Annotated in this window: 296 protein-coding genes, 1 tRNA gene, 3 pseudogenes and 1 CRISPR repeat array (1 of these 301 running past the window's edge); of the genes and pseudogenes, 147 read left to right on the forward strand and 153 right to left on the reverse strand. The window is 53.7% G+C overall.

What is annotated here, in order from left to right; translation table 11 throughout:
• On the forward strand, positions 1-652 hold the 3' portion of the coding sequence (locus ACAW75_RS06080) for an MFS transporter (protein WP_370727794.1). Its footprint begins 599 nt before the window's first position; only the last 652 of its 1,251 coding nucleotides appear in the window; its start codon lies off the left edge, out of view; the stop codon is at positions 650-652.
• A gap of 138 nt (positions 653-790) precedes the next feature.
• Here the strand turns inward: ACAW75_RS06080 and ACAW75_RS06085 are convergent, their stop codons facing one another.
• The 4 genes from ACAW75_RS06085 to ACAW75_RS06100 all read right to left on the reverse strand — a co-directional run bounded on the left by ACAW75_RS06085 (position 791) and on the right by ACAW75_RS06100 (position 3,745).
• The gene (locus tag ACAW75_RS06085) at positions 791-1,516 is read right to left on the reverse strand and encodes a carboxypeptidase-like regulatory domain-containing protein (RefSeq protein ID WP_370727795.1); all 726 of its coding nucleotides are present in this window, start codon (positions 1,514-1,516) and stop codon (positions 791-793) included.
• 170 nt (positions 1,517-1,686) lie between these two features.
• Positions 1,687-2,520: a phosphatidate cytidylyltransferase gene (locus tag ACAW75_RS06090; RefSeq protein WP_370727796.1), complete on the reverse strand. Its 834-nt coding sequence runs from the start codon at positions 2,518-2,520 to the stop codon at positions 1,687-1,689.
• Positions 2,501-2,716, reverse strand: a complete 216-nt coding sequence (locus ACAW75_RS06095; RefSeq protein ID WP_370727797.1) for a putative signal transducing protein — start codon at positions 2,714-2,716, stop codon at positions 2,501-2,503. The genes ACAW75_RS06090 and ACAW75_RS06095 overlap by 20 nt, the downstream gene beginning before the upstream one ends.
• Positions 2,717-2,800: 84 nt before the next feature.
• On the reverse strand, positions 2,801-3,745 hold the full coding sequence (locus tag ACAW75_RS06100; protein ID WP_370727798.1) for a CPBP family intramembrane glutamic endopeptidase: 945 nt from the start codon (positions 3,743-3,745) through the stop codon (positions 2,801-2,803).
• Between the two features lie 75 nt (positions 3,746-3,820).
• Between ACAW75_RS06100 and ACAW75_RS06105 the strand changes: the two genes are divergently transcribed.
• The 20 genes from ACAW75_RS06105 to ACAW75_RS06200 all read left to right on the forward strand — a co-directional run bounded on the left by ACAW75_RS06105 (position 3,821) and on the right by ACAW75_RS06200 (position 29,590).
• The gene (locus tag ACAW75_RS06105; protein WP_370727799.1) at positions 3,821-4,585 is read left to right on the forward strand and encodes a tyrosine-protein phosphatase; all 765 of its coding nucleotides are present in this window, start codon (positions 3,821-3,823) and stop codon (positions 4,583-4,585) included.
• 116 nt (positions 4,586-4,701) lie between these two features.
• Entirely contained in the window at positions 4,702-5,982 is a 1,281-nt protein-coding gene (locus tag ACAW75_RS06110) for a nucleotide sugar dehydrogenase (RefSeq protein WP_370727800.1), read from the forward strand.
• A gap of 27 nt (positions 5,983-6,009) precedes the next feature.
• Entirely contained in the window at positions 6,010-6,888 is an 879-nt protein-coding gene (locus ACAW75_RS06115; RefSeq protein WP_370727801.1) for a polysaccharide biosynthesis/export family protein, read from the forward strand.
• Positions 6,889-6,979: 91 nt separating this feature from the next.
• On the forward strand, positions 6,980-9,358 hold the full coding sequence (locus ACAW75_RS06120; protein ID WP_370727802.1) for a GumC family protein: 2,379 nt from the start codon (positions 6,980-6,982) through the stop codon (positions 9,356-9,358).
• Between the two features lie 22 nt (positions 9,359-9,380).
• Positions 9,381-10,142, forward strand: a complete 762-nt coding sequence (locus ACAW75_RS06125) for a class I SAM-dependent methyltransferase (RefSeq protein ID WP_370727803.1) — start codon at positions 9,381-9,383, stop codon at positions 10,140-10,142.
• Positions 10,143-10,797: 655 nt separating this feature from the next.
• Positions 10,798-11,349, forward strand: a complete 552-nt coding sequence (locus ACAW75_RS06130) for a glycosyltransferase family 4 protein (RefSeq protein ID WP_370727804.1) — start codon at positions 10,798-10,800, stop codon at positions 11,347-11,349.
• A complete protein-coding gene (locus ACAW75_RS06135; protein WP_370727805.1) occupies positions 11,346-12,371 on the forward strand; it encodes a CgeB family protein in 1,026 nt (341 codons plus the stop codon). The genes ACAW75_RS06130 and ACAW75_RS06135 overlap by 4 nt, the downstream gene beginning before the upstream one ends.
• Positions 12,372-12,378: 7 nt before the next feature.
• Positions 12,379-13,563: a glycosyltransferase family 4 protein gene (locus tag ACAW75_RS06140; protein WP_370727806.1), complete on the forward strand. Its 1,185-nt coding sequence runs from the start codon at positions 12,379-12,381 to the stop codon at positions 13,561-13,563.
• Positions 13,560-14,849 carry an oligosaccharide flippase family protein gene (locus ACAW75_RS06145; RefSeq protein WP_370727807.1) on the forward strand — a complete coding sequence of 430 codons (1,290 nt, stop codon included), beginning with the start codon at positions 13,560-13,562 and terminating at the stop codon, positions 14,847-14,849. Before ACAW75_RS06140 ends, ACAW75_RS06145 begins: the two co-directional genes overlap by 4 nt.
• A gap of 304 nt (positions 14,850-15,153) precedes the next feature.
• Positions 15,154-16,296, forward strand: a complete 1,143-nt coding sequence (locus tag ACAW75_RS06150) for a DUF8712 domain-containing protein (protein ID WP_370727808.1) — start codon at positions 15,154-15,156, stop codon at positions 16,294-16,296.
• Positions 16,297-16,436: 140 nt separating this feature from the next.
• Complete coding sequence (locus ACAW75_RS06155) at positions 16,437-17,330, forward strand: glycosyltransferase family 4 protein (RefSeq protein WP_370727809.1); 894 nt, start codon at positions 16,437-16,439, stop codon at positions 17,328-17,330.
• A gap of 6 nt (positions 17,331-17,336) precedes the next feature.
• Positions 17,337-18,479, forward strand: coding sequence for a glycosyltransferase (locus ACAW75_RS06160; protein ID WP_370727810.1), 1,143 nt, complete (start codon positions 17,337-17,339; stop codon positions 18,477-18,479).
• The gene (gene asnB / locus ACAW75_RS06165; RefSeq protein WP_370727811.1) at positions 18,467-20,323 is read left to right on the forward strand and encodes an asparagine synthase (glutamine-hydrolyzing); all 1,857 of its coding nucleotides are present in this window, start codon (positions 18,467-18,469) and stop codon (positions 20,321-20,323) included. Before ACAW75_RS06160 ends, asnB begins: the two co-directional genes overlap by 13 nt.
• 30 nt (positions 20,324-20,353) lie before the next feature.
• Positions 20,354-21,127: an FkbM family methyltransferase gene (locus ACAW75_RS06170; RefSeq protein WP_370727812.1), complete on the forward strand. Its 774-nt coding sequence runs from the start codon at positions 20,354-20,356 to the stop codon at positions 21,125-21,127.
• A 1-nt stretch (position 21,128) separates the two neighbouring features.
• Positions 21,129-21,995 carry a glycosyltransferase family 2 protein gene (locus tag ACAW75_RS06175; RefSeq protein WP_370727813.1) on the forward strand — a complete coding sequence of 289 codons (867 nt, stop codon included), beginning with the start codon at positions 21,129-21,131 and terminating at the stop codon, positions 21,993-21,995.
• Between the two features lie 4 nt (positions 21,996-21,999).
• The gene (locus ACAW75_RS06180; protein WP_370727814.1) at positions 22,000-23,517 is read left to right on the forward strand and encodes a methyltransferase domain-containing protein; all 1,518 of its coding nucleotides are present in this window, start codon (positions 22,000-22,002) and stop codon (positions 23,515-23,517) included.
• Positions 23,514-24,608, forward strand: coding sequence for a non-hydrolyzing UDP-N-acetylglucosamine 2-epimerase (wecB, locus tag ACAW75_RS06185; protein WP_370727815.1), 1,095 nt, complete (start codon positions 23,514-23,516; stop codon positions 24,606-24,608). Before ACAW75_RS06180 ends, wecB begins: the two co-directional genes overlap by 4 nt.
• Positions 24,609-24,645: 37 nt before the next feature.
• A complete protein-coding gene (locus tag ACAW75_RS06190; RefSeq protein WP_370727816.1) occupies positions 24,646-26,799 on the forward strand; it encodes a bi-domain-containing oxidoreductase in 2,154 nt (717 codons plus the stop codon).
• Entirely contained in the window at positions 26,796-28,382 is a 1,587-nt protein-coding gene (locus tag ACAW75_RS06195) for a heparinase II/III domain-containing protein (RefSeq protein WP_370727817.1), read from the forward strand. The genes ACAW75_RS06190 and ACAW75_RS06195 overlap by 4 nt, the downstream gene beginning before the upstream one ends.
• Positions 28,379-29,590, forward strand: a complete 1,212-nt coding sequence (locus ACAW75_RS06200; RefSeq protein WP_370727818.1) for a glycosyltransferase family 4 protein — start codon at positions 28,379-28,381, stop codon at positions 29,588-29,590. Before ACAW75_RS06195 ends, ACAW75_RS06200 begins: the two co-directional genes overlap by 4 nt.
• Before the next feature lie 46 nt (positions 29,591-29,636).
• Here ACAW75_RS06200 and ACAW75_RS06205 read toward each other — a convergent pair whose 3' ends face one another.
• The 3 genes from ACAW75_RS06205 to ACAW75_RS06215 form a co-directional block, all read right to left on the reverse strand.
• Positions 29,637-30,854, reverse strand: coding sequence for a pyridoxal phosphate-dependent aminotransferase (locus ACAW75_RS06205; protein ID WP_370728090.1), 1,218 nt, complete (start codon positions 30,852-30,854; stop codon positions 29,637-29,639).
• A 612-nt stretch (positions 30,855-31,466) separates the two neighbouring features.
• Positions 31,467-32,522: an AAA family ATPase gene (locus tag ACAW75_RS06210; protein ID WP_370727819.1), complete on the reverse strand. Its 1,056-nt coding sequence runs from the start codon at positions 32,520-32,522 to the stop codon at positions 31,467-31,469.
• A gap of 6 nt (positions 32,523-32,528) precedes the next feature.
• A complete protein-coding gene (locus ACAW75_RS06215; RefSeq protein WP_370727820.1) occupies positions 32,529-33,449 on the reverse strand; it encodes a PorP/SprF family type IX secretion system membrane protein in 921 nt (306 codons plus the stop codon).
• A 201-nt stretch (positions 33,450-33,650) separates the two neighbouring features.
• On the opposite strand from ACAW75_RS06215, the gene ACAW75_RS06220 reads away from it, so the two are divergent.
• Positions 33,651-34,679: a sugar kinase gene (locus ACAW75_RS06220; protein WP_370727821.1), complete on the forward strand. Its 1,029-nt coding sequence runs from the start codon at positions 33,651-33,653 to the stop codon at positions 34,677-34,679.
• Between the two features lie 16 nt (positions 34,680-34,695).
• On the forward strand, positions 34,696-35,346 hold the full coding sequence (locus tag ACAW75_RS06225) for a beta/alpha barrel domain-containing protein (protein ID WP_370727822.1): 651 nt from the start codon (positions 34,696-34,698) through the stop codon (positions 35,344-35,346).
• Here the strand turns inward: ACAW75_RS06225 and ACAW75_RS06230 are convergent, their stop codons facing one another.
• The 28 genes and pseudogenes from ACAW75_RS06230 to ACAW75_RS06365 form a co-directional block, all read right to left on the reverse strand.
• Positions 35,347-36,396 carry an alpha/beta hydrolase family protein gene (locus ACAW75_RS06230; RefSeq protein WP_370727823.1) on the reverse strand — a complete coding sequence of 350 codons (1,050 nt, stop codon included), beginning with the start codon at positions 36,394-36,396 and terminating at the stop codon, positions 35,347-35,349.
• Between the two features lie 122 nt (positions 36,397-36,518).
• Entirely contained in the window at positions 36,519-38,099 is a 1,581-nt protein-coding gene (locus ACAW75_RS06235) for a serine hydrolase (protein WP_370727824.1), read from the reverse strand.
• Positions 38,100-38,216: 117 nt separating this feature from the next.
• Positions 38,217-39,092 (reverse strand): SDR family oxidoreductase, encoded by an 876-nt coding sequence (locus tag ACAW75_RS06240; RefSeq protein ID WP_370727825.1) that lies wholly within the window; start codon positions 39,090-39,092, stop codon positions 38,217-38,219.
• 125 nt (positions 39,093-39,217) lie between these two features.
• Positions 39,218-40,066 carry a hypothetical protein gene (locus ACAW75_RS06245; RefSeq protein WP_370727826.1) on the reverse strand — a complete coding sequence of 283 codons (849 nt, stop codon included), beginning with the start codon at positions 40,064-40,066 and terminating at the stop codon, positions 39,218-39,220.
• Positions 40,067-40,102: 36 nt separating this feature from the next.
• Positions 40,103-41,383: an acyltransferase family protein gene (locus ACAW75_RS06250; protein WP_370727827.1), complete on the reverse strand. Its 1,281-nt coding sequence runs from the start codon at positions 41,381-41,383 to the stop codon at positions 40,103-40,105.
• 17 nt (positions 41,384-41,400) lie between these two features.
• The gene (locus ACAW75_RS06255; RefSeq protein WP_370727828.1) at positions 41,401-43,884 is read right to left on the reverse strand and encodes an outer membrane beta-barrel protein; all 2,484 of its coding nucleotides are present in this window, start codon (positions 43,882-43,884) and stop codon (positions 41,401-41,403) included.
• A 224-nt stretch (positions 43,885-44,108) separates the two neighbouring features.
• A complete protein-coding gene (locus ACAW75_RS06260; RefSeq protein WP_370727829.1) occupies positions 44,109-48,080 on the reverse strand; it encodes an ATP-binding protein in 3,972 nt (1,323 codons plus the stop codon).
• A 183-nt stretch (positions 48,081-48,263) separates the two neighbouring features.
• Complete coding sequence (locus ACAW75_RS06265; protein ID WP_370727830.1) at positions 48,264-48,386, reverse strand: hypothetical protein; 123 nt, start codon at positions 48,384-48,386, stop codon at positions 48,264-48,266.
• 10 nt (positions 48,387-48,396) lie between these two features.
• The gene (locus tag ACAW75_RS06270) at positions 48,397-48,744 is read right to left on the reverse strand and encodes a protein kinase domain-containing protein (RefSeq protein WP_370727831.1); all 348 of its coding nucleotides are present in this window, start codon (positions 48,742-48,744) and stop codon (positions 48,397-48,399) included.
• Positions 48,695-49,027, reverse strand: a pseudogene (locus ACAW75_RS06275) (protein kinase domain-containing protein); the annotation flags it as partial. The gene ACAW75_RS06270 and the pseudogene ACAW75_RS06275, both read right to left, overlap by 50 nt.
• Positions 49,028-49,126: 99 nt before the next feature.
• The gene (locus ACAW75_RS06280) at positions 49,127-49,423 is read right to left on the reverse strand and encodes a hypothetical protein (protein WP_370727832.1); all 297 of its coding nucleotides are present in this window, start codon (positions 49,421-49,423) and stop codon (positions 49,127-49,129) included.
• A gap of 193 nt (positions 49,424-49,616) precedes the next feature.
• On the reverse strand, positions 49,617-50,066 hold the full coding sequence (locus ACAW75_RS06285) for a DinB family protein (RefSeq protein ID WP_370727833.1): 450 nt from the start codon (positions 50,064-50,066) through the stop codon (positions 49,617-49,619).
• Positions 50,067-50,153: 87 nt separating this feature from the next.
• Positions 50,154-50,510, reverse strand: a complete 357-nt coding sequence (locus tag ACAW75_RS06290; protein ID WP_370727834.1) for a hypothetical protein — start codon at positions 50,508-50,510, stop codon at positions 50,154-50,156.
• 134 nt (positions 50,511-50,644) lie between these two features.
• Positions 50,645-51,751, reverse strand: coding sequence for a transaldolase (gene tal, locus ACAW75_RS06295; RefSeq protein ID WP_370727835.1), 1,107 nt, complete (start codon positions 51,749-51,751; stop codon positions 50,645-50,647).
• A gap of 160 nt (positions 51,752-51,911) precedes the next feature.
• Positions 51,912-54,341, reverse strand: coding sequence for an OmpA family protein (locus ACAW75_RS06300; RefSeq protein WP_370727836.1), 2,430 nt, complete (start codon positions 54,339-54,341; stop codon positions 51,912-51,914).
• A gap of 95 nt (positions 54,342-54,436) precedes the next feature.
• Positions 54,437-55,417 (reverse strand): PorP/SprF family type IX secretion system membrane protein, encoded by a 981-nt coding sequence (locus tag ACAW75_RS06305; RefSeq protein ID WP_370727837.1) that lies wholly within the window; start codon positions 55,415-55,417, stop codon positions 54,437-54,439.
• Positions 55,418-55,478: 61 nt separating this feature from the next.
• Entirely contained in the window at positions 55,479-69,107 is a 13,629-nt protein-coding gene (locus ACAW75_RS06310) for an SdrD B-like domain-containing protein (RefSeq protein ID WP_370727838.1), read from the reverse strand.
• 885 nt (positions 69,108-69,992) lie between these two features.
• Positions 69,993-73,259 carry a hypothetical protein gene (locus tag ACAW75_RS06315; RefSeq protein ID WP_370727839.1) on the reverse strand — a complete coding sequence of 1,089 codons (3,267 nt, stop codon included), beginning with the start codon at positions 73,257-73,259 and terminating at the stop codon, positions 69,993-69,995.
• 94 nt (positions 73,260-73,353) lie between these two features.
• Complete coding sequence (locus tag ACAW75_RS06320) at positions 73,354-74,460, reverse strand: NAD(P)/FAD-dependent oxidoreductase (RefSeq protein WP_370727840.1); 1,107 nt, start codon at positions 74,458-74,460, stop codon at positions 73,354-73,356.
• Complete coding sequence (cmk, locus tag ACAW75_RS06325) at positions 74,457-75,173, reverse strand: (d)CMP kinase (protein WP_370727841.1); 717 nt, start codon at positions 75,171-75,173, stop codon at positions 74,457-74,459. Before cmk ends, ACAW75_RS06320 begins: the two co-directional genes overlap by 4 nt.
• Positions 75,174-75,218: 45 nt before the next feature.
• Positions 75,219-75,767, reverse strand: a complete 549-nt coding sequence (locus ACAW75_RS06330; RefSeq protein ID WP_370727842.1) for a GNAT family N-acetyltransferase — start codon at positions 75,765-75,767, stop codon at positions 75,219-75,221.
• Between the two features lie 197 nt (positions 75,768-75,964).
• Positions 75,965-76,165 carry a helix-turn-helix transcriptional regulator gene (locus tag ACAW75_RS06335; protein WP_370727843.1) on the reverse strand — a complete coding sequence of 67 codons (201 nt, stop codon included), beginning with the start codon at positions 76,163-76,165 and terminating at the stop codon, positions 75,965-75,967.
• The gene (locus tag ACAW75_RS06340; RefSeq protein ID WP_370727844.1) at positions 76,162-76,602 is read right to left on the reverse strand and encodes a hypothetical protein; all 441 of its coding nucleotides are present in this window, start codon (positions 76,600-76,602) and stop codon (positions 76,162-76,164) included. Before ACAW75_RS06340 ends, ACAW75_RS06335 begins: the two co-directional genes overlap by 4 nt.
• Before the next feature lie 120 nt (positions 76,603-76,722).
• Positions 76,723-77,052, reverse strand: coding sequence for an L-rhamnose mutarotase (locus ACAW75_RS06345; protein WP_370728092.1), 330 nt, complete (start codon positions 77,050-77,052; stop codon positions 76,723-76,725).
• 126 nt (positions 77,053-77,178) lie between these two features.
• On the reverse strand, positions 77,179-78,453 hold the full coding sequence (gene fucP, locus ACAW75_RS06350) for an L-fucose:H+ symporter permease (RefSeq protein WP_370727845.1): 1,275 nt from the start codon (positions 78,451-78,453) through the stop codon (positions 77,179-77,181).
• Positions 78,454-78,564: 111 nt separating this feature from the next.
• Positions 78,565-79,347 carry an L-fucose dehydrogenase gene (locus ACAW75_RS06355; protein ID WP_370727846.1) on the reverse strand — a complete coding sequence of 261 codons (783 nt, stop codon included), beginning with the start codon at positions 79,345-79,347 and terminating at the stop codon, positions 78,565-78,567.
• A gap of 123 nt (positions 79,348-79,470) precedes the next feature.
• Complete coding sequence (locus ACAW75_RS06360; protein WP_370727847.1) at positions 79,471-80,295, reverse strand: amidohydrolase family protein; 825 nt, start codon at positions 80,293-80,295, stop codon at positions 79,471-79,473.
• A 22-nt stretch (positions 80,296-80,317) separates the two neighbouring features.
• Entirely contained in the window at positions 80,318-81,172 is an 855-nt protein-coding gene (locus ACAW75_RS06365) for a fumarylacetoacetate hydrolase family protein (RefSeq protein ID WP_370727848.1), read from the reverse strand.
• A gap of 114 nt (positions 81,173-81,286) precedes the next feature.
• On the opposite strand from ACAW75_RS06365, the gene ACAW75_RS06370 reads away from it, so the two are divergent.
• Positions 81,287-81,943: a hypothetical protein gene (locus ACAW75_RS06370; RefSeq protein ID WP_370727849.1), complete on the forward strand. Its 657-nt coding sequence runs from the start codon at positions 81,287-81,289 to the stop codon at positions 81,941-81,943.
• A 9-nt stretch (positions 81,944-81,952) separates the two neighbouring features.
• Here the strand turns inward: ACAW75_RS06370 and ACAW75_RS06375 are convergent, their stop codons facing one another.
• Positions 81,953-82,867 (reverse strand): hydrogen peroxide-inducible genes activator, encoded by a 915-nt coding sequence (locus tag ACAW75_RS06375; RefSeq protein ID WP_370727850.1) that lies wholly within the window; start codon positions 82,865-82,867, stop codon positions 81,953-81,955.
• A gap of 200 nt (positions 82,868-83,067) precedes the next feature.
• Between ACAW75_RS06375 and ACAW75_RS06380 the strand changes: the two genes are divergently transcribed.
• From ACAW75_RS06380 to hemH, 3 genes are read left to right on the forward strand one after another with little or no spacing between them, the layout of a single operon-like run.
• On the forward strand, positions 83,068-83,832 hold the full coding sequence (locus ACAW75_RS06380) for a hypothetical protein (protein ID WP_370727851.1): 765 nt from the start codon (positions 83,068-83,070) through the stop codon (positions 83,830-83,832).
• Between the two features lie 45 nt (positions 83,833-83,877).
• Entirely contained in the window at positions 83,878-84,843 is a 966-nt protein-coding gene (locus tag ACAW75_RS06385; protein WP_370727852.1) for a hypothetical protein, read from the forward strand.
• A gap of 48 nt (positions 84,844-84,891) precedes the next feature.
• The gene (gene hemH, locus ACAW75_RS06390) at positions 84,892-85,968 is read left to right on the forward strand and encodes a ferrochelatase (protein ID WP_370727853.1); all 1,077 of its coding nucleotides are present in this window, start codon (positions 84,892-84,894) and stop codon (positions 85,966-85,968) included.
• Between the two features lie 123 nt (positions 85,969-86,091).
• Here hemH and ACAW75_RS06395 read toward each other — a convergent pair whose 3' ends face one another.
• Positions 86,092-86,490, reverse strand: a complete 399-nt coding sequence (locus ACAW75_RS06395; RefSeq protein ID WP_370727854.1) for a Dabb family protein — start codon at positions 86,488-86,490, stop codon at positions 86,092-86,094.
• 153 nt (positions 86,491-86,643) lie between these two features.
• Between ACAW75_RS06395 and ACAW75_RS06400 the strand changes: the two genes are divergently transcribed.
• On the forward strand, positions 86,644-87,627 hold the full coding sequence (locus ACAW75_RS06400) for a zinc dependent phospholipase C family protein (RefSeq protein WP_370727855.1): 984 nt from the start codon (positions 86,644-86,646) through the stop codon (positions 87,625-87,627).
• Between the two features lie 10 nt (positions 87,628-87,637).
• On the opposite strand, the gene ACAW75_RS06405 is transcribed toward ACAW75_RS06400, so the two are convergent.
• Complete coding sequence (locus tag ACAW75_RS06405; protein WP_370727856.1) at positions 87,638-88,510, reverse strand: sugar phosphate isomerase/epimerase family protein; 873 nt, start codon at positions 88,508-88,510, stop codon at positions 87,638-87,640.
• An 81-nt stretch (positions 88,511-88,591) separates the two neighbouring features.
• Between ACAW75_RS06405 and ACAW75_RS06410 the strand changes: the two genes are divergently transcribed.
• The 5 genes from ACAW75_RS06410 to ACAW75_RS06430 all read left to right on the forward strand — a co-directional run bounded on the left by ACAW75_RS06410 (position 88,592) and on the right by ACAW75_RS06430 (position 93,487).
• Positions 88,592-89,806, forward strand: coding sequence for a class I SAM-dependent rRNA methyltransferase (locus ACAW75_RS06410; protein ID WP_370727857.1), 1,215 nt, complete (start codon positions 88,592-88,594; stop codon positions 89,804-89,806).
• 64 nt (positions 89,807-89,870) lie between these two features.
• Complete coding sequence (locus ACAW75_RS06415; protein WP_370727858.1) at positions 89,871-90,959, forward strand: AI-2E family transporter; 1,089 nt, start codon at positions 89,871-89,873, stop codon at positions 90,957-90,959.
• A 108-nt stretch (positions 90,960-91,067) separates the two neighbouring features.
• Positions 91,068-91,916 (forward strand): sterol desaturase family protein, encoded by an 849-nt coding sequence (locus tag ACAW75_RS06420; protein WP_370727859.1) that lies wholly within the window; start codon positions 91,068-91,070, stop codon positions 91,914-91,916.
• A 103-nt stretch (positions 91,917-92,019) separates the two neighbouring features.
• The gene (locus tag ACAW75_RS06425) at positions 92,020-93,114 is read left to right on the forward strand and encodes a Gfo/Idh/MocA family protein (protein WP_370727860.1); all 1,095 of its coding nucleotides are present in this window, start codon (positions 92,020-92,022) and stop codon (positions 93,112-93,114) included.
• A 130-nt stretch (positions 93,115-93,244) separates the two neighbouring features.
• Positions 93,245-93,487, forward strand: coding sequence for a hypothetical protein (locus tag ACAW75_RS06430; RefSeq protein WP_370727861.1), 243 nt, complete (start codon positions 93,245-93,247; stop codon positions 93,485-93,487).
• 70 nt (positions 93,488-93,557) lie between these two features.
• Here the strand turns inward: ACAW75_RS06430 and ACAW75_RS06435 are convergent, their stop codons facing one another.
• The 5 genes from ACAW75_RS06435 to eno form a co-directional block, all read right to left on the reverse strand.
• Positions 93,558-94,127 (reverse strand): hypothetical protein, encoded by a 570-nt coding sequence (locus ACAW75_RS06435; protein WP_370727862.1) that lies wholly within the window; start codon positions 94,125-94,127, stop codon positions 93,558-93,560.
• A 136-nt stretch (positions 94,128-94,263) separates the two neighbouring features.
• A complete protein-coding gene (gene gpmI / locus ACAW75_RS06440) occupies positions 94,264-95,838 on the reverse strand; it encodes a 2,3-bisphosphoglycerate-independent phosphoglycerate mutase (protein ID WP_370727863.1) in 1,575 nt (524 codons plus the stop codon).
• A gap of 109 nt (positions 95,839-95,947) precedes the next feature.
• A complete protein-coding gene (locus ACAW75_RS06445) occupies positions 95,948-96,436 on the reverse strand; it encodes a low molecular weight protein-tyrosine-phosphatase (protein ID WP_370727864.1) in 489 nt (162 codons plus the stop codon).
• Positions 96,437-96,540: 104 nt separating this feature from the next.
• Positions 96,541-96,849 carry a septum formation initiator family protein gene (locus tag ACAW75_RS06450; protein ID WP_370727865.1) on the reverse strand — a complete coding sequence of 103 codons (309 nt, stop codon included), beginning with the start codon at positions 96,847-96,849 and terminating at the stop codon, positions 96,541-96,543.
• A 91-nt stretch (positions 96,850-96,940) separates the two neighbouring features.
• Positions 96,941-98,218 carry a phosphopyruvate hydratase gene (gene eno / locus ACAW75_RS06455; protein ID WP_370727866.1) on the reverse strand — a complete coding sequence of 426 codons (1,278 nt, stop codon included), beginning with the start codon at positions 98,216-98,218 and terminating at the stop codon, positions 96,941-96,943.
• A gap of 225 nt (positions 98,219-98,443) precedes the next feature.
• On the opposite strand from eno, the gene ACAW75_RS06460 reads away from it, so the two are divergent.
• Complete coding sequence (locus ACAW75_RS06460; RefSeq protein ID WP_370727867.1) at positions 98,444-99,034, forward strand: Uma2 family endonuclease; 591 nt, start codon at positions 98,444-98,446, stop codon at positions 99,032-99,034.
• Between the two features lie 9 nt (positions 99,035-99,043).
• Here the strand turns inward: ACAW75_RS06460 and ACAW75_RS06465 are convergent, their stop codons facing one another.
• Together ACAW75_RS06465 and recG are read right to left on the reverse strand one after the other, a co-directional pair.
• Positions 99,044-99,754, reverse strand: a complete 711-nt coding sequence (locus ACAW75_RS06465) for a transposase (protein WP_370727868.1) — start codon at positions 99,752-99,754, stop codon at positions 99,044-99,046.
• Entirely contained in the window at positions 99,754-101,862 is a 2,109-nt protein-coding gene (gene recG, locus ACAW75_RS06470; protein ID WP_370727869.1) for an ATP-dependent DNA helicase RecG, read from the reverse strand. The genes ACAW75_RS06465 and recG overlap by 1 nt, the downstream gene beginning before the upstream one ends.
• 102 nt (positions 101,863-101,964) lie before the next feature.
• Between recG and ACAW75_RS06475 the strand changes: the two genes are divergently transcribed.
• From ACAW75_RS06475 to ACAW75_RS06500, 6 genes are all read left to right on the forward strand, one after another.
• Positions 101,965-102,867, forward strand: coding sequence for a DUF1338 domain-containing protein (locus tag ACAW75_RS06475; RefSeq protein ID WP_370727870.1), 903 nt, complete (start codon positions 101,965-101,967; stop codon positions 102,865-102,867).
• Positions 102,868-102,898: 31 nt separating this feature from the next.
• The gene (locus ACAW75_RS06480) at positions 102,899-103,219 is read left to right on the forward strand and encodes a nucleotidyltransferase domain-containing protein (protein ID WP_370727871.1); all 321 of its coding nucleotides are present in this window, start codon (positions 102,899-102,901) and stop codon (positions 103,217-103,219) included.
• The gene (locus ACAW75_RS06485) at positions 103,216-103,620 is read left to right on the forward strand and encodes a HEPN domain-containing protein (RefSeq protein WP_370727872.1); all 405 of its coding nucleotides are present in this window, start codon (positions 103,216-103,218) and stop codon (positions 103,618-103,620) included. Before ACAW75_RS06480 ends, ACAW75_RS06485 begins: the two co-directional genes overlap by 4 nt.
• Positions 103,607-104,050: a c-type cytochrome gene (locus ACAW75_RS06490; RefSeq protein ID WP_370727873.1), complete on the forward strand. Its 444-nt coding sequence runs from the start codon at positions 103,607-103,609 to the stop codon at positions 104,048-104,050. The genes ACAW75_RS06485 and ACAW75_RS06490 overlap by 14 nt, the downstream gene beginning before the upstream one ends.
• 90 nt (positions 104,051-104,140) lie before the next feature.
• Positions 104,141-104,980 carry a sugar phosphate isomerase/epimerase family protein gene (locus ACAW75_RS06495; protein WP_370727874.1) on the forward strand — a complete coding sequence of 280 codons (840 nt, stop codon included), beginning with the start codon at positions 104,141-104,143 and terminating at the stop codon, positions 104,978-104,980.
• A gap of 71 nt (positions 104,981-105,051) precedes the next feature.
• Positions 105,052-107,196, forward strand: a complete 2,145-nt coding sequence (locus ACAW75_RS06500; RefSeq protein ID WP_370727875.1) for a S46 family peptidase — start codon at positions 105,052-105,054, stop codon at positions 107,194-107,196.
• 72 nt (positions 107,197-107,268) lie between these two features.
• On the opposite strand, the gene ACAW75_RS06505 is transcribed toward ACAW75_RS06500, so the two are convergent.
• The 4 genes from ACAW75_RS06505 to ACAW75_RS06520 all read right to left on the reverse strand — a co-directional run bounded on the left by ACAW75_RS06505 (position 107,269) and on the right by ACAW75_RS06520 (position 112,247).
• Positions 107,269-108,963 carry a S41 family peptidase gene (locus tag ACAW75_RS06505; protein ID WP_370728093.1) on the reverse strand — a complete coding sequence of 565 codons (1,695 nt, stop codon included), beginning with the start codon at positions 108,961-108,963 and terminating at the stop codon, positions 107,269-107,271.
• 111 nt (positions 108,964-109,074) lie between these two features.
• Positions 109,075-111,042 (reverse strand): acetoacetate--CoA ligase, encoded by a 1,968-nt coding sequence (locus ACAW75_RS06510; protein ID WP_370727876.1) that lies wholly within the window; start codon positions 111,040-111,042, stop codon positions 109,075-109,077.
• Between the two features lie 75 nt (positions 111,043-111,117).
• Positions 111,118-111,699, reverse strand: coding sequence for a YcxB family protein (locus ACAW75_RS06515; protein ID WP_370727877.1), 582 nt, complete (start codon positions 111,697-111,699; stop codon positions 111,118-111,120).
• 125 nt (positions 111,700-111,824) lie between these two features.
• Positions 111,825-112,247: a DUF4783 domain-containing protein gene (locus tag ACAW75_RS06520; RefSeq protein WP_370727878.1), complete on the reverse strand. Its 423-nt coding sequence runs from the start codon at positions 112,245-112,247 to the stop codon at positions 111,825-111,827.
• A 131-nt stretch (positions 112,248-112,378) separates the two neighbouring features.
• On the opposite strand from ACAW75_RS06520, the gene ACAW75_RS06525 reads away from it, so the two are divergent.
• Positions 112,379-112,882, forward strand: a complete 504-nt coding sequence (locus ACAW75_RS06525; RefSeq protein ID WP_370727879.1) for a phosphoribosyltransferase family protein — start codon at positions 112,379-112,381, stop codon at positions 112,880-112,882.
• A 307-nt stretch (positions 112,883-113,189) separates the two neighbouring features.
• Here the strand turns inward: ACAW75_RS06525 and ACAW75_RS06530 are convergent, their stop codons facing one another.
• A complete protein-coding gene (locus tag ACAW75_RS06530; protein WP_370727880.1) occupies positions 113,190-114,089 on the reverse strand; it encodes a glucose 1-dehydrogenase in 900 nt (299 codons plus the stop codon).
• Between the two features lie 281 nt (positions 114,090-114,370).
• On the opposite strand from ACAW75_RS06530, the gene ACAW75_RS06535 reads away from it, so the two are divergent.
• A complete protein-coding gene (locus tag ACAW75_RS06535) occupies positions 114,371-115,294 on the forward strand; it encodes an esterase-like activity of phytase family protein (RefSeq protein ID WP_370727881.1) in 924 nt (307 codons plus the stop codon).
• A 627-nt stretch (positions 115,295-115,921) separates the two neighbouring features.
• On the opposite strand, the gene ACAW75_RS06540 is transcribed toward ACAW75_RS06535, so the two are convergent.
• Positions 115,922-116,224 carry a DUF4286 family protein gene (locus tag ACAW75_RS06540; RefSeq protein WP_370727882.1) on the reverse strand — a complete coding sequence of 101 codons (303 nt, stop codon included), beginning with the start codon at positions 116,222-116,224 and terminating at the stop codon, positions 115,922-115,924.
• A 79-nt stretch (positions 116,225-116,303) separates the two neighbouring features.
• Between ACAW75_RS06540 and ACAW75_RS06545 the strand changes: the two genes are divergently transcribed.
• Both ACAW75_RS06545 and ACAW75_RS06550 read left to right on the forward strand, forming a co-directional pair.
• Positions 116,304-116,738 carry a cytochrome B gene (locus tag ACAW75_RS06545; protein ID WP_370727883.1) on the forward strand — a complete coding sequence of 145 codons (435 nt, stop codon included), beginning with the start codon at positions 116,304-116,306 and terminating at the stop codon, positions 116,736-116,738.
• A gap of 104 nt (positions 116,739-116,842) precedes the next feature.
• Positions 116,843-118,924 carry an IPT/TIG domain-containing protein gene (locus tag ACAW75_RS06550; RefSeq protein ID WP_370727884.1) on the forward strand — a complete coding sequence of 694 codons (2,082 nt, stop codon included), beginning with the start codon at positions 116,843-116,845 and terminating at the stop codon, positions 118,922-118,924.
• Between the two features lie 77 nt (positions 118,925-119,001).
• Here ACAW75_RS06550 and ACAW75_RS06555 read toward each other — a convergent pair whose 3' ends face one another.
• Complete coding sequence (locus ACAW75_RS06555) at positions 119,002-120,393, reverse strand: vanadium-dependent haloperoxidase (protein WP_370727885.1); 1,392 nt, start codon at positions 120,391-120,393, stop codon at positions 119,002-119,004.
• 226 nt (positions 120,394-120,619) lie between these two features.
• Here ACAW75_RS06555 and ACAW75_RS06560 point away from each other — a divergent pair, with 226 nt between their 5' ends.
• The 3 genes from ACAW75_RS06560 to ACAW75_RS06570 all read left to right on the forward strand — a co-directional run bounded on the left by ACAW75_RS06560 (position 120,620) and on the right by ACAW75_RS06570 (position 123,475).
• The gene (locus tag ACAW75_RS06560; RefSeq protein WP_370727886.1) at positions 120,620-121,582 is read left to right on the forward strand and encodes an alpha/beta hydrolase; all 963 of its coding nucleotides are present in this window, start codon (positions 120,620-120,622) and stop codon (positions 121,580-121,582) included.
• Between the two features lie 94 nt (positions 121,583-121,676).
• On the forward strand, positions 121,677-122,444 hold the full coding sequence (locus tag ACAW75_RS06565) for a type III pantothenate kinase (protein WP_370727887.1): 768 nt from the start codon (positions 121,677-121,679) through the stop codon (positions 122,442-122,444).
• Between the two features lie 374 nt (positions 122,445-122,818).
• Positions 122,819-123,475 (forward strand): hypothetical protein, encoded by a 657-nt coding sequence (locus ACAW75_RS06570; RefSeq protein ID WP_370727888.1) that lies wholly within the window; start codon positions 122,819-122,821, stop codon positions 123,473-123,475.
• A gap of 22 nt (positions 123,476-123,497) precedes the next feature.
• Here the strand turns inward: ACAW75_RS06570 and ACAW75_RS06575 are convergent, their stop codons facing one another.
• The 3 genes from ACAW75_RS06575 to mazG all read right to left on the reverse strand — a co-directional run bounded on the left by ACAW75_RS06575 (position 123,498) and on the right by mazG (position 125,599).
• The gene (locus ACAW75_RS06575; RefSeq protein WP_370727889.1) at positions 123,498-123,686 is read right to left on the reverse strand and encodes a type II toxin-antitoxin system antitoxin; all 189 of its coding nucleotides are present in this window, start codon (positions 123,684-123,686) and stop codon (positions 123,498-123,500) included.
• 75 nt (positions 123,687-123,761) lie between these two features.
• Positions 123,762-124,625 (reverse strand): SPFH domain-containing protein, encoded by an 864-nt coding sequence (locus ACAW75_RS06580; protein WP_370727890.1) that lies wholly within the window; start codon positions 124,623-124,625, stop codon positions 123,762-123,764.
• A 149-nt stretch (positions 124,626-124,774) separates the two neighbouring features.
• Positions 124,775-125,599 (reverse strand): nucleoside triphosphate pyrophosphohydrolase, encoded by an 825-nt coding sequence (gene mazG / locus ACAW75_RS06585; RefSeq protein ID WP_370727891.1) that lies wholly within the window; start codon positions 125,597-125,599, stop codon positions 124,775-124,777.
• Positions 125,600-125,891: 292 nt separating this feature from the next.
• Here mazG and ACAW75_RS06590 point away from each other — a divergent pair, with 292 nt between their 5' ends.
• The 12 genes from ACAW75_RS06590 (at position 125,892) to ACAW75_RS06645 (ending at position 142,250) form a co-directional block, all read left to right on the forward strand.
• A complete protein-coding gene (locus tag ACAW75_RS06590; protein WP_370727892.1) occupies positions 125,892-127,115 on the forward strand; it encodes an MFS transporter in 1,224 nt (407 codons plus the stop codon).
• A 339-nt stretch (positions 127,116-127,454) separates the two neighbouring features.
• Complete coding sequence (locus tag ACAW75_RS06595) at positions 127,455-127,718, forward strand: hypothetical protein (RefSeq protein WP_370727893.1); 264 nt, start codon at positions 127,455-127,457, stop codon at positions 127,716-127,718.
• A 4-nt stretch (positions 127,719-127,722) separates the two neighbouring features.
• Positions 127,723-128,652, forward strand: coding sequence for a DUF1684 domain-containing protein (locus ACAW75_RS06600; protein WP_370727894.1), 930 nt, complete (start codon positions 127,723-127,725; stop codon positions 128,650-128,652).
• A gap of 36 nt (positions 128,653-128,688) precedes the next feature.
• Positions 128,689-129,504 (forward strand): phytanoyl-CoA dioxygenase family protein, encoded by an 816-nt coding sequence (locus ACAW75_RS06605; RefSeq protein ID WP_370727895.1) that lies wholly within the window; start codon positions 128,689-128,691, stop codon positions 129,502-129,504.
• 394 nt (positions 129,505-129,898) lie between these two features.
• Positions 129,899-132,913: a SusC/RagA family TonB-linked outer membrane protein gene (locus ACAW75_RS06610; RefSeq protein WP_370727896.1), complete on the forward strand. Its 3,015-nt coding sequence runs from the start codon at positions 129,899-129,901 to the stop codon at positions 132,911-132,913.
• Positions 132,914-133,089: 176 nt separating this feature from the next.
• Complete coding sequence (locus ACAW75_RS06615; protein ID WP_370727897.1) at positions 133,090-134,442, forward strand: RagB/SusD family nutrient uptake outer membrane protein; 1,353 nt, start codon at positions 133,090-133,092, stop codon at positions 134,440-134,442.
• Between the two features lie 196 nt (positions 134,443-134,638).
• Positions 134,639-135,520, forward strand: coding sequence for a cyanophycinase (locus ACAW75_RS06620; protein ID WP_370727898.1), 882 nt, complete (start codon positions 134,639-134,641; stop codon positions 135,518-135,520).
• A 115-nt stretch (positions 135,521-135,635) separates the two neighbouring features.
• The gene (locus tag ACAW75_RS06625; protein WP_370727899.1) at positions 135,636-137,054 is read left to right on the forward strand and encodes a DoxX family protein; all 1,419 of its coding nucleotides are present in this window, start codon (positions 135,636-135,638) and stop codon (positions 137,052-137,054) included.
• A gap of 94 nt (positions 137,055-137,148) precedes the next feature.
• Positions 137,149-138,783, forward strand: coding sequence for a hypothetical protein (locus ACAW75_RS06630; RefSeq protein ID WP_370727900.1), 1,635 nt, complete (start codon positions 137,149-137,151; stop codon positions 138,781-138,783).
• Positions 138,776-139,390: a c-type cytochrome gene (locus tag ACAW75_RS06635; protein WP_370727901.1), complete on the forward strand. Its 615-nt coding sequence runs from the start codon at positions 138,776-138,778 to the stop codon at positions 139,388-139,390. Before ACAW75_RS06630 ends, ACAW75_RS06635 begins: the two co-directional genes overlap by 8 nt.
• 155 nt (positions 139,391-139,545) lie before the next feature.
• On the forward strand, positions 139,546-140,760 hold the full coding sequence (gene soxC, locus ACAW75_RS06640; protein WP_370727902.1) for a sulfite dehydrogenase: 1,215 nt from the start codon (positions 139,546-139,548) through the stop codon (positions 140,758-140,760).
• A gap of 17 nt (positions 140,761-140,777) precedes the next feature.
• Complete coding sequence (locus tag ACAW75_RS06645; RefSeq protein WP_370727903.1) at positions 140,778-142,250, forward strand: phytoene desaturase family protein; 1,473 nt, start codon at positions 140,778-140,780, stop codon at positions 142,248-142,250.
• Positions 142,251-142,530: 280 nt separating this feature from the next.
• On the opposite strand, the gene ACAW75_RS06650 is transcribed toward ACAW75_RS06645, so the two are convergent.
• Together ACAW75_RS06650 and ACAW75_RS06655 are read right to left on the reverse strand one after the other, a co-directional pair.
• Positions 142,531-145,200 carry a DEAD/DEAH box helicase gene (locus ACAW75_RS06650; RefSeq protein ID WP_370727904.1) on the reverse strand — a complete coding sequence of 890 codons (2,670 nt, stop codon included), beginning with the start codon at positions 145,198-145,200 and terminating at the stop codon, positions 142,531-142,533.
• A gap of 196 nt (positions 145,201-145,396) precedes the next feature.
• Positions 145,397-147,001, reverse strand: coding sequence for a site-specific DNA-methyltransferase (locus ACAW75_RS06655; RefSeq protein ID WP_370727905.1), 1,605 nt, complete (start codon positions 146,999-147,001; stop codon positions 145,397-145,399).
• 1,388 nt (positions 147,002-148,389) lie between these two features.
• Here ACAW75_RS06655 and ACAW75_RS06660 point away from each other — a divergent pair.
• From ACAW75_RS06660 to ACAW75_RS06725, 14 genes and pseudogenes are all read left to right on the forward strand, one after another.
• Complete coding sequence (locus ACAW75_RS06660; protein WP_370727906.1) at positions 148,390-150,957, forward strand: TonB-dependent receptor; 2,568 nt, start codon at positions 148,390-148,392, stop codon at positions 150,955-150,957.
• A gap of 357 nt (positions 150,958-151,314) precedes the next feature.
• A complete protein-coding gene (locus ACAW75_RS06665; RefSeq protein WP_370727907.1) occupies positions 151,315-154,533 on the forward strand; it encodes a SusC/RagA family TonB-linked outer membrane protein in 3,219 nt (1,072 codons plus the stop codon).
• 14 nt (positions 154,534-154,547) lie between these two features.
• Complete coding sequence (locus ACAW75_RS06670) at positions 154,548-155,984, forward strand: RagB/SusD family nutrient uptake outer membrane protein (protein ID WP_370727908.1); 1,437 nt, start codon at positions 154,548-154,550, stop codon at positions 155,982-155,984.
• A gap of 171 nt (positions 155,985-156,155) precedes the next feature.
• The gene (locus ACAW75_RS06675; RefSeq protein WP_370727909.1) at positions 156,156-157,157 is read left to right on the forward strand and encodes an ATP-grasp domain-containing protein; all 1,002 of its coding nucleotides are present in this window, start codon (positions 156,156-156,158) and stop codon (positions 157,155-157,157) included.
• A gap of 265 nt (positions 157,158-157,422) precedes the next feature.
• A complete protein-coding gene (locus ACAW75_RS06680) occupies positions 157,423-158,454 on the forward strand; it encodes an LLM class flavin-dependent oxidoreductase (protein ID WP_370727910.1) in 1,032 nt (343 codons plus the stop codon).
• 167 nt (positions 158,455-158,621) lie between these two features.
• Complete coding sequence (locus ACAW75_RS06685; RefSeq protein ID WP_370727911.1) at positions 158,622-159,785, forward strand: methionine aminotransferase; 1,164 nt, start codon at positions 158,622-158,624, stop codon at positions 159,783-159,785.
• Positions 159,786-159,993: 208 nt separating this feature from the next.
• Positions 159,994-160,548 carry a carboxymuconolactone decarboxylase family protein gene (locus tag ACAW75_RS06690; protein WP_370727912.1) on the forward strand — a complete coding sequence of 185 codons (555 nt, stop codon included), beginning with the start codon at positions 159,994-159,996 and terminating at the stop codon, positions 160,546-160,548.
• The gene (locus tag ACAW75_RS06695) at positions 160,541-161,359 is read left to right on the forward strand and encodes a mycofactocin-coupled SDR family oxidoreductase (RefSeq protein WP_370727913.1); all 819 of its coding nucleotides are present in this window, start codon (positions 160,541-160,543) and stop codon (positions 161,357-161,359) included. Before ACAW75_RS06690 ends, ACAW75_RS06695 begins: the two co-directional genes overlap by 8 nt.
• 91 nt (positions 161,360-161,450) lie before the next feature.
• A pseudogene (locus ACAW75_RS06700) lies at positions 161,451-162,945 on the forward strand (amino acid permease).
• Positions 162,911-163,789, forward strand: coding sequence for a chromate resistance protein ChrB domain-containing protein (locus ACAW75_RS06705; RefSeq protein ID WP_370727914.1), 879 nt, complete (start codon positions 162,911-162,913; stop codon positions 163,787-163,789). Before ACAW75_RS06700 ends, ACAW75_RS06705 begins: the two are co-directional and overlap by 35 nt.
• A gap of 85 nt (positions 163,790-163,874) precedes the next feature.
• Complete coding sequence (locus ACAW75_RS06710) at positions 163,875-164,441, forward strand: hypothetical protein (protein WP_370727915.1); 567 nt, start codon at positions 163,875-163,877, stop codon at positions 164,439-164,441.
• Positions 164,442-164,734: 293 nt separating this feature from the next.
• Positions 164,735-166,390: a M28 family metallopeptidase gene (locus ACAW75_RS06715; RefSeq protein WP_370727916.1), complete on the forward strand. Its 1,656-nt coding sequence runs from the start codon at positions 164,735-164,737 to the stop codon at positions 166,388-166,390.
• Positions 166,387-167,670, forward strand: coding sequence for an APC family permease (locus ACAW75_RS06720; RefSeq protein ID WP_370727917.1), 1,284 nt, complete (start codon positions 166,387-166,389; stop codon positions 167,668-167,670). The genes ACAW75_RS06715 and ACAW75_RS06720 overlap by 4 nt, the downstream gene beginning before the upstream one ends.
• A 101-nt stretch (positions 167,671-167,771) precedes the next feature.
• Complete coding sequence (locus ACAW75_RS06725) at positions 167,772-168,911, forward strand: LLM class flavin-dependent oxidoreductase (protein WP_370727918.1); 1,140 nt, start codon at positions 167,772-167,774, stop codon at positions 168,909-168,911.
• 2 nt (positions 168,912-168,913) lie between these two features.
• On the opposite strand, the gene ACAW75_RS06730 is transcribed toward ACAW75_RS06725, so the two are convergent.
• The 8 genes from ACAW75_RS06730 to ACAW75_RS06765 all read right to left on the reverse strand — a co-directional run bounded on the left by ACAW75_RS06730 (position 168,914) and on the right by ACAW75_RS06765 (position 181,101).
• Positions 168,914-170,161 (reverse strand): low temperature requirement protein A, encoded by a 1,248-nt coding sequence (locus ACAW75_RS06730; RefSeq protein WP_370727919.1) that lies wholly within the window; start codon positions 170,159-170,161, stop codon positions 168,914-168,916.
• A gap of 109 nt (positions 170,162-170,270) precedes the next feature.
• The gene (locus ACAW75_RS06735; RefSeq protein WP_370727920.1) at positions 170,271-172,385 is read right to left on the reverse strand and encodes an outer membrane protein assembly factor BamB family protein; all 2,115 of its coding nucleotides are present in this window, start codon (positions 172,383-172,385) and stop codon (positions 170,271-170,273) included.
• 30 nt (positions 172,386-172,415) lie between these two features.
• Positions 172,416-174,092, reverse strand: coding sequence for an FAD-dependent oxidoreductase (locus ACAW75_RS06740; protein WP_370727921.1), 1,677 nt, complete (start codon positions 174,090-174,092; stop codon positions 172,416-172,418).
• 20 nt (positions 174,093-174,112) lie between these two features.
• Positions 174,113-175,426, reverse strand: a complete 1,314-nt coding sequence (locus ACAW75_RS06745) for a Gfo/Idh/MocA family protein (protein WP_370727922.1) — start codon at positions 175,424-175,426, stop codon at positions 174,113-174,115.
• A gap of 89 nt (positions 175,427-175,515) precedes the next feature.
• Positions 175,516-176,883, reverse strand: coding sequence for a 3-keto-disaccharide hydrolase (locus tag ACAW75_RS06750; protein ID WP_370727923.1), 1,368 nt, complete (start codon positions 176,881-176,883; stop codon positions 175,516-175,518).
• Positions 176,880-177,725: a sugar phosphate isomerase/epimerase family protein gene (locus ACAW75_RS06755; RefSeq protein WP_370727924.1), complete on the reverse strand. Its 846-nt coding sequence runs from the start codon at positions 177,723-177,725 to the stop codon at positions 176,880-176,882. Before ACAW75_RS06755 ends, ACAW75_RS06750 begins: the two co-directional genes overlap by 4 nt.
• A gap of 162 nt (positions 177,726-177,887) precedes the next feature.
• The gene (locus ACAW75_RS06760; protein ID WP_370727925.1) at positions 177,888-179,474 is read right to left on the reverse strand and encodes a glycoside hydrolase; all 1,587 of its coding nucleotides are present in this window, start codon (positions 179,472-179,474) and stop codon (positions 177,888-177,890) included.
• Between the two features lie 175 nt (positions 179,475-179,649).
• Positions 179,650-181,101, reverse strand: coding sequence for a sigma 54-interacting transcriptional regulator (locus ACAW75_RS06765; RefSeq protein WP_370727926.1), 1,452 nt, complete (start codon positions 181,099-181,101; stop codon positions 179,650-179,652).
• A gap of 172 nt (positions 181,102-181,273) precedes the next feature.
• Here ACAW75_RS06765 and ACAW75_RS06770 point away from each other — a divergent pair, with 172 nt between their 5' ends.
• From ACAW75_RS06770 to ACAW75_RS06795, 6 genes and pseudogenes are all read left to right on the forward strand, one after another.
• Positions 181,274-181,834 (forward strand): hypothetical protein, encoded by a 561-nt coding sequence (locus ACAW75_RS06770; RefSeq protein WP_370727927.1) that lies wholly within the window; start codon positions 181,274-181,276, stop codon positions 181,832-181,834.
• A gap of 12 nt (positions 181,835-181,846) precedes the next feature.
• Positions 181,847-182,521 (forward strand): annotated as a pseudogene (locus ACAW75_RS06775) (DUF2130 domain-containing protein); the annotation flags it as partial.
• A gap of 65 nt (positions 182,522-182,586) precedes the next feature.
• A complete protein-coding gene (locus ACAW75_RS06780; RefSeq protein ID WP_370727928.1) occupies positions 182,587-183,225 on the forward strand; it encodes a VWA domain-containing protein in 639 nt (212 codons plus the stop codon).
• A gap of 183 nt (positions 183,226-183,408) precedes the next feature.
• Positions 183,409-185,070, forward strand: coding sequence for a type I restriction-modification system subunit M (locus tag ACAW75_RS06785; protein ID WP_370727929.1), 1,662 nt, complete (start codon positions 183,409-183,411; stop codon positions 185,068-185,070).
• Positions 185,071-185,303: 233 nt separating this feature from the next.
• Positions 185,304-186,332, forward strand: a complete 1,029-nt coding sequence (locus tag ACAW75_RS06790) for a Fic family protein (RefSeq protein WP_370727930.1) — start codon at positions 185,304-185,306, stop codon at positions 186,330-186,332.
• Positions 186,333-186,559: 227 nt separating this feature from the next.
• Entirely contained in the window at positions 186,560-187,705 is a 1,146-nt protein-coding gene (locus tag ACAW75_RS06795; protein ID WP_370727931.1) for a restriction endonuclease subunit S, read from the forward strand.
• 148 nt (positions 187,706-187,853) lie between these two features.
• On the opposite strand, the gene ACAW75_RS06800 is transcribed toward ACAW75_RS06795, so the two are convergent.
• Entirely contained in the window at positions 187,854-188,027 is a 174-nt protein-coding gene (locus ACAW75_RS06800; RefSeq protein WP_370727932.1) for a hypothetical protein, read from the reverse strand.
• Positions 188,028-188,067: 40 nt separating this feature from the next.
• On the opposite strand from ACAW75_RS06800, the gene ACAW75_RS06805 reads away from it, so the two are divergent.
• Both ACAW75_RS06805 and ACAW75_RS06810 read left to right on the forward strand, forming a co-directional pair.
• Positions 188,068-188,610 carry a transposase gene (locus ACAW75_RS06805; protein WP_370727933.1) on the forward strand — a complete coding sequence of 181 codons (543 nt, stop codon included), beginning with the start codon at positions 188,068-188,070 and terminating at the stop codon, positions 188,608-188,610.
• Between the two features lie 232 nt (positions 188,611-188,842).
• Complete coding sequence (locus tag ACAW75_RS06810; RefSeq protein WP_370727934.1) at positions 188,843-192,250, forward strand: DEAD/DEAH box helicase family protein; 3,408 nt, start codon at positions 188,843-188,845, stop codon at positions 192,248-192,250.
• A 78-nt stretch (positions 192,251-192,328) separates the two neighbouring features.
• On the opposite strand, the gene ACAW75_RS06815 is transcribed toward ACAW75_RS06810, so the two are convergent.
• A tRNA-Asp gene (locus ACAW75_RS06815) sits at positions 192,329-192,405 on the reverse strand.
• 271 nt (positions 192,406-192,676) lie between these two features.
• Between ACAW75_RS06815 and ACAW75_RS06820 the strand changes: the two genes are divergently transcribed.
• The gene (locus ACAW75_RS06820; protein WP_370727935.1) at positions 192,677-193,213 is read left to right on the forward strand and encodes a PAS domain-containing protein; all 537 of its coding nucleotides are present in this window, start codon (positions 192,677-192,679) and stop codon (positions 193,211-193,213) included.
• Between the two features lie 11 nt (positions 193,214-193,224).
• On the opposite strand, the gene ACAW75_RS06825 is transcribed toward ACAW75_RS06820, so the two are convergent.
• A complete protein-coding gene (locus ACAW75_RS06825; RefSeq protein ID WP_370727936.1) occupies positions 193,225-193,392 on the reverse strand; it encodes a hypothetical protein in 168 nt (55 codons plus the stop codon).
• Between the two features lie 192 nt (positions 193,393-193,584).
• Here ACAW75_RS06825 and ACAW75_RS06830 point away from each other — a divergent pair, with 192 nt between their 5' ends.
• Positions 193,585-194,493, forward strand: a complete 909-nt coding sequence (locus ACAW75_RS06830) for an alpha/beta fold hydrolase (RefSeq protein WP_370727937.1) — start codon at positions 193,585-193,587, stop codon at positions 194,491-194,493.
• A gap of 34 nt (positions 194,494-194,527) precedes the next feature.
• Here ACAW75_RS06830 and ACAW75_RS06835 read toward each other — a convergent pair whose 3' ends face one another.
• The 5 genes from ACAW75_RS06835 to ACAW75_RS06855 all read right to left on the reverse strand — a co-directional run bounded on the left by ACAW75_RS06835 (position 194,528) and on the right by ACAW75_RS06855 (position 199,081).
• The gene (locus ACAW75_RS06835; RefSeq protein ID WP_370727938.1) at positions 194,528-194,920 is read right to left on the reverse strand and encodes a VOC family protein; all 393 of its coding nucleotides are present in this window, start codon (positions 194,918-194,920) and stop codon (positions 194,528-194,530) included.
• 77 nt (positions 194,921-194,997) lie between these two features.
• Positions 194,998-195,396 carry a hypothetical protein gene (locus ACAW75_RS06840; RefSeq protein ID WP_370727939.1) on the reverse strand — a complete coding sequence of 133 codons (399 nt, stop codon included), beginning with the start codon at positions 195,394-195,396 and terminating at the stop codon, positions 194,998-195,000.
• An 80-nt stretch (positions 195,397-195,476) separates the two neighbouring features.
• Positions 195,477-196,754: an MFS transporter gene (locus ACAW75_RS06845; protein WP_370727940.1), complete on the reverse strand. Its 1,278-nt coding sequence runs from the start codon at positions 196,752-196,754 to the stop codon at positions 195,477-195,479.
• Between the two features lie 76 nt (positions 196,755-196,830).
• Positions 196,831-198,099 carry an MFS transporter gene (locus tag ACAW75_RS06850; RefSeq protein WP_370727941.1) on the reverse strand — a complete coding sequence of 423 codons (1,269 nt, stop codon included), beginning with the start codon at positions 198,097-198,099 and terminating at the stop codon, positions 196,831-196,833.
• A gap of 88 nt (positions 198,100-198,187) precedes the next feature.
• Positions 198,188-199,081, reverse strand: a complete 894-nt coding sequence (locus ACAW75_RS06855) for a hypothetical protein (protein ID WP_370727942.1) — start codon at positions 199,079-199,081, stop codon at positions 198,188-198,190.
• Positions 199,082-199,168: 87 nt separating this feature from the next.
• On the opposite strand from ACAW75_RS06855, the gene ACAW75_RS06860 reads away from it, so the two are divergent.
• From ACAW75_RS06860 to frr, 13 genes are all read left to right on the forward strand, one after another.
• A complete protein-coding gene (locus ACAW75_RS06860; protein ID WP_370727943.1) occupies positions 199,169-200,296 on the forward strand; it encodes a BamA/TamA family outer membrane protein in 1,128 nt (375 codons plus the stop codon).
• Positions 200,297-200,525: 229 nt separating this feature from the next.
• Positions 200,526-201,119, forward strand: a complete 594-nt coding sequence (locus ACAW75_RS06865) for a LemA family protein (RefSeq protein WP_370727944.1) — start codon at positions 200,526-200,528, stop codon at positions 201,117-201,119.
• Between the two features lie 107 nt (positions 201,120-201,226).
• Complete coding sequence (locus ACAW75_RS06870) at positions 201,227-201,652, forward strand: TPM domain-containing protein (RefSeq protein WP_370728094.1); 426 nt, start codon at positions 201,227-201,229, stop codon at positions 201,650-201,652.
• Between the two features lie 101 nt (positions 201,653-201,753).
• Entirely contained in the window at positions 201,754-202,506 is a 753-nt protein-coding gene (locus ACAW75_RS06875) for a TPM domain-containing protein (RefSeq protein ID WP_370728095.1), read from the forward strand.
• Positions 202,507-202,646: 140 nt separating this feature from the next.
• Positions 202,647-203,636 carry a tRNA dihydrouridine synthase DusB gene (gene dusB, locus ACAW75_RS06880; RefSeq protein WP_370727945.1) on the forward strand — a complete coding sequence of 330 codons (990 nt, stop codon included), beginning with the start codon at positions 202,647-202,649 and terminating at the stop codon, positions 203,634-203,636.
• A 586-nt stretch (positions 203,637-204,222) separates the two neighbouring features.
• Positions 204,223-205,029, forward strand: a complete 807-nt coding sequence (locus ACAW75_RS06885) for a hypothetical protein (RefSeq protein WP_370727946.1) — start codon at positions 204,223-204,225, stop codon at positions 205,027-205,029.
• Positions 205,022-206,260 (forward strand): DUF4280 domain-containing protein, encoded by a 1,239-nt coding sequence (locus ACAW75_RS06890; RefSeq protein ID WP_370727947.1) that lies wholly within the window; start codon positions 205,022-205,024, stop codon positions 206,258-206,260. The genes ACAW75_RS06885 and ACAW75_RS06890 overlap by 8 nt, the downstream gene beginning before the upstream one ends.
• Positions 206,261-206,290: 30 nt before the next feature.
• Positions 206,291-206,857 (forward strand): DUF416 family protein, encoded by a 567-nt coding sequence (locus ACAW75_RS06895; RefSeq protein ID WP_370727948.1) that lies wholly within the window; start codon positions 206,291-206,293, stop codon positions 206,855-206,857.
• 658 nt (positions 206,858-207,515) lie between these two features.
• Positions 207,516-208,436, forward strand: a complete 921-nt coding sequence (locus tag ACAW75_RS06900; protein ID WP_370727949.1) for a DMT family transporter — start codon at positions 207,516-207,518, stop codon at positions 208,434-208,436.
• Between the two features lie 97 nt (positions 208,437-208,533).
• Entirely contained in the window at positions 208,534-209,658 is a 1,125-nt protein-coding gene (locus tag ACAW75_RS06905) for a hypothetical protein (protein ID WP_370727950.1), read from the forward strand.
• Positions 209,659-209,681: 23 nt separating this feature from the next.
• Entirely contained in the window at positions 209,682-210,179 is a 498-nt protein-coding gene (locus tag ACAW75_RS06910) for a biotin/lipoyl-containing protein (protein ID WP_370727951.1), read from the forward strand.
• Positions 210,180-210,400: 221 nt separating this feature from the next.
• On the forward strand, positions 210,401-211,135 hold the full coding sequence (gene pyrH / locus ACAW75_RS06915) for a UMP kinase (protein ID WP_370727952.1): 735 nt from the start codon (positions 210,401-210,403) through the stop codon (positions 211,133-211,135).
• 101 nt (positions 211,136-211,236) lie between these two features.
• Positions 211,237-211,797 (forward strand): ribosome recycling factor, encoded by a 561-nt coding sequence (frr, locus tag ACAW75_RS06920; protein ID WP_370727953.1) that lies wholly within the window; start codon positions 211,237-211,239, stop codon positions 211,795-211,797.
• Between the two features lie 218 nt (positions 211,798-212,015).
• On the opposite strand, the gene ACAW75_RS06925 is transcribed toward frr, so the two are convergent.
• Positions 212,016-212,996, reverse strand: coding sequence for a UDP-glucuronic acid decarboxylase family protein (locus tag ACAW75_RS06925; RefSeq protein ID WP_370727954.1), 981 nt, complete (start codon positions 212,994-212,996; stop codon positions 212,016-212,018).
• Between the two features lie 6 nt (positions 212,997-213,002).
• Positions 213,003-214,334: a UDP-glucose dehydrogenase family protein gene (locus ACAW75_RS06930; RefSeq protein ID WP_370727955.1), complete on the reverse strand. Its 1,332-nt coding sequence runs from the start codon at positions 214,332-214,334 to the stop codon at positions 213,003-213,005.
• A gap of 375 nt (positions 214,335-214,709) precedes the next feature.
• Between ACAW75_RS06930 and ACAW75_RS06935 the strand changes: the two genes are divergently transcribed.
• Positions 214,710-215,861, forward strand: a complete 1,152-nt coding sequence (locus ACAW75_RS06935; RefSeq protein WP_370727956.1) for an acyl-CoA dehydrogenase family protein — start codon at positions 214,710-214,712, stop codon at positions 215,859-215,861.
• Here ACAW75_RS06935 and ACAW75_RS06940 read toward each other — a convergent pair whose 3' ends face one another.
• The gene (locus ACAW75_RS06940) at positions 215,862-217,448 is read right to left on the reverse strand and encodes a gliding motility-associated C-terminal domain-containing protein (protein ID WP_370727957.1); all 1,587 of its coding nucleotides are present in this window, start codon (positions 217,446-217,448) and stop codon (positions 215,862-215,864) included. It lies immediately after the preceding gene.
• A gap of 268 nt (positions 217,449-217,716) precedes the next feature.
• Here ACAW75_RS06940 and ACAW75_RS06945 point away from each other — a divergent pair, with 268 nt between their 5' ends.
• From ACAW75_RS06945 to ACAW75_RS06975, 7 genes are all read left to right on the forward strand, one after another.
• A complete protein-coding gene (locus ACAW75_RS06945) occupies positions 217,717-218,496 on the forward strand; it encodes a hypothetical protein (RefSeq protein WP_370727958.1) in 780 nt (259 codons plus the stop codon).
• A 140-nt stretch (positions 218,497-218,636) separates the two neighbouring features.
• A complete protein-coding gene (locus ACAW75_RS06950; protein ID WP_370727959.1) occupies positions 218,637-221,111 on the forward strand; it encodes a TonB-dependent receptor in 2,475 nt (824 codons plus the stop codon).
• Positions 221,112-221,497: 386 nt separating this feature from the next.
• Positions 221,498-222,511 carry a YncE family protein gene (locus ACAW75_RS06955; protein WP_370727960.1) on the forward strand — a complete coding sequence of 338 codons (1,014 nt, stop codon included), beginning with the start codon at positions 221,498-221,500 and terminating at the stop codon, positions 222,509-222,511.
• Positions 222,512-222,636: 125 nt separating this feature from the next.
• Positions 222,637-225,429 (forward strand): TonB-dependent receptor, encoded by a 2,793-nt coding sequence (locus ACAW75_RS06960; RefSeq protein ID WP_370727961.1) that lies wholly within the window; start codon positions 222,637-222,639, stop codon positions 225,427-225,429.
• A gap of 71 nt (positions 225,430-225,500) precedes the next feature.
• Positions 225,501-226,925 (forward strand): hypothetical protein, encoded by a 1,425-nt coding sequence (locus ACAW75_RS06965; RefSeq protein ID WP_370727962.1) that lies wholly within the window; start codon positions 225,501-225,503, stop codon positions 226,923-226,925.
• Positions 226,926-227,022: 97 nt separating this feature from the next.
• Positions 227,023-228,456, forward strand: a complete 1,434-nt coding sequence (locus ACAW75_RS06970; protein WP_370727963.1) for a purple acid phosphatase family protein — start codon at positions 227,023-227,025, stop codon at positions 228,454-228,456.
• Between the two features lie 92 nt (positions 228,457-228,548).
• Positions 228,549-229,499, forward strand: a complete 951-nt coding sequence (locus ACAW75_RS06975) for a hypothetical protein (protein ID WP_370727964.1) — start codon at positions 228,549-228,551, stop codon at positions 229,497-229,499.
• 37 nt (positions 229,500-229,536) lie between these two features.
• Here ACAW75_RS06975 and ACAW75_RS06980 read toward each other — a convergent pair whose 3' ends face one another.
• The 6 genes from ACAW75_RS06980 to ACAW75_RS07005 form a co-directional block, all read right to left on the reverse strand.
• Positions 229,537-229,968, reverse strand: a complete 432-nt coding sequence (locus ACAW75_RS06980) for a PepSY-like domain-containing protein (RefSeq protein WP_370727965.1) — start codon at positions 229,966-229,968, stop codon at positions 229,537-229,539.
• A gap of 70 nt (positions 229,969-230,038) precedes the next feature.
• The gene (locus tag ACAW75_RS06985; RefSeq protein ID WP_370727966.1) at positions 230,039-232,282 is read right to left on the reverse strand and encodes a TonB-dependent receptor; all 2,244 of its coding nucleotides are present in this window, start codon (positions 232,280-232,282) and stop codon (positions 230,039-230,041) included.
• Positions 232,283-232,345: 63 nt separating this feature from the next.
• On the reverse strand, positions 232,346-232,483 hold the full coding sequence (locus ACAW75_RS06990; RefSeq protein ID WP_370727967.1) for a hypothetical protein: 138 nt from the start codon (positions 232,481-232,483) through the stop codon (positions 232,346-232,348).
• A gap of 30 nt (positions 232,484-232,513) precedes the next feature.
• Entirely contained in the window at positions 232,514-232,699 is a 186-nt protein-coding gene (locus ACAW75_RS06995) for a DMT family transporter (protein ID WP_370727968.1), read from the reverse strand.
• A gap of 72 nt (positions 232,700-232,771) precedes the next feature.
• On the reverse strand, positions 232,772-234,043 hold the full coding sequence (locus tag ACAW75_RS07000) for a HAMP domain-containing sensor histidine kinase (protein ID WP_370727969.1): 1,272 nt from the start codon (positions 234,041-234,043) through the stop codon (positions 232,772-232,774).
• Positions 234,040-234,756, reverse strand: a complete 717-nt coding sequence (locus ACAW75_RS07005) for a response regulator transcription factor (protein ID WP_370727970.1) — start codon at positions 234,754-234,756, stop codon at positions 234,040-234,042. Before ACAW75_RS07005 ends, ACAW75_RS07000 begins: the two co-directional genes overlap by 4 nt.
• 165 nt (positions 234,757-234,921) lie before the next feature.
• On the opposite strand from ACAW75_RS07005, the gene ACAW75_RS07010 reads away from it, so the two are divergent.
• Positions 234,922-235,629 (forward strand): hypothetical protein, encoded by a 708-nt coding sequence (locus tag ACAW75_RS07010; protein WP_370727971.1) that lies wholly within the window; start codon positions 234,922-234,924, stop codon positions 235,627-235,629.
• Positions 235,630-235,687: 58 nt separating this feature from the next.
• Here the strand turns inward: ACAW75_RS07010 and ACAW75_RS07015 are convergent, their stop codons facing one another.
• From ACAW75_RS07015 to uppS, 5 genes are all read right to left on the reverse strand, one after another.
• Positions 235,688-237,061: an NAD(P)/FAD-dependent oxidoreductase gene (locus tag ACAW75_RS07015; protein WP_370727972.1), complete on the reverse strand. Its 1,374-nt coding sequence runs from the start codon at positions 237,059-237,061 to the stop codon at positions 235,688-235,690.
• A 157-nt stretch (positions 237,062-237,218) separates the two neighbouring features.
• Entirely contained in the window at positions 237,219-237,875 is a 657-nt protein-coding gene (locus ACAW75_RS07020) for an OmpH/Skp family outer membrane protein (protein WP_370727973.1), read from the reverse strand.
• A 19-nt stretch (positions 237,876-237,894) separates the two neighbouring features.
• Positions 237,895-238,476 carry an OmpH/Skp family outer membrane protein gene (locus tag ACAW75_RS07025; RefSeq protein ID WP_370727974.1) on the reverse strand — a complete coding sequence of 194 codons (582 nt, stop codon included), beginning with the start codon at positions 238,474-238,476 and terminating at the stop codon, positions 237,895-237,897.
• A gap of 157 nt (positions 238,477-238,633) precedes the next feature.
• Positions 238,634-241,210, reverse strand: coding sequence for an outer membrane protein assembly factor BamA (gene bamA, locus ACAW75_RS07030; protein ID WP_370727975.1), 2,577 nt, complete (start codon positions 241,208-241,210; stop codon positions 238,634-238,636).
• 101 nt (positions 241,211-241,311) lie between these two features.
• The gene (gene uppS, locus ACAW75_RS07035) at positions 241,312-242,049 is read right to left on the reverse strand and encodes an undecaprenyl pyrophosphate synthase (protein WP_370727976.1); all 738 of its coding nucleotides are present in this window, start codon (positions 242,047-242,049) and stop codon (positions 241,312-241,314) included.
• 271 nt (positions 242,050-242,320) lie between these two features.
• Here uppS and ACAW75_RS07040 point away from each other — a divergent pair, with 271 nt between their 5' ends.
• Positions 242,321-243,280: a fasciclin domain-containing protein gene (locus ACAW75_RS07040; protein WP_370727977.1), complete on the forward strand. Its 960-nt coding sequence runs from the start codon at positions 242,321-242,323 to the stop codon at positions 243,278-243,280.
• Positions 243,281-243,446: 166 nt separating this feature from the next.
• On the opposite strand, the gene ACAW75_RS07045 is transcribed toward ACAW75_RS07040, so the two are convergent.
• The 6 genes from ACAW75_RS07045 to ACAW75_RS07070 all read right to left on the reverse strand — a co-directional run bounded on the left by ACAW75_RS07045 (position 243,447) and on the right by ACAW75_RS07070 (position 250,256).
• Positions 243,447-244,574 carry a Gfo/Idh/MocA family protein gene (locus ACAW75_RS07045; RefSeq protein ID WP_370727978.1) on the reverse strand — a complete coding sequence of 376 codons (1,128 nt, stop codon included), beginning with the start codon at positions 244,572-244,574 and terminating at the stop codon, positions 243,447-243,449.
• A 207-nt stretch (positions 244,575-244,781) separates the two neighbouring features.
• Entirely contained in the window at positions 244,782-246,290 is a 1,509-nt protein-coding gene (gene malQ / locus ACAW75_RS07050) for a 4-alpha-glucanotransferase (RefSeq protein ID WP_370727979.1), read from the reverse strand.
• Between the two features lie 101 nt (positions 246,291-246,391).
• Positions 246,392-246,715 carry a DUF3467 domain-containing protein gene (locus ACAW75_RS07055; protein ID WP_370727980.1) on the reverse strand — a complete coding sequence of 108 codons (324 nt, stop codon included), beginning with the start codon at positions 246,713-246,715 and terminating at the stop codon, positions 246,392-246,394.
• A gap of 276 nt (positions 246,716-246,991) precedes the next feature.
• Positions 246,992-248,593 carry an Rne/Rng family ribonuclease gene (locus tag ACAW75_RS07060; RefSeq protein ID WP_370727981.1) on the reverse strand — a complete coding sequence of 534 codons (1,602 nt, stop codon included), beginning with the start codon at positions 248,591-248,593 and terminating at the stop codon, positions 246,992-246,994.
• A 412-nt stretch (positions 248,594-249,005) separates the two neighbouring features.
• Entirely contained in the window at positions 249,006-249,872 is an 867-nt protein-coding gene (locus ACAW75_RS07065) for a tetratricopeptide repeat protein (RefSeq protein WP_370727982.1), read from the reverse strand.
• 81 nt (positions 249,873-249,953) lie between these two features.
• Positions 249,954-250,256, reverse strand: coding sequence for an HU family DNA-binding protein (locus ACAW75_RS07070; RefSeq protein WP_370727983.1), 303 nt, complete (start codon positions 250,254-250,256; stop codon positions 249,954-249,956).
• An 86-nt stretch (positions 250,257-250,342) separates the two neighbouring features.
• Between ACAW75_RS07070 and mutY the strand changes: the two genes are divergently transcribed.
• The 3 genes from mutY to gldE all read left to right on the forward strand — a co-directional run bounded on the left by mutY (position 250,343) and on the right by gldE (position 253,526).
• On the forward strand, positions 250,343-251,512 hold the full coding sequence (gene mutY / locus ACAW75_RS07075) for an A/G-specific adenine glycosylase (protein WP_370727984.1): 1,170 nt from the start codon (positions 250,343-250,345) through the stop codon (positions 251,510-251,512).
• A gap of 69 nt (positions 251,513-251,581) precedes the next feature.
• A complete protein-coding gene (locus ACAW75_RS07080) occupies positions 251,582-252,097 on the forward strand; it encodes a single-stranded DNA-binding protein (RefSeq protein WP_370727985.1) in 516 nt (171 codons plus the stop codon).
• Between the two features lie 91 nt (positions 252,098-252,188).
• Positions 252,189-253,526, forward strand: a complete 1,338-nt coding sequence (gene gldE, locus ACAW75_RS07085; RefSeq protein ID WP_370727986.1) for a gliding motility-associated protein GldE — start codon at positions 252,189-252,191, stop codon at positions 253,524-253,526.
• A gap of 35 nt (positions 253,527-253,561) precedes the next feature.
• Here gldE and ACAW75_RS07090 read toward each other — a convergent pair whose 3' ends face one another.
• Both ACAW75_RS07090 and ACAW75_RS07095 read right to left on the reverse strand, forming a co-directional pair.
• Entirely contained in the window at positions 253,562-254,947 is a 1,386-nt protein-coding gene (locus ACAW75_RS07090; protein ID WP_370727987.1) for a DUF2851 family protein, read from the reverse strand.
• Positions 254,948-254,966: 19 nt separating this feature from the next.
• Positions 254,967-256,784: a glycosyltransferase gene (locus tag ACAW75_RS07095; protein WP_370727988.1), complete on the reverse strand. Its 1,818-nt coding sequence runs from the start codon at positions 256,782-256,784 to the stop codon at positions 254,967-254,969.
• A gap of 179 nt (positions 256,785-256,963) precedes the next feature.
• Between ACAW75_RS07095 and purU the strand changes: the two genes are divergently transcribed.
• Positions 256,964-257,809: a formyltetrahydrofolate deformylase gene (purU, locus tag ACAW75_RS07100; protein WP_370727989.1), complete on the forward strand. Its 846-nt coding sequence runs from the start codon at positions 256,964-256,966 to the stop codon at positions 257,807-257,809.
• Between the two features lie 102 nt (positions 257,810-257,911).
• Positions 257,912-258,268, forward strand: coding sequence for a YraN family protein (locus ACAW75_RS07105; RefSeq protein ID WP_370727990.1), 357 nt, complete (start codon positions 257,912-257,914; stop codon positions 258,266-258,268).
• A 91-nt stretch (positions 258,269-258,359) separates the two neighbouring features.
• Here ACAW75_RS07105 and rdgB read toward each other — a convergent pair whose 3' ends face one another.
• The 4 genes from rdgB to ACAW75_RS07125 all read right to left on the reverse strand — a co-directional run bounded on the left by rdgB (position 258,360) and on the right by ACAW75_RS07125 (position 262,133).
• Positions 258,360-258,962: an RdgB/HAM1 family non-canonical purine NTP pyrophosphatase gene (rdgB, locus tag ACAW75_RS07110; RefSeq protein ID WP_370727991.1), complete on the reverse strand. Its 603-nt coding sequence runs from the start codon at positions 258,960-258,962 to the stop codon at positions 258,360-258,362.
• A gap of 60 nt (positions 258,963-259,022) precedes the next feature.
• Positions 259,023-259,988, reverse strand: a complete 966-nt coding sequence (locus ACAW75_RS07115; RefSeq protein WP_370727992.1) for an FKBP-type peptidyl-prolyl cis-trans isomerase — start codon at positions 259,986-259,988, stop codon at positions 259,023-259,025.
• A 139-nt stretch (positions 259,989-260,127) separates the two neighbouring features.
• On the reverse strand, positions 260,128-261,069 hold the full coding sequence (locus ACAW75_RS07120; protein WP_370727993.1) for an FKBP-type peptidyl-prolyl cis-trans isomerase: 942 nt from the start codon (positions 261,067-261,069) through the stop codon (positions 260,128-260,130).
• Positions 261,070-261,119: 50 nt separating this feature from the next.
• Positions 261,120-262,133 carry a DHH family phosphoesterase gene (locus ACAW75_RS07125; RefSeq protein WP_370727994.1) on the reverse strand — a complete coding sequence of 338 codons (1,014 nt, stop codon included), beginning with the start codon at positions 262,131-262,133 and terminating at the stop codon, positions 261,120-261,122.
• 241 nt (positions 262,134-262,374) lie between these two features.
• Here ACAW75_RS07125 and ACAW75_RS07130 point away from each other — a divergent pair, with 241 nt between their 5' ends.
• A complete protein-coding gene (locus tag ACAW75_RS07130; RefSeq protein ID WP_370727995.1) occupies positions 262,375-263,478 on the forward strand; it encodes a vWA domain-containing protein in 1,104 nt (367 codons plus the stop codon).
• On the opposite strand, the gene ACAW75_RS07135 is transcribed toward ACAW75_RS07130, so the two are convergent.
• Positions 263,471-263,704, reverse strand: coding sequence for a hypothetical protein (locus ACAW75_RS07135; RefSeq protein WP_370727996.1), 234 nt, complete (start codon positions 263,702-263,704; stop codon positions 263,471-263,473). The two genes, ACAW75_RS07130 and ACAW75_RS07135, sit on opposite strands and share 8 nt — an antisense overlap.
• A gap of 32 nt (positions 263,705-263,736) precedes the next feature.
• Complete coding sequence (locus ACAW75_RS07140; protein WP_370727997.1) at positions 263,737-264,786, reverse strand: quinone-dependent dihydroorotate dehydrogenase; 1,050 nt, start codon at positions 264,784-264,786, stop codon at positions 263,737-263,739.
• Between the two features lie 109 nt (positions 264,787-264,895).
• On the opposite strand from ACAW75_RS07140, the gene gcvH reads away from it, so the two are divergent.
• The 7 genes from gcvH to ACAW75_RS07175 all read left to right on the forward strand — a co-directional run bounded on the left by gcvH (position 264,896) and on the right by ACAW75_RS07175 (position 269,707).
• Entirely contained in the window at positions 264,896-265,279 is a 384-nt protein-coding gene (gene gcvH, locus ACAW75_RS07145) for a glycine cleavage system protein GcvH (protein ID WP_370727998.1), read from the forward strand.
• 151 nt (positions 265,280-265,430) lie between these two features.
• Positions 265,431-266,735 carry a dihydroorotase gene (locus ACAW75_RS07150; protein ID WP_370727999.1) on the forward strand — a complete coding sequence of 435 codons (1,305 nt, stop codon included), beginning with the start codon at positions 265,431-265,433 and terminating at the stop codon, positions 266,733-266,735.
• A 28-nt stretch (positions 266,736-266,763) separates the two neighbouring features.
• Positions 266,764-267,312 carry a DUF4199 domain-containing protein gene (locus ACAW75_RS07155; protein WP_370728000.1) on the forward strand — a complete coding sequence of 183 codons (549 nt, stop codon included), beginning with the start codon at positions 266,764-266,766 and terminating at the stop codon, positions 267,310-267,312.
• Between the two features lie 16 nt (positions 267,313-267,328).
• The gene (locus tag ACAW75_RS07160) at positions 267,329-267,850 is read left to right on the forward strand and encodes a DUF4199 domain-containing protein (protein WP_370728001.1); all 522 of its coding nucleotides are present in this window, start codon (positions 267,329-267,331) and stop codon (positions 267,848-267,850) included.
• A 63-nt stretch (positions 267,851-267,913) separates the two neighbouring features.
• On the forward strand, positions 267,914-268,636 hold the full coding sequence (gldF, locus tag ACAW75_RS07165; RefSeq protein ID WP_370728002.1) for a gliding motility-associated ABC transporter permease subunit GldF: 723 nt from the start codon (positions 267,914-267,916) through the stop codon (positions 268,634-268,636).
• 19 nt (positions 268,637-268,655) lie between these two features.
• The gene (locus ACAW75_RS07170; protein ID WP_370728003.1) at positions 268,656-269,024 is read left to right on the forward strand and encodes a VanZ family protein; all 369 of its coding nucleotides are present in this window, start codon (positions 268,656-268,658) and stop codon (positions 269,022-269,024) included.
• A gap of 8 nt (positions 269,025-269,032) precedes the next feature.
• On the forward strand, positions 269,033-269,707 hold the full coding sequence (locus ACAW75_RS07175; protein WP_370728004.1) for a hypothetical protein: 675 nt from the start codon (positions 269,033-269,035) through the stop codon (positions 269,705-269,707).
• A 63-nt stretch (positions 269,708-269,770) separates the two neighbouring features.
• Here the strand turns inward: ACAW75_RS07175 and ACAW75_RS07180 are convergent, their stop codons facing one another.
• Complete coding sequence (locus tag ACAW75_RS07180) at positions 269,771-271,126, reverse strand: tetratricopeptide repeat protein (protein ID WP_370728005.1); 1,356 nt, start codon at positions 271,124-271,126, stop codon at positions 269,771-269,773.
• A gap of 270 nt (positions 271,127-271,396) precedes the next feature.
• Between ACAW75_RS07180 and miaB the strand changes: the two genes are divergently transcribed.
• From miaB to secG, 5 genes are all read left to right on the forward strand, one after another.
• Positions 271,397-272,869 (forward strand): tRNA (N6-isopentenyl adenosine(37)-C2)-methylthiotransferase MiaB, encoded by a 1,473-nt coding sequence (gene miaB / locus ACAW75_RS07185; RefSeq protein WP_370728006.1) that lies wholly within the window; start codon positions 271,397-271,399, stop codon positions 272,867-272,869.
• A gap of 62 nt (positions 272,870-272,931) precedes the next feature.
• A complete protein-coding gene (locus tag ACAW75_RS07190) occupies positions 272,932-274,302 on the forward strand; it encodes a sigma-54 interaction domain-containing protein (protein WP_370728007.1) in 1,371 nt (456 codons plus the stop codon).
• A 148-nt stretch (positions 274,303-274,450) separates the two neighbouring features.
• Positions 274,451-274,858, forward strand: a complete 408-nt coding sequence (locus tag ACAW75_RS07195; protein ID WP_370728008.1) for an LptE family protein — start codon at positions 274,451-274,453, stop codon at positions 274,856-274,858.
• Positions 274,859-274,943: 85 nt separating this feature from the next.
• A complete protein-coding gene (locus ACAW75_RS07200; protein ID WP_370728009.1) occupies positions 274,944-275,804 on the forward strand; it encodes a DUF8458 domain-containing protein in 861 nt (286 codons plus the stop codon).
• Positions 275,805-275,847: 43 nt separating this feature from the next.
• A complete protein-coding gene (secG, locus tag ACAW75_RS07205; protein ID WP_370728010.1) occupies positions 275,848-276,237 on the forward strand; it encodes a preprotein translocase subunit SecG in 390 nt (129 codons plus the stop codon).
• A gap of 76 nt (positions 276,238-276,313) precedes the next feature.
• On the opposite strand, the gene ACAW75_RS07210 is transcribed toward secG, so the two are convergent.
• From ACAW75_RS07210 to ACAW75_RS07255, 10 genes are all read right to left on the reverse strand, one after another.
• A complete protein-coding gene (locus tag ACAW75_RS07210) occupies positions 276,314-277,234 on the reverse strand; it encodes an AEC family transporter (protein WP_370728011.1) in 921 nt (306 codons plus the stop codon).
• A 149-nt stretch (positions 277,235-277,383) separates the two neighbouring features.
• A complete protein-coding gene (locus ACAW75_RS07215; protein ID WP_370728012.1) occupies positions 277,384-278,100 on the reverse strand; it encodes an ABC transporter ATP-binding protein in 717 nt (238 codons plus the stop codon).
• A 33-nt stretch (positions 278,101-278,133) separates the two neighbouring features.
• On the reverse strand, positions 278,134-278,658 hold the full coding sequence (locus tag ACAW75_RS07220) for a hypothetical protein (RefSeq protein WP_370728013.1): 525 nt from the start codon (positions 278,656-278,658) through the stop codon (positions 278,134-278,136).
• Positions 278,659-278,692: 34 nt separating this feature from the next.
• Positions 278,693-281,686 carry a tetratricopeptide repeat protein gene (locus tag ACAW75_RS07225; protein WP_370728014.1) on the reverse strand — a complete coding sequence of 998 codons (2,994 nt, stop codon included), beginning with the start codon at positions 281,684-281,686 and terminating at the stop codon, positions 278,693-278,695.
• Between the two features lie 164 nt (positions 281,687-281,850).
• Positions 281,851-282,717: an SDR family oxidoreductase gene (locus ACAW75_RS07230; RefSeq protein ID WP_370728015.1), complete on the reverse strand. Its 867-nt coding sequence runs from the start codon at positions 282,715-282,717 to the stop codon at positions 281,851-281,853.
• Entirely contained in the window at positions 282,714-284,930 is a 2,217-nt protein-coding gene (locus tag ACAW75_RS07235) for a sensor histidine kinase (protein ID WP_370728016.1), read from the reverse strand. Before ACAW75_RS07235 ends, ACAW75_RS07230 begins: the two co-directional genes overlap by 4 nt.
• A 104-nt stretch (positions 284,931-285,034) precedes the next feature.
• On the reverse strand, positions 285,035-286,210 hold the full coding sequence (locus ACAW75_RS07240; protein WP_370728017.1) for a serine hydrolase domain-containing protein: 1,176 nt from the start codon (positions 286,208-286,210) through the stop codon (positions 285,035-285,037).
• Positions 286,211-286,426: 216 nt separating this feature from the next.
• A complete protein-coding gene (locus ACAW75_RS07245; RefSeq protein WP_370728018.1) occupies positions 286,427-287,020 on the reverse strand; it encodes a TetR/AcrR family transcriptional regulator in 594 nt (197 codons plus the stop codon).
• Positions 287,021-287,182: 162 nt separating this feature from the next.
• Positions 287,183-287,956 (reverse strand): class I SAM-dependent methyltransferase, encoded by a 774-nt coding sequence (locus ACAW75_RS07250; RefSeq protein ID WP_370728019.1) that lies wholly within the window; start codon positions 287,954-287,956, stop codon positions 287,183-287,185.
• Positions 287,957-288,053: 97 nt separating this feature from the next.
• The gene (locus ACAW75_RS07255; RefSeq protein ID WP_370728020.1) at positions 288,054-288,515 is read right to left on the reverse strand and encodes a redoxin domain-containing protein; all 462 of its coding nucleotides are present in this window, start codon (positions 288,513-288,515) and stop codon (positions 288,054-288,056) included.
• Between the two features lie 143 nt (positions 288,516-288,658).
• On the opposite strand from ACAW75_RS07255, the gene ACAW75_RS07260 reads away from it, so the two are divergent.
• A complete protein-coding gene (locus tag ACAW75_RS07260) occupies positions 288,659-289,579 on the forward strand; it encodes an ROK family protein (RefSeq protein ID WP_370728021.1) in 921 nt (306 codons plus the stop codon).
• Between the two features lie 98 nt (positions 289,580-289,677).
• The gene (locus ACAW75_RS07265; protein WP_370728022.1) at positions 289,678-290,130 is read left to right on the forward strand and encodes a DUF8479 domain-containing protein; all 453 of its coding nucleotides are present in this window, start codon (positions 289,678-289,680) and stop codon (positions 290,128-290,130) included.
• A 13-nt stretch (positions 290,131-290,143) separates the two neighbouring features.
• Here ACAW75_RS07265 and ACAW75_RS07270 read toward each other — a convergent pair whose 3' ends face one another.
• The 3 genes from ACAW75_RS07270 to ACAW75_RS07280 form a co-directional block, all read right to left on the reverse strand.
• Positions 290,144-290,326: a hypothetical protein gene (locus tag ACAW75_RS07270; RefSeq protein ID WP_370728023.1), complete on the reverse strand. Its 183-nt coding sequence runs from the start codon at positions 290,324-290,326 to the stop codon at positions 290,144-290,146.
• 252 nt (positions 290,327-290,578) lie between these two features.
• A complete protein-coding gene (locus ACAW75_RS07275) occupies positions 290,579-293,647 on the reverse strand; it encodes a TonB-dependent receptor plug domain-containing protein (protein WP_370728024.1) in 3,069 nt (1,022 codons plus the stop codon).
• A 105-nt stretch (positions 293,648-293,752) separates the two neighbouring features.
• Positions 293,753-294,454, reverse strand: a complete 702-nt coding sequence (locus tag ACAW75_RS07280) for a DUF2064 domain-containing protein (RefSeq protein ID WP_370728025.1) — start codon at positions 294,452-294,454, stop codon at positions 293,753-293,755.
• Positions 294,455-294,863: 409 nt separating this feature from the next.
• On the opposite strand from ACAW75_RS07280, the gene ACAW75_RS07285 reads away from it, so the two are divergent.
• Complete coding sequence (locus ACAW75_RS07285) at positions 294,864-297,926, forward strand: DEAD/DEAH box helicase (protein WP_370728026.1); 3,063 nt, start codon at positions 294,864-294,866, stop codon at positions 297,924-297,926.
• Positions 297,927-298,104: 178 nt separating this feature from the next.
• Here the strand turns inward: ACAW75_RS07285 and ACAW75_RS07290 are convergent, their stop codons facing one another.
• Positions 298,105-298,314 carry a chemotaxis protein CheB gene (locus tag ACAW75_RS07290; RefSeq protein WP_370728027.1) on the reverse strand — a complete coding sequence of 70 codons (210 nt, stop codon included), beginning with the start codon at positions 298,312-298,314 and terminating at the stop codon, positions 298,105-298,107.
• Positions 298,286-298,453: a hypothetical protein gene (locus ACAW75_RS07295; protein ID WP_370728028.1), complete on the reverse strand. Its 168-nt coding sequence runs from the start codon at positions 298,451-298,453 to the stop codon at positions 298,286-298,288. Before ACAW75_RS07295 ends, ACAW75_RS07290 begins: the two co-directional genes overlap by 29 nt.
• A 182-nt stretch (positions 298,454-298,635) precedes the next feature.
• Here ACAW75_RS07295 and ACAW75_RS07300 point away from each other — a divergent pair, with 182 nt between their 5' ends.
• On the forward strand, positions 298,636-303,261 hold the full coding sequence (locus ACAW75_RS07300) for a CheR family methyltransferase (RefSeq protein ID WP_370728029.1): 4,626 nt from the start codon (positions 298,636-298,638) through the stop codon (positions 303,259-303,261).
• A 108-nt stretch (positions 303,262-303,369) separates the two neighbouring features.
• Here the strand turns inward: ACAW75_RS07300 and ACAW75_RS07305 are convergent, their stop codons facing one another.
• A complete protein-coding gene (locus ACAW75_RS07305; protein ID WP_370728030.1) occupies positions 303,370-305,745 on the reverse strand; it encodes an efflux RND transporter permease subunit in 2,376 nt (791 codons plus the stop codon).
• 155 nt (positions 305,746-305,900) lie between these two features.
• On the opposite strand from ACAW75_RS07305, the gene ACAW75_RS07310 reads away from it, so the two are divergent.
• Positions 305,901-306,338, forward strand: coding sequence for a Rieske 2Fe-2S domain-containing protein (locus tag ACAW75_RS07310; RefSeq protein ID WP_370728031.1), 438 nt, complete (start codon positions 305,901-305,903; stop codon positions 306,336-306,338).
• Positions 306,339-306,392: 54 nt separating this feature from the next.
• On the opposite strand, the gene ACAW75_RS07315 is transcribed toward ACAW75_RS07310, so the two are convergent.
• The 4 genes from ACAW75_RS07315 to ACAW75_RS07330 form a co-directional block, all read right to left on the reverse strand.
• Entirely contained in the window at positions 306,393-307,391 is a 999-nt protein-coding gene (locus ACAW75_RS07315) for a Hint domain-containing protein (protein WP_370728032.1), read from the reverse strand.
• A 136-nt stretch (positions 307,392-307,527) separates the two neighbouring features.
• Positions 307,528-309,099: a flavin monoamine oxidase family protein gene (locus ACAW75_RS07320; protein ID WP_370728033.1), complete on the reverse strand. Its 1,572-nt coding sequence runs from the start codon at positions 309,097-309,099 to the stop codon at positions 307,528-307,530.
• Positions 309,100-309,207: 108 nt separating this feature from the next.
• Positions 309,208-310,392, reverse strand: a complete 1,185-nt coding sequence (locus tag ACAW75_RS07325) for a pyridoxal phosphate-dependent aminotransferase (protein ID WP_370728034.1) — start codon at positions 310,390-310,392, stop codon at positions 309,208-309,210.
• 181 nt (positions 310,393-310,573) lie between these two features.
• The gene (locus ACAW75_RS07330) at positions 310,574-310,888 is read right to left on the reverse strand and encodes a hypothetical protein (protein ID WP_370728035.1); all 315 of its coding nucleotides are present in this window, start codon (positions 310,886-310,888) and stop codon (positions 310,574-310,576) included.
• Between ACAW75_RS07330 and ACAW75_RS07335 the strand changes: the two genes are divergently transcribed.
• Complete coding sequence (locus tag ACAW75_RS07335) at positions 310,883-311,926, forward strand: MBL fold metallo-hydrolase (RefSeq protein ID WP_370728036.1); 1,044 nt, start codon at positions 310,883-310,885, stop codon at positions 311,924-311,926. The genes ACAW75_RS07330 and ACAW75_RS07335 overlap by 6 nt on opposite strands.
• A gap of 1 nt (position 311,927) precedes the next feature.
• Here the strand turns inward: ACAW75_RS07335 and ACAW75_RS07340 are convergent, their stop codons facing one another.
• On the reverse strand, positions 311,928-312,818 hold the full coding sequence (locus ACAW75_RS07340) for a hypothetical protein (protein WP_370728037.1): 891 nt from the start codon (positions 312,816-312,818) through the stop codon (positions 311,928-311,930).
• Between the two features lie 194 nt (positions 312,819-313,012).
• On the opposite strand from ACAW75_RS07340, the gene cysM reads away from it, so the two are divergent.
• Both cysM and ACAW75_RS07350 read left to right on the forward strand, forming a co-directional pair.
• A complete protein-coding gene (gene cysM, locus ACAW75_RS07345; RefSeq protein ID WP_370728038.1) occupies positions 313,013-313,903 on the forward strand; it encodes a cysteine synthase CysM in 891 nt (296 codons plus the stop codon).
• A 102-nt stretch (positions 313,904-314,005) separates the two neighbouring features.
• On the forward strand, positions 314,006-315,499 hold the full coding sequence (locus ACAW75_RS07350) for a flavin-containing monooxygenase (RefSeq protein ID WP_370728039.1): 1,494 nt from the start codon (positions 314,006-314,008) through the stop codon (positions 315,497-315,499).
• Here ACAW75_RS07350 and ACAW75_RS07355 read toward each other — a convergent pair.
• The gene (locus ACAW75_RS07355) at positions 315,496-316,521 is read right to left on the reverse strand and encodes a helix-turn-helix transcriptional regulator (RefSeq protein ID WP_370728040.1); all 1,026 of its coding nucleotides are present in this window, start codon (positions 316,519-316,521) and stop codon (positions 315,496-315,498) included. The two genes, ACAW75_RS07350 and ACAW75_RS07355, sit on opposite strands and share 4 nt — an antisense overlap.
• Before the next feature lie 124 nt (positions 316,522-316,645).
• Between ACAW75_RS07355 and ACAW75_RS07360 the strand changes: the two genes are divergently transcribed.
• From ACAW75_RS07360 to ACAW75_RS07385, 6 genes are all read left to right on the forward strand, one after another.
• Positions 316,646-318,172, forward strand: coding sequence for a TROVE domain-containing protein (locus ACAW75_RS07360; protein ID WP_370728041.1), 1,527 nt, complete (start codon positions 316,646-316,648; stop codon positions 318,170-318,172).
• Positions 318,173-318,695: 523 nt separating this feature from the next.
• Positions 318,696-319,748 (forward strand): T4 RnlA family RNA ligase, encoded by a 1,053-nt coding sequence (locus ACAW75_RS07365; RefSeq protein ID WP_370728042.1) that lies wholly within the window; start codon positions 318,696-318,698, stop codon positions 319,746-319,748.
• A gap of 35 nt (positions 319,749-319,783) precedes the next feature.
• Positions 319,784-320,743: a phosphatase domain-containing protein gene (locus tag ACAW75_RS07370; protein WP_370728043.1), complete on the forward strand. Its 960-nt coding sequence runs from the start codon at positions 319,784-319,786 to the stop codon at positions 320,741-320,743.
• A gap of 122 nt (positions 320,744-320,865) precedes the next feature.
• On the forward strand, positions 320,866-323,184 hold the full coding sequence (locus ACAW75_RS07375; RefSeq protein ID WP_370728044.1) for a PAS domain-containing sensor histidine kinase: 2,319 nt from the start codon (positions 320,866-320,868) through the stop codon (positions 323,182-323,184).
• A gap of 135 nt (positions 323,185-323,319) precedes the next feature.
• The gene (locus ACAW75_RS07380) at positions 323,320-325,083 is read left to right on the forward strand and encodes an ABC transporter ATP-binding protein (protein ID WP_370728045.1); all 1,764 of its coding nucleotides are present in this window, start codon (positions 323,320-323,322) and stop codon (positions 325,081-325,083) included.
• A 172-nt stretch (positions 325,084-325,255) separates the two neighbouring features.
• On the forward strand, positions 325,256-325,735 hold the full coding sequence (locus ACAW75_RS07385) for a hypothetical protein (protein WP_370728046.1): 480 nt from the start codon (positions 325,256-325,258) through the stop codon (positions 325,733-325,735).
• Between the two features lie 139 nt (positions 325,736-325,874).
• Here the strand turns inward: ACAW75_RS07385 and sov are convergent, their stop codons facing one another.
• The 13 genes from sov to ACAW75_RS07450 form a co-directional block, all read right to left on the reverse strand.
• Positions 325,875-333,359: a T9SS outer membrane translocon Sov/SprA gene (gene sov / locus ACAW75_RS07390; protein ID WP_370728047.1), complete on the reverse strand. Its 7,485-nt coding sequence runs from the start codon at positions 333,357-333,359 to the stop codon at positions 325,875-325,877.
• A 184-nt stretch (positions 333,360-333,543) separates the two neighbouring features.
• Complete coding sequence (locus ACAW75_RS07395) at positions 333,544-334,014, reverse strand: DUF4123 domain-containing protein (protein ID WP_370728048.1); 471 nt, start codon at positions 334,012-334,014, stop codon at positions 333,544-333,546.
• Positions 334,015-334,226: 212 nt separating this feature from the next.
• Positions 334,227-334,598, reverse strand: coding sequence for a hypothetical protein (locus ACAW75_RS07400; protein ID WP_370728049.1), 372 nt, complete (start codon positions 334,596-334,598; stop codon positions 334,227-334,229).
• 27 nt (positions 334,599-334,625) lie between these two features.
• Positions 334,626-335,078 (reverse strand): TNT domain-containing protein, encoded by a 453-nt coding sequence (locus ACAW75_RS07405; protein WP_370728096.1) that lies wholly within the window; start codon positions 335,076-335,078, stop codon positions 334,626-334,628.
• Positions 335,075-335,749: an RHS repeat-associated core domain-containing protein gene (locus ACAW75_RS07410; protein WP_370728050.1), complete on the reverse strand. Its 675-nt coding sequence runs from the start codon at positions 335,747-335,749 to the stop codon at positions 335,075-335,077. Before ACAW75_RS07410 ends, ACAW75_RS07405 begins: the two co-directional genes overlap by 4 nt.
• A gap of 82 nt (positions 335,750-335,831) precedes the next feature.
• A complete protein-coding gene (locus ACAW75_RS07415) occupies positions 335,832-336,305 on the reverse strand; it encodes an ankyrin repeat domain-containing protein (RefSeq protein WP_370728051.1) in 474 nt (157 codons plus the stop codon).
• Complete coding sequence (locus ACAW75_RS07420; protein WP_370728052.1) at positions 336,292-338,994, reverse strand: GH-E family nuclease; 2,703 nt, start codon at positions 338,992-338,994, stop codon at positions 336,292-336,294. Before ACAW75_RS07420 ends, ACAW75_RS07415 begins: the two co-directional genes overlap by 14 nt.
• A gap of 17 nt (positions 338,995-339,011) precedes the next feature.
• Positions 339,012-339,329, reverse strand: a complete 318-nt coding sequence (locus ACAW75_RS07425) for a PAAR domain-containing protein (RefSeq protein ID WP_370728053.1) — start codon at positions 339,327-339,329, stop codon at positions 339,012-339,014.
• Between the two features lie 92 nt (positions 339,330-339,421).
• Positions 339,422-340,009, reverse strand: coding sequence for a Holliday junction branch migration protein RuvA (gene ruvA / locus ACAW75_RS07430; protein ID WP_370728054.1), 588 nt, complete (start codon positions 340,007-340,009; stop codon positions 339,422-339,424).
• Between the two features lie 11 nt (positions 340,010-340,020).
• Positions 340,021-341,625, reverse strand: a complete 1,605-nt coding sequence (locus tag ACAW75_RS07435) for a lytic transglycosylase domain-containing protein (protein WP_370728055.1) — start codon at positions 341,623-341,625, stop codon at positions 340,021-340,023.
• Between the two features lie 134 nt (positions 341,626-341,759).
• Positions 341,760-343,205 (reverse strand): Asp-tRNA(Asn)/Glu-tRNA(Gln) amidotransferase subunit GatA, encoded by a 1,446-nt coding sequence (gatA, locus tag ACAW75_RS07440; RefSeq protein WP_370728056.1) that lies wholly within the window; start codon positions 343,203-343,205, stop codon positions 341,760-341,762.
• A gap of 88 nt (positions 343,206-343,293) precedes the next feature.
• Positions 343,294-343,494 carry a twin-arginine translocase TatA/TatE family subunit gene (tatA, locus tag ACAW75_RS07445; protein ID WP_370728057.1) on the reverse strand — a complete coding sequence of 67 codons (201 nt, stop codon included), beginning with the start codon at positions 343,492-343,494 and terminating at the stop codon, positions 343,294-343,296.
• Between the two features lie 99 nt (positions 343,495-343,593).
• Positions 343,594-344,037 carry a YkvA family protein gene (locus ACAW75_RS07450; RefSeq protein WP_370728058.1) on the reverse strand — a complete coding sequence of 148 codons (444 nt, stop codon included), beginning with the start codon at positions 344,035-344,037 and terminating at the stop codon, positions 343,594-343,596.
• A 229-nt stretch (positions 344,038-344,266) separates the two neighbouring features.
• Here ACAW75_RS07450 and lepA point away from each other — a divergent pair, with 229 nt between their 5' ends.
• The 6 genes from lepA to ACAW75_RS07480 all read left to right on the forward strand — a co-directional run bounded on the left by lepA (position 344,267) and on the right by ACAW75_RS07480 (position 350,313).
• Complete coding sequence (gene lepA, locus ACAW75_RS07455) at positions 344,267-346,054, forward strand: translation elongation factor 4 (protein WP_370728059.1); 1,788 nt, start codon at positions 344,267-344,269, stop codon at positions 346,052-346,054.
• 4 nt (positions 346,055-346,058) lie between these two features.
• Positions 346,059-346,523, forward strand: a complete 465-nt coding sequence (locus ACAW75_RS07460) for a DUF6932 family protein (protein WP_370728060.1) — start codon at positions 346,059-346,061, stop codon at positions 346,521-346,523.
• Positions 346,524-346,525: 2 nt separating this feature from the next.
• Positions 346,526-346,741 (forward strand): hypothetical protein, encoded by a 216-nt coding sequence (locus ACAW75_RS07465; protein WP_370728061.1) that lies wholly within the window; start codon positions 346,526-346,528, stop codon positions 346,739-346,741.
• Positions 346,742-346,929: 188 nt separating this feature from the next.
• The gene (locus ACAW75_RS07470) at positions 346,930-347,925 is read left to right on the forward strand and encodes a glycosyltransferase family 2 protein (protein WP_370728062.1); all 996 of its coding nucleotides are present in this window, start codon (positions 346,930-346,932) and stop codon (positions 347,923-347,925) included.
• 55 nt (positions 347,926-347,980) lie between these two features.
• Positions 347,981-349,084 carry a glycosyltransferase family 4 protein gene (locus tag ACAW75_RS07475; RefSeq protein ID WP_370728063.1) on the forward strand — a complete coding sequence of 368 codons (1,104 nt, stop codon included), beginning with the start codon at positions 347,981-347,983 and terminating at the stop codon, positions 349,082-349,084.
• A gap of 143 nt (positions 349,085-349,227) precedes the next feature.
• Positions 349,228-350,313, forward strand: coding sequence for a M42 family metallopeptidase (locus ACAW75_RS07480; protein ID WP_370728064.1), 1,086 nt, complete (start codon positions 349,228-349,230; stop codon positions 350,311-350,313).
• A gap of 159 nt (positions 350,314-350,472) precedes the next feature.
• On the opposite strand, the gene ACAW75_RS07485 is transcribed toward ACAW75_RS07480, so the two are convergent.
• The 12 genes from ACAW75_RS07485 to ACAW75_RS07540 form a co-directional block, all read right to left on the reverse strand.
• Complete coding sequence (locus tag ACAW75_RS07485; RefSeq protein ID WP_370728065.1) at positions 350,473-352,158, reverse strand: hypothetical protein; 1,686 nt, start codon at positions 352,156-352,158, stop codon at positions 350,473-350,475.
• A 45-nt stretch (positions 352,159-352,203) separates the two neighbouring features.
• The gene (locus ACAW75_RS07490) at positions 352,204-354,444 is read right to left on the reverse strand and encodes a hypothetical protein (protein ID WP_370728066.1); all 2,241 of its coding nucleotides are present in this window, start codon (positions 354,442-354,444) and stop codon (positions 352,204-352,206) included.
• Positions 354,445-354,553: 109 nt separating this feature from the next.
• On the reverse strand, positions 354,554-355,750 hold the full coding sequence (locus ACAW75_RS07495; protein ID WP_370728067.1) for a BatA domain-containing protein: 1,197 nt from the start codon (positions 355,748-355,750) through the stop codon (positions 354,554-354,556).
• A gap of 43 nt (positions 355,751-355,793) precedes the next feature.
• Positions 355,794-356,648, reverse strand: a complete 855-nt coding sequence (locus tag ACAW75_RS07500; protein WP_370728068.1) for a DUF58 domain-containing protein — start codon at positions 356,646-356,648, stop codon at positions 355,794-355,796.
• Positions 356,649-357,002: 354 nt separating this feature from the next.
• Positions 357,003-360,171: a CRISPR direct-repeat array (repeat unit 37 nt; unit sequence GTTTCAATCCTTCTTTCTCTGGATTAGCCTCTGGAAG).
• A gap of 195 nt (positions 360,172-360,366) precedes the next feature.
• On the reverse strand, positions 360,367-360,954 hold the full coding sequence (cas4, locus tag ACAW75_RS07505) for a CRISPR-associated protein Cas4 (RefSeq protein WP_370728069.1): 588 nt from the start codon (positions 360,952-360,954) through the stop codon (positions 360,367-360,369).
• A 75-nt stretch (positions 360,955-361,029) separates the two neighbouring features.
• On the reverse strand, positions 361,030-361,320 hold the full coding sequence (cas2, locus tag ACAW75_RS07510) for a CRISPR-associated endonuclease Cas2 (RefSeq protein WP_370728070.1): 291 nt from the start codon (positions 361,318-361,320) through the stop codon (positions 361,030-361,032).
• Complete coding sequence (gene cas1 / locus ACAW75_RS07515; protein WP_370728071.1) at positions 361,317-362,390, reverse strand: CRISPR-associated endonuclease Cas1; 1,074 nt, start codon at positions 362,388-362,390, stop codon at positions 361,317-361,319. The genes cas2 and cas1 overlap by 4 nt, the downstream gene beginning before the upstream one ends.
• Positions 362,391-362,454: 64 nt before the next feature.
• The gene (locus tag ACAW75_RS07520; RefSeq protein WP_370728072.1) at positions 362,455-363,213 is read right to left on the reverse strand and encodes a CRISPR-associated endonuclease Cas6; all 759 of its coding nucleotides are present in this window, start codon (positions 363,211-363,213) and stop codon (positions 362,455-362,457) included.
• Between the two features lie 6 nt (positions 363,214-363,219).
• Complete coding sequence (gene cas3, locus ACAW75_RS07525) at positions 363,220-365,499, reverse strand: CRISPR-associated helicase Cas3' (protein ID WP_370728073.1); 2,280 nt, start codon at positions 365,497-365,499, stop codon at positions 363,220-363,222.
• Positions 365,500-365,504: 5 nt separating this feature from the next.
• Positions 365,505-366,218: a CRISPR-associated protein Cas5 gene (gene cas5 / locus ACAW75_RS07530; protein ID WP_370728074.1), complete on the reverse strand. Its 714-nt coding sequence runs from the start codon at positions 366,216-366,218 to the stop codon at positions 365,505-365,507.
• 12 nt (positions 366,219-366,230) lie between these two features.
• Positions 366,231-367,130: a type I-B CRISPR-associated protein Cas7/Cst2/DevR gene (cas7i, locus tag ACAW75_RS07535; protein ID WP_370728075.1), complete on the reverse strand. Its 900-nt coding sequence runs from the start codon at positions 367,128-367,130 to the stop codon at positions 366,231-366,233.
• The gene (locus tag ACAW75_RS07540) at positions 367,117-368,910 is read right to left on the reverse strand and encodes a hypothetical protein (RefSeq protein WP_370728076.1); all 1,794 of its coding nucleotides are present in this window, start codon (positions 368,908-368,910) and stop codon (positions 367,117-367,119) included. The genes cas7i and ACAW75_RS07540 overlap by 14 nt, the downstream gene beginning before the upstream one ends.
• Before the next feature lie 116 nt (positions 368,911-369,026).
• Here ACAW75_RS07540 and ACAW75_RS07545 point away from each other — a divergent pair, with 116 nt between their 5' ends.
• Both ACAW75_RS07545 and ACAW75_RS07550 read left to right on the forward strand, forming a co-directional pair.
• The gene (locus ACAW75_RS07545) at positions 369,027-369,266 is read left to right on the forward strand and encodes a hypothetical protein (protein WP_370728077.1); all 240 of its coding nucleotides are present in this window, start codon (positions 369,027-369,029) and stop codon (positions 369,264-369,266) included.
• Entirely contained in the window at positions 369,263-369,667 is a 405-nt protein-coding gene (locus tag ACAW75_RS07550) for a PIN domain-containing protein (protein WP_370728078.1), read from the forward strand. Before ACAW75_RS07545 ends, ACAW75_RS07550 begins: the two co-directional genes overlap by 4 nt.
• 8 nt (positions 369,668-369,675) lie before the next feature.
• On the opposite strand, the gene ACAW75_RS07555 is transcribed toward ACAW75_RS07550, so the two are convergent.
• The 4 genes from ACAW75_RS07555 to ACAW75_RS07570 all read right to left on the reverse strand — a co-directional run bounded on the left by ACAW75_RS07555 (position 369,676) and on the right by ACAW75_RS07570 (position 374,862).
• On the reverse strand, positions 369,676-370,569 hold the full coding sequence (locus ACAW75_RS07555) for a helix-turn-helix transcriptional regulator (RefSeq protein WP_370728079.1): 894 nt from the start codon (positions 370,567-370,569) through the stop codon (positions 369,676-369,678).
• A 154-nt stretch (positions 370,570-370,723) separates the two neighbouring features.
• Positions 370,724-371,707, reverse strand: coding sequence for an AAA family ATPase (locus ACAW75_RS07560; protein ID WP_370728080.1), 984 nt, complete (start codon positions 371,705-371,707; stop codon positions 370,724-370,726).
• A gap of 172 nt (positions 371,708-371,879) precedes the next feature.
• On the reverse strand, positions 371,880-372,500 hold the full coding sequence (locus tag ACAW75_RS07565; RefSeq protein ID WP_370728081.1) for a DUF4159 domain-containing protein: 621 nt from the start codon (positions 372,498-372,500) through the stop codon (positions 371,880-371,882).
• Positions 372,501-372,567: 67 nt separating this feature from the next.
• Positions 372,568-374,862, reverse strand: a complete 2,295-nt coding sequence (locus tag ACAW75_RS07570; protein WP_370728082.1) for a fused MFS/spermidine synthase — start codon at positions 374,860-374,862, stop codon at positions 372,568-372,570.
• Between the two features lie 338 nt (positions 374,863-375,200).
• On the opposite strand from ACAW75_RS07570, the gene ACAW75_RS07575 reads away from it, so the two are divergent.
• A complete protein-coding gene (locus tag ACAW75_RS07575) occupies positions 375,201-375,890 on the forward strand; it encodes a YetF domain-containing protein (RefSeq protein ID WP_370728083.1) in 690 nt (229 codons plus the stop codon).
• Positions 375,891-376,432 lie beyond the last annotated feature (542 nt).

Below are 376,432 nucleotides of genomic sequence, written 5' to 3' on the forward strand. Positions count from 1 at the left end.
TAAAGACGTTGCTCAGTCGGCCGTGAAGCGGGGCAACTTCGGTGTCTTTTTCACCAACCGCGACCGGTTCATGCGGTATCTGCGCTGCATGGGCATGTCGCTACCGACCTATTTTGTTATTGGCCTGCTGGCCACCTTCGGCAATGAATTTGGTAAAGCGCTGGGTATTGAAACGGCCATTATCCCCGGTAAATGTGTGCTCTACACGTATATCGGCATGGCAGCCGGCGATCTGTTCAGCGGACTGTTCAGCCAGTGGCTCCGGTCCCGAAAAGCAGCTATCGGCTGGATGATGGCCTTCACGGCGGTCTTCGTCGCCCTGTTTCTGTCGGGAGCGATCAACGCTGCCCCGGTGTTCTACCTGGTTTGCGGCTGCATGGGGTTCGGCATTGGCTATATTGCCATGTTTCTGACCGTTACGGCCGAGAGTTTCGGAACCAATCTACGTGCCACGGCAACCACGTCTGTCGCCAACAACGTACGAGCTACCACGCTCATCAGTATTCCTGCCTTTCAATACCTCAAAACGATTCCCGCACTAGGGGTCATCGGGTCGGCGGCCGTGGTGGGCCTGCTCTACTTTGCCCTCGGTGCCTGGTCACTGTGGGCGCTTGACGAAACCTACGGCAAAGAACTGGATTATGTGGAGTGAGTATCAGGTGTCAGGTGTCAGGTGTCAGGTATCAAGTATCAGGTGTCAAGTGTCAAGTGTCACGTGCTCCGCTGACTAACCATCTTGTTAGTCAGCGGAGCACTTGACACTTGACACTTGACACTTGACACCTGATACTCAATTATTCAAGATCTGATCGCGACGGATATTTTCGGGGGGGGCGCTGTTCTGGCTCTGGCGGTACTCTTTAGTCTTAAAGTCTCCCCGTTTCACTGATTTAATGAAATTGGCCCAGGCGAAGGGGTTCAGGAAAGGAAACGTAGTCACTGAGCCGCGGTTAGCAAACGATTCACGCCCCAGGAATTGCTGGTTCATGAAATACTGATGGTTAGAAAGGGCTCCCATGGGTGTGGCGGCCATAGCCCGCAATAATGCCTGCGGATCTGTGTTGCGGGCCAGCGCATCCCGATCACGCTGGTCGGGCAGTTTCATATTGATCAGTGCCTGCTTAAACAACTCTTCTGTCGGGTACGGATACACTTTTACTTCCGACAACAGCTTCACGTCTTCCTGCAGGGCCACAACCGCCGAGTACGTAGCTTCAGTTAACCGACGGGGAATGATATGGTACTGCGTCTTGTAGCCAACATAACTAAAAATAACGCTGTCTCCGGGAAACACTGGTAGGGCAAAATAGCCGTTGGTTGCCGACAGCACCCCCTTACCGGCGCGCGGGATGAAAATGCGGGCCAACGGGAGTGGTTCATTGCTCTTCCCACCGGTAATAATTCCTGTAAACGTAATCTGGGCACCCTGTCCCTGCGCCAGCCCGTCGGTTGTGAGGCAAAATAACAGCAGCAGCAAGCCAGCCCAAGCACTATATCGTTTGATCAATCGAGTCATATCGGAAGAAAAAGCAAACCTGCCCTACAACTAAACCAGTTTGGTAGCGGGCGGTTTAAAACGAGACCCCATTTCCATACGGGGGGTTGTTGCACCTGGTAACAAAGTAATAAAGCCTGAGGTTGCAACAGGCTTGCTGACAGTAGAATTTAACGAATATTAATGGTTGCTCAGGCAAATAATTTCAGGAATGTCAGAATGAAGGGAGCAGCCAGCAGAAGCCCATCGAAACGGTCGAGGAAACCACCGTGGCCGGGAATACTGGTGCCGGAGTCCTTGATGGCAATACTCCGCTTGAAGAGCGATTCGACCAGATCGCCGTATGTCCCCGTCACAACGATGATTGCTCCGATGCAATACCATTGCCAGGGCGTCAGTTCAGGCGCATACCAGGTTAACCCCAACGCCACCAGCCCCGCCGCCGCCGCGCCGCCAATACTTCCCTCCCACGATTTCTTGGGCGATACCCGCTCGAACAGCTTTCGTCGGCCGAATTTAGTCCCGGCAAAATAGGCGCCAATGTCAGATGCCCACAGCAGGAACAAACAGCCCAGCACCACTTTATACTGGTATACGCCCGTGCGCAGCGCCAGTACATTTAGCAGGGCAAACGGTACGCCCACGTAGATGACGCCCAGAAATGTGAAGCCAATATTGGTAAACGGCTTCATGTCTTTCTTCTTGTACAGTTTGATCAGAAAGATCATCGACGAAGCCGGGCTAATCAGGTAATAAGCCGACTCGGCAACGTACCCCATTTCGACCAGGAAAGTCAGCACACTGACCAGGCAACCCACTACCGTGCCGTAGTAGGTTAGTGGCTGGTTGCCATCGAGGCCCAGCAACCGGTAGAACTCAATTTGCGCCAACGCGCTGATAACCAGAAACAACAGAGCAAACGTATACACGCTATAGCTAATGCAGAAGAGGATAACGGCTACGCCAAAAATGGCCGCAATAACACGTTGCTGTAGATTCGACAGCTCAGCTAATCGTTGTCTCATTATCTAGAATTATACGGGCAATAATAGCATCTTTCGTCGGCACGTACACCTCATAATTACCAAACAGCTCGGGATACGAACTACTCTGTTTATTAATGATTACGGCATCAATGTCATTCTCAACAAGCTGCGCCTTGGCAAGCTCGGCTTGGTAGGGCTGTTTTGTCATCAGCACCTTTTCCCAGTCTGTGGTCATATATCGGTATCAATTGTCTACTATCAATGAACAAGTATTGGTTAGGCTTTGTCAGCCAGTCATTTCAGTGTGATCAGGTATGGCTCACTGGCCATTGAGTCTGTTCATACGCTTAAAAAGCACCAATGCCCCCACCGTTACCAACGTACCCATGAGGGCGGCAGATAACGGCACCGCTTCGGTACTATCCACATCAATGGTCGTTAGTTGCCGCTGGTGCAGAAAGATCATCAGTACGGTGAACCCATTGTTGATAAAATGGGCCAGCATGGGTACCCACAAATTGCCCGACCAGACGTAGAGATACCCGAACATAGCCCCCAGCAACATACGGGGCAGAAAGCCGTAGAACTGAAAGTGGATCGCACTGAACAACGCCGCTGCCAGCCAGATACCAGCATGGATACTCCCCGTCCAGGCAATGAATTTCCGTTGTAGTATGCCGCGAAACAGCACCTCTTCGCCCAGGGCCGGGATAATAGCGATCGTCAGCAACGCCATTACCAGTTGGGTAACCGAGCTAAAAGTGGTCAGGAACCTGGTCAATTCTGCCATCTGGTCCTCTTTGGCGCGCATCCAGCGTTCGAGCGGTGCGAGTGCTTCGGGTAACTGTAGGGCCTGATTTAACTCAATGATGAGCCCGTTTACCGGCATAAACGCAATAGTCAGCACCATAACCAGCCCCCAGCCAGCTACCCGGTAGGTGGGTTGGCTACTGAAATTAGTCAGTTTGCGTTGATCGACGAAGAACCAGTACAGCAGTGACGGTAGTAAAAACGTGCTTACATGACTTATAGCCTGTACAATCATAAGCCACCACCAGCCGTTAGGTGTTGATGCAGGCTTTTGCAGAAGTTCGGGGACGCTATGCATCGCACCGCCCGAAGCCATGGCTCCCGCCCCTACGATCAATGCAGCCACCAAAGCGCCCAGTGTCATGCCCAACATGATAAACCCAAACAGCAACAGCATGGAACGCAAAGGCTGCGGTTCGGGTGTTAGTTGGTAAGACGTTTGTTGTTCTCTCATAGTTTTCACAAAAATAGGGTAGCTTTCGCAGACAATTAACCCAAATTTGCGACCCATCAACACACATTTAGTCCCTTGGCTACCTTCTGGCAACAAGTAACGAACCGGTTTAAACTGGCTACCGCTCCCCCGCAACCTGCCAGGGCTGGGTACGTTGTTGATATGCACAGCCATCTGTTACCCGATGTAGACGATGGCATCCGCTCCCTCGACGAGGCGATGACTTGCCTGCGTCAGTTTGCCGAATGGGGTATCGAGCATGTGGTCACTACGCCCCATATCAGCCAGGATGTTTACCCCAATGCGTCGGCGCTGTTGCGTACCGTTGCCGACGAAGTGCGCGCTCAGCTTCAGGTCGAAGCTATTCCTATTACCTTCAACCTGGCCGCCGAATACATGCTGGATGAGCTGTTTGACAAACGGCTTCATCAGAACGACCTGCTCTGCTTCGGCACCGAACGCTATGTGCTGATCGAAACTGGCTGGGCCAGTCTGCCCCGTCAGTTGGCTACCTGGCTCTTTCAACTACAGGTACAGGGCTATAAACCAGTGCTGGCTCACCCTGAACGGTACCCTTATTTTCGGGGAAAGACAGAGGCGCTGGCTGAACTCCGGCATCAGGGGTGCCTGATGCAACTGAACCTGATGTCGCTGACAGGCCGATACGGGTCAGCCACCCGAAAGATGGCGCAGTCGCTTATCCAGCAGGGGTTGGTCGATTTTGTTTCGTCTGACCTGCACCATGCCCGCGATCTGCCGGTACTGGAAAAAGCCATGCAGACAGCCGACTACCAACTCCTCTGCCAGTTACCTCTTTGTCTCCCTACATTTACTAAGTAATTTTATTAGTAATTTGCACGGTGGTTTTCCAGTGTCGCCAGGTGCCTGTATGTTTGTATCCCCTTTGAGTTGCCTTTAGCCTTTTTGCATACCAATTTTGCCGTACATCGCCGTTAATGACTCCTGTTGCATCGTTTACCAATACCCCCCGCATTGGGGTCATTGGACTGGGCTACGTAGGCCTCCCGCTTGCCCTTGAATTCGGCAAGCACTGGCCAACAGTAGGTTATGATATAAATTCAACCCGGATCAGTGAGTTAATCCAGCACGTTGATCAAACGCGTGAAATAGATGCGGCCGCTTTCAAAGCCAGCCCACATACCAAATTCAGTAGTCAATCGGACGAGTTGGCCAATTGCACCGTCTACATTGTAACAGTACCTACACCCATCGACAAGTATAAATGCCCCGACCTAACAGCTTTGCTGGCGGCATCGCAGTTGGTAGGAACGTACCTGAAGCAGGGTGATGTGGTCATTTATGAATCAACAGTTTATCCGGGTTGTACCGAAGAAGACTGCGTTCCTGAGCTGGAAAAGGCCAGTGGCTTACACTACAACGTCGATTTCTTCTGCGGCTATTCGCCCGAGCGGATCAACCCCGGCGACAAAAAACGGACCCTGACGACCATCCTGAAAATTACTTCTGGCTCAACCCCGGCGATCGCCCAGTTTGTTGATCAGTTGTATCGGTCGATTATCAGTGCCGGCACGCACCTGGCCCCGTCTATCAAGGTCGCCGAAGCAGCCAAGGCTATCGAAAATGCCCAGCGCGACGTAAATATCTCTTTTGTCAATGAGCTGGCCCTCATCTTCGACCGGCTCAACATCGACACCATGGACGTACTCGAAGCGGCGGGTACCAAATGGAACTTCCTGAAGTTTACACCAGGTCTGGTAGGCGGGCATTGCATCAGCGTTGACCCTTATTATCTGGCGCATAAAGCTGAAAGCGTTGGCTACCATCCGCAGGTCATTTTATCGGGTCGGCGGGTCAATGACGACATGCCTATCTACGTGGCCAACAAGCTGGTAAAGGCACTGATCCGATCGGGTAGTCCGGTGGCGGGTGCCAGCGTGTTGCTGTTAGGTATTACCTTTAAAGAAAATTGTCCCGACGTGCGCAATACAAAGGTGGCCGATATCTACCATGAACTGACCGGATTCGGTATCAATGTAACCGTCTATGACCCCTGGGCTATCGCCGAAGAGGTAGCCCATGAACACCATATTTCGCTGGCCGGTAGTGCACAGGGGCATTATGATGGTATTGTACTGGCCGTCGCCCACGATGAGTTCAGGCAATTGGATATTAACGCCCTGCGCCGCCACGAAAAGGCCGTTGTCTATGACCTTAAATCGGTACTGGATCGAAGCCTCGTCTCTATGCGCATCTGACTTTAATTTACTCAACTCCAAACAATTATGCAGTTCAAAAGAACATCGATCACCTGGCTAATGGCCGCTTTGCTGTTACTGAGTTTCATGGAATCAGCCAACGCCCAATCGAGAAAACGTCGCGACGACATTACTTACTTCCAGGACCTGTCCCCTTCAGATACCTCCATGCGCATTGGTACCGGTGTTAACGGAACAGCCGTTGCCGGCTCGGCCGGTATAGCAGCAGCACCAGGCCCCTACATCTACCGCTTGCAGCCCGGCGACATTCTGGCCATTGCCGTTTCGAGCCTTAACGCTGAGGCCGACATCATCTATAACCCCTTTGCCCGCACTGGCTTTACGCTGGCGTCGGGGGCAAACAATACGCAGGAAAACAATAACTTGCCCATCGGTTACCGGGTCAGTGAGGCGGGTACCATTAACTTCCCGAAACTGGGCGCCATACGGGTAGCGGGCAAAACACTGTCAGACCTGGAAACGATGCTGCGCGATACACTGGTAAAAGGTCAGTACCTGCGCGAGCCGTTCGTCTCGGTTCGCCTGCTGAACTTCAAAATATCGGTGATGGGTGAGGTGAACCGGCCATCGGTCTATACCGTGCAAAATGAAAAAATAACGCTGACTGAAGCCATCAGTCTGGCGGGTGACCTCACGGTGTATGGCAAACGGGAAAATGTCATGGTGATTCGGGAAACCGCCGGGCAGCGCGAGTTTATCCGGGTCGACCTCACGCAGCGGAATACCTTCACGTCGGCCGCTTATTACCTGAAACCGAATGATGTGATCTACGTCGAACCTAAAAACAGTAAAAAAGTACAGGCGAGTCGCACACTCCCTATTCTTCCCGCTGTACTCAGCGGGTTGACCCTGCTGGCAACCATAGTCCTAAACCTGATTCGTTAATCGGGGGTATCGGCCACGTACCTGAGCGCTCAGGTACGTGGCCGACCTTAGTAGTTTACCCCAGTACCCTTACTATCCGTAACAAGCACACATGACATCAATTGGGCAATCAGAAAATCAGTTCGGTCAGGAATACATCAAGTTCCTGGCGACGAAATACCTGCGTAACTGGTACTGGTTTGCGCTGACCCTGATCATAAGCCTGGTGGGTATGTTTGGTTACCTGACAACGTTGAAGTACTCCTATAGCGCCCAGGCAAGTATCCTCATCAAGGAGGAAGACAATATGGGGGCTTCATCCAAACAGGCGCTCATGGAAGAACTCGACATGTTCGGCTCCAAGAAGCAGGTGGAGAATGAGATGGAAGTGCTCAAATCCCGCAAGCTGGCCGAAAAAGTAGTGGACGACCTGGGCCTGGATATGGTCTACTCCTACAAAGACCGCTGGCGGGTACGGGATATTTACCGCGATGCACCCATCGTCGTGAAAGTGCTGAAACCGACTGAAGCGGCCTACGATATTCCATTCGAAGTATCTATTGCCCCCGGCAAGGCCATCATCGACGGAGTGGCCTGTCCGTTTGGGCAGGCTACTCAGTCTCCGCTTGGGCTGGTACTGATTACGAAGCGCGACAGCGTGACGAAACAACACCGCGACATTCTGGTGACGATGCAGCACCGGGACGAGGTGATCAAGTCATTCCTGAAGAGTCTGCGTGTATCGCAACCCAACAAGTCGGCCTCGGTACTCTTCCTGACAATGGAAGACACCGCACCAGATCGGGCCGAAGCGTATGTGAATCGGCTGATCTACTTTTATGAACTTTCTTCGCTCCAGGATAAAAACCGGGTAGCGGCTAATACGCTTCGCTTTGTTGAAGACCGTCTGAGTATTATATCCCGCGAGCTAACCTCCGTAGAAGGTGATATTCAGCGGTACAAAACCAATTCAGGCATTGTCGATCTGAGTTCAGAGTCAGAACTCTTTCTGGGCAAAGTAAAGGAAAATGATGCGCAACTGAGTCAGGTCAGCATCCAGCTAGGTACGTTGGGTGAAATTGAAACCTATCTGGCCAGTAAAACGGGCAACCGGGTAGTGTCGCCGTCAACTGCCGGTCTGGAAAGCCCCACACTGACGGGCCTGATCGGAAACCTGCTTGACCTGGAAGCAAAACGCGAGACGCTGATACGGACTGTGCCCGAAAAGTCAGTCCCCATTGAGACGATCGATGATCAAATTCGGAGCACTAAACGCAACATCGCCGACAATGTACAGACACTACGGCGCATTCTGCTGACTACGCAAAGCAACCTACAGGCGACTAACAAACGAATTGAATCGACCATTCGGACGATTCCTCAGAAAGAACGGCAACTGCTCGATATTTCCCGGCAGGCCAGCATTAAAGGCAACCTGTATACGTACCTGCTGCAAAAACGAGAAGAAACGGCCATGTCTTTTGCGTCAACGGTGTCGGATCTCCGGCTGATTGATGATGCCAAAGCCGATCCTCAGCCGGTGAAGCCGGTCAGACGTAACTATTACCTGGTCGCTCTGCTAATAGGTCTGCTGTTACCCGTGCTGGTGCTTTGGTTGCTCGACTATTTCAACAACAAGATCAGCCGGAAAACACAGGTTGAAGAGGCGACCGATACCCCGATCATTGGAGAAATCATCCAGTCAGATTCGACGGAATCACCGCTCGAAATGACGCCTAAAAGCCGGTCACTTTTATCAGAACAGATTCGGGCGCTGCGTACCAATATTCAGTTTTTCAATCCTGATGGCGGTGTTAAACAGACCATTCTGATCACGTCGAGCATTAGTGGTGAGGGCAAATCGTTTATATCGCTCAATCTGGCTGCCAGCCTGGCCATTGCCGAGAAGAAGGTGGTCATGCTTGAGCTGGACATGCGGAAGCCCAAACTGCACCGCTACATCAAAGAGACCAGCCCGCAGGGGCTATCCAGCTATTTATCGGGCCAGGCTACGCTCGATGAGATCATTAAACCAGTGCCGGGCTACGACAAGCTATTTTTCATTCCCTGTGGCATTATTCCGCCCAACCCGTCAGAACTTATTAGCGGCGAGAAAATGCGTTATCTCTTCGAAAACCTGCACGAACACTTCGACGTAGTCATTGCCGATACGCCACCCGTGGGCCTTGTGACGGATGCCAATATTCTGGCTAGATACGCCAGTATGACCCTCTACATTGTGCGTCACCTATACACAGGCAAAGGTTTCCTAAAGAATATCAATACGCTATATCTGGAGAAGCGATTCCCGAACATGTGTCTGGTCATCAATGGCATTGATATGCAAAAAGACTACGAATACAACTACGGGTACGGCTACGACGCTGGCTACGGCTATATGTACCGCTCAACGTATGGTAATGAGGAATCAAAGCCCAAAAAAGTAGCTAAAAAAGGACATGGTTTTGACTTCTGGAACCGCGACAAATAGCTCTGCTCACACAGCCTATCTTATGAGTATATTAGTTCGTTTGATTGGATTCCCTGCTACGTTGTTGCATGGAGACTTATTGGTGTTAGATCGCTGGAGATGGTTGACTAAAAGCCTACAAAAAATTGATGCTACCAGACAAAGTCGGGTATTAGACGTAGGCTGCGGAACTGGTGCTTTTACTATTGGTGCCGCCCGGCGAGGGTATCAAACGTTAGGTTTAAGCTGGGATGATCGTAACCAGCGTGTCGCAGCAGAAAGAGCTATTATGTGCAACGCCCCAGGAGCCTCATTTGAGGTATGTGATGTTCGGAATTTAGAGGCGAGGGGCGATTTATCAAATTCGTTCGATTATATCATTTGCACAGAGAATATTGAACATATTATTGATGACCAGAAGCTGGTCAAGGAGATGAGCAGGTGCCTGAAAAAAGGAGGTAAATTACTTTTAACAACACCAAACTTTGACTTTATACCAATGTATGGCGAGTCTAAATTAATCACTGATCCACCCGTAGAAGACGGGGGTCATGTACGCATCGGTTATACAAAGGCTGATCTGCAAAGGCTCTGTGAAATAGCCGGTCTTTCGGTTCAGCAAATATCTTTCTGTAGTGGTTTTTTTAGCCAAAAGCTAACAAGTCTATTGCGTTTTTTCAATCAAGCAGACTATCGGCTGGGTTGGGTACTAATTTTACCGTTTAGATTATTACCTGTGCTTTTCGACAAGTTAATCCCATATACTGGCTATTCAATTTGTTTAGTGGCCGAAAAAAAAACCTAAAAGCCTGGTGTTTACATCGACAGAAACAAAAAGCATTATTGTTTTAAATAGCCATCCGATCCAATATTTTGCCCCATTGTATCGCCAGATTGCCATTGACCAGTCCATACAGTTAAAAGTGCTATACTGCTCCCGACATGGCCTTAATGGTGAAACAGACCGGCAGTTCAATACATCTGTTCGCTGGGATATACCGCTGTTGGAAGGATACAACCATGCGTTCATTAGTAATCAGGCACTCAATCCATCTATTTATCGGTTTTGGGGACTACTGAATTTATCTGTGATCAGATACCTGTGGCAGGCACCAAAGAGCATAGTCTGGGTACACGGTTGGGCCTATGCTACCTGCTGGGTGGCCCTTATTGCAGCAAAGCTCTTCGGACATACCGTATGCCTGCGCGGTGAAGCTCCCTATAAATTGGAACGCACGAAGCCGTGGCTGATGCAGCGGCTTCGTAGAGTTGTCCTAGGTCAGGGACTTTTCTCGTTCATAGACTATTTTCTCTATATCGGCGAGCAAAATCGCCGATTGTATACACACATGGGAGTTGCACCCCATAAGCTCATTCATATGCCCTACGCGGTGGATAACTGTCGGTTTCACCAACAGGCGCGCGTCTTGGCCGAAACAAGAGCCGCCCTACGTACTCAAATGAAAGTACCGCCTGGTGCCTTCGTGCTTCTGATGTCTGGAAAGTACGTAGCAAAGAAACGCCCGTTGGATCTACTGAAAGCGGTTGCAAAGCTGAAAAACCCAGCTATAGTCGTGATACTGATGGGCGATGGGCCGCTTCGGGGCGACATCGAACGCTACGTACAACAGCAAGCCATGTCCTCAGTATACCTGACAGGCTTCGTGAATCAGTCGGCGGTTAGCGACTATTATGCCGTTGCCGACGTATACGTAATGTGTTCGACCGAGGAAGAGACTTGGGGCTTATCGACTAATGAAGCCATGAACTTTGGCTTACCGCTGATCTTAAGCAATCAGGTTGGCGGAGCCGACGACCTGGTGCAAGATGGAGTCAATGGGTACGTTGTACCGGGCGGCGATGTTGCTGAACTGGCCAAGGCCATCCAGAAAATGATGTCGCAACCGGCAGAGGCGCGGCAACAAATGGGACAGCAGTCCCTACAGCTTGTTCGTCAACATAGCTACGACCGGATTATTCAGTCATTGCAACAACATTTGCTCACGCCATGACAGTCCTTACGGTAGGTACCCAGAATGAGTTTGGGCTTGAAGCCTCGTACCGGCGTGGGCTGGAGACCGTTGGCATACAGGTTCGTTCGTTCGATATCTACGCTGCCGAACGGCGGCACGTGCGTATTGGCAAACTGGGGGCTCTGATGCATCGGTTCATGCCAGTGGATAGCTGGCGACGAAAGGCAAACCGCGAACTGGCAATGACCGTCGTAGCTGAACGACCCGATTTGGTGCTTGTTTTCTGTAATTCGCCCATCCTGTTTAGCACCCTCGCCTTTGTGCGGTCGCTCACGAGTGTGCCGTTTGTACTAATTTGGCCTGACCCCCTGTTGCTGATGGAACCCCATGTGCAGCAGGCAGCCCCCTTCTACGACGGCGTAGCTACATACTCGAACGCCACAGTGCCGGTATTTAAGCAGATGGGCTTTCGGAACGTACAATGGTTACCTTTTGGAGCTGACCTGCCGATGCACCACCTACCTGAACCAGCCACGCAGTTTAGCAACGACATTGGGTTTATCGGTGCATGGCGACCCGAACGAGAGCAGGCACTTGCGGTTGTGGCGAGGGAATTTCGGAGTCGACGCATCGCCATTTGGGGCACAAGCTGGAACCGGTGCGAGCAACCTGCCGTGCGAAAACTGGCCTATAAACGTCCCCTACGTGGAAAAGCCTACGCCGAAGCCTTCAATCAAACCCGAATCAACCTGAATGTGATTGATGAGGGGTGTATGCCTGCGGCTAACATGCGATTCTTCGAAATTCCTATCGCGCATGGTTTGCAGGTAGCCAGTAGCTGCCCCGAATTCAGCGCAGACTATGTGCATCAGCAACAGTTGCTCTACTACGCCAATCAAGACGAACTGATTACTACTATTGAATGGGCATTGACGTATCCCGAACGCGCCGCCGAACTACGACGCGAAGCCTACGCCCATACACTGGCGCAACACACCTACGCCCACCGCGCCCAGCAACTCATCCGTTTGTTCCTGCCTGCACTAGCCTTGCCTCATTGACGTGCATATGATTATTGTATCCTGCTCTGGTAAATTCCACGCCTTCAACCTGGCCGAGCAATTGGCAGAGCACGGGCAACTTAGTGGCTTCTATACCCGCTATGCCTGGCAGCGCAATACGCTGATGCGGAGGTTCGTGTCCCGTGTCGACAAAGAGCAGATTCCGCTTGAGTGTATTCATACTCATATTCCACTGGCAGTAGCCGCCCGCCTGAACTTAAGCAGTGAATACACCAACAGCCATATGTTCGACAAATGGGTGGCAGGCCGGTTACAGCAGCAAGCACACTCGTATAAGGTGTTTATAGGTTGGAGCGGTATGTCGTTACACAGCCTTCGGCAGGCCAAACGGGATGGGAAACTAGCGATTGTTGAGCGGGGGTCTTCTCATATTTGTTTTCAGGACAGGCTATTACGAGACGAATACGCCCGCTTTGGCCTCTCCTTTTCCATCGACTCACGCGTAGTCAGTAAAGAGTGTCAAGAGTACGAAGAGGCTGATTTTATTTCAATTCCCTCGCAGTTTGTGAAACGTACTTTTCTACAATATGGTGTAGCCGAACACAAATTATTGGTTAACCCCTACGGCACGAGTCAGCACTTCAGCATGGCTGGTGAGACCGCGCAACGTAACGCCGCTGAGCAGTTTACCATAGTGTACGTCGGTTCTCTTACCATTCGGAAGGGCTTAATTTATCTATTCGAGGCACTGCACAAACTGCCAATTCCTGAATCTAACTATCAGGTCTGGTTTATTGGGTATGTGGCTGACGAACTTAAAGAGACGATTCAACGCTACCAGCGCCCTAACTGGACTTTTTGGGGGCATGTTAACCACTATGAATTGCCTGCCATACTGGCCCGGGCGGATGTAGGTGTACAGCCATCACTTGAAGAGGGGCTATCGATGGTGATACCGCAATTACTGGCAGCTGGTGTGCCGGTCGTAGCTACAGACCATACAGGCGGCGAAGACCTGATTGAGGACGGTATGACTGGATACATAGTACCGATCCGTGACGTGGATCAACTCGCCAGCCGACTGCATCAGTTATATGCCGATCCCGGCCATTTGAACGCTATGAAAGCCAATACAATAGCCCGACAAGAGAATCGAAGTTGGGCGGCATATGGTGAACAATACCTGCTTACGCTTAAAAATTGCTTGTCAAGAGTAATTGACAGCCAATGAAAATCGCCAACGAATCAATATGGACGGCACTGACTAGGTACGTTCAAACGTGGCGTACCCTGCTGCTGCTGTACGGTTCGCAGGCGGTCAATGCTGTAGCCGGGCTTGTCTATAGTAAGCTATTGGCTATGCATATTCTGCCCGATCAGTTGGGGCAATATAATGTGCAGCTGGCAGGTGGACTGTTGTTGTATGGCTGCCTGGTCACGCCACTGATTCAGTCGTTTAAGTTCACAATCCAGCAACAACCTCCTGCGGCTTCGGCCCAATTCTACCTCGGTGTATTGTTTCGGTTGTGCCTAGCCGGAGGCGCAATTGTGGCAGGTCTGGTATTGACGGGCTACGCGCCCTGGCTGCTGCTGCTGATATGGCTGGCAATCTCGGCGCAGTGCTGCTTCTCTATCGGTAATGACTACCTCAACATAACGTTTCAGCACAAACGGTATGCGCTGCTTCAGGGGCTGAGTCCTATCCTGAATGTAGTCCTGTTGTCGCTGTTGTTGGGGCCTTGGTGGTCGGGCAGACAGGTGGTAGGCTTATGGCTTTGCTACGCACTCCTCAACGGCATCCTCGCGGTTGTGGCCTGGCGCAATGCCCGACAGTTCAACCCGGCGTTTCGGTTTAGCCGAGACTGGGGTACGTTGACCGGCAGGCGGGCCTTTTGGGCAATATATCGCCCTTACGCCTCGCCCCTGATGCTGTATGGTGTATTTGGCTGGGTAATAGTTTATGCCGACAGGTACATCATCAATCAACTGCTTACTGCCGCCGACGTAGGCTATTACGCTATCGGCTACAGCCTTGGTGCCCGTATGGCGCTCATTGCCTCGCCCTTGACGACCCATCTCACTCCCATCGTATTGGCTGCTCATGCGTCAACGCCAGCAGATTTGCCTCCCCCTGCTAATAGTCAAAATCCTATCTGGAAACACTTAGGGCTCTTCTGGCTGATTTCTGCGCCTATATGCGTATTTTTACTGCTGTTTCGCGATACTATTGGGCGGTTGGTGCTGACTGAGTCTTACCAACCGGCTTTCTTGGTCATACCGCTGATCGCTATCGCGTACGTCGGCTCATTGAGCATCCAGTTCTTCGAAACGAAGTTTTACGCCACAAACCAGACGCACTATGTGCTGTGGCAGAGTATTGCGGGTGCTCTCCTCAACGTATTCCTAAACTTATGGCTTATTCCACAATTCGGTATCGCGGGTGCCGCTTTATCCATGATTGGTAGTGCGTTTTGCCAATTGCTGATTGCTTATTTTTTATTTTCACGATTACTATAATTTTAAATAAGGGTTTTTTATCAAGTTGAATCAAAAACAATTTCCTGAATTGCTACAGTCTGTTTATAATACAAGCCATACTCCTTCTGTTGCAAAAAATAGCAGCTTATATCTGCATTTCATTCTGCTTACAGCCAGTATAATCATTTTTTTTGTATTAGTGAATCTAACACTTTTATCAGTTTTAGAATCATTAGCTATTAGCTTGAGTTTTTACAATTTCTGTATTTACGTAGACACAACAGGAAGATACATTAATATTCCCGAAATAATCATTTGCATTTTCAGCTTTCAGCTCCTTCTCATGCCTGTAATTGCTTATGCATACAGACCAGAGGATATGTATGTAAATTCAGAGGATTACTTCTCTTACACGATTCCTGTATTGATATTGTTATCGCTTGGTTTAAAATCTATGAACAAACATAACAGAGATCATAATAAGTATATAGAAAACATAAAAAAGACATTAGAAGACCACAGTCACATCACCTACGTACTATTTGTAATAGGTATAGTTGCTGTCATAATACAATTTTTTGTTCCAGTGTCTCTCAAACAAATCACAAATTTGTTTGCCAATTGCTTATACACTTCTTTACTGTACAATCATTACTCTGGGAATAATAAACGTCATCTAATTTCTACAATTATTTTTTTAGTAATGTTAGTTCAAACAGTTCGTGAGGGTATGTTTGGACACTTCTTTTCATGGGGAGTCGTTTGGCTACCTTATCTCTTGATTGGTAAAAAATGGTGTCAGAATTTTAGTTTAAAGTTTATCATCGCTGTTAGTATTTTCACCTTATTACCAGTAATTCAGGGCGTTAAGTTTCAATATCGCAAAGCAACCTGGGTAGGTGTTAATATTGAACGTCAAGGTGATTCTGCACTTTTGTATGATTTATTTATAAATAGATTAGGCAATTACGAGGAGTTATTAGACTTAGATATATTATACTCAAGTTTTAACCGCCTAAATCAAGGCGGAATCCTCGCGAAAGCAATGAATTACGTTCCTTTTCAGGAACCCTATGCGAATGGTGAAATTCTACTATCTTTTATTTATCCTTTTATACCTAGGTTAGTTTGGGATGAAAAACCTGTTACAGGTGGTTTTCAGAATATGAAAAGATTCACAGGCATTGAAAATGAATCCAATAATAGTTCCAACATTTCACCTGTAGGCGAAGCTTATGTGAACTTTGGACCCATAGGTGGAATTGTATTCATGTGGATGTATGGCCTTTTCTTTGGATTTATTTTTAAGAAGCTATTCGAAATTACATTAAAAAAACCTTCTCTGTTTTTATGGATTCCAAGTTTATTCATAGCGGGCATTTTATCAGAAACAGACATATTAAGTGTCTGGGGTACTTGTGCTACTGGTATAGTTTTTTTGGGGGTTTTGTATTTTATATCTAAACGACTCAATATTACTATATAGCAACAGCCGTCAATTTAATGAAACTTGAACTTCTTTATATATATCGAAAGCAAAATTTAGGATTCAGTATCGAGCGGCTTTTTTCTCGGTTAGCCCAAGCTATTCGAAAACAGAAGCATTACGATATCACCGAAGTCGAAATGCCCCATCACAGGGCGCAGCTTCATGACCTGATTCGCAATGGGTTCTGCGCCGCCCGTCTACAAGCTGACCTTTTCCACATTACTGGCGATGTACATTATCTAATGTTGGTCCTGCCACCTCGCCGGACCATACTGACCATCCACGATTGTATTTCGTTACAGCGATTAGAACAGGCGGGCCCCCGCCTGAAATATTGGTTGCTCTGGCTGCTCTATTATTATCTGCCCATGAGGCGAGCCATATATATTACTACCGTCTCGGCAAAGTCGAAGCAGGAACTGCGACGTTTCGTCGGGGCCAAGCTAGCAACGAAGGTGCGTGTTATCGGCAATTACTATGATCCCACGTTACGGCACGTACCTAAACCCAACCTGTCTGACCCACCGGTACTGCTGCAGATTGGCACTGCCGACCATAAAAACCTGCTCCGGCTGGCTGAGGCATTAGACGGTATTCCGTGTAAACTGGTGGTGGTAGGTCAACTCCGTCCCTATCAACATACATTTCTGACTGCCTCCAGCATCGACTACGAGGAGCGCGTCGACCTTAGCGATGAGCAAATGCGTGCTGCTTACGAAGCCTGTGATATTGTTACCTTCATAACCACTTATGAAGGCTTTGGCATGCCAATTCTGGAAGCGCAAGCTGTAGGCCGTGCTGTGCTTACTGCTGATCTGTCGCCTATGAACGAAATTGCTGGGGCGGGGGCCTGTCTTGTCGATCCCTACGATGTGGCTGCGATTCGTAAGGCCTTAGCTCGGCTGATGCACGATGCCTCCTACCGCGACGCAGTTATAGCAGCGGGCTACGCCAACGCTTCCCATTATACTTTAGATCGCGTGGCCGTGCAGTACGATGCACTGTACGCCGAAGTCACCGCTCACGATTAACGCCTTATGCATATCGTCTACCCCATCGGCACCTTTTATCCGGCACAATCAGGTGGCCCAAGCAATTCGTTGTATTGGCTGGCCTGTGCGCTGGTAGCAACAGGGGTACGTGTCACGGTGGTCACAACAGCAACCGATCAACCTCCCGAGACCCCTCTCGATCAGTGGCTCGACACCGAGGCGGGCCGTGTTCGCTACGTACGGACATGGCAACATACGCTCTCTCTGGGCTTGTTTTGGCACGCAACGATGGTACTTCGACGGGCCGATGTTGTCCACCTGACTAGCTTTTTCTACCCACCGTCTATGCTGCTGGCGTTGGTAGCCCTGTGGCTGGGCAGAAGGGTAGTTTGGTCTCCGCGTGGCGAGGTCGACCCGGGCGCGTTGGTTTACAGCCCATGCCGAAAGCGATGGATATTAGCTCTGATTCGGCGATTTAGGCATCGGTTGGTATTTCATACAACCTGCGCGGCCGAAACCCAGTATGTACGTGAGCAGGTCGGGGCTGATAGTGTCGTTATCGAACTACCTAACTTCCTGATTCTGCAGCCACGTCAACCTCACTTACCTGCCAATTACCTGTTGTACATGGGCCGCATTCACCCAAAAAAAGGAATCGATCACCTCATCGAAGCCTTTAACCGGTCGTTGGTAGCTCGCCAACGGCTTACCCGCTTGCTCATTGCTGGTGAGGCAAATCACCTCTACGCAGACCAACTGAGAAAGAAAATTGCCGCGCTGGGTCTGGTCGACCGAATCGATTTTGTGGGCTTGGTTACGGGTGTAGACAAAGAACGTCTGCTGGCAAATGCCCACGCGCTGGTGATGCCTTCACATACCGAAAACTTTGGCAATGTGGTCGTGGAGGCCTTGGCGCAGGGTACGCCGGTGATTGCCTCAACGGGTACGCCCTGGGGCGTGCTGCCACAGGTACAGGCAGGTTTCTGGGTAGACAACGACCCCGATACTCTTGCCAGTTGCCTGGATACGTGCTTGTCTTTACCCGAAGAAACGTATGCTGCTTACCGTCGGCAAGCCGCCGAACTGGCCAGGAAACAATTCGACGTGTATGCCAATATCCACCACTGGACGGTCGCATACACAGCCTTATTCCCTACTCAACCCTCACTTGCTCTATGTGCGGAATAGCTGGCTTTATAACTCCCCTAGACAGTGTGGCCAACCGCACCACGGTGCAACGCATGATCAACCACATGAGTCATCGGGGCCCGGATGCCGATGGGCTTTGGGCCGAGGCTAACGTGGTGCTAGGGCATCGCCGTCTCTCGATCATCGATCTCAGCGAAACTGCCAATCAACCCTTCATTGATTATTCTGGGCGGTATGTGATAGTATTCAACGGAGAGATTTATAATTATCAGTCAATCCGGCAACGCCTCGCCGATTATCCTTTCCGCACCCACTCTGATACGGAAGTGGTTCTGGCTGCTTACGACCGGTGGGGTATTGAGTGCCTTCACGCCTTCAATGGAATGTTTGCATTTGCGATCTGGGACCGGCAAACGGCCCGGCTCTTTGCCGTCCGCGACCGGCTAGGCAAGAAGCCATTCTATTACGCACAGGTTGGAGAGTCGCTGCTGTTTGGGTCGGAGGTACGTGCCTTGCTAGCTTCCGACCAGATCCCCCGTCGTCTCAATCGGGCGGTTCTGCCAGCGTACCTACAGTATCAGACTGTGCCGGCTCCCGGTACACTCGTCGAAAGTATTTGGCAACTCCCCGCTGGCCATTATGCCTATTATGTTAATGGGCAGTGGCAGGAAGCCCCCTGGTGGCAATTAACGGCCCCACCTGCCGCCGACCCAACCATCTGGCAACGGCCGAGCACCCTGCACGCTCATATTGGGCAGTTACTACGGGCGGCGGTGGCACGTCGGATGGTTAGCGACGTGCCGCTGGGGGCATTTCTGTCGGGCGGCATCGACTCCGGAGCTGTGGTAGCCCTGATGGCCGAACAGAGCGAACAGCCCGTTAACACGTTCACGATTACATTTGAGGAAACGGCCTACGACGAGTCGGTGGAGGCACGGGCGATGGCCCGGCGATTTAATACACGACATACCGAATTGCCCTTGCGTCCTACACAACTGCTAACTGAAATGCCCGCTATTCTGACGAGTATGGATCAGCCCAGTGGTGATGGCCCGAATACCTATATGGTTTCGAAGCTAACCAAGGAGGCAGGTATCACAGTGGCTCTAAGTGGCCTGGGCGGTGACGAAGTCTTCGCAGGTTATTCAACGTTCCGCCGCTACGCCCGGCTACGGCAGTTACGGTTGCTATGGCAGTTGCCAAAGGCCGTTCGGATGGAGTTACTCAATCGGCTGTCGCCAAACCTGAACCGGCAAAAAATGCTCGATCTGGCCCAACTCCCCTCACTCGACCCGTTGAAGCTATTTCCGCTTTTTCGGCAGTCAGCATCGACAGCTATGATCAACAGGCTGTTGAATACGTCACTGAATAGTAATCCTTTCTCTTCTTTGCTGTCGACGCATTGGCCTACGCTACGTCAATTGCCGCCAATGAGCCAACTTACCGTGAGCGAACTCACAACCTACACGCAGCCCCTTTTGCTACGCGATGCTGACCAAATGAGCATGGCCCATGCACTAGAGCTGCGCGTGCCATTGCTCGACTACGAGCTGGTGGAGTTTATGCTACAACTCCCCGACAGTCATAAAATGAATGGACACCCTAAACACCTGCTTGTTAAGTCGTTGGACCGCCTCTTGCCTGATGAACTGCTTACCCGGCCTAAAAAGGGGTTTGGATTTCCGTGGGCGGTCTGGCTGCGGCATGATTTAGCTCATTTTTGCACACAGCAAATCGAGCAGTTGGCAAAGCGCGACCTATTTGATTCGGCTACTCTTCGGCAGTTTTACAACCGCTTTCAAGCTGGGGATTCAAGCGTTAGCTGGAACCAAATATGGTTACTGGTCGTGCTGGAACATTGGCTAACCGAGCACAATTTTTAACACCCCTAAACCCTTACTTGCCAACGACATATGATCCGATCGTTAATAGAAAAATTAAGCCGGAGAGTAGTATTTAAACGACGCTTGCCCTCTAGTTTTGGTGGCCGGAGTTTGTACGTGACGCCTGAAGGTGGTTTACGGTACTGGAAACCAACACTACAATACACAGATGACGGATTTTTTCGTCTTATCGAGACGTTCGTGCGACCGGGCGATACGGTTTGGGATATTGGTGCTAACCTCGGTCTATTTTTATTCGCTGCTGCACACAAAACAGGTCCATCAGGCCAGTGTTTAGCCATTGAGCCTGATGTTTGGCTAGCTTCATTGCTACAGCGTTCCATTCAACTCAATTCCGATCTGAACATCGATGTGTTGCCTTTTGCACTTTCCGATCAGGTAGGGCTGGCTCGATTTAATATTGCTCAACGAGCGCGCACTACCAACTATTTAGACGTAGTGAAAGGGTCTACTCAAACCGGTGGTATACGGCATTCGGTCTTGGTGCCTGTTTCAACAGTCGATACGCTTCTAACACAGTATGGCAAACCAGATTTAGTAAAAATTGATGTTGAAACTGCTGAACATCTAGTGCTAAAGGGTAGCGTGACACTGTTGAGCAAAGTTCGGCCGGCTATCTACTGCGAAGTGGCGGATGAAAATGCGAAAGAGGTACAGGCGCTGCTGCTGCAACACAATTATCGGCTTCTTGATGGTGATAAATCATCATTCCCATTTGCCGAACGGCCCGTTTGTAATACGCTGGCATTGCCTGCCGAACATTGGTTTCTGAAGCAACGCTGAGATGTCTGTACCTCTAACTATTCTGATTCTGACGCTGAACGAAGAGGTGAATCTGCCCGCCTGCTTACAAAGCGTGGTGGGCTGGGCCGCCGACGTGCTGGTGCTTGACTCAGGATCCACCGACCGTACCGTCGCCTTGGCCGAGGCAGGTGGGGCCAAGGTCTTTCACCGGCCCTTTGATACCTACGCGGCCCAACGTACCTACGCCGTACGGCAGTTGCCCATCCAGACCGAATGGGTTCTCTTCCTGGATGCCGACGAGTACATTGATGCTCAGCTGAAAGCCGAAATCGAATCGACTCTAGTCCGCCCTGATGCCTACAGCGGCTATTTCATCAACCTGAAATTCATGTTTATGGATCGCTGGATTCGGCACGGCGGCTACGATAAATGCAGCAAACTTGTGCTTTTTCAACGCAGCAAACTTGTAGGAATCGAGCGCGATATGGATGAATTAGTGATCGTGAGTGGCACTGTTGGGACATTACAGCACCCTATCATCCACCAGGATAAAAAGACGGTATATTTCTGGTACACTAAACACGCCCGATATACTCGCTTTCAGGTAGATGATCTACTGAAAGCAGCCGACCAGAAATCACTCCGCTGGGCCGACTGTCACAACCGACGCGATCGCAAACGGTGGGTAAAAGAACAGGTGTGGGGGCATATCCCAGCCCTGCTGCGGCCATTCCTTTATTTTGGCTATCGTTATTTTTTCCAGTTAGGCATACTCGATGGGAAAGAGGGGTTCGTCTACCACTTTAGCCACGCCTTCCTATACCAGTTTATGATTGCAGTGGTTTACCTCGACGAGCGCGACCGGCAACGTAAAAACCTGCTGACTATCGTCGCCACTCCTGCCTAGTACCATGACCGCCGCCGTAACTATTCTGATTCTGACGCTGAACGAAGAGGTGAATCTGCCCGCCTGCTTACAAAGCGTGGTGGGCTGGGCTGCCGACGTGCTGGTGCTTGACTCAGGATCCACCGACCGTACCGTCGCCTTGGCCGAGGCAGGTGGGGCCAAGGTCTTTCACCGGCCCTTTGATACCTACGCGGCCCAACGTACCTACGCCGTACGGCAGTTGCCCATCCAGACCGAATGGGTTCTCTTCCTGGATGCCGACGAAACCCTGCACGATGAAATTAAAGCTTGTATTGAGCAGGCCATCACTACGAATCCACCGTTGGCCGGTTACCTAATACGGCTTCGGTTCTATTTTATGAACCGCTGGATACGCTATGGTGGTTATGCCGAACCGCAGAAGTTAGTGTTGTTCAGACGTACCCAATTACTTAACATTGAGCGACTGATGAACGAACTTGTTTTTGTTGATGGACCAACGGCGACCTTGAACTCATACATCATCCACTATGATCGGCGACCAGTATCTTTTTGGTACGAAAAACATGTGCGCTATAGCCTGTTGCAGGCACAAGAGTTGCAGCAAACGCGCCGACGGGAATCGGCACATATACGTTGGAGTAGTATCAATAATAAACGCGACCGTCGGCGCTGGTTAAAAGAACGCATCTGGGACCGATTGCCCATCTGGGTACGTCCATTCCTTTATTTTTTTCAGCGGTACTTTCTATTAATGGGCTTCCTGGATGGCCGTGCCGGATTCATTTATCACTTCAGCCACGCATTCTTATACCCTTTCATGATTGCCTCCATATACACCGACGACACTCGAAAAAGGGAAAATGCCGGCGAGAAAGCCGTTGATTTCCATAGTGATATTGCAGAAGCCTTTGGAGAGCGGTATCAGCAGTCAGCCGACTTCAAGGAGCGATTTGACGTGTGGGTACGTTTGCTTGACCAGTACGCGCAACCCGGCCATACGGTACTTGATGCAGGTTGCGGTACAGGTATTTTCAGTCATTACTTAGGCCAACGAGGTTGTGAAGTGCTTGGTATCGATGGCTCGGAAGAGATGGTGCGGCTTGCCAAACAACAGGCGGGGCCAAACGAACAATTTGAGGTAGCGATGCTGCCGACCCCCCACACACTCGTCAAACAACCAGTGAATACTATCGTATGCTCGAGCGTCCTCGAATATGTCCCCGATTTGCAGGGAGCTTTAGAAACGCTTGACCGACAGTTACAATCAGGCGGCTATATGATTCTCTCGCTTCCCAATCGGCGATCAGTATACCGGTCGTTGGAACGTATCAGTTTCTGGCTGACTCGTCGTCCTGCCTATCTAAAATACGTACACCATTACGGCGATGTAGAAACGGTGGCTCATATGCTGGGGAATGCGTATCGGATTTGCACACAACAGACGTTTGGCGGTACAAATACTGTTGCGCGGCTGCTGCGAGGTATCCTGCCAGCCCGTTTTGCCGATACGTTGTTTATAGCCGTTTATCAGAAAAAATGAAAGTAATATCTATTGTCGGTGCCAGGCCTAACTTTATGAAAGTGGCACCGCTACACCGAGCCTTTCAGAAATTACCCAACATTATCTCGAAAATCGTTCACACGGGTCAGCACTACGATACCCGGATGAGCGACGTTTTTTTCAATCAGCTCGAACTACCAAAACCAGATTACTATCTGGGCGTATCTAGTGGTACCCATACACAACAGACCGCCGAAATCATGACTAAATTTGAGTTAGTCATGATTTCGGAGAAACCAGATTGGGTCGTAGTGGTCGGTGACGTAACAAGCACGCTGGCCTGTGCATTAGTGGCGGTACGCCAGGGTGTCAAGGTAGCCCATGTTGAAGCAGGCCTACGGTCAGGCGACCGACAGATGCCGGAAGAAATCAACCGCATTCTGACTGATAATCTGTCGGACCTATTATTTGTGACAGAGCAGGCGGGTCTCGATAACCTACAATGTGAAGGTATCGACAAGGCGAAAATTAAGTTTGTTGGTAATGTTATGATCGACTCGCTCGTCCATTATCGCACAAAGGCAAATTCCATCAACACTGTAGCTACGTTAGGGCTGGCATTCAGGCAATATATATTGCTTACAATGCATCGTCCCTCGAATGTAGATTTAGCGGAGGGCTTAGCGGGTATCATACAAATTGTACAGGAAGCAGCTTTGCATAGTCTGGTTGTATTTCCGTTGCATCCTCGTACTCGTACAAACCTGAGTCGATTTGGCTTGATGGATCGACTGGAAGCAATCGACAATGTACTCTTGTTAGAGCCCCAAGGGTATTTAGAGTTTTTGAACCTTATAGAAAATGCGATGGCTGTCGTGACCGATTCGGGTGGTATTCAGGAAGAAACCACGTACCTACAGGTCCCTTGCCTTACCTTCCGGACAAGCACTGAACGGCCTAGTACGATTACGCTAGGCACCAATACATTACTCGCTGATCTTGACCCTGCTACCACAGCTAATTGCCTGGCCGATATCAGAAATGGATTGGCTAAAACAGGTGTCGTTCCTCCGCTATGGGATGGACAAGCCGCAGGAAGAATTGCCGCAGCGCTACTAGATCATGTATAAGTTCTTCTAGTCATACCTTAATTGCCACCTACCGTAGATGTACCAACTTATACAGAATTTAAAATCCGGGGAGACGGTGCTGGAGACGGTACCGGCGCCTCAGGTACGTGCCGGGCAGGTGCTGATCCGTACGCGGCGCACGCTGGTGTCGCTGGGGACCGAACGGATGCTGGTCGACTTTGGCAAGGCGAATCTGCTCAGTAAAGCCCGTCAACAGCCCGATAAGGTGAAGCAGGTGATCGAGAAAATTCAGTCTGATGGCCTGTTACCGACCTTAGAAGCCGTTTTCCGGAAGCTTGATCAACCATTGCCACTTGGCTATTGCCATGTGGGTGAAGTAGTGGCCGTTGGGGCTGGCATTACCGACCTTGTTATTGGCGATCGGGTAGCCTCCAATGGGCAACATGCCGAAATGGTCTGTGTGCCCCGTAATCTGGTCGCTAAAATTCCGGACACGGTCAGTGATGACCAGGCAGCCTTCACCGTCATTGGTGCCATCGGCCTACAAGGCATCCGGCTTATTAACCCGACGCTTGGCGAAACGATTGTGGTTGTCGGGCTCGGGCTTATTGGCCTGCTCACAGCCCAGTTGCTTCGGCTGAACGGCTGCCGCGTAATTGGCCTCGACCTCGATGAACGTAAGCTGGCGCTGGCCCGCACCTTTGGCATCGAAACGCTGAACCCGGCCAATACGGATGTAGTGAAAGCCGTAACGGATCTGACTGGCGTCGGGGCCGATGGGGTGCTGATCACGGCTTCCACAAAGTCGGACGAGGTGATGACGCAGGCTGCCCGGATGAGTCGCAAGCGTGGCCGTATTGTGCTGGTCGGAGTGGTTGGTCTGTCCCTGAGTCGGGCCGATTTTTTCGAGAAAGAGCTGACGTTTCAGGTGTCATGCTCGTATGGGCCCGGTCGCTATGACGCTGATTACGAACAGGCTGGCCACGATTATCCATTGCCATTTGTCCGCTGGACGGAAAATCGCAACTTCCAGACAATCCTTCATTTACTCAGTACGGGCCAGTTACAGGTAGATCCATTGATCACGGAGGTGGTCCCACTGGCGGAGTACGGGCGGATCTATGGGCGAATGAACGGCTCGACCAGCATTGCTTCGCTGCTAAGCTATTCCAATGCAGTTGAAACGGCCGACCGGCTGGGTACGTTGGTTAACCTCCGCCCGACCGACACAACCCTGGCCCAGTCGGCGGGTGTAGTGGGAATTATCGGGGCAGGAAATTTCGCGGACTCGACGCTGATCCCTGCGCTCAGGAAAGCTGGCGCCACCTTACAAACTATTGCCAGTGCCAACGGATTAAGCGGTACACTGCTGGCCAAAAAACACGGAATCGCCCAAAGCACCACCAATTACCAGGATATGCTGGCCGATCCGGCCATTGATCTGTGTGTGATCACAACCCGCCATAACAACCACGCCAGCCTGGTGGTGGAAGCGCTGCAAGCCGGAAAACACGTATTCGTGGAGAAACCAATGGCCATCTACGACGAGGAACTAGCCAATGTGATCGCCGCACAACAGGCCGCTCACCCAGTTGGTGACCGAATGGTAATGGTGGGGTTTAACCGTCGATTCTCACCAACCGCCCAAAAAGCAAAGCAGTTGCTGGGTGGTGGAAACAGCGGAGCAGTACCCATCAATGTCGTGGCAACGATGAACGCGGGGGCTATTCCTGCCAACTCCTGGGTACATGACCGGGCCGTGGGCGGCGGACGACTTATCGGCGAAGCCTGCCATTATATTGACCTGATCACGTACCTGGCTGGTAGCCACGTGGTGGCCGTCTGTATGAATGCGATGGGGACGCATCCATCTGACACTACCGATTCAGCATCGATTTTGCTGCGTTACGCAAATGGCGCAACGGGGGTGGTTAATTATTTTGCCAACGGCAGTAAGGCGTACGCCAAAGAACGCGTAGAGGTGTATTCGCAGGAGCGGACATTGGTTCTCGATAACTTCAAATCGCTGAAAGGCTACGGGTTTCGCGGGTTTACAAGTCAATCGGGTGGGCAAGACAAGGGGCATGCCGAGCAGTTTCGGCGACTCATCACCACGTTGCGTAACGGCGGCGAACCACTTATTCCGTTTGCTGAACTAGTCAATACAACCGCCGCTACGCTCGCCGCCATCCGCAGCCTGCACGAAGGAGGCTGGGTTGCTGTACGATGAAATCGCCTGGCTTATACTGGCGAACCCTTCGCCATCTGACCCCTCGCCAGCTGATCTATCAGGTATGGAATCGGCTGCGTGGTCGGCCGCGGCTGAACTGGACCAGCGCTGACGCCAACGTACCCAGCCTGCCGCTTCCAATCACGTTTACCTTGCTGAATCAGTCCGTAACGTTTACCGAGCGAATCGACTGGAACTACGCGACCAATGGAAAACTCTGGACCTATACCCTGAATTACTTCGACTGGTTAACGCCCCCTGAACACGGGAGCACCCTAACGCCCTACCCGTTTTCAGGGCAGGGAGGCGACTCCATCAGGGATGGGGTCGCTCTCATTCATGCTTTTATTCAGCAGACCAACGATCTGCGCGATGGACTGGAGCCCTACCCTACTTCGCTGCGGTTGTTGAACTGGCGAAGCTTTCTGCTGCGAGAGGGCATTCAGGATAGCTTTATCGAGCGGCATATGTACGCGCAAACAGCCCTGCTCCGATCACGACTTGAGTATCACCTCGGTGGCAACCACCTGCTCGAAAATGCCTGTGCGCTCACCATGATGGCCGTTCATTTTCAGCATCGACTATGGTTTGCCGATGGCGCGAAGCTGCTGGCCAACCAACTCCATGAGCAGTTTCTGACCGATGGGGGCCATTACGAACGTAGTCCGGTTTATCATCAGCTACTGACCGGCCGGCTACTTGATCTCTACGCTGTACTGTTGACCAGCAGTTGGGTTACAGACGCCACGCTGATCAGGTACGTCCGGGAAAAAATTGCCGCCATGCTTAACTGGCTGGTCACGGTCACTTTCCGCGATGGTTCAGTGCCCATGGTCAATGATGCCGCCTATGGGGTTGCGCCTACTACCGCCGGCCTGCTGGCCAAAGCGGCTCCATTGGGTTTCCGGCCAACACAGATTCAGTTGACAGATAGTGGGTATCGAATGCTGACCACCCCACGCCTGGAAGTGTTTATCGATGTTGCACCGGTTGGGCCGGATCACCAGCCAGGCCACGCTCATGCCGACACGTTCTCGTTTGTCCTGCATATCGACGGCCAACCCGTTGTGGTTGATCCGGGTACATCGACCTACCAGATTGGGGAACGGCGCCGTTGGGAGCGAAGCACGGCTGCTCATAATACGGTCACTGTTTCCGATCAGAACTCATCGGAACTATGGAGTGGTTTCCGGGTGGGTCGCCGGGCACAGGTAACTATCCTGACCGACCTGCCCTGCTGCGTTGAAGCAGCTCATGACGGCTACGCCTACCTGGGCGACCGACATACCCGCCGCTGGACGTTGCTCGACGAGACGACACTGCGGGTAGACGACTGCTTTATTGACAATAATTTAGCAAGAAAATCCCATCTGTATTTCGACCATTACCTATATTTGACCACTGAGCAACAAGTCGTTACATTAGCGAATTGCGCTGTACAATTTGTTTCCGAAAAACCATTATCAGTCAATTTAACGACTTATGATCAGGCACTCGGTTTCAACCGCACAGCTACAGCTTCATGCGTTTCACTCGACGTGCCTACCACCGTAATGACTACCCTTTTTACTGTCCGCTTGTGAACGTCCTTTTTCTGACCTACTATTTCTCACCAGATCTTAGCGCCGGTTCTTTTCGAAATACCCCCCTTGCCTATGAATTGGCCAATCAGCTTGGCGACCAGGGAACGGTTCATGTAGTCACTACGCAACCTAACCGGTACCAGTCCTTTCGGGTAGAAGCTGCGGCCGAGGAACGGCAGGGCAACCTGCGCATCGACCGGATTTCAGTACCAACCCACACCAGCGGTTTTACCGACCAGATTCGCTCGTACGTCCATTTCTACCGGCAGGCTTACGCCCTTACACGGGGGGCAACTTACGATGTGGTGGTGGCGTCGTCATCGCGCCTGTTTTCGGCCTTCCTTGGCGCGCAACTGGCTCGCCAGCGGAAAGTCCCGCTGGTACTCGATATTCGCGATCTGTTCCGGGAAAACATTCTGGAATTGCTAAAGAATCCGGTAGCGAAACTGGCGCTGTCACCTACGCTCAAGGCCGTTGAGCGTTATACATTTGGCTACGCACAGCACATAAACATGGTCTCTGAAGGGTTCAATGATTACTTTTCAGCCTACCCACAAGCTACCTACAGCTATTATACCAACGGCATTGACGATCATTTTCTGAATTTTCCGGCTACCCCGCTGGCCCCTCAGGTTTCCACGCAACGTACCATTCTGTATGCGGGTAACATCGGCGAAGGGCAGGGGCTCGAAAAGATCATCCCGCAAACGGCCCGCCTGCTTGGCCCGACCTACCGGTTCGTCGTGATCGGGGATGGCGGCACCAAAAGCAGGCTCGAAAAAGTGGTGGCTGAAGCAGGGCTGAGTAATGTCATTATTCGACCACCAGTTGACCGGGCCACGCTCCTGGCCGACTATGAACAGGCTGACTACCTGTTTATGCACCTGAACAATCTGGCGGCCTTTGAACGCTGTCTGCCCTCAAAACTGTTTGAGTATGCAGCTACCGACAAGCCTGTACTGGCTGGCGTGGCCGGCTATGCCGCCCAGTTCGTTCGTCAGCACGTACCCAACAGTTTTGTGTTTCCTCCCGGCGATGCGGCTTCACTGGCAACGTACCTACTGACAACGCCTTATCAGACTATCATTCGGACGACATTTATCAACCAGTTTCGCCGCCAGACCATCATTCGGTCGCTGGCTGGTCAAATACTGAAGTCGGCAGGCTTTGTCCAGGCAGCTGTTGAAACTGACGGGGTAATTGGGTAATGCCTGACCGGCGACAACGCCGTTCATCCCTTGATTACTCAAGCACCTAACCCTCCTTTCGGCGACTTTCCAGAAAGGCTTCGATGCGATTCAGGGCCACCGTCATCTCGTCGATATTCGGTAGGCAAACGATCCGAAAATGGTCAGGCGTTTGAAAATTGAATCCTTGTCCGGCCACTACCAGCACCTTCTGTTCAACCAGCAGGTCATACACGAAGGCGTTGTCGTCGGCGATATCAAACTGGTTTAGGTCAATCTTGGGGAAGATGTACAGAGCGCCTTTCGGCTTTACACAGCTGATGCCCGGAATGGCTACCATGCGTTCATAGGCCAGCATAATTTGCCGGTACAGCCGCCCAGCCGGTATAACCAGGTCATGAATACTCTGATACCCCCCCAGCGCCGTTTGAATGGCATACTGCGTGGGTACGTTGGCGCAGAGCCTCAGGCTTGCCAGCAGGGTTAACCCCTCGATATAGGACTTGGCTTTGTGCTTCGCGCCCGTCATCACCAGCCAACCGCCCCGAAAACCAGCAGCCCGGTAATTCTTCGATAGGCCATTCATAGTGATACAGAGCGTATCATGAACAAAGCGGGCCATCGGGTGATGAGTAGCGTCGTCGTACAGAATCTTGTCGTAGATCTCGTCGGCAAACACAATGAGTTTGTGGTTTTCGGCAATACGGGCAATGCCTTCCAGCACGGTCTTATTGTATACAGCACCAGTGGGGTTATTGGGGTTGATGAGCACCACTGCCCGCGTACGAGCCGTAATCTTACTTTCCAGGTCGACCAGATCAGGGTTCCAGTCGGCCGTTTCGTCACAGATGTAATGGATCGGCTTACCCCCGCAAAGTGCCACCGACGTTGTCCAGAGCGGATAATCGGGCGAAGGTACCAATACCTCATCGCCCTCATTGATAAGCGCCTGCATCGATAGCAGGATCAGCTCACTAACACCATTGCCAATGTATATATCATTGATTGTCACGCCGGGCAACCCCAGGTTTTGGGTGTAGTGCATAACCGCTTTACGCGCCGCAAACAACCCCCGCGAATCTGCATACCCCTGCGCATTGCGGATGTTCAGGATCACATCGTGGACAATCTCATCGGGTGTGTCGAACCCAAAAGCCGCCGGGTTACCAATGTTAAGGCTAATGATTTTATAGCCCTGGCTTTCCAGCTCCAGCGACTTCTCGTAAACCGGCCCCCTGATGTCATATTTGAGGTGAGTAAGCCGGTCTGATTTGCGAATCTCCATCATAAAAAAAAGACATAACCCACGTAGGTTATGCCACCTGTGCAAAGGTAGCGGTTTTACAAGTGTAGCCCGTTACGATTTACGCTCACCGAGCGGGTCTCCACTGTAGTCATACCAGGCAACCAGGTAATGTCGTCGCGATTTTAACGTGACATTGTTTGCCGGATCCAGTCGTGGCCTCTTCGGGAAGGTACGCTGATGAGGCAGTAGTTTCAGTGCTCAGGCCACGTATCTGTATGCCCGTTCAGGTAGATTTGATACGCCATCTGGCAACGGAAAGAGCAGTTTGAGCACTTTTGCAAAAACCGTGCCAGTAAAATGCAATCAACAGTTAGTCAGCCAATAAAGGAATTAATATTTCCTGATGGGCTTACTTTTACCGGTGGCTCCGCTAAATCAATAGAAATAACCAATTTCTATTCGCTGGCCCAATAGTTGCAAGGGGTAGTGGTATGCAATGGAACTCCAATTCAACCACATTCGTCCCGTCGTGGGAGGTAGCCTCTACACTTCAGGTACAACAGGTATCGGCCAGTGCCGGGTGGGTATTAACGGTGACCGTGCCACCGCTGATTCCCTCAACAGCTCATTGATCGGGCTACGGGTACAAGGTTAAAAACCCACTTTTGAGTGACCTTCTGTTCGCTCACCGGAGATCGTCTGGCCTTCGACGTTGAAGATATCAGCCAGCGTCATCGGCTCATTGGTATGAAAATCGGTGCCCAGGCTTGCCAGTAACGCATTGGCTTTCGGTACCGCCAGTTTACCAAACGCATAGTCGACCATTAATCGGCCTTTCCGTAGCAGCGCCTTATCCAGCAAACTCTTGTTGGCATTAAACGTGGCAATAATCTGAATGTGCAGACAGTCGGCCAGCAGCCCGTCGGTCAGGTTCAGGATATTGGAAACGCTATTGGTATCTCCCCCGGCCTCGCGGGCCTGTAAAATCCGCTCCGCATCTTCAATGAGCAGCACTGAATCGCGCTGTTCCAGTAAAAATGGAATCAGGTCGGGCGACGTCAGAAAGTTGGTCATATAGGGCGGCAAAATCAGCATGTTCTTCCGCACCAGCGAACTGAGGTATTTGATATAGGTCGTTTTTCCGGTACCAGGTTCGCCATGCAGCAGGATCAACCCTTTGTATTTCGGGCGATTCAGCAACGATACAAGCCGCTCGTGCACTTCCGGAAAACCATCATTGTAATACAGGTCCAGGTCTATCTGCGGGGGGTCAATCTCCACTCGTTCGGTGTGCAGGCCGCCCAAGCCACTTTGAATAAGGTAAATGTTGGTTTGTTCAGGTTGCTGCTCACAGATCAGGCTTTCGATGCCTTCGAGGCAGGCCTTGATCACGCTGGCATCCCGATAGAACCCTGAAAATCGGCAATAAGCATCCCACATGAACTCACCATTGAGCATAACCCCATCCGGATGGGCGTAGATGCGCTCATTGGTCCGAAGCCCTTCTTTCGTCAGCCGCATCGACTGGTTAATCACCGTAAAGCCACGCGCCAGGAGCCAGTCGTGTAACTCAGGCTTGTAGTCTTCGTGGGTGAAGAGGTAATTCGGGTATTCACCGTAGGTCTGTACGAAATGAGCCGCCAGTGGAAACTCGCGGTCTAGATCGTGAGTAATGAACAGGTCCTGAATAACGCGTTGATTGGGCATACAGGGCTAAAAGTACGAAAACTTGAGCGTATTGGGGTTAGGTGTATACCGAAAAACCAGCTCGTGCATGGTGCGCTGAAAGGCCGTCAGCGGGGCTTCGGGGGCGATGGAATTGTATAGGTAACCCAGCCGTACATTACCCGACAACTGGTATTCCAGTGTTCCCTGCACGTAGCTGAAGGTGCCATTGGTGAACGTATTGTTCTGGCGTACCGATACCCCCAGGGCAGCCCGTTCGCGGTACCAGACCCGGGCGTTCAGATCTACGGCCAGCGGTTCGGCGCCAGACCGCGACACGACCACCGACGGAATCAGCTTAAACTCATCGGTCAGGTCTATTTTGCCACCCCCCTGTAGATAGATCGGCTGGCGGTAGAGAAACCCACCGAGACCAAAGGCCTTGCTGTTCAGTTCTGGCGCCGATATACCAGCAAAAAACGCGGAGGCATCATAATACAGCCCAACGCCATAGCTCAACAGGGCACTGCTACCGCCAAGGCTCGTGCCCGTGCCAACGATGGGCAGAATATTCACGCCGCCCTGCACACCCAGAAACAAACGGGCCAGGTTAGGGAGATCAATCCGGTACGAGAGGTTAGATGACAGACCCACGTTACCAAGCGTGCTGTTGCGATCGTTGAGCACCTGAAAGCCTAAACCGAAGCGGCCCGTACCAAGCTGTCCGTCAGCGGCAAACGTTTGGGTAATGGGTGTAGCGATCTGTTGCGCGTTCTGGCTTAAAAAGCTAAACAGCCGTCCCCGGAAAGCCAGCGTCATATTAAAATCTTCACGTACCCCCGCAAAAGCCGGGTTAATGGCCATTGGGTTAATCAGGTATTGCGAATAAAGTACCTCTTTCTGGGCCAGGCCTGGCAGCCAACCAGCTGATAAACAGGCAAACAGAAGTAAACGAACGAAGTGGCGCATCGGCGAAGTGTTACAACAGCCGCAAGTTGCCCTATCCAGCTCGTTTTTCCAATCCCGGTACGTGTGTCAGGGCCATTCGCTGACGTTCTGCACGCGCAGGTACGTTCAGTAGGCATCAGTAGGCTGGTGAGACCAATTCATGTGGTTAACTTAGCGGCCACTTAATCTTTGCTGACTACACGCATTGCCCACTCTTATACTATGTCTACAATTTGTTGTTTTGGTGAAGTGTTGTTACGGTTTTCGCCGGTGGCGAACGGAGGATGGATTCAGCAGTCGATGATGCCTGTGTATGTAGGTGGGGCCGAACTGAACGTTGCTATGGCACTGGCCAACTGGAACGTACCTGTCCGCTACTCCACCGGCGTGCCTGAAAACGCACTGGCCAGCGATATCACTGAGTATATCACCAAACGCGGTGTGGACCCGTCGGGCCTTATTCGGAACAAGCCTGGTCAGGCGCTGGGTAACCGGATTGGTTCGTATTACCTGCCCCAGGGAAGCGACTTAAAAAATGCCGGTGTTATTTATGACCGGGCCGGGTCTGCTTTTGCCGAACTGAAACCCGGTGAGATTGACTGGGCACCTGTACTTCAGGACGTGGGCCGATTGCACGTCAGCGCCATCAGCCCGGCCCTGAGTGCGCAGGCAGCAGCCGTTTGTCGGGACCTACTTGCCACGGCTTCAGCGAAAGGAATAGCTATTTCGATCGACTTGAACTACCGCGCCCGCCTGTGGCAATATGGCATGAAGCCCGTCGAAATTATGCCTGAGCTGGTGCACTATTGCGACGTAGTGATGGGCAATATCTGGGCGGCCAACACACTGCTTGGCATTCCAGTATCTGATGAAATTACGGAAGCGAGCACACAGGCCGATTATATAGCTCATGCTCAGGTGACCTCTGAGGCCATTCAGGCTCGTTTTCCGCGTTGTAAAGTGGTCGCGAATACCTTCCGGTTCAGCAAACAGCCAACGGGCATTCACTATTACACCACCCTATTCACCAATGGCCAGTCATACGTGTCGCCCACCTATGAGGCAGATACGGTCATTGACCAGATTGGTAGCGGCGACTGTTTCATGGCTGGTCTGCTCTACGGGCTTTATAACAACCATGACCCTCAACGTATCCTGAATTTTGCAACGGCGGCCGCCTTTGGCAAGCTGAGCGAAGTAGGTGATGACACCAAACAATCTGTTGCCGACGTACTTAAACTAACCGCCTGACCTTCTACCAATGTCTATGTCTCCCTTTCTCCAGAATGTAGCGAACCACCCATTAGTACCGGTTTTCTACCACGCCGATGCCGCCCACGCCATCTCGATTGTCAAAGCCTGCTACGACGGCGGTATGCGTGTGTTTGAGTTCACCAATCGGGGCGCTGCGGCCCTACCCGTCTTTACCGAATTGGCTGGGTACGTTGCCGAACACTGCCCCGGCCTGGCGCTGGGTATTGGCACCATCCTGACCGCCGCCGATACCGAGCGCTTCCTCGACGCGGGAGCCGCTTTCGTTGTTCAGCCTGTAATGACCGCCGAAGTAGGCGAAGCCTGCCGCGAACGTGGGCTGCCCTGGGTGCCTGCCGGTGCTACGCTCACCGAAATTTATAAGGCCACGCAACTGGGTGCCGAGGTGGTGAAAGTTTTTCCGGGAAATGTACTGGGGCCAGGCTTCATCAAAGCGGTGAAAGGCCCGATGCCCTGGCTGAACCTGATGGTAACGGGCGGCGTTGAACCCACCGCCGACAGCCTCACCACCTGGTTTGGTGCGGGTGTAACGGCAGTGGGGCTTGGTTCGCAACTCTTCACCGGCGACACGGCCTCGCCCGATGCCCTTCGTGACCGGGTAGCGATGCTGGTGCAGTTGGTTGCCAACCTGAAGGGCCGCCGGTAATCAGGGCTTCAGCCAGGTCACCAGCCAGTCTACGGCGGCCTGAAGGGCAGCCGGCGTAACGGCATGACCGGTGTCTTTCTGTATGTACAGCTTTACCTTATCATCGGCGCCAGCCCGGTGGTAAGCCTGTTTCGTCGGTGCCATACACTCGTCCAGACCAGGCAGCGGCGTTCGATCGTCGGAATCGCCATTGATGACCAGCAGTGGCCGTGGTACGATGAGCGGAACCATAGCTGGCCCATCAAATCGGGTGTAGATACCGGGGGCCACCCGGTCGTAGAAGGTACGGATGAAAGCGGCATCGATTTTGCTCGTTCCTGTTTCTTTGGCAGCTTCATCTACGGCCAGCTGGAACGTACCCACCCGCGACATCCACCGGTTATTATCTAACGCCCAGCGGAAGCTCTGCACGCCGATCATCGGCACGGCCACAGCAATGCGTGGGTCAACGGCGGCAGCGAGGTACGTTTCCATACCCCCTTTCGAGAAGCCGATTACGCCAATCCGGGATGCGTCTACATCGGGTCGGGTTTCCAAGTAATCGATTAGGCGCAGCACATCCCAGACGGTATCGTAAAGAAACGGGTGTTCCTGCCCGGTTCGGTAGGTTTGCAGCATAGCGGCTACGTATTGGGCCGAGCCGGTGCCGGTTTGCCGTTCGCCGTGGTATCGGCCATCGATGGCAATGGCAATGAACCCCTGGTTGGTCAGCGTTTTCAAGACGCTCCACTGCCCCTCTTTTGTGCCGCCGGTCCCATGCAGAACCACTACCACAGGTCGCCGCCTTTGATCGTCCGGTTTCAGCAGAATACCCGGCACACGCTGCGTTTTTTCAGCAGCATACGTAAAATGTTCCTGTCGCAGGCCATCGGTATTCGGCATTACTCTGACAATCGGAGCCAATGGTACCCGCGGGTGATCGATCAGCTGTAAGAAGGCTTTCCGGGTTGCCACTGTGGTGGCCATTTCCTGCGCCACACTATTGTTTTCGAGTACCATTAGCAGCACGACGAGTGCAAGGCAACGGCCTTTAGCGAGAAGGATTGGCATTCTGGTTAGTTCAGATTAAGACGGTCTGTTGGGTTGCGCTCCAGCCATTTGACTCCTTTTAGGCCAGTCTGCACGACCATAGCTTGACACAACAGACGGTAAAGCAATGCTGGCCGAATCCACTACTGCTTTACCCGTTGCAGGTCCAGGTCCTGGAAGTCGAAGCTAAAATCGGTTAGGGGCGAGATGGGTCTCATTTTGATGGAAGCGGGCTTCATGGTATCATCGACCTGGAAGGTAACAAACGCGTCGGCATCCAGGCTGCGGTTGTTCCATTTCACCACGAACGTATTTCCCTTGTAATAGAATAGTTCGCCCGTCAGCTTCGGCGCCCGCACTGATCGAAACCAGGTACGTCCCCCCTGCTCGCTCAGCACCACATCGCCGAACCAGCGGTCGCGGTACGTGCCGGCGTAGTTGGCGAAATCAACTTTTGTGGTGGTCGATTTTTGCTCTTTTTCAATGCCATCCCAGATGTTTTTAGTGATTTTATCGGCTTCCTGCTGACCACTCTTCACCCGCTCCCCGTAGCGGGTAACCCAATCTGTTGGCGGCAAGCCCAGGTAGCTGTCTTTGATCGTGTTGGTCACCGAGTTAAACGCCGCTCCCGACTGCTGGTTAGTGAAGACAATGATCCCCAGTTGCAGTTCGGGCAGTATCGTCACCTGCGTCACCATACCCGCCAGACCACCGGTGTGGGTCACCTGCTTCAGGCCTTTCACGTCCGATAGAAACCAGCCCAGCCCATAAGCCGAAAAGTGGGTGTTGTAGGGCGGTACCGGTGTAGGGTTAGTAGGCAAAATCGTTTGTGGGCTCCACATCTCAGCGTGTACTTTGTCGCTGAACAACCGTTTATCCCCATTGTCGCCATACTTGCCTCGGTTCAGCTGGGCAATCACCCATTTGCTCATGTCGGCCACACTGGAATTGATACCCCCCGCCGAATAGCCAAACCGCATGATATCGCGGTCGATCACCTGCACCTTGCCATTGACCGGGGCGTGCGCATCAATGACGTTCACCTTGTCGGCCAGCCGTTCGTAATAGCCCGCACTCCGGTTCATTTGCAACGGTCTCATGATGCGTTCTTCCACAAACTCAGACCAGGTTTTGCCACTGACCCGCTCAACGACCTCACCCGCCACCATATAGAGCAGGTTGTCGTAATCGTATTTGGTACGGAAGCCCGAAACAGGTTTCAGGTAGCGCAGGTTATGAATAATGTCTTTCATGGTGAAGTTGCTGGAATCGGGCCAGAACATCAGATCACCAGCCCCTAAACCAAGGCCGCTGCGGTGGGTCAGCAGATCGCGGATGGTGAAGGCCTCGGTCACGTAGGCATCGTACATCCTGAACTCAGGTACGTGGTCGATCACCTTATCGTCCCAGGTCAGTTTGCCTTCGTCCAGCAGCATCCCCAACGCGGCAGCGGTAAAAGCTTTGCTGTTCGACGCAATACCAAACAGCGTGTTCTCATCCACTGGTTGACGCGTCTTCAGCGAACGCACACCATAGCCTTTCGCGTGAACCACTTTGCCATCTTTCACCACGGCAACGGCAATACCAGGCACATCGAAGGTGGTCAGTGTACGCTGAACAAGCGCGTCGATTTGCTGGGATGTAATGACTTGGGCAAACGTAAGAAACGGGGCGGCGTACAGGAGTACGCCCATCACGAAGACTGATAGGGAGCGATTTTTCATTAGAGCGAAAATGAGCGGTTGATTGGGAGTAAGTTAAGGATAATGCCTTGATTCATCGAATTTTGCCCCAACGAATCAAGGCATCAACGCCATTGTGCCCCAATTACCATCACCCATTTATGTCGACGCTTCCAGATACGGGCGCACATCCAGGCCCAACTGCCCCATGCCCGCAATCCAGGTTTCGTCGTCGATGCCTCCCGAAGCCACCCAGTCTTCGTCGGAAAGCGAGGCGCGCCAGCCGAGGAGTGCGCCAGCATCGGGGCCAACGGGGTAGCGCAGTTGCGTATCATGACCCGAAATAATTGCCTGAATCACATCGCTCACCAGGCTGGCAGGTACGTGGTTGGCCTGCGAGGCTGCGAAAAATGCCTGAATCCGGTTGAGGGCCGGGTAGCTGGTTTGGGCTGGTGTCTCGTCGAGTTTGCCGATAATGGGTGTGTCGATCACACCGGGTTCAACAAGTACCACCCGAACCCCGAAGGGCACCAGTTCGCCCGCTAAACTTTCGCTGAGGGCTTCAACGGCGGCTTTGGAGGCCGAATACGCGCCCAAAAAAGGACTGTAGAGTTTGCCCGATACCGACGAAATATTGACGATACAGCCACTCCGACGCGCCCGCATAGGGGGCAATACAGCCTGAATGCAGCGTAAAACGCCGAAATAATTGGTTTCCATCACGCGGCGGAACGAATCAAGCAGCGATTCTTCGACAGGGCCCGATGGCGCAATACCCGCGTTATTTACCAGTACATCAATCTGGCCCGCCTGCGCCAGCACGTCAGCCACGGCTGTTCGCACCGACGCGTCGGAATCGACATCCATTGGCAAAATCGTGATGGGCAGGTTGTCGCGTTGGGCAAGCTGACCCAGTTCGGGTGCCCGTTGCGGGTTGCGCATGGTGGCGTAAACCTGGTGGCCGTTGCGGGCCAGCACTTCGGCGGTGGCAAAGCCAATGCCGGTGCTGCATCCGGTAATCAGAATGGTAGACATGCGTATAGAAGAGTTTAGAATAAACGAAACAAGCAAAGCTCTGCGCTAACCTGAGTTGGCGCAGGGCGCATTAAAGCGAACGTACCTACTTTGCTTTTGCCGACAAATAGCTGTTTGTCAATTGCTTACTTCGAGGCCACAACCGGCGTTTTCACGGCGAACTCCTGTAGGTAGTACACCTCTGACCGAAGTATGTTACGGGTTGCGTAGATCTGGCCAATCAGTTTCTGTATGTCCTGGCCGGGCATAGCTTTCTGGAAGGCTTCGCCGTAGTGGGTATCGCCCATCTCTTTCATGCTTGGGTAAAAGTTGACCGTAGCATAGCTGTAGCCTTTCTCGCTGCCAGACGGATACATCAGCGCCGCCAGGTTCCAGCCCGCAATGTTGTTCATGGCTATGCGCTCTTTGTGCAGGGCTTTCATGCTCTTTTCCATCGCTACATACTCCGCATACTTGTTGTCTTTCACCTGCATCAGATCCAGCACCCAGTAGGGCGATTTGTCGGGCGACACCCGTTTTTCGGCAAAAACGCCGTCGATGGTTTCCCATATTTCCACCTTACCACTGGTCTGCATTGCGGCGGTGCGCCTGAGCAGGTCGGCCCATTTCGTTTTGGCTTCCGCCCCAAACACCTTCGTATTAAACGTAGCCGGATACGAATTGTCCATCACGCCCATATCGGTGAAGGTCTTGATGGTGATGTAGTCGTATTCCTGGTTGTTGGGGTTCGAGGTCAGTGCCAGCGACAGCATATACCATCCGGTGATGTGGTCACCATCGGCCTGCGCCTGGTGCAGTTTCTTCCATTCATTCTCCAGCGCTCGGGCTTGCTGGAAGGTGAAACCCGGTTTCAGCTTGTGGTAATACACCTCCGAAAAAGTCCGCATCGACGGTGCCTGGCCATAACTAAAAGTGGCCATAAACAGACCCACAACGAGTGTGAGCATCAGACGGGGCAACAGATTGATTTTCATGGCAAAAAGGGGTTTATATAAACTGGAAAAGTGAACTCAGCTTTGGTTAATCGGGTACCGTCGGCCATTGAGCAACGTACCCAGCCACGTATTCCGAACGCCGTAGTGGTAGGTCAGGAATAGCAGGGCGAACGAGGGCACGAAAATGAGCGGCAGTTTCAGCAGCCAGTGGATCTGAAGCGGAGCCACCAGAATCTGGAACAGCACCACAACCGGTAGGTGAGCGATATAAAGCCAGTAGGCCGAATCGGACAGGTAGCGGATGCGTTTGCTGGGGTGACTGAAGTACCTTAGAATCAGTCCGATAAAAGCAAAAACGGCCGTCATCGTGGCTACTGCTGATAGGGCGTTGATAACGGGCAGAAAGGTATTGACCACCGCAGGATCAATGGCCGGGGCCGTAGGCGGGGCGTTGTGGGCATAGATGGTTGTGAGCAAAAAGGCTGTTAATCCGCCGGCTACGACAAGGCTAAACAGGAGGTTGAGTTTCCAGTGCCTTTTCAACGCCACAATCAGGGCGGGTTGCCGCTGAAACAGCCAGCCAACAGTGAAATAAAGGCCATAGACACTGAAAGGAGCCAGCAGGGGCGTGAATCCGTGATCAGGTGTATCAACACCTACCCAGGACGTTACGGTCAGCGTTGGTCCGATAAGTAATACACCCAGCACCAGACCACCCCACCACTTTTGCGTAGCTGCGGCCAACAGACGATCCAGTACCAGCCTGAGTTGCCCCGACTTATCTACGCTGTTTACGAGGGGGCGAACGACAAAGGCAGCTACACAAAACAGCATCAGGTAATACAGAAACCACAGGTGTGCAATTGGCAAATCGGCCCGAATCCATTTCAGAGATATAACATCCCTATACATCACCAACCAGGGCGACATCGAGGCAACGGGCGATTCTTTGGGGATCAAGCCTGCCCTTTGGTAGCCCCAGGTCCACAAGACACCGAGCAGGACATACATGATAGGCACAAACAGCAGAAGAGGGACTAAAATCCGGCGGGTTCTGTGGATCAGGAAACTGGTGGCCCCTCGTCTGTGATAGAGCAGATGAGCAAAGTACCCGGCTATTAAAAAGAAAGCCTGCATTCGAAACGAGTGCGCCATGTAAAAGAACCCGTCCAGAAATCGGCTCGGCTGAGAATCACGGATAGCCCAGTAATAGCCTATGTAGGAAACAAATGACATGGTGCCATGAAAGAAAACGCCAATAATCAGGGCGAAGGCCCGCACGGCATCCAGGGCATGAAACCTATCCGACTGTGCGGGTAAGGTTTGGGTAATTTGAGGAGAGGTAGTGGTGAGCATAAGCCGTTTGGGAATCGTTAATTAGCCCGCTGCATTTCTTCTTCGGCGGCGGTGCGGCGCTGGCGGGCGGCTTTCAGCTTCTGGTTGCCGAAGGTGTAGCTCAGGTTCAGCAGCACCAGCCGGGTATCCTGCGTCATGCGGATGTGCTGGATGTTGGTCGGGGTGTTCATGGTGGCAATCGTCCGGTTGGTGTGCACCAGATCCTGCCCGCTCAGTTTTACCTTCAGCTTGGCGTTGACGGCCTTTTGCAACCCCGCATCGACCGACCCCAACCAGGGCGACGACCAGATCGCGTATACGCTCGGCGCACTGATCCGGCCGCTGAGTTCGGCAGTCCAGCCTTTACCCAGCACAATGGCGCTCGAACTGTTCAGACGCCCGGAAAACTGGCTTAGCGACAGCAGCGATTCCTGGTAATTGTAGTCGAACTGATTGTAGAAACCGAGCAGCGTCGTCTGCATGGTCCAGCCTTTGGTGACCGTTACCGGGAAGCTGACCGTCAGGTTATACGCCTGCGACTTGCCGATGTTCTGAACAATGTAGTAGACCTTGTTGCCATCGAGCGGATAAGCCACAATGAACACCAGGTCAGACGTAAAACTGGCTCCTAGTGAGGTAAATACCTTACTGTTGAAGCCATGTTTTACCTCCAGCGAGTGCGTGTACTGTGGCCGTAGATACGGGTTTCCTTCCTGAAATGCGTAGGGGTCGACAAACGAGCGCGATGGGTTCAGGTTCTGGTAACTCGGCCGGTCGATCCGGTAGCTGTACGAGACGGCAAGCGTCTGGTTTTTAGCTATTGGCCTCGATATAAACAGGCTGGGAAACCAGTTCAGGTAGTTGCGTTCCACAATGCTTTTCAGCGTGATGGAGTTGCCTTCCGAGTGGGTATGCTCGGCCCGAAGGCCAACCTGCACGTCTGTTTGCCCGGCCCATTTTCCCGACAAACTCACGTACCCGGCATTGACCTGTTCGGTATACTGAAATTGATTCGAGCGGCTGGGGTCCATGCTCAGGTTGTCGCCCATTCCCGTAAATATGGTCAGGTTGTTGTCTGTTTTCACGGAGGTGCTCTTCACGCCCAGGTCCAGTTTCCACTTGCCGGGAAGCGTGCGGCTATAATCTGCTTTGACCGACCGGATATCGACCGTTGTGGGCATCCGGTTGTCAAGTGCCGTTAACGAGTTAGGGTTGGCATTGGCCCCAATGGTCGTGGCGGTGAGCAGGGTGGTGGTGAACTCGCGCTGGTAGTGGCCCATGTCGAGGTCGGCGGCGAGTTGCCCGTTGTTACTTTTCCCGTCTTTGGCGGTAAGTGTATGCTGGAAGTTAAGGTTGACCAACTGATTACTCGTATGGGTAATCTGGGTCTTGGCGGTTTCGGTTTGCAGGTACACAGGCTGATCACTTCCCCGCCGAAATTGCGCTATGGCCGGTCCACGCTGATCGTTATTGTTCCAGAAGGCCGTCCAGACCAGGCCGATTGTCGTGTTTTTGGTCGGCATATAATCCAGGCCAGCTTTGGCATTCTGCCCCAGATCGCGGTAGACCAGGTACGTGTTCTGTTCAACAAAGCTGCGTTTGGTCAGGTCAACGGCCGCACCGGTGCCATCACCCTGGGCAGGCTGGTCACGGTCGGTGGTGAAGTTCCAGTAGTTGCCGCCCCGGTTGAGGCCATAACTCCCAAACAGATTTACCTTCGATTCGCGGTGATTCAGTTGCAGGCTGGTCCGTTCGCGGTCGAACCGGCCCGAACCACCCGTCAGCGAAGCCGACCCATTGGTGCCGACGTTATTGTTTTTCTTGAGCCGGATATTGATGATGCCTGAGTTGCCAGCCGCATCGTAGCGGGCACCGGGATTCGTGATCAGGTCGATCTTCTCAATGTTATCGCTCGGCATATTTTTGAGCAGGTTCACCACATCCTGCATCGACAGGTACGTCTGCTTGCCGTCGATCTGTACAATCACGCCGTCTTTACCACGCAGTTGAAGCGCGTCGTTCTGCCGGTCGACAGTTACGCCGGGGGCTTTTTCCAGCACCTCCAGGGCCGTGCTGCCGCTACCGATAATACTGCCTGCCACGTTGATCACCGTTCGGTCGGCTTCCTGCTCTACAAACGGTTTTTTAGTTACCACCGCCACTTCGTTCAGCGTTTTAGCCGATTCACTCAGAGGCAAAACGAGTACGTCAACGGGTGTGGCTGCTACCTCAAATACGGCTGATTTGGCTGGTTTATAACCGATCGAACTGGCCATGACAACGTACCTGCCGGGACGAATACCAGTCAGTTCATACGTACCTGCCTCGCTGGTTACACCGCCTTTGGCTAAGGTGGAATCACGGGCATTGAGCAGGGCAATACTGGCAAAAGGAAGGGCCTTACCTGCGGCATCGCTGACGCTACCGCGGACGGTTGTATGCAGGCCGGCAACCGTGGATGATTGAGCCAGCGACAGCGAGGATAACCCTAGCAGGAAGAGGATGAGTAAACCAGCTTTCATGGTTGTATTGGTTTGTGTGGCCGACCAGTCCAGGGCGTTTTACCCTTTGATGATCGTAGCTCAAACTTCCTTCTTTACCACGCAACCGACGTTCACTTTTGGGACAACCTTGTTCACTTTTGGGACAAAATACGTAGTCGACCAATAGTATATATACGCTATTTTAAAATAAGTGAATCTACCAGACACGTGTATCAACGTTGTGTACCCATCAACCAATCCGTTTAGCGGCCTACAAAGTCAGTTGGGCTCTGCTGGTAGGTCTGCTTAAAGAGCGTTGAGAAATAAGTAGGGCTTTCGAAGCCAACACTGTAGGCCGTTTGCGCTACCGAATAACCGGCTCGTAATAGTTCGGCGGCGCGCCGGAGCCGATACTGCCGAATGAGGTCGTTGGCCGAAAGGTTGGTCAGCGAGGTCAGTTTGCGGTGCATGGTCCGTCGGCTCATGTTGTGCCGCTTCGCCAACTCATCGACGGTCAGGGAGGAATCGTCCAAACGGGACTCTATATACGCGTATACGTTCTTCAGAAATGAATCATCTATTTGAACAGGCTGAAACGCTGAATCGACCGATGTTAGTTGCTGGTGGTAGTACTGCTGGATAGTCTGACGGTGGGTCAACAGGTTCTGGATCCTCAGATACAACTCATCCATGTGGAAAGGCTTGGTCAGGTAATCGTCGGCACCTTGTTCCAGTCCCGTTATCCGGCTTTGATGAGCAGCTTTGGCGGTCAGCAAAATCACTGCAATGTGGTTTGTTAAAGCCGTTGATTTGATGCAATGGGTAAGCTGGTAGCCGTCCATGCGGGGCATCATCACATCTGAGATCACCAGGTCGGGCAGTTCGTCCTGGATGAGTTGCCAGCCTTCTTCACCGTCACTGGCAGTCAGCACGCGGTACGAATCGGCCAGTTCACCAGCGATGAACGTCTTCAGTTCCGCATTATCGTCCACCACCACGACCAACGGATCCCCCGGCAGGAAGTGGTCAGTTGCCGGGTCTGTTTGCCTGCGTATGCCCTGCCCGACAAGCGGTGGTGTTGGCGCACTGACCGGCAGGGCATCAGACAACACAGGCACCGCAGCTACGGGTAGGTGCAGGGTGACTGTTGTCCCCGACGGGGGTTCGGTCCGGCTGTCTACGGCAATAGTACCATTCAGCAGAGCAGTCAATTCCTTCACCAGTGCTAACCCAATACCGGTGCCTTCGTAGGCGCGGGTACGGGAATCGTCGGCCTGATAAAAACGGTTGAAGATATGCGGCAGATGAGCCGCACTGATACCAATCCCCGTATCCTGCACCTGTACAGCAATCCGGTCTGGCGATACTAATCGAATCGTAACGCCTACCTGCCCGCCCGACGGTGTAAACTTCAGCGCATTAGCCAATAAATTGCTGATAATTTTTTCCCATTTATCTGCATCGAACAGCCATTCACCCGACGGCGTATCGGTGGTCAGCCGCAGTTCTATTCGTTTGGCTTCAGCCATGGGCCGAAACAGATCGACGCAGTGCCGGATAAACGCGATGCCATTACCCCGCGAGAACGACACACCCATGTTGTTTCCCTCCAGTTTCGACAGGTCGAGGAGTTGATTGATCAGCCGCAACAATTGCTGGGCGTTGTTGTAGATCGAAACCAGGGTTCTTCGGGTATACGAATCATGTTTATCTTCCTGCAAAAGCTTCTCCGTCGGCAACAGAATCAATGACAGCAGTGTCCGAAACTCGTGCGTTATGTTGGAAAAAAAACGGGTCTTCACCTCGTCGAGTGCCCGGAGCTGCTCTGCCTCCTGATGGTTACGCGCCAGTGCCTGCTGCTGCTGCAACTGCCTTACTCTGAACCGGATAACCCCCCACGCAAGGCCAGCCACGGCCAGCGCATAAAGGCCATACGCCCACCAGGTAGCCCAGATTGGGGGTAAGATCACGACTGTCAGGTGCTTCGTCTGTCGGCTCCACTGCCCGTCGGCCCTGCTACAGTTGATGAGTAGTTGATACGTACCTGGGGCAAGCTGCGTATAATTGGCAGTCAGCTGATTCGCCGCATTGACCCAGTTCTCATCGACTCCGACCAACCGATACCGGTAGCGAATCTTGGCCATTTTGGCGTAATGCAGGCCGGCAAAACCAAACGTCAGGAAGTTTTGCGTGTAGTCGAGGCGCAGTTCCGAAAGCGCATTGATGGGTGCTGGTAAAGGAGAACCGGCCGTATTGGCGTCGACCAATACGTTGTTGACTTTCAGTGAGGTCAGCACCATCGGTGGATCATACAGGTCGTCATGGATCACCGCCGGATCAACCACGATTCGGCCTGCCAGCGTACCGAACACCAGTTTTCCATCAGGCAGCACGGCCGATGAGGTCCGGCTGAATTCATTGGTAGCCAGCCCGTCATCCGTCGTAAAATGACGCCAGGTCAGCTGTTCAGGATCGGCACTCGGCTTTATACGGACAAGTCCTTTGCTGGTAGCGCACCAGATAAACCCCTGGCGGTCGGCTTCCATTGTCTGAATCGTTCCGTTTGGGAATCCTTCCGACTCACCCAGCCGCCGGAAGGTCATCGTGCGGGTGTTTAATCGGCAAAGGCCGCTCCCCGCCGTGCCGATCCAGAGTACCGTACTATCGAGCGGATCGGTGGCGAGGCAGTTGATGGTGTTGCCGGGCAGCGAATTGGCCGTGGCGGGGTCATTAAGCAATGGTGCATCGTATCGGCCCCGATCTATATCGTACCGGAACAGCCCTAGCCCATATTGCGAACCAACCCACACCGAACGGCCCATCGGCTGAATGTCGCCCGCATCGTAGCCAGGGTTAGCCCTTTTGATCGGCAGGCGGCTGTTCGGGTGCAGATAGGCCCCCGCCCCGCCGAGGTCAGCGTCGACCAGCCCCTTGTCATTGGTATACAGCCAGATACGGCCCGAACGGGTCACTTTCAGGCAGAGTTTGCAGCAAATAGCTCCATTGGTAGCGCGGAGTGAGGTGATCTCCGTCAACGCCCGCTGACCAGGTACGTAGCGGTACAGGTAAAACGGATCAATCAGGTAGCCGTTTCCGTTGGCGGTTAGTGACAGACGCGGCCACCGCGCCACGGACCACACCTCAAGGCTATCGGGTCGCAAAACGCCCAGGTGCTGCTCCAGCAAGTCTTCCACAAATGACTTCTGAGTAGGCTGGAACGTAAACGGCAGCGCGTTGGCATCGTATCGGGTCAGGCCGCCCCGCGGGTTCACCGACCACAATGCACCGGATCGATCACGTAGCTGAATGCGGGGTAAGGCGGGCAGCAGCGTCAGTTTACCCGCCGCCTCTACCCGATACAACTGGTTCAGGTAACCCAGGTAGATATGGTTATCACTGAGGGTTTTCAGCGTGTATGAGATCGGTCCACTCCGGCTCAGATCGGGTAACGGAATCGTACGAAACCGGTTCTGCGCCGGGTCGTAGAGCGCAATAGCCCTGTAATTGAACAACACGATCTGCCCGTTGGGGCCTTCCACCACTTCATGCCCATCGGCCGACGAAAAGCCGTTGTTTGGGGGTGTATGGGGCAAAGGAATAAACCGCTTTTGGCCTGTTCTTGTATTGAGTTGAAAAAGCCCTTTTGAACACGTACTGTAGATGTAGCCGGTAGCCGTCAGCACAAAGTCATGCAGGGTGTTGGGTTCGCCCACCAGCGCTGTGGCGTCGTAGACACGGATGGTTTTCCGGCTGATGTCGTAATCGATCAACTGCACGCCGGGCATCAGCCCCCATGCATGCCGTCCATCGGCGCTCAGGTGGCACTGGCTGATGACGGCTTTGCGAGCAGCCAGAAAGGACGCATCGAGCAGGCTGGAGAACCGTTCAGTGGCCGGGTCGAATAGCTGGAACGTACCTGATTCCGTGCTGATAAGAAGTTGCCCCGTTGCCGTTTCTTCCAGCTGCCGGATGATGTTGTCGGCCAGCGAGTTGGCGTTGCCGGGCATATGCCGGAACGTCTTTACACTATAGCCATCATACCGGGCCAGCCCGTCGGCGGTGCTGATCCAGATGAATCCCGCCTTGTCCTGCACCATACCGGTGATATGACTGTTCGGCAGGCCGTCAGTTGTCGTTAGAAGGGTCTGGCGCGGAGGCTTAATCTGGGCTACCGCCATCGACACCCAACAACAGACGGGCAGTATAAAGCAGGCCCGGCAGTTTGCTGCATTCATGAAAAAAGCGGAAAAGATAGGTAGTGAAAACTACCACTTAACTAACTAAACACCAAGAATTATGAGTGTACGGTTCTAGTATTTATACTTATGTCAATTTAACATAGATTCTGGTTGGTATGATGGCCTGGCAGGGCGTCATACTAACCAGCGCTACTTCACACATGCGTAAAGTCAACCACCTTAGGGTTTGATCTTTTTCCACCAGTTCCGAAGCGGCTCTGCCCATAGCGGGCCTGCCAGCAGCGCCGGCTTTTCGATCAGTTCCAGCACCCGACGCGCCGTTAGCCTGTCCTGGGCAGACACGGTCAATAATTTACCGATCAGTTGTACGCTGGCAGTCGACACAGCCGGATTCAGCCGGGTTGGTGGCAGGTAATCTGCTTTCCGAATCAACTGCCCTATTTCCGACTCGCTGCTCCCCCCAAAAGGCGAGTAACCCGTCAGCATTTCGCAGAGCAGCCCCCCCCAGTGCCCAACAGTCAGATGCCGGAGCGCTTTCACCCGTGAACTGCTCGGGTGCCATCGACGAAACAGTGCCTGCCAGATAACCCTGGCGGGTGGGCCGGGGCGCATGAGCTAGTCTGGCCAGTCCAAAATCCAGCAGTTTAGCACTATCGGGACGGAGTAATTTGACATTGCCCGCCTTCAGGTCGCGATGCACGATACCCCGGTCGTGCAGGGTACGTTAGGGCAGACGCAATCTGGCCAATCAGTTTCCAGGCTACCGCTTCGGGAGATGGACCGTGCTTTTGCAGATGCTGTTCAATCGTTGGTCCCTCCCCGTATTCCCTCACCAGACAGAATAAGCCTTTGTCGGTGAAAAAATCATAGACTGCCCCCACAGGCGGGTGCCGTAACGATGACTGGATCGTGGCCTCGTTCACAAACCGATCGGCCTGCTCTACCTGCCGGAGCAGTTTGATGGCAACGGGGCGGTTCGTTCCCGGCTGGTGGGCCTTCTACACTTCGCCCATTCCCCCGGAGCCCAGCCATTGGGTGAGCGTGTAGCCACGAATTGTCTGGTTCATGGCTGCCGTTATTGTTCAGAAACCAGCCTGTGTACTACCGGGGCCGAAGTACCGGTTCTTGTCTGTCCAGACGCCGGTTTTGGAGTCAATCTGGAAATTACACAGGTAGTGGGCCGAGTCGTTGAAGACGTAGTACCATTTGAGGCCCATTGAAATGAGCAGGGCCACAAACGGACTCATGAACAGCACTGTGAACAAGACCGGATGCCGCCTGATTATTTCGTACAGTACACTGAAAAAGCCCTCATCATCGCGGCTTGCGGTGGCAACAGATGGAACCTCAGCAACAGGGGTAGACGACATAGCACGCATGATGGTGGTTGATTGGTAGAGCCTGACAAAGGTCTGCTCCAATCTGCTCTGGCACCATCCACGAAGACCTAGATTCTGCTATAGGAAAACCTGTATATTATCGACCATTCCGACCTTACCGGCTGACCATCAGCGCCGTATTGCGCTAGCTAACCCCGCCCCGGCGGGGCAGGCTGTACCTGGCCGCCTGTTTTCACCGGCCTCCCACCAGCCGCCGGTGATAATTTATCTGCCCGAGGTGATAGCCCAGATGCGTGGCCAGATGGACCAGCAAATAGCCCGTCGATGTCTTTTGCTCGAACACCAGCATCGGGTATTCTTCGTTCAAGCGCGTTTCTTCCAAGGCCAGTAGTGTCTGACTAACCATACCTATGGTATCGTCGAGTTGGGCCAACATCACGGCGCGGGGTACGTCGCGCAGGGAAAACTCAAGCTCACGGTACCGAACGTACCCAGACTGACCCAGTTCACCGCCAATATACGTGTTTAGATTCCCGATCAGATGCAGGCACAGATTCCCGGCTGAATTGGTAATTCCCGGCGGCACAGCCCAGATCGTGGATTCATCGTGGTAGTGGCTCAGTTCGGTTTTGACCCGGTTTAAATCGCGGGTAAACAAGGCGCTCAATGTTTCGAGTAGCATGGTGGTGATTTTTGTAAAAGTTAATCAGGCTGTTCAGCATAAAATAGCCTAACCAGTTTTACCCAGAGGTACTTATGGGTCAGGTGGTCAGGTACGTTGCCGGGTACATCGTCGGTGTCGGCTTGCAATCATGAGGCTATACTGCTCCGGTTCCTGATCGTAGCCAGTGCGGGGCAGCTCTGTCAACGCTGTTTTCCCGGTTTTAGGGTTGACTGTAAACAGCGGAATAGGCAACGACCCTTGCCGAAAGAGAAAAATAGGTTTCCGTTTCAGGAGATCGCCTTTCGGTGCCACCACGGCGAAGGTGATTGAATCGCCGGGAAAGGAATTGGCGAAAGGAATAGTAAATACGACACAGTCGCCCATCTGCCGCTGGGTACGTTGCGCGAAAGATGGCCGCCTTCCCAGCGTTAGTAACAAGCTAAACAAGGCGAGTTGGTTCATGTTGGCAGCGATGATCGGTTCGCTGGCAAAGATGACAAACAGGGCGCTTCGGCTCCAATATACGATTTGTTAAAAGCCGACGGGCGAACCCCTTTGCAGCAGTTCGCCCGTCGGCTTTTAACAAATCGGCCGGCTTAAGCAGGCGTCAGGGCCTTCTTTTGGTCGTCGATCGCCTTCAACAGCTTGTCGTAGGGTTTATTGAACTTGTCGATGCCCTCGTCTTCCAACTGCTGCATTAAGGCAGCCAGGTCAATTCCTGCCGCCTGTACCTGATCGAGTACCTGCTGCGCCTGTTCCGGGTTTTCTTCCAGCCGGGCGGCAGCCTGTCCGTGATCGCGGAAGGCATCGAGCGTTTCCATCGGCACCGTATCAACGGTTTTGGGGCCTATAAGCGCCTCTACGTACTTCACATCAGAGAACGACGGGTCTTTGCTGCCCGTGCTGGCCCACAGCAGCCGCTGAGGCGTTGCCCCTTTGTCGGCCAGCGCCTTGAACCGGTCTGACTCGAACAGGCGTTTGTAGATCTGATAGGCCTGCTTCGCCGACGCAATCGCCACTTCGCCTTTCAGCTTGCTGAGTCCTTTTTCAACCAGAAGTGGATCAATCAGCGTGTCGATCCGGCTCAGGAAGAAGCTGGCTACCGACGCGATCTGATCAATAGGCTGGCCGGCGTCGGCGCGTGCTTCCAGACCAGCAATGTAGGCTTCCGCAACAGCTTCGTAGCGATCAAGGCTAAAGAGTAAGGTCACGTTGATGTTGATCCCTTCGCTGATCGCCTGCTGAATAGCGGCCAGTCCCGGTTGTGTACCCGGAATCTTGATCATCACGTTAGGGCGGTCTACCGCCTTCCAGAGGGCACGTGCCTGCTCAATGGTGCCAGCCGTCTCGAGTGCCAGATGGGGCGATACTTCCAGGCTGACGAACCCGTCGGCACCGCTTACTTTATCGTCGTAAACGGGTTTGAACAGATCGGCCGCCTGCTGGATATCTGTCACGGCTACGCCATAGAAAATAGCCTCGTTGGATTTACCCTCCTGCGCCAGTTGCTTGATATCCTCGTCATAATCCTGGCTGCTGCTGATCGCTTTTTCGAAAATGGCGGGGTTCGAGGTGATGCCCCGAACACCGTCTTCATCGATAAGCTTTTGCAGACCGCCACTCTTCATAATCTGACGGTCAATAAAGTCGAGCCAGATGCTTTGGCCTAGTTCATGAATCTGTTTAACCCGGTTGGTGCCCATGGTGCATGTCGTTGGTTTATGATCGAGTTGGTTTACTATATCATAAAGCGCTCAGGAGCGGGTTTGTTTGGAATACCGGTTAGTATCAGCACACAAAAGCCGCATGCTAGTACTACCATGCGGCTTTTATTAGCAACGTACCTGAATCCAGGGCAATTCGTTACTCGATCTTCAGGATCTTGATCTCGGTACGCCGGTTAAGCTGGTGCTCTTCTTCAGAGCAGCCAATACCATCAGCACACTTGTTCAGCAGCTCTGACTCGCCGTAACCAGTAGCCTCCATTCTCGATTTGGCAATGCCTTTCGTGGCCATGTAGGCAACCGCCGCTTTGGCCCGGTTGGTCGAGAGTGTTTTGTTGTACGTAGTTGTTGCCCGGCTATCCGTATGCGACCGCATCTCGATGCGCATGCCCGGATACCGGTTCAGCATATACACCACCCGATCCAGTTCTTTGGCGGCATCGGGCCGGATTTTCGATTTGCCAAGGTCATACAGAATATTGTCGATGCGCAGAATATCGCCCTCGCTCAACATAGTCAGGTTCGGTGTGCCCGTTCCATCTGCGGCGATGATGACACCCAGGCAGGCCATGTTTTTATGCGTTGCCTCCAGCTTGTATTCGCAGCCCAGAACGGTTGTAAACGAGTATAGGCCATTGCCATCAGATACCATTTGCTGCGACCCGCCATTGCACTGATCCTCCAGCGAGATCTTTACGCCGGAAACGGGCGCGTTGTCTTTTTGCGTCAATACGCGTCCCTGCTGCTTAACCACAGTGCCAATTGGTGCTTCGGCAGTTGTGACCAGTTTCACGGGTTCAGCGGGCAGTAGCGTAGGGTGGCTCAGCGCCACTTCGAGTCGCGACGGCTGATCATCCTGCATATTGTGCGTGGCGAAGCCTACTTTCGTCTCAATGTATCCGTCGTGCGTGGCCGTTAGCGTTAGCTCACTTTCTGCATCGACACAAATCTTGATATCGCCGTTGGCGTCGGTCTGTAATTCTTTCCGGTCGTTACCAGGCTCACCACCCTGCAACACCACTTTCGTGTTGGCCAGCGGATTTTTGGTCACCTCATCGAAAATATTGACCGTTAATTGCCGGCAGGGATACAGCGAACCTTCCCGTGAGAACCGGTAAATGTCATCATCGGCTCCGCCATTCTTCCGGTTGCTGCTGAAGTAGCCTGATTTCCGATCGGCATCGGTCACAATACCAAAGTCGTCTTTAGCCGAGTTGAGTGGTTCGCCCAGATTCCGAACGTTTTTGGCGGTCTTCCCATCCAGCCCTAATTCGGCGAAAAACATATCGAGATCGCCCAGGCCAGGCAGCCCGTCTGACGAAAAGTACAGATTCCCTTTCTCATCGACGTAGGGGAACAGTTCATTCCCTTTCGAGTTGACGTCCGCGCCGAGGTTGATAGGGGCCGACCAGCGTGTGCCTTCCCACTTCGACACGTAAATATCGGTACCGCCCAGGCCACCGGGCATATCTGAGGCGAAGTAGAGCAGCTGGTTGTCGCGGCTCAACGAAGGGTGCCCGGTCGAATACTCATCGCTGTTAAAGGGCATCTCTTCAATATCGCCCCATACACCATTGACCTGCTTGGCCGTGTAAAGCTTTAGTTTGTTGACGCCATCTTTACTCGTTGCCGACTGGCCGTTGTTGTAGTTATTCCGGGTAAAAATCACCCGTGACCCATCGTTACTGAATGTAGCGGGCCCTTCATGGTATTTACTGTTCAACGACTGGCTGAACTGATCTGATTCAGATACAGGCACCATGCCATAGCCTTCCCCGGCGGCCACCTGGCTGCCTCCGTATACGCCAACGGTACGGCTATCATTGGAGGTGCTGGCCGTAAAATCGTCGCGCCCGAGTGGCCGGTACGATTGCATACGTACCTGGCGGCGGCTGGCCTGACCGCCCCCCAGACTGGCGGCCTTTGTCCCTTTCACCGAACTTAATTCAGGTACGTAGTGCAGATCCAGAAACGGCGTGTTATCCCAGTTAAACACGCGGCGAATACCATTGTCGGCCTTCGACGACGTAACAAAGACCAGCCCACCCCGATACAGCATCGGGCTGAATTCAGCATCACGTGTGTTCAGGTCCAGGAAATCGACTTTGTAGCTCCCCGCATTGCTGGTGAGGGCGCTCACATCGCGGTATAACTTAGAGAAGCGGGGACCACGGCTATCCGTCGATTGCATGCTCCCGTAGGCTTCGTAGGCTTCCTGGGCTTCTTTATATTTCCCGTTGCTGGCCAGAGCCTGCGCAAAATGAAGGTAAGCATCGTTAAAATCGGCGGGTAGTTGGCCTTCGCCAATAAGCGCCCGATACACTCGTTCTGCATTGTGTGTATCGCGCAGTTGACGGTAACAATAGCCCAGTTTGGCCCGAGCCTGGCGTACCTCGGCTTCGGTTGGGAGCTGCGCTTCTGCAATGGCTTTTTCATAAAGCTCTGCCGCCTGAGCATAAGCCAGTTGAGCAAATTGCTGGTCGGCGCGCTTGACCGTATTCTGAGCCGACGCCAGGTGGCCGATCAGGAGAAGAAGCCAGCAAATGGCGAGGGGCAAACGTGATTTCATACGTGAAGCTGTATGAGAATGGGTTAGAAATAAGAAAGGGTACACCCTCGATTATGAGCATGTACCCTCTGAATAGCAAATACTTTGCCGAATTCTTAAAAATAGCGCGGCGTCAGAATTTTGTTCCGGTTAAAGCCCAGTTCATAGCGAATCATGATCTCGTGCGAATTAGGCGAGAACTTACCCAGGCTGTTCAGGGTGCGGTCATACGCATACCCTAACCGGAACTGATCACTCAGTTGCAGTTCGAGCATCCCTACGAGGGCATCATTGGTCTGGTCAGTAAAGGTGTAGAACTGGTTGCGCCGGTAGGATGTACCGATAGCCACCCGATCATTGATCCACAGGTTCACGTTTCCGTCAAAGCCGAGTGGGGCGTCTTCCGAGTATTTGACCAGCATCGATGGCTTCAGCTTCAGTGCCGGGCTCAATCCGATCACAAACCCAGCCATGGCGTAGGCCTGCCGTGCCTGCCGGGAACGAATACCCGGCGCATTGAAATCGCTCAGGTTATTGCGCAACAGCCGGGGCACTGACACGCCCAGATACGACCGGTCGTTGCTGACGTAGATACCCGTACCAAAGTTGGGGAGCATCTTGTTGATATCGGTGGCAAAAGCAGGGTCGTTTGGTCCAAGTTGCCCTGGCGACGTTACCACTTCCGTCAGCCGGTTGCTGTAGGCAGATACGCCACCAGTCAGCCCCAGCGAGAGGGTTGATCGCTGACCTACCCGGAAGCGGAAGGCGTAAGAAGCATAGGCCCCCGTTTCCGTCTGCTTACCAATACGGTCGTTGTAGAGTTGAAGCCCTACGCCAACGCGCTCGCGGTTCAGGGGCATGTCGGCGGTGAAGGTGGCCGTTTGCGGGGCACCCTCCAGGCCGATCCACTGTGCCCGGTAGAGGGCTGTCATGCTCAGCACATCGCGGCTACCGGCATAAGCCGGGTTCAGCGCCATCATGTTGAACATGTACTGCGAGAACATCTTGTCCTGCTGCGCCTGGACCCGGCTGCTGCCAACCCCGATGGTGAGGAGCAGCACAGCCGCCCAAAGTTTGAAAGCGTGTTTGTTACACATATCAGGTAGACTGCTTTGGAATGTTCGGGTCGGGCGGTTGCTAACCGCCCGACCCTACTTATTACCGGTTAATCGTCATGTATCGTACGAATTCGCGACCATCACTCAGTTTCACGACGTAGAAGTAAGTACCGTCTGGCAGACCGTTGCTGGTGTTACCCACCTGCGTTCCTGTATTCGGCTTACCATCCCAGTCGTTCTTGTAGTCTTCGCTGTAGTAGACGCGGTGGCCCCAACGGTTGAAGATTTCGAGACTAACTGTTGTACCCTGCGCTCCCGTGATGACAAATGTATCATTGATACCGTCTCCGTTTGGCGAGAAACCTTCAGGAATGAACACTGTTTGCAGACTCAGCGGCAGGTTCAGCGGCGTGGCTTCGCTTTCGTTCAGATCGGTCGGGTTGTTATTACCGTTCAGATCCGGGTTCATGCCGTTGGTCGACACATCGCGAAGTGTTTCCAGACCCGCTTTCGCTACGGCGTACACCGTATTGAAGAACGTACCTGTTTGTCCGTTGGTCACTACATTGATCCGTACAAGCAGGGTATCTGTGGTTCCTACTGCCAGGCGGCTCGTTGAATCGCCTGTTACCAGCACTGGGTCAGTTCCTCCGTTAAAGCCCGGATTCACCTTCAGCTTACTACCTGATGATGCAATTGGTGTGCCAAGAATACTGAAGCTGGCGCCAACCTGCTGGTTAAACACTTTCGAGAGACTATCCGAGAGTGTCACGTTGCTAAGCGCTACCGTTCCGTAGTTCTTCACCGTAACCCGATACGTAACATTGTAGCTACCGTTAGCCTGGCGGGCCGTGTCCCGAACCATCATGGCTACCCCAATGTGCGAGGCACCTGGCAGGCTGTTGAGCACCACCCGTGTTCCGTCATTGTTGTTGCGTGGATCCAGATCGTTGTCAGGGTCTACGTTCGAACCGGCGTTCGATGTATCAGCTACAGCTACTGAACCACCTTTTGCCGAACCAAGGGCAATGTTGGTGAAGCTCAGCGAAGTAGCCTGCGACACGTCAACCCGGGCAATCAGCTGAATGTAGCGGATCGTCTTGGCTGGCAGTGTGCTGGCAGTCGTATCGAGCATGTTGGTCAACAACCCTACACCCGTATAGCCTGCATTCACTTTCAGACCGGCATCGGCTGTTAACGTGACACTGGTTACCTGCGCGCCCTTGCCGAAGGTCTTCGACAGGTCGTCAACTACCTGAACCTGCTTCAGATCAACTGAACCAAGGTTGCATACCTTAATCGTGTAAGGAACATGCCAAACCGTATTCGAGATGCGTACCGGCGTACCTACCGCTTTCGCTACACCCAACAACGCAGCGGGCAGATCGAAGCGAACGGCCGTTTTGCTGTCATCGTCTGGAACGATGGCTGAACCGGCATTCGATTTATCGGCTACTGTCAGCGTGGTATTCTCTGGCTTGGCCGAAGCATACACCTGGCTGAAGAATGGACCGGCGGCACCGTTTGGCTTCACGTTTACCGTGTAGCTGATGGTGTCCTCCTTACCAGCAGCCAGGCGGCTCAGGTAGCTGCTCAGGTAGTAGGGCGCATCGTTGCCGTTGAAGTCTGAGCTAACCACCAGTTCACTACCTGGGTTCACCGTCAGACCACCTACGATCGAGTAGACTGCCGGGCTGGTATAGGCCCTGGCAATCGTATCGAGCAGGCTTACATTCGTCAGCGCCGTGCTGCCGTAGTTTTTCACGTACACCTTATAGGTCACGTTATAGCTATCGTCAGCCTGTTTCACTACAGATGCAACCGCCATGGCTACACCGAGTTGTTTGGCCTGTGGCTTCGGCGTGGCCGGAATCGTGATGAGCGTAGCACCGCTGTCATTGGTTGGATCACCGTCCTTATCCAGGTCAGCGTCATTTCCTTCCACCGAGCTATCGCTGACCAGCGAGGTCGAATTCAGCGCTGTAGCCGTCGCCAGGTTGGCATACGTCCGGGCTACTGAATCGGCCTTGTTGATCCGTACCGTTGCACTCAGGATGAAGGTCGACGTCTGACCGGCAACCAGCGTGCTGCTGGTAGCCAGCATCTGTACGTTTGCTCCTTTGCCCGTGTAGGCAGGGTTTATCGTCAGCTTGCTGGTTCCATCGGTAGAGGCCAGTTGAGCACTCAGCACCTTGCCTGTTCCGAAGACTGCTTCCAGATCATCCGTCACACTCACCTGCGTGAGGTTTTCGTCACCGTAGTTCGTTACAGCAAACCGGTACTCAACAGCCAGCGTGCTATCGTTGGTGAAGGTTGGCGTACCGATCACCTCCTTAGCCAGACCGATCAGACCCGCTTTGAATGGTGAGTTGTCTGTCACTGTCACACTCGATGTGTTGTTGCTTGACGACGGATCCGCTACATCGCTGTAGGTGATGCTAGCCGTGTTCACTACACTACCCTTCTTCGTGAGGCGGGCGGTGAAAACAACCGAGTCAGTGGCGCCAACAGCCAGGCTGTCGAACCGCTTCATGATAGCGCCGTTGCTTACCGAGTACGACACTGGTGTGTTAGCAATAGCCAGGTTCAGGCCTACTGGCAGCACATCGCGGATGTCTACGTTGTAGGCTTTGCTTGGCCCATTGTTCGTCACTTTCAGTGTGTAGGTGATTACCTCCCCTACTTTCGCCGACGTGTTGCTGACCAGTTTAGCCATCGACAGATCAGCCGATTTACCGTTATCCGTTGCGCAGTTGATGACTTTTACAACTACCTGGGCTGGCAGGCTCAGACACTGGCTGGCCGTACGTTCGAAGATGTAGTACGTGCCATCACCAGCTGCACCGGGGTTCATTACCAGCGCAGACGCTGGCGACTCACCCATCCGGTACTCATAGGTGCTACCGGCCGTCGTGTTGCCGCCTAGTGCCGTACTCAGGCTCACCGTAGTGGCTGGGCAGGCATTACGCAGGTTCGCGACAAGCGGTGCCGCCACTGGAGCAGCCACGTTGATGGCCACGCTGGCTGATGGTACCGAGCTACAGCCATTCTGATCGAAGACCTGAACGCTGTAGTTGCCACCCTGCTTCACCGTGATAGTCTGCGATGTGGCTTTGTTCGACCACAGGTACGTGAATCCGGCTGGTGCCTGGAGCGTCACGGAGTCACCATAGCAAAGCTGAGTGGCGCCAATCACCGACACCGTCGGTTGCTCTTTCGGCCCATTGAGGGTCAGTACCAGGGCATCGCTCTTGGTGCCACAGGCAGCGTTACTGGTCTTCACGGAGAAAGTCAGTGTGACCTGGCCGGCCTGTACATCCGTCGCCGACGGAGTGTACAGAGCCTGGCCGCTAAAGGCGTTATCGAACGTACCTGTACCACTGGTTGCCCATTGGAGAGTCAGGTTATTTCCGGTAGCCTTACCGTCTAATTTATACGTCTTCGCCGCACATACGGCAGCATCTGCACCGGCATCAACCGTTACAGGGTTATCGCCACATGGGATCACATTGCCACAGCTGGTAATGTTCACCTGAATTGGTGCAGGCAGGCTGTAGCAACCACCGGTCGTTTTCTCAACTACGTAGTACGTACCTGATACGGTCACGTTGGTGTTGGTCAGTTTAGACGCTGGCTCCAGTGTGCTGCTTGAGTAGTACTCGAGCACACCACCCGTTGTCTGTACCGGACCGACTGCACTGGCCAGGTTCACGGCCAGGATTGGGCAGGTATTCGTCAGATCCGTTGTCTTCGGCTGTGGCACTTTTGGCAACACAGTGATGACGATGGCGTTCGACACCTTGCTCTTGCAGTTGTTCGATGTGCAGCACTGGGCCGTGTAGGTTGCCGTAATGGCAGGGTTCACGGTGATGCTGCTACCCACCTGGTTGTTGCTCCAGATCGCGAAGGCACCGGCAGGGCAGCCGCTGGCTGTCAGCGTAATCGGCGAGCCGAAGCAGGTCGTCACGTTGCTGGTTGAGCCATTGACTTTCACCACTGGCGTACCTGGCTGACCTACTGTCAGTTTGCAGGCTGGCGACCAGTCGCTCTGGCAAGAACCGATCACACACTTCACCGCGTACGTCGTGCTTTCGCCCGGCGTCACAATGATGCTTGCCGTTGTTTCGCCAGTGCTCCACAGGTAGCTGCCGTTCTCACAACCCTGCGCCGTCAGTGTGGCCGGATCACCCGCGCATACTGTTGGCTTGTCGCAACCGATCGTTGGCACTTTCGGCTGAACCAGGTAATGATCCACCATTTGTGATGGGGCGCTTGTGCAACCATCTACGGTGCATACTGCGCTGAACCAGTTGTCGTGCAGGACGGTGAAGGTAAAGACATTACCCTGCGCGCCGCCTGCCCACGTTACGGTCCCATTCTCGCAGCCTACCGCCGTCAGCGAGACAACCTCACCGTAGCAACGGTTTATGTTGCCTACACCCAGGATGGTTGGCGCAGGTACGTATTTAACTTTCGTACGGGCACCCGTCACATCGAGATCAGCGCAGATCTGGTTCGCCTGAATCCGGGTCATTACATCCGCTGCCGTTGTGGTCCCCAACACGACCGTCGACAGGTCGAGCGTAGTTGGGTTGTACACTAAGGTGTGGATCGTGTAGATACCGGCTTCAGTGGCAGGAACCGTGAACGATGGCGAATTGCTTGTCTGCTGAATCACGAGGCCAGTGCCTTTCGTCAGTACGTAGCGTACCGAGAAACCTGCTGGTACCACACGACCGCCGTTGTCGGTTGCCGATAGGGTTACCGTTGTCATCGTCGACGCGCATACATCGCTCACCACTGATACCAGCGTTCCGGCTTTAGCCAGGCAATTCGCTGGACCTTTCTTACGGACGGTAATCGTGATCGATGGGTCGCTGGTGCAGCTACGGAACCGGCAGGTAGCCGTGTAGTAGCTGATAGCCGCCGATGGGCGTACCACAATCGAATTACCGGTCTCGTTCGTGTTCCAGGTCACAACACCCGGGCAGTTCGTCACGCTCAGCGTCACGCTCTCCCCTTCACTGATCAACGTGCTGCTCGCCGTCACATCTGGCTCTGGCACTGGGATCACCGTGATCGTGTAGAGCGATGAGGGTGCGCTTAAGCAGTTCTGATCAGAGCATTTCACCGAGTAGCTGGTGGTCTTGGTTGGGAATACGGTAATTGCCGATTTACCATTGTCAGCCGCTCCCGTGCTCCAGATCGGTGTACCCGAGCAGTTCTGAACTGTCAGATCAACCGATTCGCCAGGGCAAATCACCGACGTGCTGCAAATCACCGTTGGCGCTGGTGGCGTCGTTACGTTGATCGTGATGACACGTGACTGTGGGCTTCCACAGGTGGTGGCCTGCTTGCAGCTTGCCGAGTAAGTATTGGCGTTGGCCGTTGGGGTCACGACGATTGACGACCCGGTCATCCCGTTCGACCAGATCACCTGTCCGTTGGTGCAGTTACCGGCTGTCAGCGTTACACTACCACCATTGCAGACCGAGTTAGCCGAAGCTGTAACGGTTGGGGCGGTACCGGCTGTTTTCACGATCACCTTCACCGTATTCGATGGCGCACTTTCGCAGTTATCGGTTACGCAGGTAGCTGTGTAGTCAGTATTGATCGTTGGTACAACCACTACTGAGTTACCAGTCAGATTACCTGGGGCCCATTTAACGGTTCCATTGGCACAACCTTCAGCAACAGTCAGCGTCACCGACTCACCAGAGCAGATGGCTGTATTCGGGATGGCCCGAATCGTTGGTGCCGATGGCTTGCCTACCTGAATCGTTACCGACTTAGAGGGGTTGCTCAGGCACTCGCGCACTTTACAATAAGCGTAGAAGCCCTCTGTAGAAGTCACCGTCACCGAGATGACGTTACCGACCATGTTATTGCTCCAGGTAACCTTACCATCGCAACCAGCCGCTGTCAGCGTAACCACTGAACCTGTGCAGACCGACGTAGCCGAAGCCGTTACCGTTGGCACCGCCGCTGGTGTGACCTTAATGGTGTAGTCGTCTGAACGTGGGCTTAGGCAGGTGCCGTCGATACACTGTACCGAGTAGCTGTTGTTCCCCTGCGTTGGCGTCACAATGATGCTCGCCGTTTGTTCACCCGTGCTCCAGATTGGCGTACCCACACAGTTTCTGGCGGTTAGCGTCACCGTTTCGCCTGGACAAACATCTGTTGTGCTGCAAACAACCGTTGGTTTTGGCAGGTCGTTACCAACCTTGATCACCTTGGCCGTTGATGGGCTATAGCAGTTGTTCACGCGGCACTGCGCCGTGATCGTCGTTTCGGCCGTTATCGTCAGCGACACTACCCGTCCAGTCATGTTGTCTGACCAGTAAACCTGGCCATTTTCACAACCAACAGCCGTGAGGCTCACCAAGCCACCTGCGCATACTTTGTCGGCGCTGGCCAGGATGGTCGGTGCCTTCACATCTGTCACCGTCACTGTGATCGGGTTCGACTGGGTGCTCAGGCACGTACCGACCACGCAACTCGCCGTATAGGTAGTTGTAGCCGTTGGCGCTACCTCAATGCGGTTACCCGTCATGCCGTTCGACCATCTAACGATACCAGCGCAATCGCGGGCGGTCAGGATGGTTGATTCGGCAGGGTCATGACCACAGAGAGCGGTGATGGCGCAGGCGATCGTTGGCGCTGGCGTGTTACACTCATCAACAGTGATACCCACTGTAGACGTGTTGTCTTCCGGCTTGCTTGGATCATCGTTACCACCTGTCACCACAGCTCTGTTCACAATAGAGCCCGTTCCTTTCACTTTCGCCTGAACAATCAGGCTACGGTTCGACCCGTTCAGCAGGCTACCAATCGTCCAGATGCCTGTGCCGGCATTGTATTCACCCACTGGCGTAGCGCTTACGTACTCCAGACCAGCTGGCAGCACTTCAGACACCGTTACTGCCGTAGCGTTGATTGGCCCGTTGTTGGTAACCGTGATACCGTATGCAACCACGTCGCCCACTTTGTATGACCCAGCCGTCATTACCGTTTTCACAACGGCGAGGTCGGCCAGGCAAGTGGCTTTCACGGTCACAATCACCTCTTCGGATGGCAGGCTTGTGCAACCGGCAGCACTTTGGGCAACGGCCGTGTAGGTCGTTGACTGTAGTGGCGTTACGACCAGTGCCTTAGCGCTAGCCGTTGACCCGATGAAGACCCCATTCGCATACCAGTTGATCTTGGCACCGGTCGTGAAACCAAACAGTTTGGTGCTCGTACCACGGCAGAGGATCTCGTCGTCGCAGGCCACACCAAGTGGTGCATCCGGCCGCTTGCTGATAGCCACCAGCACCGTGCTGCGGGCAGGCAGACAAACACCGTTACCGTCTGGGTCGTTGGTAATCACCGTGAAGGCAACCTGACCAGCGGCAATATCAGCGGCAGATGGCAGGTACGTTGCCGTGAGGCTATTAGCCCCCGTGAGCGTACCGGCAGTAGCCGTGTTCGATGTCGCCCAGGTTACGCCCGTTGCCGAGCCACCAATGGTGGCCACCAGCGAGATCCGGTCGCCTTCGCACACTGAACCCGACGTGAGGCTCGTCGATACCACCGCTACGCTCTGGCAGCTGCAATCGATCGCGTTCACTGTCAACACGGCCGGGTAGCTGTAGCAACCGTACCGTGAGCGCTCGAAGAGATAGTACTCACCGGCACCAACTGCGGTCAGGTTTGTCACCAGCGGACTGGTTTCGCTGATACCCGTACGCCATTCCAGCGTGCTGCCAGGCAGCGGTACGTTGTTCAGTTTCACCGAGGTCAGATCGAATAGCTTGTCTTTGCAGATCGTCACTTCTTTCAGACACGAAGGCGTGTTCGGACGAGCGTTGACGATGATGACAACTGGTTTGATCTCACTCTTACAGCCATCGGCCGTTTCGGCCTGTACATAGTAGGTCAGATTGGTCGTCGGTGCCACTTCTGCTAACTGACCGCTCACCGTCGTGAAGGCCAGCACCTGCGCTGTTGCGTCGAGGTACCAGTTCACTCTCGATGCGCCGGCAGCGATAGCGCTTACCGACGTAGAACCACCCACACAGAGACTCATGTTGGTTGTTCCAGCGACCAGCACCAGTTGCGTAGCACACTTGCCAGCCACACCCGCGTCGATCGTCATGTTATTCCGACCTACGTTTCCTAGGGCCAGCGCCGTGTTGATATTAATCACTTTGCTGAAGCCATCTGCGCCTGGGTCACTGTCGACGGTGCGGTCAGAACCAGCCTCCGTCAACGTGAATACTTCACCCGTTGGCAGCGTGAACTTCACTTTGTAGTTCCCTGAGATCAGGTTATCGAACAGGTAATACCCGGTGCCATCTGTTACCGTTTCGGCCAGTGGCGCTGTCAGGTTATTGCTGCTGAACAGTTCAACCGTTACACCGGCAATACCCGTATTGCCATCGTTCTGAATACCATCGTTGTTAGTGTCGCGCCATACGTAGTTACCAATAGAACCGTATGGAACAATACCCGCGTCGATCGTCAGGTTGACACGAGCCGTGCTGGAGAGTGGCTGAGTCACGTCGAGCGTGATCACATCAGTCAAACCATCCACTACCCCCGCATTACTGTCAACATCAGTCGCTACACCTGTCTTGTTTTTCGTCGTAAACACGCTACCAGCCGGGGCAACGAACTTCACGATATACTGACCCGAAGGCAGACCATCGAACAGGTATTTACCTAAGCCATCGGTTGTGGTAGTGGCCAGCGGCGTAGTGGTGTTCGAGGCAGCAAAGAGCTGTACCGTTACACCCGCCACACCTGGCTCCTGACCAATCGCACCTTGCTGACCGTCGTTATTATAATCGAACCAAACATAGTCGCCGATAGCACCCAGGTTGCGAATAAAGCCACCGTCTACTGTTGGGTTATTTTCACCCGAAGCCAGTGTGATGCTCTGGCTACGGCCAGTAATCGGATCGGCGTCGCTGTCGTTCGCTCTGTCGCCACCAACCAATGGGGTTGTTGGTACATAGCCAGCTGGCGTGGTGAAGCCAACACTGTAGCTATTCGACGTACCTGGGGTCAGCCCCGTGAACGAGTACAGACCGTTGGCATTTGTCGTCGTCGTAGCGACGGCTGAACCATTCTGGTAGAGCGTCACGATTACACCTGGAATTGGGGTATCACCCGCATCCTGAATGCCATCGCGGTTAACATCAGCAAAGACGAAGTTACCCAGTGAAGCAGGTTTGAAGAAGCCAGCATCTACCGTCGGGTTGAACTCGTTGGCCGTCAGCGAGTACGTGCCCGTCAGGCCACCGACACCCGCATCCGAATCCAGGGCGTCGTTCCCTACGTTAGCCAGTGTTGGCACGTACCCCGCTGGCTGGCCGAAGCCCACCACATAGGGCGTTCCGGGCGTCAGACCCGTGAAGCTATAACCACCATTGACATCCGTAGCGGTGGTTGCAATGGCTGAACCACTCGTGTAGAGCGTTACCAGCACACCCGGAATCGGCACATCGCCCGCATCCTGCACGCCGTTGGCGTTCCTGTCCTCAAACACGTAGTCGCCCAGACCCGCTGTTGGCTGGTAGAAACCAGCGTCCACCGAGGTGTTGCTCTCCCCGCTGCTCAGGGTCAGCCCCGTTGTCCGGCCCGTGATGGGGTCAGCATCTGAATCAAGACCGTCGAAGCCGACATTGGCAGAGGTCGACTCAAAACCAGCTGGTTTGCCGAAGCCTACCGAGTATACATTACCAGCGCCTGGAGTCAGCCCCGTGAACGAGTATAGGCCAGAACCATTGGTGGTGGTGGTGGCTACGGCTGAACCATTCTGGTAGAGCGTTACCACGACCCCCGGGATTGGGCTGTCGCCCGCATCCTGTACGCCGTTGCGGTTGGTGTCGTTGAACACATAGTCACCCAGTGAAGCAGGTTTGTAGAAACCAGCGTCCACGGTTGGGTTGAACTCGTCAGCGGTCAGTGAGTACACACCCGTCAGCCCCGTAGCCACACTGGCATCCGAGTCAAGGGCGTCGTTCACTCCCACGTTAGCCGTGGTTGGCACGTACCCCGCTGGCTGGCCGAAGCCCACCACATAGGGTGTAGCGGGGGTCAAGCCCGTGAAGCTGTACAGACCGTTCACATCCGTGGTGGTCGTGCCGATAGCTGAACCGTTGGTGTACAAGGTCACCAGCACGCCCGGAATCGGCACGTCGCCTGCATCCTGCACGCCATTGGCGTTCTTATCCTCAAACACGTAGTCGCCCAGACCCGCCGTTGGCTGAATAAAGCCACCATCAATAGTTGGGTTGTTCTCGCCCGAAGCTAATGTCAGGCTCTGGCTACGGCCAGTGATCGGATTAACATCCGAATCGTTGGCAGAATCTGTGCCTGATAGTGGTGTAGTCGGTATGAAACCGCCTGGTGTAGTGAAGCCTACACTATAGGTTGTGCTGCTACCAGGTGTCAAGCCCGTGAATGAGTACAAGCCATTCACGTCTGTCGTAGTCGTAGCGACTGGCGAACCATTCTGATACAGGACAACTACGACACCAGGAATTGGGGTATCACCTGCATTCTGAATACCGTCGCGGTTCCTGTCGTTGAACACGTAGTCACCCAACGAAGCAGGCTTGTAATAGCCAGCATCTACGGTTGGGGTGAACTCACCGGCCGTCAGCGTATACGTACCTGTACGACCAGTGGCCAGGATCACATCCGAATCAAGAGCATCGTTAGCGCCTATGTTACTTGCCGTTGTGGCGAAGCCAGCCGGTGTGGCAAAACCTACCTGATAGACATTCTGTGAACCAGGCGTCAGGCCCGTGAAGCTATAACCACCAGCAATATCTGTTGTGGTTGTTGCTACGGCGCTACCGTTTTGGTACAAGGTTACCAGCACGCCCGGAATCGGCACGTCGCCTGCATCCTGCACGCCATTGGCGTTCTTATCCTCAAACACGTAGTCGCCCAGACCCGCTGTTGGCTGGTAGAAACCAGCGTCCACCGAGGTGTTGCTCTCCCCGCTGCTCAGGGTCAGCCCCGTTGTCCGGCCCGTGATGGGGTCAGCATCTGAATCAAGACCGTCGAAGCCGACATTGGCAGAGGTCGACTCAAAACCAGCTGGTTTGCCGAAGCCTACCGAGTATACATTACCAGCGCCTGGAGTCAGCCCCGTGAACGAGTATAGGCCAGAACCATTGGTGGTGGTGGTGGCTACGGCTGAACCATTCTGGTAGAGCGTTACCACGACCCCCGGGATTGGGCTGTCGCCCGCATCCTGTACGCCGTTGCGGTTGGTGTCGTTGAACACGTAGTCACCCAGTGAAGCAGGTTTGTAGAAACCAGCATCTACGGTTGGGTTGAACTCGTCAGCGGTCAGTGAGTACACACCCGTCAGCCCCGTAGCCACACTGGCATCCGAGTCAAGGGCGTCGTTCACTCCCACGTTAGCCGTGGTTGGCACGTACCCCGCTGGCTGGCCGAAGCCCACCACATAGGGTGTAGCGGGGGTCAAGCCCGTGAAGCTGTACAGACCGTTCACATCCGTGGTGGTCGTGCCGATGGCTGAACCGTTGGTGTACAAGGTCACCAGCACGCCCGGAATCGGTACATCGCCCGCATCCTGCACGCCGTTGGCGTTCTTATCCTCAAACACGTAGTCGCCCAGACCCGCTGTTGGTTGGTAGAAACCAGCGTCGATAGTCGGGTTGTTCTCGCCCGAAGCCAGCGTCACTGCCGTTGACCGGCCCGTGATGGGATCCGCGTTCGAGTCTTTGCTGGCATCGGTACCTGACAAAGGCGAAGTGGTCGAGTAGCCAGCTGGGGCTGTGAAGCCTACCACATAGCTGTTCGACGTACCTGGGGTCAGCCCCGTGAACGAATATAAGCCTGAAGCATCTGTCGTCGTTGTCTGAACGATCGTTCCGTTCTGATAAAGCGTTACAACAACGCCGGGAATTGGGCTGTCGCCCGCATCCTGAATACCATCACGGTTCCTGTCGTTAAATACGTAGTCGCCCAGTGAAGCAGGTTTGAAGAAACCAGCATCTACGGTTGGGTTGAACTCATTGGCTGTCAGCGAGTACGTGCCCGTCAAGCCGGTAGCCACGCTGGCATCCGAATCGATAGCGTCGTTACTGCCCACATTAGCGGCCGTAGGCTGGAAGCCCGCTGGCTGGCCGAAGCCTACCACATAGGGCGTTCCGGGGGTCAGCCCCGTGAATGAGTATAGACCAGCGGCATCCGTGGTGGTGGTGCTGATAGCCGAGCCGTTGGTGTACAAGGTCACCAGCACACCCGGAATCGGTACATCGCCCGCATCCTGCACGCCGTTGGCATTCTTGTCCTCAAACACGTAGTCGCCCAGACCCGCTGTTGGCTGGTAGAAACCAGCGTCCACCGAGGTGTTGCTCTCCCCGCTGCTCAGGGTCAGCCCCGTTGTCCGACCCGTGATGGGGTCCGCATCTGAATCAAGACCGTCGAAGCCGACATTGGCAGAGGTCGACTCAAAACCAGCTGGTTTGCCGAAGCCTACGCTGTAGGTATTGGACGTACCCGGCGTCAGACCAGTAAATGAATACAGGCCGTTTACATCCGTGAGCGTTGTTCCAACTGCGCTACCATTTTGATAGAGCGTAACGAGTACGCCCTGGATTGGTGTATCACCTGCATCCTGGACGCCGTCACGGTTTTTGTCGTTAAACACATAATCACCCAATGAAGCAGGTTTGTAGAAACCAGCATCAAGGGTGGGGTTATTTTCGCCGGGGGCCAGCGTCACCGACAGGCTACGACCTGTGAGCGGATCAGCGTTGGCGTCTGAATCTTTTGTGTTATCTGTACCCGACAATGGCGCCGTGGTTGTGTAACCGGCTGGAGCCGTAAACCCTACGCTATAACTGATACTCGTTCCGGGCGTCAGGCCCGTAAATGAGTAAAGACCGGCAGCATTTGTCGTTGTCGTAGCTATAGCCGTACCATTATCGTACAGGGTTACCAGCACGCCTGGGATCGGCACATCGCCCGCATCCTGAACGCCATTGGCATTCTTGTCCTCAAAGACATAATCCCCCAAACTAGCCGGGATCCCTGGGTTGACCAGAATATTACAGCAGTTACTTACATCGCAACCATTCAGTTTTCCTGAAAACGAATAAATGCCGGGCGCCTTAATAGTAAGGTTACCGGAAGCGTCAACACTTGCTTCTGTTGTTGTTCCTGAGATCGGGTTACCATTGACATACCAGGTAACCGCACTAAAGCCCGCAGGCTTGTCAACAATGTACTGGTCACCAGCATACCAGGTAAGCGGGACCGAGAAACAGGCATTATCGTAGTCATCTTCAACCAGTGAGCCATTCCCAGGAATTGAGTTGGCATCCGTTCCATCCATCGAGGCCACCTCGGCCGAATTGAACGAGACACCTTCACCATCAACTCGGGCGGTGATCAAGAGGGTCACCGTCTGACCAGGGCTCACCGAGCCGATAGTCCAGCTGCCAGTGTAGCTGGCCGTGTTGAACGAAAAGGTGCCTACCGAGGCCGTTGAGGATAGATACGACGACAGCCCGGCTGTCATGGACTCACTCACTACTACACTAGTCGCCGTGGCTGAACCTGTATTCGTAACCGCAACAGTATAAGTAATTACATCACCAAGCGTCGGCGATGCGTTACTGATTGTCTTTTCGAGCTTGAGGTTAACAGACGATGTTTGCGCGTAAGCACCTGTTGCCAGGGCTACTAACACAAACATAGCTGTTGACAGCCGTCGCAGCGCAGACACTCCGCTTAAGGTAGCCGAACCAGTATGCTGATGCAGAAACGCAATAAAATAAGCCCAACAGGAGCTTATTCGGCGTAAAAACTGGTTTTGTAAAATTAGATCATTCATTGCAAGCGGGATAAATTGTAAGCTGGATAGATTGCCAAACAGTGGGTATCTGGATCGTTCGTCGGGCGGTTCGGCCCACCGGGGTGGCCTTTCAGGCCTATTCCCGGCCATTGGCTGTTCTGAGAACCAGATCGTTCTGTTAGCAATTTTTAGTTGCAGGAGACGTGACACGAAGGTCCATGCTGCAAGCATACATCCTATTTGCAGAACCAGGCGCTCAAAGAAAAAGAGCAGCTGACCTGTAAAGGCTGGCTGGGTACGTTTGTGCCGAAGTTTATCCGGAACTGAATGAGGTTGATTAAAACCGTTTTTCAGTGTAGAAGTCACGTTCATCTGCGATGGAATTAGATGCAAGTAATAGGGTACTAATAGCCAGCAAGTACATACCCAAATGTGAACTATATCCATGCGAAAGTTCATGAACACAGCGTATGGGGGCAAGTAGGCTATGGTATGCTCTATTTTCATCTAAAACTATGCCAAAGCCGGTTATACCAATGTCAAATACCTGTATACACAATGTTACGGGCACATGACAAACAATTCAAGGGAATAAGCTACCGTTTTCCAGTGATGGTATATCACTTGTCCACTCATTTTCGGCATAATAAGATTGGATGGATGGTTAGCTAAAACTATGCCAAAGAGATACTAACCTAAGCAATAGCACCTAGTCTCCGTTGAGTAATCACACAAAAAAACCCCGCTGTTGCGGGGCTTGAATTAAACCATATTTCGTGGTCCCTATTAGAAATCGTACCCTAGCGTCACGTAGGCAATTGGGTTATTGGTAACCTTGTTTTCTACACCCCAGGCATAGTCAAATTTGACATAATAGCCCAGCAGCATCGTTCTAGCCCCTACGCCATAACCAATGAGGAATGGATTTTTGAAGTTGGTCAGCGTAACCCGGAACGGAGTTGGCGCCCCACCAAAGCGTTCGGTATTCAGGCTGTTCTCCCGGCTGAAAGGGCCACTTGTTCCATTCCAGGCCGTGCCAACGTCGGTGAAGCCAACGAACTGCAGGTTACGGAGGAAGTTCGACGTGATATTGCCCCGATACAAATAGCGAATCAACGGGAAGCGCAGTTCGGCGTTGAACAACAGGTGGCTATTGCCAACTAACTTACCCTGACGGAAGCCGCGTAAAGGGGCAGCAAAATCCAGGAAGAATAGATCGCGAATGTTGTTACGTACCTCCGAGATCAACAGGGGATTCGACGCGGTTGCCTCTTTCTGGTTATTTATCCAGTTTTCCATGCCTCCTACAGCACTCTGCTTCGGCGCATCGCCCCCCGATTGCCCATACGACAGCCGCAAGGCCAATACCAGATCCCGGTGGATCGGCTGATAGTGCCGGATATCGGCGGTCAGTCGGTTAAACGATTCTCCAACGCCCCGCAGTCCTGTGTAATTTTCGTACCGAACCTTAAAACGGGTGCCGGTAATCATGTTCATCCCATTCACCTTCGTGTTATCAAATACCACTTCTGCCCGCGCCCCAGCGTAGTCCGATACCGCGTCGGGTTGCCCTTGCCCTTGAAATGATAGATCAATCTGACGAGTCAGGGCATAGAAAGGGGAAACAGAAAACTTTGTATTCACCGAGATGGGGTATGAGGCCGTCAGCGATACTTTGTTGTACCGGAACCGCTGGCTGAACTCACCGGCATCCAAAAAGAGCGTCTGCCGATCTACCCGTACTCCATAATCGATACGGTACTTCAGATTCTGGTATTCAGCCCACAAATCACTGTTTTTCAAATTCGTGGTGATGAATAAACCAGCTTTTACGATATGATTTTCCAGCAGGTCATTGAGGGCCACGTTCTGAACATACCCAAATCCACGAATAGGGTCAATACGCCAGGCCGAGCTGGCATCGTTCATCACAAACAGGCCCTTGTACGGGAAAGGCCCACGCACCGTCACATTTTCACGGCGACGGTTACGCGGAAGGGTTGCGTTAAGGCCCGGCACAGTTGCCTGTGTTGTTGTGGCAGCCACCCGACGTTGCCGGTATTCGGCCGCTTTCAGTACATCAGGGTCAAACTCATACTGGTCAGTATCTACCTCACCGGGCAACAGTGCCATGCGGCGAAGGGCCGGTGGCGCTACAGTGGCAGAGGTAGCTGGCGTGGCCTTCGCCACGGTATCGCGAACAGCCAGCGCACTGTCCCGGGTTGGCACAGCGGCCGGCCGGGGGGTGGGTCTCGCTACAGCCCGCAGGCCCAGGGTTGTGGCCCGCTGCGTGGTGGGCAGTGGCGTTTCAGACTCGGGCAGTTTTGATCGGAAACCGATATACAGTGTGCCATCCTGAATACTACTATAGGCAAAGCCACCATTAGCAGGCAAATAATCATACTGCATGATCCCCGTTGGCAACGCCGTAATGGCTGTTTCCGACTGCTCGTCGATCTGGCGTTTGTATACGTTTCGAATGCCCGTTTGTTCGCTTACATAATACAGAACGTTTTCACTGGCACTGATCGGCGCAACTGCCCGATAGGTCGAATCGGTCAGACGGCGCACCGACGTTACCCGTGGATTTCCTTCGATACTGTAAATACTGAACTGGTCGCGAATGGATCGATACGTACCCTTATCTACGTTCAGGGTGTCGCGCAACCGATTAGAGGCAAAGACAATCTGCCGACCCGACCGACCCACAAAGCGAGGTTGAATGTCATCGTAGAGGTCGTTGGTCAGTTGCTGGTAATTATTCCGGTTCAGACTGTAGAGAAACAAATCATTCTGTCCTTTCCGAACGGCACTAAACACCAGGCTCCCCCCATCGGCTGATGCATCCATGCTTGTCACCTGCGCCAGCCCACTAATGGCCTGACTGAGTACACGCTTGGGCCGCTTTTCCAGATTACCATATATATATAGGTATGGGCGCCCTTTTTCTTCGAGCAAAACGACCAACTGATTATCTCGCTGCCAGGCCACCAACGGCATGTTTGGCTTGTAGGCTAACCCATCGAGCCGGTACCCGCCCGACATCAGACTGTATTTCTTCCGCGTAGCCGTGTTCACCACTTCAACGTTGTATTTCCCATCACGAACGGTCGTATATGCCAGCAGCGACTTGTCGGGGCTTAATTTCAGGCTGTTTAACTGAACGGGTGTTTTAGAACTCGACAGGCTGATGCGGAAATCGTCGCCGTTTGTTTTGAACGCAGCCGCAAACGGTGAAGCCTGACCGGCATAATAGTCGCGCCATTCGCGCAGAAATCGATTATACGGAATGCCAAGCGTACTCTGAATACTGCTCTGCTCATTGCGAATGATGCGGGTCAGGTTCAGAATATTCGAGATATTGTCGCGGCCGTATTTCTGGCCGATGTAATTCCAGATCGATTGCCCAATACGCTCGGCGTCGGGACCTGTCAGTGTGGATGGTTTACGAACGGGATCGTTGATCGATACATCACGCATGTAATCGTCGAGGTCGGCGCTCCATCCTTCAGCGACATAAGCGGCCATACCCGGCATAAACCAGTCGGGTAACGTCAGCAGGAGTGAGCTTTGGAGGGCATCTTTCAGGCTTCCACCATACAGCATGTCATAGACAAACAGCATGGTAACATTGCGTAGCAACTCTTTGCGAAAGGTTACCTGATCGCCCGAGAAGGCCAACTCTACCCGCGACTTCGACAGGTCGAGTTCGCGGCGGGTCATTTCGCCCAGGGTTGTAACGCCAATATTGCTCTGGGCCAGTTCCTGCGGCGAGTTATACAAGAAGATCTTGATGCGATTGTAGGGCGTATAACCGAGCAATTCGGTGATCCGATCGAAATCAGATTCAGCATATTGAGCAGCCAGATTAGCCAGTTGCTCGCCATCTTCGTAAAAATAGATCTCGAAATTCGACGTCCGCACGGTCTTCCATTCGAACGTGCGGTATTGAATCCGGTTCTTACCAAATTGCTCAAGTGAGGGGTAATTCTGAGCCAACGCCGACGTACCTAGCCCCAGGCACAGCAAAGAAAGGATATACAACTGACGCATAAGCATCTGTTAAGAATGAGTTAGTCTGACCAGCCAGTTCGTTACCAGTAACAGTCAGTCCGTTAGGCGCTGAGTTCAGTAAACAAACTGCCCTTTATAACGAATGAAAACGGCTAATATTCACGGCCGGATTGATTTCTTTACCGAACGCCAAATGGTCGGCAATATCATGGGCCAGATACGGTGCCAGCGACACGCCTTTTGTTCCCATTCCGCCAAATATACCAACAGTTGGATACGTTTGATGCCAACCAACAAAGGGCCGGCGATCAACAGTCGATGGACGAATACCAGCCTGGTGATCAACGACAGTGAACGGGATCGTGAGCAACGCGCGAGCCTTCGTCTCTAAGAACGATCGACCCACATCGGTTGTTTGCCAATCCAGTTCGTGCCACGAGTACGTTGCCCCAATCCGGATGCGTGTACGCGAGATGGGCATAACAAAGAGGCCCTGGTTGATGATGTTGTTGATCGGGTAATCCACTACATCGGCAGTCAACACCTCCCCTTTCACCACATTGTATGGCAGGGCCGCGAAAAAACTGTTTTCCTGGCCAAATGGCCCTTCGCAGAAGACAACATATCTGTATATTTTCTCCAGGTACGTTACCGAATCGGGCTGGACACGCAGGTGCTCGGCATGCACCTGCCCAACGCTAAACCGTTTCCTATCCATGAAATACGATCGAATTGCTTCTGTAAAGGCGCGCAGATCGACCCAACCGGCCTGCGTTACCTGAATGCCGCCGAACGGGTTATTGATCACAGCCGAGTAAGCAGCATTATCGAACGTTGCCTGAAAATACGGTTGCAGTTCCGGGTCGGCCGCGATAGCCTCATAGGCCTGCCGTTCTTTCCCGTCACGGTACGGGCGGTACACGTCAAGCGGCGTAAAAAAAGGAGTGCTTAACTGCCGGGCAACGTCTGTATAAAACTGATGCAGATAGGGGAACAGCTGGTCGGCTTCCCAGGTTTTAACCAGCTTACGGCCGGTCAGCGGATTCACGATGCCTGCCGCTACACTAGAGGCAGAAGGTAACGTCGGCGACGATACGATATGGACCGACACCCCCCGCTGATGCAATGTCCAGGCCAGTACTGAGCCCGCTACGCCCTGCCCTACAATCAACACATCGGCCCCTAACTGAGTTACCGGTGCGATCGACCCGCCCGGCCCGGACTCGCTTCGTACGTTCATGAATGCGGTCGACCGAAATGCCCCTGCCGATGCAATTCGGCAATACGGCGGTCGGCCAATTCAATCACCCATTCAACCTGCTCGTCGATCATCATGAATGACGTATCGAGCAGCACGGCATCAGGTGCCTGCGTCAATGGACTTTCAGACCGGGTGCTATCGATGTGGTCGCGCTTTTCAAGGTTACGAACAATCTCATCCAGATTGACCATTTCACCCTTTTCGAGCAGTTCAACCTGCCGCCGCTTAGCCCTGATAAAGGTATCGGCCGTCATAAACACTTTCACTTCTGCGTCGGGGAAAACCTTTGTGCCAATGTCGCGGCCATCCATGACAACACCGCGCTTACGACCCATGCGCTGTTGCTGCGCTACCATCGCCCGGCGTACTTCCACGATGGTGCTGACTTCGCTGACCATATTGGAAATGTACATTTTCCTGATTTCTTCTTCAACGTTGAGGCCATTGAGGCAAGTCTCGTTTCTACCCGTTTTTTCGTTGAAATTGAACGATACATGGAGCTTCTCAAGCGACTCAGCTACTTCTCTCGGGTTTGTATACGTAACCCGATTCTGATGAAAGTACAAACTCACCGCCCGGTACATGGCTCCGGTATCAATGTAGGCGTACCCCATGCGGGCAGCAACAGCTTTAGCCGTGGTGCTCTTCCCGCAGCTCGAATATCCGTCTACGGCAATGATGATTTTCGACATGCAAAAGGGGCTAATGGTCCTGCAAAGAAACCACAAACGGGCCGTTTATGAAAGTTGGGTTTTGCGCGCACGGTATTCTTCCCGCAGGATGGCGAAGATATGCTCATCGAGAAAATGGTTGTTCTTAACCGCTGCTTTCCGGTGAATGGCCTCGTGTCTGAAGTGGGCCCGTTCCAATACCCGCATCGATCCTTCGTTCCCCTCCAGTACACAGGCATAGATGCGATTAACCTGCGAATTTTTGAAAATGTAATCGACCAGAACCGGTAAAATTTCCGAAATAATACCTCGCCCCCAATACTTTTCAGAAAGCCAGTAGCCTACTTCTGCATTGAAGCGATAGATATCATCACGAATGGTAAAACCAACGTTCCCGACAGCTTCACCATCTACCTCAATCGCAAGATTATTAGGCAGTTGGGCTGTTCGATTAGAACGTACCCAGGCAGACGCATCGCGAATGCTGTATGGGTATGGAAAAAAATCGCGGACCCAGTTCCAAATGTTTCGGTTACTGGCGTGTCGGGAGAGCGGTTCTTCGTCACCCTCGCGCCAGGGGCGAAGTAGGCAGGTGGTTAATTGAAAGTGCGTCAAAAGGCAGTGGATTTTCGCCTAAACTACAAGTTTATCCGGCGAAATAACAACGGTCAGGGCTCTTTGTTAGCATAACCTTATCGTACTCGCCCATTGTCCAATAGCGCATTCAGCGTCTTTAGCAACTCGCGTTAAGCCATAAAATCCTGCATTCTGGTTGTTTTCTAGTTCTAGCGTTTCAAGACTCGTCGAAACGGCTAATCGGTTTCGTCGAGGCTAAACAGGGCTTCGACTGGTCTGTCAAACACAGCGGCTACCTTCAGAGCAAGCACCGTCGAGGGAACGTACCTGCCGGTTTCAATCGAGTTGATCGTCTGTCGGCTTACCCCTATTCGTTCGGCCAAATCACCCTGCGACAGGTTCGCTTCGGCACGGGCTACTTTTAGCTTGTTCTTCATGCCGCCATCAACTGATTATTTTTAAAAATCAACCAGTGAAAGCGACCGATGAACACAAGCAGCATGGTAAACATATTGTAGACCATTACGTTGAAAAAGTCAGCATCGTAGACGATCAACATCGATATGGCCAGCACAAAATAGTTGACATACACACTCCATTGAAGCGCTTCCAGCCGTATCTGGCCGATCATCTCATCTTCCAGCTGTTCTTTCGAGAAGGCAGCGAGTAGCAAGCCAACAATGACCCCTATCCCGGCGAGCTCGTTCGTCATATTATTCTGCGCTATGCCGATGACGGTGTCGACCGTACCGAATGTCAGCCAGCTGATTTCATAATCAGCATACAGGGTGGCCAGCCCAAGGATTGCCGATGGCACAAAGATGATCCAGCCGATCAGGCGGAAGCGATGCGGAAATAACAGGCGCGTTGTCATGGTGATGTAACGGTTGCTTGACAGCACAATTGTAAAATAAACTTTTCATATTGACAAGTTTATTTTACAGTAGATACTAAAAAAAGGCCCGAAGGTTGACCGTCTTCAGGCATTTTTCGCTTAAGCCAGGCTGTAGATCTGGTCCATCAGCACCCATTTTTCGCCGGGCTTCGCGCCAGGAATCGGTTGCTGGTAGCCCCACATGAGTTGTTCCCAGACCTGCACATCTGGGTTATCGGCATCCATCTGGGCTTTGCGCTCAAAGGAAAACGTATCGTCGGTTTCCATGATCATAAACAGTCGATTACCAAACCGGTAAATGTTCATAGCGGTAACGCCCGCCGCCCGAATGCTGGCCTCTATCTCGGGCCGCGGGTTGGCATGGTGTCGTTCATACCCGGCAATCAGAGCCGGGTCATCTTTCAGGTCAAGCGCAAGGGCGTAGGTCATGGGTGAAAGAGTGAATGGCGAAAGAGTGAGCGATTGAATGGTGAGCGAGTGAACGGCGAAAGAGCGTTGCATGTACCAACCGGCTTATACAGCGAAGCTGCTTTCGCTCTTTCGCCATTCACTCGCTCACTCTTTCACCACATGTCCTTTCCAGCCATACCAGGCGATGACCGTCAGGCAGAACATAGGCACAATGTAGGCCAACTGAATATTGGTTTTGTCGGAGATCCAACCCATCAACAAGGGGCAGAAAGCCCCACCGGCAATAGCCATCACCAGCAGCGAAGAACCAAGCTCCCGGTCTTCGTGCAACCGGTTGATCGCCAATGCAAAGATGGTAGGGAACATGATCGACAGAAAGAACGGAACGGCGAACAGGGCCCATACGGCTACCTGCGAGTGCGACGACAGCGCCACGGCGAGTAACACCATACAGATAACGGCATAGATTGTTAGCAGGCGGCTTGGCGCAATATATCGCATCAGGAACGTACCTGTAAACCGGCCAATCAGAAAACCAAGCATAGCAAAGCCGAGCAGCTCGGCCGCCTGTTTTTCGGGGATATCGCTGGTGAACTTGGCAAACCGAATAAAGAAACTCGTTACACAAACCTGCGTGCCCACATAGAAGAATTCGGCCCCAATACCACCTACCAGTTGCCGATGTTTCAGCGCCGTACGTAAGGTCGAGACGCGCTCGCTCACATGCGTGTGCACCGTTGGAAGCCGGATAAGCACAAAGAGCAGCAGGACAACCAGCACCAGGCCGGCAATGATCAGATACGGCATTTTCACGGAGTTGGCTTCAAACTGCAGGTACGTATCCAACTGCGTGGGCGACATCGCGGCCAGTTCGCCCTGCGTATGCTCGATACCGCTCAGGATCAATTTTCCGCCAATCAACGGAGCCAGAAAGGAACCCAACCCATTGAACGACTGGCTCAGGTTGAGCCGCGTTGTAGCCGATTCGGGTGGGCCAAGCAACGTAACATATGGGTTTGCCGCTGTTTCCAGAAACGCACAGCCCGATGCAATGATAAACAACGCGCCCAGAAACAACCCGTAGACCCTGGTATTGGCCGCTGGAACAAAGAGCAGCGCACCTAACGCGTACAGAGCCAGGCCCATTAGAATGCCCCGCTTATAGCCATATTTTTTCATGACCAGGCCAGCCGGAATGGCCATCAGGAAGTAGCCCAGATACACCGCCGAATCGATCAATGCCGATTGTAAATCAGACAGTTGACAAGCTTTTTTCAGGTGGGGAATCAGGATGGGCTCCAGGTTATGAACAAAAGCCCACAGGAAAAACAGGCTCGTCACCAGCGCAAATGCCAGCGTGTACGATTCAGTCGGCGTGCCGGCCGGTTTAGTAGGTGGTGTAACAGGAATTGCAGCCATGTAAAGGGAGGTTTAGGCGTTTACCAGGTACTGTTTTCCGTTGCTTCGCTTCATGAGACTGCGTGCCAAAGCAGTACAACAGAAGACCGTACACAGAAAACTGCGAACTTCTTAAGAAATAGACCGATCGAGGTGCGTGTAGCCGCCGTCGACGTAAACCAGTTGACCAGTTGTGTGGCTCGACTTTGAGGAGAGTAAAAACGCCACTGCATTCCCAAGCTCGGTGGTGGTGGTCATGCGGTGTTCGAGCGGGATCTTACTCGTAATCTTTTGTAGCGTTTCCTCGGGGTTAGCTAATGTGTTGATCCAGCGTTCATACAGCGGCGTCCACGATTCGGCAACGATCACTGCGTTGACACGGATACCATACGGCAACAGTTCAACCGCCCATTCGCGCGTTAGCGCGTTACGCCCGCCATTGGCGGCGGCATAGGCCGAGGTGTTGCCCTGCCCCGTGGTGGCCACCTTAGAACCGATGTTCACAATGCTTCCTTTCGACGCTTTCAACGCTGGCAACGCATGATGCGCCATTAGGTAGTAGTGCACCAGATTCTTGTGTAACGATGCCATAAAGCCCTCATAGCTACCATTTTCCAAACCGACGCCATCATTTTCCCCCGCGTTGTTGACCAGCCCATCAATCCGGCCGAATTGAGCCATCACCTGCTCAACGGCCCGCTGGCAGGCCTCTGGTTCGGTTAGTTCGGTCACTACGCCAATGGCTTTCCCGCCTGCCTGTTCGATGCGGGCCACGGTGAGGTCGTTATGACCAGCGCTACGGCCAACAATAACAACAGTTGCCCCTTCAGCAGCCAGTACCTGACTAATGCCCTCGCCAATCCCTCTGGCACCACCCGTAACAATAATAACTTTACCTGTTAATTCTAAATCCATGTCTGTAGAAGGTTGGAGGTTTACTCGTGAGCCTGCGGAATGACCAATCAAACGCAGCGTGGCAAGCTATAGCAAAGCGTCAGGGGAATTGTCCTGTAGCTTCCTGCCTGCAACCGGCATCTGTTATAGATTGTAGAACCTGGTCGCATTCGCGCCGAATACCTTAGCACGGACTTCATCGCCCCAAGGTGCTACGTAGTCTGCAATGACCGTTTTTACCTGTGTATAATCGGCCGCTACGAGACAAACAGGCCAGTCGGAACCAAACATAAGCCGATCAGGGCCAAACCGCTCAAAAACGACGTCGAGGTACGGAAACAGGTCCGACTTGTTCCAGCTTTGCCAGTTGGCTTCCGTTACCATACCCGATACTTTACAGGACACGTTCGGCTGTTTAGCCAGCTCGGCCATAAAATTCGACCAGTGGTTTATTTCCTGTTTTCTGATCGCCGGCTTGGCCAGATGGTCAATGACAAAATTCACTTCCGGCACGGCACGTACCAGCTGCAAAGCCGCTTTCAACTGCGACGGATAGATCAGAATATCGTAGGTAAACTCAAAAGCGGCAAGTTGGCGAATGCCTCTGATCACCTCGGGCCGCCTTAAAAAATCGTCTGGTTCGGCTTGAGCTACATGCCGGAAACCGCGAATTTCTTCAAACTGCGAGTAGGCCTCCAGTCGCTCATACAGATCGTTAGCTCGTAAATCGACCCAGCCAACCACGCCCCTAACAATACCGTATGCCTGGGCAAGACTGACCAGAAACATGGTTTCTTCGTCAGATTGCGAGGCCTGCACAGCCACACACCCCTCCATCCCATTGGCCGCCAGCACCGGCTCCAGATCGGCGGGCAGAAAATCGCGGCGGATCACCGCCATATCTTCAGTAATCCAGCTATCGCGCTCAGGAGTATAGAGCCAGAAATGCTGATGCGCGTCTATTGTCATGGTTCAGTTAACCGTTAACTGATTATTGATAAGAGACCGCCAGTTGCTTTTGCTCGCCTAATCCGTCAATGCCAAGTTCCACCACATCACCAGGCTGTAAATAACGGGGTGGTTTCAGGCCGAGGCCAACACCAGAGGGTGTGCCGGTTGAAATGACATCGCCGGGAAGGAGGGTCATGAACTGGCTGATGTAGCTAACCAGCGTAGGTACGTCGAAAATCATGTCGTCGGTGTTGGAATCCTGTAGTTTCTCCCCGTTGACAGATAGCCACAGGTTTAGCGCGTTGGGATTGGGTACGTCGTGGCGCGTGACCAGGTATGGCCCCAGCGGAGCAAACGTGTCGCAGCCTTTGCCCTTGTCCCACTGACCGCCCCGTTCGAGCTGAAAGGCGCGTTCGCTGTAATCGTTGATCACGGCATAGCCTGCTACATAATCCATCGCCTGATCGAGTTCAACGTAGCTGGCCCGCTTACCGATCACCACGGCGAGTTCTACCTCCCAGTCGGTTTTCTCGGATCGCTTCGGAATCACCACGTCATCGTTGGGGCCACACAGCGAGGTAGTCGATTTAAAAAAGAGAATGGGCTCAGCGGGCGGTGTAGCACCGGTTTCGGCAGCATGTTTGGCGTAGTTAAGCCCCACGCAAACAATCTTGGAGGGTCGTTTCAGGCAAGGCCCAAAACGGGCATCGGCCGGAACAGGTGGGCATTGGGCAGCGTGAGCAGCGAGCCAGTGGGCCAATCGGTCGGGGCCATCTGTCGCAAAAAATGGTTCGTCGTAGTCACCACCGAAGTGCGTAACGTCCAGGTGGCGGCCATCCGGCATCAATACACCGGGGTGCTCGTGGCCATCAGGGCCGAAGCGGAATAGTTTCATGCAAAAAATCTTTGGGGTAAAAGTAGCCAACTGGTAGGCACTACTCCTATCCGATCAGCTACTTTTCGCCTGCACTCATATACGACCTGCCTGATCTGGCGCGTTGTTAGGGCAATGTCTTTATATCCAGCTTCGCCACGCATTGCCCCGGCTTCCGGTTTGGTCACCGTTTGCCTGCTCGTTGGGCTATCGGCCTGCCAGCATCCTGTTGCTTATTTTCAACGCAGCAACCGGGAGGTCTTTTATTCGCCGGCACCCAAGCCAGCCACCAGCCTGAACCGGGCAGACAACGTACCTGACAGCCTGGTGGGCAACGTACCCAACGAACAGGAACGTACCTGGACGTCGCAATCGCCGGTTGCCTACGCGCAAGTTGAGCCAGCCAACGCACCAGCCAATAGCCCTGTCCGCAGCACGTACCCAGTGGCCGAGCGTATCGGGCAACACCAGGGAAACGCCCGCCGGTTGCTGGCACCCACGCCTGGCAACAATGCCCCGGCACCGGTTAACGAGCATCAGCCCGGCCCAAAGCCCAGAAAGACCTTGCGCGAAATTCTGGGCCTGCCGCCCCGCAAAAAATTAAACTGGTGGCAACGCATCTCCTGGCAATTAAAAGCCTCGGTCATTGTCATTCTGGTCGCCGTAGTTTTTGCCATTCTGGGCATCACTGTGCTGGCCATTGTCTTCGGCATTATCGGTGCCCTGTTATTGATCCGGGGGCTGAAAAAGTCGTTCAAAGTACGCCGGGGCATTTTCGGGCTGGGCGGATAAACGAACACCCTACGCTTTTTGCAGGGCCCTCAGCTCGTCGGGCAGGTTCGTCAGTATTTCGCGTTTGAGGGCGTTTATCAGACTGCGCTTCAGAAAGCTACGGTGCATCACCAGACTGACCTCGCGTACTGGCGATGTGCCAGCGAATGGCCGCAGCTGCTTCTGGCGGGTTTCGTCGAAATCGAGCGTTGCCAGATACGGCAACAGCGTGAAACCGTCCTGACGGTCAATGAGTTTGATCAATGTTTCGAGCGAACCCGTTTCATAACGCAACGCATTATTTCCCTGATAGTTACCACCGCAAAGATTCACCACCTGATCCCGGAAACAATGCCCTTCCGATAGTAGCCAGAGCCCGTCACCGGTCAGGTCGCTGGGGATAAGCGTTGGTTTGCTGAGCAACGAATTGCCTTTTGCGGCATACACCATGAACGGCTCTTTAAACAGCGAAATATCCGTCATGCTTGTCTCGCGAAGTGGTGTCACCACAATTCCCACATCGAGCAATCCGGTACGAAGCCGCTCTACGATCTGCTCGGTCAGTAACTCCTGCAACTGAATGGTCACGGCCGGGTAGCGCGCCATAAACGCCCCAATGAAATAAGGCAACAGATAAGGAGCCAGCGTTGGAATGATACCTACCCGGAGTTCGCCCCCCACTTCGTCACGGGATTCCTTGGCAAGCTCTGGAATCCGTCGCGCCGACTGCAACACCTCACGGGCCTGCGCTACAATGATCTGGCCCGTTTCGGTTGGTACCACCGGATGTTTCGACCGGTCGAACAGCAGGACGCCCAATTCATCTTCCAGTTTCTGGATCTGCATGCTCAGCGTAGGCTGCGTAACGTGGCAATGCTCGGCAGCGGTGGCAAAATGGCGGTGGGTATCAATGGCAACGATGTAATCGAGTTGGGTGAGCGTCATGGGAAGGCTGTTTACCGTTTACGGTCTTCTGTTGCGTTGCTCAGGTACGTATTTCTGCATGAGCGAAGCAACAGAAGACCGCAAACGGTAAACAGTAAACTGGTTCATAGATGATTTCGATGCAAAACTAAATTGCATTGATGACGAAAATGCACTGAATCGGCTTTCTTTGTCTTTTCGTTCAAACCCAGCTATCATCGATGAACCCTTATCGCTTTTTGTTTCTGCTGTTTCTGGTCATGACTTCGCCCCTGCTGGCGCAGAAAAAGAATAACAACCCTGCCGCGGCGGGTTTCGACATGGCCGGGTCAGACCCCCGTGCTGTGCAGATCGCCGATGACGTGATGGCGGCGCAGGGTGGTCGAAAAGCGTGGGATAACACCCACCACATTGCCTGGACATTCTTTGGGGCTCGTCGCCTGCATTGGGATAAGTGGACGGGTGATGTTCGGGTCGACAATCTGAAGAATGACCAGACCGTATTGCTCAATATCAACACCGATAAAGGGCGCGTTTTCAGGAATGGCAAAGAAGAAACCAATCCCGACAGCGTGGCGAAGTTTGTTAAGTCGGCTAAAGGGGCCTGGATCAATGACTCGTATTGGCTCCTGATGCCGTACAAACTGAAAGATTCGGGCGTGACGCTCAAAGACCTGGGCACTGCCAACACCGAAGCAGGCCAGCCCGCCGACCTGATCCAGCTGACGTTCAAAGGCGTAGGCAATACCCCCGACAACAAATACCATGTCTGGGTCGATAAAACGACAAGGCTGGTATCCCAGTGGGCATACTACCCGAAATACACCGACGAAAAGCCCGGTTTTATCCTACCCTGGACTGATTATCAAACGTTGGGTAAAATCAAACTCTCCGGCAAGCGTGGCCCGCGCGAATTATCAGACATAAAGGTGTACGATTCGCTCTCGAACGCAGTATATACCTCTTTTGACCGGCCAAGCCTCTAGTTTCTTTATTATCCTTACACAAGTGGGATGATAAAAATCAACGCTATGACCGGTCAAGTCAGTGCTGTCTTTCTGGGTACGTTGCTAGGGGCTACCGTAGCTCATGGACAACCCGAATCAACCGGAACTAAAGCGGCGGCGCAAAGGGTGCCGGTTGATTCGGTACGCTTCTGGAATCATCGGTACAACGAATTTTTCCGGAGCAATCGGGATTTTTCGTACATCGCGCCCAATGGCGAACTGGGTGCGCCCAGCCAATATGTCATCAACGGCGAATTGATAGCCAGTTATTTTCTGCTTGACACGCCGAAATCACGTTTCTCGCTGGCGGTCACCCAGCGTTTCATGGCCCGTACCCGCACCGACCGTTCGTCGCCTATCCGCACACCCAGTTTCAGGCTCGGCACCCAGGTCTTCTACCGACTGAGCACCAACGTAACCCATTACAAATACCTCGAAGCCCAGTTTTTCCATCACTCCAACGGGCAGGATGGGCCTGTATTTCGGCCAAATGGCACGATCAACACCGAAACAGGCGACTTCTCGACCAACTATCTCCAGGCTACCTATAACTGGGGCACCCACACCCGGCACGGCACGTACTACAACCTGGGTTACCGTTGGCATGCGCCGCTCTTCACGCATTCCGAAGGGCTGGCGGGTCATTACGGCTTTGGCCGGTTGGTAGGACAAGCCACGGTCAAGCTATTGGCGCGGTCTGCTGATGACCCATCGACCTCGGTGCAAACAGAACGTTTCCGCCTGAGTTTACAAGCCTCATACGCCGTCAATAACTTGGCGGGATGGGGAGTCGCAGCGGCGCAGCGCCGATTAAATGTCGAACTTAGTGCCTGGTACATTCCTGCTTTCAGCCGGGATACTGGTATTTTTGCAACGGCGGGTTATTATGGCGAAGACCCGTACAATATCTATTTCAACGACCGGTACACCTTCATACGATTCGGCATTGCGGCAGGCTTTACCCGTTATTCCGACGAAATACGAAAGTGAACAGCCACCCATCGTAAACCGATTTCGGTCGAAAACCGTTACGCATTAATGGAAGCTACTGCTTTACAACCCGCTCCTATTCCAACCATCGAAACCAGATCAAAGCCCGTTGGCAAGACTGGTGTCTTGCTGGTTAACCTGGGTACACCTGATAGCCCTAGTGTGCCGGATGTCAGGAAATATCTCCGCGAGTTTTTGATGGACGGCCGCGTCATTGACATTCCGTACATTCCTCGTTTTCTGCTCGTTAACGGCATCATTGCACCATTTCGGGCACCGAAGTCAGCAAAAATTTACAAGGAGCTCTGGAATGAAAACGGGTCGCCGCTCAAGCACTATGGGTACGTTGTGACGAAGATGGTGCAGGAACAACTGGGCAACGACTATGTGGTTCGGCTGGCCATGCGCTACCAAAGCCCTAGTATCGACGCAGGCTTGGCCGAGTTTCAGACCCTCGGCCTGACTGATATTGTGGTGGTGCCTTTCTTCCCGCAATATGCCTCAGCTTCTACCGGCTCGGTTTACGAGAAAGTAATGGATATCCTGAAATCATGGCAGGTGATTCCGCAGGTACGTTTCATCAACCGGTTCCTGGAACATCCCAAGTTCATCGAAGGGTTTGTGCAGCTTGGCCGTAAATACATGAACGAGCGGGAGTACGACCATTACTTATTCAGCTATCATGGTTTGCCCGAGCGCCAGATCAGGAAAGGCGACGTAGCCAAAACGGTCTGTCAATTTGGCGCCTGTTGCGGATCATTACGCGCTGATAACCAGCATTGTTACCGGGCGCAGTGTTTTGAAACCACCCGCCGTCTGGTGCGCGAGTTAGGTATTCCGGAGGGTAAATACACGACCAGTTTCCAGTCGCGCCTGGGCAATGATCCCTGGATCAAGCCCTATACTGATGATGTCATCAAGGAAATGCCAGGCAAAGGGATTAAGAGTGTACTGGCCTTTTCGCCAGCCTTTGTGGCCGACTGTCTGGAAACGACCATCGAAGTAGGCGAAGAATACAGAGAGCTATTCGAAGAACATGGCGGTGAACACTGGCAACTGGTCGAAAGCCTGAACGACAGCCCACTCTGGGTTGAGGCGATCGTGGATATGGTAAAGACAATATAATGGCTAGTGGCTCCGCACAGTAGTCAGTTTATGGATAAGCCGGGCTGAAGCGCTGGCATTGCCCCAAAAGCAGCAGGCTCAACGTTTCCACGTTGAGCCTGCTGCTTTTGGGGCAATGCCGTATTAAGGCTGAATTTCTGCGTTGACGACCAGCGTCTTGTCCCAGCTTGCTTTGTTCTGGTTCACAAATGTTTTGTAGGCAGCGCTTTGCTCAAACGCTTTCATGTCCTCTTCGTTCTGGAATGTCAGATAATGCATAACATCGTACTCAGAATCGGACTTACCCACCAAAAATGTCTTGCCAGCAGTGTAACCAACGACCTGTGGAATTTCGTGCCGAAGGGCTGCAAAATCGCGCATATGCTTGTCTACAGCTTGCGAATTAGCCTCTTTTGTGAAAGAAAAGCAGAAAATCTGCTGTTTCTGGGCTTTGCGGGCGGGTGAATACGCTCCGTAGATTAATAAACCGAGGATGCAGAAGAGACCTACAATGAGGGCATATCCTTTAGTTTCGCGTTGCATTGATTTGGAATTTATGTCTTTTAACGAAATTTTATTCTGTTTTTATCGAGGTTTTATTCGATAGATCTTATTGAGTCTTCAAATAGTACCATGACTTGACAAATGTACAAGAATAGAATTTGGTTGATCATTTTTCCGGGAAAAATTTTTCTTGTGACCCTTCTTGCCAGTTTTCTGCTCTGTGCGAATGGGGTATTGTCTGCCAAACCACGTCCGCTGACGCGGGCGCCAAACTGGGGGTTTTATGCGCATCAGCAGATTAACCGGCTGGCTGTCTTTACACTCCCGCCCGACATGATGCCGCTCTTCAAAAGCCGTATTCAGTTTTTGACCGACAACGCCGTAAACCCCGATAAACGTCGGTATGCCGTAGTTGATGAAGCTCCCCGTCATTTCATTGATCTGGATGTGTATGCCGACACCACCCGCGAAACACTGCCCCGTAGCTGGAGCGCTGCCGCCGACCGGTACGGACCCGACACACTTGCCATGCACGGGATTGTGCCCTGGCATATCCAACTGGCGAAATACCAGCTGACCGAAGCGTTTAAAGAACGGAACGTACCCAGAATCCTGCGCCTTGCCGCCGATATTGGCCATTACATCGCCGACGCCAACGTGCCCCTGCACACTACGCGCAACTACAACGGCCAGCTAACGGGCCAAACGGGTATTCATGGTTTTTGGGAATCGCGCTTACCGGAGCTTTTCTCGGGTACTTACGATGGGCTGGTGGGTGCAGCTGAATACGTTGAGCATCCGCAGCAACGGGCCTGGCGTGCCGTTTTCAACGCTCACGCGGCGCTGGATTCGGTGCTGGCTATTGAGCGTTCCCTGACGGCTGACGTAGGTGACAGTCATAAATGGAATTTTGAAGACCGTAATGGGCAAACCGTGAAGGTGTATTCAGAGACCTTTGCCCGCCAGTATCACCAACGGCTACGTGGGCAGGTAGAACGGCAGCTGCGTGCCTCGATAAAAATGGTGGGTGATTTCTGGTATACCTGTTGGGTCGATGCCGGGCAGCCCGACCTGAAAAAGCTGGCTCGCCAACTACCCGACGAGACCGAAAAAGCAGAAACAGCCGCCGAGCAACAGAGTTGGCTCAAGCGGCTGTTTAAGGTACGGGACGAATAACTGGTTATGCCTAGATCTTAAACGTCTTCATGTAATCGGCGTCGGCTTTCAGGCTAACCATCGATGGACCGGGATATTCTTCCTGCTCGATCAGGAAATACTTCATTCCGCTTTTGCGGGCCTGTTTCAGAATAGCTTTGTAATTAACCTCTCCTTTACCCAAATCCTGCTGCACTACTTTACCGTTGCCTTCTTTCTTGTAGTCTTTGATGTGGCACAGTTCGTAACGGCTACCGTGCTGTTTCAGATGCTCAACGGCACTTTGTCCGGCGGCTTCAATCCAGCACATGTCCAGCTCAAACATCACGTTGATTGGGTCGCAGTGCGTCAACAGGTAGTCTTGGGGTAGTTTGCCGTCTAAGGGTCGGAACGAGTAATCGTGGTTATGATACCCGAATTTAAGACCGCCATTCCGAACGGCTTCGCCTACCCGGTTGAAACTATCGGCCACCCGCTTCCAGTCGTCCCACGTTTTCTGCGGGCCAATGTATGGGCAGAGCATGTAGCTTAAACCTGCCCCATTGGCCATATCGATGTATTTCTGAAGCGTATCCGCATTTTCCGATGCGCCTTTGAAGTCGAAGTGTGTGCTCACCATTTTCACGCCCAGGTCATTCAGGAACGACTTCATGGCGGCAGGCTCCATACCCCATAGAAAACCTTTATCGCCCTGGTAGCTTTCAAACTGTTTATACCCCATTTTAGCCAGTTGAGTCATAACTCCCTTAGGGTCAGCTGGCAACACATCGCGAACACTATATAACTGAAGACCAAATGTTTTAATAGACCCGGCCAGCGCCTCAGAAAGCGTTGAACTCAGGGCAACGGCACCCGCCGACAGTAAGCCTGCCTGCTTCAAAAAATCACGTCGATTCGTTTGCATTGGTTAGTTGATTTGCGGTAGTGAAAGTAGGCAAATCGGTGAATTTACCATTGCCCGTCACCGCTTCATTACCTTTGTGGCATGAATTACCCGAAGATTTTTTTGCAAAAAGACCGCGACGAAGCCGTTCGGCGTTTTCACCCCTGGGTCTTCTCAGGCGCCGTTGCCCGTCGTGAAAGTCTTTCGCCCGACAACACCATTGCCGACGGCGATATAGTGGAGGTATATACCAACAAAGCAACGTACCTGGGAACGGGTCATTTTCACGATGGCAGCATCCAGGTACGTCTTTTCTCGTTTGCCGCCCATACCAACGGTCAGCCGGTTGTGCCTGATGTGACTTTCTGGGAGCAGAAGCTTACGCAGATTCGGGCAGTACGGGCCAGCGTAATCCCTTCGCAGACAAACTGCTACCGTCTTATTCACGGCGAAGGCGATGGCTGTTCGGGCTTGATCATCGATATGTACGATGGGGTAGCGGTATTGCAGGCCCATTCGATCGGGATGCATCGCCAGCGGCAACCGATCGTGGAGGCTCTACAGCGCGTTTTTGGCACAGAACTCGTTGCCGTGTACGACAAGAGTGCCGAAACCCTGCCCGACCACTATGCGGCGGGCGTACAGAACGGCTACCGCTATGGCCGGGCCGAAACACCCCGCGCCGTTCAGGAAAACGGCCACACGTTTCTGGTCGACTGGATTACGGGGCAAAAAACCGGTTTCTTTCTGGACCAGCGCGACAACCGGCAACTGCTGGCTCGCTACGCACCTGGCAAAAGCGTATTGAATGCCTTCTGCTATTCGGGCGGTTTTTCGGTTTATGCCCTTGCGGCCGGCGCCTCTCTGGTGCATTCTGTCGACGTATCGAAAAAGGCAATTGAGCTGACAAACCAGAATGTAACGGCCAATCCTGATTTTTCGGGCCAGCACGAGGCCATCCTAGCCGATGTAATGGATTACCTGAAAGAGCCAGCCACACCCACCTACGATGTCGTTGTGCTTGATCCACCGGCGTATGCCAAAAGTCTTTCGGCCCGTCATCGGGCAGTTCAGGGCTACAAGCGGCTAAATGTTGAAGGGTTGAAACGAGTGGCACCGGGGGGAATCCTGTTTACCTTCTCCTGCTCGCAGGTGGTTGATCGTGCGTTGTTCTATAACACCATTGTGGCGGCGGCTATTGAGGCGGGCCGCCAGGTACGGGTGCTGCATCACCTAAGCCAACCCGCTGACCACCCCGTAAGCTTATTTCACCCTGAAGGAGGGTATTTGAAGGGCCTGGTGCTGTGGGTAGAATGAACAATTTTTGGTGAACAGGGTATAATGAACAGTGATCATTGTTAATTGATCACTGTTCATATCTATGGCATCATCTACAATCTATACGCCGAAGCAACAGCGTATCCTACTCATTGCCAGCCTACTGGTACTGGGGGGCTTCATCATCGCCGGTTTGCGTGGGTACGTGTCTGCTTTCTTCGGCGCAGGCATTCTATACGTTATTTTCCGTCCGCTTTTCTACGGATTAGTTCACCGCAAAAAGTGGAACCGGAACCTTGTTACGGCGGGTATTATTCTGTTTTCGCTGTTCGTGATCGTTTTGCCTTTCCTGGTGTTGAGCTTTCTGCTCATCGACCGCATTCAGTACTATTCGCAACATACCGATCAAATCCTGGGCCTGATCAAGCAGGCTGAAAACCTGACCGGTTTCAAGATTACCAGCCAGCAGAATATTCAGAAGATGCTGCAACAGGGCGGTACATTCGCCTCGCGTCAGTTGCCGTCGCTGGCGGGTGGCGCGCTCGACTTTCTGGTTATCATTGGCCTGATGTTCTTCACGCTGTTCTACATGTTCACGGAAGAGGAATCGTTTCTGGAAGGCCTACGCAAGCACCTTCCTTTTAAGCGCGATACGCTGAAAGAACTGGGCGAGCAACTTCGCAACAATGTGAATGCCAATGTATTAGGCCAGGGCATTGTTTCGCTGGTACAGGGCATATTAACGGGGCTCACGCTGCTGATTTTCGGCGTTCCTGACGCTGCTTTCTGGGGAACGGTCGCCTTTTTCCTGGCTTTTATTCCGGTTCTAGGTACACCACTTGTCTGGTTGCCAGCCGGTCTGATCCAGCTCTCGCAGGGAAATACAACGCAGGGCGTCGGTATTCTGCTGGTTGGGGTCATTGTGATCACCAACATCGATAACCTGCTTCGGATCATGCTGGCCAAGCGCATGGGCGATGTACACCCGCTGGTTACCCTGGCCGGTATAGTCATTGGCGTCCCTATTTTCGGCATATTAGGGCTGGTGATCGGGCCAACGATCCTGTCATTCTTTATTGTGCTCATGCACGTCTTCGCTAAAGAGAACAAAGAATCCCGCGCTGAAGCTGCTCAGGACGAAGCCACTGTCACCGAACAGGCGCAGGCAAAGGCAGAGAAGCAGGTAAGGTAGTTTGATCTGCCAAGCGCTCTGTTATCTGGCAGTAGCCTCTTAGAACCGATTCCCGAAACATCTTTTTATTCGTATTTTGTGAAATAATTCAACAAAATAAAGTCGTTCATGGAGCGTATCGTTGATTATTTCGCGCATATCCCTTCAGCTCACCGTAGCCTGATCCTGGTCGGCGGCATTGCTTTCTTTTGGTTACTGGAAAGTATCGTTCCGTTCGTGCGGTTTGATTACCATAAGCCCCGGCATGCCGGTATCAACCTCTTTTTTACGCTGACCACCGTCATCGTCAATTTTGCCCTTGCCTTCATCCTGGTCAAAACCAGTGATTGGGCGGTGGTGAGTCATGTCGGCCTGTTTCAGTGGGTGTCGATGCCCAGCTGGGCACAGGCCGTTGTAGGGCTCTTGCTGCTTGACCTCATGGGTGCGTGGCTTGCCCACTGGACAGAGCATCAGGTGACGTGGATGTGGCAATTTCATTCTGTTCACCATTCTGATCAGTACGTCGACACCACTACCGCCAACCGTCACCATCCTGGTGAGAGCGTTATTCGGTTTCTGTTCACCACACTGGCGGTGGTTGTGGTTGGTGCCCCCATGTGGCTGGTCTTCATGTATCAGGCCTTTTCCGTGCTGCTGTCGCAGTTCAATCATGCCAACATCGAGCTGCCGCGCTGGGCCGATCGGGCAGTGGGCTGGCTTATCGTGACGCCAAACATGCATCATGTTCATCATCATTATGTACTTCCCTACTCGAATACCAACTACGGTAATATTTTTTCAGTCTGGGATCGGCTCTTCAGTACGTATGCACGGCGGGCGGGTAAAGACATCATGTACGGGTTGGATACGCATCCCGATGCGCACGAGCACAGCCACATCGGCGGCATCCTGAAAGTACCTTTCAAGCCATACCGGCCACCAGTAGGTGAAAAAAATAGTAAACTGACAGAGGTTTAACGTTTTGGGATTGATGCTGCATTGATGCAGGTACGTTGCCACTCCGGGTACGTTCTCCGAAGCAGCCCTGCTGCCAATTGTAAACAGAAACTCATACACGCACATGACCTCTCGTCGTACTGTCCTGCAAACCCTGTCATTGGCTTCGGCCTCTACCTTAGTTTCTCCGCACACGCTGCTGGCGGCTACTTCACCCAAGAAAGACAAACTGGGTATAGCCCTGGTAGGTCTCGGTTATTACAGCACCGATCTGCTGGCCCCCGCGCTTCAGCAGACCAAAAACTGCTATCTGGCAGGTATCGTAACGGGCACACCGGCCAAGGCAGAAGCCTGGAAAAAGAAATACAACATTCCCGACAAGAATATCTATTCCTACCAGACGTTCGACCAGATTGCCAACAACCCCGACATTGATGTTATCTACGTGGTACTGCCCCCATCCATGCACGAAGAATACGTGATCCGGGCTGCCAAGGCGGGCAAACACGTCTGGGTTGAAAAACCGATGGCTGTCACGGCGAAAGAGTGCCAGAACATGATCGACGCCTGCAAGAAGAACAAGCAGTCATTATCGGTCGGTTACCGCCTGCATCACGACCCCAACACGCAGGCCTACGTCAACTACCTCCGCGAGGGCAACATCGGCAAAATCAGCATGGTAAATTGCTCGGCGGCTTATTACGACGCACGCACCGATCACTGGAAGCAGAAGAAAGAGATGGGTGGCGGTGTGATGTACGATATGGGGGTTTACGTTATTCAGGGTGCCCGCCTGGCCACTGGCGAAGAACCTATTGCCGTTACAGCCCAACAGTATACAACGCGCCCCGACGTATATAAGAATGGCCTCGACGAAACCAGTATGGTGCAATTGGAATTTCCAAGCGGGGCACGGGCAGCGTTGCAGACGAGTTATGGCATGAACATGAATTACCTGCATGTAACCGGTCAGAAGGGCGAACTGGAAATAGAACCTTACTCGGGCTATAACGGCGTGAAAGGAACCGGCAGTAAGGGGTTCAAAACAGATGTGGCGTATCAGGTGCCTTTCCAGCAGGCCACTCAGATGGATAACGACGCGAAGTCGATCATGTCAAAATCGGCGGTACTGGTACCAGGCGAAGAAGGACTGGCCGACATCCGTATCGTTGAAGCGATCTATAAGGCCGCCAAAGACAGTAGGCGGGTAACGCTTTAATAGTTTCAGGTTTCAGGTGTCAAGTGCGCTGCTGATCAGGCGTTTGGCCGGTTAGCAGCACACTTGACACCTGAAACCTGAAACCTGAAACTATTTTTTAGCCTATCTTCGCCATGAAATCGCTCTTTTCATGACACCAGCCTACTTTTCCAGCCTCGATACCGACGACCAGTTGAACGCCCTGTATTTTGAAGCAAACATTCTGGCCAACCGGTATGAAGACGATTTTATTTATCTGCTCTACAGCCTTGACTCGTTCTACGTTGAGGTTCGCCACGACGCTTACACGAACAGAGTGAAGCAGATTTCGGCGTTTAAGTCGACCGACAAGCTGGAGCCCTATCTTCCTTACCTAACGGAGGTCACGAATTGACCAGCAGGCTATGCTGTCACTAGTCGTGAAAAGGCACTGAATGACCACTTAATGGCCCCTCGCAGGTACATTACTGCGTAATTGTTCCTTCCACATCGAAGGTGTGCTTGTCCAGCAAATTAAGGTGTTGGAAGCCCTGCAGTTGATAATGCGTTACCCCCCAAACACCGCCTGGTAGCCATCCGCTTTCCAGATAAATCTTTCTTTCTGCCGTGTAAAGCGGATTTTCAGTTGCCAGAATCGCATCGATCCGGCTTGGCTTACGGCTCGTTGGATCCACTCTGACGACCAGGGAGCGAACGGTCAGATTCTTCTCCGACGGTTTGAGCGTATACCGGTACGTGAATGGATCAGGCCGGGCAATGGTATAGCTGCTCCGAAGGGCTGGTTTATTGATGTCAGCCTGGGAAAACAGCTCGAGTTCGCGGCTCCAGTTGATGGTCCGCGTGCTTCGCTGCTCGGTCTTCTCTCCCATCTTCAATCGCTTGGTGACTGTTGGCTTCTGTTTGGCGAGAATGTCAATCTGACTTTTAATGTACCCGGCCACATCAAAATAAACAGGCTTTTCGGGTCGCTTCGCCGTATCGGTCGAGCAGGCAGTAACAAACAGAGTGGCTAACAGCAGGAACGCAACTTTCATAGACAAAAAACCGCCCGCAACCTGGTGTCAGGCTGCGGGCGCGTTTTAAAACGTGGTACAGGGTAAACAGTAGTCAGGTACGTTGCGTTCAGCAGACGGCAAAGCCCGCACAGACACAGTTGCCTGACGATCGCTCTTACGCCAACAGGCTATGACCAGTCATTTCGGCGGGTTTGTCAATGCCCATCAACGCAAGAATTGTCGGGGCAATGTCGCCAAGTTTACCATCTTTCAGCGCGGGTTGATACTCGTTATCGACTAGAATACAGGGTACCAGGCTTGTAGTATGCGCCGTGTTGGGCGTACCATCATCGTTGACCATGTAATCGGCGTTACCGTGGTCGGCAATGATGATCGAGGTGTAGCCATGCGCCAGTCCGGTCATTACCACATCGCGGGTGGTGGCGTCAACGGTTTCGGCGGCTTTTACCACGGCCTCGAATACCCCCGTGTGACCAACCATGTCGGTATTGGCGAAGTTGAGGCAGACAAAATCGACGTCGCCTTTTTCCAGTTCAGGCAGGATGGCGTCGCGAATACCAAAGGCCGACATTTCGGGTTTCTGGTCATACGTCTTCACCGGAATCGTCATCGTTTCGCCCTGTTCATTGGTAATCGTCATCTCTTTCGGTGAAGGCACCAGCAGGCGCGATTCACCAACGAATGGCTCTTCCCTACCCCCCGAAAAGAAGAACGTTACGTGCGGATATTTCTCGGTTTCGGCAATACGGATCTGTTTTCGGTTGGCCTCGGCCACTACCTCACCCAGTGTTTTGGCCAGGTTATCTTTCTCGAAAATAGCCTTCACCCCGGCAAACTCACTATCGTAGTTTGTCATGGTAATGTAGTTAAGGTCGAGCTTATGCATGTTCTGTTCCGGAAAGTCGCGTTGCGTCAGCGCAAGCGTGATTTCCCGTCCACGGTCGGTGCGGAAGTTGAAGCAGATGACCACGTCTCCGTTCTCAATCTGAGCCACAGGTGTATGGTCGGCATTTTCCATCACGATCGGGTTGATGAACTCATCGGACGTACCGGCTTCGTATGAATCGCGAATCGCCTGGAATACGCCGTCGCCCTGCGCCCGGTCACCAACGGCGTTCACCATAGCGTCGTAGGCTACTTTCACGCGTTCCCAGCGATTATCGCGGTCCATGGCATAGAAGCGCCCCACTACGCTGGCCAACTGGCCAGTGGTTTTGGCCATGTGCTCACAAACATCCGTCAGAAAGCCCAGCCCACTCTTCGGATCAGTATCGCGCCCGTCGGTGAAGGCATGCACAAATACATCTGTCAGCCCCTGTTCATGCGCAATGGTCAGCAGGCCTTTCAGATGCGTGATGTGCGCATGAACACCCCCATCGGATACCAACCCTATCAGGTGAATTTTCTTTCCGTTTGCCTTGGCATATGTCAGCGCGTCGGCGAGTACCGGCTCTTTCCTGAGCGTATCGTGTTCAACGGCCAGATTGATCTTCACCAGATCCTGGTAGACGATCCGACCTGCACCGAGGTTCATATGCCCTACTTCAGAGTTTCCCATCTGCCCGTCGGGTAAGCCGACAGGCAGGCCAGAGGCTTCGAGTGTGCTATGGGTATAGCGGTTCCAGGCGTCATTAACGAATGGGGTATTTGCCGCCGCCAGTGCCGACCGGTCGTTCTGGGTGGTCATGCCCCAGCCGTCCATGATGATGAGAATGACTTTTTTGTTCATAAAGAGTGGAAGAGTGGAAGAGTGAAAGACGAAGGAGCGAAAGTTGCTTATGCTGTGGATCATTCACGTGTAAGCAGCTCTCTCATTCACCCTTTCGCTCTTTCACTCACTAAAGGTTATGCCGTTTTTGCAGGTACGTTAACAGTTCTTCACAACAGCGGTAAACAATCTGATACACGTCTTCGAAGACTTCGGGCCCTTCGTAATAAGGGTCTGGTACGCTGGGTTGGTCGTTCACCGCCGGGTCAAACTCACGCAGCAGAAACACAGTGTCGTCGTGAGTCAATCCTACCGAACGCTGGCTGAGCTTTATGACAGAATCGAAGTTGGCTTCGTCCATCGTGATAATGTATGTGAACCGGGCCAGATCCTCACCGGTCATTCGGCGGGCGCGGTGCGTGAGCGTCAGGTTGTGTGTCAGGGAATTTTGCCGGGTACGCTGATCAGGCAATTGTCCGATATGGTACGACGACGTACCTGCGGAATCGCATTCGATCTGCCCGGAAAGACCCGCCTTGTCGACCAGTTGCCGAAAGACCCCTTCTGCCACCGGCGATCGGCAAATGTTTCCTAAACAGACAAAGAGAAGGGAAATCATACAATCAGTTTACTGTTTTCTGTTTACCGTTTTCTGTTGCGCTGCCAGCAAATCGATTTGTTCATCAGCAGAGCAATGGCAAACGGTATACAGTAAACGGCAAACTACTTTTCAATCGGTTCGCCATTTTCGTCAACGAGTACATAGACGTCTTCGTTGCGCTTTTTCATCAGGTACTTCTCGCGGGCGTACTTGACACGCAGCTGCTGGCTCCCCAACACCTGTCTGCGTTCGGCCCGAACCAGCTCAATCTGGTCCTGGAAATATGCTTTCTCGCCTTCTAACTCCTTTACTTTCCACCAGTTACGAAACTGTGAACGCAGGTCGTTAGCGTCGAAAAAAAGCATCCAGAACAAAAATCCCACACCCGTCAGAATGTAGAAACGATAGCGGCTGTTGAGGATGCGGTTCATACACAAAGGGGTCTTCTGTCTTCAGTCTTCTGTTGCTTCGCCCATACAGAACGTGCTTGAGCGAAGCAACAGAAGACTGAAGACAGAGGACTTAAAATTTAAGCCCAGGGAAGTAGGCCATTTCGCCCAGTTCTTCCTCAATACGGAGCAGTTGGTTATACTTCGCCATCCGGTCTGACCGTGACGCTGATCCCGTTTTGATCTGGCCGGTATTCAAGGCTACAGCCAGGTCAGCGATGGTTGAATCTTCGGTTTCGCCCGACCGGTGCGACATGATGTTCTTGTAGCTGTTCCGTTTCGCCAGATTTACCGTATCGATCGTTTCTGTCAGCGAACCGATCTGGTTAACTTTCACCAGAATGGCGTTGGCAATGCCTTTGTCGATACCTTCCTGCAGCCGGGTTACGTTCGTCACGAACAGATCGTCACCCACGAGTTGCGTCTTCTTGCCAACCAGTTCGGTCTGCAGTTTCCAGCCGTCCCAATCATCTTCCGACATACCGTCTTCGATTGACATGATCGGGTATTTCGATACCCAATCGGCCCAGTACTGCGCCATTTGGGGCGACGTCAGCTTATCGCCGGTCGATTTTTTGAAGTGGTATTCTCCAGTTTCGGCGTTGTAGAACTCAGACGCGGCCGCATCCATCGCAATCCATACGTCTTCACCCGGCCGGTAGCCCGCCTTTTCAATGGCCTCGATCACGATCTGAATGGCCTCTTCGTTGGATCCGATATTGGGCGCAAATCCCCCTTCGTCACCCACGTTGGTGCTCATGCCTTTGCCTTTCAGGACTTTCTTCAGCGTGTGGAAGATCTCGGTACCCATCCGCAGCGCTTCAGCGAAGGTTGGCGCGTTGGCCGGCATCACCATGAACTCCTGGAAGTCGATTGAGTTGTCGGCGTGTGAACCTCCGTTCAGGATGTTCATCATGGGCACAGGCAGCGTGTTGGCGTTCACCCCGCCGATGTAGCGATATAGGGGCATACCGCAGTCGATGGCGGCGGCTTTGGCGGCGGCCATTGATACACCTAAGATAGCGTTGGCACCCAGACGGCCTTTGTTTGGCGTACCATCCAAATCAAGCATAATCTTGTCGATCATACCCTGCTCGAACACCGAAATGCCTACCAGCTCCGGGTAGATCAGTTCATTAACGTTTGAAACGGCTTTCAGTACACCTTTACCAACGTATACGCTGTTATCATCGTCGCGCAGTTCAACGGCTTCGTGCGTGCCCGTCGAGGCACCCGATGGCACAGCAGCGCGGCCCAGGGCACCGGTTTCGGTACGTACGTCGACCTCAACGGTCGGGTTGCCGCGCGAGTCAAGAATCTGGCGGGCATGGATGCTTTGAATGGTACTCATTGTGCTTTACAAACAAAAATTTGGATTAATTACCTAACAACAACTGAAAGAAAGCCGAACGCCCTTTTTCACACCACAAATAAACGGAAAAGCCGGGGAATGAAGAGGATTGTCATCCGGCGTTTCGAGTTGCCAGGTCAGGTACGTTAAGTGGAGGCATCAGTTTCCGAGAGATACTTGTTAAATTCAGCTGTAATTTTGATAACTAATTACACGGTTTGCTATATGATTACCAACTTGTCTGAACTCGATCCAAACCAGACATATACGTATGCTGATTACCTCAAATGGCAGTTTGAGCAAAGCGTTGAATTAATTAAAGGGAAGTTATACAATATGTCTCCTGCGCCGCGGCCAGGCCATCAGCGTGTGTCCATGCGGATTACCGGCGAATTGTATAACTATTTCCGGGAACGTACCTGTGAAGTTTTCCCTGCACCTTTTGATGTGCGGCTTCCCAATCCTGATTATGAACCGGGCTTCAACAACAAAGTTCATACAGTTGTCCAACCCGACATTTGCGTTATTTGTGACCCCGCCAAAATCGATGAATTTGGTTGCGTTGGTTCACCCGACTGGATCATCGAAATCACGTCGCCGTCGACACACAAGAAAGATTTTAATGAAAAATTTGATCTCTACGAGTCAGCAGGCGTACATGAATATTGGATTGCTGTTCCGAAAAGCGCTGAAATTTACGCCTACACGTTGGTGGCTAACCACTATGAGGAAACAGCCGTCTACGAAAAAGGCAGCCACCCTACCTCGTCCATCTTTCCTGACGTATCACTTGACCTGGACTGGCTGTTTGGGTAGGCCTTTTGTTCAGCGCAACCGATCTTCAGCCCATCGCAACGGATTAGTCCGTATGTACGCATCGATCTGATTATACGCGGCTTCTGTTCGGATAATATGCTCGTAATAGTTCCGTTGCCAGAGCCGCCGGTCAAATGCTGGATAACGACCTTCCTTCACATCTTTGATGTAATAGTTCGTGGTGCTCGCTTTAAACCAGCCAACTACATCCGCCACGCTGGGTACGCTGTCAATCGCCGGATCGTTCACATGTAGGGGCGTGCCCTCGCCGAATCGGTCGTGCCCGCCCGCTTTCGGGCCGTTAGGCCCGCTAGTATCAAGTACATCATCTGCACCGGTAGCAGCAACGGTATTCATATTCTCAACACCAGTTTTTTCGTCGGCTGATTCGCGGCCCTGTCGGTCCGAAAGCGGGCGACCACGATGGGTCGCCCCTACATATCCACCATTTGGTTGAAATCCTACCAATGTGAGGATGAAATGGATGTGGTTGGGCATGACTACGTAGGAATCAACTAACGTACCTGGAAATTTGGCGGGGATGGCCTCGATACGTTCAGAGATCATCTGACCAGCATCGTTCAGGTGCATTACCCCGTCGGTAATATGGCCGAAACGATGTTCTTTATGCTCAACGCAGACAGTGATGAAGTATGCCCCTTCCAACGCATAGTCGAAACCATCTAGGCGAATAGAACGCCGGTTGACAACCTCTCCCATTAGCTAATCCGGCTCCAGTCGGATTGGGTGCGGCCAATAGCGTCGATGTGGTTGCGGATGGCGGCGTGTTCGGGGAGAATCAGGTTGGGGTCCGTTTCCAGAATAATCTGGGCCGATTCGCGGGCGGCGGTCAGCACGGGGCCGTCTTTGGCCAGATCGGCCAGGCGCAGGTCGAGTAGGCCCGATTGCTGGGTGCCGGCCAGATCGCCGGGGCCGCGCAGTTGCAGGTCAACGTCGGCAATCTCGAACCCGTTATTGGTACGCACCATTGTTTCCAGGCGGGTTTTGGTATCGGCGCTGAGTTTATAACCCGTCATCAGCACGCAATACGATTGATCGCTGCCACGCCCCACCCGACCACGAAGCTGGTGCAGCTGCGACAGGCCGAACCGTTCGGCACTCTCAATGACCATGACGCTGGCATTGGGTACGTTCACCCCCACTTCGATCACCGTCGTAGCCACCAGAATCTGCACCTCACCATTCGCAAAACGGGTCATTTCATAGTCTTTGCTATACGAATCCATCTTACCGTGCAAAATACCGACCTGGTATTTGGGCTGCGGAAATGCCCGCTGAATGCTCTCGTGCCCGTCCGTTAAATCCTTGTAGTCCAGCGTTTCCGACTCTTCGATCAGTGGGTAGACCACGTACACCTGCCGCCCCAGTTCAATCTGCTGGCGCATGAAGCCAAACACTTCGGCCCGGTGCTTATCGGTCTTATGCACCGTTTTGATCGGCTTCCGGCCAGCGGGCATCTCATCGATGATCGAAATGTCGAGGTTGCCGTACAGCGTCATCGCCAGCGTTCGCGGGATAGGCGTGGCCGTCATGACCAGAATATGGGGCGGCACAACCGGGTTTTTCGCCCACATTTTGGCCCGCTGTGCCACGCCAAAGCGGTGCTGCTCGTCAATGATGCACAGGCCCAGGTTGCGGAACTGCACCACGTCTTCGAGCAGCGCGTGGGTACCCACCAGAATGTGCATCCGTCCGGTTTGCAGTTCATCGTGCAACACCCGGCGGCGTTTGGTGCGGGTACTTCCGGTCAGGATGCCGAGGTTCAGGCCCATCGCGTCGGCGAAGGGTTTCAGGCCGTTGTAGTGCTGGTCGGCCAGGATTTCGGTGGGGGCCATGAGGCAGGCCTGCGCCCCGTTGTCGATCGCCAGCAACATCGTAATGAACGCCACAATGGTTTTGCCGCTGCCTACATCGCCCTGCAACAGCCGGTTCATCTGCCGCCCCGTCAGGCAGTCTTTATGAATCTCGCGCAGGACACGCTGCTGCGCGCCCGTGAGCGGGAAAGGCAACAGGGTTTTATAGAAATGCGATAAAAGGCTGGTTTTCTGGAAGATCTGACCCGGATGTTCTTCCTTTTGGATCAGCTTATTCGAGATGAGCCGAAGCTGATTATAAAACAGTTCCTCGAATTTTAGCCGCCGTTCGGCCTGTCGCAGCCAGGCAGGGCTTTGGGGCAGGTGAATGTTCCAGACGGCTTCGCGTTTGCCCACCAGCCGAAACTTTTCGATCAGACTGTTGGGTAACGTTTCGTGAATGTGCGGCCAGGCCAGTTCCAGCAACGACCGCATCGCTTTGGCCATCACCTTGTTATCGATGAATCGTTTACGAAGCTTATCCGTCAGGTTATAAACCGGTGAGAGTGTGGCTTCGGGTTCCACATCCGGCCGTACCGGGTCGAGTTCGGGATGTACGATGCTGTATTTGCCCTGAAACTCCTGCGGCTTACCGAACGCAATGTATTCGCCATCGCGACGAAGCGATTTCTCGAGCCACGAGATTCCCTGAAACCAGACCAGGTCCATGGTGCCGGTGCCATCGGTAAAATGCCCGACGAGCCGTTTCTTAGGGCCTTCGCCTTCGGTATGCCAGTCGCGCAGGCGACCACGTACCTGGGCTGAGGGAATCGACTCCATCAACTCGCTGACGGTATAAAAGCGCGTACGGTCTTCGTACCGGAAGGGGTAGTACTGAATCAGATCGGCCGCCGTGAACAGGTGCAGTTCTTTATTCAGCAACTCGGCCCGCTGGGGGCCAAGTCCTTTCAGGTATTCCAGTCGGGTATCAAAGAAGGTGGTACGTTCGGTCATGCGGGCAATGGGTAACTAGGTAGTAAAAATAACAGTTTACCGCTTGATGTTTGCGGTTTCGTGTTCGTAGTTTGTAGTGGATCAACCATCAACCAAACAGCCATGACTCCTCTCGACACCGTACTTGCCGGTCTGATGCGCCGGTATACCGAGCGTGTTCCCGACGTCAAGAATATCCTGTACGCGCTTCAACAGCAGGGAGTCATCAGTAGCCCGGAAGACATCGAGAACGATCATATCGCTTTCCGCACACTGGGCGTTCCCCATCTCGGCATGGCGTCGTTTGAAAAGATCTTTCTGCACTACGGCTACGAAAAACGGGAACCCTACTTTTTTGCCGAAAAGAAACTGGACGCCTACTGGTATGCCCCACCCACTGACCGCGCTGCCGACAACCTGCCCCGCATTTTTGTGAGCGAATTGCGCGTTGGCGATCTGTCGGAAGAAGCTCAGCGAATCATTCATACCTACACCGACACGATCACGAGCGATCCGGTTGATGCCCTGGACCTCAACGACGGAGAAGCCGTTGATGCGTTTCTGCACCAGCCCCTTTGGAAAACCCCAACCCTGGCCGACTACAAAGCGTTACTGGCCGAAAGCGAGTATGCCGCCTGGGTTATTTACAACCGATATTACCTCAACCACTTCACCATCAGCGTCCATAACCTGCCGGAAGGGTATAACACCATCGACGAATTCATCTCGTTTCTGGAACAGCGTCGTTTCAAACTCAATTCAGCGGGGGGCATCATCAAGGTGAGTCCCGACGGCGGGTTACGGCAGGCGTCGACGGTAGCACAGATGGTCGATGCGAAGTTTGCGGGTGGCGAGACGTTCCGCATTGCAGGCTCCTACGTTGAGTTTGCCGAGCGTCGCGTACTGCCCGAGTTCGCTGATCTGCCCGCCGACCAGCTCACCCGTCAGCACCGCCGCGACGGTTTTGAAGCGGCCAACGCCGACAAAATCTTCGAGAGCACGTTTACAAAGCAGACGGGGTTATAAGGCAAGAAAACTCTAGTTTTTGTCAATCATTATGACAACGCTCCAAAAAATAATGACTGAGTTTAAGCAGTTGATGGTACAGATATACGGAGATCAACTGAAACAGGTGTTGCTCTACGGTTCCTACGCCCGAGGAGAAAATACCAGTGATTCCGACATAGACCTGGCGGTTATTCTCAAAACAGACCGTTTGGAACGTTGGCGGGAAGTGGAGCGAATTGCGCCGGTAGTTGTAGACCTGTCATCAAAATATGATTGCCCACTTTCGCCTATTGTGTTAGAAGAAGATCGACTGAACACCTCACAGAACCTGTTTATTCGTAACGTCCGGCAAGAGGGTATTTCACTATGAAAGAAGACATTAGTCGTTTAATGGCTCGTGCTTATGACTGTTTGGAAGACGCTCGTTTAATCTATAAATCCGGGCGGTTCACCAGCGAGCCAAACCGAAGCTATTATGCCATTTTCGATGCGGTTAATGCCCTGTTGAGATTGCATGATCTCTACGCAAATTCACATAGGGGAGCAAAAAACAGGTTTAGTGAGCTTTTTATCAAGACCAATCTACTGCCTCGTGAAGCTATTATCTGGTTGGAAAGTTGTCTGGAGCTCCGCCAGTCAGGTGATTATGATTTTGATTATGAGGTAAGTGAGGCAGATGCTGCGAAATGCATTAACTATGCCAGTGAATTTATCCTCTTCACCGATGCTTATTTACGCACTCAACAACTAAAAACTGATGACACTCTTTAGATCAGCCAGCACTCTATTTATTCTTTGCAGTATTTTCATTGGGCAAACGGCCTTTGCCCAATCGAAGAAGCCAGCCGGTACTACGTCGGCGCAGCGCCAGACGGTAGCTGCTGCTCAGCCTGGCGCTGCGATCTACAAGCAATATTGTCTTACCTGCCATCAGGTGGACGGGGGCGGCGTGCCCAACATGAATCCGCCGCTGCGGGGGACAGATTGGGTCAATGGTGATAAAGCCAGGCTCATCGGCGTACTACTGAAAGGCCTGAAAGATGCCGACGTAGAAGGCGAACCCTATGACAACGTGATGCCCGCCCATGATTTTCTGACCGACCAGCAGATCGCCGACGTGCTGACCTATATCCGCAATAATTTCGGCAATAAGGCAACGGCTATATCGGCAGAGGAAGTGAAGCAGCAGCGCGGCAAATAGATCAGGTCGTGGGGGTTACCAGTCGGTAGAGTCCCGTTCAACGTGACGTGGAAATGGCTACTTTTAAGCACAAAACCTAAACCAAGTCCGATGAAACGTTTACCTGTTCTTCTCACCACGTTGCTAACAACCAGCGCCCTGGCTCAGCCTGCACCACCCGCGCCGGTAGGCCTGGAACTGTACAGTTTCAGAGACCAGTTCAAAACCGACGTACCTGGCACGATGGCCAGGGTGAAGCAGATGGGATTCCGCGAGGTTGAGGTAGCCGGCACCTATGGTCTCACGCCCGTTGCATTTCGGCAGGAACTCGACAAAAACGGCCTTAAAGCCATTAGTCTCGGGGCAGATTTCAACGATCTGGAGATGGATATACCCAAGGTGATTGCCGAAGCGAAGGCCCTGGGTGTCAGGTACGTTGTCTGCGCCTGGATTCCACATACAGCCGATCTCTTTACGATTGGCGACGCTGACCGGGCCATCGATGTCTTCAACACGGCCGGGCGATTACTGGCCGACGCCAAGCTCACGTTTTGTTACCATACGCATGGGTACGAGTTTCAGAAAAACCCCAACGGCACCCATTATTTCGACTATTTGGTCGACAACCTGAACCCGAAATACGTCAACTTCGAGATGGACGTGTTCTGGGTGAAATCGCCCGGCCAGGACCCGGTGAAACTGCTGCAGCAGTACCCAAAACGCTTTTTACTGGCGCACCTGAAAGACCGCAAACCCGGCACACCCGATACGATGACCGGCCACGCCGACGTAGAATCGAACGTAGTGCTCGGAGACGGTGATATTGGCATTGCGGCGTTTATGCACGCGGCTAAAAAAGCGGGGGTCAAGCACTTTTTCATTGAAGATGAATCGTCCCGGTCGATGGAACAGCTGCCTAAAAGCCTGGCCTATCTGCGGGGGCTGCAATAAATCGAACACTCAACCCTTACAGGTTTTTGATAAGGTTCAACCAGCCGTTCACTACGGCTTTTTCTGTCTCTATGATCTGCACAGTTAACCGTCGCTTTACCTACGCAGGTACAGCTCGCCCTGCCCTGGCGGGGTTGTTCGTTGGTCTGCTAGCCACCTCACTTGGCCTGGCGCAGGCACCTTCGGCCACGTTGAACCCCGACACGGTGAAAGCCGGGCCATTCGATATGGGGAAGATGTGGACGTTCGACACCCCTCCTACCGACTATTTCAAGAAGACCTACAACTTCACCCCCGATGCCAAGTGGTTCGACGAAGTCAGGCTGGCGTCGTTGCGATTTGCTGATTATTGTTCAGCCTCGTTTGTGTCGGCCAACGGCCTGGTCATGACCAATCACCATTGCGCCCGCGAGTCGGGAACGGGTGTAGCCCGCCAAGGCGAAGACCTCAACAGTACGGGTTTCTTCGCAAAGACAGCTGCCGAGGAACGAAAAGTAGCCGGGTTGTTTGTGGATCAGCTGGTGAAGATCGACGATATTTCGAAACGGGTGCAGGATGCCGTTACGGCAGCAGGCCGTGATGAACAGGCACAGGTGCAGGCCCGCGAGAAAGCGTTTGCCAACCTGAAAGACGAGTACGGCGGCAAAGCTGACTGGAAAGGGCTGGAGCTACAAACCATCACCTTTTACGACGGTGGCCGGTATGCGCTTTACGGTTTCAAACGATTTACAGACGTCCGGCTGGTGTTTATGCCCGAGTTAAACCTGGGCTTTTTCGGCGGTGATCCCGACAATTTCACGTACCCACGCTATGCCCTCGACTGTTCGTTCTTCCGGGTGTACGATAACGGTAAGCCGCTGAAGACAACCCACTTCTTCAAGTTCAACCCAAACGGCATTCGCGATGGGGAACCCACCTTTGTAACGGGTAATCCGGGCAGCACTGAGCGGTTGAAAACAGTGGCTGAACTGGAGTATGACCGTGACCTTCAATTTCCACAGACGCTCACGCTGCTGCGTAGCCGCTCAAACGCCTTGCAGGCTTACAACGCCACCGCCAAAAGCGACAGCGTATTGAACGAGATCTTCAACCTGGAAAACAGCTACAAAGCCAGCAGTGGTCAGCTTGCCGGGCTGCGCGATCCATATCTACTGGCACGAAAAGCTGCTTTTGAACGAAAGTTCAAAGCTGACGCGCAACAGAAAGGCATTTCGCTGAAGACGTGGGATGATATCGCCACGAACGTAGCTGCCCTTCGCAACGCTTTCAACGATTACACGTACCTGGCCCCAAACCCAATTTCGCTGGGCGAAACCATGACATTTGCCATGACACTCGGTTTCATCAACGGGGCCGTTACCGCTAATCCAGCGGTCTGGGAGCAGGCGAAAGGCGTGTTCGACGAGATTCCGCACCCCAAAAGCCGGGCGCTGGAAGAGGCTTTTCTGGCGGCTCATTTCAGTGAAGCACAGGCTGCCTTTGGGAATGACGACCCCTACGTAAAAGCAGCACTGACTGGCCCTGACGGCCAGGTACGTTCCCCACGCGAAGCGGCCGTAGCCCTGCTGGCTGCCACAAAACTGACCAACCGTGGGTTTGTCTCGATGCTGCTGGATGGCGGAGCGTCGGCTCTGGCCACCAACAACGATCCGCTGTTGGCCCTGGGCCGATTGGGGGGCAAGCGCTTTCTGGCTGTCAACACAACGGTACGCGACCTGACCACCCGGCAGCAGGTGTTGCGGAGTCAATTGGGCCGGGCGCTATACGATACCTATGGCACGGCCATTCCGCCCGACGCTACGTTCTCATTGCGCATTAACGATGGCGTGGTGAAAGGCTATCCGTACAATGGAACCCAGGCGCCAATCATCACCACATTTGCTGGCTTATATGATCGGAGTTATTCATTTGGGAACAAAGACCCCTGGAAACTTCCTGCCCGCTGGGCTAATCCACCCGCCGACTTGCTAAAGCAACCCATGTGCTTTATCTCGACCAACGACATTATCGGTGGTAATTCGGGTAGTCCAATTATCAATAAAAACAGGGAAGCAATAGGCCTGGCATTTGATGGCAACATGGAAAGCCTGCCCGGCTCGTTCATCTTCGTTCCCGACGCCAACCGAACCGTTTCCGTACACACGGGCGGCATCATCGCCGCTATGCGGTACATCTACAAAGCCGACCGGCTTGTGCAGGAATTAACCGGAAAATAGTTTACAGTTTGCTGTTTACCGTCTTCTGTTGCGTTGCTAACAACAGAAGACGGTAAACAGCAAACTGTAATGTTATTTTTTCCCCACTGCTTTCGGGCCGAATTCCAGTTCCTGGGCCTTGTCGAAGAGGGTTAACGCTTTGACGTAGGTGTTATCGGCCGTGTTCATCACCCGGTAAAACTCGTTGTTCTGGCCGCCTTTGTTTGCCTTCTGGTACACGTACCGGGCAATGAGCGCCTTGGTCTGGGTACGTATGTAATTTTTAGACCGGGCATAGTCAGCGGCGTTGAATTTTACGCCCTCCGCAATAGCCGCTTTATTCATGCCATTTAGCTGGTCTTCCGACAGGTTTACCGACTTGTCGAATTCAGCAAAAGGCATTTTTTCCAGGCGGGCGCGGTTGTCGTTGGCGTATGAAAGCGCAAACTCACGGATGATATTTTTGGCGTATAACTGCCCGAGATAAGCCGTTTGCCAGCTCGAATCGCGCGGAACGAAATAATCGGGCGTGATGCCACCGCCGCCGTAGACCGTACGCCCTTTATCCGTCTTGAACACGTTCTTGGGGTCGTTCCTGATGCTGTCGGCAATGTAGTACTCGCCCCGTTTTGAGCGAAGTTCAAGCTCTTTCTCGTAATCGCCCTCCTGCCCGGGTACGTATGGTTTCTGAATGCTACGGCCTGTAGGCGTATAATAGCGCGAAATGGTCAGGCGAAGTTCTGAGCCGTCTGTTAATTGAACAGGCATCTGTACCAGCCCCTTGCCGAACGAACGGCGACCCACAATATAGCCCCGATCATGGTCCTGCAAGGCACCCGCCAGGATCTCCGACGCCGACGCGCTGCCTTCATCGACCAGCACGATCAGGGCACCATCTTCAAACTGTCCGTTCAGCTTGGCGTAATATTTCCGGTCATAGCGATCGTCTTTTCCGTCGGTATACACCAGTAATTTATTCCCGTCGATGAACTCATCGGCCATATTGGTGGCGCGGTCGAGGTAGCCGCCGGGGTTGTTGCGCAGGTCGAGTACCAGTTGCTTCATGCCCTGCTGCTTCAAACCGGCCAGCGCATTTCTAAATTCTTCGTAGGCTGAATCAGAGAAGCGATTCACTTTCAGGTAACCCGTTTGCCCATCCACCATGTAGGCCGCATCTACGGCGTAGGTGGGAATCCGGTCGCGGGTGACGGTCACGACGCGGGGCTTCTGGCCTTTCGACAGCACTGTTAAACGTACTTCGGTTCCACGTTTACCACGCATGGCTTTGTATACCGCGCTGTTATCGACTCCTTTTGCGGTGAGCGATGTATCGTCGACTTTTAGAATCTTGTCGCCGCTCCGAATACCTGCTGTTTCAGAAGGGCCACCAGCCAGTGGGGTGACGACATAAACGGTGTCGGCAAAGATGTTGAACTCAACGCCGATCCCATCGAATCCCCCTTCGAGCTGGGCGCGGGCGGCTACGGCGTCGGTCGGGTTGAGGTAGGCGGTATGAGGGTCCAGTTTCTCCAGCATTTTCGTGATCGAAAAATCAACCAGGTCGTCGGTATTCACCGAGTCGACGTAGTTATTTTCGATCAGCTGGAGGATTTCCCTGTATTTCGTGTAGCCACGACCAATTGAGTTCAGGCCTTTGGTTCCACCAAAAAAAGAAGCGCCTATCAGCACCCCGCCGGCCAGGGTGATACCCAGCAACATGGGCAACCGAATGATGCTTCGGTCATTCGTAATTCGTTCGGGCGACGGAGTAGATTCGTTGGTTGCCATAGGGGTGTTCATCAGCTTGTTGCGTACAGAGGCGTAACACTAATATACTTCATTAATGTTTTGCGCAATGCAGATAAACTGAGCGAAAATCAGTGGTTGTTGGCAAAGTGACTAAATATGTTCAAAGGCTGTCAACGCGCCCGGGTTTCGCATGGTATCGGGGCTGACAACGCGGTCGGCCTGCTGACCCATGAGGATCTTTTTTACCGGTGTTTCCATTTTCTTGCCGCTGATCGTATACGGCACCTCGGCAATCTGATAGATGGTATCAGGTACGTGCCGGGGGCTGTATTGGCTTTTCAGCGCCTGCTTTATTTGCTGCTTCAAGTCATCCGTTAGGGCATGGCCCTCGCGCAAGACCACAAACAGCGGCATACGGTATGAGCCGTCGGGCAGTTCGATCCCCACAACCAGGCTGTCGGCCACTTCGGGCAGGCTCTCCACCGCCGAATAGATCTCGGCGGTGCCAATGCGTACCCCATCCCGGTTGAGGGTTGCATCAGACCGGCCGTAAATGATCACGCTCCCCCGATCAGTGATCTTGATCCAGTCGCCATGCCGCCAGATATCGGGATCGTTCTCAAAGTAGCTGTTCTGGTAGCGCTCGTTGTTGGGGTCGTTCCAGAAGTAAATGGGCATCGACGGCATCGGTTCCAGAATCATCATCTCGCCCAGCGCCTCGCGTACGGGTTCGCCGTCTTCATCACAGGCTTCGACCTTACAGCCCAGCAGACGGCACTGTATTTCACCCGGCACCACTGGGGCCAATGGATTGCCCCCCACAAACCCGCTACAGACGTCGGTACCACCGCTGAACGAAATAAGCCAGACATCCGGGCGAACCGATTCATAGATCCAGCGGAAGCCTTCGGGCGGTAAGGGCGAACCGGTTGAACCGATCGTTCGCAGCGACCGCAGACCAGTTGCTTTGCCCGGCATAAGCCCAGCCCGCATACAGGCCAGAAAATAAGCGGCTCCGCCACCAAAATGAGTGATCTGGGCCTGTTCGATCAGCTGCCAGAGCCGGTTCAGGTCAGGATAAGCCGGTGAACCTTCGTAGAGGACCAGCGTGGCCCCCACCAACAACGAGGCGACCGAGAAGTTCCACATCATCCAGCCGGTGGTCGAGTACCAGAAATACCGTTCACCCGCCCGCACATCCTGATGGAGCGCCAATGTTTTCAGATGCTCCAGTAAACAGCCACCCACGCTGTGCGTAATAGCTTTTGGTTTACCGGTTGTGCCTGACGAGAACAGCACCCACATGGGATGGTTGAAGGGCAGGGGTTCAAAAGTCAGGTCGGTAAACGGTGTTTGAAGGACGTCATCCCAAGGCACAACGCCAGCTGGTGTTGGGGAGTCGGGGTTTAGGAAAGGTACCCACACGATCTGTTTCAACGTAGGTAAACCCTGCTGCAACGTACCCAGCTCGCCAGTCTTGTCAATGGGTTTGCCGGTATAGGTGTAGCCATCGGCCATCAGCAGCACTTTCGGTTCAATCTGCCGAAAACGGTCGAGCAAGCTGGCAGTTCCGAAATCGGGCGAGCAACTCGACCACACCGCACCCAGCGACTGGGCAGCCAGAAAGCCAACAACGGCTTCAGGTATGTTGGGCAAAAGTGCCACAACCCGGTCGCCAACGCCAACCCCCTGTATACGCAAAAACTGCGCCAGTGCCGCTACCTGATACGAAAGCTCAGACCAGGAAACACTTTGTAAACGATTTTTTTCTGATGCAAACAGCAGAGCCGGCTGCTGGCTGTTGGCATTTCTGAAAATATGCTCGGCATAATTGACCGTAGCCCCGGTAAACCAGCGCGTGCCAATCATGCCATGACGTGGCCGCTCAAGCACGGCCTGATAAGGCGTATGAAACTGCACGTCAAAATAAGCGGCAATAGCTTCCCAGAAATCGTCGAGATTGGTGACAGACCAACTCCAGAGATCGTCGTAGTGACGCAGATACAGGCCATGCTTAACAAACAGGTAATCGATGAAATGTTTCAGTCGAGACTGTTGCTGAAGACGGGCACTGGGTGTCCAGATGGGCCTATTGGGCGAGTCGGTGGGTTGACGCATGGGTAAAAACGGAACGGGCTTCGGCGTTCCTTAGAAGGTAACGCCGAAGCCCGTTCCGTTCGCGTATAGCTTATATTATTTGGTCTCTTTCGCGTCTTCCGTCAGGAGTCCTTTCCGCCGGAGCAGCAAGTCCATGAACCGCTGGTCGCTCTCGCTGGTAAAGATTGAAAAAGGCAGGTACAGAAACTGCGCCCGCCCCATCTGACTGGCCAGGTATTTCATAAAGAAGTTCATAGAAGGCGTGTTGGCACCGTCGAGACCGTTGCCCAGCTGCAGCACATAGGCATTCTTGTCTTTCACGGCTGCCTTGATCATATCCCATTTCAGCATCCCACCTTCTTTGGCGTTCAGCTTCATCATGATATGGCGACTGTCGATCTCGTAGATGTACTTCTCGAACATCGGCTTAAATTGTTCTGACTGGGAAACGCCCGTAAACTGCACGGCCCAGAACAGCACATAAATGATGGTCAGGAGAATAACAACGATGTAAATCCAGTAGTTGGGATACACACCTGTCAGGTTCAGGATGGCATTCAGAAGAATAAGAGCCAGCGGTACACCGCTCCAGAGCCAATTGTCACGTACCCACTGCCGAATGGCTAAATTGATGTACGTCTTTTGATCTAACGCGTATTTCTTGGTTTTAATGGTCATTGCGAACTTCCAGAAAGAAAGTGCAAAGATAGGAGGACTAAGCGGGAAAAAAGTGTGCGTCCTGAATCTGGAAAGCCCGGCAAAGTACTAATTCACAACTTTCCAGACTTAGGATTCAGTACTTTTTACTCATTCACCTGAATAGAATGAATCCGGTACTGGCCAGGCGTCGCTTGCCGCATCAGTACGTTCACCCGAAATGACCGTGAGCCCGACCAGTATGTACCCGTGGCGTAGCGCAGATGCGGCGTGCTTCCCTGATCGCCCGTCTTGAAACGCATGGGCGGATATTTCCTAAAAAAAGAGCGCATGATTACCTCTGCCTGACTGGCTCGGACCGACGGAAAATCAACGCCCACCGGGTCGATTCGTAACTCCAGATCAGTGTCAAAATAAGTAGCCAGCTGGTGTGCTTCGCCTGTCTGCATCGATACGCCAATGGCCTGCGTAGGGTCTTGGGTATTGGTGAAACAGGACAGCGTGGCCCAAAGGATTCCAATAAGCAAACCAATTGATTTTGCTTTCAAAAACATGATAATACGATTCATTGAACTGAGGTTGTGTCTGGATGGGTATGAACACATTGGCGAAAACTGTGCCAAATAGATCGTACTAAACGTTGATAATTTCCGCAATTTTGCAGCGCTATTTTCTGCCTGGTTTGGCCGGGTCTTTGCTAATGAATCCCACACAAATTTTATCGGCAGGCCAGATCCGCCAAAAGATACGCCGCATTGCCAGTCAGGTGTACGAAACGAATTTCGATGAGGCGGCGGTTGTGCTGGCTGGCGTAGCTGGTGAAGGCTACGAGCTGGCCCGGAGGTTGGCCGACGAGCTTCGGCAGATTGCCCCTTTCACAGTATCGCTTGTTCAGATTGACCTCGATAAAACGCAGAAAGCGCAGCCAGCTATTCAGCTGCCAGGGGGCTCAGGTACGTATACGGATCGTGTGGTGGTGCTGATCGACGATGTGTTGTATTCGGGCCGAACTATGGCGTTCAGCCTACAGCCGTTCCTGTCGGTGCCTGTTCGGAAAATACAGGTGGCCGTACTGGTCAACCGCAACCATCCCCGCTACCCCATTGCGGCTGATTTTATCGGTATTGAACTGGCGACGACGCTGAATGAACACGTGGATGTGATCCTGAGCGATGCCACGCGTGAGGGTGTCTACCTGCGGTGAATAATGAGCATAAGGGCGAAAACACCAGCCTAACTTACCGGCTGCTCTGCTCGCCGCAGCCGATCTTCTTTCTGCGGTCAGGCAAGAGGATAACCTGCCTGATTTTAGTGCTGTAGGCACCGCCTGTATGGAAGCCAACGGGTGTATGGGCGTTGTTAAAAAAACAAGCAGATTCTACCTGCGAGGCGCCGACGAACGTACCTGGCGTCACTCAAGCAGGCGACTGGGTAACAGATCATCCTTTGTTGGCAAGACATACAGTTGCCAACAAAGGATGATCTGATCAGGATGATCTGACTCGCCAAGGTTATACCATGGGTTTGCCACCCGTTACGCCGTAGATCATGCCCGTAATATAACTAGCCTCCTGGGAGGCCAGTAGCACATAAACAGGGGCTAATTCAACGGGTTGGGCCGTACGACCAAATAAGGTATCGGCGCCAAATTTTTCGTACTGTTCCTTAGGCATTGTGGTCGGAATGAACGGCGTCCAGACCGGGCCGGGCGCTACTGCATTTACCCGTACACCCTGCTCGATGGCTTCTTCGGCCAGGGCTTTGGTGAAGTTGGCAATGGCTGCTTTAGTGGCTGCATAGGCCAGTAGCTGCGGTTTAGGCTGATACCCCTGAATAGACGTTGTGTTGATGATCGAACCACCCGCTTTCAGATGAGGCATGGCGGCTTTGCAGAGGTAGAACATGGCAAAAACGTTCGTGCGAAACGTCTGGTCAATCTCTTCGGCCGTAATCTCGGTAATTTTCTGGTGCGTCATCTGATAGCCGGCATTGTTGACCAGAATATCCAGTTGGCCGAATTCGTCCAGCGCTTTTTGTACGAGTGCCTGGCAGTGGCTTTCCTGTTGTATATCACCACCCAAAAGCACAGCTTTCTGACCTGATGCTTCCACTAGCCGGGCCGTTTCACGCGCATCTTCTTCTTCATTCAGATACGAGATCAAAACGTCGGCTCCTTCACGGGCGAAGGCCAGTGCCACGGCCCGGCCAATACCACTGTCGGCGCCCGTGATAATCGCTTTTCGTCCTTTTAACTTGTTACTTCCCTTATAGGACTGTTCCCCATAATCGGGTTTGGGGTTCATTGCAGCGTCGCTACCGGGTGGCTGCTGAGGCTCCTGCTTGTCATAAGGCGGAGCCGGATATTGCTGACGGGGGTCCTGAGGCTGGGTCAGGTCATTGCTGTTTGTCATAATCGTTGCGCGTAAGTCTGCCAGGTAGGCGGCCCGTGACTTAACTGGTTCACCGCGCCTGCCTGGACACGTAACTTACCAGGTCGGGCAGTGGGCTATCGTGTTTCTGTAACAATGAGCCAATGGCCTGCCCGAAAGATGTCCCTGCCTACATAACTCACTGCCAGCCAGAACCAACAGGCATCCGACTATCTTTGTCGTCTACTTCCCGGTTGTCCCTCCTGCCTGTTATGCTTATTCCCTGCTTAAAAACCGTCGTTCTATGTTGCCTGTGCTTAGGTATGTCGCTCTCGACAGTTGGACAGAGGTTTCGTTTCGACACAACCATCTACGTACCCAGCGAGGCGGGGCTACACACCATTTCGGGGATTACATTCGTTGAATCGGCCGGCGTCTGGCAACTCGTTGGTGACAGAGGAGAGCAGTGGCGTATGCCCGATCTGACCCGTTACGATCTGGCCGTACGGGGGCCCAACACGGGTTTGCAGCTGGAAGCCATTCGATACGATGCGGCCAGCCACACGTATTTTGGCACGGTTGAAGGAAATAACGCCGCCGGTGGCTACGCTTTTTTCTGCCGCGACTCCCTGCCACGAGTTGGCACAGCGCCCCCAATGACCAAATTCGATCAGCTCATTCCACTTCCGTTCGACAATAAAGGCATTGAAGGGCTGGCATTGGGGGCTGATTCAACCGTTTGGGTAGCTCCCGAAGCAGGTTGGACTACCGCCGACAGCAGTCAGGCAACGGTGTTTTTTCATCGTTACACCTGGTCAGGTACGTTGCTGAGCGACAGGAAAGAGTTCGCTTATCCACGCGACCGTATGCCACGGCTGGCCTCTTCCGAACGATACGGAGGCATTTCGGAGATTGTCTGGGTGGCGAAAAACCGACTTCTAACCATCGAGCGGTTCTACGACAGCCAACGCGACACATCATACGCTAACTTATACGAGGTAACGTTTTCGGAAACCAGCCCGGCTGTAGCGCCCATAAAGACACTGGTGTTCAACTTCAATACCATGCTCAACGGCCACCGAATCGATAACCTTGAAGGCATGGCCTGGATGCCTGGCCAACCGGGCCGCCAGACCTTGGTCATCATCTCCGACGATAACGGCGGTCAGTGCCCCCGGCCCAATGGCAAAAAATGCCAGCAAACCCAACTCATCTACCTGAGCCGGGAGCGAAGGACGAAAGAGTGAAAGAGCGAATGGTGAAAGAGTGGAAGGGTGATTGCAGTGTCAGATTACTGACTCAGCAGATTTTCCTCTTTCTCCATTCACTCTTTCACCTTTTCGCTCTTTCACTCTTTCACCCTTCCGCTCTTTCACTCTTTCGCTCTTTCACTCTTTCGCTCTTTCACCATTCGCTCTTTAGAAGCTGTCTTAAGCCAACTCGTCGCGTAGCCGCACCGTCGCGTAGCGACCTAATGTTTGTAGCTGAATGGCTTCGCTCCAGGCATTCCCGTCGCGTAGCGACCTAACAATTTAGCGTGTGGTTGGGTCGCTACGCGACGGAAACGCCTGGAACGAAGCCATTCAGCTACAAACATTAGGTCGCTAGGCGACGGAAATCCTGTAGCGAAGCCATTCAGCTACAAACATTAGGTCGCTACGCGACGGAAACGCCTGGAACGAAGGGAATGCCTGGAGCGAAGCCATTCAGCTACAAACATTAGGTCGCTACGCGACGGAAACGCCTGGAACGAAGACGTTTAGCTACAGACCTTAGGTCGTTAGGCGACGGAAATGCCTGTAGCGAAGACGTTTAGCTACAGCTACTAGGTCCGCCGGTGCGGCTACGCGGCAGAAGGAAACTTAAACAGCTCCTTATATTTCTTCCAGCAGGGTACGGAAAGAGACGTACCGGTTGGCATATCGGTCGGCTACCTGTTGTTGCAGCGCGGGTTGGTGCAAACTCTGGTACGTAACAAAATCCTCCATGGTCTGAAACCAGTATTGAAACGTGTAGGTAACGCCGCCGTTTTCTATTTCGGTCAGTAGTTTCAGGGCGTTATGTTGCATGGTTAGTCCGGTCGCTACTACCGCAGGTACGTGTTCGTCTTTCATCCAGCGCAGCCATTCGCGCTCAATCTGCTGGTCAATATTATAGGTAATGTTGTAAAGAATCATCGAATCTTGGGCAGTTGGGGCCTGAATCAGCGGTTTGTCTGTTTCTTTGCACCAGCATTAATTTTGATAAACCTACACTATGTATAACGGATTAGTTCATGCCCATTCGGGTCTTCGCTGGGTCGCGCTGGTACTACTGCTGGCAGCCGTTTTTGTTTCAATCGGCCGCTGGACTGGTAACAAATCGTTTACTGATGGCAACCGCAAGTTGTATTTGTTTACGCTCATTTCGGTGCATACTCAACTGGTGCTGGGCCTGATCCTTTACTTTATCAGTCCGAAGGTAAATTTCAGTGGTATGAGCGAACGGGTCATCCGGTTCTATACCGTTGAGCACATCACCATCATGCTGCTGGCGATCATTGCGATCACCATTGGCTATTCACGGTCGAAACGAGCTACCAACGACACGCAGAAACACCGGCTGATTGGCATTTTTTACGGTGTTGGCCTCATTCTGATCCTGGCTGGAATTCCCTGGGCTTTCCGTAACCTCGGAGCAGGAAATTTTTAACTGATCGATGCATCATCCACAATGGCGATCTGTAACCATTGTGGATGATCCATTAATCTGTGCATTTGCGAGTAGCTTTGTTTATCCGATTAGTAAGGGCGTTGATGAGAGACTGTGTACAGAAAGGGAATTGGTGGAAACTTGCCATTGGGGTGGTGTTGATTGGCATGGCTCTGGGGTGTAAAGTCGAGCAGTTTCCGCCCGAACTTTGGAGTGTCAGTCCAAACAAATTTGATATTGGTCGGCCGGTCGAATTGAAAGGTGCGCAGTTTGGCAACAACCCCGTTGTTACGTTCGGTCAGGCAGAAACAGCCATTCAGGCCACCGTCCAATCGAGTTCAGATGCCAGCCTGATCGTGTTAGTGCCACGTATTGCCACCGGCCCTACTCAGATTCAGGTGGCTAACAGCCAGGGGCTTAGCTCTCCGGTAAGCTTTACTGTTATTCAGCCGCAACCTACGTTAAGTGCAGATAACGCTATTTTGCCAACCAACGCCGCAGCGGGTGCTACCATTCGTATCAGCGGGAACAACCTGGATCGGCTGCAAAGCGTCCGGTTCGACACCACCCAGGCCAGCTCGTTTACAGTTGTTTCCCCCAGCGAAGTACTCGTCACCATCTCGCCACAACAGCCACGCGGGTTTGCCAAACTGACCCTCGTTACGGAAGGCGGTATCATTAGCGGTTTCACATACCTGGTAGCGGGCACACCCGAGATTACTGGCTTTTCACCAAAGCGGGTTCGCGTCGGACAGGAAATTACCATTCAGGGGCGGTATCTGGCCGACGGGCAAGTACGCATCAACCGCGCTACACCAGACCCAACCACCACCCGGATTACGGATACCGAAATTAAAGTCATTGTGCCAGCCGACGCAACAACCGGCCGCCTTAGCGTAACTGTTTTTGACCGGCTGACGGGCTTGAGCGCCGACAGCCTGTATATAGCCGGTGCCCCGGCCATAACCGGTAATCCAAGCCCGATGGAAGGCATCACGGGCGATAAAGTGATGCTGACCGGTTTAAATTTTCGAGACATCACCAGTGTGTCATTCGGAACTACCGCTGCCCAATTCCGTATCGTGAGCGATACACAGCTCGAAGTAACGGTACCCGCCCGGAGTCAGTCGGGCGATGTGACCATCAGCATCAGTGGCGTAGGCGGCTCGGCGAGTGCTACTCAACCCTTTGTGTACATCCTTCCACCAGCCAATCTGGTATTTACCCCCCTCCGTCGCGGCGTTAACAAACTGGTTTCGGTAACCGGACAAAACCTGTATCGTATTCAGCAGGTAACGCTGAACGGAAAACAGGTTACGATCAATGCCCGCACCGAAGGAACTGACTTTCAGTTTTTTGTACCAACCGACGGCACCACCGGCCCCATTACGGCTACCAATCGGGCGGGTACGGCCACATCGGTCCGCTCGCTGACAGTTGTGCAGGCGCCAGTCGTAACGGATTACCCGCGTCGCTGGCCCGCCGGAGGGCGCATGATCATCAAAGGCAACTGGCTCCGCGACGCCGTGGTCCAGTTTACAGGGGCCGTTTACCCGGCCACCAACGACGGGCGTAACGACGATACCGAGATCTGGATACGTGTTCCCGACGATGCCCAGCCCGGCCAGTTTCGCCTCACGACCGACTCCCCCATCGCCTTCACGTCAGATCAGTTCACCCCTGTTCGTCCGGTGTCGGGCGTTGTGTTCACGCCAACGAAGGGGCGCGTAGGTGATGAGATTACGGTGACGGGACAGTTTCTGGAAGACGTTACCGACATCCGGTTTGGGGGCGGCGCTTCGTTGCCTGCTACTTTCCAACGGCTGGGCAACGGGCAGGTAAAAGTAATTGTTCCGACCAATGCCGTTGATGGTACTATCTGCTTCACCAATCCGGCAGGTTTTGCCTGTACTACTACCCTGTTTGATGTGCAGCGGGTCGTGGCGGGTGTATCGTTTACGCCCAAAACCGGTAAAGTCGGTACAGAAGTGACGTTCACCGGCCAGAACCTCAGCGACGTGATCGAAGTGCGGTTTGGCGGCGGGACCTCGGCGGCCGCTCAGTTTCGGCTCGTTGGTACTACCCTCATCGCAACGGTTCCTGCCAACGCTATCAGCGGTACCGTTTGCCTCACCACCGACTCAGGCACGGTCTGCACCACCGATGCATTCGTTGTGACCAAGTGATGGCCCAACGTACCCAGCATCAAAAATGGCTCACCAGGTACCTGGTGAGCCATTTTTGATGCTGGGTACGTTGGGCGTTACTGTACGCGTTTCCAGGTAAGCTTATTGATGTTCTGACCAATAGTGCGGCCTTCTTTCAAGCCCACTTCATTGTCTTGCCGCGTGTGAATACCACCCAGAAAACGTGAATAACCCGATTCTTCGGCAGCTTCCCAGAACGACCGGAATGTGCGGGCCTTGAAGTCTACGTTGCGTTTGGTATCACGCACACGATTTACGTGTGAATCATCCGTAAAGGTGAAAGCCGAGCCGTACAGATCGGTTAATACGATAGCTGCTGCTGCCGACTGGGTTGAGTGGCCCGACGCGAAGCCGGGGAATGGCGGCGCCGGCCAGAAAGGTACCCAGTTTGGGTCAACGGCCCGCCGAACAAAGGTATATGGGCGCTCATTATTGTAGGTGTACTTGCATTTCCAGCAGGCAATGAACGCGTCGGTTACGGCAATGCCAACACGCGCTAACGTTTCAGCTGCTTTTCCCAAACCAACCTTATCTGTTTTGATAGCGATCCGGGCCAGGTTGTAGGAGTGACCAGGTGGCGTGAAGGTTTCGCTCGGGTCATCGGCCCACCAAACTGAGGTTTCTTTTTCGGCCTGCGACAGGCTGATGTTTTTGGCGTATACTTCCAGGTACTGGGCAAAGTAAGGCGACGTTACCTGCGTTGAGATAGGCAGCGGCACAGGCATAGGCATAGCAGCGGTACTGGCCAGCATGGTTCTGTTCTTGCCCCAATAGGGCTGCATCGGAATGGTACGGCCATTTTCAGTAGGTCGCCACGTACCTGCCTCGGTCGAGGGCACAAAGTCGGCCGGGAAATTCCGGTTGTATCCTTCGTGGCCACCGTCTGTTTTCGACCAGTCGAAGATCGCCTGCGCTACCCGTTTGCCATAAGCAGCCGATCGCTCGCTTATAGCCGCATCCGTACTTTTATACTGGTTGAATAATACTGTTTCGAGCGAATCGATTTTCTGTTTGTACGCAGCAGATGTGTTGGCAAATAACCCCCGCAATACTTCGGCTTCGGCGGCGTTAGCACTCAGCGCCCAGTTATAGGTCTTGCCTGTTTCAACGACGGGCAAGCTGGTTAGTCCCTGAAGCTGACCAGCCATAGACAGGTTACCGGGCATGCCCGCTACCAGGGCCTCATACATGGCCAGACCAGCATACCCGAACGTGCGGGAAGCAACGGGCGGCGTTTGGCCAGGGCTGTTACGTACCAGTTGAAAATGCATCGTGCTCCACTGTAGCGCTACTTCGTTGCTGTACGAATCGGCAGCGTTCGTCTGCGGGGTCAAGCCCGTTTGATCTTCGGTTGGGCGGCAGGACTGCAACGTAACAACGGCCAGCAAAGCAACGAAGCTATGTCGCAAGGGCAAAGCCAGGCGCAGACGATGTAGAGACGATGACATCGGTATTGATGTTGACATAAGCGAATGGAATAAACGGTATAGTCTGGTCGAAGAGGCTGTTAATCCATAAGGCTCTTCACAAAAACATTGCCAATTTTTAAATGCTATTTTGTTCATATGTCGACTAGCAATAATACCCCGCCTGATTTTAGCTTGTATTTGCTGTCTATCCGTTATTTTTCGTTCTAATCCAATGGGGTCTCACCCCATGCTCCCTGTCCCATTTATGCCCTATCGTTCTCTTCTCCTTTGCCTGCTGGTATTGGCCAGTCTGTTTGGTACAGCACAGGCACAGAGCCGACGCCGCCTTAACCCGAATGTTCAGTCACTGCCACCAGCCAACGCTCCGTTACCGGTTATGATGGCGCCACAGGCGCATTTGCTGGAAAGTGTAGTCATGAGCAGTTCGCTGATGAACCGGGGCATTCGTTATTCCATTTACCTGCCGCCCGATTATTACGTATCGAATCGCCGTTACCCGGTGGTCTATCTCCTTCATGGGTATACCGATGATGAAACTGGCTGGACGCAGTTTGGCGAAGCCGACCGCCTTATCGACGAGGGCATCAAGTCAGGTACGTTGCCCCCCATGATTGTGGTCATGCCCGATGGTGGTGTAACCTGGTACATGAACGATTACCTGAACAAAACACGCTACGAAGACATGTTCGTCACCGAGCTGATTCCGCATATCGACTCGACCTACCGCACCCGAACAAAGCGGGATTTTCGGGGTATTTCGGGTTTGTCGATGGGGGGTCATGGGTCGCTCCTGCTGGCCATGCATCATCCGGATTTGTTTGGGTCCTGCGCCGCCCTGAGTGCGGCCGTGTTCACCGACGAAACCATAAAGAACATGCCCGACGATCAGTACAATAAGACGTTTAGTTTTCTGTTTAGCGGACCGGTGAAAGGCGAAGACCGACTGACGGCCCATTATAAACGCAATAGCCCGCTCACCCTGTCATCGTCGGCTCCGGAAAGTGACCTGAAACAGGTACGTTGGTATATCGACTGCGGCGATGACGATTTTTTGTCGGCGGCCAACGCCCAGCTACACATGAACCTGCTTGGCCGTACGATTCCGCACGAGTACCGGGTTCGCGACGGCGCACACACCTGGACTTACTGGCGGACCGGCCTACCCGCCGCTCTTCAGTTTATAGGCACCCGATTCCACCAACAATAAAAAGTTTTCTGTCTACAGTTTGCTGTCTTCTGTTGCTCCGCTCTTTAGCAGCGCAACAGAAGACAGCAAACTGTAGACAGAAGACTCCTTTTCCATGACCCTCACGCTCGATATTGGCAACTCCGATGTGGTATTTGGCCTGTATACTACCGATCACTGGCAGCATGTGTGGCGAACGCCCAGCCGTCCTATGCAACCGGCCGCCTTTTACCAGCAGAAACTCCGGTTTTGGCTGCTGGAGGCCAGCCTTACCCTGAGTCAGATTACTCAGGCTACTATCAGCAGCGTGGTTCCCGCCCTGACGGCCACCGTTGCAGAAGCCGTTGGTGAGCTGTTTGGCCTGACGCCCGTGGTGGTTACGCCTTCGGTGTATGACCGGCTACCCGTAGTGGTGCTTCGCCCTCAGGAAATTGGTACAGATCTGGTCGCCAATGCGGTAGCAGCGCACACCCACTACCAGCAGGCCTGCGTGATCGTCGATTTTGGTACGGCGCTCACCTTCACGACGGTCGGAGCCGATGGTAAAATTCTTGGCGTAGCCATTGCCCCTGGTTTGAAGACTGCCATCCGATCGCTGTTTGCCAATACAGCCCAGTTGCCCGAGGTACCTATTGAACTACCTGCCTCCGCGCTCGGCCAAAATACCGTCCACGCCATTCAGGCAGGGGTGGTGATGGGCTATGAAGGGCTGGTACGTAGTATGATTCAGCGGATACGAGCCGAATTGGGCGGCACCTGCCTGGCCGTTGCAACGGGTGGTTTATCGAAAGCGATTCCCTCACTACAGGATGAATTTACCGAGGTGATTCCCTCCCTAACCCTCGACGGCATACGGCTCATTGGCGAGTATGCACGTCGGTGAAAAACAGCCCCTCCCCGTGCCCTGATCGTGTAGATTTATTTCCTCATCAGCCTGTTAATCAGGATTTAATAAAGAGACAAATGGCACTACAACCGTAAATTGATCATACGGTACGCGCAGCCAGCAGCGTGGATCACGCACTATTTATTCGTGAAAAAGACGCTCTCCACAGAATTTTCATCAAGCCTGTGCCGTCGATTCTATCAAATTAATGTTTCTACATATTTATACTATTTATCCTATGATCGATCGGCTGTGACCGCCTGTTGACCAGGTGTCTTCTGGCATGATCTTCCCTCCAACGTTGGCAAGCCTGCTATACTGGCTGCTTCACCGCAGCTATGTGATCGTCTGAACAGGCTTTATCCAACGTTATGAAAAAGATACTATTTGCCATTCTAATCATGATGGCCGTAACCGCCGAACTACTGGCCGGTTCGCCTACCTGGAATATTGGGTACGTCATTCTACCCGATGGACACAAGCTGGAGGGACAGCTCAGTTACAACTGGAAAGTTGAGGTCGTACAGGTACGTATGGACAATGGGCTGATGAAGGCTTACTCGGCCGGCCATATTGATTCGTTTGCCTTTTACGATGCCAATCAGCGGCTGGTTCGCAAATTCAGTTCAGTTGATCTATCCGACGCAGAAGAGGGGGTTCGGCCTGTATTTATGGAAGAGGTAGCGTCAGGGCCTTTAACCGTATACCGGCGGCTTCGTCACACGCACGAGTTCATCAAAATTTTGCGTCCGTCGGTCTATAGCGATGACACGGAATTGCTGAAAGACATCGACAACTTCACCTATCTGGTTATCGATCAGGAAGGGCAGGTCTTCAATATGGCCCTGTTCAACCTGGATCTCTGGCCGCGCATGGTCACGTATCATGGCCAGCTTTCTGACTATATCAAGCTTCGCGACGTAGACCCGGCCACAACACTGGCCCGGCTACTGATCATCAACCAGTACAACTTCTTAAGCGCTGGTGTTGACTCGAAACCGCAGCCCAGAACAGCACAGAGCGATTAAATTTGACGGCTAACCTAACTGCTCAGGTAGCTTCATCTTCTGGCGGAGGCGGGTCGGTTGTTTTCCAGGTACGTCTCCGTTTCTTCAACGCCTCGTTGAGCAGGTACTCGATCTGCCCGTTCACGCTGCGGAACTCGTCCTGCGCCCAACGCTCCAGTTCAACCAGCATCTCTGGATTCAGCCGTAAGAGAAAGCCTTTTTTTTCAGACATAAACAAGGGCTCAGGGCATGGGGCGTTGCTCAGGAACGGATTCCGTTCACTGGCCGTGCCCCACACCCTGAGCGGTTAGTAAATTGATCCGGCATTGACGACGGGGCTAACGTTTTTCTCGCCACAGAGCACGACCAGCAAGTTGCTGACCATGGCCGCCTTACGTTCCTCGTCGAGATGAACGACGTTCTTCTCCGCTAACCGGGCCAGGGCCATTTCAACCATACCCACGGCTCCATCCACAATCTGTCGGCGGGCAGCTACCACCGCTGAGGCCTGCTGCCGCTGTAACATGGCTCCGGCAATTTCGGGCGAATAGGCCAGATGACTGATTCGGGCTTCGATGATGGTGACACCAGCCCGCGACAGCCGCTCATTCAGTTCGACTTCCAGCACATCATTGATGTGGCCGGTACTATCGCGCAACGTTACTTCGCCATCTTCGGCGTTGTCGTAAGTGTGCGAGTTAGCCAGGTGCCGAACCGCCGCCTCCGACTGTATCTGGACGAATAACGTGTAATCGTCGACCGAAAACAGGGCCTTGGCGGTATCGGATACCTGCCACACCACCACCGCAGCAATGTCGATCGGATTGCCCATTTTGTCATTCACCTTCAGGGTCTGGCCATTCAGGTTCCGGGCGCGGAGGCTGATCTTCTTTTTGCTATAAAACGGATTCACCCACCGCAGTCCGTTCTGTTTCATCGTGCCTGTGTAGTCACCGAAGAACGTGGTCACTACGGCTTCGTTCGGGTTCACCACCGACAGGCCAGTGAGTGTAATGATACTCGCGATGAATACCAGTCCGGCCAGCCCGCCAAACCAGCCATTTGCCATTGCAATGGCAGCAATGAATAGGCCCACACTGCCCAGTAGCCCCACAAGCCCAATCACTAAGGCCAGATAGCCTGAAATAGAGGTAAGATTTTTCTCGTTCATGTGTTCAGAGAGTGCTATCGTTTTACTATCACAATAGTAGCTGTCATCACAGAACAACCCACTGATTTATAGACCAGCGGGTTGTTTTATTGGTAAGCGGCAAGTCTTGTCAGCTGAACGTATCAGCCCGATAACGTACCTGGTCGCTCTTAGCCGTTTGCTTTGGCTTCGTTCCAGTACACATCCATTTCGGCGAGCGTCATTTCGTGAAGGGCCTGCCCGTTGGCACGGGCGCGATCTTCGAGGTACTGAAAGCGTTTGATGAATTTTTTGTTGGTTCGTTCAAGCGCCGTTTCGGGGTTGATATCAATAAAGCGGGCGTAGTTGACCAGTGAAAAGAGTACATCGCCAAACTCCCCCTCGGCCCGCTGCACATCGATAGCCTCCCCGTTGTCGGCGTTGAATTCGGCCTTGAACTCCTGCATCTCTTCCTCAACCTTCTCCCAAACCTGCTGTTTCTCGTCCCAGTCGAACCCGGCGCCACGCGCTTTTTCCTGGATTCGCATAGCCTTCACCAGCGCAGGTAACGATTTGGGCACTCCGCCCAGCACCGATTTGTTGCCTTCTTTCAGTTTCAACTGCTCCCAGTTGGCTTTCACCTGTGCTTCTGTTTCGGCCACCACATCACCATAAATATGGGGGTGTCTACTCACCAGCTTATCGCAGATACCATGCAGCACGTCGGCTACGTCGAAGCGGGTTGGGTCTTCTTCCGGGGCTTCCGATCCGATTTTGCTGTAGAATACCATGTGGAGCATCAGGTCACCGATCTCCTTTTTGATTTCAGTACGGTCGCCTTCCAGGATAGCGTCGGAGAGTTCGTAGGTTTCTTCGATAGTCAGATGGCGAAGGGTGTCCATCGTCTGTTTGCGGTCCCAGGGGCACTGTTCGCGCAATTCATCCATGATCGTCAGCAGGCGGTCGAAAGCCATCAGTTGCTGTTGACGGCGTGGGGGCAGTTGGTCAAACGTCATGACGTAAAGATAAGGGGAGGAAGGGAGGAAAGGGAGGAAGGGGAGGAAAGGAGGAAAGGAGGAAGGGAGGAGGGAGGAAAGGGAATAGAGGAAATCATTGATTACGCTTGTAAATTTACCTTTTTACTACTTTGCACTCCCTTTCCTCCCATTCTCCCTTTCCTCCATTCCTCCCTTTCCTCCTTCCTCCCTTTCCTCCATTCCTCCTTCCTCCATTCCTCCATTCCTCCCTTCCTCCTTTCCTCCATTCCTCCCTTTCCTCCCTTTCCTCCCTTTCCTCCCTTCCCTCCCCATGCCCGCCCGGCTTCCACTAACGACTATTTTCTTTACCGTTTTTCTCGATGTGGTCGGCGTTGGCATTGCCACACCCACCATCACCCCCCTGTTGCTGCGGGCTGACTCAGGTTTTTTGCCAGGTACGTACACGATCGATGAGCGGACTATTCTGCTGGGTTATCTGCTGGCGTCGTTTTCCATTGCCGGTTTTTTCGGTGGCCCTCTGTTGGGTGCTCTCTCCGACCGGTACGGCCGCAAACCGATCCTGCTGTTCTCTTTGCTGTTGACGCTGTCTGGCTATCTGATTTTTGCGTTGGGTATTCAGACAGGGAGCCTGCCACTTCTCTTCCTAAGCCGAATGGTGTATGGCATTGGCGGCGGAAACATCGCCATTATCCAGTCGGCCATTGCCGATGTGAGTGATGCAGCCTCGCGCACCAAAAACTACGGGCTGCTTGGCGTGGCGTTTGGGCTTGGTTTCATTATCGGTCCCACGCTTGGCGGCGAATTGTCGAATCCAGAAACGGTAGCCTGGTTCACCTTCGCCACGCCCTTTTACGCAGCCGCGCTGCTGGCGGTCCTGAACATTGTCATGGTTGTGCTGGTCTTTCGCGAAACGCTGGCAGCGCCTGTTCGACGACCTATCACACCACTGACTGGCTTCCGCAATCTGGCCGAGGCGTTCACCAGTCGGCGGATGCGTATTCTGTTTGCCGGGGTCTTTTTTTACACACTAGGCTTCAGCTTCTATACCCAGTTCTTTTCGGTCTACCTGCTCAAACGATTCAATTACGATCAGGTACAGATTGGCCGATATTTTGGTTTTGTTGGCCTGTGCATTGTCATCATGCAGGGATTGGTTGTGCGTCGCTTGTCGAACACCTATTCGCCACAGCAAATTTTGCGGGGTAGTGTTATTGGTCTGGCAGTGGTGCTGTGGTGTTTTTTACTGCCTCAACAGTCATGGCAGATCTTTTTAGTTGCCCCGCTCATGGCCTTTTTTCAAGGGCTCACCTCACCCAACGCCACCGCCCTGGTCTCGACCAGCGCTCGAGCCGATGAGCAGGGAAAGATCATGGGGATTAATCAGTCGGTGCTGTCGGCTGCTTTTGCTACGCCACCCATTATTGCGGGCTATATCGAGACAATCAACCTCAGCTTGCCACTCTTCATGGCCGGCCTGATGGCGCTGTTCGGCTGGTTCTTTTTTGTCTGGTTTATCCGGCAGGAGTCCGTTTAACGATTGGCTGCCAGCTGGTAGGCATGAATAGAAACGCGCTGGCGAAAGGCCTACTAGTACTTGGCCACTGGGCAGTGCTGACGCCTCTGCTCCGCTTCTTTCTGGAAATGACAGACTTATATACTAAATCGAACGAGTAAGCAGGAATAACCCCTAAACCCGATAGACTATTACATAACTAGCTGACTATCATTTTTTTATATTTTTCTTGCAGATGTATTTTTTGTGTATAACCTTTGCGCACTGACGGCCCGTCCAGGTACGTTAGCCGAATATGATAGAGCCAGCCTGCCAACTGGCTTATTTATTCACTACATTAATCTATCAACTCTGTAGATTATGAATACTAATTATCAGCCCCCATCCTATCAGCAATCTGTATACCGGATCATAGGCTTCGACCGGCTCAATTTCGTCAGCGACGTGGCCAACGCCATTCCGCAGGATGAGCATTGCCGGATCACGGGCTTATCGTTTGAGGGGGATGGTATTCGGGTGAACGGCTACCTGACCGTACAGGCTGACGATATGGCTCAATGGTCGCTTATCGATTATCAGTTGCGGGCCATCAAAGGCTTGGTCAGTGTACAACAAACCAACTAATACAATGGACGAATTACAACAGGAAACAGGCCCGACAAGTCCCTACGCCAAAACGTTTTTCTGGATTTGGGGCCTTGCGCTGCTCGCCCTCGCTGGCTTCCGGGCCGATAATCCATCGTACCGCGATCAGCTCAACGAGTGGCACCGTAAACGGATCGAATCGTTGAAAAACGAAAATGGCTGGCTGAATCTGGCCGGTTTACTCTGGCTGAAAGAAGGAATCAATCGGGCGGGTGCCGACCCCGGCAATGAACTCACGTTCCCCAGCGGAAAGGCGCCCGAGCAGCTGGGTACGTTCCAGCTAGCGAACGGATCCGTGCAGTTTGACCCGGCACCGGGCGCTGTAGTCCAAGCCGATGGCCAGCCCGTTTTAGACAGGAAAACCGTTTTTTCGGCAACTTTGGCCAAACCCGTTACGCTATCGCACGGCTCGCTCCGCTGGTTCGTCATTAAACGGGGCAATCGGTACGCGCTTCGTTTACGGGATCTCGACAGCCCCTCACTGACGGCCTTTAAAGGCATCGATCGGTTTCCTGTCGATGAAGCCTTTCGGGTAAAGGCACAGCTCGAACAACCGGCATCGGTCCGTACCATTCCAATCCTGGACGTGACCGGGCAAACGGCCCAGCAGCCGCTCGCAGGTACGTTGGTATTCGACCTGAATGGACAAACACACCGACTCGATGCGATAGGCGAGGGCGACAAACTTTTCATTCTCTTCGGCGACCAGACCAACACCCACGACACCTACGGATCGGGCCGATTTTTATATGTCGACAAGCCAGGAGCCGATGGGCAAACGGTAATCGATTTCAACCAGAGCATCAACCCGCCCTGCGCTTTTACGCCTTATGCCACCTGTCCGATTCCACCAAAGCAAAACCGGCTGGCGCTGGCTATCCGGGCGGGCGAAAAACGCTACGGCGACCACTGATTCATCACAAACGGACTCACCTTATCTGACAACAACATGCTAAACACAACAAACGCAACTCCCCGCCTTACTCAGTTCTTAACCGCTGACCAACTCGCCTTCTTCAACCGGAACGGCTTCATTCATATCAAACACTTCGTTGACAAACCGACTGTTGATTTATTTCTTTCTGAAATTCAATGGATCGAATCGCAGTGGCTGGCCGAGGGCGTAGAGAAAGTAAACGGAACACCGCTCAAGTTCGGTTACAATGAACATGGCCAGCGAATCGTGCAACGGTTTGCGTTCACCTCGATGTTCAGCCCGGTGCTACGTCAGTTCCTGAAAGACGAACGCCTCCAGGGGCTGACCCAGTTGTTAGCTCCGTACGACGGTCGTATCAGTCCGGAAGAGAAAGATGGGCTGGTGGTGAACCACTACGTCAGAACGCCGGAGAGCAATTTCTCGCGCATGGGCTGGCATACCGATAGTCCGCGCGATCTATTCCTGGGGCAACGCATTCTGCCTATGCTGAATGTGGGCCTGCACCTCGACGATTGCCCGCAAAGCAATGGTGGTCTGCGTGTGCTGCCCGGCACCCATCGGCAACATACGCTGATGACACTGTTCCGGAAAAAACAGTTTATCGACCATCGCCCCGACCGCCGCGAGGTGGGCTTCGACATCGAAGCAGGTGACCTGACCATTCACAACGGTAATCTCTGGCACCGCGTTGAGCAATCACCAAATTTCGGGGCGGCCAGTCGGCGGCGGGTGATGTACATTCCGATCATCACCGGCGATTTCAAACCGAAAGATGCCAGCAGCAAAACGCCCTTTTACCACCGTTTTGCCAAACGTATTCAGGATTAACTCTGAAAATGAGCGGTTTACTCCTTCCGTTGTCGCTCGCCTGTGGCGAGTGACACTTATCGACAGGGCCGCTGGCCCGGTGGTAGCCAATAAACGGATATGTAGTTAACCTTGGTAAACGGTAACCTCCGGGCCGGAGTGGTGCGCCGTTGCGACCCTACCGATACAGGTCACTCGCCACAGGCAAGCGACAACGAGAAGAGCGAAGTAATACACTGGAACAAATAATCAACGAAAAACAACACCCTTTTTTCTAACGCACAATACGCATACCATGGTCAGCCTGGCGGCAACTGAGTTGACCATAAATAAAAAAGCCGAAACGGCGGCAACCGTTCCGGCTGGTACAAACAAGGTCCGGCAAGACCTCATCTTTCACGTAACCACTACAATAATGCAAATTTTTATTCGATTGGTAGCCGTTTTTCTGCTACTTACCAGCGCCTTACTGCCCGGCAAGGCACAGGCGCAAACAGCCACCATTACCGGAACGGTCCGATCCGGCACGGAACCCATCCCCGGCGCAAACGTCGTTCTCAAGGGACAAAACAAGGGGGCAAGTACTGACGGCAACGGCCGTTACTCGATCAGCGCCGGACCAGGGCAGGTGCTGGTCATTTCGGCTATCGGCTACGAAAATGCCGAAGCAACGGTGGGCAATGTGGGCAGTTCAACCCAGTTCGATATTGTGCTCAAGGAATCGGCCTCGCAACTCAGCGAATTGGTTGTGGTTGGCTACGGCACGCAGGACCGTAAGAACCTGATCGGAGCCGTTTCGCAGATCAATGCCGACGAGATAAAGACGCGGCCTGTGGCTAGTTTCGAGCAGCAGTTGCAGGGGCGTGTGGCCGGTGTACAGGTATCGGCCAATACGGGCGTGCCGGGCGACGGGCTCTACTTCCGCATTCGGGGCAACACGTCGATCAACGCCAGCAACGACCCGCTGTATGTAGTCGATGGCGTGTTCATCAACAACAACAGCCTCCAGAAAATAACGACGCAGGGGCAAGCCAACAACCCGCTGGCCGACATCAACCCCGCTGATATTGAGTCGATTTCAATCCTGAAAGACGCCGAAGCGACGGCTATTTATGGCGCGCGGGCGGCCAATGGCGTGGTGGTGATCACGACGAAACGGGGTACGTACAACGCCAAAACGAAAGTGACCCTGAACACATCGGGCGGACAGGCATGGGCCCCTAAACTCTGGGATCTGGTGACCGGTCCCGAACACGCCACGATCATCAACGAAGCGTGGATAAACGATGGCAAATCGGTCGCCACGCGTCCCTTTCGCCCGGTTTACGAAGGTGGTCGCGGCCTGCCCGAAGAACAACCTACCTACGACCGGTTGGGCGACATTTTCCGGGCGGGCAAACTGCAGAATTACGACCTGAGCGTTTCGGGTGGTAACCAGCAGACGCGCTTTTACCTGGGCGGCGGCTACACCAGTCAGCAGGCTACCTTGCGCACCAACGACTTTGCCCGGGCCAGCTTCAAACTCAACCTCGACCATGAACTGACCGATAGAATTCGCATTGGCACGAGCAACATTTTCTCGCAATCGAACCGGACCAATGCACGGGTGGGCGACGGACCACAGGGTGGCATTTTGCAGGCGGCCTTACACACACCAACGTACCTACCGAAATTCAATGCTGATGGGACCTACGCCAAATGGGCCGGCTTCGATAACCTCGACGTGCTGATCAATAACACCGATATGCAGTCGGTGAGTACGCGTTACATCGGCAATATCTACGGCGAATGGGATATTGTTTCGGGCCTGAAATTCCGCAGCAGCTGGAGCCTGGACTATAACCTGTACGACGAAAACGAGTACTGGAACACGCTCACCAACCGGGGGGCGGCCAGCAAAGGGCTGGCTACGTCGAGCCTTAGCCAGAACATGATCTGGATCAACGAACAGACGCTCAACTACCGCAAGACGCTGGGCGAGCAGCATTCGTTTGGTCTGCTCATTGGCAACACCATCCAGGGTAACACGTCCAAACAAACCCTCGCCCAGGGCACGAACTTCCCATCCGACGATTTCAAGCAGATTGCGTCGGCCTCGGTCACTACGTCCTCGTCGAACCGGAGCCAGAACCGGCTCACGTCGTTCTTTGGGCGGGTCGACTACAATTTTGCCAGGAAGTATTTCATCGAAGCCAGCCTCCGCGCCGATGCCTCGAGCCGGTTTGGTGCCAACCATCGCTGGGGCTATTTCCCATCGGCGGGGATAGCCTGGCAGATCAAGCAGGAAAACTTTTTGCAGGATGTGCGGGCGATCAGCGACTTGAAACTTCGCGCCAGTGTCGGCTGGACGGGCAACCAGAACGGCATCAACGATTTCGCGTCGCGCGGTCTGTGGGGCGGCGGCTACAACTACCAGGACAACCCAGGTACGTTCCCCACGCAACTGGCTAACCCTGACCTGAAGTGGGAAACCACCCGCCAGATCAACGCCGGGCTGAACATCGGCCTGTTCAATAACCGGGTAGCGCTGGAAGTAAACGCCTACGAAAAGTACACCTACGATCTGCTGATCCAGGTGCCACTGGCGCAAAGCACCGGCTTCTCGAGCATCTTCCGCAACGACGGCGAGGTCAGCAACCGGGGGCTTGAGTTTGGCCTGAACACGGTCAACATCCAGACGAAAGGCCTGACCTGGAGCACTAACTTCACTATTTCGACCAATAAGAACCGCATCGAAAAACTATCGATCCCGGTCGATGCCAGCTACAACGTGGAGCGGCTGGTGCAGGGCTATCCGTACCATGCGTTCTTCGTCTACAAACAGTTGGGGGTTAACCCCGAAACCGGCGACGCGATCTACGACGATTACAACAAAGATGGCGTGATCACGGCGGCCGATCGGCAGTATGTGGGCACGGCCCTGCCCAAATTCGTCGGCGGTCTGAACAATACCGTTACGTATGGCGGCTTCGACCTGTCGGTGCTGGTCAGCTTCACGTCGGGCAACCTGGTCAATAACAACAACCGGTTCTTCCACGAATCGGGCGGAACGCGGGATGACCGGCGGGCCATCAACAAGAACCAGTTGAACCGTTGGCAGAAACCCGGCGACATCACCGACGTACCTCGCGTGACGACGCTGGGCAACAACTACAACCTGAATCCAAACAGCCGCTTCATTGAAGATGGCTCGTTCATCCGGCTCAGCAGCGTCGTTCTGGGCTATACGCTTCCCAAAGTATGGCTGCGTAAAGTGGGCATCTCATCGGCGCGGGTGTATTACAACGGCTCGAACCTCTTCCTGATCAGCAAGTACCAGGGCCCCGACCCCGAAGTGAACGTAACCGCCAACCAAAGCACGCAAGGGCAAGACCTGGGTACGCCCCCCATTCCAAGAACCGCCCAGTTTGGCCTTAATCTGACCTTGTAAAAGTACCCCACCGCGGCGGCGGACCGTCCCAACCCCTCCCCTGTTTTCAGGGGAGGGGTCTAATGCTTCGCTTTGCCATGTTGACTAATCTCAGTTTGCATGTAGGAAAGCGGCGCATTGCTCCCCTCCCCTGGTTTCAGGGGAGGGGCCGGGGGTGGGGTCAAACAACCTCCACTATGAAAAAGACAACATTCTTCCTACCACTGCTGCTCTTACTTACAGGATGCAGCACTTTTCTGGACGTTCAGCCTGTGTTGCAGGTGGACGAACAGCGGGCTATTACGTCAGCGAACACAGCCGAGGTGGCGCTGAACGGGCTGTATAACCGCCTGGGCAACGACAATTATTACGGCTCAAACTTCCCGGCTTTGTCGTATTTGTCGGGCGGCGACATTCAATGGACAGGCTCGCAGGGGGCTCCGCAGGAAATTACGGCCCGTAAGCTGACCGCCGACAATGGGTACGTATCGCAGGCATGGCAGGGTATTTACCAGACCATTCTGGCGGCCAATTACCTGCTCGAAGCCGTACCGAAGCTAACCGATCCGCTGCTGACAGATGCGCGCAAAGGCCAGATCCAGGGCGAAGCGCTGACCATTCGGGCGCTGGCCTATTTCGACCTGGCGCGGGGTTGGGGTGGCGTGCAGCTGGTGCTCAAACCAACGCATACCGCCGCCGAGAACACGGGCATTACGCGCAGTAGTCTGGCCGATACCTACGCACAGGTACTCGCCGACCTGACCGCCGCCGAACCGCTACTGACCGCTACGACCAACCGTAACCGCGTGACGCGCAAAACGGTCTGGGCCTTACGCGCACGGTATCATCTCTACCGGCAGGAATGGGAGCAGGCCGACGCTTATGCCAGCAAGATCATCGACGATGCCACTAACTACAAGCTGGTGAAGCCATACAGCGCGTTTTTTGCCAACAATGCCGTGAACACAACGGAGTCAATTTTTGAGTTGGCGTATTCCAACTCGTTCAAGAATGGACATTTCAACTGGTGGTTACCGCCTGCGTTGAGTGGTCGGCGGGAGTGGGCACCCAACGCGCAACTGGTGAGTCTGTTGACTGACCCGGCCATAGGGGGCAACCGGTCGGCGGTGATTGGGCAGACGGCTGCTCCCGGCAACCTGTGGTATGGTAAGCTGTATTACCGAACGCCCACCGGCACCGACCCGGCCTACCTGATTCGCATCGCCGAGCTATACCTGATCAGGGCCGAAGCGCGGGCGAAACTGAATAAGCCCGCCGACGCGCTGACCGACATCAATGCCGTTCGCAGCCGCGCCGACTTGACCGCCCTGACCAGCACCACAACCCCGACCACCGATGCCCTTCTACGCGCCATCGAGAACGAACGTCGGCTCGAATTCGCCTTCGAAACCGACCGTTGGTTCGACCTCATCCGCACCGGCCGCATAGCTACGGTCTTGGGCATCACCGATGCCAACAAATACGTATTCCCCATCCCAACCAGTGAAATCCTGGCCGATAAAGCCCTGACGCAGAACAAGGGGTATTAACTTACTACCCCACGGCAGCGGCCGACCGTCCCAACCCCTCCCCTGAAAACAGGGGAGGGGCTAACGCGCTGCTTTTCCATATTGACCGATTTCATCAGTCATTTAGGAAAGCGGCGCATTGCTCCCCTCCCCTGTTTTCAGGGGAGGGGCCGGGACGGTCGGCCGCTGCCGTGGGGTAAACACACAAACTATTCTTATGAAAACTCGCTTCACGTATATCGTCCTCTTTTTGGCCCTCTTTGCCGGGCAACTATCTGCACAAACGACTGGCCCAGAGAAGGGGGCCGTGGTAATCGTCGGGGGTGGCGCTATTTCGCCCGACATCTGGAACCGTTTTATCGACCTGGCGGGTGGTAAAGCCAACGCCCGGATCATTGTCATTCCTACGGCGGGTGACGATTCGACGCTGACTGCCAGTGGGCAACGTACCCAGAAGCGACTTCAGGAACTGGGCGCCGCCAACGTGACCCTGCTCCACACCCGCGACCCGAAACAGGCCAATCAGGAATCATTCGTGGCACCGATTCGGCAGGCAACGGCCGTTTGGTTTGAAGGAGGTCGGCACTGGCGGCTGGCTGACTCGTACCTCAACACGCTGGCGCATAAGGAGTTCAACGAACTGCTTGGCCGGGGCGGTGTGATTGGTGGTACCTCGGCGGGCGCTACCATTCTGGGCTCGTTCATGGTGCGGGGCGACACAAAAGGCAACAGCATCATGGTGGGCGACCATACTGAAGGACTGGCCTTCGTGAAGAACCTGACCGTCGATCAGCACGTATTGCGCCGGAATCGGCAGTTCGACCTGATCGAGGTCATTAAAGCACGGCCTGAACTGCTGGGCATCGGTATCGACGAGAGCACGGCAGTGGTGGTACAGAAGAACACGTTCGAGGTCATTGGCAGTTCACTGGTGGGCATCTACGACATCAACCAGATCAACAGCAACGCGAAGTATCCGTCGGGTCAGAATAGCAGCGGTGGACCGTTTTACTTTCTCACGAAAGGGCAAAAGTTCGATTTGCAGGCGCGCAAAGTAATCAACCAACCGGCACCTCGTCCGAACGAACCGGCGAAGTAGTGTGGGAATAGTTGGCTTCGCGAGCTAGGCCCTTCGACTAGGCCGGACCACGGCGGACCGGCCTAGTCGAAGGGCCTACAGCAAAAGCAACACAAACCTAAAACATTCAATACTTATGAGTACCTCTTTCAACGAGCCGCATCCCTCCTGGGAAGGCCGTTCAGCTACTGCTTTGCCTAATTCAGGCTGGAAATCCGCTGAAAAGGGCCTGTTTCGCTTTTTTGCGCTGTATTTTCTGATTCAGATTGTACCGCTGACCCCGTCGTTCTGGCGCGATCTGTTCAACGCCAACTGGCAGTACGGTTTTTATCAGCCGTTGTTTAAGCTGGCCAAATACACACCCAACTTCGTCGGCGACAGTGGTTCATTCCTAAACTGGATCATAGCGGCAGGGCTGGCTGGTCTGGGTACGTTCGGCTGGTCGATCTGGGAGCAAAATCGGATAGACGCAGGCAAACCCGTGCTTGACTACAACCAGTTGAACGCCTGGTTGCGCATTCTGATCCGTTACCGGCTGGCGGCTGGTCTACTGGCGTTCGGCCTTATTAAGCTGTTCCCGATTCAGGCAGCCGAACCGTCGCTGAGCCACCTGAATACACCCTACGGTGAGCTGACCGAGTGGAAAATCTTTGCGCTCACGCTGGGCGTAGTCCCCTCCTATCAGGCGTTTCTCGGACTGGTCGAAACAATCGCCGGCCTGTTGTTGCTCACCCGTCGCTCGGCTACCATTGGTGCCTTCATCACGGTGTTTTTTACGGGCAACGTCTTCATGTCGAACATCGCGTATGGCGGTGGCGACACGGTCTACAGCCTGTTCCTGATTAGCCTTGCCCTATACCTGCTGGCCTACGACGGGTTCCGACTGTATAATCTGCTGGTACTTGGCCAACCAACGGCACCCAACCGTTACCGACTCACACTTGCCGAAGGCTGGCAGCAATCGGCCCGGCTGGCGGGTAAAGCCGTAGCCGCGTTATTGATTCTCTCCTACGGACTATCGGCCTACGGGGCCTGGCGGCAGGGTGGTCATCAGTACCCGAATGTTTCGAAAAACGCCAGTCTGTCTGACGCGGCGGGCTTGTATACGGTCCGGGAGTTTCGCCTGAACGGACAGACCCGACCACCATCGCCGTCTGATTCGTTGCGCTGGCAGAACGTCGTGGTCGAAAAATGGAATACGTTCAGCATCCGTCGCCCCGGTTCAGCTTCACTGGCCAGCCTGAATGAGGAGGCCGTGAGCGGACCAGATTCGGCCCGGACGTTCGAGTGGTCGGGTCAGATCGGGCGGCATTATTACCACTACAATCCGGTAGATGGCCAATCGGGAGCTACCCAAATGCTACAACTCCGTAATCCCCAGCACCCCGCCGATACGTTCCGGTTTCACTACGAACGTCCTGAGGCAGGTACGTTGGTACTGGCCGGTATAAACGCCCAAAGCGACTCGGTTTACGCCGTGCTGGAACGGGTAGACAAGAAATACCTGCTGTACGAAGCCGCCAAAGCCGGACGTAGAAAAGGATTGACTTTGTAATCGGCGTACCATCCGGCTACCGTAGAGACGCAAGATTTAGCGTCTCTACACACGCGCCAGCAGGCCACCCTCAAAATTTCAACTAACATTCCCCATGATAACCACTCAAACACCTGCCGGGCAGCGGCCAGTAACTTTGGCTCCCCCGCCTGCCGGGCTAAAACAAAGCGGCTGGTCCAACACGGAAAAGATCGCGTTTCGGATCGCGTTCATCTTCTTCATCGCCATGGCCCTACCGAACAACGTCGGCTGGTACCGCGATGTCGTAGCTCTTGACTGGACGAACCTGCACTACCGCGACCTGTATGACATTGCCCGGTTTGGCTCCGGCCTGAGCCTGTTCGGCAATACCCTGTTTGGCAGTCCGTTGCTCGGCTATGCGCCCTGGATCATTACGCTTCTGGCGGCTATCGTCGGCGGAGCGATCTGGACCGGTATTGTAAAAATCCGCCAGTCGGAGCCAGTCAACTATAACTTACTGTACTACTGGCTTCGCGTGGTGGCGCGTTACCGGGCGGGCATCGGCATCATCGGGTTTGGCTTCACGAAACTGCTGCCAACGCAACTGCCTTACCCGTCGCTGGGCATCATGAACGCCAATTTCGGCGACCTCACGGCCCAGAAACTGTACTGGCTATCGATCGGCATTGTGCCCTGGTACGAGGTGTTCACCGGCGTAGTCGAAGTGGCGGCGGGCGTGTTCCTTTTCTTCCGCAAAACCACCTTCCTGGGCGCGGCGCTGCTGTTCGGTGCCCTGGCCGACATCGTGTATGTCAACCTCGCCTACGACGGGGGCGTGCATGTCTACAGTTCTTACTTCGTGCTGCTGGCGGCTTTTCTGATGTGGTACGACGTGCCGTTCGCCTGGAGCCTGCTGGTACGCGAACGCTTCACGGTGCCGGTTTACCATTACCCCACGTTCCCGAAAGCCTGGCAGCGCTGGACACGCTATGGCCTGAAAGCCGCTACCCTGTTTCTCTTCATTGGCGTGCTGTTCTACCTGCAAGTTGTCAATTTCATTTACGACCCCTACAAGCAACCCGCCCAGCGCGGTATTCGCGAGCTGCGCGGCAACTACGCCGTGACCGAATTCAAACTCAATGGCCAGCCCATCCCCTACAGCCAGACCGGCTCGACACGCTGGCAGGAAGCCACTTTCGAGAACTGGAGTACGCTGACGGTCAAGGTGAACCACCCTGCCAGACTCGATCTGAGCAACGGCGGCGGCGCTCCCATGCGCGACCTGAACCGGACGTTTGAAGTAACGGGCGTAGCGGGTGGCCAACGGGTCTTCTACTACGATGCCGACACCGTAAACCAGACGCTGTATTTGCAGGATAAAGTACGCCTGAATGGCCCCCGCGAGGATGCGCCCGGCGCGGGTAATCCGGGCGAGAGTGGTACCCGCCGTCGGAAAGAGCAAACAAAAAGTCCGAACGCGATTTCGGAGAAACAGTGGATTCCGGCGCAGGCACGGGCCAACATCGGCGACGAGTTTACGAAGGTGCATCCGTTGGTGCAGACTACCCGACGCCAGCGGGGCCTGATCGAAGAGAGTAAGCCTGCCGAGCGGAAACGGATGGTTCTCCGCTACCAGACAACCGATGGTTCACGCGTAGTGCTGACCGGTATCAATGAGAAGAAAGACTCGATCTACGTGGTACTAGACCGCATTGTCAGGCCCTACGCCTTAACGGAAAGCACCTTGAAAGCCGGCCGCTATGACTAAGCCGTGGCTGCTACTGCCCACCTTGCTGCTCAGTTGGCCTGACTGGAAAGCCACGCCAGTCAAGTTGCCTTTGGCCGGAACAACATCCGAGATAACCCGGAGCAAGCCCGACACCTTACCCGCCCAGTTCGGTCCAGGTACGTTCGGTTTCGGAAAACCAGCGACGGCCACACAGATCGCCCCCCTCGATATCGACGTCCGGCCCGATGGCACGGGCTTACCCGCCGGGTTGGGCACGGTAGCGACCGGCGCGGTGATTTTTGCGGCTAAGTGTTCAGCCTGTCATGGCGCTGGCGGCACGGGTGGCCCCAACGGAGCGCTGATCGTAACGCCAACATCCGCCAATAAACGGCCCGACAAGGTGATTGGCAATTACTGGCCCTATGCCACCACCGTCTTCGACTACGTGCGCCGGGCTATGCCGTTCAACCAACCCGGCTCGCTGACCAACGACGAGGTCTATGCTTTGACCGCCTTTCTGCTCCACGCCAACAAGCTCATCGACGAAAAAACCATTCTCAATGCCAAAATCCTCCCCACCATCCGCATGCCCGCCCAACCCAACTTCGTCCCCGACGACCGCACCGGCGGCCCAACGATCCGGTGAAAGGTATGCTTATCGCTGATATAGATTGATTGCTTTCACGTGGTTGCTTTCGCGTGGCCCTTCGACTACGCGAAAGCAACCTACAGCGCGAAACAACCACGCTCAACAACACAACTACAGGCTAACAACCACCAACCATTTCATCAACGAACTCAATGAACAACGACCAGAAGATCACGCGCCGCAGCCTGCTGGGCGGTGCGATGGCCGTGGCAATGGTACAAACCTCCTTTGCCAAGGGGTTGCAGATCGGTGTTCCCGATGACCCGACGAAGCAGATGGGCGTTCCGCCGGGAAAAGTGGGAACACGGTCGACCTTCGAGAAACTGGCGAAGGCACCGTCTGCTATTTCGTCGCGGTCGCCGTTGCAGGATGTCAAGGGCATGATCACCCCGTCGGACCTGCATTTCGAGCGGCATCACAACGGCGTACCGACCATCGACCCGGCCACTTACTCGTTGACGATTCACGGACTGGTCGACCGGCCAACCGTGTTTACGCTGGCCGATCTGAAACGGTTTCCGTCGGTGTCGCGCATCGCGTTTCTGGAATGTTCGGGCAACTTCCGGACGGGAAAAGAAACCATGACGCCACAGGATATTTGCGGCCTGACCAGCCAAAGCGAGTGGACCGGCGTTCGGTTGTCGACGTTGTTTCGGGAGGTGGGCGTTCGCGGGAAAGCCAGCTGGTTTCTGGCCGAAGGAGGCGATGCGGCCCTGATGACGCGAAGTATTCCCGTTCGTAAAGGTTGGGACGATGCCCTTATTGCCTACGCCCAAAACGGCGAGGCCATCCGTCCGGAACAGGGCTATCCGGTCAGGCTGTTTCTGCCGGGCTGGGAAGGGAATACCAGCGTGAAACGGCTCCGGCGAATCGAGTTGGGCGACGCGCCCTGGCACACCCGCGAAGAAACGTCAAAATATACCGAAGCGATTAAGGATAACAAGATCCGGCAGTTCAGTTTCGATATCGACGCCCGGAGCATCATCACGTTTCCAACGTACCCAGCCCAGATCGAGCGCGGCTGGATCGAGATTCGGGGGCTGGCCTGGAGCGGCCGCGGAAAGGTCCTTCGGGTCGAGGTGAGCACCGATGCGGGGAAGACGTGGCAGACGGCCGACTTACAAGATCCGGTTTTGGATAAAGCACACACCGTTTTTCGGCATCTTTGGCGGTGGAATGGCAACGAAACCCTGATCATGAGTCGGGTAACCGACGAAACGGGCTATACTCAGCCTACCTTTCGGCAACTTGTTGACGCACGAGGGCCTGATATGGGCGGTTATCACCTGAATCCGGTAACGGCCTGGCAACTGAAACCCGACGGGCGGGTATTGCACCAACCCGAAAACCTGAACGCGACCCGCTGACGGCAAGCGTAACCGATATGAATGCACCTGACAAACAATATGACGCCGTTGTTGTGGGGTCTGGCCCCAACGGACTGAGCGCGGCCATTGTGCTGGCGCGGGCCGGACTGTCGGTGGTGGTGCTCGAGGCCCGGTCTGTTATTGGCGGCGGCACCCGCTCGGCCGAGTTGACCCTGCCCGGCTTTATGCACGATATGGGATCGGCCATTCATCCGCTGGCGGCAGGCTCACCCTTATTCCAGAGTTTACCGCTGGCCGAACATGGCCTGGAATGGATCTACCCGCCCGTTGCCGCTGCCCACCCGCTCGACGGCGGGAAAGCCGCACTATTGACCGGCCCCGTTGCCGACACCGCCCGCACGCTGGGCGCCGATGAGGCAACGTACCTGAAGCTGATGGAGCCGATCGTTCAGCATTGGCCGACGCTGGCTGTCGACGTACTGGGGCCGTTACGCTTCCCGAAACACCCGATCGATCTGGCGATGTTTGGGCTTGATGCCTTACCACCGGCAACGTACCTGGCCAACCGCTTCAAAACTACCGAAGCGCGGGCGTTGCTGGCAGGCATGGCCGCTCACGCGATTCAGCCACTGACCAACCTGACCACCTCGGCCATTGCACTGGTGCTGATGGCGGCCGGTCATCAGCGGGGATGGCCTATGCCCAAAGGCGGTTCGCAGCAAATTGCCAACGCGCTGGCGTCGTATTTCCGGTCGCTGGGCGGCGAGATACAAACCGATCGAACCGTGCGCACGCTGGCCGATATTCCCAAAACGCGGGCGGCTGGTGGTCCGGTTGTGTTGTTCGATCTAACGCCAAAACAAATCCTGAGCATCGCCGGTGATCGTTTTTCGACGCTGTACCGGAAACAACTGGAAAACTACCGCTACGGCCCCGGCATCTTCAAAGTCGACTGGGCGCTCGATGGCCCCATTCCGTTCACCAACGCCGATTGCCAGCGTGCTGGCACGATTCACCTTGGCGGTACGCTCGAAGAAATCGTGATGGCCGAACAGCAGACCTACGACGGCAAACATCCTGACCGGCCGTATGTATTACTGGCTCAGCAAAGCCGCTTCGACGCCACTCGCGCCCCCGCCGGTAAACATACCGCCTGGGCCTACTGCCACGTACCCAACGGCTCGACCGTGGATATGACCGCTCAGATTGAAGGGCAGGTAGAACGCTTCGCGCCCGGCTTCCGCCAGCTGATTCTGGCCCGCCACACCATGAACACAGCGCAGGTCGAGGCCTGGAACCCCAACTACGTAGGCGGCGATATCAACGGCGGCATCATCGACGCCCGTCAACTGTTCACCCGCCCCACGATCAGCCTGACGCCCTACCGGACCTCAGAGACAGGTATGTTCATCTGCTCGTCGGCCACGCCACCGGGCGGGGGCGTTCACGGCATGTGTGGCTACCACGCCGCCCGCGTCGTCCTGCGCGACAGGTTCGGCAAAGATGTTCCGATTAACCTGACATCGTAATCCAGCGTTATGAACGGGCAGCGCCTTTTATCATCCCGTAGGGATTCAACAGCGCAGCGTCGGTAGAAAACGGCATTGTTAGACTCATCCACAGCGTGCCGTAGGTACGCAACTTGCTCGGCTGTAGCGTACCTACGGCACGCTGAGAATCAGGATGGGGCTCTCTTTTCTACCGACGCTGCGCTGTTCAGCCCCTAACGGGGCCAAAGGCTCCGCTCAGTTAACAAAAATACCCGACAGGCTCAGGGTACGTAGCGCGACACTTTTCAGCGCAAAAACCCTACAACTGCTTCACCAACTCCTTTACTTCCGCCACCGTGTAGGTATCGGGCAGGCGGTGGGTGTCGAACACCATGAAATAATGGTACTGCCGCCCGGCCTGTTCGGCCCATTTCTGGCCTAGCCGGTTCTTGGCGGCGCTATCTGAATTGTCGCGGTCGTCGCCTTTCGTTTCAAGCACGATCAGCGTTCCGTTTTCGGTGTACAGAATAAAATCGGGGTAATGGTTCGACCTGTAGCCGTTGATGGCGAAGCCTTTGGCCCGGCCCAGGTTCCGGTGCCAGAACCGGACGTTGGGCAAGGCAGCCAGTTCGCCAATGACCCGTTCTTCAAAACCGTTCATGCTGCCTTCGCGCTCATAAAGCGACTTGCCCAACGATTTGCCCAGCAAACCGGGTACGATCGTTTTCTTGAAGGTGAACCCCTGCTCGACCGAAATTTTGCCCACCACCAGCAGTTTCCTGAACTGCTCTTCGGCATGCACATCGGCCAACGCGCGGATTTTCTTCTTGATCTTGTCGCGGTAGGTGTATTCGCGTGACAGCAGATCCTTGATCCGTTCGGCGTCGAAACTGCTGAAGATACGCTCCAGATACAGCTTGATCTGCTGGTCTGGGATCGGGTACATATTGCCCACCAACTGCATCATGCGGTGAGCCATGTCTTTCACCTGCCCGGCTTTGGGCTTGCTCAGGATGTAATCGACAAAAATCTCCTTGACCTGTATGTTGTCAATTTGCAGGAAAACCGGCCGGTACTGATCGCCCTGGGTACGTTCAATATCGATTTTGTACAGGTCGGTGTCAACCGTGTCCCAGTCGATTTTGATGTCTTCGTCGGCCAGGCGAAAGCCTTTCAGCAAGACCTCCTGATTGAGCAGTACGCGTTCGCCCTGCCCGAAGAGGCCACTTGCCGGCACCTCGAAATAAAACTGCGGGAGCCTCAGCGTCTGGGCCACCGCCGCAAAATCCTGATTGATCGCTATCTTTTTCACTTTGTCGCCGAGTTCCTGGAAGAGGGGAGATGAATCAGTATCAGCCTCCTGCCGGTTGAGTTGCTGTTCTAATGCCTGATTTTTTTCAAGGGCAAGCTGGGTAATGGCTGTCAGCACGGGCGGCGTACCAACGGGTGGCTCGTCGGGCGGGGCGGCTGGGTCGAACTGGATTTTTGCCGGGTCAATGTCGTCGCTTGTCGGCTCGGTCGGTTCGGGAAACAGAAATCCTTGCAGTGCGCTGGCTGGCGTTGGCGCTGGTACAGCCTGCCCCGCCTGAGCGGGGTTGCCCGGCTGATTGTCGGTGTCGGCCCAGCGGTAATCATTCCGGCTGAAACCGGCCGATTCGAGGCCCCGGATGATGCTTTGCAGGGTGTCGTTGAACTTGGCCGAGGCCGTCAACACATACGATACGTTCAGCAGGTCGTTCTGATGGCGCATCACATATGGCTGGCGCAGGACCCGCCCCAGAATCTGCTCGATATCAACGGCCGACGACCGGTCGGCCAGCGAGGCCAGAATGTAGGCGAACGGACAGTCCCACCCTTCTTTCAGGGCATTCACCGTGATGATGTAACGTACCTGACAGGTCGGGCTCATCAGGTCGACATCCTTCAGTTCGTTGATCTCGGCGGTCTTGATCTTGATCTGCGCTTCGGGGATTTTCAGCTTCAGCAACTGCTGTTTTAGCTTCTCAAATGTTGTGTTATCGTGGCCTGCATTCGGTTGGGCCTGGAAGAGCACGATGGGCCGGATGTAGCGCCCGCCCGCTTTTTGTTCGGCTTTGGCCAGGTGTTCCAGTTGCCGTTGCAGGTTCAGCGCACTTTCGACCACCTGCGATTTTTCGTGGTGGTTATAGGCAATCACCGGCAGCTTCACCATCTGCTCTTTCTTCAGTTCAATGGCCGACACGAAGCTGACGATATTGGCATTTTTCTTCGGCGTGGCCGTCAGATCGAGCACGAACGAGGGGTTCAGGTTGCGCAGCATCTCCACGCTCAACTCGCTTTCGGCGTTGTGGCTTTCGTCGACAACCACAACGGGTGTGAGGCTGCGAATCACGTTGATCAGGGCAGTCTGGTCGGTGTCGGCCAGCCGGTGCTCGTCGGTCTCGAACTGACTGGCGAAGGAGGCCAGGGCGCCGTTTTCCTCGAAAATTTTCCGGTCTTCCTTTTTCGTGGCCCGCAGGCTGCCGAAGCTCAGTACAAAGATGCTCAACTGCTGCTGCACCACCGCCGGACTGAAATTGGCGCCCTGCAACAGGTCTTTTTTCTGGTAAACGGCCACGCGGTGGTTAAACAGGCTGTTCAGTTTCTGCCGGTACGGATGCGCCGGATTCGACAGGTTGCGCACGGTCTGATCGAGCAGGTTGCTCCAGGGCACCAGCCAGACAACGGCCCTGGGGCGGTCGCTGGCAAAGGCGTCGAAGAGCGTATGCAGCGCATGGACGGCGATAAACGTTTTGCCGCCCGCCGTGGGCACTTTCACGCAGACGTGGGGGGTGCCAGGTACGTTGTTCTGGTAGGGCCGCATGCCCGTGTTGTTGAGCGGATCATACTCGCCTACCTCATCCTGCCAATACCGATTGTAGGCCAGATCGTAGCGATGATCCCGCTGAATGTACTGTAGATAGCGGTCAAGGTCACGAATGACGCCCGCCTGATAGGGTTTCAGTTCCATTAGTGTGTTGACCCCACCCCCAGCCCCTCCCCTTAACCAAGGGGAGGGGGGCCATGCTCCGCTTATCGGCGAAGCTCCTGTAGTGCTTGCCCCTGCCCCTGCTTTTCAGGGGCAGGGGCAATGCGCTGCTCATAGGCGAAGCTACTGTAATGCTCCCCCCTCCCCTTGGTTAAGGGGAGGGGCCGGGGGTGGGGTATTAAAACCGGGAAATATCCCGGGGGATTTTCTTGAAAATGATGTGTCGCTGTTGAAGCCACTCCCTGTTGATCAGGCAGTTGTCGGCGTAGATAACGTACTGTTCGGCTCGGGTCTGCACGGTGGCCAGGAAGTCGTAATCGAGCGTGGTTAGCTCGTCGGGTTCGTAGTAGAAGTAGTAGGCCGTTTCGTAGCGTCGGCCCAGAAAGTGCGGCGTCTCGGCTGGTTTAGCGTCGTCGGGCTGGCTTGCGTCTGGTTGCGGCAACGCCGTTCGTGTCTCCGAATACCAGACGTATTCGCGGATTCGGTCGAGGGGCAGGTCGTCGTTGAGCAGGCCGTCGTCGGTAAACAGGGCCTGACCGAGTTCGTAATACGTGAACCCGCCGCCCGTACCTTCCTTATCGCCGTATCCGTCGATCACGCGGCGAACCCGTTCGGCGGTGATGGTTTCGGCGTAGTCTTCCATTTCAACCAGAATAAACTGCCGGTTGCCACCATCCTGCTTGTTGAGATTCAACACCGCATGAGCCGTCGTACCAGAACCCGCGAAACTGTCGAGAATAATGTCGTTGGGGCCGGAAGCGATCTGGAGAATGCGCTCGATTAAGCGAGTTGGCTTTGGTGTATTAAATAAATCTGATTCGGAATTAGCAAAAATACTTCTTAGCTCAACCTTTGCATCTGCATTTTGCCCTGCCTCCGTATAAGGCCACCAAGTAGTTGGAACAACCCCTTGTTTAGCTTCTGATAGGTATTTTTTTATTCTAGGAACACTATTTCCATCTCGGCCCCAATAAACCCTTCCATCTTGATTTAAGTCATCAAAATTTTCTTTAGAAACTCTCCAATACGTTCCTTTTGGAGGAAAGTGACTTTTACCAGCTGGAGATACTATTTCGTAGGCTCCAAGGCTGTAAAAGTTCCTAGCCTGAATTGCGTTAGTAGTCCAAGCTCCTCTTAAATCGTTATCTGGATTAGTATAAGTATCATCAAGCTCTTCGGACCGAGGCAATAGTTTTCTTTCCCATTTTGGCAGCTGTTTTGCGTACAAAACAATATTTTCATGCATATCGGAAAGATATTTTGCGGAGTTCTTAACTGTGTAGATTTTTTGCCATACTATGTTCGAAACAAAATTTCCACCTCCCCAAATCTCATCCATCATCAGCTTTAAACTAGCCTGCTCATTATCGTCGATGGAAACGAAAATGGCTCCGTCATCAGCGAGAAGGCGGTGAAGCAGTTGCAGGCGGGGATACATCATGCACAGCCATTTGTCGTGACGGCTGAGGTCTTCGCTTTCCTTGCCCACGACCTTGCCGAGCCAGCGTTTCAGTTTCGGGTCGCTGACGTTATCGTTATACACCCAGCCTTCGTTACCGGTATTGTACGGAGGATCGATGTAAATGCATTTTACACGGCCTTCGTAATACGGCAACAGCGCTTTCAGTGCCTCCAGATTATCGCCGTGAATGATCCGGTTGTTAGGCACACGGTTAGGTGAGTCGGCTGCTCCGTAGGTGTACTGCGCATCGAGCACCCGAAACGGTACGTCGTGATGATGGTTGATTACTTTATCTTTCCCTATCCAGGTAAGTGTGGGCATTATGAGCGTCGGGGATGCAGGTGAGTGCCCCGAGGCTCAATAGGGGGCAAAAAAAAACGGGTACGCTGGCCTCCGCTGCCCACATCACGTCTCAGGAAGGCACGGCCAAGCGCCCAGCGAGGGTTAAATGCAGAAACAGCAAAGGGGCGCACCCTTTCGAGTGCGTCCGCTTTACTATTTCCTCCCTCGCTAAAAATTTGGCCGTTTTTCCTGAGGGGAAATTGTAAGCAACGCTATGTCTTTATGTCAGAATGACTTGTCTTTTTTGCTCGATTTTTCGATTGATTATAGCCAGCAAGATAGTCCGGTAAGTCGACTCGGGCAAGTCTGGAACGGGTTTGTATAGGGCAAACGCATGAAGAAGCGTATTGCCTGTCTTACTCAGAATGGCGGAACAACTTTCGGTTAAACGTTTGTGAAGGGCAAATGCATGAAGAAGCGTATTGCCGCGCCGGTCTGCCGCCCGCCGAATCGCTCGCCGGGCTTTCTCATAAAAATCGGAGGGGTGCTTTATCGGCCCATCGGGCCATAACACCGGTAGAAAACGGTCGGGGCAGCAGCCAGTTTACGTCCCGTCAGGGACACAACATTGGTTTTAGCTCGCTGATATACCCATGTTGTGTCCCTGACGGGACGTTCGTTTATTGACCTGTTACCTTCTCTACCGGTGTTATGGCCCGATGGGCCGATGAAGTACCCCTCCGATTTTTATGAGAAAGCACTGATGGTGCAGGGCCTACAGCGCGACGCTTTACCACTCTTCACAATCTAATCCATAGACGGTTACAGCAGCGCTTTTGTCCTCCCGACGACAGGAGAGATCTTAGCTAATAGTAGCAATTGTCAGCGTCTACCAAAGATCTCTCCTGTCGTCGGGAGGACAAAAGCGCTGCCTGTTTTGCGGTAGTCAATCAATTAAACTGGTTATGCACTACGCTCTCCCTGGAGTGTATTCTTCCTCACCCTATCGATAAATCCATAAACCAATATCCTCGGCCCCCACCCCACTGCCTGACAATGAATCGCTTAGTACAGCTAGTCAATTGAAATGATAGAATACTCCCTAAACCCGATAGACTATTGCAATAATTAATTGATAATCATTTAGTTAACTTTTCTTTTAGAAATCATTTTTCCTCCTCAACTTTGCCGCGTTGCTTTCACGTCAGGTCAATCTGCCTACAGGTAGTTAGCCGATGCCGACCTAAAGCAATCCTTTTTTTGGCTCAATTATTCTATTTAGTATATAGACTTTAAGTATTAATGGCTTGCCTTCACTCCGAAGTACCTGTTGTATTTCCGCGCCCTTCCGCCTGAAAACCAACCGTCCATTACCTGCCCAAAACGTAGGTCTCCATTCAAATTAATTTCTGACAATACACCTGATAATGAGACATTTTTTAGTAACTGTTTTACAGATTAGCCTCCTGCTTCTACCCTTTTGGTCAGCAGCACAAAACACACCGATTATTAATGCGACCGTATCGGGCCGGATCATCGATGCCCGTACCGAGCGGCCCCTGATTGGCGCGGCGGTGGTTATTAAAGGTACCACCAACGGATCATCCGCCAGAGAAGATGGTCGCTTTACGCTCCTGACGGGTCAAAAACTACCATTCACACTCACGGTCTCCTTTATTGGTTACAAGACGACCGATGTTGTTATCAACGAGAATAATGTAGAGATCAGACTGGAAGAGGGCGCCAATGAACTGGCCGATGTTGTCATTACCTCGCGCCGTCGGCAGGAATCAGCCCAGAACGTACCCATCCCGATTTCGGTGCTGCGGGGCGCGCTGGTCGAAGATGCCGGGGCCTTCAACGTCAACCGATTGAAAGAGCTGGTGCCTTCGGTACAACTTTATTCGTCGAACGCCCGCAATACGACACTCAACATCCGGGGCCTGGGCTCCACGTTCGGCCTGACCAACGACGGTATCGATCCGGGCGTGGGTTTCTACGTCGACGGTGTGTATTACGCCCGTCCCGCCGCTACAGCCCTCGACTTCGTCGACATCGATCAGATCGAGGTGTTGCGTGGGCCGCAGGGAACGCTGTTTGGCAAAAACACAACGGCGGGTGCGTTTAACATCACCACCCGCCCCGCCAGTTTCCAGCCGGGAGCTACCTTCGAGGTGAGCTACGGGAACTACAACTACATGCAGGCCAAGGCCTCTGTAACGGGTCCGTTGACCAGGAATCTGGCGGCCCGCGTGTCGTTCTCCGGTACCCAGCGCAATGGTCTGATCTACAATGTACGTACCCAGCAGCCGGTCAATAGCCTCAACAACCTCGGTGTTCGGGGGCAGTTACTGTATACCCCCAGCGATAATGTGAAGCTGACACTGGCGGGCGACATGTCTGACCAGAAACCCATTGGTTATGCCGTTATCTATGCCGGGGTAGTACCCACGCAGCGGCCCGCTTACCGTCAGTTCAACGCCATTATTGCTGATCTGGGCTACAAGCTGCCGTCAACAAACCCCTTCGACCGGATTACGGATCAGGATACCCCTTCGCGGGCAAACAACACCCTGGGCGGGGTATCGCTCAACGCCGACATCAAACTTGGCGGCGGTACGCTGACGTCGACATCGGCCTGGCGCTACTGGAAATGGGATCCGCTCAACGACCGGGATTATATCGGACTACCCGTATTCACCATTTCGGCGGGCAACTCCAAGCATGATCAGTATTCGCAGGAAATTCGTTACGCCGGCAACGTGTCATCGCGGGTGAGCGGCGTTGTGGGCGCGTTCTACCTCTACCAGGACTTACAGTCAGACCCCGTACAAACGGAAGAAGCCGGTTCGGCTCAGTGGCGGTTTGCCCAAAGCTCAACCAGCGCCCTGTGGAAAACACCCGGTCTGTTCGACAACTTCGGCATCCGGACAACCAACCGTATCCGCAGCACCAGTGCCGCCCTATTCGCGCAGGCAGACTGGGCCATTACCGACAAGCTACGCTTTCTGCCCGGCCTTCGCTATAACTACGACCGGAAAATCGCCAACTACAAACGCGAGACCTATGGCGGATTGCAAACGACCGACGCCGCGCTGATCGCGCTTAAAAACGCCGTGTATACCAACCAGGCATTCGATGCCGACGTAGACGAAACCAACCTGTCGGGTCAACTGACGCTGCAATACAAAGCCAGCGACCGACTCAACGCCTTTGCCACGTACTCGACCGCTTATAAGCCCATCGGGATCAATATCGGCGGGTTACCGACGGCCAACGGACAGGTATTGACCGACCTGGCCCGGGTGAATCCCGAATTTGTGACGCATTACGAAGTTGGCATCAAAACCAAGCCAACGCCGAATTCGGTGCTGAATCTGGTGGTACACAACAGCGACATCAAAGATTACCAGACGCAGGTACAAACGCCTGAACCGGGTGTGAACCGGGGTTACCTGGCCAACGCGGAGAAAGTACGGGTTTGGGGCATAGAACTGGACGGTAATCTGCGGGTGAGCAACGCGTTCTCGCTCTACGGCGCACTGGCTTACACCGATGCGAAGTACGTCTCGTTCAAAAATGCACCGGTGCCGCTCGAAGAAACGGGTGCCGCGCAGGCGTTCAAGGATGTGTCGGGTGGCGCCCTGCCGGGCGTGTCGAAATGGGCGGGTTCGCTGGGTGGTGAAGTGAGTGGTTCCGGGAAATTCCTGTCGCAGGAAGGCCGGTATTTCTTTGCAGCCGACGCTTATTCCCGCTCGTCGTTCTCGTCGAGTCCGTCGCCGTCGCAGTACCTCAACATCGATGGCTATACGCTGGTAAACGCCCGCGTTGGTTTCCGGGCGTCTAACGGCACATCGGTCTTCCTGTGGAGCCGCAACCTGCTAAACCAGAACTACTTCGAGCAATTGTTGGCCGCTCCCGGAAACGCCGGCCAGTATGGTGCCGTGCTTGGCGACCCACGTACCTACGGCGTCACGTTGCGCTATTCGTTCTAAGTGGCGTGACTGTGGATAGTTAGTATTTTGCTTCGCGTGCGGTAGGTTGCTTCGCGCTTGTGGCCCTTCGACCGCAGCGCGAAGCAACCTACCGCACGCGAAGCAATATTCAACCTACCGCACGGAGCAAGATTTTTATCGTTGTCGCTCGCCTGTGGCGAGTGGCCCATAACTTGGGGGCCTCTGGCCCGGTGCTCAAATGATGCCAACTGTTCACCGTCGACCGGTCTATAAGTTACCAACGGGCCGGAGGCCCTACTGTTAATCGTCACTCGCCACAGGCAAGCGACAGCGATAAACGAGAGTTGGCTGATAACGACTATATTGCCGGTATACTACTTACTCAACCGATTACCTATGCAACACCCTCTACTGACCGCTCGGCCAGTTGTGCGGCCCAACTGGCGCTGGCTTTACCTCTTCATTTTCCTCTTCACCCTGTCGGCTGCCTCGGCGCAGTCGGTCGTGACCGGCACCGTCACCGACGCCCTATCCAATGAAGTGCTGGCCGGGGCTACGGTTCAGATCAAAGGCACCACGATTGGAACGACTACTGATGCGCAGGGAGCCTACAAGATCAACGTACCTGGCAACGGGCCAGCCGCTACACTGGTAATTTCCTTCATCGGCTACCAACCCCTTGAACAGGTCATCGGCAGCCGAACGGTGATCGACGTGAAGCTGACCAGCTCCGACAATGCGCTGGGCGAAGTGGTGGTGGTTGGTTATGGGGTGCAGAACCGCCGCGACATCACCACGGCTATTGGCTCCGTTCGGGCGCAGGACATTGCCAACCAGCCCGTATCCAGTTTCGACCAGGCGCTGGCGGCTAAGATTGCCGGGGTGCAGGTAACCCAGACGTCAGGCGCGCCGGGAGCCGCCCTTCAGGTACGTGTTCGGGGTACCGGCTCGATCAGCGCGGGCCTCGATCCGCTGTATGTGATCGACGGCATTCCCCTCTCGCGCGACACGAAATTTGCGACGGGCAGTACCAGCACCCAGTTTCCTGACAACCCGATCAACGTACTGAGCACGCTTAACACCGATGACATCGAGCGCATTGAGGTGTTGAAAGACGCATCGGCCGCGGCGATTTACGGGTCGCGGGGGTCCAACGGCGTGGTGCTGCTGACTACCAAACGCGGCAAAGAGGGCAAGACCATTATCAGTTACGACTCCTACGTCGGTTTTCAGCAGGTGACCAAAAAGCTCGATCTGCTCAATGCTTACGAATATGCAACCCTGAACGCCGAAGGAAAAAACACGGCCTACCTCGATCGTAACCCCGCCGGGAAACCCACCGACTCGAACGATATTCGGAACAGCAACGCCGCCTGGGGCGCACCCAGCACGCTCATTCCCCCTCAGGTTACCCCCTATCTGACGGGGCAGGCCGGCCTGACGAATACCGACTGGCAGGATCAGATTTTCCGGACGGCACCGGTGCAGAACCATACGGTCTCGATTTCCGGTGGCAATCCGAACGTCAAGTATTACGTGTCGGGCAACTATATGGATCAGCAGGGAACAGTCATCAATTCGGGCTTCAAACGCTACAGCGCCCGGGCCAATCTGGATATCAAGAGCGGTCGGCTGTCGGTGGGGGTCAACCTGAATCCGACGTTTGCGCACCACGACCTGATCAAAGCAGAAGGTCCGTATCTGGCCGATGGCGTAATTGGCCTGGCCTTACAGATTGCCCCGATCTGGCCCGTTTACAACGCCAACGGCTCATACAACTTCGACGCCAACGGCTGGGGCTACGGTGCTACATCGATTCTGAATCCGGTGGCCGTGGCGAAGGAAATAAGCGACAAACTGGATCAGATCCGGCTGCTCGGCAATGCCTATGCCCAGTATGATATTGCCAAGGGGCTGTCGTACCGGCTCAACATCGGGGCCGACCTGAACAATTTCCAGCGCGATTACTACCGCCCGTCGACCGTTGAAATTCGCGACCGGAAAGGCCCGTCGATTCCAACCGGCTTTTCACGTACCCAGAATTACGTCGACTGGCTGATCGAGCATACGCTGAACTATACGCGCACGATCGGTCAGCATAACCTGTCGGCGCTGGCGGGGTTCACCTCGCAGAAAGACCGCCGGACGGCCAGCGAACTATCAGCCACTAATTTCCCCAACGACCTGGTACAGACCCTGAATGCGGGGCAGGTTACGGGTGGCAGTTCCGACATTCAGGAATGGTCGCTGCTCTCGTACCTGGCGCGTGTTCAGTACGATTACGATGGTCGGTATCTGCTGTCGGCTGCCATCCGGGCCGATGGCTCGTCGCGATTCGGGGCGGCCAATCGCTGGGGGTACTTTCCGAGCGTGTCGGCGGGCTGGAACATTGCGCAGGAGCCTTTCCTGAAATCTTCGACCTGGCTGAGCGACCTGAAACTGCGCGGAAGCTTCGGCCTGACGGGTAATTTCCAGATTCCCAACTACGGATCGGTCAGTTTGCTCAACTACCAGAACTATGTGCTTGGTCCCGAAACGATCGTGAGCGGCCTGGCGCCCGGCAACTCGGCCAACGACAAGCTGAAGTGGGAAAAAACGGCCATGCTCGATATCGGGTTCGATGCCAGTTTCTTCCGCAACCGCCTCACGCTGACGGTCGACTATTACAACGCCAACACGTCTGACCTGCTGCTGAACGTACCTGTGCCACGTACCTCAGGTTTCAGCACGGAGCTGCAGAACATTGGGAAAGTAAACAACCGGGGCTTCGAATTCACGCTGGGGACGCAGCAGACCTTCGGGCGATTTGGCTGGACGGCCAGCGCCAATCTGGCCACCAACCGCAACGAAGTGAAGGCACTGGGTGCATCGGGTGATCCGATCATCGTATCGGGTGGGGTTGCCGGGGCGCAGTTCATCACCCGCATTGGCGAGCCGATCGGCCAGTACTGGACCATGCAATACGACGGCGTATTCAAGAACCAGGCCGAGGTTGACGCCTACCCACACACCGCTACCACGAAGCCCGGCGACTTCCGGTTCATCGACACCAACGGCGATAAGAAGATCGACTTCAGCAGCGACCGCACCGTGACCGGCAGTTATTTTCCGAAGTATACATTCGGCTTCACCAACCGCTTCACTTTTCAGGGTTTCGATCTGGGCGTGACGGTGCAGGGTGTGCAGGGGAACAAGATCATGAACCTGATCCGGCGCTACCTCTACAACTCCGAAGGCAACGGCAACCAGTTCCGGGGCGCGCTCGACCGCTGGCAGTCGGCCGATAATCCGGGGAATGGCCTGGTCAACCGCGCAAACCGGCTATCAACGGGGTCGAACGGCGAAATATCGACCTGGCATATCGAAAACGGCTCGTACGTCAGGATCAGGACGCTCTCGTTGGGGTACTCCCTGCCCACCGCCTTGTTGCAGCGCCTGCACCTGAACCGGGCGAGAATTTACGTCAGCGCACAAAATCCGTTCACGTTTACGAAGTACAGCGGCTATAACCCGGAAGTGAGCAGCCGCCCCGACAACGCCCTGTCGCAGGGTGAAGATTATGGCACGTACCCACTGGCTAAAACCACCTCGATCGGCCTTAACCTCAGCTTCTAGATCCACCCAACGATATGAACAAGGAAACACAGTCTATTCGGCAATCAGTCTTTCGTCCATCGCTGCACAAAACCGTCGCTCTTTCTCTGCTGATCATAGGCCTTTCCGCCTGTCAGCAGGGATTTCTTGATCTGAAACCGCTGTCGCAGCCGAACGTCGACAACTTTTACAAGACCGCCAACGACTTTGGCAACGCCGTGAACGGGGCCTACGATGTGCTGCAATCGGCCAACCAGTATGGCGGTGACTTCAACACGTTGCTCGAAGCCCGGAGCGATAATGTGCTCGACAATGACCCATCGTCGAACGCTGGCCTTCGCTACAACATCGACCGGTTTATCGAGCCAACCACCAACTCGATCCTGCGCGATACCTGGGGCAGTCTGTACACCGGCATCAACCGAACTAACCTGATTCTGGACAAGATAGACGGGGTAGCCTTCGACAATACGCTGAAGAACCGGTACAAGGGTGAAGCTCAGTTTATTCGCGCCCTCTCGTATTTCAATCTGGTCAGGTTGTGGGGGAAAGTGCCGCTGGTGCTCAAGGCTGGGTCCACGACAGACTCGCGTTCGTACGTCCGCAACGAGGTAGCCGACGTGTATGCGGCCATTGAAAAAGACCTGACCGACGCGGCGGCGAATCTGCCCGCCAGTTATACGGGCGCCGATGTAGGCCGGGCCACGTCGGGCGCGGCAAAAGGATTACTGGGCAAGGTGCTCGTCACCGAAAAGAAGTTTAGCCAGGCCGTTACGGTGTTGCGCGAGGTCATCAGCACAGGTACGTATCGCCTGTTGCCAAACGTGGCCGATGTGTTCGCCGTCGCCAATAAAAACAACGCCGAAATTGTGTTTGCGGTGAAGTTCAAGAAGGGCGTCGGCGGTGCCTTACCCGAGGGCCACGCCCTTTGGTATGGCACCAACATCGGTGACAACATCGAGGCATCACTCCGGGCGGCGTATCCGACGGGCGATGCGCGCAGGGCCCTGACGGTGCAGATTCCCGTGCCGAGCAACGTCAACGTGGTGCCCCGTAAGTTCTATGACGAGTTCTCGGCCGTCAACGACGTAGGCAACGATTTTCCGGTGCTCCGTTACGCCGATGTACTCCTGTTGTATGCCGAGGCGTTGGCAGAGTCAGCGATTCAGTTCAGCCCGGACGCGCTTACGGCGTTGAACCAGGTACGTTCGCGGGCGGGCGCACCAGTGTATACGGAGGCTCAGTTGGCTACCCAGGCCGCCTTCCGCGAAGCGATCATCAACGAACGTCGACTCGAGCTGGCGCTGGAAAATGACCGCTGGTTTGACCTGATCCGCACCGGAAAGGCGGTAGATGCGTTGAAAGTAACCGGCATCACGGTACCCGCGAACCGGCTTATCTACCCCGTTCCCCAATCGGAAATCGATACCTATAACAATCCAACAACGTTTGCCCAGAATCCAGGTTATTGAGTTACGTGACTGATAACATGATTGCTTTCGCGTACTGCTTCGCGGTGTGTGGCTTCGCGCTGCGTGCCCTTCGACCGCAGCGCGAAGCCACACACCGCGAAGCAGTACGCGAAAACCGATTCGTCAAACCACGGTACTTATCTATCTAATCGTCAGCAAACAAAACCAAATATGAGTAGCTTAGATAAACCGAGCGCGGCCCGACCCATCGGCATCTATTACGAACATCCCGACTGGTTCAAACCCCTCTTCGCCGAACTGGACCGTCGTGCCATTCCCTACGAACGCATCAACGCGGCGCATCATCTCTACGATCCTTCGGAAACCGAAAGTCCGTATGCGCTGGTCGTAAACCGGATGAGTTCGTCGGCTTACCTACGCGGTAACGGGCAGGGCATTTTCCATACGGCGGGTTTCCTCACGCACCTGGAGCGCATTGGCGTGCGGGTGATCAACGGCACGATCGCCACGAGCATTGAAACGAACAAAGCACGGCAATTATCGCTGCTGGCCTCATTGGGGTTGTCTTTCCCGAAAAGTCTCGTCGTCAATCACGTATCGCAGATTCCGAAGGCGGCAGCTCGATTGCGGTTTCCGCTGGTGGTGAAAGTGAATATCGGCGGTGCCGGGGCGGGCATTGTTCGCTTTGATACACCCGAGGGGTTACAGGCCGCCGTCGACGCTGATCAGATCGATCTGGGTATCGACCAGACGGCCCTGGTGCAGGAATTCGTGCAGCCACGGGGTGGCCATATCGTTCGGGTGGAAACGCTGAACGGCAAGTTCCTGTACGCCATGAAGGTGTTCACTACGGGTGAGAGCTTCAACCTCTGCCCTGCCGAGATCTGCGCCATCCCCGAGCAACCCAGCGCTGATTTCTGCCTGACCGACGCTCCCAAAAAGGGCATCCAGGTAGAAGCCTACACGCCGCCCGCCGAGATCATCGCCGACGTAGAACGTATTGCCAAAGCCGCAAAAATCGACGTTGGTGGCGTGGAATACCTGCTCGATGACCGGACGGGTGACGTCTTGTTCTACGACATCAACGCCCTCTCCAACTTCGTTGCCGACGCGGTAAACGTGGTCGGTTTCAACCCCTACGCCACCTTCGTCGATTATCTGGAAACGCAACTGGCGGCCTCAAAAACCTATAAGGTCTTAGAGATCTTATAGGTTTAGAATGTGATCGCAATACGTCCAATACTTCGATTAGGCATTCGTTGTCGCTTGCCTGTGGCGAGTGACTTCTACCTATAGGGCCTCTGGCCCGTTGGTTCACTGTCGAATTGCCAGCTAATAGTACCTGGTTTAAGGCCATGAACGGGCCAGAGGCCCTATAGGTAGGAGTCACTCGCCACAGGCAAGCGACAACGAGGCTACGCACTAACCGCGAAACGTCACGAATACACACGTACTCAACAATACGAACTCAACTGTTATGAAATTTGGATACTGGCTTCCTGTCTTCGGCGGGTGGCTTCGCAACGTCGACGACGAGCATATGCGGCCTGACTGGTCGTACGTAAAGAATCTGGCCCGCCGCTCGGAAGACTGGGGGTACGACTTAACGCTTATTGCGGAACTGAACCTCAACGATATCAAAGGCGAAGAAGCTCCTTCGCTCGACGCCTGGTCGACAGCGGCGGCGCTGGCGGCGGTTACCGAGCGTATTGAACTGATGGTGGCGGTCCGGCCTACGTTTCACTCCCCGGCCCTGCTGGCCAAACAGGCTGCCAACATCGACCACATCAGCGGTGGTCGGCTGACGCTCAACGTGGTATCGTCGTGGTGGCAGGATGAAGCCAAAAAATACGGCGTCCATTTCGAACAACATGATGATCGTTACGCCCGCACGGCCGAGTGGCTACACGTAGTTGACAACCTCTGGAAGCAGGATCATTTTTCGTTCGAGGGAAAATACTACCGGGTCGAGGATTCGATATTGCAACCCAAACCCCTGTCGCGGCCACGACCGTTCATCTACGCCGGTGGCGAGTCCGACGCAGCCAAAAACCTGATTGCCGCGCAATGCGATGGGTACGTGATGCATGGTGACGACCCCGAAGCCATCGGCCGACGGATCAACGACCTCCGCGAACGGCGCGAGCGCCTGCGGCCGGAGTTGCCACCCATGAAATTTGGCGTGGCGGCGTATTCCATCGTGCGAAACAGCGAGCAGGAGGTGAAACGTGAGCTTGAACGAATCATGAATGTGCAGGGCTCTGCGGCGGGGTACAAGAATTACCAGCAGTGGCTGGCCGGTACGCAGTTGGAGAAGAAACCCTCGCTGGAAGATTATTCGGTCTCGAACCGGGGCCTCCGTTCCGGCCTGACAGGCACGCCCGATCAGGTAGCCGGGCGCGTCGCCCAGTTTGAGGCCGTAGGCGTGGATTTTCTCCTGTTGCAATGCAGCCCGCAACTGGAAGAGATGGAGCGATTCTCCGAAGCTGTTATCCGGGTAATGGCGTAGGGATACCATTCAGCAACTCACGCAACACAGAATGGGCAGTGATGCCTGAACTGTGTTACGTGCTAGTTTTGAAACATTGAAAGCTGTTTGGCTTTAACACCGTGTTTTTTGTCATCCCGCCTATCGTCGGGATGACAAAAAACGTCAACTCCTTACCTATTGCCACTATGCAACCCATCCAAACGCTTTCCCCCAAACTTCCCCGCGTCGGCACCACGATCTTTACCGTTATGTCGAAACTGGCGGCCGATGTGGGGGCGTTGAACCTCTCGCAGGGATTTCCGAACTTCCCCGCCGACCCGGCCCTGCTTGACCTGGTGACGAAGGCATTGCGGGCGAACCACAACCAGTACGCGCCGATGGCCGGTGTGCCGGTGCTGCGCGACGCCATTGCGCAGAAAACCGCCGATGTCTACGGCATCAATTACAACCCGGATACAGAGATAACCATTACCTCCGGCGCGACCGAAGCGCTGTACGCGGCCATTACAGCAGTGGTGCAGCCCGGCGACGAGGTGATCGTTTTTGAGCCTGCCTACGACAGCTACGTACCAGCCATCGAACTCGCCGGCGGTATCCCCGTTTACAGCACACTCACCCCACCCAATTACACCATCGACTGGACGCAGGTAGCGGAGCAAATGACGGAACGTACCCGGCTCATCCTGGTCAACACGCCCCACAACCCTACTGGCCGCGTCTGGACAGGCGACGATCTGGACCAACTGGCCCACCTGATCCGCGACCGCGATATCTTCGTGATTGCCGATGAAGTCTACGAGCACATCACCTTCGACGGGCGGCCGCACGTGTCGCTCATGCAACATCCGGGATTGCAGGAGCGCACGTTTGTCGTTGGCTCTTTCGGGAAGACGTTTCATGTTACGGGCTGGAAAATCGGCTACTGCCTCGCCCCTGTTGACTTGACGGTCGAGTTTCGGAAGATCCACCAGTTCCTGACCTTCAGCGTGTCGACGCCGATGCAGTATGCGTTGGCCGAGTACCTGCAACAGCCTGAACGGTACCTGGAACTCCCGGCTTTCTACCAGCAAAAGCGCGATCTGTTCCTGCAAGCCATCGCCGGTTCCCGGTTCAGGTACGTTCCCACCGAAGGCACGTTCTTCCAGAATGTATCCTACGAAGCCATCACCGACGAACCGGACTACGACCTGGCCATGCGCCTGACGAAGGAAATCGGCGTAGCGTCCATTCCCGTCTCTGTTTTTTACAAGCAAAAAAACGACTACAAGGTCCTCCGCTTCTGCTTCGCCAAAGACGACGATACGCTACTCCGCGCCGGCGAACGACTGGTAAACTGGACGAACTTGTAGCTATCCCTCGAACGGGTGGCTTTGTTGTCGCTCGCTTGTAGCGCGTGACGATCACCTATAGGACCTCTGGCCCGTTGGTGGCTAATTAACCGGATGTCCGATTAAAACTAGTAAAGCTTACTGACCGGGCCAGAGGCCCTACTGATACAGGTCGCTCGCGACAAGCGAGCGACAACGAAAGAAGCAATACAAACTCCCCCCACACATCATGACACCGCGCATTCAGCCACTTCCCGAATCTGCCGCTTCCGATGCGTTGAAAGCGGCCTGGGCCAGGCACATCGATGACTATCCCGGCTCGCGGATTACCAACATGAAAGCCACACTCAGCCATTCACCGCTGGCGTTCGACGTGTATATGCAATGGTATCCGTTGTATCACGCGGTGATTGGAATCGTGGGCGAACGCTCGGCGTATCTCTTTGCGCACGCTATTTCGGAAGCGAGTAACTGCCCCCTCTGCACCACGTTTTTTCGTAAGATCATCATTCAGAACGGTGAGCGGCCCGAAGACCTGCACCTGACCGACGACGAGCAGCACCTGCTTGACTTCGGCGCCGCCATTGCCAAGAACCGGGGCGAAGTACCCAACGATATCTACGGCCCCATCCGGCAGCAATATTCTGATTCAGAAGTGGTTGCCCTTGTTGCGTTTGCCGGGCAGATGATCGCCACGAACCTGCTCAATAACGTGCTGCATGTCAACATCGACGCGTATCTCTACCCTTACTTGCCCTTAACCCAACCTCCCCATCATGGCTGACCTGTCTGAAAACCGGACCACTAAAAAAGTGGCTTTCATCACGGGTGCCGCCCACGGACAGGGCCGGGCCGTTGCGCTGGCGTTGGCTAAAGAAGGCATCAACATCGTTGCGTTCGACGTAGCCAAAAACCTGACGTACCCAGCTTACACCTTTGGCTCGGCCGATGAACTGACGCAGTTGAAGGCGGACGTGGAAGCCTTAGGCGCGGGTTGTCTGTCCGTGACGGGCGATGTGCGGAACGATGCCGACGTGACCCGAGCCGTTGAGCAGGCGATGGCCGGGTTTGGCCGCATTGATATTCTCTTCAACAACGCGGGCATCTGCGCCTACGGGCTGGCCCACGAGCTGACCGAAGAGGCCTGGGATGCCATGCTCGACATCAACCTGAAGGGTGCCTGGCTGGTCGCCAGGCGCGTCATTCCGGTGATGATCGAACAAAAAGTGGGCGTGATTATCAATAATTCGAGCATCGCTGGCCTACGCGGTATGAACCGTCTAAGCCATTACGCCGCCTCGAAATGGGGGCTCGTCGGCCTGACCAAATCGTGGGCTATCGAGTTGGCTCCCCACAACATACGGGTTAATTCCATTCATCCCACGGGCGTCAACACACCGATGAACGACGGCCTGGCGGCGCTGGAAGGCACCACCACGCAGGAGATTGCCGAACGGTCGGCGGGAAATTTATTACCGGTTCCCTGGGTTGAACCAGACGATGTGTCGGCGATGGTGCTGTATCTAGTCTCCGACGGGGCGCGCTACATCACCGGTTCCCAATTCGTACTCGACGCGGGTTTGCTGACTCGGTAAACGCTGCGTGTATTGCTTCGCGCTACGTGCCCTTCGACCCCAGAGTAAGTACCGCCGAAGGCACCAATGACTTTATTTTCTCAACGTATCTATGCGCATTAAATCGCTTGAACGACTGCGGCAGGAGGCCGCGGCCAGTGACTCATCGACCCTTAAACGATCACTGGGGGCGTTCAACTTAGTGGCCATTGGCATTGGCGTCATTATTGGCGCGGGGCTGTTTTCACTCACCGGCATTGCCGCCGCCAACCACGCCGGACCGGCCGTAACGCTTTCCTTCGTCGTGGCTGCCGTCGGTTGTGCGTTCAGTGCCCTGTGCTACGCTGAGTTTGCCGCGATGGTACCCATTTCGGGGAGTGCCTACACGTATGCCTACGCCACGCTGGGCGAACTCTTCGCCTGGATCATCGGCTGGGATCTGGTGCTCGAATACTCCGTCGGGGCGGCTACGGTGGCCATTAGCTGGTCGCAGTACCTGAACCGGTTTCTAGGCAATTACGGCCTGCACGTCCCCCCACAGCTCATGCTGTCGCCCTTTGAAACGGCGACCGGCGCCGACGGGTCAGTCGTAACGGGCTTCATGAACGTACCTGCGGTGTTGATCGTCGTGCTCATCACCAGCATCATCATTCGCGGCACGTCGGGTTCGGCCCTGTTCAACGCCATTGTCGTGACGCTCAAAGTGCTGGTTGTCCTCGTCTTCATCGCCCTTGGCTGGCAGTACATCGACCCGGCCAACTACCAGCCCTACATTCCGGCCAACACCGGTACATTCGGCGAATACGGCTGGAGCGGGGTCTTGCGGGGCGCGGGCGTCGTTTTCTTCGTGTTTATCGGCTTCGACATTGTGGCCACGATGGCGCAGGAAGCCAAAAATCCGCAGCGCGACATGCCTATTGGCATCATCGGCTCGCTGGTGGTCTGCACCATCCTATTCGTCCTGTTTGGCTACGTCATGACCGGCATGGCCAACTACAGCGAGTTCAAAAACAGTGCGGCTCCGGTGGCCATTGCCATCGAAAAAACGCCCTACCGCTGGCTGGGACAACTCATCATTGGTGCCATTCTGATCGGCTATACCTCCGTGATTCTGGTCGATATGCTGGGGCAATCGCGGCCGGGCCGCCGGTGCGGTGTTTTTCTCGATGAGTCGCGATGGACTGCTGCCTAAGGCGTTCTCGGAGGTACACCCCCGTTTCCGTACGCCCTGGAAAGCCAACGTACTGCTGTGCGTGTTCATCGGTCTGTTCGCCGGTTTTGTCCCCATTCGCGTAGTGGGCGAAATGACGAGCATCGGTACGTTGCTGGCCTTCGTGATGGTCTGCATCGGCATCCTGATCCTGCGCAAAAGACAGCCCGATGCCCCCCGCGCTTTCCGTACGCCCTGGGTGCCCGTGGTGCCGGTTCTGGGTATTCTGACCTGCCTCGTGATGATGGTCTCCTTACCCGGCGACACCTGGCTACGGCTCGTGGTCTGGCTGGCGATTGGCCTGGTGATCTATTTTGCGTACGGCAAAAAACGCAGTAAACTGCATCTTTCCTCCGAAAGCCATGATCTGGATCACCCGCGAACGTCCGAAGATTGACCGCATCGCCTGCCCCTGGCTCATCCGCCGCTTCATCGACCCCGACGCCCAGATCGTGTTTGTACCCGCCGACGAGGTCTTGACGCGAGCTGAAGCGTTGGGCGCTACCCCCTTCGACGTACCGGGTGTGGCGTATTCGCATTATGGTACCGACTGCACCTTCGATTACTTCCTGAAAAAACACGACCTGCGCGATCCGGCCCTGCACACGATGGCGCCCATTGTGCGCGGAGCCGACACCGACAATCACGCCCTGGCCGAGCAGGCCGCCGGGCTCTGGGCCATTTCGGCCGGGCTGGCCTACAACCTGCAAAACGACGAGGCATTACTGGCTCAGGGGATGGTGCTCTACGATGCGCTGTATAGCTGGGCCACGTACCTGCAACACGAAAAACACACGCAGAACCCGGCTGAAAACCGCCTTGCTCAGGTGATGGCAACGTACCTGACGTTGCAGAAGAAAGCCCGAAAACGAACGCCCGGCTGGATCCGCGAGCTGGAAACCCTGATTCAGGAACACGTCGATACCAACCGGATCGGCGGTCCGGCGGGCATTAGTCTCAAAGCCATTTCGGAAGCGGTGCAGCTAAACCCAACGTACCTGTCGCGGGAGTTCGCCACCCACTTCGATAACCTGACCTTCGGCGAGTATATCCGAAAACTGCGCATCGACAAAGCCATTCAACTCCTCGATCAGCCCGACCATTCGCTGCTCGACATTGCCTACCTGACGGGCTTCTCCGACCAGAGCCATTTCACCCGCGTCTTCAAAAAATTCGTGGGCAAAAGCCCGTCGGCCTACCGGAAAGAAGGGCAAAAAAGTAAAGAATCGGCCAAAGGTTAATTCTGTTCTATGCCAATGTAGTGGGAGTTCGTAGCCTTGCAGCCGGGTATGGTACGGGTACGCCGCAACCAGCCCGTTCAACGCTATGTTAACCATGCTCCACGCCTACGCCACCCTTTGCCGGGCTGTGTTTTTCCGGCCCATCTGGCTGCCAGCCACCAGCCTACTGTTAACCCTGGCTACGTTGGCAACGTACGCCCAGCAAACACCCGCCCCGCACGAGTATCCGCGCATGGTGCTGTATCAGGGTATTCTCCACCCGATCGTGACGTTCAGTCAGGATGCGCCGGTGGTTAATTTCAAAAGCTTTTACCAGGTCGGTTTCCCGGTCGGCGTCAATATCTGGAAGACGGCCACCATTGGCTATTCGCTGGAAGTCGTCCCGCTGATCCGGGCCGAAGCGGGTGTCAGCCGGGTCAACAACGTGCTGTTTCATCCGGGCGTGCTGGTGGGGTTGGGCAACGGCTTCACCCTCGCCAATCGGCTGGCGTTTGAAACGGCAGGTCGTTACGGTGTCACGCCGGTGTTGAACAAAACCTTCCGCAGACCCGGCCCCGTGAATTATTTCCTGGCCGTGCCCATTCCGGTACGCTTCGGCAATGACCGCCCTGCCAGTATTACGCTCGGTTTCCAGTTCGGTCTTGCTTTCTGAGCTACACCTATATCAGCGCCTAGGCTACATTATCTTCGGGGTTTCGGCCTTCACCGTACCTGTTCTTAAAACAGAACTGAGCTGGCTTGTTGCTGGTGCGGAGGTACGCTGCCGACTGATTAAGTTGCCCCGACTTTTGGGCGTTAAGGCGTCCTATATGCACTCTATTCACTTGCGCAGTGGCCCTATTGGGCGTTTTGTTGGCAATGATGCCTTATCTTGGCCGTAGATAAGCCGGACGTCGGACTCCCGGTGCAACACATCACAACAAGCTTAGTAGTACCCTATATTTTATGACCAAGAAGCGCATTCTCTTCTTTCTTTGCGCCGGACTCGTCCAGTCGGTTTCAGCGCAGACGATTACGATTCCTACCGACGCGCAACAGGCCGCCAAAAGCGTTCGGCCCGAAGCCATTGAAGCACATATGCGGTATCTGGCCGACGACAAGTTACAGGGTCGCAAACCGGGCACACCGGGTTTTGAACTGGCAGCGCAGTACGTGGAAAAACAGTTTACGGCCCTGGGCTTCAAACCCGCCGGTCAGCAGGGCGGCTTCCGGCAGGCCGTGCCGCTTCGGAAAGCGCAGGTACGTGACGAGGGCAGCTCAATGACGCTGGTTCAGGATGGCAGGGAACGGCAGCTCGTCTACGGAAAGAATTTCTTTTTGAGCCCGAACTACAACGCGGCCATCAGCGAGGTGTCGGCACCGGTCGTATTCGTTGGCTTCGGCGTATCGGCTCCTGAACTGGGTTACGATGATTACGCCGGTGTTGACGTGCGGGGCAAAATCGTGGCCTGTTTCAATGGTGCCCCGTCGAACTTCCCCTCCAACCAGCGGGCTTATTCCAACTCGGCCAAGCAGGAGGTAGCCGCTACTCGTGGGGCAGTGGGCATCATCACGTTCAGCCTGCCTACCGACGTCAGCGCCCGTATTGAATCGAATGCGCCACGCAACCGACAGGCTACCTACCGCTGGACCGACGCCAAAGGGCAGGCACAACGTACCTACCCGCAGTTGAAAGTCATCGCCTCGCTGGGTGACGAAACGGCCCGGTCACTATTTGCCAAGGCGGATAAATCCTTTGAAGAGGCCCGACTGACGGCCAACAAGAACCAACCGCAGTCGTTCGCGCTCAACCTCTCGGCGCAGGCACGTACCCAGACCGATATCACCGACGGGCTGGTGGGCGAAAACATCATTGGGCTGCTGCCCGGCACCGACCCCAAGCTGAAAGACGAGTACGTGGTCTACGTGTCGCACCTCGACCACCTCGGTATCACGAGGCCTATCAAGGGCGATTCGATCAATAACGGCGCACACGACAACGCGTCGGGTGTGGCGATCAACCTCGAAGCGGCCCGACTCTTCTCGACGCTCCCCAGGAAGCCCCGCCGGTCGATCCTGTTCGTCGCGCTGACGGGCGAAGAGATGGGGCTGCTGGGCTCCGATTATTTCGCCAGCAACCCAACCGTTCCGAAAGACAGGATCATTGCGAACCTCTGCCTCGACATGCCCTTCTTCTTCCACCCGTTGCTCGACATCGTGCCCTATGGTTCCGAGCATTCGAGCATGAAAGGAGCGGTCGAGGCGGCTGCGAAGTTCGTGGGCGTTGAGATTGCCCAGGACCCCATTCCCGAACAGTCAGTGTTTATGCGGTCTGACCATTTCAGCTTTGTCCGGCAGGGTATTCCGGCCATTTATATCAAAAGCGGCAGCACCACCGGCGACGATCGCAACGGCACCAAACTCAACCTCGACTGGCGGGCCACTATTTACCACACCCCGCAAGACGACATGAACCAGCCGTTCGATTGGAACGCGGCGGCCCGGCATGTACAGCTTCAGTTTCTGATCGGCTACCTCACGGCCCAGGCCACAGAGCGCCCCGTCTGGAACAAAGGTGACTTTTTCGGTACCAAGTTCGGTACGAAAGCGGCCGTCAAGTGAGTCGGTCACCAAGCGACACGCGGGCCTTAGTACGCGGCATCAATCGGTTTGATTTTATTGCGCTGATCATTAACATTACGATTGGCGCGGGCATTCTGGGCTTACCCGCCAGGCTCTATACGCTGGTTGGCACCTGGAGCCTGCTGGCCTATGGCGTAAGCGCGGCCGTGGTCACGTTGATCATTCTTTGTTTTGCGGAGGTCAGCAGCCGGTTCAGTGGCACGGGCGGGCCCTACCTGTATACCCGCGTGGCGTTCGGCCCGTTGGTTGGTTTCGAGGTCGGCTGGCTGTTCTGGCTGTCACGGGTGGCGGCGTTCGCGTCGATCTGCAACCTGTTTGTCAGCTACGCCGCTGTTTTCCGGCCACAACTGGCTGAAGGCCGGGAACGGGCCGGACTGATAACGGTACTGGTTGTGGCGCTGGCGCTGCTGAACTACATCGGTGTGCAACGATCGGCGCGGGTCAACACGGTGTTTACCCTTAGTAAACTGCTGGCGATTGGCGCGTTCGCGGGCGTTGGTCTATTCTTCGTCGACAAGGCAGCGTTTACGTTTCCGAAATTCCCCGCCTACACACCTTTCTCACAGGCGGTTTTGCTGCTGATCTTCACCTTTTCGGGTTTCGATGTAGCGGCCATTCCATCGGGCGAAGTGCAGCATCCGCAACGAACGGTACCGCTATCACTGCTGGTTGCCATCGGCACCGTAGCGGTGCTGTTTCTGGCCGTGCAGGTTGTGTGTATCGGTACGTTACCCGATCTGGCCCATTCTGACCGGCCGCTGGCCGATGCTGCCGGGCACTTTATCGGGCCGGGTGGTGCGTTATGCATCACAATCGTTGCGTTGCTTACGGCGCTGGGTACGTTGCATGCGCTCATGCTGACCGGGCCACGCCTGCTCTTTGCGATGGCCGAACAGGAGCAACTACCGGGTTGGCTGGCAAGAACGCATCCCCGTTTCCGAACGCCTCATATCGCTATTCTAATCACCGCTGCCCTACAACTTATTCTGGCCGTTACCGGTACGTTCCTCTATGCGCTAACGCTCAGCACCCTGATCAGGCTAGCCTACTTTGCCCTCACCTGTGCGGCGCTGCCTGTTTTGCGACAACGTACCCAGGCCCCGGCTGCCCAATTCCGGGTAGCTGGCGGATGGCTTGTTTCCGCGCTGGCCGTGTTGCTCTGCCTGTGGTTACTCAGCAACGGATCGGGCCGCGAAGCCCGCGACGTAGCCATTGCCGGGGCGGCCGGACTACTGATTTATTGGCGCATGAGAAAATGATTGGTTGCTAGTAGTGCCGAAGCTCCAGCTTCGGTAGTGATCGCTTTATTTTAACTACCGAAGCTGGAGCTTCGGCGCTACTAGCAACCAATCATTTTCTCATGCTTCATCAGCCCCTTACACCAGTGCCTGCCCGAACAACTCAGCGCGTTTGCGAGGTGGCCTGGTTTTCTGATCTCTGCGGCGAAGACACCGAATTTATTAGCGTTCGTGACCCGGAACGAAGCACATTCGCGCATTGTCGGAACATCGCCCTGACCGCTGAAAAACTGGGCTTCAACAATCTGTTGCTGCCTACATCATATATGGTTGGGCAGGAAGTGATTCCGTTTGCGGGGGGCGTGGCGCCTGACCTGCACACGATCAATCTGCTGACGGCCATTCGGTGCGGTGAAATGCACCCACCCATGCTGGCCCGCACGCTGGCCTCGCTTGACCAGATGCTACAGGGGCGGCTGACGATCAACATCATCAATTCCGATTTACCCGGTTATCGCGAAGAGGCCGATTTCCGGTACCAGCGCTGCGCCGAAACCATTCAGATTCTGAAACAGGCCTGGACGCAGGACCGTATCGAACACGACGGGCCTGTGTACGGAAAAATCAGTTTGGCCACCGACCCCGTAAAGCCATTCCAGCAAAACGGCGGGCCGCTGCTCTATTTCGGTGGAACATCCGATGGCGCGCGGGATGTCTGTGCGCGATACTGCGATGTCTTTCTGATGTGGCCCGAAACCGAAGAACTCCTTTACGCTAACATGCAGGATGTGTCTGAACGGGCAGCACGTTACGGACGAACGGTTGATTTTGGGCTGCGCATTCACCTGATCGTTCGCGAGACGGAGCAAGAGGCCCGGGCCTGGTCGCGGCACATCATGTCGAAGTTTGACCCGGCACGGGGGGCAGCCCTGAAAAACGCGTCGCAGAGCTCGTGGTCGCTGGGTGTCCGTCGGCAGAATGAACTTCGGGAAGCGGCTGATCCCGAGGGTTTCGTCGAGCCGTTGTTGTGGACGGACATTGGCAAAGCCCGTTCCGGCGCTGGTGGTGCGTTGGTGGGTAGCGCCGATCAGATCGTCGAAAAAATTAACCGCTACATGGACATGGGTATCCGGGCCTTTATCTTCTCGGGCTACCCGTTACTTGACGAGGCTGGGTACGTTGCCCGGCTGGTGTTGCCCCGTTTGCCTACCATGACGCTCTCCCGCTTACCAAGGGAACAGGGCGTGAATGGCGCCACTTAGTGCTAGTTACCTACACCCTCTTTCACCCGTTCCGTACTGTCGGGGGCTTCGGGCGACAGCTGGTCACTGAGGATCAGGGCCGTCACCACAGCCGCTAGTATAAAAAGCATCGTCAGCGTACCGAGCCTGGTGAACAGCCCTACCAATACCAGCACGCCAGCCGCTCCCACACGGCCAATCACCCCCCGGCGGAAGCTTACATGCGCAGGCCCCGAGTTCAAGGTGGTCAGGCTGATGACTGCTTCGGCGGCCAGGTACGTCACCACCGTGCCGACGAGCAGCCAGCGCTGTTCAACCGTCAACGCTGCCTCATTCACCGCTTTGATCGCGTGGGTTAATCCAACGCCACTCAGGGTCAGGGCAACCGTGAGGGGCAGGTGCGTATAAAGCCATATCGTATACTGCCGAACAGACGACTGCGCTGCTTTTTTAGTTTTATGCCCATGCTCGGCCAGCTTCCGAACGGCATCATCGTCCAGCCGGTCGAAATAAGCCCACCAGAGCCCGATGATCACGACCCCGCCCAATACGGTCGACGTAATGGCCGCGGGCGTGAACGGACTGTTCATCAGGCCCATGCTCAAACCAGACACAGCCTGGCCCAGCACAAGCAGGGTGAAGAGCCCGTAGCGTTCGGGCAGGTGACGCACATCGGGTGGAAACTGCACGTGTAGTTTGCCCCCTGACGTGAGCGGCGTAGTCAATTCGATGAGCAGGGCTACCGCCCACAGGCCATACCGGTAGGGAGGTTTAACGCCAAGCGAACCGACCCAGATCAGCACCGAGATCGCAAAGCCGATCAGAATAACCCGGGTGTAGGGGCGCGCCTGCGGAATATAATACCACGCCCGCCCGTAGTCGATGAGCAGTATCAGCCGTACGCTGGCATAGGCCAGCGCATAAACGACCGATAGCTCCGTGGTTGCCTTGTGAATGGAAGCCGCCAAAATAATCAATCCGATAAGCTGGGCACTTCCCAGAAATCGGTGCACACTGTCGTTCGTGTTATCGAACCGGGTAGCATAGTGCGCCTGCCCATTCCAAAGCCACCACACGGGCACGTAGAGCAGCAGAAAATCGAGCAGATCCTCCAGGGAGAAAGCCTTGTTGAGCCGCATAGCCAGTTGCATCACAATCGTGGTGTAGGCCAGATCATTCAGCAATTCAGCCCATGTTGTTCGTCGTTCGCCCCTTTTTTCGGCGGTTCGTAGTTGCGGCACATTCCGCTTTTCTTCTGTTTGCTCGGCCATCTATTCCCGGTCTATGGCTCGTTAACACGATTGGTCGCCGGGCGGCTGATAAACTGAGCGTTGCGGCCAGCCTCTTTGTGGAACATCACCAATAGCGAAGGCGCGTGAGCTACGGCTGCAACGCATAGGCCACATACTGATCGCCAGATTTCGACTGGAGTTTTCCGCCACCGCAAGCCAGCACAATGAACTGTTTACCAGTCACTGAATAGGTGGCGGGAGTAGCGTAGGCAGCGGCAGGCAGCGCTGTTTGCCAGAGGATGGCACCCGTTTTTTTGTTGATAGCCCTCAACTGCGCGTCTTTGCTGGCGGCAATAAACAACAGGCCACTCCCCGTCACCAGCGGGCCACCGTAGTTGTCGGTGCCGGTTGGCGGTATGCCCTTTGCCGTTAATTCCGGGTACTCGCCCAGGGGCACCTGCCAGTGCTGTTGACCCGTGTTCAGATCAATGGCGGTGAGTGTGCCCCAGGGTGGGGCGCTCACCGGGTACCCGTTGCTGTCGTACCAGCGATTATACCCGGTATGCTGATACGGTACTGCCTGTTTGGCGGTCTGTAGGGTCGGGCGGGCGGTCGCCTTGTTCAGCAGGAAATCGACGATGGCTTTCCGGTTGGCTTCCGGCAGATGCGAAAAGGAGGGCATCATCCCACGCCCTTTCAGGATGACCTGCTGAATAGTAGCTGCCGGAAGGCGCTTGTCAACATCCAGCAGCGATGGATACGACCCATCCTGATTGCCCCGTCGGTCGGCCCCGTGGCAGGCTGCACAATTGGCGGCATAGAGCTGCTCGCGGCTTGCCGATTGGGTGGCGGGTTGCCTGCGCAGCACCAGCGTTGAATAACAGGGATTCTGCTTGGCCGGTATGTAGATAATCCCGTCGGGGTCAGTGGCCGCACCACCCCATTGTGCCCCGCCATCGGTACCCGGAAAGAAGATGGTCGTTTCCGACGTAAGCGGTATGTAGGGACTACCCGTTCGGACTTTACGCAACATGGCCACTATTTCGGATCGGTTAGCCGCCCATGGATTGATGTCTTTTTCGGTCAATGTCTGCCGGGTAAAGGGGGCCGGTTTCAGGGGAATCGGTTGGGTGGGACTAGCCTGCTCGCCTTCTACCCCATCGCCCGGAAAGGCTTTTTCGACAATTGGAAACAGGGGTTTACCCGTAACCCGGTCAAAGACAAATACATGACCCTGCTTCGTTACCTGCGCCACCGCGTCGATGCGTTTGCCACCCTGCCAGACAGTTAACAGGTTAGGGGGCGCGGGTGGGTCCCGATCCCAGATGTCGTGATGGACAAACTGGAAATGCCAGCGTCGTTTGCCCGTTGCCGCATCCAGCGCGATCAGGCAGTTGGCGAACAGGTTATCGCCTTTTCGATTGCCCCCGTAAAAGTCGTAGGCGGCCGAACCCGTAGGTACGTAGACAATGCCCCGCGCCCGATCAATGGCCATGCCCGCCCAGGCATTGGCGCCGCCTACCCGTTGCCGGGGGTGTGCCGGTGCCCAGGTTGAGTAGCCCGCCTCACCCGCTTCAGGAATGGTATGAAAGGTCCAGACAACCCGTCCTGTATGCACATCATACGCCCGCACATCGCCCAGGAGGGCCGTTTCCCCTTCGGATACCCGGGCGCCCACAATGATGAGCTTCTTATAGACAGTGCCGGGGGTGTTGGCCCGAACGTACTTATCGGCGCCGGGTCGTTCGATGCCCACTTTCAGATCGACGCGCCCGCCCTGCCCAAACGAGCGAATAAGGTTGCCTGTTTTTGCTTCGAGTGCATACAGTCCATTGCCTGCGCCAAAGAAGATACGGCTATCGGCACCATCGGTCCAATAGGTAACACCCCGGCTGGTGGTCCCGTCGGTATCGGGGATGTCGGTTTTCCAGATTTCCCGACCAGTGGCCGCCTCAATGGCAAACGCCTGCGTATTGGCCGATACGCCATACATGACCCCGTTGATAATGATCGGATTGCACTGTATCTGCGTGCGATTACCAACCGTATCGGCCCCGCCCGAGGCGTAACGCCACGCCACCGTTAGCCGGTGGATGTTGGCTGGGGTGATCTGTGCCAGCCCTGAATAGTGACTTCGGGCGCCGTCGCCGTTGTACTCAGGCCAGTTCTGGTCTGGTTCAGGTACGTTGCCGGTCAGTCCAACCAACCCCAGCCAGGCCAGTGAGCCAACTACTACCCCCCATCCGGCGTTCAGCTTGATCATAACAATAAACTGGCTGATTAGAAACGTACCTCAACGGGTCAGTTGCTGCTTATCCTTCAGTAACGCCTGCCTTAGCACCTCGTAGGGCAGCCGTTGCGGCGACACCTTCCTGTTGATGGACAGCACCGCTGCCGTAGCCGCCGATTGGCCCAGGATCATGAAAACAGGCTCCATTCGGATCGACCCGTAGGCAATATGCGAACTCGACACGCAGACGGGCACCAGCAGGTTATCACATTCCGTTTCTTTGGGCAGAATAGACCCGTAGGCGATGGAATAGGGCCTGTCGGGATGTACGCCGATATCGCCTTCATTCTGTACGTAGCCATCGGCTGTCACAAAGCGCTGCGCGTTGTGGGCATCCAGCGCATACGAGCCCATCCCGATAGAATTGGGTACGTTCGTCTGCCCAAGTGCATCGGCTTCGTTCATGACAAAGACACCCCGCATCCGTCGGGCTTCGCGGATGTAGAGCTGATGCGGCCAATGGCCATTGTCGGTGAACTCATCTTTCGCCAGGCCCCACTGCTGCATTGCCCCCCGAACGTCGGCAGGCACGCGGGCGTCGTTTTGCAGGAAGTACATCAACCCTTTCTGGTACAGCTCGTGGTCCCGAATGATCTGTTGCCGGCGGTCATAGGTGGCTTCGGGATAGTCGTAGTTTTTGCCGATGTAATCGGTGCTGAACGGGCCGTGGTTGTTGGTATCGGTTTTCCGGTTCGGAATGGGGTCGAACTTGTCAAACGTTTCCCGCCAGCCCGATGCAAAGACCCGCGCCAACAGCTCGTACCGGGTCGAGTCGTAGCCCGGTGGTTTGGCGAAGGGCACGCGGTTATCGGGGTGGTTACTCAGGCACAGCCGGAAGCAGTACGCCTGGATCTTCTGATCGCCGGTGCCATTCCGGACCGGTTTCTCAGGCGATACCTCCGGCAGTAGTCCACTGGTCGGATCACCCGCTGCCTTGTAGGGACTGATAGGGGTTTTAAAGTGGTGACCGTGCTGAAAAACACCCACCTGCACACCGTTATGGGTTTCGCCATACAGGCTGTTGGCTTCGCGCCCCACATGGTAGCTTACGCCAGCCGCGGCCATCAGATCGCCCTCGTAGGTGGCATCGACAAACATCTTTCCCACATACACCTGACCGTTCAGCGTGCGAAACGACTGGATCGCGGCTCCTTTCTTCGTAACGCCAGTAGCCGATCGATCGAGCCATTGATCCCGATAGACGGTTAGTTTGTGGGTACGTACCAGCGCCTCGAATACCTGTTCGGCCGCGTGCGGCTCAACGATCCACATGGTCCGGCTGGTGCCATCAACGGCGGGCGTTCCCTGCCCCTTGTTGCCATAGTCGGACCGTTTTTGCCACCTCCACGACGAATCCTGCTGGTAGTGCTGATACAACTGCCGGTAGAATTCGCGGGCCAGGCCACCGATCACTTCTTTGTTGCCCGTATCGGTGAATCCGAGTCCGCCCGACGAGAGGCCGCCGAGGTGTTTATCGGGGGAAACAACCAGGACCGATTTACCCATTTTCGTTACCTGCACGGCCGCGATGATAGCCGCCGAAGTGCCCCCGTAGATGATCACGTCGGCCCGGCGTACCTGCCCGCGGTGCTGAGGCGTAGCTGCCGTTGGCAGCGCAAGGCTGAGACTAACCAGGAGCACGGTAGTGGCCAGCGAACGCCAGCGGTCTAAGGTCTTCATACGGGGCTTATCAAACGGACCTACACCACCATGTTCCAGCCTTTGGCGTATTCCCGCTTCCAGAGTTGCATCGCCGCTTTGTTGTCTTTGATGTGGCCGTTGGCCGGGTCGCAGTGCAGGGTGCTGCCCGTGCGCTGGGCAATGTTGGCCAGATGGCATAGCAGCACACTTTTATGCCCTTCCTCGATGGGTGCGGTCAGCCTGGTATTCTCCCGGATCGACTCCACAAAGTTGGCAAAGTGGGTCATTTCCAGATCACCGGTTGCACTCACCGTATTGTTCGGGTCGAGCCTGGTGCCCGGTTTGATCTCCTTAACGAGCTTGTTCTTATCGTCGAAAATCTGGTAATCGCCGCCCCCTTTATTCACCAGCGTTCCTTTATCGCCATAGATGATGAATCCCCGCCCGCTGCCCTCGATCGGAAACGAGTTACAGCTACGTCCCTCCCACGAAATAGCCTTGCCGCCGTCAAACTCGAACGAAGCCACCTGCGTATCGGGCGTTTGCCAGTCGTCTTTATAGGCATACCGTCCCCCCGACGACGTTACTTTCGTCGGAAAATCGACGCCCATGAACCAGCGGCAGCAGTCTATTTCATGATTGCCGTTATTGCAGGCCTCGCCTGTTCCCCAGTTCCAGAACCAGTGCCAGTTGTAATGTACCAGGTTATCGCGGTAGGCTTCACGCGGGGCGGGCCCCTGCCACAGGTCGAAGTTCAGCGTGGCGGGCACCGGCACCTGCTTACCAACGCCGATGGGTTTGCGGGCGTTGGTGTACCAGGCGCGGGCAAAGTAAGGGTTGCCGATCACACCGCCCCGCACGTCCCGCACGGCTTCGATCAGCGTGGGAAATGACCGCCGCTGGCTACCCACCTGAATCAGCTTTCCGTACTTGGTACGCGCCTCGATCAGCAGTTCGCTTTCATATGGATTGTGGCTACACGGTTTTTCGACGTACACGTGTTTCCCATTCGCCACGCCCATCAGTGCAGCGGGGGCGTGCCAATGGTCGGGCGCCGCAATCAACAGGGCGTCAAAGTCTTTCTTGGCCACCAGCTCACGAATGTCTTTGACAATAGCCGGCTGGCGACTGGCGTCTTTCACGGCCTCCAGTCCGTTTTTGATCGCACCATCTTCCACATCGCAGAGGTAAGCCACCTCCACGTTTGGTAATTTCGAGAACGACCGGGCGTGGTAGGCGCCCCGGCTGTTGACCCCCATTACGGCCACCACGACCTTGTTGCTGGGCGCGTTTTTGCCATAAACAGGAAAGGTCAGAATGGTGGTACTGGCCGTAGCCACAGTAGCTTTCTTGATAAAATTCCGACGGTCCATTGTGTGTCTGTGAAACAGGTGATCAAGGGATTGAGGTACTTGACTGGCGCTGCGGAGCAATCGATTACCTCAATCCCTTGATCACTCAATTACCTCAATTCCTTGATCTTGATGCTTCTGAAGCTCACTTTGTCGCCATGATCCTGCAACAGGATATGCCCTTTGGGCGCTTCACCGAAGTTCGGATACACCTTGTACTTGCTCAGAGCCACCAGCTCGCGGAAAGCAGGTGAGCCCCGGTCGTATTCCAGCACCTTGACCCCGTTCAGGTAGTGCTCTACGTGGTTGTTCGGATACACCACTACCCGACCGGTGTTCCACTGGCCCGGCTGGTGTACGAAGCGATCCTGTTTGTCGGCTTTGATCATGTCGTAGAGCGAGGCCATAGTCCGGTTGCCGTCGCGTCCCGCTTTGGCATCGGGGTGCAGTTTATCGTCGAGCACCTGGAATTCCAGGCCAACGATGCCGCCCTTGTCGGGGAGCGTGGCAAAATATTTTACACCGCTGTTGCCGCCGGGCGTCAGCAGAAAATCGAAGCTCAGGTCAAACGCACCGTATTGCTGCGTCGAGATAATATCGCCGCCGCGGGCACTGCTGGTTTTCGACGACTCCACGCTGATCAGCCCGTCGTTGATGGTCCAGCCCTGCGCCGGGAATGTTTCTTTGGTAGCACTTCGCCAGCCAGCCGGGCTAGTGCCATCGAAGAGCAGTTTCCAGCCGTTCTGCTTCTCAAAGTCGGTGAGCGTATTGGGATTGGTATTGACCACGTACCCAGCCTTCGGAAAATCGGTCGATGGTTTGTCGGCCCCTTTAATCCGAATGTTCTTCCAGTAGATCTTCTTGCCCACTTTATCGGCGCTGCTGATCGCGTGCACCTGCAAGGCGATAACGCCCCTGGCATCCAGGTTGTCGACCACGTAGGCGGCGGGCGTTCCGTTGACCCAGGTACGTAGCTGGTTGCCCACACACTCGATCCTGACCTGATTGAACTCGTTGTGTTTATAGCTGTTTTGCCCCGACGGATTCAAGCCCATCGGATACAGCCAGTCGCGACGGCCTTCATCGTAAATACCGCCCGTCCATTTCCGGGGCGAGGGGTCCAGCTCATACTGATAGCCGAATACCCGCCCTTTTCCGTCGCGCCCGGCGGGGTCATACTGGCTCCGGAACTGAATGCCGGAGTTCGAGCCCAGGTCTTCGATCTTTACATCAAGTTCCAGCACAAAATCGCCGTACTCCTGGTCGGTGATCAGGAACGTGTTGGGCGACTGCGCCACCGTCCGGCCCACGATCACACCCTCTTCAACGGCATAGGTAGCGGTACCGGCCACCTGTTTCCAGCCTTTCAGCGATTTACCGTCGAACAGGCTCGTCCATTTTTTAGTCGACAGCGTGGTTTGCCCCTGCGCGACAAAGCTGATGGCGAGCAACAGCGGAAGTAAGGTCTGCTTTTTCATTCGTTCAGGCTTTTCAGATAGGCAAGACTCTGGGGCACCTGCTTCGACACACTCGTGCTTTCGTCTTCGATGTAATAATGCCGAACTCCCGCTTTACGGGCCGCTTTCAACACCGACGGCAGGTCGATCTGACCAGTTCCCAGCGCTACGTCGTTCTCTACCGGCGTACCGCCCGACATATTGCCGACAACCCCTTTACGGAGGTCCTTCAGGTGCATCAGCTTAAACCGGTTGGGGTATTTGGTCAGCAGCGCAGCCGGGTCAGCGCCGGGAAAAAACGTCCAGAGGATGTCCATTTCGAAGCTAACGTACCTGGGGTCGGTCTGCTGAATGATGTAATCCATCAGCGTGCCGTTTTCATGCTGTTCAAACTCGTAGCCGTGGTTATGGTAGCAGAACGTAAGGCCGAACTGGTCTTTTAGTTGCTTACCGAAGCTGTTAAAATCGGCCACAGTCTGTTTGGCCATATCGAGGGTGAAGGGCCCTTTATGCGGTACCCAGGCTACCCGCACATAGCTCGCTCCCAGTGCCTTCGCGTTAGCGCCAACATCAGCCAGCTTGTTTTGCAGATCGGGGTAGCCGACCCCAAACGATGAGCATTTCATGCCTCGTTCGTCCAGAAGTTGGCGTAGCTCCGCAGCGGTTTTACCAAACAGGTTCGAGAACTCCATATCGGTAATACCAAGCGCTTTAATGGTATCGAGCGTAGCGGGTACGTTTCTGGCGAAGCTGTTCCGATAGGTGTATGACACCATGCCCGGTGTCTGACCGAATAGTTTTTTCTGGGCCTGCACCGAGCCTAAACTCAGGAGAAAGGCAAAAATGAGTACGCTGTTTTTCACAAGTGCCAACTAATTAAAAGACGTAGATCTGTTTGTATAATCAGTAAAAGCACCACGCCCGCTGGCCGTACTCAATTCGCTCACGAATCGGCGCTGCTGGCAGCGCCAGCAACGTTAACTTTCCAGTTGTGGCTTGCGATGAAGGCGCCCGGGCACGTCAGATCAATGAACGACCAGCGTTGTTACCGAACGGGCGGCCAGCGTCAGTTGGCCGGGCGAACCGGTTCGTTTATGCAAGTCGGCCGACTCGCTGGTTTCGTAGCAGTCGATCTGCTTTTGCTTCCCTGGCAAACCAACCAGCTGCAGCACACGGGCGTCGCCGGGGTTCACGACCACCACCACAAGCTGTCTGCTATCGGCGCTGCGGTAGGCGGAGACCAGCGGCGCAGCTGCGTCTGCGGATGACTGGACCTGGATGCGCACCATGCCGGGCCGAACAAAACGCGCATAATTACCGAATGCCCACAGTGTCTTGGAAGCCAGAATAGTGCCGTCCTGCTGGTTTGGCGCGTTCTCTCCCATCTTGCCGTTGTTTTCTACATAGATCAGTCCGTCTTTGTAATCGCTGGGGCTAAGGGCCAGCCACCATTGCCAGGAAGCGGCATTGGCTACGGTCAGATCGGCGTGAATGACACGGGCCACATACAAAGCGGTGGTCATGCCCAGGTCACGCCGGTTGCCGTTGATCTCGCCGTCATTGTCGCCCAGCACGCAGTATTCAGACTGCCAGAAGCCAACGCCAGTCTGTTGTAACTTCCCGGCCAGTTGCTGCCGAACGGCATGTAGTTTCCGGGCTGGCGAGGTAGTGAAATAGCTATGCCCGCAGACGAGTTTCTCTACGTTGGGTACGTTGCCGATGTAGTTTGGGCTGGTCGGGCTGAAGAAAGCGTCGACCACATCATCCTGCCCGGTTTCACTGCGGTTGGTGCCTCGTTGCGACAGGTAGTCCAGTTGCCCCGCCTCACCCAGTGTCAGCCGGGTACTGAGTTTTCGCGTCGATAGCTCCTGGCCTACTATCCGGGCCAATTCGGCCATATCGGTATTGGTGGCGGGGGTGCCTTCCTGCGTGGCCATCCGTTGCCCTTTCTTGATACCCCAGTCCCATTGCGGTTCATTGAACGGGCTTAGGTACTGCATCGGCCAGCCTTTCCGATTGAACTGCTGCACCACATCGGCCAGAAACCGGGCGTAGTCGCCTAGCCGTTGCCGGTTAACATTATAATCGCCCAACTTACCCGACGCATAGGCTTTGCCGTTGGCCGTAAACTGCACCGGCGGCGAATTCGTAAAGCCAAGCAAATAAGGCACCTTCCGCCGGTGAGCCGCTTCCACAAACCATTGTTGGCCCGCCTGTTTGTTCCAGTCATACGAACCGTCGGGCCGCTGGAAACACTCCGACCGCCGCCACGGGCTCCGAATACCGCTCGAATCACCCTGTTCGGTGCTGCCTGCACCAATATTGAATCGCCACATCGACAGGCCAATGCCTTTGGGGTTACCGGCGTTATCGGTCTGCGTGCTAAATAACCAGTCGGCAATCTGTTCGCGTTTGGCCAGGGGGTAGTTCTGCCCGATATACTGTGCCGACCAGCAATCAGAGGCGCCGAAACTATGAATAGTCTGGTAGGTCTGTGCTGGCTGAATGCTTACAACGAAAGGAGTGTGGGCCGTCTCCTGAGCCAAACATTCCCCTGCCATCAGCAGGTTGAAAAGCACAAGCAGAAAGTGGCGAGCAGGTAATTTATTCATCGACATTGAGGTGATCAGGCTGGGTGGAACGACAGCGACAACGCGCTGGTCCGGGTCAAACAAGGGGCTACCAAGTCATAGCGGCAAACTCTCCCTATTTACTGATCGTCTTGCCGCATACTATGCCAATTCATCTGCAAAACCTAAACCCACTTCTGCCTGGTTACTTAAATTATCATTTATCTGTTATCCGGTACTCCTCCAGCTTCTTCACCAGCGTATTGATGGATCTATAGCCCAGGGCTTCGCAGGTACGTGATTTGTTGCCCCCGAAATACAGGAGCGCGCGTTGAATCAGGGCTTTTTCGTGTTGTGTCCAATCGAAAGAGGTGCCTTCAACGGCCGGTTCGCGGAGCCAGTTGGGGAGGTCAGCCATATCGATAGTCTCATCGGCGAAGACGTAGAGTGAGGCAATCAGGTTTTCCAGTTCGCGCACGTTGCCGGGAAACAGATAGCTGTCGACTAGCCGTTTGGTGGCGGGCGTGAACTTGATGGGCTTGGGTCGACGGAAGGTTTTTTGCCGTTGGCGAATAAAGTAATCGATCAGGGCCTGCTTGTCGGCCAGGCCACGTTCGGCCAGGGTGGGTATGTGTAATTCGGCGACGGTCAGGCGGTAAAACAAATCCCAGCGAAACGTACCTGCCTGACAAGCCTGCCGTAACGATTGGTGCGTGGCGGCAATGATGCGCACATCGGCTTTACGGCTAGTCGTTGCTCCTACTGGTGTGAATTCCTGACTCTGCAACACGCGAAGTAACGACTGTTGCATGTAAGGTGAAATGTCCCCGATTTCGTCGAGAAAAAGTGTGCCCCCCCGGGCTGCATCGAAGTAACCTTGTGTTCGCTTCTCGGCCCCTGTGAACGCCCCTTTCTCGTAACCAAATAACCGGGATTCGAGCAGTGAATCGCCCAGGGCTGAGCAGTTGACAGCCACAAAAGCCCCGTCTGCCCGGTTCGACTGTTTATGAATATAATTGGCCAGGTGTTCCTTCCCTGTTCCGCTGGCACCCTGAATCAGGCAGGTGACGCGATCTGCTTCGGCCACCCGGGTAGCGCGTGCATATACGGGGCGAAGGGCTTCGGTGATCAGGTACTCTTCATCTCGTTGCGGACTTCTCCCCTGCCGCTGTTCGTGCAGCGTGACCGAGACCGGCACCGCTGACTGGCCTACCTGTACCTCGATCAGCTCGGGCAGTTTCCGGGAGGCGGTGTCTTTGGCAGCCCGCGTCTGAAACAACCTGGTGGGGAGCGACAGGCTCATGTGACACAGATACCAGGCCACCTGCATGGCGGGGGTTCCCGGCGAAATGAACAGGTCGATCTGATCGGAACCCGAAAGGCTCAGCAACAACGTCTCAATCTTGGCCTTGATGTCAGGCATGTTGATCGGGTCAGGTACGTTCATTCCCCGTCCTTCGATCAGGCCTTTGCGCTGGGGGAAGTCACGAAGCAGGCGGTTGATCAGCCGGTCGAGCCGTGGATCTTCATCGGGTTGGGCCGACGAGAGAATCAGGTGACGGTCGTGCTGGAAGAAATGCTGATGAAACTGATAGGTCGGTCCATCCAGATTAACCTCATTACCCACGAAGTCATTGTTGAAAGCGTACCACGACACTAGAATTTTCATATTATTTTTTGATATATATTATCAAGAATTAATAAGTAATACGATCAAATCAGGCCAATATACTACTTTTTCGTACTGGCACGTAAATCGCAATAGGGTGTATATAATAACCTTTACACCTGGACGCGAGCCCAGACGCGAGTATCGCGTCTCTACGCCGGGTACAAACTCTATGACACACGCCTTCGCCTGCCCCCACTGCCAGGAAGCCATTAACCTGGAAGATTCATTCACACACCAGATTGAGAGCCAGCTGGCGAAGAAGTACAACCAGCATTACGCCGAACAGAAGGCCGCCCTTCAGCAACAGCAGGAAGAGGTACGTCAGCAGAAACTCGTGATGCAGCGTCGGCAGCATGATCAGCAGCTGGAGGTTCAAAAGGCGGTTGACGCACAACTGAAAGCGCTTCAGGCCGAGGCGCGTCAGAAAGCCCGGGCGGAGCAGGAAACCCTGGTTCAAACCTTACAGGCGGAGTTACGCGACAAGTCGGAAACGGTGAAGTCGATGCAGCAGCAGGAACTGGCCTTGTTGCGGCAGCAACGCGAACTGGAAGAAAAGCAGGCCGCCCTGGCGCTCGACGTGGAAAAACGCTTGCGCGCCGAACGGCAGTCGATCGAAGAAAAGGCCCTGCAAAAAGCCCGCGACGAAAGCCACTTGAAAGAAGAAGAGCAACAGGGCCTGATTCGGGCGCTTACCGATCAATTGCACGCCATGGAACGCAAGATCAAATAAGGTTCGCAGCAGACGCAGGGCGAAGTGCAGGAGGTGGCCTTGGAAAAGCTATTGGGCGATACGTTTCCGGTGGATGTGATTGGCGAAGTAGGTAAAGGCGTAAACGGAGCTGACCTGATCCATGACGTCAAGAACGACTACGGGCGAATCTGTGGTCGGATCGTCTACGAAAGCAAACGGACCAAAGCCTTTGGCGGCAACTGGATCGATAAGCTGAAATCTGACCAGCAGCGCCACAATGCCGACATTGCCGTGCTGGTCACCGAAACCATGCCTGCCGATATGCCTCACTTTGGCCATGTCGACGGCGTGTGGATCTGCACCTTTGCCGAGGTGCGGGCACTGGCTACGGTATTGCGGCTTGGCGTACTAAAGGTATCGGAGGTGCAGACAGCCAGCGAAAACAAGGGCGACAAGATGCAGCGGCTCTACGACTACCTGACGGGCAATGAATTTCAGCAATGCGTGCGGTCGATTGTGCGGGCATTCCAGACATTGCAAGCTGGCCTTGAGCAGGAAAAGCGGGCAATGAAGAAGATCTGGAGCCTGCGCGAAAAACAGATCGACGCCGTCATCGACAGCACCACCTGCATGGTGGGATCTATCGGCGGCATTGCCGAAGGGGTCATGCTCAGCCTGCCCGAACTGGAATTCGCCCCCGACGACGAACTAGTCGTGTTGGCGTAGAGACGCGATACTCGCGTCTCTACGCCAACACACATTCATTTTTAACAATCAAACTCAATACACACATGAACACGCACACGATTTACAACCTGATCATTCTCGACGAAAGCGGCTCCATGGAGTCCATCAAAGCAGCAACGTTAAGCGGTTTCAACGAAGTGGTACAAACCATCCAGGGGGCCAGCCAGCAGTTTCCTGAGCAACAGCATACCGTTACGCTCGTTACCTTCAATGGGTTGGGCATCACCACGCGCCTCAACAACAAACCCGCCAACGAACTCACGCTACTGACCGATGAACTCTTTCAACCCAACGCCAGTACGCCACTGTTCGATGCCATGGGCCGCAGTCTGCTCAGGCTGGAATGGGAACTGGAAAACACGACCGACTACACAGTACTGGTCAGCATTTTGACCGATGGCGAGGAAAACGCCTCCCGCGAATTTACCGAGCGGCAGATTCAGGCCATGGTAGCACGCCTGAAGCAGCACAACTGGTCGTTCACCTACATGGGCGCGAACCATGCCGTGCAGCAGCGGGCGATGTCGCTCTCCATCGAGCAGTCGATCACCTTCCAGACCAGCGAGCAGGGCATGAAGGACTTGTTCGAGCAGGAACGGAAAGGTCGCCATGCCTTCTACGATAAACGCAGCAAAGGCCAATCCATCCGCGAGGCCGAAAACGGGTATTTCGATCAACCGTAGAGACGCGATACTCGCGTCTCATCCGGCGTCAGCAACATGGTAGCGTCAGCGATACTCGCGTCTCATCCGGCGTCAGCGATAGAGTTCCGCCCTGTTGCTGACGCTACCGTATTGCTGACGCGAGATAAGACGCGAGTGTCGCGTCTCTACAGTACATTTGATATCTATTCCTTCCTCTTTTTTATGCTCACAGGCGAACTACGCTCCAATATTGATAAAGTCTGGAATGCCTTCTGGACAGGTGGCCTCTCTAACCCGCTGACCGTCATTGAACAAATAACGTACCTGCTATTCATCCGGCGGCTCGACGAGATCCAGACCCTGAAAGAACAGCAGGCCAACGACCTGGGCGAACCCATCGAAGAACCCATTTACCAGCCCGACCAGTACGAACTGCGCTGGAGCCGGTTCAAAGATGCGGACCCAGCCAGCCGGTTCCAGCTCTTTACCAAAGCTGATGGCGTATTTGAGTTCATTCGCTCGCTGGGTACCAACAGCGCGGGTGTGCCCCGCGACGGCGGCCGGTCGAACTTTGGGCGGTACATGAAGGGAGCTACGTTTATGATTCCCACGCCCCGGCTGCTCGATCAGGTGGTGAGTTTGCTCGAAAACGTGCAGATGAACGACCGCGACACCAAAGGCGACGTGTATGAGTACCTGCTGTCGAAAATTGCGACGGCGGGCCAGAACGGGCAGTTTCGCACGCCCCGCCACATTATCAAGATGATGGTGGCCATGATGGCGCCGGGCACCGAAGACATCGTTTGCGATCCCTCAGCGGGTTCGGCTGGTTTTCTGGTGGCGGCGGGTGAGTTTGTGGCTGAGCATCATAAACAGGCACTCTACAAACCCGCCGCGCAACGGCACTACCGGCACCGCCTGCTGATGGGTATGGAGTTTGATCCGACCATGATCCGGATTGGGGCCATGAACCTGCTGCTGCACGGTATTGAGCCTGAACGCCTGGCCGACGTGGATGCGCTGAGCAAAAGCAATGAGGCATTTGAAGACGAGGCTACGATTGTATTGGCCAACCCGCCCTTCAAAGGATCGCTGGATGCCGACCACGTGATGCCCGACCTGATCCGGACGGTATCGACCAAGAAAACGGAATTGCTCTTTCTGGCCCTCATTCTGCGCGGCCTGCGCACGGGTGGCCGGGCGGCGGTGATCATTCCCGACGGGGTATTGTTTGGCAGCAGCAAAGCGCATCAGCAACTGCGGCGCGAACTGGTGGAGAAGCACCGCCTGCAAGCCGTGATCTCGATGCCCGGCGGCGTGTTCAAGCCCTATGCTGGGGTGAGCACCGCCGTGCTGATCTTCACCAAAACGGGTTCGGGCGGCACGGATAACGTCTGGTTCTACGACATGCGGGCCGATGGCTACAGCCTCGACGATAAACGTACCCCCACCGGTGTATCGTTTGAAAAATTTGCCGATTTGGATGCCCTCGTAGAGACGCGACACCTCGCGTCTCAGGCACCGGATGGCATGGCCGACGCGAGCAATACATCCGTTGCTGACGCCAGATTAGACGCGAGATTAGACGCGAGTGTCGCGTCTCTACGGCAGAATAATGACATTCCCGATATTGTGCACCGCTGGCGCAATCTGGACGGAGAAGCCACCCGCCAACGCACCGATCAGAGCTTTATGGTGCCGGTTGATGAGATTCGGGCCAATGCTTATGACCTGAGCATCAACCGCTACAAGGAGGTGGTGTATGAGCAGAAGGCCTACGAAACGCCCGAAGCCATCATTAACCAGATCAAGGCCCTCGACGCCGAGCGGCAAACGCAGTTACTGGCGCTCGAAGACATGCTTGCCCAAGTTGTTCTGCCTTAATTATAAAAATCCATAGTAAAGTTTAAGGCCCTAATCTTTAATATGGATTTCTGTAGTAAAGTTTATGTGGCTAATCTTGATTATAGATTTTCATAAATAAGATTAGCCGTTCAAGAAAGCACCATATGGATATTAGCCAGTTTAAGGCAGGAAATTGGATACAGCAGCCAACAGGTTACAAAAGTTTTCTACCGAAGGAAATCAATCATCCTTTTACCTGGGCTGACGCCGAGTTGAACATACTGCTTGAGCGGGCAACGCTACGATTAGGCGAACTGAACAGTTTCTCACAGTTTGTGCCCAACATTGGTATGTTCATCCGAATGCACGTGGTGAAAGAAGCAACTGTATCGAGCCGGATTGAGGGAACGCAGACAAACATCGAAGAAGCGCTACTAAAAGTAAATGATGTAGCACCCGAACGACGCGACGATTGGCAGGAGGTGAACAACTACATTATGGCGCTGAACCAGGCGTTGGCCCGTCTCGATTCGTTACCACTGTCGTCGCGGTTACTGCGCGAAACACACGAGACGTTACTGCAGGGGGTACGGGGACAACACAAGCTACCGGGTGCATTCAGAACATCGCAGAACTGGATTGGCGGAGCAACACTGTCCGATGCCATCTTCATTCCGCCACATCACGGTGATTTGGGGCAGTTGATGGGCGATCTTGAAAACTTCCTGCATAACGAAGCCATTGCTGTGCCGCATCTGATCAAGATTGGCATTGCTCATTACCAATTCGAGACCATTCACCCCTTTCTCGACGGCAATGGACGAATTGGGCGACTGATGATTATGCTCTACCTGGTTAGTAATAACATGTTGAAAGAGCCCATCCTGTATCTGTCTGATTTTTTCGACCGGAACAAAAGCCTGTATTACGACAACCTAATGATTGTCAGGCAGAAACATAACCTGACTCAATGGCTCAAATTCTTTCTGGTGGGCGTGGCCCAGACGGCCGAGAAAGCCATCGACAGCCTGAATGCCATTATGAAGCTGAAGCAGGATTGCGAGAGCCGTATTCTGACCTTAGGCCGTAAGGCACCAAATGCCAAACGGCTGCTTGATAACCTGTTTGCCCAGCCAGTTGTAACTGGGGCCGATATCGCTGGCCAACTGGGTGTATCAATTGTGGCGGCCAACGCCTTGCTAATGGATTTTGAACGATTGGATATTGTCAAAGAAGCCACTGGTTTCAAACGGAACCGGCTGTTTCTCTTCGAGGCGTACCTGGAAGTGTTCCACCGGTAAAGTAACGTACCTACCTCCTCAACCAGCCCCAAACCAACCAAACTCAGAAGCTGTTTGAGTTAATTTTTCGTCGCGTAGCCGCACCGGCGGACCGGACCTAACAATCTAGCGTTTTGTTGGGTCGCTACGCGACGGAAATCATTATGGAGAAAATTATTGACTACAAACATTAGGTCGCTACGCGACGATTTTGCTAACTCAAACAGCTTCTCAACCCACGCAACCCCATGACTAAAACCGTTACACTCGGCGAAATTTGCGAGAAAATATTAAGTGGAGGGACTCCATCAACAGAGAAATCTGAATATTGGGGAGGTGATATTCCTTGGATAACAAGTGCAGATATAAAAGATCACTATACAGCTAATGCCCGAAAATTTTTAACTAAAAAAGCGGGAGCAGATATTTTACCCGCAGGTAATTTACTGGTTGTAACGAGGGTTGGACTTGGCAAATTACTAGTCAACCAAGAGCCTCTGGCATTCAGTCAAGACTTACAAGGATTAATATTAAAGCCTACAGTTGATCGTAATTATTTGGTTCATGCGATTTCTCAAAAAGTATTACATTTTAAAGAAATAAGCCGGGGAGCAACGATAAAAGGAGTTACGCGTGATGATCTTGTAAAAATACAGCTCCCCCTCCCCCCACTCGCGGAACAACGCCGGATTGCGGCTCTTCTCGATCAGGCCGACGCCCTGCGGCAGAAAGACCGGCAACTCCTCGCCCACTACGATAAACTCGCCCAAAGCCTATTTCTGGATATGTTCGGCGATCCGGTGAAGAATGAAAAGGGGTGGAAACGTACAAAGATTCGTGATCTTGTAAGCGAGGTGAAATATGGCACAAGTAAGCCCGCTGAAGATAAAGGCAGCTTTCCTTATCTGCGAATGAACAATATCACTTACGAAGGACATTGGAATTTTACTGACCTTAAATACATAAATCTGACTAAAGCAGAAGAAGCCAAATACATTCTTCAGAAAGGAGATTTGGTATTTAATCGAACAAATAGTAAAGAACTTGTTGGAAAAACAGCCGTATATCAACGTGACGAGCCAATGGCAATTGCCGGCTATTTAATACGTTCACGAGTGAACGAAAAAGCCAAGCCAGAATACATTTCTGCTTATTTAAATTCTAAACATGGTAAGGCTACGTTGAAAGGAATGTGTAAAAATATTATTGGTATGGCCAATATAAATGCTCAAGAACTTCAGGAAATAGACATTCTTCAACCTCCCCTTTCTCTACAAACCCAATTCGCGCAATTGATCGAGAACATTGAGCAGCAGAAAACGGTGGTTCGGCAACAGATGGTCGCCAGCGAAGCCTTGTTCGGCCGGTTGTTGCAGGAAAGTTTCGGCACATAACGTACCCGTACATGTAGAGACGCGATACTCGCGTCTCTCTCTCCCGCGCGCGTCTTTCTCTATCTCGCATCTCTCTGTCTCCCGCGTCTCTCTGCCTCGCGTCTCCGTGCGTCTCTCTGTCCCGCGTTCCTCTTTCTCATTTCGGGCGTCACATGTCTTTCTCGCGGCTCATGTCGGGCAACGTCCGCCAACCCAAATCCGCACAAACATAAACCAGCGTATTGCTGACGCCAGATAGACGCGAGTGTCGCGTCTCTACGTGTACCAAACCCACCAACATACCCCGCCTGATCGATCCGCCACCCGGATACTCGCGTCTCATGTCGGGCAACGCCCGCTTACACAAACCCGCCAACACAAAAATGACAGAACGATACAAAGGCAAATACCGCATTCCGTCGATCCGGCTGGCCGATTATGATTATGGGTCGAATGGCCTGTATTTTGTCACCATCTGCACGAGGGAACGGCAACCGTTTATGGGCGACATCGTCATGGTAGACCAGGAGGCGGTCATAAACCCGTCGGAGGTTGGGCAGATTGCCATTGACTATTGGTTGTCTATTCCTACATTTCATCCCTACGTTGCGTTAGACGCCTTTCAGTTGATGCCTGACCACCTTCATGCCATACTTAGTATCTGTAAACCCGACCATATGCTGACCGAATGGCAACCCAACCAGTTTGGCCCGCAACGACAGAATCTGGCATCCATTTTACGGGGCTACAAATCGGCCGTCACCCGGCAGGCCGCAGCCCAACACCTGGCATTTGGCTGGCAACCCCGTTTCTACGAGCGCGTAATACGCAACCAGAACGAACTGGACCGGATACGTACCTACATCGAAAACAACCCCAACAAATGGAATCAGGAACGCGATAACCCCGAAAACCTGTACATGTAACGTAGAGACGCGATACTCGCGTCTTACTCTCGCGCCAGCAATACACGCCAGCAATACACATCAGCAATACCCGCCAGCAATACCCGCCAGCAAGACACGCCAGCAATACCCGCCAGCAAGACCCGCCAGCAATACCCGTCAGCAAGACCCGCGCGAAAACATATACCCGCGAATCATTCCAAACCCAGACGCGAGCGAGACGCGAGTATCGCGTCTCTACGGTCCCAACGTTATGAACTCGAATTTTACGTTTCTGATCACTACCCTCCCCGATGTGTGCGAAACAGCGCAGTCGGCCGAGCAGTTTACGTTTGTTCAGCCTGTCGTTAGCGCCGCACTCTGCCGCAAAGGGCTGGAAGAGCTGGTGATGTACATGTACGCCAACGATCCACGGCTGACACCTTCTTTCCCAACTGACCCCAAAGAACGTACCCTGGCCAAACTGATCGGGAACTGGGAATTTAAGAAGTTGATACCGCCGGTCTTGAAAGATCAACTCTTTCTGCTGAAAGATTACGGCAATAAAGCCATTCATGCGGGCGAGGCCAAAGTGACCGCTACCGAAGCGCAGGTGGCACTGAAAGCCCTGTATGGCATTTGTGTGCTCGCCGTGAAAACCTATTTCGGTCCTGGCATCGCCATTCGTCCCTTCGATGAGACCCTGCTGCCGACCAAAGCCGTTTCCCAGACCGCCGACGAGCGCGCCGAGCTGGCCGCCAAGTTGAAGGCCCAGACGCTACAGACCGACATTCATGCCGAACAGCTAAAGGCAAAAGAGGCCGAGATTGAAGCGTTGAAAGCACAGCTCAATCAGAATACCTCGGCGATGAAGTCCTACACCGGCGCTTTTACCGAGGCAGAAACCCGGCAACTCTTTATCGACAAGCTATTGCACGAAGCAGGCTGGCAGGAAGCCCTACCGGGCCAAACCAGCAAAGGCGGCACCTATACCATTGAAGCCGTGCTGTCGGCCACCGACCGGGCCGATTATGTGCTGTGGGGACACGATGGTTTGCCCCTGGCGGTGGTAGAGGCCAAACGAGCCACAGCGGATTTAGAGAAAGGGAAACAACAGGCCGTTCGCTACGCCAACACCCTGACCGAACGCTACGGCCGCCGCCCCCTTATCTATTACACCAACGGCTTTGAAACCGGCTTCTGGGATGATCTGCGCTACGGCCCCCGCCCGGTGCAGGGGTTTCATAAGCCCGACGAAATGACCTGGCTCATCGGTCGGCGGACGGGGCAGCACTCGATCAGTTCACAAAAGATCAACACGGACATTGCCGACCGGTATTACCAGAAACAGGCTATTGCGGCCGTTGACGAGCATTTTGGCCAGAAATTCAGGAAAGCGCTGCTGGTCATGGCTACCGGCAGCGGCAAAACCAGAACTGCCGCCGCCCTGGTCGACGTGCTGATGAAAGCAGGCTGGACCAAACGCATTCTGTTTCTGGCCGACCGCCGCACACTGGTGAAGCAGGCCTACGACAACTTCAAGGAATACCTGCCCGACTATACCGGCCTCAACCTGGTGAAAGACCCCATCACCCCCGCCGCCCGTATTGTGTTTTCGACCTATCAGACCATCCTGAACCGGATCGACAGTGAGTGGCAGGGTAACAACCGCACCTTTGGCATCGGCTACTTCGACCTGATCATCATTGACGAGGCACACCGCAGTATCTACAAAAAATACGGCGCCATTTTCGATTACTTCGATGCCCTGCTGGTTGGGCTGACGGCTACACCCAAAGACGAAACGGACCGGGACACGTTTGGTTTCTTCGATCTGCCAAACAATATGCCTACCTACGATTATCCCCTTGACAAAGCCGTAGCCGACACGTACCTGGTGCCGTACAGAGGTGTGTCGGTCCCGCTCAAGTTCATGCGGCAGGGGATTCACTACGATGAGCTGACTGACGAAGAAAAAGAGCAATACGAAGAAACCTTCGCCGACGAAGAGGGCAACGTACCCGACGGCATCGACCCCGCCGAGCTGAACACCTGGCTATTCAACAAAGACACCGTTGATAAGGTCCTGATTCATCTGATGACCAACGGCCTGATGATCGAAGGCGGCGACCGGCTGGGCAAGTCGATCATTTTTGCCAAAAACCACGCTCACGCTCAATTCATCGTGCAGCGGTTTGGTGCCTTGTTCCCGACTTACGCAGGCCATTTCTGCCAGCTCATCGATTATTCATTAGGCGACGAAACGGAGCGCGTCATCAGCGATTTCACCGATACCCATAAACACGATTTTCAACTGGCGGTATCTGTGGATATGCTCGATACGGGCATCGACATTCCTGACGTGGTCAATCTGGTTTTCTTTAAGCGCGTGCTATCGAAAGCTAAATTCTGGCAAATGATTGGCCGGGGTACCCGGCTGCGTCCAGCTCTTTTTGGGCCAGGTCAGCACAAGCAGTATTTCAACATATTCGACTATTGCAGCAATTTCGAGTTCTTCGCGCAAGACCTGCGTGAAGTAAACAGTCCCATTCCACCTGGCTTAAGTGAGCAGGTGTTCATTACCCGGCTTCGGCTGGCGGTGGCCTTATCCGGACGCGGGACCGCAGCCGATGAGTCAGCTGAGCTTCAGGAGTTCCAAAATACCCTGTTCCAAACCCTGTACAGTCAGGTCCAGATGCTCGATGAGAACAGCTTTCTCGTTCGGCAGCAGTGGAAAAGTGTCTTACGGTTTAAAGATGAATCCCGCTGGAAAGCATTGGCATCGGCCTCACCTGACCCCGCCGATATCAACGAGCTGGAGACATACCTGGCCCCGCTCATCCGCGACGAGCATTCCGACGAAACAGAACGGCGTTTCGACTTACTGCTCCTTCAAATGCAGTTGCATCGAGTAAAAGGCGATACCGAGCGAACGGCAAGTCTACTCAGTAAAGTACGTCAGATTGGCAACGGTTTACAGAAGAAAGGGAGCATACCGCAGGTATCAAAGCACATGCCGCTGATCAACGAGGTAGCCGATCCGGCCTTTTGGCCATCAGTTAGTATACCAGCGCTTGAGCCAGTCCGTCTATCGCTGCGGGGTCTGGTTCGCTACATCGATAAAGAGACACGTCCGGTGATGTACACCGACTTCACCGATGAATTTGTTGGGCCCGAACAGGTTCACGAACGGCTGGTTGGGTACGTTAGCAGCGGAGCTTACCGCGATCAGATGGAAAAACTGATCCGAAATAACAAAGACCACCTGACCATCCGAAAACTACGGGCCAACCAACCAATTACCGAGCACGAGCTAACCGAGTTGGAGCGGATGCTCTTTGAGGGGACCGGTATTGCGTCGAAAGAACAGTTTACGGAAGTGCTTGGCGAACGCCCCCTGGGTGAATTTGTCAGGCAATTAGTAGGCCTTGATGTAATGGCGGCCAAAGAAGCGTTCTCCACCTTTATCAATACGGGTGAACTATCAGCAGCTCAAATTGAATTCGTCGACATGATCATCAATTACCTGGTCGAGAATGGCACCGTCGATAAAAAGATTCTATACAACCAGCCCTTCACCGACGTGGATGGCCAAGGCGTATCCAGCTTACCAGAGGCTCGCAGAAAGCAACTATTCCAGGTTGTAGATCTGATCAATAATAATGCACGGGCATTAGGGTAGAGACGCGAATAGCGCGTCTCTACAAGCGCAACAAAAAAGCCTGTAAGCTATTAACTTACAGGCTTTTAACTTTAAATCTGGCGGTCCGGACGGGACTCGAACCCGCGACCTCCGCCGTGACAGGGCGGCATTCTAACCAACTGAACTACCGAACCAGATTACTATTTACGATGTCGGTGGCGTTGCCGTTTTCCGATATCGTGGTGCAAAAGTAGAGCGTCAGACTACGTGGCGCAAGCCATTCACTGAAAAAAAATCACATTTTTTAACCCAATAAGGCTTTCGCTCTGGCTTACAGGCAAATACAAGGAAAAATATTTTTCTGGCGCTCGGTTATACCAGCTACTCAATTATGCCCATTTAATTAGGGAGTCGAATAGGCAAAGGCTATCTTTCAAGTTAGTAGTCACCTCCCTCTATACGTCTATGATCTTCTCACAAGCCTACGCTGACATGCTGCAGTACAGCCACAGTCGCTGCCACACAGACGGGCAACGTACCTACCCATCACCCTGCCTGGAAATCTATCTGCTCCAGCAGGCACAGCAGAAAGCCAAACGAAAAGAATCGACCATTTTCGGTCAACTGATCAACATCTTCGACTGGAACCTGACCCGAAAGCAACGAAAAGCTTACGTACAGGCCCTGAGCACGGGCTATACACTGGTTGTGACCGATCTGTCGAAGACGATCCTATGGGCAAGCCATAGCTTTTTGAGCATGACCGGCTACACCACCAGCGAAGCCGTGGGCCAGACACCCGCTTTTCTTCAGGGCGAGCAAACCAGCCAGACTGATCTTGTCAGGATTCGGGAACGACTACGCCGGGCGGTCCCGGTAAAAGCTGATCTAATCAACTATCGAAAAGGCGGCGAACCCTACATTTGCCGGGTTGAGATTGCTCCGCTGCGCAATAGTCAAGGCGAATTGACCCACTTTCTGGCTGTCGAATCAGCGGTTTAGTCAGATAGCCGCTACTCGTCGTCGGGACCAGGCGCATCATCGGGCGACATGAGTTCAGCCGCTCCAGCAGGTTTTTCTACCTCCGGATTCGCATCAACCGCCAGCGCTGATTCATCCGGATTGGCGAGTTTAGTCAGGTTAGGCAGCGCAGGCGCTGTCTCTTGGGTCTTGTTTTCCATGAATCGTCAAGTGTATGATTAATCTGTAAACGCGGTCTGACGAAGCCTGTTTTAGTAGTTGAGGGTATGGCCTGACGGTAAATCCGGTTGGTAAGGGTTCAGCGTAAATTGGCAGACAGCCAAACAAATCATGGCCCGGTTTTGGTTAACCCAGTATAACGGTCAGTGATTTTTTGCGAGCCACGCACACCTATGAAACGAGTTGGACAAATTCTTGGCTGGAGCCTGGCGGGTATCGGACTGCTGGTCAGTGTGGCGCTGGCGCTGGCCTGGCTTTTCGATTTCAGGCAGACGGATGCCGAGCTCAACGATGAGTTTGCCCGGCAATCGGTGCGGCCTTCGGTGCGGCGGTATCGCGTTGGTGAGCGCACCATTCGCTATATGGAAACGCCGCCACTGGCTGGAAAACCAACGATCATCTTCGTCCATGGTGCGCCCAGTTCACTCTCTTTTTTTAATGAGTTCTTCAAAGACACCACCCTGCTTAACCGGGCGCAACTGGTCTCTGTTGATCGCCCTGGCTATGGATATTCCGACTTCGGGTGGGTTGAACCATCTATTCTCCGGCAAGCCGAACTGCTCCAACCGCTGATCGACCGCTACCAATCGTCGCCCGATCTGATCATCGTGGGGTCGTCGTATGGTGGGTCTGTATCAGCCCGGCTGGCCATGAATAACCCCGGCGTAATTGACCAGGTCGTGTTCGTATCATCGGCGCTGGGGCCGGGGCTGGAACGTACCTACGGCATTAGTTACTGGGTGGATAAAGCACCCTTACGGGCGCTGGTCCCTCCGCTGCTTCGGCTGGCCAACGACGAAAAACTCGCTCACCGGCATGCACTGGAGGCCATCTTGCCCGACTGGCCACGAATTACAGCGGGAATAACTATGCTGCACGGATTGCGCGATGAGCTGGTCTACCCTACGAATGTTGCCTTTGCCAAAAAGCAATTACGCAACGCTCAGTTCAAGCAGTTCATTCTGCCCGAAAGTCGCCACGACATCGTAGTCAACAAACGGGAATACATCGCGTCCATCCTGCTGACTATATTACCCCCATCCACCCATACGGTGCTGAGTCATGTAAAGACAAACCAGTAGGTTTTGACGGCCGCCGGCGTACAGCAGCCTTTCTCTAGGCAGTTATTTCGATCCGGTTTTGCTCTGGGTCAAACACGACACTTTCGTAGTAGCCATCACCCGTCAGGCGGGGTTCGCCAACCACCGTAAAACCGGCCGTGCGTAGTTGTTCCGTCAGGGCATCTACCTGCGCGTTGCTGCCTACCGAAATCGCAAAATGGATCAGGCCGGCAAACTGCGTCATAGCGTCATTACGGGTGTCGGGAATACCCGGCATCTGCATCAGCTCGAGCCGGGCCCCGCCCTGCGGAAACGACAGAAAGTAGGACGAGAAGCCCTTTGTAGGGTTGGTATATTTCTGGTTGGCCGTTGCCTGAAAATACCGTTCATAGAAGGCTCTCATCGCTTCCAGATCGCGAACCCACAGGGCCAGGTGTTCAATATGCATGCTGCAAAGCTGGCACACGTCAATGGTATTTCAGCCATCCAGATTGACCGGAAATACATCCAGATTACCTTATTGACCTAACGCGCCTTGATCTCCAGCAGCTCTATTGTTTTAAGCTCCTGCTTGGCGTTCCAGCCACAGAGCAGCGTTGCCGTCTGGTCGGTTTCACGGTAGCGGATCGTTACGTCTTTGGTGCCCATCCAGAGCGTACCTGCCGGTTGCTTATCGGATTCAGCCTTGATAACGTTATCCAGCAGTGACCGGGTTGCAGCGGTCGGGAGCCGCATGTAGGTACTGGATGCCGACGACGTGCTACCGATGTTCAGCCAGATGTGGGCATCACAGCCGTCGACAGGAAGTTGATTTCCAACAACCCGCGCTTCAGCTTCTACAAGGGGGTTAGCGGCCGTTATGCCTGCCTGATTCTGGCAGGTTGCCGAAACGGCCAGCAAGGCAATGATCAGTAGGTTTTTCATGGCAGTACTGGTTCTATACGTAACGATTCTGCGGTGTACCAATGGGTTGGAAATGGCCCGAAAATGCGTTGTGGCAGCCCTTATGTCTCCACGAAATCAAGCTCTTTGGCAAAGGTTTCTTCCATACGCGACAAGGACCAGAAAGCGAGTGAGAACACCAAAAGGCCCAGCATACCCGCCGCCACCAACGTGCCCCCGACCGGCTTCAGCGCCTGAAACAGCAGCGTCATCGGAATCAGCATACCCCGCACAATACTGGGTGCAGAGGTAGTAGCCGTGGCGCGTAGATTGGTACCATACTGCTCGGCCACCATGGTCAGGTACATGGCAATGTAACCCGTACATATACCGAGCAAAAAGCAGATACCATACAGGGCATTGGCCGTCTGCAACCCGCCAAACAGGTAAACGGCCGAGAGTGTCATGCTTGCCATGAGCAGGTACGTTACGGCCCACCGGCGCGACTGTAGCCACTGGCTGAGCGGCCCGGAAAGCAAATCGCCCACAGCCAGCCCTATGTAGAGCAGCATGACACAGCGCCCGGGTTCAAGGGCCGTACCGAGCGCCATCGCCTCGCCAAACTCGTTGGCAAAAGTGGCCAGAATACCCACGATGAACCAGGTTGGCAATCCAACAGCCACACAGCGCATGAACTTGACCATGCGGCCGGGACTACTGAAGAAATACAGGAAATTACCCCGGCTCACTTCGCCATGCTCCTGTTTCAGGTTGGTGAACAGCCCAGACTCGAACATGCTCACGCGCAGCAACAGCAGGGCCAGCCCCATACCCCCACCCACGAAGAAGGCCGTCTGCCAGTCGAACAGGGTGCTGGTGGCATAAGCGACGCCCGCACCCAGGTAGCCGACGCCCGCCACAATAGATGACCCATACCCACGAATGGCTTTGGGCAATATTTCAGACACCAGTACCATGGCGGCACCAATCTCGCCAGACAGGCCCACGCCCGCCACGAATCGCATTAGGGCATAATAAGTGGTGGGTGAGATGATGGTCATATAGGGCACGAAGCCACAGGCAATATTAGCGAGTGAATACATGATGATACTGCCAAACAGCACCGACATCCGACCCTTACGATCACCGATGACACCCCACAGAATGCCCCCCACAAGCAACCCAGCCTGCTGGCAATACAGGATATAAGCCCCCACCTGCGACACCTCGGCTTTGGTCAGCCCCAATGATTGCAAGCTGGGTACGCGTACAATGTTGAAGATGAGCATATCGTACACATCAACAAAAAAACCCAGCGCCGACACGATCACGGGTAACGACCAAAGCGGCGAGAGTGCCGTGCGAGGAGCCTGGACTGAGGGACTAGGAGCTAAGGGCATGGTGGTGATTGGCGTAGGGCTGGGAACAGGGGACTTTGGTAAATACCTCACTCCAGGCCCCCGCTTTAGTCTCCGTTTACTCTTCGATAAAATCCATATCCTTACCGTGCGTTTCCGGAATGGTCAGGATGCTGTAGAAACCGAGCGCGAAAGCAATGACACCAACGATGGCTCCGGCGTAAATGACGCCGTGCAATGGTTTGGCGAATTGATAAAGCGTTGTCATCGGAAAGGTCAGGCCACGCACCATATTGGGCACGGTGGTAGCCGCTGTGGCGCGTAAATTAGTCCCAAATTGCTCGGCTCCGATGGTGACAAACATGGCCCAGTAGCCAATGCCGAAGCCCAACGCCAGACAGGTCATGTAGAGCGCGTCGGCCGTAGTTAGTCCGGCAAAGAGGTAGATCAGGGTCGCTATGAAGGTGAAGGCCATCAGTAGCGTCACCGCTTTTTTTCGCGATGCCAGCGCCTGACTGATAAAGCCGCTGGCCAGATCACCCGTCGACAGGCCAACGTAACACCACATAATGGCCAGCCCTGGCTTCACCTCTTCCGTGATGCCCAGTGCCGTACCAAACTCGTTGGAAAAAGTGGCCAGCACGCCAATGACAAACCAGGTGGGAATGCCCAGCCCGATGCATTTCAGGTAGCGGCTTAGCCGTTCGCCATTCGTGAAGAAAGCAAAGAAATTACCCTTCTTCACCGATTGATCGGCCGATACGTTTTTGAACATGCCCGACTCAACGACACCCACCCGCAGCAGCAGCAGGCCGATACCCAGCCCGCCACCAATAAAATAGGCCAGCGGCCAGTCGAATAATTTAACGGTGAAATAAGCCACAACAGCCCCCGAAAGGCCAACTCCCGCAACCAGCGACGTACCTATGGCCCGCAGCCGGGTGGGTAGTACTTCACTCACAAGCGTGATACCGGCCCCCAGTTCACCCGCCAGACCCACACCCGCCACAAACCGCATCAGGGCATAATAGCTGGTCGGTTCCATAAACGTCACTTTTGGAATAAATCCGCAGGCGATGTTGGCGATTGAGTAGGTGATAATACTGCCGAACAACACAGACAGTCGGCCGCGTTTGTCACCCAGGATGCCCCAGAGAATGCCGCCGAGCAGCAGCCCAACCATCTGCCAGTTGAAAATTCGCGTGCCTTCCGTAGAAATCTGTTCAGCGGTCAGGCCCAGTGCTTTTAAACTGGGTACGCGCACGATGCCAAACAACAGCAGGTCGTAGATATCGACGAAGTAGCCCAGCGCAGCCACAATAACGGGCAGGCTGAAAAGGCCAACGCCCTTTTTGGTCGAATCGGTATCAGGTAAAGAAGTTTGCATACAGGCAGAGGAAGTCGGGAGATTTTTAACTAAAGTGTAAAATAAGTCAACACGGCGGCACGGCATACGCAATGCCCGACGAAACGGTTCATTTGTCTGCCGAATAAGGGGTACGATGTTGGCTTACCAACGTGTCGATCTGCCGGGTTGTGTCAAAAGCAATGCGTAACGACCATACAGTCAGCACCACACGGCTACAGACAAATGCCTGCTGTAGCAGGAGTAGTAGCACGATAAGCAGCCAGCTATGGGCTTGAAACAGCGATTCGGCGAGGAAGTAGATACCGAAGAGTCCCGTTCCTATCAGTATCAGCAACAGGTAGCGGCCAAACGTAGCCAGCCAGTGTTGGCCAACGAACCGCCAGCTCTGGCCATAGGCCCGAAAGGCAATCTGCTGGTCGGTAGCGAACAGCAGCACGCTGGCATATTGACTAGTGCAGAGTATCCGGGCCAGGGCCAGCCCAAACAGCAGCAGCACCACCGCGCCGGTAGCCACGTACCCACGTTCGGTAAACGGATCATCGAGCGCCTCTGCCAGCAACGTACCCAGCAACAGGCCAACCGTGATCAGCAACAGCAGCCAGAGTGAGGCAAACAAGGCCGTAACACCCAGCAGCCGTAGGTTTCGACTGAAATAATGTGTGGCAGACTGCCAGAACGTAACCGCCGAAAAACCGTTTGAAAAGCTGTACAGGATACCGCCTTTTGCCCATACGCCAAGCAGCAACGACAACACCGACGTCCACCAGCCGGCTCTGATCAGCGGCCAGACAGCGTGGCCATGCACATGCATAAAATCGGCGAAAACGGTGTAGTTGAAACCGGGCAGCAGTTGCAACGGAGCCAGCGATTCGGCGGCCTCGCTGTTTAGTGTGCTGAAAAAAGCCAGCGTTACAGGAAGTGCCGGCAGCAGGGCGAGCAGAAAAAGCAAAACCAGCAATGGCCAGTGGCGCAGGGTAATGGTCAGTGTTTGGGCGAGCATACGGATGCGGCGGATAGCCACGCCGAATATAGCCAACTGGCTGTGGGCCACCAAAACCTTATGCCTGCCTTACCCGTATAGACTGGTATGCACCACACCCTACTCCTCGCTCTTTTGCTGCTAACGCCTCCCGACTCAACCGCGCCGAAGCGATTTAGCCTGCTTCCGCTCCCACTGCTCTACTACACACCCGAAACCCGGTTCAGCTACGGTGCAGCGGCTACGGCGACTTTCCGCTTTCGGAGCGACACCGCCCGCCAGGAATCTCCATTCGGGGTCCGGCCGTCGCAGGTGACCGTGGGCGCAGCCTACACGCAGAATAAGCAGCTGCTGTTTTATATACCGTTCCAGATCTTTTACAAAAACAACCGCTACTTCGCCAACGGTGAACTGGGTTATTACCGCTACAACTACTATTTCTTTGGCCTTGGGCAACGCAACGTACCCGCCGAATTATACGGCGTCAACTTTCCCCGCGTTCGGGTGAATATGTTTCGGCGTATATCGAAAGCCGACCCCGACAAACCGGGACGTGGCTTGTATGCGGGGCTTCGGTACCAGTACGAAAACTACCAGGTGACCAGCGTGGTCCCCAACGGCGCACTGGCCTCCGCCCACGTACCTGGCATGGAGATCCCTGGCGGGATGGGCAGTCTGCTTTCGGGTATCGGCGTTGGTCTTTTCTATGATTCGCGCAACACCGTTTTCTATCCTGGCCGGGGCATGGTGGCCGATCTAACGTACCTGAGCCAGGGGCAGGCCATTGGTAGTCAGGTACGTTTCGACAGGTACGTTGCCGATGTAGCCAGCTATCATCCGCTGGGCACCGAAGCAACGCTGGCCCTTAATTATGTCCTGAGCGTCACGAGCGGCGGCGAGGCTCCTTTCAATGCGCTCTCGTTGCTGGGCGGCACCAAACGCAGCCGGGGCTATTACGAAGGCCGTTTCCGGGATGCCAATCTGGCGCTGCTTCAGGCCGAATACAGGCTGCACCTTTGGCGGCGGTTAGGCGCAGTGGCCTTTGGCTCGGTCGGCTTTCTGGGCAATCGCAGTGATTTTCTGCGGCTCAACGACCCCAAAGCGGCCTACGGAGCCGGCCTTCGTTTCCGCGTCAACCGAGACCTGGTCAATATTCGTCTCGATTATGGCAGAGGCATTCCGTATACCAGCCTTGGCGCCAGCGGTGTGTACCTGACCATCGGCGAAGCATTTTGATGGCGCGTTCATGAACAAGGCCTACTGGCCAGCGGCTTTGCTGCAGCCCTACCGGTAATCTGGCGGAGCCCTCAGTATGCATTGCCCCTTATTTTTTTCTTCCTTCATTCCGTCCAGCCTTGTACTCCTGCGTCCCCTTGTCCAGTGCTCATGTTGTTTGTTAAAACAATTCTATAGTTTTGAAGCGTTTACTGAACCATAAGCCAACTCGGCCAAACCACGTAAAACCATGTCAAGAGGATTAATCATTTTTGTTGTCGTTGCTGCCCTGCTGGGCATGTACGGCTGTAGTTCATACAACGGCTTAGTTGATAAAGATACCAATGTAGACAAGTACTGGAGCCAGGTACAAACTCAGTATCAACGTCGTGCCGACCTGATTCCAAACCTGGTCCGTACTGTACAGGGCGTTGCCAATTTCGAGAAGAGCACCCTTCAGGGAGTCATTGAGGCCCGGGCCAATGCTACGTCTATCAAACTGTCGGCCGATCAGCTGACGCCCGAAAACATCCAGAAATTTCAGGCGGCCCAGGATCAGCTGGGAGGCTCGCTCTCACGCCTGCTGGCTGTTTCAGAGAATTATCCGCAGTTGAAAGCAACACAGAATTTCTCGGAACTACAGGCGCAGCTTGAAGGCACTGAAAACCGGATTGCTGTGGCCCGGAATGATTTCAACACGGCTGCTACTGATTATAACAAGTCGGTGCGCTCGTTTCCGAACAACATCTTTGCCGGCATCTTCGGCTTCCCACGCAAAGGGCTGTTCGAGGCCAGCGCCGCTGCCCAGAACGCCCCAACCGTTGATTTCGGCACGCAGAAATAGACCTGTATACTGCATAATGGATCATGCACAATGGCTTCGTTGAAGGCCTGAATGGTGCTCAGGCAACGCCATTGTACATGATCCATTGTTCGTTATTCATCGAGCACATGATCCTTACTCCCGACCAGCAACAGCAGATTATCGCCGCTATCCGGCAGGCCGAACGCGAAACGTCGGGCGAAATCCGGGTGCATATCGAAGCCAATTGCCCAGACGGTGATCCGGTAAAACGGGCTATCGACGTGTTTCGGCACCTGGGTATGCATCAGACCAAAGAGCAAAACGGCGTGCTGTTTTATCTGGCACACGACGACCGGAAATTTGCGGTTCTGGGGGATAAGGGAATCGATGCCAACGTACCTGCCGACTTCTGGGAGAGCACAAAAGCACTGATGCGCCAGCATTTCGCCGTTAACGAGTATGCCGCAGGTCTTAGCCAGGGCATCGAACGCGCCGGGCAGCATCTGAAAACATTTTTTCCCTGCGCTCCCGACGACACCAACGAACTGCCCGACGATATTTCATTTGGCTGAGCCAACCTGTTCTCTGCCTGACTCCACCGTTATCCGTGACTGATTTTCGCCTTGTTTTCCGGCTGCTTTCGCCCAGACTCGCCAGTCTGTGGCTACTCGGCATGCTGTTGTCCCTGACACTGCACGCCCAGGTTGTGCCTGACGATTCATTGCCAGACCGCCCCTCGCCCCCCCGTCTGGTCAACGATCTGGTGGGTATGCTGTCGCCGGGCGAGGTGCAGCAGCTGGAGCAAAAACTCGTTGCCTACAACGACTCCACCTCCTCTCAGTTAGCCATTGTCGTCGTTAAATCGACGGGCCTCTATGAACCGTCCGACTATGCCTTTTCGATTGGCCGTAAGTGGGGCGTGGGGCAGAAAGGCAAAAACAACGGCGTGGTCTTACTGTGGGCAACCGGCACCCGCAAAATCTTTATTGCCACTGGTCGCGGTATGGAAGGCGTTCTGCCCGATGCCATTGCCAAACGCATTGTCAGCCAGATCATTGTTCCAAATTTTAAGCAGCAACAATATTCCCAGGGGCTCAACGAAGCCGTCGACGAGATGTTTCGTCGGGCTACGGGCGAGTATAAAGCCGCTCCCGCCTCGGCTGACGATTCTGGCGGTGGCGAACTCATCATCTGGCTAATCATCATCGGCGTGATCATCTTCTTCGTCATCCGGTCGCGGGGGGGCGGAGGCGGAGGTACGCGGTATCGGGGCGGCGGTGGTATGTTCCTACCCTACACGACCTTCTCGGGCTGGGGCAGCTCATCGGGTAGCTGGGGCGGCGGTGGCAGCAGCGGAGGCGGTGGTGGCTTCGGCGGTTTTGGCGGCGGCGACTTCGGCGGAGGCGGCGCAGGCGGCGACTACTAGGCAGGTGCTTACCGTTGCTTCGCGCATGGGCCGAGCACCCCTACCCCTATTTTATAACCGCAGTTTCCGTCGTGTTCAGCCCCAATAAACTATTCCTGTTCAGCGGGCGTTGGAAAGAACGTACAGCGTAGAATAGGATTATGGTAAAGATTGGGCCAATTGAATTAGGTGATTTTCCGTTGCTGCTGGCTCCTATGGAGGATGTTAGCGATCCGCCTTTTCGGGCGGTCTGTAAGGAAAACGGAGCCGATTTGATGTACACAGAATTCATCTCGTCGGAAGGCCTCATTCGCGACGCCGCCAAGAGCGTTCAGAAACTTGACATTTTCGAATACGAGCGGCCCATCGGCATTCAGCTTTTCGGTTCCGATATAGAAACGATGGGTGAATGCACGCGCATTGCCACCCGCGCTAACCCCGATCTGATCGATATCAATTACGGTTGCCCGGTGAAAAACGTGGCCTGCCGGGGTGCCGGTGCCGCGCTTCTACAGGACATCCCGAAGATGGTGCTGATGACTAAGGCCGTTGTTGAGGCCACGCACCTACCCGTTACGGTAAAAACCCGCCTCGGCTGGGACGATGGCACCAAGAATATAATGGACGTGGCCGAGCGCCTTCAGGATATTGGCATTCAGGCACTTACCGTGCATGGACGTACCCGCGTACAAATGTATAAAGGCGAAGCCGACTGGACATTGATCGGTCGGGTGAAAGAAAATCCGCGTATCAAGATTCCAATTTTCGGCAACGGTGATATCGACTCGCCCGAAAAAGCGCTCGAGTACAAAAACCGGTATGGCGTCGATGGGGTCATGATTGGCCGGGCCAGCATTGGTTACCCCTGGATTTTCAACGAGATCAAGCATTTCGTAAAAACCGGACAGCACCTTGCTCCACCTACCCTGACCGATCGCATCACCGCCTGCCGCAAACACCTCGACTTCTCGATTAAATGGAAAGGTGATCGGTTGGGCATTTTCGAGATGCGTCGCCACTACGCCAATTACTTTAAAGGCCTGCCTGATTTCAAACAGTTTCGTATGCGCTTCGTCGTGGCTGATACGTATGATGAATTGCTGGCCATTCTGCATGAAGTAAGCGAACACTACGACGGCGTCATGGCTTGATTGATGGTACACGGATTAAATCCGCGTCAAGCTCTTTACACCTATTCAATCAGCGTCCTATAGAAAATCCGTGTGTACTGGTTCGTCTTGAAGTAGGTCTACACGAACCTCGTGAATGTATGGTCGGCGACACAGCGCGGCCTAGTCGCGAACAAATCAGCCAGGGACACCTCAATGGAGGGATTATTTACCGCCAGCTAGCCATTCAATAGGGCATTGGCCATCCCCATAGGCATCGATGGCGTCTTACAACATCAGGGTCATTTGCCTCGCCGAAAGGCGGCAGACGAGACTAAGAAAAGTATGATCGAGTAGTTCATTCCGTCCGATCCTCAATCTCCGAGTACTTTAAAAATCGACAACTATCACGATATGGTGTACAAGCAGGCCGGCTTACAACAGTGCAGTCCTGCTCAATTCGAGTTTAAAGATATCGCTCAAACTGGCAGGAGGCTGTCCGCCAAAAACCGACCACCTCATCTTATCCATCGGTAGCATTATTACGCTCTGCTTCAACTTATTTCGTTTACTTATTCCTCCCCACTACGACCCCACTTTCTAAACTGACCCGTTGCCGTACCCAGCCATGATACGTACCTATCGCGTCCAGACCGATACTACTACCTCGGCTAAAGACCAGACCATCCGCAATTCCATCGATACTACACTGCGGCAGACTACGTATAAACAAAGTACCGAACCCATTACCATCCTCAGTATTGAGCAAGTCGTCTTCCGGCAGAGCGACCAGTCACCTATGGCCCACCTGCTCAACGACCTCAACCCCATCAACGAGTGGTTAGTCTTCGAGGTAGGGCCGCTGGGCGAGTTATTACATCTGCATAACCTGCCTAAGTTACAGGAACGCTGGCAGCAACTCAAGCCTTTCCTATGGAACAAGTACGCCCGTACTCAGGACGGGGTACGGTTTTTAAACGCCTTTGAGTACCAGCTTTATCGGGGCGACCTGCTGGTTAACATCAAGCACAAAGGAGCTTATGGCGTGTTGATGCCTGCTTTGTTCGGCCCCACTGGGCAGGTGCGCCAAGGCATCAGCACTCGCCGGATGACGGGCTTCTTCGGTGACATTGACTTGCCACTGACAGTGGAAACAACGGTGCAAAACAGCCTACAGATGCCCGGTGTCCTTGACCTCTATGTGGTACTCAAAGCTGACACAGCCCAGTTAGATGAAGACCGCCTTCGGGCGATGGCGCAAGAGGCAATGGGTCTACCCAACTTTCAGGTTGTGCATCGTATCGAAGGGCAGGAACACTACAAACTGGCTCCTGATGCCACGTTACTGGAAGCCACCCAGAAGCTGAGTGTGGTCATTGAGGGCTTGTATCATCACTACACCCAGCACACCCTAACTCTGGAAGCCAATGGCTGATGGCGATAAATACATCCCCAACGGGGTATGGCTGCGCTGCGACAAGGGGACATTGACGGGGCGGCTGACAATCATCCCCAAGACCGTCAAGCTCTACGGGCAGGATTGGGCCGGTCAATTCGATGCTACCCCGATGGTGAACATTCCCACCTTCGGGGTGTGTGCCATCATTAAAGCCTGTGTGCCAGCGACAGTGGTGTGGCAGGGGACACAGGCCGATGTGAGTACTCTGGGGCAGAGTCCTATCTTAGACACCTCCACCTGTCAGTGTACGGTGGGAGGCACGATCAGGATCTACTTCACCAAGCAGGCGGCAGATGATGCTGGGGCCGAACAGGAGGCCAAAGAAGATGCCAATTTCTGGGGCGATATTGCTACAGGCTTATTGATAGCTGGGGCCGTGGTCGGTACGGTAGCCATCGTGGTCGCCAGTGGTGGCACGGCTTTGGCGGTGCTTGGTGCCGCCGCCGCCACAGGCGCAGCGGTGGGCGGCGTAGCTGGTGCTGTGCAGGGAGGCATAACGGGTGGAGCCAGTGGAGCGGCATCGGGGTTTCTGATGGGAGCTGGACTGGGGGCCTTAGGCGGCATTGCAGCAGTTGGCGCACCTTTGCTGGCGGGGGCCGCAGCAGTGGCAGGCGTGATAAGTCTGGGCTATCTGGGCAAGGCCTTTTATCATAACCCAAGCCAAGAGAATGGGTTAGTCCTGGTGGGCGCTACGGCAGCAATCATTGCTGGCGGGCTTACAGGGCGAGGTGTCAACCGTTTACAACAAATGCGGGCTACCCCTAAGGCTATCCCACCTCAAAACAATCCTGCCCCAAAACCCACTACACGCCAACTTGCTGATGAAGCCCACGCGCTTCTAAAACCTGATACACAGCGCTATAAAACTACTGCGGTTGGCAGAGATAAGAACGGGAAGCTATACATTTCATCAAGTGATGAAAGAGTACCACCTGTGCAAAGAGAATGGGCCAAGCAACAGGGCATTACACCCGTGAAAGGGAAGGGCCATGCCGAGGAAACAATAATTAAAAACGTTAAAGAAGTAGAGCATGTTGACGCATCAAGGCATGTCTGTCTGGACTGTCAGGGTACGATGCATCAAAATAAAGTTAGTACAGATACACCTTTCAGCGGTAAACGAAGCCGAAACAGGGCAAACAGTAGCAATGCCCCCAATGCACCACCAAGTGGTAAACCACAAAGACAACGAAAGAAAAAACCATAACTTTACCACTGTCAATACATCCCATCAATAATGTACCCAGAACAATTCCTGTCTGAAATGGCTCAACTGCCGTTTGCGAAACAATGCCTTTTAGGCTTGAGCCAGGCCGAACGGATAATTCATTTTTTCAAGGCATTTGAAGATGAGTGGGATACAGATCAAACACATGAAAATATGCTTTACTTTTTAGATAAGGCATACGAATATGTCTTACAGCCTGATTCGTTGGCAAATCGTGATTTGACTAATATTTTAGTTGAAGTTGAAAAAGGAATTCCAGACACCGAGGAGTACGAAGATGGAGGAACAGAGGTAATTTATGGGCAGAATGCTGCTCTAGCCCTCTTCTGTAGTATCAAATTCATAAAAAATAATGATTTAAGTTCTTTGGAAGAGGCTATCAGTAAGACAGTTGATACAGTTGATGGAGTTACACTTGATAAAATGGGAAATGAAGACTATGATACGCAACCAAATCTTGAGCAGGAAATTGGCCTTCAATTAGATTTCATGGAGTTTATCAATAACATGGACATAAATCAAGAATCTGTAAATTCTTTACGAATTCTAAGTCGCCAAAACGCAATAGTCATATAGCTCTGCTGATCCACGTTACGGCCTACAGGCAGACAGGCATCACTCCCATGAATGAATGAAGGCCAATCGGGCAACTTTCTGGGTGTGAAAGGCGTCTCGTCCTGAAGTAGGTCTACACGAACCTCGTGAATGTATGGTCGGCCACTCAGCGCAGCCCAGTCGCGAACAAATCAGCCAGGGGCACCTCAATGGAGGGGTTATTTACCGCCAGCTAGCCATTCAATAGGGCATTGGCCATAGGCATCGATGGCTTCGGTAACATCAGGGGGCATCCGCCTCGCCGAAAGCTGACAGACAAGACTAAGAAAAGTACAAGCGAGTGGTTCACTCCACCCAAAGAGCCTACCCCACCAAATCTGGAGAAACCGAAGCTTGCCGAGCAACTCCAGCAAGCCAGGGTAAAGATCGCGTTGCTAGAAGAGGTGATCCGTATTGCCCAACAGGAGCACGGCCAGGGGCTTGCAAACGTAGCAAAGCCCGCAGACTGCTGGATCAGAGGTGGTTCATCAGGTGGTTCTTACTGAGTGTGCAGTAGGCTGTGTAAGGCTATGGCAGGGCTAAAAATTTACGTAAACTTATGGACGGATTAACCAGGCGACGATCCCCAAAAAATTGTACATCTCTAACCAAACAAGCCAACCTACCAGTAGCTCTATCTATGACTGAAACAACTACGACTGAACCTGTTCTTGTTACCCAAAAACGCCCGCTGCTTGCCTGGGTATTGCTCACGTGCATGGCGTTGGTGTGGGGAAGTTCGTTCATCATGATGAAGAAAGCGTTGGGTGCTTTCACGGTTCAGCAGGTGGCATCGGGCCGGATTTTCTTTGCTTTTTTATTCTTCATTCCATTTCTGGTTGTTCAGGCCCGGCAACCTGATGTGCAACTGGCGCTCCGCAGTCGTTGGCTGGCGCTGCTGGCATCGGGTGTATTGGGTTTTCTGCTACCAGCTTTTTTATTTGCCGAAGCGGGCGCCCACCTAAGCAGTTCGTTGTCAGGCACATTGAATTCACTCAGCCCGATATTTGTGCTGCTCACCGGTACACTACTTTTCAGGCAACAGTTCAAGGCCAACCAGGTATGGGGGATCCTGCTGGGGTTCGTGGGGTCGCTGATCCTGGTCTTTTTTAGTGCTACAGGTACGTTCACCATCAACGGCTACGCCTTGCTTGTCGTGCTGGCAACGATCATGTACGGGGTCAATACCAACCTCATTGGCAAATACCTGAGTCACCTGCCTGCCCTCGTTGCCACGCCCTGGACGTTTGCCTTCGTTGGCCCCATCGCCGGTATTTTTCTGCTGTCTACCGATTTCATCAGCCGGGCTATGGCGACCAATACCCTGGTTCCACTGGGTGCGGTACTGTTTTTAGGCATTATGGCATCGGGGATTACATCGGTACTGTTTATCCGCGTGGTACAACTGGCATCGGGGGTCTTCGCGGCCTCGGTAACGTACCTGATTCCCGTAGTAGCCGTTGTCTGGGGACTCTTCGATGGCGAAACGATCTATATCCAGCAGTACCTTGGCTTAACGATCAGCCTGCTCGGCATCTATCTGGTGAACCGACAGCAGTAAGGCCTTTTAAGCAGGCCAATCGATCAAATTCATCGTGCCATAACTGGCAATTACAGTCATATTCGTATACTTGGCGACGCTCTTCAACCGCTAGTATATGACTCGTCTGCTCCGGCTTTGCCTTACACTCACAACTATTGGCCTATTGTGTTCCTGTAAGGAAAAAGGTACTGACCTACCAGCGCCAACCCCCGACCCCGGCCTCACCTGGCAGCTTAACGACGACTTCCTGTTCGACCGGAAAATTCAGCTCACCAGCTATGCCGATACAAACCTGATCATGCTGGCCGGCACCCAGACAACGGCCATTGCCCCCGGTGACTCACCATCTAAAACCGACACGACGTTTGTGCACTATTCAGGGCAGGCCCAACCCTATGGCCGCACCGACTATCGTCCTTTGCTGCACCCCTCCTTTTTAGGGTTTATCATCAACGACTTCATCAACATTGTGCCTACGGCCAGCCCGGTACAGAGCTACGTCAACACTATAGTCCGGCTTTCATCGCTCGATCCTGATTTTGCCGATTTTGACCTTATTCCTGCGAGTACTGGCGAAACAATGGTTGCCAACAACCAGAACCAGTTGATCGTACCCTACCGCCGCTATGATCGGTCGTACAGCACGCCGGTGATCAACGGCAACCTGGTCAATATTGCCCTGATCACGGTGAACGTACCCAGTCCGCCTTCTATACAGCTCACAACAGGCAACACGAAGCTAATCGACCTGCCCAGCGGCAACTTTTTGCGGGCAATGAGCAGTATTGGCCGCTATTTTCTGGTTTCGGCCGGCAGCGGCACCTACCGGATTTCCCCCGACGGATCGTATCAGAAAACCTATCCTTATCCCTTTCTAAACCTGTTCACGTTCAAAGGAACCGTATACGGTATCACTACGGCGAATACAGGTACACTTAAACTAGCTTCCTCTACCGATCAGGGAAACACCTGGTCAATCCTGGTCGATCAGCTTCCAGATGCCTATCGCCTTTTCACCTATAAAACCGTTAACGATCAGTTGATCGCCACATACAACAGTCAGCTTTTCCAGCTGAAACTCACCCCAACAACGCTGTCGCCCGTTGAGCTGGACAATACCGGGCTGTATGGGAACAAGATCACGTCGGTAGCACAATTCCGGAATACCATTTACGTATCGACCCTCTCAGGCGTTTTTACAAAACCCGTTCGTACCTTTCTGACGCCGAAAAGATCCTGACGCCACTAACCTGAACCTTCCCAATGTACACCGCTTCTGTCAACAACGCCGCGCCCGTTAGCATCGCCATTCAGCCAACGGGCATTACCCTCAACGATGAGCCCTATGGGTGGGATTTGTCGAAACTGGGGGAGGGCAACTTCCATATTCTGAAGAACGACCAGTCCTATTCGGTCGAAGTAATCGCCGTTGACGCCGCGACAAAGACAGTGCAGCTGAAAATCAATGGGCATATCCATGAGGTGCAGGTGAAAGACCGGTTCGACCTTCTGCTGGAAAAAATGGGCATGAGCAACGCGGCGGCCAGCAAGGTCAACGACATTAAAGCCCCTATGCCGGGCCTCATTGTGGGTATATCGGTAGCACCCGGTGATGCCGTCGGCAAGGGTGATACCGTGCTGATCCTGGAAGCGATGAAGATGGAAAACGTGATCAAAGCCCCTGGTGATGGCACCGTCAAAGCCATCAAAATCCAGAAAGGCGACCGGGTAGAGAAAGGGCAGGTATTGGTTGAGTTTTAGAATTGGGTACCAGGCCTACTACCACACTACCCGAAATACCTGCTGGCCACCTCTGGGTTGTATCTGCAGCAAGCCCCTCCCCCCTGGCAACGTACCTGGCCTACTGATTCACCCGTAATGAGCACACTCGCCTGAACGGAATCTCTCCTTTCCTGGCGTGTGTCTTTCTTACCTTTCGCCGCTTTCCTTATCTTTGCCCCCGCAAAAAAGGCACCCTCTGTATGGCTCAACAACCCAAGTACAAACGCATCCTGCTCAAATTGAGTGGTGAGGCACTCGCAGGCCCTGGCGGCTACAACATAGACCCAGCCATTCTGGAGCAATACGCCAAAGAAATCAAGCAGGTGGTCGAACTAGGCGTCGAGGTGGCAGTCGTGATTGGGGGTGGTAATATTTTTCGGGGAGTCTCGGGCGAACGTTCTGGCATCGACCGTGTACAGGGCGATTACATGGGCATGCTGGCTACGGTCATCAACGCCATGGCCCTGCAAAGCTCATTCGAGAAGCAGGGGCTGTTCACCCGCGTGATGTCGGCCATTAAGATGGAACAAATCTGCGAACCCTACGCTCGTCGGCGGGCTGTCCGGCATCTCGAAAAAGGGCGTATCGTTATTTTCGGAGCCGGAACGGGTAACCCCTACTTCACCACCGACAGTACGGCCGCTCTGCGTGCCAACGAGATTGTAGCCGATGTAGTGCTGAAAGGCACGAAAGTGGATGGGGTATACACTGCCGACCCAATGAAAGATAAAACGGCTACCCGTTACACGCACATCACCTTCCAGGACGTTTACGAGAAGAAATTGAGCGTGATGGACTTAACCGCTTTTACGCTCTGCCAGGAAAATAACCTGCCCATCATCGTTTTCAATATGAATGAGCAAGGCAGCCTGCTACGCCTCGTACAGGGCGAAGAGGTGGGCACGTTAATCACCGTAGATTTACCAACAAAATAGAGTTTACAGTCTACTGTTTGCTGTTGCGCTGCCACAGGCAACGTTCCTGGAAAAGCAGCGCAACAGTAAACAGCAAACAGTAGACTGTAAACTGATTTATTATGGAAGAGATTGAATTATACCTCGATGACGCCAAAGAGACGATGGAAAAGGCGTTCAAACACCTGTCTATCGAATTAACCAAGATTCGGGCCGGTAAGGCATCCCCCGATATGCTGGGCGGCATCCAGATCGACTATTACGGGTCGAAGTCGCCCATCACCAATGTAGCGTCGGTTACGACGCCCGATGCCCGGACGATTGCCATTAAGCCGTTCGACCGGAAGATGATTGGCGAAATCGAGAAGGCAATTCGGAACAGCAACATTGGACTGGCACCAATGAATGACGGTGAACTGATTCGCCTCAGCGTGCCGCCCCTCACCGAAGAACGCCGTCGCGATCTGTTGAAACGGGTAAAACAGGAGATCGAAGTGGCCAAAGTGAACGTACGGAACATTCGCAAAGACACGAACGATGCCATTCGTAAACTGACCAAGGAAGGTGTCTCGGAAGATGCCGTGAAAGTGGGCGAAGAGCGTGTTCAGAAACTGACCGATGCCTTCATCAGCCGCGTCGACGAAACCTATTCAGCTAAAGAGCGCGACATCCTGACGGTATAGGTACGTTAACCGCAACGACGCGAAGGATTACGCAAAAGGGCGCAAAGGATTTACTTTATCTTTTGCGCCCTTTTGCGTAATCCTTCGCGTCGTTGCGGTTAAACATATTAAAACAAAAAACCTGCAAGCGAAGGGCAAGCAGGTTTTTTAAAGACAGCTAAATGGGTAAGCCCTGTGGACTTACCAGATGTAAATATAAGCAGTAGAGCCGATACGCCTTACTTTTTTACAAAATCGCGATGATTAGCCGCTGAGTAAAGTTCTTCCTGAGGCAGGCTGCGGAAATAGTCGTACGTAATTTTCAGCCCTTCTTCCCGCGACACCTTAGGCTCCCAATCCAGTAGCTCTTTGGCCTTTGTAATATCTGGCTGGCGTTGTTTCGGATCATCCACCGGTAATGGCTTCAGAATCAGTTTCTGCGACGTACCTGTGAGTTTTATGATTTCCTCGCCAAACTCCTTGATGGTAATCTCAACCGGGTTACCGATGTTCACCGGGTAAGCATAGTCGCTTAATAACAGCCGATAAATACCGTCGACCAGGTCGGCCACGTAGCAGAATGAGCGTGTTTGTGACCCATCCCCAAAAACTGTCAGATCTTCGCCTCGAAGCGCCTGGCCAATGAATGCGGGCAGAACCCGGCCGTCGTTGAGGCGCATCCGAGGCCCATACGTATTGAAAATACGGACGATGCGCGTCTCCAGCCCATGATAGGTGTGGTAGGCCATGGTCATCGCCTCCTGGAAACGCTTAGCCTCGTCGTATACGCCGCGTGGACCTACCGGGTTCACATTGCCCCAATATTCCTCAGGTTGCGGATGTACCGTTGGATCGCCATATACCTCAGACGTAGACGCGATGAGCACCCGTGCTTTTTTCACCCGGGCCAGGCCCAGGCAATTGTGAATTCCCAGCGAACCCACTTTCAGCGTTTGAATCGGAATCTTTAAATAATCGATCGGGCTGGCCGGCGAAGCGAAATGCAAGATGTAGTCCAGTTCGCCAGGTACGTGAATAAACTTGGATACGTCGTGGTGATAGAACTCAAAGTTAGGTAGCCTGAACAGGTGCTCGATGTTACGCAGGTCGCCTGTGATCAGGTTATCCATAGCAATAACATGATAGCCTTCCTTGATAAACCGATCACATAAATGCGACCCGAGAAAACCCGCACCGCCCGTTATTAATACTCTTTTCATAAGTCGTTAGGCTTGCTGGTCAACTTGGGTGGTTACTACTTCGCGACCAATTGAATAATAGGTATACCCCATCTCACGCATCTGCTCGAGCTCGTACACATTCCGGCCGTCGAAGATCACTTTGTTTTTCAGGAGAAGGTTCATTTTCTCAAACTCGGGCGTACGGAACATCGGCCACTCGGTCATAATAACCAGCGCATCGGCGTCGTCGAGGGCCGCGTAGGACGTGTGTGCAAACGTGATCTGATTCCCTAGAATGTTGCGCACGTTTTCCATCGCTTCCGGGTCATAGGCGGTAATTTTTACCCCTTCCGCCAGCAATTCCCGGATATTGTCGAGGGCCGGTGCTTCCCGAATATCATCGGTATAAGGTTTGAACGCGAGGCCCCATACGGCAATGGTCTTGCCTTTCAGATCGCCACCGAAGTGTTGCTTGATCAGCGGCAACAGGCGCTTTTTCTGCGCGTAGTTCACATCCATCACCGACTGCAACACCTTGAAATCGTAGTCGTAGTCCTGCGCGGTTTTCGCCAGTGCCTGCACATCTTTAGGGAAACAGCTGCCGCCGTAGCCGATGCCGGCAAACAGGAACCGCTTACCGATCCGACTATCCGTGCCGATGCCTTTACGAATGTCGTCGACGTTGGCGCCTACTTTTTCACACAGGTTGGCGATCTCGTTCATGAACGTGATTTTAGTGGCCAAAAACGCATTAGCGGCATATTTGGTCATTTCGGCCGAACGCTCGTCCATGAAAATAACGGGGTTCCCCTGCCGCACCAGCGGTGCATAAAGCCGGTTCATCACTGCCTTCGCTTTGTCAGATCGGGTTCCGATCACCACCCGGTCGGGCTTCATGAAATCTTCGACAGCTACACCTTCGCGCAAAAATTCGGGATTAGACACGACGTCGAAATCAACCTTGGCGTTCTTGACGACACAGGCGTGTACTTTCTCGGCTGTTCCAACGGGAACGGTGCTTTTATCGACGATCACGGCGTATTGCTCCATAATGGGGCCAAGGTCATTGGCTACGCCCAGAATGTATTTCAGATCGGCAGAGCCATCTTCGCCGGGTGGGGTAGGCAAGGCCAGAAAGATGACTTCAGCGCCCTTTATGCCTTCGGTCAGATTGGTGGTGAATTTAAGGCGGCCCTCCTCTACATTCCGGTGAAACAGCACATCGAGGCCAGGTTCGTAGATGGGAATAATGCGGTTATTCAACTTTTCAACTTTCCGCTCGTCGATGTCGACGCAGGTAACCTGATTACCAGTCTCGGCGAAACAAGTGCCGGTAACCAGCCCTACGTACCCCGTACCTACTACTGCTATTTTCATACAAATGGATTATATCCTATAGACGTTTTTTACATGGATAGGTCAACTGTCATTTTGTACTATTTTGACATTGCCTATCGACGGGCACAAAAATAGGCGTTTTTCTTAATTGAGCGCGTTTGCCTCGCAATACACTGATTGAGTGATTTTTTTGTCAATTCCCGGACCACACAGAATACAGCTAAAGGGCCTACTTTCTCCACTATTCTATGGTAATTTTTGGGGATCAAACTATACTATTTTGACAATCATCCTACAGACAAACCAGGCAGTTTTTTATTGAATGGCCACTATAAACATCAACTTCCTAATTCCGTTTACCCTATATACCTTATTACCTGCTTCATCTCTAAACAACGCCCTTAGCGATCCTGTATGATCACCGAAATAGAAGAAAACCAAGTTGATACTGTACAGCTCATTCGTGAGTCAGTGCGCGATTTTGCGGTTCGCCAACTGGCACCACACGTTCGGGAGTGGGACGAATCTCAACATTTTCCGGCCGACGAGTTCAGGCAGATGGGCGCTTTGGGGCTGTTGGGGATGCTCGTTCCGGAAACCTATGGTGGGGCTGGCCTGGGCTATCATGAATACGTAGCGGCCATTGTTGAGCTCTCGAAGGTAGATGGAGCCATTGGCCTGTCGATGGCGGCCCATAATTCGCTTTGCACCAACCACATCCTGCTGTTTGGCAATGAAGCCCAGAAGCGAACGTACCTACCCAGGCTGGCCTCTGGCGAACATATTGGCGCCTGGGGACTCACCGAGCCCAACACAGGATCGGATGCGGGTAACATGCGGACCCGGGCCGTTCGGCAGGAAAATGGCGACTGGCTGCTCAATGGTGCCAAGAACTTCATCACACATGGCCGGTCTGGCAACGTAGCGGTGGTGATTGCCCGAACCGGCGAACCCAACACACCGCACAATGCCACAGCTTTTGTGGTTGAACGCGGCACGGATGGCTTTCGCGGTGGCAAGAAGGAAGATAAGCTGGGAATGCGGGCGTCTGAAACCGCCGAGATGATCTTCGACGACTGCCGGATACCCGACAGCCAACGGCTGGGTGAGATTGGCGACGGCTTCGTTCAATCGTTGAAAGTGCTCGATGGTGGTCGCATCTCTATTGCGGCGCTCAGCCTGGGCATTGCCATGGGCGCCTATGAAGCGGCGCTGGCCTACGCAAAGGAACGGCAGCAGTTTGGCCAGGCGATTTTTAATTTTCAGGGTATTTCCTTCAAACTGGCCGATATGGCTACAGATATTGAAGCGGCACGGCTGCTGATCGACCACGCCGCCACCTTGAAAAACCAGCACAAGCCTGTCACCAAAGCATCGGCGATGGCAAAACTCTTTGCCTCGGAGGTGTCGGTACGGGTAGCCAACGATGCTATTCAGATTCTTGGCGGCTACGGCTACATCAAGGATTATCCGGTCGAGAAATTCTACCGCGACGCCAAACTATGTACCATTGGCGAAGGCACCAGCGAGATTCAGAAGCTGGTGATTGCCCGACAGTTACTGTAGTCAGCGAAGCACTGTCAATTCACCTCGATACGATTCATCGGGAAAACCCGTGCGGATCAGGTACGTATATACGCCCGACGGGACAGGCGTTTCCCCCGTTTGTCCCGTCCAGGGTGTTGCATACCCTTTTGAGTAAAAAATAAGGCTGCCCCATCGATTGAAGATAAACACTTCGGCATCGGGCATCGATTCGATGTTCTGCAACATCCAGGTGTCATTCTTCCCGTCGTTATTTGGTGTAAAAGCCGACGGAATAAACAGCCGGTTGGCCACAGTTACCTGAATGCGCATGGTAGCTTCGCAACCTCCCGGACTAACCCCCTTAACCCGGTACGTGACGCTATCGAGCGGTGTGCAAACAGGGCTAAACGCCGTTGGATCGTTCAGGTACAGGGGCGGTTGCCACGTGAGCCCTGTACCGGGTAAACTGGCGTTGACTGGTAGCGGTACACCAACGCCCGGCACAACGCGATACGCTGTCTTTCCGCTGAGGGTAAGCCCCGGCGAAACGGTGACAGCCACTGCCTGCGAAACGGTTTCGTTGGTGCAGGTCGTAGCCGAGCTTTTCACCACGGTGTACGTACCTGAGCTATTAACGACCAGCGTCGACCCGGTTGAACCAATCAGATTACTGTCATCTTTCTGCCATTGATACGACCATTTTGAGTCGTTTTCGGTGGTAAGGGTTACCGAGGCGGGTACGCAAACCGACACGGCCGTTAGCGGCTGGCCTTTGCTGAGAATCACGGCGGGTGGCGGGGTAATGGCCGTACATTCGACAACGGGCAGTTGAAAATCGCGCCGTACCAGCCCAATCCGTACGCCATTGCGCCATTCTTCAACCTGCACGGTGAACAGAAACAATCCCTGACTGGTGGCCTTAACGGTTAATTTGCCCGACGAACTAATGCTCAGCGCCGGGTTGCCAGGAATGGCGTTCTGCGCGCTTAACCCCGATGCCCAGGAGATGAGCGGGAAAGAATTGTGAGCCACCGGGGTCACTAACGGATCTGTTACCGACGTGAACCCGCGCATCGGCGTCACCAGCGAATAACGAAGCTCGTCGCCATCGGCATCTGTCGCGCTGAAATCAGTGGCAAACAGTTTATCCTGGCAAATGTATTCGCCATTGGGAAACCCAATCTCGGGCGATGAGTTGAGTATATCGACTCCATTCCGCACCATGGCGGGCAACTCCAGGTAAAAAAGCATCCCTACATTGGTGCCATTAGCCAGATTGCTGATGTCATTGTTCCGGCAGCACCGATCCCAGGCAATGTAATAGCCCTCTGGATCTGAATAGCGGTTTTTATCGAACTGAAACGTGGTGTTATAGATGGCTTTCAGCGTACGTAAGTTGCGCTGCTGGGCACAAAGCACGTTTTTGTAGGCGACTGACGTAGCCTGCCGAAACACCAGCCGGACGGTATCCATCAATGCATTATCGCGCTTTCGGAAGATGCCCACCGTTGCACTCGGATCGCGGTTACCTGTATTGGCATTTAGCTCGTTCCAGTACTGATTCATTTGAAGCAGAAACAGGCCGGGCGTTTTATTCACTACCCGCATCGTGAGTTCGCCACCCATGATGTGAGAAGCCAGCCCGGTGCGACACCATAATACCATCGCGAGTACAACGTACCTGGGCGCTTTTTTCAGTCTGTATACGTTTATCATCCCTTATTCGCTCCACCTGCAAGTCAACTGTAAAGCTATGAGTATCATAGCTAAACTGCATTTTGGTACGCTGCTTTCTTATTAAATGTTGCCGGACATAAACATTATGTTTTAACTATTGAATATTATTGCATTTATATATCACAAATAAAACATAGTCGCTTTACTCCGTTCAGTCATGATTCGCCTTACGCATGCACAAATGCAGCATCTTTTTGCGCTCCATGAATACATCCGGGACCACTTCACCAAGATGGACTGGATTAAGCTGGCGTACCTGACGAATAGTCTTGATGTCATCAACGACCACCCACGCCTGCTACGCAGCCTCGATTTCAGAGATGCTGATTACGAAGGCAACAGCCTGCAGGTATTGGCCCGGATCATAGACGCAGACCCGGAGTACCTGGCTGACGTGGATCAATTTATTGCCGAAAAAAAAGCGAGGGAGAAACAATCTATGGCTAACGTTAACGACGAATTTATTTCAACAAACCGCCCAACCAGTCCCGAACGGGTCATTCGGTTTGCGCCCGATGTATTTCAGATTCCGAACAAGCCGATAGAGCCGCTGATGCTGTCGGTCATGATGCCGTTCGAGGGCCGGTTTAACGGAACGTACCTGGCGATCCGCAACGTCTGTGCGCGCCTGCGCATTACCTGCCGTCGCGCCGATGATATCTGGGATAACAGTATTCTGATTCAGGATGTGTTCGACCTTATTTTCACGAGCCGTGTTGTTATCACCGATTTTACGGATCGAAATCCTAACGTGTTTTACGAAACCGGTGTAGCCCATACGCTGGGCAAGTTGGTCATTCCGATTACACAGTCAGTGGCCGATATTCCGTTCGACCTCCGGCACCACCGGGCACTAACGTACCTGCCCAACCAGGAAGGGCTACTGAAACTGGAGGCCGATTTAGAAAAAAAACTGGCCCGCGTTTTCAGTACATGAACGCAGCTACAGGTTATCTCCAGATTTGAGCCGTTTGTTTGCAGAAGTGGACCGTTCGTCGGTTTCACGCCGACGCTATGAACCAAACCAGGCTTTCTGAGGCTGTTATGAGAGAACTTATTAAACTCTCCTGGTCTTCCATGAACCGTACTCTACTTCTGTCCATTGTACTTCACCTGTTTATCAGCCACCTAGGACGTACCCAGTCTGTACCCAACCGGGGGCAACTGGTGGGGCAGATCATAGACGCCGCCACGCAGCAGCCGATGCCTTTTGCGACGGTAGCTGTCTGGAAAAAAGCCGGTGCTGACAGTACGCTTGCCGGTGGGGCACAAACCGACGATCAGGGTCGTTTTTCGGTAACAAACCTGCCTCTCGAAAAGCTGTGGGCAGTTGCTTCGTTTGTAGGCTACGTGTCGAACGGCCAAACGGTTACGCTGACAGACAATGCCTTAACGGCTGATCTGGGTACGTTATCGCTTCGTTCCGACTCCCGTTTACTCAACGAGGTGAAGGTAACCGGCGAGAAATCAGTGGTCTCTTTGAGCACCGAGAAACAGGTATTCAACGTGGCTAAAAACCTCACAACGGTGGGTGGCACGGCCGAATCACTGCTGCGGAACGTGCCCTCGATCATTGTCGACGAAAGCGGCAATGCAACCCTCCGCAATCTGGCCACCACTATTTACATCAACGGCAAGCCCACGCAGCTTACCCTGGCGCAGATTCCGGCCAACCAGATTGAATCGGTCGAGGTGATTACCAATCCCTCTGCGCGGTACGATGCCTCTACGTCGGGCGGAATTGTGAACCTTGTCTTGAAAAAGAACCGGCAACCGGGCTACAACGGGCTGGTGAGCGTGGGCATTGGCAACAACAATCGCTACGATGCTACGGCCAACATCGACTGGCGGAAAGGTCGCTGGAACGTGACGGCCCTCTACAGCCTGAACGCCACGCAAAACCCGCTGACCGGGTACGTTAACCGCACCAATCGGGATGCCGTAACGGGGAAGGCAACGAGCTTCTTCGACCAGAATACCAGTATTCAGCTAAACAATACCTTCCAGAACGGGCGCTTGGCGGTCGACTATACCGCCAGCCCAAAAGACGTGCTGACGGTGGCGGGTACGCTGGCGGAAGGCGCGTTCAATAACGCCTCCGACCAGCAGTATACCTACCGCGATGCCGCCGGTAACCGGACCAGCTACGGAGGTCGCACGGTTGACCCGCACAACAATTTCACCAACATAGGGGCCGAATTTGACTGGAAACACAGTTTTTCGCGCAAAGGGCAGGAACTGAGCCTGACCACCTCGGTCAACCGCAATCAGATCTCCAACGCCGCCAACTGGTACACCACTTCTTTTTTGTCAGAAGCGGGCACAACCACGGGCATCACCCAGCGCGGTTTTCCCGAACGTGACCGCATCGACGGGCGAACGGCCGGTACGCAATACCTGGCGCAGCTCGACTACGTGCGGCCAATGGGTGATTCGGCAAAATGGGAGTTTGGGGCGCGTAGCTTCACGTTTGCCCGCGATCAGCAGTATTTTTTTAACCAGCAGAATGAGGCCACCCAAGCCTACCAACTCCTGATTCCCTACTCGCAGAACGCGGCCATTACCGAAACGGTCAACGCCGTTTATGCTATGTATACCAAGCAGTTTCGCAATGGCATCGGCATTCAGGCGGGCCTGCGGCTGGAACAGTCGAGCCTTAGCGGGCTGAACCGCTTCGACAACAGCTCGTTTGGCTACAACTACCCGTCGGCGAGTGGACAGAACTGGTTTCAGGCCTTCTTCCCTACCTTTTCGGCCACCAAAAAACTGAGCGAATCAAGCGAACTGGGTCTGAGCCTGAGCCGGAAAGTGGGTCGTCCTGGTTTTCGGCAGATTTCGGCGGGGATTCAGGCCAGTGACCGGCAGAACATCACGATTGGAAATCCGGCCCTGCGCCCGGAATTCGTGAATACCGCCGAACTGATTTACAACCGCACGTTTGGCGCGGCACAATGGCTGGCAACGGCTTATTACATCTACGAAGATCACACCATCAAGCCCTTCGTGCAGCCCTCGGCCACCGATTCATCGCTGCTCGTGACCACCTTCGTCAACGTAAAAGCCGACATTCAGTACGGCCTCGACCAAACGCTGAAAGTAGACTGGGGGCGGCATTTAAGCCTGTTGGGCAGTCTGAACCTGCGTCATTTCATCATTCAGTCGACCACGATGCAGAATGAGTTATGGGTATACAACGCCAAAATAAACCTGACCTACCGCTTCCCGGCCAACATTACGGCGCAGGTTACCGGCACCCGCGACAGCCGGTCGGTGCAGTTACAGGGCTATCGGTTACCAATTATGGCCGCCGATTTTGCCTTGCGAAAAGGGCTTTGGCAGAACCGGGGCAGCCTGGTGTTCAGCGTCAACGACATCTTCAATTCACGGCGGTTTGTAACGACCTATGAACAGCCCACTGTTTTTCAGCAGTCGATGAACCGGCGCGATGTACGCTATTTTAAACTGACGCTTCAGGTACCACTGGGTAGCACCGAAGCGGGTAAACGCAAAGAACGCAAGCTGGATCGACCCGACGTTGACTTCAGTAATTAACCGCAACTACCTGTACCGATGCTTCCCTTATTCAGCACCAACTGAGTAAGGGAAGCATCGGTACGTATATACAATACCGTTAGCGTTTCCACTGCGCCAGGTACGTTGTTCTAAGGCCGAAAAACGCTTCTCTGGAACGGCTGCTTTCTGAATGACCAGGCTCTCATGCGTGTTAATTACTCATAACCATGTTATCAAAAAAATAAGCTATTATATTTTCGTAAACTTCTTATTGTCAAATCATTAAATCACAAAAACGGCTTGTCAACGACTGGTAAAGGAGCCTACATTTACAGCATCAATAAACACCTGATGCGTACATCTACTTAGTAGCGTTCGCGATGATAACGCGCTGGTTGTACACGAATTATCTCCTCTGCGTACCCATGTCACTAAGCAAGTCAACCGTAGCCGCTGCCCTCTGGCTAATCACCTGCCTGCTGGGGCAGGCCATTGCCCAGCCCACTTATCAATTCCTGTCCAAAATCAGTTTGCCCGGCGATGGCAAGTGGGATTATTTGAAAATGGACGGTGAGCGCGAACGGCTCTTTGTCTCACACGGCGACCGGATTCATATCATCGACCTGAAAACCGACGCGCCCATCGGCGAAATCACCGGCCTGAAAGGCGTTCACGGAATTGGGCTGGCCAAAGACCTCACCAAAGGCTATATCACCAACGGCACTGACAACACCATCACGGTATTCGATTACAACACGTTCAAGGTGCTCCAAACCATTCAGGTAGACGGCAAAAAGGCCGATGCCGTGCTGTATGATAAGTTCTCGAAGCAAATTTTTGTCTTCAATAACGGCAGTGGCAATGCCATTGTCATCGACGCAGTTACGGATCAGGTTGTTGGGAAAATTGAGATGGGCGGCGCACCGGAATTTGCCTGTACCAACGACAAAGGCAGTGTATTCAATAATAACGAAGACACCAACGAGATTTTTGAGATCGACACGAAGACGTTGACCGTCAAACACAAGTTCTCGCTTGCCCCCAACGAAGTAGCCACTGGCCTTACCATCGACGTGGCCAATAATCGCCTGTTTTCGGTTTGCCGCAAAACCAAAACGCTGGTCATCCTCGACGCATCGACGGGTAAAATCATTCAGGCGCTACCTATTGGCGGCGGGGTCGATGGCGTGATTTACGACAAAGACCTGAAGCTGATTATCACCTCGAACGGCGAGGGCAGCGCCACCATCGTTCATCAGGACACGCCCGATCAGTACCGGGTTGTACAAACGCTGGCCACGAAACCCGGCCAGAAAACCATTGTTCACCGGGGAACTACCCACCGCATTTTTCTGAGCGGAGCCGACTACAAAGAGGGCACTAAAGAACTGCTACCAGGTACGTTCGGCGTGTCGGTCTACGGGCCTAAAGCCAACTAAAAAAGCCAATCCAATCCGGTTTACTCATTTTCTAAAGCCTTTTCCGGTGCTTGTCTGGCCGCGCTTTGCCGTTGATAATCCCGCAAACGTCTAGTTGACCTGCATCCTGTTTTTCACAGTTACTTATGAAACACCTCTTACTTATCCTCTTATTTATCAGCAGTCTAGCGGCACAGGCAGCCACGCTGAAAGGCCTGATAACCGAAGCAAAAACCGGCGAGTCGCTGGTGGGGGCTACAGTTACGCTGGTGCGGACAACGGGCGGTGGCCCACGCTTCGGAACTGTTGCCGGGCTAGACGGGAGCTACACCCTTCGCAACGTACCTGAAGGATCATACACCCTCACGGTAAGCTACATCAGCTACAAAACGGCCACCCAGGTCATTATGGTGGGGCGCGAAAACCTGACCCAGCACGTGGCCCTGAGCAGCGCCGGTACCGACCTGATGGAGGTGGTGGTGTCGGGCAGAGGTGACCGGGAAAGCGACCAGAGCGTGCGAAAAACCGAACAGAAAGCTGATAACGTCCTGAATATCATTGGGGCTAAAGCCATTTCGCTGCTTCCCGACATCACCGTTGCCAACGTGCTTCAGCGGGTGTCGGGCGTATCCATTGTGCGGAACGCCAGCGGCGATGGGCAGTTTGCCATTATCCGGGGCATGGACAAGCGGTATAACTACACGCTCGTCAACGGCATTAAGATTCCCAGCCCCGACAATAAGAACCGGTTTGTGCCGATGGATATTTTCCCGGCCGATCTGCTCGAACGTCTGGAAGTGGTGAAAGCCCTGACCCCCAGCATGGAAGGCGATGCCATTGGCGGATCCATGAACATGATTATGCGCTCGGCCCCGGATCACCTGGTGCTGACGGCAACGGCATCGGGCGGCTACAGTCAGATTTTCAGCAGCCAGCCTTTCTCAGGATTCAGCACAAACGGCATCAATTTGCGGTCGCCGTCGGAAGTAGCAGGCAGCAACACTTACTACGCGCAACCTGCCGAATTTTCACGTAATCTGTTGAATTACAGCAACGTGAACGTACCTGTAAACGGACTATTCAGCCTGTCGGTTGGCAACCGGATTTTTAATCGTAAACTGGGTTTCCTACTTGGTGGGAGCGATCAGCATACGTACCGGGGCAGCACCTCTACGTATTTTGGTCTCAACGGGCAACCCAGCCCCGACCCCCTGCCCAACACGCCCATTTTTGTGTCGGTCGAAAACCGGATTTATTCCAACGAACAGGCCCGGACGGGGCTGAATGCCAAGTTCGACTACGCCTTTTCCCGCACCGATAGTGGCCCAACCCGGCACAAGCTGAGTCTCTACGGCCTGTTCATGCAACTCGATGATAAGCAGCACCGCCAGATCCTCGGCGATCAACTGACGAAGTTTGGCGACGTATCGACCACCAACCGCTCGGTGTTTCGGCGGCAGAACGTGTACAACGCAACGCTTCAGGGCGATCATGGGCTAACCAGCCATCTGAAGCTGAGCTGGTCGGCGGTGTATTCACTGGCCAAAAGCCAAACCCCAAACTGGACCGACATGAGCGTTACCTACCGCGTTGAGCCGGACCTGAACGGCAACCCGGTTCGAGGTGCCCAGTATATCAACTCCGTTAACTTTATCTGGACGCGCAACAACGACCGCGACCTGACCGGCTACGCCAACCTGGCCTATAACCTGACCCCCACCATCGAACTGTCGGCGGGAGGTATGTATCGGGATAAAAACCGGGATAACTATTACAACGACTACAGCCTGGCAACGGTGCTTCCCGGCGGCGACCGGCAGGTATATACCACGATTGACCAGGCGGTTTTGTCGTTCCGGCCAATCTCTACCGCCCTTTCCGACAGTGCCAATGGGAACAATTACACCGCCAAAGAGCAGATTACGGCGGGTTATCTACAGGGCAAAGTTACGCTGGCCGAACGCTGGCAGTTGGTAGGCGGGGTACGTGTCGAGAATACGATCCAGTCATATATATCGCAGTTGCCGGAAACGAGCGCGGGCAAAACGGGCAAAATCAACTACCTGGATGTGTTGCCCAGCCTGCACCTGAAATACCAGCTATCGAGTCGGGAAAATGTGCGTTTCTCCTATTTCAAAGGCATCAGCCGGCCAGGATATTTTGAACTGGTGCCCGCCAGTTTCCCAGGCGATTACTTCACCGAATCGGGCAATCCGTACCTGAAACACACCGTTGCCGACAACATCGACCTGCGCTACGAACTGTTCCCGCGTGGCAACGAGCAGTTGTTTATCGGCGGTTTTTACAAGAATATCCAGAATCCGATTGAATACGGTTTCAACCAGGTCAGCAACGTTAGAACAGATTACCAGCCGCTCAATTTCGGCACGGCGACCAACTTCGGGGCCGAACTGGTGTTTGCCAAATTCTGGAACAACTGGGGCGTAACGGGCAATTACACCTTTACCAAGTCGAGCATTACCACCACAAAACGGGTCTATGGACGCGATGCGCAGGGATCGACTGCCGTGACCGATGCGTTGCAGACACGCCCGTTGCAGGGGCAGTCAGACCATATTGCCAACCTATCGCTGATCTACAAAAACCAGCAGATCAATTTCGACGCGCAACTGGCTTTTGTTTACACCGGCAAGCGGATCAATATCGTGTCGCCCTATCTGGGCCTCGACTACTGGCAGCGGGGTACGTCGCAACTGGACTTTTCGGCCGAAAAACGCTTTGGCGGCAACAGCCGTTCGACCGCCCGGTTCTCGATTTTTACCAAGATGACCAACCTGCTCAACAACCCGATTATCTCGGAGGTGCTGAAACCGAACAACCTGACCAACCTGCCGGAGCAGACCCGTACCGACCGCATTCTGGTCCAGAAAGACCTGTTCCAGCAAAGTTACCTGCTGGGTCTTCGCTACAGGCATTAATGTGATCACCCTTTGAACCTCATTCAAATTATCTGATTATCAACAGTTTAGTTTAATCAATTGTCTAAAAAATGAAGAAGCAATTTCGCTTGAAAAGCCTCGCTCTGTTTGTCATGGCAGGTCTTACAGCCGGTCTGTCGAGCTGTTCCAAGTCAGAAGAAAACGTGGTTGTGTCGGCTCCGCTGTTTAAAGTGGGGGCGGCTATCAGCACCAAGACGCCGTTACAGGGTGTCATCAAAGGCACCCTCCTCGCCGATTCGACCTATACCGTCAGCGGCAACGTATTCATCGACGATACGCTGGTTATTCAACCGGGAGCCAAAGTGTATATGGATGGCAAAGGGGTGTGGAGCTTTATTGTGAAAGGCACGCTGCTCTCGCTGGGAACCCAGGCCAAGCCCATCTATTTCACGGTACCAACGGCCAGAAAAACCGACGTGCTGGGCGCCGACCCAACCACCGACCCGGCCTATGCGGGCTTGTGGGGCGGTATTCTGGGCGAAACAACGTTCAAGAACATCATCATCAAGTGGACCCATCTGGAATTTGGCGGCGGCACGGTGGTTACTTCGCCCGTATCGTTTATTGCCAACGGGGGCAAAGCCTACGTCGTTTCATCGGCCAACTCAGACGGAATCGTGGTGGTAGAAGATTCGTGGATTTATGGCTCCGTCGATGACCCGATGCGTCCGTTTGGTGGCAAGTACAACGTGATGCGAAACACGTTCGAGAAATGCGGGTTTACGGGTGGCGAAGCCTGGAACGTGAAAGGCGGTACGGTCGGCAACTTTGCCTACAACCTGATTATTGGTTCAGCCACCAACGGACCGAAGGCATCGAACAACGGGCAGAAACCAGCTCAGCCGCAGACCAATGTGCTGTTCTACAACAACACGATGGTACACAACGGCTACCGCCGGTCGGCAGATGGGCGGGGCGGCTCGATCAATTTTGAAGAGGGATCACGGGGTGCTTTTTATAATAACCTGATGGTGAACAGCAAATACGGTCCCCGGATCGTGGGTGCCACGGCCACCTACGCCGGAAATGCACTCGTGGTTGCCGATACGGCCAACATCAAATATGGCTACAACTACAATTATGTGGATTCGCTGAAAATGGCCAATCAGATTTACCCAGTTGGTTTCACCACCAAGCCCCAGACAACGGATTTCCCGGCTCCTGCCACATACCTGCCAGCGGGTTATAAACTCGGCCAGGCTTATGATGGTACCGCCGTAGTGCAGAAAAACAACCCACTGTTTGTCAATTTCCCGCTGCCCTACACGGCCACCAAAAAAGTGGCCGATGTCAGCTATGTGGGTACGTATAACTTCCGGTTGCAGGCCTCTTCGCCAGCTCTTGGCAAGGGAACAACCAGTTTCTCGCCAATGGCGGTGGTGCCGGTAAGTGCCAACTATGGCTCGTCGGAAATCACCCCGCCCAGCACCGACGTAGGTTGCTACCCATCCAACGGCAAAGGAAATCTGCACTAAGAATATTGTCATTAGGTAGTCATTTATAGTCATTCATAGAAAAACAACAAATGACCATGAATGACTACAAATGGCTACCTAATGTCCGTAAATGACAATGAAACAAACCCTTGCCCTGCTGTTGCTGACGGCCCAACTAGCCTGCGCTCAGGCCAACCCGCCCGCCGACCCGTTTATTGCGCGGCCTTACCTGCAAATTGGCCGTACGCCATCGCCCCTGACCATGCAGGTGCTGTGGCATGCGGCCGATTCGCTGACCAACTGGGCTGTGGAATACCGGACGGGAACTACCGGCGCGTGGAAACCAGCCGATGGTCCAACGTCCGTTCGGGTCGCCGTAGCCAACATAGCTCCGCATACGGTCTACAACGCCTCGCTCACCAACCTCATTCCGGGTGGCAAATTCACCTACCGGGTATTGCAGGCGGGCAAAGTCGTGTTCTCTGCCGAAGGGCAGGCGGTTAAGTCAGCCAGTCAGCCCTACCGGTTTGTGGCTTTTGCCGACATTGGCGCAGAAACACCCGCTCAGAAAAAGTTAGCATCGCGTGCGCTGCTGGCGAAGCCCGATTTTGTGGTGGTTCCCGGCGATATAGTCTATGAGCGTGGCCTTATTTCGGAATACCGGTCGCGGTTCTGGCCAATCTACAACGCCAATAAGCTCGACACCGCAGGCGCACCGCTGCTGCGGTCGATCCCGATGATTACGGCCCCCGGCAACCACGACACCGACACCCGCGACCTGGATAAATACCCCGATGCGCTGGCTTACTTCTACTATTGGAACCAGCCCCTAAACGGCCCAACGGGTACGGAAGGGGGACCCTTGATGCCCGCTTTAATGGCATCGGCCGACAACCGGAAGTTGTTTACCGATGCCGCTGGCGATGCTTATGCGCGTAATATGGCAAACTACTCGTTTGACTACGGCAATGCCCACTGGACGGTCATCGACTCGAACCCGTATGTCGATTACACCGACAAAGCGCTTCAGGACTGGGTGGCCGCTGATCTGGCCAATGCTAAAAAGGCCACCTGGCGGTTTGTCATGTTTCACCATCCGGGCTTCAATTCGGCACGTGAACATTACGAGCAGCAGCACACCCGCCTGATGTCGCCCATTTTTGAAGCCGGTAAGGTCGATGTGGTTTTCAACGGCCACGTGCATAACTACCAACGGTCGTACCCGCTGACGTTTGTACCGGACAAAAAAGGGGTACTGCTCGTAGCGAGCATGGGAGCCAAAGCAGCAAGAGGCCGGGTTGTGAACGGTCGCTGGACACTCGACAAGTCGTTCAATGGAAAAACGAAAACCAAACCCAGGGGCATTATTTATCTGGTAACGGGCGCGGGGGGCCAAACGCTGTATAACCCGGAACAAAACAACGATCCCGATTCGTGGCAGAAATTCACCGCCAAATTCTTCTCGAACGTTCACTCGCTGACAGTCGCCGACGTAACGGGCCAAACCCTGACGATCCGGCAGGTTGATGTAAATGGAAAGGAGCTGGATTCGTTTAAAGTAACGAAGTAGTCATTAGCCTATCGCTTCAGAAATACGTTGAAACGAGCAGCAACCAGTAACTTGCGCCGGGCTTAGGTCCGGCGTTTTGTTTTTGCTCCGGTATGAAATCACTTCTCCTTTTCCTCCTCACGCTATGCATCGGCAGTAGTTGTCACCAACCGGATTCCGCTTCCGGCCAGGCAACCAACCCGCCCGACTCGCTGGTGTGGCCTGGCTATTCCATTAACAGCTTGAAAACCGATACCACGCTGTTTGCTCAACCTGAGCAGGTGGGCAAACTGGCCGATGGCGACCTTTCAGAATCGTCGGGAATAGCAGCCAGCCCGCAGAATCCGGGTTACTTCTGGACACAGGAGGATTCGGGTAATCCGAATGAGATTCAGTTGATCAACCAGGAAGGCGATGTAGTTGGTGCGTACACGCTGGCGGGGCTTACCAACCGCGACTGGGAAGAGATTACCGTTGGGCCGGGGCCAATTCCGGGTAAGCGTTATGTGTATGTGGCCGAGATCGGCGATAACCAGCTCCGTTATTCCACCAAAATCATTTACCGTTTTCTAGAGCCAACGCTCGATACCACCAGGCTACCCGTTCGGGAAACCATTACGGCCATCGACAGCATTAAACTGACCCTGCCCGACGGCCCCAAAAACGCGGAAGCTATTTTGCTCGATCCAGGTACGCTGGATCTGTATTTGCTGTCGAAAGAGGCCTATTGCGTACTCTACAAAGCCAGTTACCCGCAGTCACTTACGCAGACAACGATGATGGAAAAACTGCTGGTAACGCCCCTCGATTACCTCACGGCAGCGGCTATGTCGCCGGATGGAAAAGAGATGCTGATACGTACCTACGACCAGTTGTTTTACTTCACCCGGCAACCCGGCGAATCGGTGGTTGATGCCCTCAAACGGCCACCACTCTTGCTGCCGCTGGCTCAGGAGGCGCAGGGCGAAGCCATCGGTTGGGCTGCCAACGGGGCGGGCTATTATACCACGAGCGAACGGACTTTCTTTTTCGCCGAACCTCTTTATTTCTACCTCCGAAACTAAGCGGCTAGGTACGTTGCCCCAGCCGCATTGAGTTCTGCTACTTGATGGGCTTGCCCGCTGCGTCGAACAGCAGGTCTTTACCGCCTACTTCGGCTTCATACGTTTTCACGCCTTTTGCATCCACAATTTCGGCGGCTTCCGTAATCTTTTTACCGGGTGCTTTTTTGGCTACGTAGTCGCGTATAACGGCAGGTAAGGCACTAACCCCGATAACCGTTTCTGTTTCTTTCACCACACCTTTGGCATCCAGCACCACCGACATCGACTTGCCGTTTTGCTTGAATCCGACTTCATAATCGGCGTTTTCTTTGCTGTATTTTACGTTCTTAGCGGTTGGATACAGTTTGGCAATGGCTGCTTTGACGGCGGCGGGTGTGGTGTCTTTCAGCGTACCGGTCATGGGCGAGGCAGGCCGCGTTGAGGCGGCAGTTCCTACCCCCAGCAGGGCAGCAATCAGGAGGGGTTTCATAAGCTCATTTTGGTTATTGGCAGGGTTGCCATATTGAAGTTAACGACTGATTCTGAAGCAATTTTTTGAATTACTGATGCAGTTTGTAGCGAAGCGCGAGGTTCACGATCCGACCTTCCTGTGGCCCCCAAAGCGGCACTGTTCCAGGGTTATTGCGCGGTCCCGTGACCACCGGTCCGTACTGGAGCTGTTGCACATTGAACAGGTTTTCGGCGTTGAGCACCAGGCTTACTTTGCCAAACATACGCTCAACGGCGGCAGCCCAGAACCAGTAGTTTGGTACCAGTTGATTATCGTACAGATACTGATTACCCACCCAACTCGACTCAATGCCCATGCGCCATTTGCCTTCAATGTCATAAGCCAGCGTCAGCGAAAACTTGTCGCGTGGGCTGTAGGGCAGAAACGTGTTGGCCCCGATTGGCGTCACGTCGCTGCCCTGCCGGATAGCGTCGCCCCGGCGCACCGCCGTGTGGTTGAAGCCCAGATAAAACTCAATGCTATGGAGTTCCATCCGCAGGTACGTATCAGTGCCGAGGCTGGTGATGTCGTAGGCGGCATTCTGCAACATGGTTCGCTGGTTCGCTGATGTTGAGCCAGCCGTCGTAATGGCCACCACCGGATTGCTGATGCTGGTGTAATAAAATGCCTGATCTAACTGAACGCTCAACTCGCCGATGCTACCCCGGAAAGCCACATCCATGTTCACGCCCAAAGACCGCTCGGGCCGGGTGCTGGTACTGATCGGGAGCAGATAGCGGTAGCTCAGGCTGGTGCGGGCATCGGCCCCCGTCAGGTTCGAGAACGTATTGGGCGTTTTGTAGCCCGTTCCAATACTGGTTCTGATGCTCCACTGCTCACTCGGTTTGATGAGTACCGACAGGCGCGGCAGGAAGAACGTACCGAACACGTTGTGCTGATCGAGGCGTAAACCGCCCTGGAACGTCACCTTTCCCACTTTGTAATCGTCCTGCACGAATACGCCCAGCGTCTGGTAGTTGTAATCGGTAATGCGTGTGCTGTCCCCGGTTCCTTTACGGAATTGCTCCAGCGTGAGGTTCGCGCCAGCTACCATCGTGTGTGGGCCGTGTTCGAGGTAATCGGCGGCTTCAAAATAACCCGACAGTTGCTTACCGACGAACCGATAGCCATTGTCGACCTGGGTGCGGTCGAAGAAACTGGCCGTTCCGCGGGCGGTTAGTGTGTTGGTCTGGCTGAATGACTGGTTCAGCGTCGCGTCTACGGTATGGCGTTGCGAGATATTGTCGACCTGGTAGGTACGTGCTGCATCCGCCCCGTAAATGGCTTCTACATCGCCACCGGTGCGCTTTTCATCCACCAGCGTGTAGCCAACATTGAGCTGGGTACGTTCTGTGGGGGTCAGAAACAGGCGCGGATGCAGGGTAAACTGCTTAATCAGCGGTACATCGGCGTAGCCATCGCCGTTTACATCAACAGCGGGCTGATCGGTGTAACCACCAAAGAGGGTCGCTCCCACTTTTGAGGTCCACTGTTCCGAATAATAGGCGTTCAGGTTGGTTTCTTTCAGGGTCGAGCGGTTCAGGACGGCGGTTAATTCACGTTCGGCTTTTGGACGGCGCGACACCAGGTTAATCAGCCCGCCAATGGCCCCGCCACCGTAGAGGGTCGAAGCCGAGCCTTTCACGATCTCCACCTGCTTCAGATCGAGCGGGGGAATCTGCAATACGCCGAGATTACCCGAAAAACCTTCAAAAAGGGGCAGACCGTCGCGCAGGATCTGGGTGTATTTTGGGTCAAGGCCCTGCATTCTGATGCCCTGATTTCCCGTTGCCAGTGAGGTACGTTGCACGTGGATGATGGAAATATCGCCCAGAATACTGCCCACGTTTCCCGGCACCACGGCGGCTTCTTCGTCCATGTCTTCCTGCCCCAGCACTTCCACTTTAATGGGCAGGTCTTCAATGCGGCGATTGGTGCGCGTGGCCGTAACAACCACTTCCTCCAGGGCCGCTTCGGCGGTGGCCAGCCGAATGGTTAGCACCGAATCGGGATTAGCCAACGGCAGGGTCAATGTGTATGGCGAATCTTTATAGCCTACTAAACTCACAATCAGGCTGGTAAGGCCGGGCTTGAGCGTTGGTAGCCGGGCCAGCCCATTGGCATCGGCAGCAACACCTGTGGGTGGTTTAGTCTGAATCCGAACGGTAGCCCCGGCCAGCGGCTGATGGGTCAGGCTATCTTCAATACGGAGTTGTACGGTTTGCGCTTTTGCAACACCAGCGAGAACCAGAATGGCGAAAACAACTAGAAAAGTAGTGGTACGTTTTGGCATATAGAGAATGCTTTGAGGCAAAAATAGCCGCCAAATTTGACGTAAATCTGAAGAAGACAGGGCTTACCGCCACACCAGAACCAGTAGCCCAATCAGGATTAAGCCGCCGCCGACCAGCAATTTGGGCGTGACAGGTTCGCGCAGCAGCGTAACCGATAGCAGGATGGTGATCACGATGTTCCCCTTGTCGATCAGGGCCACATCGGAGACGCGGCCAATCTGACTGGCTTTCTAGTAAAACACCCACGAGAGGGTGGTGGTCAGGCCCGATACCGCTAGAAAGCCAACTGTCCGCGCGTTGAGTTGATTCACTTTCCGGAGGTTCTGAAAGGCCAGAAAGTTAAGCAGTACCAGCCCGAACACAACCGTGGTACGCACGGCCAGGCCCAGATCGGAACTGATGTCTTTCAGTCCCATTCTGGCAACAACCGAGGTCAACCCGGCAAAAACATGGAGATGAGGCTGTATATACCCAGGTTGGCATACACATCAGTTGGCAGGGAATAAAACGGTGAACGTGTGTAGTCGAGTTGGTGCGTCGTACTGATAATGCACGGTCTGGTTATACCGATGAGCAATCTGCCAGACCAACGCCAGACCAAGCCCCGTTGATTCGGGCCGGGCGGGATTCTTTACGAAACGGCCAAAAAGCTGCTCGGCCGGAAACGGGAGCGGTGGCGCTTCGTTGATGGTCTTAACATAGGAATGGGTCAGAATTACCTTCGTTTCGGTGTTCGGCTGTGCATGAACCAGCACATTCTTGACCAGATTACTGAACAGCACCTCCGCCAAATAGGGGCTCATGGGCCAACACACGTTCGGGGCAACGTCGCTAGTCCAGTTAAGGTGCCGATGGCGGGCATATGCTTCCAGGTTCCTGACCTGTTTCTCAACGATTTCACTCAGATTAACCGGCTGTTGATCGGCATACTGGTTGTTGTCGATCTTGGTCAGCAGCAGCAAACTTTTGTTGAGCTGAACTAGCCTTCGCACTGACCCCTGCGTCTGTTCCAGATACGTTACCTGTTCGCCCGTCAGCGGTTCGGTAGCCAGCAACTGGTCTAGCTGGGTAGTCACCACCGCCAGCGGGGTCTGCATTTCGTGGGCGGCGTGGTCCGTAAATTCTTTCTGCACCGTATACTGCCGGTGCAGGTTCTGGCTCATCGTATTCAGGGCCAGCCGCAACTGCCTGAACTCATCAATGGTGCTATCCGCAAAGGTTGTAGGCGTTCGGGAATCAAGCCGGTAGGTACTTAGCTGGTCGATAAGCTGGTAAAAAGGTTGCCACAGTCGGCGCGACACCCAGCTATTCAGCCCGACAAGAAAGCCCATCAGCAGTAAAAATGCCACAATGATACTGGCAGATAGCAGCCGGGCGATCTCGCCGAATTCGCCCATCGCCTGCTTCACCGTCACCAGGTACGTCTGGTTGCCAACCTGCGTAGTGGCCCGTAGCTCACGAACGGGAATCCGTTCTTTTTCGCGCTGGTCATAGTCCATCGTATCCCGAAACGTGGGGGTCATTGGCTGGCGCGTGGGCCGAATGGTAATGTGCGGGTCACCCAGATACTGCCCGTGGCTTGGCGACGTACCTGCGGCCGTAAGCTGGTTGTTTACATAGGCCAGATCGCTGGTAAGTTGCTCATCTACTTCGTAGCGAATGCCCCGGTAGATGAGTGTATGAAAAAGCCAGCCACCGACAATAGCCACCGGAACGGCAACGAGAAACAAATAGAGCAACGTTTTACGAAGCAGGCTCATAACGGTATGGCAAAGATGTACCCGGCCCCGTATCGTGTTTTCAGATAATCGGGACAACCGCGATCCATCAGTTTCCGGCGCAGATTTTTGATATGCGTGTACAGGAAATCATGCGAATCGGCCATGTCCATATGATCGCCCCAGACATATTCGGCAATAGCTGCTTTGGTCAGTAACCGGCCGGGATTAGCCAGAAAAAAGAGCAGCAACTGGTACTCTTTTTCGGTCAGGTCAAGGGATTGCTCCTCAACACTCACCCGGTGTGATTGCGGATCTACGGAGATAGCCCCGAACCGAATCAGGTTATTCCCGCCATAGAAACGCCGCCGCAACACCGACTTGATTCGGGCATTGAGTTCGGGCAAATGAAATGGTTTGGTAATGTAATCGTCGGAGCCTAACTCCAGACCCAGCAGTTTATCATCGAGTGAGTCATTCGCCGAAATAATAATGAGTCCTACAGTGGCGGATCCGGGGTGGCCTTCTATTCGCGTAGATTTGCTCGGCGTGGAATTAAGCTGTTGAATCAGTTGGAGGCCATTGCCATCGGGTAGCCCAATATCTATAACAAGGCAATCGTACTCATAATCATTTATCGCCTGCGAGGCAGCAGCGAAGGTCACGGCTGTGGTGATGAGGTACCCTTCCTTATCGAGAAATTGCCGCATCGCCTTCAGCAAAGCAGGTTCGTCTTCAACCAGCAGTAGTTTCATCCCTGTCTAATAATGCGCCTCGCCCTATTTGTGTAGTCAAAAATGCGGATAAAAACTGTAGAAATTCTGTGTTCACCACGCTTCCCGGCCCTACGCCTTACAACCCTAAGCCCACTTGAGCGGTGACTATTTCGTACCTTTACGGGGCTTAACCAACCCAAGCACATGAAAAAACAGTTGATCTTACTAGCGGCCTCATTCCTGATGTCGACTGGTTCTTTTGCACAAACGTTGAAAGACGTTGTTGATAAACACCTCACCGCCCTCGGTGGCCCCGATAACTTGAAAGCCTTTAAATCAGCTAAATATACGCAGTCGACGATTGCGCCGGGGCAGAGCATTGATGCAACTGCCACCGTCATTTTCGACAAGGCAACCCGCATCGACATGAACATGGGCGGTAATGAGATTGTGGTAGCCACCAAAGGCGATGCAGGCTGGGCCAGCCAGGGTGGAGGCGCTGCCCAGGACGTACCTGTACAACAACTGAAAGCCATTACAGAAAGTGTGACGCTACCCGGCCTGGAGATTGCCAATGCCTCATTGAAAGGGCAGCCGATTGATTTCAAAGGCAAGCAGACTGTAGATGGAAAAGAATACTATGCCCTGTCTATTCCGCTACAGGGAGGAACCTCTACCTTCTACATCGATCCGGCCACGTACCTGATCGTTTCACGCAAAGGGTCAGTGCAGGCAATGGGGCAGACCATCGACGCGAAAGTGGACTATGATGAATACAAAAAAGCCGGTATGCTGACCTTACCCTATAAGGTACAAACAGAAGCAATAGGGCAGTCGGTCACGATACGTTTAACTGCATTTGAGGCCAATCCAGCCATCGACGAGGCGATCTTCGATAAACCGAAACAATAGAAAACGTTCGTTGCCGTTGGCCCATTGGTTACCAATGACGTCAACGGCAACGAACGCTTTAACTCGCTGCCGTGGTGCGGTCGGTAACCAGTTGGCCTTCGTTGCGCATGGCATAATCCTGCCCTACTTTATCGTCTTTACGCACGAACGGGCGGATAATCAGGCGGGTACCCCGGTCGTAGGTGAACAGCCGGTAGATCCAGTTGCTGAGCACTACCAATTTGCTGCGGAAGCCGATCAGGTACCAGATATGAACAAACAGCCAGGCCATCCAGGCGATGAAACCGCTGAGGTGCAGGCTTTTCGATAGATCAGCCACGGCCCGGTTCCGGCCAATAATAGCCAGCGACCCTTTATCAAAGTATTCGAACGGACGGATCTCGCCATGACGTAGCATCAGCGTTAGGTTCATGGCCAGATGCTCCCCTTGCTGAATAGCCGGTTGGGCTACACCTGGGTGCCCGTTTGGCCATTTTTCCGATTTCATATTGGCAATATCACCAATGGCGTAGATGCCCTCAACACCCTTCACGCGGCTGTATTCGTCAACCAGGTAACGCCCACGTTCAACGGATTCGGCGGGCATTCCGTCGATGGTAGCACCGGACACACCCGCTGCCCAGATTAAAGTTTGCGCGGAAATTTGTTCCCCTGACTTGAACGTCACGATAGTACCGTCGTAGCTCTCGACAAGCGTTTTTGTCTTGGTGACAACGCCCAGGTCATCCAGATAACCCTGCGTTTTGGCCGCTGACTCCGGCGACATGGGGGGTAATACACGGTCGAGCCCTTCAACGAGATAGATATTCATTTTACTGAAATCCAGGCCCGGATAATCGTTGGGTAATACATGCTTGCGCATCTCGGCCAGCGATCCGGCCAGTTCAACGCCAGTTGGCCCCCCACCCACGATGACAAAGTTCAGCAGGCTCTGTCTGGTTTCGGGGTCCTTGATGATGCTTGCCTGCTCAAACGATTGCAACAGCTGACTCCGCAGGTTCAAGGCGTCAGGGATGCTTTTGAGCGGAAACGAATTATTCTTGATCTGATCATTGCCAAAATAGTTAGGCTTTGACCCCGACGCGATAACCAGATGATCGTACTGCAAATCACCGATCAGCGTAGAAATAGTTTTGGTAGCCGGATTTACACCCGTAACCCGTACCAGCCGGAAGTGGAAATCGTCATATTGTTCATCAAACAGCTTTCGGAGTGGTTCGGCAATGGCATCAGGTTCTAGGCCGGCCGTAGCCACCTGGTAGAGCAGGGGCCAGAATCCATGATAGTTCTGTTTATCGAACATCACTACCTGGAAGCCCTTGTTTTTTAAGCCTTTTACTACGTTGATTCCACCAAAACCACCACCGATCACCACTACGCGGGGCTTATTGGTGTCCGGGATATTTAGCGAAAGTTTATCGAAGTGTAACATTGTGTCTGTCCGTTGAATAGCTAACTGCTCTATCTACTGGTTTAGAGCGGGTTTTGTTCAAGCCCAACCGACTTACGGGTACTCGCTGGTGGCAAACAAAACCGCCCGATCTGGGGAGACCGGGCGGTTTTGTTTGCCGGAACGTACCTGGGTACGTTTATTTCTTAGGCGCTGCGGCTGGAGTAGTCGCTGGCGTTCCTGCTGGCTTGGGCGTAACACCCATTTTCTTCAGGACCATGTCTGAAATGTTGCCATCTTCCGGTGCATAAAGCAGGATAACCGCAGTACCAGCACCGGCATCCAGGTTGAATACGTGCGAATAGCCGTTTTCTTTAGCCACTGCGTCGATGTTCTTCTGAATGTTCTGCAATACCGGGCTTACCAGCTGCTGATACTTTTGCTGTAACGTAGCTTCAGCATTCTTCTGAAACTCCTGGAAACGAGTCTGTAAACCCTGCAGCTCTTTCTCGCGGTCGGCCCGGATCACTTCCGACATCTGAGCGCCCCCTTTTTCGTAAGCCTGCAATTTTTCCTGGAACTCTTTCTGCATCCGCGTCGACTCGTTTTCGAGCTGCGTCCGCTGAATAGTCAACTGGTTCTGAATATCCTTTGCCTGAGGTACCTGACCCAGCAGGTAGTCCATGCTCGTATAGCCAATTTTAATCGGAGTAGCTGCCGTTGCTCGTGGCGCAGTTGTCGCCGCTGGCGTGGTGGCAGGTGTGGTAACCGGCGTCGACGCCTGGGCTTGCGCCCGTGCGCTCAGGCCCCCCATCAACAGGGCTGCGCTAAGCGCCATGACCAGATTCTTTTTCATTCGACTGTTTATTGAATTATTATTTAGGTTTTGCACTGCTTGTTGGCTGGGCGATAGGGGTTTGTTTAGCTTTCTGGCTATCGGGGTCGAGCCCCAGTTCCTCCATCACATAATCGGTATAATCGTGGCGGGGGTCGGTGTATAACATCAACATCCCTTCACTGGCTTTATCAAAAATAAAATTGAGCTTCCGTTGCGACGCCACCTTTTCCAGGGCGCGGTTCAGTAACTCCATTGGTCCTTTCATGAGTTCCTTCTTTTTCTGGAAAAGCAGGCCCTCATAACCAAACACTTTGTTGTTGTACTCTCTGGCTTCGCGTTCCTTATCACCAATGACGCGTTGCCGTTCCCGCTTCATATCATCGGTCAGCAAAATCTCTTCTGCCTGGTATGCACGTTGCATTTTTTCAATCTCTAGCTGCTTGTCCAGTATGTCTTTCGACCACCGATCGGCAAACTGATCTATTCCCTCCTGCGCCTTTTTGTATTCGGGTAACTTACTGAAAATGAAATCGGTATCAACGTACCCAAATTTTTGTGCCCAGGCCGGAATAGTTCCGGCAAGAAACCACAAAGTTACTAAGAACAAACCCCTTTTCATACAGCTCTTCGGTGGTTGTCTGATGGTTAGATGTATTTACGAAGAGAACGTTTAAACAAGCAAACAATTTTAGTTTACTGTTTACAGTTTACCGTCTTCTGTTGCGCTGCTAATGAGCGAAGCAACGGTAAACAGCAAACGGTAAACAGTAAACTCCTTATCTGAACTGTTGACCGATTGTAAAGTGGAACTGGCCTGTACCAGCCTGTTGAACGCCCGGCACGGTGTCGAAACCCCAGCCGTAGTCGATCCCGATCAGGCCGAAGGCTGGCATGAAGATACGGGCACCAGCTCCCGCTGAACGACGCAGGTCAAACGGATTATACTGCTTGTAACTGGCCCAGTTGTTACCCGCTTCAACGAACCCCAGCACAAAGATCGTGGCCGACGGATTCAGCGAAACCGGATAACGGAGTTCGGCAACGTACTTGCTATACACTACCCCCCCCTGGTTTAGCTCATTACCGACAGGTACCCGGTTGTTGTCGAGCGTGATTACGCGACGGTCGGGATAGCCGCGCAGACCGATGATGTCTTGCGCCAGCGCAAATTGACCCTGACCGGCCAGACCCGAACCACCCAGTACGAAGCGCTCGAAAGGTCCGATCGGTGTGCGGGCGTTATAGCTACCCAGGAAGCCCATATGCGCCCGGGCATTCAGTACGAACTTACCCACGGCGGTTTGGAACCAGCTGGCATCGAACATCCATTTGTGGTATTCTACCCACTTGTATGGGTTCGACTGATCAACCTGGTAATCCTTTGGCCGGAACACCGAATAAGGAGGTGTAAACGAACCGCTCAGCGTAAACGATGAACCCAGACGGGGGAACTGCGGATTGTCGATGCTATTCCGCGATAGTGTGGTGTTGAACGTGAAGTTATTTGAGATACCGTTGTTGTACCCGTTACCGAAGATGGCGATGTTGTTCAGGTCGTACCGCTGGTAAGTGATCGAGTTACTCAGCGAGAAATAGTCATCGGGCACTTTCAACTGCCGGCCTAAGCCCAGTGTAATTGCCGTGTTGGTATAGGCACCAATCGGAACGGCGCTGCTCCCTGCCGACGAGTAGAAATCGAGACCAAACTGCCGGTAAACGGTGTGGCTCAAGCTCACCGATAGTGCGTTGGGCTTACGGCCACCTAGCCAGGGTTCAGTGAACGTGGCCGAATAAGTCTGATACTGCCGACCATTGGCCTGAAACCGGAGCGATAACCGCTGCCCATCGCCAGACGGTAACGGCCGCCAGGCGCTTAAGTTCGTAATATTACGGGCCGAGAAGTTGTTGAATGTTAGGCCTAACGTACCCACAAAGCCAATGAAGCCACCCCAGCCACCCGATAGTTCAATCTGGTCATTTGGTTTTTCTTCTACAGTGTATTCAATATCAACCGTACCGTCTGGTTGCGGAACCGGGTTGATACCGATCTTTTCCGGGTCAAAGTAGCCGAGCGTCGATAACTCGCGCTGGGTACGTACAATAGCTGTCTTCGAGAACTTCTGCCCTGGGAGTGTCCGAATCTGGCGCATCACCACGTGGTCAGACGTCTTCGTATTCCCATTCAAAATAATCCGGTTAATGGTGGCCTGCTTGCCTTCATAGATACGAATATCCAGGTCGATGCTATCGCCAACTACAGCCCGTTCAACGGGGTCGGCGCGGTAGTACAGGTAGCCATCATCCATGTAAACCGAACTCAGATCCTGACCCGGGTTGCCCGCCATTTTCTTCTCCAGCTCTTCAGGGTTGTATACATCGCCCTTCCGGATTCCCAGCACTTCGCGCAGTTGATCGCTCGTATGCAGGTAGTTTCCTTCAAAGTTTACGTTGCGGTAGTAATACTTTTTACCTTCCGCCAGTGTTAGCTTGAGGCCAACTGTTGCCCCACCATTATTGATAATGCTATCTTTTTCGACAACGGCATCCCGATAGCCCAGCTTGTTGTAGTAATCAACCAGCTTGCCTTTGTCTTCTTCAAATTTTTTAGGGATAAACTTAGATGGCGAAAACACACGGCCAAACCGCATTTGTTTGGTGCTCTTCATCTTGCTCCGCAACGCGCTTTCCGATACCTCTTCGCGACCAGCAAATTCGATATTATCGATCTTTACCTTCTCGCCTTTAGTGATCTGAATACGCATGGTAGCGTTATTGCGCGTACTATCGGGAATAGTGGTCACCTTTACTTTCGTATTCAGGTAGCCTTTCTCGATATAATACCGGCGAACCGCCAGTTGGGCATTTTTGATATCCGTGTTGGTGATGATCTTACCGCGAGTCAGCTTTACTTTTTCTTTCAACGACTCCGACTCCCCTTTCCGAATACCCGAATAGGTGATCTGGAACAGGCGCGGCCGTTCGATAACCTTGAATTGCAACCAAACGGTATTACCTTCTACTTTGGTCGCATTCATGACCACATCGAAGAGCAATCCCGAATCCATCAGTTTACGGATGGCCCCGCCCTGCGCTTCGCCAGGTAACCGTATTTTGTCGCCTTTCTTCAGGCCTGTCAGTGATATCAGCGAATTAGGATCCAGAAACCGGGTTCCTGTGAGTGACAAGCCGCCAATGATATATTCTTTTGGGCTATTGTAGTCGGTGAGTGCGTTGGTCACAGGAGCAGGAGCAGCGGCCTGTGGCGTACCATAACCGACACGTACCTGCGCCCAGCCGTCAGTACTGGCCGATAAGACTGTGATGAGCAGGCTGGCAAAGAGAAATTGTTTCACGGATGAAAGTTTACAGTTTTCTGTTTACTGTTTTCAGTTGTGCTGCCTTGCAGAGAAGTCCGTGAGAAACGGAGCAAACTGAAAACCGGGCGGCGAACCGCTCATTTTACGACTTGCTCGCTGGTTTTCCCAAATCGACGTTCGCGCTTCTGATAGGTTAAAATAGCCTCCCAGAGATGCGGTTTTCGGAAATCGGGCCAGAGAACATCGGGCATATAAAACTCGGAATAGGCCAACTGCCACAGCATGAAATTACTGATCCTCATTTCGCCGCTAGTGCGAATCATCAGTTCTGGATCAGGAATACCGCCTGTGTTCAGATAGCTATTGAATAGACCCTCATCAATGTCGCTTGGTTGGAATCGCCCGCGTTGAATATCAGCCGTTAGATGCCGAACGGCTTCCAGAATTTCCCAGCGTCCGCTATAACTCAGCGCCAGAATCAGCGTTAATCCTGTATTACCCTCTGTGGCCCGCATGGCTTCCTGTAGCTCGCGCTGGCAATCCTTCGGCAAACTTTCGGTATGGCCAATCGTCGACAAGCGTACATTATTGTCCATCAGCGTTTTGATCTCTCCCCGAATTGTGTGCACAAGGAGCGTCATGAGCGCGTCTACTTCAAATTTTGGGCGGTTCCAGTTTTCAGTCGAAAAGGCATAGAGGGTCAGGTATTTGATACCCAACTCAGCACAGCCTTCAGTCACCTCCCGAACGGCTTTAATGGCGCTTCGATGCCCGAACACCCGGGCGGCTCCCTGCTGTTTAGCCCATCGTCCGTTCCCGTCCATGATAACGGCGATGTGCTGGGGGAGATTGCCAGGATCAATATGGTCTTTCATTCAACCAATTGGTTTTTAACAACTTTTAAGGATAGGCCGGGTCAGTTACCACCCCGGTTTATCGGACTGCGAAGGTACGCAACCCATTACCCGTTTCAAAATCTACTTAATTAGTAGGAAGGCCGTTTGAACGCCTTGAACGCCTATATTTGCCCAGGCCAATAACGGGGCATACCATTTGTCGGTTTGTTCGTCGTTAAGAAGTCAACGGATTTCCCCGGCGGCTATCAATGGCCAATTGGCCGGCCTCCTTTATTCGTCCATACGTCTAATGAAACGTTCTACACTTCTCTTTTTTGCGCTGATCACAGTAACTATCGGCTGTACAAAAACAGATGACCCTGTTGATGCTCAGCCTAAAACAGTCAGTGATGTACTGACCGAAACAGCATCGTTCTCTTTATTGAGAGCAGCCGTTCAGCAGGCAGGGATGAGCGACGCGTTAAAGGCAACAAACCTTACCCTCTTTGCCCCTACCGACGACGCCTTTAAGGCAAAAGGGTACACCACGCCGGAATCATTCAACGCGCTATCGGCCGATGCGCTGCGCAGTCTTATCCGCTACCACCTCGTTACGGGGGTTGTAACCACCAAAACGCCGGAAGTAAGCTCAGCCAGTAATCTGCCCGTTGAAGCCGCCAACAAATCGGTGCTTTTTCTGACCAATAGCACAACCGGGCTGTTCGTCAACGGCAGTAAAGTGACTAAAGCCGATCAGTCAGTAGCCAACGGGGTGATTCATACTATCAACACCTTGCTTACGTCGCCAAATGGAGATGCCCTTACCACGTTAAAAAACCGGACCGACGTTGGTTTGCTGGTAGCCGCTCTAACGCGCGGTGCCGCCTCCCGCCCTGAACTGATGAGCATTCTGAGCGGTACAACGACCAATGCGGCCTACAGAACCGTTACGCTCTTTGCCCCAACCGATGCGGCTTTTGTAGCAGCCGGCTACCGTACGCTTGCCGATATCAACGCGGCCTCGCCAGCTACACTGGCGAATCTGCTCAGCTATCATATTGTGCCGGGAATGGTTTTCTCGAATCAGTTACAGGCGGGTCAGCTCACCACGCTCAGCACCGCGACTACTACTAAACTAACGGTTGCTGTAACGGCAGCCGGGCCAACGATCAAGGGGAATAGCAACACTGCGGCGACCCCAATCAAGGTAGCTGATCTCATTAGCAAGAATGCGGTTATTCATCTGATCGATCAGGTGTTACAGCCTTAGAATTCGGTGCTTTACAGCTCAAAAAGGTCGCTGTTAATGTACTAGCTGGGTACATTAACAGCGACCTTTTTAAGCTGTAAAAGGCTCTTTGACCAAAACCAAGTGATAAAGCTAACCAGCATCCACCCGGCTCATCACCTGCGTTACTTCAGTGCCTGACCCGGTTTTATGCTTTCAGCTCTATCTTCCGGCCAGTTTCAGCAGCCCGATAGATCGCCTGGAGCAACTTCACATCACGCAGGCCCTCTTCACCCGTAACATGATCAGGCAGTTTTTTACCGGCCAGCAGCTCTTTACAAACCCCGTCCATGTGAGCAGCCTGATGATTCACCACGGGCATATCGATTACCCCTTTGCTGGTTCGTCCCTTTAATGGTCCATACCCAAAAGCGGGCGACAGCTCAAACCAGCCATCCTGGCAGGAAGCGTACAGACGCTCTACCCCTGCCGTGTAGCTGGTGGTTGAATTGGAAACGGCGCCACTTGGAAACTGGAACTGCCAGAAAAGTGTCTCTTCCACCTCTTTAAACTTCTGGGGATCAGTCTTCGGCGAAAATTGTGCGGTGACCGAAACAGGCTCTTCACCAGTCACGTACCTGGCCCCCTGAACGGCATAGATCCCAACGTCCATCAGCGCGCCCCCTCCGGCCATTGCTTTTTTCAGGCGCCACTGGGTTGGATCACCAATCTTAAACGCATCACTGGCTTCAACGAATCGTACTGGGCCAAATACTTTTTGCTGCCCCAGGCGCATCACCTCCTGCGTAAATGGCTCATAATGCAGCCGGTAGCCGATAGCCAGCTGACGGTCTGCCTTTTTACAGGCATCGATCATTGCCTGGCAGTCGCTGGCAGTAATAGCCATTGGTTTTTCGCAGATCACATGCTTGCCCGCCTGCGCTGCCCGAACCACAAACTCGCGGTGCATGGAGTTAGGCAGCACGACATAAACGACATCAATGTCTTTATTATCGATAATGCGGTCGAAGGTTTTGTAGTCGTACACATTCGCTTTGGGAATGTCGTACTTTTTCATCCACTCGTCAGCTTTGGCCGGGGTACCCGTTACAATGCCCGCTAGTCGGCAATTGGTTGTCTGCTGCAACGCAGGGGCCAATAGGTTTTTGCTGTAATAACCTAGCCCCACCAGAGCAATACCCAATTTACGGCCAGGCTGATTTGTGGTCGACTGAATTGGCCTTCCGAGGGCGTCGGTCAGCGTAGGTATAGCCAGTGCAGAGGCGCCAGCGTTCATCAGAAATTGGCGGCGGGATTGGGAGGTCAACTTTGTCATAGGGGAAGTAACAAATAAGTCTATATCCCAAAAGGCCCTGCGATAATAGCTTTACCCGTACAAGCGAGTTTAACGTTCCATTACGGCGCAGCCGACTCTCAGGTACGTTGTCGGTTCGGTGCGGTGTTCCCGACTGAATGGTCAGAAATACCGCACCGATTTTAGCCTCTCTAAGTCAGCTATCCAGTGTTTGTCTTACTGGCGCGGTTACGCTCTACCAGTCATTTTGGTTAAGGCCAGTAGATTGTCACTTACCTCATCTGTCAGCTGGCCGGGTTGAAGCCGCCATTGCCAGCTATAGCCACCTAAGCCCGGCGTATTCATACGGTGCTCTTCGTTGAGCGAGAGAACATCCTGAACAGGCAAAATGGCCAAACGCGCCACCGACTGCATGGCCATACGGGTCATCAAGGGTACTACATTGTCTTCAGTGACTGTTACCCCCGTATACGTGCAGAGGCGCTCGTGTAGCTCATCTGTCCCCTGCCGATACCAGCCCAACGTGGTGTTATTGTCGTGAGTACCTGTGTACACTACGTTGTTCAGCGTATGGTTGTGCGGAATGTGCGATGAGGTAGGCAGGTCATCGCCAAAGCCAAACTGAATGACGCGCATTCCCGGAATAGCATAATGACGCAGGAATGGCTGTATCTCCGCCGAACGTGCGCCAAGATCCTCGGCAATCAGCGGCAACTGTACAAACTGCCGGTACATGGCGTGAATAAACGCTTCTGTTGGGGCCTGTACCCACTGTCCCACTTTTGCGGTTGGTTCAGTAGCCGGAATCTCCCAATACATATCGAAACCCAGAAAATGATCCAGACGCGTCAGACTGTATAATGACATTTGGTGACGCATTCGCCGAATCCACCAGGAAAAGCCAGTCCGTTCGTGTTCAGCCCAGTCGTAAATCGGGTTGCCCCACCGTTGCCCGTCAGCCGAGAAGTAGTCGGGAGGCGATCCGGCAACGTACCTGGGCATGCCCTCGGCATCGAGCTTGAAGAGCTCTTTGTTAGCCCAGACATCAGCACTGTTTTGCTGAACATAGATTGGAATGTCGCCAATCAGGTGAATTTTTCGGGCATAGCAATAGGTGATCAGGTCGTTCCACTGTTGGTAAAACAGGTATTGCAGCACCTTCACCACTACTATTTCGTGCGCTAATCGTTCCGACTGGCTGGCCAGTTCATCCGCATCACGGCGAACAAGGGCATCGGGCCAGTTGGTCCAGGTAGGTATGTTCAGATCTTGCTGGAGTGCCACAAACAGGGCATAATCATCCAGCCATTCTGCCTGCCGGTAGCAAAAGGTATCAAAACCCAATCCTTCAACGGTAAGCCCCTGTTCAATGAATGTTTCAGCTGCCTTGCGAAGTAACGGCTGTTTTTTCGACCAGGCCGTAGCCATCGACGCCTCTGTAGCCTGCCATTCGGCTGCCAGCACTGCCACGTCGCTGGCAGGCAGTAACCCTTGTTCTACGAGCCGATCGAAGCTGATCATGATCGTATTCCCGGCAAAAGCCGAAGGGCTACTATAGGGCGAAAACCCGGCACCGGGATCGAGCGGGGTAAGCGGCAGAATTTGCCAGTATGTCTGACCGGAGCGCTCCAGAAAATCAGCGAATTGATAGGCGGCCGGTCCCAGATCACCGACGCCATGAGCCGACGGCAGCGACGTAATGTGGAGCAGCAAGCCACTCGAACGAAGTTGCAACATAGAAGAAACGTTGAGTTTTCAGTTGTTGGCAGGCCAGACCATAGCCAGGTCTGCCAACAATACGTACGTCTCTTCAACCTTGCGGTCTCCGTAATGTTTTATCAGGCCTCGCCCACGGGACCACCAAACCCGCCGCTGGGAAAGCGAAATGTATCGTCGGGCTGGTTGATTGACCCAAAATTATCTTCGTACTTACGAATGTTCTCTTTTAATGCCTGCAACAGCCTTTTCGCGTGTTCAGGTGTCAGAATGATGCGCGATTTTACTTTGGCTTTGGGCACACCCGGCATCAGGCGAATAAAATCGACGATGAACTCACTGTTCGAGTGAGCGATCATGGCCAGATTCGCGTAGATACCTTCGGCAATCTCCTCACTTAATTCGACGTCGATGGAGCCGTCGTTATTGAAATTTTGCTGTTCCATGGCTCAAAAGTAGACTATATGTCTGACAATAAAATAACCCTGATACCAGAGGTACCAGGGTCTTCCTTTACAAGTGGGGAAAGTTGAAGCTATTTACAAACACACGCGAACGTGCATCATGTAAGTCAAGCCGAACAAGCCGTTTTCACTAACTTGTTTACAAAAATAGAAAATAGTTAAGAGACCGCCAAGTTATGCAACAGCTTTGAGTTAAAGGTAAAGAGCCCCGACTATGATCCGGGCTCTTTACGGCGTTTCTAAAAAGTGAGTGGCCTCTCAGGCTTCAACCGGTGCCGCCGCAATGGCCGATGACGGAATTGCCGCCGATGTCAGTTCAATTTCGTCGCCATGCTTGTTCAAGAACCTGAACTCAGTGATGCCTAACGAACTGTCTTTCACCAAATTCACCCATGTCTTATATCTCAAAAACCATTGACGCTGCCGGGAGAGTAACCCTTTTGTGAAGAAAGCGTGCAGGAAGGGATGCACCACGATCTGGATACCACGCTCATTCTGCTTGGTCAGAATATACTCGAGGTTGCCCTCAATAACGTCGGTTATGAGTACGCTCGCCTGAATACTGCCTGTTCCATTACAGGTTGGGCATACCTCACGCGTCACGATGTTCATTTCGGGACGTACCCGCTGCCGGGTAATCTGCATCAGGCCAAACTTGGTCAGGGGAAGTATGGTGTACTTCGAGCGCTCGTTCTTCATTTCCTCGCGCATGATATCGAAGATAAGCTTTTTGTTTTCGGCCTTCTTCATATCGATGAAGTCGATCACAATAATGCCTCCCATGTCGCGCAGCCGAAGCTGACGGGCAATTTCGCGGGCTGCCTCCCGGTTCACACTAATGGCAGTAGCTTCCTGATCTTCTTCTGAGTTCGATTTATTACCGCTGTTCACATCAATGACGTGCAGGGCTTCCGTGTGCTCAATAATCAGGTAACCACCACCGGGCAAACTCACCGACCGGCCGAAAAGCGACTTGATCTGTTTTTCCAGCCCGAGGGCCTCGAACATTTTCGTTTTGCCGCTGTGCAGTTTTACAATCTTCTCTTTTTCAGGAGCAATCGTATGAATGAACCGGCGAATTTCATCGTAGCTCTCCGGCGTATCAACCGTAATGCTATCAAACGATTCGTTGAGCATGTCGCGCAGAATCGACGAAGCCCGATTCATTTCGCTTAATACCCGATCACGTGGTCTGGCGTCGCGCAGCGTTTGCATGGCCCGGTCCCACTTGTCGATCGAGTCTTGCAGGTCGCGGTCGAGTTCTTCAACTTCTTTTCCCTGCGCTACCGTTCTGACAATGACCCCAAAGTTTTGAGGTTTGATCGACGACATCAGGCGAATCAGCCGGTTTCGCTCACCGCGATCCGTAATTTTCTTCGACAGATTGACCCCGTTTGAAAAGGGGACGAGCACTAAATAACGGCCCGCAATAGAAATATCACACGATAGGCGCGGTCCTTTGGTCGAGATGGGTTCTTTAACCACCTGTACCAGAATAGACTGCCCTTTAGTCAACACTTTATCGATCTTTCCGATCTTGTCGATGTCCGGCTCCAGTTCGAAACCTGACAGACGTCCTGTGTTGACGCGCTTGGCGATTATATCTTTAGTTAACTTGTTTAGGGAGTTGATATGCTGACCGAGGTCCTGATAATGCAGGAATCCGTCTTTTTCGTGACCCACATCGACAAATGCCGCATTGAGTCCCGATGACAACTTCTTAACAGTACCTAAATAGAGATCGCCAACCGTAAAGCTGCTTTCCGACTCATCGAGGTGGTACTCTAACAGGCGTTTATCCTGCAATAGAGCAATCCGGTCCCCTTTCTGAGTGGAGCTGATTACAATTTCGTTGCTCACAAGCTGATGGCACGGTTAGAATGGCATGTATAAAACAAAGAAGCCACGCACGCAAAAAACGGCGGGGCTTCTTAAAGGGAGTTGTCAGTTTGCCGTTTACTGTTGCTTCGCTAGTGAAGCGCATCGCAACCTAGCGAAGCAACAGTAAACGGCAAACTGTAAACTATTTCTTCTTGTGCCGATTCTTTCTGAGCCGTTTTTTCCGCTTGTGGGTGGCAATCTTGTGCCGCTTCCGTTTTTTACCGCAAGGCATAGTCTAATGGTTTTTTTGATGTGTTAAACTTACTGACGATCTACCACCCGGCAGACCCTATTTTTTGAGTTTACTGTTTACCGTTTGCTGTTTACAGTTGTGCTATTTAGGAGCATGTTGCCAATAAACAGCGCAACAGAAGACTGAAGACAGTAAACTCTATTGCATTCGTTCTTCCAACTCTTTTATCGCCGCCTGAATCTGCGGATCCTTTTCGTTGGCTTTCACCTCGGCCAATACTTTTTTGGCCTCCGCTTTCTGATTAGCCTCTACCAGACTGACGCCCAGATAAAACTGCGCCTTTCGGTTAGCAGGGTCATTGATTAAAATCTGCCTGAACCGGTCGATGGCTTTACTATATTGCCCCGATCGCATCGACAGCATACCCAGATTGAACAGGGCCAATTCGTTTGTGGGGTCCTGCTGTAGCACTTCGCGCAACAGCATAATTCCCTGCATCGGCGTTTGGGTGTTGACGTACGTCATCGCCATGTTGGCCTTTGCTGCCAGCAGATTTGGATTCTGCGCCAGGGCTTTCTGATAATAAACCCGGGTTTGATCACCCAAATAGGCGGCTTTCTGTTCAGCTATGGCAAAACCATATGCTTCAAAGTACTGGTTGCCAGCGCGTAGATTAGTCTGTTCCGTTGGGTCGATTTTAGCAATTTCACCAGCGTAATAGGCTGCACTATCGAACCGGTTAACCGACCGAAAAAAGGTAATCAGTTGTTCGGCTACGCTCTTTCGGGTGGCTGGCTGGGCGGCAGCATAACGCTTCTGTAACCCTTCTGCCGTCTTCTGCTGGTCGGCTGTAAGCGGTTCGTTATGCTGAACATCAGCCTCCGTTTTCTCGCCCGTATTAGCTGCTACATTCAATGAATCAGCAACGGGAGTATCGGTAGACCATCCACCCGGCGCATTGCCCAACTGCTTCGTCGCATTTTGAACAACGACCCTGGGCAGGCTATATAAGCCGGCACTGAGTACAATAGTTGATGCTATGACAAGTACGGTTGATGCTTTCATGCCCAGAAACGGGTCGAGCGATGGTTTAGAAACAGCCCTGCGATTGGCTTACGCAGCAAAGCGCAGGGCTGAATCGATTGTTTACTCGGCCGATACTTTGGCTTTGTCGCTTGTTTTCACTTGCTCAACGAAGATTTTAGCCGGCTTGAAGCTGGGGATAAAATGTTCGTCAATTACCATGGCCGTATTCTTGGAAATATTACGGGCCACTTTCTTCGCACGCTTCTTATTGATGAAGCTCCCAAACCCGCGAACGTAAATATTCTCACCTTCGGCCAGTGAATTCTTGATCACCGAGAAGAACGTCTCCAGGGTTGAGGTTACATCTGCTTTATCGATTCCGGTTTTATCGGAAATCTCAGCGATTACGTCTGCTTTCGTCACGACTTTACTAAACTTTAGCGATTACTTGTATGTTGATTTTCTGGCACTGAAAAAAGGAGTACAAAGGTAAGGCTTTTCGCTTGATAATGAAACCCCTCGCTTCTTTATTCCCATTCAACGGTGAAATCTTCTTCTTTATTTTGAACTGGCAATCAGACCACAACGCACTAACAGGTGACTCTTTAGTCGCCACGTTTGCCCCTACGCTGGAAGCCTGGTACGACCAGCATCGGCGCGATCTACCCTGGCGAAATACGACCGATCCGTACCAGATCTGGCTCTCCGAAGTCATCCTACAACAAACCCGTGTAGCCCAGGGACTTCCCTATTATCTACGCTTTACAGAAACGTACCCGACCTTGTCTGATCTGGCGAATGCCAATGAACGGGAGTTGCTTCGACTCTGGCAGGGGTTGGGCTATTACTCACGCGCCCGTAACCTGCACCAAACGGCCAAATTCATCGCCAGCACACTCGGTGGGCAGTTTCCGGCTACGTATCGGGATCTACTTGCTTTGAAAGGAATAGGTACGTATACGGCGGCGGCCATTGCTTCTTTTGCGTTTGGCGAACGAGTTCCGGTAGTCGATGGCAACGTGTATAGGGTGCTTGCCCGTGTCTTCGGCATCGAGGAAGACATCACGACCACGCCGGCCAAAAAGACCTTTGCTTCTCTGGCAATCCGCCTGATCGCACACGCCCTTGATCCGGCTACGTACAATCAGTCGATCATGGAATTCGGAGCTATTCAATGTACGCCCGTTGCTCCTAACTGTCTGTTCTGCCCATTACAGCAACAGTGCCGGGCCTACCAAACCGGCAGGCAACAATTATTGCCGGTAAAAAAGAAAAAAGCACCGGTGCGAGACCGTTTCCTTACGTATTATGTCCTCAGAAAGGGAGAAGGACCCTCCCTGAAACTGGCCATGAGGGAACGTACCGGTCGTGATATCTGGCAAAATCTATACGAATTCTATGGATTTGAAACGGATGAACCTGCCCTTATCTGGCGTGCCATCGACGTTCCCGATGAGGTGAACGAATTGGTCGTACAGGGCGTTTTGGTTGGCCCGGCCGGTATGGAGCAACAACTGCTCTCACACCAGCGGATACGGGCTGTCTTTCATGAAATTGTAGTGCCGGAAACAATTGATATACCACTTCCAGATAGAGTAGACTGGTATTCAATGGAGCAGGTCAGACAGTTACCCAAGCCCGTTCTGATCGCTGCTTATATTGACAAACAGTTTGCATAAGTCTGTAGTTTTCAGTATCTTTAATACGACTAACCCCCGTCTTAAACCAGTTTTAACGCATCGCATAACATGGCAAGTTTGAATAAAGTTATTCTGATTGGCAATGTCGGTAACGACCCTGAAGTGAAGTATTTTGATGGTGGCAGTGTAGTCGCCCGCGTCAGTCTGGCCACCAATGAAACGTATACGAACCGGAACAACGAACGGGTTGAACAAACCGAGTGGTTCCGGGTCGAGTTCTGGAATGAGCAGGCAAAAACCATTGAAAAATACCTCAAGAAAGGCAATCAGCTTTATGTTGAAGGTCGTCTGCGTACGGAGACATACACAGACAAGGAGGGTAAAGAGCGTTTTTCATTGGGTGTTCGGGCCCAGACATTTCAATTCATTGGTGGCAACCGGGAAGACGGCGGTCAGGTCGAGGCAGCTCCACGCCAACAGCAGGCAGCCCCTGCCGCTCCCGCTGCTCCCCGTCAGCAGGCACAACCTGCCGCGCAGCCAGCGCCCGCCCGTCAGGCGGCTCCGAAACCGGCTCCTGCCCCGGCCGCCTTCGACAACGGCGGCGATGATGACCTGCCATTCTAATTAAACTGTTTGCTGTTTACCGTTTGCTGTCTTAAGTTGTGCTATCAACTCGTTAAACTTAACTGAGGTAGCAAACGGTAAACTTCTTCTTATGGATCCAGGCGACCCGTCATCCACACAGGTGCTTCCAGTCGGCAACGACTGGAGCACCTATCTTAGTTTTTACGGCCCCTACGTGGCCGTAGTAGTACTGCTGCTTTTTTTGGCCGCACTGGCCTCCGCTGCCGAAGCCGCTTTTTTTACCCTTACCCCGCAAGATCGGGCACAATGCCGTGATAGCGATGCCCCCGCCTATCAGCGCATTGCTGCGATTCTGGAGCGCCCCCGCCGTCTGTTGGCTTCGCTGGTCATCCTGAACAACCTTCTCAATATCGCTATTGTGCTCATTGTCACGTATGTGGCGTGGGTCATGACGGGTGTTTCGCACGGCTCTGGCTGGCTGCTTGCCGGCATTACGTTGACCACTACGCTGGTCATTGTAGTCTTCGGCGAGATGGTACCTAAAATCTACGCAGCCCAGTATGCCCTGAGTGTTGCCAACAGTACCCTTTGGGTAGCTCGTTCAGCGATGCTGATTTTTACACCCATTTCGAGCTTACTGGTCTCGATGAGCAACCAGATCGACAAACGGATTCATCGACGTGGCTACAAACTGTCGGCCGAAGAACTAAGCGAAGCGGTGGAACTGACAGGTACGTCGTCGAGCGAGGAAGAAAAAGAATTACTGAAGGGCATTGTTAATTTTAGTAATCTGACTGCCCGGCAGGTAATGAGGGCCCGTATGGACATCACGGCCTTTCCAGACGATCTGCCGTTCCCCGACCTTCTTAGGCAACTCAACGACGCAGGTTACTCCAGGGTACCCATCTACAAAGAAACAATCGATCAGATTGAAGGCGTTTTGTACCTGAAAGACCTGCTTCCCCACCTGGCCAATGAAGATTCGTTTGCCTGGACATCGTTGCTTCGCCCTGTTTTCTTTATTCCGGAAACCAAAAAAGTCGACGACCTGCTCCAGGATTTTCAACGGAAACGGGTACACATGGCCATCGTTGTTGATGAGTACGGCGGCACCCGTGGTCTGGTAACGCTGGAAGATATCATTGAAGAGATTTTCGGCGATATCAACGACGAGTTCGACGAAGAAACACCAACAGGCTATCGGCGGGTCGATGAACAAACGGTGATTTTTGAGGGACGTACCCCACTCACTGATGTCTGCCGCATTCTGGATGTTGACCCAACCACCTTCGACGATGTACGAGGAGACAGCGAATCGTTGGGTGGCTTATTGCTCGAATTATTCAGTCGGCTTCCTGAAACTGGCGAAGAAACAACCTTTGACGATTTCAACTTTTATGTTCTCGCCGCCGACGACAAGCGTATCAGCGAAGTACGTGTTACCCAACAGAACTTAACAGAGAAATAGGAGTTGCTGTAGCGCGCCTCCTGGTGCATCACACATCAGCTCCTGACCAGCGCAATGCCGATTTGGCAACTTAGACACCGCCTGGGCAGGCAAAATTCGTTGTGCAGTTCAATAGCCCCCTGCGAATCAAAGGCATTGCGAACGCTCAGCCCTATGCTATCCCAACGTCTGGTTAGTTGATTGTCTTCAGCGGGTAGCTGTTCCAGAAGTGTCATGGCCCGGTCGAGCAGATCAGGTACGTCTTTGTACTTGGCGTATGCAGCCAGCAGCGGAACAGCCGTGTTGATGAGCAACGCTTCGATGGTCATCTCTCCCAGAGATGCCGACACTTTGTTGGCTTCGTTACCAAACCGGTAATGTGTCTGCCAATACAAGGAAGGTGTAATGCGGAGCGACTGAATGAGGGCTTCGGCATGGGCGGTTCCTGTGAGCGTCGAAAATAAGCTGCCGTTCTCCTGAACCAAGCGCGCCAACTGAGCGAGGCGCATTGTGGGGAAACCAGCAGGACGAAGCCGTCCCCATTTCCAGATGTGGGCTGGTAATTGCCTGTCAGTAAGAGCATATTTTACAGCCAGAAACTGGTATTCTCTCCGTAACGTAGCTACATACCCACCGTCCTGGCTGTCAGCTTCAGGCAATAAGCCAGCGGTGCCAAACAACAGGGCTTCAAGTTGAAGAAGATTATCCCTGTGCTTTTGTAATAATTTCACGGGCACCGCCCGGGCGAGTTGATCCATTGGGTCGGCATTCACTTTTGAGCCCAGGTACGTTGCCAGCAGCCGATAAGTAGTTTCTTCCCAATCCTGATTGGTTGCTTCGTATACGGACTTTACGGCATCAGCTTTCCGCTCCAGGCGTTGCATCAGGGCAGTATCGAGCATGGCGGTTTGGCGTAGCGGCTTCACCATCCTGAACTGCCCGGCGCAGGGGATAACGTCTGTTCCCCGGCTCAATGCCTCATACCTAGTCAGCAACGTACCCGGCGTATAGGGCGCGAGCTCAAGTGTAGGTAACAGGCTACCATCGGGACGAGATACGGGGGCATCATGTTGCCAGACAATGTGCAAAATGACATTATCGTAGGCGGGGTCGTGCTGATGGAAATGGAGCAGCCAATCAGACGTTTTTACGTGGGCTTCAACCGTCCCTACCCATTCGACGCCAGCAATGCGAAGACGGGCATTCAGAAAATCAGGACCTGCATTATGATTTCTGATACCAGGATGGATCACCTCAACCGGTTCACCGGTTGTAGTAATCAACTTTTCGTTGGCTACGTATTGAAATTGCCAGATGAAGTAAAGAAACGCTTCCTGAACGGTGAAATCGGTAGCTGCCATCAACGTAGTTAACTGGTTATAAATAAGTTCCAGAAAATAACGTCGAGATTGCCCTGCCTCTTTCCGTACGAGAAGAGACAAGGCAAGAGGCAAAGAGGGCTTAGGCTGGTTTCCAGCGCTTCAGCGATAAGTCATGCGCGGTATCATAATAGGACCGCAGGTTTGTCCAGTCAAAGACATCGGAAATGCTTTCGACCCGGTTTCGTTGCTGAATCCGGTCGCGCATACTCATGCGTACAAACCGGAAAAGGATGTCGGCAAGCTGGTCGGCGGCTTCGTTGAAACTCTGGGTACGTCGGTTCACCACGTAGATACCACGATTTTCGTAGTCGCGCATGATCTGCATGATAAAATCACCAAACCCCGACTGATCGCTCGTTACGGTTGGGATGCCCCTCACCACGCATTCGAGTGGTGTATATCCCCAGGGTTCATAATAGCTTGGGAATACACCCAGATGGCAGCCGCGTACAAACTGGCTGTAATCGAGACCAAACAGCGGATTTGTCGAGGCAATAAAATCGGGATGGTAGACGATCTTCACCCGGTCATATTCATTATTCACCAGGTTGGCCTGCCGAATAAACCGCGTCATATCGTCTTCCTGTAATAGGTCGTGCGTAACGAAGCGGGGCAACTGTTTGGTTTTCCAGCTTTGGATGGTCCGTCGGAGCCGGAGCCGCCAATATTCGTCGACGAACTTGTTAAGATCGGGCAGGTTATTGCTTTGTCCGGAAGCCGAGGCCAGAAATAACCGTTCGCCTACCTGCTTTTCAATAGCCTGGCTGGTTTCGCGAATTTCGTCGAGCAGGGCGCGGGTGTGCAGCACTTCGGGGTTGATGGACCGGTAGGGCTGCTTGGTCACCATAAACATCACCACGGTGGTATCCATGTTGGCTTCGCGCATGCGCCAGTTCAGCCGGGCAAGCGCTTCCAGTGTCAGATCATACCCCTTGTTTGTGAACTCGAACCGGCCCGACGTGAAGAAATAAAGCGTTTTGTCGAGATCGAACGAATAGTTCTGGAAGAAATGACCCATCACAAATTCATGGATTCTTTCTTTAAACTTCACGTGTAGGTTCTGAAACTCATGGGCCGCCGCAAACCGGGTCACGTTCAGGCCATTGGGCAGCACCAGGTCAGGATTTCGGCCTAGGAATACCTCACATTCCCGCGCTGTTACGTCGCTGACGGTGGTGAAAACATGGCTTTGCAGGGCAGCCAGTCGCTCAATCGTCGCCTGGGCTTCGATTCCATAATGACGCGCCTCTTTCTGCCAGTTAAACGAACTCAGCCGGGCATAAAATCCTTCTTCGTTCTGGGCCAGATACCGCCCCAACATGGTGGCGTGAGTCGTAAAGGTAGTAGCCACCCGAACGTTTTCACGGCGCAGGTCGGGCAGCCCAGACGCTGCCATCCACTCATGGAAATGAGCGGCCAGATCAATTCGTCGAGTATGATCGTCGGCCAGGAGTTTAATGAATACCCGGACCATCTCGCCGAACGCCAGCGTCTGGTCAACCAGTTCTTCGACACCCAGCGTCGGCAGTTGGTACCGTTCCCAAAGGCCACCTTTAAGCCCGTCAAGGTTGCTCATCAGGTTCTGGAAATTGAACAGGACCACGCGGGGACGACCCGTTACCAGCCAGTAGCCGTATTCGACGTCGTAACCCATCTGGCGCATTTTGCGCACGGTCTGCCCAATCTCAGTTTCATCAGGTTCGGTGATGGGTTCGTATTCGGCAGCGGCTTTCTGCGCAAAATAAGGCCCTAACAGGACGTAGTTATCATCCCATTTTTCGACCATAGCAGGTACCTTCGACCGGATAACGGTATAGATACCGCCGACCTGATTACAAACTTCCCAGGCGACCTCGAGCAGGAGTTTGCGTTTTGACGTTGAGCCTAATCGTTCCACGGCGGGTTAGGATGTGTGGTTTTGTCAGTGAATTAAATTGACCGCTAAGTAAGCGGTTTCCGGGTATGAAAATCGGTGTAGCTGTAAGTTTTACTGTAAACTGGCTAACTTACCACCTTTGCCTCCTGTAAGAAGCAGCTGCTAATGTATTCTGTTAGACCATCTAGGTCTTATAAAGCATGACCAAACATATTTTGCTAATGGATGGCCCCGATGGGCCAGGACTTATTTACCATGTCACGAGTGTATTGTTTCGTCATGGGCTCAATATTATTCGAAATGACGAATATGTAAGTCCCGACGGACGTTTTTTCATGCGCACCGAGTTTGAGTCAGAAGAGGTACAGAATAACCTTGACGGTCAGGCCGTTCTCGATGAGTTAACCGGCATTTTGCCCACTGGCGTGACCTTACGGCTCAACCCGAAAGCCAAAAAGAACATCGTCGTTTTTGTTACCAAAGAACACCACTGCCTGGGCGAGCTACTGATCCGGTATAGTTTCGATGAGTTAGACGCCAATATTCTGGCTGTGATCAGCAACTACACAACGCTACAGCCGCTGGTCAGCAAATTTGGCATTCCGTTTCATTATGTTTCGCACGAGAACAAAACCCGCGAGGAACATGAAGAAGCTGTTCAACGAACGCTGTCGATCTACCAGCCCGACTACCTGGTGCTGGCCAAATATATGCGCGTGTTGACTCCCGGCTTTGTCAGCTCCTACGCCAATCGGATCGTAAACATTCACCACTCTTTTCTGCCCGCTTTTGTGGGGGCCAATCCCTACCGGCAGGCATATGAACGGGGCGTAAAAATTATTGGTGCCACGGCCCATTTCGTCAACAACGACCTCGATGAAGGTCCAATTATTGCCCAGAACACGCAGGAAGTAGATCACCGCCACACTGCCACCGATATGAGCACGATGGGCCGTGACGTGGAAAAGATTGTGCTGTCTCAAGCCCTGAAACTCGTCTTCAACGACCACGTTTTCATCCATCAGAACCGAACGATCATCCTTTAATCAGTTTACTGTTTGCTGTTTACAGTTGCGCTGCTAATTCAGCCACTTGAGCCTTAGCAGCGCAACTGTAAACAGTAAACTGAAAACAGTAGACGCCTTTTTATGGCCCAACACAACGATACGGGAAAACAGGGGGAAGCTGCCGCTAGGCAGTATTTGCAGGATAAGGGCTATCAAATTCTGGAAACGAATTATCGGCATCAGCATGCCGAAATTGACCTGATTGTTCAGAAGGGTAAGATGGTTGTGTTTGTGGAAGTAAAAACCCGGTCGAATGTGAGTTTTGGTGAGCCCGAGACCTTCGTCACCTTTACGAAGGCTAATCTGGTCATGCGCGCGGCCGATCATTATATCTACGCCCGCGACTGGCAGCACGACATCCGGTTCGACGTGGTAGCCATACGCATCACACCCAGCGGCGAAGTGAAGATCAGGCACATCGAAGATGCGTTCTGCTGAAATTGGTTAAACACAGAGGTTTCACAGAGAACACGAAGAGAGTAATAAATAACAACTTTGTTGTCTCTGTGAAACCTCTGTGTCTCTGCGTTTAATCAATTTTTCTTATCGAACTTAAAAACGCCACCAATCCCGCTAATGCTCTGGCGCGGTGGCTGATCTTGTTTTTCTCTGATAAGGGTAGTTCACCGAACGTCTGCGTATACCCGTCGGGCAAAAAAAGCGGGTCGTAGCCAAAACCACCTTCGCCGCGTGCGTCGGTCAGGATCGTTCCGGTTACAATACCTTCAAACTGATATTCGGCCACTTCGCCGGTACCGGTGCGATAGACCAACGTGAACACTGACCGGAACTGCGCTCGCCGGTTGGTTTCCCCATCCATATTTTTAAGCAGCAACGCTTTGTTGCGTTCATTGTCGCGGGGTTCACCGGCGTAGTAGGCAGAATCAACGCCGGGTTCCCCATTCAATGCGTCTACTTCAAGGCCCGTATCGTCGGCAAAGCAGGCCACGCCGAAGTGGTCGAAGACGTACCTGGCTTTCTGGCGGGAGTTTCCCGGAATCGTCCCCGTTGTTTCAGGCAGTTCGTCTGTGCAGCCTATCTCGTGCAGCGTACGCAACGGAAACGCATTACCCAGCGCAGCAGTAACCTCGTCTAACTTGTGGGCATTATTGGTGGCAAAGCAGAGGTCCATAGCGATAAAAAAAGCCGTTGGGTACGTACCCAACGGCTCCACAAAAATAGAGTGATTCGCTTAATTTACCCGAAGAACGTCCATTTCAAAAACCAGCGGTTTATATGGCGTAATGATTGTTCCAGAGCCTGTGGCCCCGTAGGCCTGCCACGACGGAATGATCAGGAAAAACTTTTCACCACGCCGCACTTTCTGCAACGCCAGTGTCCAGCCAGAAATGACCGATGACTGACCAACCGTTACCGCATAACCTACCGTGGCACTGGTTGGATCACTGGCAATGGCAGCGGCAGTAGGTACGTTGGTATCGAATACGGTGCCGTCCAGTAGCTTACCGGTATACTGAATAGAGGCCGTTTCGCCTACTTTGATCAACGCCGAATCGGGATTAGCCCTGATCTTGACAATTCGGATTCCCCCGCCCAGCGTATCGCTAACTACCAGTTTATTGGCATTGATGTAGTCGACAATCTGTTCCTCTTCGGTTCGGATCGATACAACCCGAATATCATAACGGATCGGTGAATACTGAGGGAGTAATAATGTTCCCTGGCGACCCGCATCGAGCGAAGACGGTACCAACACAGCTACTTTCTCGCCTTCCCTGGCTACTGTCAAGCCCAGGAATATGCCGTTGGTTACCGTATTGTACAGGTACGACCCATAGAGCAACGCCCCCGATCGAACCGGATTGGTGCCATAGGTATAGGTAGCTGGATGCACACCATCTGTACTATCGAGGATGGTCCCATCGAGCCGGCTCGACATAACGTAGAAACGTACTTCGTCACCAACCTGGGCCGACTGGTTGGTTGGCGCCGATAGCATTTTCACGTAGTAAGCTCCTGTAGTGCCCAATTGGGTAGCTTGCACCTTTTGGGCCGTAATATATTGCAGAATCTCTGCGTCGTTTTCGCGTTGCTTGCGATCGGCAAGCGTTTCGCCGGTTTCCTGGCAACCCGTCAACCATACACCACACACAAGGCATGCAGCCAGCAGAAAATATCGTTCAAATACGTTACGCATAATACGTTACCCGTCGGTTGTAATACGTTAAAATACCTAGAAGCCTAATGACCCGAAAGTTGCCTGAAACGTTTGACTAGCTTCCTTTTATAACGGCGGCGGGTGACCGATTAGCCACCCGCCTGCTCGTTAATTTTTCTTAACGGCCACCCTGAGGCTGGCCTTGTGGCTGCCCGCCAGGCATTTGAGGCATTTGTTGCGGCTGCCCTTTGCTTACATCCACCAACTCAATATCGAAGATAAGGGGCGAATTTGCCGGGATAGTCGGTGGGGCACCTTGCAGCCCATAGGCCATGCCCGATGGAATAAACAACGTGCCTTTGGTGCCTTTGGCAAACTGCATGATGCCTTCTTCCCAACCGGGAATAATCATACCCACGCCCACCTGAAACTGAATGGGTTTACCGCCACTTTGCTGGTTGGTCAGCGAGCTATCGAACACTTTACCATTCAGCAGTTTGCCAGTGTACTGCACCTGCACGTTGTCGCCTTTGTTTGGTTTAACGCCAGTGCCAGCCTGATTAATGACATAATACACACCATTGGCTGTTTTCTGCGCCTTACCAGCCAGGCCATTTTTAGCCAGGTAGTCGGTCAGGATTTTATCGTCGATGGCTTTTTGCTTATCACGGCTTTCAGTCTGTGCTTTCTGGAATTCCTGTTCGTTCTGTACGTTCAGCAGTTTCACGTTGAACACAATGTCAGACCCTTTAGTGATACCCGGAGGAAACGGCTGGCCGGCCCGCGTGAACAGCGAATCGGCTTTAACGTAGAACGTTGCGCTGTCGCCTTTGCCCAACATCGCCAATCCTTCTTCAAACGAGCCTTTGAATGGAGGCACCTGTAGCATCAACTGAAGAGGTACCCCTTCTTTGTGCGTATCCCGAATTACGGAGTCTTTCGCGTTTTTGAGGGCCAGATGAAGCGTCAGTATATCACCGACTTTGGACTTACGAGCGCCTTCAATTTGCTCGTGCATCTGGTATTTCAGACCCGTCTCGGTAGTCTGCACACGGTCTTTGCCACAGGCCATCATCACGGCTGCCAGCAAGGTTGCTTTGGTAAGCGTCTTAATCTGCATGTTAAACTATATTCTGTTGAATGTGTTAGGTTTAGCTGTTTTCAAGCGAGTTAAACAGCAACAAGTTTTTCTTGGTAATCGGGTAAAACAGCCAGCAGTTTTTGCTCTGTTTCGGCCAGCGACAGTTTCATACGCCCCCCGGCAGCGTTTTTATGGCCACCACCGTTGAAATGCGTACTCACCAGATCACGTACCGAAAAATCGCCGACCGACCGGAAAGACAAGCGAATCTCATCGACCCGATCAATGAGTATGGCTGCAGCCGTTACCCCCTCAACGGAGAGCGCATAATTGACCAATCCTTCGGTATCCCCGGTTTTAGAGCGATATCGCCGTAGTTCGTCGGCAGTCAGCGTGATATAGGCAAAATTGTATTCGGGTAACACGCGCAGTTTTTCATTCAGAACGTACCCAAGCAGCCGGAGCTTATCAATGGATACGCCATCGAAAATGCGGCGGTGAATGCTGCTCACATCAATACCCCGTTCCAGCAGTTGAGCGGCAATCTGGTGTACTTCTGGCGTCGTGCTCGGGTGCCGGAACGAGCCCGTATCGGTCATAAGGCCGGCATACAGGCAAGCCGCCACATCAGCATTGATCAGGTTTCCCTCGCCAAGCTGATCGATCAGCTTAAAAATAAGTTGGGTTGTCGAGGCTGCCGTGGGGTCCCAGTAGGCCAGATCAGCAAACGATTCGGGTTCCAGGTGATGGTCGATCATTACCTTACGGGCGCGGGCCATACGGACCATCGGCCCTAGATCACGGATGCGGTCGAGCCCTGAAAAGTCGAGGCAGAAAATAGTATCGGCCTCTGCCATCAGCCCTTCAACAAGCGTCCGGTTTTTACCGTCATACGCTACCACCTGATCATTCCCGGGCATCCAGGCCAGGTTATGCGGGTAGTCGGTAGGTGTAACGACCGTTACAGCATGTCCTTTTTGCTGTAAATAGCCCGCCAGCCCCAGCGACGACCCCATAGCGTCGGCATCGGGGTTTTGATGGGTGGTAATCAGAATACGATGGGGGTGCCGCAGCAAATCGCCAATGGCCTCAATATCATGCATATTGTCTAACGGAGCAGCGCGCCGTTAACGGAAAGAACAGAGCAGCCCCCTGTCGACAAATCGGAAAAACGAATGGCGAAATTACGAATAATTTGCTAAACATGCCGGAGCCGAACAAAAGGGACAAAGAAAGATGTTTACAGTTTACGGTTTACTGTCTTCTGTTGCGCTGCTCAGGTATGTACTCATAAACCAGCAGCGCAACTGAAGACAGTAAACCGTAAACTGTAAACTCATTTCCATGAAAGGCTTTAATTTCTCTGAATTTGTACCACCCGAGCAGAATGGGGGTAGTAAATTCGATCAGTTGCTCAATATTTTTCAGCAACTACTGCTCATCACGTCAGGCGATGTTGAGCAGGCGATGGCCTGGATGAACCAACTTGACCGTCAGTACAACCTTACCGATGACAAATACGGCATGGGTAATTTCTTTGACGAGTTGAAAGAAAAAGGCTACCTGACGGAGGAAAATCAGGAAGGAAAGATTTCGATCACGCCCAAAACGGAGCAAACCATCCGTCGGTCGGCCCTCGATGAGATTTTCGGAAAACTGAAGCGGTCTAAATCGGGTGGTAATCACAAAACACCCTTTACCGGTTCGGGCGATGAACTGAGCAGCGATCTACGGACCTACCAGTTTGGCGATACGCTGGAACAGATTTCAATGACCGAGTCGATCAAGAATGCGCAGATCAACAGCGGTGTCGATGACTTCACGCTGATGGAACGTGATCTGGAAGTAACTGAGAAAGAGCAGAAGACGCAGACTAGCACGGTGTTGATGATCGATATCAGTCACTCGATGATTCTGTATGGCGAAGACCGGATCACTCCTGCCAAGAAAGTAGCGCTGGCGCTTGTAGAGCTGGTGAAGCAGAAGTACCCCAAAGATACGCTAGACATTGTGGTGTTTGGGAACGACGCCTGGCAAATTCAGGCTAAAGATTTGCCGTATCTGGAAGTAGGGCCTTACCACACCAATACGGTAGCGGGTCTGGAACTGGCAATGGACTTACTGCGCCGCCGGAAGAACAAGAACAAGCAGATTTTTATGATCACCGATGGGAAACCTACCTGTCTGAAAGAAGGGATTCGGTATTATAAAAACTCGTTTGGTCTCGACCGTAAGGTCGTTAGCAAAACCCTGACGCTGGCCGCTCAGTGTCGCCGCCTCGATATTCCGGTAACGACCTTCATGATCGCTACCGATACGTACCTGAAACAATTCGTGCAGGAATTCACAAAAGTGAACAACGGCCGTGCTTATTACAGCGGTTTACAGGGACTGGGCAATATGATGTTTGAAGACTTTCAGCGAAACCGCCGGAAGAATATTAAGTGAGTTTTGAACTAAGCCTGGCTACGTAGGCTCCTTGCCCCGGCTGATAGAACGTACCTACCAGTTCGGCCACATAAGTGAACTGGCCGGGCATAGACCAGATGGCCAGCCGTTGCGCACGCGTCGAGTCAGGCGCATAGATGTATGTATCCCCCATTTTGATCACCGGTTCAATAAGGGCCCGAATGGCGTCCTGGTCGTCGGTGTTGGCTGGGCAGATTGTGCTCATTAAAGCGTAGTACCGAAGCTGGCGCTTCGGTGCTACTGCTGCTTCACCAAGCCCCGGCAGATTTTGCTGGCGAGAGCGGGACCTTCGTAAATGAATCCAGTGTATACCTGAACGAGGCTGGCCCCGGCGTCGAGTTTTTCCTGCGCATCGGCGGCGGTTTGTATGCCGCCAACGCCAATAATCGGGAAGGCTCCGTTCGATTTTGTGTGCAGGTACCGAATCACCTCTGTTGAACGTACCTGAACAGGCTTACCACTGACACCGCCAGCTCCCATCTTGGTAACGGCAGCCTCGGGTGTCATCAACCCCTCCCGGCTGATCGTCGTATTGGTGGCAATTACCCCGGCAATGCCCGTTTCCTGCACAATCTCGATAATGTCATCGAGCTGGCTATCAGTCAGATCAGGGGCTATTTTGAGCAGAATTGGCTTCGGCTTGTTCTTCAGAGCATTCTCCCCCTGCAAACGACCCAGAATAGCGGTCAGCGGACCTTTTTCCTGCAAATCACGTAGGCCTGGCGTATTTGGCGATGACACATTGACCACGAAATAGTCGACGTCGTGGAACAGGTCACGGAAGCAAAGCAGGTAGTCATCCAGGGCCGATTCGTTGGCGGTAACTTTATTCTTACCTATGTTTCCTCCGATCAGCATGCGCGATGTGCCTGCACCCTGCCGGTAATGATGAAGCCGACCGGCCGCTGGCCCCGAGCCTTTATTGTTGAAACCCATCCGATTGATAAGCCCTTTATCTGCTTTGAGCCTGAACAGGCGGGGTTTCTCGTTACCTGGCTGCGGCCGGGGGGTTACCGTTCCGATCTCGATAAAGCCAAAGCCTAGACTACTGAGCTCATGCACCCATTCGCCGTTTTTATCGAAACCCGCCGCCAGGCCAACCGGGTTCGGAAAAGACAAGCCGAAAACAGTTCGTTCCAGGCTTGGGTGTCGGTAAATGAATAACCAGCGCAGCAGGCCAGGCAAGCCTGGAATTCGATGAGCCAGCTGCAGCACCGACATAGCGAAGTAGTGAACAGACTCGGCGTTGAAGCGGAATAGAATAGGTAGCAGAATACGGGTGTACATAGTTACAAAGGTACACGATCGAGGTCTGTGCGTCACTGTCTGACCGGCTGGTTGATTTGCAATTGCGGGGTAGTGTGCCGTATTTTGCGCATCATAAATACAGACGCTAATGACGTTCCCAGACGAACTCCAGTACACCCCTGATCACGAATGGATTCGGCTCGAAGCCGACGGTACAGCCATCGTAGGCATCACTGATTTTGCCCAGCACGAACTCGGCGATATCGTCTATGTAGACATCAACACCCTGGGTCAGACACTGGCGAAAGGGGAGATTTTCGGGTCAGTTGAAGCCGTTAAAACGGTATCCGATCTGTTTATCCCCGTGGCTGGCGAAATTCTGGAAATGAACGATGAAGCCGAAAAAAGCCCGGAACTGGTTAACACAGATCCCTATGGCCGTGGCTGGATCGTTCGCATCAAACTGACAGATGGCACCGATACCGATGATCTGCTGTCGGCCAGTGCTTACCAGGAATTGGTTGGACAATAAATAACCGTTTACAGTCTTCTGTTCTCAGTTGCGCTGCTTGTCAACCTTGCGTGAAGCTGGCAACGCAACTGAAAACAGAAGCTTGCAAACGGTAAACTCCTTTTTCATCGGCTCCAGCGAACAGTCTGTTTATGGAGCCTTTTTTATGCCTATGCACCTCCTGATTCGCTCGGCCCGCGTGGTCGATTCTCTCTCTGCCCATCATGAGCAGGTCGTTGATCTGATCATCGAAAACGGGCTTATTCGTCAGATTGGCACTGAGTTGGCCGTTCCGGCTGGGGCACAGGTTGTTAACGTACCAAATCTGCATCTATCGGCAGGCTGGGTTGATGGGCGGGCAGCGGCCAACGACCCGGGGCACGAACACCGGGAAACGCTTACTGACCTGGCCAGCGCTGCCGCCGCCGGTGGTTTCACCGATGTAGTTCTGTTGCCCAACGCCAGTCCTGTGGTCGATGCAAAAGACACGCTTGGGTACGTTCGGCGGATGGCCGACGGGCAACCTGCCCGCCTGCACCCAATGGCGGCTATCACCAAGGGCGCGAAAGGAATCGACTTCACCGATATGATCGACCTGCACCGGGCCGGAGCCATTGCCTTCTCGGATGGTGATCACCCGTTGCAGAACCCCGATCTGCTCTTGAAGACACTGCAATACCTTAGACCCATGAACGGGCTATTGGTGAACCGGGCCGAAGAACAGTTGCTTACCCAGTTCGGGCAGATGCACGAAGGTGTACAGAGCACGTTGCTGGGCCTGAAAGGGCTACCCGCCATGGCCGAAGTGATGATGATCGAGCGAGACCTGCGACTGCTTTATTATGTACTGGAGCAGGAAAAAGACCTTACCAACAACAAGGTACCTGTGCTGCACTTCGCCTGCCTCTCGGCGGCACAATCGGTCCAATTGGTCCGGCGGGCCAAAGCAATGGGCTTGCCCGTCAGTTGCGACGTAGCAGCTCATCAGCTGGTATTTACCGATACGGACCTGGCGGGCTTCGACACGTACCTGAAAGTGAATCCGCCGTTTCGGTCGCAAGCTGACGTTGACGCCCTCTGGGAAGGCCTCGCCGACGGCACCATCGACATGATCGTGTCGGACCATCACCCACAGGATGAAGAGAGCAAAAACGTTGAATTTGACGTAGCGGAATTCGGTATCAGTTCGCTGGAAACCGTATTTGCAGCTATTCAGACCAGCAACAATGGCCGACTGCCGCTCCGCACGCTCATCGATCTACTGACGGTTGGCCCGCGCCGGGTACTGCGCTTACCAGCCGTAACTATCGAAGAAGGCCAACCGGCCGTGTGTACCTGTTTCGACCCAACTGCCCAGTGGACATTCGGCCGGTCGGTTTCGCCGGCAAAAAATTCACCTTTCCTGGGCCAGACATTGATCGGAAACGTGCTGGGTACTGTTCTACTGAATGGAACAACGCTCGACTTACCTTCGTGATAAAACGGAGCCCCACTTCCCTGAACGAATGAACTATTTCAATCATCCTTTATTAAAAATTCCCCTGCTGTTTGGCCTGGCTGCCGGACTTGCCGTGTTCCTCTATTTTCTGGGTATGCACGCGTTGGGTATTTCAGCCCTGTTTGTCAACGAGAAATATCCCTTCGACTTCGGCATTCATCTCATCCTGATGGTGGCTGCCGTCTGGTATTACCGCCGCACAGTTGGCAACGGCTTATTACACATGTGGGAAGGGCTCACGATCTGCTACATCGTAAACACAGTGGGTGCTTTGCTGGCAGGCTGGCTTATCTACGGCTTCATCACCCTGATCGACCCAACCGAATTCACGCGCTACATCAGCGACTTGCAGCATTTTCAGATTAGTGATAAGGCCAACTACGTGAAGACATTTGGCGAAGAAGCTTATAAAGCCCAGTTAGCGCAAACGGCCAAAACCACGCCAGATGTATTGCCACTCAGTATGTTGGGCAAAAAAACGTTGCTGGGTATCCTGCCGATTCTAGTTATTTCGTTGCTGTTTCGCAAGCAGGATTACAGTATTATGAATCCTTAAAAAACACGATCCCGTCATGGAAGAAAAACCATCTACCGCCAAACTCGCTCTTAAGTGGGGAGTCATCACCGCCGTAGCCCTGATTATTTATTCGACGCTGCTCTATACCATTGGCGGCATGGCCAATACCAGCCTTACCCTGCTGGTGTATGTGATTATTGCCATCGGAATCACCTTAGGTATTCGGGAGTTTCGCGCCATGAACGGTGGCTATCTGACCATTGGCGAAGGAGTGGGGCTGGGTGCGCTCCTGTCTGCGGTGTCTGGGCTGCTTTCCTCTATCTACAGTGTGCTGTATACCACCGTCATCGACCCGAGCGTTAGAGAACAGATCATGAATCAAGTTCGGGCAAAAATGGAAGATCAGGGTAACCTGACCGACGAGCAGATTGATCAGGCACTCGACATATCGCAGAAATTTCAAAGTCCGGGCCTGCAGCTCATCTTCGGTATTCTGGGCTCAGTCTTGATTGGCGTGATCTTCTCGCTGATCATCTCGGCCATCATGCGGCGTAAAAAGGATAACCCCTTCGAATAACGCCGTTCTGCCCATCTGCCTGCTGCTCTTGCTCATTGTCCTTCGTACCTCGTAACTCCGCTCGTGTTAGCCATCTTTCGCAAAGAATTAAATCAGTTTTTCTCCTCGCCCATCGCCTACATCATTATGGGCGTGTTTCTGGCGGTGGTCGGACTGCTGTTATGGGTGTTTCCAGGCACTAATCTGCTCGACTATGGCTATGCCGATATGGGCCAGTTTTTTGCGCTGACGCCTTATGTGTTAGTGTTTCTGGCGCCAGCCATCACCATGCGTGCCATTGCCGATGAGGTACGTAGTGGTACGCTCGAATGGCTCCTGACCAAGCCCGTTGGCAGTTGGGGGGTCGTGTTGGGAAAATTCGGTGCCTGCTGGTTACTGGTGGCCCTTACGCTCTTACCCACCCTGATTTATTACGTAAGCCTGTACCAGCTTGGCAACCCACCGGGCAATATCGACTCGGCCATGGTGGCTGGGTCATATATGGGGTTACTCTTGCTGGCTGGTGTCTTTGTGGCCGTAGGTCTCTGGGCATCGTCGCTGAACGACAATCAGGTAGTGGCCTTCATTGTTGGCACAGTGGCCTGCCTGGCTCTATTCGCGGGCCTGAGTACACTGAGTGGCCTGCTGGGTACGTCCGACGCGGCCTATTGGTTCGACTACCTTAGCCTTGATCAGCAATACAGCGCACTAGGTCGTGGGTTGCTCGACACCCGTAACATCATTTACCTAATTAGCCTCACTGCACTCTTCCTATACCTGACCGCATTACGCCTTGCCCGGCGCTAGATCCTGACGGCAGTATATTATGCTTCGCTTTTTACTCAACCCTACACTTGTTCGGCTAGCCGCTGTTGGCTGGAGCATCGCCATCAGCATCGGCTGTTTCTGGCCAAGCAGCCAGTTGCCCGACCTGAGCCACGGCCGCGACAAGTACCTGCATGCCGTTATCTTTTTTCTCTTTGCCATACTCTGGCGACTGGCAGGCTGGTCGACCCGGCTGGTCCTGTTCGTAGGGATTGTCTATGCAGGAGCCATCGAATTGATCCAGGCGATGATTCCGGAGATCCACCGCTCTGGCGACTGGTTCGATTTCTGGGTCGATGTTCTCGGCCTGTTCATTGGTATTATTGTAGCAAAGCCGCTGCTCCGGGCATTCAGGATGCAACCATCGTAACGCAGAAAATGAATACAACGTACCTACGCGTCGATCCTGATGATCTGGACGATGTGCTGACAAAAATAGAACAGTCCTATTCGATCACCTTCGGCACCAATGACCTTCGGCAAGTTGAAACGTTCGGTCAGCTTTGCGAGGCGATCACCGAGAAAATTCAATTAGCCGACCTGGAAGACTGCACCTCGCAACAAGCCTTTTACAAGCTTCGGCAAGGCATTGTCGACGTATTAAACGTCGACAGACAAAGCATACGCCCGGCTACTGAGCTAGCTGAATTATTTCCGAGAAGCACCCGACGAACTGCCATACAGCAATTAGAAAGGCACCTGGGCTTCAACCCTAAACTATTAGTCCCCAATAGTAGCCTTGCTTCGCTTGGCGTTTGCTTCTTTTTTGCGTCGCCATTCGTAGCCCAATACGGGGCGATGTACGGAGTGGCCAGCTTAGTTTGTGCTGTCGGCCTACTCGTTGTTGCCATCAAAAGCGCCCGACAGTTCAGCGTTCAAACTGTTGGCGAACTGGCCGAAAAGCTGGCTCGCGAGCATTACACAAAAATGCGGAGGGATTCATGTACGGTCAACAAACAGGAAATTGCCGAGCAGATAAAACAGCTTTTCTACGATGGGCTGGCCATCAAGCCGGATTCACTCCACGCCGACTCACTCCTGAACCGGTTGTGAGCCGTAAACGCAACCGCCCCGCTTCTGTTACAGAAGCGGGGCGGCCTGGTAATAGAACGTAGTTTATTGGCGGGCTACTTTATTACACCGGTCTGTAATGAGTTTGTACGCATGAACGTACCCGAGTTCACCGGCGCGGCTCAGATCACCACAACCCGCTACCTCATCACCGCCATCGTAGCGAATGATGCCCCGCAGGTAGTACGCTTCAGCGTGGCGTGGATTCAGTTTCACGGTGCTGTTGCAATCGATCATTGCCCCTCTCTGATCACCCAGTGATGAACGGATTGTGCCCCGAATGAAATAGGCTTCCGCGTTGATTGGATTCAGTTCGACAGCCCGGTTCAAATCGAGCAAGGCTGGTTTACCATCGCCCGTCGAGTTTTTCAGAATACCCCGGACCATGTACGCATCGGCGCGGTCGTCGCTCAGTTCGGCTACTTTATAGCGTTCCTGCACTACAGTGGCCAGCAGCGGCAACAGATTCTGCGTGATAAAGTCGCTGTAATAGGCTTTCGTCTGAATGCTGCGGTTATCCATCTCAATCGATTTATCCAGATCAGTCAGAGCCAGTTTATTGTTGCCCGAGCGGCTCCGGCAAAAACCACGGCTGAAAAATGCTCTGAAATGATTCGGGTTCAGTTCCAGCGTTTTGTTGTAATCAGCCACGGCGTTATCAAACTCACCCAGGCGGGTTTTAACCAGGCCGCGCTTGTAGAACAGTTCGGCCTCCTGCGGGGTCAGTTCAATGGCCCGCGAGAAATCAGCCAGTGATCCCTTGTAATCTTCCAGCTTGAACCGGGCATATCCCCGGCCGGCCAGCGCAGGCGCTTTGTTGGGGGCCTTTTCCAACGCCAGCCCAAAATCGGCCAGAGCGCCTTTGTAGTCGGTCAGGCTATTCTTACAGTTGCCACGCGCCGTCAGGATATTAGCATCTGTAGGCGCCAGTGACGCCGCTTTATTGTAGTCTGTCAGCGCGCTGGCCAGGTAATTCATTTGTGACCGGGTCAGACCGCGATAATAATATAGAAATGCATCGTTAGGGCTTAGCTCAATCGACCGGTTAAAGTCTTGCATAGCTCCCCGGTAATCTTCCAGTTTCGACCGGTTGATTCCCCGGTACAGGAAGGCGTTGGCATCCTGCGGGTTCAGTTCAATCGACTGATCAAGGTCTGCAATTGACCCCTGGAGGTCATTGAGACTACTTTTGGCCAATGCCCTGTTGTAATAACTGGGCGCATTGTCAGGATTCATGATGATGGCGGTGGTAAAAGCCTGTAATGCCCCGGTGAAATCCTTCGCATTACTTTTCTGAATCCCTTCGTTGAAAAAATCAACGGCAGTTTGTTGCCCAAAGGCAGTTAACGACAACAACACATAGAAGCTTGTTGCACAGAGAGATACATAGATTTTTTTCATTGAGACTGTTTTAACTGATTCACACATATTTAGTTAGGCTCTCAAATCTATGTGGCTTATACCTAGTGTGCAAGTTTACCGTATCAAAAAATTATATATAAATACCTAACTTTATATACCTACTATACCTATAGGAATAATGACTTGTGTTTTTTTAACGTTTCCTCCCCACGACTACCCTGACAATCTGTCAGCCAAGTAGCCCGATTCTTCGTACCTTTGTGTATAGACTATGACCATACAGACACCGTTCTGTCTTTATACTATATCATGGAACGCATTGCCGAATTAACCATCCTGTCGACCAACGATAAAGAAGTAGTCGATCTTCCCCACACCTCCGTTGATGAGCTGGCCGTGGGCAAAAAACGGCTATACATCGAGAGTTATGGCTGCCAGATGAATTTCTCTGATTCAGAGATTGTAGCGGCCGTTATGCGTAATGCCGGCTTTGCAACAACATCGTCAGCTGACGAGGCCGATCTTATTTTTCTGAATACCTGCGCCATTCGTGACAACGCCGAGCAAAAAGTTCGTCATCGGCTTAAGCAGCTGAACACGTACAAGAAAAAGAAGCCGGAATTAATGGTCGGTATGCTTGGCTGCATGGCCGAGCGACTGAAAACCAAGCTTCTGGAAGAAGAGAAGATCGTTGATATTGTGGCCGGCCCCGATGCTTACCGCGACATTCCTAAACTGGTTGAAGAAGCCGAAACCGGGCAGAAAGCCGTTAACGTTTTCCTGTCGCGGGAAGAAACGTATGCCGATATCTCCCCTATCCGCCTGAATTCGAACGGCATTACGGCTTTCATCTCGATCATGCGTGGCTGCGATAATATGTGCAGCTTCTGCGTGGTTCCGTTCACCCGTGGTCGCGAACGGAGCCGTGATCCGCACAGCATTATCCGGGAGGCCGAACAGCTTTTTGCTGAAGGGTACCGCGAGGTAACGCTGCTTGGTCAGAACGTGGATTCATACAAGTGGCAGGGCGCCGGGAATGAAGGGCAGGGAATGCCAGGTGCGGGCGTTGACGTCCCCCGCCCCACAACCCACGATACGGTGACCTTCGCCCATTTACTTGAGCGTGTAGCCGGTATTCACCCCGATCTGCGGGTACGTTTTTCAACGTCGCACCCGAAAGATATTACGGATGAGGTGCTGCACACGATGGCCCGCTTCGACAACATCTGTAAGTATATTCACCTACCTGCGCAGAGTGGCAACAGCCGGATCCTGTCGCTGATGAACCGGACGTATGACCGGGAATGGTATCTGCAAAAGATCGATCGCATTCGGGCCATTCTTGGCGATGACTGCGGGATTTCGCACGATATGATTTCGGGTTTCTGTTCAGAAACAGAGGAAGAACATCAGGATACGCTGTCGTTGATGGAATACGCCCGTTATGACTATGGCTATATGTTCGCCTACTCGGAACGGCCGGGTACGTTGGCAGCCAAAAAATATAAGGACGACGTACCTGAAGACGTAAAAAAACGTCGACTCAGCGAAATCATTGCCCTGCAGCAACGCCTCTCGCTTGAACGCAACCAGCGCCATATTGGTCAAATACAGCGGGTGCTGGCAGAGGGACCGTCGAAACGGTCGGCAGATGATCTGAGTGGTCGTAACGACCAGAACAAGGTGGTTGTCTTTCCACGCGGCACCTTTCAGAAGGGGGATTATGTCGACGTGCTGGTTACCGAATGCTCGTCAGCTACGCTTATAGGCACGGTGGTATAGTAGTTAGTCCTCTGTCTTCGGTCCTCGCGGAACGCCGCCCGAAGACAGAAAACTCTTTTTTAATGAACACACAGGAAATTCAGGCTGCCAAAAACCGTTTTGGCATTATTGGAAATGCCCCTGCCCTAAACTATGCCATCAGTGTAGCTACCCAGGTAGCGGCTACCGATCTGACGGTATTGATCACGGGCGAAAGTGGAAGCGGTAAAGAGTCTTTCTCCAAAATAATTCACAGCCTGAGTGCCCGCAAACACGGCCAGTTTATTGCCATCAACTGCGGAGCCATACCCGAAGGAACAATTGATTCGGAGCTGTTTGGTCACGAAAAAGGCTCCTTCACCGGTGCCGTTGACCAGCGGAAAGGTTATTTTGAAACAACGAACGGAGGCACCATTTTTCTTGATGAGATTGGGGAAATGCCCCTCGGTACGCAGGCCCGGCTGCTGCGCGTATTGGAAAACGGCGAATTCATCCGCGTTGGCTCATCGAAAGTGCAGAAAACCGATGTGCGCGTCGTGGCAGCAACCAACGTCAACCTGCTGGCAGCTGTTGAGAAAGGGCGCTTTCGGGAAGACTTATACTACCGCCTCAATACCGTTCCGATTTTTGTGCCGCCCCTCCGCGAACGAGGCACCGACATCGACCTGTTGTTCCGCAAATTCACTACCGACTTTGCCGAACGGTACCGGATCAAGCCCATTCAGTTGACCGACGATGCCAAGCGGATGCTCCTGACCTATCCGTTCCCGGGTAACATCAGGCAATTGAAAAACTTCGCCGAGCAGATCTCGATCCTTGAATCGGAGCAGAGTAAGCCCATCGACGGCGAAGTGCTGGCCAAATACCTGCCTCGCCCCCAAACCGTGGGAAGCACCTCTATGGCGCTGACCGCTTCGGGAACGGGCTCTGCCGATTCATTTTCCGAGCGCGAACTGCTGTATAAAGTACTGTTCGACATGCGCCGCGACATGAACGACCTGAAAAAACTGGTGCGTGATGTGCTGAGCAACGAAGCCTATGGTCCGCAGGTGTTGAACAACCACCGGGACCTGTTTGAGTCGGTGGGGGGCGAAGGCACCAGCGATTATGCTGATGCCGCCGCGCACGAACCTAATTTTGCCCGCCTGCTCCCCGACGGTTCCAGACCCGCCCAGCCACTCTACGAGCCCGACTTTGGCCATCCCGGACGCGGGACCGCCGCCGTGCAGGTATTTGAAGATACCGACAACGACATTAACGAGGCCACGGTTGAAGATGTCAGCCACGAGACCGAGGAAGACGATTCCCTCTCACTGGAGAAGAAGGAAAAAGAGATGATCGTGAAGGCGTTGCGCCGCAACAACAACAAGCGGAAATATGCCGCACAGGCACTTGGCATCTCTGAGCGTACGTTGTACCGAAAAATTAAGCAGTATGAAATTGATGAAGAATAAGATGGGCGTTACACAAGTGGAGTTGAGCGGTAAGCGCAGAGTTTCGCGGGGTCAAATCCTCCTTTTATTCCTGACTCTCAACGCTATACTCTTAACTGTCACGTCCTGCGGTGTTTATTCCTTTTCGGGTGTAAAGCTCTCAGACGATATGAAGACCATCACGATCAACAACTTTACCCTGCAAACGGCAGGTGGTCCTGCCAGTTTACCGTTAACGCTAACGGAACGGTTAAAAGAATATTACCAGCGCTATACCAACCTGAAGGTGGTTCCGGCAGGAGGCGATATGGTGTTGGAAGGCACTGTGACGGGCTACGATCTGATTGCCGTGGCGCCGTCGGCCAATGATCAGGCCGCCCTGAACCGCCTTCAGATCACCATTCAGGTACGTTTCACGAACACAAAAGACGATACCAAAAGCTTCGATCAGGCGTTTTCGTTCTATAAAGATTTTCCGCAAAACCAGACCCTCAGCCAGAATGAAGGCAGGTTGGTTCCGCTCATTCTGGATCAGCTTGTTCTCGACGTTTTCAACAAAACGGCCGCAGACTGGTAACTACCCCGCAGAGTCAGTTGTCGCTGTGAAAACTGCTCACTTCTTTGTAGCTTCGCCCAACTACCAGTGACACCAAGCCTCGTTCATGCCGCCAATTGATAAAGAAACATTCTCGTATTGGGTTACCCACCCCAACGACCTGACCGTTGCCGATTTTCAGCAATTGCAGGAAGGGTTGGCGGAGTACCCCTATTGCCAGGCGCTCTATACCCTGACGGCCAAGGCGGCCTCTATGCATCAGAAAGGGCAAACCATTCCGTTTGTTCGCCGGGCAGCCGCTCATGCGCTCAGCCGGAATGCCCTGCGTAAACTGATCGACAACGAATTTCAATGGTCAGATAATCTACTGTTGAAATTAAACGAACTGGCGTCCCGTCAGGTACCGATTCCAGATGATTATCAGCATGAAAGCTATGCCCTGTACCGCAACAAACCAGGTGTAGCCGGCAATATGCCCATGTCGCTGCTGACGATCCCGAAGCTGGCGTTCAACGACCCGAATTCGTTCTCCATCGCCGACTCGACACCCCCTGTCGACGACCCTACGCTGGCCGAAGAAGCGATTCAGGCCGAGCTGGCACTGGAAGAACAGGTTATTGACGAAGCGGATACAGCGGCTGCCCGGCAACGCATGATGGACGAGGAGCGGAAACGGCAGCTGGAAATCATCGAAAATTTCATCAGGAACGAGCCCCGAATTGCACCCGTGCGTGGTAAGTTGGGCGAGCCTGCCGAACAGGAGGACCTGGCCCTTCGCAGCCAGCCTGCCCCCATTACCGGCGGGCTGGTCACTGAAAGTTTTGCCAAGATTTTATGCAAACAGGGAAAGTACAGCAAAGCAATAGAGATTTACGAGAAGCTGGCCTTGAAAAACCCGGATAAAAGCGCGTACTTTGCGGCCAAAATCAGTGAACTAAAAGAGGCACAACCCATTGCCGACCGCTGAGAAAGACATCACCACTGTATAGTTAACCGTATTAACCAAGTTCATGGTAACCACAATTATTGTTCTCATTTGCATTCTGACCGTTCTGTTGATTCTGGTCGTTTTGATTCAGAATTCAAAAGGCGGCGGGCTTTCGGGCGAACTCGGAGGCCTTGGCTCTAACCAGCTGATGGGCGTTAAAAAAACGACCGATGTTGTTGAGCAGATTACCTGGGGCCTCGGCATCGGCGTCATGGTGCTGGTTCTGTCGACCTACGCACTGGTTGACCGCACGGGCGCTGGCCTGATTAACAGTGCCAACGTTGAGCGGGCCGCTACAAAGGCGTTACCTGGCGCAGCCACGGCTCCGGCTCAAAACCGCCCGGCTCCAGCCCAGGCTCCTGCGCCAGCCGCAGCAGCTCCTGGCAATTCAGCGTCAGCCCTGCGCCCATAAGCGAAACGAACTTACTTTCCATGAAGCGGCCCGCCTGATCATTCAGGCGGGCCGCTTTGTTGTTCAGGTACGTTGCCTACGCCAGGCCCAGCCAGTAAACCATTACCCACAGCAGCCCGAAGCTGATGACAAGCGACAGGTTGACCAACGTACCTGCCACGCGCGAATCAAAATCGAACTCATCGGAAAACGGCAGGATGGTCATACCTACCGGCAGCAGGATACAAACGGTAATGGTCGTGCGTAGTAACGAGGCTGTGGGCAAAACAGCATATAGCAGTGCAATCGCCGCAAAACCAGCGAGGTAGCGAAGCAACAACAGGCGAACAATAGCGAACTGCTGCGCCCTGTCTAACTGAAAACTCAGGTAAATGCCCAGCAGAAGCAACACAAGCGGTTTGTTTGCCTTAGCCAGTGTATCCAGCGTCTCGAATAAAACAGGGGGAACATCAACGGCCAATCCGTTGAGCGTCAGGCCCACCAGCATACCCAATAGCGGGGGCAACCGCAACACGCGCCGGAGCAGTGCACCAACCGCAGGCGCGCCTTTTCCGCCAGATGCAAAATAGTAGCCAACAGGGTAAACGATTCCGAAAATCACTACGGTATTGCCAATGTCATACAACACGGCATAGACCATGGCGTCGCGCCCCCAGATACCCTCTACGATTGGAAAACCAAACAAGCCAATATTGAAGGCGCCAATGCCCATTGTCAGCACGGCCCGTACCCGAACCGGCTGTTTAGCAAAACCAAACCAGGCCAGTACCAACAGGGCGGCTCCCAACGAGATACTTACCAGCGGAATAGCCAGCAAACTGGGCGTCAACGGAACACGAAGCGTCGACACGATCATCAGCGCCGGGAACGTCGTGTACATTAACAGGCGCGATAGCACTTTGCCATCCTGCTCGCTAATGATGCGCCAATGTCTGAGCGAAAAGCCTAACCCGACAAGGCACAACGTAATTAAAAAAACCAGATTGGCCTGCTCCATACAATGCATGACTACGTATAAAAGCCCCGAAAGTAGGACAATCGAACGGAACATTCAGGTGTTGCGCGGCCCCGGTCAATCCGAAAGCAGAAAATCCCACCTGGCTACGCGAGGCGGGATTTCACTGGGTACGTTGTTCTGCTTCGACTTTAGGCCTGCATGAATGCTTTCGCTTTGCGAATATTCTGATTGACCCGGTCGGTTTCAATCAGGCCGTCGCGAAGGCGTATGATGCGGTGGGCATATTCGGCGATGTCTTCTTCGTGAGTCACCATGATCACCGTATTGCCTTTGCTGTGTATCTGGTCGAACAGGTCCATGATTTCGTACGATGTTTTCGAGTCAAGGTTACCCGTCGGTTCATCGGCCAGCAAAATACTGGGGTCATTCACAAGTGCCCGCGCTACCGCCACCCGCTGCCGCTGCCCACCCGACAACTCGTTGGGGCGGTGTCCGGCGCGGTTTTCCAGCCCTACGTTCTTCAAGGCTATCATCGCTTTTTCGGTCCGGTCGGCTTTGCTATACCCCGCATAGATTAAGGGCAGCGCCACGTTTTCGAGCGAGGTTTGGCGGGGTAATAGATTGAACGTCTGGAAAACGAAGCCGATCTCCTTGTTACGGACTTCGGCCAGTGCATTCTCAGTCATATTACTCACATCCTGATTGTTGAGAATATACCGGCCCGATGTGGGTGAATCAAGACAGCCCACTATGTTCATGAGCGTTGATTTCCCCGAACCAGACGGGCCCATGAAGGCAACATACTCGCCTTTTTTGACGGAAATGGTAATCGACTTCAGTGCGTCGATCACTTCACTGCCCATTATATACCGCTTTGCTACTTCGCTGGTTTCAATAATATTCATCGTGCCTTATGAGATAACCGTGTAGTTCGTAGTTTAGGCTCCAGCCGCCGCACCACCCGCCGCTACCGCCACCGCACGACGACGGCGCAGGAAATAGTTACGGATGAATAAGCCCGTCAGCACGATAATGTCAGATTCCGGCGAAGCCAGCTCTGTTTCTATGTCGCCGTGATCGGCCATGAACTGGCGGGTTCTGGTATAGTTGACCACCTCTTTGTCTTCAGCGTCTGTGGCTCCTTCCCGAATCATGTCCCACTGGCGCATCAGTATATTGTGGCGTTTCCACGTATACACAGCCCCGGTCCCGAGCCTGAGTTCAGCGCGCTTACCGAAGTGGAACGTGATGGTCCCAATAATGCGGTTATCGGCTTTCAGATCGTGCACATTGACCGCGTGGATAAGAAACCCGGTCACGTCGAATCGAAGCCGGACATCGTGCAGTGAAGCATCAACGTCCCGTTCCAGCACGGCCCGGTGTAATTGCCCTACTTCCACGCCATTTTCGAGCAGGTGGACGTCGCGGCTGAATGCCTCTTTAACCCAGTTAAGTTTAGCCATGTGCGGTTGATGTATGAATGCAGGCTAAATTACGTCACTGCACAAAGGCATTCCTGGCGTTTTCGATAGCCGCTACTTTTTGCTGATAGGCTACGTCAAATGCCTGATAATCGGCGGGCGAATCGGCCACCTGCAATTGCACCATACCCTCTTCGGCATACTCGAACAGGCTCTGATCCAGGCAAAGTAATACGTAGCTTTTCAGCAGGACCGGGTTATTTTCGTTATACGGCAACGCCCGACGAACGGCATCGTAGGCCGGTTTAACCAATTTCATGGCCCGCAGAAACTGGCTGGCTTCGGCAACCAACTGCCCCCGTACTGGTGCTAGCTGAAGCACCTGTTCATAGGCCCGGCGGGCCTCGGCTGTACGTTTCGACGCAGCCAGGGCACTGCCCCGTAGCGCGGCAACCAACGCCCGGTGTTGTGGCACAAAAAACGCTTTGGCCAATGAATCGGTAGCCGCTGCTTTCTTGCGATACGACGCGATTTTTACCGCCGATAGGTTCTCCACAGATAAGGCGAAGGGGGTCAACTGGTTGGGACTACCCAACTGGCTCAGAATCATCTGCGCGTAGAAGTATTGACGCGTGGCCAGATAGTCATCGATCAGGGTGGCCCCGGAAACGGTTTTCAGGTTAGCCTCTTTGATCGTTTCCCAGGTACGTCCACGATTGGCGTCGTCTGTCCGGTAGCTGACGTAGAACGCTTTTTCCAGATCGGTTTCGGGTTTTTTCTCGCCATACAGGACCTGATCGATCCCGAGCAGGCTGCTGTCTTGCCGAGCAGCCATCGACCAGAGCGGTTGGGCAGCCTCCAGATCACCCGCTTTGGTCAGCGACAGGGCCCGGTAAAAGATCGAGAGCGTATCGGAATTAAGGGCAAAGGTTTGCGATGCCAATCGATGAAGGCCCTGTTCAGCTTGCAATAAACCAAGCATAGTCCGGTAACTGGCGGCTCGTTTGGGGTCGTTACTGGCCAACTGGTTCAGCAGATCAAACGCTTCGGGTTGCTGATTGGCCCGATATCGACCAATGGCCAGGCCAAGCAGCAGATCGTCGACCAGTTCCTGATTGGCCGGGTTTAAGGCGGCCTTCTGAAGCCTGTTCAACAGGGTGCTGTCTGGGTTGGGGGCCACCAGCGCGTAGTTGTACAACGAGGCGAACTGCCCCGCATCGAGCACCGGATCGGGGGTGGCGCCGGTCAGCCAGCTGGGGGCTGCCGGAGCAGCCGTATCCCGGCGCGCTACCAATCGTAACGCCAGTTTATTGGCCTCGAAGGCTGGTTCATCGCGCGTGCCAACCTGGTCGAGCAGGGCCGAATCGGCGGCCATCACGGCGGGGTTACGGGCATAAAGTCCCAATAGGTTTGCCAGTGGCACCTCGTCGCGCCGGGTATAGGCCACGGCCGATTGCGAGTAATAGTAGGCCGAATCAGCAATGGCTGTTTTGCCGTAGAGGTAGCCAAGATTGGTACGTAGCTCGCCACTGTTCGGGAACGTCTGAATACCGCGCTGCAACGTTTTTATCGACTCGAAAAACAGATTCGTTTGTCGGTACGTATCGCTCAGCCCGGCAAATGCCTGGGGTGATGGCTGTTTGAGCAGGGCTTTCGAGAAATACAGCGCGGCAGCAGTCTGATCGCCCCGGGTCAGGGCAATCGAGGCGAGTGCGTAGTTGGCTTTATGCTGCTGAAACTCCTCGGCGATTGATTCCTGGTAGTAGCTCTGACCCAGATCGAGCTGTCCCTCGGCCACATAGGCGTCGCCCAGGGCAGACAGTGTGGCGGCATAGGCCTGACGCACGGTGAAATAATTAGCCGACCCCACCATGCCCACGATAGCCACTAGACCCGCCAGCCTGAACAAGGGCAGATCGACTGTTCGGGCTTTGTAGATCACCCGATACACAGGTAAACGTTGCTGATAAATGGGCCAGAAATTAAGTACCGTGTACAACACGAACGCCGCCCCCATGCCGAAATGGCTGTAAACGATCGCATCTTCAAATACTTCGATCAAGGGGTCGTTGGCTGTGGCAAATGCGTAAGCCATGGTCAACGTGGCCAGCATAGCCACGCCCAGATAGAGCCCCGCTCCTGCCTGGCGGAAAGACAGCAGCTCCCGCTGATCGACCAGCCGACGAAAGCCCCAGAAACCGAGTACAATGGATACGCCGACGAGCAAAAACGGGCTAATGGTGGTTATGTTCCAGTCGATCGATTTTGTGTTCTGCAACCAGATCAGCAGCAGATTGATCAGGTACAGCACACTGATGAATAGAAAATTGACGATACCCAACGGCCGGCCGTTGGGTCGGCTAACGCTGGTGAGCCACACCATGCCGACCACACTTTCTATGGCAATAAAGAGGATAAAAAGGATACTGATCAGCAGTAGGCCAGGCAGCGAGTAACTCAGCAGCACCAGGGCCGGATTGGCTACCGACGTACCCAGCGAAATGGCTCCGGCTACCAGGGCTATCACACCCAGAAAAGCGGCTAATCGGCTAGTGAAGCCAACCGCTGTTCTAAAGGCGTTGAAATAGAAGCTAAGGCCGCCAAACAAAGCGGCCAGTACCAGAAACAGCCATTTGCCAGAGCCACCGGGTAGGCCCAGGGCTTCGAAGCGACAAACGGCCAGCAGCAGGATAAAAGCAGCCATACTCAGGCGGTAACGCAGCGTTGGCAGGCGACAGATACCCGCCAGCGCGAAAGCAAGTGCTACACATATACCTGTAACAGTGACAGTAGCCACAACGGGATATACCCGCATAGGCGAGGCAATGAACTGACCGGCCACCGTCTGCACCTGTCCCTGAATAGGGTATGTCAGCAGACCGTCGGTAAACTGATACAGCGCGGCCGGCAAGCCAACCAGTTCGTTGAGTACTTCCCAACGCACTACGTTTTCGAGGCCACGGTACCCGGCCAGTGCAAGCCAGCCAAGCGACATACCCAATAGAATAAGCCCGACCACATAGGTAATGCGTTCGGGCTTCGTCCAGATTTTCCAGAATTGTAATGACATACTATACTAACGAACAACGACCCGTTGGGGCGTATATGGAAGGTGGAAAGTGGCCGTAAAACGGAATCGCTCAGTGTCATTATTCACAACTGCTACCCCTATCGAGCAACACGCTGATAACGAGCGATCAGCCCTGGAGCTTCGGCCCTACAGAGCTGACCACCTTACGTAATTGTAGCCGCAAAGCGATCAATAGTAAGGGTAGGTTTTCCCAAGTCGGTCCAGGTACGTTCGGCCTCGAACTGCTCGGGGTAGTTATTTAACGCTTCGGCAATGTTGACGCCGTAATCGGCCTGTTGGGAAAATAAGCGCCCAAAACGGAGCAGTAGCAGCGGCATTTCCAGCACGCGGAGCTTCGTGGGTTTGTAGGCAGCGACCAGTTGCTGAGCCGCCGCCAGCTGGGTTACGGGTTCGGGCCCCTGAATCACATATTCCTGTGGTCGACCAGCTTGGGCAATCTGCAAGGCGCGTACCACCTGTTTTCCGTAGTCGCTGGCTGAAATGAACCACGGTGTCACGCTTGATTTCCCTAACACGAGCACCAGCGGTCCCATACGTTGCGTGGTCAGCAACGTTTCCATGAAATTTGAGGGGTAAAAAATACTATAGTCCAGCCCCGACGCCTTCAGGAGTGCCACGGCTTCGTGTTTCAGCCGGAATACCCACCAGTCGAACCCGTTTATGCCCTGATAGCCCATCACGATCGACGACAGGTAGGCTATTCGTTTCACACCGGCCACTTTTGCCGCTGCCAGCAGGTGACGCAGGCCGTCGGTTTCGGTATGGAAATCGGTTGGCTTTTCGGTCTGCCTCACCGATAAGCTCAGGTACGTTACGTCGCAGCCAGCCAATGCTTCAGGCAACGTACCTGGCTTTTCCAGATCACCATAAACAACGTCGGCTGTGGGGAAAAGGCGTTTGGCCTGATCGACATGACGGGCGATAATGCGGACCGGGTACCCGGCGGCAATAAGTTCCTGCGTAACCGGCTGACCCAGCATACCGGTAGCGCCAATGATAGCGATGGTCATGTAACGGGTAAGGTTAGTACAAATTCAGTCCCTGTTCCTGGCTTGGTGTGCAGGTCAATACTGCCGCCGTGCCCTTTGGTGATGATGTCGTAGCTGAGACTTAAGCCCAATCCGGTTCCCTTGCCTGTGGGCTTGGTGGTAAAGAAGGGCTGGAAAATTTTGCTTCGTACCTCGTCGGGTATGCCGGTACCGTTATCGAGCACATGAATCTGCACCCCCTTTGCGGTTTGCGCTGTGGTTACCGTCACGGTGGGCCGATACGTACCTGACTGGCCAGTAGCCTGCCAGGTACGTTCCTGAACGGCATAGAAAGCATTGGTGAACAGGTTCATCAAAACGCGGCCTATATCCTGCGGTACGGTTGACACACCGGGCAAGGTGGGGTCGAACTGCGTAACCAGGCTAACCTCAAAGGTTTTCTCCCTGGCGCGCAGGCCATGGTAAGCCAGCCGCAGGTATTCGTCGGCCAGCGCATTCAGGTCGGTAGGCTCGCGCTGGCCTGTACTGGTCCGGCTGTGCTGAAGCATACACCGCACAATGCTGGCCGCCCGTTGGCCGTGATGGCTGATCTTACCAATGTTCTGCTTTACATCGGCCAGGATTTCCTGCTCCAGCCCTGGGTCACGTTCTTCTGCGGGGCGAGCCTGCTCCTCTTCTAACTCAGTCAGCAAATCGACAGAGACATCGGAGAAGTTGTTGACAAAGTTGAGCGGGTTCTGAATCTCGTGCGCTACGCCCGCCGTCAGTTCACCCAGGCTTGCCAGTTTCTCCCGCTGAATGAGTTGATCCTGCGTAGCCCGCAGGTCGGTTAGCGACTGGTCGAGGGCGGCTGTCCGTTCGCTGACGAGGTGTTCGAGGGTTTCATTCTGCCGGGCAAGCAATTGCTGTTTTTCCTGTTCCTGAGCCACCGTTTTGGCCGACAGCGCTTCTACTTCCTGTAGTTTATTGGCCAGCGTGCGGTACGTGCGGGCATAATCACGAACCAGTGATAACGATAGGCCGACCGGAAAACTAAGCAGGCCAAGGAGCATGATCAGAAAAACGACACCCGCAAACCAGCCCAGATTGATATTGACATTCGCGCTTTTTGTGGTAACGGCCACCACAATACCGGCCACCACACCGGTTACGATCAGGGCCAGCAGACAATAGAACGCCGTTCGCAGCGACACCCAGGGCAACCTGGAATCATCGTCTTTCCGCTTCCTGCCAATCCAGCTGATTCGCGTGTATTCGGCCACTAAAAGCAGTAAACAGACACTATCCAGTTCATAGGGCACAGGGCCAAAAATGACTTCATACAGGAAGCTGAGCACTGTCAGGCCAACCACCACGTAAAAGACCCACCCTCGTTTAAGGGCCAGATAGTGGTAAATAACAGTCAACAAAAGCAGCAAACCGGCCATCAGCCCGAAACTGCTAATGAGGTCGAGCAACGAATTGGCAGTTAGGGTCGAAACGAAATCGTCTAACTGAGGCGCGGCAAAGCCTACGGCAAAAGCCGCCATTTCCCACCCCAGTAACTTGTTGATCTGCTGAATTTTGTTGGCCCGGTAGAATAGAAAATGCAGCAAGGCCAGGATGCTGAACACACCGGCAAGCAGAAACGAAACACTTGCCTTCAGCTTTTCTGTTACAATCATCGAAACGGGCGCTTCGTTGGCTGGCGTAAACAAAAGCTTAAAGGCGGCCTCCTCGAAATTAGCGACCAACACGGGGTCACGCCGAATGGCGTACCGGACCGCCAGGATGTGCTGATTCGTGTCGGAGACGGGCAGCGGCACATAGCGGACCACGTGTTGAGACGCCTGGTCAGCCCCGGCAGTATCTAGCATCGACGTACCTACGGTAGCCAGTAAATGGCCATCCAGATACACCTCCGACCAGCCCATTTGATCGATTGAGAGCGTATTGATCTCACCCAGCTTTTTTTTCGTCAACTGAAAGCGAAGCCGGAACCAGCCTTTACCGCTGGCCCATAGGGTTTCATTCTGGCGGAGCGGCTGGTCGGGCGATAAACCCGTTAACCAATGAGCGTCATTATAGGCCGGATTGGCCCAGGCAGCATGATCACCTGCCTTAAATCGCCAGTACGATCTAGCCAGATCACCCGACCCGGTAACCCGAAAAACACCGCTGGCTGGAATAGCCCAAACCGAACTAACACTAAACCAAGCAGTTACTAAAAAGAGGAAACACCGGAGCCGTATCATGGCAGAAAGATACGCGCCTGTGAAATCAAAGCAATAGCGTATCGACCTCCTAAAAGCAGCTGGCTTTAGGCAACAGCTTCATGAACGGCGTCGACCATTCCCTGTTAGCGCTTTACGGCGGCTAACACCCGCCTGATCAGCTCATTAGGACTACCGTTATGCCAACGCCAAACGATGACCATGTCGTGTTCGGGATCAATCCAAACGGTATTTGAGCCAGCGCCAAGGGCTGCGAAACTTGTTGTTGGTGCGTCAGGCCAGGGCTTTTTGCCACCCGGTCCGTTGCCTGTATTCAGCCACCACAGATAGCCGTAGTCGGGTCCCACGGCATTGCCAGTCGTGGCCTGCTTCACCCAGTCGGCCGAAACGATCTGGCGATCCTGCCAGCGTCCTTTCTGCTCGATCAGGTAGCCAAACCGAGCCAGATCACGGGCGCTGATGCGCAAACCGCCGCCCCAGCGGGTACCACCACTCACCGAAGGCAGTTGCTTTCCGTCGACATCGGCCACCGCGTTCGGATACGAGATGTATTGCCAGGTGGTCGACGCGCCGATTGGATGCATGATTTCATCGCGCACCACATCGGACAGGGGCTTTTTCCAGAGCCTTAGTAAAGAGAGCGCCATGCGGTTGATGCGCACGTCGTTGTACTCATAATACGTGCCTGGTTTTTGTAAGGTACGGGGTTTGCGCTCGCCCCTACCGAAGGCTTCCTTACCAACAAAATCACTGTTCTTTCCCCACAGTTCGCCTTGCCACTCACTGGTCTGGCGCAGGTGGTTCTCCCAGGTGATGGCCCGGTTCTGTTCCGACTCGTAACCGCCATCATGAATCAGGTTGGCTACTGGCTCATTAATGGTTGGGATCATACCGCGTTCCTGGGTGATGCCAACCAGGGTCGACAGTACACTTTTAGCTACGCTGTAGGTTGGGTCTACAGCGCGGGTATCGCCCCATTCGGCCACAATGTAGCCGTGACGCAAGATGATCCCATTAGTCGCCGCCCGACTGGCAGGCATAGGGCCAAGCAGTTTACCGAAGATGTCTTCCTGCGTGGAGAAATCGGGCTTCATCTGCGTCGTTTCCTGCGTCTTGGCAAACGCAATAGCTGAATCGAGCAGCACTGGATCCATGCCTGCTCTCTCGGGCGAAAGCCGCGCCCAGTCAGCTCCTTCAGGTGGAAAATACGGTTTCAACGACGTCGCCGGCCGCTGGCAGGCGACCACGAGCGACAGAAACAGAAGAAACACATGGCCACTGCGGCTGGTAGACGGGTTCATGTTGGTATGAAGTGCGTTTAGTAGCTAAGTTATCTCTGAACTAAGCGCCTGGCTCTTAACAAGTCACCTGTTTTTTCCGCCAGGCTCATGGTCTGCTGCCGGGTACATTCCCTAGCCGCAGACGTGCCGACTGGGTAGGTTGTCATGAAGAAGCCGCACACAGGATGAGCTGGTGCGGCTTCTGACGATGCTGTCAATAGCGAGACGAGGGGTTCCTTACCGCAGATTCCGAACAAACCGGCGCATCGTTTCGCGGTAGATCTGTTCAGTAGCCTCCAGCGGTTGCTGATGCCGCAGCAGGAAACCAAGCATGATGATACCGTGCGACGTGGCCCACCATTCAAAATACAGCCGACGAATGGCATCGGCCGATTTCGGAATGAACGAAAAAATGATGCGGCAAACGATTTCGTTAACCGCCTTTATCTCTTCCGATTCGGCCAGCGAAGCCGTGCAGTTAGCCCCTTCCAGGTTATACATTACCTGATAAAGCTCTATCTGCTGCATGGCAAACTGCCATTGAACGAGTGATATTTCGTAAAGAAGCTTTTCAGGGTCACGGTACAGCTTTACCAGCCGTTCGTATTCAGTTCGCAGGTGGCGAAATCCTTCGTTGCGAATTTCGTCGAGCAGACTGTCCTTACTGCCGAAATAATCGTAAACAACGGGGGCACTGTAATCTATGGCGTCGGCAATTTTGCGGATCGAAACCGCCTGCCAGCCTTCCCGGCGGGCAATATCTTTGGCGGTGTGGAGAATACCCGCCCGCGTCTGTTCGCGGGTGCGCTGCTTGCGCTCGACTACTTCCATAAATAGGTAAGGTTTGTTAACGGTGTTAATCTGCCAGAAAGTTAGCCCATTATCCTGATTAATCCAGTTGACAAAAAATATTTATCGACTTTTCATAAGCAATACACAATAAAGTAATTTCTTAATCCAGCAGAGAGTATACTCCATATAACTATCTGAATGTTAAGTAGACTTTTTGATTGCCAGTATCCAGGCCCCTTCGTCGCCAACCTGGTAGGCATCTCCTTCAACGGTTCCGTAACAATCTGTCGGCTCAAGGCCAGCTTCGTCAACGAGTTGCAGCAGGTTCGCCAGGGTGTAGATGTAATACTGAGCAGTCCGGTCAGCCATTTCCACGCCTGTTTCGTGTCGGCGGTAATAGGTCAGGTGCTGTTCAACACGGGCAGCCAGCGGGTCATACTGGTTCTCGACTAAAACCTGTATAGCATCGCCAACGGGTAGCCAGGCCCGCTCCTGAAAATCAGGCAGAAAACTTTCGGCGATCATACCCGAATGCGCCAGGAACCGGCCACCCGGCTCTAGCAGATCAGCGATTTTGGTTAAAAAAGCCAGCATTTCGGTACGCGGAAAGAAACACAGGCTATTACCCAGGCAATAGGCTACCTGAAACGACGCAGGCGGACCCAGCAGGGCAGAATCGATGGTCATAAAGTCGCCGGCAATGGCGGTCAGTGGCCACTTTTTACGACCAGGTACCGCGTTGATCTCGGCAATTGATTCCTCCGAAATATCGATGCCAACAACCTCAGCGCCCATTTTCGCCAGTGGCAGCGCGTGGCGCCCATACCCACAAAATACATCGAGCACCCGGTCGCCGTGACCGAACTCCAGCGATTCAACGATCCGTTCGAGTTCCAGTTGGGTTTGCTCGTCGGTTTGGGCCGCCTTCCACGCTTCCTGCGGCAGGCCAGTAAAAAATTGTGTATACCAGGACATGGGGGTGGAAGAGCGAATGGCGAAAGAGTGAATGGGGAAAGAGCGCCCATTAGCGGTCATCGGCTCTTTCCCCATTCACTGTTTCGCCTTTCACTCTTTAATGTAGTGAGGCTTTTACGGCGTCGAAATCAGGGACGTTGCCTGCGTTTTCAAGTACTTCGGCGTATTTGATATGCCCGGTGGGGTCGATGACAAAAGCGGCTCGTTTGCTCACCCCTTTCATGTTCATAACGAAGTTTTCATATAACGCCCCGTACGCTGCTGATACCTCTTTATTGAAGTCAGACAGCAGTGGGAACGGCAGGTTTTGTTCAGCTTTGAACTTGGCCAACGTAAACGGCGAGTCGACCGAGAGGGCCAGGATATCGGTGTTGAGGCTGGTATACGTGTGCAGGTTATCGCGCATTTCGCACAACTCGGCGGTACAAACGCTGGTGAACGCCATCGGAAAAAACAACAGTACTACGTTTTTGCCAGCGTAATCGCTGAGCGAAACGGGTTTATTTTCGGACGAAAAAAGCGTGAAAGCAGGGGCCGATTGCCCGATTTCTAAAGCCATAACGGGGTGGTTGGTAAGTTTAAGGTTGACAATACAAAGATAGGCGCAAAGAAGCGTAACGGTGTTGTGTATGTTTGCAACGTATGTTTGCAGGCTCATTCCTGACATCCATCCGAAAGCTGATTCAGCCACTTTCAGTCGTTATGCAAACATATTGGGGTATTGACCTTGGCGGCACCAAAATCGAAGGTGTCATTCTTTCATCACCCGCACCTGAGGCCGTTGTTATCCGTAAGCGGATCGACACCGAAGCGCACCTGGGCTACGAGCACATTGTCAGCCGCATCAACCTACTAGTCGATCAGTTACGGGCCGAAACTGGGTACGTCCCTGACCATATTGGTTTTGCCACGCCCGGTACGCTCGACCCCGGCACGCAGACCATGAAAAACTGCAATACTACCAGCTTGAACGGGAAGCCACTCAAACAAGCCCTGACAGATCGGCTTGGCGTACCCGTTTCATTGGCTAACGATGCCAACTGTTTCGCCCTGGCCGAGGCTACACTGGGGGCTGTTCCGGCAGTGGTAGCCAATTTTCAGATGATGTTTGGGGTCATTATGGGCACTGGCGTTGGTGGCGGTGTGGTAGTGCGCGGCCTCGACGGACGGCCCTTCGTCATCAATGGCTTACACGGTATCGGCGGCGAGTGGGGGCACAACATTCTGGAAGAGAACGGCCACGACTGCTATTGTGGCAAGCGAGGCTGCAACGAGCAGGTGCTTTCGGGCCCGGCGTTGCAACGCTTTTACTTCGAGCAATGCGGCCAGAAGCGGACGATGAAAGAGATCGTGGAACGCCACCGCGCAGGCTCAGACCCGGTTGCTTCGGCCACTATGGAACGGATGCTGGAATACTATGGCCGGTCTATTTCAACACTGATCAACGTGCTCGACCCCGATGTGATCGTACTCGGCGGCGGCGTAGGCAACATCGACGAACTGTACACCGAAGGCTACGAACGCATCAGGAACTATATCTTTAACAACAAAGTGGTGAAGACCCCGATCATCCGTCCCAAACTCGGCGACAGTGCTGGTGTCTTCGGCGCAGCGATGCTGTAAAAAAGTTTACTGTTTACAGCATCCGCTGTTTTCTGTTGCGCTGCCACTCAGCATGGATTGAGCTACAGCAACGGAAAACAGGAACTATAAAAACTACCATGAAGATTTTAATCCCATTATTGCTTTTCGGGCTGCTCGCCTGTTCGGGCGGGAAACAGACTGACCAGGCCAACGCTGACTCAACGACGGTTAGTTTCGACAACGTGGCGGCGCAGTCGGCGGCGGTGCTGGATCAACTGCATCATGCGGCCCGCGAGATCAACAGCGCCTGCCCCGTACAAATCGACCCGGCTACCCGACTGGATAGCGCTCAGGTCCTTTCAGAAGCAGCCTTGCAGTTCAATTATACGCTGACGACTGCCAGTCGGGGTGAGGTTGATCTGGTGCAGCTCGAAGCCACGACGAAGCCCGCGCTGATTGAATCGGTGAAGACCAACACAGCCATGAACGACCTGCGCGATCACAGCATCACGATGGTGTACAATTACCGTGATAAAAACGGCGAGTATCTGCTAAAGATACCCGTTACACCCACTGACTACGCCCGGTAACGTACCTGGCGGGCTACCAACCTCTTTTTTTGGCCTGGCCCGGTGGCAGTCCCCCATACCGGCCATTCTTATACCAGCCTTTGTGTTTTCCGTTGTCGTGGGGTCGATTAGGCCGTTCATTCACATAAACGGGTCTGGGCGCACAGGCGGCGGCAAGCAGTGCACACAGAAAACTACAGATAAGCGCGCGTTTCATATGGTGCGTTGTTTACAAACCGATAACGTACCTACCAGCCGGTTGCGTATTCACCGGCAGGTACGTTGTGCCGCATCAAAAAACCCCCTCCGAAAGTCAGAGGGGGTTTATCTACCAAGAGTGACAATGCTATGAAGCAACCGGCTATTAACCGGCTGGCGTCAGCTATATAAGCGAAGGTGAGATTAGGTAAGCGGTCTCATCATTCATTTTCAGGGTTATAGGATTCTACAGGCAATTGGCCCGCAGCCGTTAAAACAAATACCTCACGCCAAACTGAAACTGACGGGGCGTACCGGCATTACGCTGTACAATACCACTCCCCGCCGGCCCAATCTGAATCTGGTTGCTCTGCGTGGCATTGTTTGAATACCCACTAAGGTTGTTTGTATTAAGTACGTTGAACACATCGGCCCGGATTTCCAAACGCTGGCCCGTCTGTGTATTGATGGGCACGGTATACTGTGCGCTCAGGTCAACTACTTTCGACCAAGGCAGCCGATCTGAGTTGCGGCTTTCGCCGGGCTGGCGGTCCGAATTTCCTACATAGGCATCACCGAAAGCACTGCCGTCGCCGTTCAGGTCGTTGGTAGTCAGCGGCTGACCGTTGCTACCCAGGATAGGCCGGTTTTGTGCGTCGACAAGTACAAACTTCGACGCGTCGGGAATGCGGTTGATGGGCTGACCACTCTGGATGAGCGCCGCCGCCGTAACGGTGACCTGCTGCCCCAGGTAATACGTAAAAATTCCGTTGATGATATGCGTCCGGTCGTTGATGCTCGGCGCCCATTCAGCCTCGAAATTATTGGCATCCATCGCCCGGAAGTTCACATCTTCCGTGTTGTTGTATAGCCGCGACAGCGTATAGATCAGGCGGTAGGCATACGGTTGACTGCCCCGGTTCTTTTGCAGGTTCAAACTCAGCGCCGTGTACCGCGACCGGCCAGCGTCTTCGGTCATGACCACGCTCTGGGCTGCCCCTGCCAACGGCTGGCCATTCAATACGCCAGCTCCATTCACAATTGGTAAGGGGCGTGAGGCATTGGCCACATCCGACGACCGGGCCGTGCCATTACGGGCGCTGATGCTGTAATCATAGGCCGCCGGCGCATTCAGGTTGCGGGTGCGGAACAGGTTATACGATTCATTGTATACGGCATCGGCGTAGATCAGCACGTTGTCGTTCACCTGGTACTGATAGCCTACTGTGCTCTGAATCGTGTAGGGATTCTGGTAGCCGTTGGGGTTCAGAATACGCCGCTCACCGCTAAACAGGTTCCGCTGCCCGGCAAATGATGACGCTGGTGGCCCCTGCAAATACCGGATGGGCACGCCTGCATTGTTGCTGCCGCCAACGGTCAGGTTGCCGTCGAACGTAACCCGGTTGATGTCTGTATTGGCGGGCAGAATGCCTTTATCGATAAAGTATTGCAGTTCGCGTTTGAAATCGGTGCTGGTGTTGTTCTGTTGCAGGGCGTCGCTGTAGATCGTATACAGGATTTTATCATAAAACACACCCACGCCACCCCGTATCGCCGATTGCGCGCTGGCTTTGTAGTTGAAGCTGAACCGGGGCGCAATGTTGTTGAAATCGCCGCTGACCGCGCCACCCTTGCTCAGATTATCGTAATCGTACCGCAGGCCAAGCGTCAGGTTCAGGCGCGACGAAGCCGCCCACTGGTCTTCAACGTACCCGGTTACAATATTCTGCGTGGTACCGAACGAAGCAGGCCGCAATTCAACCGAGTAGCCCAGCACCTGGGCATCGGCTGGAATATCGGTTACGCTCAGGTTGCTGCCCAGCCGGCGTTCCTGAAGGGCAGCCAGTTGCGCCGCCGTTAGCCGTACGGTATAACTACCATTTGGGTTACCACCACCAAACAGCCGATGCCGCGCCGAGATCAGCTCAGCCCCCGCCCGGATGGTGTGATTGCCCCGGTAGAACGAAAACTTCTGTTGAATCTGGAACGTGTTTTCGTGCGAATCGAACAGGTAGCCGGGGTGCCCCAGATAGGCAATGCCAACGCCTGTTGGGTCCTGAACGGTCACGTCAGGGCTATTTGGATCGACCGGACGGGCATAATTCCAGCGGAAACTGCTGTACTGAAGGTTCGTTTCCGACGCGAACCGGGCTGTCGAATACGTATTGCGCGAGGCAATCAGCAGGGAGTTACGATCCTGCGCGTTGGCCGCAGACGGGAAGGCGATGCCGCCCGTCAGCCCACCCGCCTGCCGACCAATGGCCACCTGCCCTACATTGACCCGCAACGACGATTTGAAACGGTCTGTCCAGAACTGATCGATTTTGCCGGAAATGTAGGTAAAGCGGTTGGTGCCCCGAATGGTCTCGTTCACACCCAGCTGCGGAGCCGTCAGCAGGTTATCTTTAATATCGGTCGTGTGTTCCACGTTCAGGTAATAGAATGTCTTGTTCTTCACCAGGGCGCCGCCAATGCCAAAACCAGCCTGGTAGCGCTGAAAACCGTCTTTCACCTGGTTGCCCGACAAATCGCGGAGGGGGTAGCTCGTTTGCGCGTCGATCACCGAACCAGGGCGGGTCAGGAAGAACGCTTCACCCGTAGTGTTGTTGCTACCCGATTTGGTTGTGATATTAACAATGCCGTTGCCGGTATTGCCAAACTCAACCGAGAAATTGTTGGTCAGTACCGACACGTTGCGGGTAAAGCCTACCGGAATGGCAAATTTCTGCCCCCCCAGGAACCGCTCGTTGTTGTCCATTCCGTCGATGAGGTAGTTGTTGAACAGGCCATTGCCCCCGTTGATACTCACGTTGGGTGCCTCCGGGAAAAATCCCGTTGCCTGACTTACGTTGGGCAGCCGGTATAACACCCGCGTGATGTCGCGCCCTTCAACGGGCAGTTCTTCCACCTGTTTGATGGTCAGTTGAGACGCCACTTCCGCGTTGACCGTGTTGATCTGGGTAGTGCTTCGTCCACGTACTTGGACTTCGTTCAATGTTACTTCGCGCTTCAGCGGTAATTGCAGCACCACGCTCTGCCGAAAATTAGCCCGCAGCACAATATTATCGGCGGTACTTTCCAGGTACGTGGCATCTTCTTTCGTAAAAACGCGGTACGTACCGTTCAAGGGCACCGACCCAAACGTGACCTGACCATTGCTGTTGGCCGTGGCCTGCTGACTGACGCCGATCGAAGGGTTTTCCAGGTAAACGGTTATTCCTGAGATAGCCTGCTGCCGGGTCAGCTCGCGTACCGACACGTCGATATCGGTCACCTGAGCCAGGGCAGCAAGTGTGGTGAGTGCCCACAGCAAAACGCTGAGTAGAGTTATTTTTTTCATCGTATAAGACAGCCCACCGTTGTCTGTGGGTCAAATTGGTAATGCCGTAGCAGATCTGCCACAGACGGAATTATGCAAGAAAATTAATTGAAGCAGGTTGTCAGGCTAGTTGCCTGTTGGTGGTGCCCGCAGCCCCGAAGGCGAAACGGCCCGGCATGAAGTGACGCTCGGCTGACCGGGCGATAAACGCTGCCTAACCGGGCGGAATGCCTCAGCCAGTTGGCGCAGCCAGGTACGTTGGCCCGTCGCCTGACTTAGCCGAACGTCGGCGCGCGCATTCCAGTCGGCATACCGGGCAGCCAGCCGTACGGTTGTTTGTCCCTGTTGATGCAGGTAGTGCCGTAGCGCTACGGCCAGGGAAGTCGTTTGCCAGGGAAGAGCGGCCAGCGTCTGTACGTCAGTCAGCGATTGGTGTGTAAAACCGGTCAGGTATACGCCGCCCCGTTTGTCGATCCCGACCGGAATAGCCCCCGCTTCCAGTAGGCGGGCGGCCTCACGCAAATCGGCCGGGCGAAGCGATGGGCAGTCATTGCCAATACAGAGCACCGACGAATAGCCCAGCTCAAGCACGGCCTGAGCAGCCTGCTGAAGTTGGTCCCCAAACGTACCCGTTTGTTGCACAGGCAACTTATGCGACACAAAAACGGGCAGATCGGCCGCCGCACTTTTCGCGAGCGTCAACCGTTCCAGCGCCTGCCATACCAGTTCGGCACGAGCCAGCCTGCTCGATAGCGGTTTGTGCCGCGCCTCCGCTGTCGCTGATCGGGAGAACAATAAAACCGCAACCGAACCCGAAGGCGTGTGCATAAGTGAGAGTTAATCGTGTCCGGAATATAGCTACTACCTACCAGACGGGTTAGTCGGCCATAATTCCGAGTCAACGGAACTGCGCTGCTTACACCTACGGTAAAAACCTGGCAGTAGATTCGGCAAACTGCTTGGGGCCGTTTACTCTATTTCTTCTACCAGCAAATAGGTTACGTATATACTTAACAGTTAATTGATTTGGCACTTTACCCTGCCATTGTATATTTGAGACCAGTAGCTCAAAACATTTGTGTATTGTGTTTAGAGTATTCGTATTATACGGCAAACAGTGTCCGTACCCTTTTGTTCGTATGGCCGCCATTTGTCTGGTAGTTAGCCTATTACCAATGGTCAATATGTTCTGTTGCCGAGCAGTTTGTCGTTGTCTGGTAGACTTATTTCTTTTCTCATGAAAGTTTCCCCGTCAGAGCCTTTTCAAGTCGTTTACTCCCTGCTCGAACATGAATACCTGGGTTATTTGATCGAGGCCTTTGTGGTGCGCCTGAACGGGAAAGGCGAATTGACGCTTCAGACACAAAGCCTCTCTCCACAAAACGTTCGCGAATTCTCGGCGGGTCTCGATGAGCGCGATTTTGAACTGGTCCGGCTTACCGATTACATCTGTCAGGATACGCTGCTTCGGCGTTTCAACACCAAAAAATGGTCGGCTGTCGATTTCTTTCTGCGGACTTATGACCCTCAGAAAGGCGATAAGGTCATGCAGGAAACCATTGCCGAATACGTGCAGCGAACCAAAGGCCAGATTCTGCCGCTCCTGGCTGGCAAACCCATTTTTCTGATGACGAACGATGGCGACCCGGTGGGTGAAGCCGTTACGTTCATGCCCGAACCAGCCCGGGTTTATTTTCATTTCGTCCGGAAAGACGAGTCGACCCACTACTTTCCCATCATTCGCTACCCGCGCGATAAAGAGCTGGTGAAGCCGGGCGAATCGGCCACCGAACGGGTCGAATTTCAGCACCGTAATGCCATGCTGCTGTGCGACGACCCGGCCTGGCTACTGGTTAAAAACAAGCTGTACCATTTTGCCCGGCTCTCGAAAAACGAGGTGTCGGCAGGCATCGAGGTCGACGGGAAAAAGCTGCGTCCGTTCCTGAACAAGCATCATATTGTGATTCCGAAAAGTATGGAAGCGCAGTACTATGAGCGGTTTATCGTGCCTCTCATTGCGCAGTACGACGTTTTTGCCGAAGGGTTTGAGATTCGTACCACCGCGCTGGCTCCCACCCCCATCCTGACCCTGTCTGAACAGGTGAGCAGCCAGCAGCAGGTAGCTTCGTCGCCGACACTGTTTGGCGAAACGCTGATCGCTGAAGCAGACGAAGCCCCCGGTAGCGACGTCATCCTCGACCTGTCGTTTCAGTATGGCGACTTCACATTCCGGTTCAACAGTTTTGCCAGTTCGTATAATGTCAGCCTCGAAAAAGCGGGCGATGAATACATCTTCCACAGGATAAGGCGCGAGCTTAAAACAGAACGCAACCGGTTTACCCAGCTCCGCGAACAAGGGCTGGACCTGCGTAATGGTCAGCTAAAACTACCTAAATCGACCGCCTTTACCTGGCTGACCGACCACCGGCACATGCTCGACGAAACGGGTTTCCAGGTACGTCAGAACGCCAGCGATACACGTCGGTATTTTCTGGGTTATTCAAGCCTGGATATTTCGATTCGTGAAAGCCGCGACTGGTTCGACATTCATGCCAAGGTGCGTTTCGGCGAATTTGAGATCCCGTTTCTTCGCCTGCGCTCGCTGATTCTGGCCCAAAAACGGGAGTTCAGCCTGCCCAATGGCGAAATAGCCGTTATTCCGGAAGCCTGGTTCACCAAGTACGCCGAGCTGGTCGGGTTTATGGAACACCCGCTCACCGACGCCGAGCAAGCCAGCCAATTTAGCGAGCGGCTGGTGTTGCAGAAGCACCATCTCGCGCTGGTGCAGGAACTGAACAACGAGTCGCTGGCCGAAACGGTGATCAGTCGGCGGCTGGAAGGGCTTCGTGAGTTTGAACGGATCGATGAATCGCCGATGCCTACCGGCTTCACCGGTACGTTGCGCCCCTACCAGAAGGCAGGCTACGACTGGATGAACTTTCTGCGGCAGTACCATTTTGGCGGGTGTCTGGCCGACGATATGGGCCTGGGCAAGACCGTGATGACACTGGCCCTGTTGCAGGGACGCAAAGAAGCCAACCGCGACGACACCGGCCGCGCACGGCCCGCCCCTAGCCTGCTGGTGATGCCTACCTCGCTCATCTACAACTGGGAACTGGAAGCCCGACGCTTTACGCCTGACCTGCGCGTGCTGGTGTATACAGGTACGTATCGGGACAAAAACACCGCTCAGTTCGATGAATATGACCTGATTCTGACCTCCTACGGCATTGTCAGGATTGATATCGACCTGCTGAAAACTTACCGGTTCGACTACATCATCATGGACGAATCGCAGGCGATCAAGAACCCCAATTCGCACATTACCAGGGCCGTCATGCAGCTTAATTCAGCCTACCGGCTTATTCTGACCGGTACACCGCTGGAAAATAGCACGATGGACCTCTGGACGCAGATGACCTTCATCAATCCCGGTTTGCTGGGCAGTCAGTCGTTTTTTCGGAACAACTACCAGATACCCATTGAAAAGCGCGGCGACGACCAGAAAATGCAGAAGCTGTACGGGCTGATCAAGCCGTTTATGCTCCGCCGGAATAAAAAACAGGTGGCCACCGATCTGCCCTCGAAAGTAGAAACAGTGCTGTACTGCGACATGACGCCCGAACAGGCAACGACCTACGAAGAGGCTAAATCGTATTACCGCAACCTGATTCTGGACCATATCGAAAAAGACGGGCTGGCCAAATCGCAGATGGTGGTGCTCCAGGGCCTGACCAAACTCCGGCAGATTGCCAATCACCCCCGGCTGGTCGATGCCAGCTACGAAGGCGACTCGGGTAAGCTCGACGATGTGCGCATGCGGCTGGAAATCACCCTGAATGAAGGCCACAAAATTCTGGTATTCAGCCAGTTCATTAAACACCTGGCGGTGATTAAGCAGTACCTGAAAGACAAAAACATCACCTACGCCTACCTCGATGGGTCCAGTACGGATCGTCAGGAGCAGGTGGCTCGTTTCCAGACCGACGAAACCGTACAGCTCTTTCTGATTTCGCTGAAAGCCGGGGGGCTCGGCCATAACCTCACCGCTGCCGATTACGTTTTTCTGCTCGACCCCTGGTGGAACCCCGCTATTGAAGCCCAGGCCATCGACCGGGCTCACCGGATCGGGCAACAAAAACCGGTATTCACCTACAAGTTCATTACGAAGAACAGCGTAGAAGAAAAGATCCTGGCCCTGCAACGCAACAAGCAACGCCTCGCCAGCGAACTCGTCACAACGGAAGAAGGCTTCATGAAGTCGCTGACGAAAGAAGATGTACTGGTCCTGCTGGATTGAGCACCAGGTACATGGCTGGCACGCGGCCGCTCCGCTACTCCCCAGGCCCAGACGCGGTTTGTCCCCTTTCCCCCGGCGCCCTGCCTGCTCTTAACTGGTCCGCTTTTCGTCGCCGACCTGTTGCGGCTCCTCGATGGATAGCTGGCCATTGGTGAAAATAAGCGCACGAGTGCGTCGATCAACGGGCGAAACCGATTCTCTTTAGGGCCTTCCCGTAGCAGAACATGGCCATCAGGGTTGCCGTCAGATAATCCGTTCGTCTCATTTTCTCGATTAGTAGATGATGATCGGGCGGCGCACTATAAATTCGGCCTGGCCGAATGGGTTCGCCGTCGTAAGGATGGGCTACTTCGAGTAGACTACGGCGACTCAGAATGGCCGGAAGCATACTGGTTGCGTAGGCGGCCAGGTGCTGGACAATGAAGATTGGCCCGCCAATAATCGGCCGGGAACTGACCAACTAGCTCCTGAAGCGCATCTACGTCGCCGACCGAAGAGGCGATCACCACAACACCTCGATTCGACATGCAATTAGTACTCTTATCTCTTTACACTTGTATCGGTAAACAATACAGCACTTCCCACTAGACGAGTAAACAGTGAGTACATGTTTTTTTAACCATAAGCGCTAAAAATCCAACGGGTATTTATCCATAGTATTAATAGATTTATAGAATCGGAAACATAGAACGCCGATTCTCTTCTCGACATGCAGTCTAACGTTCAGCTTGATACATCATCTACACCAGCTACCCAGATTCCTATTGTGGCCATTGGCGGTTCGGCAGGTGGGCAGGAAGCCATAACCGATCTACTCAATCATCTGTCTGGTTCAACCGGCTTTGCCTTTGTGTATGTTCAACACTTAAACCCGAGCCATGATAGTTACCTGCCCGACATTCTCAGTCATGCTACGGCCATGCCCGTTGTTGAGGTCACGAACAACCTGCCTGTTCAGCCCAACCATGTCTATATCATGCCCCCTAACCGGGAAATGGAAATTCAGGATGGTGTGCTGACGCTGGCCCCGCGCCTGCGCACGATACATATGCCCATCGACCGGTTTTTCATATCGCTGGCCGAGCGGCAAAAAGCCGGGTCAATCGCTATTCTGCTATCGGGTGTGGCCAGCGATGGTACACTCGGCCTGAAAGCAGTTAAAGTAGCCGGGGGCATCACAATGGCACAAGACGTTACGGCCCAGTTCCAGACCATGCCCAAAGCCGCCATCTCGGGCGGGGTGGTCGATCTGGTCCTGTCGCCCAAAGCAATGGCCGACGAACTGCTGCGGCTTAGCCAGCGGGCCAATACGTTACGCCAAACGGCGGAAGTCAATGAGCTTGACGAGCAGGACGAAGATCAGGATGATCGCTCAGAAAAGGAGGCTAACGACGAAGACATTCGCCCCATCATTCAGCTAATTCACCGGGCTGTAGGGGTCGACTTCAGCCAGTATAAAGTAACGACGATCCGGCGGCGCATCATCCGGCGAATGCTGCTGTACAAGCTCGATACCCTAACGGATTATACCCGGTATCTGCGCGAGCACCCCGCCGAAGCCCGGGTGCTGTACAACGACTTGCTGATCAACGTAACGTCGTTCTTTCGGGATCAGGAAGCCATGGCCTATATGGGTGACGTGTTGCTGCCGCAGCTGATCAAGGCTATGTCGCCACGGGAGCCACTACGGATCTGGGTGCCGGCCTGCTCTACGGGTCAGGAAGCTTATTCGCTGGCAATGCTGTTGCTGGAAGCCATTGGGGAAGGCATAGCCAACCCACCCATTCACATTTTTGCCACCGACCTCAGCGAGCCAGCCATTACCAAAGCAAGGCAGGGCATTTATACCAAAAGCGAGGTAGTCGATGTATCGCCCGGCCGGTTGCAGCGGTTTTTCACCAAAATAGATGATCAATACCGCATTCATAAAACCATCCGTGATTCATGCGTGTTTGCCCCCCACAATCTATTTAAAGATCCGCCTTTTTCCCGGCTCGATCTGATCAGTTGCCGCAATCTGCTGATCTATTTAAACAGTGGCCTGCAACGAAAAGCCTTTTCAGCATTTCATTACGCCCTGAAACCCAATGGGTTTCTGCTCCTGGGAAAATCCGAGACCGTAAGCGCCTCTGCTTCGCTATTTACCGCAGTCGAAAAAAATTACCGGGTGTATTCGCGGCGGAATGACGGTAATACGGTTGTTCCCGGCCAGCTATCAATAGATCGACATGGTGAGCGCATCAGCCCTCACCGGCTACCAACGGAACGGATCGACAGTATGGACAAGAAAGGGTATATGCCTAAAAACTCTGGCAACGACCTCAATAAAGTAGTAGATGGGCTGCTACTCAGCCACTATGTGCCTGCCTCCGTAGTTGTTGATCACGAACTGGAAATTCTTCAGTTCAGAGGGTCTACCGGCCTGTTCCTGGAGCCCGCCCCTGGCAAAGCCAGCCTGAACCTGTTGAAAATGGCCCGGCCGCCACTCGCCTTTGAGCTACGTAATGCAGTACATAAAGCCCATAAATCGGGCGTTCCGGTTCGGAAAACAGGCCTCCTGCTGACCGTTAATGGCCACCTTCACCATGTTTCGATCGAGGCCGTGCCGCTGACAGCCGAAGGCGAATCGCGCCTGTTTCTGGTGCTTTTTTCGGAAGAAGCGATCGTGGCATCGCCTGATAGCGACGCAGAGGGTGTTCGCAGTGATCGCCTCCAGCAACTGGAAAACGAACTGACCATTTTGAGCGAAGACATGCACTCGATCCTTGAGGAAAAAGAAGCCTCCAATGAAGAGTTGCAATCGGCCAATGAAGAGATTGTCAGCAGCAACGAAGAGCTACAGAGCATCAACGAAAAACTGGAGACCAGCAAAGAGGAAATTGAGTCGACCAACGTGGAACTGCTGACGATCAACCAGGAATTACAGCTCCGTAACGATCAGCTCACCGAAGCGTATGGGTACGCAGAAGCCATTTTCGATACCATCTGCGAAGCCACGCTTATTCTCGACAAGGACCTGAGCGTGAAGTCGGCGAACCAGGCGTTCTATTCCATATTCAAGGTCAGTCAGGAAGAAACGCTCGGGAAACTCCTGTACGAACTTGGCAACCGGCAGTGGGACATTCCTCAGCTGCGGCAGTTACTCAGCAGCGTGATCACGCAACGCGCTAATATTCAGTCGTATGAAGTCATACACACGTTTCCCGGCATTGGCGAGAAAGTAATGCGCCTCAATGCCCGCAAGGTCGTGCAGCATCAGCGGCAGGAAGCCGTATTGCTGGCCATTGACGATATCAGCGACCACCGCCGGGCACAGCGCCTGCTGGAAGAACGGCAGGCCTGGTTCCGCGACCTGATGGACAATGCCCCCACGCTCGTGTGGGTGGCTTCATCGGAGGTCACCTTCACGTTTGTGAACCGGGCCTGGCTGGAGTTCACCGGCTCATCGGCCGGCGATGTACTTGGGCAGTCGCTCGCGCTCAATGTTCACCCCGACGACCACGACACGTACCTGGCCGTTTACGCCACGAATTTCCTGCGTCGGCAGCCATTCAGTACTGAACTCAGACTACAGCGGCAGGATGGCGAATACCGCTGGATGCTCACCAATGCCCGCCCGCAATATGGACCCGATGGCAGTTTTGTGGGGTATATCGGCACCAGCCAGGAGATACATTTGCAGAAAACGCTGAACCAGGAGTTGGATATGCGGGTACAGCAACGTACCCGGCAATGGGCCGACGCCAACGCCCGGCTCGAACAGGCTAACCGCGACCTCCAGCAAAACGCCGACCGGCTCCAAAGCCTGATCAATAGTATACCGGCCAGCATCACTATGCTGGACGTTATCCGCAACGAAAACGGCGATCCGGTCGATTTTGTCATCTCTGCTTTCAACGACTCGGCGCTGGCTATACCCACGCGGTCGGCAAAGGATATGCAGCGCCGTACGGTACTGGAAAATTACCCGGATCTGCACGCCAACGGCCTTTTCGATAAATACATCCAGGTGCTCAACTCCGGCGAATCAGTCTATGAAGAACGGGAGTTTGCCCAGCCGGCGCCCGGCTGTTACGCCTACTTCATTACCCGGCAAATAGATGCCAATGGCCTTGTGGTCACCATACTGGACATTACCGGCCGTAAGAATGCCGAAGCGCAGGTACGTCAGACGGCCGACAGCCTACAGGCCGTTCTCGACAGTTCGCCCGCTTCGATCGGGCTGCTAAAGGCCAGCAGAAATGAGCGAAATGAAGTGATTGATTTCACCTTATCGGCCTGTAATCAAAAGTTTGAGGAGCTGGTCGAAAGATCGTCGGCCGATTTGCTGGGTACGTCTGTCAACAACGTTGCCGACCTATTCTGGCAAGCCGACACCGTCAACACGCTTCTGTACATACTAACCACAAAAGAACCTTTGTATGAGGAGCGTCATGTGGTGCAGCCGGGTTCGGATCGCTGGCTGGCCCTGTCGCTGAGCAAACATGACGACGGTGTGGTGAGCATGGTCCTCGACATTACGGCCTTAAAGGAGGCTGAGCAACAGAAAGTTTCCTGGCTACAGGAACTGGACCGGTCAGACGAGATGCTCCAGTCGCTGGAAGCTATGCGGGAGCACATCCGCCAGCGGGGCGAGTTTTTACGGGCTACTTCCCACGACCTTCGCGGTAGTTTCGGCGTTATTGAAGGGGCTGCGTCGCTCCTCAACGAGATGGACACGAAAGAGGAACGCGCCGAAATGCTGGCCATGCTTCAACGAAACCTGCGGCAGGTAACCCAGATGTTAACCCAACTGCTGGATTACTCCAGGCTGGAATCTGGCCAGGAGCAATTTAAGGCTGGTTCATTTGATGTTACCACCGTGTTACGCGAACTCATCGCCGGCCTTCAGTCTGTGGCTACCGAAAAGCAGCTCGTGCTGCTCGGCGAAGGCGAGGAGGCATTAATCGTAAACGGCGACGTAGTTAAGTTCAGCCGAATTGCGCAGAACCTGGTGCTCAACGCGCTGAAATACACCAGAACCGGGAGCGTAAGTGTGCAATGGGGACCAGGCGATACCGATGCCAGCTGGCAGTTCATCGTTCGTGATACCGGTCCTGGGCTCCCGCCCGCCCTGATTTCTATGCTGACGGCACCACCCGATAGCAAGCAGGCACCTAAAACAGGCGTCGACAACCAGGATGGCATTCCCACCTCGACTTCCGGCGAAGGAATTGGTCTGTTTATCGTGAAGCGGCTGTGCGATCTGCTTGGTGGCCGGCTATCGGTAACAAGCGATCCCGACAAGGGCACCGAGATTCAGGTTGACTTGCCCCGCCAGTACCCAGGAGTGTGACGTGTCCATCCTGAGCCTGCCTGCTGTCGCGCGCTGTTGCCTTCGCCACCCCCTTCGACTAACCGGCGGCCATAAAGCGCGACAGCAGCCCACTACGCCAACTCCTTTTCAGGATACCGCCACTTTCTTTTTACGGCGTTCGTAGACGGTCATCAGGAAAGCGGGGAGCAGCACCAGGTTGGAGGTCATGCCCATCAGCAGGGTGATCGATACCAGAATACCCAGCGACACCGTTCCCTGAAACGTAGATGCCGTAAAGATGGCGAACCCGGCGAACAGGATAAACGCCGTGTAGACCATGCTGACACCTGTTTGCCGGATGGTACGCGAAACGGCCTCGCCCACGCCGGCCCCGTGCCGCAGCTCGTCGCGGTACTTGGTCACGAAATAGATCGTTCCGTCAGATGATAGGCCGAAGGCAATGCTGAAGATCAGGATGGTCGACGGTTTCAGGTTGATGCCGAAATAGCCCATCAGCCCCGCCGTGACCAGCAGGGGCACCACACTGGGTAAAATGGCGATCAGGCTCAACCGCACATCGCGCAGGAGAATGATCAGGATGATCGACACCAGGAAAATGGCCAGCAGCGTGCTCTCGGCCAGGTTGCGAAGCAGGTATTCGTTCCCCCGCGTAAACACTACGCTGTTGCCCGTCAGTTTAACCACGTACCTGTCGGCGGCCGGCACGAACGTACCTGACTCACGGTCGAAATTGAAGAGCGAATCGGCGCGGGGTTGCAGCAGGTCGATCAGTTCGCGAAGGCGGGCCGTGCCCACGTCGGCTACCTGGAAGCTGACCCGCGTAAACTGCCGCGTTGAATCGACGTAAGCGGCCAGACTTACCGATCCTTTGCGCGACGTGCCATTGCCCATCTGGCCGGTGTAGCGTTGCAGCTTGGCCATTTCCAGCGCGGGGGGTAAAATGTAATAACGCGGCTCGCCACCCCGATAGCCCTGATAAAAGAACTTCACCGCCTCCACCACCGACAGCGGCCGGGCAAACTCGGGATGCTGGGCAAACTCCCGTTGCAGTAACCGGATTTTAGTCAGCGTCTGCGGTGTCAGTACCCGCCCCGGCCGCCCGGCATCAATGCTCACCTCGAACGGCAACACGCCGTGGTACGCTTTCTCGAAGTATTTCAGATCGGTATAGATCGGGTCGTTTTTGGGCAGGTCGTCCACAACGTACCCAACGGCTTTGATCAGGCTCATGCCGATAACCCCAACCACGGCACAAACGCCCACAAACGTGTAGATAGCCAACCGGCGGGTTTGCACCAGCGTATCGACCCAGACCAGAAAGCGCGTCAGAACAGGGCTGTCGAGGTGGCCGCGCTGTTTTTCTGACGGCTCGGGCATATAGCTGAACACGATCGGTATCAGGATCAGTGAAGTAACGTAGGTGCTCATGATGCCCAGCGCAGCGACAAGGCCAAATTCGAGCAGCAGCGGGCTGTTGGTGAAATAGAAAACAAAGAAACCGATTGACGTGGTCACATTGGCGAAGAACGTAGTTTCGCCCACTTTAGCCGTTGCCAGGGCCAGCGACTCGTTCTTCGAGCGCCCCCTGTTCAGTTCGTCGTGATACCGATTAAGCAGGAAAATGGCATTTGGTACACCGATCACGATGATCAGCGGCGGAATCAGCCCCGACAGGATGGTAATGGTGTAGCCGAAGAGCACAATGTAGCCCACCGCCCAAATTACACCTACCATCACCACCGCCATGGCAATACCCACCACCGACAGCGACCGAAAGAAGAAGAGCAGGATCACCGCTGTAACGACAAAGGCGAGGCACATGAACAGGATCAGCTCGTTGCTCACCTTTGCCGTGAATTCGGTTCGGATGTAAGGCAACCCCGACAGGTGCATGATCGTGTTGTGTTGCTTTCCGAACGCGTCGACCAGTTTTTCCACTTCCCGGACGGTGGCGATGCGTCCCCGTGTGTTCAGCTTTTTCTGATCAAAGGAAACAGCCATCAGGTGATCCCGGCCCGATGACTCGCCAGACTGGGCGGTGACCAGCCCCTGATAGAACGGCAGCCGGCTGATGCTGGCTTTCAGGCTGTCGGCCTGGGCCTGGGTTTGAATGGGTTTATCGATCAGCGGCCGAAACGAAAACTTGTCGGTGCTGTCGTTGAGGGTAATCGTATACAGACCCGCGTTTGATACCACATCGCGGATCCCGTCGATCTGTTTGATCTGTTTGTTGAGGGCCTGCCAGTCGCGGAAATAGGCAAGCTGGTACATCGAATCGGTTTCGGCACCAATCACCATGACGTTACCATCTTCGCCAAACCGGGCTTTAAAGGCCTCGTAGGTGGCGTAGTCGGGGTCAGTAGTGGGCAGGATTTTGGCAAACTCATAGGAGAGTTTCACCCGGGCGGCCTGAAAGCCCATGAAAACGGTTGCCAGCAGAATAAAGGCCAGTAACAGCCGCCGATTAGCGAGGATGAAGAGCGATATACGGGTCCAGATCATGGAGAAACGGGAAGCAAACGAAGCCGCAAGGTAGCCAAAACCAGCCGTGTTTACCTTAAAAACGGGTTAGTTCACCCCGCTGCTGCCGCAACGGTGCTTGTTTTCAGCGCGTATACTCAGGTAAAAAAACGGAGTTACCTGCCAACCGACCTATCATGACCAAGACTGATCTGATCGACCGAAATATGTTCCTGAAGAAGCTGGGTTTCAGCAGCGCCGCCTTGCTTGCCACGGCCTGCCTTGGGGCCTGTTCAACCGCCGACACCACGGTGGCCCCGCTCGCCAGCGATATCGTGCTCGACCTCACGGCAACCAGTAATGCAGCCCTGAAAACAAACGGTGGGTACGTTGTTTTGACCAGCCAGCATGTTGTAGTTGCCCGAACCAATACGGGCACCTATGCCGCGGTAACGCTCATTTGCAGTCACGAAGGTCAGCAGCAGATCACCTACCGCACGTCTGAATTTTATTGCACTGCCCACGGCGCCCGTTACGACAACAATGGCGTTGGCCTGAATAGCGAAGGCAGTAAAGGCATCAAATCATACGCCACCGTCCTCAGCGGTACGACGTTAACCATCAAGGCAGGTTGAAGGGGAATGGCTTCTTGCTGCAGGTTGCTTACAGCAAGAAGCCATCAAAGAATGCTACTTATCCAGCACCACCGTACCCGCTACCACGTAGTTGCCTTTTTCGGTGCGGAGGCTGTACACCGTTGTAGCACGGCCAGTGCTGCCGGTGCGGACTACCCGGGCTGGGTACGTTACCCCATTGTCATGGCGATAAACCAGCTCACCAACGGCTATGTCGCCAAGGGGTTTCCGGCCAGCAGCTGTCAGGACCGGGTGGTTGGCGGTGGCTTCGAGCAGTTGCGCAGGCGAGGGCATGAAGACTGTGCTGGCCGTTAGTTCGTCGGTCGGTACGGTCCAGATGCCGACCAGGGTTGTTTCAGTGGCCATCGGGTGGGTATTCAGCGCCGTTACGCGGGTGCTCCCTACGGTCTTCGTCGCGGCATCATAGCTCATCACCAGGTCGCCTTCGCGCACATCGACAATGGCTTGCTGAGTTCCATCGGCAAGGGTCACGAGCGACTGTGGACCGAAACAGAAGTTATATTCTTCTTTTTTCTTGGCGCCGCCCTCTTCCGTTTTACCAGCACCACCACTCATCAGTGTGGCCATTTCCCGGCTCAATACAAAGGCCAGCGCAGGCATTAGCCCCGGCTCTTTTTCGCCCACGTACTTCATGTCATCGAGGTAGGCATCCCAGGCTTTGGGCTCGCCAGTAGCCCCCGGCATCACGAACGATTTCAGCTCGTTGGTCTTGCCGTTCTGATAAATAGCCAGCAGACCAAGCTCTTTCGTATCGGCCGCTGAATACACTTTATACAGGTAGATCTTTCGCTTGATGCCATCGCTGTAGTTGAATACGTAGGCGGGCCTGTCTTCGTAGCGTTCCAGAATAAAGCCGCCCGATTTTACGTACGTGTCTTTCTCAAGATTGGCAATCTTTAACGCTTTCAGCGCTGTTGCCTGTTCGGCCGTTAACGTACCCGGCGTGGTCGCCTGCGCCATGACTCGCTGCGCAAAAAAGCTTGTTACTACGGCCGTAGCCAGGAAAAAGAGATACGGAAGTAAACGTTTCATAAGTTTAGTTTTAATCAGGTTGAATACTTTTTCGTTTACTGTTTACAGTCTACTGTTTTCTGTTGCGCTGCTGACTAACAATGTGGTAGATAAGCGGCGCAACAGAAAACAGTAGACTGTAAACAGCAGACAGCCTTTATAATTTTCCCACCCGGTCGTGCAGGGCCGTTACCGTTCGGCGGGCCGACGTGAGGGCACCGGCCATCCAGGCGGTCAGGTACGTGGTATGTTCACCAGCAAAGTAGATCGGGCCATCGGGTTCGAGCAGCGCAGTGTATTGCTTGCGGCGGGTAGCGTCGTCGTATGTAGCCCAGCCACCACCTGAATACGGAATACGGTGCCACGCCAGCGAGAAGGCATTTTCAAATTCCGTATCGTATTGCGGGTGAATCTTGCGGCCCTGTTCCAGCGCTATCTTCTGCCGATCAGCTACGGGCAAGGCCCCCACGGCTTCGGCCCGGCTATAGAAATTGTAATAGCCGATCAGCACGCCCTTTGGCTTCTGGAAACCGAACGACGGATACCAGATCTGGTTGATATCCTGATTGGTTCGCGAGATGCCGCCATAGATACCATCCTCTTCTTCCCAGAACCGCCGCTTGAATTGCAGGCCAATCTTCCCAGTCTTGATGTACGGCACAAAATCGGCCGCACGCTGCACCGGGCCCGACAGATCAGACTGGATGCTTTTCAACACCGGCAGCGGTAAGGTACACACGCAGAATTCGGCCTGCAATTCAGTTGGCTTGCCGTTTTTCTGATAGATAACCCGCACGCCATTCTCCGTTTTGCGCAATTCCGTAACGGGCGAATTGAACTGAATCTTGCCGGCCAGTTTCTTCTCGAAGGCTTTCGGAATGGCATCCATCCCGCCAACGGGCTGCAACAGCGTGGTTTGCTGCTCGTAGATGTAATCGCCCACGTTGTAGAAAACAGGCTGCATAAACCCGGACCGCAGTATATCGGTCAGGCCATACGGGTCATTAACCGAACCCATCGACGTACCTGCGCCGGGTTCGCTTTTGTAGCCACGCCGGTTGGTGCCTTTATACAGATGCGCCGTGTTGAGGTCGCCTTCGTTTTTCAGGAAATCGACCAGCTTTTCAACGTCTTCTTTGGTCAACTGCTGATCGAGCGCCCCCTGATCGAGCGATTTGGCGAGCAGTTCGGCCGTGTAGCCGCGCATGTCGTTGTGGTACTCCTTGATGCGGATGCGCCGGTTGGCAAAAGGGCCGGTTCCACCATCATTGAAGAGATAGGCCGCTTCATTGTTCCCGTTGAAGATCTCCAGCGGCACGCCCAGCTCGCGGCAGTATTGCAACGTGAGCTGATGATGGTGCGGAATACGGGCCGCCCCGCCGTTGAAATAATAGCCGTCGTCGAACCGGCAGGTCTGGGGCGTTCCGTCGATTTCGGTTTCGGCCGTACCACCCCGAACGGTCCATACGCGGCCTCCGGAACGGTTCCGGGCTTCCAGAATGGTGCAGTCATAGCCCAGTTTACCCAATTCCCAGGCAGTAGCCATACCAGCCAGACCGGCCCCCAGAATCACCACTTTCCGACCGGCTACCTGGCCTGTTTTCGCGTCGGTAACGGAGCCGTTGGCGGGTAAAGTAAATGCTTCAGCAGGTGCCGGCGCTAGTAGTCCCCACGCTAACAGCGACGCATAACTGGCTGATGTTGAATTGATGAAGTCACGTCTGGTCATAACAAATGGAGGAAGGAGGAAAGGGAGAATGAAGAGAGGGAAGTAAGGCTCAAGCCTTTAGGGCAAGCGAAGCACCTCTTCCTTTCCTCCTTCCTCCATTCCTCCCTTTTATCCCACAACTTTCTTGAAGGCATCGATGAAGGTTTCCATTTCGGCCTGCGTACCGATGCTGACGCGGCAATAGGGTTGCTTGTCGATCTCGCGGGTTTGAATGCCTACGCCCTGGCCAAACATTTGCCCTTCAAACGCTTTTGTTTTCATCTTGATCGGAAACAGAATGAAGTTGGCGTACGACGGAATGGGCTCGTAGCCAAGGCCTTTCAGGGCCTTCATGGTATAGTCGCGGGCTTTGGTATTCTCGGTACGGCAATACGTTTGCCAGGCCTGGTCCTGGTAGCTGGCAATGCCACCCATCAGCGTGGTGATGCTCACGGCAAATTCGCCGTTGGTGAATGGCTTCAGCAATTGCAGCGTTTTAGGCTGGGCCATCACGTACCCAAGACGAAGACCCGCGAAACCGTGAATTTTTGAGAAGGTACGGGCCAGAATAACGTCGAGTCCGTCGGCAATCAGTTTGCCCAACATGGGCCGGTCGGCTGGTTCGAGGAAGTCGATGTAGGCTTCGTCGATAAAGACGGGAACGGTGGGGGCCACGTCGCGACAGAACTGCGCCAGTTCGGCGGGTGGCACGATGGTTCCGGTCGGGTTGTTTGGGTTCACGATGTAGACCATCGAGAGGCCCGGCGTGCTGAGCGCCTTGGCTTTCAGGGCAGCCAGATCGTAGCCCAGACCAGCCGTGGCGGGCACGGTCAAAATCTGCCCTTTCATAGCGGTGGCCCGTTCCAGCAGATCGTCGTAGGTGGGCCGGCAGGTCAGGATCGGCCCTTTCTGCGAATAGTAGGCGGCACCCGCCATCAGCACGTCCGACGAGCCGGGCGTGATCAGAATAGTTCGCGCTGTCACCCCTTCAGCCTGCGCAATCATTGTTTTCAACTGCGCAAACTCCATCCAGGCATAGCGGTTACCGATAGCCGTTGCTTTGTTCAGGGCTTCTTTGGCGCTGGTGGCAATGCCATACGGGTTTTCGTTGGCAAACAATCGTGCTTTCAGGGTGGGCATCGTATCGGGCGGCAGCGTGTTCAGCGGCGCAAATTCGTTGAATAGCCGCTGCTCGGCGGCGACCGATTCAGGAATAAATTCGGCCTTTGCTTCCTGCCAGCGGCTAAGACCCAGCCCGGCAGTGACTAATCCAGCTGAACGAAGCCAGCTACGACGGTTGATGACGTGTGACATATTCTGTAAAAATTGATTATTCGAATAGAATATTTTGATTATCAGCGATAACAGATGAGCAAACCGGGCAAAAACAAATCTACGAAAAATTGGGGAGGAAAGGGAGAGAGGGAGGAAAGGAGGAAGGGGAGGAAGGGGAGAATGAAAGAAGGGTAATGCCTCGATTGTAGTGAACAGCGCTTTATTCTTTCCGTTCTTGCTTTCTTGCCCTTCCTCCTTTCCTCCCTTCCTCCCTTCCTCCCTTCCTCCTTTCCTCCCTTTCCTCCCTTTCCTCCCTTTCCTCCCTTTCCTCCCTTTCCTCCCTTTCCTCCCCTTCCTCCTTTCCTCCCCTTCCTCCCTTCCTCCCTTCCTCCCTTCCTCCCTTCCTCCTTTCCTCCCCTTCCTCCTTTCCCCCCCTTCCCCTACCTTCGTGGCCATGAAACGCCTGAAAAAAATGCTCATCTACTTCGTTATTATCTTGCTTGTCCTGGCCGTTGGCGTTTGGGGGTTTATGCAAACGGCACCGTTCGGCGCTGCTTCGTCTGGCGACCGCCTGGCCCGCGTCAAATTATCCAAGAACTACCGCGATGGAGCGTTTCAAAACGTTGAACCAACCGATGTGATGCGTCGGGGGGCGTCGTATATGCAATTGATGCTGGATAACCTTCGCAAACCCGCCGATGTGGAACCGACCTACCCGCTACCAGCTGTGCAAACGAACCTGAACGACATACCTGCGTCAGGTACGTCGGTGGTTTGGTTTGGGCATTCATCCTATCTGATCAAGTCGGAAGGTGTCACGCTCCTGATCGATCCGGTGCTGAGCGGGTATGCCTCGCCAGTATCCATTTTCGGTAAAGCGTTTCCGGGCACCAGCACCTATACCGCCGCCAGTATGCCAAAAATCGACGTGCTGGTCTTGAGCCACGACCATTACGATCACCTCGACTACCAAACCGTGGTGGCCCTGCGCGACAAGGTTAGCCGCGTGGTGGTTCCGCTGGGTGTCGGTGCCCACTTCGAACGCTGGGGTTACGACCCCACCCGCATTACCGAGCTCGACTGGACCGAGGCCGTAACCATCAGCGAAGGATTCTCGCTCACGGCCGTACCTGCCCGCCACTTTTCGGGCCGTGGTTTTAAGCGGGGTGGCTCGCTCTGGAGCGCGTATGTACTCGACCTGAACAACCAGCGCATCTTTCTGGGTGGCGATTCAGGCTACGGTCCCCATTTCAAAACCATTGGTGAGCAGTATGGCCCGTTCGATCTGGCCATGCTCGAATGTGGCCAATATGGACGTGACTGGCCCACTATCCATATGTTTCCGAATGAGGTGGCGCAGGCGGCCCGCGACCTGCACACGAAGGTGTTGCTGCCCGTTCACTGGGCCAAGTTTGCGCTGGCGCTTCACCCCTGGCGTGAACCGATCCGGCAATTAACAGAGGCCATTACCCCTGCTGATTCATTTACGTTAACCACACCCCGCATTGGTGAACCGGTGATGCTCAACCAACCATTGCCCAACAGCCGCTGGTGGGAAACGGTTGGGAAATAAATCACTGTTCAGCAAGCAGGTGCTGGTTATACCGCTCCACCACCTGGCGGGTCGTTTTATCAGCTACCCGGCCCAGGGTGAAGGATACGGCCAGGCCAGTCAGGGCGTAATAAACAAACGGATTGGTTGGGCCAACCCGCCGGCCAGACGCCTGTAACGCTACTCGTGTCAGGTAATAGGTGCTTAAGAAAGAAGCTGAAAGGGCACCAACTACACCAGCCACACCCCGCACAACCCGGTTCTGACGTACTCCTTCCGTGATGAACGGATCGTTCAATGACTGCATCGCCGCTCGTAGTTGCAATTCGGGTGCAACCTGAATACCCCGATACATATATCGACTGGTCAATAGTCGCCGCTTAACGCCAAGCGTATCAGCCGCGGTGAGCGTCAACTCATTACCCGTCGGGCGCGGTCTCGCGTAGGCGGCTTCATTGCCAGTCACCAGCAAATTATGGCGCTGAACAGCCCGGTGCATGGTACCTGGCGCAGAAAGACGGGCAACGTACCCGGTAAGAAGGGCAGCAGCGCTACCTACTGCAAGCGCACCTGCCCATTCAGGATTCGTTACCGGATTCGCCTTGATTGCCCCTACGATCAGGCCGTAGCTCCCTAAGAAAAGAGGAAAAGGCAGGATGTACCGGCGGCGGGCACGAGACAGCAACCGGGTAGTTACCGAATCGGTCGGCTGACGTAGCAGTGGGGTTAGCTGTACACCGGATAGCCGGGTGGCCGCCCGATATGAGTAATAATAATCGGTTATAAAAAATACCCGTTGCTGATGAATGCCAATCGTATCTGTTGCCGGCAGGCTATCGATTGGCGATTGGGCCATGACCGATGTAGTGAAGTGCAGACCAGCAGCGATGAGGGTGTGTATGAAGTGCGCCACGAATACCGACAAGTTAGTTGGTTATACCTAACGCCTGTAACGCAACTCTACCCCGTTTCGGTATAGTCTGCGCAGGCTGGGAATTAACCGTGAGCAGTTGACGGTTATCAGTTACCAATGAACAGGTATCAGGGTAGCCTGGGTACGTTACCCGTCGGTGCTGACACCTGTTCATCGATAACTGATAACTGTTCATGGCTACTCTTCTCGAATTGGTTGGCAATACGCCTCTAGTTGAACTTAACCGACTGAATACCAGTAAAAAAGTAAAATTATACGGTAAGCTCGAAGGCAATAACCCTGGCGGAAGCGTGAAAGACCGCGCCGCCTACAGCATGATTCGCGGCTTTATTGATCGGGGCGACTGGCAACCGGGCATGAAGCTGATCGAGGCCACGAGCGGGAATACCGGCATTGCCCTGGCCATGATTGCCCGCCTGTTCAACATCGAGATCGAGCTGGCGCTACCGGCCAATTCCACCAAAGAGCGGGTGCAGACCATGGAAGCTTTCGGCGCAAAAGTGACGCTGACGGAGACCATCGAAGCCGGTCGCGATTATGTGGAAGCGAAAGCGGCTACCGGCGGGTTTTTGCTGGTGAACCAGTTTGCCAACCCCGATAATTACCTGGCCCACTACCGCACCACCGGCCCCGAGATCTGGCGCGACACCGACGGGAAGATCACGCATTTCGTGGCGTCGATGGGCACTACGGGCACGATCATGGGTACATCCCGTTTTCTGAAAGAGCAGAACCCGACTGTGCAGATCATTGGTTGCCAGCCTACCGACGGCTCATCGATTCCCGGTATTCGGAAATGGCCAACGGAATACCTGCCCAAGATCTTCGACCCGAAACGCGTTGACCGGACCATGGAGGTCTCGCAGGAACAAGCCACACAGATGACCCGCGATCTCGCCCGCGTTGAAGGTGTCTTTGCCGGTATGAGCAGCGGGGGTGGTGTACACGCCGCCCTCCGCCTCATCGATGAACTGGAAGCAGCCGGACAGTCCGACGGAGCCGTGATCGTCTGCATCATCTGCGACCGCGGCGACCGCTACCTGTCATCGGGCCTGTTTCAATAGAACTGTCATTAAGTGGTCATTGTGCTACGCGTCATGAGGTGATCAATGATAGCGTAGCACAATGACCACTTAATGACGCGTAGCAGCTGACAATGCATGTCTATGAGACCAGACGTTCAGGTAGCTATTATCGGGGCCGGGTTTGCCGGTCTGGGTGCCGCCATCCGACTGACGATGAGCGGGCGAATGTCGTTTGTAATCTACGAAAGAGCCGATGATGTGGGCGGCACCTGGCGTGAAAACACGTACCCGGGCTGTGCCTGCGATGTGCCTTCGCACCTGTACTCGTTCTCGTTTGCGCCGAATCCCGACTGGTCGAAAGCGTACTCGCCGCAGGCTGAAATTCACCAGTATCTCCGGCAGTGTGTGGATCGGTTCAGACTGCGTGAGCGTATCCGGTTCAACACAGCGGTGGTTGACACCCGCTGGCTCGAAGAACGCGCCTGTTGGCAACTCACCGACGAGCGCGGCGACGTACTGACAGCCCGCGTGGTAGTGGCAGCAACGGGCCCGCTCAACCGGCCCAGCGTGCCCGACCTGCCGGGGCTGGGTACGTTCACGGGCACAACCTTCCACTCGGCCCGCTGGAATCACGACTGCGACCTGCGGGGCAAGCGAGTCGCGGTGATCGGCACGGGTGCATCAGCCATTCAGATTGTACCGGAAATTGCCCCGATTGCCACCCAACTGACGGTTTTCCAACGGACGGCCCCGTATGTTACACCCCGCCGGAATAAAGCATACGGGTCGTGGCAAAAGCGTTTGTATGCCGCCCTGCCAGTGCTACAGCAATTCCATCGCGCGGCCTTTTACTGGTTCAACGAACTGTTCGGCCTATCGTTCATAGGCAACGAAACGCTGAATAAACTGGGCACGAAAACGGCGCGCATGCATCTCGAAGCGCAGATTAAAGACCCTGAACTACGCCGTAACCTGTGGCCAGACTATAAACTCGGCTGCAAACGGATACTGGTCTCCGACGATTATTACCCCGCCCTTACCCGCCCCAATGTCGACCTGGTCACGGAGCGAATCGAGTCTGTTACACCCACCGGCATACGTACCCAGGACGGTAAGGAACGAGCGTTCGATGCGCTCATTTTCAGTACGGGTTTTGTGGTGGCCGATATTTACCTGAATCAGGTGATTATGGGCCGTAATGGCCGAAACCTGCTGGGCGAATGGGAACAAACCGGCGCTCAGGCGCTCTTTGGCCTGACCGTATCGGGTTTCCCGAACCTGCTGTTTCTGCTGGGTCCGAATACAGGCTTAGGCCATACGTCGGTGGTGCACATGATCGAATCACAGATCACGTACCTGCTCGATTACGTACAGCAGCTCGAACAGGCGGGCGACGATGCCTTTCTGGATGTGAAGCCAGCGACTCAGCGTACCCACAACGAGCAGCTTCAGCAACAGATGACCGGCACCGTCTGGGCATCAGGTTGCCAGAGCTGGTACATGAACCAGCGCGGACAAAATACCACCCTCTGGCCCGCCCTGACCGTAACGTACCGAAAAGCCACCCGGCGCGTTAACCTGGCTGATTACGTAGTGGAACGGCCTGGCAACGTACCTGCACCTTCGGGCGCCTAAGTCGGATTAGTAGCCTCATAGCGCTTATACGCCCGCCGAAGTCGCTCGGCCAGGCGGGTGCGGAGCTCGATGGGGGCCAGTAGTTCGAGCCCCTCGCCAAAAGCGAGAATGTCGCGCTCAAGCTCGTAATTGTGCTGCACCTGCAGGCTAATCACAATGTCGCCGTCTTCCTGCCGCTCTAGTACCCGTTGCGAGGCATGAAGTGGCTTGGTTTCGATGTAAGGTGCCTGCTGCCGATCGACCCGAATCAGGACAGTCAACGGCGGCAGTGTTCCGCTGATGGTTACGCCAATGGCCTGCCGATAATAGTCTGCAGGTACGTTACCGGGATTAGGGCGATAGGTCAAATCGGGGGCCAGGTCAAGGGCGAGCATCCGGTCGAGGGCCAGGTGCATAATCTCCGCTCTGTTTCCCGATACCCCCACGGCAAACCAGCGATTACGAAACTCCTTGAGCCACCACACATGGAACGGCATCACCTGCCGGTCTTTGGCCCGAAACGATTGATACGTAATCCAGACCGCTTTGCCGGCAATGATCGACCGATACAGCGGGTCCAGGTACGTCAGGCCGCGCAGGTTGTCGTTGGTTTCAAAATCGATCACCGCCTGCTGATTGGCAGTGGCGGCAAACACGTGCGCTTCCAGCTTCTGCACCACACCCGACAGGTTCTGGAAATGCGAAAACCCCTTAAACTGCTTCAGCACGTCGACAGCTTCGCTGATCTGCTCCAGATCATGCCCAGACAGTGGCCCGTTGGTGATGCTGTATGTGGGATCTTCGTAGGTATAATACTTCCGGTCAACCACCACAATCGGCGCGTTGTAGCCTAGCTTATCGCTCCGCATCATCTGCAAATCGGCCTGAATGGTGCGGCGGCTGATCTGCGTAATGCCTTCATACTCGTAGAGCGCCTCCCCCACTTTCTCGATGAGCAGCTCAAGCGTCCATGACCGAAACCGGTTGGTCAGGCAGGTGTCGATGGCTCGGTAACGGATCAGGGCGTTGCGGTTGGCGGGCATGGGTCGTCAAACTTTTTTCAAAATTTCTCTACTTTTTTTCAACTGCGCAAATACGTTGCGCAGCTCACCGAAACCTTTGTGCTGTCGAACGGGGAAAAGACATCCTTCCCGCCAGCCCACAGCCATGCGCTTCAACACCGTCAACCAACACCAGGCAACCGTAAACCATGCCGGCGCTAACGCGTTTACGCTGACACCCGAGCTGGAACTGTACTCGGCCGTGGTGACAACGATGCTATCGGACGTGACCTACGAAAACGCCGATCAGCGTCTGGAACGCATTCGTGAACTGGCCTACACGGTATCGCCTCTTTTTCTGGCTAAACTGGCCGTGTATGCCCGCGAACAGATGCACCTCCGCACGGCCCCCGTTGTGCTGATTGGCGATCTGGCCATGCGCCACAACGGTGACGATCTGGTGAGCCGCACGGTTAGCCGGGTGGTCCAGCGTCCCGACGAGATTACGGAGTTGCTGGCTTATTACCAGGCTGCCAACTTCCGCACGGGCGCCAAAAAGCTGAACCGGCTGTCGAAGCAAATTCAGAAAGGGCTTGCGCAGTCGTTCAACCGCTTCGATGCCTATCAGTTTGCCAAGTACGACCGAAAAACGGCGGTTACACTGCGTGATGCCCTGTTTCTGGTACACCCTAAAGCGAAAGACGAAGCGCAGCAGGCCGTTTTTAACCAGATCGCCACGCAGTCGCTCGAAACGCCCTACACCTGGGAAACGGAGCTAAGTGCGTTAGGGCAACAGGTCTTTGCGAGCGAAAAAGCAAAACGCAAAGCCATTCAGGGCAAATGGCACGAACTGATCGACAGCGGTCGGCTGGGTTACATGGCCATGCTGCGTAACCTGCGCAATATGCTTGAGGCTGACATCGACGGAGCACACGTGAAGACCGTTTACGCCCGGCTATCGAACGAACAGGCTGTCGGCAAGGCCAAGCAGTTGCCTTTCCGGTTCCTGGCGGCTTTCCGCGAATTAAAGTCGGTCAACTCCGGGCACGTATCGCTGATTCAGCAGGCACTGGAGAAAGCCCTGCAGGCCAGCACGGCCAACCTGCGGGGGTTCGACACCGATACGCGGGTGGTCATCGCCTGCGATGTGTCGGGGTCGATGCAGAAAGCGGTATCGGCCAAAAGCAGGGTCCTGCTCTACGACATTGGGTTACTACTCGGTATGCTGTTGCAGGCCAACTGCGGTAACGTCATCTGCGGCATGTTCGGCGATAGCTGGAAAGTGGTGCCTTTACAGGGGAAAAACGCGCTGGCCAACGTCGATGCGTTCTACCGTCGCGAAGGCGAAGTGGGTTATTCAACCAACGGTTACCTGGTGCTCGACGATCTGATCAGGCGAAAACACCGCGCCGACAAAGTGATGCTGTTTACCGATACCCAGTTGTGGGATTCGACAACGGGCAACCGATCGGCGAAAAATACGCTGGCGGCAAAGTGGCTGGCGTACAAGCAACTGTTCCCCAACGCCAGGCTTTACCTGTTCGATCTGGCCGGTTATGGGCAAGCGCCCCTACGTACCCAGGCTAACGACGTGTACCTGATTGCGGGCTGGTCTGACAAGATTTTCGATGTGCTACAGGCCATTGAAGGTGGCGACCAGGCGCTATCGAAGATCAACGAAATTGGCTTGTAAAGTTGATGATCAACATTCAGGATGCCGTAGGTTTGGGTTACTTCGTCTCACTCAGGGGAGGAGTAGCGTAGTTTCTAAACAGAAGCAAGGCTGCCCGGTTCGACTCCGGCATAGACATGCCCCATTCTCAGACCGCTTGTTGCTCCTGACTTTTAGTCATTGCTAATCTGATAAGTTTTTTTGTGATCCCGACGCCAGGAGGGATCACAAAAAACAACAAGTATGAACGTGTAAACAGCGTCGTCTTGTAGGTACACCTAACTGACAGGTGCCGTAGATAAGGGTTCCTTCGGATAACCCTCAGGTTGCAGGTATCGAGGCCTGCCGCTGGGAGCACCCGGTGTAGCTCAATAGAGAGCCTGGGAAATAGCGTCCCTTTTCGCCTGTTGCCCTGTAGTCATTGCCAGTGCCGTAGAGCCGGGTTACTTCGCCATGAAAACCGAACCCGGTTCGATCATTGCCTGGCTTTTCAAACCGGTGGGGTCTTTCGAGATCTTACCGGTTTATTGTCAACATGTCCGCCATGAACACCTTCATCCATACCCTCCATCCTGTTCTCCGGCAGCACATTGCAGACGGTAACATCATGATCCGTCAGCACCCAGACGCTGACCTGTTCATTCTGAACTACACGGCACAGGCACAATTTAACCGTGTTTGGGATGAGCATACGCTGGCCTGCCGGGGGTTGATCCTGAACGGCCAGGGGGAAGTAATTGCCCGCCCATTCGGGAAATTCTTCAATCTCGACGAGGTCGTGACAACGAACGTCCGACCAACCCTGCCCGACGAACCGTTTGTGGCGTTCGAGAAGCTCGACGGGTCGTTGGGAATCCTGTACTGGCGCCAAAACGAGGCCTATATCGCCACGCGCGGGTCGTTTATGAGCGATCAGGCACAACGGGCTACGTGCCTGTTGCAGACGCGTTATGCGCACGTCTTACCCCGGCTCGACCGCGCAAAGACATACCTGTTCGAGATCATTTATCCCGAAAACCGAATCGTGGTTGACTATGGCGACCGGGACGATCTGGTGCTGCTGGCCGTGATCGACACGGCTACCGGGGCTGAAGCAGCCGAGTTGCCCGATCTGGGATTTACGCAGGTACGTCGGTTCGATGGCTACACCGATATGGCCGCCATCCGGGCCGTGCAGATTGACAACGAAGAAGGTTTTGTGCTGCGGTTCGCGTCCGGGTTCCGGGTGAAAGTGAAGTTTGCCGAATACGTACGCCTCCACCGGATCCTGACGCAGATCTCGTCGCGGAACATCTGGGAATACCTGGCTACCGGCCAGTCATTTGCGGCTATGCTGGAACGGGTTCCTGATGAATTCTATGACTGGGTAAAGATGACCGTCACTACCTTTACAACGCAGTACGAAGCCATTGAAGCGGCATGCAAAGCTGTATTCCAGGTACGTTCATCCCGGAAAGAAACGGCCCTGTATTTCCAGACGCAGCGATACCCGGCCGTTCTGTTCTCTATGCTCGACGGCCACGATTATTCACCCATCATCTGGAAAATGCTTCGTCCGGCCTACGAACGACCGTTTAAAAAAGCAGCGGATGGCTGAAGAATCCACCCATTACCGACTTACGCCCACTTTCCATGCAACACGTTCTCATTCTAATCGGCATTAGCGGTAGCGGTAAATCAACGTTTGCCAGGCAGTTTGTGCAGGAACACCCAACGTACCTGCGCCTCAACCGCGACGACCTGCGCCGAAGCCTGATCCAGGTGCCGTTGGGTGCCTATTGGCAATGGGACGAAAAAGCCAAATACCGTATTGAGCAGATCGTTACGGTCATGCTCGAATCGGCCGTACGCCAGGCGCTGGAGGGCGGCTGGAATCTGGTGATCGATAATACCCACTTACGCCAACGCTCCATCAACGAGTTGCTGAAGGTAATCGAGACCCAGGCCACCCCCAAACAACCCGTCGAGGTCACATTCCAGATGGCAGATGTTGCGCTGGAAACAGCCATCGAGCGCGACCGATTACGTACAGATCGCGTAGGGCAGGCCGTTATTCGCGAGCAGCATAACCGCTTCAACCAGTTCATGAAGCAGTTCAATCCCGCGCAGTACCTGCGCTATCCACGTACCCGGGCAACCAGTGGGGCGCTGGAACAGGATGATACGCTGCCTACATGTATTCTGGTGGACATTGATGGAACAGCCGCCAAAATTCACGATCGTTCCCCCTTCGACTGGTCGAATGTGGGGCGCGACCAGCCGAACGTACCCGTGCTGAACGTGGTGCGGGCCATGCGGGCGGCGGGGTACGCGATCATCTTCCTGTCTGGCCGCGACAGTGCCGCCCGAACACCCACGATTGCCTGGCTCAAACAGCACCTCGGCTGGCATGAGCAAACTGATTACAAGCTCTTTATGCGTAGCCGCAACGACAACCGGAAAGACTCGGTCGTCAAGCGGGAGCTATTCGACGCTCATATACGCGGCCACTACTTCGTGGAACTGGTGCTCGACGATCGCGATCAGGTTGTCTCACTCTGGCGGCGCGACCTGGGCCTTACCTGCCTGCAGGTCGACTACGGCAACTTCTAGTCAGCGCCGGTAGTCAGCCCCTGACCCCGGTTATCGGCAACCAGCCAACCTGAAGCGTGATTAGCCGATTATAGCTATATTTACAGGTATACCAGTTGATGGTACCCCGTTTATAGCACGTTATGAACCCATTGGCTCCGTTGCCACTTGACTTTTCAGCCGGGTCAGCTTCATCAGCAATGACGATCGTTCAGCAGATGCTGGATGCGTCTCTTAACGGCATGGCTGCCTATGGGGCCATACGGTCTGGCGGATCGACCGGCCCCATCACCGATTTACGGCTGGTGATGGTCAATCAGGTAGCGGCCACCGATGCCAAGCTCTCGTTGTCGGACATAATTGGCCAGTCGTTGAAAACGGCGGCCCCCCGTCTGGCCGCTTCCCCGTTGTATGCCGGGTTGGTTCGGGTGTTAACCACGGGCGTCTCGGAGCGATTTGTATTGACCCACATCATGAACGGGGATACAGATGCTCGTCATTTCGACACCTCCCTTACCCGAATTTCTGATCTGGTAGTAGCCTCTTATATCGATGTTACCGACCGCTATAAGTCTGAAAAGATCAATCAGGAGCAGGCCAATCAATTGCGATTCACTACCGACAACGCACTGACCGCCATTGCCTTATACGCCATCGTTCGTGATCCAGCCTCCAACACTGTCGTTGATTTTCGGTACGAGCTGGTGAACCGCATGGCCGAGCGCATGGTTGGTCGGACCTCAGCCGATCTGATCGGGAAAACCATGCGGCAGGCGTTTCCCGGCATCGACCAAACCCCAATCTGGGCCGCTTACCTCCACCTGGCCGAAACAGGCGAAACACTGCAAATCCAGAATCACTACACGCAGCACAACTTCGATATCTGGTACCAGGTGCAGGGGGTTCGCGAGGATAATCGCATTGTCCTCTCTTTTCTGGATATCACGGAACTGAAGCAGGCGCAACAGCGAATTGAACGCCAGAACGATGAGTTCAGGCAGGTGCTCGACAACGCCCTAACGGCCATCTCGCACTTCACCAGTGTCAGAGAGTCATTGCCAGATGGTAGCCAGGGCAGGATTATCGATTTTGTGTATCAGTCGTTTAACCGCGCGTCGGAACAGTTTACCGACAGGCGGGCCGAAGACGTTATTGGTCGACGAATGCTGGAGTTGTTTCCTGAACGCCGCACCAATGGGCAGTTTGACCGATGGGTACAACTTGTTGACTCGCAGGGATCTACCCGGTTTCAGGAGTACCGGCAGGAAACCGGCCGCTGGTTCGATACGCAGGCCATCTCCCTCAATGATGGGTTCATTCAATCATCGATCGATATCACGCCCATCAAGCAGGCCGAACTGGAACAGCAGCACCAATCGGCCCTGATCAATAGCTTACTGGAAGCTTCGCCGGTAACCTTTACCCAGTTCCGGGCCGTTCGGGATGCGGCGGGCCAGGTTCTTGATTTCAGAGTCGTAAAAGCCAACCGTACATCGGCTGAGGCAGCAAACATTTCGCTTGAAGCCCTATCGGGCCAACTACTGTCTGTGATTAGCCCAACCATCAAGAACGGGCCGGCTTATGCCCAATATCTTCAGGTAACGGAAACGGGAGAACCGGCCCATTTCGAACGGCAGTTCAACGATAAATGGTACCAGGTGTCGGTGGTCAAATTTGGCGACGGTTTCATCAGTTCCGCCGTCGACGTCACGGAAAGCCGGCTGTATCGGCAGCAGCTGGAGGCCATGAACCAGGAATTACTTCGGTCGAACGACAGCCTCCAGCAGTTTGCCTACGTAGCCAGCCACGATTTGCAGGAACCCCTGCGCAAGATTCAGGCCTTCGGCGATTTGCTGGATGAACAGTATGGCGCCCAACTGGGTGAATTCGGGCACGATGCCATAGCTCGTATGCAATCGGCCGCCACGCGCATGTCGATGCTCATCACCGACTTGCTGGCCTACTCCCGCATCAGCATCAGCCGACTGCCTTTTCAACCCGTTGATCTGGACATGGTGCTCACCGACGTACTCGGCGACCTGGAGGTACGTATCCAGGAAACACAGGCTACCGTAGACCGCACGCCCCTACCCGTCGTTGCCGGTGATCCAACGCAGTTGCGGCAGTTGTTCCAGAATCTGATCAGCAATTCGTTGAAGTTTTTGCCCCCTCCCGACCAGGCCCTCACACCGCCACACATTCAGATCGACTGCCAGCAAGAGCTGGTCGACGGGCGAATCTGGTACGATATTTCCGTCAGCGACAACGGCATTGGCTTCGATCCGAAATATACCGATCGAATTTTTCAGGTCTTTCAGCGGCTACATGGCAAGCAGACCTACGCTGGTACCGGCGTTGGCCTGGCTATCTGTAAACGCGTTGTCGACAGCCACGGGGGCACGCTCACCGCGCACAGCCAACCCGGACAGGGCGCCACTTTCCTGATTCGCCTGCCGGGTTAACGGCAGGCCAGCAACGTACCTGGCGGGTTTTCTGCTAAACCAGAACAACACATACAGTTTCCATCGAGTTAATAGGCTACAGGGCTGAGCGCGATGGTCAGCCCTCGTTACGTTTGTCAGAAAACAGCCTCACTTGTGCCCATTCTCTGGAAATACCTGTATCCCTATCGCTGGTTAGCTCTTCTGGCTCTTTTTCTGGCTGGTCTGGCCCAGATTCTGGCCCTGGTCGACCCGATCATCTTTGGTCGAATCATTGATGGCTACGCCAACCATCCTGGTCAGAAAACAGAAGCCGAAAAGATTCGAGGCGTATTATGGCTGCTTGGTCTGGCCGTTGGCGTGGCCGTATTATCGAACATCGCGAAGGCATTTCAGGAATATGTCACCCGGCTCGTGGTTCAGATGTTTGGCACTGATATTTTCGACGATGGCCTGAAACAAACCCTTCGGCTGTCGTACCAGGAGTTTGGCGATCAAAGCAGCGGTGCCACCCTGTCGATCCTCCAAAAGGTGCGTACCGATACCGAAAAGTTCGTCAACTCATTCGTCAATGTGCTGTTTACGTCCATCGTCGGCACGGGTTTTCTGATCTGGTACGCCGTCACGAAACACTGGGCGCTAGTTCCGGTTTTCCTGATCGGTGTGCTGTTACTGGGCAGCCTGACCGGGTTGCTCAGCAAAGAGATCAAGACCACTCAACGGGCCATCAACCGCGAAACGGCCAAGCTGTCGGGCGTTATCACGGAGTCGCTGCGCAACGTGGAACTGATCAAAAGCCTGGGTCTGACGTTCCTTGAAATTCGTCGGCTTAAGCTCCAGACCGGCCGTATCTTCGAGCTTGAAATGACCAAAGTGCGCCGGGTACGTCTGCTGTCGTTCTGGCAAAGCACCACGCTTAACATCCTGAAACAGTCGGTCCTGTTCACGCTGCTCTGGCTGATCTTTCGCAATGTGCTCAGCACCGGCGAACTGATTTCGATGCAGTTTATTTCGGTTGCCATTTTTAACCCATTGCAGGAACTGGGTAATATTATTCTGGCCTACCGCGAGGCCGAAGCGGGGTTGAACAGCTTCGCCCAGCTGATGAAGAAACCCATTGAGCGTAACCCGGAGTCGCCGGTTGAGGTGGGACCCATCGAGCACTTACGCTTCAAAGACGTGGTTTTTCGGCACAAGGGAGCCAATCAAAATGCTATCGACGGCGTTTCGTTCGAAGCCTCGCTGGGCGACACCATCGCCTTCGTTGGCCCTTCGGGATCGGGTAAATCAACGATGGTAAAACTGCTGGTAGGCCTTTACCGGCCCGTTGGCGGCGAAATTTATTACAACGACATCTCCACACAGGACCTCCGTTTCAACCCGATGCGCCGACAGATCGGTTTCGTGACGCAGGACACCCACCTTTTTTCGGGCACCATCCGCGAGAATCTGCTTTTCGTAAAACACAACGCTACCGATGCCGAACTCTACGACGCGCTCGACAAAGCCGCCTGTACGCACCTGCTGGCCCGATCGGAGGCCGGGCTCGACACACAGATCGGTGAAGGGGGCCTGAAAATGTCGGGCGGTGAAAAGCAGCGGCTATCCATTGCCCGCGCCCTCGTCCGCCAGCCGCGCCTGCTGATCTTCGACGAAGCCACCTCGGCCCTGGATTCGCTCACCGAAGAAGAGATCACCGGCACCGTCCGCAGCGTGTCGGCCCTGAACGAGCAGATCACGATCCTGATCGCCCACCGGCTGAGCACCATCCTGCACGCCAACACCATCTTCGTGCTGGAACGCGGCAAGATCGTTGAAACCGGCAGCCATGCTGAACTGATTGCGCAGAAAGGTCTCTACTACGCCATGTGGCGGCAACAGATCGGCGAGCGGAGAACCACTGAATACGAGGTATCGTAATAGGTAGTAGTTTATCAGGGGAGTTGCCCGGGACGCAAACGAACGTAGATCCATACGTACCACAAGAACAGGCAAGCGCCAGGTTAACAGCCCTATACGCCTTGCAGCAGATCGGTAGAAACCCGACTACCCCTTACTTTGACAGCTACATCTTCTAGTCTCCTGTTACAGTATGGCACCTGCCGCTACCATTGGTTTACATACACTACTCCGTACCACTCTACGAGCTGGTTTGTTGGCAGGCACACTTGATGCGCTGGCTGGCATGGGGCTCTTTTACAACGCCACGGGGCGAAACCCACTCGGCGTGTTTCCCTACATCGCCAGTGGTGTGTTTGGCCCGTCTGCCCTGACGGGAGGCAGCCCAATGCTGGCGCTGGGCGTACTGTTTCACTACCTGATCGCCCTGAGCTTCGCCCTGTTTTTCGTCCTGCTACCGGCACGGGTAAGCTGGCTACGGCGCAACTGGATGCTGGCGGGGTTACTCTACGGCGTCTTCGTCTGGGTAGTGATGAATCTGGGGGTTCTTCCGCTGTCGAATGTCACCCGTGGCCCGTTCAATCTGGCCCGTGCCGCCCTGAATATGGCTGTTCTGGTGATCAGCGTAGGCCTGCCCATCAGTTGGGTAACCAACCAACGGCACCATCGCTAGGCCACCATTGACCACGTAGCTTGGCCTCCAGCTGGCGTTGTAAACAAGCGTAAGCTGAATAAATAAGCAGTTTCCTTCGGTTTGTCCTGGCCAGATTTGCATTCTGTTTGCAAATCTGGCCAGAATAAGTTTTCCCCCCCTACTCCGCCAAATTGAAACGTACCTGCACGCCGCCGGAAGTAGTAGCCCGGATGAAGCTGTTGCTTACCAGCGGGTCGTTAAACGTGCGGTCGAAATAGACGTTCACGTTCAGGCGGCGGTTGACCACGTAGCTCAACTGGGGACGTACCTGGAAGTTGACGTTACCCGCCGTGATGATCTGCTCGGCTTCCAGTTTGCGCTGAATGGTACGGGTGTCGCGCAGGGTCAGGGCGCAGTTGAAGGTCAGGTCGTTTTTCAGGCGTTTCACGGCGCCGTTTACCCGGAACGGCAGGCGCACGTTCTGCTTCGTGAAGCCCAGCGAAGCGGTCACGTCGGCGGTGCTTACCTCGGCCACCTGCGCGTTGGTCAGGTTCAGGGCAGCATCCCGCGTGCGGTTGTATTCCAGCGAGCCGTTCAACCGGTTTTTTGTCTGGAAACGAACGCCTATGAACGGCCTGAACTGCTCGCTCATGCTCATGGTACTCATCACAAACACCGGGATGAACTGCCCGTTCTCGTTCAGCTGCCGCGCAATGTTGTAGTCGTTCACGGCCAGGTTCACGTACTGTGCCTCGTAGCTCAATGACGACACGAAGTTGCCCACGCTGTAGGTCGACGTGTACCGATGCACGAGGTTGAACGAGGTAAATACTTTGTTGAACGGCTTCACCTTATTCAGGCCACTGTAGTTCAGATCCCAGTTCGGGAATGGCAGGTTATAGAACGGCGAGTACTTCACCGACCACGGATTGGAGCCGCTGTAGGCCGCGAAGAACGCCGGAATCAGCACGTCCTGCGAGTTCTTGTTGTATCCGCTTGGGTTATCGCGGGCCACACCGTTATCAGCGTTCAGGCGTTGCAACAGAATGTCGCGGTACGACTCAAACTTGTCGAAGATGGGTGAGGTATTATCGGCCCGCAGGCGTTCGAAGGTGGTGCCGAACGAAAAGTACGACATGCTGTAGCTACCGCTCCGGATAGGTGCCTGGCTGCTGAAACCCGCCCCCGTAATGGCGGGTCGGTAAAACTCCTGGTAATTGTCTGACCGGTTGTAGTTGGCCGTCACGTTGATCCGAAAATCACGGAACGGTTCGAGCGTCGTGGTGGCCAGGAACCGTTTTGTAACTGCCTGTGTGAAGGGCGCATTCTGCACCGTACTCGGCGACAGCCAGCCCGCCCGCGCCGCCCGTCGGGCAATGTCGCCGTCCTGACTGCCCAGCACGAACGGTAAGCCCGGCGCACCAAAGTCGGCCAGCCCCAGGAAGGTAGGCGTAAGCAGGAAGCCCGGCAGAATGGTGTTTTCCTGCACATTATACGACACGTTGATGCCCCGCACCGTCAGTAACGCCCGCACGAAGCTTTTCAGCAGCCGGTTCCCTCCCGGGTTGATCTGCTGGATACTACCGGGGTTACGGGCAAAGTTCAGCCGGGCCGGGGTTGGGGTATTGGCCCAGCGCAACGCCCGAATCTTGTTATACAACAACACCAGATCGACCTTGCCCGTGATACTAATCTCGCGGTTGTTGCGGATCGTGTTCCCAAACGGAACCAGTAGCGAATCCCTGATCCCGTAGGAATTGGCCGTGAACTGGTAACCGATATTGTACCCCACGTCGGCCTGCATCCAGTTCACGATCGGGAACTTGTCGAACGGTACGCGGTAGGTGGTTTTTATCTCCTGCTGAAAGTTCTTCATCCGCCCCAGATTCTGCAAACTGCGCCAGACCGAATCTTTTTTGTACGGCGTATCCAGCTCACCATACGGCTCGTCGATGATGGCGTTGGCCGCTGCCCGGTACGACACGACCAGACTTTTGGTCAGGTTCCAGGTGAGGTCGTAGTAGCGATTGAAGTAGAAGTATTTCTCGAACTGCGGCGAAATTCCGTTGGTACTCAGGTCGGCATTGCGCAACTGCGTTTTAATGTAGCTCCGGTCAATATCGGCCCGTATAGATACTACCGTCGGCACCAGATTGATATTGAAGTCTTTCAGCCAGTAAAGGTATTTCCGTTCCAGCCCTTTCACCGTGCGGAATGGCTCGAACGGTTTCGCCTGGGGGGCGAAGTTGTAGGTGATACCACCCCGGTACTGCTCCTGAATGTATTCACCCGTCAGGATATTGCTGCGGTGGATGTCGTTGTAGGCGTAGTTGAACCCAAAGTTCTCGATATCCCAGAAATGCGGCTTGCCGTTGGCGTCGAGCCGTATTTTCCGCACGTTCGAGAAGTTGATACCGCGCCGGGTCGTGATGTCCTGCACCAGTCGGCGGTACTCGGCCGGGCTGGGTACGTTGCCTTCGGGCAGGCTGGCAATCGACTGTTCGAGTGGGGTGTCGGGGTCGAGCGGGTTGAACTGTGGCGTTACCAGCCGCGAATCGTAATTGACATAAACAGGAATTTTCAGGCCCCATTTTTCCGGCAGGAATTTATCGAATGACAGGGCGGCCGTCAGGCCGAACTCGGTGGCTTCTTCGCGCGAACGCTCGGTCGGTTTGGTCTGCACCCCACCGAACCCAAAGCCCGAATACCGTCCCGATGCGGTGATGGTCGCCACATCGGCCATGCGCAGGTTCAATGCCCCGATAGCCGCCATACCCGACCGCTGATTGATACCCGTTGCGCGCAGTTCATCGACCCAGATCGTGAACGTCTTGGCCTGTTCGTCTGCCGATTTGGGGTTACGCACCCCGATCATGATGCTCTGTACGGCGCTCAGGTCCGGGTTCCCCACAATGGTCAGCGTGTAGCGTTGATTCACCGAAGGCTGGGTAAAGGGGAGGCCCGTTTTGCGCGTCAGCAGCTTATTTCGGGCTGCTTTCAAGTCGACCAGTTCGCTGAAGGCAATGTCCAGCTCGTTCTGGGCGGGCCAGATGATATCAGCTGTTGCCGAGCCTGCAGGCGTCGATTTCAGACCTGGAATGTCAATTTCGTAGTAGTTCTCGGTGTAATCGGTACCGATCCGGACGAAGGCACCAACCTGCCCGTCTTCGTTCGTCGGGTTGTGCATATGCAGGAACATCTTCAGCCGGTCGCGGTTCACGAAGTCGAAATTGGTATTGCGGAACGCCCCCCGCGAATCACCGTCGCGCAGGTTGGTCACGCTCAGCGCCATCGACTGCTCGTTCAACTGCACGTTGTTATTAGGCTGCGTATAGTCGACATCCCGGATGAAGCCCGGTGGTACGTCATACACATACTTGTCGGCCGAGGTCTGGCTGTTCTCTTCGATGTTTACTGCCGATACTTTAAACTGCGCATCGTAGGGCTCAGGTACGTCCTGCAAGCCGCGCTGCGTCAGGTCACCCGTGTAGCGACGATACTGGTTGGCTTCCATCTGCAACTGCGCAAACCGAAGCACTACTGGCTGGCTGAAATCAGTCAGGTACATCCGAAAGAAGCGGATCGACTTGAAGCCGTTGATATTGCCCACCTTGTTGTTATAGTTCCGCACCGGAATACGGAACAGGTACCAGTCTACCCCCTCGGCATTTACTTTGTCAATGATATAGCCATTGCCCACCGCCAACCGGCCGGGCCGTAAGTCGACGCGGTAGTCGTAATACGCCTCCTGTTCGTTGATGGTGTTGTCGACGTTCAAGTCTTCAATATCAGGCAGAATAGATGAAGCAGGCGATGTGTAATTATTCAGGTCGGCGGCCGTTTCGGGCGAGTTGCCTTCCATACCCATAAAGGCTTTGTACCGCGCCACCACGTACCTGGCCGAGTCGGCCTGTTGCCCCAGGTAATACCGGAAATCATCGTTGGATGGATCGCTTTCGATCTGCCGCAGGGCCTGCTGATTCGTTACCCGCGCCCGAACAGCATCCAGATACGGCTTGAATTTAGCTTGCTCTTCGGGGTTGTTAAGACCATCCAGACCAATATCCTGCTTTTGCCGGGCACCTTCCTGGTTCGTAAAGGCATTGGTCACAAATTGCTGCGTCGGCGCTTTCCCCCAGGGCGTGTCAACCAGCCGTCCGCCTAGTCGGGCATTGGTCGAGTCGATGGGAATACCATTCTCAAATTCATACCGACCGTCTTTGATCACGTCTTCCGACACGTCGCCGAGGTTAAAGTGCAGCACACCACCCGTTGAGTTGGGGAAGTTCTGCGTGTTGTCGGGGTTGCCGCGCACCTTCCCGTTTTCGCCCTGCACAAACGGGTCCATCATCCAAAACGTGATGTTCTCGATGTTGGCATTGTCGAAATCGTTATCCGAGGAGATAGCCCGGGTGACCGCCCCGAAATTCTGGCGCGGGTTGGGCAGCGACCCGTCGGCATTCAGGTTCGGGTTATAATTGTACATCCCCCGTTCGCTGGGGAAATAGGCGAAGTCGAGGATGTTCTCCGGTTGCTGAATCTGCCGGGGCGACCGGCCGGGAAACAGCACGTTGGGCAGGAAATACCGTTCATACACGTTGGCCAGGTCATTCTGCGTGAGATTAGTACCTACGTTCCCGGTCGCATCGGGCAGGTATAGCGTCTGGTCAACGCTGTAAATCGATGTGCGGGCGCGTCGATAGCCATATTCCAGCGCATTGGCGGTGGTTCCCTGCGGAAACTCCTGTGGGGTGGAGCCCATTTTCCAGCGGGTAGGCTGGCGGGTGAGGTCAAAAATGGTGCGCGTGGCCTCAAAATCGTCGATGAAAGCGTTGTCGTTAGCTCGTGGCGATACTCCCGGAATCAGTTCGGCCACTTCGCCCGTAAACTGAATGGCCGAAGGCTCTTTGGTCTGAATGAACGGCAGCCGGTCGAGAATACGCGTCAGGCCCGGCGAATCTTTCCGCAGGTTGATATCGAACCCGAGCATGGTGTTGTTGACCGGCTCGTTGCCGATGGCCACCCGCGTCAGGAACCCCGACGGCGTTTCGCGCATGTTCATGGCCGTTACCCCCAGGTTAATGTCGGGCGATAAGCGGTAGTCGAGGCGGGCGCCAATGAGCGTACGAATCTGGTTCTGGAACAGGTCGGGCATTTCGTAGCTGATCCGAATTTCGCGACCCGAATTCGAGACACTCTCGTTCAGGATACGTACCCGCTGCCCCTCTACCACATAGTCCTGCCCCGGCACCAGCGGCACGCCCCCCGCCGACACCGTCACCGACTGCTCTTTTACGCCATAAGGAAGATCGACGCCCTGCCCCTGCCCCGACTGGAAGCTGCCTTTCAGGAAAAACTTATTCTTCACAGCGATCTGCTGCGCATCGGCCAGCGTAGTCCGGTACAGTTCCTCAAATACGTACTTCGACTCGTAGATCGGGTCATTGAGCTTGTTGCGCAGGAACGACCCGAACGGTTCGAGTACCGGAAAAATGATCTTTCCATTCCGGCTATCGATGGTGGTGCCTTCGATGTAGTCGAAATTACCGTCGGGCTGCGGGTCAAGCTGCGAGTTCAGCTGGTCGATGTTGAACACCTGCACCAGCGGAATATTGGCCAGCTTGCTATCCTGCAAATTCGGATTGTCGATACCCGTCACATCGTCTTTATATACAATGCGCAACTGGAAACCCTGCCGGGCCAACGCATTGGTATTCAGCGAGTAAATATTTTTCATCATCAGATTCCACATCGGGTTCTGAAGATTGTTCCGAATCGTTGTCGACTTCAATAGCTTCAGGTACAGCACTTTGTCTTCACCCTGGCTCTGGTAGTCTTCGGTCAGCTCACCTACCTGATAGCGACGTCCCTGGTAGGTATATTCGTAGGAAACGGCCAGCACTTCATCATTCCGAAGTGGCGTGATCAGCGAGATATACCCGAGTTGTGGCTCAAACCGATATTCCCGTTCGGTAAGGCGTTTAGCGCCCCGCAGCATGTCATAATCGGTGCCGCGTTGCAGGTTGAACGTACCTGAGAGCACATCGGGTGTCTGATCGGCATTGCGCAGTGGTGCCGACGCTTTTATCCGTGCAAAGAGCGTGTTGGCGCTGTTGTCGGCCGGTGAGCCAGCCGGTACGGTGCTTTGAACATTGGGGTTCGCCCGGTTAAACGGAGCGGGTTCGGCCAGGTCGGAGAAGCCTACCACGTTGCGTAGCTGATCGGTGGTGTTGGTCCGGTTGGTCACGTACACTTCCAGGCGCGTCACCGTCACGCCCGATGTGATCACGGGCAGGCTCTTGAGTGAGCGTTCGTAGTTGCTGCGGAAAAACTGCGACAGGAAGAAGTGCCGGTTCTCGTCGTACTGGTCGGCACGGATCTCGAATGGCCGGTTCAGCGTACCACCCCGCAATACGATCTCCGCCTTCTTCGAGCGTTGCTGCGACAGGACCGTAGTGGCGTTCAGTTTACCGAAGCGCGTCTGCAGCTTCAGACCAAACAGGTTCTGCACGCCCGGAATCAGTTGGCTGTTGAGCGTCCAGGTCAGGTTACCCACCTCGATATTCTGCAAAATGCTTTCATTCTGCGGCGTAAAGGGCATTTGCGGGTTGCTCAGCTTGCTACCGAATGCAGGCAGGTTGGGCAGGCCCGGCACCTGTGGCAGGCTGGGCACACCCCCATTCAGGCCAGGTACGTTCGGCATGTTTGGCAAGAGTCCCTGCGGCCGGTAATTGACTTTCAGCGCATTCTCGAAGTTGAAGCTGGCTTTTGTGTCGAAGTTAGCCAGCACACCCAGCCGGTCACCAATCTGACCATTGAAGTTGATGCTGATCTGCTCATTGAAGATCAGGTTGCCCTGCCGCCGTAACCGAACCGGCACCGCCGGGTTGTCAATGAACTGATGCAGGTAACCCAGGTCGAGCGTAACGAAGCCGTTGGGTTTGAAGTCGATATTGTTACCACCAAAAATACGGTCGAAGACGGGCGGCACTTCCAGTTTCGGAATCAGACCGCGACCACTAACGGCACTTTGCCCATCCCGGCGGGCCGAATTCTCCCGGAACAGCCGGTCTTCGATCCGCTCATTCTGCAACCGGTTATAGTCTGAAAAAGGCAGGTTTTCGCCAGGGCGGTAGATCAACCCGTTCGACCGGGGTGTTCCCGTCTGACTAGCCGGTGCGGTGGTGCCGGACGTCGTAACTACATTCGGGTTCACCACTGATGGGGCCGTTACACCTGGGCGGGGCTGTAGCCGTTCCGTAACGGTGACCGTCCGGTCGGGCAACATCCTGAAATCGGTGTTCAGTGATTTAGGATCACGCAGCAGGAAAGGCGATCGTGGATTGCGATCCGAGAAGCGGGTAGCGTACCGGTCGGTCCATTGTACTGTCGGGCGGCGCGACGCGTTTTTTAGAGCGCGCAGGCTATCGAGTCGTTCCTGCGCAGCCGCTTTGGCCGAATCGGAACGGGCTTTGGCGGCTTCGGCCGCTGCCTTGATCTGTTCGGGGGTACGTTGCGGAGCCGGGGTTGTTCGCCCGCGCCGGGCAGGCGTTTGCGCCAGACTGGCCGTTCCGTTTCCGCCAATACCAAGCAACAGGCACACGAACAGCAGCCAACAGGCACTTCGCTGGCCCACGAAAACAGGCCGGGCTACAGGCAACATTGAGCAGAAAAGATGAGGTCGATAGGCGTAACGCTTCACCATATACTGGTGCAAAATCGGAAAAATAAACAACCCGGTAATCCTGGCCGTTAACACAACGGCGAAAACCGGGCCAATCGTATCCTGGATTACTAATGAATTAAGGAATTGCCCGTGTTAGTGGCGATCGGGAACGTCTACCCAGCTACTCCGTTAGTGGCTGCCAATGACGTTTCCCTGGCTCGTTCGTGAAGCGCAGCACCTGACCAGCATCAACATCGGCAGCCTGGAATGCTTTGATTGGTCCAAAAAAGGTATTGAGTTGTGCCTCGTCGCAGGTGGGAAGAAACGTGCGCAGTATCGTAGGATCATAATAACGAAAGTACACCTTCCTGTTCTCTCCTTCTAATTCAACCAGCAAAAATCGCCGTAAATGGGTCCGTAATTCATTGGGCGGTACCTCTGCTTCGATACCAATACCAACCGAATCGCTTTGGGCGCTGCGCCACCAGGCGTCAAATGAATCGCCAGCCGTATAGCCTGCCAGACAGGGCGCCATTTCTTCCTGCTGCGCATCGGCTGGCCCCCGGTACAGCGACAGCCACAGCGAAGCCAATGACTTCACCTGGTCGAGGGTGTACCCAACCTGTACCACATCAAGTAAGGCGTACTGCATCGCTTCTATGAGTAGCTGATTTACAGCGACTCTATTTGTCAGTCAAGTTATGTACTTCCAGAGGCGTACTTGTGCGTTTCGTCTTCATCAGCATGAATTCATAGGTATTCTCATAAACTCTCAACACACACGAATGTTGAACGGTCACTTTTTGGCATTATACATATAAAGTATCAAGTCAATTGTTTCGACTAACCTACGAACTCTATACTTTACTCCAATAGCCAGACTCCCTCTATGACAAAAAAGAAACGCATAGGCTGTTTTTCTCCGTTTGCGGAAACTACTAAATACCTGTTACCAGAAATAGCTGACGTTACTTCACCAATGTAAACAGGCAGTAAGTCAACATTTAGTAACTCTCCAACAAAAGAGCTGCTTTTTAGCTTATTACTAACTGTTAATGAGCGCACTTCATCATCAGGAAGCAAACGATTATTACTGCTTAGAAGACTATATTCACTTACGTCGTCTGGTGAAAAACGTAAGCTATCACCTCCTTCTAAATTAATCCGGAAGGTAGTTTCGTATAATTCCTGCTCTGGCCCGTCATATAGATAGGCTTGGCTAAGCACTTTTTTCATAGTTGTCAATTAATTCACTGAATTAGGCTACTTTGGCGGTATATCTAACGAAACCCTTCTGATCTTACCTTCTTTAAGCATGTCTTCGATACTTTTGTCGAACCGATATTGCGTTCCTTTTTCTGATTCATCAAACCACGGAATCACTTCTCCTTTGCTAGTTGGCAACTCATCGGTCATTACTTCATATACAGCCTTAGGATTTTTGTCAGTACCAGGCAATAAAGCACGATCAGAGTAAGGAACGTCCTGTGGAGATCCAAACTTACCCTTATCTCTAAATTTACCACCTTCATCTATCCACCCTCCATACCGATCGAATGTATCTCCTTTTTTAAGAACGTGGCTAGTTTCTTCGATAGCACCATTGTTTGGTGGCCACCCTCCATTTATTTTTTTACCATCAACTCCTTTATTAAATAATTCCTCTAGTTCCGGCCACTTATTCTTTCGCCATAATGAGTATGCTTTATCAGCTATTTCAGGATTTTGACACTTTTAAAATCACCAACAGTATCTAAAAATTTTCGGTACGTTGGGCTATACTTAAGTCGTATTCGTCTAATGCCTGCCCTCGCCGCTGCGATCAACTTACCCCCGCCACGCATTAAAGTCTGCCCAATTCGCGTTCCAGCAGCCCACCGTCCAGCACTGCCCGCCAACCGACCCAGTACGGGTCCCAGTAGCTTACCAGCCAGGCCGAAAGTACCCGCCAGCAGGCCTTCGATGGCCGCCGCCTGCAAGGCACAAACCAGACTAAGCGGATCGCCGTTGATGGCCTGCTCAGCCAACGTACCCAGGAAACCACCGGCTGCTGCACCCGCCATCAGGCCCGGAATGCCACCCACCATAGCGCCCACCAGCGCTGCACCGCCAATAATAAGCAAAGGGCCAAAATCACCCAGCGGATCGTGGCGTCCGTAGGGATCCTGTCGGGCGTAGGCGTAGGTATAGGTATCGAGCTGCTCCAGCCACTGCGGATTCAGGCTTATATATTGCCCCACAAAGGGAGCGTAGTAACGGCCCACATTGTAGTACAGCCCCGACTCATCGTCGGCGTATTGGCCGGCTAGTCGTAAGGGTTGTCGTATAGAGGCCACTACTTCCCGGCAGTTGCCAAAGGCGCTGTATTCGCCCTGCCATACCAACACACCCCGGCTGTCGAACGCGTGGGTAACGGCTCCCCGGTTGTCTGATTGACAATCTTAACATTGTGAGCTATCGCTACATATTTTATTCAGACAAAAGACTTAGCAATGTCTGATCACCAATCTGAACAGCAAAATCATAGGGGGATCTATTTGCTTTATTCTTTGTGCTTTTATTAGCACCATGTAGGATTAATAAGCGGACTATATCATACTTTCCCCGTGCATTAAATACAGCTGTCCAAAGCACAGTATTGCCGTGTTTATCACGCAAGTTCACATTTGCACCTGCTTTTAGCAAGGCGTCGGTAAGCTCTGAATTATTGTGAGCTGCTGCATAATGCAGTGGAGTCTGTCCTTGTTCATCTTGATTATTTACGTCAATAGATAAGCTAATCAACTGATTAGCAATTTGGCTAGCTTGAAAGGAGATCGCTTCATGTAATAGATTTTGTCCAAATTCATTTTTTATGTTGATATCCACCTCTTTAATTAAATCAACAAATTCTTTCCAAGCATTTAGCCTGACAGCTTGAAAGATGTCTTCAATCTTGCTCATATTTGTGGCTTCTGTTATTTTTTGGTAATTCTGGCTGGTAATTACGTGGATCTCGATAGATATTCAAAAACTCATCTTTAGTGATTTTTCCGTCAATATAGTCTTTGTGCAATTTTCGGTACTCTCTACCTGGTTTATGTCCCATGTCCCATTGTCCATTTCTAGATCGGCTCTTATCCCAACTAATTTCCTCGCCAGTGTTTGGGTCATAAACTTTTCCATCAGGCTGGCGGGCATTTTCAAAAGTGTCATCAACTTGATTTTTTCCGTATGTTGGCCTTGACTTTGCGTAAGGTTTAATACCACTGATCGGGGTGTTAGGGCTTGATTTACGAAATATACGGCCGATAGCCTGCCCAATTCGGCTTTGAGCCACTGCCCGGCCCAACCGACCCAGTACGGGTCCCAGTAGCTTACCAGCCAGACCGAAAGTACCCGCCAGCAGGCCTTCGATGGCCGCCGCCTGCAAGGCACAAACGATACTCAGTGGCTCGCCGTTGATGGCCTGCTCAGCCAACGTACCCAGGAAACCACCGGCTGCTGCACCCGCCATCAGGCCCGGAATGCCACCCACCATAGCGCCCACCGCCGCCCCCGCCCCCGATAAAGCACCGTGCACAAAACTAGCCCCCACCTGCCGCCAGCTACCTCCCTGATAGGCGGTTACCCCGGCGTTGATCAACCCTCCCACCAGCGCTGCACCGCCAATGATAAGCAAAGGGCCAAAATCACCCAGCGGATCGTGGCGTCCGTAGGGGTCCTGCCGGGCGTAGGCGTAGGTATAGGTATCGAGCTGCTCCAGCCACTGCGGATCCAGGCTTATATATTGCCCCACAAAGGGAGCGTAGTAACGGCCCACATTGTAGTACAGCCCCGACTCATCGTCGGCGTATTGGCCGGCTAGTCGTAAGGGTTGTCGTACGTAAGCTACTACTTCCCGGCAGTTGCCAAAGGCGCTGTACTCGCCCTGCCATACCAACACACCCCGGCTGTCGAACGCGTGGGTAACGGCTCCCCGGCTATCGGTATGCAGGGTGTATAGCTGCTCTCCTTCCAGAAAAGCCACCGGCGTATAGGTATCCGGGTGGTAGACATATTGGCGTACCACAGGATTGGCCTGCGGCGTGGGTTGATACGTCTCGGCCAGGAGCCGCCCTTCCAGCCAGGCGTACTGCCAACGTACCTGCCCATCTGTTTTACTGATTCGCCGTCCCAGTCCGTCGTAGGTATACTGCCAGCGTTGGCTGTTGATGGTCAGGCTACTCAGCGTACTGTTGCGGGCAAACTCAAGCTGCATCGGCCCCTTCGGCCCCCGTAACGACGTGGCATTGCCTAAGGCGTCATACTGCCAGACATCCGGCCCCACCGCCCGGATCTCGCCCATCGGTCCGCTTCGTACCGGCCAGCCGTTCAACTGCTGCAACGTACCTGCCGCGTCGTAGCTGAACTGTTCACGTACCTGGCCTGTCTGCCGGTCAGCAACGCTCAGTAAGCGGCTTTCAGCATCATACGTCAGGGTACATAGCTGGCCTGATACCGCCTCCTCTATACCAGTCAGCCGCTGCTCGGCATCGTAGGTATAGCGTTGCTCGGCCAGGACTTTTCCAAGCTTGTCAGTAAGGCGGGTTTGTTGCAAGCCGCCCAGGTGCTGCTGTATTTCCTGCTGACCGAGACCGTTTGGGTAGTTGGTGTTGAGCAGCAGTCCGTTAGGGCCGTACTCATACTGGATTCGCTGGTCGCCAGCGTCGATGTAGCTCAGCCGTCCGTTGAGGTCATAGCCGTAACCCACGACCAATCCGGTGGCCAGACGTACCTGCGTCAGTTGCCCATTATCCTGATAAACCAGTTGAGAGGTCCCCAGAATGCCCTGTTCAGCAGCCAGCCCATGACCAGCATACCCAAATGTAAGCTGGCTATCGGGGGTACGAATCGACAGCGGTCGGCCGTCAGCATCCTGCGTGAAACGTACCCAGGGGCCATCCTGCCAGATCAGCTCGCGAAGTGACTCGCCATTATAGTGCTGAATGAACCCTTTCCCATCGCGTAGGCTGACGTAGAGCGTCTCATCTTCCTCATCATATGCCACCGTTTGCCTTGACCCATCAGCATAGATAACTCCTGTCAGATAGCCCTCGTCGAACGTAAAGTGGGTGGTCCGGTTCAACGGATCAACCAAGCCGATAAGTTGACCAGTCAATTCATCACGGATGTACTGTCGGGTATGGCCGGTACGATCGGTCAGGTGCGTGAGCAATCCGCTGGCATTGTGCTCAAATTGCCGAAACGCGCCGCCCGGGTATGTTACCCGTTTCAGGATACTCTCTTTGTAATTGAGCGAAAAAGCCTGTTCGGGTGCCGTTTGTAACCGCGTAATTAATCCCTCCGGTGTGCGGGATAGCTGGAGTTGTTCACCACCCGGATAATCGATGCCGCTTAACTGACCATTTTTGGTATAGCTGAGGTGATACTCATCACCTAGCGGCTGCCTGACTGTTTCAGGCAGTATACGGTCGGTATATATCAGCCTGGTTTGAGCCCCGCGCTCATCCGTGGCTACAAACGAGTGGCCGTCGGGCAACTGCTCCACGTCGAAGCCATCGCTCCGCAAACCAGCCATTGCCTGTTGACGGATCTTTTCGCGATGAGGTAGCCGGAAGGCGTCGAGCTGGCTTTGGCGAATGACAAACATGGTAGTCTAGCCTCAGCTTAGCATTGGTCCATAAACGGCGAACCACCGGCATCACCGATCAGCACCGTAAACTCACCCAGGATGATACGGCCACCATGAACCGTCATATCGCCCATGCGGGCAGCAGGTTTGCCATTAATGTGTACGCTTGATGACCCCTGCACGATTACATCGGGCGGACCAAGGCAGGTGCACATATCACCAACTGTCGCGGCGGGCCGACCACCGATGAGCACATTGAATGAGCCTACCATCACCGGCCCCCCAACGTGCGGATTGGGTGATGCAAGGGGGCAAGTATGCATATCACCAAGTCGGGCGGCGGGCTTTCCCATACTGTCGGGTTGATCTATAGAGAAAGCTTAAATATATGGTTTTACGCGAATAAAGTAGCCCGCAGGTATAGCTAAATCCAGCTCCTTTTTACTTAGCGTAGTGCTCGCCGGATAATGTCCTCGACAGACAGGCTGCTGTCGGCATTCAGAATATCGTCGACGCTTTTCTCGGCTGATGGGCGCGGAAATCCCAGCGCAATCAGGGCGGCCAGTGCTTCTTCCCGAACCGGGTTGCCCGCCTGCTGACGATACGTTGGTGTATCGGGTAGCAGCCCCGACTTTTTCATCTTGTCTTTCAACTCCAGGATGATCCGTTGCGCCGTTTTGGCACCGATCCCTTTGATGGCCTGCACCGCCCGCACGTTTTCACTCATGATGGCCAGCCGGAGATCCTGCGGCGACATGGCCGACAGCATACCCAGCGCCGTGTTCGGTCCCACGCCCGACACGGCAATCAGTTCGCGGAAAAGCGATTTCTCATCGGCTGAAGCGAACCCGAACAGCGTCTGGTTGTCTTCGCGGAAATGGTGATGGATAAACAGTTTTACCGGAGCCCCACCACCAGGCAGCGTTGAGTAGGTCTGAAGCGAAATGAACACTTCATAGCCCATACCTTGTATGTCGATAATGGCATACGAAGCTTCTTTATACGATAGCGTGCCGTCTAGATAGGCGATCATAAGCGAATCATTTAGCCTACCAATAGCTTCTGCCCGGGGTGGACGCTGTTGCCTTTGATACGGTTCATTTTTTTGAGTTTATCAATCGAAATATTGCCGTAGCGCTGGGCAATGTTCCAGAGCGTATCGCCCGGCTGCACCCGGTGGTATTTTGGCTTCACCCGTTCGTGGTGCGCCTGGCTTTCTTTGTGCTTTTTCGACGAGCCGTTATCCTGTTGCGCCATCCGCTCCGTATGGGTCTCGCCCGCTTCGCGCAGGATAGTCAGCTTCTGGCCCGACTTCACGGTGCCCGACCGCATTTTGTTCCAATGCTTTATGTCGTAGGTTTCTACGCTGTACTTCTCAGCAATGCCCGATAGCGTCTCGCCCCGTCGAACGGTGTGCGTCACTTTCCGGGGTTTACGCATGACCACCGCTTCCAGGTCGTCGGGCTCGGGCCGGTCATTCTCTGCCACTACGGTTGCGGGTATGACAGGTACGTTATCGGCCAGGCGGCTGGCAACACGCCAATCGGCAGGGTCGTTGGCTGTATCGAGGCGAGTGGGTATGAGCTCATTATGCGCCAGCAGAACGTTCTCCATCATAACCGGCATCTTCGAGGCCGAATCCATGATCATTTTTCGGTTGGCCTGCACGTAGCTGTGGCGCTCGCTCGGCACCCGCAGCATGTGATTCCGGGTATACTCGGGTAGCTGATCGGCCGTAATCGACGGGTTCAGTTTCTGCAAATCGGCAAACGAAACACCGCTCAGGCTGGCAAACGTTCTAAGATTCAGGTACGAGTTGATTTGCAGGGTATCAAAGGCAATCGGGTAGTCGGGACGTTCGGCGATAATACCATGATCATTGCCGTAATTCATCATGTAAGTCATGGCGATGAACTGCGGCACATACGACCGGGTCTCTTTCGGCAGGCCTTCATAGCAGGTCCAGAAGGTCGTGCCCCCCGTACGGCGCATAGCCCGTTTCACAGCTCCCGGTCCGCAGTTATAGGCCGCCAGCGACAGTTCCCAGTCACCAAAAATCCGGTAAAGGTCTTTCAGATACCGACAGGCTGCTTCGGTGGCTTTATTAGGGTCCATCCGATCATCCACGTAATCGTCGATAGTCAGATTGAAATCCTTGCCGGTATAGGGCATGAATTGCCAAAGGCCACCCGCCCCCACCCGCGACATCGCCCTTGGGTTCAGTGCCGACTCCACAATGGAGAGGTACTTCAGTTCATCGGGCATGTTGTATTTCGCCAGCGTCTTTTCATACAGCGGGAAATAGAACGGCATCCGTTCCATAACCATGCGTGTATAGCTCGGTTTGCGGTAGGTAAAATAATCGATGAAGTTATGAACGACCTTGTTATAGGTCAGTGGAATCTGGCGTTGCAACCGGGGCAGTCGTTCGCGAAGGACGGCTTCGGACACACTCGGCAGATTCAATACTGTTTCAACAATCAGGGACGTGTCCACAACCACCGTGTCGGCAGCTGGCAGCAGTTGGTTGGCCGACGCTGGGTACGTTACCGTAGGCGTGGGTCTGGCTACCTGTGCCTCTGCAACTGGCAATGACATAGCCCAGAGCAGGGTAGCACCGCCGGCAATCAGGAGGGTCATTAGTTTCATATCATACTTCGTTACGAGTTACCAGTGTTGAGCGGCCTGCCGGGGAGACCAGCCGCCCTGTTTCAAGTGTGCCGTTGCTGTACCATACGGTCGATCAGCAGCGCACTTGACGCTTTGTTTTTCAACGTCAAAAACTAAACCAATGTCAAATAGCTCGCTGCCATTGTTACCAAAGCCCGTTCCCGAAAAGGCGGGGCCATCAGTTGAAGGCCAATTGGCAGGGCTGGCCCGTCACCGTTTGCATCCGTTCCGTTAGGAATCGAGATGGCGGGGTAGCCCGTTACATTAGCCTGAACGGTAAAAATGTCTGCCAAGTACATCTGTAGAGGATCTGTACTTTTTTCGCCTAAGATAAAAGCTGGCGTTGGTGTTGTTGGCATCATCAGGAAATCATACTGCGCAAAAACCTGCTCTGTTTCTTCCCGCACCAGCCGACGTACCTGCTGGGCTTTCGTATAGTAGGCATCGTAATAGCTGGCACTCAGCGCGAACGTACCCAGCAGAATCCGCTTGCGAACCTCCGGGCCAAAGCCTTCCGTCCGGCTTTTTTTGTACATCGAAATCAGGTCGGTCACCCCTTCCGTTGCCCGATGGCCATACCGCACGCCATCAAAGCGCGAGAGATTCGAAGAGGCTTCGGCTGTGGTCAGCACATAGTATGTTGGCAGCAGATGCTTCAGCAGCGACAGGCTTACCGGCTCAACCACATGACCCGCCGCACGCAATCGGTCGATAGCCTGTTGGGTGGCTTCCCGCACCGCCAGTGACACGCCTTCACTCTCGACCCCATCGACCAGGTAAGCGATTCGGGCGGGCTGTTCAGGCGCTGCCGGTGAGGCGTAAGCATCGACGGGCTGCGACGAAACGGTGCTATCGAACTCATCAGGTCCGGCCATCACTTCCAGCAACAGGGCTGCGTCGGTTGGCGTATTGGCAATAGGACCAATGCAATCGAAGGACGAGGCGTAGGCAACCAACCCCCAGCGGCTTACCCGTCCGTAGGTTGGTTTGAGGCCCACCACGCCGCAAAAAGCCGCCGGTTGGCGTACCGAGCCGCCCGTGTCGGAGCCAATACTGGCCAGGCATAGTCCTGCCTGAACGGCTACTGCCGAACCCCCACTACTTCCGCCCGGTACCCGCGTTGGGTCGGCCGCATTACGAACCGGACCAAACGCCGAATTTTCGTTCGATGACCCCATCGCAAATTCGTCGCAGTTTTGCCGGCCAATAATGATCGCGTCTTCGGCCAGCAGGCGCTCAACAGCCGTGGCGGTGAATGTAGCTTCGAACCCGTTGAGCATATGGCTGCCGGCACGCAGGTTATGACCAGCATAACTGAGCACGTCCTTAATACCGATCACCATCCCATGCAACCGGCCTAACGGCGCAGGTTGGCCGGTTCGGCGGGCATCCAGCTCGTCGGCGCGCTGGCGGGCCTCATCGGCATATACCTCGGTAAATACGTTCAGGTGCTGCTGATCGGCAATGCGCGTCAGGTATTGGTCTACCAGTTGACGGCAGGTTACGGCTCCACTGGCCAAATCAGCCTGCACGGTGGTAAAAGAACGGTATAGAATCACGGGAAAAAGGGACGGTCACTAAACAAAAAAACAGACAACCCCACGCCTTGCGGGCATCGGGTTGTCTGTGTATACGAAAGGAAATTCCTTATTTAATGTCTTTCAAACCATCTTCGATGTTCTCGCGAACATCTTTGGTGGCGTCCTTAAATTCCCGGATACCTTTACCAAGGCCACGGGCCAGTTCAGGCAGTTTTTTGGCACCAAAGAACAGGAGGAGGGCTAGAAAAATGAGCAGCATCTCCTGACCGCCCAGACCCATAAATGCTAAAATGGATGCTGTAATCATAATATGTCGTGTTTAGAACGTATGCAAAAGTAACAAAAGCCTCGTGAAGAAGCCATTAAATTAAAGGTAAAAAAGGCAGTGTGTGGGTTGGTTATACCCTTATTTCAAGTCAATAATCTTGCCGGTAGCCCGCTCCTGCTGGCGCTCCCACTCCCGGAAGTTCTCCAGGTCGGTGTTCAATGAATTGAACAGCCAGACCATCAGGGCAATGTCATCGGCAAAACCAACAATAGGCAGAATATCAGGAATAAAATCAATGGGTGACACAAAGTAAACCAGCGCGGCCAGCGTGGAAATCAACGTTTTGGTAGGTACCTGCCGGTACGCACCCGACGCGTATGCTTTCACCAGGCGACTCACCAGCCCGATTTTCTCCCGAAAACCAATGCCTTCTTCCCCCTTTACCGCCTCACTTTTACCCAGTGCCTCCCGAATCAGGGCCAGCATACTTAGTCCGTTGCGGGCATACTTACCCGCCCGAGCCGTTGACCGACGAAAGAAAATAGACGAAAGAACCTGGGCAATCAGACTACGTTTTGCCATTGACGACTTGCTGTTTTGGTTAGTGCGTCTGCGATACCTACGCAGATCAGGGGTATAACAGATTTATTCAGAAAAAAGTCTGTTTTGTTCCATCTACCGGTACAGATGGTCGCGTTGAATGACGTACCTGAGCTAACCCTATCTGAATGGCTTCCGACAGCCCGCGACCGGAGTTTTTTGCGTACTTTTGTGGTTTCATTGGTATCTATATAACCCCCGTTTCATCAACGTGAAACATATTCGCAATTTCTGCATAATCGCCCACATCGACCACGGTAAAAGTACCCTTGCCGACCGCCTGCTGGAGTTTACCAAGACTGTCGGTGCCCGTGATATGCAGGCGCAGTTGCTCGACAACATGGACCTGGAGCGTGAACGTGGCATCACCATCAAGAGCCACGCCATCCAGATGGATTACTACCATAACGGCGAGTTATACACCCTGAACCTGATCGATACGCCCGGCCACGTCGACTTTAGCTACGAAGTGTCCCGGTCTATTGCGGCTTGTGAAGGAGCCCTGCTGCTGGTCGATGCCTCGCAGGGAACCGAGGCCCAGACGATCTCGAACCTGTATCTGGCCCTGAACAACGATCTGGTCATTATTCCGGTACTGAACAAGATCGACCTGCCCGGTGCGCGGCCCGAAGAGATCAAGGACGAAATGGTGGACCTGCTCGCCTGTGAGCGCGACGACATCATTCCGGCGTCGGGTAAAGAAGGCATTGGTGTACCCGAGATTCTGGCCGCCATTGTCGAGCGCATTCCGCCGCCGAAAGGCAATCCGGATGCCCCGCTGCAAGCCCTCATCTTCGATTCGCACTTCAACTCGTATCGGGGTATCGAAGTAATCTTCCGGGTTAAAGACGGCCGTATCCGCAAAGGCCAGAAGGTGAAGTTCATGAACACCGGCAAAGAATATTTTGCCGATGAGATTGGCACACTCCGCCTGACCCAGGAACCCAAAGACGTGATCGAGTGCGGCGACGTAGGGTACCTCATTTCGGGCATCAAAGTGGCTAAAGAAGTTAAAGTTGGCGACACGATCACCAGTTTCGACGAACCGGCCGACGTAGCCATTCAAGGGTTCTCGGAAGTAAAACCGATGGTGTTTGCGGGCATTTACCCCGTTGAAACCAGCGAGTTTGAAGACCTGCGCGAGGCCATGGAAAAGCTTCAGCTCAACGACGCCGCCCTGGTCTGGGAACCCGAAACGTCAGCGGCGCTGGGCTTCGGTTTCCGGTGCGGCTTCCTGGGTATGCTCCACATGGAGATCGTGCAGGAGCGTCTCGAACGTGAATTCGACATGACCGTCATTACCACTGTGCCGTCGGTACGGTTCGAAGTCATGACGACCAAAGATGAGTTGCTCCAGGTGTCGGCCCCGGCCGAAATGCCGGAACCGAACCATATCAAATACATCGAGGAGCCGTTCATCAAGGCGCAGATCATTACCAAAGCCGAGTACGTGGGCGGTATCATGGGGCTGTGCATGGACAAGCGGAGTATCCTGAAAAATCAGGTTTACCTCACCGCCGACCGGGTAGAGCTACAGTTTGAAATGCCACTGGCCGAGGTTGTCTTCGATTTCTTCGATAAGCTGAAAACCATTTCGCGCGGCTACGCTTCGCTCGATTATGAGTTCATGGACAACCGGGAGTCAGACATGGTGAAGCTGGATGTGATGCTCAACGGCGACAAAGTGGATGCCCTGTCGGCCATTGTACACCGGTCTAAATCCTATGAATGGGGTCGGAAACTGTGCGAAAAACTCCGCGAGCTGATTCCTCGCCAGCAATTCGAGATTGCCATTCAGGCGGCGATTGGCCAGAAAATCATTGCCCGCGAAACCCTGAGCGCCCTTCGTAAAGACGTATTGGCCAAGTGTTACGGCGGTGATATTTCCCGGAAACGCAAACTGCTCGATAAGCAGAAAAAAGGAAAGAAACGCATGCGTCAGGTCGGCAACGTCGAGATCCCGCAGGAAGCCTTCATGGCCGTTCTGAAGATCAACTAATCTGGTGGATACGCTACGTTTTGACTGGGAGGGCCATTTGACTCCGTACGAAGCTATAGAAACGAACTGGCAGTCATTCGTTGAAACGTTTGGTTGGAATAACCATCGATTGAGCTTATTAAACTCTTTTCAGTTGCTTTGTACAGAGTTGACTACGCTGTTTCCTGAAGAATATACAATATGGATTGATGGGAGCTTCGTGACCCGAAAAGAGCGACCTAACGATATAGATATTGTATTTATCCTGCCAGCAAAAAGGTATGAAACTGCTGAAAACGAATTGCGTTTATTACGTAATCAGTTTACTGGTTTGGACGTTTATTTCATTAAACTAATAGACGAAGGAAAACCCAATCACTTCTTGTACATTTCTGACTGTACAGAGTGGATCTTTCAATTCACTAAAACCAGACCAGACCGGTATACACGGCGTAAGCAACCCAAAGGATTTATTCAACTGAGGTGGTAATTATGGAGACGCATACTGAACTACATACTGAGATTGTCGATGTGTTGCAGCGAATTGAACGTTTAACAGCTCAAATTGAGTTGCACGAGAAGCAGCCTGATGTCGATTCACTATCCATTGAGGGCTATCAGCGGTTGCGCGAGCAGTATTTCCGCCAGTTGGAAGAGCTTCTGGCCGCTCTTAATATTCGGGCAGACATTCATCTGCAGGCCGCGTAGCGTCGAGATTCCGCAGGAAGCCTTCATGGCCGTTCTGAAGATCAACTAATCAGTAAATCATTCATACTGGCCGCCCCGCTCAACCCGTTTGAGCGGGGCGGCTGGCTTTATGGGACTACCGTATCGGCTCAACGGTTTTGCCGCTTCCGCCATCCAGAATTACTTTTGCCAACTCATTTCAATTACCAATGCCCGACTTATCCATCCTGATTGTCAATTACAAAACACCTCGGTTGATCATCGACTGCTTGCATTCTGTGTTCGAGCACACCGCAGGTATCGACTTCGAGGTGGTGATCGTGGATAATCAGTCGGGCGATGATAGTCAGGCACAGGTACGTTCCGCCTTTCCGCTGGCCGACTATCCGCAGGTACGTTGGTTTGATATGGGCTACAACTCGGGTTTTGGTCGCGCCAACAACTACGCCATGAAGCAGGCGCTGGGCCGCCACTATTTGCTGCTCAACTCCGATACGCTGATGATCGACAACCTGATTGGTCGCTGCTCGCACCTGCTTGATGAGCAGCCAGACGTGGCCGCGGTGGGCGCTATGCAGATTAACCGGGCGGGGCAGGTGCACACGCAGATGTACACCCGTTTTGGGGAAATCAGGCGTCCGTTCTACATTCTGCCCATCAACCCCAGGGTACAGACCTGGTTATCTCAGCAAATTCCTGATACGGTTTATGATGACCCCAATCAGGTAGACTGGATCATCGGCGCTTTTTTGATGACCCGACGCACTACGGTAGACAAAGCAGGCCCGTTCGACGAGCGCTTTTTCATGTACGGCGAAGACGTGGAATGGAGCTGGCGGCTTGGCAAACAGGGTCGAATGCTGGTGCTGCGCGACGGCTTTTTCATCCACCTGGAATACGGCTCTGACCCAACCTATCAGGCCCGCGAAATAACGTACATCAACCGGTTTAAGACCCAGATGCAGGTATCGAACCTGTTATGGATCCGTAAACAGTATGGCGCTGGCGCCTACCTTTTGCTGATGCTTCACTACTGGACGCTGGTCCCGATTATTTATTTGTGGAAGGTAAGCGTGAATTTTCGGCAAGGGAAACCCCTGCTGAGCGAATTGGACAATCAACGGGCATTTGCCCAACAAGTCGGTATCTTTACCCGTTTCTTTTGGAAGACGCTGTTCAACCAAACTCATTTTTTCAAAGTATAACGCGCCAGGTACGTCACTTACCCGTACAAGCCCACCAATTGCCTGCCTGATTTCAATGAAACTACTGTTTATTACGCCGGTGGCCAACCGTTCGGGGTCTGTCACAACCCTGTTGAATTACATGCATTACGCGCCGAAGAACGATGCTCGTCGGTATGCCATGTTTAGCCGCCGGGCCGGTCAGCTCGATCTGGCCGACTACAAGTGTCCACTCTATTTCAGTCCGCAATCAGACCGGTTTAGCTACCGGCTGTATGAAACGGCGGTGCACAAGCTGATGGGCAGTATTCCGCATCTGAAGTCACTGGAAGACGCCCACAAAGCCGAGCAGGCCGATCTGTGGTATATCAACACCATTGCCATGCCCGAATATGCCCTGCTGGCCATCAGACTCGGGCAACCGTATGTACTGCACGTACATGAGCTGGTTCAGGAATATGATGAGCGCGGGTACGATGAGTTCAGGCAAATGCTCGACGGCGCCAAGCTGCTGTTCACCGCCTCACAAACGGTGGTCGACAACCTCGAAAACATGGGCTACAAGAACGTAGTGCTCATGCACGGGCTGATCAATGTGGAACAGATCAAACCTACCCGCGACCGCGCTGACGTGCGTAAAGAACTGGGCTTCCGCGACGACGAGTTTGTGTGGCTCATGTCGGGCGCGTGGTCGAATCGGAAGGGATTCGATATGGTACCGGACATTCTGCGCGAGATGCCCGCCGGTACGCCGTTTGTCTGGATGGGGCCTGCCCGCAAAACCGGCATGACCTATTATGTGGAGCAGTATATCAAGACGTATAACCTTAACGTCCGTTTCCTGACCGAACAGTCGACACAGTACTTTAGCTATTTCAACGCCTGCGACGGCTTCTGCCTCACCTCACGCGAAGATTCCTACCCCATTGTCATGCGGGAAGCATCGGTACTTGGCAAGCCTATCGTCGGCTTTAATTCGGGGGGTATTAACGAGTTTGTAAAACCGGGCATGGGCGAAATGGTGGAAGGTTTTTACCCCAAAGCCCTTGCCGAAGCCATGATGCGCGTGCAAACGGGTCAGACCGTCATTGACAAAAACAAGCTGCAAACAGCTATTACTACCCAAACCCAGCAGGCCGAAGCCAAACGCTGGATCGAAACCCTGGAAAGCGTTATTTAACGCTACGCTGTCATTTATGGCCATTACGTAGTCAATGGTTGTCATTAGTAGTAACTCTTCGTAAAACAGCAAATGACCACTTAATGACAACTGATGACAGCGTAGCGTAATGACAATGGATGACCACAATGACAACACCAATTATGACTGAGCAGAGTAAGACATTTCTTTACCAGTACCTCAACAACGCCTCGCCGACTGGTTTTGAATCGTCGGGCCAGCAACTCTGGCTCGATTACCTGAAACCGTATATCGATGAGTATATCGTGGATACGTATGGTACGGCAGTAGGTGTCATTCATGGGGCTGACGACTCGCCCAACAAAGACTATAAAGTCGTCATTGAAGCGCACTCGGATGAAATTTCATGGTTCGTGAATTTCATTTCCGACGATGGCTACCTCTATGTTCGGCGGAACGGGGGGTCCGATGCCGTCATTGCCCCGTCGATGCGGGTGAATCTGCACACGAAGCAGGGCGTGGTGCAGGGGGTTTTCGGGTGGCCTGCCATTCACGTGCGCGACCTGGCGAAAGACACCGCCCCGAAAGTAACCGATCTGTTTATCGATGTGGGCGCCCATACTAAAGACGAAGTAGCCGACATGGGCATTCTCGTGGGTACGGTCTGTACGTTTGTGGATGGTCTGACCGAGATGAATGGCCGTTACTTTGTGGGCCGTGCGCTCGATAACCGGATGGGTGGCTTCATGATTGCGGAAGTGGCCCGTCAACTGAAAGAGAATGGGATTCGCCTGCCCTACACGCTCTACATCGTCAATGCGGTGCAGGAGGAGATCGGCCTGCGCGGCGCTGAAATGATTGCCCGTCGACTAAAACCAGACCTCGCCATTTGTACCGACGTGACGCACGATACGCAGTCGCCGAAGTACGACAAGAAAGAACAGGGCGATCTGAAATGCGGTAGCGGACCGGTATTGTGCTACGGGCCCGCCGTACAAAACAACCTGCTCGATTTCATGATCGGTGTAGCCGACAAAAGCGAGATTCCGTTTCAGCGTCAGGCCGTCAGCCGGTCGACGGGGACCGACACGGATGCTTTCGCTTACGCCGCCGAAGGTGTTGCGTCAGCCCTGATCTCATTACCATTGAAGTACATGCACACGACGGTTGAAACGGTGCATCAGGAGGATGTTCAGGCCGTGATCCGGCTCATGTATGACGTACTGCTGGCCCTGAAAGGCGACGAAGATTTCCGGTATATCAAGTAAGTTTCAGGTTTCAGGTTTCAAGTTTCAGGTTTCAAGTGCGCTGCAGCAAGAACGAATAGATAATAAGCAGCGCACTTGAAACCTGAAACTTGAAACCTGAAACTTGACACCTGAAACTTGAAACCTGAAACCTGAAACCTGAAACCTGAAACCTGTCATCTACCCCAGCTTCGGTTCGATCCATAACGTACTCAGGAGCAAGGCAATGCCGAGAAGCCATCCCCAGTCAGGGATGGCTTTTTCGATGGTACGCGCCGTAGTACTACCAGCCTGAGTGGGAACAGTATCGTAGCGACGATGGGCACGTACCCAGCTGGCCACCTGTTCGCGTTGCGCTACAGCAGCAAGCCCATTGTCAGGCGGTGAGTTGGCAGGTACGTTGCCATAGGCATAAAGGGCCAGCGAATCCTGCACAGGTAACCAGCCCGAGCTAGCGAAACGCCCCGTGGATTCATACGAGCGGGTGTTTACCGGGGCAGGTTGCAGGATCAGTGTGTCTGTGCCGACGCGCAACCGGCCAGGCAACGTACTTGGGTTATTCACCTCAAAGCGGACGGGTTGATGCGTTAAAACAGGCGCGTCGATTTGGATAGTATTCCTACCCACAGGCCGAAGCGGGGCCAGCACCGACTGCCACAGCCGGGTGTAGGCGGTTGTGTCGCCGCTGAGCCGAAGCTGGAACGTCTCGGTGAGCAGACTGACGGCAACCCGGCCACTCCCCACTTGCACCGCAACGGGATACCCCGCCACAGGCAGGGTACCCGGCACGGGTGGAAACCGAAACGGAAGGGCCGTTAGATCAGGGCTGATATGGATCGTGTCTTTCCCCGGCATGCGACGTACCTGTAAGCCCGTCCGCAAGGCCCGATTAAGGGCAGGCACCTCCACATCCGGGCGGGTCAGGTTGATCACCAGTACGCTCTTCCCCGCTGCCAGCGCTTTGCCGACAACCTGATTGGTCACGTTGGCCGGATCGGTAACGACCAGATCAGGCAGTGCATTGGTGGTCGTTTTATTGATGGTCAGTTCGCTACCAATCCCTTTCGAAAGCCGGTTGGTTAGTTCAACGGCGTTTCCCTGCTGACCCAGCCAATCGGCCAGGGCGCGGGTTTCAAAATCAGGGGCATCGAGCACGAACCGGACGCGTAGTTTTTCGGCGGGCCGGGCTACGAAGCGTACCGTATCGAGCACCGTTTTATCGAGGGCAAGTGTCAGTTGGGTACGTCCCTGAGCGAACGTGATATACGATAACCTGAACGACTGGCTATTGGCTGTCAGCCGGGTGCTATCGACCGTTTTCTGTCCGAACCGGAGCCGGAGCATCCCTCCTTCTGCCGTGTTGATCCTGCCTGAAACAGTTTGCCGCTCGCCTTGACGGACAACACCTTTCCACTGAATTTGCTGCAGTTGCCCAGGTACGTCATAAGGAGTCCAGATAACCACCTGTCGCGCTAACCTGGCCAGTTCGTTGCCTGAAAAATCCTGCCCAAGTAGCCACACCGTATCAACGGGCACGACGCTTTTCAAGGAGCGAAAGGTACTGGCTGTCATCGTGGTCTTTATGCCCAGGTTAGCCGCCGTTGTCCGCACGTAATCGGCAGGTACGTTGTCGGCGGCGAGCACTAGTTTGCCCGACGGCAGCGTCTGTTGCCAGCGCGGTTGCAACCAGAGCCCCAGCACCGCCAGCCATAACAGCGCGTGTAACCCCATTCGAATGGCTTTGCGGTTGGTACTTGTCCCCTTCTGCCGATGGATAAACCAGATCGGCATGACCAGCAACGCCAGCAATAGTACAGCCAGTAACCAGGTTTCAGGTACGTTCCAGTCGAGTGGGGGAATGGTCATTACGGGAAAATTATCTTATCAGCTTTTTAGTTAGTTGGTACTATGTTACTTCATACTTCGCCAGAACGCATCTTCGAGGCGCTTTTCGGCTACCTGCGCAGATCGGCCGCCTACGGTAGAAGCCGGCACGAATTGAGCCAGCCTGGTTTGCAGTTGTACTACCGCCGCCGCTGATAAACGTTGCCCCGAAGCCAGCCGTTGCAGGTGAGTCAGCACCGACCAGTTAGTCATCCCGCTACGCATCAGCGGGCCACTGAGCGCCGCGCTCAACTGACTTACCTGCTGCCGTTGGGCAAGGGTTAAGCTGGGCAGATCAATCAGCCCCAGCACCTGGGCTACCAGCGATGCTACGGGTACGTCGGCGTAGTGGCGGGACAGCTGATGCTGCGCGGGTACTTTACCCAATTCGCCCGTCAGCCGGGTTTCTTTTTCTTTCAAGGGGGGCGGGTCATACCCGCTTTTCTTGGCATAGGCGCGGGCTTTCTGCTGGGCAATTTTCAGGTACTCGAGCGCCTTCACTTCAAACGGACGGGCTTTTTCGGGTTCATACAGCCGAAGCTGTAGTTCAGACTGCCACATCTGTTCCAGCGCCATTTTCAGCAAACTCCGCGTCGACTGCTCGTAGAACGTGTTCACTTCGCCATTGTCGTGGTTGTGTACATATTGCTCCATCATCGCCGCCAGCGGGTCCTGCTCTTCGCCTGCCTTCCCTCCGTGGTCATGGTCGTGATCATGATCCTCATGAGCATGGCCTCCCCCCCCTTTATCATGCGCCTCGGCCGGGCCGCCATTCGGGTCTTCCTGCGTATCGTGCTTGTGCACGTAGCCTTCCAGCAAATCCGCGTCGTTATCGGCCAGGGGTGTGTGGCCACCAATCTGGTTTTCAAACTCTTCACCCATGTATTGCCCGTAGCGAAGACGCAGCACTTTCTGGTCGAACCCGATCTCGTTCGACGCTGCATTGAAGGCCTTAGCCGCCATTTTCTTCCGTTTGGCAATCAGCTTATCTGTGTCGATAATGATCTGGCGCTGACTCCGAAAATACTCGGGCATGATATTTACGGCCATCGTAGCCAGTTCGGCTTCCTCGTTGCGGGCGGTATCTTTAAACACCACGAAATAGGTATCCGACTTAGTGAGTTGCGGCTCGGGCTGGCGGTTGTCGATGGCAGCCCAATAGTAGTATAGTTCATCACCGGGGGCAAAACCAAGTTTGGCCAGATCGAGCGTATGACTCGCCTGCGCTGTTTTGAAGGGTCCGCTGCTCACCGGGAAACGGCTCTCGCGGAACTTCACGTTCTCGCCCGAACCACGCGCCAACGTAGCTACGATAAACGCCTGCTGTACCCGGAAATCATCTGAGATCTGGGCCGTAACCCGAACCTGCATTGGCTCACCCATGCGGTGAAAACGGTATAATTCGTTCGCCGTTGGTTTAATCACCGGCGGTACATCGGGGCGGGCATCGAGCCGGTAAAAATCCGATTGGTAGATCAGCGAATCGCGGTTGGCAGGCGTTTTCCAGTAAGCCCGAAGCGCATACAGCCCCGAGTTCAAGAGCCGATCCTGATACCGGAAACCAGCCTGCTGGCGAGCAAACGGAATTTCTTCACCCCGGCTGTTCACCAGTTTGACGGCAACCCGGTTCATCTCGCTCAATTTGACCTGCCACGTTAGCGTAGAACCCACATAAGCCGTTACGTTCAGCTCAGTCCCAGTCCGGGTAGGCAAGTCAGTATAGGCTGGTGGCTGAACGGTAAGCAGGGCCGACTGAAACGTGGGCGGCAGAATAGGTGTCGCCTTGTCAGCCGCCTGTCTGTCAGCCAACTGCGTAGCCTCATCGACGGGCTTACCAGCTGTGGCTGGCCAGAAATGGATGGTCGCAAAAACGACTGTCGATGCAGCCAGCAATAACCAGTAAGGGCGAAGATCCTGAAAAGCAATTAGCGGACGTGGTGTTTGGGCGGCCTGGTCGGCCAGGCGTTCGAGTTGCAGCTGTTCGGCCAGGTTCGGGCGCTCTTTGGTCAGCAGCGGCAGGCTGTATTCGGTCTGGCCCAGCGTTTTGTGGAGTAGCCCGATGGCCGCTTCCCGTTTCGGCTCAAACGTCCCCAGCCACCACGCCGCGCCAGCCGATACCAGCACCAACGTACCCAGCACCATACCGATACTCACGGGGAACAGGGCCACCAGCAACGCAACCGATACGCCAGTCAGCAGGCTTTTCAGTGCGCTATTGGTATACAACTGAGTGGTAACCGAACGAATAAGTTGATGAAGTGGCTGCATAAAAGTGGCACCGACCCGGGCGTTCCCGCTCCAGTTTCGGTAGTAATAGTTCGTCAATCCAACACCCGACGCTGAAGCGGGAACGCCCGCCCGGGTCGGTACCTTTTAATCAAGCCTGTCGCTGAATAGCCAGGTACCGCTCAGCCAGCAACAACCCTAAAAATAACAGCAGTAGGCCGGTCTGTAGCCAGTTTACTGGATGGGCGGTGGTTGCGATCGCATCAGTGGATTGGTCGGTAACAAACAAACCCGCCAACTGGCTACGAGGTAACGCAGGCGCCCCGACCGGCAAACCAAGATGGTCAATTAACTGACTGGCAAGCCACTCAGGCAATTGGCCGCCCAGTACCCGGTCGCTTGTCTGGGGCGTCAATGGGTCAGGCGTGTACCTAATGCTTGCCTGATCCGACTCACCCGACTGCCCCGTAAGCGTGTATAACGTACCTGGCGTTGGCGCTGACACCGGCCGGTCGGTCAGCACCCAGGCGTAGGTTACGCCCTGCGCCAGTTGATTGTCGATGGTAAATGGAAGGCCATACACCGCCGTGATCGCGCCAAGTGCCGCCTGCACGGTGTTGCGTTCGTCGGCCTGCCGAAACTGCAACAGCACCCGCAACGGCGCCGTTGCCACTGCCTTTCCCGGTGCCGAGCCTGCCGTTACCACGCTGAGCCGATGGGCTGCATCCATGGTCAGTTGCTTTCCCGACGGCAGCGCAACGTACCTGGGCGACGCATTTTTCGCAGGCACATCGGTGGTATGCAACACAAAGCCAGCCGGTACGTGCAGGCGCGGCGCCTCCACCCATTCCGGTCCGTTGGTCAGGTACGTGTGCAGTTGAACAGCGGGTTCTGTCAGTTCATGAATAGCGGTTTGCCACTGAAGCGGATTAGGGGGCGAGGCTGCCGGCAATTCAGTCAATGTAACTACCGGCGTTACCGGCGTGGTGGCCCACATGACCCGCTCTTTCTTCGCCAGTGCCTGTTCCAGTTCAAACCGGTACGCGTTGGTCACAGTAGCATTCGGCTCAACCAGATGGACTTTCCGTCCAACCGGCACCGTATCGGTTGACTTGAGGGAAGGGCGCGCCAGCAACAGAGTCAGGGCAATCAGTAACAGACAACGCAGTAGCAGCAACAACCAGTTATCAAACCGAAATCCTCGTTTGGGTGGCTGATTGGGCGTTTCGAGCCAGCGCAACATAGCCCAGGGCATTGGCTTAGCCTGTTGCTGATGCCAGAAATGCAGCGCAATCGGCACAGCAACCGTTAGCAAACCCCAGAGAAGCGATGGATGTTGAAACAGCATACGGTTATGTTATTGGCCAGTTGCCTGCGCCACAGGCTTTGGGCTATTTTTTCATCAATAATTCTTGTATTACCAACGCGGGCGGGTCGGTTAGCAGGGCACGTACCCGACTCAGGTAGGGTAAATGCAGTTGCTCGTTCAGCGTTTGGAAATAGGCCGTTGCCGCTGTTCGTACCTGTGTCTGCACCGCCTCTGACTGTACTTCGACCGTCTGGCCGGTTTCCAGATCCTGAAACTGGTAAAATCCGCTCAGATTAAAGGCCACTTCCTGCTGCCCCAGCACCTGTATTAACAGCACCTCGCGGCGGGGCGTAGCGGCGGCCCGTAAAAGAGTCAGCCATTCATCGTTTAGTTGCAGCAGATCAGATACCAGCACCAGCAGTTCGGTCTGATTACGTCGCTGCCCCGGCAGCACGGGCACTGTGTCGGCCCAGCCACCGGCGGCTTTGACGCCTGCCAACGTACCCAGCACCTTCTGAAACGCCTGTTTACCGGGTGGTACCAATGGCTCGACTGTTCCGTGTTGCAGGCCGTATAAACTCAGCTGATCGCCTTGCCGATTGGCGATATAAGCAATTGATGCCAGCAATACCTTTGCATAGTCGAGCCGACTGACGGCCCCTTCGGCGTAGTTCATCGACCCCGACAGGTCAATCAGCAAACGTACCTGATGACTACTTTCCGTTTCTGACTCACGCACCAGGTGTTTGTCGGTTTGGGCAAACCGTTTCCAGTCAATGCGCTTAGGATCGTCGCCCGCCCGGTAGTCGCGGTACTGGGCAAACTCTACGCCCACCCCCGACCGGCGGCTACGATGCAGCCCCAGTGTCATTTCATCACTGACAAGTTGCCCCACCAGCGGCAGGTTATTGAGTTTAACGAGTTCGAGCGCAGTCATTTTGCGGAAGAAGGGTACAGCTTGAATTAGCTATCTAAAGCTACAAAGGCAGCCCAATTGCACGACATCTGGAGGCATCTAGCCAGCAAAGTTTATACAAATAGCTGTTTAGGTCCTATCTGCCCCTGATAAGACCCGCTGTTTAGCCGATACGGTAAAGTACATACCCGACTTGTATATAGCGTGTCGGCCTCTCGATAGCCCTTTACTACCCGCTTACCGGTACAACGACCACGCAGTAGGCGGCTCTGTTTGGAGTTGCCTACCAGTCGGCTCTAGCGTCAACCCATCTGCCCCTGAATCAGCCTCTTGAAGCCTGCCCACGTATAACCCATCAACGATTCTGTCTACGCCGTTTCAATCCTTCTTTCTCTGGATTAGCCTCTGGAAGCGAGGTGGCCCCACGGGCTAATGCCAACTATATATAGTTTCAATCCTTCTTTCTCTGGATTAGCCTCTGGAAGAGCCGTGACCGGCTTGTTGGAACGTACCAGATCGGCCGGTTTCAATCCTTCTTTCTCTGGATTAGCCTCTGGAAGTCACGCGGGCCCTGAGGGTCACCCCGTAGCCAATCGACGGTTTCAATCCTTCTTTCTCTGGATTAGCCTCTGGAAGTCTGTCATAAGGCCGTTTTTGTGGGCATCGACTACAAATGTTTCAATCCTTCTTTCTCTGGATTAGCCTCTGGAAGTTTAATTACTCAACGTTATGGGCGCTGCCATCAGGAGGTTTCAATCCTTCTTTCTCTGGATTAGCCTCTGGAAGGCTGATGGTGAGGGGCTTTTTTGTACCGTTTACTCAAGTTTCAATCCTTCTTTCTCTGGATTAGCCTCTGGAAGCCTTCAGGCCGCCTGTGGCAACAGGCGAAGTGAGTGGGTTTCAATCCTTCTTTCTCTGGATTAGCCTCTGGAAGTTGTCGTAGGCGTCGTACCAGTTCTGAAAGGGGATGTGTTTCAATCCTTCTTTCTCTGGATTAGCCTCTGGAAGGGGTGCCGTTACTCTTTTCGATGGCATTCCGCATCTTGTTTCAATCCTTCTTTCTCTGGATTAGCCTCTGGAAGACCCCGGATACAGGGGATCAATCGGCAGGTCGTAGGGGTTTCAATCCTTCTTTCTCTGGATTAGCCTCTGGAAGTTGCGGGAGAGCATGGTGGGGGGGAGGGGGTGTAATTAGTTTCAATCCTTCTTTCTCTGGATTAGCCTCTGGAAGTTAGGCCACGCCCAGCACCCGCTTGCAGAGGGCGAGGTTGGCGTTTCAATCCTTCTTTCTCTGGATTAGCCTCTGGAAGTGATGGCTCCCCGGTCTTCAGCTTCTGCTAGCGCAACGTTTCAATCCTTCTTTCTCTGGATTAGCCTCTGGAAGGTAATCCCCCTTTTTGGGTTGCCAAGGATTGGCCTCTCTATTGGTTTCAATCCTTCTTTCTCTGGATTAGCCTCTGGAAGAACGGGATCTAGTCATTTTCGATACGAATACGGGCGATGGTTTCAATCCTTCTTTCTCTGGATTAGCCTCTGGAAGTAGTAAGGCAATTCCAGTCACAACAACTGGCCCCGAGCTGTTTCAATCCTTCTTTCTCTGGATTAGCCTCTGGAAGGTTGATTCCTGTAGCCCATCAGCACGAACATGAACAAGTCGTTTCAATCCTTCTTTCTCTGGATTAGCCTCTGGAAGGCTCCTTTGGTGACACACACGCCATAACCTGGTTATCGTTTCAATCCTTCTTTCTCTGGATTAGCCTCTGGAAGGCGTTCTTGTTGATGCTGCGGCGGTCGTGCGGGCGGGGTTTCAATCCTTCTTTCTCTGGATTAGCCTCTGGAAGCGACGAACTACAATCCCGGCTCAATGTCATCAACGTGTTTCAATCCTTCTTTCTCTGGATTAGCCTCTGGAAGGGATCTAGTCATTTTCGATACGAATACGGGCGATGGTTTCAATCCTTCTTTCTCTGGATTAGCCTCTGGAAGTTTTGTGGCGTTTTATGTAGTTCTCTGTAGCGGAAAGGTTTCAATCCTTCTTTCTCTGGATTAGCCTCTGGAAGCCAGCCAGATCGTCAGGGCGATAAGCAGCACGGCGGGTTTCAATCCTTCTTTCTCTGGATTAGCCTCTGGAAGGTACTTGTCTGCATAAGATTAGTGGTAATGCATGAGGACGTTTCAATCCTTCTTTCTCTGGATTAGCCTCTGGAAGACATTTTGGGTGTGACGCCGACGAGCTTTGACGAACGTTTCAATCCTTCTTTCTCTGGATTAGCCTCTGGAAGCTGGTCAATGACGAGTTCGAGAATTACCACATCAGTAAGTTTCAATCCTTCTTTCTCTGGATTAGCCTCTGGAAGATGAGAAGAAGGCCCAACAGGCTGGCGATACATTTGTGTTTCAATCCTTCTTTCTCTGGATTAGCCTCTGGAAGGACGTTGGTAAACAGCAACGACTCAGTATCCTGCAAGATGTTTCAATCCTTCTTTCTCTGGATTAGCCTCTGGAAGCAGCCGCAGCACCGCTTTTCGCAGGGCGTTCCAGATGGTTTCAATCCTTCTTTCTCTGGATTAGCCTCTGGAAGTTGGCGGCGGCATTGTCCTGACGAAAGAAATTGGCGAAGTTTCAATCCTTCTTTCTCTGGATTAGCCTCTGGAAGAATATTGGTTATACGACCAGTAATACAGAAGCAGCGTTTCAATCCTTCTTTCTCTGGATTAGCCTCTGGAAGTTTTCTTACTCGCTTTCTCTTTTTCGATGGCGTCGTGTTTCAATCCTTCTTTCTCTGGATTAGCCTCTGGAAGTCTTCAACGTACCTGCCGGTAGTCAGGCCGTGCTGGTCGGTTTCAATCCTTCTTTCTCTGGATTAGCCTCTGGAAGGGAGCCTGGATTGTGACACTACTGGGTGATGATGCCGAGTTTCAATCCTTCTTTCTCTGGATTAGCCTCTGGAAGTTTGGCCGCTTCATAGCGTTGATTGCCCGCCAGGATAAGTTTCAATCCTTCTTTCTCTGGATTAGCCTCTGGAAGTAACCCTAAGCTTCTATTCTTCGATCTGCCTTCTGATAGTTTCAATCCTTCTTTCTCTGGATTAGCCTCTGGAAGGAGAAAATCTGCGTCAGGTGCGGGGCGTCCAAATTCGTGTTTCAATCCTTCTTTCTCTGGATTAGCCTCTGGAAGCGAGAACAGCCTTGAGCGGATCTACGCGGGGCTGGTGTTTCAATCCTTCTTTCTCTGGATTAGCCTCTGGAAGTTCCGTAGAGCCGGTAGGTTTTCCCCGCTTTCAGGGGTTTCAATCCTTCTTTCTCTGGATTAGCCTCTGGAAGACCCTTCGCCGGTCGCTGGGGAACGCCGCGCCCGGCGTTTCAATCCTTCTTTCTCTGGATTAGCCTCTGGAAGCGGTGCTGGCAGTCGGCCTGCTTATCTATCGCTTCGCGTTTCAATCCTTCTTTCTCTGGATTAGCCTCTGGAAGAAGACCAGCCCGGTTATACGGGTAAACCTGCCAGTGGGTTTCAATCCTTCTTTCTCTGGATTAGCCTCTGGAAGTCGTCAAAATAGTTAACAGCTTATTAGTCAATGCAGTAACCGCCTTTCTGCATGGCTTATTTTTTTGATTTCGTACGTCAAAGACCGTGAAAAACAACTCCTTTTTACTCATCTTCCGTAAGGACAACAAACTGATAATCAATCGAATACACCCACTATTATTGATCCTGAAAATATATTCCTGCCCGGCTACACCTACTTGATGCACACATTGCGATACGTGCAAGTTACACAACGTGCTTTTGCCTTAGTGGCCTTTGGAAAGAAATTACGGTCGATGATCGAAAAAATAGCGGCCGCTGCCCGCTTCACATCATCTTTGTTCGCCTCCGTGATCGGCACTTCCACCACCCGGTTGTTGCTTCGCGTATACACAATAAAGCCCCGATCAACGGGCCGCTCGAAATTTGCTTCGATCAGCCAGGCATAACAGTACAACTGCGTTTCGTAGGTGCTGTAGACCTTATTCTTGTACTCCGCAAATTTATAATCGAGCGGCGCCATCGACCCGTCGCCAAACTCCAGTACCTCATCAACGATACCCCGAACCAGGTCGTTGCTCAGGTACTGATCCGCATACTTACCCGTGACCGGTGCCCCCGGCCGACCCAGCCGTTTGCGCAGGTAATCTTTGTTGCGCTCCAGCCGTTCGTCGTGCAGGTTTCGGCCCCGCATCACTTTATAGTTTGCGTCTTCATGCTGCGGAATAGCCAGCACATACTCGAAATACGTGAACCGCGCACAAAACAGGTACTCGATGATGTGGGAAGGTGTAAGGGTCATGTGAAAAGGGGCTAGGGGCGGGGGCTTAGGGCTAGGGCGGAGCTTTTACCCCCGCCCCTGGCCCTAAGCCCCTAGCTAAAAAAATAACGCGCGGATTTCGTCGGTGACCAGCTTTCGGTCGAATGCCTGGCCCAGCAGGGCTGTTTGCTGCAACTCGTTCTGACTCATCGGGAAAATATAGACCCGGTCGGTTTCGTCGTCGATCAGTTCGGCGATTCGCAGTTGCAGCGTGTCTTTCTGGTTGGGCGTCAACGTACCCAGAAAGCACGAAAACTGCACCCGGTACAGGCCCGCCTGCTGGCAACACTTGGCAACTTTAGTACGCGCCTTGTCATTAACGACATCATATAAAACCCAGATGATCATAGTGTTAGCAAGTCAGGTGCGCCGCCTGTTTTCCCAATCAGTTCATTCGCAAACTGATGCGCGTCGAGTTGAATGCAATGACTCCGCGTCAGGTTACGCCCCCGGTACCGGATCGGGTCATTGTCCAGAAATTCATTGAAGGCATTGACCAGCAACGCTTTCCCGTCTGCATTCAGCGAATAGCCAACACCAGCCGCGCCTTCACCGCCCACACTCCGTGTGCCCGACACGTCGCTGACGTGCGACTTATTGACTTTCTTACCCGTAAAGAGCCGGAAAACCACTTCATCGGCGAAGCTGCGGTAGGGCTCGATAAAGTCGTAGACCATGCTCAACTGGTTGTAATCGTCGCGGTGCATGAAGCCAACGTAAGGGTCCAGCCCGGCCAGCATCAGCGTTTTCTCCACCTTGCCATAAAGCATCCCATAGGCATAATTTAGAAACGCGTTGAACGCATCCCGCGCCGGCCGACTGCTTCGCCCAGTGAACTGGTATTCTTTCGGCAACACGTAGCTCAGCGTCTCGAAATACAGCCGGCCCGCCGTGCCTTCCAGCCCCCGAAGCGTATCGGCCACATCGGCCACGCAGGGGGTACGTCCTGCCGGTGTCGCCAGCGTATTGATCGACAGCGCCAGGGCATCGATCCGCAGGAGCTTATCGTCGAGGTAATCGGTATGCTGCGGCCGGTGTTTTTTCATACTCCGAATGAGCCCGGCCTGATTGTCGAGTTTCGCCAGCAGCCAGGTACGTGTCCAGCGCAGGCCGTCAGCGCCCAGACTGGCTTCCAGTTGCCGTTTCCTGATTTTGGTGGTGCTGCCCAGCTTGGCGTGCCACACCCGCCCGATGGGGTCACCGTCGCGCTCCAGAAACACAATGTCGACGTTGAACCGCATGGCCAGTTTCACGGCGTCGGTACTCAGCGACGTACCTGTGGCCAGCAACACGTGCGTGACCTTCTCAGCCGAGTAGGTAGCACTCATCACCTTGCCGTCGTCGCCCTTCCGCCGAACATCGAACATAGCGTCTTTCACGTGCAGGTACGTTCCGTAGGTCGTGATGTGGAGTTGCATAGAGAGGGAAGAAAGGGAGGAAGCAGGAAAGGGAGGAGGGAGAATGAAGGCTATCCGTTCTGCTTTATCCCTTTCCTCCCTCCTCCCTTTCCTGCTTCCTCCCAATCGTTCCAAACCCCCGCGCAACGGATTTACCCAGGCCGATACCGTCGGGCAGGATCACGTTGGTCAGGAAGCGGCCGGTGAAGGCCACCATTGTCTGGTTCTTGAACTGCGTTGTTCGCTCCTCCACCGACAGCCGCACCAGGATGCGTTCGTGTGGTTCGAGCCACAGGTTGAACTCGCGGAACAGGGCCAGCAATTGCCCCGTCAGTATACGCTTCAACTGAGCCTGCTGTTCGGCTTCGGCATAGCGCCGGTAGTCGCGGTAATTGGCCTGATTAAGGGCCATCCAGAGCGTGTCGAACCGATACTCGATCAAATCGTCCGGTCCGTCGCTACGGGCAATCCCGATGGGTACCTGTTCGTGGCGAATATGCTTGCTCAGGACCGGAAACACGTCGGTTTCCCCATCGCCCCGCTCAATGGCCAGTTCGCGGATTTGCAGGAAAAGTTGGGTCAGCAGTCCGGCCCCATCGCCCAGGCCCACCAGCGTAGGTACGTTGCCCAGCACCTTGTATTGCACCAGCGGGTAGCCGTACCGGAATTTCAGCTCGTCGGTGCCTTCCTCCCGCTCCAGGTGGTTATGCAACAGCGGCGAATGTTCTTTAAACAGTTCGCCGAAATACCCCCGCAGCTTATGCGCATCCCGCGTTCGGAGCGCAATCTCAGGAAAGGTCACCGTCGTCATCGGCACCAGCGTTTGGGAAAGAGTCGTAGGCATGGTTGGTTAGAAGAAGTTTGTTAAGGCCGCATTATCTTTTTTTTTGAATCGTAAACCATGCTCAAAATCATAGTCGCAATCAAAGTATTGAAACCAACTGTGTTTAGAATCTGACTTAGGCTTGTTAGCCTTTACTCTATGAATACGTACAGCTACTTCGTGTTTGCTTTTTTCCAGAATACTCGCGTCGCTCAATTCAGCCTGATAACGGTTTGGAATCACATTGACGGTGTCCAGACCTTCTCGCGTAAAAACCTGTTCTAGGTCATTGCTAAAATCGTAGAGGTAATTGCAGTGGGTACGTATCAGGGATTCGTATTTACTCAACGCGCTTTGGTACTGCTCATCATCCTCTACGTTCCAATCTTTGTAAACATCTTCAACCATCTGAAGAAGGTCTTGCTCGGAAAGAGCTTCACCCTGATGTTTAGTCAGTACGTTGAAGGTGCTGCTTAGAATACCGAAAGGTGAATCGTAAATGTGCTTCTCTGCATTCTCCGAGTGAGGGAAAACCACCACTTTACCCATTACCTCGCCGCGTTTTCGATTGACGCGACCGGCACGTTGAATAATTGCGTCAATTGGGGCATTTTCCGTGTACAGGCACTGGTAATCGATGTCTAAAGACACTTCAACGACCTGCGTAGCAATGAGCAAAAAGCCCTCATTAGGCTTCTCTTTCTCATTGTCTAAAATCGTTCTTTCCTTATCAGCCCTATCCTTTACGATGAAACGGGAGTGATAACACATCCGCTTAAAGCCATCATACTGGTCATACAAACGGATAGCTTCGTCAACTGTGTTAACGACAATCAAAACCTTCTTTCCTTCTTGCAGATCGCCCTCAATATCAGGCCGTAACTGGTCAATTGACTTATTTGTAACGTGAAACACATTACGCTTTTTTTCCAGTAATTCTTTATCACGCAGTACGGTCACTTCGCCTAACTCGCTTGCCAACAGTCGTTGTAGTTTCTCTGGCATAGTAGCTGTCATGACGTAAAACTGAGTCTGAAAATTCCGCCGGAGATAACGAATTGAGGCAACAATTAGCCCCAACGTATAAGGCGCGTAGGCGTGGATTTCGTCAAGAATTACCCGTGCCCGGAAAAGGTGAAATGTCTTCATCTCCCACCACCCCAGATTGAAGCCTTGCGTCAATAATTGATCGACAGTGGCAACCGTAACAGGTTTGAAAAAAGCAGCTTCGCGGAGGTAATTGAAGTTATCGTAGTGTTCGTCTAAATCAAGCCGAAACAGTTTCGCTGACGAATGTACCACCGCTGTGTAGTCATCTTGCCCATTATTAGCTTTACCAAAACAGTCATTTAGCCGCAGATAAAGCGCATTAGCTGTTACCCGAGTTGGCAACAAATAGACAATTTTCTCGAACCCTTCTCGCTGACTGGCCCACAATAAAGCCGCTTCTGTTTTCCCGCTACCGGTTGGCGCAATCGCTAAGATGTTGCCTGTTGTCTGGCCACTTTCGGTTTGAAAATCCCGGAAGCCATCAAACGTACCTCCAGCTTTGGCAACACGGTCCGCTACTTTTTGGCGAATTAGATTCGTATCGTACTGGAGCGATTGTTCCAACTCCCGGTGGCCCGATGCTGTCCAGTCGGCGATGACCAGCAGTGATTTTTGAAGCAGGTACGTTCGACGGTAGTCGTACTCACGCTTATCGTGTAATTCTCTTAAAATTGGCTCAACGATAAATTTGTCTTTAAGAGTGTACAAAAACCTGGCAGGCTTATCAGCCATAAGATTCCAAGCCGTTTCTATATCGTTCAAAAAAGCCTGTTTTTGAGGGAAATGGGCCTTTACGCGATCGCGTGCAAATGCAAAAAACGCTTCGGCATCACTGTTTCTAACCTTCCACTGTTTGTAAAAATCATCAGCAAACAAATCGTGTTTAAAGTCTTTATGATGCGTGAAGACCGCGAAAAGCTGCGCTGAATTTACTTGTAAATCTTTTCGACTGCGTGTCGGCAGCGCAGTATGTGCAGCCAACAACATACCCGATAAAAATTCGTGGCGCATTGGCTCAAAGCCCTTCTCCAGTACTGGCTCACCCAAGGCTTTAAGCAACATATTCTGAAAGTTCAGCGAGGCCTTGCCGAAATCGTGGAAGAGGGCAGCTACAAAACTGTCAAACCAAAAATCTTCGTTCTCGCCAAGTACGTCAGCATACCGATCATATAGTGATTGCCACGCATTCAGCACAAGACCAGTATGCTGCCCCAACGATTCACGATCTTTTGTCTTAGCTAGCAAATGTTCGATCATGGCGTTCAGAGCGTAAAAAGTGGCACAAAAATGTCGTCAACTTGTACGCCCGGAAACGTGCGACTTCGGAACGTAACCTTTGGTCCAACGAAGGAAAAAAGTTTACGCTGGGCTACCGTTCTCATACTGTACTCTGATTTGTAATTAAATCGGGTTGGCAGTTGGTAGGCTATCGGGTCGGACGTACTCAGGCTCAATGCGAACGTACCCCCATACAATACCTGCTCTAGGATGACAGGCACTATATCACCCTCAACCAATGTGTCAACGAGCGTTTCTCCTTCTACTATCGCATCGGTCAGTTGGGTACGTACCACTTTTGCCAGTGAATCGCTTTGGCCCAGCGTGAGCGCATAAACGGGGCGGTCGAACGCCTGCTTTAACTGCTCTACAGCAGCGTAATTCTCGCTACCGAAAACCAGCCGGTAATGTGTGTTGACGTACAGTTCTCGAATAATGACACTACTCCCCGTTCCAGATAGTCGGTCGTATTTCCAGAGGTCGCGGGCCAGGCCTTCACCTTTTCCCGATACACCAGCCTGAAACGCATTCGTATCAAAAAAGTCCTGCGCTTGCCGTGGCGAAAAGCCAAGAGCTGCACCCGCAAACCCAATCAAGGCCGTTGGTGGAGGCAGAGGGAACGACTTCTGAAAATTTTGAAATTCCGGGTTGCGAAACGAGGCTGTAATAGACTTTATTTCAATCGTACAGCATAGCATAACGTGTGGGTTTTAGTTGGCTGCATAATAGTCACGTACCCACTGTTTCATAGAGGCAAAGCCTTCCTTCAAGCTCACCACGCCATCTGTTTTAGAGAATACACTTTCCTGCGTTGCTAATACAGATGAACTAATAAACTGTTCATAATCAGACAAAACCGTCTGTAATGCGGCTACATCAACTTGGCCTGTACGGTCAGTTTTCACAGCTTCCAGGAAAATAGGGTTCTTAGAATTCATGCAAGCCGCCGCCATGAACTTAGGCGATATATCGGCCAGAAAGCGGGACTGCCTGCCTGAACTCCACATCGTTTGAAAAGCTTCGAGCAAGCCTATTACCCGCCGGGTACGTTCTTCGGCCGGCAGTTTTCCTGCCTTTTCAAAACCTTCACCAGCCCCTACACGGTCAAGCTCGATTAAGATAGTCCCCCGATAGATACCCGAATGAATTTCAGTTTCGAAGATGTTGGGTTGCCCGCCATCAATCTTCTTAGCCATGTAGTTAGTGCCGAAATCCAGATCCTCTTGAAATTTGGTCAGAGCAAGCAGCGATTCTACCCGAACAGGCGAGGTACGCACGGTAGCTTTGCCTTTCTCGGCGTCTTTTCCTTTGGCTGCGTCCATGAAGCCAAACAAATCATCATCGATGTATTGAACCGGGTCGAGACTTGTTTTTGCGGCACCTTTGTCTTCGCTGGCTTTTGCTACGGGAGACACCGTCCAACCAAGTTCTTCGAGTTTGTCACGCAATGCCCGACGCACCGCCTGTGATGACAGATAGGGTAACTGATCGCCGTTATCGAGCGTGACCTTTTTGATCGTCACAATGTTGTCAACTTCTTTGTCGCCCCCATTCAGGCTGGCAAACGAAACTTTGGAGAGGTAGGTGATGGTGAGGCTATTTGGTTTCATTGGTTTGTGATTTTGGACTGAGTTCGGGATTGATTTGATTAAGGGCAGAGATGATGACGAATTGTTTAATCCAGGCATAGTTGTCCTCATTAATGCCTTCAAGCAGATCACGACTAATGTTAAGCGTGAACCTCGATTGCACCCGCGAGAGTTGGTCCATAAACCCGGCAAACTGATTGGCTTTTCGCAATGCAATGATGTACTTCCGGCCTTGCCTGGCGTTGGTTCTTCGGTCGTTCTGGTTGTAGTTCAGAATGCCCTGCCCTACCTGTGCCCCTAAGCCAAGGGCACGTTTCTGTAGTTCTTCGTTCTGCATAACTTCTTGGTTAACAATGGACTCGTATTTGGTTGTAAAGTTTAGGATGTCATTATACCGCTTAAAGCCAATGCTTTTGCCCGGCTCATTTAGCACGTCAAGCAAATAGCCGTAACAATCGTTGAAAAAACTTTCAACGTCAGCCAGAACGCTTTGAGCATTTAGAATTTTGCCAACGAATTTCTCCCGGAACTGCCGCTCCATCCGGTAGCGGTCACGGTTGCTTTGCAGCGATGGCTTAATAATTTTCAGGCTCTGCCAAACGTGCGGAATAGAAATTCCTTCCTGACCTAGCCGATGAATGAGCGCGAAAATGAACTTGACATGATGCAGGTTCTCATACTGATTTGGGCGCATAGTGGCCGCAAACGACTCAGCCCTGAGCGACACAATGCCAATACTTTTATCAGCTAAACCGAGCTGTTGAAGCATATCTCGGTATTCGGCAGACTGCCGCTTATCCATCACACTATTGTAAAGTGTGAAAAGAAGATAGAACAGGTTCTCGTTACGACCAATGAAATCGCTTGCTCTGCCAAGTGGATTTCCTTCATCCGACATGGGAAAATTGGCAATGTATTCCTGCTGACGCAGTACTTCAGGAGGACGTGTAACCTTGTCGAATTTGTCGCTCAGCAGCCCGTGTAAATTTGTCAGATTGTCGGAGTAAACCAGATAAACGTTCAGAGAGTCTCGAAGCTTACTCGGGTATTGGTAAAAGCAGGTAGCTGCCGCAAACCGGCTGAGGAACAGCGCTTTCCAGCTTACCCGCTTGTCGCTGGCACTACGATGAGAACTGAACGCACTGATGCCCGAAATGAATGGCGAAATATTTTGCGCATCTACCAGTCGCTTGACTGATTCACCTGTGAGATAGCAAGGGTTGGGACCGGATTCAAAATAGGCGTTTATCGGCGTTTCAAGCCGGGTAAGTTTTGTGTAGGGTTCGTTGAAGTAGACTTTACTTAATAGTTTCAGCTTGCGCTTCTCGAACTCGTCCTCAATCTGCCTGGCTAATACAGGGTTCTCTTTGCGAATAGCATCAATTTTTCGTGTATTCCCTTCTTGCTTCGTAGATCCCTGAGCGTTATTCGTTAGCAGTTCAGTCAACCCATACGTGTTCATTTTCGGGAATGGCTCTGCTGTCAATTTGCCCTCTTCGCCTATCGTTAAAAACAGGTTCCCCCCTTCGGACAACTGCTTTTCCGTGTAGGTATCATAGACCTCATGCCCCATACTGTAATAGAGTGCCTCGAGCAGACCGAACAGATCAGGGTGATCAATCCAGAGTTTATCAGGCTCCAAATCAAAGTGGGTGCCTTTTATTAATGGGTACGCTTTAAGCGCTTTCAACTCTTTTGGCAAAAGGTCAGGGTGTTCCGCTTTCAGTAAGTAGCGATAAACAGCCACGATGCCATTATCCAGAAAGACATTATGGGTTTGGGTAAAGGTCAGTTTCTGCATCCCTTCGTTATTTTCTTGTCAGCAAAGTAATTCTTGAAAAAGGACACAGGCTGTCACAAACTGGCGGCGTCACTTTTCTGTTAATCGGTTGTACATTCGTTTCATCGCCTACGCCAATGATCACAAACCGCCCATCTATCTCTGAAACACCCGATGCTTTTATTGTCAATGGCATCGCTGTTCCCAAAATGAAGCGGGGGCAAATGAATATCTATGACCCCGCGATCATTAAGGCTATTGGCCCCGATCTGTTCTTCCAACTGGTTGGCCCTAAAGAAGCATTACCCATCCCTGATTTAGGCTTTTCTGATGCAGAGTGGGACAACATGGAAGAAGAAATCCGCTCTGATCAATGATCTTCGATACGAATCTGGTTATCCGATATGTCAGAACGCAGACCCTGCTGCCCATTCGCGTTGTCATCCCGATTGTAGTTGTTGGTGAACTGGAAGCATTAGCTCTTAAGAATGACTGGGGTTATCAAAAAGTAAAATTCCTTCAACACCTCATCGATTCATGTCCTATTGCTGATCTGAACCGGGACGTAACGCGCATCTACGCCGAGATCGACGCATTCAGCCAGGGCAAATCGAAACAAATGCCTTTGCCATCAGGTAGTACTGCCCGGAACATGGGCAAAAACGACCTCTGGATTGCAGCCATCGCGCTGTATCTTGACATGGAGTTGCATACGGCAGATAACGATTTTAATCATTTGACTCACAGCGGTTTAAAGCTAATTAAGCACAGTATTTGATTTTATTTTCAAATCTCAAACTCCCCAATCCGCCCTCGCACGTAATCCCGAAGCTCGTCGGGGCTGTCGATACGTACCTGACCGGGTAAACCGAGCACAAACCGGCCGAGGCCGACCCAGCTACGTACCTGACCGTGATAGCGATACGGGAATTGCGGATCATCAGGATTGGGGGCGGTGTCGAGGCGGGTAAGGGGGTAGTCTTCCGTTAATAGGTGATAAGCCTGATAGGTCAGTCGGAGCGAGACTGTTTTTAGCTCACCCGGCCAGTTGAAGGCGTCGGTCGGGATTTCGGCGGGGGGCTGCGTCTGGGGTACGTCCAGCAATTCCACGTCTTCGATCCGCTGCGTCTTGAAGGTCTTATGCGATACCGTACCTGGCTCGTAGACAGTCAACTGCGTAAAATTGTCGGAGAAACTGTGCGGTTCCACCAGCCGGTCGCTGATGGTGTTGCTGTGTACGGAATGGTAGCGGAGCAAACGTACCTGACGGCGATCCCGAATGGCTTCGGCCAACCGCCCTACTACCTGACTCTGGTGTTGATCGACCAGCGAATCGGCTAACGGAAACAGGGTAGACTGCTGAACGATCTTCTGGCGCAGCGGCGCCAGCAGCGGATTTTCGGTGGAAATCGCGGCCAGTGCCTGCCGGAGCAGTTGGGCTTCTTCTTCGGTGAACTCCGCCCGTTGCTTCCGCTCATCATCGAACATATAGAAGCGGGGCGGCTGTTTCCCTTCTTTGTCAATGCAATACCCCACCTCCTCCAGTGTAGCCATAAACCGCCGGACATGGCGGGGCGTACAGTCGAGCAGTTGCGCTAACTGATCGAGGGTTTTGCCAGGGCGCTGCTTGAGCAGTCGAATCAGTTTAAGGGCACGGACAAGGTTTTGCTTAGTGGCCAAGAGAGCGAGTGAGTAGTGGTGTGGTTACGGTTATGAGCCACCAGTATACTCACAAGTCATCGAAACAGTGATAATTTTTTAGTAATCGGTCGATATAAGAGCAGTGACAGACAATTTATGAAACCAACGAAGCGGTCTTTTTGTCTCTCTCACCCTATTTCTTGACGGCCATTTGTTTTACAATCTCACCAATCACGTTATCGGTTGTAACACCTTCTGAATCGGCGCGAAAGTTCAGAGCGATACGGTGACGCAGCACTGGATAGGCCAGCATCTGAATATCCTCGGGAATGACCGAGAACCGGCCGTTCAGCACGGCGCGGGCTTTGGCACAGAGAATCAGGGCTTGTCCAGCACGGGGACCGGCGCCCCAATCGCACCACTGCTTCACGAACGGTACCGGACTGTCGGCCGGGCGGCTACTGCGCACAACCTTGTTGACGTACCCCAGCAGTTCGTCGGAGATGAACACCTGCCGGGTTAGCGTTTGCAGGTCCAGTACGTCGCTGTCGGTTAATATCGTGTTCAGCACGGGGCGGTCGGTGCCGGTGGTCGCGCGCAGGACAGCCATTTCTTCCTGCTCCGAGGGGTAGCCGAGGCGGATATACAGCAGAAACCGGTCGAGCTGGGCTTCGGGCAGTGGGTACGTGCCGGCCTGTTCGATCGGGTTTTGCGTGGCAATAATCAGAAACGGCTTGGGCAGCGGATGGTCAGTACCGGCGTAGGTCACCTTATATTCCTGCATGGCTTCCAGCAGGGCGGCCTGGGTCTTGGGGGGCGTCCGGTTAATCTCATCAGCCAGCACCACATTGGCGAAGATCGGCCCCCTGTTGAACTGGAAGAATTTCTTACCGGTGTCGTGGTCTTCTTCCAGCACTTCCGTCCCAACAATATCGCCAGGCATCAGGTCGGGGGTGAACTGGATCCGCTTGAACGACATGCTCAACGTCTTGGCCAACGTACTGACCAGCAATGTTTTAGCCAGGCCCGGCACGCCTTCCAGCAAACAGTGCCCACCCGCCAGCAGGGTGATCAGCACCTCGTCGATCGCTTCTTCCTGACCGATAATGACTTTACCAATCTCCGCTTTCAGCAGGGGTAGCTTGGCAACCAGTGATTTGTAGTGTTCTGTATTCATAGAAAAGAGGGAGGGAAGGGAGGAAGGGAGGAAAGGGGGAAGGGAGGAAAGGAGGAAGGGGAGGAAAGAAACTTCGCTTAAATAAGAATGTCTGATAAGGCGCAGTTCCCTTTCTTCCTTCCTCCCTTTCCTCCCCTTCCTCCCTTCCTCCTTCCACTCCTTTCCTCCTTTTTTAAGCACCCGTCAGGGCATGAATTACGATGTTGACGCCGAATTTGGTATTGTCTTCGGCCAGAAAGCGTTTGTTGCGGAAGTCATAATCCCACTCGCAACCGTAGTCTTTATTACTGTAGAGCACCCCGATTCGCCCGTTGATCAGGATGGCTTTCAGGTAGTCGTGTACCAGATCGTCGCCCCAGCCGTTTAGCTCGAACGAGGTGGTAGGCGGACCCTCCGGAAACTGGAAAAACGATGTATAGAGGGGGTGATTATTCGGAATCTTCTGAAGCGCCTTCGGCCCAAAGGTGCGGGCCATCTCCTGCTCGAACGACTTGGCAAACAGCCCGTCGATGTCATGGTTGCAGTCGTCGACAAAAACGAAGCCGCCATGCTGAACGTACCGCTTGAAGTGGTCGCGCTCCACGGCCGAGAACTCAACCAGCTTATGACCGCTAAGGTAACAGAATGGGCTACGGAACAAATCGGTGCTGTTGAGCTGCACCACCCGCTCTTTTTCGTCAACTGGAATGGTCGTGTACTCAATCAGCGAGTGCAGGATATTGGCAGGCATCCGCTGGTCGGTATCCCAGTCGCCGGAGGTGTATTGGATGCGGGTGAAGATGAAGGGTTTCACTGAGCTAATATAGGCAAAAACGCCTGATTCGGCGTTTAAATCGAGGTATAGCTTTATCAGGAATGCGTCAAAACCCGATTTTGTCCCGTCCTCTCAACGTATATTCATCTTTTGGAAACAGATCGGTGTTGATCTCGCCGGGGATTGCGGTCAGGGGCGGCAACAACATCAAGGCTGGTTTATAGTGAGCCAGTAACGACTGAATGGCAACGCCCGACCGGCCATAGTGCCGCTGACTGAACGGACTGGCCGCCCGGCGTTCTATACTCGCCCAGTCGAGTTGAATAGGCTGGTTACTACCGATAAGCACCAGTTGATTGCAGTAGGCGACGTACGGAAAAACCAGCCGGAATGTATTCAGCACCCGCACCGTGGGGCACCAGGTTACCGCCAGCCCATTGGGTTTAAGCCGCGACCGGATGAGCTGGAAGTATTCTCTCGAATAAATATTACCCGAAAAGGCCGACGAAGGGCGCAGCGCATCGGCTTCGATCACATCGTACCGTACGGCCTGGTTCCTGATGGCATAGCGGCCGTCCCGAAAAATCAGGTGCAGGCGCGGATCATTCAATACCGACTGAACGGCGGTGTCGCCTGCTCTGGCAGCATACCGGGCCAATACCAGCCCCTGATTACTCGCAATTTCAAAGCAATCGATCCGGCTGGTTTCAGCCCGGCCGGCAATGCCGTTGACGGTACCCGCCGAGCCAAGCCCAATAACCGCCACCCGCTGCGGATTGGGGTGCATCATTACCGGCAGGGCGCCCAGCAAGGTATGCACTTCGTCGTGTCGGTAGGGCATGCCACTCTGCCCCAATCCGTTCACGAACACGATACCACTTTTCTGGTCGGCCCCCAGCTTAATGACCGATACCGCCGATTCATTCTCATGGAACAGAAACTGACTGGACGATGACACCCCGTTGATTAGTTGCCAGAACTGATCGTTGGCCGGAATAAACAGCAGCGCCAGCCCCACGATGCCCGCCCCCAGGAGCGTGGGGAGTAGCGACCAGTAACGCCGGATAACCAGCAAAGCGAGGTAGCCAACACTCAACAGCGCAATGCCCTTCAGCAATAGGGCGGTACCGACGTACGGGAAGCCAATCCAGGTAGTTGCCCAGGCGCCCAACGCCGAACCGGCAATATTGATGAACTGCAACCAGCCCACCTTTCGGCCTACTTCACTGTAGGTGGTTTGAATGAGCGACTGCGACAGGGAGAAGCTGAGACCCATTAAAAAGGTGGGTAAAAACAGCAGAAACAACGGAACGGCCCCGTAGATATAGACGCTGAGGCGAAGACCGATACTGGGTTCATAACTGCCGAAATACGTCCACAGAAAATCCAGGGCCGGGACGCGATCAATTGCATTGATGAACACCGCCATTGCCACCGCCGTATACCCATACAGCACGGCCTGCGCTAGCAGAAAGGCACGTTCCCGCCAGGCAGCTGTTCGCCCCGCCGAGGGCCGACACAGGTACGTTCCGAAGGCCGTTCCAACAGCCATTGAGCCCAGGTAAATAGCCAGCAGCACTGCGAATGTGAGCGACACCGATTTGATCAGCGTTTCCAGAATACGAAACCAAATCAGCTCCAGCGCCAGGGCCGCAAAGCCAGACAGCGCATATTGTACAGACCAGGCGGTTAGGGCTGGGGTAAACCGTATGGGCGCCGGCTTGGTGGTTGCTGCCTGCATGGAGTCGGCAGACGGGTTGGTTTGCCGGCGTGCCAGCAGCAATGCCGACACCGCACACAGGCCGTTGCAGGCTGCCCCGACCCAAAGTGCGTGATCGTAGCCAAGCTGTCGAACGAGGGAAAAGCCGGTTACCAGTGCGCCAAACGCCGCACCCAGGGTATTGACAAAGTACAACTGGCTGATATACCGGGCCTGCTCACCCAGATCGCCGAATCGAAAGGCCCGCGACAGGACGGGTAATGACAACCCCATCAGAAACGTGGGCACCATGAGTATGCCGAAGACAACGCCGTAGAGCAACATCGGTACGTCGCCAAACGGGGGAGCCGAGGCATACAGCAGGTCGTACAGCACGAACTTACTGGCGAGCGCAAACGCCATAATGCCGAGTTCGGCCCCCACAAAATATCCCAGGTTGGTTTGGGCCAACGAGCGGTCGGCCAGGCGACCTCCCGCCAGGTAGCCAAGGCCCAGGCCGGTCATGAAAGCCGTTACAATCAGACTGACGCTCACCGTATCGGAACCCGTGTAAAAGACCAGCAGCCGCTGCCAGATGATCTGGTACAGCAGGGCGGCAAAGCCGGACAGAAAAAAAAGCAGCAATAAACCAAGGATAGCGAACGACTGGCGCGAATGAGGGGTGGGTAGAGGGGTAACCATGAGCAGTAAATTAGACGGGTAAAATACGATCAGGCCCATTCAGAATAACGAATTCGTACCGAATTGTTTGTCAGGCGTTGGGCTTGGCCGGGTAGCCAAGCCCACCCTCAAAACAAGCTATATCCTTGTAAGCCAGTGAAGCTGATTTAAGCCAGCAGCAGAATCATCAAAATAATCCGAAAAATTATCGGACTATTTTCAAATCGTGCAACTTTTCTACCCGGACCGTCGTTTTACCCATAACTATCACAGAAAGCCTGTCTGCAACCGCCGACAGGCTTTTTTGCTTTCCACGGCTCTGGCCTCAGAAAGCACGACTAGTCTACCAAACCACCTCTATGAAAGACCCCGTTTCGCCATTCGACTGGCAGCGCATCTGGCTTCACGAGTATCCGCTAACGTACCTGGGCGAAGTAGCCTTCCGCACCTTGTTCATGTTTGTGATTATCCTGACGGCGCTAACCGTATCGGGCAAACGGGAAGTGCGCCAGTTGTCGGTATACGAACTGGTATTGCTGATCGGCCTGGGCTCGGCAGCGGGCGACCCAATGTTCTACCACGATGTTCCCCTTGGCGCTGCCGTGGTTGTCTTTATCGTGATCATGAGCTGCTACAAGTTTATCACCCGGCTAAGCGACCGCAATGAAACGGTACGCCACAAGATTGAGGGAGTTCCAGTGTATGTGATCGAAAACGGCTGTATCCTGACCCGCAATTTTGACGACGAAGATTTAGGTAAAGACGAGCTCTTTGTTGATCTGCGGCAGGCAGGTATCGAACAACTGGGCGAAGTGCGCGTAGCCATTCTGGAACCCAATGGCCAGGTAAGCCTTTATCGACAGCCCGACGATAAAATAAAACCGGGGCTTCCCATTTTGCCAAAAGCACTGGCTGACTTCACCAGGCACATCGTTCTGGCTGGCACCTACTCCTGCACACACTGCGGCCAAACGCAGCCTATGCAGCCCGACCAGGAAGCTACCTGCCCGAACTGCCAGGCACAGACGTGGGTTGCAGCGCAAGTGTGACAAATATATTTCGAAAAATTATCGAACTATTTTCAGATGGTGCAACTTTTTACGCCCCACCATCGTTTTACCCATAACTATCGCACAAAGCCCGTCAGCCCTTCGCCGACGGGCTTTTTTGCTTTCCCACCAAAATGATGCCGAAAGGTTTCACGGCAACAGGCTAGAGGATGGCTTCCACAATTGGGTTCAGCCGAGGAAGTTGAGATCGTAAAAATTTCCCCAAAAATTACCGGACTATGTTTACCAGTTGAGAAGCCATTTGCGTTAGCCGTCGCGTAGCGAAGGGTCGGACCGGACCTAATGGCTATGATTAAACGTCTTCGTTATACGTAGTTCCGTCGCGTAGTCAACTCGTCGCGGACCGGACCTAATAGCTGTAGTTAAACGCTTCGCTATAGGCATTTCCGTCGCCTAGCCGCAACGTCGCCTAGGCAACTCGTCGCGTAGCGACCTAATGTTTGTAGAAAATTGAGCTGCCTACGTTTGATTCCGTCGCGTAGCGACCTAACACTTCATCATGTGGTTAGGTCGCTACGCGA

Origin of the sequence: Fibrella arboris, from assembly GCF_041321095.1 — a bacterium.
Taxonomy (GTDB): domain Bacteria; phylum Bacteroidota; class Bacteroidia; order Cytophagales; family Spirosomataceae; genus Fibrella; species Fibrella arboris.

What these genes read in the sequence shown, in the direction of transcription:
- cmk (WP_370727841.1), bottom strand. Translation starts at nt 75,173, where the DNA reads ATGTCGAAAATCATCATTGCCGTAGACGGATATTCGAGCTGCGGGAAG.
- ACAW75_RS06480 (WP_370727871.1), top strand. Translation starts at nt 102,899, where the DNA reads ATGACAACGCTCCAAAAAATAATGACTGAGTTTAAGCAGTTGATGGTA.
- ACAW75_RS06615 (WP_370727897.1), top strand. Translation starts at nt 133,090, where the DNA reads ATGAAAAAGACAACATTCTTCCTACCACTGCTGCTCTTACTTACAGGA.
- gpmI (WP_370727863.1), bottom strand. Translation starts at nt 95,838, where the DNA reads ATGAACAAAAAAGTCATTCTCATCATCATGGACGGCTGGGGCATGACC.
- ACAW75_RS07500 (WP_370728068.1), bottom strand. Translation starts at nt 356,648, where the DNA reads ATGACTGCGCTCGAACTCGTTAAACTCAATAACCTGCCGCTGGTGGGG.
- ACAW75_RS07240 (WP_370728017.1), bottom strand. Translation starts at nt 286,210, where the DNA reads ATGAACCCGTCTACCAGCCGCAGTGGCCATGTGTTTCTTCTGTTTCTG.
- ACAW75_RS06340 (WP_370727844.1), bottom strand. Translation starts at nt 76,602, where the DNA reads ATGACAACGCGCCTGTTATTTCCGCATCGCTTCCGCCTGATCGGCTGG.
- ACAW75_RS06135 (WP_370727805.1), top strand. Translation starts at nt 11,346, where the DNA reads ATGACAGTCCTTACGGTAGGTACCCAGAATGAGTTTGGGCTTGAAGCC.
- pyrH (WP_370727952.1), top strand. Translation starts at nt 210,401, where the DNA reads ATGGCTCAACAACCCAAGTACAAACGCATCCTGCTCAAATTGAGTGGT.
- ACAW75_RS07450 (WP_370728058.1), bottom strand. Translation starts at nt 344,037, where the DNA reads ATGGCAAAACGTAGTCTGATTGCCCAGGTTCTTTCGTCTATTTTCTTT.
- ACAW75_RS07465 (WP_370728061.1), top strand. Translation starts at nt 346,526, where the DNA reads ATGGAGACGCATACTGAACTACATACTGAGATTGTCGATGTGTTGCAG.
- ACAW75_RS07350 (WP_370728039.1), top strand. Translation starts at nt 314,006, where the DNA reads ATGAGACCAGACGTTCAGGTAGCTATTATCGGGGCCGGGTTTGCCGGT.
- purU (WP_370727989.1), top strand. Translation starts at nt 256,964, where the DNA reads ATGACCAAACATATTTTGCTAATGGATGGCCCCGATGGGCCAGGACTT.
- ACAW75_RS06145 (WP_370727807.1), top strand. Translation starts at nt 13,560, where the DNA reads ATGAAAATCGCCAACGAATCAATATGGACGGCACTGACTAGGTACGTT.
- ACAW75_RS06945 (WP_370727958.1), top strand. Translation starts at nt 217,717, where the DNA reads ATGATTCGCCTTACGCATGCACAAATGCAGCATCTTTTTGCGCTCCAT.
- ACAW75_RS07425 (WP_370728053.1), bottom strand. Translation starts at nt 339,329, where the DNA reads ATGGGAAAGCCCGCCGCCCGACTTGGTGATATGCATACTTGCCCCCTT.
- ACAW75_RS06450 (WP_370727865.1), bottom strand. Translation starts at nt 96,849, where the DNA reads ATGAACCGCATCCTCAACAGCCGCTATCGTTTCTACATTCTGACGGGT.
- ACAW75_RS07325 (WP_370728034.1), bottom strand. Translation starts at nt 310,392, where the DNA reads ATGTCACACGTCATCAACCGTCGTAGCTGGCTTCGTTCAGCTGGATTA.
- ACAW75_RS07355 (WP_370728040.1), bottom strand. Translation starts at nt 316,521, where the DNA reads ATGCCCGCCAACCGCAACGCCCTGATCCGTTACCGAGCCATCGACACC.
- ACAW75_RS07280 (WP_370728025.1), bottom strand. Translation starts at nt 294,454, where the DNA reads ATGCACACGCCTTCGGGTTCGGTTGCGGTTTTATTGTTCTCCCGATCA.
- ACAW75_RS06550 (WP_370727884.1), top strand. Translation starts at nt 116,843, where the DNA reads ATGAGAGACTGTGTACAGAAAGGGAATTGGTGGAAACTTGCCATTGGG.
- ACAW75_RS07140 (WP_370727997.1), bottom strand. Translation starts at nt 264,786, where the DNA reads ATGTACACCCGTATTCTGCTACCTATTCTATTCCGCTTCAACGCCGAG.
- ACAW75_RS06685 (WP_370727911.1), top strand. Translation starts at nt 158,622, where the DNA reads ATGCAACCCATCCAAACGCTTTCCCCCAAACTTCCCCGCGTCGGCACC.
- ACAW75_RS06215 (WP_370727820.1), bottom strand. Translation starts at nt 33,449, where the DNA reads ATGCGCCACTTCGTTCGTTTACTTCTGTTTGCCTGTTTATCAGCTGGT.
- rdgB (WP_370727991.1), bottom strand. Translation starts at nt 258,962, where the DNA reads ATGGACCTCTGCTTTGCCACCAATAATGCCCACAAGTTAGACGAGGTT.
- ACAW75_RS07295 (WP_370728028.1), bottom strand. Translation starts at nt 298,453, where the DNA reads ATGTCGAATCGAGGTGTTGTGGTGATCGCCTCTTCGGTCGGCGACGTA.
- ACAW75_RS06530 (WP_370727880.1), bottom strand. Translation starts at nt 114,089, where the DNA reads ATGACAAACAGCAATGACCTGACCCAGCCTCAGGACCCCCGTCAGCAA.
- ACAW75_RS06855 (WP_370727942.1), bottom strand. Translation starts at nt 199,081, where the DNA reads ATGCTCGCCCAAACACTGACCATTACCCTGCGCCACTGGCCATTGCTG.
- ACAW75_RS06850 (WP_370727941.1), bottom strand. Translation starts at nt 198,099, where the DNA reads ATGCAAACTTCTTTACCTGATACCGATTCGACCAAAAAGGGCGTTGGC.
- ACAW75_RS07420 (WP_370728052.1), bottom strand. Translation starts at nt 338,994, where the DNA reads ATGTTTGTCATTCGCCAAAGCCAGCTCGACGCCTTCCGGCTACCTCAT.
- sov (WP_370728047.1), bottom strand. Translation starts at nt 333,359, where the DNA reads ATGTTGCCTGTAGCCCGGCCTGTTTTCGTGGGCCAGCGAAGTGCCTGT.
- ACAW75_RS07150 (WP_370727999.1), top strand. Translation starts at nt 265,431, where the DNA reads ATGCACCTCCTGATTCGCTCGGCCCGCGTGGTCGATTCTCTCTCTGCC.
- ACAW75_RS06415 (WP_370727858.1), top strand. Translation starts at nt 89,871, where the DNA reads ATGGCATCATCTACAATCTATACGCCGAAGCAACAGCGTATCCTACTC.
- ACAW75_RS06835 (WP_370727938.1), bottom strand. Translation starts at nt 194,920, where the DNA reads ATGCATATTGAACACCTGGCCCTGTGGGTTCGCGATCTGGAAGCGATG.
- cas4 (WP_370728069.1), bottom strand. Translation starts at nt 360,954, where the DNA reads ATGACCCTTACACCTTCCCACATCATCGAGTACCTGTTTTGTGCGCGG.
- ACAW75_RS07275 (WP_370728024.1), bottom strand. Translation starts at nt 293,647, where the DNA reads ATGAAAAAAATAACTCTACTCAGCGTTTTGCTGTGGGCACTCACCACA.
- ACAW75_RS06085 (WP_370727795.1), bottom strand. Translation starts at nt 1,516, where the DNA reads ATGACTCGATTGATCAAACGATATAGTGCTTGGGCTGGCTTGCTGCTG.
- cas2 (WP_370728070.1), bottom strand. Translation starts at nt 361,320, where the DNA reads ATGATCATCTGGGTTTTATATGATGTCGTTAATGACAAGGCGCGTACT.
- ACAW75_RS06925 (WP_370727954.1), bottom strand. Translation starts at nt 212,996, where the DNA reads ATGAAAAGAGTATTAATAACGGGCGGTGCGGGTTTTCTCGGGTCGCAT.
- ACAW75_RS07550 (WP_370728078.1), top strand. Translation starts at nt 369,263, where the DNA reads ATGATCTTCGATACGAATCTGGTTATCCGATATGTCAGAACGCAGACC.
- ACAW75_RS06745 (WP_370727922.1), bottom strand. Translation starts at nt 175,426, where the DNA reads ATGGACCGTCGGAATTTTATCAAGAAAGCTACTGTGGCTACGGCCAGT.
- ACAW75_RS06280 (WP_370727832.1), bottom strand. Translation starts at nt 49,423, where the DNA reads ATGCGTGCTATGTCGTCTACCCCTGTTGCTGAGGTTCCATCTGTTGCC.
- ACAW75_RS06125 (WP_370727803.1), top strand. Translation starts at nt 9,381, where the DNA reads ATGAGTATATTAGTTCGTTTGATTGGATTCCCTGCTACGTTGTTGCAT.
- ACAW75_RS06315 (WP_370727839.1), bottom strand. Translation starts at nt 73,259, where the DNA reads ATGCGTCAGTTGTATATCCTTTCTTTGCTGTGCCTGGGGCTAGGTACG.
- ACAW75_RS07000 (WP_370727969.1), bottom strand. Translation starts at nt 234,043, where the DNA reads ATGAGCCTGCTTCGTAAAACGTTGCTCTATTTGTTTCTCGTTGCCGTT.
- ACAW75_RS06630 (WP_370727900.1), top strand. Translation starts at nt 137,149, where the DNA reads ATGATAACCACTCAAACACCTGCCGGGCAGCGGCCAGTAACTTTGGCT.
- ACAW75_RS06995 (WP_370727968.1), bottom strand. Translation starts at nt 232,699, where the DNA reads ATGGGACTGAAAGACATCAGTTCCGATCTGGGCCTGGCCGTGCGTACC.
- fucP (WP_370727845.1), bottom strand. Translation starts at nt 78,453, where the DNA reads ATGGCTGCAATTCCTGTTACACCACCTACTAAACCGGCCGGCACGCCG.
- ACAW75_RS07470 (WP_370728062.1), top strand. Translation starts at nt 346,930, where the DNA reads ATGCCCGACTTATCCATCCTGATTGTCAATTACAAAACACCTCGGTTG.
- ACAW75_RS07195 (WP_370728008.1), top strand. Translation starts at nt 274,451, where the DNA reads ATGAAGACCATCACGATCAACAACTTTACCCTGCAAACGGCAGGTGGT.
- ACAW75_RS06940 (WP_370727957.1), bottom strand. Translation starts at nt 217,448, where the DNA reads ATGGGTGGCGAACTCACGATGCGGGTAGTGAATAAAACGCCCGGCCTG.
- ACAW75_RS06865 (WP_370727944.1), top strand. Translation starts at nt 200,526, where the DNA reads ATGTCAAGAGGATTAATCATTTTTGTTGTCGTTGCTGCCCTGCTGGGC.
- ACAW75_RS06655 (WP_370727905.1), bottom strand. Translation starts at nt 147,001, where the DNA reads ATGCCCACACTTACCTGGATAGGGAAAGATAAAGTAATCAACCATCAT.
- ACAW75_RS06805 (WP_370727933.1), top strand. Translation starts at nt 188,068, where the DNA reads ATGACAGAACGATACAAAGGCAAATACCGCATTCCGTCGATCCGGCTG.
- ACAW75_RS07360 (WP_370728041.1), top strand. Translation starts at nt 316,646, where the DNA reads ATGCGCTTCAACACCGTCAACCAACACCAGGCAACCGTAAACCATGCC.
- ACAW75_RS06375 (WP_370727850.1), bottom strand. Translation starts at nt 82,867, where the DNA reads ATGACGCTCACCCAACTCGATTACATCGTTGCCATTGATACCCACCGC.
- ACAW75_RS07385 (WP_370728046.1), top strand. Translation starts at nt 325,256, where the DNA reads ATGGCACCTGCCGCTACCATTGGTTTACATACACTACTCCGTACCACT.
- ACAW75_RS06240 (WP_370727825.1), bottom strand. Translation starts at nt 39,092, where the DNA reads ATGTCTACCATTCTGATTACCGGATGCAGCACCGGCATTGGCTTTGCC.
- ACAW75_RS06490 (WP_370727873.1), top strand. Translation starts at nt 103,607, where the DNA reads ATGACACTCTTTAGATCAGCCAGCACTCTATTTATTCTTTGCAGTATT.
- ACAW75_RS06900 (WP_370727949.1), top strand. Translation starts at nt 207,516, where the DNA reads ATGACTGAAACAACTACGACTGAACCTGTTCTTGTTACCCAAAAACGC.
- ACAW75_RS06955 (WP_370727960.1), top strand. Translation starts at nt 221,498, where the DNA reads ATGTCACTAAGCAAGTCAACCGTAGCCGCTGCCCTCTGGCTAATCACC.
- ACAW75_RS06395 (WP_370727854.1), bottom strand. Translation starts at nt 86,490, where the DNA reads ATGCAACGCGAAACTAAAGGATATGCCCTCATTGTAGGTCTCTTCTGC.
- cas7i (WP_370728075.1), bottom strand. Translation starts at nt 367,130, where the DNA reads ATGAAACCAAATAGCCTCACCATCACCTACCTCTCCAAAGTTTCGTTT.
- ACAW75_RS06190 (WP_370727816.1), top strand. Translation starts at nt 24,646, where the DNA reads ATGTACCAACTTATACAGAATTTAAAATCCGGGGAGACGGTGCTGGAG.
- ACAW75_RS06515 (WP_370727877.1), bottom strand. Translation starts at nt 111,699, where the DNA reads ATGACCATTAAAACCAAGAAATACGCGTTAGATCAAAAGACGTACATC.
- ACAW75_RS07290 (WP_370728027.1), bottom strand. Translation starts at nt 298,314, where the DNA reads ATGCTTCCGGCCATTCTGAGTCGCCGTAGTCTACTCGAAGTAGCCCAT.
- ACAW75_RS07395 (WP_370728048.1), bottom strand. Translation starts at nt 334,014, where the DNA reads ATGCAGTACGCCTTACTTGATGTGGTACAGGTTGGGTACACCCTCGAC.
- ACAW75_RS07375 (WP_370728044.1), top strand. Translation starts at nt 320,866, where the DNA reads ATGAACCCATTGGCTCCGTTGCCACTTGACTTTTCAGCCGGGTCAGCT.
- ACAW75_RS06320 (WP_370727840.1), bottom strand. Translation starts at nt 74,460, where the DNA reads ATGAACGTACGAAGCGAGTCCGGGCCGGGCGGGTCGATCGCACCGGTA.
- ACAW75_RS06590 (WP_370727892.1), top strand. Translation starts at nt 125,892, where the DNA reads ATGCCCGCCCGGCTTCCACTAACGACTATTTTCTTTACCGTTTTTCTC.
- ACAW75_RS07400 (WP_370728049.1), bottom strand. Translation starts at nt 334,598, where the DNA reads ATGAAAAAAGTGCTTAGCCAAGCCTATCTATATGACGGGCCAGAGCAG.
- ACAW75_RS06810 (WP_370727934.1), top strand. Translation starts at nt 188,843, where the DNA reads ATGAACTCGAATTTTACGTTTCTGATCACTACCCTCCCCGATGTGTGC.
- ACAW75_RS07540 (WP_370728076.1), bottom strand. Translation starts at nt 368,910, where the DNA reads ATGCAGAAACTGACCTTTACCCAAACCCATAATGTCTTTCTGGATAAT.
- ACAW75_RS06205 (WP_370728090.1), bottom strand. Translation starts at nt 30,854, where the DNA reads ATGGAGATTCGCAAATCAGACCGGCTTACTCACCTCAAATATGACATC.
- ACAW75_RS06635 (WP_370727901.1), top strand. Translation starts at nt 138,776, where the DNA reads ATGACTAAGCCGTGGCTGCTACTGCCCACCTTGCTGCTCAGTTGGCCT.
- ACAW75_RS06985 (WP_370727966.1), bottom strand. Translation starts at nt 232,282, where the DNA reads ATGCCAAAACGTACCACTACTTTTCTAGTTGTTTTCGCCATTCTGGTT.
- ACAW75_RS06290 (WP_370727834.1), bottom strand. Translation starts at nt 50,510, where the DNA reads ATGAACCAACTCGCCTTGTTTAGCTTGTTACTAACGCTGGGAAGGCGG.
- ACAW75_RS06410 (WP_370727857.1), top strand. Translation starts at nt 88,592, where the DNA reads ATGAATTACCCGAAGATTTTTTTGCAAAAAGACCGCGACGAAGCCGTT.
- ACAW75_RS06235 (WP_370727824.1), bottom strand. Translation starts at nt 38,099, where the DNA reads ATGAAAAATCGCTCCCTATCAGTCTTCGTGATGGGCGTACTCCTGTAC.
- cas1 (WP_370728071.1), bottom strand. Translation starts at nt 362,390, where the DNA reads ATGCAACTCCACATCACGACCTACGGAACGTACCTGCACGTGAAAGAC.
- ACAW75_RS07260 (WP_370728021.1), top strand. Translation starts at nt 288,659, where the DNA reads ATGCAAACATATTGGGGTATTGACCTTGGCGGCACCAAAATCGAAGGT.
- ACAW75_RS06335 (WP_370727843.1), bottom strand. Translation starts at nt 76,165, where the DNA reads ATGAAGAACAAGCTAAAAGTAGCCCGTGCCGAAGCGAACCTGTCGCAG.
- ACAW75_RS06845 (WP_370727940.1), bottom strand. Translation starts at nt 196,754, where the DNA reads ATGCCCTTAGCTCCTAGTCCCTCAGTCCAGGCTCCTCGCACGGCACTC.
- ACAW75_RS06960 (WP_370727961.1), top strand. Translation starts at nt 222,637, where the DNA reads ATGAAACACCTCTTACTTATCCTCTTATTTATCAGCAGTCTAGCGGCA.
- ACAW75_RS06485 (WP_370727872.1), top strand. Translation starts at nt 103,216, where the DNA reads ATGAAAGAAGACATTAGTCGTTTAATGGCTCGTGCTTATGACTGTTTG.
- ACAW75_RS07230 (WP_370728015.1), bottom strand. Translation starts at nt 282,717, where the DNA reads ATGACCATCGCTATCATTGGCGCTACCGGTATGCTGGGTCAGCCGGTT.
- ACAW75_RS06095 (WP_370727797.1), bottom strand. Translation starts at nt 2,716, where the DNA reads ATGACCACAGACTGGGAAAAGGTGCTGATGACAAAACAGCCCTACCAA.
- ACAW75_RS06750 (WP_370727923.1), bottom strand. Translation starts at nt 176,883, where the DNA reads ATGAAAAAGCAGACCTTACTTCCGCTGTTGCTCGCCATCAGCTTTGTC.
- ACAW75_RS06370 (WP_370727849.1), top strand. Translation starts at nt 81,287, where the DNA reads ATGTCTTTATATCCAGCTTCGCCACGCATTGCCCCGGCTTCCGGTTTG.
- ACAW75_RS06910 (WP_370727951.1), top strand. Translation starts at nt 209,682, where the DNA reads ATGTACACCGCTTCTGTCAACAACGCCGCGCCCGTTAGCATCGCCATT.
- tal (WP_370727835.1), bottom strand. Translation starts at nt 51,751, where the DNA reads ATGGGCACCAACCGGGTTAAACAGATTCATGAACTAGGCCAAAGCATC.
- ACAW75_RS06690 (WP_370727912.1), top strand. Translation starts at nt 159,994, where the DNA reads ATGACACCGCGCATTCAGCCACTTCCCGAATCTGCCGCTTCCGATGCG.
- ACAW75_RS06675 (WP_370727909.1), top strand. Translation starts at nt 156,156, where the DNA reads ATGAGTAGCTTAGATAAACCGAGCGCGGCCCGACCCATCGGCATCTAT.
- ACAW75_RS06730 (WP_370727919.1), bottom strand. Translation starts at nt 170,161, where the DNA reads ATGGCCGAGCAAACAGAAGAAAAGCGGAATGTGCCGCAACTACGAACC.
- ACAW75_RS06560 (WP_370727886.1), top strand. Translation starts at nt 120,620, where the DNA reads ATGCCCTATCGTTCTCTTCTCCTTTGCCTGCTGGTATTGGCCAGTCTG.
- ACAW75_RS06300 (WP_370727836.1), bottom strand. Translation starts at nt 54,341, where the DNA reads ATGAAATCACGTTTGCCCCTCGCCATTTGCTGGCTTCTTCTCCTGATC.
- ACAW75_RS07120 (WP_370727993.1), bottom strand. Translation starts at nt 261,069, where the DNA reads ATGCAGATTAAGACGCTTACCAAAGCAACCTTGCTGGCAGCCGTGATG.
- ACAW75_RS06520 (WP_370727878.1), bottom strand. Translation starts at nt 112,247, where the DNA reads ATGAATCGTATTATCATGTTTTTGAAAGCAAAATCAATTGGTTTGCTT.
- ACAW75_RS07055 (WP_370727980.1), bottom strand. Translation starts at nt 246,715, where the DNA reads ATGGAACAGCAAAATTTCAATAACGACGGCTCCATCGACGTCGAATTA.
- recG (WP_370727869.1), bottom strand. Translation starts at nt 101,862, where the DNA reads ATGACCGAACGTACCACCTTCTTTGATACCCGACTGGAATACCTGAAA.
- ACAW75_RS06770 (WP_370727927.1), top strand. Translation starts at nt 181,274, where the DNA reads ATGACACACGCCTTCGCCTGCCCCCACTGCCAGGAAGCCATTAACCTG.
- ACAW75_RS06250 (WP_370727827.1), bottom strand. Translation starts at nt 41,383, where the DNA reads ATGCTCACCACTACCTCTCCTCAAATTACCCAAACCTTACCCGCACAG.
- mazG (WP_370727891.1), bottom strand. Translation starts at nt 125,599, where the DNA reads ATGACGTTTGACCAACTGCCCCCACGCCGTCAACAGCAACTGATGGCT.
- ACAW75_RS07040 (WP_370727977.1), top strand. Translation starts at nt 242,321, where the DNA reads ATGAAACGTTCTACACTTCTCTTTTTTGCGCTGATCACAGTAACTATC.
- soxC (WP_370727902.1), top strand. Translation starts at nt 139,546, where the DNA reads ATGAACAACGACCAGAAGATCACGCGCCGCAGCCTGCTGGGCGGTGCG.
- ACAW75_RS06605 (WP_370727895.1), top strand. Translation starts at nt 128,689, where the DNA reads ATGCTAAACACAACAAACGCAACTCCCCGCCTTACTCAGTTCTTAACC.
- ACAW75_RS06935 (WP_370727956.1), top strand. Translation starts at nt 214,710, where the DNA reads ATGATCACCGAAATAGAAGAAAACCAAGTTGATACTGTACAGCTCATT.
- ACAW75_RS06680 (WP_370727910.1), top strand. Translation starts at nt 157,423, where the DNA reads ATGAAATTTGGATACTGGCTTCCTGTCTTCGGCGGGTGGCTTCGCAAC.
- ACAW75_RS07265 (WP_370728022.1), top strand. Translation starts at nt 289,678, where the DNA reads ATGAAGATTTTAATCCCATTATTGCTTTTCGGGCTGCTCGCCTGTTCG.
- ACAW75_RS06260 (WP_370727829.1), bottom strand. Translation starts at nt 48,080, where the DNA reads ATGAATGCAGCAAACTGCCGGGCCTGCTTTATACTGCCCGTCTGTTGT.
- ACAW75_RS06620 (WP_370727898.1), top strand. Translation starts at nt 134,639, where the DNA reads ATGAAAACTCGCTTCACGTATATCGTCCTCTTTTTGGCCCTCTTTGCC.
- ACAW75_RS07175 (WP_370728004.1), top strand. Translation starts at nt 269,033, where the DNA reads ATGAATACAACGTACCTACGCGTCGATCCTGATGATCTGGACGATGTG.
- ACAW75_RS06875 (WP_370728095.1), top strand. Translation starts at nt 201,754, where the DNA reads ATGCTGTTGTCCCTGACACTGCACGCCCAGGTTGTGCCTGACGATTCA.
- ACAW75_RS06565 (WP_370727887.1), top strand. Translation starts at nt 121,677, where the DNA reads ATGACCCTCACGCTCGATATTGGCAACTCCGATGTGGTATTTGGCCTG.
- ACAW75_RS07005 (WP_370727970.1), bottom strand. Translation starts at nt 234,756, where the DNA reads ATGAAACTACTGCTGGTTGAAGACGAACCTGCTTTGCTGAAGGCGATG.
- ACAW75_RS07010 (WP_370727971.1), top strand. Translation starts at nt 234,922, where the DNA reads ATGAAAAAACAGTTGATCTTACTAGCGGCCTCATTCCTGATGTCGACT.
- ACAW75_RS07365 (WP_370728042.1), top strand. Translation starts at nt 318,696, where the DNA reads ATGAACACCTTCATCCATACCCTCCATCCTGTTCTCCGGCAGCACATT.
- ACAW75_RS06825 (WP_370727936.1), bottom strand. Translation starts at nt 193,392, where the DNA reads ATGGAAAACAAGACCCAAGAGACAGCGCCTGCGCTGCCTAACCTGACT.
- ACAW75_RS06110 (WP_370727800.1), top strand. Translation starts at nt 4,702, where the DNA reads ATGACTCCTGTTGCATCGTTTACCAATACCCCCCGCATTGGGGTCATT.
- ACAW75_RS06555 (WP_370727885.1), bottom strand. Translation starts at nt 120,393, where the DNA reads ATGTCATCGTCTCTACATCGTCTGCGCCTGGCTTTGCCCTTGCGACAT.
- ACAW75_RS06115 (WP_370727801.1), top strand. Translation starts at nt 6,010, where the DNA reads ATGCAGTTCAAAAGAACATCGATCACCTGGCTAATGGCCGCTTTGCTG.
- ACAW75_RS06710 (WP_370727915.1), top strand. Translation starts at nt 163,875, where the DNA reads ATGTTAACCATGCTCCACGCCTACGCCACCCTTTGCCGGGCTGTGTTT.
- ACAW75_RS06230 (WP_370727823.1), bottom strand. Translation starts at nt 36,396, where the DNA reads ATGCCAATCCTTCTCGCTAAAGGCCGTTGCCTTGCACTCGTCGTGCTG.
- ACAW75_RS06540 (WP_370727882.1), bottom strand. Translation starts at nt 116,224, where the DNA reads ATGATTCTTTACAACATTACCTATAATATTGACCAGCAGATTGAGCGC.
- ACAW75_RS07570 (WP_370728082.1), bottom strand. Translation starts at nt 374,862, where the DNA reads ATGGTTACCCCTCTACCCACCCCTCATTCGCGCCAGTCGTTCGCTATC.
- ACAW75_RS06975 (WP_370727964.1), top strand. Translation starts at nt 228,549, where the DNA reads ATGAAATCACTTCTCCTTTTCCTCCTCACGCTATGCATCGGCAGTAGT.
- ACAW75_RS06780 (WP_370727928.1), top strand. Translation starts at nt 182,587, where the DNA reads ATGAACACGCACACGATTTACAACCTGATCATTCTCGACGAAAGCGGC.
- asnB (WP_370727811.1), top strand. Translation starts at nt 18,467, where the DNA reads ATGTGCGGAATAGCTGGCTTTATAACTCCCCTAGACAGTGTGGCCAAC.
- gcvH (WP_370727998.1), top strand. Translation starts at nt 264,896, where the DNA reads ATGACGTTCCCAGACGAACTCCAGTACACCCCTGATCACGAATGGATT.
- ACAW75_RS06930 (WP_370727955.1), bottom strand. Translation starts at nt 214,334, where the DNA reads ATGAAAATAGCAGTAGTAGGTACGGGGTACGTAGGGCTGGTTACCGGC.
- ACAW75_RS06830 (WP_370727937.1), top strand. Translation starts at nt 193,585, where the DNA reads ATGAAACGAGTTGGACAAATTCTTGGCTGGAGCCTGGCGGGTATCGGA.
- ACAW75_RS06170 (WP_370727812.1), top strand. Translation starts at nt 20,354, where the DNA reads ATGATCCGATCGTTAATAGAAAAATTAAGCCGGAGAGTAGTATTTAAA.
- ACAW75_RS06305 (WP_370727837.1), bottom strand. Translation starts at nt 55,417, where the DNA reads ATGTGTAACAAACACGCTTTCAAACTTTGGGCGGCTGTGCTGCTCCTC.
- ACAW75_RS07485 (WP_370728065.1), bottom strand. Translation starts at nt 352,158, where the DNA reads ATGACCATTCCCCCACTCGACTGGAACGTACCTGAAACCTGGTTACTG.
- ACAW75_RS06890 (WP_370727947.1), top strand. Translation starts at nt 205,022, where the DNA reads ATGGCTGATGGCGATAAATACATCCCCAACGGGGTATGGCTGCGCTGC.
- ACAW75_RS07305 (WP_370728030.1), bottom strand. Translation starts at nt 305,745, where the DNA reads ATGATCTGGACCCGTATATCGCTCTTCATCCTCGCTAATCGGCGGCTG.
- ACAW75_RS06760 (WP_370727925.1), bottom strand. Translation starts at nt 179,474, where the DNA reads ATGAATAAATTACCTGCTCGCCACTTTCTGCTTGTGCTTTTCAACCTG.
- ACAW75_RS06870 (WP_370728094.1), top strand. Translation starts at nt 201,227, where the DNA reads ATGATCCTTACTCCCGACCAGCAACAGCAGATTATCGCCGCTATCCGG.
- ACAW75_RS06965 (WP_370727962.1), top strand. Translation starts at nt 225,501, where the DNA reads ATGAAGAAGCAATTTCGCTTGAAAAGCCTCGCTCTGTTTGTCATGGCA.
- ACAW75_RS07575 (WP_370728083.1), top strand. Translation starts at nt 375,201, where the DNA reads ATGAAAGACCCCGTTTCGCCATTCGACTGGCAGCGCATCTGGCTTCAC.
- ACAW75_RS06225 (WP_370727822.1), top strand. Translation starts at nt 34,696, where the DNA reads ATGTCTCCCTTTCTCCAGAATGTAGCGAACCACCCATTAGTACCGGTT.
- ACAW75_RS07065 (WP_370727982.1), bottom strand. Translation starts at nt 249,872, where the DNA reads ATGAAAGCATCAACCGTACTTGTCATAGCATCAACTATTGTACTCAGT.
- ACAW75_RS07335 (WP_370728036.1), top strand. Translation starts at nt 310,883, where the DNA reads ATGCAAACGGCACCGTTCGGCGCTGCTTCGTCTGGCGACCGCCTGGCC.
- ACAW75_RS07495 (WP_370728067.1), bottom strand. Translation starts at nt 355,750, where the DNA reads ATGCTGTTTCAACATCCATCGCTTCTCTGGGGTTTGCTAACGGTTGCT.
- ACAW75_RS07435 (WP_370728055.1), bottom strand. Translation starts at nt 341,625, where the DNA reads ATGAAACTAATGACCCTCCTGATTGCCGGCGGTGCTACCCTGCTCTGG.
- ACAW75_RS06725 (WP_370727918.1), top strand. Translation starts at nt 167,772, where the DNA reads ATGCTTCATCAGCCCCTTACACCAGTGCCTGCCCGAACAACTCAGCGC.
- ACAW75_RS07130 (WP_370727995.1), top strand. Translation starts at nt 262,375, where the DNA reads ATGAAAGGCTTTAATTTCTCTGAATTTGTACCACCCGAGCAGAATGGG.
- ACAW75_RS06155 (WP_370727809.1), top strand. Translation starts at nt 16,437, where the DNA reads ATGCCCCATCACAGGGCGCAGCTTCATGACCTGATTCGCAATGGGTTC.
- secG (WP_370728010.1), top strand. Translation starts at nt 275,848, where the DNA reads ATGGTAACCACAATTATTGTTCTCATTTGCATTCTGACCGTTCTGTTG.
- ACAW75_RS06345 (WP_370728092.1), bottom strand. Translation starts at nt 77,052, where the DNA reads ATGACCTACGCCCTTGCGCTTGACCTGAAAGATGACCCGGCTCTGATT.
- ACAW75_RS06245 (WP_370727826.1), bottom strand. Translation starts at nt 40,066, where the DNA reads ATGAAAATCAATCTGTTGCCCCGTCTGATGCTCACACTCGTTGTGGGT.
- ACAW75_RS06545 (WP_370727883.1), top strand. Translation starts at nt 116,304, where the DNA reads ATGTATAACGGATTAGTTCATGCCCATTCGGGTCTTCGCTGGGTCGCG.
- uppS (WP_370727976.1), bottom strand. Translation starts at nt 242,049, where the DNA reads ATGAAAGACCATATTGATCCTGGCAATCTCCCCCAGCACATCGCCGTT.
- wecB (WP_370727815.1), top strand. Translation starts at nt 23,514, where the DNA reads ATGAAAGTAATATCTATTGTCGGTGCCAGGCCTAACTTTATGAAAGTG.
- ACAW75_RS07200 (WP_370728009.1), top strand. Translation starts at nt 274,944, where the DNA reads ATGCCGCCAATTGATAAAGAAACATTCTCGTATTGGGTTACCCACCCC.
- ACAW75_RS07245 (WP_370728018.1), bottom strand. Translation starts at nt 287,020, where the DNA reads ATGGAAGTAGTCGAGCGCAAGCAGCGCACCCGCGAACAGACGCGGGCG.
- ACAW75_RS06140 (WP_370727806.1), top strand. Translation starts at nt 12,379, where the DNA reads ATGATTATTGTATCCTGCTCTGGTAAATTCCACGCCTTCAACCTGGCC.
- ACAW75_RS07480 (WP_370728064.1), top strand. Translation starts at nt 349,228, where the DNA reads ATGACTGAGCAGAGTAAGACATTTCTTTACCAGTACCTCAACAACGCC.
- tatA (WP_370728057.1), bottom strand. Translation starts at nt 343,494, where the DNA reads ATGATTACAGCATCCATTTTAGCATTTATGGGTCTGGGCGGTCAGGAG.
- ACAW75_RS07155 (WP_370728000.1), top strand. Translation starts at nt 266,764, where the DNA reads ATGAACTATTTCAATCATCCTTTATTAAAAATTCCCCTGCTGTTTGGC.
- ACAW75_RS06255 (WP_370727828.1), bottom strand. Translation starts at nt 43,884, where the DNA reads ATGAAAGCTGGTTTACTCATCCTCTTCCTGCTAGGGTTATCCTCGCTG.
- ACAW75_RS06175 (WP_370727813.1), top strand. Translation starts at nt 21,129, where the DNA reads ATGTCTGTACCTCTAACTATTCTGATTCTGACGCTGAACGAAGAGGTG.
- ACAW75_RS06385 (WP_370727852.1), top strand. Translation starts at nt 83,878, where the DNA reads ATGACCGGTCAAGTCAGTGCTGTCTTTCTGGGTACGTTGCTAGGGGCT.
- ACAW75_RS06090 (WP_370727796.1), bottom strand. Translation starts at nt 2,520, where the DNA reads ATGAGACAACGATTAGCTGAGCTGTCGAATCTACAGCAACGTGTTATT.
- ACAW75_RS07115 (WP_370727992.1), bottom strand. Translation starts at nt 259,988, where the DNA reads ATGCGTAACGTATTTGAACGATATTTTCTGCTGGCTGCATGCCTTGTG.
- malQ (WP_370727979.1), bottom strand. Translation starts at nt 246,290, where the DNA reads ATGTTGCAACTTCGTTCGAGTGGCTTGCTGCTCCACATTACGTCGCTG.
- ACAW75_RS07180 (WP_370728005.1), bottom strand. Translation starts at nt 271,126, where the DNA reads ATGAAAAAAATCTATGTATCTCTCTGTGCAACAAGCTTCTATGTGTTG.
- ACAW75_RS06580 (WP_370727890.1), bottom strand. Translation starts at nt 124,625, where the DNA reads ATGAACGAGAAAAATCTTACCTCTATTTCAGGCTATCTGGCCTTAGTG.
- hemH (WP_370727853.1), top strand. Translation starts at nt 84,892, where the DNA reads ATGGAAGCTACTGCTTTACAACCCGCTCCTATTCCAACCATCGAAACC.
- ACAW75_RS07235 (WP_370728016.1), bottom strand. Translation starts at nt 284,930, where the DNA reads ATGATACGGCTCCGGTGTTTCCTCTTTTTAGTAACTGCTTGGTTTAGT.
- ACAW75_RS06150 (WP_370727808.1), top strand. Translation starts at nt 15,154, where the DNA reads ATGCCTGTAATTGCTTATGCATACAGACCAGAGGATATGTATGTAAAT.
- ACAW75_RS06405 (WP_370727856.1), bottom strand. Translation starts at nt 88,510, where the DNA reads ATGCAAACGAATCGACGTGATTTTTTGAAGCAGGCAGGCTTACTGTCG.
- ACAW75_RS06885 (WP_370727946.1), top strand. Translation starts at nt 204,223, where the DNA reads ATGATACGTACCTATCGCGTCCAGACCGATACTACTACCTCGGCTAAA.
- ACAW75_RS07190 (WP_370728007.1), top strand. Translation starts at nt 272,932, where the DNA reads ATGAACACACAGGAAATTCAGGCTGCCAAAAACCGTTTTGGCATTATT.
- ACAW75_RS07300 (WP_370728029.1), top strand. Translation starts at nt 298,636, where the DNA reads ATGCAGTCTAACGTTCAGCTTGATACATCATCTACACCAGCTACCCAG.
- ACAW75_RS06510 (WP_370727876.1), bottom strand. Translation starts at nt 111,042, where the DNA reads ATGCGTCAACCCACCGACTCGCCCAATAGGCCCATCTGGACACCCAGT.
- ACAW75_RS06460 (WP_370727867.1), top strand. Translation starts at nt 98,444, where the DNA reads ATGATTACCAACTTGTCTGAACTCGATCCAAACCAGACATATACGTAT.
- frr (WP_370727953.1), top strand. Translation starts at nt 211,237, where the DNA reads ATGGAAGAGATTGAATTATACCTCGATGACGCCAAAGAGACGATGGAA.
- ACAW75_RS07255 (WP_370728020.1), bottom strand. Translation starts at nt 288,515, where the DNA reads ATGGCTTTAGAAATCGGGCAATCGGCCCCTGCTTTCACGCTTTTTTCG.
- miaB (WP_370728006.1), top strand. Translation starts at nt 271,397, where the DNA reads ATGGAACGCATTGCCGAATTAACCATCCTGTCGACCAACGATAAAGAA.
- ACAW75_RS07415 (WP_370728051.1), bottom strand. Translation starts at nt 336,305, where the DNA reads ATGAGCAAGATTGAAGACATCTTTCAAGCTGTCAGGCTAAATGCTTGG.
- ACAW75_RS06665 (WP_370727907.1), top strand. Translation starts at nt 151,315, where the DNA reads ATGCAACACCCTCTACTGACCGCTCGGCCAGTTGTGCGGCCCAACTGG.
- ACAW75_RS06905 (WP_370727950.1), top strand. Translation starts at nt 208,534, where the DNA reads ATGACTCGTCTGCTCCGGCTTTGCCTTACACTCACAACTATTGGCCTA.
- ACAW75_RS06220 (WP_370727821.1), top strand. Translation starts at nt 33,651, where the DNA reads ATGTCTACAATTTGTTGTTTTGGTGAAGTGTTGTTACGGTTTTCGCCG.
- ACAW75_RS06310 (WP_370727838.1), bottom strand. Translation starts at nt 69,107, where the DNA reads ATGTTTGTGTTAGTAGCCCTGGCAACAGGTGCTTACGCGCAAACATCG.
- ACAW75_RS06420 (WP_370727859.1), top strand. Translation starts at nt 91,068, where the DNA reads ATGGAGCGTATCGTTGATTATTTCGCGCATATCCCTTCAGCTCACCGT.
- ACAW75_RS07170 (WP_370728003.1), top strand. Translation starts at nt 268,656, where the DNA reads ATGCTTCGCTTTTTACTCAACCCTACACTTGTTCGGCTAGCCGCTGTT.
- ACAW75_RS06820 (WP_370727935.1), top strand. Translation starts at nt 192,677, where the DNA reads ATGATCTTCTCACAAGCCTACGCTGACATGCTGCAGTACAGCCACAGT.
- ACAW75_RS07135 (WP_370727996.1), bottom strand. Translation starts at nt 263,704, where the DNA reads ATGAGCACAATCTGCCCAGCCAACACCGACGACCAGGACGCCATTCGG.
- ACAW75_RS06895 (WP_370727948.1), top strand. Translation starts at nt 206,291, where the DNA reads ATGTACCCAGAACAATTCCTGTCTGAAATGGCTCAACTGCCGTTTGCG.
- ACAW75_RS06785 (WP_370727929.1), top strand. Translation starts at nt 183,409, where the DNA reads ATGCTCACAGGCGAACTACGCTCCAATATTGATAAAGTCTGGAATGCC.
- ACAW75_RS07025 (WP_370727974.1), bottom strand. Translation starts at nt 238,476, where the DNA reads ATGAAAAGGGGTTTGTTCTTAGTAACTTTGTGGTTTCTTGCCGGAACT.
- ACAW75_RS06645 (WP_370727903.1), top strand. Translation starts at nt 140,778, where the DNA reads ATGAATGCACCTGACAAACAATATGACGCCGTTGTTGTGGGGTCTGGC.
- ACAW75_RS06600 (WP_370727894.1), top strand. Translation starts at nt 127,723, where the DNA reads ATGGACGAATTACAACAGGAAACAGGCCCGACAAGTCCCTACGCCAAA.
- ACAW75_RS07475 (WP_370728063.1), top strand. Translation starts at nt 347,981, where the DNA reads ATGAAACTACTGTTTATTACGCCGGTGGCCAACCGTTCGGGGTCTGTC.
- ACAW75_RS06475 (WP_370727870.1), top strand. Translation starts at nt 101,965, where the DNA reads ATGACTCCTCTCGACACCGTACTTGCCGGTCTGATGCGCCGGTATACC.
- cas3 (WP_370728073.1), bottom strand. Translation starts at nt 365,499, where the DNA reads ATGATCGAACATTTGCTAGCTAAGACAAAAGATCGTGAATCGTTGGGG.
- ruvA (WP_370728054.1), bottom strand. Translation starts at nt 340,009, where the DNA reads ATGATCGCCTATCTAGACGGCACGCTATCGTATAAAGAAGCTTCGTAT.
- ACAW75_RS06695 (WP_370727913.1), top strand. Translation starts at nt 160,541, where the DNA reads ATGGCTGACCTGTCTGAAAACCGGACCACTAAAAAAGTGGCTTTCATC.
- ACAW75_RS06625 (WP_370727899.1), top strand. Translation starts at nt 135,636, where the DNA reads ATGAGTACCTCTTTCAACGAGCCGCATCCCTCCTGGGAAGGCCGTTCA.
- ACAW75_RS06670 (WP_370727908.1), top strand. Translation starts at nt 154,548, where the DNA reads ATGAACAAGGAAACACAGTCTATTCGGCAATCAGTCTTTCGTCCATCG.
- ACAW75_RS06445 (WP_370727864.1), bottom strand. Translation starts at nt 96,436, where the DNA reads ATGATTTCCCTTCTCTTTGTCTGTTTAGGAAACATTTGCCGATCGCCG.
- ACAW75_RS06840 (WP_370727939.1), bottom strand. Translation starts at nt 195,396, where the DNA reads ATGAAAAACCTACTGATCATTGCCTTGCTGGCCGTTTCGGCAACCTGC.
- ACAW75_RS06500 (WP_370727875.1), top strand. Translation starts at nt 105,052, where the DNA reads ATGATCTGCACAGTTAACCGTCGCTTTACCTACGCAGGTACAGCTCGC.
- ACAW75_RS06570 (WP_370727888.1), top strand. Translation starts at nt 122,819, where the DNA reads ATGAAAAAGATACTATTTGCCATTCTAATCATGATGGCCGTAACCGCC.
- gldE (WP_370727986.1), top strand. Translation starts at nt 252,189, where the DNA reads ATGGATCCAGGCGACCCGTCATCCACACAGGTGCTTCCAGTCGGCAAC.
- ACAW75_RS07215 (WP_370728012.1), bottom strand. Translation starts at nt 278,100, where the DNA reads ATGAATATTATTGAAACCAGCGAAGTAGCAAAGCGGTATATAATGGGC.
- ACAW75_RS07020 (WP_370727973.1), bottom strand. Translation starts at nt 237,875, where the DNA reads ATGAAAAAGAATCTGGTCATGGCGCTTAGCGCAGCCCTGTTGATGGGG.
- ACAW75_RS07105 (WP_370727990.1), top strand. Translation starts at nt 257,912, where the DNA reads ATGGCCCAACACAACGATACGGGAAAACAGGGGGAAGCTGCCGCTAGG.
- mutY (WP_370727984.1), top strand. Translation starts at nt 250,343, where the DNA reads ATGAAACCCCTCGCTTCTTTATTCCCATTCAACGGTGAAATCTTCTTC.
- ACAW75_RS06465 (WP_370727868.1), bottom strand. Translation starts at nt 99,754, where the DNA reads ATGGGAGAGGTTGTCAACCGGCGTTCTATTCGCCTAGATGGTTTCGAC.
- ACAW75_RS06860 (WP_370727943.1), top strand. Translation starts at nt 199,169, where the DNA reads ATGCACCACACCCTACTCCTCGCTCTTTTGCTGCTAACGCCTCCCGAC.
- ACAW75_RS07285 (WP_370728026.1), top strand. Translation starts at nt 294,864, where the DNA reads ATGAAAGTTTCCCCGTCAGAGCCTTTTCAAGTCGTTTACTCCCTGCTC.
- ACAW75_RS06130 (WP_370727804.1), top strand. Translation starts at nt 10,798, where the DNA reads ATGAAAGTACCGCCTGGTGCCTTCGTGCTTCTGATGTCTGGAAAGTAC.
- ACAW75_RS07015 (WP_370727972.1), bottom strand. Translation starts at nt 237,061, where the DNA reads ATGTTACACTTCGATAAACTTTCGCTAAATATCCCGGACACCAATAAG.
- ACAW75_RS06425 (WP_370727860.1), top strand. Translation starts at nt 92,020, where the DNA reads ATGACCTCTCGTCGTACTGTCCTGCAAACCCTGTCATTGGCTTCGGCC.
- ACAW75_RS06650 (WP_370727904.1), bottom strand. Translation starts at nt 145,200, where the DNA reads ATGGAACTGAAACCCTATCAGGCGGGCGTCATTCGTGACCTTGACCGC.
- ACAW75_RS07520 (WP_370728072.1), bottom strand. Translation starts at nt 363,213, where the DNA reads ATGCCTACGACTCTTTCCCAAACGCTGGTGCCGATGACGACGGTGACC.
- ACAW75_RS06800 (WP_370727932.1), bottom strand. Translation starts at nt 188,027, where the DNA reads ATGAGACGCGAGTATCCGGGTGGCGGATCGATCAGGCGGGGTATGTTG.
- ACAW75_RS06210 (WP_370727819.1), bottom strand. Translation starts at nt 32,522, where the DNA reads ATGCCCAATCAACGCGTTATTCAGGACCTGTTCATTACTCACGATCTA.
- ACAW75_RS07320 (WP_370728033.1), bottom strand. Translation starts at nt 309,099, where the DNA reads ATGACCAGACGTGACTTCATCAATTCAACATCAGCCAGTTATGCGTCG.
- ACAW75_RS07225 (WP_370728014.1), bottom strand. Translation starts at nt 281,686, where the DNA reads ATGTCATTACAATTCTGGAAAATCTGGACGAAGCCCGAACGCATTACC.
- ACAW75_RS06505 (WP_370728093.1), bottom strand. Translation starts at nt 108,963, where the DNA reads ATGGCAACCAACGAATCTACTCCGTCGCCCGAACGAATTACGAATGAC.
- ACAW75_RS06525 (WP_370727879.1), top strand. Translation starts at nt 112,379, where the DNA reads ATGAATCCCACACAAATTTTATCGGCAGGCCAGATCCGCCAAAAGATA.
- ACAW75_RS07250 (WP_370728019.1), bottom strand. Translation starts at nt 287,956, where the DNA reads ATGTCCTGGTATACACAATTTTTTACTGGCCTGCCGCAGGAAGCGTGG.
- ACAW75_RS06380 (WP_370727851.1), top strand. Translation starts at nt 83,068, where the DNA reads ATGAACCCTTATCGCTTTTTGTTTCTGCTGTTTCTGGTCATGACTTCG.
- ACAW75_RS07310 (WP_370728031.1), top strand. Translation starts at nt 305,901, where the DNA reads ATGACCAAGACTGATCTGATCGACCGAAATATGTTCCTGAAGAAGCTG.
- ACAW75_RS06970 (WP_370727963.1), top strand. Translation starts at nt 227,023, where the DNA reads ATGAAACAAACCCTTGCCCTGCTGTTGCTGACGGCCCAACTAGCCTGC.
- eno (WP_370727866.1), bottom strand. Translation starts at nt 98,218, where the DNA reads ATGAGTACCATTCAAAGCATCCATGCCCGCCAGATTCTTGACTCGCGC.
- ACAW75_RS06610 (WP_370727896.1), top strand. Translation starts at nt 129,899, where the DNA reads ATGCAAATTTTTATTCGATTGGTAGCCGTTTTTCTGCTACTTACCAGC.
- ACAW75_RS07370 (WP_370728043.1), top strand. Translation starts at nt 319,784, where the DNA reads ATGCAACACGTTCTCATTCTAATCGGCATTAGCGGTAGCGGTAAATCA.
- ACAW75_RS06360 (WP_370727847.1), bottom strand. Translation starts at nt 80,295, where the DNA reads ATGACAATAGACGCGCATCAGCATTTCTGGCTCTATACTCCTGAGCGC.
- ACAW75_RS07545 (WP_370728077.1), top strand. Translation starts at nt 369,027, where the DNA reads ATGATCACAAACCGCCCATCTATCTCTGAAACACCCGATGCTTTTATT.
- ACAW75_RS06285 (WP_370727833.1), bottom strand. Translation starts at nt 50,066, where the DNA reads ATGCTACTCGAAACATTGAGCGCCTTGTTTACCCGCGATTTAAACCGG.
- ACAW75_RS06535 (WP_370727881.1), top strand. Translation starts at nt 114,371, where the DNA reads ATGTCGCTCTCGACAGTTGGACAGAGGTTTCGTTTCGACACAACCATC.
- ACAW75_RS06595 (WP_370727893.1), top strand. Translation starts at nt 127,455, where the DNA reads ATGAATACTAATTATCAGCCCCCATCCTATCAGCAATCTGTATACCGG.
- ACAW75_RS07490 (WP_370728066.1), bottom strand. Translation starts at nt 354,444, where the DNA reads ATGCAGCCACTTCATCAACTTATTCGTTCGGTTACCACTCAGTTGTAT.
- ACAW75_RS07080 (WP_370727985.1), top strand. Translation starts at nt 251,582, where the DNA reads ATGGCAAGTTTGAATAAAGTTATTCTGATTGGCAATGTCGGTAACGAC.
- ACAW75_RS06740 (WP_370727921.1), bottom strand. Translation starts at nt 174,092, where the DNA reads ATGAAGACCTTAGACCGCTGGCGTTCGCTGGCCACTACCGTGCTCCTG.
- ACAW75_RS06660 (WP_370727906.1), top strand. Translation starts at nt 148,390, where the DNA reads ATGAGACATTTTTTAGTAACTGTTTTACAGATTAGCCTCCTGCTTCTA.
- ACAW75_RS06980 (WP_370727965.1), bottom strand. Translation starts at nt 229,968, where the DNA reads ATGAAACCCCTCCTGATTGCTGCCCTGCTGGGGGTAGGAACTGCCGCC.
- ACAW75_RS06355 (WP_370727846.1), bottom strand. Translation starts at nt 79,347, where the DNA reads ATGGATTTAGAATTAACAGGTAAAGTTATTATTGTTACGGGTGGTGCC.
- ACAW75_RS06100 (WP_370727798.1), bottom strand. Translation starts at nt 3,745, where the DNA reads ATGAGAGAACAACAAACGTCTTACCAACTAACACCCGAACCGCAGCCT.
- ACAW75_RS06365 (WP_370727848.1), bottom strand. Translation starts at nt 81,172, where the DNA reads ATGAAACTATTCCGCTTCGGCCCTGATGGCCACGAGCACCCCGGTGTA.
- ACAW75_RS06795 (WP_370727931.1), top strand. Translation starts at nt 186,560, where the DNA reads ATGACTAAAACCGTTACACTCGGCGAAATTTGCGAGAAAATATTAAGT.
- ACAW75_RS07560 (WP_370728080.1), bottom strand. Translation starts at nt 371,707, where the DNA reads ATGAATACAGAACACTACAAATCACTGGTTGCCAAGCTACCCCTGCTG.
- ACAW75_RS07315 (WP_370728032.1), bottom strand. Translation starts at nt 307,391, where the DNA reads ATGAAACGTTTACTTCCGTATCTCTTTTTCCTGGCTACGGCCGTAGTA.
- ACAW75_RS07220 (WP_370728013.1), bottom strand. Translation starts at nt 278,658, where the DNA reads ATGGCTAAACTTAACTGGGTTAAAGAGGCATTCAGCCGCGACGTCCAC.
- ACAW75_RS06430 (WP_370727861.1), top strand. Translation starts at nt 93,245, where the DNA reads ATGACACCAGCCTACTTTTCCAGCCTCGATACCGACGACCAGTTGAAC.
- ACAW75_RS06195 (WP_370727817.1), top strand. Translation starts at nt 26,796, where the DNA reads ATGAAATCGCCTGGCTTATACTGGCGAACCCTTCGCCATCTGACCCCT.
- ACAW75_RS07160 (WP_370728001.1), top strand. Translation starts at nt 267,329, where the DNA reads ATGGAAGAAAAACCATCTACCGCCAAACTCGCTCTTAAGTGGGGAGTC.
- ACAW75_RS07045 (WP_370727978.1), bottom strand. Translation starts at nt 244,574, where the DNA reads ATGACAAAGTTGACCTCCCAATCCCGCCGCCAATTTCTGATGAACGCT.
- ACAW75_RS07210 (WP_370728011.1), bottom strand. Translation starts at nt 277,234, where the DNA reads ATGGAGCAGGCCAATCTGGTTTTTTTAATTACGTTGTGCCTTGTCGGG.
- cas5 (WP_370728074.1), bottom strand. Translation starts at nt 366,218, where the DNA reads ATGCTATGCTGTACGATTGAAATAAAGTCTATTACAGCCTCGTTTCGC.
- ACAW75_RS07125 (WP_370727994.1), bottom strand. Translation starts at nt 262,133, where the DNA reads ATGCATGATATTGAGGCCATTGGCGATTTGCTGCGGCACCCCCATCGT.
- dusB (WP_370727945.1), top strand. Translation starts at nt 202,647, where the DNA reads ATGGTAAAGATTGGGCCAATTGAATTAGGTGATTTTCCGTTGCTGCTG.
- ACAW75_RS06120 (WP_370727802.1), top strand. Translation starts at nt 6,980, where the DNA reads ATGACATCAATTGGGCAATCAGAAAATCAGTTCGGTCAGGAATACATC.
- ACAW75_RS06435 (WP_370727862.1), bottom strand. Translation starts at nt 94,127, where the DNA reads ATGAAAGTTGCGTTCCTGCTGTTAGCCACTCTGTTTGTTACTGCCTGC.
- cysM (WP_370728038.1), top strand. Translation starts at nt 313,013, where the DNA reads ATGGCTACTCTTCTCGAATTGGTTGGCAATACGCCTCTAGTTGAACTT.
- ACAW75_RS06765 (WP_370727926.1), bottom strand. Translation starts at nt 181,101, where the DNA reads ATGAAAATTCTAGTGTCGTGGTACGCTTTCAACAATGACTTCGTGGGT.
- ACAW75_RS06575 (WP_370727889.1), bottom strand. Translation starts at nt 123,686, where the DNA reads ATGTCTGAAAAAAAAGGCTTTCTCTTACGGCTGAATCCAGAGATGCTG.
- ACAW75_RS06160 (WP_370727810.1), top strand. Translation starts at nt 17,337, where the DNA reads ATGCATATCGTCTACCCCATCGGCACCTTTTATCCGGCACAATCAGGT.
- ACAW75_RS06950 (WP_370727959.1), top strand. Translation starts at nt 218,637, where the DNA reads ATGAACCGTACTCTACTTCTGTCCATTGTACTTCACCTGTTTATCAGC.
- ACAW75_RS06715 (WP_370727916.1), top strand. Translation starts at nt 164,735, where the DNA reads ATGACCAAGAAGCGCATTCTCTTCTTTCTTTGCGCCGGACTCGTCCAG.
- ACAW75_RS07270 (WP_370728023.1), bottom strand. Translation starts at nt 290,326, where the DNA reads ATGAAACGCGCGCTTATCTGTAGTTTTCTGTGTGCACTGCTTGCCGCC.
- ACAW75_RS06735 (WP_370727920.1), bottom strand. Translation starts at nt 172,385, where the DNA reads ATGATCAAGCTGAACGCCGGATGGGGGGTAGTAGTTGGCTCACTGGCC.
- ACAW75_RS06180 (WP_370727814.1), top strand. Translation starts at nt 22,000, where the DNA reads ATGACCGCCGCCGTAACTATTCTGATTCTGACGCTGAACGAAGAGGTG.
- ACAW75_RS06495 (WP_370727874.1), top strand. Translation starts at nt 104,141, where the DNA reads ATGAAACGTTTACCTGTTCTTCTCACCACGTTGCTAACAACCAGCGCC.
- ACAW75_RS06705 (WP_370727914.1), top strand. Translation starts at nt 162,911, where the DNA reads ATGATCTGGATCACCCGCGAACGTCCGAAGATTGACCGCATCGCCTGC.